This is a genomic window from Lysobacter sp. 5GHs7-4 (assembly GCF_021284765.1).
Classification (GTDB): Bacteria; Pseudomonadota; Gammaproteobacteria; order Xanthomonadales; family Xanthomonadaceae; genus Lysobacter.
Genome location: NZ_CP089924.1, coordinates 700,001 through 1,153,916, shown reverse-complemented (window position 1 = coordinate 1,153,916; position 453,916 = coordinate 700,001). Strand labels below are relative to the sequence as shown.

Genomic DNA, 453,916 nt, shown 5'->3' with positions numbered 1-453,916 from the left:
ACCAAGAACGAGAGCGACGGCATTTGCGCCTGCGGCGCCGTACTCCCTCACCCTAGCCCTCTCCCGCAAGCGGGAGAGGGGATAGCCAGAGTGGGCGCGGACCTACGCCTCCGCCTCCGGCGCCTTCACCCTAAACCAGGCCGCATACAGCGCCGGCAGGAACAACAGGGTCAGCAGGGTCGCCACCAGCAAGCCGCCCATGATCGCCACCGCCATCGGCCCGAAGAAGGCGCTGCGCGACAGCGGGATCATCGCCAGGATCGCCGCCAGCGCGGTCAGTACGATCGGGCGGAAGCGTCGCACCGTGGCCTCGACGATCGCGCGCCAGGGCTCGTGGCCGTCGGCGCGGTCCTGTTCGATCTGATCGACCAGGATCACCGAGTTGCGCATGATCATGCCCGCCAGCGCGATCGTGCCCAGCATGGCGACGAAGCCGAACGGCACGCGGAACACCAGCAGGAACAGGGTCACGCCGATCAGGCCCAGCGGCGCGGTCAGCATCACCATGAAGCTGCGCGAGAAGCTGCGCAGCTGCAGCATCAGCAGGGTGAACACCGCGAACACGAACAGCGGCATGCCGGCGATGATCGAGTTCTGCCCGCGCGCCGAGTCCTCGACGCTGCCGCCGATGTCGATCGAGTAGCCGTAAGGCAGCTGCGCGCGCAGCTCGTCCAGGGTCGGCGAGATCTGCCCCATCACCGTCGCCGGCTGGGTGCCGTCGTAGATGTCGGCGCGCACGGTGATGGTCGGCTGGCGGTCGCGGTGCCAGATGATGCCTTCCTCGAAACCGTACTCGAGCGTGGCGATCTGGGTCAGCGGTACCGCGCGGCCGTTCGAGGTTGGCACCATCAGGCTGCCCAGCATGTTCAACTGCAGGCGTTCCTCGGTGGGGCCGCGCAACAGCATCTCGATCAGCTCGTTGCCCTCGCGGTAGGTGCTGATGTGCGAGCCCGACAGCGAGCTGGACAGGAACTGCGACAGCTGCGCTGAGGTGATCCCGAGCGCGCGGGCGCGTTCCTGGTCGACCTGCAGGCGCACGACCTTGTTCGGCTCGTCCCAGTCCAGGTTCACGTTGATCACGTGCGGATTGGCGCGGATCTTTTCGCGCACCTGGTAGGCGATCGCGCGCACGCGGTCGATGTGCTCGCCGGACACGCGGAACTGCACCGGATAGCCCACCGGCGGCCCGTTCTCCAGACGCGTCACGCGCAGCTGCAGATCGGGGAAGCGCGGCACCACGTCCTTGATCACCCATTCGCGGATCGCTTCGCGCGCGGCCACGTCCTTGGGCATCAGCACGAACTGGGCGAAGTTGGCGGCCGGCAGCTGCTGGTCCAGCGGCAGGTAGAAGCGCGGCGAGCCGGTGCCGACGTAGGACACGTAGTTGGTCAGATCCTTGCGCTGCTTGAGCAGGGCTTCCAGACGCTGCGCCTGTTCGGCGGTCTGGCGCAGCGAGCTGCCCTCGGCCAGCTCCATGTCCACCATCAGCTCCGGACGCACCGAGTCGGGGAAGAACTGCTGCGGCACGAAGCGGAACATGAACACCGACAGGAAGAACGCGGCCACGGTGATGCCGATCACCAGCCAGCGCCGGCGCACGCACCAGGTCACCCAGTTGCGGAAGCGGGTGTAGAACTTGCTGGCGTAAGGGTCGTGGTCCTGGCCGTCGTGCGGCGCGGGCGCGATGAAGTCCGACAACGCAGGGTAACGCTGCGCCCAGCGCGCGCGTTGCGCATGCCAGCGCGCGGCCAGCGAACCGGGCTTGAGCGCGGCGGCGTGACCGTGGTCGGGCAGCAGCTTGTCGCCCAGGAACGGAATGAAGGCGACCGCGGCGATCCACGACACCAGCAGCGCGATCGTCACCACCTGGAACAAGGAGCGGGTGTACTCGCCGGTGCCGGAAGCGGCGGTGGCGATCGGCAGGAAGCCGGCCGCGGTGATCAGGGTGCCGGTGAGCATCGGGAACGCGGTGCTGTCCCAGGCGAACGCGGCCGCGCGAATGCGGTCGAAGCCCTGCTCCATCTTGATCGCCATCATCTCCACCGCGATGATCGCGTCGTCCACCAGCAGGCCCAGCGCCAGCACCAACGCGCCCAGCGAAATCTTGTGCAGGCCGACGCCGAAGAACTGCATCGCGGCGAAGGTCATCGCCAGCACCAACGGGATCGACAGCGCCACCACCAGGCCGGTCCGCCAGCCCAGCGAGAAGAAGCTGACCAGCAGCACGATCAGCACCGCCTCGGCCAGCACGCGCACGAACTCGCCCACCGACTCGTCCACCGCCGCCGGCTGGTCGGCGACCTTGCGCAGCTCCATGCCCGCGGGCAGGGTCTTCTGCAGGCGCGCGAACTCGTCCTCCAGGGTCTTGCCCAGCTTGAGGATGTCGCCGCCTTCCTTCATCGACACGCCGATGCCGATCGCGTCCTCGCCCATGAAGCGCATGCGCGGCGCCGGCGGATCGGAAAAGCCGCGCCGCACTTCGGCGACGTCGCCCAGGCGGAAGGTGCGGTCGCCGACGCGGATCGGGAATTCGCGGATCTGCTCGACGGTCTTGAACTGGCCGCCCACGCGCAGCGCCACGCGGGTGCTGCCGGTTTCGAAGAAGCCGGCCGGCGCCAGCGTGTTCTGCTGGTTCAGCGCCTCGCCGACCGCGTTGGCCGACACGCCCAAGGTCGCCAGCTTCACGTTCGACAGCTCGACCCAGATCTTTTCGTCCTGCACGCCGAACAGCTCGATCTTGCCGACGTCGGCCTTGTCCTGCAGCGCCAGCTGCACGCGCTCGGCATAGTCTTTAAGGACGGCGTAGTCGAAGCCCTTGCCGGTCAGCGCATAGATGTTGCCGAAGGTGTCGCCGAATTCGTCGTTGAAGAACGGCCCGACCACGTCGCTGGGCAGGGTCGCGCGGATGTCGCCGACTTTCTTGCGCACCTGGTACCACAGCGGCTGGATGTCCTTGGAGTGCATCGAGTCGCGCGCGCCGAAGATCACCTGCGATTCGCCGGCGCGCGAGTACGAGCGGATGAACTCGTACTGGCCGGTTTCCATGAGCTTCTTTTCGATGCGCTCGGTGACCTGGCGCGAGACCTCGTCGGCGGTGGCGCCGGGCCACAGGGTGCGGATCACCATCACCTTGAAGGTGAAGGCCGGATCCTCGCTGCGGCCCAGGCGCAGGTAGGAGAAGGTGCCGGCGATGGCCATCACCAGCATCGCGTAGACGATCAGGCTGCGGTGACGCAGCGCCCATTCGGAGAGATTGAAGCGCATGGCCGCCTCAGCGCTTGGCAGTAGCGGCGACGGGCGCTGCGGCGACGGGTCGGTTGTCCCGATCCACCGCCACCACCTTCTGGCCCGCGCGCAGCAGATGCCCGCCGGCGGCGACCACCCAGTCGTTCGCGTTCAGGCCACCGTTCACCGGCACCCGGTCCTCGCCGTAGGGGCCGATCCGCACCGGCACCAGCTTGAGGGTCGAGGTTTGGGCGTCGACCACGAACACCGCCGGCGCGCCCGCGTCGCGCTGCAGCGCCGACAGCGGCACGCTCAGGCCCGCGCCGCCGTTGCCGTCCTGCACGATGTAGACGCGTGCGCTCTGGCCCAGCTCCAGACTGCCGGCGGGCGCCTCGACCGCGACCCGCGCGGCGTAGGTGCGCGAGGCCGGATCGGCGGCCGGCGCGATCTCCCGCACCGTGCCCGGCCAGCGCTGGCCCGGCTGCGACCACAACTCCACCATCACCGCGCGGCCGGTCTTGAACTGCGCGATCGCACCTTCCGGAATCGCGAAGGCGATTTCGCGCACGCCGTCGGCGGCCAGGCCGAACACCTGCTGGCCGGCGCCCAGCACCTGGCCGGCTTCGGCGCTGCGGGTGGCGATCACGCCGGCACGCGGCGCGCGCAGTTGGGTGTACTGGGCTTGGTTGCGCGCCACGTCGAGGTTGGCGCGGGCGGCGTTGACCTGGCCCTGCGCCGCCTTCGCCGCCGCGTTCTGCGCGTCCAGGCTGGAGCGGCTGACCAGTTGGTCGTCGGCGAGGCGGGCGAAACGCTGCTGGTCGGCGCGCGCGCGGCCGAGTTCGGCTTCGGCCGCGGCCAACTGCGCCTGCGCGGCGCGCGACTGCGCCTGCAGATCGCCCGGGTCCAGCACCGCCAGCAAGTCGCCGGCCTGCACGTGCGCGCCGACGTCGACGCGGCGTTCGATCAGGTTGCCGCCGACGCGGAACGAGAGCGGGCTTTCCTGGCGCGCGCGCACTTCGCCGGCGAAGGCGGTCACGCCGGTGGCGCTGGCGCCGGGGTGGGTCACCAGCACCGGCCGTGGCGCTTCGGGCGCGGCGGCATCGCGGCCGCAGGCGGTCAGGGCCAGCATCAGAACGACGCCGGACAGCGCGCGTCCGGGGGTAAGAGTGCGGCTGCGCATCGCGGGTGACCTCAGGGATAATTAATGTACCTGGCGGTACTGTATAAATATCGAACCCGTTAGTCTAGTATTATCGCCATGACCGCATCACGCAAAACCGCGCCCCCGCCCGAGCCCGCCAAGACGGCCGGCCCGGGCCGCCCCAAAGACCTGGGCAAGCGCGCCGCCATCCTCGACGCCGCCTCGCGCTTGTTCACCCAGTCCGGCTTCGACGCCGTCAGCATGGATCAGATCGCGGCCGAGGCCGGGGTCTCCAAGCTGACCGTCTACAGCCATTTCGGCGACAAGGAGACCCTGTTCGCCGAGGCCGTGAAGACCTATTGCGAGCGCAACCTGCCGCCGCTGCTGTTCGAGCCCTCGCCGGCCACGCCGCTGCGCGAGCGCCTGATGACCATCGCGCGGGCGTTCTGGACCATGGTCAGCGGGCCCGAGGCGATCCAGGGCCACCGCATTCTGTGCTCGCCGCAGCTGGCCGGTTCGCCGCTGCCGGCGATGTTCTGGGAAGCCGGTCCGCGCCGCGTGCACGAAGGGTTCGCGGCCGTGCTGCGCCGGCGCATCGGCATGGGCGAGCTGGCCATCGACGACGTCGAGCGCGCCGCCGGGCAGTTCTTCGCCCTGCTCAAGGGCGAGCCGCACGCGCAGCTGGTGTTCGGCTGCGGCGACTTCGACCCGGCCCTGACCGACGCCCACCTGCAGGCCTCGGTGGACCTGTTCCTGCGCGCCTACGCCCGCGGTCCGTCCCATGGATAGAACCCAGGCCCCGCGCGCCGGCCGAATGCCTCCAGTCTTGGTGACGACACTCCTGGTTACTTCCGGCACTCAGTCCCCCGCGCCCGCAACCGCCATCCTGTATCCACCGGCTGCCGCGCCAGACCGGTAGAATTGCCGGCTGCAAAGCCCGCAATTCGACCTACGTTCCCCGCGCGAGACCCAGAACCAATGACTACGATCGATTACGCCAAAGCACGTGAACTGATGGTCGAACAACAGGTTCGGCCCTGGGACGTGCTCGACCCGCGCGTACTCGACGTGCTGGCGGCGCTGCCGCGCGAGGCCTTCGTGCCCGCCGCGCACCGCAACCTGGCCTACGCCGACCTGGCCCTGCCGCTGGGCCACGGCGAGTTCACCATGAAGCCGGTGCTGGAAGGCCGCACCCTGCATTCGCTGGAGCTGGACCCCACCGACGACGTGCTCGAGATCGGCACCGGCAGCGGCTATCTGACCGCCTGCCTGGGCCGCCTGACGCGCGAAGTGACCAGCCTGGAGATCCACGCCGACCTCGCCGACGCCGCCCGCGCGCGCCTGTCCGGGCAGTCGGTGGACAACGCCCAGGTGGTGGTCGCCGACGCCTACGCCTGGCGCAGCGAACGCCGCTACAACGCGATCTGCGTCACCGGCGCGGTCGCCGACATTCCGCCGCATTTCTACGACTGGCTGCAGCCGGGCGGACGCCTGTTCGTGGTCCACGGCCGCTCCCCGGCGATGGAAGCGGTGCTGGTGCGCAACGAAGTCAACGCTCGCCGCATCCAATCGTTGTTCGAAACCGACCTCCCCTATCTCGTCGGCGCGGCGCCCAAGCCCGTCTTCGAGTTCTGAACCGAACGTCAAGGAAGCCGCATGATCCGCCGCCCACTCGTTCTCGCCCTCGTTGTCGCCCTGCTGCCGGCCGTCGCCTCGGCCGAAGACCTGTTGCAGACCTACGAGCTGGCCCGTAACGGCGACCCGCAGTTGTCGGCCGCCGAATCCAGCCGCCTGGCCACCAAGGAAGGCGCGGTGCAGGCGCGCGCGGCATTGCTGCCGTCGCTCACGGGTGCGGCCACGCTGAGCAAGTCGCGCAACACCGCGCCCAGCTTTACCGACAACAGCGACCCGACCAATCCGGTCGAAGTGGCCGGCAACCTGACCACCGAGACGACCACGCGCAGCTACGGCGTGGACCTGCGGCAGATGGTCTACGACCGCAGCCGCTTCACCACGCTCAAGAGCCGCAACGCGCTCAGCCAGGCCGCCGACTTTCAGCTCGAATCGGCCGGCGACACCCTGATCACGCGCACCTCGGCGGCCTACTTCAACGTGCTGGTGCAGCTGGAAACGCTGGCCGCGGCCGAAGCGGCCGAGACCGCGCTGAAGAAGCAGTTCGATTACGCGTCCAAGCGCCTGGAAGTCGGCCTGGCGCCGATCACCGACGTGCACGAAGCCCGCGCCCAGTACGACAACGCCCGCGCCAACACCATCCTGGTGCGCAACGCGGTCGAAGACGCCTACCAGGCGCTGAGCGAAATCACCGGCCAGCCGATCCGCAACCTCAAGGGCCTGCCGGACGACTTCAAGCCGGCGCTGCCGGAATCGCAGGGCGTGGAAGGCTGGGTGCAGACCGCGATCGAGAACAACCCGGCCCTGCGCGCCAAGGAATTCCAGGTGCAGTCGGCCGAAGCCGACGTCGAGACCGCGCGCTCGGGCCACTGGCCGACCCTGTACCTGACCGGCGGCTACGACAAGAGCAAAAGCTGGTCCGACCGCACCTTCGGCGGCAACACCTTCGAAAGCGACAGCGAAGGCCGCGGCCCCAACCTGGGCATCACCCTGTCGGTGCCGATCTTCGCCGGCGGCGCGACCCAGTCGGGCGTGCGCCAGGCCCTGGCCCAGCGCGACGTGGCCGGCGACGAACTCGAACAGCAGAAGCGTGCCCTGGTCCGCAACGCGCGCAACGCGTATCAGACCCTGGTCGCGGGCGTGAGCGAAGTCGAAGCCCGTCGCCTGGCCCTGGTCTCGGCCCGCAGCGCCTACGAGGCCTCGCAGGTCGGCCTGGAAGTCGGCACCCGCACCGTGCTGGACGTGTTGATCAACCAGCAGAACCTGTTCACCGCGCAGCAGGCCTACGCGCAGGCCAAGTACAACTACCTGCAGAACCGCCTGCTGCTGGAACAGGCCGCCGGCACCCTCGACGTGGCCGACGTGCAGGACATCAACCGCCTGCTGACCGCCGAACCGGCCACCAAGTTCGACCCCAGCGGCGGCCAGAACTAAGCCGTAGGCGCAGCACGCAGCGACAACGAAAACCGCCGGCATGTCCGGCGGTTTTCTTTTGCGCGACCGTCGGCAAAACGGTAAGCGCATCCTACGGCGGGCGTGGCCGTCACCGCTCAGGGATCGCCGCGCGGCCGTACGCAACGACGAAATCGCGGCTCACGCCGCTCCCACAGAAAGCGGCATCCGCCATCGCAACAGATTTCTCCGTGATTGCCGTTGCCGTTGCCGTTGCCGTTGCCGTTGCCGTTGCCGTTGCCGTTGCCGTTGAGTTTGCTCCGGCATTGAAGTCCATAGAACCGAAGCCACACGACCAACCGTAGACCCGGAGGGCGGCGCGCAGGACGCGCGCCGTTTTTCGATAAGACAGGGATGTCTTATCGAAAAATCCCCGCGCCAGAACCGAAGCCACACGGGAGCTCCTGGCTCAGACCCTTCTCTTTGGTTACTTTTGACCGAAGGAAATCCTATGGACTCTTGGGTCAGCAAGAGAAAGTGACCCGCATGCGCAGCAGGCGGAAGCCTTTGACCTTCGAGCCAAAGAAGCAGAGCAACAGCAACAGCAAATCCTCCCCAACCCTCCTTTGTCAAAGGAGGGAGCTAAAAGCGCGACGCCGTAGTTTGGAGGCCATCAGAACCGGAGAAGCGCAATAGCCGGGATTCGCGGTCGCGGCTTATGACCGAAGGAAATCCCTGTGGGACGCCGCTCCTACCCAGAGCACCGACAGCAAGCGAAGACAGCGAACCGCGGTCAACCCTGCGGCGGCAACGCCGGCTGCAGCAGCGCGATCGTCTTCGCCAACGCCCCCCGCCCCAACTCGACCAAGGCACGCCCCGCCGCCACCATCTGCGCCCGCTCCGCCGGATCGGCCAGCAAACGCTCGAGCTCCACCTGCACCGCATCCGCATCCTCACCGATGCGCAAAGCCCCAGCCGCCTGCAGCCGTTCCGCGATCTCGACGAAATTGTGCAGATGCGGCCCCGTCACGATGGGCGTGCCGGTAGCCGCCGGCTCCAGCAGATTGTGCCCGCCGATCGCCTGCAGACTGCCGCCGACGAAGGCCACGTCGGCGCCGGCGTAGAAACACATCAGCTCGCCCAGCGTGTCGATCACGAACACGTCGTCGCCGTACTGCGGCCAGCGCACGCGCGAACGCGTCGATACCGTCCAGCCGACCGCGCGCGCCGATTCGGCCACCACCCGGAAACGCTCGGGATGGCGCGGCGCCCACAGCAGCAACAACTCCGGGAAACGCGCGCGCAGGCGGCGGTGGATCGAAATCACCGCCGCTTCCTCGTCCTCGTGCGTGCTGGCGGCGATCCACACCGGCCGCGTCCCGCTGTGACGACGGCATTCGGCCGCGAACTCGTCCAGCGCCTCCGGCACGGTCACGTCGAACTTGAGATTGCCGGTCTCGACGATCTGCTCCGGCCGCGCGCCCAGACGCACGAAGCGCTCGCCGTCGGCGCGCGATTGCGCCGCCACCGCATGCACCGTGCGCAGCGCGCGCGCGACCAGCGGCGCCAGCACGCGATAACCGCGCAGTGAGCGTTCCGACAGGCGCGCATTGACGATGTAGGTGGGAATGCCGCGATCGCGGCAGCCGAACAGCAGGCTGGGCCAGAGTTCGGTTTCCATGATCAGCCCCGCGCAGGGCCGATGGTGCTGGAGGAAACGCGACACCGCGCCAGGCAGGTCGTAGGGCAGGTAGACGTGCTCGACGCCGTCGCCCCAGGCCGCGCGCGCGCGGTCCGAGCCGGTCGGCGTGATCGTGGTCACCAGCAGGCGCAGGTCGGGACGGCCGCGGCGCAAGGCGTTGACCAGCGGGATCGCCGCGTTGACCTCGCCCACCGACACCGCGTGCAGCCACAGCGTGCGCTGGTGGGCCGGTCCGCGGTAGATCGCGTAACGCTCCAGCCAGCGCTGGAAGTAGGCCGGCTGGCGGAAGCCGCGCCAGATCAGGTGATAGACCGTGACCGGCGCCAACAGATACAGCGCGACCGAGTACAGGCCGCGCAACAGGCGCTCGATATAGTCCCTCTGCATGCGCCTAAGGATAACGTTCCGTACCCGCGCCACGGTCATCGACGGTGTGAAAGGTCGCGGATCGGCCACCGATCGGCCGTTTTGCGCGCACGCGACGCGGTTGGGCGACCGCGTCGCGACGCCGGGCCTCTAAACTATCGGTCATGAGCGCAACCCCGCTGCCCCCGCCCCCGCGCGGTCCCCGCCATTGGCCGATGTGGCTGGCCCTGGCCGGCATGTGCCTGGGCGCACGACTGCCATGGCCGCTGCAGCGCGCGCTGGGCCGGCTGTTCGGCGCCTTCGCCTTCGTCGTGGCCGGCGAGCGCCGGCGCGCGGCGCGGATCAATCTGGCCCTGTGCTATCCCGACAAGAGCGAGGTCGAGCGCGAACGCATGCTGCGCGAGAGTTTCCGCGACCTGGGCATCGGCCTGTTCGAGTTCGCGCGCGCCTGGTGGGGATCGGTCGCGCCGATGCGGCGCACGGTGCGCATCGAGGGCCTGGAGCTGCTGGACGAGGTGCGCGCGCAGGGGCGCGGCGTGCTGTTGATCTCCGGCCATTTCATGACCCTGGAGATGTGCGGCCGGCTGATGTGCGACCACCTACCGCTGGCCGGCATGTACCGCCGCCATCGCAGCCCGGTGTTCGAGTGGGCGGTCAAGCGCGGGCGCCTGCGCTACGCCGCGGCCATGTACACCAACGAAGAGATCCGCCCGGCGATGCGCCACCTCAAGCAGGGCGGTTTCCTGTGGTACGCGCCCGACCAGGACATGCGCGGCAAGGACACGGTGTTCGCGCCGTTCTTCGGCGTGCCGGCGGCGACCATCACCGCCACCCACCAATTCGCCCGCCTCAGCGGCTGCGCGGTGGTGCCGTTCTTCCATCGCCGCGAGGGCGGCGACTACGTGCTGCGCCTGGGTGCGCCGCTGGCGGAGTTTCCGTCCGCCGACGCCACCGCCGACAGCGCGCGCGTGAACGCGCAGATCGAGGCCATGGTGCGCGAGGCGCCCAGCCAGTACCTGTGGATCCATCGCCGCTTCAAGCGCCGTCCGCCGGGACAGGTGTCGCCCTACAAGCAAGGCCGGCGCGACAGCGATTGAACCGCGAGCGCGGCGGAACCGCAGCGTCGCGCGCTCACTCCTGCGTTTCGGGCACCGGCTGCGCCAACAGGCTGCCGGCGTACAGCGCGACCAGCAGCAAGGCGACGCCGCCCCAGAAGGTCGAATAGAACGCCAGGTGCGTGTTGAGCGGGAACAGCGTGACCGCGATCGCGAGCATGGCCGGACGCGCGCGCTCGCGCGCCTCGTCGTCGGCGAAGCGCCAGGCGCGCCAGGCCAGCGCCACGCCGGCCAGCCACATCAGCAGGCCGAAGCCGCCGGTTTCGCTGAGCACTTCCAGCACCACCTGGTGCGCGTGCAAGGCCGGGCCGTAGCCCCAGACCGCCTGCTTGCCCGGATCGGGATCGCAGCTCGGGAACGCTTCGCGGAACCCGCGCGCGCCCACGCCGTTGATCGGGTTCTCGCGTGCCATGCACAGCGCCGCGCCCCAGATGCGCGCGCGTCCGGACAGCGCGCCGTCCACGCCCTCGGCATCGGCGCTGCGGACCAGGGTGGTGCGCGCGATGCGCTCGCGCACCTGCTGCGAGACCACCGCGATGGTCGCCACCGCGATCGCGCCGAACGCGAACACGGCCAGCAGGCGCTTCCAACCCAGCAGGCGCCAGCCCGACAGCACCAGCACCAGCGCATAGGTGATCCATGAGGCGCGCGAGCCGGCCAGCACCACCACCAGCCCCACCGCCGCGGCGGCGAGCAACCAGCCGCCCATGCCGTAGCGGCGTCCGCCGGCGTACAACGCGAACGGCGACAGACTGGCCAACACCTGGCCGAGCTTGAGATTGCATGGGCCCAGCACGCCGCTGAGCCGGTCGACGCCGGCCACTTCGTCCGGCGTGCACATGCCGTGGCCGCTGATGCCGTGCTTGATCGCGTCCATCGCCGAGAACAGCGGGCTGGCGCCAGTCAACGCTTGCAGCAGCGCGTCCACGGTCCAGATCGCGACGATCACCGCCAGTCCGCCGAAGATGGTGCGGCGCCCGCGCGGATTGGCCACAGCGGACGCGGCCAGCCACAGGAACGGCAGGTAGCGCATGTCCTCCAGCGCCTTGCGCAAGGCGCGCGGCGTATCGACGGCGTCGAAGGCGGAGATCAGTTCCGGCAGCCAATAGGCGAAGAACAGCACGCTGGTCAGCGCCCAGGCCGGATTGCTCAGCAACTGCCCGCCGCTGCGGAAGCGCGAGGCGACCAGGTGCACGATCGCCGCCAGCGCGCCCAGCACCAGTACCGCTTCGGCGTAGCCCGGTGCCGGCCACAAGGCCACGTATGCCAGGATCCAGGCCGGCGCCCAGCGCCAACCATGCGTGGCGCCCACCGGTGGCGCCGGCCTGCGATCGACCCAGCGGGGGTCGGCGCCGTCAGCGCGGGCGGCGGGGGAATTCGGCATAGACGCCAAGCGTGGCCTCCTGCATCGCACGCAAGCAATAGGCCATCGTATCCGTTGCCGCCGGCGGATGCGTTAGCAATTCGCGAGCGGCCGCGTGCAGCGCGCGCGGATCGAAAGGCGCAGCCGCACCGGCCGGCTGCAGCTGCGCGAGCAGTTCGCCGACGCCGCCGTGCGCCCAGCCGAGCACGGCGCGGCCCACCGACAAGGCTTCGATCACGGTGCGGCCGAAGGCCTCGGGCTTGCGCGACAGCTGCAGCACCAGATCGGCCGCCGCATAGGCGCGCGCGATCGCGTCGGTGGGCGCGGTGAACGCGACCGCGTCGGCGATGCCCAGCGCCGCGGCTTCGCGCTCGAGCTCGTCGATGTAGGCCTCGCGCCCGGCTTCGCGCGCACCCGGCAACCACAGCCGTGCGTCGCTGCCCTCGCCGCGCAACGCGGCCAGCAGTTGCAGCGCGTCGGCATGGCCTTTCAGGCGCGTGCCGCGGCCGGGCAGCAGCAGCAGCGGGCCGGCGCCGGCGAGCGCGGGATGCAGGCCGGCAGCCCAGGCGCGCGCGTCGCGGTCGGGCGCGGGCGCGCGCGGGAATGCGGCCGGGTCGATGCCGCGCGGGATGGTGCGCAGCTTGCCGGGATCGGTGTCGGGGTAATGGCGCAGCACGTAGTCGCGCACGGTGTCGGACACGCAGATCACGCGCTCGCCGGCGGTCATGACCGCGCTGTAGCGCGAGGGCGAATTGAGCCCGTGCACGGTGGTCACGAAATGCGGCCGCGACGGCACCGGCATACCGCGCAGCGCCAGCCGCGTCAGCCAGGCCGGCAGACGCGAGCGCGCGTGCACGATATCGGCGCCGGTCTCGGCGAACACGCGCCGCAGGCCGCGCACATGGCGCAGGCTGCCCAGCGATTTGCGCCCGATGTCCAGCGCGATGTGTTCGGCGCCGCCGGCCAGCAGGCGCGGCAGCAGCCGGCCGCCGGCAGACACCACCACCGCGCGATGCCCGGCGCGCACCAGCGCGTCGGCGATCTCCAGGGTGGAGCGCTCGACGCCACCGGACTCCAGCGCCGGCAGCAATTGCACTACGGTCAGCGGGCGCACGCGGAACCTGCGGCGTGGCCGGGCTGGCTCAGTCGTCGACCAGGGTGAAATGCGCGCCGCAGTAGGGGCACTGACATTCGCGCTCGGCCTCGATCGGCAGGTACACGCGCGGATGCGAATTCCACAGCGCCATCGACGGCAGCGGGCAGCTCAGCGGCAGGTCGGCGCGCGTGACGGTGTAGCGCTGCTCGGCGTTGGCCTGAGTGGGATGGGCGTTGGCTGCGGTCATGACGGACGACGGGTGGCGACGCGGGGGCGTAGTTTAGCAGGTGGAGGCGGGACGGCCGGTGGGCGCGTGTTCGGGCTTGGCGAGAGCCGATGCGAGCGCGGCGCATACACCTCGCCCCGGACCCTCATCCGGCCCTGCGGGCACCTTCTCCCACAGGAGAAGGAAAACCGATGACCTAGCCCCTCTCCCACTGAGAGAGGCGTTGGGGTGAGGGCCCGGCGCGAGCGCGATGCCGGACCTACTGCGCCGGCAAATCGAACCACAACACGTTCGCCGCCTCATCGCCGAGTCCGACGAGGCGTAGCGCGCCGCCTTCCTCGCGATAGCCCAGCGCATCGCCGGCCTGCAGCCTGCGGCCATTGGCCTCGACCTCACCTTCGGCCACATGCAGCCAATACAACCGCGCCGGATCCAGCTCGCGCTGCAAGGCGGCACCCGCCACGGGGCGCGCACCGTGCAGCCACGCCTGCTGCCGGATCGCGATGCTGCCGTCGGCGCCGTCGGGCGACGCCAGCAGCGTCCAGCCCTCGCCACCCGCACCGGCCTCGCGCTGGGCGTAGGCGGGCTGAGCGTTGAGGCGGTCGGGCTGTATCCAGATCTGCAGGAAATGCACCGGCTCGGCGTCGGACGCGTTGTACTCGCTGTGTTCGACACCGTGGCCGGCGCTCATCCATTGCAGCTCGCCGGGGCGGATGGTGCCGCCCCCGCCGCTGCTGTCCTTGTGCGCCAGACCGCCGCTGAGCACGTAGCTCAGGATTTCCATGTTGGCATGGCGGTGCGGCGAGAAACCCGCGCCGGCGGCGACGCGGTCCTCGTTGATCACGCGCAAGGGGCCGAAGCCCATCCAGGCCGGATCGTAGTAGCCACCGAACGAAAACGTGTGGCGGCTGTCCAGCCAACCGGCCTGGACGCGGCCGCGGGCACTGGAAGGGCGTTCGACGATCATCGCTTAGGTCTTGGCCGGCGCCGCCGCTTCGGCCTTGGGCACGATCGCTTCGGTGGTGATGTGGATGGTCACCTCGTCGCTGACGTTGGGCACGTACTTGCCGACGCCGAACTCGCTGCGCTTGATGGTGGTGCTGGCGTCGAAGCCGGCGGCGGCGCGCTTGGCCATCGGCTGCTCGCCGACCTTGTTGATGGTCACGTCCAGCAGCACCGACTTGGTCACGCCGTGCACGGTCAGATCGCCGGTGACCTTGAGCTTCTTGTCGCCCGCGGCCTCGACCTTGGTGCTCTTGAAGGTGATGGTCGGGTACTTGGCGGCGTCGAAGAAATCCTCGCTGCGCAGGTGCTCGTCGAACGCGGCCACGTGCGAATTCAGCCCGGCCAGCGGGATGGTGACCTCGACCGAGGACGACGCCGGCTTGGCCGGATCGTAGGTGATGCTGCCGTCGACCTGGCCGAAGTGGGCGACCGGGTTGGAGAAACCGAAATGGCTCCAGCTGGCGACGACATCGGTGTGGTTGGGATCGATCTTGTAGGTCAGCGGAGCGGCGGTGGCGGCGCCCGCGAAGGCGAGAGCGACGGCGGCGGCGAGCAGGAAGCGCTTCATGGCGGGAAATCTCCGGGTAGGGGCCTAAGGCCGGTCTGTGCGGGGCGGTGGCGGTGGGACAGCGGAAGCGGCGCCGATCAGAGGATCTGCGCAACCTCGTCGAACGACAAGCGCGGCGAACGCGGGAACAGCTTGGACGCGTCGCCATGGCCGAGGTTGACCAGGAAATTGGACTTGATCGGGGTGCCGGCGAAGAAGGCCTCGTCGACCTTGGCGTTGTCGAAACCCGACATCGGGCCGGCGTCCAGGCCCAGCGCGCGCGCGGCCAGGATCAGGTAGGCGCCCTGCAGGCTGCCGTTGCGGAACGCGGCGGCGCTGCGGCCTTCGCGCGGGCCGTCGAACCAGGCCTTGGCGTCGGTGTGCGGGAACAGATAGGGCAGCTTCTCGTGGAAGTCCTCGTCGTGGGCCACGATCACCGTCACCGGCGCCTTCATGGTCTTCTCCAAGTTGCCCTCCGACAGCGCCGGGCGCAGCTTTTCCTTGGCTTCCGCCGACTTCACGAACACGTAGCGGCCCGGCGACATGTTGGCGCTGGTCGGCGCCCACTTCAGCAGGTCATACAAGGCGCGCAGGGTGTCGTCGCCGACCTCGCCGCCGAGTTCGTTGTGGGTGCGGGCGGTGCGGAACAGCTGGTCCAGGGCGGCGTCGGACAAAGTCGAGGACATCGGAATCTCCAGGGGAGGCCGGAGCAGGAGCGCCGCGGCGAAGTGCAGAAGTGTAGAGTCCGGGCCGTTAAGCAAAGCCGCCATCGCCGGAACGGATTGATCGCACCAGTGCAACAAAAGAAGCCATCCAGCGCTGTTATATCCATGGATGAAACCCTGGTCCTAAGCGACGGCCATGCCGGCAACGTGCGCCAGGCCCAGGCGCTGGCGGCCGCACTGGGCCGCAGCGCGCGCGAGTTCGTGCTGGACCCGCAGACGCCCTGGGCCTGGACCGCACCGCGCCGGCTGCCGGGTGCCGCGCGCGCGTTCGGCGCGGCGTTCGCGCCGCTGCTGGCCGCGCCGCCGGCGCTGGCGATCGGTTGCGGCCGCCAGGCCGCACTGGCCACCCGGCTGCTGCGTGAGCGCGGCGCGCGCGCCGTGCAGATCCTCGACCCGCGCATCGACTGCCGCCACTGGGATCTGGTGATCGCGCCCGAGCACGACGGCCTGCACGCGCCCAACAGCCTGTCCCTGCTCGGCAGCCTGCACCCGGTCGACGACCTGTGGCTGGCGGCCGCGCGCAGCGCCTTCCCGGCCTTCGGCGCGCTGCCTTCGCCGCGCACCGCCCTGCTGCTGGGCGGCCCCAGCGCGCATGCGGCCTTCGATGCCGCCGGCATCGAGGCGCTGATCGCCGGCGTCGCCGCCGGCGTCGAACGCGAAGGCGGCAGCGTGCTGGCGACCGCCTCGCGACGCACGCCCGCGCCGGTACGCGAACGCCTGCGCGCTCACCTGGCGCAGGTGCCCGGCGTGGTCTGGTCGGGCCCGGAAGACGGCGTCAACCCGTATGCCGGGCTGCTCGGCTGGGCCGATCGCGTGATCTGCAGCGCCGACTCGGTCAACCTGCTGTCGGAAGCCGCGGCGACCACGGTGCCGCTGTACATCGCCGGCGTCGACGCCTTGAGCGGGCGACCGCGACGGTTCGTCGACCGCCTGCTGGAGAGCGGCCGCGCGCGCCGCTACGGCGGCATGGACGCGTTGGACGGCTATGCGGTCACGCCGCAGCGGGAAACGGCGCGGATCGCCGATGAGGTGCGTAGGCGTTTGGGGTTGGGCGCTTAGCGACGCCGGCAAGGCGCGGGGACGAGGGATCGCGCGCGCTCCCCTCGCCGACGATGCGGTTCGCCTTCGGCTCACCGCATCCTACGGCAGCACTCGATCATCGACGGCCTACGGACCGCTACGCCGCCGCGCGCGATAACGAAATCGCGGCTTACGCCGCTCCCACAGAAAGCGGGCGGCAGCCGCCATCGCAAACGATTTCCCTGTGATTGCCGTTGCCTTTGCCTTTACCGTTGCCTTTGCCTTTGCCGTTGCCTTTGCCGTTGCCTTTGCCTTTGCCGTTGCCTTTGCCGTTGCCTTTGCCGTTGCCGTTGCCTTTGCCGTTGCCGTTGCCGTTGCCGTTGCCGTTGCCGTTGCCGTTGAGTTTGCTCCGGCATTCAAATCCATAGACCCGAAGCCACACGAGCAACCGTAGACCCGGAGGGCGGCGCGCAGGACGCGCGCCGTTTTTCGATAAGACAGGGATGTCTTATCGAAAAATCCCGGCGCCAGAACCGAAGCCACACGGGAGCTCTGGGCTCAGACCCTTCTCTTTGGCTACTTTCTCTTGGGTCAGCAAGAGAAAGTGACCCGCATGCGCAGCAGGCGGAAGCCGTTGACCTTCGGTCAGAAGAAGCAGAGCAAGAACAAAAGCAAATCCTCCCCAACCCGCCCGGCCAACAGGCACAGCCTGTTGTCGTTCACCCGTGCACGAACCTGCGGTTCGTAAACGCACGGCTTCACCCTTTGTCAAAGGAGGGAGCTAAAAGCGCAACGCCGGGATTTGGAGGCCATCGGAACCGGATAGGCTCGATAGCCGGGATTCGCGGTCGCGGCTCACGCAGCTCCTACAAAAAGCGCCCGCAAGAGGCCGTGCCCCGCACCCGCAGCAGGCGACTGCGACCAGGACGAACCGACACCCGCCTACTCGAACCGCAACCCCTGCCCCTGCACCGCCGCCCGAATCGCCGCCCGCGCCACCTCCACCTCGTCGTCCGGCGCCACCCGCCGCGCCCGCCGATCCAACGTGCAATCCAACCCCCGCGCCAACAACGTCGCATGCGCCGCGCGCAACGCCGCCGCGTCGGTCGCGGCCAGCGCACCCACCGTCTCGGCGACCCCGATCAACCCAGGCGTATCGCGCGGTGCCAGCAGCGCCGTATGCGCCTGCGCCTCGCGCAATACCAGCGCCTGCAGCAGGAACTCCAGATCCACCAACCCGCCCTCGCCCTGCTTGAGATCGAACGCCGCCGCATCGCTGCGATCGAGCTCGGCGCGCATGCGCAGCCGCATCGCGCTCACGTCCTCGCGCACCTTGTCCGGATCGCGCGCGTGCGTCAGCGTCTGCGCGCGCACCCGCTCGAAATCCTCGCGCAGCCCCGGATCGCCGGCGACGCCGCGCGCACGCACCAGCGCCTGATGCTCCCAGGTCCAGGCGCGCTCGCGCTGGTACTCGGCGAAGCTGGTCAGCGACGACACCAGCAGGCCCTTGGCGCCGTCGGGGCGCAGGCGCACGTCGACGTCGAACAGACGTCCGCCCGCGGTCACCGCGCCCAACAGCGCGACCACCTTCTGCGCCAGCCGCGCGAACCAGCGCACCGCTTCCAAGGGCCGCGCGCCGTCGGAATGCAGGCTCTCGATCGACACGCCGTCCGCGTCCGCGCGCGGCGCGTCGTACAGGAACACCAGGTCCAGGTCGGAGCCGAAGCCCAGCTCCTCGCCGCCCAGACTGCCGTAGCCCAGCACCACGAAGCGCGAGCCCGGCACGCGGCCGTGCGCGGCGGCGACCTCGCGCTCGGCCAGCGCGAGCACGCGCAGCACCACGCCGTCGGCCAGCCAGGCCAACTGGCGCGCGCTTTCCTCGGCCGACTGGCGACCGTCGCGCAGCGCCAGGGCGATGCGGAAGCTCAGCGCCTGGCGCACTTCGTTCAAGGCCTGCAGGGAGGCCTCGGTGTCGTCGCCGCCGTCGACTTCCTCGCAGGCCGAGATCAGTTCCGACCGGCCCGGCAAGGGCCCGGCGACGCGCGCGTCCAGCAGCTCGTCCAGCAGCAGCGGATGCGCGGCCAGGCGCTCGGCCAGCAAGGCGCTGCGGGTGACGGTTTCCAACAGGCGCGACAACGCGGCCGGCTGTTCGTCGAGCAGCGCCAGATAGGCGCTGCGGCGCAGGATGTTGTGCAGCAGCGCGAGCAGGCGCTTGAGCGCGAGCATCGGCTGCGAGGACACCGCCGCACCCTGCAGCAGCGCCGGCAGCACGCGGTCCAGGCGCGCGCGCGCGCCGTCGGACAGGCCGCGCACGCCGGGGCTGCGGGCCAGGTCGCGCAGCAGCGTGTCGGCCGAGGCCGCGTCCTCGAAGCCGGCGTCGGCCAGCACCTCGGCGCTGCCCGCCTCCGGCAGCGCGCGCCAGTACACGGTCAGCGCATTGGGCGCGACCACGCGCCGGCGCGGCGCCAGCAGCGCGTCGAACTCGGCGGTCACGCGCGCGCGGCGTTCGTCCAGGGCCGTGCGCAGCTCCTGCCAATCCGCATAGCCCAGGCCGTGCGCGATGCGCGCGCGGTCGCCGTCGGCCTCCGGCAGCGCATGCGTCTGCGCATCGCGCAGCATCTGCAGGCGGTTTTCCAGCCGGCGCAGGTAGCGGTAATCGTCGATCAGTGCCGCGCCCGCGGCCTCGCCGATCTGGCGCTGCGCGATCAGCTCGCGCAGCGCCGGCAACAGGCGCCGACCGCGCAGTTCGGCTTCGCGGCCGCCGCGGATCAGTTGCAGGGCCTGGGCCAGGAATTCGATCTCGCGGATGCCGCCGGGCCCGCGCTTGATGTCGTCGGCCAGTTCCTTGCGCGCGACCTCGGCGCTGATCGCCGCCTTCATCGCGCGCAGGCCGTCGAGGGCGCCGAAGTCGAGATAGCGCCGGTACACGAACGGGCGCAGCGCTTCGAGAAAGCGCTCGCCGGCGTCGATGTCGCCGGCCACCGGGCGCGCCTTCTGCCAGGCATAGCGTTCCCAGTCGCGGCCTTCGCGCTGGAAGTACTGCTCCATCGCCGCGAACGACCAGGCCAGGCGGCCGGCGTTGCCGTAAGGGCGCAGGCGCAGGTCGACGCGATGGCAAAAGCCGTCGGCGGTGACCTCGTCGAGCAGGCGCGCCAACTGCTGGCCGAGCTTGGCGAAGTAGTTCTCCGCGTCCAGCGCGCGCGCCGGATCGCGGCCGTCGTATTCGGTGCTGCCGTCGTGTTCGTAGGCATAGACCAGGTCGACGTCGGAGCTGAAGTTGAGCTCGCCGCCGCCGAGCTTGCCCAGGCCGAACACCACCAACCGCTGCTGCGCGCCGTCGCGGTCGCGGACCACGCCGTAGCGCTGCGCGAACTCGGCCTCCAGCGCCTGCAGCGCGCGCTGCAGGCAGACCTCGGCCAGTTCGGTGCTGCCGGCCAGGGTGGCGTCGACCTCGTCCAGGCCCAGCGCGTCGCGCCAAATCAGCCGGGTCGAGCCGGCCGCGCGGTAGCGGCGCAGCACGCCGCCCCAATCCGCGCGCTGCTCGGGCAGCAGCTCCGGCAGCGGCCAGGGTTGCGCGCCGTCGTCGGCGGCCAGTGCCTGCAGCAGCGCGGGCTGGCGGACCAGGGTGTCGACGGCGAAATCGCTGATCGCCGCGACGCGCGCCACCCGCGCGGCGAGTTCGGGATCGGCCAGCGCGGCGGCGGTGTCGGGCGCGGACGCGCGCAGGCGCGCGAGCGCGCGCTCGCTGGCATCGGAGAAAACGACGGCGGGTTCGGACATGCGCCGATGATCGCATGGCGGTCGCGACGCTTCGCCACGCGCGCTCTCAAAAAAAAGCGGACGCCCGCCGCACGTGTCGGTCGGGCGTCCGTCGCCGCGCCCGGTCACCTCGGTCGCGGCACCCCTGCTCGGTAACGGCTAGCGCAGCGCGTCGTCGGCGTTCACGCGCCCCTTGCCGAAGAATTCGTCGACGCCGCGTGCACCCAGGTCGGCCGCGCCGTGCCTGAGCGCGTCCTCGACCCGCGAGACCTGCAGCTCGCCGCCGTTGGCGCCGATGACCAGCGCCGCGATGCCGGCCGCGTGCGGCGAGGCCATGCTGGTGCCGCCGGCCCAGGAGAAGCCGCCGGTGCTGTCGCTGAACACCAGGTCGAACACCCAGCACGGCCGCAACAGGCCGGCCACGGTGCAGTTCTCGTTGCCCGGATACACCGAGTCGCCGCCCGGCGCGGCGAAGTCGACGGTGCGCTTGCCGTAGTTGGTGTAGCTGGTCGGAATGTCGAGGTTGGTGTTGAAGTTCAGCGCCCAGCCGATCGGCGCGGTCGCCGATATGCCGATCACGCCTTCGACGCCGCCCGGGAACGACATCAGGCGGTTGCCGTCGGCATCGGTCTCGTGGTCGAAATCGATCGCCTCATTGCCGGTGGACGCGATCACGATGGTGTTGTTCTGGCGCGCGTACAGCACCGCCTTCTGCATCGCCTTGATCAAGTCCTTGGTGTCGGCGGCGATCGGCAGGCCGCCGCTCACGCCCAGGCTCATGTTGATCACGTCGGCGCCGTTGTCGGTGGCGTAGACGATGCCCTGCAGGATGCCGGCGAAGCTACCGCTGCCGGTGAACTCCGACAGCACCTTGACCGCGAAGAACTTGGCCGAGGGCGCCACGCCGATGATGCCGACGCCGTTGTCGGCCGCGGCGATGGTGCCGGCGACGTGGGTGCCGTGGTTGAACGCCGGGAACGGCCGCGTCGCGCAGGCGCCTTCGCCGGCGACGAACGAGGTGTTGAGGTTGGCCAGCAGGTTCGGCACCAGGTCCGGATGCGCGCAGTCCACGCCCGAATCCAGCACCGCCACCACCGCGCCGGCGCCGCGATAGCCGTGCGCCCACGCGTCGGTGGCGTGGATCGCGGTGTGGCCCCACTGCAGGTCGAAGCGGGTGTCGTTGTCGCCGGTGTTCGGCGGGCTGGCGGCGTTCTCGCCCAGGCTGAGTCCGCTCACCACGGTCGGCTGCTCGAACTGCAGCACCCTGTCGCGCGCCGCCGATTCGATTTCGCTCAACTGCATCGCGCGTGCGGCGAAGCCGTCGTCGGCCTCGACGATCGCCACGCCGATCTGCGGGTAGCGCGCCTGTACCTGTCCGCCCGCGGCGGCGATCTTGGCGGCCAGCGCGGGACTGAAGTTCAGCGCTTTCGCCTGTACGACGTAAGTCGCCGCATGCGCGTTGCCCGCCACCAGCGCGGTCGCGCACAAGGCCAATGTCCAAGCTTTCATAGCCTCTACTCCTGGATAAGAGTGATTTACGTCACAGTCACCCCCGTGCGTGCGCAGCGTAGGCCGATGCGGAAGGGGTCTCAAGGCACGGATTCGCGGCCGAAAACGGCCACCGTATGTCGCGTGGGGCAGCGGCGCGGGGCGTGGCGCCGATCGCGTACAAAAGCGCGCGCAATAAAAAAGCCCGCCCCGGTCGAACCGGTTGCGGGCCTGCTCCCTCCCCCACGTCGGGATGCGGGGCGATCGTGAAGGAAACGTTATCCCCTTTGCACGCTGCACTGCAAAACGATACCCGCCAGTTCAAAAAAGCCCAGGATTCAGGCAGTTACATGAATAGGGGCCGCCGCATGCCGTAGCGGTGCCAAACCCAGCTGCGCCAGCACCGCCCGCGCCGCCGTCTCGCCGGACTCGCAACCGCCCTCCATGAAGCCCTGCGTGTCCAGCGCGCAATGCTCGCCGGCGAAGTGCAGGCCGCCCACCGATTCGCCCATCGCCCCGCGCAGGCCGGTCCAGTCGCCGGGGCGCAGGCAGGCGTAACTGCCCAGCGACCAGGGATGGCTGGGCCAGTGGAACCGCGCCTCGCGCGCGCCGGTGCGCGCCTGCGCCAGACCGGGGAAGACCCGGTCCAGCGCCGCGGTGGCGGCGTCGGCCTGCTCGCGCGGCGTGCCCCGGCCCAGGTCGAGGCCGTGCTGGCCGCCGGTGAAGTTGGTCAGCACGCCCCCCGCGCCGGCCTGCTTGCGCGTGGTGTCCCAACTGGTCTGGTAGGCCAGGTCGCTCATCGAGGCGCCGTTGCCGCCCTGCTCGCGCCAGACCCGGCGGTCGTAGCCGATCATCAACTTGGCGTTGCTGCCGTAGGCCAGCTCGTCGATCGCGCGGCGCTTGACCGGCGGCAGTTCGGCGGCGATCTCGACCTTGCGCAGCAGGGTGAACGGCAGCGCCAGCACCACCTGCTTGGCGCGCACCGTGCGCGAGGCCGCACCGCGCCGGAACGACAGCGCATAGCCGCCGGCCTCGACGCGCACCGACTCCAACACCTGCCCCTGCTCGATCGCGTCCTCGAGCTTGCCGCCCAGCCGCTGCACGATCAGGTCGTTGCCGCCGCGCACGTGGAAGCGCTCGTCGCTTTCGCCGAACACGGCGAAGGCGTCGCCGCCGGTGCCGATGAAGGTCAGCAGGTTCAGCGCCGACTGCTGCTCGATCGCCAGGCCCATCTCGGTGGTGTAGGCCACGTCGATCAGCTTGCGCAGCCAACCGCCGACCTGGTTGGCGTCCAGCCATTGCGCGATCGACAGCGCGTCCAGCGCCTGCGCGCCCTGGGCGTCGCGGTAGGTGATGTCGCCGTCGCCCAGGCGCGACAGGTCGCGCTCGATCAGGGCCGCGACCGGCACGAAGGCCTCGACCAGTTCGCGCTCGCCGATGCGGCGGCCGTCGAAGTACCAGGCGTCGGCATCGCTGTCGCCGGCGAGCAGGTCGTCCAGGGTCAGCCCCAGTTCGCCGGCCAGGGCGCGGATGCGCGCGTGGTTGCTGTCGATCAACTCGCCGCCCAGCTCGATCACCTGGCCGTCAGGGAAATGGTCGCGCAGGCTGAGCATGCGTCCGCCGACCCGGCCCTGGGCTTCGTAGACGCGCACGCGCACGCCGGCCTGGCGCAACCGCCAGGCCGCGGTGAGGCCGGCGATGCCGGCGCCGACCACGACCACTTCGTCGCCCGCGGACGTCAACGCGCGCGGCGGCGCCTGTGCGCAGCCGGCCAGCATCAGGCCGGCACCGGCGCCCTGCAGCAGGCGCCGACGGCGCAGGTCGGTGCGGCGCTCGCGCGCGTAGTCCTGCAGCTCGTCGGCCGCCTGCGGCGTGTGCAGGGACGCGCGCGCGATCCGCGCCGCGCGGCGCAACAACGAGTACAGAGGCGTGCGGGCCATGCGCGTTTCCTGATTCGGGATTGTGGACAGGCAACGCGGACCGGCGCGCCCTCAGGCCAGAACGCAACGCAGGTGGCCGCTTCGACGCGGTTCTCTCGTTGTATAGGTCTCAGCGCATGATCTATAACTTGGAAACCCCCAGCGTCCACGGAGGAGACGCCATGCCGCCGCCCCGCTCCACATCCCCCAACGCCCTTACCGCCTGGTGCGTGCTGCCGCTCAGCGGCCTCGCCCTGGCCGCCTGCGCGCACGTGTCGCCGGGCAAGAACGAACCGACATCCATCAAGGAGGAATCCATGACCACCGCCAACGCCACGCTGTCCGGCGACGAAGTCAGCCGGCGCGTGCTCAAGCTGATCGAAGGCCTCAAGTCCAGCGACCAGCTCACCCCCGAATACGTCGAGCAGCAGACCGGCCTGTCGATCCAACGCGCGGCCAGCCGCCCCGACGCCTTCGGCACCGGCGCGCAGCTCACCCCGGACTGGGCCTACAACCTGTACGTCAGCAAGACCCCGGGCGACGACAAGAACAAGCTGATCTTCGACTTCTCGCGCACCGGCGAAGGCCATGCGCCGATGACCGCCATCTGCGGCATGGACTACAAGCAGTACGCCGAGGCGCTCAAGGGCATGGGCTTCGAAGACAGCGTCAGCTACGGCGAGCACGGCCGCGTCGACCACTACCGGTTCCAGCGTCCGACGCTGTCGCTGGAGGTCTACATCGAAGGCGAATCCGACGAAACGCCGGAGAAGGTTCGCCACCACTGCGTGAAGATGATCACGGTCGAGTAAGGGAAGGATCCCGTCATGCCCATTAGCGCAGACCTGCAGAAACTCATCGACGATTTCGGCAAGAAGCCCGGCGTCAGCGCCGAAGCCGTCACCAACCTCACCGCCACGATCAACGGCTCGCCGGCCCTACTCGCGCAGCTCAACGACGTGGTCGACAAGGGCCACCTGAAGTCGTTCGCCGCGCTCACCGACCCGCATGCGGGCGGCGCCTACCGCAGCAGCGACCAGACCATGCTGCTGCCGATCAAGGGCCTGGAGAAGGCGCCCGGCGGCACCTACAACGCCGGCAACATGACCTTCGTGCTCGGCCACGAAGTGCAGCACGGCTATTTCCGCGGCGACCGCGCCACCGCCCTGTCGACCTTCGCCACCGAAGCCACGGCGATGGCCAAGAGCCCGGCGGCAGTGCACGACTACACGCCTATCGTCGGCAAGATGATCCAGACCAACCGCGACGACGAGGCCAAGGCCCACATCGCCGGCTGGAACGCCCTGGTCGGCGCCGCGCGCCAGGCCAAGCCCACGGCGACCATCGAGGACGTGTACCTGTCCTCGCCCGGCCGCGCCGGCGACTTCATGACCCGCAGCGGCACCGCGCCCAACTTCACCTACGCGATGAAGGCCGACCTGACCATCGGCGCCGACCTGTCGATGGCGCAGAGCGCCGACAACATCAAGGCGATGGGCAAGTACTACTTCGACATGCCCGGTTCGCAGGCGCGCCTGGGCCACAACGGCAACTCGGACTACGCCAACTACTACGGCGCCAGCTACGTCAGCTACATCAGCCAGCTCGAACACGCCCATGGCAAGACCGCCGACGGCAGCAAGCCGGCGGTGCATCTGAACATGACCCAGCTCAAGCTCAACGAAAGCCTGATGGAGCAGAACGGCGTCGATCTGGGCGCGAACTCGGCCGGCCGCCAGCCCTACGTCGACATCAGCACCAGCACGCCCAAGCCCGGCCACTTCGACCACACCAAGACCACGCACGCGCACGTCAACATCAACTCGCCGCTGGATGCGCTGCTGGACGATCAGCACTCGCACATCCGCGTCGATCCGCGCAGCGCCGAGCATGCCGACCACAAGCTGTTCTCCGGCATCCGCGAAAAGGTCGAGGGCGAATTCGCGCGCCACGGCCGCAGCGTGTCCGAGGGCGAGCTGGACCGCATCGCCGCCGGCATGACCGTGGAAGGCAAGCGCAACGGCATCACCAGCCCCGACCACGTCGCCTTGAGCGTGGACCCGGTGACCAAGGAAGTCGGCAAGACCGCGTTCCTGGTCCAGGGCGGGCTTAGCGATCCGGCCCATGTCCGGGTCGGCGTGCCCACCGACAAGGCGCCGTCGGCCGAAGAGTCGTTCCGCCAGCTCGACGCACTCAATCAGCAGGCCCCGGCGCAGCCGGCGCCGCTGCGGGAACAGCGCCAGGCGCAGTCGATGTAAGTCCGCGCGACCGTCCGTCGGTGCCACGGCATCGGCGGTCGGCGCGGCGGCGGCGCGACCAGCCGCACGCGTCCGCTTTCAAACCCGCCGCATGCCGCGCGCATGCGGCGTTCTGGCGCGCAAATGTGCGCTATTTCCGGCAATTCTCATTCAACGCCGCGACGCCGTCGGGGCGCACTCGCGCGTATCGGCAGGCCGGCGCCCCCGGCTGCCGGCCGCTGCGCGTCTTCACAGCCGGGCTATGCTCCTGCGGCACATCCAATCCACATCGACCGCAGGAGCTACGCCGCATGGAACGCACTCCCCTGGCCACACCGGGCCATCTCCGCGCGCCGATCGCGCGGCGCACCCTCCTCGCCGCCCTGTTGCTGGCGCTGGCACCACCGCTGGCCGCGCAGGACGCAGCCGACGAACGCGACCTCGACCAGCCCGTGCAGGCGCGCATGCTGCGCTCCGCCGACGCCGCCAAGCCGCTGCTGAGCCTGACCCCGGCCGGCGCGCGCCCGCTGGACACGCACGAGGCCACGCTCGACCTGCGCATCGCCTACACCCGCTCGCGGATCTGGAACCCGGAGAGCCAGCGCTACGACGAGGTCAACCTGCGCTCGTATCACAGCCCCGGCACCAATCCCGACGTGCCGTTCGTGGCGCCGACCATCGTTACCTCGCCCGGCGAAACCGTGCGCATCCGCCTGCACAACGACCTGCCTGAGCAGCCGGCCTGCACGCCCAAGAACATCAACATCCCGCACTGCTTCAACTCCACCAACCTGCATTCGCACGGCCTGTGGGTCAGCCCCACCGGCAACAGCGACAACGTGCTGCTGACCCTGCGCCCGGGGGTGAAGTTCGAGTACGAGTACAACCTGCCCGCCGACCACCCGGCCGGCACCTACTGGTACCACCCGCACCTGCACGGCTCGACCGCGCTGCAGGTGTCCAGCGGCATGGCCGGCGCGCTGCTGGTGCGCGGCAACCGCCTGCCCGCGGCCGGCCGCACCGGCGACCTCGACACCCTGCTGCGCGACCCCGACGGCAGCGCGATGCCCGAGCGCCTGCTGCTGTTCCAGCAGGTCGCCTACGCCTGCCGCGACAAAACCACCAACAAGATCAAGGTCAGCAAGAACGCCGCCGGTCAGACCGTGGCCTGGGTCTGCGACCCGGGCGACATCGGCGGCATCGAGGGCTACGACCAGTTCGGCTTCGAGCCCGGCGCGACCGTCGACACCTGGGTGCAGTCCGGTCGCCACACCAGCATCAACGGCGACGTGCTGCCGACCTTCACCGGCCTGGTCGCCGGCCGCATCGAGCGCTGGCGCCTGCTGCACGCGGGCGTGCGCGACACCATCAACCTGCAGCTGCGCGAACTGCGCGCCAACCACACCAGCATGGAAGGCCTGTCCGGCACCGCGCTGGACAACTGGGTGGCGCGCAACTGCACCGGCCCGGTGGTGCCGCAGTTCGAAGTCGCCGCCGACGGCCTCAGCCATGCGCGCGCGATCCAGAAGAACGAGAACGTGCTGCAGCCGGGCTACCGCAGCGACGCGCTGGTGGTGTTCCCCCAGGCCGGCCAGTACTGCGTGATCGACGCCGCCGCGCCGGCCAGCGCCAGCATCACCAACGCCGCCGAAGACCGTCAGCTGCTGGGCGTGGCCAACGTCGCCGCCGGCAGCGGCGGGCCGATCGCGCAGCTGCCGGCCTACGTGACCGACCGCCTGGTCGCGGCCGCCGAGACCCAGATGCCAGCCGACCTGCGCGCCGGCATCGTCGCCGCATTGCGCGACGGCCTGCGCCTGGATGCGTTCGTGCCGCACCCGGACATCGGCGACGGCGAACTCACCGGCCATCAGGAACTGGTGTTCGACATCGACGGCAGCCAGACGCCGAACGTGTACAAGATCGACGGCTTCCCCTACGACCCGACCAAGTCGCGCGACCTGGTGCTGGGCGACATCGAGGAATGGGAACTGCGCTCGGACCTGGGCGGCCATCCCTTCCACATCCACGTCAATCCGTTCCAGGTCTCACGCATCCTCGACCCGCAGGGCAACGACGTCAGCGTCACCGGCGAGAAGAACGATCCGCAGTACGCCAACACCAAGGGCGTGTGGAAGGACACCTTGTTCGTCAAGAAGGGTTACCGCGTGTACGTGCGCACGCGCTACCAGCGCTACATCGGCGAGTACGTCCTGCACTGCCACATCCTCGAACACGAGGACCAGGGCATGATGCAGAACGTGCGCGTGCTGGTGCCCGACGGCAAGGGCGGCGGGATCGACGGCAGCCGTCATCATTGAAGACGGGGCGTCGTAGGGCGCGGTGACCAGCGCATCGGCGCGGGAGCCGGGCGAGTCGCGACGATGCGGCTCGCCTTTGGCTCTGCGCATCCTACGGGACGCCGCTCTTCATGCGTCGCGAGCCTTAGGGTGCGGTGACAACCGCACCGGCGCGGGTATCGGCTTCGTGCGCCGCAGTAGCGCGCCGCAGCCTCAATGCTTCGCGTGCGCGCGTTCGTCCTCACGCAGGATCCGGCGCAGCTCGATGATCGCCTGCGGGGTCTCTTGCACGCTGTGGCCGGAAGCGATCGCCAACTCCGAGACCGCACCGTCCAGATGCGCGCTGGCGTACGGCACGTAGCCGTCGCTGGACTGCGCCAGCGGCACCGCCGGGTCCTTGTGGCCGACGATGGTGTGGAACGGCAGGCCCGGCTCCATCGTCACGCCCTCGGTGACGTGCATGAACCACGAAGTCGGGCTCAGATCGTCGGGCCCGGTCGGCGGCCGGCCCTTGCGGAAACCGATCTTCTGCAGCGCCTGATCGTCGACGTCGGCGCGTTGCGCCAGCTCGGCGGTCTCGCGCAGCACCTCGAACGGCAGCCCGATCAGTTTGCGCACCACCCGCAGGGCCCAGCCATCGGCCACGCCCGCGCCGCGGTGCGGCGCCGCCATGAACACCACGCGCCCGACCTGCGGCATCGGCGTGAACACGGTCAAACCGCGTACCAGCGGCTCCTGGCGCAGGCGCGCGATTTGCTCGGGCGAGAACGAGGCCAGGCTGGCATCGAGCACGCGCTCGCCGCTGTCGCTGACCAACAGGCGCGCGATCACACCGCCCATGCTGTGGCCGACCAGCACCGCCTCGTGGCTGGCGGCATCGTTGCCGTCCGGGTCGTAGTGGCGGAATGTGGACTGCAGCGCGGCGTCGATCGATTGCCGGCTCGCGAGCAGGCCCAGGTTGGTCGGATAAAACACCTGCCACACCTGGTAGTGATCGCGCAGCTCGTCGTCGCCCAGCAGTTCGTTGGCCAGATTGACCCAGGCCTCGGGACTGCTGGCCAGGCCATGCACCAGGATGATGACGCGCTTGTCCGGATCGTAAGGCTGGTTGAGATACACGCGCGGTTTGAACACCGTGCTCTGACGCGGCTTGAGCAGGCTGGCCAGGCTCAGCCGGGCCAAGTCCGAACGCGCCAGCCACACGCCGTAAGCGGCTGAGAAATTCGCCGCCAGCGGCACGGTGCGCCCGGCGATGGTTTCGCTGTCGATCCGATACGGGTTGTACGCGTCCACGCGCAGCTCACGGCTGGCCAACACCGCATCCAGGCTGTCGCCCGGGAAACGCATGGTCACGGTCACCGGCAAGTAGCGGGTGTCGCGGTAGGCGACCTGGGTCTGGTCGGGATCGCGCTGCGGGCGCGGATACACCGCGACCACGCTGGAACCGAAACCGTCGCGGCGATACACCGCGCGCAAGTTGTCGAAGCCCAGGGTGTCGGAGGCCAGCAGTTCGTCGGGCTGGCTGCTGAGCTGGCTGGCTTCGAAGCCGTGCAGGACCACCGTAGTCTCGAGCTCGCCCACCCGCACCGGCGAACTGCCGACGCCGCCCTGGGCCCGGCTGGCCTCGAAGGTGGCCTGGGCCAGCAGCTCGACCGCGCGGTTGTAGATCGCCAGCACACGCTGCTGGCGCGATTCGAACACGCGCTGCTCGGGCGTGCGCGGGGTCAGGAACAAATAGGCGTAAGACCAGCGCGCGGCATCGGCCGCGAGCTGGGTGCGCAGGGGCGCGTCGGCGGCCTGCGCCTGCTTGTCCGATTGCAGGCGCGCCAGGTGCAGTTCGGCGGCGGTGGCCAGCCAGGCCTCCACCGGCACCGCGTCGCGCAGTTGCTGCGCGCAGGGCGCCGGATCGCGGGTGCAGACATCGCTGTCCAGGCCGGCCGCGGCCAGGGTGGTGGCCGCGTCGGCGCTGAGCTTGCCGCTGCTGAGCACGTCGGCGCGACGCGCGATCGCGGCATCGCCGGCCTTGTGCTGTTTGACCGAGACCACCGCGCAGCCGCTGAGCAACAGCCAGGCCAGGGCGAGCACGATCGTCTGGGGGAACCGCCGGCTGGATCGCATCCCGCCTCCGTTGCTGGATCAGGCCGCCATTGTCCGCTCATGCGAGGGCGGCGGTAAACGCGCGTGCCGCCCATCGACGCGGACCGGCCAAGCAATCCGCCGAATCGCGCGGGGCCAACGCGGCCGGGAACCACCGCCGGGACCGCTGGTCTTCACGTAGACTCCGCAAACAGCTTGCTGCGCACACGGGAGGGGGGCCTGCCATGCACACGCCAGTAGCGTCCGGGGAATCGGAACCGCATTACCACTACATCGACTACACCCACATGGGCGCCTTCGTGGCGCGCTTCGTCGTGCAACGCCTGGTCGACGGCCGACTGATCAGCCAGACCCGCATCCTCGGCCGCATGCGGGCCCATCAGACCTACCGAATCGATCTGACCACGCTGCGTTTCCATGGCGAGGCCTTGCAGGTCGGCGATCACGTGCGCCTGCGCATCGGCGCGGTCGGCGGAGTGCGGCGCAACGGCCCCTTGGTGGCGTTCGCGCCCAGCGGCGAGGTCGCGCGCTTCGAGGTGCGCGGCACGACCTTGGCGTTTTCGGTCCGTCAACACTAGCTTGCCCACCTTCCTGCGCACGAGGTCTAAGCCATGCAACGCTTTGGACATCCCGATGATCGAGACGTGCCGAACCAGCATCTGGTCATCGTCAACAACGCCATTTTCGTCCTGCGCTTCGTCATCCAGCGTTTGGTCGACGATCGGCTGATCAGCCAGACCAACAGCCTGGGCCGCTTGTCGACGGGACGACACCGCCGCATCGACCTGACCACGCTGCGCTTCCATGGCGAGCGCCTGCAAGAAGGCGACAGCGTGCGCCTGCGCGTAGGCGCGATCGGCGGCGTGCGGCGCAACGGTCCCACCATGAGGTTCACGCCGTTCTTCGGCCAGGCGAGCTACTTCGAGGTCATCGGCATGACCACCCGGTTTACGATCGAGCACGCCAGCTCGACCCGACCCTCGTTCATGTGAGGATGCCCGCGCAGGGCGTATCGGCCGAACCGGCCTCGGTGCCTTGGTAACGCGCAAAAAAAACCCCGCCTCGCGGCGGGGTTTTTCGTTTCGCGCGAACGGCGAACGGTGGATCAGAAATCCATACCGCCCATGCCGCCCATGCCGCCGCCGCCCGGCATCGCCGGCTCGTCCTTCTTCGGCAGCTCGGCGACCATCGCCTCGGTCGTGATCATCAGACCGGCGATCGACGCCGCGTTCTGCAGCGCGGTGCGGGTGACCTTGGTCGGGTCCAGGATGCCGAACTCGAGCATGTCGCCGTACTCGCCGTTGGCGGCGTTGTAACCGAACGCGCCCGAACCTTCCTGCACCTTGTTGAGGATGACCGAGGGCTCTTCGCCGGCGTTGGTCACGATCTCGCGCAGCGGGGCTTCCATCGCGCGCAGGGCGATCTGGATGCCGTGGTTCTGGTCTTCGTTGGCGCCCTTCAGGCCGGTGATCGCGGCTTTGGCGCGCAGCAGCGCGACGCCGCCGCCCGGGACGATGCCTTCTTCCACGGCAGCGCGGGTGGCGTGCAGCGCGTCTTCGACGCGAGCCTTCTTTTCCTTCATCTCGATCTCGGTCGAAGCGCCGACCTTGATCACCGCCACGCCGCCGGCCAGCTTAGCCACGCGCTCCTGCAGCTTCTCGCGGTCGTAGTCCGAAGAGGTCTCTTCGATCTGGGCCTTGATCTGCTTGATGCGCGCTTCGATGCCCGCGGTGTCGCCGGCGCCGTCGATGATCGTGGTGTTTTCCTTGGAGACCTGCACCTTCTTGGCGCGGCCGAGATCCTTGATGGTGGCCTTCTCGAGCTGCAGGCCGACTTCCTCGGAGATCACGGTGCCGCCGGTCAGGGTGGCCATGTCTTCCAGCATCGCCTTGCGACGGTCGCCGAAGCCCGGCGCCTTGACGGCGCAGACCTTGACGATGCCGCGGATGGTGTTGACCACCAGGGTCGCCAGCGCCTCGCCTTCGACTTCCTCGGCGACGATCAGCAGCGGCTTACCGGCCTTGGCGACGCCTTCCAGCACCGGCAGCAGGTCGCGCACGTTGGAGATCTTCTTGTCGTGCAGCAGGATGAACGGATCGTCCAGCTCGGCCTGCATCGACTGCTGGTTGTTGATGAAGTACGGCGACAGGTAGCCGCGGTCGAACTGCATGCCCTCGACCACGTCCAGCTCGTTCTCCAGGCCCGAACCGTCTTCCACGGTGATCACGCCTTCCTTGCCGACCTTGTCCATCGCCTGGGCGATCAGGTCGCCGATGTCGGCGTCGGAGTTGGCCGAGATCGCGCCGACCTGGGCGATTTCCTTGCTGGTCGAGGACGGCTTGGAGATCTTCTTCAGCTCTTCGACGGCGCCGACCACGGCCTTGTCGATGCCGCGCTTGAGGTCCATCGGGTTCATGCCGGCGGCGACCGCCTTCATGCCCTCGCGGATCAGCGCCTGGGCCAGCACGGTCGCGGTGGTGGTGCCGTCGCCGGCGTTGTCGGAGGTCTTGGAAGCGACTTCCTTGACCATCTGCGCGCCCATGTTCTCGAACTTGTCGGCCAGTTCGATCTCCTTGGCGACGGACACGCCGTCCTTGGTGATCGTCGGCGCGCCGAAGCTCTTCTCGAGCACGACGTTACGGCCCTTCGGGCCGAGGGTGGCCTTCACGGCATTGGCGAGCACGTTGACGCCGCGCACCATCTTGGCGCGTGCGTCCTCACCGAAACGAATTTCTTTGGCAGCCATTTTGAAACTCCGAAATTAGGGATTGGGAATGAGGAAGAGCGGAGGGCGTACGGGGCGGAATCGCAGCGCAAGCGCTACTCGAATCGCGTGGGCCCCGTCGCGGCGCTTAGCCGACGATCGCGAAAACGTCGTCTTCCTTGAGGATCTTGTATTCGATGCCGTCCTGCTTGTAGGAGCTGCCCGAGTACTGGCCGTAGATGACCTTGTCGCCGACCTTGAGCTTCGGTGCGCGCAGGCTGCCGTTGTCCAGCGCCTTGCCTTCGCCGATGGCGACGACTTCGCCCTTGGTCGACTTTTCCTTGGCGGCGTCCGGGATGATGATGCCGCCGGCGGAAATTTCGTCGGCTTCGATCGGCTTGACCACGACGCGGTCATAGAGCGGCTTGAGATTCATGACGACCTCTGTAAGTGACTGAATGGGTGGAGAAAGAACGTGAATTTTAGCAGTCGCCCCAGCAGAGTGCCAATGCCGGGGACAAAAACGCCCGGCGGACCGGGATAGCCAGGAGATGGGGCGGGGACGGGGCTTTTCAAGCGCCCGGCGAGCGACGGCGCCAGCGCGGCCTGCGGAGCCGTCCGGGATTCGGGGCCGGGGCGCCTGACGGGGCGGCCGTCGAGCGCGCGCCCAAGGCGCGGGAGTCGGCGGGTCGTGCGGGATCCGGAGGCTGCGCCGCCGGTGCGGGTTGGCGGTCGCCGCGGCTCACGCCGCTCCTACAGGCAGCAGGCGGGGACGCGTCGCGATCGGCGTGTCGCGATGGCGTGTCGAACGGCGCGGCCGCTCACGCCTTTACGCCACGACGACGCGGCCGGCGCGACCCTGCGAACAAGCGCGAATCGCGGCGTCGGAAAGGCATGGGGAGAAACGCCGCGATCCGCGTTATGCGCGGCGACGAAAACCAGGTGCGTGCAGGTGCGCCGCGTTGCGGCGGCACTGCGTTCGGATCGCCCAAAAGAAAAGAGCGCGTCCCGTGGAACGCGCTCTTTGGTGCGGAGATGGCCGTCCTCAGCATGGCGCGATCCTGCGCCCCTTCCCCCGAACCGACCTCGTGTCGTTTGCCGACGTCCTTGTTGGCGTGAGTGGATGTTGTTCACTCCACGTCACATTTTCTAGGTCCCCGGTCGCGAAATTTGCCGACTCCTGGTGGCATCGCGAAAGGCTGAACGCCGTCGCCATTGACTTTGAACCCCCCTTCGGGCTCAACTTGCTACCGAAAGCACACAAGGTATTCTCACTATCGGTCGCCTAGTGACCGGTGGTAGCAAATGGCTATTTTGTAGGCAAAAACCCCTCAACAAGGAGCGTAAGGATGACGCCACAACAACGGATTCGGCTCGCGCGGCGCCATGCAGGCATGTCGCAAGCGGCCCTGGGCGCGGCGGTGGGCGTGCAGCGCAGCGCGGTCGGGCACTGGGAAAGCGCACAGGGCAAGTTCCCCAGCGTGGCCCATCTGCGCGAGGTCGCGCTGATCACGGGCGTGCAGTTCGAATGGCTGGCCACAGGGCGCGGCAAGATGAATTTGTCGGCGGACACCGAGATGGATTCGGTGGCCGCGGCCGAGGCCCTGCTGGTCGACGATCCCTTGGAACTGCGCTTGATCGTGGCCTTCCGCGACACCCCGACCAAGTCCAAGGCGCCGCTGGTGGAAATCGCCGAACAGCTGGCCGAGCTGCGCACCGGCCGCCCGCGCGCCACCCTCACCAAGGGCAGCCGCGTGGTGCTGTGAACGACCGCGCCTGCTGCGCTGCGGCAGGCGATGTCACAAAGGCCGACTAGACTCGCGCGACCACCTGGGGAAAGGGAGTCGCCCGATGTCGTTGTCATTACGTCGTTCCAGCATCGCCGTGCTATTGGCCGCCGCGCTGCCCACCGCCGCGCCGGCCGCCGTCTTCATCAACGAATTCCACTACGACGACGCCACCTCCAGCGGCGACGTCGGCGAGAAGATCGAGGTGGTCGCCACTGCCGGCGAAACCCTCAGCAACTACCGCATCTACCTGTACAACGGCGCCACGCCCTCGGCCGCCACCAGCTACGACAACGACCTGCTGCCGGCCGGCAGCGTGGTCGCCTGCGGCGGCAGCGTGCGCATCGCCGTGCTCAGCTATCCCACCAACGGCATCCAGAACGGCAGCAACGACGGCTTCGCCCTGGTCGACGGCAGCGGCAACGTGGTCCAGTTCCTGAGCTACGAAGGCGCGATCACCGCATCGGGCGGTCCGGCCTCGGGCATGACCAGCAGCAACCTGCCGGTGTCCGAGAGCGGCTCGACGGCGGCCGGCACCTCGCTGCGCCTGTCCGGCACCGGCAGCGCTTACGCCAACTTCGCCTGGCAGCCCTCGGCTACGCAGAGCTTCGGCGCCTGCAACGCCGGTCAGACCTTCTCCACGCCCAACCCGGCACCCACCGTCACCTCGACCACGCCGACCAGCGGCAGCAACAGCTTCCCCGCCGCCGGCGATCTGCAGGTGAGCTTCAGCGAAGCGGTGACCCTGGGCAGCGGCGCGCTCACGCTGAGCTGCGCAAGCTCGGGCACGGTCGCGCTGACCTACCCGTCCAGCGGCACCAGCTTCACCGCCTCCACCGGCACCGCCCTGGTCGCCGGCGAAAGCTGCACCTACACCGTGGTCGCCGCGCAGGTCACCGACAGCGGCGGCGCGCATCCGGCGGCGAACACCGTGGTGAACTTCAACGTCGCCAGCGGCGGCAGCGGCGGCGGCTACTACGCGCACGTCAACACCAGCAGCGCCAGCCAGCTGCGCTGCTCGCTGCACGAGACCATCAAGGGCCACACGGTCTATCCGTACAGCGGCGGCACCACCAACACCTGGACCATCCTGGAAATCGCCGACGAGGACCCGAACAATTCGGGCCGCATCCTCGATGCCTACCGCAACCGCAGCTACCTCAAGGTCACCGACCGCGCGGGCAGCGGCAGCGGCCTGAAGTACAACCGCGAACACACCTGGCCCAACTCGCTGGGCTTCGGCAGCGCCACCGGCAACCTCGGCCTGCCGCACGGCCCCTACACCGACACCCACATGCTGTACCTCACCGACGCCACCTGGAACGCCGACCGCGGCAACAAGCCGTACGCGGACTGCACCCTGGCCAGCGGCTGCGGCGAACGCGTCACCGAAGCCAACGCCGGCTACGGCGGCGGCAGCGGCGTGTACCCGGGCAATTCCAACTGGGTCAAGACGCCCGACGGCAACGCCGGTTCGTTCCAGGTCTGGAACCACATGAAGGGCAACATGGCGCGCGCGGTGATGTACATGGCGATCCGCTACGAAGGCGGCACCCACCCGGTGACCGGCCAGAGCGAACCGGACCTGGAGCTCACCGACAACCGCAGCCAGATCGTCATCACCTCGTCCTCGCCGGCCTACATGGGCCTGCTGAGCACGCTGCTGGCCTGGCACACGCAGGATCCGGTGGACGCCGCGGAACTGGAGCGCAACGAAGTGATCTTCAGCTTCCAGGGCAACCGCAACCCCTTCATCGATCACCCGGAATGGGCGAGCAACGCGTTGTTCACCTCGGCCAAGCCGCCGAGCTGCACGCTGATTCCGTAAGCGACGCTCCATCGCAGGACCACGAACGCCCGCACACGCGGGCGTTCGTTCGTTTGGGCCTGTTGCCATGCCTGGCACTCAGCCCAAGGCGCAGCGCAGTCCGTCCGCAGGAGCGCCGCAAGTCGCGACCGTGCCACCTCGGCTGCGACGCGGCCACGGCTTACGCCGCCCCACGTGTGGCTCAAGGCATCGCCGGATCCGCTGCCGGATCGATGCGCACCCAACGCGACGGCAATCCGCTCTTCGCGCAATTGCCGCAATTCCAGCTCTCGTCGGCGCCGGCGCGGAACTCCAGTTTCGGCGCGGCCGGATCTTCGCAGGCCTCTTCCACGCCCGCCGACAGCGGCAACAGCAGGTCGAAGCCCTGATCGCGCGCGCAGTAGTACTGCACGAAATCGAAGCTGGGCCGCTGTCTGCCCGCGATCATGTCCAGATCGACGATCGCCGCGTCCTCGTCCAGCAGCAGCATCGGCGCGACCGCGCGCGACAAACGGCCGGCCGCGACCGCTGCGCGCACCTGTTCGGCGCTGCGGTAGTCGGCCGGCACGTAGCGGCCGGCATAGGGCGTCCACGGGCTGGCGTAAGGCGCCGGCTCCGCGCGCAGCTGCCGCGACACGGCGTCGTGCAGGCGCGTGCTGCGTTGCGCATCCAGCCCGGACACCAGCGGCAGGTCGCGCTCGTTGAGCGTCGGCTGCAAGCGACCCCAGGCGTCCATACCCTGCAGGTTGTCGTACTTCAAGGGCACGACCACGCGCCCTTGCAGATCGAGCACGCCGTACTTGCCGTTGCGGCTGGCGACGACCACGGCGAACTCCTCCCAGGGCAGGCCCAGCTTTTCCCAGCGGAAGTCGTACTCGACGCCGAGGTAGTCGTAGTCGCTGGCGAACACCGGCTTGCCGGTGCGTGCGTCGACGATGGTGTCGCGTTCGCGCCGCGGGCCGTCGCCGTCGTCGTCGCGATCGCTCAACAACAAGTACGGCGGATGCAGGTCGGTGTTGGTCCCGGTCTCGCCGTAGGTCGGCTCCAGGCGCCAACGGCCCTGGCGATCGACCAGGCCGACCTTGCGGTTTTGTTGCACCACATACAGTCCGAGTTCGGGATAACGGTTGAACACCTGCTCGTAGCGCGGCGCCAGGATCTCGCTGCCGTCCGCGGCCAGCACGCCGTACAGCCGTTTGCCGTCCTCGCTATCGATGCCGACCACGTAGTCGTCGGCAACCGCCGCCCCCGCCTTCACGCCCGCGGCATCGCGGACCGTTTCGATGGAGTTGTAACGCGCCGGCACGCGCCATTGGCCGTCGCGATCGACCAGTCCCCAGATGCAGCCGCCCGTATCGTCCTTGGCGCGCGCGGCGCGGAACAAGCCGCCCACGCGATACAGGTAGTCGCAGTCGAAGGTCGCCAGCGTGCGGCCCTGCTCGTCGGCGATCACCTTGCGCGGCGTGATCCCCACGCCGATGGCGGCCGGCGCATCGCTCGCAGCGGCGTCTGCCGGTTCCAGCGCGTCGGTGATGACCCAGCGCGACATGTCGCGGTGGAAGGTCGCACCGGAGAAGCTGCGCCCGCCGAAGATCGGCCGGCCGGCGCTGTCGACGCCGCGGCAGACCGCGCCGGCCTGATCGCACACGTCGAAATAGCCCGTGGCCGCACCGGCGCTGTCGTTGAGGGACGACACCGTGGACGCACCCAGCGGCACCACATAGCGTCCCGCGCGATCGATCAGTCCCTGCTGCCCCGCATCGCCGACCAATACCGCGCCGGGCGCGTCGCTGATGCCGTCGAGGGTCGGCTTGACCACTACCCGGCCCCTGGCGTCGGCCAGGCCCCAGCGCCGCGCCTGTTCGAACGCGAACAACTGCGTGCCTGGCAGATAGCGGAACCCCTTGTAGACCGGCGCCATCAGTTCGCGGCCGCTGCCGTCGATCAGGCCGCCGTCGCCGCCCAGCACCGGATTGCCGCCGACGCCGACGATCAAGGCGTCCAGTGCCGGATCGACCGCCTCCAGGCTGTCGTAGGGGCCGCCGACGCGCGCACCGCGCGCGTCGTACAACCAGAACGCGTCATCGCGCTGGGCCAGGAACCCGCCGTTGGCCAACGCAGTGAGCAGGCCGGCCGGCACCAGCGCCACGCGGCCCTGCGCATCGCGCAGGCCGTCGCCGCGCCAGCGCGTCAGTTCGTTCTTGACGGTAAATATCTGCAGCGGCGCGTCCTGCGCCGAGGCGGCGAAGCTCGCCAACGACAAGGCAGCGGCCAACGCCAGGGAACCAACACGCATCAGGGAACTCCGATCGGGCAGGAGGGAACGAAGCCATCGCGATGCGCCAGCCAACGCGCGCGCGCCGCCAGCACCAAGGGCGCGCCGCTCGCGTTCGGCAGCGCGTCGGGATCGATCTCGAACACGGTCGCCGGCGTCTTGCCGCCGTTGCAGCGCGCGGCGGCGGCGGTGCACAGCATCGCCGCGGGACCGGGCAGCTGCGGCCCCAGCCAGGGCGTCCAGGCATCGCTCCACGCCGCCTGCTGCGTCAACTCGCTCAAGGTGTCGAACACCGGCGTGGAGCCGCGTTGCAGCAGCTGTTCGCTGGCGGGCAGGTAGTAGGACTTGGTCACCGGCACCATCAAGCCGCTGCGGCAGTCGACCTTGTAGTCGATGCGCAGGTCCGCGCTCTCGGGCACATTCGACGGACGGCGCTGGTCGTACGCCACCCGCTGCGAGGCCTCGACGATGCCGCCGCCGCGGTGGCGCAGGCCGGCCATGTCCCAGGCGCCGGTCTGGCTGCCGACCGTGGCCCAGCGCTCGCCCTTGAACGCGGCCGCCGGTTGGCCCGCGGTGGCCGGCGCCGGCAGCGAGTAGCGCGCCAGTCCTTCGTCGTACTGCGCGCGCAGGCGCGCGAACAGGCCGTCGCCGTCGGGCGGCGGCGCATCGCCGATCGCGCGGTAGTCGTAGTCGTAGCGGCCGTCCGCCTCGACGATCGCCGGCCGCGCGTCGTTGCCGACCGAGGGGGAGCGAGCGGCCGCGCAGGCCAGCCAGATCTCGCTGTTGCCGGGCCAGCGATGACCGCGCACGTCCTGCTGGGTCAGCGCGATCTGCTGCAATTGATCGTCGCGGCTGGTTTCACGGCGCGCGACCGGGCGGTCATCGCGATCGAGCAGGGACAACGCGGTGTCGACGTACAGACCGGTCTCGCAATCGATCAGACGTTCGAGGTATTCGTACCAACCGCGCTCGCTCTGTTCGGCGGTCCAGCCGGCGCTGGAGGTGCGCGGGTAGCGGCTGGCCGATTGCAGCAGGCCGTCCGGACGCTGCTTGAGCGCGGCCAGATGGATCGCGTGCGCCTGGCTGAGCTCGTTGCCCATGAAAGGCAACCACTCCTGACGCTCCGCCGCGGAGGCCGTGCCGGCGAGCAGGCACAGCGAAAACCACCATCGTCCCTGACGCAACGCCATGCAGAATCCTGAGCAATCATCCGAGCGCAAGCATAACGCGACGAGTCCGCCGTTCGCGTCGCTGCGGCGTTCTGCGGAAGCGACCCAGCGGCATCGCTGCCGACGTCGGCCGCTGCGTCGGCGCCCTTCCCCGCCGGCACCGGTGGACGCACCGCAGCCTCAATCGAACACGATCACCGGCTTGCCCAACGCGCGCTGGTGCGCGACCGAGGCGATCGCCGCGGGCGCATCGTCGAAGCCGTACACCTCGCCCACCACCGGCTCGATGCGGTGCCGCTCCACCTCGGCCAGGAACTGCGCGAAATCGCGCGCGCTGCCGACACTGACGCCGTGGATGTTGAGCTGTCGCGCCATGATCGGACCGATCAGATTGCCGGCGACCTCGAAGCCGCCAAGGAAACCGACGATGGCGATGTGCGCGTTGTCGGCCGCCGCCGCCAACAGTTCGACGAAGCCCGCGCCGCCGACCACGTCGACGATGCCGTCGACGCCGCGGCCGTCGCTGAGCTCGCGCACCGCCGCGCCCAGGTCCGGGCGCTGCCGGTAGTCGATCACGGCGCTCGCGCCTAGCGCGCGCAGGCGCTGCGCCTTGGCCGGATCGCCGCTGGTCGCGATCACCCGCAGGCCGCGCGCCACCGCCAATTGCAGCGCCATCAGCGACACGCTGCCGCTGCCCTGCACCAGCAGGCGCGCGCCGGGCGCCAGATCGAGCTTGCGCAGCGCGGCCCAGGCGGTCAGGCCCGACACCGGCAGGGTCGCGGCCTGGGCGGCGCTCAGGAACGCCGGTGCCGGCAGCACCGCCGTGGCCGGCAGCACGATCGAACGCGCCAGCCAGCCGTCACGCGGGCCGCCGAGCTTGCTGGCGTGGTTGTCCGAACGGAAGCCGCCATCCAGCCAGGCGGTGGTGTAGTGGCCGAGCACGCGCTCGCCCACGGCCAGGCCGCGCACGCCGGCGCCCAACGCCTCGATGCGGCCGACCCCGTCCGACAGCGGCACGAACGGGCGCGGCAGCTCAGGCTGATAGGCGCCGGTGGCCAGGGCGTAGTCGCGGAAGTTGATCGAGGCCGCCTCGGTGCGGATGCGCACCTCGCCGGCGCCGGGCGCAGGTTCGGGCAGGTCGACGCGGCGCAGGCTGTCCAGCGTGCGGCCTTGCAGGTGGTAGGCGTGCATGGTTCGGTCTCCGGATCGGGGAGACACAGGCTATTGTTGAATCGATAACCGATATAGGATCAGCCCATCAACTGATCATTGACGGAAAATCAATAATGTTGGGCGGCCTGTACGCCGAGCTCGAAGCCTTCGAGGCCATCCTGACCCAGGGCAGCTTCACCGCCGCCGCGCGCCAGCTGGGCGTGACCACCGGCGCGATCACGCGCCGCCTGCATGCGCTGGAAACCCGCCTCGGCGCCAAGCTGCTGAACCGCTCCACGCGCCGCCTCAGCCTCACCGAGTCGGGCCGCGACTACTACGCCCAGATCGCGCCGGCGCTAGCGCAGATCGCGTCGGCGGGCGAGCGCGTGCACGATCTGGCCGGCGAGCCGCGCGGCGAATTGCGCGTGTCGCTGCCGATGAATTTCGGCCGCCTGTACGTGATGCCGCGGCTGCCGGCGTTCCTGCAGCGCTGGCCCGCGATCGCCTTGGACGCGCAGTTCGACGACCGCTACGTCGACCTGATCGGCGAGGGCTACGACCTGGCGATCCGGATCGGCGCGCTCGACGATTCGCGCCTGGTCGCGCGCCGCCTGGCCGACACGCGCCGCATCCTGGTGGCCTCGCCCGACTACCTGCAGCGTCGCGGCGCGCCGCGCGCGCCGGCCGACTTGGTCGCCCACGACTGCCTGCATTACACCTTGTTCCGCGATGTCGCGACCTGGGAATTCCATCGCGGCCGCGAAACCCTGCGCGTGCCGGTGCGCGGCCGCCTGCGCTCGAACTACGGCGTGCCGCTGGTCGATGCGGCGGTGCACGGCGGCGGCATCCTGCAGACGGCGACCTTCGCCGTCGCGCAGGAGCTGGCCGACGGCCGCCTGTGCGAGGTGCTGCCGGACTGGAGCCTGATCCCGATCGGCATCTACGCCGTCTACCCGGGACGCGAGTACCGGCCACGCAAGGTCGAGGCCTTCATCGACTTTCTGGAGGAATCCATCGGCCGGCCCGCGCATTGGCAGGGCTTGCTGTCGGAACACGCCGGCGGCTGAGCGCGGAACAGTGCGTGGCCGGGTCCACGGTCGCCGCGCCCGGAGCCGGGCATTACACTGCGCCCCTCATGCCCACACCCTCGCCCGTCCGCCTGGTCTTCAGCAGTTGCCCGGATGCCGCCAGCGCCGACGCGATCGCGCAGGCCCTGGTGGGCGAGCGCCTGGCCGCCTGCGTGAGCCGCCTGCCCGGCCTGCGCTCGACCTACCGCTGGCAGGGCGCCGTGGAAAGCGCGGACGAGGTGCAATTGCTGATCAAGACCAGCGCCGACCGCCTCGACGCCCTGATCGATCGGCTGCGGGCGCTGCATCCCTATGAACTGCCGGAGGCTGTCGCGGTCGAAGCCTGCGGCGGCCTGCCCCAGTACCTGCACTGGGTGGCCGAACAGACCCGTGACGATGACTGAACCCCAAGCTTTCCTGCGGCGCGCGCGTGCCGTGTACGCCGCCGCCATGCTCGCCTTCGGCCTGTCGCTGGCCGGACCCGCGCTGGCGATCGACGAATCCGACCTGCTGCCGGTGGACCAGGCCTTCGTGCTCAGCGCCGACGCGCCGGCCGCCGACCGCATCGTGCTGCGCTGGAAGATCGCCGACGGCTACTACCTGTATAAGCACCGCATCTCGGTCAAGGCCGACCCGGCGTTCGCCGCGCAGGCGCTGCAGCTGCCCAAGGGCGACAAGCACAAGGACGAGTTCTTCGGCGAGGTCGAAACCTACCGCGACACGTTGAGCGCGACCCTGCCCGGCCGCGCCGGCGCCACGCGCGTGGAACTGCAGATCAAGTACCAGGGCTGCGCCGACGCCGGCATCTGCTATCCGCCGCAGACGCGCAAGCTCAGCGTGAACCTGCCCGCGGCCGGCGCGTCCACCGCTGCGAATGCCGCCGGCAGCGACGAACCGCTGGTCGCGTTCGGCAACGCCGGCGCGCGCGGCGCACCGCCGCTGGGCGGCGGCCTGCTCGGCGGCGCGCCCACCGCCGCGGCCGGCGCCGACGCATTGCCGCTACCGCCGGAGCAGGCCTTCGGTTTCGAGGCCATCGCCGGCGACGGCAACACCCTGCTGCTGCGCTTCACGCCGGCGCGCGGGTATTACCTGTATCGCGACAAGACCTCGCTCAAGCTCGACGCGGCCGCGACCCGCGCCGGCATCGCGCTGGGCGCGCCGCAATGGCCGCGCGGCACCGCGCATCGCGACGAACACTTCGGCCAGGTCACGGTGTTCTTCGACCAGATCGACGTGCCGCTGCCGCTGCGGCGCACGCGCGAGGATGCGGCCAAGTTCGTGCTGACCGCGAACTTCATGGGCTGCCAGACCGACGGCATCTGCTATCCGCCGATGACGCGCAAGATCGCGATCGACCTGCCGCGCGGCACGCTCACGCCGGTCGAACCGGCCGCGGCAACGACGGCCGCTACGGCCGATGCGACCGCCGATGCGGACGCCGCCGCCAAGCTCGACGCTTCGACCCCGGCGGCACCGGCGACGGCCGCCGACGCCACGGCCGCCGGTGTCGCCGCGGGTTCGGCAACGTCCACCACCGGCACCGCTAGCGCCGCCGGCAACGCGCCCGAACAAGCCGAAGACAGCCTGCTCGCCGCCGCCCTGTCCGGCCCCAACCGCTGGCTGGCGCTGCTGGGCTTCCTCGGCCTGGGTCTGGCGCTGTCGTTCACGCCCTGCGTGCTGCCGATGATCCCGATCCTGTCGGGCCTGATCGCCGGCCACGGCCCGGGCATCGGCGTGCGGCGCGCGTTCTTGCTGTCGCTGGTGTACGTGCTGGCCAACGCGGTGGTGTTCACCATCGCCGGCGTGATCGCGGCCAGCCTGGGCGCGAACCTGCAGATTCTGTTCCAGACGCCGTGGGTGATCGCCGCCTTCGCGCTGTTGTTCGTGCTGCTGTCGCTGTCCAGCTTCGGCCTGTACGAACTGCAGATGCCGTCGGCGCTGCGCAACCGCCTGGGCACGCTCAGCGACCGCCAGCGCGGCGGCTCCTGGGCCGGCGTGGCGGCGATGGGCGCGCTGTCGTCGCTGATCGTCGGCCCCTGCGTGGCGCCGCCGCTGGCCGCGGCGGTGCTGTACATCGGCCAGACCGGCGACCCCTGGTTCGGCGGCGCGGCGTTGTTCCTGCTGGCGCTGGGCATGGGCGTGCCGCTGCTCGCGTTCGGCGTGGCCGCCGGCAAGGGCCTGCCGACCAGCGGGCCGTGGATGGTCGGCGTGCAACGCGCGTTCGGTTTCGTGTTCCTGGGCCTGGCGGTGTGGATGCTGTCGCGGATCCTGCCGGGTCCGGCGACGCTGGCGCTGTGGGGCGCGTTGCTGCTGGCCGCGGCCGCGGCCATCGGCTTGATCGCCAGCCGTCCCGGCCGTGGCGGCTTGCGCACCCTGGGCTGGACCGCGGCGCTGGCGCTGGGCTTGACCGGCGCGGCGCAGCTGATCGGCGCCTTGGCCGGCAGCGACGACCCGCTGCGGCCGCTGGCCGGCCTGCGCGGCGGCGCGGTCGAGCACCGCGAGCTGCCGTTCCGCACCATCAAATCGGTCGCCGATCTCGATCGCGAAATCGCCGCCGCGCAAGCCGCCGGCCAGCCGCTGATGCTGGACTTCTATGCCGACTGGTGCGTGTCGTGCAAGGAAATGGAGAAGTACACCTTCACCGAACCGACGGTGCACGAGGCGCTGTCCGGTTTCGTGCTGCTCAAGGCCGACGTGACCGCCAACGACGAGCTCGACGCGGCGCTGATGAAGCACCTGGGCATCCACGGCCCGCCGGCCACCCTCTACTACCGCAACGGCGCGGAACGCCGCGAGCTGCGCCTGTTCGGCTACGAGGAAGCGCCGAAGTTCGTCGAACGCGTGCGGCGCGCGCGCTGATGGGCTCGACTGCGAAAGTGCTGCTGGTGGCCGGCATCGCCGGCGTGCTCGGCGCTGGCCTCGGGATCTGGCTCAACGGCCCCGGTCCGCTGCTGCGCACCGAAGCCGGCCAGCGCGTGCTGCAGGACGCGATCGCCGCGACCGCGCCCGCGCCGCCGCCGGGCCTGGTGGTCGCCTCCCGCGGCGCGCCGGTGCCGGTGATCGAGCTGCCGGCGCTGGACGGCAAGCCGCTGCGCCTGCCCTCGGCCTATCCGGGCCGGCCGGTGCTGATCAACCTGTGGGCCAGCTGGTGCGGGCCCTGCATCAAGGAAATGCCGGAGCTGGACCGCTACGCCGCCAGCCAAGGCGCGACCGGCACGCAAGTGGTCGGGATCGCGCTGGACGACGCCGATGCGGTGCAGGCCTTCCTGCAGCGCGTGCCGGTGCGCTACCCGATCCTGCTGGAACGCCCCGGCCCGCGCGATGCCGGCGTGCAGCTGGGCAACCCCAAGGGCGTGCTGCCCTACACCGCCCTGGTCTCGGCGCAGGGCCGGCTGCTGAAGCAGAAGATCGGCCCGTTCGAGCCCGGCGAACTCGAGGAATGGGTGCGTTCGGCGCACTGAGCCGGCCACCCTGGGCCGCCCCTCCGTGGTACATCTGGATGCACGCAGGCGCACCGCGAGCGTGAACGCCCCGCCTGCCCGCGCCATCGTCGGCGATCGCGCCGACAACGTGCCCCGGAGGCCGCAAAATTTAGAGCCGCCACTCAAACAACCGCTTAAATCGTAACAACTTCGCCGATTTAGCGGCGAACGTCTGGACATGACACCGGCCTTCACGCACACTGCCGCCCTTTGAAGGCCTCCGTCCGGTCCCGATGGCGAAGCTCCTGGTCCTGCACGGCCCCAACCTCAACCTGCTCGGCACGCGCGAGCCGGAGGTCTACGGCCGCACCACGCTGGCGCAGATCGACGCCGACCTGCGCGCCCGCGCCCAGGCCGACGGCCACGACTGCGAGAGCCTGCAGTCCAACGCCGAGCACGTCCTGGTCGACCGCGTGCAGGCCGCGCGCGAGGACGGCACCGCCCTGATCCTGATCAACCCGGCCGCGTTCACCCACACCAGCGTGGCCCTGCGCGACGCACTGGCGGCGGTCGCGATCCCTTTCATCGAGATCCACCTGTCCAACCCGCACACCCGCGAAGACTTCCGCCGCACCAGCTATTTCAGCGACCTGGCGCTGGGCGTGATCTGCGGGTTCGGCGCCGACAGCTACCGCTACGCGCTGGACGCCGCGCTGCGGCGGCTCGCACCCCAATCCTGAAACCATCGCCCCGCCGTCCGGGGCACTACCTGAGGCCCGTCCATGGACCTGCGCAAAATCAAGAAACTCATCGACCTGCTCGAGGAATCCAACCTCGCCGAGATCGAGATCAAGGAGGGCGAGGAATCGGTGCGCCTGGCGCGCACGCCCAAGGGCGGCTACGCCGTGGCGGCGCCGATGATGCAGGCCGCGCCGGTGGCCGAGCGCCCCGCGCAGGCCATGCCGATGCACTCGCCCACCGAGGCCGCCACCGGCGGCAGCGCCAAGCCCAGCGACCTGCCCGACGGCCACGTCGTGCGCGCGCCGATGGTCGGCACCTTCTACGCCTCGCCCTCGCCCGACAAGCCGGCCTTCGTCAGCGTCGGCCAGGCGGTCAAGGCCGGCGAGACCCTGGGCATCATCGAAGCGATGAAGATGTTCAACCCGATCGAAGCCGACGTGTCCGGCACCGTGCTCAAGGTGATGGCCGAGAGCGGCCAGCCGATCGAGTTCGACCAGCCCTTGTTCGTGATCGGCTGAGGCGACCTCCATGCTGGATAAGGTCGTCATCGCCAATCGTGGCGAAATCGCGCTGCGGATTCTGCGCGCCTGCCACGCGCTGGGCATTCGCACGGTCGCGGTGCATTCCACCGTCGACCGCAACCTCAAGCACGTGGCCATGGCCGACGAGTCGGTCTGCATCGGGCCGGCGCCGTCGACCGAGAGCTACCTCAACATGGCCTCGATCATCGCCGCGGCCGAAGTCACCGACGCCCAGGCGATCCACCCCGGCTACGGCTTCCTCAGCGAGAACGCCGACTTCGCCGAGCGCGTCGAGCAATCGGGCTTCATCTTCATCGGGCCCAAGGCCGACACCATCCGCCTGATGGGCGACAAGGTCGAGGCGATCCGCGCGATGAAGGACGCCGGCGTGCCCTGCGTGCCCGGCAGCGGCGGTCCGCTCGGCGACGACAACGCCACCAACATCAAGATCGCGCGCGAGATCGGCTACCCGATCATCGTCAAGGCCGCCGGCGGCGGCGGCGGTCGCGGCATGCGCGTGGTGCACACCGAGGCCCACCTCAACGCCGCCATCCAGACCACCAAGTCCGAGGCCAAGGCCGCGTTCGGCAACGACATGGTCTACATGGAGAAGTTCCTCGAGAACCCGCGCCATGTCGAAATCCAGGTGCTCGCCGACGGCCAGGGCAACGCGATCCACCTGGGCGAACGCGACTGCTCGATGCAGCGCCGCCACCAGAAGGTGGTCGAGGAAGCGCCGGCGCCGGGCATCAGCCTCGAGCAGCGCGCCGAAATCGGCAAGGTCTGCGTCGAGGCCTGCATCCGCATCGGCTACCGCGGCGCGGGCACGTTCGAGTTCCTGTACGAGAACGGCCGCTTCTACTTCATCGAAATGAACACCCGCATCCAGGTCGAACACCCGGTCACCGAACTGGTCACCGGCATCGACCTGGTGCGCGAACAGCTGATGATCGCCGCCGGCCACAAGCTGTCGATCAAGCAAAGCGACGTGGTGCTGTCGGGCCATGCGATCGAGTGCCGCATCAACGCCGAGGACCCGGACAGCTTCCTGCCCAGCCCCGGCCTGATCCAACACTTCCACGCCCCGGGCGGCCCGGGCGTGCGCGTGGACAGCCACATCTACGAGGGCTACCGCGTCCCGGCCAACTACGACTCGATGATCGGCAAGCTGATCGTGCACGGCCCCGACCGCGACACCGCGATCGCGCGCATGCGCGTGGCCCTGAGCGAGATGGTCGTGGACGGCATCAAGACCAACATCCCGCTGCAGCAGCGCATCCTGTCCGACGCCGGTTTCCAGCAGGGCGGCATGAACATCCATTACCTGGAAAAGCGCCTGAAGGAACAGAAGGAAAAGTCGATCTCGATCGTCTGATCGCGGCGGCGGCGAATCCCGCAGGCGGCGTCGGGCGACCGGCGCCGCCTTTTTCGTGGCCGGGCGCCGTAGAAGCGCCGCCCGCCCCACCGTGGGCCGCGTCCGTCGCATCGCCTGCTCCAGCGTGGTTTTTTTGCGTACTCTTTGCCGCGCCCGCCCGCCGCACGAGCCCGTCCGCGCGCGCGGTCCCCAACCCCAATCAGGTATGCCCCGTATGAAACACGGAATTTTCGTACTGACCGCCGCAGCGATCCTGTCGCTGAGCGCCTGCAAGAAAGCCGCCGACGACGCCGCCCCCGCGGCCGAACCGGCACCGGCGGCCGCCGGCGCCGCCACTCCGGCCCCCGAAGCCGCCGCACCCGCGCCCGCCGCCGCCCCGGCCGAGCCCAGCGCCGAGGACGAAGAGCGCGCGAAGGCGCAGGCCAAGCTCGACTTCGCGACCATGGAAGACGGCTACCTCAACGACCCCAAGGGCCAGTGGGCGAGCGCGGCCAAGGCCAGCACCTCCTACGGCTCGGCCAACGGCAAGGACTCCAGCGCGCACGAGTCGTACTCGCCCTTCCACGCCACCGGCCCGGCCAACGACGACTCCTGGAGCAACAACAACCAGAGCGTCGGTTTCGACTGGATCGAGCTGAGCTACGACAAGCCGGTCAGCGCCAGCGAAGTGCGCGTCGCCCTGGAAAACGGCAACGGCGCCAAGGGCATCACCAAGATCGAACTGATCGACAGCGCCGGCCAGGCGCACACGGTCTGGAGCGGCCTGAGCGATACCAAGCGCGACGAGCGCGGCGGCCGCACCTGGATCGTGCGCAAGTTCGAGCCGACGGCCTACCAGGCCAAGAGCGTCAAGCTGACCTTCGCCAACAACGTAGAGAACGGCTACAGCTACGTCGACGCGGTGCAGCTGGTCGGCGGCTGAGCGCGGCGGAGCGCGGGAACCGGCGCGACGGCCCACCGTTTCGCCGGCTCCGGACGGCACTAGGGCCGCATTCGCGGCCCTAGTCGTATCTGCTCAACGGCGCGCGCCGAACGCTTCCGGCGGTGCACTGCGCGACGGCGTCGCGCCCGGGCTTGCGCGCCTCAGTCGAGGTGGCGCGGCGCCGTCACGTCGACCGTGCCCATGCCCAGATCCGGCGCCGGCACCGTCATGCCGCCCTGCACGCGCGACTGCGTGCCCTGGATCGGCTGCGCGCCCAGGCTGGACGCCGGGCTGACGATCATCACGTACTCGCTGGAACCGTCGGGCCACACCACCTTGAAGGTGCTGCCCGGCGGCAACGACGAGAACGGCGTGCCGCTCTGCGCGCGGTACATCGCCGCGATCTGCGCCGAACTGGCGCGGCGGGTCTGTTCCGGCGAATGCACGGTGGTCACCGCGACCTGCGACAGCTCGCTGTAGTCGTCGGCGAGCACGTCGATCACCACGCCGGCCGCCCCCACCGAATAGGCGGCGAACAGCAGCACCCAGAACAGCAGTTTGGCCTTGTGCACGAAGCGCTTGTCTTTCATTTGGTTATCCTCGTTCCGCCGACAAGACCGTTGACCATGTCGTTCATCACTTCGGTTCCCTGGCGCGGCACGGCCGCGTCGAAAACGAAATCGTTGAAGTCCTGGTCGGGATCCTGCGAGCAGATACCTCCGTTGGCGCAATAAGTCGTCATCAGCACGCTGTTGGGGCTGCAATCCAACCCCAGTCTGCAAGCGGCCAGCTGCCAGGCCAGTTCCGAGAACTGGGTGCCGGCGACCGGTCCGAAAAAGTTGCGGCGACCGCTGGAGGCGATGCCCATCTTCGGCGAGATCGCGAAGAAGGCGTCCGGGTCCAGCGAGTTGCGCACCCGGTCGACCAGGTCGCGCACGTAATCGGCATCGGCCTGCAGCGGCTGATCCATGCCCAACAGCGACGCTTCCGCGGGCAGGCTGCCGGCCTTGGCCGCGCGGATGCGGGTGGCCACGATGTTGGCGTAGGACAGATCGTCGGACGGCGTGAAACGCGCGCAGCGCTGGCCGACGCGGTTGCGCGCCGCGACCATGGCCGCCGAGGTCTGCAGGTTCATGCCGGCGATGGCCTGGGTGTCGCGGCCGTAATCGGCGGGCGACGCGGCATAGCTGGCGCAGTAGTCCATCACGCGGCTGTACATCCAGGTCGCGTCGGGTTCGCCCGCGCGCACGGCCGGGCCCAGCTCCTGGGCGTAGCCGTAGAGGTCGTCGCTGTGCTCGAAACGTTCGCGCAGGCGCTGGGCCGGCGTCAGCGCACGCGCGATCGCCGGCGCGGCATCACTGGCGCCGTGCGGCGCGGCGCGCGTCGAGGCGACTGCGCTGCCGCTGTCGGCCACCGACGTCGTCGCGTCCGGCAACGCCGACTCCGGCGCGATCGCGCCGCGACGCGCGTACAGCACGCCGCCGACCAGCATCGCCATCGCGGCGACCAGCAGCACCGGCCGGCCCGCGGCGAACCCACCGGCTCTGGCCGCGGGCGACGCGTGCTTGTCGAGTTCGGATGTCAGCAAATCGGACATTCGGTCCTGGTATCGGCCGCCTGTAGACGGGTTCGCACGGGCCGCCCTTCCTCGCCGCACCGCTGCGCGCGGAAGCCGGGATACGCCCTGATGGCACGAATAGTAAAGCAAGCCGCCAGCCGGCGCCGAACCGCCCGGCCGAAGGCGCCGTACAGGGCACGAACGGCCGATACGGGGCCCGGTGAGGCCGGAATCGCCGCCGGGGTGGGATAATGCCGGCCCGACCGCCGCTGCGACCGCGATGCCCTTCCTCGAACTGACCCTGCGCTGCCGCGAATCCGAGCAACCGCGCTACGAAACCGCGCTGGACGATGTCGGCGCCCTGGCGGTGACCATGCTGGACGCCGACGCCGATACCGACGACGAGCACGCCATCCTCGAACCTGGCGTCGGCGAGACGCCGCTGTGGGACGAGATCGTGCTCAGCGCGCTGTTCCCGCACGACACCGACGCGCTGGTGCTGCTGGCCGCGCTGGAGTCCTTCGACGCCGGCCTGGACTGGACCCAGGCACGCTTCCGCGCCGTGCAGGACCAGGACTGGGAACGCGCCTGGATGGACCAGTACGTGCCGCTGCAGTTCGGCACGCGAACCTGGATCGTGCCCTGGAACCACGACCTGCCCGACGGCGCCGACGCGCCCGACGCCGCGGTGATCCGCCTCGACCCCGGCCTGGCCTTCGGCTCCGGCACCCATCCGACCACCGCGCTGTGCCTGCAGTGGTTGGACGGCCTGGCCGCCGACGGCAGCCTGGGCGGCGCGCGCGTGCTCGACTTCGGCTGCGGCTCCGGCATCCTCGCGCTGGCCGCGCTCAAGCTCGGCGCCGCGCACGCGGTCGGCGTCGACAACGACCCGCAGGCCCTGATCGCCACCGCCGACAACGCCGAGCGCAACGGCGTCGCCGCGCGCATGCAGGTGCACCTGCCGCAGGACGAACCGGCCGCGACCTATCCCATCGTGGTCGCCAACATCCTCGCCTCGGCGCTGATCGCGCTGGCCGACACCCTGGCCGCGCGCGTCGCGCCGGGCGGGCGCATCGCCCTGTCCGGCATCCTCGCCGGCCAGGAAGACGAGGTGCTGGCGCGCTACGCGGAGGCGTTCGAGGACCTGCGCGCCGACCGCCTCGAAGACTGGATGCGCGTCACGGGCACGCGCCGCCGTTGACCCGGGGGGCGGACAGCAAGGAAGTCGGCATGCTTGAATACGACGATGTTCGTCGCCTGCCCCCATTGTGGATTCCTGGTCGCGCTGATCCTGCCCGCCGGCGGTAGCGGCGCGCGCGTGGCGCCGCAACGCTGTCCGCGTTGCGAGCGCGAGTTGCAGGCCGACGCCGCGTCCACGGCGGCTGCCGAAGTGCCGGACGAAAACGCCCAAGCGCCGTCAGCGAGCGAGGCCGAACCCGCGGCCTCCACCGGTGAAGCGGCGACGGCGGCGACCGGCGATGCGCCTGTCGACAGCGGCCTCCCTAGCGATGCGCCTGCCGACGGCGCGTCCGCCGACACCGATGCTGCCGACGTGGCCGATTCCGACACGACCGATTCTGTTACGGCCGATTCTGTTACGGCCGAAGCGACAGCCGTCGCCGCCGCGGTGCCGACCCTGGAAGAAGCGGTGGCCGCGTCCGCACTGCCGGACACACGCACCCGTCCGGCGCGCAGCGCCCGCGCCGCACGCGTCAAGCGCGACGCCCCCAGCTTCGTACGCGGCACCGCCACCGCGCCGCCGCCGCGCCGCGATTGGCGCGCGATCGCCGCGATCGTCGTACTGGTACTCGCACTCGCCCTGCAACTGGTGCTGGCCCAGCGCCAGGAACTGGCCGCCGACGCCCGCTGGCGCCCGCTGGTGAGCGCGCTGTGCGGCGTGCTGCGCTGCAGCCTGCCGCCGTGGCACGAGCCCACGGCCTACAGCATGCTGGGCCGCAACGTACGCCCCAGCCCCGGCGCGCCGGGCGTGCTGCGCGTCAACGCCAGCTTCCGCAACGACGCACGCTGGCCCCAGCGTTGGCCGACCTTGCTGCTGACCTTGTCCGACGTCGACGGCCGGGACGTCGGCCAGCGCGCATTCGCTCCCGCCGACTACCGCCGCGGCCACAAGCCCACCGACGAACTCGCCCCCGGGCAGAGCGCGACGGTGCAGTTGGACGTGGTCGAGCCGGCGCCCCGGATCGTCGCATTCACCTTCGACTTCCAATAAAAACTGCGACGGTCGCGTTGTCCCCCGCGACGCCCGCGCGCTAGACTCCCCCTCCCGCCCGTCCGCCGCGCTCTGCGCCAGGCACCCGCCCGGCGGGACGACACTGCACCAGGGGAACCGCTTGAACGCCGCAACCGATCGCAACGAAGCCAGCCGCAGCGGACCGCGCGTCCCGTTGCGCGACCACGTGGCGACCTCGATCCGGCGCTACCTGGGCGACCTCAACGGCAGCGGCACCGAGAACCTCTACGAGATCGCGCTGCGCGAACTCGAAATCCCGCTGTTCGCCGAAGTCCTGCAACACTGCGACGGCAACCAAAGCCGCGCCGCCTCGATGCTAGGCATCCACCGCGCCACCCTGCGCAAGAAACTGCGCGAGTACGGGCTGGAGTAATACCCGCCAGGCGCACCTGCGCCGCGCCGGCACCCCATCGCGAGTACGCGCAGCCTCTGCGCAGCCTTAGCCATGAACGCATCCACGAAGCGGACGACCGGCCGCACGGACGCGATTGCGCGAAGTAACCATAAAACAAGCAGCTGTCGGCCACCCAAGGCTGCGAGCAGCTGCGCCTGCCTTTGCTGTCGCCCGAGGGCTGCCGCTCTATCGCAACAACGCTGCGAGAACCGAGCCGCTCGCTGAAGTCACTGGATGTTCGGCTTGCGCCGAAGTAAGGAGGAGCCCGCATTCGCGGTAATGACGGGCAAAAGCAGATCTGCCGCTTTATCGCAACACCGCTGCGATAACCGGGCCGCCCGCTGAAGTCACTGGATGTTCGGCTTGCGCCGAAGTAAGGAGGAGCCCGCATTCGCGGTAATGACGGGCAAAAGCAGAGCTGCCGCTTTATCGCAACACCGCTGCGATAACCGAGCCGCTCGCTGAAGTCACTGGATTCCCGCTTTCGCGGGAATGACGGGCAAAAGCAAGAGCTATCGCTTTATGGCAATTGCCGTTGCCGTTGCCGTTGCCGTTGCCGTTGCCGTTGCCGTTGCCGTTGCCGTTGCCGTTGAGTTTGCTCCGGCATTCAAATCCATAGAACCGAAACCACACGACCAACCGTAGACCCGAAGGGCGGCGCGCAGGACGCGCGCCGTTTTTCGATAGGACAAGGATGTCCTATCGAAAAATCCCGGCGCCAGACCCGAAACCACACGGGAGCTTTTGGCTCAGGCCCTTCTCTTTGGTTACTTTCTCTTGGGCCAGCAAGAGAAAGTGACCCGCATGCGCAGCAGGCGGAAGCCTTTGACCTTCGGTCAGAAGCAACAGAGCAAGAACAAAAGCAAATCCTCCCCAACCCGCCCGGCCAGCAGGCATAGCCTGCCGGCGTTCAGCCGTACACGAACCTGTGGTTCGTAAGCGCACGGCTTCACCCTTTTCCAAAGGAGGGAGCAAAAAACCAAAGGCCAAACTTGCGTGTAAGAGGGTGCTAAAGACACTGGATCCCCGCTTACGCGGGGATGGCAAGCAACTGCAAAGGCTGTCCACTTGGGATGAGCGCGTTCTGCACGACGCATAGGCCGCCACTCGCTGCCATCCATGGCGAGAAGACGCTGGCTTCGGACCGTCCGGCCCGGCCATCCTTGGCCGGGCGTGTAGCCGGCCTGCGCGCAATGCGCGCAAAGCGGCCGGCTACACCCACCAATACCGAATCAGATGGAAAAACACCGGCGCCGCGAAACACACCGAATCCAACCGATCCAGCATCCCCCCATGCCCCTCGATCATGTGCCCCCAATCCTTGATCCCCCGATCGCGCTTGATCGCCGACATCACCAACCCGCCGTAGAACCCCATCAGATTGATCACCAACGCCAACGCCGCCGCCTGCAAGGGCGTGAACGGCGTGATCCACCACAACGCCGCCCCCAGCGCCGTCGCCGACGCCACCCCGCCCACGAAGCCCTCCACCGTCTTCGACGGCGACAGCTTGGGCGCGATCAGACGCTTGCCGCATAACTTGCCCCACACGTACTGCAGCACGTCCGAGGACTGCACCACGATCACCAGGAACGCGATCAACAACAGATTGCGCCCCTCGTAGCCGGGAATGTCCAGATTCAACAGCGCCGGCACGTGCGAAATGCAGAACACGCAGATCATCAGCCCCCACTGCACCTTGGCCGCACGCTCCAGGTAGTGCGTGGTATCGCCGCCCACCGTGGACAGGATCGGCAACAGCAGGAACGCATAGACCGGGATCAGCAGCGTGTACAGCCCGTACCAATCGGTGTAGATCAGCCAGTACTGCAGCGGCAGCGCCGCATAGAACGCCACCGCCAGCGCGTAGTAATCGCTGCGCCGGGTCGGCGTGAGGGTGATGAACTCGCGTAGCGCGAACAACGACACCAGCGCGAACAGCACGATCACGCCGATCCGCCCGATCAGGAACGACGCCCCCACCACCGCCGCCATCACCCACCAGGCGCGGATGCGCGCGGTCAAGTTGGCCAGCACCGGGCTGTTCTTGTCGCGCGCGCGCCAGCGCAGGAACTCGGAAATCGCCGTGGCCAGCAGCAGCACGCCCGCCACGCCCAAAAACAGCAGCACCGGATGCGGCAACACCTTGAGACGTTCGATCAGGAGCACGCGGCATCCTTGGGCGCGCACGCGCCGTCGCCGGACAGGGCCAGCAAAGCGTCGCGCGCGCGCGCCAGAAACGCCGCCTTGCCCTCCTCGCTATGCAGCCGCAAGGGCTCGCCGAAGGTCGCCGTGCACAGCAGCGGCAGAGGCAGCAGCTTGCCCTTGGGCATCACCCGCGCCAGGTTGTCGATCCACACCGGTACGAACTCCAGTTCCGGCCGCAAGCGGGCCAGGTGATACAGACCGCTCTTGAACGGCAACAGGCCGTCGCCCTGGTTGCGCGTGCCTTCGGGGAACAGGATCAGCGAAGCGCCGCCGTCGACCGCGTCGCACAGCGTTTGCATGGCCTCGTGCCGGCGCTGATCGGGATCGCCGCAGTCCGGCGGCTTGGGCTCGCGATCCACCAGCACGCCGTTGAACACCTCGCGGATCAGATACCGGCGCAGCGCGTCGCGCTGCCAGTAGTCGGCGCCCGCGACCGGCCGGGTCTCGCCGCGCAGCGCCGGCGGCAGCGCCGACCAGATCATCACGAAATCGCCATGGCTGACATGGTTGCCGTAATAGACGCGGCGGTCCCCCAGCGGCGGGCAGCGCCACAGCGCACGCGCACCGGTCAGGGCGCGGATCGCAAAACTGAAACCGTCGGCGATCCATCCACTAAGCATGCGACGCGTCCCCGGAAGCCAACCGCGGCAGAGCCAGGGCGGCACGGCCGTCGTCGAACGCGGCCGGCTCGTAATCCACCTCCAGCGGCTGCGGCGCCCACCACCATGCCGACGCCAGCAGCAGAGCCTGGGCGACCAGGCACGCGGCCTGCCGACGCAGCAGGCCGCGCGCGCCGCGCCAACGCGCGGGCCAGTCGCGACCGGCGCGCTCGCGCGGCTGCAAGCCCAGCGCCTGCAAACTGGCATCCACCCTCGCAGCGGCCTGAGCCGGATCGCCCTCGCGCGCCGCCGCCAGCATCAGCCCGGCATCGAAGTCCACGCGCGCGGCATGGTAGACCTGCAGCAAACCGGCGGCCACGCTCGCGACCAGGGCGCAGGCGGTCCAGCCCTGCAGCGCGCCGAAGCCGAAGCCCACGAACAACAGCCACACCCCGGTCAGGGCCAGCAGGCCCAGCGACAGCGTGTTCAGGCGCCGCCCCTGCCGCAGCAGCAGGCCCATCGTGTGCAGATCGAAAGCGGTGGTCATGCGGCGGGCGCTCCCAGCGGCGCGGCGGTGATGGCCTGCTCAGCATAGGACGCCTGCAGCGCGCGTCCATGGGCGTCGCCCAGCACCACCGCCGGCCGCGCCGCGCGCACGCGCGCCAGCGCGGCCTCGACGCCATCGGCGCGGCCGCTGTACAGCAACCAGGCCGCGACCGCCGCCGCGCTGCGCGAGTAGCCCAAGGCGCAGCACACCAGCACCGGCCCGCTCGCGCGCGCCGCTTCGATGTCCTGCGCGACCGCGCGCAGCGTCGCCGGCTCGGGCACCACCAGGTCCAGCATCGGCCGCACCGCCACCGGACGCAGCCCCGCCGGCGCCGACAGTTCGGCGCAGACATCGACCAGCGCGAAGCCGGCCGCCTCGCCACGCCCCGGCATGCGCCCCAGCCACACGCCGTCGGCGATCTCGACCGGACGCGGCGCGCGCCGCGTCCACAGCCGCGAATTGAGCCAGGCGCCCCACAGGTAGGGCGCGAACAGCCAGCGCGCGGCCGGCGTGAGGCGTCCGTCGGCGCGCTTCTGAAAGCCGTCGGCGCCCAGCACGCCATAGTTCGCCGCGACCAACAGCAGCGACAGCGCCGGCCACAGCAACCACCAGGCCGCGCCGCCCAGCGCCCAGGCCAAGGCCGCGCACAACACCGCGCCCGCCAGGTACAGCGCCGCCAGCCGCCAGCGCGCGCGATCGCGCGCCCACGCCGTCGCGCGCCAGGGCGAACGCGCGCCCTCCGGCCACAGCCATACGCACAGCCAGCCCGCGAGCAAGCCGGTCGGCACGTCGATGAAATGATGCTGATAGGTGGTCAGCACCGACAGCCCGATCAGGCCGAACCACAGATGCAGCAGCCAGCGCCACACGCCGCCCAGGTGCTGGGCGAACCGCACCCACAGCACGATCAGCAGCACGATGTGCAGCGAAGGCGCCTGATTGAATGGTTTGTCGAAGCCCAGCAGCACGTCGAACATCCAGCCGAACGCGCCCTCGGTCTGCGGCCGCACGAAGCTGAAGGTCAGCGGGAACGCCAGGAAGCACGCGATCGCGATCAGCTGCGCGGTAAGCAGGCGCAGCGCCTGGTTGTCCAGCTCGCGCCGGTCGCGGCAGACGAACAGCGAGATGCCGTAGAACAGGTCGATCGACCAGTACGGCACGATCGTCCACGCCCAGAACGGAATCGCGTGCTCCCAATCGAACACGACGCTGGGCACGCCTACGCGCTGGGCCGCGACCGAGTTCGCATAGCCGTAGCTGAGGAAGAAAAACGGCCCCAGCAAGGCCAGCCACACCAATGCGCGACCCCAGGGCCGGCGCGCGACGGCGTCGCTCATGCCTGGACCCGTTGCGCCAGCGAGACGGTGAAGATGCCCCAGCGGTCGATGCGCTGATCGAGCTTGCGGAAGCCCGCGGCGCTGACCAGCTCGTCCATCTCCGCCTGCGAGCGCCGCCGCATCACCCAGGCCTCGCCGCCGCGATGGCTGGTCAGCGCACGCGCGATGAACTCCAGCTGCGGATGCCAGGGCTGGCCGGTGTAGACCAGATAGCCGCCGGGCGCGACCGCGTCGGCCAGACCGGACAGCGAACGCCGCACCAGCGCGTTGTCGGGGAACAGCTCGTACAGCCCCGAGACGATCGCCAACGTCGGCCGCGGCGTGAGCGCGGCCAGCGCGGCGCGGTCGAAGGCATCGCCTTGCTCGAACTCGGCCACGCCGCCGGCGCCGAGTTCGGCGATCAGCGCGCGTCCCTGGCGCACGTTGAGGTCGCTGTAGTCGCGCAGCCGGATCGAGTCGGCGCCGCCGGCCAGCGCTTCCAGCACATAGCGGCCGTGGCCGGCCGCGATATCGACCACGTCCACCGGCGCGCCGGCCGCGCGCAGGCGCCGCATGGCCTCGCCCAACAGCTCGTGCAGATGCGTGCGGCGCACGCGGATGCCGCGCCAGCCGATCGCGTCCAGATAGTTGCGGTCGACCATGCGCCCCAGCGGCCCGGCGCCGCGCGCCTGATCGCGGTACACGTAATCCAGGCTGCTGCCGGAGTCGAAACCGGTGTCCAGGCCGGTGCGGATGCCTTCCGACAGGCCGCCGCCGAAGCGCAGGCCGGCGCGCACGAAACGCCAGCGCAGATCCTGCAGCGAATTGCGTTCCGGCGGCCAGGCCAGGCGTTCGGCCTCCTCGAAACTGTCGCCGCGCTGATGCGCGTCCAGCAGCGAGACCTGCTGCAACGGCTGCTCGAAACGCGCGCGCAGGAAATCGCGGATCTTGCCCAGCGCCGGCGCGCGGTCCTTCTCGCCCAGCGTGTCGTGGTAGAAGCCGGGCAGGAAATGGCGCTGCTTGATGCTCGAGCCCAGACGCTCGTAGAAGCGGTCCTGCGGCGCGCGATGGACCACGAAGTCCGATCCCGACACCAGCAGCTGCACCGGCACCCGGATCGCCTGCGCATCGGCGACGATGCGGTCGGCGGCCTCGTACAGGCCCAGCAGCACGCGCACCGAGATCGGCCGCGCGATCAGCGGATCGCTGCGGTAGCTGGCCACGCGCTCGGGGTCGTGACTCAGCCATTGCGGCTGCACATAACTGTTGACGAAGAAGTTGCCGCGCAGCTTCTGCATCAGCGCCAGGCCCGCGCGCGCGAACGGCACGTACAGCTTGACCTTGAACGCCGGCGACGCCAGCACCAGCGCGCGCAGGCGCGGCGCGTAGTCGTGCGCCCAGGTCGCGGCCACCACCGCGCCCACGCTCTGCGCGATCACGGCCGTGTCTTCCACCGCAATGCCGTGCGCATCGGCGATATGCGCGACGAACCGGTCCAGATCGCGCACCAGCGCCTCGAACCCCGGCGCATCGCCGCGTTCGCCCGGCGAGCGGCCGTTGCCGCGCGCATCCCAGGCGAAGAAATCGCAATCGTCCAGGCCCAGTTCGTCGACCAGGTGCGCGACCCGGCCGGAATGCTCGTGGCCGCGATGCAGCAGCACCACCGCGCGCCGCGGCCCTTCGCCGGCGGCCGGCCAATGCCGGTAATAGAGCTGCGTGCCGTCGAAGCTGGCGTATTGGCGTTCCTGCTGTTCCCTCATTCACGACTCTCCAAGCTTGCGGCGTCGGCGGACGCCGCGCCGTGGCGCACGCCGGCGGTCACCCGCCGCAGCACCGTCCAGATGCACAACAACGCGGCCAGGATCGCGACCAGTTCGGTCGCGCGCGCACCGGCCCAGCCCAACGCCAACGCCAGGCCCAGCGCGCCGACCACGAAGGCGCGGTCGCTCTTGCCCATCGGCCCGTCGTAGCGGCGCGGCGCGCCGACCAGGGGACCGAGGATGCCGGCAAACTCGGTCAGCGCGGCCATGCCGGCAAACGCCAGCAGCGTCCACGGCGCCACGCTCGGCACCGCCAACAGGCTGAGGTACAGGGCGCTGTCGGAGACCACGTCGCACAATTCGTTGAGGTAGGCGCCCAGCCGCGACTGCTGGCCGTGCTCGCGCGCCAGCATGCCGTCGATGGCGTTCAAGGCCATGCGCAGGAACATCCACGCCGGCAGCGCCGCGAACACCCCGGGCTGCTGCGCGCCGCCGCACAGCACCCAGGCCGCGACCGCGAACGAACCCAGGCAGGCGAACAACGTGACCTGGTTGGCCGTCACGCCGGCGGCGTACAGGCCGCGCACCAGCGGCCGCAACAGCGCCTGGAAGCGCCCCTTCAACGCGTAAATCGATGCCATTCCCTGAGCGTCCCCATGCCCTTGCGGGCGAACGGACACCAGCTTAGCCGCTGGCGCCGCCGATGACGGCGGTTCCGCCCGCCCATCGGCGGAGTAGCGCATTCCTTACCCGTCGGTCCAGCCCGGCGCTCCTCACGGCGCAGGCTGGCCCCGAACCGGCGCAACCGCGTCCCCAAACACCGCCGACCGGCCGGGTGGGCAGCCCCGCCCCGCTATAATTCCCGCGCCCTTCCGCTGCCCGACTCCCCGCATGACCTCCGATCGTTTGCCCGTCCGCCGGGCGCTGCTCTCCGTTTCCGACAAGAGCGGCCTGCTCGACCTCGCCCGTGCCCTGTCCGCGCAAGGCGTGGAACTGCTGTCCACCGGCGGCACCGCCAAGGCCATCCGCGACGCCGGCCTGGCCGTGCGCGACGTCTCCGAAGTCACCGGTTTTCCGGAAATGATGGACGGCCGGGTCAAGACCCTGCACCCGATCGTGCACGGCGGCCTGCTCGGTCGCGCCGGCATCGACGACGCGGTGATGGCCGAACACGGCATCGGCGCGATCGACCTGCTGGTGCTGAACCTGTATCCGTTCGAGCAGGTCTCGGCCAAAGCCGACAGCTCGTTCGAGGACATCGTCGAGAACATCGACATCGGCGGCCCGGCCATGCTGCGCTCGGCGGCCAAGAACTTCGCCCGCGTCGCGGTGGCCACCGATCCGGCCCAGTACGCGGACCTGATCGCGGAGCTGCAGGCCAACGCCGGCACGCTGTCGGCGCCCACCCGCTTCGCCCTGTCGGTGGCCGCGTTCAACCGCGTCGCCCAGTACGACGCCTGCATCGCCAACTACCTGTCCTCGCTGGACGCCGACGGCGCGCGCAGCCAGCAGTTCCCGTCGCAGCAGCACAGCAACTTCGTCAAGGTGATGGACCTGCGCTACGGCGAAAACCCGCACCAGCAGGGCGCGTTCTACCGCGACCTGTACCCGGTGCCGGGCACCCTGGCCACCTTCACCCAGCTGCAGGGCAAGGAGCTTAGCTACAACAACCTCGCCGACGCCGACGCGGCCTGGGAATGCGTGCGCCAGTTCGAGCGTCCGGCCTGCGTGATCGTCAAGCACGCCAACCCCTGCGGCGTGGCCGAAGGCGTGGCCTGCGGCGACGCCTACGAGCTGGCCTACGCCACCGACCCGACCTCGGCCTTCGGCGGCATCCTCGCCTTCAACACCAAGCTCGACGCCGCCACCGCCAAGGCCATTCTCGACCGCCAGTTCGTCGAGGTGCTGATCGCGCCGGAATACGACGAGGCCGCGCTGGCCTACTGCGCCAAGAAGGCCAACGTGCGCGTGCTGCGCATCCCGCACGGCGACGGCCGCAACAATGTCGACGTCAAGCGCGTCGGCTCGGGCCTGCTGATGCAGAGCAGCGACATCCGCGAAGTCGGCCGCGACGAGCTCAAGGTGGTCAGCAAGCTCGCGCCCACCGACGCGCAGCTGAGCGATCTGCTGTTCGCCTGGCGCATCGCCAAGTTCGTCAAGTCCAACGCCATCGTCTACGCCCGCGACCACCGCAGCATCGGCATCGGCGCCGGCCAGATGAGCCGCGTGGTCTCGGCCAAGATTGCCGCGCTCAAGGCCGAGGAAGCCGGCCTGGTCGTGCCGGGCTCGGTGATGGCCTCCGACGCCTTCTTCCCGTTCCGCGACGGCATCGACGCGGCCGCCGCCGCCGGCGTGCGCGCGGTGATCCAGCCCGGCGGCTCGATGCGCGACAGCGAAGTGATCGCCGCCGCCGACGAGCACGGCCTGGCGATGGTGTTCACCGGCGTGCGTCACTTCCGCCACTGACGTTATCGGCACGACAGCCGCGCCCCGATCCTGGCGGGCGCGGCACTCGTACTTGCCGCCCCTAAGTCCTGCAGCAGGCCCCATGAGCAAGTACTCACGTTCCAATACCGCGGCCTCTGCGTCCATGCTGAAGTACATAGGCATATTCGCCGCGGCGATGCTGCTGTGCGGAATCGTCGTTGGCTTCATACAAATGGCGCTGCCCAACTCCAACGGCCTGCGCATCGTCCTGGGCATCAGCCTGATCTATGCCAGCGCCGAGATCGCGCGCAGCAGGTTCAGCAAGGACCATGCCCGCGCCATGCAGAGCGACGAACGCTGGCGGCTGTTCCTGGGTTCGGAACTGGCGATCTTCGTGCTGGTGCTGATCGGCATGGTCGCGATCATCCAGGCCTACAACAGCCAGATATTCGCGTTTCGCAAAATCTCCGCATCGTACGCACTGATCATTGCCGCTGGCGCGATGGTCCTGTACAGCCCGGCGCTGTGGTTCGCTTACTGGTTCCGCGACAGCCGCAGCGCACCCGCGGCCGCCGCTCAAATCCAGCCAGCGGTCGCACGGTCGGTCGTCAAGGTGCTGGTGATCGGCTCCGGGGGCCGCGAGCACGCGCTGGCCTGGAAGCTGGCGCAGTCGCGCCGCGTGGCCGAGGTCATCGTGGCGCCCGGCAACGCGGGTACGGCGACGGAGCGCAAATGCCGCAATGTCGACGTTCAGGCGACGGATACCGAAGGCCTGCTGCAGCTGGCCCGGCGCGAGAACATCGGCCTCACCGTGATCGGCCCGGAAGGCCCGCTGGTTGCCGGCCTGGCCGATCGCTTCCGCACCGCCAATCTGCGCGTCTTCGGGCCCAGCGCGGCGGCGGCTCGCCTGGAGGGCAGCAAGGCGTACGCCAAGGATTTCCTGACCCGTCACCAGATCCCGACGGCGGACTATGCCGTGCATACGCACCTCGACGAGGCGCTGGCGTACGTCCGACACAAGGGTGCTCCCATCGTCATCAAGGCCGACGGCCTGGCCGCCGGCAAGGGCGTGATCGTCGCGACGAGCCTGGCCGAGGCCGAGGCCGCGGTCACCGACGCGCTGTCCGGCAACGCGTTCGGTGCAGCCGGCGCGCGCGTGGTGATCGAAGAATTCCTCGATGGCGAAGAGGCCAGCTTCATCTCCATGGTCGATGGGCGCACCGCCCTTCCGCTGGCGACCTCGCAGGACCATAAGCGCGCGTTCGACGGCGACACCGGCCCGAATACCGGCGGCATGGGCGCCTATTCGCCCGCTGCCGTGGTCACGCCTCACGTGCATGCGCGGGTGATGCGCGAGGTGGTCGAACCGACCGTGCGCGGCATGATCGCCGACGGCATCCCCTTCACGGGTTTTCTCTACGCCGGCCTGATGATCGACAAGAGCGGCGCACCCAAGGTGATCGAGTTCAATGTGCGCTTGGGCGACCCCGAAGCCCAGCCGATGATGATGCGCCTGCAATCCGACCTGCTGGAGCTGATCGAAGCCGCCCTGGACAAGCAGTTGCACACCGTCGACGTGCGCTGGAATCCCCGCCCGGCCTTGGGCGTGGTCATGGCGGCGGCGAACTACCCCGACGCCCCACGCAGCGGCGACGTCATTCAGGGGTTGGGCATCTCGACCGGTATGGAGCAGAAGGTCTTCCACAGCGGCACCAAGCTGGTCGATGGTCAGGTGGTGACCGCCGGCGGCCGCGTGCTGTGTGTGTGCGCCCTGGGCGACACCGTCGCGGACGCGCAGGACAGCGCTCACCAGGCGGTGTCCCGAATCGCCTGGGAAGGCATGTTCCACCGTGGCGACATCGGCTGGCGCGCGATCGAACGCGAACGTGTTGGCACCTGAGGCCGCGTCGCGGCATATTTGCGGCTAACGCACACGGATCGCCCCGATAAAAACCTCGACCCTCCGCGACGAGCGTTCCGGCGACCACGACGCGATCCGCGCCGTGGTCGCGGCCGCGTTCGCCGACCACCCGCACAGCCAGCAGACCGAACACCGCATCGTCGACGCCTTGCGCGCCGCCGATGCCTTGACGCTGTCTCTGGTAGCCATGCGCGACGACGCGCTGCTGGGATACATCGCGTTTTCGCCGATCCGCATCGACGATGCCGCCGGCGCCTGGTACGGCCTGGGCCCGGTCGCGGTGGCACCGACCGAACAGGGACACGGCATCGGCCGCGCCCTGATCGACACCGGCCTGGCGCGCCTGCGCGCCCTGCGCGCCCTGCGCGCCCAAGGCTGCGTGGTGGCCGGCGACCCGGCCTACTACACCCGCTTCGGCTTCCGCCACCACACCGCGCTGCACTACCCCGGCCTACCGCCGGAGTACTTCATGGCCTTGCCGTTCGACGGCACGATCCCAGCCGGCACCGTACGCTATCACCCGGCCTTCGACACCGTCGGTTGAAGTTGAAGCCAACGTTGCCGTTGCCGTTGCCGTTGCCGTTGCCGTTGCCGTTGCCGTTGCCGTTGCCGTTGATTTTGCAGTTGCTGCGGCATTCAAACCCATAGAACCGAAGCCACACGACCAACCGTAGACCCGGAGGGCGGCGCGCAGGACGCGCGCCGTTTTTCGATAAGACAGGGATGTCTTATCGAAAAATCCCCGCGCCAGAACCGAAGCCACACGGGAGCTCTGGGCTCAAGCCCTTCTCTTTGGTTACTTTCTCTTGGGCTAGCAAGAGAAAGTGACCCGCATGCGCAGCAGGCGGAAGCCGTTGACCTTCGGTCAGAAGCAACAGAGCAAGAACAAAAGCAAATCCTCCCCAACCCTCCTTTGTCAAAGGAGGGAGCTAAAAGCGCGACGCCGGAGTTTGGAGGCTATCGGAGCCGGACAGACGCGGTAACCGGGATTCGCGGTCGCGGCTCACGCCGCTCCTACAGAGAGCGCGAGCAAGAGAAAGTGACCTGCATGCGCAGCAGGCGGAGGCCTTTGACCTTCGGTCAGAAGAAGCGAAACAACGGCAACAGCAAATCCTCCCCAACCCGCCCGGCCAGCAGGCATAGCCTGCCGGCGTTCAGCCGTACACGAACCTGCGGTTCGTAAGCGCACGGCTTCACCCTTTGTTAAAGGAGGGAGCTAAAGCGCGACGCCGGAGCTTGGAGGCCATCAGAACCTGAGAAGCGCAATAGCCGGAACTCACGCTCGCGGCTCACGCCGCTCCTACAGGAAGCGCCAAAGAAAGCGCGCCGTCCGCGCACAGCGCAGATCCTCCAAAGCGCGACCCGCCCTCAAGCCTTAGGCGTGCGCTCCTTCCATATCTCGTGATCCACACCCTCGCCCAACTCCGGGTACTGCGCGATATGAAACTCCGGCGACTTGCCCGCGTCCAACTGCCGGTCGTAATCGCGCGTCAACTTGACCACCACCTTGGCCAACAACACCACCGCGATCAAGTTCAAGGTCGCCATCACCGCCATCGCCGCATCCGCCGCGTCCCAGACCAACTGCACCTTCGAAAACACCCCCCACACGATCACGCACAAGGCCACGATGCGCAGCGCGAACAACGACTTGCGCCCCCCGCCGATGTAGAGCAGACCGCTCTCGGCGTAGGAATAGTTGCCCAGGATGGTGGTGAAGGCGAAGAAGAACAGCGCGATCGACGCGAACCACGCGCCCCACTCGCCGAAGAACACCGTCATCGCGCGCTGAGTGATCACCACGCCGTCGCCGCCCTGCCCCAGCACCCCCGACAGCAGCACGATCAGACCGGTCGCGGTGCAGATGAACATGGTGTCGAAGAACACGCCCAGCGCCTGCACGAAGCCCTGGCTGGACGGATGGTGCGGCACCGGCGTGGCCGCCGCGGCGATGTTGGGCGCGCTGCCCATGCCGGCCTCGTTGGCGTACAGGCCGCGCTTGACGCCGTTGAGCATCGCCGCCGCCAGACCGCCGGCGATGCCGCCCGCGGCCTGATCCAGGCCGAAGGCGCCGCGCAGGATCATCATCACCGCCGCCGGAATCTGGTCGTAATGCGCGACCAGCGCCCACACCGCCAGGCCGATGTAGCCGATCGACATGAACGGGACCACCCACTCGGCGACCTTGGCGATCGAACGCAGGCCGCCGAAGATGATCGCGCCGGTCAGCACCACCAGCGTCACCGCGACCTGGGTCTGCGAGAACTTGAAGGTCTCGCCCACCGACTGCGCGATCGCGTTGGCGTGCACCCCGTTGAACACCACGCCGTAGGAAAACAACAGGCAGGCCGCGAACGCCCAGCCCATCTTCGGCGCGCGCAGGCCGCGCGCGATGTAGTAAGCCGGGCCGCCGCGGTACTGGCCCTTCTCGTCGCGCACCTTGTACAGCTGCGCCAGCGAACTTTCCGCGTACGCGGTCGCCATGCCCACGGCAGCGGTGCACCACATCCAAAACAGCGCGCCGGCGCCGCCCAGGCTCATCGCGATGGCCACGCCGGCGAGGTTGCCGGTGCCCACGCGCGCCGCCAGCGAGGTGCACAGCGCCTGGAACGGCGAAATGCCGGCGTCGTCGCCGTCGGTGCCGCGTCCGATCACCTTCAGCATGTGCGGGAAGCGCCGCACCTGCACGAAACCCAGCCGCACGGTGAAGAACACGCCCACCGCCAGCAGGCCGTAGATCAGCACGTAATTCCACAGCAGGTTGTTGATCGCGCCGATGACGGGAGAGATCGCGAGTTCGATCTGGTGCAGCAGCCAATCCATGCGGACGGTTCCGATTAGAGTCGAAGGAGAGTCGAGCGCCGGGCCGCGTCCGTGCCGCTACGTCCGCTGCCGGGCGGCGCCCGGGTTCGGTCGCGCCGCGCGGCGCCGCCTTCCGGGGGGCCACAGCGTCCATGCCCGGGCCGAAGCCCGGCGTAGCGGCGCCGATGGTAACAGCCACCATCCCATCGCGGCCCTTGCCGTAAAATCCCATGGCTCATGTGCCACTCCCCATCCGTTATTTCCCTGGAGCACGTATGAAGGTCCTCGTCATCGGGTCCGGCGGGCGCGAACACGCGCTGGCCTGGAAGCTGGCCCAGTCCCCGCGCATCGACGAGGTCCTGGTCGCCCCGGGCAACGCCGGCACCGCCACCGAAGCCGGCTGCCGCAATGTCGCGGTGGCCGCCACCGACATCGACGGCCTGCTGGCGCTGGTCGCGGCCGAGAACGTCGCGGTGACCGTGGTCGGCCCCGAGGCGCCGCTGGTCGCCGGCGTGGTCGACCGCTTCCGCGCCGCCGGCCTGCGCATCTTCGGGCCCACCGCCGCGGCGGCCCAGCTCGAAGGCAGCAAGGCCTACGCCAAGGATTTCCTGGCCCGTCACAAGATCCCTACCGCGCACTACGCCGTGCACACTCACGTCGAAGAGGCGTTGGAGTACGTGCGCGAGAAGGGTGCGCCCATCGTCATCAAGGCCGATGGCCTGGCCGCCGGCAAGGGCGTGATCGTCGCGATGAGCCTGGCCGAAGCCGAGGCCGCGATCACCGACATGCTGGCCGACTACGCCTTCGGCGCCGCCGGCGCGCGCGTGGTGATCGAGGAGTTCCTCGACGGCGAGGAAGCCAGCTTCATTTCCATGGTCGACGGCCGCACCGCCCTGCCGATGGCGACCTCGCAGGACCACAAGCGCGTCCATGACGGCGACACCGGCCCCAACACCGGCGGCATGGGCGCGTACTCGCCCGCCCCGGTCGTCACTCCGGAGGTGCACGCGCGTGTGATGCGCGAGGTGGTCGAGCCGACCGTACGCGGCATGATCGCCGACGGCATCCCCTTCACGGGTTTTCTCTACGCCGGTCTGATGATCGACAAGAGCGGCGCGCCCAAGGTGATCGAGTTCAACGTGCGCTTCGGCGATCCGGAAACCCAGCCGGTGATGATGCGCCTGCAATCGGACCTGCTGGACCTGGTCGACTCCGCGATCGACGGCCGCCTGCACGAGACCCAGGCGCAGTGGGATCCGCGTCCCTCGCTGGGCGTGGTGATGGCCGCCGAGCACTATCCCGACACGCCGCGCACCGGCGATCCCATCAGCACCTGGGACGTGCCGATGCCCGAGGACAGCAGGGTGTTCCATGCCGGTACCAAGCTGGTCGACGGCCAGGTGGTCACCGCCGGCGGTCGTGTGCTGTGCGTGTGCGCGCTGGGGGAGACGGTGGCCGATGCCCAGCACCGCGCCTATGAAGCGGTGGCCGGCATCTCCTGGCACGGCGAATTCCACCGTCACGACATCGGCTGGCGCGCGATCGAGCGCGAGCGCCAAGGCGCTCAGTCCTAAACCGCGTATCGTCGCACCCACACGAACGGCCGGAAGCTCGTGCTCCCGGCCGTTTTCGTTGGTTTAACGGCGACGACCTATCCACTCTTCGCAGGAGCGGCGCGAGCCGCGACCATGCCACCACGAGCGGCGGCGCCACCTAAAGGCGGCGCAACGATTACTGCGCCACCGCCTCCTCAGGCGCCGGCTGCAGAGACACCGCCACCTCTTCCAGCTCGGCGATCTCCTTCTCCAAGGCGTCGTACAGCTCGCCCTGGCGCACCATCAAGTCTTCGATGTGCGCGGCCAGCTTCAGCTTCGACAACTGGCCGTCGAACAATAGCCACTGCGCGGTCAACTGTTCGACATAGTTCTTGGAGTAGTGACGCATTTCCTTGAGCTGGCTCAGCGCCGCATTGACGTGATCCAACGGCGTCTTGGTATCCGCGGACATGGCGATCTCCTCTACGCAAGGGTCCGGACCGAGAGTAGCCAGGCCAAGCTGGCTGGCGTCGAAACGACGGCCTGCGTCTTCACCCGGTTTCGACATGCGCGCACGGTGTTTCGAGCGCGACGGCGCTTTCAGCGCGCCCGGCCCGGTCACCGCCTCCGCACGCACACCGGACGCCCCAGCGCATCACCGGCCGCGACCGGTCTAGGGCCACTCCTCCACCAGGCTACTTTTCCGCTACCACTGCGAACCCGCTACACCGCGCCCAGGCGGTTTTGCTAGGCTCGCCCCGCACAGCTCCCGCCGCGCCCCAGGCGCGGCCCCCAACGCCCAAAGCAGGACCGCATGGCGCACAACCAGTTCGAACTGCTCAAGCAGCGACGTTTCCTGCCGTTCTTCCTGACCCAGGCGCTGGGCGCGTTCAACGACAACGTGTACCGCCAGGCGATCATCGGCCTGCTCGGCTACATGAGCGTGGAGGCGGCCGACAAGACGCTCTACACCAACCTCGCACCGGCCATCTTCATCCTGCCCTACTTCCTGTTCTCGGCCACCGCCGGCCAGATCGCCGAGAAGCTGGAAAAGTCGCGGCTGATCCGCATCACGACCACGATGGAAATCGTGATCATGTCGCTGGCCGCGATCGGTTTCGTGACCCACAACCTGCCGGTGCTGCTGGCGGCCCTGTTCTGCACCGGCCTGCAGTCGACGCTGTTCGGACCGGTCAAGTATTCGATCCTGCCCTCGGTGCTCAAGCCCGAGGAGCTGACCGGCGGCAACGGCCTGGTCGAGATGGGCACCTCGATCTCGATCCTGATCGGCATGATCTTCGGCGGCCTGATCTTCAAGATCGCCGGCGATCACGGGCCCGAGGTCGCGGCGGGCGCGATCATCGCGCTGGCGATCACCGGCAACCTGGTCAGCCGCGCGATTCCGCGCGCCGAGGCCGGCGCGCCCGAGCTCAAGATCAATTGGAACCCGCTGCCCGAATCGCTGGCGATCATCCGCCTGGCGCGCAAGCAGGTCGCGGTGCGCAACTCGATCCTGGGCGTGTCCTGGTTCTGGTTCGTCGGCACCGTGCTGACCGGCAACATCCCGACCTACACCGAGATCAACCTCGGCATGGGCGACTGGTACGTGTTCCCGCTGGCGCTGTTCTCGATCGGCACCGGCGTGGGCTCGATGCTGTGCGAGAAGCTGTCCGCGCGCACGGTCGAAATCGGCCTGGTGCCGCTGGGCGCGTTCGGCATGAGCGCGTTCCTGTTCGACCTCTACTTCGCCCGCACCGGCCTGGCCGCGACCACCGGCGTGGACATCGCGACCTTCATGCGGCAGCCGGGCAGCTGGCGGATCGTCGTCGACCTGGTCGGCATCGGCCTGTTCACCGGCTTCTTCGTGGTGCCGCTGTTCGCGCTGATCCAGAGCCGCACGCCCAAGCACGAGCTGTCGCGCGTGATCGCCGGCATGAACATCCAGAACGCGGCCTTCATCGTGCTGGCCGCGGTGCTGGGCGTGGCCCTGCAGCGCTTGCTGGACTGGACGATCCCGCAGGTGTTCCTGGCCCTGGCCATCGCCAACGTGCTGGTCGCGATCTGGATCTTCACCCTGGTGCCCGAATTCCTGATGCGCTTCATGAGCTGGGTGCTGGTGCGCACGCTGTACCGCCTGCGCGTGCAGGGCGTGGAGCGCATTCCCGACGAAGGCGCGGCGCTGGTGGTGTGCAACCACGTCAGCTACATGGACGCGCTGATCCTCAGCGCCAGCATCCCGCGGCCGGTGCGCTTCGTCATGTACTACAAGATCTTCAACATCCCGGTGATGAGCTGGATCTTCCGCACCGCCAAGGCGATCCCGATCGCCGGCGCGCGCGAGAATCCCGAGCTGATGCAGCGCGCGTTCGCCGAGATCGAGGCCGCGCTGGCCGACGGCCAGATCGTCGGCATCTTCCCCGAGGGCGCGCTGACCAAGGACGGCGAAATCGCCAAGTTCAAGTCCGGCGTCGAGCACATCCTGGCCAAGCAGCCGGTGCCGGTGATTCCGATGGCGCTGCGCGGGATGTGGTCCAGCATGTGGAGCCACCGCGATTCGCGCCTGTCGCGCATGCGCGTGCCACGACGTTTCCGCGCCCAGGTCGAGGTGGTGGCGGCCGCGCCGGTGGACGGTGCCACTGCCAGCGCCGAGAGCCTGGAGGCGCAGGTGCGCACGCTGCGCGGCGACGCGGCCTAGTCCGCGCGGTCCGTTCAGGACCGACCGTTCAGGACTGACAGGTGTCGCGGCCCGCTGCTAGGATGGGTGAGGGGGCGTCGGCCAGTGCCGGCGATCACACTACACAACAAGGATAGGGGACACCCATGTACGAGCCGCCTCAGGCCGCGCCTGCGCAGCCGATTCAAAACTACCTGGCCTGGTCGATCAGCATGACCGTGCTCGGCTTCTGCCTGTGCTGCATCATCGGCTGCGCGCCGGGCATCGTCGGCATCGTCTACGGCTCGCAGGTCAACAGCAAGTCCAACCAGGGCGACCTGGAAGGCGCGCGCAAGGCCTCCGAGAACGCCAAGATCTGGTGCTGGGTCGCCACCGCGATGGTCGCGCTGGGCGTGCTGCTCAACATCGGCAGCTTCATGATGGGCGGCACCGCCGAATACATGGAAATGATGCAGAAGATGCAGAGCGGCGGTTGATATGACCGCGCTGCGCCAGCCCCGACTGTGGCACGCGACGGCCGCGGCCGCCGCGTTCGCGGCGGTCGGGGCCGGCGTCTGGCTGTTGCGCCGCGTCGATCCGAACGCGCCCGACAGTCCGCTGCCCGGTTGCCTGTTCTTCCACTTCACCGGGCTCTACTGCCCGGGTTGCGGCAGCACCCGCGCCCTGCACGGACTGGTCCACGGCGACCTCGCCCAGGCCTGGGCGATGAACCCCCTGCTGTTCGTGGTGATCCCGGCCCTGCCGATGCTGATCGCGCACGGCATGGGCTACCGCCTGCCCCTGCCCAAGCGCGCCATCGACGGGCTGCTCAGCGCCAAGTTCTGGCTGGTCCTGCTCTTCGGTTATTGGATCGCGCGCAATCTGCCCTGGTGGCCCTTCAGCTGGCTCGCGCCGGGCTGATCCGCGCCGCCCCCTGTCGCCCAGGCGACGTCTCCGGAACACGAAGAACCGCATGAACGCACCGCACGGCGAGTACGTCCCCAATCACCTGGTCTGGGCGATCCTGTCCACCCTGTTCTGCTGCCTGCCGCTGGGCGTGGTGTCGATCGTCTACGCCGCGCAGGTCGACGGAAAGCGCGCCGCGGGCGATATCGTCGGCGCGCGCGCGGCCTCGCGCAGCGCGGCCAACTGGGCGATCGCCTCGGCGGTGATCGTGCCGATCGGCATCGCGCTGTGGCTGCTGCTGTTCGGCGGCCTGGCGGTCATGGGCGCCGCGCTGGACGCGCACTGATCCCTCGCGCGTTGGCGCGAGGCTGCAGGCTCAGCTGACGAAGCCGGCGATCACGAACAGCGCCAACACCGCCAGCCACACCAGCAGGCTGCGCCACACCAGGCTCATCGCATCGCGCAGCTCGGGCAGTTCCGAACTCGCGTACGCCGCGGCACCGGCCTCGTCGGCGTAGTCCGCAGCTTCCTCGGCCAGCTCGGTCTTCACGCTGGCGCGCGCGACCGCGCCCAGGAAACGGTTTTCCAGGCTCAAGGATGCGCCGCCGGACTCGCGCCAGGCGCCCAGCACGGTGTCGAAATTGCCGACCAGGGCCAACGCCAGGGTCAGCAGCTGCGCCACCGGCCATTCCAGGATCGCCAATAGGGTGCGCGCGCCCGCGGCGGTTTCGCCGGGCAGCTCTTGCGCGGCCTCGCCCTCGGCGGCCAGCTCGGTCAGGCGGTACAGCGCCGCGCCGAACGGGCCCAGCAGCAGGAACCAGAACAGCACCCCGAACCAGCGCCGCAGCGCGTTGCGGAACACCGCCTCGACCAGCGAGCCGCCGTCCAGCGACGGGGTCGCGTTGTGCGGCCACAGGCGCGCCGCGGCCTCGCGGCGCGAAGCCGGGTCCGGCGCGGCGACGATCGCGTCCACGTCCAGGTCCAGGTCGCGCGGTCCCCAAACGTAAAACAGCACCGCGATGCCGAACACCAAGCCGGCCAGGCCGTACAGCGGCTCGTCCAGGGCCAGCTGGAACAGACCCACCGCCAGCAGCGGCGGCACCAGCGCCAGGGCGATGCCCCAGCGGCCGCGCCAGATGCTGTCCTCGGGAAAGCGCGTGCCCAACCAGCGCAGCCAGTCGGCGTACCAGCCGTAATGCCGCACCGAGGCCGCCAGCGACTGCGCGAGGTGGCCCAGCACTAGCGCTACGACGGCGGCGATCAGCGTTTCTGACATTACGGCGCGGCTCCCGGCATGGCGTACCCGATGAATGCGTGGGCGGATGCGCGTCCGCGCATGCCGCCGTCACGGCCGGAAGCGTCGCAGCGCCCGGCCGAGCCCGATTCTACCGTGGCTCAACGCAGCGCACGTGCCTCGGCGGCCGCCAGCCACTGATCGATGAGCCAGCGCGAGATCGAAATGCTGGGCGACAGCAGCGGGCCGTCGTCGTCCTCGCGCGGCGCGCGCTCGCCGCGGGCCTGGGCCTCGCGGACTTCTTGTGCGCTGAACCAGCGCGCTTCTTCCAGCTCGTCGCCGACCTGCGGCTCGTCCGGCCCGGCCTCGGCGAAGAAGCCCAGCATCAGCGCGCCCGGGAACGGCCAGGGCTGCGAGCCCATGTAATGGCAGCGCAGCACGCGCACGCCGGCCTCTTCCAGCACCTCGCGCGCGACCGTCTGCTCCAGCGATTCGCCGGGCTCGACGAAGCCGGCCAGCACCGAGTAACGCCGCGCCGGCCAGCCGGTCTGGCGGCCCAGCAACAGGCGCTCGCCATCGCTGACGGCGACGATCACCGCCGGATCGGTGCGCGGGTAGTGCTCGGCGCCGCATTGGCCGCAGCGGCCTTGCCAGCCGCCGCGCGAGAATCCGACCTCGCCGCCGCAGACGCCGCAATGGCGGTTGCGCGTGCGCCAATGCTGCAGCGCGCGCGCCTGCGCGAACACGCTGGCATGCAGCGCCGGCCAGTGCGCGGCGGCACTGCGCAGGTCGACCCGGCGCGGCGCCTCGAACGCGGACAAGGTCGAATCCAGCGCGAACCAACCGACGCCGTCGGGCGCCAGGCCCAGAAACACGGCCGCGCCCACGCCGCCCGGACCGGCGCTGAGTTCGGTGCCGGTGGGGGCGAGCAGCTGGCCTTCGTCGTCGGCCAGGGCCTGGCCGGAGTCGTCTAGCAGGATCACGCGCGCCCGCGGCCACAGCGCAGTCAGCGCCTCGGGCTGGTCGCGCAGGTGGTCGGCACGATCCAGCGCCGCGCGCACCGCGGCGTCGCTGCCGGCTTCGACGAAGGCGTAGGGCGCGCGCGCCGCTTGGTCGGCCGCGTCGCTCACACCGCGAACGAGGAGCCGCAGCCGCAGGTGGTCTTGGCGTTCGGATTGCGGATCACGAACTGCGCGCCGTGCAGGCTTTCGGTGTAGTCGACCACGGCGCCCATCAGGTACTGCAGGCTCAGCGGGTCCACCAGCAGGGTCACCTCGTCGGTGCGCACGGCGAGGTCGTCTTCGCCCTGCTGCTCGTCGAACTCGAACCCGTATTGGAAGCCCGAACAGCCGCCGCCCTGGATGTAGACGCGCAGCTTGAGCGCGGCATTGCCCTCTTCGGCGATCAGCTCGCGCACCTTGGCCGCGGCCGCGCTGGTGAACTCGAGCGGACGCTCCAGCGACTGGTAGTCCGGCGCCGTGGGCAGGGCAGTGATGGTTTCCATGCCGTCAGGATGGGGGGCGAAGGCCGCGCATTCAAGCTCGCGGATCGAACGCTGCGGTCGATGGGTGGGGGTAACGCGGTTGGAGCGGCGCTGTAGGGCCTTGGGCGACCGGCTGAAGTCCCTGGATGCTCGGCTTACGCCGAAGTAAAGCGGAGCCCGCCTTCGCGGGAATGACGAGCAAAGGCGAAGGCCGCGACCCTGACACTCCTCCGCGAAACCCAGCCACCGGCTGAAGTCCCTGGATGCTCGGTTCGCGCCGAAGTAAAGCTGAGCCCGCCTGCGCGGAAATCACGAGCAAAAGCGAACGCCGGCGGTCCTACTCCACCGCCGTCGCCCCATTGCCCTCGCGCGTGGCCTCGGCCCAGGTGAAGGACTGCTCCACCGCCGCGCCGCTTTGCGGGGTCAGGCGCACGGTCAACCGCACCGGCGTCACGCCCGCGGGCAGGAACACATCGCCCTCGACCTGCTGGAAGTACTTGAACGAGTACGCCAGCCCGGGCGAATTCGGCTGCTGGCGCAGATCGTCCCAGCTCAGCTTCTGCAATTTGCCGCCACGCGTGCCTTCCAGCACCACCGTCAGGCGCCCGGCGCTGACCGCGCCACGGTTGAGGTTCTGCGTCAGCGTGCTGGTGAAATGCCAGGCGCCGCCGTTCTGCGGCTGCACGCGCAAGGCGTGCACGGCCAGGCCGCGGCGCTGGGCGGTGGAGCCGACCAGGCGCTCGTAGAAGGCCACGTCGGCGCGCAGGCCGGCGATTTCCTCGTCGCGCTCGGACAAGGTGCCCTGCAGGTCGCGGTTGGCCTCGCGGCTGATCTGGTCGGAACGGCTCAGCGTGGTCACGCGTTGGCGCAGCTGTTCCAGTTCGGCGCGTTCGGCGCGCAAGTCGCGCGCGGCGTCGGGGCTGAGCGTGGCCGGCGGCGCCGGCGACAACGCGCGCCACAGGCCCCAGCCGCCGAACGCGAGCACGGCGGTCAGCGCCACGGCGGCCGCATAACGCCAGTGGGCGGGTGCGTTCTGGGGACCGCGCGGCCCTGGATCGCGTGCTTCGGGGCTATGTTCGGATTGGGCCATGCCCCATTAATAGGGCGCGGCGCGGGCCGGCGCAATCGCCCTCAGTCGGCCAGGGCGTGCGCGGTCACCGGGGCTTCAGCGCCCGCGCGCGGCGCGCCGGCGGTGTCCGAATGGATCAGGCGGCCGGTCAGCATGGAGCCGGCGATCATCTCGACCACCTTGTAATGCACGTTGCCCAGCACGCGCGCCTTGGCCGCCAGCTCGACGCGCTCGGCGGCGTAGACGTCGCCGGTGAGTTCGCCGTTGATGATCACCACCGGCGCATGCACCTCGCCCTCGATGCTGCCGTTCTCGGCCAGGGTCAGCACCGCCAGCTGGCCCGGTTCGGCGACGATCTTGCCGACGATGCGGCCCTCGATGTACAGCCCGCCGCTGAACTGCAGGTCGCCGCGGATCACCACCTGCGGGCCGATCATGGTGTCGACCTGGCCGGCCGCGAGCTGGGTGGGTTTGTTGGGCTTGAACATGACTTAGGTTTCCCCGGTGACGGTTGCGCCGCTGCGCCAGTCGAACGCCTGATCCACCGAGGCGTTGTCGCCCCGCAGGGACACGCGCACGCGCTGCGGCGTGAACCCGGCCGGCAGCATCACGCTGCCGTCGAGCTGCTGGAAGTAGCGGAAAGAATAATCCTGCGCCGGCGCGGCCGGCTTCTGGTGCAGCTCGTTCCAGCCGACCGTGGCCAGCTTGCCGTTGCGCACGCCCTCGACCGCGAACTCGAGCCGGCCGGCGCTGACCGCGCCGCGGTTGAGGTTCTGGGTCAGCACGATCAGATAACGCCAGGTGCCGCCGGTTTCGGGCGAGAACTGGGTGGAATGCACGTTCAGGCCCTGCGGCTTGCCGGTGGAACCGACCAGGCGCTCGTAGAAGGCGACGTCGGCGCGCAGGTCGGCGATCTCCTCCTCGCGCTCGGCCAGGGCGCCCTGCACCTGCTTGTTGGCGACGCGGCTGATCTGATCCGAGCGCTCCAGCGTGGCCTCGCGCTGCTCCAGCTGGTCCAGGCGCGCCTGGCGCTCGCGCAGGGTCGCGCGCACCGCATCGAGTTCGGCGCTGACCCGGGGCAGCTGCGGCGCGGCGCGCCAGGTCGCCCAGGTCCAGGCGCCGGCCAGCGAGGCCAGCCACACCACCGCGACCACGGCCACGATCAGGGGCCGCCGGTCGGGCTGCTGCTGGACGATCACGAAACGGGGCGGTGGTGCCTTGGCCATGCGACGGGGGCGGCGGGGGCCGCTGCGTGGTTCTATACTCGGCCGACAAGTCTAGCGGGGTTGCCGCCGTGTCCGATGCGCACCTGTTCGCAATTGGGGTAGTTCTCGCCTGGTTGGCCGGGGTCCGGGTCTACCTGACCGTGTTCGGGGTCGGCATCGCCGGCGCCCTGGGCTGGCTGGATCTGCCGCAGGCCCTGCAGGCGACCCAGTCGCCGTGGGTGATCGGCGTGTCAGGCGTGCTCGCCGCCGCCGAATTCTTCGCCGACAAGATCCCCGGCGTGGATTCAGGCTGGGACTTGCTGCACACCCTGCTGCGGGTGCCCGCGGGCGCGTTCCTGGCGGCGGCCACGCTGTCGCCGGACGGCCAACTCGGCGCGGGCGCGCTCGCCACCGGCGCCGGCGTCGCCCTGGGCAGCCACCTGCTCAAGGCCGGCTCGCGCGTGCTGCTCAACACCTCGCCGGAGCCGGTGACCAATTGGACCGCCTCGGTCGGCGAGGACCTGGCCGTGGTCGGCACCCTGGCGCTGGTGTTCGCCCACCCGTGGATCGCGCTATCGCTGGTCGCCTTGATCAGCCTGGTCGTGGCGCTGTTGCTGTGGTGGGTCTGGCGGCTGATCTTCCGGCGCAAGCCCAAGCCGGTACCGGTGGCGGGCTGATCCCGCGATCGCACCCGCCGGCGTCGAACGCGACGTTCTTGGCGCCCAACAAAAAAGCCACCGGCATGCCGGTGGCTTCGATGTCTGGCTGGCGACGTGACGCGCGCGGCGCGCCCGATGGCTGGCTGGATGCGGTGGCCGGTCGCGTGCGACCGGCGCCTTACTCTTCGATCTTGGTCAGCAGGTAGTTCTGCTCGCCCAGGCGATCGATCAGCGCCAACTGGGTTTCGATCCAGTCGATGTGTTCTTCCTCCGAATCGAGGATGTCGGCGAACAGCTGACGGCTGACGTAATCGCCCACGGCCTCGGCGTGCTTGATGCCGTCGCGCAGCACCGGCAGCGCCTCCAGCTCCAGCGCCAGATCGCAGTTGAGCAGTTCGCGCGGGTTCTCGCCGATGCGCAGCTTGCCCAACGCCTGGAAGTTCGGCAGGCCGTCGAGGAACAGGATGCGCTCGGACAATTTGTCGGCGTGCTTCATCTCGTCGATCGACTCGTGGTACTCGTGATCGGCGAGTTCCTTCAGGCCCCAGTTCTTCAGCATCTTGGCGTGCAGGAAGTACTGGTTGATCGCGGTCAGCTCGTTATAGAGCGCCTTGTTGAGGAATTCGATGACCTTGGGGTCGCCCTTCATGGCCCTGCTCCAGCGTTTGCAATGGCGGCACTCTAGACCTTTCGCGCACGCCGTGACGGAACGCGAATCGAGTGCATTTCGCACACGGCGGCACAGGGGCGAATCGACGGAAGGCGGCGCCGCGGACCGCGACGCGCGGGACGGTCAGGCGGCTTGCTGCAACACCGGCAGCGGCAACTCGCGCGAGGCGCGGGCGCGTTCCAGCAGCTCGGAGGCCATGTCCAGACAGCTGCCGCAATTGGCGCCGGCGCCGGTCCGCATGGTCAGTTCGGGCACGCTGCGGCAACCGGCCTCGGCGGCCTGGAGGATGTCGCGTTCGGTGACTCCGTTGCAGATGCAGACGTACACGGTGGCGTTGGGCGGGCAGGCAGCCGGATCGGCTGCGAACCCATTTCGCCAGGAATGAGAATGATTGTCAATTCGTTGACGGATCCTGCCCCCCGCGGGCGTTCATCCCGGGTGGGCGCGACCGGGGCCGCTGGCGGTTGCGGCCGGGGCCGCCTGCGCGCGGGTCCATCTGCGGACGGGGGTCCGGGCCGGGCGCCGGCACCGCCTGGGCCCCGGCAATGCTGCGCGCGAACGGGGCCAGATGACGCAGGGCGCTGGAATAGACCCCGCGCTTGAACACCACCACGTGCTCGACCGGGTACCAGAAGTCCACCCAGCGCCAGTGGTCGAACTCGGGCTTGTCGGTCAGGTCCAGGCGCAGGTCGGACTCCTGCCCGGTCAGGCGCAGCAGGAACCAGACCTGTTTCTGGCCTATGCAGACCAGGCGGTCGTTGCGCCGGATGGCGCGCTGCGGCAGGCGGTAGCGCAGCCAGCCCGGGGTCGCGCCCAGCACCTCGACGTGCTGCGGCAGCAGGCCGGTCTCTTCGCGCAGCTCCCGGTACATCGCCTCGAGCGGCGTCTCGTCGGTGTTCATCCCGCCTTGCGGGAACTGCCAGCCGTCGCGATGCACGCGTCGGGCCCAGAACAGGCGGCCGTCCGGGTGCATCAGCACGATGCCGACATTGGGCCTGTAGCCGTCCGGATCGATCACGATGCGGACTCCAAATTCACTGCGTCCGACTCTGCCACGGCCCCCGCCCGACGACAAGCCGGCCCGGAACGATTGACGGCACCCGTCCCGGCATGAATAATTCGCGGTTCCCCGTGGCTATGTAGCTCAGCCGGTTAGAGCACAGCACTCATAATGCTGGGGTCGGTGGTTCGAGTCCACCCATAGCCACCATCGTTCCAGGCGCCGCACGCGCCGCAGTCAAAGCCCGCAGCCGCGGGCTTTTTCGTATCCGCCGCCCCATACGCCCCTTCGCCGGCCGGATCGCCGACCCAGGCGGCTTGCCGCACAATGACGCCATGAACATCTACAAGGTCTTTACCCTGGAAGCCGCGCACCGGCTGCCGAACGTACCGGAAGGCCATAAGTGCGCGCGCCTGCACGGCCATTCGTTCCGGGTCGAGGTGCACCTGGAAGGCGAGCTGGGCGAGCACAGCGGCTGGGTGATGGACTTCGGCGACGTCAAAAAGGCGTTCCAACCGCTGTACGACCAGCTCGACCACCACTACCTCAACGACATCCCCGGCCTGGAAAATCCGACCAGCGAGCGGCTGGCGGTGTGGATCTGGGAGCGCCTGAAGCCGGCGCTGCCGCTGCTGAGCGAGATCGTGGTCCACGAGACCTGCACCTCCGGCTGCCGCTACCGCGGCTGAGCCCCTGGAACGGCGGCCCGGCGCCGCCGTCCGTCATCGCGCGGTCATGGCCGCGGTCGATCCTGAGCCGCGCCGGATGCCCGCGGCGCACGCAAGCCATTGATTGAAAAGGCTGAATGAACAGCCGGCAACCGTTCGTCGGTTCGATGTTGCATCGCAACAAAGCCGGGATTATGCTGCACCGCACAATCCGAGCGATCCCTGCCCGGACCACCCGAATCTCAGGAGCACGCCATGTACCAGCAGTTCAACGAGCAGTTCGCCGCCGCGACGCGTCAGTTCGCTGACACGGCTGCTCAGGTCAACCGTCTGACCCTCGACAACGCCGAGGCCGTGTTCGGCCTGCAGCTGGCCGCGATCGAAGACCGTGTCAACGCCACCTTCGCTTTCTTCGGCGAAGCCGCCGAAGCCCGCGACTTCGACGCCCTCAAGACCCTGTGGCCGAAGGGCGTGCAGGTCGCCCGCGAGAACGTCGAGCGCGCCGTCAGCACCAACCAGGAAGTCTTCGGCCGCACCCTGAAGGCCAACGAAGCCATCGGCGAGCTGGCCAAGTCGCAGATCGAGTCGGCCGCCAAGACCACCCAGGCCAACGTCGAGAAGGCCACCAAGGCCGCCACCGCCAAGGTCGCCGCCAAGTAATCCGCAACGTCTCTCTCCTCGTCGTACCCCCGACGGACACGAAACCCGGTAGCGCGAGCTACCGGGTTTTTTGTTGGCTGGAATTCGGCGGCACGATTGCGTCGCAGCGCCCGCCGTTGCCGTTGCCGTTGCCGTTGCCGTTGCCGTTGCCGTTGCCGTTGCCGTTGAGTGTGCTCCGGCATTGAAGTCCATAGAACCGAAGCCACACGACCATTCCCAGACCCGGAGGGCGGCGCGCAGGACGCGCGCCGTTTTTCGATAAGACAGGGATGTCTTATCGAAAAATCCCCGCGCCAGAACCGAAGCCACACGGGAGCTCTGGGCTCAAGCCCTTCTCTTTGGTTACTTTCTCTTGGGCTAGCAAGAGAAAGTGACCCGCATGCGCAGCAGGCGGAAGCCTTTGACCTTCGGTCAGAAGCAGCAGAGCAACAACAAAAGCAAATCCTCCCCAACCCTCCTTTGTTAAAGGAGGGAGCTAAAAGCGCGACGCCGGAGTTTGGAGGCTATCGGAGCCGGACAGGCGCGGTAACCGGGATTCGCGGTCGCGGCTCACGCCGCTCCTACAGGGAGATAGTGCTGTTGCGGGCGACACGGGCTGAAACGCTCGGAAGTGACGCGACAAATGCGCGTCAAAAAAAACCCGCCTTTCGGCGGGCTTTTCGTTCATCGCGTCGCGACTCAAGTCGCCGGCTTGACCACCGGCGGCTCGTCGTCGTGACGCACGATCTTCGGCGCCTCGTCCAACTTGTCGCCCAGGATCCGGCGCACCACCACATAGAACACCGGGATCAACAGCACGCCCAGGAAGGTCGCGAAGATCATGCCGCCGATCACGCCGGTGCCGATCGCATGACGCGAATTGGCGCCCGCGCCCGAAGAGATCGCCAGCGGAATCACGCCCATGATGAACGCGAACGACGTCATCAGGATCGGACGGAACCGTAGCTTGCAGGCCTCGATCGTAGCCTCGCGCAAGGTCTTGCCCGCCTGCCGCTGCTCGATCGCGAACTCCACGATCAGGATCGCGTTCTTCGCCGCCAGACCGATCACCGTGATCAGGCCGATCTTGAAGTAGATGTCGTTGGGCAGACCGCGCAGCAACGAGAACACCACCGCGCCGAGCACGCCCAGCGGCACCACCAGCAACACCGCCACCGGCACCGACCAGCTTTCGTACAAGGCCGCCAGGCACAGGAACACCACCAGGATCGATAGCGCCATCAGCATCGGCGCCTGATTGCCCGACAGGATTTCCTGATAGGACTGGCCGGTCCAGTCGTAGCCGAAACCTTCCGGCAGGTCGTTGTCCACGATCGCCTGCATCGCGTTCATGGCCTCGCCCGAGCTGTGTCCCGGCGCCTGCGAACCCACGATCTCGACCGCCGAGTAACCGTTGTAACGGGTCAGCGAGGGCGAGGCCATGATCCACTTGCTGTGGACCACGTTGGTCAGCGGAATCATCGCGTTGGTGGTGACGTCCGCCGCGCTGCCGTCGACGTTGGTCGCCGCCGACGGGTTGGGCGTGTAGAAGCGGCTCAAGGCTTCCGGACCGGTGCGGTACTGCGCGTCGGCCTGCATGGTCACGCGCTTGATGCGGCCGTTGTCGACGAAGTCGTTGACGTAGACCGGCGCCAGCATCAGCTGGATCGAGCTGTAGATGTCGTTCACCGACAGGCCCATGGCCTGCGCCTGCACGCGGTCGACGTCGAGCTTGAGCTGCGGCGAATCTTCCTGCGTGTTCGGACGCACGCCGGTCAGCGCCTTGTTCTCGCCGGCCTTGCCCAACAGGATATTGCGCGCCTCGGCCAGGGCCTCGCGGCCCTTGCCGCCGCGGTCCTGCAGGTACATGTCGAAGCCGCCGAACGAACCCAGGCCGCTCACGGTGGGCAGGTTGATCACGAAGATCTGCGCGTCGCGGATGCCGGCCAAGGTGCCGTAGGTGGTCTGGATGAAGGTACTCGCGTCGACCTTGCGCTCGCCCCAGGGCTTCAGGCGAATGAAGGCCATGCCCATGTTCTCGCCCTGACCGACGAAGCTGAAGCCGGCCACTTCCATCATGCCGTCGTAGCCCTCCTGCTTCTCCAGGGCCTTGCGCATGTCGTCGAACACGGCCTGGGTGCGGCGCATGGTCGCGCCCGGCGGCAGCTGCACCAGCGCCAGCGCGTAACCCTGGTCCTCTTCGGGCAGGAAGCTGCCCGGCAGGCGGGTGAACAGGAAACCGCACAACACCGCCAGCGCCACGAACACCGCCATCCAGCGCGGCGCGTGCTTGACCGCGCTGCCGATGTGGCCGACGTAGGTGTTGGCGACCTTGTTGTAGACCGTGTTGAAGGCGCGGAAGACGAAGTTGGACTTATGGTGCTCGGTCGGCTTGAGCATGCTCGCGCACAGCGCCGGGGTGAAACCCAGCGCGAGGAACGCGGAGAACGCCATCGCCATGGCGATGGTGATCGCGAACTGTTTGTAGATCTCGCCGGCCGAACCGCCCTGGAACGCGCTGGGGATGAACACCGCCGCCAGCACCACGGTGATTGCCACCACCGCGCCGCTGATCTGGCTCATCGCCTTGATCGTGGCCTGGCGGGCGTTCAAGCCCTCCTCGGTCATGATGCGTTCGACGTTCTCGATCACCACGATCGCGTCGTCCACCACGATGCCGATCGCCAGCACCATGCCGAACAGGCTGAGCTGGTTGATGGTGAACCCGAGGATGTACATGCCCAGGAACGTGCCCATCAGCGCGATCGGGATGACCAGGGTCGGGATCAGGGTGGCGCGGAAGTTCTGCAGGAAGATCAGCATCACCAGGAACACCAGCACGATCGCCTCGAGCAGGGTCTTGACGACCTCCTCCACCGAGATGCGCACGAAGGTCGAGGTGTCGTAGGGCGAGAACCACTTCACGCCCTGCGGGAAGCTGGTCTGCAGCTCGTCCATGCGCTTGCGCACCGCCTCGGCCACGCCCAGGGCGTTGGCGCCGGGGCTGAGCAGCACGGCGAAGGCGCCGGTCGGGGCGCCGTTCCAGCGCGCTTCGAAGCCGTAGGACTGCGAACCGATCTTGATCCGGGCCACGTCCTTCAAGCGCACCGTAGTGCCGTCGGCGTTGGCGCGCAGGATGATGTTGCCGAACTCCTCGGGCGTGCTGAAGCGACCCTCGGCGGAGACCGTGGCGGTGTAGGCCTGCTCCTGCGGCGAGGGCTCGGCGCCGATCGAACCGGCCGCGAACTGCACGTTCTGGCCGCGCACCGCGCTCAGCACCTGGGTCGCCGACAGACCGTAGCCCTGCAGCTGCTCGGGGTTGAGCCAGATGTTCATGGCGTATTCGCTGCCGAACTGCTGGGTGCTGCCCACGCCGGGCACGCGCGCGATCTGGTCGAGCACGCGCGAACCGATCATGTCGCTGAGCGCGTTGGTGTCCACGCCCGGATTTTCCGAACGCAGCGCCACCACCATCAGGAAGTTCGAATTCGACTTGGCCACCACCACGCCCTGCCGGGTCACTTCTTCCGGCAGTCGCGGCGTCGCCAGGGCGACCTTGTTCTGCACCTGCACCTGGGCGATATCAGGATCGGTGCCGGGCGCGAAGGTCAGGGTGATCGAGGAGCCGCCCGAGGCGCTGGACGAGGAGCTGAAGTAATCGAGGTTGTCGATACCGGTCAGCTGCTGCTCGATCACCTGGGTGACCGCGCCTTCGGCGGTTTCGGCGCTGGCGCCGGGGTAGCTGGCCGAGATGCCCACCTGCGGCGGGGCGATGTTGGGATAGGACTCGACGCCGAGGTTGAAGATCGCGAGCACGCCGCCGAGCGTGATCAGGATCGCGATGACCCAGGCGAACACCGGGTGATTGATGAAGAATCTGGACATGGCGGTCGCTCAGTCCTTGGCGGCGGGCGCCGCGCCTGCGGCAGGCTGGTCCTTCTTGCCCTCGGGCTGCCAGGGCGTGGCCTTGGCCGCCTCGCCCGGCACCGCGCGCTGGATGCCGGAGACCACCACCTGGTCGCCCGCGGCCAGGCCGTTGCTGATCACCCAGTTGCCGCCCTGGCTGCGGTCGGCGGTCACGCCCTTGCGCGCGACCTTGCCGTCGGCGCCCACCACCAGCATGTAGGAGCCGCCGGCGTCGCGCTGCAGCGCCGCCTGCGGCACCAGGAACGCATTGGCCTGGTTGCCCAGCGTGGCCTTCAGGGTCACGTAGGTGCCGGGCAGCAGGGTCTTGTCGGGGTTGGGCACGCGTGCGCGCAGCGCGATCGCGCCGGTGGCCGGATCGACCACGTCGCCGGAGAAATCCATCGTGCCCGGGCGCTGGTAGACGGTGCCGTCGGGCAGCACCACCTGCACCTGGGTCTCGCCCTGCGCCTGTCCGCCCTGGGCGCGGCGGATCTGTTCCAGTTCCGACACGCTGAGCGAGAAGTTCACGTACAGCTGGTCGATCTGATCGACCGTGGTCAGCAGCGTCGGCGTGCCCTGCCCGACCAGCGCGCCCTCGGTGACCTGCTGCTTGCCGGCGCGGCCGTTGATCGGCGAACGCACGGTGGCGTAACCCAGGTTGATGCGCGAATTGGCCAGCGCCGCCTCGGCCTGCTTCACCGCCGCCGAACCGCTGCGTTCGGCGGCCAGCGCGTTGTCCAGGTCGGAGCGCGAGATGAACTTCTCCGGCGCCAGGCGGCGCGCGCGGTCGGCGGCGGCCTTGGCGTTGGCGTAGTTGGCTTGCGCCGAGGCCAGCGAGGCCTGGGCCTGGCCGACTTCGGCCTGCATCTGCGCCGGATCGATTTCGAACAGCACCTGGCCCTCGCGCACGTCGCTGCCTTCGGCGTAGACGCGGCGCTGCAGCACGCCCGGCACGCGCGCGCGCACGTCGGCGCTGCGATACGCGGCCAGGCGGCCGACCAGATCCTTCTGCAGCGGCACGCTCGCCGGCTGCACCTTGATCACGCCCAACTCCGGCGGGGGCGGCACGCCGCCGGCTTGTTCTTCGCCACCGCCGCAAGCAGTGAGGGCAAGGGCCAGTGCGAAGGCCAGGGCCGCCGAACGCGGGATCATGATCATGGGTAAGACTCCGGTTCCATCGTTGTCTAGAGCGCGAGCGCTCGGTTGATCGTGCAAGTTCCTACGAAAAGTCTAACAGTCCGCCCGCCGCCCCCCCCCCCACAAAGTCACGGGAGCCGGGCGCTTACGGCACCTGCAGCCGGGGCGAAAAACGCAGCGGATCGGGTTGAGGCGCATACGGCAGCCGGCCCCAGCACGGCACGCGCAGGCGGTCTTGCAACAAACGGAAATTGTCGTCGCGGCGGTCCATATGAGGGTCCATCTCATTGGCGATCCAGCCGATCAGAGGCAGCCCCTCGGCCTCGATCGCGCGCGCAGTCAGGCGCGCGTGGTTGATGCAGCCTAGCCGCAATCCGACCACCAACACCACCTGCGCCTCCAGCGCGCGCGCCAGCTCGGCCTGGTCCAGGCCAGCCGACAGCGGCGCGGCCCAGCCGCCCACGCCCTCCACCACCACCGCGTCGGCCTGCGCGGCCAGGCGCCGGTACGCGCTCAGCAGCACCGGCAGGGCGATCTCGACGCCGTCGTCGGCGGCCGCCAGCTCCGGCGCCAGCGGCGCGCGCAGGGCGTAGGGGTTGATGTCGGCGTAGTCCGGCACGGGCGCGCTGGCGGCCTGCAGCAGCAAGGCATCTTCGTTGCGCAGGCCCTGCGGCGTGACCTCGCAGCCGCTGGCGACGGGCTTCATGCCGACCGCGCGCAGGCCCTGCGCGCGCAGCGCGTGCAGCAACGTGGCGCTGGCCACCGACTTGCCGATGCCGGTGTCGGTGCCGGTGACGAAATAGCTGCGTGCGCTCAAGCGGCGGCTCCGCCGGTCTGGCGTGCCGACCATGCGCGGCCGCGCCGGATCGCGTAGGCCGGCATCGCCGCGCCCAGCGCCATGTACACCCACACCGGCAGCGCCGCGACCAGGCGCGGCGGGCTTTCGCCGAAGGACAAGGCCAGCAGGCTCAGCAGCAGGCTCACCACCGCGCTGCCGGTCAGGATCCAGTGCAGGCCGATCTCGGTGCGGGTTTCGTAGCGCTCGCCCTCGCTCAAGCCCAAGCGCTCGGCGTGGCGCAGCGCGTGGCGGTTGAGTTCGCACACGATCCACGACAGCAGGCCGAAGCCGGTGGCGTAGACCATGAAGGCGGTCTGCAGGTCGGCGTTCCAATGCGCGGGGTCGATGCCCAGTTCGCTCTTGACCCAGCCGCCGGTGAACATCGACATCGCGCTGGATACCACCATGCGCAGCGGATAGACGTAGATCATCACCACCAGCACCAGCGCCAGGCTGAGCACGATCGAACGGCCGTCGTCGAGACCGTAGCGGCGGCTCCAGCGGTTGTGCGCGCCCCAGAACAGCGCGATCAGCACGAAGCAGAACACGAAGGTCGGCACCCGCCGCAAGGCCTCGCGCAGTTCGGCGACGGTGTCGGGCAATTCGTTGAACAGGATCACCAGCATCGTCAGCGAGAACGCGAACGCGGCGTCGACGAAGCTTTCCAGCCGCGTGACCTGATGGCCGCGTTCGCGGAAGGCGGGCAAGGTCGGGCCAGGCTCGGTCATCGGCATCCTCGGCGGCGGACTTCGGGGGGCGGTATCCGGCCATGGTAATGCCCGGGCGTGCCGCTGCTACACTCGCGGTATGTTCGCCGCCAACCCTCTGTCCGGCAGCAAGCCGGAACAATACGACCTGCTCCTGGCCCAGGCGCGCGCCCTGATCGAGGGCGAGCGCGACCGTGTCGCCAACGCGGCCAATCTGTCGGCGCTGGTCTATCACGCCCTGCCGGACCTCAACTGGGTCGGCTTCTACTTCTACGACGGCCGCGAGCTGGTGGTCGGCCCCTTCCAGGGCCTGCCGGCCTGCATCCGCATCCCGCTGGACAAGGGCGTGTGCGGCGCCGCGGCCTCGACCGGGCAGACCCAGCGCATCGCCGACGTGCACCGCTTCCCGGGGCACATCGCCTGCGATTCGGCATCGAACTCCGAGCTGGTGGTGCCTTTGTCCTTGAACGGCGAACTGATCGGCGTGTTCGACCTGGACAGCCCCAAGCTGGAGCGCTTCGATGCCGACGACCAGCGCGGCCTGGAAGCGATCGCGCAGGCCTTCGTGGAGTCGCTGCGATGAGCGCGGCCAAGCTGCGCAACATCGGCCCCAAGAGCGCGGCCTGGCTGCGCCAGGTCGGCCTGCGCTCGCACGAGGACATCGCCGCGATCGGCACGGTCGAGGCTTTCATGCGCGTCAAGCGCGCCGGCTTCAAGCCCACCCTCAACCTGCTCTATGCGATCGAGGGCGCGCTGCTGGACTGCCATTGGCAGGAGATTCCGGACCAGCGCCGCAACGAACTCATCGCCGCCGCCGAAGCCGCCACCGCCCTGCTGCCGGCACCGCGCAACCGCCCGGCCGCCGCGCCGGTGCGCACCACGGTGCTGACCGAGGACACGGTGGCGATGCCGCCGTCCTACGACGACGGGTTCGACGACGAGCCGGCGGGCGAGGGGCGCGACGAGGCGGAAGAGCGGGAGTAAGGCGGCCTCGTTTTTGCGCTGGGACCGGGCGCTATTGCGCTGCGGCGCGCAGCATTGATGCGGTTCGCCCTTGGCTCACCACATCCCACGGGCTCGGTTGCCTTGGCTTTTCCCTTCTCGCTCGGGAGAAGGTGGCGCGTAGCGCCGGATGAGGGTCCGAGATCGAGTTGGAGGCACTCGCTCGCGCCGAACCCTCATCCCAACCCTTCTCCCAAGGGAGCAGGGCTCAGGACACCGACAGTGGCGGCAGAGGGTGGCCCGAAGGACCGGATGAGGGCTGCTTTTTGGCCCCAGCCCCCCAATGCCGTAGACTGCGCGCGCTTCGAGGTGACCCCCGGCATCCGCCGTCAGGGTTGAAACGGGAAGCCGGTGACGTCCCAGCGCTGGTACAGCGCGATCGGGCCAGCCCGGCACTGCCCCCGCAACGGTAAGCGAGACGACCGCGGCAACCGCCACTGTGCTGAGCACGGGAAGGCGCCGCGGGCGGGGCTACGGCCCCGGCTCGCGAGTCCGGAGACCGGCCCCGACGCGCGACTGGTTGCGATGCGGAGGGCGTCGCGGCGGCGACGTCGGCGTGTCCCACGCCCGCTCGCGGCCCCTGCCCCTCTCCTCGCAACTCCCTGGATCGACGGCGCGGCAAGACCGCCGCGCCCCTGGAGTTTGCTCATGCGTGTTCCCAAGCTGTCCCTGGCCATCGCCGCCGCCCTCGCCCTGCCCGCCCTGGCCCAGGCCCAGCCCCATGACGACGCCACCGACCTGGACGACGTCGTGGTCACCGCCACCCGCACCGCGATCAGCGCCAACGACGCGCTGTCGCCGGTGGAAGTGATCACCCACGAGGACATCGCGCGCAGCCAGGCGCGCTCGCTGCCCGACCTGCTGCGCGGCCGCGCCGGCATTTCGATCGGCAACCAGGGCGGCCTGGGCAAGCTGACCACGCTGTCGCTGCGCGGCAGCGAGACCGACCACGTGCTGGTGCTGGTCGACGGCATCCGCATGGGCTCGGCGACCTCCGGCCTGGCCTCGTTCCAGGACCTGCCGATGGCGCTGATCGACCGCGTCGAAATCGTGCGCGGCCCGCGTTCCAGCCTGTACGGCGCCGACGCCATCGGCGGCGTGATCCAGATCTTCACCCGCCGCGACCGCGACGCGGTCGCCCCGCGCGGCAGCGTCACCGTCGGCAGCCATGGCGGCCGCGAGGCGAGCGCCGGCATCGGCGGCCGCATCGGCCGCGGCTGGTTCGGCGCCGACGCCGCCTACCAGCGCACCGACGGCATCAACGCCTGCAACGGTTCCAGCACCCTGTTCGCCGGCTGCTTCACCGAAGAGCCCGACCGCGACGGTTACCGCAACCGCTCGCTGTCGCTGCGCGGCGGTTTCGACGCCACCGACACGCTGAGCTTCGAAGGCCACGCGCTGCGCGCCGAGGGCGCGAACGAATACGACGGCAGCTTCGTCAACTATTCCGAGATCGTGCAGCAGGTGATCGGTGCCAAGGCGACCTGGCGCCCTTCCGAAACGGTGAGCCTGCAGGTCAGCGCCGGCCGCAACCGCGACGAGTCCGACAACTTCCTCGGCAACGTCGCCAACGGCTATTTCGTCACCAACCGCGACAGCTTGACCGCGCAGACCGATTTCGGCATCGGCGAGGGCCAACTGTTGAGCGTCGGCTTCGACTGGCTGCGCGACCACGCCGACAGCGACACCGCCTACGACAAGAACGAGCGCGACAACCGCGCCGGTTTCGTCCAGTACCAGGGGCGCTTCGGGGCGCAGTCGCTCGAGGCCAGCCTGCGCCGCGACGACAACGACCAGTTCGGCGGCCACACCACCGGCAGCATCGCCTGGGGCCTGGGCTTCGCCGAGCATTGGCGCGTGACCGCCGGCTACGGCACCGCGTTCAAGGCGCCGACCTTCAACGAGCTGTACTACCCCTTCTTCGGCAACCCCGCGCTGCGTCCGGAAGAATCCAAGACCTGGGAACTGGGCCTGGCCTACCGCGGCGAGCGCTTCAATGCGCGCATCGACGGGTTCAGCACCCAGGTCGACGACCTGATCGCCTACGACGCGTCGATCTTCCTGCCCAACAACATCGAGCGCGCACGCGTGCGCGGCGCCGAGATCGGCATCGACACCACCGTCGCCGAGTGGACCGTGGCCGCCAGCGCCAGCTTCCTCGACAGCGAGAACCGCGTCGGCTTCTTCGCCGGCAACGACCTGCCGCGCCGCGCCAAGCGCAGCGCGCGCGTGGACATCGACCGCGCCTTCGGCGACTTCCGCTTCGGCCTCACCGCGGTCGCCTCCGGCGCGCGCTACGACGACGTCGCCAACAGCCGCACCGTCGCCGGCTACGGCACGCTGGACCTGCGCGCCGAATACGCGTTCACGCCGTCGTGGTCGCTGCAGGCGCGCGTGGCCAACGTGTTCGACCGCGATTACGAAACCATCTCGTTCTACAACCAGCCCGGCCGCGAGTGGTTCCTGACCTTGCGCTACACGCCGGCGCGCTGAACCTGCCATCGATGCGTCACCCGAAAAGCCCGGCCAATGCCGGGCTTTTCTTTGCATGAGCCGATGCCGCACGACCGCTAGGCGGCGCACCGGATGAAACTCAGGGCTCGACGATCACCGCGCGCCGCAGATAGGCCTGCGCCGCGTCGCGGTCGCGTGCGACCTCCTCGCCCAGCCATTGCCGGAAATGCGCGATCTTGCGGCTGTGCTGACGTGCGCTGGGATAAGTGAGCCAGAACGCGCGCCCGTCGCCGGCGACGAAATCGTGCGCGGGCACCAGGCGGCCGGCGTCGAGTTCGTTGCGGAACAGGATCGGCGAACCGATCGCGATGCCGTGGCCGGCGACCGCCGCTGCCACGTCCAGGTGCTCGGCCGACAGATGCGTGCCGAAGCCGCCGGGCGGTGCCGCCTCGGCATGGCCCTGCGCGCGATACCACAGCGCCCACCAATCCGGCCGCCCCAGCAAGGGCACCGACAAGGGCCGGCGCGGATCGCCGAGTTCGGCCGCAGCCGCGCGCAACGCGGGCGCGCACAAGGGCATGAAGATGGCCGGGAACAGCTCCACCGCCTGCAACCCGGGCCAGCGGCCGTGGCCGTTGCGGATCGCCAGGTCGTAGCGGCCGACGCCCAGGTCCTGCGCGTCCACCGACAAGTCCAGTTCCAACGCGATCTGCGCATGGCGCGCGCGGAAGCGCCCCAGTTTGGGCGTAAGCCAGCTGGTGCCCAGCGTCGGCAGGGTGGTCAGCGACAGCCGCGACTCGTCGATATCGACCGCGCGGATGAAGCTAGCGCGCAAGGCGGCGAACGCGGCGATGGCCTCGCGCGCGACCAGTTCGCCCGACTCGGTCAGTTCGACCCGGTGCGGATGGCGCCGGAACAGGGCCACGCCGATCTGCTCCTCGAGCCGGCGTACGTGATAGCTGACCGAGGCCGCCGTGGTGTCCAGCTCCTGCGCGGCCTTGGCGAAGCTGCCCAGGCGGGCCGCCGATTCGAAGGCCCGGATCGCGGACAGGGAGGGGAATCGATGCGGCTGGACCATAAGTAGGACTTAGCCTGCCGCCGCGAATTCGGGTCGTCAACCGCGCCCGTCGCGGCCCATCCTGACCGCCTCCACCCTCGCCCATCGGCACACGGACTGCGCATGCCCCTCCTCCCCGATTCGCCCCAGTCCGCTCCCTCCAGCGCAGCCGACGACGCACTCGGCCCCCGTTCGCCCGCGCGCCGCCGCTTCGTCGGCCTGGGCCTGGCCGGCGCCGCCGCGCTGGCACTGCCCGCCTGGAGCCTGGCCACATCCGCGGCGCCGGCCGCCGCCGGCCTGGGCCCGCACAGCGACGACTGGCGCTGGCTGGTCGGCAACTGGGACGTGCGCCACCGGCGCCTGAAGGAACGCCTGACCGGCAGCCAGGACTGGCAGGACTTCGCCGGCAGCAGCGCCTGCTGGCTGGCGCTGGGCGGCCTGGGCAGCGTCGACGACAACATCGTCGAGCTGCCCGGCGACCGCTACCGCGGCATGACCGTGCGCGCCTACGACCCCGCCAGCGATCAGTGGGCGATCTGGTGGCTGGACGGGCGCAATCCGACGCATATCGATCCGCCGGTGCGCGGCCGTTTCCACGGCGACGACGGCGAGTTCGTCGGCCGCGATACCTTGCGCGGCAAGCCGATCGTGATGCGCTTCCGCTGGCACGAGGTCCACGGCCGGGAGCCTTGGTGGGAACAGGCGTTCTCGCCCGACGACGGCGCCAGTTGGGAGGTGAACTGGCGCAACTACTTCACCCGCACCGCGGCACGGCCCACGCCGCTGGCCAGGGCCGACGACGCACCGCGCGATTTCGATTTCCTGGTCGGCGACTGGCAGGTCAGCCACCGCCGCCTGCGCAAGCGCCTGGTCGGCAGTCAGGACTGGGACCAGTTCGGCGGCACGCTGCGTAACTGGCCGGTGCTGGGCGGCCACGGCAACGTCGGCGACAACGTGTTCGAGTTCCCCAGCGGGACGGTACGCGGCATCGGCCTGCGCTCCTACGACCCCAAAGCGAAGCAATGGCTGAGCTGGTGGCTGGACGGCCGCACGCCGACCTCGATCGCGCCGCCCGTGCGCGGCGGCTTCGCAGCCGACGGCGTGGGCACCTTCATCGGCGACGACACCTTGGACGGCAAACCGATCAAGACCCGCGTGCTGTGGTCGCGCATCACCGCGCGCTCGGCGCGCTGGGAGCAGGCCTGTTCCGACGATGGCGGCAAGACCTGGGAAACCAACTGGACCAGCGATTTCGAGCGCAAGGCATGAGCAAGCGTTCAATGAGCACCCGCGTCGCGACATGGCGGCGCTGCGCCTACGCCTGCGCGCTGACGCTCGCCGCCGTGACAGGCCCGGCCGCCGCGGACAACGACCAGGCCACCGCGTCGCACCCGCCGTCGGCTGCCGGCGCCGAGCCCGGCATCGAGTTCCCCAGCGCTCCGCAGCTGTTCGCGCCCGGCATCGCGTCCACCGGCTACGCCGAGATCCGCCTCACCCTCAGTCCCGACGGGCGCACCGCCTTGTGGTTCAGCCGCGACCGGCCGGGCGGCGCGGGCGGTTACGACATCTGGCTGTCGCGTCGCGGCGCACAGGGCTGGGGCGCGGCCGAGCCGGTGCCGTTCAACTCGCCGGGCCGCGATTTCGATCCGGCGTTTTCCGCCGACGGCCGCAGCGTGTACTTCTGCTCCGACCGTCCCGGCGGACTGGGCGCCGACGACCTGTGGCGCGTCGCGGTCACCGCCACCGGCTTCGGCGAGCCAGAACATCTAGGTGCCACGGTCAACAGCGCCGCCAAGGAATACGCGCCGATGCTATCGGCCGACGGCCAGCGTCTGCTGTTTTCCAGCGACCGTGCCGGTGGCGCCGGCGGCCTGGATCTCTACGTCGCGCGTCGCGCGGGCGATGGCTTCGCTGCCGCGCATCGCCTTGAAGGCGGCATCAACACCAGCGCCCACGATTTCGACGCCAGCTATCTGTCCGACGACCGCAGCATCGTCTACTCGCGCGCGCAGGACTTCCGCACCGACCGCGTCGATCTCTACCTGGCGACAGCCCACGGCGAGCGCTACGAGGCGGGCCGCCTGCTCCCGCTCAGCGTGAACAGCCGCGAGACCGACAGCTACGGACCGATGCTGGACTGGTCGCGACGCGATCGCCTCGCCTACTCCGCCCAGCGCGACGGCGCGCAAAGCATGGAGCTGTACCTGGTGCCCTATCGCCTGACGCCGCAAGCCGCCGGCACCCGCAAGAAACAGGCGGACGGCGACCGCGCGCGCTAGGATCGGCTGCTTGCGGCGCGCCCTGCCGCGCCCGGAGACGCCCGCATGGACACCGCTATCACCGCCTCGCTCTGGATAGGCGCGATCGGCTGCGGCCTGCTCGGCGGCGTGTTCTTCGCCTTCTCGAGCTTCATCATGCGCGCCCTAGCCGCGATCGCGCCCGCCGCCGGCATCGCCGCGATGAACGCGATCAACCGCGTGATCCTGCGCTCGTGGTTCATGCCGCTGTTCTGGATCACTACCTTGGCCGGCCTGATCCTGGCCGGCATCGCGATGGCCCGCTGGGACGCGCCCGGCGCCGCGGCCATGCTGCTCGGCGGCGCAGTGCATTTCGTCGGCATGTTCGTGTGTACCGTCGCGCTCAACGTGCCGCTCAACAATGCGCTGGCCGCGGTCGATTCCGCCGGCGACGCGGCGCTGCCGGTATGGCAGCGTTATCGGCGCGACTGGACGCGCTGGAACCACGTGCGCACCCTGGCCTGTGCAGTCGCCAGCGCCAGCTTCGTACTGGCGTTGCTGCAACGGGCCTGATGCCGACGCGGTTCGTGGCGCACCATCGCCGCGGGTTTTGCGGCACCATCTGACGCATCGCAGGCCGCTACGCCAGGAGATCCGATGCCGATCCGTAAGTCCTTGCGCTGGCTGGGCTGGGGCCTGTTCGCCTTGTTGGTGCTGGTGGTCAGCGGCGTGTTGCTGGCCGACCGGCTGATGCCGCGCGCCACCGGCGCGCCCAGCACTACCTTGCCCCTGCAAGCGGCGCAGACTCCGATCGACCGCGAGCTGGCGCCACGGCTGGCGGCGCATCCGGGCAAGACCGGCGTGCTGGTGATACCCGGCGGCCTGGAAGCGTTCGCCGCACGCGCGTCCAGCGCGCGCGCCAGCGGCCGCAGCCTCGATCTGCAGTACTACATGTGGCACGACGACCTGGTTGGCGGCCTGCTCGGTCGCGAGGTCTACGCCGCCGCCGAGCGCGGCGTGCGCGTGCGCCTGCTGCTGGACGACATCAACACCAAGGGCCTCGATCCAGCGCTGATGGTGCTGGACGCGCACCCCAATATCGAGATCCGCCTGTACAACCCGTTCCGCAATCGCAGCGGACTCAAGCGCCTGCGCGAGATGGCGCAGCGCTTCTTCAGCATCAACCGCCGCATGCACAACAAGGCCTGGATCGCCGACGGACGGGTGGCGGTGGTCGGCGGGCGCAACATCGGCGACGAGTACTTCGACGCCCACGCCAACGTGAACTTCCGCGACCTCGATCTGCTGCTGGCGGGACCGGCGGCGGCCGACGCCAGCGCTATCTTCGACCGCTATTGGAACAGCGAGGCGGTGGTGCCCATCGCCGCGCTGGGCGAAGCGGACCCCGTGGCGTTGCAGGCCTACGTCGCCGGTCTGGACGATGCCGCCAAGAGCGCCCAGGCCAAGCGTTACCTGCAACGGGTCTGGCGCTCGCCGCTGCTGGGCATACCCTGGGACACCCACATCCACTGGAGCGACGGCGTGCGCGTGGTGGCCGATCCGGTGCGCAAGCGCGGCGACGGTGGCGACGATTGGCTGGTGAATCAGCTGATCGCCAAGCTTGCCGCCACCGAGCAGGAAGCGCTGTTGATCTCGCCCTACTTCGTGCCCGGCGACGAAGGCACCGACGGGCTGGTGGGACTGGTGCGCAAGGGCGCGCAGGTCGGCGTGGTGACCAATTCCCTGGCTGCCAACGACGTCCCGGCGGTGCACAGCGGCTATGCGCGCTACCGCGAGCGCCTGCTCGCCGGCGGCGTGCGCCTGTACGAGATCCGCCGCAGCGGACCGCCCGCGGCCAGCAGCCTGTTCGGCAGCAGCGGCGCCAGCCTGCACACCAAGGCCTTCGTGGTCGACGGCCGGCGCGGATTCGTCGGCTCCTTCAACCTCGACCCGCGCTCGGCCGAACTCAACACCGAGATGGGCGTGCTGTTCGACGACGCCGAGCTGGGCGCGTCGGTGCGCCGCGAGTACGAGCGCCTGATTACGCCCGCGTTGAGCTACCGGCTGCTGCGCGACGACGACCGACTGGTGTGGTTGGACGAAACCAGCCGGCCGCCGCTCAAGCTGGACCGCGAACCCGACGCCGGACCGATGCTGCGCGCGACGGCGCGCGTGCTGGGCTGGCTGCCGATCGAATCGCAGTTGTAATTAGCGGATCGGCCTAGCGGGCTTTCTTCGCGCCGTCGCGTTAGCGCACGACGAGATGGCGCCGGCGCTGCGAAGGCCCGACCTCCTGCCTTTCGTGGCGCTCCGCTGAGGCGCCCAGGCCTCCTGGCGCCGTCCCCGTTCTTCACCGATGATGACGCGCACCGGGGCTTGCGCACGCATGGAAGCGGCCCGGCGACACCCGCGTTCCGTGCGCGCGCCCAGGAGGCCCGATGACCCACTACCGTCCCGCCCATGTGCGGCTGCCGATTCCGAATGGGATCTGGTTGGCCGCCGCACTGACCGCCTTGGCGATCGCCGTGTTTCCCGCTGCGTCGCGCGCCCAGGGCTATCCCTGCGGCGGCGGCCCCGGACCTGGCGAGGTGCAGATCGGCACCACCGGCGGCTCGCACGGGATCGGCCTGATCCCCGTCTGCGCACCGGCTCCGTCCGGACCCGGCACACCCGGCTCCGGTGGCGGCGGATCGGGCTCATCGGGCAGCAGCCGCTACGAACCCGAAACCGCCGTCAACAACTACGTTGCGGTGGCTGGTCATCCTGGCATTGCGGAGGTCTGGGCCACGTTGGGCCAGTACCGCCTGGAAGCGGCCGAGGCCGTGGTGCTGGACGCCTGCAACAAGACCATGGGCGGCGGCTGCAGCGTGCTGTATTCCGGCGCCAACGTCGCGGTGGTGGTCGCACGCGACAAGCAGGGCAAGATGCGCGCCGCCGCCGGCGCCGACGCCAAGCAGACCTGGAAGGAACTCAAGGCGGTCTGCAAAAGCCAGGGCGCCAGCTGCAGCCTGCACAAGGTGTACCACGCGCAGGTCCGTGCGGAACCGTTGATCGCGGCGGCGATGCTGCGCGAGGATTTCGATCGCGAGGGCGTGTTCAAGGAGTACGACTTCCCGCCCAACTCCACGGTGCCCGTGCCCAAACGCGGCGTGCCCGACGCCGGCGTGGGCGTGGGGCCGCCCATCGACGTGATGGGTAAGCTGCCGGACATCCCGGGCATCCGCAAGGTCCACTACTCCGCGCAAGGCTCGTGGCTGCTGCGCACCGGCGACAAGAAGGGCAAGGGCTGTTCGCTGACCTACTTGCGCGACGATCAGCGCGTGCTGTTCGTCGGCCCGACCCAAACCGATCCGCGCGGCGCGCTGATGCTGTCCAGCAAGGCCGTGCCGCCGACACGCGAAGCGCGCGAAACCACGGTAACCATGAGCGGCGATCGCGGCGACACGAGCGTACGCGTGTTCCATCTGCCGACCGGCGTGGAAAACGAATCCGTGCTGCTGATGCCGACCGACCTGTCGGCTACCATCGCCTCGCTCTCCGATCGCTCGCCGCTGAGCATCGTCCTGGACGGCAAGCGCGTGCTGGACATGCAGATCGAAGGCGGCGCCAAGGCCCGCACCGCGATGCAGCAATGCATGGCGCGCCGCTAAGCCGGCCGCCGCATACGGCCGCGCTATTGCGACCGCCAGGCCATGGCTGACATCGGCGACGACCTACCGCGCGCGCTGCCGCCGCTGTGGCTGCCGCTGTTGGCGGGCATTCCCTTGGCCGCCTGCCTGCTGCTGATCGCGCTGCCCAACATCGGTCACGCCCTGGCGATGGCCTCGCGCATCCTGTTCCTGGTGTAGTCGCGCGGCGGATAGTTCGCACCGAGGATGAGGGCGTCGATGCCTGGGGCCTGTTCGATCAGGCGCTGGCGCTGCGCGACGACGATCAGTTCCTGGTCAAGCTCGGGCACCGCTTCTGACGTCGGCTGGGGCGGCGCCTGGACATTTCCGCCGCTCGCTATCGACGCCGTTGGGACGAAAGACCATTATTTCAGGCGCCGCCAGCTCAGCCCGAAGGAGCGCCCATGGAGCCCACCCACCTGTTCGAGCTGGTGATCGCGATGTTCCTGGCGATCATCGCCCTGCACTATCTGGCCCACAAACTGGGCCTGCCGCCCTCGGTGGGCTTGCTGGCCGGAGGCGCGGCGCTCGCGTTCGTGCCCGGCCTGCCCACCATCGCCGTCGACCCGGAACTGGTGCTGGTCATCTTCCTGCCGCCGCTGCTGCTGGACGGCGCCTGGTCGATCGCCCTGGGCAAGCTGCGCCGCCACCTGATCGGCATCGGCTCGCTGGCGGTGGGCGCGGTGCTGTTCACCTGCGTGGTCGTGGCGGTGGTCACGCATCTGCTGTTCCCGTCCCTGCCCTGGGCCGCCTGCGCCGCGTTGGGCGCGATCGTCTCGCCGCCCGATGCCGTCTCGGCGCGCTCCGTGCTGCAACGGGTCAAGCTGCCCCGGCGCCTGCAGATCCTGCTGGAGGGCGAAAGCCTGCTCAATGATGCCAGCGGCCTGGTGTTGTTCCGTTTCGCGATAGCCGCCGGCATCACCGGCGCCTTCAGCGCCACCCAAGCCGTGGGCAGCTTCTTCGTACTCGCGTTGGGCGGCGTGTTGGTCGGCGTGGTGGTGGGCGTGGTCTGGGTCAAGCTGGTGCGCCGCCTCGGCGACGAATACCTGATCATCGCCGCCACCGCGATGCTGTCGTGGACGTCCTATCTGCTGGGCGAAGCGCTGCACGTCTCCGGCGTCCTGGCCACCGTCACCACGGGCCTGATCGCCAGCTGGTATCAGAGCATCGTGCTATCGGCCTCCACGCGCATGCGCGGCACCTCGTTCTGGACGGTCATGGTGTTCCTGATGGAAGCCTCGGTGTTCATCCTGATCGGCCTGTCGCTGCGCGGCGTGGTCGAACGCGGCGGCGGCTTCGGCGTCGTCGCCGCGACCATGGGCTGGCAGATCCTCGCGATCCTGGCCGCACTCACCGTCGCGCGCTTCGCCTGGGTGTTCGCCTCCGACCTGGCGATCACGCTGTGCAACCGGCTCGGGATCCGGCGTTACAAACCCATAGGCGCGCGCGGCTCCACGGTGCTGAGCTGGGCCGGCGTCCGCGGCGTGGTCACCCTGGCCCTTGCGTTGAGCGTGCCGGAGGGTTTCCCGGGCCGCGACTTCATCCTGGTCACTTCCTTCGCCATCATCCTCGGCACCGTGCTGATACAGGGCACCACGCTGGGCCGCGTGATCGCCTGGGCGCGCCTGACAGAACCGGAAACCGAGAAGCCGCGCATGACCATGAGCCAGGCCGAGGCCGCCATGGCCCAGGCACAGTTCGCGACCGTGCGCGGCCTCGCTTACGACAGCGAAGGCGAACTCATCCACCCCAAGCTACTGGCGCAGTACGAGCGCAAGTCGGTGGCGATCGTCGACTACGCCGCGCGCACCGAGCACTACACGCCGATGCTGCATGCCCATTTCGACGTGGTGCTGGAAGCCGTCGCCAGCGGCCGCCAGGAGCTCATCCGCCTGCATCGCGCCGGCGATATCGACGACGCGACGCTGCGTGAGCTGGAACGGGATCTGGATCTGGAGGAGCTCAGCGCGATTTCGGCCAAGGCCTAGGCCCGGCGAAGGCTCACGGACGTGGCGTGGACTTGGTCAGGCATCCGTGTCTGTCGGCGCTAACCCGCTGAGCCGCCTGCGTTCGGAACCACTTTCGTAGTGACCGTCGAACCATCGACCAGGGTCGGCAGCACCTTGGACAGGACCCATCCGTGCGTGCGTGGATAGACCTTTCCATTCGCGTGCATATGCCAAGGGAATTTGGGATCGCCGGAAGGCACGAAGGAGCGCACCAGCTTGCTGCCGCGATACTGTTCGATGGTGCAATCGCTGCATTTCATGTGCGTGAACCGATGTCCGCCTGCAAAGCGTAAGACAAAGCGCGATCGACCGACTCGGTGGGAAAACTGCCGTAACCACGCCGCAATTCCGACAAGCCATCGTCTCGCGATATCGACCCCGACCTGACTTTGGCCGCACTCAGCTCAGCGGAACCGATCAGTAGCAGCGCATAGTCCAGGTGCTCGCCGATTAGCAACGGATGTTGGTCGTCGAATCGGGCTTGCAAGGCCACCGACATCGCCCGCTTTTCGGCGCCGGCCAGCTCCGGGTCCGTCGCGACCTCGACCGCCGCAACGGCCACTTGTGTAACGAATGGGATGGACATGCGAGGCGTCTCGGGCCTGGCTCAGGCGAAACTTGGCCACGGCCCGCTTGAAGGGGGATCTATCCTACAGTCGGCCTGGGCGGCCAGAGAAGTGTCAGCTCCCCAGATAACTGTCCGGGACAGGAATCCCTTGAAGCCGGAAGAACGACAGCTGATCGAAGTAACCGCGTTGGAAGACGATCTTGCCACCCTGCACATGAAAGAAGCCGCAACCGCGCAAGCCGCTGGGATCGCGCCACTCCAGAATGGCCCACTCGCCATCCTCGAACAGGTTCTCGACCAGGCAAGTCATCTCGGCCCGGCCGAACTCCGTCAGAAACATGTTGCGGATCGCGGCGCGACCGACCAGCGGCTCCATCACCACTTGATGGTTGGTCGCGTCTTCAGCGTACAGCGCAGCAAGACCTTCGACGTCCGCCGCGTTGAATCGCGACACCCATTCCCGAACCAATTGCTTAGGCGACAATCGACTTCTCCTGCCTCATTTACGGATACGCGCGAGCCGGCCGGTCGACCCCGCTCACGATCGCGGGACGGCATGCGCCCTCAAGGCTCGGCGCGCGATTCCGGCTTGCCGCACCAGTGGTCGATGGCCAGTTGATTATCCCGCTCTTTTGCGAGATCACAGTTCTCCGCCACCACGCCTGCCTCTTCAGACCGCGGCTTGTTCCGAGACGCGTCAACGGATGCGCAAGAGACCGTAGCGAGCATACAAGCCACCAACGCAATAACTCGGCAGAGAACTATCATCGGTCGTCAACGCCTTAGTGTCGAACGTCTTGGATGCTCAAGCGACTCTAGCTCGGATCCCGGAGAGCACGAAACACCCCGATGCCAAAGAACAGGCCCACCTGACACAACAGAAGAATACCCCAGGAAACCTTCAGAAAAATCAGGACGAGCGCCGAAAGCAAGACCGACATCAGCGACCAAACAAAACTGTAGTCGTATGCCTCCCCGTCCGACTCGAATCGTCCTGCGCGGAAGAACGTGACGGCGCACACTATGGCCAGTACCACTTCAAGACTGATGCCCAAGCGTTCCCCCTGTCCGCGAAAGCGATCCGCTCTGAGTTAGGTTGACTCTATGGCTGCGCTTCAAGAAGCCGCGAACGCAGACCGATCACATGCTTCTTGGATATCGGGTAGTTGAAGCCCCCCTCGCCGGCCTTGATGATCGCATTGACGATCAGCCCGAATTCGCTGCGCGGCAGCGCTTCGCGAATATAGAAGAAGAGCGTCTGCCCCTCCTCTGCCTTCGGATAGTAGATGCCGCAATTGAACGGCTTCGTGTATGCGTACTCAGGCTGTTTGGGCGGAACCACATGCATCTCCAGACAGTTCGCGCCGCCCAGGAGATAGAGCGCCTTGCTGTCCTCGAAGGCAGTCACATAAGTGCCCGCCTTCAGGGTGAACGTGGCCGCTTTCTCGCTGGCCACGAAGTCCTGAGCAAGCACGTAGCTGGCGCCCTGCTCGACAACGGTCAAGCTGCGGGGATGCTTAGCGAACGAAGCCGGCGACGCTAACAGAAGCGCGGCAAAGAGCAATTTCCCGTACATCACCTCCCCAACCCCATTAACCTGAAATGGATCGATCGCGTGCGAAGCATGTTAGACCCATCGCCCTCGATAAATGCCACGGCGGCCTCAAGGCTGGGCAACTTTGTTGGCTCTCGAGTCGTCGAATCAAACGAGTAGCGAGGGTAGCCGTGCGAGTAATGCCTTGCCATTCCAGCCTCGAAGATGATCGGGTACAGCCTAACGCACGAGTTTTCCGACCCGTAAAACGGTTTCGGCCCGAATGAATTGCCAGGCGCCTTGCGACGGGCGCGAATGCCATGCTGACCGTCCACATTCATCCGAGCCGTGAAGCGGTTTTGGCTTGAATGAATGGTTAGGCCCCGCCTCCACGATCTCTTCCCGCCCGCGCCGCTACGAGGCCGATAGCAACAGCGCAGATCAATGCAATTGCTAGGTCAGCTAAGAAGTAGACGATGTTGAAGTTGTACGTGTCACAGGCACTAGGCCAACAATCGCCGCCAATTCTATGGAAGTTGAATGGGAAACCGGCAACCTCTTGGCCGTCACGTTGGTACGCGCCCAGAGTCAGAAAGTACGGAGCCACATTGGCGACAACAGCAATGCTCGTAGCGATCAAGAAGGCAAAGATGAATTTCGATTTGCGGGTCATTGCGCGCGGAACCTAACGCCTGAATTGGGTGACACCACGAAGCGGCTTCGGCTTGAATGAATTGTTAGGCCCTTGCCGTGACGAATGACAAGAAGGCCTTCTCTAGATCTTCCGGACGCTCTACGCAGGGGCATGTCGCCCGATAGTGAGCCAAAGCATCTGCCCAATTGGTAATGCCAAGGTCGTCAATGATGTTTCGTGGCAGGTCAATGTCTGTCTGATCAATTGATGGGCGGTAGAACGGGCCAGGGATGCGTTTCCACAAAAACCAATTGGGCTCCTCTGGCCACCATGGGTAGTCGCCACCCGAAAAGTACAGGTACAGGGGGTGGCTGCCATGGCCATCAACAAAGGCCATGAAGGCATTGACTAGCTCGGGAAAGGCGTCGGCGTCACCTCTCTCCGCAGCAGAAATGAGGGTGGCGTGAGTGGTAGAAATCCTGCAGCCAACCGCGGTTGGTTCCAGCGGGTACCACTTGTTCAGTTGTAGGTACTCGTGGCACTTCTCGCAGAACACGGTGCAATGAGTCATAGGCCTAACGCCTGAATTAAGCCGAGCCGAGAGGCGGCTTCGGCTTGAATGAATTGCTAGCGCTCATAGGATGCCAGCACCCCTCAAAGCGATAACGATAGCTGTTGGTTCTGCCGAGCCCCCTACAGGATGAATTGCCGAGTCTGATGCCCAATCCGCAGGGGCAAATGCAGAAGAATGCTCATAACAAAAACACGACTGACACCACTCCCAGAGGCCGCGACCACCGTCATGCCACCGGAACAAAGTGCGATTGCCATAGACGGGGCAAGGAGACTGCAAGGAAATCTTGGCGGGCCTTTCAGAAAAGACCTGATTCCATTGCGGCACGAGCTCCGCCGGGATGCCTTTCCAAATGCTTGCGGGGGTGTTGAGCATGAGCGCTAACGCCTGAATGAAGCCGCGCCGCGAAGCGGCTTCGGTTTGAACGAATTGTTAGGCCGCATTCTAGAAGCGGAGGTCAACGACCTCTAGTAGCAGATGAGAGGAGGATCCACAGTAGAAGCGTCGGCCCTCGCCGCCCTCCAGCGGTCCACAGCCCCGCTGATATCTCTCAAAAATGGTTCCAGCCGCTATAAGCTCGCGACCGCATTGGGAGCACCACACAAAACCGATCCCTTTCTCTAAGAGTTCTGCTGCCATGAACTCAAGGCGTCGTTCCTCAAGTGAGGTGGCGGCGGTGAGTGGGTAGGGGCCGTTGGAAAGATCGCTAGTCGTCGCGGCCTCAAGTTGGAGCGCAACTGGGCGCACTGCTTCCGACAGGTGGGGAGCCACGTCTAGAAGGTCGCGCAGATATTCCTGGCACGCGGAAATCGGGAATCGCAGACGACAGAGTTCCTGGCGCCTTCTTTCTATTCGGTAGCTGATGTGCATGCTATGCGGCCTAACGCCTGAATTAAGCCACTCCGCGAAGCGGCGTCGACTTGAATGAATTGTTAGCCCTTGCGGGCGACAATGTAGCCCTCATGCTCAAGCACTCGTCTGCAAAGATCAATGAAGGCCTGGCGGCTAAGATCGTTCTTTGCATCGTTTGTGCGCCATGCGCAGACGTTGAAAGATGCAGTCTTTGAACTTGCGTCAATATGATCAATGGTGGGAAGAAGGGCAAAAGTGGCTTTGTAATGATGCCGGCCATTCTTTGATGCTTGATTGTCGTAGGTGCTGATCAAGCCCCAGTCCAACGGCTCGCCGGTGTATGAATCAAGTCCCTTTGACGCGACGACAGCCTGATGTATTGCTCCTTTGTAACCGGAGATAGTGCAAGTATGTCCACGTGCGCGATCTCGCCTGGCATGAGCGACGGCTTTCCGGTGCAACCAACGGGAGTAAGACTCCTGGTTGGCCATCTGTTCTATTTCTGGCGGCAGCTGGTATTTTCTTGGCAAGGGCTAACACCTGAGTTAAGCCGCGCCGCGAAGCGGCACCGGCTTGGACGAATTGTTAGGCGTCGAGCGCGTCATACACCATGGCCGCCAAGGCATGCGCGGCTGCGTGATTGGAGACCGCCTCCGACTTGCCGTGCTTTGCCTTTTTACTAACCTCCACCAGCTTGTACTTACGACCAGGAGACTTGAGTACGTTCTCAACTTCTCCTTTCGTGCGGGCGGCGCAGACGATCACTTGACACTTCTCGACTACCAAACGGTCAAGCAGCTCTTGCACGGTGGCCGGCACATCTCCGCGGTTGAAGATGCCGACCGCGTGACCCTCGACCGACACGATTGCCAGAAAATCTAGCTTGCGTCCGAGCGCCTCAAAGTGGACAGGTTTCACAGAAGGATTAGCAATGAGGCATTTGTACAAGAGATGGAGAGCGGAGCTCTTGCCAACACTTGAGCGGCCGCGCAACGCAATAAGCTGCTTCTTCACTGAAACTCCGTGTGCACCGTTGGTAGGATTCGACGCCTAACGCCTGAATTAAGCCGACCCGCGAAGGGGTTCGGCTTGAATGAATTGTTAGGCCTCATGGCCGAAAATTTCCGATAGCCAATGTACGCCTCCTGCATCTGCTAGCGCAAAGTGTCCAAAAGCAGAGGTGTGGGCGATAGTGCCATTGAACAGCAGTGCATCCGACTTGCCAGATGGGCCTATCTCTTCTTGGACGAAAGTGAAGCGCGAACCCAAGGCTGACTCAGGTGTTTGACCCAAGGCTCGAAGGCCATCAAGCATGCCTTGCACCAAGGCGAAAAAGTGCTCTGCAAGTTGGGAGTTGCCATCGAAGTAAAGTCTCGGATGTGCGGTCTTGATCTGCATGAGGCCTAACGCCTGAATTAAGCCAACCCGCGAAGCGGTTTCGGCTTGAATGAATTACTAGGCGCCAACCGAGGCCGCCTTGATTTGCTGATAGCGATCATTCCAAAAAACGACCAACTGGGCGTGCTGCTCCAACGAGACCCAATGAATATTTGACTCGTCTGCTGGATGGCCACCGAATACAAGTGGCTGCAAATACCACTTGACCTTGCCAGAAAGGCGAGAGTCCGCCGTAAGCGAAGCGTCGGGTGGCGGCAAGCTAAACGGCTCTATGTGATCTGCGGCGATCGGAACACTGGGCACAGAGAAAACCAAGCCAGCCAGGTCTTGAACAATCAGGTCATTCCAGCTGCGTAGCCCAATTACTCTATGGCCAGATAGCCAGCGAGCAATTGCGTATTGCCTTGACGCCACCTCAGCCTCAGCTGGACTGAAGAGCAGTAGGTAATCTTCGTGGTACCAGCCATCTCTCATCGGTGCCTGACGCCTGAATTAAGCCGAGCCGCGAAGCGGCTTCGGCTTGAATGAATTGTTAGCCCCGCGCGACAAGCCTAACTACCCCGCCTTGTGACGCCGCCGAACAAACGGCAGCGTATATCTCATTGAGCGGTCCCGACGCAAACAGAGATCCCTCCGGAAGAGGGCCGGGGCCGGAATCATAGTGGGCAGAGAACGGCTCAGTGATTGAGCGCATGGACGTGAACGAAGTGGCGACAATGCTCTCGCCACAAGTCGAGCATCTGGTCACGCAAGAGCCATAACTGACGATCAGATCGAAACTCCTGGATCCGCAGCTGCAAGTGATCGAAGACGGTTCACTCATTAGGGCTAACGCCTGAATTAAGCCGAGCCGCGAAGCGGCGTCGGCTTGAATGAATTGTTAGGTGTCTGTCGAGATGTCATCCCACTCTTGGTCCATGTAACCGATGAGCCAATTGAGGGCATAGTGCCGCTCCATGGTGACGCCACCATCTAGCGATGCGGGAGTTGGTTTTCCGGTTACGCGGGCGTCTACCACCGCCCAGTGGTAGCGGTAGATCAGATCCGCCTCTTCCAAAATGTCTTCTAACGGACGCAGCTTGGAGTCTGAAATGAATTGTTCAGAAGTTCGCTCATGCAAGAATTTGACGGCGCGCGGAACGTCACAGATTTCGATGGGCTTTCCTAAAGCCTCGACGTATCCAAGCGCCCAGAGAAGTGTCCATGCTGCCTCGTAGCGCCACGCGAACTGGATGCGATCATGGTCAGTAGGGGAGTGCTGTTGGATAAAGGCTGCCTCTTTGGGCGTGAAATGCTCTTTGAGGCCATAGTCTTTGACGATCTTCTCAACGATTGGTTGTTCTAACCCTTCACCTTTAACAGCCACAACTAGAAGTGCCATTGCTCGCCACGCAATCTCGTCCTTGGTTCTGCGTTTCACGTCATGAATATCTTCAATTGCAGGAAGATTCCCCATGACAGGTACTCCTTCCGACCTGAGGCGAGCGTCCGAGCGTGCTTTACGCTCAAGTGCCGCCGCTGTTGCATTAGATTCCATAGCCTTGATCTTTTCCTTTCGGCCTTCAGTGGGAGATGTTGCCTGCGCACAAGAAGACAGCAGAAGCAGCATTAGTATCGGAGCAAGATAGCGAGAATACATGGGAAACACCTAACGCCTAAATTAAGCCGAGCCGCGAAGCAGCTTCGGCTTGAATGAATTGTTAGGCCTGTGGCCCAAGAAGCACCCAGTTGCAAAGCAGTTCAATGCTGCCCTCGCTGGCGAAGTCTAGCTTGAGGCGCCATTGATCTCCCTCCGGCACGAGCGTTGCCTCCCAGGTCAGAGGATGCCCTCCTTGCGGGGTACCCAGGTCAATCCGACGGGAATGTGCCCAAGTGCAAGTGAGCTTAACGGGTTGGCCCGATGCGGGCGCTAGCGTAATGCACAGGTCCCGACCGGCCTCCGACCACTCAAGGCCGATCAAATGTGCGTCGGATAGGCGAAGCGCTTTAAAGGAAGCTTGGTCCAGCATGGGACTTGATCCACAGGCCTAACGCCTGAATTAAGCCGAGCCGCGAAGCGGCTTCGGCTTGAATGAATTGTTAGGCCCAATCATGGAGAGCATGCGACCTCGATGGTTTGAACCTTGCCGGACTTTACCGAGAACTCCAGCCAGCAACCATCGCCGTAGACGTATCCGGTGGGCGCGCCATCCACCATCTCGGTGGCCCATCTAGGGCCGTAGATCTGTTTGGCTTTGGCAAGAGGCGTGCCCGGGCAAACGCCGGCGGGAGTACAGAACCTTTTGCCGGTGCTGATCAGGCCGCCCACGCCTTGTTCATCAAGTAGGACTGTAATGCCGGAATAGGAGAGCCTAACTGGCAGGTAGTCAGACCTCTCGCCGGTTCGTGAATTGGGTTGGCCGAGAGTCCGAACTACCGACGCCTCGGACTGGCCGAGCACGATGCCGCCCAACGAGAGTTCAGTGTCGGGCGAAGCGGCTGTAGCGGCTAAGGTTAGTAGTAGAACTTTCATTGGGCCAAACGCCTGAATTAAGCCGAGCCGCTAAGCGGCCTCGGCTTGAATGAATTGTTAGGCCTCAACCCAGATCTCTGAGCCTGAGAGAGGCGAGGAAGTGTTGAGTTGCTCACCGACAAGAATGCCAAGCCGAGTAGCATCGCTGAAACAGCGGGTAAATTGCTCTACGCCGAGTGCCGTAAGGTTGTGGCGCTCGCCATTGGCGAGAACGAGTAGGAACTTCTGGCCGGCCATCAGCTGCGCGTCCCTATCCTCGCTCCGCCCGACTATGACTCGCCCTCTCTCCGGGACATCAAAGCTGTCGTGGACGGTAAGTAACTTTCTCATGAGGCCTAACGCCTGAATTAAGCCGACCCGCGAAATGAATGAGTTGTTAGGCTGCGCTAAGCGCAAGTGATCCAACAATGGTGGAAAAGAAGTCCGACGAAGCCTCTGACCCTGACGAATCATAGTCGTGAAACGTAGCCCGGAGCACGTGTTTGCCGGCGGCAATCTGCTTGCCGCAGATCCAATACTTGCGCTCACCGTTGATTCCCTCCCAGTAGCCGGTAGCGGATTCTGTGTCTCCCTCCGAGACGTGGCTTATCACGTGCCAGGTCTCATCCGCTGGGAAGAGCGAACTCAGCTCCGTGCTTTGGAACGACTCAATCAGCTCACGAGAGCCGCGTGTCTCCTCATCCGAGATGAGCCAGAGGCTGATGTAGAAGCCTTTTTCTCCAGCCGGCGACCCGAAGTACAACGTGCCATCACTGTCCGAAGCGTCAGGCCAGTCGCTAGGAAACGCGACCGTCCAGCTGTCTGTAGTGATGCGGTCGAACTCTTCCATTGCGCGGCCTAACGTCTGAATTAAGCCGAGCCGCGAGGCGGTAAATTGTTAGGCATCAACTGCGCCTCTCTCACAGCCGGTTCTCTTTTGGCTGATATGTGTGGAGAAGAACAAATGGAAAGCCAAGGCTTTCCCTGAGGGACAAAAAGAAAGCATCCAAAGCCGCACTGTCGGCTGCAGAGTACGGCGGATCACTTTTGTTTGTGAAAAGAGTCCATCCGATTTCGAGATTATGTGGAAATCTCGCCGCTCCGTTCAAGTCAACGTTTGGATAAAGATCAAAGAACCACTTGGGGTGGTCCTTCATCATCTGCCAGTAGTAGTGGGAGTAGCGAGGCTCCGGCTTGCCTGGATTACGCAGCCCTGCAGGAATCGATTTGTACATCTTTCTATACCCAAGACTGCCTAGAAAGGAATCGATGTGCTTGACGAGAGTCTTCTCGTCGTCAGGTCGGCACACAACTCCATACTCAACAGCTTCCATGAACACTCCTTTGACGCCTAGAGCCTGAACTAAGCCGAGCAGCGAAGCGGCTTCGGCTTGAATAGATTGTTAGCCACCTGCCCGAGCACAGTGAGTTGCTGCTCTAGCCATGCTTTGAACTCTTGCTCTGAAACTGGATTGGGCGAGTGCCCACACTCGTTCCAGCATCGGTCAACCATTGACCCCCAATCCGCAATGACCTGAGCGATTGCGGGGTGCCCGCCCCAGAGCCTGGCAGCGTCTGCGCAGTAACCGACACGCCCATTGAGCTCTTGGATGGAGCAAGTGCCCACCAAATAGCGCTGGCCTGCCTCAAGCATTTGCCGAAACTCAACGATCTCAGTAGTCATGATGCTGGTGCCTAACACCTGAATTAAGCCGAGCCGCGAAGCGGTTTCGGCCTGAATGAATTGTTAGGGGGCAGACGGCGAACCGAAAGCATGCGACTCAAGCTCTTGAAGCAAGTGCGCACCCTTGACGTCATTGCCGGTCCTATAGGCCAACAATGAGGTATCCAAAAGGTTAGCCAATTCTGCCACGGAGCTAGACCTCATCCCGGACTTGGCAAGCAGATCCACGCCGCGCTGCAACTCTTGAAAGGCACTCTCAAGGTTCAGCTGTTCATGCGGCTCGAAATAGTCCTCCTCTGGGAACTCATCAGGTGCGTGGACGATCACCAATGACAAGAAGTCTCGGAACGACGAGATGTTGGTCACCCATGACATCTGCTATGCCCCCAATGCCTGAATTAAGCCGACCCGCGAAGCGGGTTCGGCTTGAATGATTTGTTAGGCCGCCGATTGCCGAGATAACCACCGACCTGGCCCAAGTGTAGCGCCTCCGCTCCTGACGAACACCGTGAACTCCATAGCGGAGGCGCGGCTGCTTTGTGTTGCGCCGTAGCCGCGACAGAACGTCCCGAAGCGAACAAACGAAATTTGCCGGATCTGTTTTTGTGGTGCGAAAAATTGCGATATGAAACGATACGCGGGTTTGCAAAGCAAACGAAAACTAATTGGCAAGAAATTTGTGGCAACGTACAGCTCTTTGCGGCCTAACGCCTGAGTTAAGCCGGCCCGCCCGATACGGCCCGGCCAAGTCCGAGACCGCGAAGCGGGCTCGGCTTGAACGAATTGTTAGGCGGCCGTGTCAACAGCCCACGTCTCCCTTTGCCTGAACTACTTGACGCCTAGTGCCCGTGGTTACCTCGAAGGTGGCATCAAATCTAGTCACTTCACAGGACTCATCGGTCCCATCTTCTGGGCAGAGCCAAGTAGTCCGAAATGTTCCATACACGACAGCGCCCCTCTCTGAGCGATAGACAGCCGTCAACACACTACCGAGCTGCTTCAGATGGCCATGACTTGAGACCTTTCGGAATTCTGTGTCCCGGCCGTCGATGTTCATGAGCACTTTGGATTGGTCGTACTCAGCCAGGAAAATGGAACCGGTCCCAACCTGGCTGGAAGATGCGCTCCAAGAGCAGCCGTCGATTCCCCCGTTGTCTTTTACGGGGGAGAGAAGTCTTGCATCGCGAAGATCACTACCTGAGCACACAAGTGGAGCGAGGCTTCCAAGGAGCATGGCTAGCGTCGAAATCTTCATTAGGCCGCCTAACGCTCGAGTTAAGCCGCGTCGCGGAGCGACGTCGGCTTGAATGAATTGTTAGGCGCGCTCAATCCGCACCCAAGCCAGTGAGGCTGCCTTCGAACAAGAGAAGGTCTCGTTCTTCGCGATGGTCGTAAACGTAAACGAAGTACGAAGCCTCGTGCTCCGGGGAGATTGCGATCCTCGCGTGGACGCGGCCGCCACGAGGGAAGTCTTGAGCAAGCCTTACATGCATGTAGTCCGGAAACTCGCGCCTGAGGTAGATGCGAATCTCCCCTGGAGCGTAGGAATCCGTGGCTTCAGGCAGGGTCACGTAAATGTCGTAGAGATGCTTATCTGCCCGCTTGGTCACTAGAGCGGGAGGACCACGCTCAATCTCCACGCTAGTCGCGGTCGCTACAAGAGGGGCAACTGCGAGAACCAGAGCTAAGGCAAGAAGCTTCATAACTTTCCTTCAGCGCCTAACGCCTGAATTAAGCCGACCCGCGAAACGGGTTCGGCTTGAATGAATTGTTACGCGGCACCGACAGTGATGACGAGCGACACCCCTGTCAGATGCAGGAACTCAGCAGCATTGGGCTGTAACACTACTGGGCCACGAGGGACAGCGCAAACGCAGGAGAGCAAGGCGCCATCCGCCTGGAGTGTTTTGAGTTTTCGGCGCTCGTCTTTGAGCATGCCCCACAACCAAACGAGCTTTTCGCTAGGACTCTCTCCGGATCCAGCCGGACACCGGATGACTACGTCTGTTCCCTCGACGGTAGCGAAGGGGAGGATGTCGCGAGTACTGGAGACCCGGGAACCGAGATTGCTGATGCGAAGTTCTAATGAGCTTTCCATGTCGCCTGACGCTTGAATTATGCCGATCCGCGAAGCGGGTTCGGCTTAAATGAATTGTTAGGCACCACTACCACGCAGCGCCACGACAGAGTTCTACTCTGCTCCAAATGTCAGCCGGAGTCTGGTTTTTCCAAACGCCCCCAAGCAGATCTCTAAAGGCTGGGTCTTGTCGCGCTAATAGCTCAATGCGATCAATGAAGTACTTGCCATCGTAAGCTATCAGTTCTTCAAGCGGACCGGCGGCTAGGCAAGATAAGACACGCTCATTTGGGCTTTTGCTAAGCACGAAGAGCACGAAACCCCAAAGCTCCTCTGCATGCTCGCGCCTGAGGCAATGAAACGTTCGCTCAATCGCCCACCAATGCGGATGATCTGTATCAATCTCTTGCTCGATAGAGTAGAGCTCAATGTAGGAGTTTGCCCAGCTCTCAATGTCGATGGAATCTTCCATGTGGTGTCTAACGCCTGAATTAAGCCGAGCCGCGAAGCGGCTTCGGCTTGATTGAATTGTTAGGCCTCGTCTTCGCCCTCTCCATCCGGGTAAAAGATGTGCCCGTCATTTCTGAAGAATATGTTCTCGAACCATGGAGACCGCCAGACTTCCTCAATGAGAATGGTAGGCACGGACCCGTTATTCCATGTTGCATACGGCCCGGTAGTCCAGGCAGTAGTGAGCATGGATCGCACCTTCTCAATGGCCTCCTCGCGCGATCGCGCTCGGACTGCGCGTGTTGTGAAGAAGCCGATCGCGATCGAGCCGTCCATCGGGACTGAGATGTTCTTTCCTTCGACACGCACACGGAAGTACGGCATGACGCCTAACGTCTGAACTAAGCCGACCCGCGAAGCGGGTTCGGCTTGAATGAATTGTCAGGTCCCATTTAGCGCCCTGTCTGACCACACAAACAAGTACTGATCACACTCCCATCGCGAGGTGAACCAGCAAGCGTAAACACCCGCGTAGGTACCAGGTTGACGACATGCCTCGTTAGACGAACAAGTGCCCGCAATTTGAAAAGTTGCCTTTGGCGCCAAGCGGCGGTCATGGAGCATCACAGGCTCATCCGGCGGGAAGGTTGGCCGGCCAGCTGACCCGCTTGTCGGCTCGGTGGAGTACGTTACGAGATAATGCAGGAAGATTGCGCTACGCAGCGAGTCGTTACGGAGCGTAAGCAGATACTTGCCGCTCTCTGAGTCGTACGAATCCACGCGCAGCGACAAGCTTTCGGTCACGGGACGCGACACGGTCGCGCAGCCGCAAAGCGCCAGAGCGAGAGCTGCAAGGCATCCTTTCATGGGGACTAACGCCTGATTGAGCCGAGCCACGAGAAGGGTTCGGCTTGAATGAAGTGTTCGACGCGCTCACAAGACGACTCAACTTCTGCTTCTTTGCACATGGAGTTGACGGGAGTTGAACGCGAGGATCGACCCGTGAACTCGAGAATTCGCGATTGGCATGAGGATTTTTTGCGAACCCGGGTGCCTTCGGCTTGCTGCCAAATTTCCTTGATGATGGCTGTAGGCATGGGAACGCGTCTAAGCTAAGTCGCACTAGAAAAACGCGAAGCTGCTTCGCTTTCAGCCACTTCTACTGGCCACGCGCAGATGGGCTACGCGCCCTCTCGAATCTCGCCCAGACCTCAGGCGCGCCGCTCTCCCAAACGCCCTGAAGCATGCGACGGAAATCCGGATTCCGGCCAGCCTCCAGTTCGATGCGCCCGATGAATTCGCTGCCCGCATGCATCAGGAGATCTTCCATCGGGCCCGCCGCGAGCATGCCCAAGACAAGATCCGACGGGCGTTTGTTGACGACAGCCACAATGCCCTGCCAGCACTCCTCGACCCTCGGGCCAGCGAGCGCATCCAAGAAATAGTAGGCCGCCAGAAAATCCGGATGTGTTTCGTCTAGGTGTGCGCCAACCTCATGGACCGCAATGTATGCGGTCGCCCAAGCCTCGATATCCAGTGGGCGTTCCATGTGCTCGGTCGCGCCCTCGCCTCACTCCACCGTAACGGAATTGTTTCCAACGGGGGTCGCTCGTTTTCCGGGCGGACCCCGCATTGGCAGCGATACGAGCTTACTCGTCGCGCCCTTCCTCAGCCTATAGCCCTTGGGCTTCTGAAGGACGATCCCGTCACCGACGATCGGCTTGATGAAGCGGATTTCCAGCCGGTGCTCTTTGGTCTCCGCGAGGAACTTGACGTCGATCCGTTCGATCATCCCTCGGAGGTACTCCTTTCGCTCCTCCGGTGTCATCTTCGACTTCAGCTTCACCTCATCACCGAACGCCTTAACCCAATCGACCCACTTCCGCTCCTGGGCTTGGTTCCTAGCACCCTCACGAAGCGTCTCGATGCGTGCCTGGATGGTGATTCGCTGCTCCCGCAATCGCTTCATGATCTGCGGAAACAGCTTGGCGTCCGTCCGCCCGAGTCTATGCTCGACCTCCAGCTCGGTGATCGCCTCGTCTGCCCGCTGAAGCTCCTTCTCAGCCAACTTAATGCTCTTCTCGTTCTTCTTTTGCGTGGCTTCATAGCCCGTATCTGGCGAGACTATGCCGCCAATCAGCTGCTTCTTAACCTCTTCCTTCAGCAGGCTCGACTTGGCGTGGATGTCGATGACCACATCCCACACAAGCTTGTCCGCCTGATCAATGTTCATTGATCGAGCAAACCCGCAGCCATCCTTTTTCGAGTGCTTGATCTTCGGCTCAATGCCCTTCTTCCAGTCACGCTCTTTCGTTGGGCAATAGTAGAAGTGCTCGTTCTTGGAAGCCTTCGTTCGCGCGCCGAGTGGTGCATTGCAGAAACCGCAATACATCAGATCCCGTAGCAGGTAGAAATGCTTCGTCCTGTTGACCTGCCCCTTCCGCAATAGAACAGTCTTCCGCTTCTCCTGCGCGGCTTGCCAGTTCGAACTCGAAACGATCGGGATGCACTCGACGCGAAGCTGCTCGTCGGACTTACCGTCACGGTAGATGTAGTAGCCGACGTAGTGCGTGTTCTCGAGAATCTTCAGAATGGACCCGCCGGTCCAGGCGCCACCGCGCCTCGGAAGCACTCCGCTCTTGTCGAGGTACTTCTTGATGACGTACACCGATTCGCCTGATGCGTACCGCTGATAGATCTCCTTGACCTTGGCAGCCTCAGCCTTCTCCACCACCAGCTTCTTGCTTTCAAGGCGGTAGCCGAAGGGCGGCGGACCGCCATGCCACTGGTGCTGTTTAACCCGCTGCAATTTCCCGAGTCGTGTGCGCTCCGCTCTTCCGGCGTTGTCAAACTCCGCCATAGCGTCTAGCACTTGCTTCAGGAAGGTATCCGACGCATTCGTGAAGTCGTACTTACCGTCTTTCGTGTAGAGGGTTACGCCGTTCTTCTTGCACTGATAACGGATGGCGGATGCGACGTTATCGTTTCTGGACAGACGCGACTGGTCGTAGACGAATACGTGCTTCGCACTACCGTTTGCAATCTCATTGACTAGCGCTTGCAGTACAGGTCGCCCCGCTATTTCCTCGTGGTTTGAGCTCTTCCCGCCCTCGTTCCAGAGTCTGGCGTCAAAGCCAAGAGCCTTGGCACGCTCGCGCCCAAGCTTCTCTTGCGAACTTAGGGACGTACCCTGCTCTTCCTGCGCCGTTGTTGAGACGCGGGTGTAGATGTGAAGAACAGGAGCCGGCTCAGTTGGCTTCATTGAGGATGTGCCTGATGCCCATTGCCGAGATGTTGAGCTTCTTCTTCTCGCTCAGCCACTTCTCGATGCCGCGATAGCTCTCTCCCTTTCCACGAAGAGCCCTCATCTCCGCGATGATCTTTTGTTCGTCAGGCTTTGGGACCTTCACTAGGTCGATCACTTCGTACCCAAAGGCACGCCGACCACCAGTGAACTTTCCCTGCGCCTTCTTGATCTGCTTCACCTCGCGGATGCGAGTGGCAATGCGTTCCTTTTCGAAGGTTGCAAAGGCGGAAAGGATCGTAAAGACGATGGCGCCGACGCCATTCCCGGTCACGTCCCCACCCAGGTCAATGAAATGGATGTGGACGCCCCGCTCCTTGAGGTCATGGAGGACGTTCAGTGCGTTCCGCGTATTTCGGAATGCCCGGTCCAGCTTGGGGAAGATGATCAAGTCGCCCTTCTGGACGAGGTTGTAGAGCCGCCCGCCCTCGGGGCGCTGCTGGAACTCGATTCCACCGCTTACGCCAGCCTCAACAAAGATGTCCGCGTCGGACAGCTGCAAGCCCTTGGAGACGGCGTAAGCCTGTATTTGCCGGTTCTGCGCTTCGAGGCTTTCACCCTCTCTAGCCTGCGTCAGCGTCGAAACGCGCGCGTACCCATAGACCGCCATTTCACTCCCCCTACCCCCGTTCCAAATGGAACAGCCGTAGGGTTGAGCTTGAATGTGAACAGGCTAAAAGTAAAGCTTTACACGCTTATTTTTACAGCCCGTAAAGCGCGCTACAGCGAGGTTTACGAAAGTGGTGCGCATTACTCCTTGATCAACGACGCCAGATGGTCTCGGTACCGCTGCACCTCTTCTTCGTAATCTGCCCAAGCCGTCATTGCAGCGGCATCGAAGTTACCGTCGCCATCAATCGGGAGTTCAATCTCCAAGTCCGCCATTACATTCAATGACGGTCTGTAATCCCGGTTGAATCCGAGTTCGTTTCCGGCGCTTCTGATTTGCGCGGCAAAGTATCTCGGGTCGATACCATCAACAACCAGCTCGATTTGCCCGCAATGGTCAGTAATCGAATAGACCTCACCTGGCGCTACGCCCTTGCAATCGAAGTCACTGTCGATGCTCCAAAGCGCTCCGCCCTGAGTCAGGTCTCCGGCGTTGGCTACATTCACATACCCGAAGGGCTTTCGAACGTTTGCACTGTAGAGAGGGACGCCCGTTAGCTTGGTGTAGATGTCCTTCTTCAGGACACGCTTGCCAATGCGAAGTCGGAAGTACTCTGTGTCACCAAGGCGGATCTTCTTCACATGAAGAACCGCAGGTGGCGCTGCCGAAGCAACAGAACTTGTGCTCCACGCGAGCGCAGCAGCAGTCAACGCATCCATCTTCTGCTGAACTTGCTCCCGGAGCTTGACCGGATCCTCATCTGCGCCGAGCAACCCAAGCTCTTGCGCAGTCGATTTCTCCCAGTAGTGACGAATGTTGATCGATCGCGATTCTTTGATCTTGATCGCAGGCACCGCTACTGCCCGTACCAATGCTTTTGTCGGAGCAACGCCAGCAGCGAACCGCTTATAAGTCTCGACCAGTTCCGGGAGGTCGTTGTCTTGAATCAGCAGCCGCCTCGCGTCCCGCGTTTCTCCAATCTCGCTCACAGCGTAAAGGAGAATCTCCTCCTTTCCGAGCGCAGCGTCGAGCCCAGCAGCGCTCAGCGCCTTCGGGCGCTTCTTCATGTGCGCAACGACAACTCGCTTTGGAGTATTGAAGAACGTTCGCTCAGGAAGCAGCGCCAAGAGATCAATCTTGCAGTTCGCGAAAACCCAATCGCGCAAAACCTTATCGGTACTTCGAAGGAAGAATGTTTCAGGCAGCAACACCCACGCATCGCCATTGGGCTTTAGACCCTTGACGATCATCTGCAGGAATAGTCCCTCAACACCGTTGTACTTCTGATCGAAGTACTTCCTCCTCTTTGAGTCTTGCTTTACCAGCTTCCCAATGTCAGCAGAACCTGACACGACGAATGGTGGATTCGTAACTACGAGATCAAATTCATTCTCCGGGCGCTTATCCAGCGCACCAAGAGAAGTTGTCTCGACACAGGTGAATGTCTCATTGAGCCAGTTCGCGAACGAACCAACTCGACCCGGTTGATTCGCAAGAAGGTCTCCGCAGTGCACTAACGCATTTGCCTTGGCGAGGATGGCGGTCTTTGGAACAATGTCGTAAGCCAACCAATCGTGCGTCGGCTTAATCTTGTTGCCCTTGATGACGAACTGCGAATCGATATCCCTCGCCATCTGCTCAAGGATGAAGCCACCTACTCCGCAAGCCGGATCGCAGATTGTCTTGCCGTGGGCGAGCTTCTCGACCTGAGCCATATCGTGTATGGCTGAAACAACCCTTCTAGGCGTAAAAAACTGCCCAAAGGTTGTGGTCGTGTCGCTCTCCTGTAGAAACGACTCGTAGAGTTTTGTCTTAAATTCCGGACTCGTGTTTCGGAGTGACCCGAACTTCACGAACTTCTTCAGCAGCTCGTGAAATATGAAGTTGTGATCCCGATTGGTGGGCTGAAGAACTATGCCATTGATAATGCTCAGCCCATCACTTCCAGCTGGGAATAGGCGTTTGATGAATGGTCGAACCGTCTTGTAGTAGTAGCGGTAGCAGGTTTCCCGGTCGAGACCGAGGACAAACTGGAGCGACACATCCAATCCGTCGTCGTCCTTCTTGAGCAGCCCAAGGTCATCCAAGAACTTAAATATGAACAACTCGACAAACGTCGCCAGGCAGTCTTCTGGACGATCAGCCTTCAATCGCCAGATTGTTTGCCACACTTGCTGCGCAAGAGCATGTGGATCGGCGGCACTGGGCGCCGCCACCTTCCCTGTCACTGGATCGAAGTGATCAACGATGTACTGAAGTTCCGCGCCAAATGCCTCGTCGTTGAAATCGATTTTTGTCGGCATTGGCTTGCCGTCTTCGCGGACAATCTCTACAACTTCGTCTGCCGCGCCATTGATCCAATGCGTTCTCGCGCCGTCAGTCAGATACCCGATGGCGGTCCTCGTCGGAATCAACTTCTTCAGCAACAGGTTCTTGGCTAGCTTCTTCCAGTTCGAAGCATTCACTCCGCCCGTAGCCTTATCCTCGCCAATGACGACCGGCGACAGAACTGGCTGCCTGCGGATGACGAGCGAGTCACACTTCTGTGTCGCGTATGGACCGTAATCCGTATCAGGAAGCAAGCCGTGCTTCGCGTACTGCGTCAAAGTGGTTAACTGAGTCTGGAACACCTCCATGTCCCCCACCTTTTGACCTTCGTCGTTCGGGTACCGGTGGGTCAGCTCTTCTGAAGTCATTTTGTCGTTGTCTCTCAGCTCAACTTTGCGCCGTACATAGTTTGATCGCGCCCAGCCTCGACTAACTGCGCGCCACCCCCTCGGGAAGTATGATGTATCGCCTCCTGTGCCGAAAGGCTTTGTTCGCAGGGAGCTAGGGGCTGACTTCGCGACTACCGCGCGACCTCGCTTGCACTGACGGACACTCTGGCGAGCGGATCCGCAGCGCCTCCGCCGGTGCCTTAGGGATACGGAAGGACACGGTAACGCAACGCGTCCTCACTGCTCTGCCCCAAGGTCGAGCACCACAACCAGAACCCGACCCTTCCCACGCCGCCAGTCAGCGACAGTCTTTGCAGTTGCGTCATCCAGCTTGGACCCCGACACCAGGTCAACGCGTAGGCGTCTAACGGAGGCATCCGACAAGGCGCGAACTAGCTCCGCTTTGGTCTTCGGAACGGTTACTTGAACTAGTTGCTTCACTGGATCGCTCCGGACGACCACACCTCTTCCCAATTTCCGGCGAAGCGTTGGAGCACGCGGGTGAACCGTACGTTGTCGATTCGGACTTCACCGGAGAAGCCAGGAACCTCTAGATCCGAGCGTTCAAGCTCGTCCTTCGCAAGCGCCATTGCCTTCTCGACACTGTCAGCATCGACGCTAATCGCGCTACTGAACTCACCCTCCATCTGGAGAGAATCGATCCACTTGCGGCACGAATCACGCAGTGTGTAGATGCGAATTGGATCGATGCGCAGGCACGCATCGAAAGTAAGACCATATTTCATCTTCGTACTCCTTCTTCTTTTCTAGTTCTGACATGGCGGACTACGGACATCCGTACCGATGTCCGTCTCGCGCGCACTGGCTTCGATCAATGCGCGCGAGACGGCGTCTCTTATGAAAGCCGCCATGGACATACCAGACGCCTCTGACATCGCCCTAGCATCGGCAAACAACTGCGCCGATCCGCGCAGGAGGTATGCGTGCATTCCTGTCTCAGCCCTGTTCGCCATAGCCGACATACCTCGTTGCGGCGACACGCAGGAGCGTCGCCATGAAATCTCGCAGGGTCTCTACCCCTTCACGGTCTGCAACAGTCAGGTCAATGCCCTGATGGTGGCTCGGATGGTTGCTCAGCAGCACCAGTCTCCTTCGTTCAATGATGCTTAGTTCTAGTGCTTCGTTCTCTGTCATCGGGCTTCCCCCTGTTCCTTTTCTAATACTATTGATGCGCCCGACCCGGGACGAACCTGAACGACCGGCAAGACCCCACAGAACCCCTTTAATTCGAGTGGTTTCTGCAGGACGATCCCGAGCCACCCAAAGTCCGTTCCGCCGCATGTTCCGTTTATCGGTCAGCAGTCAAGCAGCCCATTCGATATATATAGTCAGCAGCCACACCGAACCGACCCAATGGCAAAAGGCTTCGCCGAACTGAAAGCGACAAGAGCCGAGCAGTTCGCCCACTTGAAACGAATCGCCCCCGTCCACGGCGGGAAGCGGACAAAGACAGTCGTCCGTCAGGCGCTACGAGCATCGGGCTGCGACGAGCTGGCAGACCGGATGCAGAACTGCGGTCGGGGAGCCTATTGCTCGTCGATCTACTGCAAACCCTGCCGAGACCGTTACGCGGATGCGCTTCGTGTACGCCTCGCTGTCCGAGTCAAAGAGCGACACGGCAACAGGCACGACCGGGTGCATAAGGCATTTCGGCACCTGACTGTCATCTTTGACGTGGTCGATCTGCGGAGCCAGGACTTCTCAGCCGCGATAGAAGCGACCCGCGGACAGAAGGCAGAAGTAGCGGGGTTGAACGAGGTAAAGCGCGCTCTGGAACAAGCGCGGGGAGAGACTAAGGCGATGCGCCGACGATTTCCGCAGCTCTGGATGCAGGGGGCGTTCGAGATCGAAGTTATCGACACTGGCACCCTGTACTCGATGGCGTCGGACACCCGTAAGGCTAGGCTGATTCGTGCGCTAATCGCTCGACGTCAGAAGCCTGAAGAAGCAGCTCGAACGCAGATCATCGTCCACTGCCACTGCGTGGTAGACGTTGCAGACCTCGACGCCGACGCGTTCCATGAATGGGTGCACGCGCGATGGTCTCTACCCCATCAAGCATGCCTGTCTACCACGTACCATCCAGACAAGCAGTCTCTCGATACTAAGCTCTATAAGCTCGCCAGCTACTGCTTCAAGAATCGCTTGGAGTACAACTTCAGCGACGAGACCAGCGGGTGGGAGGACAGCGAGCGCATACCTTATGGCGAACTCGCCGACATGGTGCGCATCTACGACCGCCTAAGCGGCAAAGGACTCAATGGCTGGCTTCTGGGCTGCAAGCCGAGTTAGCGATCAGGATCGCTACTGAGCGTTCAGTCGTAAGGAAACATCCGCTAGGCGTACCACGCTCGCCTGCGATTCTCGGGACTGCTTCCGTGTCCATTTGCGGTAGATCGAGTACACAAGCTCCGGGTAGAACGGCTTGCCCCGAGGGCTAAGCTGACCTGACCAGTTCAATTCATCTGCGATCCGGGCGAAGTCAAAGCCCGACTGGTCCCGCAGCCGCAGGACCAGCTCCGCCAGCGCCCGGTGCCCGTCAGTGTGGCGGGGCTGCCACAGCTGAGGGGTGGTCACGACTACGGTGTAGCTCAGGCTACCCCCGTTGGAAACTATTCCACCGTCACCGACTTAGCCAAATTCCGCGGCTTGTCCACATCCGTCCCGCGCGCCAACGCGGCGTGATACGCCAGCAGTTGCACCGGGATCGCGTGCACCACCGGCGACAGCACGCCGACGTTGCGGGGGGCGCGGATTACGTGCACGCCTTCGGAGGCGCCGAACTGGCTGTCCTCGTCGGTGAACACGAACAGTTCGCCGCCGCGCGCGCGCACTTCCTGCATGTTCGACTTCACCTTCTCCAGCAACCCGTCCTTGGGTGCGATCACCACCACCGGCATGGCGGCGTCGACCAGGGCCAGCGGGCCGTGCTTGAGTTCGCCGGCCGGGTAGGCCTCGGCGTGGATGTAGGAGATTTCCTTGAGCTTGAGCGCGCCTTCCAGCGCGATCGGGTAGTGCACGCCGCGGCCCAGGAACAGCGCGTGCTGCTTGGGCGCGAAGCGTTCGGCCCAGGCGGTGATCTGCGGCTCCAGATTCAGGGCGTGCTGCACGCTGCCGGGCAGGTAGCGCAGCGCCTCGATGAACCCGGCCTCCTGCGCGGCGTCCAGACGGCCCTGCAACTTGGCCAGCGTCGCGGTCAGGGTGAACAGCGCCACCAGTTGGGTGGTGAAGGCCTTGGTCGAGGCGACGCCGATCTCGGCGCCGGCGCGGGTGTAGTACACCAGTTTGCTGGCGCGCGGAATCGCGCTCTCGGGCACGTTGCAGATCGACAGGGTGCGCTCATGGCCCAGCGACTTGGCGTATTTCAGCGCCTCCATCGTGTCCAGGGTTTCGCCCGACTGCGAGATCGTCACGATCAGCTGCTTGGGGTTGGCGACCGCTTTGCGATAACGGTACTCGCTGGCGACCTCGACCTGGCAAGGCAGGCCGGCGATGGCTTCGATCCAGTAACGCGCGGTCAGGCCGGCGTAGTAGCTGGTGCCGCAGGCCAGGATCTGCACGCCTTCGATATCGCGCAGCACGGACTCGGCATCGCGGCCGAACAGCGCCGGCGAGAACGCGCCGTCGTTCATCACCGCTTCGATGGTGTCGGCGATCGCGCGCGGCTGCTCGTGGATCTCCTTCTGCATGAAGTGGCGGTACGGGCCGAGTTCCAGCGAGGCCAGCGACACATCCGACAGGTGGATCTCGCGCTCGATCGGGCGGTTGTGCTCGTCGTATACGCTCACGCCGTCGCGGCGCACGTCGGCGGTATCGCCCTCATCGAGGAAGATCACCTTGCGGGTGGCCTGGATGATCGCCGAGACGTCGCTGGCGACGAAGTTCTCGCCTTCGCCCAGACCGACCAGCAGCGGGCAGCCCATGCGCGCGGCGACCAGGCGGCCGGGCTCGCGCTTGCTGACCACGGCGATCGCGTAGGCGCCGATCAGCTCGCGCACCGCGCTTTGCACCGCGGCCAGCAGGTCCGCGCCTTGCGACTGATAGTGATGAATGAGGTGGGCGATGACTTCGGTGTCGGTCTGCGACTCGAAGGCGTAGCCGGCGGCGCGCAGGCGCTCGCGCTGTTCCTCGTGGTTCTCGATGATGCCGTTATGCACCACCGCCAGTTCGCCGAAGCTGATGTGCGGATGCGCGTTGGCCTCGGTGACGCCACCGTGCGTGGCCCAGCGCGTGTGGCCGATGCCGAGCGTCGCGTGCAAGCCTTCGGATTGGGCCGCGCCTTCCATTTCGGCGACGCGTCCGGTGCGGCGCACGCGGCGCACATCGGCGCCGTCGACCACGGCGATGCCGGCGGAGTCGTAACCGCGGTATTCCAGCCGCTTAAGACCTTCGATCAGGACCGGTACCACATCGCGATCCGCGATCGCGCCGACGATTCCACACATGCTGCGAATGCTCCTGCTGGTGTCCACCTAGTTTAACGGCGCGGCGCGACCCGGGCGTCCGGCGGACGTTGTGTCCGTCCGGACGGACACCCGGACACTGCGCGTCCGCCAATCAAATCAACCACTTGCGGTTGGCACGACTCGTGCATTGCTTAACAACAAAGACCCTACGCCCACCCGCCGAGCCGAACGCCGCATGAGCATCCGCGATACCGCCGCCCAGGACCGCCCCGTCGCCGCCACCTCCCCCCGCGCGACGCAGCGCCGCCGTCCCTGGCTGTTGGCCGGCGCGGCCGGCGTGGGCACCCTCGCCCTCGCCGCCTGGTTGCTGTCGGGCTGGAGCGCCGGCGGCCGTTCGGTCGACGCCTCGCGCGTTCGCATCTCCGAAGTGAAGCGCGGCGATCTGGTGCGCGACATCGCCGCCGACGGCCGCGTGATCGCCGCCAACAGCCCGACCCTGTACGCGATCGCCGCGGGCACGGTCACGCTGAAGGTCGTCGCCGGCGACGTGGTCAAGCAGGGCCAGGCACTGGCCGAGATCGACAGCCCGGAACTGCGCAGCAAGCTGGCGCAGGAGCAGGCCACGCTGGCCAGCCTGGAAGCCGAGGCCAGCCGCTCCGATCTGGATGCGCAGCTGGCGCGTTCCAATGCGCGCAAGGCGCTGGACCAGGCCGAGATAGAACGCGTCGCCGCCATCCGCGACCTGGAACGCCAGCAGCGCGGCTTCGAAGGCGGCGCGGTGGCACAGGTCGATGTGGCACGCGCGCAGGACGAACTAAAGAAGGCCGACATCGGCCTGGCGCACGCGCGTCAGGACGCCGGCCTGCAGGGCCAGGGCGCCGGCCTGGACACGCGCAACAAGCGCCTGCTCGCCGATCGTCAGCGCGCGATCGTGGTCGAGACCCAGCGCCAGGTCGATGCGCTGACCCTGCGCGCGCCGTTCGACGGCCAGGTCGGCCAGGTGCAGATCGCGCAGCGCGCCAACGTCGCGGCCAATGCGGCGGTGCTGAGCGTGGTCGATCTGGCCGTGTTCGAAGTCGAGATCAAGGTGCCGGAAAGCTTCGCCCGCGACCTGGGCATCGGCATGCCGGCGCAGATCACCAGCGGCGCCGGCGAGCCCTACGCCGCGCAGGTCTCGGCGGTGTCGCCGGAAGTGGTGAACGGCGAAGTCACCAGCCGCCTGCGCTTCACCGGCAAGCAGCCGCCGAGCCTGCGCCAGAACCAGCGCCTGTCCGCCCGCATCGTGCTCGACACCCGCCGCAACGTGCTGATGGTCGAGCGCGGCCCCTTCCTCGAACAGGCCGGTGGCCAGTTCGCCTACGTGGTCGACGGCAGCCGTGCGGTGCGCCGTCCGATCCAGGCCGGCGCCAGCAGCCTCAGCGCGGTCGAAATCGTATCGGGCGTGCAGCCCGGCGAACGCGTGGTGGTGTCCGGCAGCGACCAGTTCGATAACGCAGAAACCGTCCGTCTCTCTGGAGAATGATCATGAAAGCTTCCAACCAGTTCCCGTCGACCCAGAACCACGCCTACCCGTTCGATCTGCATTGGACCAGCGACGACCTGGCCGGCGCGATGCCGCTGCGCCTGAGCGAGCTGTTCGACTTCGACGCCGCGCGCGCCCAGGCCCAGCCCAGCGCCAACGTCGAAGCGCCCGCCCACGCCTGGCGCCGCAACGGCTACTCGCGCAACGCCACGCAGACCGCGTTCCGCGTCCGCTGATTCCATTCCACTTCTTCACTCAGGACACACCGTCATGCTCGACATGCGCCAGGTCACCAAGGTTTACCGCACCGAACTCGTCGAAACCCACGCGCTGCGCTCGCTGGACCTGCATGTGCGCGAAGGCGAGTTCGTCGCGGTCACCGGCCCGTCGGGCTCGGGCAAGACCACCTTCCTCAACATCGCCGGCCTGCTGGAGACCTTCACCGGCGGCGAGTTCCGGCTCGACGGCGAGGACGTGTCCAACATGTCGGACGATGCCCGCTCGCGCCTGCGCAACCGCAAGATCGGCTTTATCTTCCAGGGCTTCAACCTGATCCCCGACCTCAACCTGTTCGACAACGTCGACGTACCGCTGCGCTACCGCGGCATGCCGGGCGCCGAGCGCCGCCAACGCATCGAGGACGCGCTGAGCCGTGTCGGCCTGGGTTCGCGCATGAAGCACTACCCCGCCGAACTCTCGGGCGGTCAGCAGCAGCGCGCGGCGATCGCGCGCGCGCTGGCCGGCAGCCCGCGCCTGCTGCTGGCCGACGAACCCACCGGCAACCTCGACTCGCAGATGGCGCGCGGCGTGATGGAACTGCTGGAGGAGATCAACGGCCAGGGCACCACCATCGTCATGGTCACCCACGATCCCGAACTGGCCGCACGCGCGCAGCGCAACGTGCACATCGTCGACGGCATGGCCACCGACTTCGCGGCCGTGCCCAGCCTGGTGCGCTCGCTGGCCAGCGACGACGCCGCCGCCACGACCGCCTGAGGACGCCGCGATGATCGCTAACTCCATGTTCGGCTACTACTTCGATCTGGCGTTGCGCAGCTTCCGCCGCAACAAGATGCTGACCGCGCTGATGGTGCTCGCCATCGCGCTGGGCATCGGCGCCAGCATGACCACGCTGACCGTGTTCTACGTGCTTTCCGGCGACCCGATCCCGGCCAAGAGCGACCGCCTGTTCTACGTGCAGATGGATCCGCGCACCAAGGACGGCTACACCCCGGGCGAGGAACCCTCGTTCCAGATGACGCGCTTCGATTCCGAAGCCCTGCTGCGCGCCAAGCGCGGCCTGCGCCAGGCGGTGATGACCGCCGGCTCGGCCAACATCGAACCCGACCGCCAGGGCCTGACCCCGTTCATCACCCAGGGCCGCTTCACCTCCGCCGACCTGTTCGCGATGTTCGACGTGCCGTTCCTGCAAGGCGGCGGCTGGAAGGCCAGCGACGACGAAAGCCGCGCGCGCGTGGCGGTGATCAGCAAGGACCTCAGCGAGAAGCTGTACGGGACCGGTTCCGCCGTCGGCAAGCCGATCCGGATCAACGAGTCGGAGTTCCGCGTGGTCGGCGTGATCGACAGCTGGCGTCCGGCACCGCGCTTCTACGACCTCAGCAACGAGCGCTTCGGCCAGGGCGAGCAGGTGTTCATCCCGTTCTCGACCTCGCTGGCCCTGCGCATGGGCAACAACGGCGACATGAACTGCTGGGGCGAGAACCGCACCGACGACGAGGAGGGCTCGCACGCCCTCAACGCGCCTTGCGCGTGGCTGCAGTACTGGGTGGAGCTGAAGTCGGCCGACCAGGCCAAGGACTATCTGGCCTACCTGGGCAACTACTCCGACGAACAGCGCAGCGCCGGCCGCTTCGAGCGCCCGACCAACGTGCGCCTGTACAACGTCATGGATTGGCTGGACCACAACAAGGTCGTGCCCTCCGACGTGCGCCTGCAGACCTGGCTGGCGTTCGGCTTCCTGCTGGTGTGCCTGCTCAACACGGTCGGCCTGCTGCTGGCCAAGTTCCTGCGCCGCGCCAGCGAGATCGGCGTACGCCGCGCGCTCGGCGCCTCCCGCCGCGCGATCTTCGCCCAATGCCTGGTCGAAGCCGGCACCGTCGGCCTGGTCGGCGGCGCGATCGGCCTGGGCCTGGCGATGCTGGGGCTGTGGGCGGTGCGCCAGCAACCGGCCAGCTATGCCGAGCTCGCGCACCTGGACCCGACCATGCTCATCGCCACCTTCGTGATCGCGGTCGTCGCCAGCGTGCTGGCCGGCCTGTTGCCGGCCTGGCATGCCTGCCAGGTGACCCCGGCCATCCAGCTCAAGAGCCAGTGAGGCCCACCATGGACATCCGCCCCATCCTGACGACCCTGCGTCGCCACAAGACCGCCGCCGCGCTGATCGTGTTCGAGATCGCGCTGAGCTGCGCCATCATCTGCAATGCGGTGTTCCTGATCAGCAACCGCCTGGAACTGATGGACCGTACCAGCGGCCTGGCCGAGAAAGAAATCGTGCGGGTGCAGCTGACCGGCATCAACAACAACAAAGACGCGCGCGCCGTCACCCAGTCCGACCTGGCCGCGTTGCGCGGGCTGCCCGGCGTCAAGGCCGCCACGGTCACCAACCAGGTCACCTTCGGCGATTCGTCGTGGAACAGCGGCGTGAACCTCAAGCAGGACCAGCCCTTCCCCAACCTCAGCGCCACTACGTACTTCGGCGATGAGCAGCTGGTCAGCACGCTGGGCTTGAACCTGATCGCCGGCCGCGGCTTCAACAGCGACGAGTTCCTCAACTACGAGGATCTGGACAAGCTGCCCGACGACACCGGCGTGCCGGCGGCCATCGTCACCAAGGCCGTCGCCGACAAGCTGTTCCCGGGCGAGAACGCGGTGGGCAAGAGCTTCTACAGCTGGGGCGACAAGCCGATCCGCATCGTCGGCGTGGTCGACCACCTGGCGCGGCCGAACAATCGCGGCGGCGCCGCCGAGTACGAGTACTCGATGCTGTTCCCGATCCGGGTGACCTACGAGGTCGGCGGCAACTACCTGCTGCGCGTCGATCCCAGCCGCCGCGACGAAACCATGAAGGCGGCGATCGCGGCACTGGAGAAGAACGGCCCGACCCGCATCATCCTGCAGGACGAGACCAAGACCCTGGAGCAGATGCGCGACGAGTTCTATCAGCAGGACCGTTCCATGGCCTGGCTGCTGGTCGCGGTGTGCGTGGCGCTGCTGGTGGTGACCGCGCTGGGCATCGTCGGCCTGGCCAGCTTCTGGGTGCAGCAGCGGACCAAGCAGATCGGCGTGCGCCGTGCGCTGGGCGCGACCCGCGGCCAGGTGCTGCGCTACTTCCAGACCGAGAACTTCCTGCTGGCCACGCTCGGCATCGCGATCGGCATGGCGCTGGCTTACGGCATCAACATGGTGCTGATGAGCCATTACGAACTGCCGCGTTTGCCGGCGATCTACCTGCCGCTGGGAGCGCTGGCGCTGTGGCTGCTGGGCCAGGCCGCCGTGTTCGGTCCGGCGCGCCGCGCCGCGGCGGTGCCGCCGGCGGTGGCGACGCGTTCCATCTGAGCCGATCCGACCGGTTCGCTCAGAACCGTCAAAACGCCGCGCGTCGAACAACGCGTGGCGCAGTTCCGGGAACGCGCACGGCGCGCCCGCTAGTCTCTCCGAGTCGGTCCGCAAGCCCGTCCAGCCTCCGCGCTGGACGGGCCCGGACCGGGTCGTCCCCACACTCGGCACGGAGCTCCCCACATGTCCCCACGCACCACCTGCCTGCACGCCCTGGCGATCGCGCTGACGCTGGCCCTCGGCGGCGTCCATGCCGCACCGGCCACGCCCGCGGTCGCGGCCCATGCCGCCAGCAACGACGTCGCCGCGCGCACGCGCACGCTCAACGCGCTGCTCGACGAGCAATGGCAGACCTTCCTGCGCGAGGCGCCGGAGCAGGCCAGCTTCTTCGGCGACTACCGCTACAACGCCGGTTGGAGCGATTTTTCGCTGGCCGCGGTCGACAAGCAGACGCGCGACATCGAAGCGCTGCTGAAGCGCTTCCGCGCGATCGATGCGGACGGCCTGGCCGACGCCGACCGCCTCAACCTGCAGCTGATGATCCGGCGCCTGGAAAGCGATCGCGAGTTCTACCGCCTGAAGCTGCACGAGATGCCGCTGGACCAGATGAACGGCATCCACCTGCTGCTGCCCATCGTCGCCAGCGCCTTCCCGTTCAACGACGTCAAGCAGTACGACGAATACGTGGTGCGCCTGCGCGCCATGCCCAAGCTGCTGGAGCAGGTTACGCAGCGCGCGCGCCAGGGCGCGAAGGACGGCCTGATGCCGCCGCGCTATCTGCTGGAGAAGGTGGTAACCCAGTGCGACGGCATCGCCGAGCCGGCCGGCGCCGACAACGTGTTCGCCGCACCGCTGCTGAAGTTCCCCGACAGCGTCCCGGCCGCCGAGCGCGAGCGCATCCGCAAGGCGGTGATCGCCGCGGTCGACGAACAGGTGCGTCCGGCCTACCGCGAGCTGTCGCGCTTCGTGTCCCAGGACTACGCGCCCAAAGGCCGCGAAACCCCGGGGCTGTGGTCGCTGCCCAATGGCGAGGCGCTCTACGCCTACCAGATCCGCCAGCAGGCCTCGACCTCGATGAGCGCCGAACAGATCCACCAGCTCGGCCTGTCCGAGGTGGCGCGCATCGAGAAAACCCAGACCGAGATCGCGCGCAAGCTCGGCTACGCCGACCTGAAGGCGATGCGCGCGGCGGTGCGCACCGATCCCAAACAGCACGCGCAGTCGCGCGAGCAGATTCTGGAGCTGTACCGCAAGTACGTGACCCAGATGGAACCGCGCCTGCCGGAGCTGTTCGGTCTGTTGCCCAAGACCGGCGTGGAGGTACGTGCGATCGAGCCCTACCGCGAAAAATCCGCGTCCGCCGCCGGCTACATGCCCGGCACGCCGGACGGCTCACGCCCCGGCATGATCATGATCAACACCAGTGCGCCCACCGAGCGCCTGCTGATGCCGATCGAGGCCATTGCCTACCACGAGGGCATCCCCGGCCATCATCTGCAGAACTCGATCACCCGCGCCCTGCCCGAGCTGCCGCCGTTCCGCCGCCTGATCGGCGAAACCGCCTATATCGAAGGCTGGGGTTTGTACTCCGAACGTCTGGGTAAGGAACTGGGCTTCTACCAGGATCCGTACAGCGACTTCGGCCGCCTGGCGCAGGAGCTGGTACGCGCCAACCGCCTGGTGCTGGACACCGGCGTGCACCACAAGCGTTGGACGCGCGAACAGATGGTCAGCTGGTACCGCGAGCATTCCGATTCGGACGAGCCCAACATCCAGGCCGAGGTCGACCGCTACATCGCCAACCCGGGCCAGGCGCTGGCTTACAAGATCGGCGAGCTGAAGATCGTCGAGCTGCGCGAGCGCGCGCAGACCGCGCTGGGCGAACGCTTCGACATCCGCGCCTTCCACGACCAGGTCCTGGGCGGCGGCGCCCTGCCGCTGGATGCGCTGGAGCAGCGCGTCGATGCCTGGATCGCGCTGGAACGCGCCGACGCCGCGGCAGCGGTCTCGCAGTGACCGCAGCGCCGCCCTGCGACAACGGCGTACGCGCGCCGCTGTCGCGCGGCGGCGCTGGCTATACTTGCGCCGGACCCGCAGCGGCGTCGCGCACGCCGCCGCACCCTCAACGCTCCGGAGCCTTATGCGCACCGTCCTGGTGATCGACGACAACCCCGCGGTCGGCACCGCACTGGACCTGCTGTTCGGCCTGCGCGAGATCCGCGTGCTGACCGCGCAGTCGCCGGAAGAAGGCTTGCAGGCGCTGCAGCGCGAGCAGATCGGCCTGGTGATCCAGGACATGAACTTCAGCGCCGACACCACGTCCGGTGAGGAAGGCGTGGCCCTGTTCCGCGATATCCGCGCGCGCCATCCCGACCTGCCCATCATCCTGCTCACCGCCTGGACGCATCTGGACATCGCGGTCGATCTGGCCAAGGCCGGCGCGGCCGATTACCTGGCCAAGCCTTGGGACGATCAGAAACTGCTGGCCAGCGTGGAGAACCTGCTGGAGCTGTCGGCCAGCACGCGCGAGGTGACGCGCCTGCACGACCAACGCCGGCGCGCGCAACGCGAACTGGAATCGCGCTACGACCTGCGCGGGCTGGTGTTCGCGTCCGAGGCGCTGGCGCGCGTGGTCGAACTGGCCGGGCACGTCGCGCGCGCGGACGTGCCGGTGCTGATCACCGGCCCCAACGGCGCCGGCAAGGAAAAGATCGCCGAGATCGTGCAGGCCAATTCCTCGGTCAAGTCCGGACCGTTCGTGACCCTCAACTGCGGCGCGCTGCCATCGGAGCTGATCGAGGCCGAGCTGTTCGGCGCCGATGCCGGCGCCTACACCGGTGCGAGCAAGGCGCGCGAAGGCAAGTTCGAGGCCGCCGACGGCGGCACGCTGTTCCTGGACGAGATCGGCAACCTGCCGCTGGCCGGGCAGATGAAGCTGCTGCGCGTGCTGGAGACCGGCCGTTTCGAGCGCCTGGGCTCCAATCGCGAGCGTCAGGTCAAGGTGCGCGTGATCAGCGCCACCAACGCCGACCTGCCGGCGATGATCCGCGACGGCCGCTTCCGCGAAGACCTTTACTACCGCCTCAACACCATCGAGATCCATTTGCCGCCGCTGGGCGAACGGCCGGACGACGTGCTGCCGCTGGCGCGCAAGTTCCTGCGCGAACTGGCGCCCGACGGCGGCAAGCGTCTGAGCGAGGACGCCGAGCATGCGCTGGTCGCGCACGCGTGGCCCGGCAACGTGCGCGAGCTGCGCAACACCTTGCAGCGCGCGGTGCTGCTGGCGCGCGGCGACAGCATCGGCGTCGCCGATCTGGGCCTGCCCGCGGTCGGCGCGAGCAGCGTCGCCGTGCACGCCGGCGACGAACCCGACCGCGCGACCATCGAAGCCGCGTTGGAACGCGCCGGCGGCGTGCTCGCGCAGGCCGCGAGCGAACTGGGCCTGTCGCGCCAGGCGCTGTACCGCCGGCTCGACCGGCTCGGCATAAAACGGGACTGAGGAGATCGCGATGCGCTGGTTGCGCCGTCTGCCCCTGAGCCTGAAGTTCAGCGCGCTCGCGCTGGCCTATCTGATCGTGGCCAGCGTGCTGACGAGCTGGCTGGACACCCTGCTGCCGCGAGACTGGATGGCGCCGGCGCTGTCGGTCGCCTTGCTGCTGCCGCTGCTTGTGTATCACGTGCGGCGCGCGTTCGCGCCGATGAACTCGCTGTTCCGCGCGCTGGCCGGCAGCGTCGCCAGCTACCGCGACGGCGACTACAGCTTCGGCCTGTCCTGGGCCGGCGGCGGCGAACTGGGCGAGCTGGTCGACAGCCATAACCGCCTGGGCGAAGCCTTGCGCGACCAGCGGCTGACGCTGGTGCAGCGCGAGCTGCTGCTGGACACCATGGTGCAGAACACGCCGGTGGCGATGATGCTGGTCGATCCTAGCCGGCGCATCGTTCACGCCAATCTGGCCGCGCGCAAGATGCTGGGCGAAGGGCGCCGGCTCGAAGGCCAATCTTTCGAAGACTTGCTCCTGCGCGCGCCCGAACCTGTGCGCGAGGCCTTCGAACGCGGCGGCGACGGCATGTTCACCGTCGGCGACGAGGACAACGAGGACATCTACCACCTCGCGCGGCGCATGTTCCGCCTCAACGGCCGCCACCACGAACTGGTGCTGCTGCGCCAGCTCACCGCCGAGCTGCGCCGGCAGGAAGTGCAGACCTGGAAGAAAGTGATCCGGGTCATCAGCCACGAACTCAACAATTCGCTGGCGCCGATCGCCTCGCTCGCCCATTCCGGTGCCGAGCTGGTGCGGCGCGGCCAGTACGACAAGCTGCCTACCGCGCTGACCACGATCGAGGAGCGCGCGCGGCATCTGGAAGGTTTCATCCGCGACTACGCGCGTTTCGCCAAGCTGCCGGCGCCGCGCCTGGAGGCGGTGGAGTGGTCGCGCTTCCTGGCGCAGCTGCGCAGCCAGGTCGACTTCGTCTACGACGGCCGCGCACGCGGGCACGACGGCATCGCCCACTTCGATGCCGCGCAGATGGAACAAAGTCTGCTTAATCTGCTCAAGAACGCGCACGAATCCGGTTCCAAGCCCGAGGACGTGCGCCTGGTGCTGCGACGCACGCCCGACGCCTGGCGCATCGACGTGCTCGACCGCGGCACCGGCATGAACGAAGCGGTGCTGGCCAACGCGCTGCTGCCGTTCTACTCGACCAAGCGCAACGGCACCGGTCTGGGCCTGGCGCTGGCGCGCGAGATCGCCGAGGCCCACGGCGGCCGCATCGCCCTGCTCAACCGCGAAGGCGGCGGCTTGTGCGTGTCGATGGTGATTCCAGATTGAGATAGGCCGCTGTCGGCAGCGCTCCTCCCGCCTCTCGCTACCCTTCGTTGCTTTCAGTTCCCCCCTTTGAAAAAGGAGGGTTAGGGGGGGATTTGCTTTGGCTCTGGCTTAGATCAACAGCAACAGCAAATCCCCCCTAGCCCCCCTTTTTCAAAGGGGGGAACGGATCTTCAGGGCGCCGGTAGTTTCGAAGGACGGCCGCGACTCGCCGCCCGCACTCAAGCCTTGGGCTTCTTCACCGGACGCTGCCAGCCGTCCACCGTCACCTGCCGCGCGCGCGCCACGGTGAGCTTGCCTTCCGGTGCGTTCTTGCCGATCACCGAACCGGCACCGATGGTCGCGCCCGCGCCGATGGTCACCGGCGCCACCAGCGAGGAATTGGAGCCGATGAAGGCGCCGTCCTCGATGGTGGTGGTGGACTTGTTGACGCCGTCGTAGTTGCAGGTGATGGTGCCGGCGCCGACGTTGACGCCGCTGCCGATGGCCGCGTCGCCCAGGTAGGCCAGGTGATTGGCCTTGCTGCTCACGCCCAGACGCGCGTTCTTGGTCTCGACGAAGTTGCCGATGTGCACACCGTCGGCGAGCACGGTGCCCGGGCGCAGGCGCGCGTACGGCCCGATGTGAGCCGCGCCTTCGACCACCACGCCGTCGAGATCGCAATGCGCGCGCACTTCGGTGCCCGGCCCCAGCTTGACGTCCTTGAGCCGGCAGAACGGTCCGATGCGCACGCCGTCGGCGAGTTCGACGCGGCCCTCCAGGATCACGTCGGCGTCGATCTCGACATCGCGGCCCACCACGACCTCGCCGCGCTGGTCGTAGCGCGCGGGATCGGCCAGACGCGCGCCCTGTTCGCACAGCGCGCGCGCGGCGCGGCGCTGGAACGCGCGCTCCATCTGCGCCAGCTGCCAGGGATCGTTGACGCCTTCGACCTCGAGCGGATCGGTCACGTGCACCATCTCGGCGGCACTGAATTCCGCGGCGGCGGCGGCGAACACGTCGGTGAGGTAGTACTCGCCCTGGACGTTGTCGTTGCCCAGGTTCTGCAGCCAGCGCCGCAGCGGTTCGCCGTCGGCGACCAGGATGCCGGTGTTGACGGTGCGGATCTCGCGCTGGGCATCGTCGGCGTCCTTGTGCTCGACGATCTGGCCGACGCGGCCCTCGGCGTCGCGCACGATGCGCCCGTAGCCGGTGGGATCGACCAGGTCGGCCACCAGCACGGCGAGACGGCCCGGCGCGTCCAGCAGGCGTTGCAGCGTCGCCGGCGTGGTCAGCGGCACATCGCCGTACAGCACCAGCACGCGCGCATCCTGCGGCACGTCCGGCATCGCCTGCTGCACCGCGTGGCCGGTACCCAGGCGCTGCGCCTGTTCGGCCCAGTGCAGATCGGTCTGGTCGGCGAAGGCGGCGCGCACCTGCTCGCCGTCGTGCCCGTAGACCACATGGATGCCGGCCGAGTCCAGCGCGCGCGCGGTCGCGATCACGTGCCCCAGCATCGGCCGTCCGCCGATCTTCTGCAGCACCTTGGCGGTGTCGGACTTCATGCGCTTGCCCTCGCCGGCGGCGAGGATGACGACATGCAGGGGTGCGGCCATGCGGACTCCGGGGCGCTACGCGTTCAGTGAACGGTGATTCTAGCCGCGCCGGCCCCTGCTAGGATGCGGCGGTGCCGAATCCCCCCGCCTCCCCATCCCACCGCCGGCTTGCGCTGCAGCGTGGTGCCGCGCGCGGGCGTGCCGGATGAGCCTGGGCCGGCAAGGCCGCCACTATCTGATCATCGGCCTGATCCAGTGGCTGCTGGATTGGGGCGTGATGGTCGCACTCAGCCACGCCGGCATGGCGGTGGAACCGGCCAATATCGCCGGGCGCGTCAGCGGCGCGCTGCTGGGTTTCTGGCTCAACGGCCGCATCACCTTCGCCGGCGACGATACCCGCGTCGGTCGCCGCCAGTTCGGGCGTTTCCTGGGCATGTGGCTGGCGACCACGCTGGTCAGCACCTGGGCCATGGGTGCGATCGACGACGCGGTCGGCCTGCGCTGGACCTGGCTGGCCAAGCCCGCGGTGGAACTGATGTTGGGCGCGATCGGCTTCCTGCTGTCGCGCTATTGGATCTATCGGCGCTGAGTCGGGCGCCGCCCGCTTTGGGGTAGGAGCGGTGCAAGCCACGACCGCGCCAACTCGACAACGACGATTGCGCCGCATGTGCGACTCACGGTCGCGGCTTACGCCGCTCCTACCCCAAGGCATCGCGGCGAGCGTTCGAGCCTTCTGTAGGAGCGACGTGAACCGCGACCGCGCCAGTTCGATAACGACGGATGCGCCGCATGCGCAATTCGGGGTCGCGGCTTACGCCGCTCCTAGAGTTGCGGCGGCGCTGCGCCGATAGCCCAAAACAAAAACGCCGGCACTGGGCCGGCGTTTTCGACTCGCGGCGTTGCAGCCCGCGATCAGTGCTTCATGTTCTTGCGCAGACGCTCCAGCGCCTGCAGCTGCGCCATCGCCTCGGCCAGCTTGGCCTGGGCCTCGGCCACGTCCATCTGCGGGCCGCGGTTGGCCAGCGCACGCTCGGCCTCTTCCTTGGCCGCGCGCACGGCGGCTTCGTCGATGTCCTGGGCGCGGATCGCGGTGTCGGCCAGCACGGTCACGACCTGCGGCTGCACTTCCAGGATGCCGCCGGACACGGCGAAGTCCAGCTGCTCGCCGTTAGGCAGGGTCACGACGACCTTGCCGGGCTTGAGGCGCGTGATCAGCGGGGCGTGGCGCGGCGCGATACCGAGCTCGCCGATTTCGCCGGTGGCGACCAGCAGCGTCGCCTCGCCGTGGAAGATCTCTTCCTCGGCACTGACGATGTCGCAACGGAAGGTGGATGCCATTAGGAAAACGCCTCTATTCATTGTCCCCCTCTCCCGCATCGCGGGAGAGGGCAGGGGTGAGGGCAAACGGACTACAAGCGCTTCGATACCGCATCAACCGCCGCGAAGCGCCCTTCCCCTCTCACTCCCAGGCACCCGCAAGCGCCACGAAAGCCAGAGGGAACCGTGGCTTAGCCCACGCCCATCTTCTTGGCCTTCTCGACCGCTTCCTCGATCGCGCCGACCATGTAGAACGCCTGCTCCGGCAGGTGGTCGTATTCGCCGTCGACGATGCCCTTGAAGCCGCGGATCGTGTCCTTCAGCGAAACGTACTTGCCCGGTGCGCCGGTGAAGACTTCGGCGACGTGGAACGGCTGCGAGAAGAAGCGCTCGATCTTGCGCGCGCGCGACACGGCCTGCTTGTCTTCTTCCGACAGCTCGTCCATGCCCAGGATCGCGATGATGTCCTTCAGTTCCTTGTACTTCTGCAGGGTCGACTGCACGCGACGCGCGGTGTCGTAGTGTTCGGCGCCGATCACGTTCGGGTCGAGCTGGCGCGAGGTCGAGTCCAGCGGGTCCACGGCCGGGTAGATACCCAGCGAGGCGATGTTACGGCTCAGCACGACGGTGGCGTCGAGGTGGGCGAAGGTGGTCGCCGGCGACGGGTCGGTCAGGTCGTCCGCGGGCACGTACACGGCCTGGATCGAGGTGATCGAGCCGGTCTTGGTCGAGGTGATGCGCTCCTGCAGAACGCCCATTTCCTCGGCCAGGGTCGGCTGGTAACCCACCGCCGACGGCATACGGCCCAGCAGCGCCGACACTTCGGTACCGGCCAGGGTGTAGCGGTAGATGTTGTCGACGAACAGCAGCACGTCCTTACCCTTGCCCGAGGCGTCCTTCTCGTCGCGGAAGAACTCGGCCATGGTCAGGCCGGTCAGGGCGACGCGCAGACGGTTGCCCGGCGGCTCGTTCATCTGGCCGTACACCATCGCCACCTTGTCGAGGACGTTGGAGTCCTTCATCTCGTGGTAGAAGTCGTTGCCCTCGCGGGTACGCTCGCCCACGCCGGCGAACACGGACAGACCGCTGTGCGCCTTGGCGATGTTGTTGATCAGTTCCATCATGTTGACGGTCTTGCCGACGCCGGCGCCGCCGAACAGGCCGACCTTGCCGCCCTTGGCGAACGGGCACATCAGGTCGATGACCTTGATGCCGGTTTCCAGCAGGTCGTTGGCCGAGGACTGGTCCTCGTACGACGGAGCCGAACGGTGGATTTCCCAATGCGCGGTCGCCTGCACCGGGCCGGCTTCGTCGATCGGGTTGCCCAGCACGTCCATGATGCGGCCCAGGGTGCCCGCGCCGACCGGCACCGAGATCGCGCTACCGGTGTTGGTGGCGATCAGGTTGCGCTTGAGGCCGTCGGTGGAGCCCAGTGCGATCGCGCGCACGATGCCGTCGCCGAGCTGCTGCTGCACTTCCAGCGTGATGTCGGTGTTGGCGACCTTCAACGCGTCGTACACCTTCGGCACTTCCGCGCGCGCGAACTCGACGTCGACGACCGCACCGATGATCTGAACGATCTTGCCCTGGCTCATGGTTCTTTCCTCAGTAACTTAATGCTGCTTGGCGGCCGCGACAGGCGTCCGCTCGTATGGTTTAGACCGCCGCGGCGCCGCCGACGATTTCGGAGATTTCCTGCGTGATCGCCGCCTGACGGGCCTTGTTGTAGACCAGCTTCAGGGTGTCGATCAGCTTGCCGGCGTTGTCGCTGGCCGCCTTCATCGCGACCATGCGCGCGGCATGCTCGGAAGCGACGTTCTCCAGCACGGCCTGGTACACCAGCGACTCGATGTAGCGCGTCAGCACGTGCTCCAGCACGGTCTGCGCATCGGGTTCGTAGATGTAGTCCCAGTCGTGGTGGGCAACCTGCGTTTCCGGCGCCGGCAGCGGCAGCAGCTGATCGAACGCCGCGCGCTGCGTCATGGTGTTGACGAAGTCGTTGTAGCTCAGGAACACGCGATCGATCTTGCCGGCGCTGTACGCGTCCAGCATGACCTTGATCACGCCGACCAACTGCTCCAGGTGCGGCTGGTCGCCCAGATGGGTGACCGACGCCAGCATGTTGACCTTGATGCGGCGGAAGAACACCGAGGCCTTCTGGCCGATGGTGACCACGTCCACTTCGACGCCCTGCTCCTGCCACTTGCGGATCTCGCCCAGCAGCTTGCGGAACAGGTTGTTGTTGAGGCCGCCGGCCAAGCCGCGGTCGGAGGAGACGATGACGTAACCGACGCGCTTGGTGTCCTTGCGCTCGATCATGTACGGATGCTGGTAATCGGAATTGGCCTGGGCCAGGTGACCGATCACCTGCTTCATCACGCGCGCATACGGGCGCGACGTCTTCATGCGCTCCTGCGCCTTGCGGATCTTGGAGGCCGAGACCATCTCGAGCGCGCGCGTCACCTTGCGGGTGTTCTGCACGCTCTTGATCTTCGTCTTGATTTCGCGTCCGCCTGCCATCTCTTCGCTCGCTTTGTTCGCTTCGTGGAATCAGGAAAGGGTGTTCCGAACCGCCGGACCGGAATCGCCATCGGCGACCCCGGCCTCAGCGCCCGGTCGCCGGCTTACCAGGTCCCGGTCTGCTTGAACTCTTCGATGCCCTTCTTGAAGGCGCCTTCGATCTCGTCGTCCCACGCACCGGTGGCGTTGATCTTGGAGATCAGCTCGCCGGCGGTGTTGCTGAAGTGGGCGTGCAGGGCCTCTTCGAACGCGCCGATCTTGGCGACCGGCACCTCGTCCATGTAGCCCTTGTCCACCGCGTAGATCGACAGCGACTGCAGCGCGATCGACATCGGCGCGTACTGCTTCTGCTTCATCAGCTCGGTGACGCGCTGACCGCGCTCGAGCTGCTTGCGGGTGGCTTCGTCCAGGTCCGAGGCGAACTGCGCGAACGCAGCCAGCTCGCGGTACTGGGCGAGTGCGATACGGATGCCGCCCGACAGCTTCTTGACGATCTTGGTCTGCGCGGCGCCGCCGACGCGGGACACCGAGATACCGGCGTTCACGGCCGGACGGATGCCGGCGTTGAACAGGTCGGTTTCCAGGAAGATCTGGCCGTCGGTGATCGAGATCACGTTGGTCGGCACGAACGCCGAGACGTCGCCGGCCTGGGTTTCGATGATCGGCAGCGCGGTCAGCGAACCGGTCTTGCCCTTCACCGCGCCGTTGGTGAACTTCTCGACGTACTCCTCGGACACGCGCGCGGCGCGCTCGAGCAGGCGGGAGTGCAGGTAGAACACGTCGCCCGGGTAGGCTTCGCGGCCCGGCGGGCGCTTCAGCAGCAGCGAGATCTGGCGGTAGGCCACGGCCTGCTTGGACAGATCGTCGTACACGATCAGGGCGTCTTCGCCGCGGTCGAGGAAGTACTCGCCCATGGTGCAGCCGGAGTAGGCGCTGATGTACTGCATCGCGGCCGACTCGGACGCGGTGGCGGCGACCACGATGGTGTGGGCGAGCGCGCCGTTTTCTTCCAGCTTGCGCACGACGTTGGCGACCGAGCTGGCCTTCTGGCCGATCGCGACGTACACGCACTTAATGCCGGTGCCCTTCTGGTTGATGATCGCGTCGATCGCCATCGCGGTCTTGCCGGTCTGACGGTCGCCGATGATCAGCTCGCGCTGGCCGCGGCCGATCGGGATCATCGCGTCGACGGTCTTGTAGCCGGTCTGCACCGGCTGGTCGACCGACTTACGCCAGATCACGCCCGGCGCGACGCGCTCCACCGGCGCGGTCAGCTTGGCGTCGATCGGGCCCTTGCCGTCGATCGGCTCGCCCAGCGCGTTGACCACGCGGCCCAGCAGCTCGTTGCCGACCGGCACTTCCAGGATGCGTGCGGTGGTCTTGGCCACGTCGCCTTCGCGCAGGTGCTCGTAGTCGCCCAGGACCACGGCGCCGACCGAGTCGCGCTCCAGGTTCAGCGCCAGTGCGTAGGTGTTGTTCGGCAGCTCGATCATTTCGCCCTGCATCACGTCGGCCAGGCCGTGGATGCGCACGATGCCGTCGGACACGGAGGTGACCGTGCCTTCGTTGCGCGCCTCGGCGGCCAGCTTGACCTTCTCGATGCGGGTCTTGATCAGTTCGCTGATTTCGGACGGGTTGAGCTGCGTGCTTGCCATGGGTGGTTCCCTTGTGCCCGGCGATACCGCCGGATTTGCATTTAAGTTCGTTCTGGTCGCCGATCAGCCCGCGAGAGCGGTCTGCAGGCGCGCGAGCTTGCCCTTGAGCGAGCCATCGATGACTACGTCGCCCGCGTCGATCACTGCGCCGCCGATCAGCGAGGGGTCGACCGCGGTCTCGAGTTCGACTTCGCGGCCGAAGCGCTTCTTCAGCGCGGCCTTGATCGACTCGAGCTCGGCGGCCGGCATCTCGCTGGCGGCGGTGACGCGCGCCTTGACGATGCGTTCGGCTTCCGCGCGCAGTTCCTCGAACAGGCCCGCGATCTCCGGCAGCAACGGCAGCCGGCGGTTGTCCGCGAGCAGGCCGAGGAAGCGCAGGTAGGCTTCGTCGGCGCCGTCGACCGCGATCAGGCCGACGGCGTCGGCCGACGACAGGCGCGGGTGCGCGAGCAGTTCGTGCACCTGCGGGTCGGCGGCGATGCGCGCGGCCAGGGCCAGGCCCTGCGACCAGGCGGCGGAGCGGCCACCGTCGCGCGACAGCGCAAACGCGGCGCGGGCGTACGGGCGGGCGAGTGTGAGGTTCTGGCTCATCAGCTTATGGCTATCCGATCAGTGCGTTCGCGTAGCGCCGTTAGAGCTGCGCGGCCAGATCGTCGAGCAGCGCCTTGTGGGCGTTGGCGTCGATCTCGCGCTTGAGCAGCTTCTCGGCACCGCTGACGGCCAGCGTCGACACCTGCTTGCGCAGGTCTTCGCGGGCACGCGTGGCGGCGGCGACGATTTCGGCATCGGCCAGCGCCTTTTGGCGCGTGGCTTCGACGACGGCATCGGTCTTGGCCTGGTCGATGATCTGATTGGCGCGCTGATGCGCCTGATCGATGATCTCATTGGCCTTGGTGCGCGCCTCGCGAAGTTCCGCATCCGCGCGCTCTTGCGCCTGGACGAGGTCCTTCTGGCTACGCTCCGCCGCGGCCAGGCCTTCGGCGATCTTCTTTTGGCGTTCTTCGATGGCCGCGTTCAGCGGCGGCCAAATGAACTTCATCGTGAACCAGACGAGGATCGCGAAGGAGAGCATCTGGCCGAAGAAAGTCATGTTGGGATTCATGACGGGTCCTCGACGTAGTCGTACTGGAGCCGGCCGAATGGCCGGCCCGTGTGCCCGGTTCGCGCCGCTAAGCGCGAACCGGCCCGGATCAGGCCTGGAGGACGCTGATCAGCGGGTTGGCGAACGCGAAGAACAGCGCCACGGCGAGACCGATGATGAACGCGGCGTCGATCAGGCCGGCGAGCAGGAACATACGGCCCTGCAGCATCGGCACCAGCTCCGGCTGACGGGCGGCGGATTCGAGGAACTTCGAGCCCATGAGCGCGATGCCGAGGCAAGCGCCCAGCGCGCCGAGACCGATGATGATGCCGATCGCGATCGCGGTCAGACCCTGAACGTTGGCGATGAACTCCATGGTGCTTCTCCTGGTAGAGGTAGTGCTAAACGGTGAAGGGAAAACGAATGAGAGGTGTGCAGCTGGGTGACGCGACTTGAATCAATGGCTCTCGCGGGCGCCTGCGATGTAGACGACCGTGAGGATCATGAAGATGAAGGCCTGCAGCAGGATGATCAGAATGTGGAAGATCGCCCAGGCCGCATTGGCCAGCACGCCCGGCACGAAGGTGTAGACGCTGCCGAGCAGGCCGGCGATGAGCATGAACACCAGCTCGCCGCCGTACATGTTGCCGAACAGTCGCATCGCCAGCGAAACCGGCTTGACCAGCCATTCGATGATGTTCATCGCCAGGTTGACCGGGACCAGCACGATCTGCATGAAGCCGTGGGCGTGGAACGGCGCGGTGACCAGCTCCTTGCCGAAGCCCAGGCCGCCCTTGGCGGAGATCGCGTGACCGATCAGGATGAAGAACACCGAGGCCGACAGCGCGAACGTCGTATTGAGGTCGGCGGTGGGCACGGCGCGGAAATAGGTGTGGTGCGCGGCTTCGGCGCCGGCGGTGGTGTGGACCAGCCAGCCGAACAGGTCCAGCGGCAGCAGGTCCATCGTGTTCATGAACACGACCCACATGAAGATGGTCAGCGCCAGCGGGGTCACCGAACGGCGATCGCCGTGGAAGGTGTCCTTCACCTGGCCGTCGATGAACTCGACGATCATCTCGACGAAGGCCTGGCCCTTGCTGGGAACGCCCGCGGTGGCCTTGCGCGCGGCGAGGCCGAACCACAGCACGAACACCAGACCCAGCGCCAGCGCGACGATCCACGAGTCGAAATGGAACTGGCCCCCGAACACCTCCGTGGTGTTGTGGGTCAGGTGGTGCTTGATGTATTCGTTCAGGCCGCCCGAACCGGTCTGTTCACTCACGAAAAGACACCTATCGTTTCAAAAGATTGGCCAGTACGAAGGCCAGCGTCGCCGCGAGCACTCCGACCAGCATTGGCAGCGGCGGCAACCGGAGCACGGCCAAACCCAGGCCGAGCACCAAGAACACCACCACCCACTTCAGCATGACTCCCGCCAGCAAGCGCCCTATGGCCGCTCCGGCTGGCTGCACGCCGCCCCCTAGCGCCATCCAGGCCGCCACTACTGCACCCGCGAAGACCGCGCCTCCGCCGACCGCACCCGCTAGCGCGTGTCGCGCACCGAGGGGGAGGAAGGCCAGCGCGGTCAGCGCCGTCGCGCCGGCTTGCCAGGCAATCGCGCGCGACGCCAGCCGGCGGCCCGTGGACAATGGATCGTGCACGCGGGTCTCGTCGGTCTGGGGTAGGCGCAAAGCGCCCGGTAGAGCCGCAAAAGTATAGAACGCGCCCGCGTTCCGGGCAACCGCCGGGCGTCACGCCCGGGAGAATCGGGCAAGCCCGGTACAGGACGGTATCGCGGCGTCTTCGGTCCATGCGCAGCACTATGCCGATAAGGCGTAGGTCATTGAATTACCTGGGAGGTCAAGTCCATGCGCGGACGCCAGCGCGCAGCGTATTTCGATAGATCGCAGCTATGGAAGCAAGCGCGACTATCGATTTGACTTCCGGCGCGAGACGCGCACAATTGAGAATAATTCTCATTTAGAGATTGCCCTCATGAGCAAGACCCTCAGTTTCGCCTGCGTGCATTTCACCGTCGCCTTCCTGGTCGGCTACCTGATGACGGGCAGCGTCTGGGTCGGCGGCGCCCTGGCCCTGGTCGAGCCGGCCTGCAACACCGTGGCCTTCCACCTGCACGAGAAGGTGTGGAAACGCATCGAGCGCCGCCGCGCCGAGGCCGCCGCGACCCAGGCCCTGGCGGGTTGAGAGAGCGGGTTGACCCAGCGCGCCGAAATCGCGCGGAACCTTTGCGCCCGAGCCGGGTCAGTCTTAAAGAACGCCCTCCGCCACTCTCTCCTCGTCAATGGCAAAAGCAGCGGTGGGCTCCCCGAAGCCCCGGCCTCATCAGCCGGGGCTTCGCCTTTTGTGATCACTGTCACTCTTCAAGCCCTCTACGAGTTGAATCGCGCGATTCAAACGCGTGCTTTCACGGTCGTTGCACCGCGCGTTCGGCATTGATGGAACGGCTGGCACTTTCCGCGTGCCATGCCCTTCCCCCGATCCGGAGTGCGACTAGTGAATCCCAAGACCCTGCCCCTGACGCTCGCGCTAGCCGCGATCGGCGTCGCGTTCGCGAACCCCGCGCACGCCATCGAAGACGACCGCTTCACCCTGCGCCTGGGCGCGATGCAAGTGGACGCGCAAAGCGAACTGCGCGGCAGCACCGTGTTCGCCGGCCAACCGTTCGAGTTCAGCGAGGACTTCGACTTCGGCGGCGACGAAGTGGTGCCGCGCGTGGAAGGCCAGTTCCGCTTCGGCGACCGCCATCGCCTGCTGTTCAACTATTTCGGCTACGACAAGGACCGCCGCGCCACGCTGGGCCAGGATCTGTCGTACGACAACATCACCATCCCCGCCGGCAGCTTCGCCAAGGCCAAGGCCAAGTTCGAACTGGCCAGCGTGATGTACGACTACGCGGTGGTCGAAACCGACACCGTCAGCCTGGGCCTGCAGCTGGGCGTGGAGTACGCCAAGCTCGAGGGCAAGCTGTACGCCGAGTCCGGCGTCAACACCTACGAATCCCGTTCCAGCGACGACGGCTACGCACCGGTGGTGGGCGCGCGCCTGACCGTGGCGCCGAACGAGCATTGGCGCTTCGTGGCGCAGGGCCAGTACCTGGACGCGAGCTGGGGCAACTTCGACGATTACGAGGGCGACATCAGCCGCGCCAACGCGCTGGTCGAGTACCGCTTCACGCCCAACGTCGGCGTGTACGTCGGCTACGACTGGTTCAAGCTCGACGTCGACCAGCGCGGCAGCGACGGCGTGCTCGGCCTGGACCAGCGCTTCAAGGGACCGATGGCGGGCGTGACGTTCGCGTTCTGACCGACCTACGACACGAGGTGTGGCGGTAGCCGCACCTTCGTGTCGGCTTGGGGGCCGGCCGTATGGCTCTTATGAAGATCGCAGGTTGCGTTGATAACCGCACCATCGACCCGCATCGAAACATGACGGCGATGAGGCTCGCGCTGAGACGCGTGTTGACGCAATCGCGGCTCACGCCGCTCCCACAGAAAGCGGCAGCCGCCATCGCAACACATTTGCCCGGAACTGTTGCTGTTGCTGTTGAGTTTGCTCCGGCATTGAAGTCCATACACCCGAAGCCACACGACCAACCGTAGACCCGGAGGGCGGCGCGCAGGACGCGCGCCGTTTTTCGATAAGACAGGGATGTCTTATCGAAAAATCCCCGCGCCAGAACCGAAGCCACACGGGAGCTCTGGGCTCAAGCCCTTCTCTTTGGTTACTTTCTCTTGGGCTAGCAAGAGAAAGTGACCCGCATGCGCAGCAGGCGGAAGCCTTTGACCTTCGGTCAGAAGCAGCAGAGCAACAGCCAAAGCAAATCCTCCCCAACCCTCCTTTGTCAAAGGAGGGAGCTAAAAGCGCGACGCCATTGATGGCGACGCCTCTGCACACCGGCTGGCAGAAAGAAAAAGCCCCGGCGATGCCGGGGCTTCGTCTCGTACGCCGAGCGTCGGCTTACGACTTCTTCTTGGGAATGTAGAGATCCGTGATCGTCCCCTCGTACACCTCCGCCGCCATCGCCACCGACTCGCTCAACGTGGGATGCGGATGGATGGTGTGGCCGATGTCGGACGCCTCGCAGCCCATCTCGATCGCCAACGCCAGCTCCGAGATCAGATCGCCCGCGTGCACGCCGACGATGCCCGCGCCGATCACCCGGTGCGTGGCCTCGTCGAAGATCAGCTTGGTGAAACCCTCGCTGCGGCCCAGGCCCAGCGCGCGCGCGCTGGCGGCCCAGGGGAATTTGCCGACGCCGACCTTCAGGCCGCGGGCCTTGGCTTCGGTCTCGGTGACGCCGACCCAGGCGATTTCCGGATCGGTGTAGGCCACCGACGGGATCACCCGCGCCACCCACTCCTTCTTTTCGCCGGCGGCGACTTCGGCCGCGAGCTTGCCTTCGTGAGTGGCCTTGTGGGCGAGCATCGGATTACCGACCAGATCGCCGATGGCGAAGATGTGCGGCACATTGGTGCGCATCTGCCGGTCGACCGGAATGAAGCCGCGTTCGGTGACCTGCACGCCGGCCTTGTCGGCGTCGAGCTTGCCGCCGTTGGGCGCGCGGCCCACCGCGACCAACACCCGATCGAACAGCTGCGCCTCCGGCGCGCTGCCGCCCGCGGCCGCGGGCTCGAACGAGACCTTGATGCCCTGCTTGCTCGCCTCGGTGCCCGCGGCCTTGACCTTCAAATGCACGGCCACGCCCTGCTTCTTCAGGCGATCGGCCAGCGGCTTGACCAGGTCCGGATCGGCGCCCGGCATCAGCTGGTCCATGAACTCGACCACCGTGACCTCGCTGCCCAGCGCGCGGTACACCGTCGCCATTTCCAGACCGATGATGCCGCCGCCGACGACCAGCAGCTTTTTCGGCACCTCGGCCAGCTCCAGCGCGTCGGTGGAGTCCATCACGCGCGGATCGTCCCAGGGGAAGCCCGGCAGCTTCACCGCCTGCGAACCGGCGGCGATGATGCATTGCTCGAAGCGGATCAGCTGGCTGCCGCCCTCGCCCTGCACTTCCAGCTCGTTCGACGACACGAAGCGACCGGTGCCGGTGACCACGCGCACCTTGCGCTGCTTGGCCATGCCGGCCAGGCCCTTGGTGAACTGGCCCACCACTTTGTTCTGCTTGAAGTCGCGCAGCTTGCCCAGGTCGATCTTGGGCTTGCCGAAATCCAGGCCGATGTCGGCCGAATGCGAGGTCTCGTCGATCAGCGCGGCGGCGTGCAGCAAGGCCTTGGACGGAATGCAGCCGACGTTGAGGCAGACGCCGCCGAGGGTGGCGTAGCGTTCGACCAGCACCGTGTCCAGGCCCAGGTCGGCGGCGCGGAACGCGGCGGTGTAGCCGCCCGGGCCGGAGCCCAGCACCAGCATGCGGCACTCGACATCGGCCTTGCGACCGCTGGCGGCCGCGGCGCTGGGTGCAGGCGCGGCGGCGGGCGTGGCAGCCGCCGCGGGCGCGGCGGGCGCACTGGCGGCCGGCACGGGCGCGGCGGCGGCGGACTTGGCAGGCGCGGAAGCGGTGGGCGCGGACGCTTCCGCTCCGGCCGCTTCGAGAATCGCGATCACCGTGCCTTCAGCGACCTTGTCGCCGAGCTTGACGCTGATCGACTTGATCACGCCGTCGGCCGACGAGGGCACTTCCATCGTCGCCTTGTCCGACTCCAGCGTGACCAGGCCCTGGTCCTTCTTGACGGTGTCGCCGACCGCGACCAGCAGTTCGATGACCGGTACGTCGTCGTAACCGCCGATGTCCGGAACCTTGACTTCAATCGTTGCCATTGCCTGCTCCCGCGCCGCCGGCAGCATTGCCGGCCAGCCATTTTTCCAGTTCGTCCAGTTGCGCCGTCAGTTCGTTCCAGCGGCGCGCACGCCGCTCGTCGCCGTCGTCGGTCGCCTTGATCAGCAATTCGCTCTGCTGCATCAGCAGTTCGCCCGCGCCGCACTCCGGCAACAATCCGCTCACGCGCATGCCGTCGACCATGAACAGCAGCGTGTCGGCATCGTGGAATCCAGCGGGGCGATCCTCCGGCACCGTCGCGGTCAGCGCGCGGCGCCAGTCGGCGACCAGGCGCTTGGCCAGCGCGGCCGGCATCGGCACATCGGCGACTTCGGGTTCCTGGTCGATGCGCATGCGCAGCGCGCCGCCGCTCCAGGCGGCGACGCGGTCGTCGGCTTCGGCGTAGCGCAGACGCCAGTCGCCATCGCCATCCCCCGGCACCAGCAGCAGGCCGCTCTCGGGGCTGTAGCGCGGCAGGGTGGTCAGGCTCAGGCTGGGCTTGGCGCCGGCCGCGAACAGGCCCTCGACGGCGTTGCCGTGGTTCTCCGTCGCCGGCGGCCAGCCGCGGCCGAGTTCGGGTTTGCACTCGTCGGCGGCATGCGCAACGGGCGCGGCCAGCAGCAGCGCGGCGACCGCGAGGGTCGAGGCGGAAACGGAAAACGCGCGGAAATCGCTCATGGGGCCTGTCGGGATCCTATGTTCATGGCGTAGCCGGGGGAATTACGGTGTTCTGGTCGTACACCAGACGCCAGCCGTCGGCCTCCTTGGCGAACACCAGGCTGAGCCAGGCGTTGCGGCGGGTTTGAAAACTGCCGTCGGCTTGCAGCGCCTGCGATTCGTACTTCACCAGGGCGACGCCTACGTCGCCCAGTTCGCGCAACGAGCGGATTTCGAACCGCATGCGCCAGTCCCGTTCGGCGAACCAGTCCACGTGCAACGCGCGGAATTGCTCGCGCGTGTCGAGCACCTGACCGTTGGGCAGGATCAGGGTAAGACGCTCGCCACGGGTAACCGTGGCCAGCAATGCGTCGAGATCGCGCGCGTTGATCGCGGCCAGATGCGCGTCCAGCGTGGCCTGCAGCGAGCGCGGCGGCGTGGCCGCGGCGGCCTGGGCCATGGCCGACCACAGGCTGCCGGCGAGCAGCAGCCCGATCGCGCACTGGCGTAGCCGGTTCGGCATGGTCGCGCCCGACGCCGCCGGCTTACAGCAGCACGCGCCGCATATCGGCCAGCAGCTGGGCCAGATACGCGGTGAAGCGCGCGGCGGCGGCGCCGTCGATGACGCGGTGGTCGTAGGACAGCGACAGCGGCAGCACCAGGCGCGGCGCGAACTGCTTGCCGTCCCAGACCGGCTTGGTCGCCGACTTCGACACGCCCAGGATCGCGACTTCCGGCGCGTTGACGATCGGGGTGAACGCGGTGCCGCCGATACCGCCCAGCGAGCTGATCGAGAAGCAGCCGCCGCTCATGTCGGCCGGACCGAGCTTGCCTTCGCGCGCTTTGGCGGCCAGTTCGCCGGTCTCGCGCGCGATCTGCAGCACGCCCTTCTGGTCGCAGTCGCGCACCACCGGCACGACCAGGCCGTTCGGGGTGTCGGCGGCGAAGCCGATGTGGAAGTACTTCTTCAACGTGAGGTTCTCGCCCGAGGCGTCGAGCGAGGCGTTGAAGGTGGGGAATTTCTGCAGCGCGGCGACGCTGGCCTTCATCAGGAACGCGAGCATGGTCAGCTTGATGCCGGCCTTTTCGTTTTCCTTGTTGAGCGCCACGCGCAGCGCTTCCAGGTCGGTGATGTCGGCGTCGTCGTGCTGGGTGACGTGCGGGATCATCGCCCAGTTGCGCGCCAGGTTGGCGCCGGACAGCTTCTGGATGCGCGACAGCGGCTTGGTTTCGGTTTCGCCGAACTTGCTGAAGTCGACCTTGGGCCAGGGCAGCAGGTTGAGGCCGGCGCCCAGCGCGGGCGCGGCGCCGGCCGCGGCCGGCGTGCCGCCACCGCCCTGCATCACGCCCTTGACGAAGGACTGCACGTCTTCCTTGGAGATGCGGCCGCCGCGGGCGCTGCCGGCGACGCGCGCCAGGTCCACGCCGAGCTCGCGCGCGAACAGGCGCACGGCCGGGCTGGCGTAGGGCACCTTGTCGGGCAGCAGCTCGTCGGCGGTGAAGGCGACCGGCGGGGTGCGCGGCGGCATCGCTTCGGGATCGCTGCCGGCGGTGGCGCCGGCCAGGGCGACCGGGGCCGCGGCGGCGGCCGGCGCTGCCGCGGCGGGCGCGGCGGGTGCCGCCGGCGCGGCAGGCGCGGGCGCTGCCGGGGCGGGCGCGGCGGCGGGCGCCTCGGCCTTAGGCGCTTCGGCCTGCGCGGGCGCGGCGGCTTCGGCCGGTTCGATCAGGGCCACCACGCTGCCTTCGGCCAGGTTGTCGCCGATCTTGACCTTGAGCTCGCGCACGATGCCGGCGAACGGCGCCGGGACTTCCATGGTCGCCTTGTCGGATTCCAGCGTGACCAGTCCCTGGTCCTGCTGCACCGTGTCGCCGACCGCGACCAGCAGTTCGATGACGGGGACGCCGTCGTAGTCGCCGATGTCGGGGACGCGTGCTTCCTTCAGCTCAGCCATGATCGTGGGGCTCCGCAAATGCGCGAAAACCCTATTGTGGCTGCTGAAGCCAGCCACGCCAACCGCAGCCTTTGGCTGTACGCGCGTACGGGCGGGTACTGGCGCCGGCGGGCCGCGGCCGGCGCAGCGGCGCGATGGCCGGGCGGCCGGGCCTGAAGGCCGGGCCCCGACGCCCTTGCGGCCGGCGACGCTTACGTCTTGTTACTTCTTGTCCGCGTCCGTGCGCTTGCCGACCTTGGCGGTCATCAGATTCAACGGCTTGCCGTCCACGCGCAGTTCCAGCGCGTTGTCGATCCCGTCCAGGGCCTCCATGCGCCGGCACAGGCCCTCGGCGCGCGCTTCCAGCGCGTCGGCGCGCGGCTCGATCTTGGCTTCGATCTGCGCGTCCAGGTTCTCCAGGCGCTTGAGCCGGGTCTCGTCGCCGCTGAAGGCCGCGCCGATGGCGCCGCCGACGATGTCGCCGATCAGGCTGGGGATCACCTCGGCCACGGCCTCGCCGATGCCGTCGCCCAGGTCGTTGCCGTTGAAATGGGTGGGCGTCACCGAACGCGCCAGGCGCGCGTCGATCTGCGCGCGCGCCTTGTCCAGCTTGGCCCGCGCGGCTTTGGGGTCGCTGCTGAAGCCGGCCGCGACCTCGCCCAGGGCGGTGAAGGCGATCTCGGCGGCCTCGCGGCCGATACGCTGGGCCTCGGGCATGGCGGCGCGGGTCTGGGTTTCGAAGTCGGCGATGCGGCGGCTGTCGGCCGCGCTCAGGCTGAGCCACTTGTCGTCGACGAACAGCCGGCCCTGACGCATCACGATCGCCTTGGGCGTGCCGCTGTCGCGGGTGAAGATCACACTGCGCTCGTTGAGGGTCAGCTCGTAGTCGCTTTCGACGTTGCACTCGACATGGACGTCGGCGGCCGCGGCGGCGCCGCAGCTCAGGGCGAGCACGGCCGACGCCAGCAGGCGGGGCGCGAGGCGGCGGCCGGTACGGATCGGGGCGGATGACATCGTCTGACTCCATGTGACGGGATGCGCGCATCATGCCGCGCCGCACAGGCCGCGTCCCCTGCCGGTGGGGAGCGTGACCTTCGTCATGGCGAAGCCGGCGCGGGCGACGACGCCGGGATCGGCGTTTGCGGGTGTTCGTTCATCGCCGGTTGCAGGCCGCGGGTGGGCCGGGTTTCGAGCGGTTTGCGAAGAACCGTTCGCGCGTGGCGCACCGTACGGTCCGCGCTTCCGCAAAAATTCAGGCTCGCGTTTCGCACGCCTCGCACCATACGGCGCGCGCTACGACGCGGTCTGTGCGCCTACGCGTGCGTAGCGCGCGGCGCCTTCCGACGCACTGGTTCAGCTAAACGCATCGTCGACTGAGGCTGTTTTCAAGCCCGGTTCATAACCGCGGTGCTCCGCGCACGCACCGACGCGGCGCGAAATCGAACGCGAAAGTTCCGTCCGGCGCGCTCGCGCGGCAAGCACCGTTCATGCGCACCGGCCTAGCCTGCGCACGCCTCCCCCAAGGCACTCACATACAAGAACACAGGAGTCCACGCCATGATGCGTTTTCGTCATTTGACCCTCGCCCTGCTGGGCACCCTGGCCGTTGCCCCGGCCGCCTTCGCCCAGGACGCCGACACCGGCACCGCCGCGGGCAAGCGCTTCGCCGTCGTCGGCGGCTACGCGCTGTCCGAGCCGACCAAGAACCCGTCCATCGCCGGCGCGCGCGCGCAGGCCGACGGCGACGGCGCGGCCACCCTGAGCGCCAGCTACTACATCACCGACAACATCGCGGTCGAAGCCTGGGGCGCGGCCGACAAGTTCGGTCACCGCGTCAACCTCAACGGCGCCAAGGCCGGCAGCGTCGACGCGCAGCCGTACGCGGTGAGCGGCCAGTACCACTTCGGCGCGCCGGACAAGATCGTGCGCCCGTTCGTGGGCCTGGGCTATTACGAGTCCAACTACAGCGGCGAGAAGGCCGAACCGACCGGCGCGCTGGCCGGCCAGCGCATCGGCGTGGAAACCGCCAAGGGCGCGATGGCCACCGCCGGCGTCGACCTCAACATCAACCCGACTTGGTTCGCGCGCGCCGACGTGCGCTACCTGCAGGGCAAGTCGGACGCCCGCGTCAACGGCGTCAAAGTCGGCGAGGCCGAGCTGAACCCGGTGATCCTGGGCGTGGGCCTGGGCGCGCGCTTCTAAGCCGCGCGCCGCATCGCAGCCAAGAACGGCGGGCCCCGGCGACGGGGCCCGCTTTTTTTGTGCCAGCCTCCGCCGCGCGACCCGCAACCGCGACGCCCTGCACTGCTGCGCCCGCGCGGGCGTGGCTACACTCGGCGCTTCCGCCCCTGCCGCGAGTGCCGCCCATGCGTCTGCCCGTCCTGCTTGCCCTGCTGCTGCTCGCGCTGCCCGGCACCGCCGCGCGCGCGGACGAAGGCGCCGCCACGCCCAAGCGCATCGCGCTGCGCGCCGCGCGCCTGGTCGACACCGCGCATCAGCGCGTGATCGAGCGGCCGCTGGTGCTGATCGAGGGCGACAAGATCGTCGGCGTGTCGGCCGGCGGCGAGGCGCCGGCCGGCGCGCAGCTGATCGACCTGGGCACGGCCACGCTGCTGCCGGGCTTCATCGACCTGCACGTGCACATCACCGGCGACCCCACCAGTGGCACCGGCAACTATTTCGAGGACATCCTCAAGCGCAGTCCGATCGACGACGCAGTGACCGCTCACCTGTACGCGCAGCGCACCCTGCATGCGGGCTTCACCACGGTGCGCAATCTGGGCTCGGGCGAGTACATCGACGTCGCCCTGGCGCGCGCGATCGAGCACCGCAAGCTGCAGGGCCCGCGCATCCTGGCCTCGGGCCTGGCGATCGGCGCCACCGGCGGCCATATCGACGGCAATACCGGTTTCTCCCCGTATCTGGAATTCCACAACGCCACCGGCGTCGCCGACGGCGTCGAAGCGGTGCGCGCCAAGGTGCGCGACAACGTCAAGCACGGCGCCGAAGTGATCAAGTTCATGGCCGGCGCCGGCGTGCTCAGCGCCGAGGCGTCGGTGGGTGCGCCGCAGTACACCCAGGAAGAAATGAACGCGATCGTCGACGAGGCCCACCGCTGGGGCAAACGCGTGGCCGCGCATGCGCATGGCGCCGAAGCGATCCGCATGGCGATCCTGGCCGGCGTGGACTCGGTGGAGCACGCCAGCTTCATCGACGACGAGGGCCTGCGCCTGGCCAAGCAGAAGGGCACCTGGCTGGTCATGGACGTCTACAACGACGACTACATCCTGGCCGAGTACTCGCGCCTGGGCTTTCCGCAGCAGATGATCGACAAGGAAAAACTGGTCGGCCGCACCCAGCGCGAGAGCTTCCGCCGCGCCGTGCGCGCGGGCGTGCGCCTGGGCTACGGCACGGACGCGGGCGTGTACCCGCACGGCGACAACCGCAAGCAGTTTCCGAAGATGGTCGAGTGGGGCATGACGCCGATGCAGGCGCTGCGCGCGGCCACCTCGGACGCGGCCGAGCTGCTGGGCTGGTCGGACAAGGTCGGCAGCGTCGAGGCCGGGCGCTATGCGGACCTGGTGGCGGTCGCCGGCGATCCGCTGGCCGACATCCACGCGCTGGACGCGCAGCCGGTGTTCGTGATGAAGGGCGGCGAGGTGGTGGTGGGGCAGTAAGGGGTTTGGAGCAAGAGCAAATCCCCCCTAGCCCCCCCTTTTTCAAAGGGAGGAACTCGTCGCGCTAGCTCGGGGCGCACGAAGGTTGCTGCCTTGGCCACCCCCTGTAAAAAAGGGGGGATTGAGGGGGATTTGCTTCTCAGCCCTCAACCCGGCGTGCGACTGGCCTCGTACATCGCGATGTACTGCTCCACCGACGTCGACGCCACGATCGCGGCGATCTCGTCCTGCAGCAGATCGTCCAGGGACTTGAAGCGCAGGCAGCTCTTGCCCATGTCCAGCTTGCGGCCCGCGCGCGCGTACGCCGCGCGCAAGCGCGTGTCGCGCTCGGAATCAGCGTAGACGCAGTTGAGGTACAGCGAGTAGCCGTTCTTCTGCGCGGCCAGCGCCGCGTAGCTCAGCGGCTGCTTGTTGTAGGTCTTGGGATAGCGCGCCAGCGGAATGTTCCAGCCGATCATGCCGAAGGCCATCTCCTCGACATAGCCGTCCGGCAGATGCGCGTTGACCAGATCGCGCACCGCCGCGACCACGGCGCGTCGTTCGGGCGCCAGCGCGGCCAGATAGGCGGATACGGTCGGGGCGGCGCTGCTCACCATGGCGCTACCGTACCCCTCTCCCGCGCCGGAGTGAAGCTGGCGGCGGGCGCGCCCCCCATCCCCGCGCCCGCCGCCATTGAACAGCGCCTCAGTCGCCGATGATGCGCAGGCCGAAGTACATCGTGGCCGACTCCACGTACTGCGCGCTGCCGCTGATGTTCATGCGCACCGTGGTCGGCTTCTTGAAGAACTCCTTGATCTGCGCGTCGCTCAGACCGTAGGTGTCGGCCAGCGACTTGCGGCTGATGAAGCCGGCGATGCATACCGCCGAGTCGCGCGTGCGCTCGGTGAAGGCCACGCCCGGCGCCAGCGGCACCTCGAACAGTTCCGACGAAGTCATGCCGGTCAGCAGCTTGCCGTTGAACGGCAATCCGGTGGTCGGGTCGATCAGGCCCGGCGTGGCCAGCACCGGATTCTCGACGGTCAGCGTGGGCGAGTAGCGCAGCCGCGCCAGCACCTGGTTCGCGGTCGGATTGGCGTAACGCACCGTCACCACCGGCGAGAACCAGTAGCACAGCAGCGACTGGGTGGACTTGCCTGGCAGGGTGATGTGGCCCAGGTCCTCGAACGCGAACGAGGTGAAGGCCGGCGCCGGATTGAGCACTTGGCAGCCGGCATCCGGATCGCTGCCCGGGCAGGTATCGGTGAGCTCCACCGACATGTCGGCCAGCCCCAGCCAACGCAGATTGCGGCCGAACGAATCGCTGTCGCCGACGTCCTCGTCGGTGACCGCGGCGGCGGAAATGGGCAGGCCGGAGATCGGCGCGATGGCCTTGGCGGCGCTGAGCGAGAGCTTGCGTTGGCGACTGCCGGCGGGGATGTCTGCGCCTTGCTTGACCGGTTCCAGTACGACCTGATCGACGGGGCGCTGATAGGCCCAGACCGTGGCCGCGGCGACTGCGCCGGTGAGCAGCAGCGCGGTCGCGACGCGCTTGCCGGTGAGAGAGTTCGTCCTGAACGTTTTCATCTAACCTGCCTGTATGTGGAGACAGACAGGCAAACGCGATCGCACCCCCGGTCCGGCCAGCGCCGGCCGCGATCAGGGGTGTTCGGACTCGGCGTGCACGCGTTCGCGGCGCAGCAGGTACAGGCCGCTGGCGACGATGATCGCCGCGCCGACCCAGGTGATTGCGTCGGGCAGCACGCCCCACAAGCTGAGGTCCAGCAGCACGCCCCACACCAGCGCGGTGTATTCCAGCGGCGCGATCGACGAGGCCTCGCCGAGGCGGAAGGCCTCGGTGATCGCGTACTGACCGAGGCCGCCGGCGATGCCCACGCCCAGGATCAGCCACAGGTCCGCGCCGCGGATCGCGACCCAGTCCGGCCAGGCCAGCGCGCCGGCACCGACTGCGATCATCGCCATCAGCCAGACCATCATCGCCTGGGTGCTGTCGGTGCGCGCGAGCAGGCGCACGGTGATCGCGCTGACCGCATAAGCCAACGCGGCGCCCAACACCGCCAATGCGGCCAGGCTCAGCATGCCCTCGCCGGTGGGTCGCAGCAGCACCAGCACGCCGATCAGACCGACCGCGATCGCGATCCAGCGGCGCGGCCCGACACGTTCGCCCAGCAGCGGCACCGACATCGCGGTGATCAGCAACGGTGCGACGAAGAAGATCGAATACGCGGTCGACAGCGGCAGCGTGCGCAGCGCGTACACGAACGCGGCCATCATGCCGACGCCCAGCACGCCGCGCAGCAGATGCAAGGGCCAGCGTATGCGCATCAGCGCGGCCGGGCCCGCGGTCGCCAAAGCCCAGGCCAGCACGAACGGCAGCGAGGCCGCGCCGCGCAGGGAGGCGACCTGGAACGGCGGGTAGTGGGCGGCCAGCAGCTTGAGGCCGGCGTCCATGGTCGCGAACAGGCCGACCGCGGCCAGCATGAACAAGGCCGCGCGGGTCTGACGCTTGCGATCGGCGCTCATGCGGCGCCGCCGCGCGTCGGCGCGGTCGGGTGGAAAGTGGGTGTCATGTCTACGGCCGGGGGGAGGCGATGGCCCATCTTGCCGGCAATCGCGCACGGCGTCATGGCCCGGATCTAGCTGTACGCCGATAGCGGCGACGCAGTCCCCAGGCATAACTCAGGTAGTGGCCCAGCACCATGCCGCCGACGGCGAGCAAACCTCCCTGGCGCGACAGCCAGACATCGCGCGCGTCGTGCTGTCCCGACAGATGCAAGGCCTGCCAAAGGCCGAAGCCCAGGCGCGCGGCGACCACCAGGGTCAGGCCCAGCACCAGCCAGCGATTGGGCGTGTAGTACAAGCCGCCGGGCTCGGCTTCGAAACGCGTCAGCGCCAAGCCCACCACGCCCAGCGCCAGACCCAGGCACAGACCGACCGCGGCGTAAACGGTGGCGTTGGCGATCCAGTGGCCGGCGATCCAGGCGCTGAAGAAGAACAGCAGCAGCGAGACGAAACTCGCGAACAGGTTCAAGGCGATCGCCCAGCCGATCGCGCGCCGGCGCGACTTGCCGTAGCGGTAGCGCTGGATCAACGCCAAGGGCAACAGCAAGGCCCACAGCAGGACCAGGGCGACGACGACCAGGGGGATCAGCAGAAGCTGCATGGGAGGAGCTTAGACGATCGAGGCGGTGGGCTCGTCCGCCTCGGGTGTATTGAACGACACCACTCAGCCGCCTCCCCACTCCGTCATTCCGGCGCAAGCCGTAACCCAAGTTTTGGGTTACGGCGACTGCGCTCGCCTGAGAGCGAAAGAGCGAAAGTCAAAATGGGTTCCGGCGTTCGCCGGAATGACGGGCTGGGGAATGACGGGATTGGGGAACGCAAACCAGGGCGTCTGCGCGTCCGCTTACGCCGCCCGTTCCAGGCTGGCGATGTCGATCACGAAGCGATAGCGCACGTCGCCCTTGATCATGCGTTCGTAGGCCTCGTTGATGCCGGCGATGTCGATCAGCTCGATGTCCGAAGCGATGCCGTGCTCGGCGCAGAAGTCCAGCATTTCCTGGGTTTCGGCGATGCCGCCGATCATCGAGCCGGCGAGGCGGCGGCGCTTGGAGATCAGCAGGCCCGCGGCCACCGGCGCCGGCGTTTCCGGTATGCCCAGCAGAACCATGGTGCCGTCGACCTTGAGCAGGGACAGGTAGGCGTTGTAGTCGTGCTCGCCGGACACCGAGTCGATGATGAAATCGAACGAGCGCGCCAGCGTCTTGAACACCGCCGGATCGCGGGTGGCGGCGAAATCCTGCGCGCCCAGCGCCAGCGCGGCGTCGCGCTTGGATTCCGAAGTGCTCAACACGGTGACGTTCGCGCCCATCGCCGCGGCCAGCTTGACCGCCATGTGGCCCAGGCCGCCCAGGCCGACCACGGCGACGCGGTCGCCGGCCTTGACGCCGTAGTGCTTAAGCGGCGAGTAGGTGGTGATGCCTGCGCACAGCAGCGGCGCGGCGCGGTCCAGCGGGATCGAGGCCGGAATACGCAACACGTAGTCCTGGTCGACCGTGATCCGGGTCGAATAGCCGCCGAAGGTGGGCGCGCCGCCGGCGCGCTCGCGCGAATTGTAGGTGCCGGTCATGCCCTGGTCGCAGTACTGCTGCAGGCCGTCGCGGCATTGCGGGCATTCGCGGCAGGAATCGACGAAGCAGCCCACGCCGACGGCGTCGCCGACCTGGAACTTGCCGACCTGGGCGCCGACCTGGGCGATGCGGCCGACGATCTCGTGGCCCGGCACCATCGGGAAGATCGAGCCGCCCCATTCGTCGCGCGCCTGGTGGATGTCGGAGTGGCAGACGCCGCAGTACAGGATGTCGATCAGGACCTCGTTCGGCCCCGGCTCGCGGCGTTCGATCGAATGCGGGGCCAGCGGCGACTGGGCGCTGGCGGCGGCGTAGGCGGCGGTCTTGAGCATGTGCGGGTCCGGACGGGGCAAGACCGCCAGTCTAGCGGCGCATGCGTAGCCCCGGCGTCAATGCGCCCGCAACGCTACGTGCCGTGGCTGCGCGCCTGCGCTACCCTTTACCTCCCCACCGCAGCACCGATCCGGATACCGCCATGCCCTCCTTCGACGTCGTCTCCGAAGTCGACACCCACGAACTCACCAACGCCGTCGACCAGGCTAATCGCGAGCTGTCCACGCGCTTCGATTTCAAGGGCGTGGAGGCCAAGTTCGAGCTCGACGACAAGGTCATCAACCAATCCGCGCCCAGCGAGTTCCAGCTGGAGCAGATGACCCAGATCCTGCGTCAGCGCCTGATCGCGCGCCAGATCGACACCCGCTGCCTGGAATTCGGCAACATCGAGACCAACCTGGCCGGCGCGCGCCAGAAGATCACCGTGCAGCAGGGCATCGAGCAGAAGCTGGCCAAGAAGATCGTCGCCGCGATCAAGGACGCCAAGCTCAAGGTCGAGGCCCAGATCAACGGCGACAAGCTGCGCGTGAACGGCAAGAAGCGCGACGACCTGCAGACCGCGATCGCCCTGCTCAAGTCCGGCGATTTCGAGCGCCCGCTGCAGTTCGAAAACTTCCGCGACTGAGCGCCCATGGACGCCGAAGCCGAGCCCATCGTCGCCACCCGCCGCTGGCTGGAACGCGCGGTGATCGGGCTCAACCTGTGCCCGTTCGCCAAGGCCGTGGTCGCCAAGGGCCAGGTCCGTTACGTGCTCAGCGCGGCGACCACGCCCGAGGCCCTGCTGGAAGAGCTGGCCTACGAGCTGGTGCGCCTGCAGCAGACCGAGCCCGACCAGGTCGACACCACCCTGCTGATCCATCCGCAGGTGCTGACGGATTTCCTGGACTACAACGACTTCCTCGACACCGCCGACGCGGCGGTGGAGGCATTGGAACTGGAAGGTGAGATCCAGGTCGCCAGCTTCCACCCGGACTATCAGTTCGCCGACACCGCCTACGACGACGTCGGCAACTGCAGCAACCGTTCGCCCTACCCCATGCTGCATCTGCTGCGCGAGGCCAGCGTCGAGCGCGCGGTGGCGGCGTTTCCGGATCCGGAGGTGATCGTGGAGCGCAATCTGGAGACCTTGCAGCAGCTGGGGATCGAGGGCTGGCGGAAGTTGCTGGCGCCTTGAGGGGTGTTTGCGGCGCGCGATCGCTGCCGGTCTCGGTGGAACGCAAAGAAGGAGTCGAGGTCTGCGGCTCCGTGGAGTAAGAGCAAATCCCCCCCGCCCCCTTTTTCAAAGGGGGGGAAACAGCGAGCATTCGCTCTTGGTCCCCTCTTTGAAAAAGAGGGGTTAGGGAAGATTCGCCTTTCGCTCCTGCGCCTCGGACAAAACCACCCGTCCGCGACGAAACAACTTACCGCTCCGCCACCGCCTCATCCCGCAGCCACGGCGCCAGCAACGCATGCGCTTGGCCCATGTCGGCGACAATGCGGTGCCCCAGCGCGCGCACCTCGTCGCTGGGCGCGACCAGGTCCGGGATATGGATCGGGGCCATGCCGGCGGCCAGCGCCGAACGCACGCCGGTCGGCGAATCCTCCAGCACCACGCAACGCCGCGGGTCCACGTCCAAACGCTGCGCCGCGAGACGGTAGATGTCGGGCGCGGGCTTGGGATGCGACACCTCGTCGCCGCCGACGACCAACGAAAAGTACGGCAACAGGCCGGCGCGCTCCAGCTTGTACAAGGCCCGAGGCCGGCGTGTGGAGGTGACCACCGCGATCGGCATGCCCTGCGCGGTCAGGCGTTCGAGCAGGGCGATCAGGCCCGCCTTCACCGGCAGACCTGCGTCCACGCGTACGTCGTACAACGCCTGCATGGCGCTCAACAAAGCCTGCACTTGCGCCTCGTCCAATCGCGTGCGCAACAGCGCATGACAGGCGCTGTCGTGCAGGCCGACCATCGACAGCCACAGGCCGTCTTCCAGCGGCAACGACAGATCCTGCGCCGCCTGCCGCCAGCATTCCAGCAAGGCCGCTTCGCTTTCGATCATGGTGCCGTCCATGTCGAACAGCACCGCTTCGGGTACGAACTCCAGCGCCGCGGCGCGCGTATGGTCGATCAGCATCGTGGGAGGTTCCGCAGGGCGATGACCCGCGACCGGGGCCGCGGACGGATAACGGCGGCGGCGCAATCAGCCGCCAAACAAGCGTTCCAGGTCGTGCGCGTCCAAGGCGCGCCATTGACCGGACGGAAGATCGTCCAGGCCCAATCCGCCGATGCGGCTACGGTGCAGCGCCTCGACGTGATTGCCGACCGCCGCGAACATGCGCCGCACCTGGTGATAACGGCCTTCGGTCAGAACCAGGCGCGCCCGACGCGGCGTCAGGGTGTCCATGACCGCCGGCGCCAGCGGCGTCTTTTCCGACTCCAGCATCAACGTGCCGCTGGCGAAGGTCGCGACTTCGTCGCCGCGCAGATCGGAAGCCAGCGTGGCTTCGTACACCTTGGCCAGATTGGCCTTGGGCGACACGATCCGGTGCAGCAAGCCGCCGTCGTCGGTGAGCAGCAGCAGGCCGCTGGTGTCGCGGTCCAGGCGACCGACCGTGGACAGCAGCGGCGAGCGCAAGCGAAAACGCGGCGGCAGCAGGTCGTAGACGATGCGGCCGGGATCCTTGGTCGAGCAGGTGTAGCCGGTCGGCTTGTGCAACATCAGCACCAGACCCGCCGGCGGGTCCAACGGCCGGCCGTCGACGTGGATGCGCTCGTGGCCGACCTGGTCGTCGGCGTACAGCACCTCGCCCTCGGGATCGGTGATGCGGCCTTCGCGGAACATCGTGGCGACGTCCTTGCGGCTACCGTAGCCGAGGTTGGCGATCAGCTTGACCAGCTTCATGCGCGCCCCTTGCGTGCGTGCGCCGGCGCCGCCTGCTTGACGGCTTCGACGATCTTGAACCCGCCCTGCTGCGCGACCGTGCGCACTTCGGCGAAACCGGTGTCCAGCGCCGCTTCGTACGGCAAGTGACGGTTGGCGACCAGCCACAGCCGACCGCCGGGATTCAGCGCTTGCGCCGCGACCTCGATGAAACGGCGTCCGATGTCCGGGCGTTCGGCGCGGCCCTGGGCATGGAAGGGCGGGTTGCTGACGATCATGTCGTAACGCCCGTCGACACCGGCGGTGACGTCTTGCCAGCGGTAGTCGATCGCGACCGCGCGCGCGGAGGCCGGCAGGCGCTCGGCGGTCAGATTGGCGCGCGCCAGATCCAGCGCGCGCGCTTCGGCCTCGTACAGATCCACCGCGACGATGCCGGGGCAGCGCGCCAGCAGCTCAGCCGCGAGATAGCCGTAGCCCGCGCCGAAATCGGCCGCGCGTCCGGCCAGCGTCGCGGGCAGATGCTCGGCCAGCAAGGCCGAGGCCGGATCGATGCGGTCCCAGGCGAACACGCCCGGCCGGCTCAGGAAACGCCCGCCCAGGATCGGCCGCACCGCGTCCAGGCCCTGCCACTGCGCGGCCAACGCCGCATCGGCGGGGCCGTCCAGCGGCGCGCTCCAGAACACCCGGCATTTGTTCTTGGACAGGTGCGCGACCGGGCCGACCAGCTTGCCCAGGTCGGCCTCGCCGGACTTCGCACCCTCGTCGTTGCTCAGGCAGGCGAGCACGCGCCCGCCTGGCGCGGTGCGCGCGACGGCGCGCGACAGCAGCGCGCGGGCTTCGTCGCGCTGGCGCGGCGGCAGCACCAGCACCAGCGGATAGCGCCGCTCGCCGTCGTCGCCGTCCAGGGTCAGGCCGGAGCGCTGCAGCGCGTCGGCCTGGGGTTTGAAGCTCTGCTCGCAGACCAGGCCGGGGCGCGCCTGCGCATGCAGCGGCCAGCCGTCGCGCGCGCGCAGGAACAAGGCGCCGCCCTGCGCCGGCCAGCTCAGCCGGCCTTCGGCGAACGGCAGGAACAGGGTTTCGAGTGCGTTATCGGCTGCGTCGGCGCGCACGGCGGTATCGAATGCGGTTCATCGGCGCCATTTTACCCGTCGCCAGGCGCCGACGCCCGTATCGCGACTGCGCCGCCTTCACGCCGACCCAGGCTACGGTGCGGGCCGTCCCCGAGGAGCGACGCCATGCGCCTGCTGGTCCTGCTGTTCGCCCTGTCGATGCCGCTGGTGGCGTGGTGGTCGCAACGCGGCGCGTTCGGCCCCGACAACGGCACGCTCTCGGACCGCTACCCGACCCTGCTGGTCGCCGCCGGCTACGCCTTCGCGATCTGGGGCCCGATCTTTCTGTGCGACATTTTGTTCGGATTCTGGCAATCGCGTCGGCGCGCGCACGATGCCACCCTGGCGCGCGTGCGCCCCGCCGCCGCTATGGGCTTCGCCCTGACCGCGTTGTGGATGCCGGTATTCTCGCAGCAATGGTTCTGGCTGGCGCTGCTGGTGATCTGGGCGGCGCTGGCCTGCGTGGGCCGGAGCGCGCTGATGCTGTCGCGCGATGCCGATCCCCTGCCCGGCCAGCGTTGGCTGGCCTGGCTGCCGCTGTCGTTGCACGCCGGCTGGCTGTCGCTGGCCGCGGTGCTGAACACCGCGCAGACCATCGTCGCCTACCGCCTGCTGCCCAGCGACGACATGCTGGCCTGGAGCCTGGTCCTGTACGCGCTCGCCGCCGCGTTGCTGTTGACGCTCAACGCGCGCATGCGCGGCAACTGGGCCTACGCGCTGGCCGCGCTGTGGGGCCTGGTCGGCGTCTATGTGCAGCAATCGCGCTCGCCTTTGCCGGGTGCGACGGTCGCGGCTTGGACCGCGCTCGCGATCGCCGTCGCGTTGCTCGCGCAAGGTTTTTGGCTGCGCCGGCGCGCGCGCGGCTTCATGCCGTCGCAACATCCGCGGAGGCATGCTGGATGAAAACTACGGGAAGCCCACGCATGCGAGCTCTTTTCATCGGCGGCATGGTCGACAACAGCGAACTCGACCTGGACGGCGAGCAGCCGCCGCGCCACTACCCCGAGAACACCGGCGGCGGCCGTCCGCGCTATCGGCTGCACCACACCGGCCGTCGCGACGGCGCGGTCGCCTACGCGGTGTACGCCGCGCCGGAACTGGCCGACGACGAGGTCGAACGCGTGGCGCAGGAGCGCGGCTATGCGCGCCGCTTCAACGCCGAGCCGCAGCCGGAAGCCTGACACCGCGATGCCGGCGGCCATGGCCGCCGGCATCGTCAGTTCTGCAGTTCGCGCAAGGTCACCGACGGCGGTGCGTCGAGCACGCGCCGGGTCGCGTACAGGCCGGCCAGCAAGGCGGCGATCAGGCCCAGCGCCGCGCCCACCGCGGCCATGGTCCAGTCCACCCGCCAGGGCAGATCGAACACGCGCGTGGCGATCACGCCGGCCAGCACCGAGGCGGCGGTGGCCGCGACCAGGCCCGACAACAGCCCGATCGCCGCGAATTCCGAAGCCTGCGCCAAGCGCAGCTGGCGACGGCTGCCGCCCAGCACGCGCATCACCCCGCCCTCGAGCAGGCGCTCGTCCTGGCTGGCGCTGACCGCCGCCATCAACACCAGCACGCCGGCCACCAGCGAGAAATAGAACACCACCTCGACCACGGTCGAGACCTGGTCGGCGGTGCCACGTACTTGCTTGAGCACGGCGTCGACGTCGATCACCGACAGGTTCGGGAAGCGGCCGACCAGATCGGCGGTGAAGCGCGTGCGCTGCGACGGGACGCTGACCGCGGTGATGTAGCTGGCCGGATAGCCGTCCATCGATCCGGGCGAAGCGATCACGAAGAAGTTGGGACGGAAGCTCTCCCAATCCACGCTGCGCAGACTGGTGATGGTGGCCTCGAACGGCTGTCCCGCGATGTCGAACGCGACGCGGTCGCCCAGTTTCCAACCCAATTGTTCGGCGAACCCCTCCTCCACCGACACCTCGGGCCGCGCCGGCTTGGCGCTGCCCCAGAACTTGCCGGCGGTGACGCGATTGTCGTCGCGCAGCGTCGCCGCCACCGACAGATTGAACTCGCGCTCGGCCAGGCGCTGCGCGCGCTCGCCTTGTTCGGCGTAGTCGGCGCCGGTCACCGCCTTGCCGTTGCGCGAGACCAGACGGCCGCGAATCATCGGGTACAGGGTGGGCTCGGCGATGCCCTGTTCGCTCATGAAGGCGCGCACCTGTGCGAGCTGGTCGTCCTGCACGTTGATGATGAAGCGGTTTGGCGCGTCGGCCGCCAGCGCGAGCTGCCAGCGGTCGAGCAGATCGGTGCGCACGAAGGTCAGCAGCAGCAGCGCCATCAGGCCCAGCCCCAGAGCCGAGACCTGGGCGATGCTGGTGCCGGCGCGGCGGCTGACGTTGGCTAGCCCGTAGCGCAGGCTGCCGCGCAGGCGCGAGCGCAGCCGGCGCACGGCGACGATCAGCAACCAGGCCAGCAGCGCCAGCACCGCCAAGGTGCCGGCGATGCCCAGCAGCATCGCCGTGCCCAGCGCGGCCGAACCGGCCTTCCACCACAGCAGCGCGGCCAGGCCGGCGAAACCGGTCAGCGCGACCAGCCAGGCGCTGGGTTCGGTGCTGTCCAGATCGCGGCGCAGCACGCGCAGGGCCGGCACGCGGCGCAGCGCCAGCACCGGCGGCGCGCCGAAGGCGAGCAGCACGACCAGGCCGACGCCGTAGCCCTGCAGCGCCGGCAACAGGCCGGCCGGCGGAATCGACAGCTTCAAGGCCTGCGACAGCCAGCCGCCGATCAGCCACTGCAAGGCGAACGCCAGCAGCACGCCGACGGTGGCGGCGATCACACCCAGCATCAGCAACTCGCCCACGTGCACGCCGACCAGGGTGCGCTGGCTGGCGCCCAGGCAACGCATCACCGCGGTGCCGGACAAATGGCGTTCGCTGTGGCGGCGCGCGGCCATCGCCACGGCGACGGCGGCCAGCACCACCGACACCAGCGCGGCCAGGCCGAGGAAGCGGCCGGCGCGATCCAGCGCGGAACGGATTTCCGGGCGCGCGTCGCTGATGGTTTCCAGACGCTGGCCGCGGCCCAGCGCGGGACGCGCGGCGGCGACGAAACGTTCGACCGCGGCGGCGTCGCCGGCGATCACCAGGCGATAGCGGATGCGGCTGCCTTCCTGGATCAGCCCGGTCGCGCGCACGTCGCCCAGGTTGAGGAAGACCTTGGGCGCGATGTTGAAATAGTCGAGTGCGGCATCGGGCTCCTGCACCACCAGCGCGGCCAGGGTGAAGCGCGCATCGCCGATCGCGATGCTGTCGCCCAGCGCGGCGCCCAGCGTGTCGGCGCCGGCGCGGCTCATCCAGATCGTGCCGCGCGCGGGCACGCCGCCGGCATCGCGCTCGCCGCCGCGGTCGGCAATGCGGAACGCGCCGCGCAACGGAAAGCCCTCGCCCAGCGCGCGCAGCTCGCCCAATTGCAGGCGCTCGCCGACGCGGATCATGGTTTGCAGTTCCATGGTCTCGGTGCGGCGCAGGCCGCCGGCTTGCGCGGCCTCGCGCAAGGCGCCGGCGATCGGCGCGTCGGCGCGCACCACCGCGTCGCCGCCCAGCAGACGGTTGGCCTCGATCGCCAGCGCGCGTTCGGCGCGGTCGGTGACGAAACCCACCGAAGTCACCGCCAACACCGCCAGCACCAGCGCGGCGAACAGGATGCGGACGTCGCCGGCCTTGAAATCGCGTCGCAGCTGGCGCCAGGCCAGCGAAAACGTCCTCACGGCACCAGCCTGCCGCTGTCCAGGCGCAGCATGCGGCCGCAGCGCTGGGCCAGGTGTTCGTCGTGGGTGACCAGGACCAGGGTGGTGCCGGCGTCGGCGTTGAGCTCGAACAGCAACTCGATGATGGCCTGACCGGTGTGGGTATCGAGATTGCCGGTGGGCTCGTCGGCGAACAGCAGCGACGGCCGCGTCACGAACGCGCGCGCCAGCGCCACGCGCTGCTGCTCGCCGCCGGACAACTGACGCGGGTAATGGCCCAGGCGCTGGCCCAGGCCGACCTTGGCCAGGATCGCGCGTGCCGGCGCCTCGACCTCGCGATCGCCGCGCAGCTCCAGCGGCAGCATCACGTTTTCCAACGCGGTCAACGACGGCAACAATTGAAAACTCTGGAACACGAAACCGACCTTGGCGCCGCGCACGCGCGCGCGTCCGTCCTCGTCCAGCGCCGACAGCGCCTCGCCGTCCAGGGCGACGCTGCCGCTGCTGGGCGTGTCCAGGCCGGCCATCAGCGACAGCAGGGTGCTCTTGCCCGAGCCCGAGGCGCCGACGATGGCGACGGTGTCGCCGCGCGCGATCTCGAAGCTCACGCCGTCGAGTATCGTCAGTTCCTCGCCGGGCAACGCGACGCGTTTGCCCAGGCCCTCGACCCGCAGCGCGGGCACGGCGGTCGCGGCCTCCGCATCGCGGCGCGCAGCCCCGCGTCGCGCGGGGTCACGCTGAATAGAACCGGCGCGTACGGCGTGCACTTGAATGGAATCGGCCATGATCGTCCTTATGCTTGCTCCAGAGACATCATCCGGAGGCCTTATTAATGACGCTTAATAAACGAGGATATGCGGCATCGCGGCGCCGGCTTCAATGGGCCATCGGTACCGGGACCGCGGCACTGGCCTTGATCTGCGCCTTGATCTCGGCGCCCGTGCAGGCCCAGCCCGCGCGCGCCCAGCCCAAGCCCGCCGCCGCCGCGCCCGCCGCCAAGGCCGCGCGTACGGTGCTGGTGATGGGCGACTCGCTGTCGGCCGGTTACGGCCTGGCCGCCTCGCAGGGCTGGGTCGCGCTGACCGCGCAACGCGTGAGCCAGACCCGGCCCGGCTGGCGCGTGGTCAACGCCAGCATCAGCGGCGAAACCACCGCCGGCGGCGCCAGCCGCATCGCCGGTGAATTGGCGCGCCACAAACCGGCGGTGGTGGTGATCGAACTGGGCGCCAACGACGGCCTGCGCGGCCTGCCGTTGGCGCAGAGCCGCGCCAACCTGGAACGCATGATCCAGGCGGCGGCCGCGAGCAAGGCGCGGGTGCTGCTGATCGGCATGCGCATGCCGCCGAACCTGGGACGCGAGTACACCCAGGGCTTCGAGCGCAACTACGCCGAACTCGCCCAACGCCATGGCGCGGCCTTGCTGCCGTTCCTGCTGCAACCGATCGCGCTCGACCGCCAGGCGTTCCAGGACGACAACCTGCATCCGGTCGCCAGCGCGCAGCCCAAGCTGCGCGACCACGTGTGGACCCAGCTGGGACCGATGCTGCGCTGAGCGGCCGTGAGCGGGAGCGACGCGAGTCGCGGCGCTCTTCGCCGGCGACGACGCTACTTGCTATCGTGCCCGCCTCCATCCGTCGCCACGACCGCATGAGCCGCACCGAGCGCCTGTTCGACCTGATCGAGGCCTTGCGCCGCCACCGCCAGCCGATCGCCGCGGCCACCCTGGCGCAGGAGCTGGGCGTGTCGCTGCGCACGATCTACCGCGACGTGCAGACCCTGGTCAGCCTGGGCGCGCCGATCGACGGGGAGGCCGGCGTGGGTTATCTGCTGCGTCCCGGCTTCTTCCTGCCGCCGATGAATTTCGCCCAGGACGAGATCGAGGCGCTGGTGCTGGGCGCGCGCTGGGTGCAGCGCCAGGACGATCGCGCGCTGTCGCTGGCGGCCACCAATGCGCTGGCCAAGATCGCCGCCGCGGCGCCGCGCGATCTGCGCGACGCGATCGGCGAGATCGGCATGTGGGTTTCGCCCAGCAACGCCCAGCGCGGCGAGCCCACCGCCATGCAGCGGGTGCGCGACGCCATGCGCGAGGAGCGCAAGCTGCGCATCCGCTACACCGGCGGCGACGGCCGCGACAGCGAACGCACGATCTGGCCGCTGACTCTGGCCTTCTTCGACCACGCGCGCGTGGTCGGCGCCTGGTGCGAACTGCGCGGCGATTTCCGCCACTTCCGCCTCGACCGCATCGCCGGCCTGGAGGTGCTGCCCGAGCCGCTGCCGCGTCGCCGCGGCGCGCTGCTCAAGGACATGGTCGCGCAGCTGTACCAGCCGCATCTGCGCGACGACGAGCGCTAGTTGGGCTTGGCCCGCGGCCGCGGATCGCCGCGCACGAAATCGCGCCCCAGGTAGGCCTTGCAGCGGAACTGGTCGATGTCGTTGATGCGCAGGATGTTGCGGCGCCGGCTGACCAGGCCGCTGCGGTGCCAGGTCTGCAGCTGCGCGTTCAACTTCGGCCGGCTGGCGTTGACCATCGCCGCCAGGATGCTCTGGGTGGGCGGCAACGCGACTTCGAAGCCGTCGACCGCGGCGCGGCCGCCGTCGTGCATGATCGACAGCAGATAGCGCGCCAGGCGCGACTCCAGCCGATGCAGGCACATGGTCTCCAGGCTGTCGACGGCCTTGCGCAGGCGCAGGCACAAAGTGGCGTGCGCGCGTTCCAGCAACACCGGCTCGGAGGTCAGCGCCGGAAAGTGCCGGCGCGCCAGCAACAACACACGCGCCGGACCGTAGGCCATGGCGGTGAAGTTGCGGCCCTGCGCGTCCAGCAGCGCGGTCTCGTCCACGGTTTCGCCGGCCTCGATGGTGTCGACGATCAGTTCCTGGCCGTCGGGGCCGTACAGGATCTTGTAGATCCGCCCGCGCGCGACCAGGGCCAGGAAATCGGCGGGGTCGTTCTTGAGGAACAACGCCTGGCCGTCGCGCAGCACGCGTTCGGTGGCGTTGCGAGCGACATGGTTGAGCAAGGTGTCCGGCAAGCCCCGGAACAGCGGGGATTGCTCAAGGATCAACTGCCGTGCGCGTACGGTGGCGGAGCGGTCCAGCGTCATGCACATGCGCGCGACCACGCGGGCGGGACGGGACGCGCATCGGCGGCTTCCGCGCCGGCAGCGACGGACTGCGGTGATGCGGAAGCAAGCTGCGCGAGGCGGTGGCTGGCATGGCAACGGCGAGCAGCACGAGTGCTTCCGACGCGACGCCGGTGCCGTAGGCCGCCGCTGCGTGACGAACGATCCATATTCGATCCCCTGCCGCCGCGACCCCTAGCCGCGCCGGCCTATGCCGCGTGCGGCCGGCGCCCCATCCACTGGGCCGCCTGCGCTGCGCCGCGGTGTTCCCTGGGTCCGGACCGAGGCCGCGTGAGCGACGACGCGTCCGGTCTCGTGCGGGGCGGGCTGCCGGCGCGGACGCCGACGGACTGCCTCGCGGATGCGGTATCGGGGGCCGCCGCATCCGTAGCGTTCGGCGTCGGGTGTCGCACCCGACGCCTACCGCCTTACGGAGAACCGCTGTTCAAACCCTTGACCGGCTTGGTGCCGGTGAAGGCCTTGAGCACGGTCATCAGGCTGGTCAGGTTGTCGGAGACGCCGGTCTGGGCGACCTTCTCCGTCGCACCCGCGGCAGCGGTGGTATCGAGCGTGTAGATCTGCATCACGCCCTGGTTGGCGGCTGCCTGCGCCAGCGTGTTCTGCTGCTGCTGCGCGGCGACGGCGTTCTGGAACAGGATGCCGGTCGAGTGCGCCAGGCTCTGGTAGATCGAGCCCATCGCGAAGGCCGGCGCTTCGCCGACCACCTTGACGTTGGACTGGGTTACGGCATCGGTGATCTGGTCGTTGACGGCGGTGGGAAATGCCATGAGGTCATCCTCGTTATGCGGTCGTCAGGAACATGCGCGCCTGGGAGATCCGGCGGATGGCGCGGAGCCATCGGCCGGGGTTCTCTCACTTGAAGGCGTTGAGCACGGTCAGCAGGCTGGTCAGGTTGTCGGAAACGCCGGTCTGGGCGACCTTCTCGGTCGCGCCCGCGGCGGCGGTGGTGTCGAGCGAGTAGATCTGCATCACACCCTGGTTGGCGGCGGCCTGCGCCAGCGTGTTCTGCTGCTGCTGCGCGGCGATGGCGTTCTGGAACAGGATGCCGGTCGAGTGCGCCAGGCTCTGGTAGATCGAGCCCATCGCGAAGGCCGGCGCTTCGCCGATGACCTTGACGTTGGATTGGGTGACGGCATCGGTGATCTGATCGTTGACGGCGGTCGGGAAAGCCATGGTTTAACTCCTCGGGGTCGTGTACGGCCCATGCCGTACGTTTCAATGAACGCTGCGGAACCCGCCTTGTGAATCAGGCGGACGACGCGGCGGACGGGGTCTTGCGAGCGCTCGCCTCGGCACGCCCGGCCTCGAGCACGGCCTCGATCTGACGCGTGAGCGGGCCGTACTGGCGCTCGAAACAGGCCTCGACTTCGGCCTTGATCAGGATCGCGAGGCGGTCGGCGATCTGCGCGATCGCCAGCTGCGCCGCCGGCGTTTCGCCCTGGCCGGTGGCCTTGAGATTCGCGGGCCGCAGGTCGCTTAGCGTGTGCGCCGATTGCAGCAGCCGCAAAATCGCCTGCTCCTCGCGGTTGAGCGGCGGTCCCGCCGCCGCGGTCTTGGCCGGCGCGGCGGCGTCGCCCGGAGGCGCGTCGGCGGCGCCCAGCACGGTCTTCATCGCCGCCTCCACGCGCTGCCGGCCCTGGTCGACGATGTCGGCGGCATGGCGCCGCGCCTGGTCGGTGTAGCCGCCCAGCACGGCCTCGTTCGCGCTGAGGTTGGCGAGGAACTCGGCCAACTGCTTGCGCTCGTCGTCGCCCAGGTCGTGGCCCAGCCAATGGCGCGCGAACTGATGCACCTGTTCGGCCAATTCGTTGCGGCTTGCGGTCATAGCGCTACTCGCGGACAGTCGGGGGAATGCGCTCAGCGCGCACGCAGGAGCTGGGTGAGCGCGCGCAGCACGTCGGGCTGCATCAGACGCTCCAGCACTTGCGCCAACTCGGGATCCAGCGACGATTCGCCGGCAGCGGGGGCCGCGGGCGTCGACGCGGGCGCGGGATCCGCCGGTTTGGCGGGCGTGGCCGTGGCGGCGGCGGGATCGTCGATTTCTTCGTGCAACAGCTGTTCGACCAGATCGTTCATCGCAAGCTCCTGGCGGTGCCGGCCGCGCATCCGGCGCGGCCGGCGTCGAATCCATGCCCGCTGCGCGCGGGCGCGGCGGCTTTCATTGCTTGCCCGGCTTGGGCCGGGTCAGCGTGACCACCGAGGCCGGCGACTTGAAGCCGTACATGGACTCCAGCCCCAGCGCCTTGCCCGGCACCAGTTTCAACGAGTCGGCGACGGTGAACTTCCAGTAGTCGGTGGCGATCGACAGCACCAGTTTCTGCAGCGATGCCATGGTCTCGTCCAACACCCGCGTCTGGCCGGCCGGCAGCAGCTGATAGGCGAGCAGGATCACCATGCGCAGGAACTCGTCCTGCACGTCGGTATGCTCCACGCCCTGGCCGTCGGCGCCCAACAGGTAGGAGCGCCAGTTGTTGAACAGGGTCAGGGTGCGGGCCAATGCGTCGAACCAATAGGACTTGATCGTGGTTTGACCCGCCAGCTGCGCCACCAGTTCGCAGTACAGCTCGTAGTAGCTGGCGATGTTGACCTCACCGCAGATCGGCGCCATGCCCGCGGTCAGCTGCTGGTAGAACCAGTTGCGGTTGGCGGCCTCGGTCAGCACGGCCTTCAGGCTGGACGCCGCGCGCACCATCGCGATCAGCTGTTCCGCCTGCGGCTGGGTCAGCGCGTTGGCGCCCAGATAGGCCACGGCATTGCCGGCCTGGTGCAGCACGTCGGTGTCGATGTAGCCGTCGAGATGGCGGAAACCGCGGTTGATGCGGTAGCCCTCGACCGAATCGAACAAGCCCGACGCGCCGGTGATCGCGTTGCTGCCCATGTTGGTGTCGAAGGCGACCAGCGGATAACGCTGCGCCATGTAGTTGCGGTAGTAATAGGCATGGCCCAGACGGAACGCGTACTGCTGGCTGCCGGAGAAGAAGTCGTACCAGCTCTGCGACTGCCCGACGGGCACCGTGTCGAGCGTCTCGCTCATCGCCATCTCGCTGCGCTTGCCGTTGTAGGCGACGATGGCGATGCTGGCCGGGCTGTTGATGTCGAAGCGGCGCAGGGTGCAGCCGCCGTGGGTCAGCGAGTCGCTGCGGAACAACTCGTCGAACAGGCCGGACACGTCGCTCTTCTTGCGCGTGCCCGCGCCACGGGTGCCGCGCGGCTCGTCCGCCAGGCGGCCTTGGGCGGTGGCCAGGCAGCGCGCGATGTAGGCCGAGTAGGCGCGGTAGAAATCCTCGCCCGGCGGCTCGGCGGCGTTGACGTAGTAATAGCCGATCATCGAACGGTTGTCGGTGGTCGATGCCGCGCCCTCGCCGCAGTGGATGTGGCAGATCACCTGCTGCGAGCGCGCGTTCTTGTTCTGCCAGCCGAAGCACTTCGACAGCTCGGACTGGTTCTCGAACAGGAATTTGAAGAACTGCCCGTAGTCGGCGACCTTGGTCTCGCTGCCCAGCAGGTCGATGCCGATCACGGTGCTGGGACCGGGCCGGGTCAACAAGGGCAAGATCTTGTCCTTCAGTTCCGCGCTCAAGCGATCGCCGGCCATGTAACCGGCCGAAGTGTGCACCAGCAGACGGAAGTTGCTCGGATCGTCCGGGTTCAGCTTGTTGAACTGCTGGGCGATCTGATCGGCAACTTCGATTTCGTCGGCGCCGATCGCGGCCTGATTGCAGCGTACGCCGCTCTGATACAGGAAGGCGTAGGTCGCCAGCACCCACTGATCGTAGTGCTTTTGCGCGTTGGGCTCGCGCAGCACCACCTTCATCAGGCTGGAACGCGCCTTGTAGCAGTCGTCGAACGGCGTGTACTTGTTGGCGCTGTAGATCTTCTTGTTGAAGTAGCGAAGGATCTTGATCAGCTCCTGGTTGTACGGCGCCGCGCGGTCCGGGCGCACCCGGTTGTGCAACTGGCCCAGGATTTCCTCGTACAGCTCCGGGCTGGTCGCGGCCGCGTTGACCACCCAGTCCGACAGCGCCCAGCGCCGCGCCAGCACCACGCAGGCGATGTAGATGGTTTCGGCCACGCATTCGCCGCGCTCGTACTGGGCCTTGTTGGCCTTGGCCGCCAGCGCGTTGAGCGGATTGCCCTCGATCATCATCAGCAGGGCCTTCTCGAACAGCGACACCGTGCCCTCATCGGCGCCGGTCGGGCCGTCGCCGCCCATCACGCCGACCAGGGACAGCAGCTGATCCTTGGGCAGGCTGACCTGGGTGGCGTCCGGGGAGGGCGGCATCGTGTAGCTGATCTCGTAGGACGTCGAGGTCAGCATGCTGCCCTCGACCGGCAGGATGCCGCCGAAATGGCTGTGGTAGTCGAACGGATACTGCTGCATCGCGACCGGTGCGGTCAGGGAAAAAAAGGCCATGGACGGAGCTCCTAGGGTCTGCGCCGCAGGGCGGCATTCGGGTCCGGAGCGCGTCGCGGCGACGCGCTCTCACGGTGATACCTGCGTCAGGACGACGCGCTCTTGTGGTTCTGCAGCACGCTGGCGTACTTGGAGATGCTCTGGTCGATTCGGTCGATGGCGAAGCTCGCGGCCTCGGCTTCCATCGCGCCGGCGGCCGCGGCGACCGCCGCGGCGGCGCCCATCAGGATGTCGGTGGCGAGCACGCCGAGCGCGTCCTCGGCGGCCTTTTCCAGCTGGTTCTCGACCAGGTTCTGGGTCATTTCCTTGAGCAGGATGCCCTGGCTGGCCAGCGCGAGTTTGCTGACGCCGTCGAAGTAGGCGGCGGCCGACTGCGCGACCAGACCGGCGGCCTGGGTGATCATCATGTTCGGCGCGGTCGCGATCTGCGACGGCGCGTACTGGGCGGTCTCGGCGTTGCTCAGCTGCACCGCTTGCACGATCTTCTGGTTGAGCGCATCGGTCGGCGGCGTGGGCGCGCCGGCCTTGGCCAACATCTGCGTGCTCATCGTCGCCAGCACGCTGGGCGGTGGCGGGCTCGGTGGCGTGGGTGGCGTCGGCGGTGCGGGCGGCGCCGGCGGATCGGCGCCATTGCCGCTGCCGCCCGTACCGCTGCCGGTGGTTCCGCTGCCCGTCGTACCGGAACCACTGGTACCCGAACCGCTGGGATCGGAACCGCTGGTGCCCGAGCCGCTTGGGCCAGAATCGCCGGCGCCGGAGCCAGTGGTACCAGAGCCGGTGGTACCGGTGCCGGTCGTGCCGGTGCCCGATGCGGGATCGGCGGCAGCGTCGGCGGGCGTCGAAGCCGGCGTCTCGGCGGCCGGCGTGATGGCGCCGACCGGCGGCGCGGCCGCGGCAGGATCCGCGGCGCTGGCCGCTGTCGTCGTGGCCGCTGTCGTCGTGGCTGCGGGCGGCGTGGACGCAGCCGGCGCGGGCGGTGCAGCGGGCGTCCTCGCGAGCAGGTCCGGCATGGTGGGTGTGTTCCTGGGCCAGAATGGCATGACGCGCTACTCCCTAATCGACATCCGTTGTTGCCGGCACCGTCACGACGACTTCTCGCCTATGGCCATGATCAGACCGACCGCCTTGGACACCACCGCGGTCGATATCTGGTTGAGCACCTGTTGGCTGTGCACGGCGTTCTGCAAAGACAGGCCGGCGGAATGGCTGGCGACCTGGTAGAGCGCGGCGATGGCCTGCGCGGGAGCCTCGGCCACGACCTTGACGTTGGTCTGGGTGACGGCATCGGTAATCTGCGAATTCACGGGCGTGGTGTCGGCCATGGACCTGTCCTTGGGAGTCGCGTTTTGAATGGAGTTCCCCGACCGGCGCCGCGCCGGGGGCGTTCCGCCGCGCGTGCCCGGAACCCGGCACGCGCGGCGTCCTGCAACCGCACGACGGCGCGGAGGCGGCGTCGGCGTGCGGCGTTTGATGCGATAGCTATGGGTTAAACGCGCCGGGTCCGGTTCTGTGAACGCCGGCCCACTCAGTCGCGGTCGACCGCGACCCGGATGCGTTCGCGCAGCAGCTGCACGCGCTTGCGCGCCAGCGGCTGATTGATCGCCAGGCGTTCGGCGATCGCCGGATACGGCAGGTCGTCGATGAAGCGGTAGACGAACAAGCGCTTCTGGTCGCGGCTGAGCGAAGCCACCGCGGTGATCACCCGCCCCAGCTGCTCTTCCAGTTCCATGCGCTGCAGCGCGGACAGGTCCAGGCCTTGGGCGACGCCCTCGGCCTCGATGTCGACGCCGCGATCGAACACTTCGCCGTCGCGACCGTTGCGGCGCACGCTGTCCAGGAACACGTGGCGCAGGACCACGAACAGGAATCCCTCGGGATCGCTCATCGCATCGGGCGAGCGGCGCATGAACAACAAGGCCTTGATCGCGGTATTGGCGAGCAGATCGTCGGCGCGGTCGCGATGACCGTCGGAGAGCCGGCGCGCGCGCCGGTCGAGCTCGGGCTTGGTCGTCCGCCAAGCCCTTACGAACATTTCGTCGGCACCGCCCAACCCCTGCGATCCCTCGCCCGGCTTTTCCATCACCAACACCTCCTGTGTTGAGTACACACAGGCGAGTCTGGTGAGGCGCTCACTGAAAGGCTGTTACCTGGGTGACACGGCGGAGCGATTTTCCACTACTGACAGAACCTGTCGGCCGCCTGCCCTACAAGGTCACGACGGCGGGCCCGCCGAGGCGGCCCGCCCGACCCCGCGCTGCGTTCCAGGCCGACCATGCTGACCTTCTACCATGCTCCGCGATCGCGCTCTTCCAGCATCCTCTATCTGTTGGAGGAACTGGGCGTCGCCTACGACGTCCTCAACGTCGACATCCACGCCGACGGCGGCGCGCCCGACAGCTATCGCGCGATCCATCCGCACAAGCAGGTGCCGGCGATCGTGCACGATGGCGTGGTGGTGACAGAGCGCGCGGCGATCTGCGCCTACCTGGCCGATGCCTTTCCGCAGGCGGGCCTGGCGCCGGCGCTGGACGACCCCGCGCGCGGCCCGTACCTGAGCGCGCTGGCGTATGCCGACGCGGTGATGGACCCATGCATGAGCGCCCAGGCGCAGGCCTGGGCGTACGCGCCGCAGGCCGGGCCCTGCGGCGTCCATCGGGACATGCTGGCGTATCTGGAACGCTGCCTGAGCGTTCAGGCCTATGCGGCCGGCGGGCGCTACAGCGCCGCCGATGCGCTGTGGGCGCATGCGCTGCATCGCGCGCTGCACGTGCTGGGCACGCTGCCCGAACGGGCCGCGTTCACGGCGTATCTGGCCCGGATCGCGAAGCGTCCGGCGTTCCGTCGCTATCGGCGGATCGAGCGCGGCTAGGCGCGGCGGCCGCCCGCGTCGCCGTGGCCCAGCCCGGACAGGCGGTCCCAGGCCCAGGTCGCGCCCGCGCACAGGCCCAGCACCGGCAGCCAATGGCCGAGGCCGGACGGCGCCTGCGCCACCGGCGAGGCGATCGCGTCCCACCAGGTGCCGCCGTAGTTGGCGACCACGTACAGCGCAAGCGCGGCCAAGCCCAGGATCAAGCCGTTGAGCAGCCAGCGTTCGAGACGGTCGCCGAGCGCGGCGTCGGCTTCGACCCGGCGCACCACCTGGGCGGCGAAATCCGCCGGCAGCGGCTCCATCGCCGGCGCGCGCAGCGCGCGCACCAGCAGGCGATACTGGGCCACGCGCGCATCGCCGGCATCCATCGGCAGGCCGGCGCGCTCCTCGCGCAATGCGCGCTCCTGCGCCTGCCATTCCTGCGCTTCGCGCTGCGGGCGGTCGTCGGGCGGCGGCGGTACATGCGACATGTTCATGCGGTGACTCCCATGCTGGACTGCAGGCGCTCGCGCAGCAAGGCCCGGGTCCGGAACAGATGGCTCTTGATCGTACCCTCGGCCAGGCCGGTGATGCGCGCGATCTCGACGATCGGCACCTCGTCCAAGTGATACAGGGTCAGCAGGGTCCGCTGCAGCGGCGCCAGCGCCTCGATCTGCGCGTGCAGGGCGGCGGCGACCTCGGCATCGGCGCAGGCCGCTTCCAGGTCGAAGCCGTCGCTGACCTGATCCAGCGGCGACAGCGCGTCCTCGTCGTCGGACACCTCCACGATCGGGATCCGCTTGCGTTCCAGATGGCGCTTGGCCACCGAATAGGCGACCTGGCCGACCCAGGACTTGAGCGCGCTTTCGTAGCGGTACTGGTGCAGGCACTGGTGCACGCGCAGGAACGCCTCCTGGCAGAGCTCGCGGGTGTCCTCGGGCTGACGCACCATGCGCTGGATGATGTGCCAGCACAGGCCCTGGTACTCCTTTACCAAGCGCTCGAACGCGCCCGGCGCGCGCGCCAGCACGGCGTCCACGAGCGCGCGATCGTCATTGGCGGGAGGGGGCGGGGCGCTCATCTAGGGCAGTGGATACGCCCTGGGCACGGATGGTTGCAAGGCCGGACGAAAAATTCCGCGCCGGGGCCCGATCCGCCCGACTGGACCCCGGGGCGCGCGCCGGCCATGCTGACGCCTGCAACCGTTGCGACGGCGGCCGTATCCATTGCCCCGAGACCCCAATCCCGAGAACGTGCCATGGATTTCGACATCCTCATTCCGATCACCCTGTTCGTCTGCGTCACGTACGCCATCAAGCTCGTCGTCGACGCCCGTTTCCGCAGCAAGCTGGTCCAGCAGGGCAGCGGCTCGGAAGAACTGCTGCGCTCGCTGGTGCAGGGCGAGGACCAGCGCCGCCGCCATGCCTCGCTGCGCTGGGGCCTGCTGGCGCTGGCCCTGGCCGTCGCCTTCGCCCTGATCGAAGCCTTCGGCTGGCGCGACGTGACCCCGGGCGTGATCGCCGTGCTGCTCGCCGCGACTGGTCTGGGCAACCTGGGCTACTACGCGCTGTCTCGCCGTCTTTCGTGAAAGCGCACCGGCGAGCCCGCACCCGCGGGCTCGCCGGCGTTCCGGCTCAGGCGCCCATGCGGTCCAGCAGCGTGCGCAGCACCGGCACCGTGGTCACCGCGTCCACGCCTTTCATCGCCATCACCGTCTCGCGCAGGTCGGCCAGCTCGCCCGGCGACCGCACCTGCACCAACACCATCAGATCGATCTCGCCGGCCACGCTGTGGCAACACCGCAGCTGCGGCAGCGGCGCCAGCGCCGGCATCACGTCGTCGCAGCTGAAGCCGTCGGCGTAACGCACCAGCAGCCAGGCCTGCAGCGGATCGCCGCCCTGGCCCAGGCGCACGGTGTACTGCGCGATCGTCCCGCCCGCCTCCAGCCGCTGCAAGCGCTCCTGCACGGTGCTGCGCGACAGCCCCACCGCCTTGGCCAGCGCCACCGTGGACAAGCGCGCGTTGTCCTGCAGCAGGGCGATCAACTGGCGATCGATGGCGTCCAGCGTCTTCATGTTCGGATCCGTCGTTGCGTCGGTGCGACCGGCATTTTGCCGGGTTGAGACCGGCGCAGGCGAGTGCGCACAGTGACGGCCTCTCCCTCACGGTGCCGCCGCATGTCCGACTCCCCTGCGCTTCCCGCCTTCGATCCGCGGCGCACCGCCCTGATCCCCATCGACGTCCAGCAGGGCTTCGACTATCCGCCGTGGGGGCCGCGCAACAATCCGGCCATGGAGGTCCACGGTCAACGCCTGCTCGCCGCCTGGCGCGCGCGCGGGCTGCCGTTGATCCACGTGCGCCACGACTCGGTGATCGAAGGCTCGTCGCTGCACCCCACGCATCCCGGCAACGCGTTTCGCGCCGGCTTCGATCCGCTGCCCGGCGAAGCGCTGGTGAGCAAGTCGGTCAATGCCGCGTTCATCGGCACCGACCTCGACCTGCGCCTGCGCCGGCTCGGTGTCGACAGCGTGGCGCTGTTCGGCATCAGCACCGACATGTGCGTGTCGACCACCGCGCGCGTCGCCGCCAATCTGGGTTACCGCACCATCGTCGTCGCCGACGCCTGCGCCTGTTTCGATCTGCACGACGAACACGGACGCACCATCGTCGCCGACGACATCGCACGCGCGCATCTGGCGACGCTGCGCGCCGAGTTCGCCGAGGTCGTGGACACCGATGCGATGATCGCCGCGTTGCATCGCGCGACGTGATAGCGACACGCGATTCGCACAGACCGTTCGTGAGGCGACGAACGGTCTTGCAACTATTTTTTTACGAGCGTAATGTGCGCCACCTCGGCCCAGCGCGGCCACACACCGAATCCGATCTTCCGCCATGAACGTCTTCAACGACATCGCCAAAACGCAGCAGCCGCGGCCCCAGCGCCACGGTATGAGCGTGCGCGCGTCGGACGACATCGGCCGCTGCATCGAAGCGCTGCTGCGCACTCCACACTGACCTTGCCTACGCGGAAGGTCGGTGACCCCGACCTTCCGAGGAACGCGAACGCCCTCGGACTCGACACCCGGGGGCGTTTTGTTTTCGGCGTACGCGAAGGATCGTTGCACTGATGTTTTTCCCTTGAATTCAGCGGTTTCCAGCCGGCCCCGAAGCATCCGCGCGCATGCGCGCCGCAGGGGCGATGCCGTCGAGGCGCCGCGAGGCGCTGTGTCCGGATGCTTCGGCACGGGCGGTGCGGCGGGCGACCGCAACGCATAGGGCGCTTGCGCCCGCACGAATTGGCGTCTGGCGACAGACGCCAATGCGAAACATCGGACGAAGGTTCCGCAGCGGCACGGGTTCGCATCCCGTCCGGTGCGCGCGGCCCTGCCGTGGCGTATGCCGCGGAGCCCGAGACGGTGTTTCTAAAACGACGGCGTTAGCTCAGCGGCAAGAGCGGCGGACATAGGTTCGCAGGTCGCCGGTTCGAGCCCGGTACGTCGTGCCATGGATAGCTCAGTCGGTTAGAGCATCGGATTTTGGTTCCGAGTGTCGCGGGTTCGATTCCCGCTCCAAAAACTGCCTGTCACGCAGTCGGTGATGCCGGGGACGCGAGTCCCCACCCGGAAACGCCCCTTGCGGCGTTGCCAACGAAACCGCGCCACGGCGCGGCGGAGTACGCAACGCCGCAGCGGCGACGACGCCGGACCCGCGCCCGCGAGGCGACGGCCCGCGGCGATCGGTCGAACGCGATGCAACACGGTCGCGAACGACCCCGCCACGGATGCCGCGCCAGGCGCGCACGGGTTCCGCGACGCCGCCGTCGGGGGCGCTTCCACCCCATTCCGCTTGCGGTCGTCCGACCGCGGCAAGCATGCAGCGCGCGACGACACGATCCGGTCGCGCGCCGTCCCCTACGACCGGATCGAACCCGCAGAACAAGCAAGGAGAAACCATCATGTTCTGGACCCAGCGGGTCGTGGTCGGCGACGCCGAGCGCGCCCTGATCTACCGCAACCGTCGCTTCGAGCGCGTACTGAGCCCGGGCGTGCACCGCGTGAGCGGCTGGCGCGACCGCGTCGAAGTCGTGCTGCACGACATCGCCAAGCCGGAGTACTCGGGCAAGGACACCGACGTGCTGGTGGCCGCGCTCGGCGCGCGCCTGGACGAGCACTTCGTGCTGGCCGACATCGGCGTCGACCAGGTCGGCCTGGTGATGAAGAACGGCAAGCTCGAGGACCTGCTCGCACCGGGCAGCCGCAAGCTGTACTGGAAGGGCCTGGTGGCGATCGAGATCGTCGCCGCGACCCTGTCGCCGGGCCTGGAGATTCGTTCCGAACTCAGCCAGCGTCTGCGCCAGATCGGTTTGCTCGATCGCATCGCGTTGTCCATCACCGTGCCCAACGAATCCGCCGGCCTGCTCTACGTCGACGGCAAGTTGGCGCGCACCTTGGGCGCCGGCAGCTACGCCTTCTGGAACTTCCAGAAGAACGTCGCCGTCGAGCTGGTCGAGCTGCGCGTGCAGTCGGTGGAAGTGTCGGGCCAGGAGTTGCTCACGCGCGACAAGGTATCGCTGCGCGTGAACCTGGCAGCCAGCATGCGCGTGACCGACCCGGTCGCCGCGCGCAGCAAGGTCGCCAAGTACAACGACTACCTGTACCGCGAGCTCCAGTACGGCCTGCGCAAGGCGGTCTCGGCCAAGACCTTGGACGAACTGCTGGGCGACAAGGCTTCGCTGGACGCCGACATCTTCGGCTACGTGCGCGGTCAGGTGAGCGAGCTGGGCATGGAAGTGCTGGGCGTGGGCGTCAAGGACGTGATCCTGCCGGGCGAGATGAAGGAAATCCTCAACAGCGTCGTGCAGGCGGAAAAGTCGGCCCAGGCCAACGTGATCCGCCGTCGCGAGGAGGCCAACGCCACGCGCAGCCTGCTCAACACCGCCAAGTTGATCGAGGACAGCCCGACGCTGATGCGCCTCAAGGAGTTGGAGGCGCTGGAGAAGGTCACCGAGAAGATCGACAAGCTCACCGTGTTCGGCGGCCTGGACGGCGTGCTCAAGCAGGTGCTCAGCCTCAAGAGCGGCTGAAGGCGTGATCCGTGGAATCCCGGATGACGACTCGGCCGTATCAACCAACGAGAACGCCGCCCCCGAGGGGGCGGCCATCGCATCCATTCCAACGGAAACCCTTATGCGTAAGGACATGTACAAAGTGATCGTGGAACGGCCACGGCGCGGCGGCAGCTACAACGCCGAACGCCAGCCGCCCCTCGATCCGGAGGATCAACCGCAACGCGAAAGCCTCAAGATCCGTCATCGCTCGCGCAAATGGCTCAACGAAAACCTGCGCCCCCTGGAACGCTACCTGCACGCGCAGGTCGGCCGCCTCTGGGACCGCGTGTATTCGGAGATCTGCGCAGGCATCGACCGCCGCAACACCGTGCAGCAGCATATCCACCAGCACCTGGACGATTTCGTCGTGGTGCGGACGGTGGCGATGCACGGCGCGCTCTACTACGAACGCGGCTGGCGCGGCCTGCAGCCGCTGGACGGGCCATGGGCGCCCAAGCTGTACGTGGATCCGCACAGCGGTCTGCTGCTGGACAACCATGCCGCGGTCGAAGCCAAACGCGAACTGCGACGCCAACGCGCCGCCGAACGCGCCAAGCCGGCGTTCCCGGATCGGCGGCCGCTGGACGACTCGCACCAACTGCACCGCATCGACGGCATCTGGTACGAGGTCGAACTGGCGGAACTGCCGCGACCCGTGGCAGGACCGCCGGTGTACGGAAAGCGCGGGCCGACGCTGCGGATGCCCTACGACGTGATCGCCAAGGCACCGGCGCGCTGGGCCGGAAAGCCCTGCGGCCACCGCGGCTGCAATGCCTGCCGGCCCTACGGCCGCGCCGGCGTGTACGCGCGCAGCAAGCGCCAGTTGAACCGGCACGAGCTGCAGCGTCATGGCTTGAGCAATCGCGATGGCGAACGCCTGCACTGAACGGACCTAGCATCACAGGAAGCAACCCGGCGGCGTCGCGTCTATCGCGACGCCGCCGTTCAGGAGAAACCCATGAATCACTCATACGAATGGCTGCATGCGCCCGACACCACGCCCATCAAGGCTTGGGTGCGAGGCGTGCCGCTGGACGCTCAGGCGCACGCGCAGCTGCGCAACATCGCCGCCCTGCCCTTCGTCGGGCCCTGGGTGGCGGTGATGCCCGATGTGCACCTGGGCAAGGGCGCGACCGTGGGATCGGTCGTACCCACGCGCGGCGCGATCGTGCCGGCCGCGGTCGGCGTCGACATCGGTTGCGGCATGGCCGCGGTGCGTACCACGCTGCGCGCCAAGGACCTGCCCGACAGCCTGGCTCTGCTGCGCTCGTCGATCGAGCGCTGCGTGCCGGTCGGCAACGGCCCCGGCGGCGACCATCGCAAGCGGCCGGACAGCATCGACACCCGGATCGCGCAATCGGGGCTGATGCCGCGTCTGGACGCGGTGCGCGCCCGCCATCCCAAGATCCGCTACGACAAGGTCGACAAGCAGTTGGGCACGCTGGGCGGTGGCAATCACTTCATCGAGATCTGCCTGGACGAGGCCGATGCGGTGTGGGTGATGCTGCATTCGGGCTCGCGCGGCACCGGCAACCTGATCGGCACCTACTTCATCGAGCTGGCGCGTCGCCAGCTGGAGAAGCGCGTGCTCGGTTTCCACCTGCCCGACAAGGATCTGGCCTTCTTTCTGGAAGGCGAGCCGCTGTTCGAGGACTACGTGGAGGCGGTGTCGTGGGCGCAGGATTACGCGCGCCACAACCGCGAGGCGATGATGGCGCGCGTGCTGCACGAGCTGCGGCAGCGCCTGCCGAAGTTCCAGCTGGAGAAGATGGCGGTCAACTGCCACCACAACTATGTGCAGCGCGAGCAGCACCACGGCGAGTCGCTGCTGGTCACCCGCAAGGGCGCGGTCAGCGCGCGCGAGGGCGAGCTGGGCATCATCCCCGGCAGCATGGGCACGCGCAGCTACATCGTGCGCGGCAAGGGCAACGCGGACAGCTTCCACAGCTGCAGCCACGGCGCCGGCCGCGTGATGAGCCGCACCCAGGCGCGCCAGAACATCACGCTCAAGCAACACCGCGAAGCCACCGCCCATGTCGAATGCCGCAAGGATGCGGCGGTGATCGACGAATCGCCCGCGGCCTACAAGTCGATCGACGCGGTCATGGCCGCGCAGACCGATCTGGTCGAGGTGCTGCATACGCTGCGGCAGGTGGTTTGCATCAAGGGATGAGGTCGGCCCCGCAGCTTGGGGCACCGCCTCGCAAGGGGCGGTTTTTTCGTTTCGCGGCCCGGCCGCGGACGCTTGCCGCGGCGTCGCAAGGCCGCCGTCCGTCGCAAATCCGGCATCGCATTCAGGGGCGAAGGCGAGTTTGAGACGGGGTGCGCGATTCGCCCCCTCGTCAGCGCCCGCCGGGTAACGGATAGTTAACCCACGGAGCGTATCGTCGTTCCGGCAGGGGCCCGCTCAAGGAGAGGTGGTGCCATGAACGATTTGGCATTGGATGCCGTATCGTCCCGCGCGACCTTGTCGCGCGAGGATAGAGAGCTCGCCGTCACCTACGGCATCGAAGCGCGCCAACACTATATTGGCCGTGCATGGTCGGACATACAGCATGATCTGGCGGCCGGATGGTCGCGTATTCGCGGCTACCGGCGCGCCGAATGGCCGGAAGTGGCCGATCACGTCGAAGCGGCGTGGCACGGCGCTATCCGGATTTGAACCGATAGCGCCGCGCGCGCCGGCAAACTTGCGAGTTCAGGCCTCGGCCGCGCGTGCGCGACGCGGCCACTGCCACTTCAAGTTCACGCCCAGCGTGCCCAGCACGATCAGCGCCACGCCCAGCCCTTGCACGCCGCTCAAGGTGCTGCCGTAGATCAGATAGTCCAACAGCAACGCGATCACCGGATAGACGAACGCGAGCACCGCGATCGTCACCACCGGCAAATGCGGATAGGACGAGTAGAACAGCACGTAACACACGCCGCTGTGGATCAGGCCCAGCCCCGCCAGCCAATACCAATGCGGGCCGGCATGCGCGACCGCGGCGTGGTCGGCGAACGGCGCCAGCATGATCACGCCGACCAGGCATTGAATCAGCACCACCGCGAACGGCCGCTCGCGGCTGATCCGGCGCGACAGGATCAGCGACGCCCCGCACAGCAGCGCGGCCATGAAGGTCAGTCCGACGCCGATCAGATAGCCGGCATCGGCGCTGCGCCACAACTTGAGCGGATCGGCCGAACACGCCACGCCGACGAACGCCAGCGCGGTCCAGGCCCAGTCGGCCGGACGCGTGCGCTCGCCGAAGAACAGCGCCGCCATCGCCAGCATCGCGAAGGGAAAGAAGTGATAGACCATGGTCGCCACGCCGATCGACGAGCGCGCCATGCCGGCGAACAGCGCGACCCAGTTCAGCACCAGCAGCACGCCGCTGACGATCGCGGCGCGGATCAGCGCCGGTTCGCGCCCCAGGCCGCGCAGGTGCCCGCGCGCCAAGCCCCAGGCGATCAGGAACAGGCTGCCGAAGACGCAGCGGAAGAACACGGTGGTGATCGCGTCCTGGCCGCTCTCGTGGGCGAACACGCCGACCGATCCGATCAGGATCTCGGCGACGAACAGGCGGATCAGCGCGTTGCGCGATTCGGCGGCGGTGGAAGTCGGGTTCATGGACGCAGGCTAGGCCCGCGCGCGCGACCGGTACAGATTCAGTTAGACTCAGTTTCGACCAGTACAGACTGCGCCCGCACCGCGCCGGAGGCCGCATGGCCAGCGAACTGCTCTACGAACGCCTGGCCGACCGCCTGCGCGGCCAGATCCAGCGCGGCGCCCTGCGCGCGGGCGAGCGGCTGCCGTCGCTGCGCCGTCTGGGCCGCGACCAGCGCATCAGCCTGGCGACGGCGGTCGAAGCCTACCTGCAGTTGGAGCGCGAAGGCCTGATCGAGGCGCGCCCGCGTTCGGGCTACTACGTGCGCGCGGCGGCCGCGCCGGCGCCGCGCGCCAGCGCCCACCGTCACGCGCGCACGCCGCAACCGATCCGCAATCCCGCCCTGCTCGGCGTGCTCGACGTGCTGGGCCGCTGCGATCTGATCTCGCTGCACGCGGCCACGCCCGCGCCGTCGCTGCTGCCGACCGCCGCGCTCGCCGCCGCGGCGTCGCGGGTGATGCGCCACAAGGCCCAGGCCGCGCTGAGTTACGCGGTGCCGCAGGGCCTGGCGGCGCTGCGCTCGCGCATCGCGCAGCGTTACGCGCAATGCGGGGTGGACGTGGACCCCGACGAGATCGTGATCACCGCCGGCGCGATGGAGGCGATCAGCCTGGCCCTGCGCACGGTCGCGCGCGCCGGCGACGTGGTGCTGGTGGAGACTCCGACCTATTACGGATTGCTGCAGGCCGTGGCCGAACAGGGCCTGCGCGTGATCGAAATCCCGAACCGTCCCGGCCAGGGCATCGACCCCAGCCGCTTGTCGGAACTGCTGGAGCGCCATGCGGTGCGCGCGGCGGTGCTGGTGCCCAACTTCAACAACCCGGTCGGCAGCCTCACCGGCGACGCCGACAAGCGCCTCATCGTCGCGGCCTGCGCCGCGCACGGCACGGTGCTGATCGAGGACGACCTGTACGGCGAACTGGCCTACTCCGGCGAACGCCCCAGTCCGCTGCGCCGCCACGACGAGGCCGGCGGCGTGATCACCTGCGGTTCGTACTCCAAGATCCTCGCGCCCGGCCTGCGCGTGGGCTGGGTGCTGGGCGGGCGCTGGGCCACGGCCCTACTGCGCGCGAAATGCTTTTCCACCGTCGCCACCTCGACGCTGTCGCAACTCACCATCGTGGAGTACATGGAACGCCACGATTTCGACCGCGGCCTACGCCGCCTGCGCCGCGAACTGGCGATCAACGCCCAGCGCTACCGCGAAGCGATCGCGCTGCACTGGCCGGCCGGCACCTGCGTGAGCGCGCCCGCCGGCGGCATGGCGCTGTGGCTGGAACTGCCGGCGCGGGTCGAAGGCCAGGCCTTGTTCGAGGCGGCGTTGGCGCGCGGCATCGGCACCCTGCCCGGCCATCTGTTTTCCAGCCGCGGCGACTACGGCCGGCACCTGCGCCTGAGCTGCGGCCAGCCCTGGAGCGAACCGGTCGAGCGCTCGCTGCGCACGCTGGGCGAGTTGGCCGCCAATCTCGCCCGCTGAAGATATCGTCGACGACACCGCCGACGCTGTCCGGCCGCCAATGCCGCCGGCGTTGGAGCATGAAGGAACCACCGCACAGGGAGTGCAGCATGAACATCGGCAACAACAATCTGGTCCTGAGCAAGTATCCGGCGGCGATAGAACAGCATCCCCACGCCAGGCGCGCGCTGTGTTTCGGCGATTCCTGGTTCCAGTACGTGCCGCACCCGACCGATCTCAACAAGCAGATCGCGCGCCTGTTCAAGAAGACCCTGTTCCTGCGCGAAGGCGTGGCCGGGCGCGACAGCGCGATGTGGAAGGCAGCGCTGCCGCGTATCCAGCGCGAGATCGGCACCTTCGGCTTCGACGCGATCCTGCTGTCCAACGGCGGCAACGACATCGTCGGCGAAGAGCTGCGCGAGTTCGTCAAGACCGCCGCGCAGCCGCAGTCCATCGGCTCCGGCCCCTGGGGCGAGATCCCGCCGGAGGTGTTCGACCACATCCGGCTGGAAACCTTCGAACACGCGCTGCGCTACGCGATCAAGGACATGAAGGAAGTGGTGCAGATGCGCGACCTGCTCTCGCGCGACACCATCATCTACGTGCACACCTACGACTACATCTTCCCCAGCGGCAAGCCGTTCAAGCTGGGGCCGTTCACGATGGGCCCGTGGGTAAAGCCGTTCCTGGACAACGTCGGCCTGACCGACCCCAAGGGCCAGCGCGTGCTCACCACCTGGCTGGTCGATCAGTTCGCGCGCGCCCTGCGCGCGTTCGTGTCGCAGAACGCCAACATGCGCCTGGTCGATTCGCGCGGCACGCTCAAGACCGCGTCGCAATGGGAGAACGAGATCCACCCGGTGGCCAGCGGCTTCGAAGCGATCGCCAAGAAGTGCTGGAAGCCGGCGCTGACCGGCGTGCTGGAGTGAACGGCGGCTCCCGCGCCTTGGGCTAAACTGAGGGCGCGCCCGATCGGCGCGCCCACCGTTTTTCCGAGGTCGCGATGAGGTCTTTGCTGCTGCGCTGTGTGCTGCTCTCGTCCGTGCTGGCCCCGGCCACCGGCGCATTCGCCGCCGAACCGGCCGCGCGCGCGGCTTCGATAGTGGTGAAGTCGCCGCAGGCGCTGCCCGACGACGACCGCCTCAAGGTGTTCCTGGCCGGCAGCATCGACATGGGCGGCTCGGAGAACTGGCAGGCGCGCGTCGAGCAGGCGCTGGCCGACGAGGGCGTGGTGCTGCTGAACCCGCGCCGCGACGACTGGAATCCGGCCTGGAAGCCCTCCGCCACGGAACCGGAATTCCGCAAGCAGGTCGAGTGGGAACTGAGCGCGCTCAACCGCGCCGACGTGATCCTGATGTACTTCGCGCCGGCCTCGCAAAGCCCGATCACCCTGCTGGAACTGGGCCTGCATGCGCCCTCGGGCAAGGTCTTGCTGGCCTGCCCGGAAGGCTACTGGCGCAAGGGCAATGTCGACATCACCGCCGACCGCTACGGCGTGCCGCGCTACGAATCGCTGGACGCGCTGATCGCCGGCGTGCGCCAGCGCCTGGCCGAACTTCGGCGCCAGCGCTGACGACACGCGCGGCCGCGTCGCAGCCCGTGCGATGACGGACCGTCATACTGGTCGACCCACGCGAGGCCGTTCATGACCGCACCGCGCAACATCGTCATCTGCCTGGACGGCACCAACAATTCCCCCGCCGCCGCGCGCACCAACGTGCAGCGGCTGTACCGCATGATCGAAAAGGGACCGCAGCAGGTCGCCTACTACCAGCCCGGCGTGGGCACGCTGGAGCCGATCGGGGTCATGGGTTCGCTGCGCCGGCGTGCGCTGATGCTGCAGGACTCGGCCAGCGGCTGGATGCTGCAGCGCCACGTCTGCGCCGCCTACCGGTTCCTGTCCGACGTCTACCGCGACGGCGACCGCGTCTACATTTTCGGCTTCAGCCGCGGCGCCTATTCGGCGAGGGTGCTGGCGGCCATGCTCAACACCGTCGGCCTGCTGCACGCAGGCATGCACGAAATGGTCGCCTTCGCCTGGCGCACCTACACCCGGCTGCCGCCGTTCGGCGCCTGGCGCGGCGGCCCGGCGCGGCGGCAGCGGGCGATGAGCGAATACTTCCGGCGCATGCACGGCTTCCGCAAAAGCTATTCGCGTCCGGTGCCGGTGCATTTCCTGGGCCTGTGGGACACGGTCAGCTCGGTCGGTGCGCCGTGGCTGCCGCGCGTGTACAGCCACACCGCCAACAACCGCGGCGTGGCCACGGTGCGCCACGCGATGGCGCTGGACGAGCGCCGCGGCAAGTTCGTGCAGAACCTGTGGAGCACCGAACCGCACCGGCACCAGGACGTGCGCGAGCTGTGGTTCGCTGGCAGCCATGGCGACGTCGGCGGCGGCTATCCGAACGGTCGCCGCGGCGAGCTGGCGCGCATTCCGTTGGCGTGGATGCTGCGCGAGGCCCAGGCCGCCGGCCTGCGTATCGAACCGGTGGCGCACAAGGACGCGGCGCTGCCGGATTTGAACGACGCGGCGCAATGGCGCAAGCACGCGCAGGCGCCCGCGCACGACGAACTGAGCCACTGGTACTGGCGCCTGCTGGAATGGTTGCCGATTCCGTTCTCCAGCCAGGATGCCGAAGGCGTATGGACCCGGCGCTGGCGCCCGCACCGTTCGCGCCCGCGCACCCTGCGCGCGGGCGCGCTTGTGCACGAGAGCGTGTACGAGCGCATGCGGCTGGACGACGCTTACCGCCCGGTCAATCTGCGCGAGGACGCCACGCCGGCCTCGTAGCTGCGCGACACGCGCGGTGTCGCGTCCGTTTGACCGCGCTGCGACGCCGCGCCAAGCCGGCTCTTCGCGCAGCGGTCTGCCTCGTCAGCAAAGGGGGCTGCTTGGGCTTACTTCCGCCAGAGCAAGAGCAAATCCTCCCCCCGCCCTCCTTTTTCAAAGGAGGGAGCCAGAAGCCCAGCGGTGGGTTTCGAATGGCTCCGCACACCCACCCCTCGCCGACCAGTCTCCCCCTTTGAAAAAGGGGGATTAAGGGGGATTTGCTTTTGGCGTTGGCTCTTGCCCACGCCAAAGCTAAGACCTACCGCTGCGGCGCCCCCTGCCCAAACAACACCCGTCGCTCCTCTTCGCTCACCTTCGTATCGGGCGCATACGACTGCGGCGCCGCTTCATAGGTACGCAATACCGCCGGCCGTTGCGCCATGGCTTCGAACCAGCGCCGCAACTCGGGGAAATCCTCCAGCGACTGTCCGTGAGAGGTGTGCGGCACGATCCAGGGATAGCAGGCCATGTCGGCGATCGAGTACTCGCCGGCGATGTAGTCGCGCCCCGCCAGTTGCCGGTCGAGCACGCCGTAAAGACGATGGGTCTCGCGCGTGTAGCGGTCGATCGCGTAGGGCACTTTCTCCGGCGCGTAGATGTTGAAGTGACCGATCTGTCCCGCCATCGGCCCCAGTCCGCCGACCTGCCAGTACAGCCATTGCAGGGTCTGCGCGCGGGCGCGCACGTCGGTGGGCAGGAAGCGGCCGGTCTTCTCGGCCAGGTACTGCAGCATCGCGCCGGATTCGAACAGGGTCAGCGGCGCGCCGCCGTCCGCCGGCGCGTGATCGACCAGGGCCGGAATCTTGTTGTTGGGCGAGATCTTCAGGAACTCGGGCTCGAACTGCTCGCCCTTGCCGATGTTGACGGGTATCAGGCGGTGCTCGATTCCGGATTCGAGCATGAACAGCTTGAGCTTGAGACCGTTGGGCGTGGGCCAGAAATACAGGTCGATCATGAGGGAACTCCGGTATGGGGTAAGGCGGTCTCGCGGGTGTCGATGCCGCTTGCTTCGATGCTGCGCGCTTTGCTGTCTCGGATCTTGCCACCGCGGGCTGCGCGCACCTCGACGACGAAATCGCGCAGCGCGCGGCCGATCTCGTCGGGCGCATCTTCCTGCACATAGTGGATGCCGGGCACCGTGATTTCACGCTGGTTGGCCCAACTGCGGCAGAAGTGGCGCGCGCGGCCGGTCAGCAGCGCGCCGGGCTCGGCGTTGACGAACAGCTTGGGCAGCGGGCTCCAGGCCAGCCATTGCGCGTACGCCTCGACACGCTCGGCGACGTCGGCCGGGCTGCCGTCGATCGGCAGTTCGCGCGCCCAGACCAAGGTCGGCGCGCGCGCGGCCGGTTCGCGGAACGGCGCGCGATAGGCGTCCATCTCGGCCTCATCCAGGGTCCGCAGGATGCTGCGCGGCAGTACCTGTTCGACGAAGAAATTGTTTTCGTGGACCAGGCGCTCGCCGTCCTCGCCGCACAGGGCACGGAACAGTCGGTCGCGGCCGTCGGGGAAATCCTCCCAGCGCCGCGGTTGCACCAGGGCCTCCATGTAGGCGATCGCCTGCACGCGTTCGGGATGGCGGCGCGCCCAGTCGAAGCCCAGCGCCGAGCCCCAGTCGTGCAGCACCAACACCACGCGCTCCAGCGCCAGCGCGTCGAACCAGGCGTCGAGGTGGCGCGCATGGTCGGCGAAACGGTAGCCGCCGTCCGCGCTCTCGCCGCTGCCGCCCATGCCGACCAGATCCGGCGCCAGGCAACGGCCCAGATCGTCGACATGCGGAATCACGTTGCGCCACAAATAGGACGAGGTCGGATTGCCGTGCAGGAACACGATCGGATCGCCGCGGCCGCTATCGACATAGCGCATGCGGGTGCCCAGCAGCGCGAGCTCGCGGCGCGGATGCGGGTCCTGGGCGGAGATAGTGGACGTAGGGGGCGAGACGATCATGATTAAGGTCCGGGCCTGTGGGGGACGGTCAGGCTAGGTCCGCGCTGGTTCCGCGATAAGGTCCAGATTCCCCGAATCGGGTGGGTCCAGCGCTCCATCATGGACCGCTGGCGCGCGCGGCGGCGTGCGCGAATGGGACGCAGCGTCGCGCCGGCGTCGGCTGCGAGGCGCTGCCGGCGTCCTCATCTGTGCCCGGCCACGCGAGCTTTCTCGCCGAATCCGACACCGCCATGCCCCGCATCGCCCTGCTGCTGTCCCTGCTGCTCGCCGCCGGCGCCGTCCAGGCCGACGAGCGCGACACCTGCGTCACCGGCCACACCCAACTGCCGCCCACGGTGAACTTCCGCGTCGACAACGACTTGTTCGGCGGCCAGGACCAGGGCTACAGCAACGGCGTGCAGCTGACCCTGGTCTCGCCCAATCTGGTCGATTACACCGACGATCCCTGCCTGCCGCGCCTGGCGCGCTGGATCAACCGCCACGTCAGCGCGCTCACGCCGGAAGGCTTCGAGCAGCAGAACATGGTGGTGAGCTTCGCCCAGGGCATCTTCACTCCCACCGACTACAGCCGCCGCGATCTGATCGAGGACGACCGGCCTTACGCGGGCGCCCTGCTCGCCAGCCTGGGCTACAACGCGCGCAACGGCGACGAGCTGCGCACCACCCAGCTGCAGTTCGGCATCGTCGGCCCTTCCGCTTACGGCAAGCAGGTCCAGAACGAGGTCCACAAGCTGCTCGGCGACGAGACCTTCCAAGGCTGGGACCATCAGCTACACGACGAACCGGTGCTGCGCCTGGTGCACGAACGCATGCGCCGCTACTCGGCGGGCGACGAAGAAAACGGGCCTTGGGGTTGGGATGCGATCACCCACTACGGCGGCAGTCTCGGCAACCTGGCCACGTATGCCAACGCGGGTGCGGAATGGCGCTTCGGCCGCCATTTGCCCGACGACTTCGGCAGCACGCCGCTGCGCCCGGCCGGCGAGAACACCGCGCCTACGCGCCAGCACCGCGGCAACCGCTTCGGCGCGCATCTGTTTCTGACGGTGGACGCGCGTTGGGTGCTGTACGACATCACCCTGGACGGCAACACCTTCCGCGACAGCCACAGCGTCGACAAGCGGCCTTTCGTCGCCGATGCCGGTTATGGGCTGGCCTTCATGTACGGACGCTGGAAGTTCGCGCTGGCGCGCTATCACCGCAGCCGCGAATTCGAGGGGCAGAAGCAGACGCCGGTGTTCGGCAGCTTCACGATCAGCCGGTCGCTTTAGGGCGGCTTCGCGTCGGGTAAGAGCCAGAGCATTCGCGCGTTGCGCTCATCCCCTCACCCTAACCCCTCTCCCGCTTGCGGGGTGAGGGGCGGTGTTTGCGAGCCATCGGCTCGCGCCGCACCGAACGCCCGACCGCTGCGCGGTCGGGCCGGGGTGTGGGTTGGGGTGAGGGCAGCGCGGCGCCACACCAGCGCCCGCAGCCCTCATCTCAGAACGTCACGCTCCAACTGTCGATCTTGCCCACGTCGCTGCCGGCATTGTCGTTCACGCGCAGCTTCCAGGTGCCGTTGAGCGCTTCACTCGACAAATTCAGCGTCACCGTCTTGTTGACGTTGTCGGCGCTGCCGCCGGTGCGGTTGTGGAGGTTGTAGAGCGAGCCGTCCGGCGCCACCAGGTCCACCTTCAAATCGCCCTGGTAGGTGTGCACGATCGCCACCGTCACCGAGGCGTTGCTCGGCGCGTTGCCGCTGCGGCCGGAGACCGTGATCGGGCTGTCGACCGTGGCGTTGTCGTTGATCGTGTAATCGGCGGTGTTGCTGTAGGTCTGTACGCCGCCGCCGCTGACCGTGACCGTCGCGGTCTTGCTGTGGCTGGCGCCGCCGTTGTCGGTCACCGTCAGCGTCACCGTGTAGCTGCCGGCGGCGGCGTAGGTCTTGCTGGGATGGGTCGCGGTCGAAGTGGTGCCGTCGCCGAAGGTCCAGCTGCGCGCGACGATGCTGCCGTCGCTGTCGCTGGAACTGTCGGTGAAGTTCACGCTCAGTCCGCTGGCGGCGGCGCTGAAGTTCGCCACCGGCGGGACGTTGCCGCCGCCGGCGTAGCTCAGGCTGAGCTTGGGCGCCGATGAGCCCTCGCGCGAACTCCAGTCCACGCCGTCGATCACGCCGGAGGCGCTGACCAGGGCCAGACCGTGATTGGCGGCCGCGCCGGAGGCCCAGTCCTCGATCAACTGCACGCCAGCGGCGTTGAGCGCGATGGTCTGGGTGCCGGTGGCGCTGGGCGTGACCGTGCCCAGCTTGGTGCCCAGGGTCGCGCCGGCGAAGGTGGCATCGGCCTCGGTCCAGGCGGCATTGACCTGATAGAGGTCGTAAGCGCCGTTCGACAGGTTGCTGACGCTGAGCGAGACCGTCGCCGAGGTGATGTCCAGCCCGGCCGCGGCGCCGACGTTCCAGCCCATCAGGCCGCGCAGCTGCAGGCCGGCATCGTCGCCGTCGGCGTACAGCACGGCGCCGTTGTCGCGCGTGCCGTTGGATTTCACCGTGACGTCGCGCACCGCGTCCAGGGTCATGCTGTTGGCCGGCGGCGCGCCCTTGTTGCAGCTGCCGCTGAAATTGTCGGTGTAGCTGCTGCCGGCCTTGGGCACGAACTCACCGGTGTAGCCGGTGGCGGTGAGGCTGAGCTTGAGCACGCCGTGGGTGCTGGCGTTGCTGGCCTCCAGCAAGGGATGGCTGCCGTTGAGCCCGTAGAACGCGCGACCGCCGGTGCCGACCAGGACCTGGCGGATGCCGTCGCTGGCCGCGGCCTGGCTGGGATTCATCTTGCCGTAGCGCTGGTAGTTGTGGTCGTGGCCGACCAGCACCAGATCGGCCTTGGCCGCGTACAACCGGTCCCAGATCGGCTTCACCTGGCTGTAGCCGGTGTAGTTGCCGCGGCTCACCAGCGGATGGTGGAAATACGCGGCGGTGCAGGGCTTGGTGTTGGCGGCCAGGTCGTTCTGCAGCCAGGTCAGCTGGGCGCTGGCGACGCTGCCGCCGGACATGGTGTTGAGCGCGATGAAATGCCACTCGCCCACGTCCCAACTGTAGTAACCCTTGCTGCGGTCGCCGGCCGGACCGGTCTGCGCGCCGACGCCGTTGAAGTAGTCGAAGTAGCCGCTGGCGCCGCTGGTGTTGTACTCGTGATTGCCGGGCGTGGGGCTGGTCAGGGCCTTGAAGCGGCCCCAGGTCGGCGCGTAGCGGTTGTTGTACTCGCTCAGGGTGCCGCTGCTGTAGGCGTTGTCGCCGGCGGTGAACACCGCGGTCGGGTTGATCGCCACGATCAGGTCGGAGGTGCCGGCGCAGGCGTTGCCGCTGCTGTCGCAGATGTCGCCCGCGCCGGCCACGATCACCGGGCTGGCGGCCAAGGCACGCGTGCCGTAGTCGTAGCTGTCCAGCTCGTAACGGCTGTCGGGGTTGCCGAAGTAGGTCTGGATCTGCACGCAGTCGCCGCGCAGGGCGCGGGCGTGGAACGCGCGTCCGTTCCAATGCGCGCCCTCGAAGCTGTAGACGTCGCCGCCGGAGCTGCGAATCACCAGCGAGTCGTAGGGCTTGAGTTCCAGCACCTTGAAGCCAAGGCGTATCCATTTGGCGCCGGGCTTGCAGACCCGATTGCTGGGCGCGGCCAGCATCGAGGCGCCACGGTTGGGTCCGATCCGTTCGGTCAGCGCGTCATCTTCCGACAATTGCAGAGTGCGTTGCGCAGCGCCGGCGCTGGGTGCGAGCGCGAGCGCGGCGGCCAATGCGAGCGTACTGGTCGCGCCGCGGCGCAGCCTTTGCTGTTGGGTCTTGTTCACGGGAAGCGTCCTGGTTGATTCCATCGTGGCTGTGCGGCTCGCGCCGCGTGGCTGCGGTCTGGGCGATGCGCACTCGACGGGCACGGGCCCGGCCGGATACGCGGCTCCGATCGCCGCCGGATGCTGCGCGCCGGCGTAACGGATGGCAGTCCACCGGCGGCACGGCCCTTACGGGCCGCCGGTGCAATCGCAGCGCACGCGCCCCCCTGCGCCTGCATTGCGTGTTCGCGCCCCTCGCGGACTGCGCCGCTTGCGGGATCCTGCGACAACGCTGCGGATCATCGGCGGCTTGCGGCCGCGCAACTGTGGCCGACATCACAACGCGATGCGCGGCCGCGGCGTAATCGTTCGATTGCGCCGGCCATGATGTCGCAGATTTGTTGCAATCCGGTTTTAAGCTGAGGAATCCGCGCGGCGCTGCGTCTTCGGCCCGTCGCATGCAGCATTTTTGTGCATACGTCTTCGCGCGAGCGCCAGTCGGGCAGCGCGCCCGCGTTGCGCGAACCGCGGACCGCGCGCGGCGCGGCTCCTTATGTCGGCGCGCGCCGCGCAGCCGAATGCCGATCGCGGCGATTGACGCCCGCGCCGGCGGGAGCGAGCATCGCTGGTCGCGCGCGTTCCGCGCGCCCACGCAGGGACCGCCCATGAGCACGCAGATCCGCGGCGTCTTCGACGTCGAGATGATTCCGCAGCCGGCCGACGAAGCGGCGGCCGGCCGCTATATCGGTCGCATGCGCCTGGACAAGCGCTACCACGGCGAACTCGAGGCCGCCGCCCAGGGTCAGATGCTGGGCTTCCGCAGCGGCGTCGCCGGGTCTGCGGGCTATGTCGCGATGGAACGGGTCGAGGGCACGCTGGACGGCCGCCGCGGCAGCTTCGTGCTTCAGCACAGCGCGATCATGGACCGCGGCACGCCCGGGCTGAGCCTGCAGGTGGTGCCCGATTCAGGGGACGATGAGCTGACCGGACTGAGCGGTCGCATGGCGATCGACATCGTCGACGGCAAGCACCACTACGTCTTCGACTACGAGCTGCCGGCCGAGCCATGAGCGCAGCGCGCGCGCCGCACCCCGTCCATCCAGCGGAGCCCTGAGTGGGCCTGCAGCTGCCGCGCTGGGTCTGGCTGGGCGCGGGCTCGCTCGCCTGCGTCGCCGGTATGGTCAACGTGATCGGCTACCTGGGCTTCGAGCATCAGGCGATCACCCACCTCACCGGCACCACCTCGTTGCTCGCCTCGGCGCTGGTGGGCGCCGACGCGCGCGCCGCCGCGCATCTGCTCGGCATGATCCTCGCCTTCTTCGCCGGCGCCGCGCTTAGCGGCATGATCGTCCAGGACAGCGCGCTGCGCCTAGGGCGTCGCTACGGCCTCGCGCTGGCGATCGAATCGGCGCTGCTGTTCGCGGCCGTGCCGCTGTTCCATCGCCAGCAGATCCTGGGCGCGCTGCTCGCTGCGGGCGCCTGCGGCCTGCAGAACGCCATGGCCAGCACCTACAGCGGCTCGGTGGTCCGCACCACCCACCTTAGCGGCATGATCACCGACCTGGGCATCGGCCTGGGCCACGCGTTGCGGCGACGGCCGCTGTCGCGGCAGCGCATGTCGCTGAGCGCCCTGATCGTCGCGGGCTTCTTCGCAGGGGGAGTGCTCGGGGCGCTGTCGTTCCGCCGCTACGGCTACGACGCTCTGTACCTGCCGGCCCTGCTGACCGGCGCCACCGGCGTGTTCTACGCCTTGTACCGCCACCTGCGGCCGCCATCGATGCCGCAAGCCTGATCCGACGTCCGCCGCTCAATCCACCGGATACGGACCTTCGGCGTAGGCTTCGGCGTGGTAGCCCTTGCTGCCGATCGCGCGCGCCAGGTCGCTGCGCAGGTCCTCGCCCGCGGCCAGGCGCCGCAGCGCGTGCGCGAAGTCGTGCCGCGGGCGCCAGCCCAGCTCGGCGCGTGCGCGCTCGTTGACATAGACCCGCTCGATGCCGGGGAACATGCGCCAGCCGCGGCGCGCGTACTCGGCCGCATAATCGGGCGCGTAACGCGCGACCACCGACGGCGCGTCCTCGCGCAGTTGCAGCAGATCGTCGCGGGTGAACGGCGTGGTCGCGCTGATGATGTAACGGCCGAACCCGAGCGCCGGAGCGCGCGCGATCGCCAGCAAATGGGCATCGACCACGTCCTCGATGTCCACGCGCCGGTACAGCAGCTCGTTGGCCTTGATGTTGGCGTCTTCGAAGGCCTCGCGCGAGGACTTGAGGTCGTCTTCCTCGGGGAAGAAGCGCGAGGTGCGCAGGACGATCGTAGGCAGTCGCTGCTTGAGCTGGAACAGCTCGCACAGGCTTTCGGCCGCGACCTTGGTCGTCCCGTAGATGTTGCGCGGCACCGGTGTCACGTCCTCGGTGACCCAGGCCGCGGGCTCGCCCGCCGGCGGCGTCAGGGCGCGACCAAAGGCGCTGGTGGTGCTGGTGAACACGAACGCACCCACGCCCGCGGTGACCGACTCCTCCAACAGGTTGAGGGTGCCGGAGATGTTGGTGTCGACGAAATCCTGCCGGCTGTGGGTGGCCACATGCGGCTTGTGCAGGGTCGCGGTGTGCAGCACCGCATCGACGCCGCGCAGACAGCGCGCGACCAACTCGCGGTCGACGATGGAGCCGACCACGTCGGTGTAGGCCGACGCCGTCACGTCCAGACCGCGGGCCTCGTGGCCGTCGTCGCGCAGGCGGCGCATCAGCGCTTCGCCGAGGTGGCCGGCGCTGCCGGTGACCAGGATCTTCATGGGAGCGTTCCGCAAGGCGCGGGACGCGACGGCGTCCCGTGGACGGCATTGTCCCCCATCGCAGACGCCGCCGCCATGTGCGGCGGCCAAGATCGGGACGACGATGTCATCATGAACTCCACGGCCGCGCCGGTCGCGCGGCAGGAACGGAGCGTCGCCCATGTTGTTGCATATCGCCTATCTGATCGCGATCGCGGCCGAGGCCATGACCGCGGCGCTGGTCGCCGGGCGTCGCAACATGGACTGGCTGGGCGTGTGCGTAATCGCCTGCATCACCGCGCTGGGCGGCGGCACCTTGCGCGACGTGTTGCTGGGTCACCATCCGCTGGGCTGGGTCGAGCATCCGATCTACCTGGGCGTCACCATCGGCGCGGCGCTGCTGACCGCGGTGGTCGCGCCGATCATGCGCAAGCTGCGCACCGCCTTCCTGGTGCTCGATGCGCTGGGGCTGGTGGTGTTCACCATCATCGGCTGCAACGTGGGCATCACCATGGAACTTCCGGTGTTCATCGTGCTGATCAGCGGCATGATCACCGGCACCTTCGGCGGCGTGCTGCGGGACATGCTGTGCGGGCAGATCCCGTTGCTGTTCCAGAAGGAACTGTACGCCACGGTCTCGCTGTTGACCGGCCTGATCTACGTGGCCGCGCAACGCCTGGGCTTGAGCCACGACGGGGCCATGTGCATCGCGATGACGATCGGATTCACCGTGCGCATGTTGGCGATCCGCTATCACTGGGAAATGCCCAAGTTCGTTTACAAGGAAGATTGGGACTGAGAGCGCAATGCTCCACACCCGGCCGATACGCCGCCCGCAAGAGGCGGCGTTTTCGTTTTGGCGCGGCGAACGCTAGCGCGGGGGTGAGGCCGGGGCGGTGGCAGGTGCAGTCGCCGGCGCCGTGGCCGGGGCGGTCGCCGGTGCGGTTGCAGGCGCCGTAGCCGGCGCGGTCGCCGGCGCGGTGGCGGGGGCCGTCGCGGGGCGCGCTGCGGTTGCTGGGGCCGTCGCAGGCGCTGTCGCTGGCGCAGTGGCGGGCGCCGTTGCGGGCGCTGTCGCAGGTGCCGTAGCCGGTGCCGTGGCAGGCGCGGTGGCAGGGCGCGCCGCGGTTGCGGGCGCCGCGGCGGGCGCCGCGGCCGGTGCGCTCGCAGGCGCGGCGGCGGGTGCAGGCGGACGCGAGGCCGTCGCGATCGCGCTGTCCATCGCGGTGCGGCGCTCGCGATCGCCCTGCTGTTGCGAGGCCAGGCGCGCGTTGCGCGCGACGTTGGGGTCGGGCTCGGCGGTCGGGTTGATCGAGGCGTTGCGGATGCGGTCGGCCTGGGCCTGCGCGGCCATCTGGTTCAAGGGCAGGTAATCGCTGCGGAAGTTCAGCTCGACCGAGGAGTTGAGCTCCAGGTCGGTGTTCATCTCCTCCGAGCTTTGCGAACGCTGGGTCGAAACGTAGCCGATGTTGTTCTCGACCTCGGCGCTGGCGCCCCAGGGCCCGACACCGAAGCTGCCGGACGCGCGCACGCGGTTGTTCATGTTGAACTGGCTGCCGCGGTCCTCGCTGGCGGCGCTGCGGGTGTCGACGTGGAAGCGCATCGAGGCGTTGATGCGGCCGCTGTCGATCACGATGCGCTGCATGCCCAGCATGACCATGGTGGCGAGCATCTGCTGGCGCTGGCGCGCGATGTAGCGCCGGGCCAGCGGCACCAGTTGCTCGGGGTTGCTGGCATCGACCGATTCCTCCGGCTCCATACCCAATTGCGCGCGGATCTCCTCCGCCGTCGGCATGGACGCGCCGCCGCGCAGGCGCAGGCGGATTTCCGCGGCCTCCTCGGGATCGACCTCCTCGCCCTCTTCCGGCTGCTCGTACTCGATCTGCTGCGGGAAGTGCTCGGCCACCCACTGGCGCACCTGGATGATGCTGAACTGGCTGCGCTCGAAGCCCTCGGCCGAGGCCGAGACGCTGTTGAGCAGTTGCACGTACATGTTCATCTGCTGCGAGCTGGAATCCAGCATCGCCTTGAACACGCCGTTGATCAGATCGGTCACGAAGCGCGGAAACGACACCGCGTTGAGCACGTTGCGGGTGGTGTCGGCGACGCGGTCGGCCGCGGCGGCGAATCCCGGCTGGTCCTGCGCGCGCGCCAGCGGCTGCGCGCGCTGTGCGATCTCGTCTTCGGCCTGGCCTTCCTCGGCGATCAGATCGGCCGCCAGCGCCGACACCCGCACCATCGAACGCGCCAGCGACTGTCGGTCCAGGTCCGACAGGGTGCGGTAGTTGGGCGAGCGCTCGAGCACTTCGCGCACGGCGCTGCGGATCCACGGCGGCGGCGGCGACGCGGCAGCCGGCGCGGGCACGGCGGCGCGGGCGGCGACGGCGTTCATATCAGGCCGCCGCGGACAGGGCCGGCGGCGCCACGGCCGCAGGCGCGGTGTCGCGTCCGGACAGCCAGCGCTGAGCCGAACCGATCAGCTCGAAATCGTCCGTCGCGATCTGCGGCGCGCTGTCGGCGTAATGTTCGGCCAGCCACAGCAGCACGGTCTGCCCGGCGCGGCCCTGGTCGACGCGCCGCTGGACGGCGCTGGCGCTGCGTCCCTGCTGGGCGCCGGCGACCGCGACCAGCTGCCACAGCGAGTTCACTCCGAACGCGGCCTGCAGCATGCGGTCGCGCAGGAAGCCCAGCGCCCGATTGATGTTGTCGACGATGTCGCGCGCGGCCAGCGTGGCCATCGGGTCCACGCGCAGCGCCAGGAACTCGCCCAGCGATCCGCAGGCGGTCTCCAGCGCGACGCGCTCGCGCAGATCGCCGCCGTCGGCCTGGGCGACGATGGCCTCGCACAGGCCCGCCATCAAACGGTCGAAGTACGGCGTTTCGATCACGCGCGCAAAGATCGCCTGGCGCTCGTTGGCGTCCAGGCGCTCGCGGCGCGCGCGCCAAAACGCGTTGATCAGCTGCGCACCCGGACCCAGCGGCTGGGTGATCGCGCCGCTGGCGAACAGGCCGGCGATCTGTTCGGCCGTCGGCAGCAGGCCGGCGGCCTCCAGTTCGGCGGCGAAGTACAGCGGCGCGGCGGCCTGCAGCTGGGCGCGGTCCATCGCGTTGGGCGCGCCCGGCGGCAGGTCGATCGCGCCCTCCAGCGGATCGGTCGACAGCGACAGCGCGAGCGCGGCCTGGCGTTCCAGCGCCGACAGCGACAGCGACAGGGCGCGCAGCAGCGGCTCGTGCTCGTGGCGCGGGCCGATGCGGATGTCCGGCGGCGGCGGGGCCAGGCGCATGCGCGTCGCCCTCAGCGATTGCCGCTGCCCTGGGCGCCGCCGGCGGCACCGCCGCCCGCGCCGCGCGCACCGGGCACGTAGTTGGGATCGACCGGGGTGGAGTTGCCCTGGATCGCGGCGATCATCGCCGGCGAGGCCAGCTTCTCCATCGGGAAGTAGTCCGACTTGAAGTTCACCCGCACCTCGCCGGTGAGCTTGGCCTTCATGTCCTGCTTGGACTCGGAGTCCTCGCTGACCGACGAGGACACCGTGGTCATGTGGCGCTGCACGTTCTCGTTGACCGAGCCCGCCGCGCCCCAGCCGAAATGCACGCCAGCCGCGCTGCGGTTGCGGTTCATGCTGGACTGGCTGTCGTACAGCGAGGCGCCGGCCGAGCGCGAGGCCTCGTCGCTGGCGCGGAAGTCGAACACGACCTTGGCGTTGATCGCGCCGTCGGTGACGACGATGCGGTTGATGCCCAGGATCACCATCGACGACAGCAGTTGCTGGCGGCTGCGCGCCATCTGCAGACGCGCGGCCTGGGTCAGGCGCGCCTCCTGGTCGGCGTCGGAGATATCGGTAATCGGATCGGCGATCTGCAGTTCGGCGTTGATGCGCGCCAGCGCGGCCTGGTCGTCGTCTTCGTTGATGTTGGCCAGGCGCGGGCCTGCGCCCTCGGAATCGCTGGTGTCGATGCCCAGGTCGCCGGGGAAGCGATCGACCAGCCAATCGCGCGCATTGTTGAGGCTGATGTTGTCGGCGGCGAACTGGTCGACGGTCTGCGCCACCGATTTGAGCAATTCGCCGTAGGCGTTCATCTGCTGGATCGAGGCGTTGACGATGGCCTGGAACACGTTCTGGATCAGGCCGCCGACGAAGGCGGGAAAATCCACCGAGCCCAGGTATTTCTTGAAGTTGTCGGCGCCCTGCTCGACCGAGCCGGCCTTGAAGTCGCTGCCGGCGAAGGTGCCGATCTTGTCGGAGGCCTTGCCCTTGGCCTGATCGACTTCGCCGGCCAGCGCGCGCGCCAGGCCGTCCCGGCTGGACTGGCCCTTGGCCAGGATGCCCTGCCCCGGCGTGAGTTCCTGCTTGGCCAGGCCGTCGGGATTGCTCATGTAGGAGGCCACGCGCACCATGTTGCGCGCCAGCTCCTGTTGTTCGGCCACCGGCAGTTCGCGGAAGCCCGGCGAGGATTCGAGCAGGCGCCGCACCTGCGGGCGCACGGCCGACAGGGTGTCGTCGTCCAGCCACGACGGCGGGGCGGCTGCGCTGCGCACGGGGTCGCTCATGGCCATCGCTCCGTTGGTCGCCGCCTCAACGCGTGGCCGGCGGTGTGGTCGCCGGCGCCGCGGCCTGCGCGCCCTGCGCGGGCGGACGCCCGGCCAGGGTCTTGACCATGCCCGGCTGCGCGTTCATCTGGATCGCGGCGATGGATTCGGGATTGGCCAGCTTCTCCAGCGGCAGGTAGTCGCTCTTGAAGTTGACCTCCATCGTGCCGGCCAGGCTGGCCTTGGTCTGCAGGCTGGCATCAATGGTGGTCTGCGAGGCCGAGGCCATCTTCAGCACCGGCTGCGCGGTGGTCTTGTAGGTGCCCTTGGAGTAGTAGCTGGCGTCGCGGTTGCTGCTCTGGTAGCCGGCGTCCTTGCTGTAGGAACTGCTGCGCTCGCCGCCCTCGGAGCTGCCCTCGTAATCGCCGCTGGAGGTGGTCGCGTACTGATCGCCGTAGTCGAACTGCTGCGCGCTCTTGCGGAACGACATGTTGTCGCGGGCCTGGAAGTCGTACATGACCTTGGCCGAGATCTTGCCGTCGGTGACCACGATGCGGTTGATGCCCAGCATCACCATCGTCGCCAGCAACTGCTGGCGGCCGGTCGCGACCTGGGTGCGCGCGGCCGGCACCAGCACGGCCTCGATCAGTTCGTCGTCGAGGCGTTCGATGGGCTTGTCCAGCGGCAACGAGCTGTTGAGCCGCGCCACCGCCGCGCGCTCGTCGACACCCTCGCGCAAGGTCACGCGCGGACCGGGCGGCGCGGCGCTCTCGTCGCCGAAACTGCCCATTCCACCGAATTCGCCGGTGTCCATGCTCAGCTGGAACATGTCCGGGAACTGCTCGACCAGATGGTCGCGGCCCTGGTTCTGGGTGGTGTTGTCGTCGCGGAACTGGTTGAGGCTCTTGGAGACGTCGGCGACCAGCTTGGCGTAGGCCTCCATCTGCTCGATCGAGCTTTGCACGATGGAATGGAACACGCCGTTGATCAGGCCGGCGCAGAACTCCGGAAAATTGACCTCGCGCAGCAAGGCGCCGGCCACGGCCGCGCCTTCGCGCGCGCTCTGGGCGGTGAACTTGCCGTCCTGGTCGGTGTTGCTGCCGCGCTGGCTGACCCGCGACAGGCCTTCGTTGGCCAGCGCGCGCACCTGCGGGCTCTGTTCGTCGGGCTTGAGCTTGATGCCGGGCTCGGCCAGGTAGCTGCCGATGCGCACCAGGCCCTGCGCCAAGGCTTCGCGCTTGTCCGGCGCGAGTTCATGGAAGGCCTGGCTGCTTTGCAGCAGCTCGCGCACGGCCAAGCGCGCGGATTCGTGGGTTTCGCGGCTGGCCACCGGCGCCGTGCCGGGGTCGGCGGCGCGCGCGGCAGGCGGGAAGATCGCGGATCTGACAGCGGCTGACATGGCTATGGCTCCGTCTCGATACGTCTGTGCAAAGTCCGGCGTCGGAACGTCCCGATCCGCCGATCAACAACCGAAGACGCCTGCGCCCAGGGGCGCGCGCCATCGCCACGCCCGTTCGTGTTACTGCAGCAAGCGCGCTTCCTCGATGCTGTCGCGCATCTCGAATTCGATCGGCCGCACGTACAGGCTGATGCGCGCCGGCGAGCTGGGATTGACGCGGATGCTGAGCACCGAGAAATGACCTTGCTCGCGCGCTTCCTCCATGCCGAAGGCTTCCAGCCAGCGCGACAGCGCCGCCAGTTGTCGCGGCCGCTCGGCCAGACCCAGCTTGAGCAGGTCCAGGAACCGCGCCGGCAGGTCGGGAATCGCCGCCAGCAGGATCTCCAGCTTGAGCTCGGCGCCGTTCGGCGCCTCGCGCACGCCCACCAGCACGCCGCCGTCGGGCAGGTCGAAACGCCCGCCCAGAGCGACGCCGACGATGCGCATCAGGCTGGGCAGCTGATGGCCGATGCCGAGCCGGTTCATCATCGGACCCAGTGCGGACACCTGCAGCTTGCCGCGATGCAGGAAGGTCACGCGCTGGCTGCCGCTGTCGCGCTTGCAGCCGATCGAGGTGAAGATCGGCATCAGGCTGGGCATTTCCGCCATCACCTGCCGCGTCAGCAGGCCCAGACCCGGCGACAGCGCTTCGATCTGGGTCGGCAACAGCTCGTAATAGATCTTGGCCGCGTACAGGCCGTCCTCGTCGAAGGCGCTGCCGAACCAGGCGCCGTAGTTCATCCAACTCAGGCCGCCGAAACCGCGCCATTCCTCGCTACGCGAATCGAACCAGCGCAGCGCGTCGCGCCCGAACACCGGCTGCACCAGCCGGCGCATCTCGCGCGTGGCCTCGTCGCGCCGGGCCACCGGCGCGGCGCCGGGGCCCAGCGGTTCGATGGTGAAGCGCAGCGTGTCCGGCTCGGTCTCCGAGAACGAGGGCTCGTACGGCACCGCGCCGGGCGTGAGCGCGTTGCGGGCGTAGGAGACGTCGTCGTCGGGCAGGCGGAAAGTGCGGTCGATCAGCGAATCCAGGTACGGCAGGGGATCGCGCGTGCCCAGGGCGCGCGCGGCGGTGGCGAGCGAACGCTTGACGTGCGTCGCCATGGGTTGCTTGCCGTGGTTGCTCGGGGGCTGGTTCATTGCGTTACTCCCGTTGGGGATTCAGGCGGCGGTGGGCGCGATCACATCAACGGCATCGAGCCGTTGAGGCCGCCGGTGAGCGAATCGATCGTTTCGCGCGCGAACGCGGGCATCTCGATCGGCTTGCTGGTGATGACCGGCGATTCGGTCGACTGCGAGTAGTGCTCGACGCTGTCGTCCTGCACGCCGCCCACCGCCAGCCATTGCTCGCAGGCCTGCAGCAGATCCCAGTCGTTGGGATCGACCGTGGGCTGGTCGCTGCCGCGCAGCTGCGGATTGGTCAGCGCGGACAGCGAGATCACCTCGCCGAAACGGCCGCTCAGGCGCTGGTGGTTGTTGGCGATCCAGCGGATGATCACCGCGCCGGCGCGGGCCTGGGTGCGATAGCGATGGGTGTTGCGGGTGCCGCCCAGGTAGTTGGCGTTGACCTGGTCGATCACCTGCCACAGGTCGCGCGCGCCGAAGGCGCCGCGGATCTCCGGATCGCTGAGCTGATCGCGGAACTCCAGGATCATCTGCTGCAGCTCGGTCGCGGCGAAATAGGCGATGCCGTAGCCGTTGAGCGACAGATTGGCGCCCAGGTCGTAGCCGGCCTTGCGCACCTGTTCCTGCGAGACCGCCACCGGGATGTTGCTGCGCAGGAGCCGGTCGACGCTGACCTGGCGACCGAACGAGGACACCGCCGACACGAAGCGCAGCCACAGCTCGTTGAAGTCGCGGTTTGGCTGGTTGCTGTTGGGATCGCCGCCGGGGGCGCCGAACACGCGCATGTACAGGTCGCGGCGCTCGCCCTCGGTGATGCGCTCGCCGGACTTCTTGTAGTAGTTGAACAGGTAGTCGCCGGCCTTGCCGCGGCCCAGCGGCAGCAGCCCGGCGCGGAACAGCTCGACGATGCGTTCGACCACCTGCGGCATGCGCATCTCTTCCAGCATGTAGGCGAAGTAGATCGCCTGCACCGCATGCAGGTTCTCCTTGATGATCTCGACGTCGGTGGCCGCTTCCAGGTCCGGCAGCATGATTTCCATGGCCGAGGGAGGCGCGCCGGAGACCACGCCGGTCTGCATGTCGTAGACGTTCTGGATGCGGCTGGCCAGCCAGGCGTCGTTGGCGCTAACGCCGTCGGTGGCCAGGCGTCGCACCACCGCGGCGACGTTGCGGCCGCTGAGCGCGCAGACGTTGTCGTTGGCGGCGGGCACGAAGGCGTTGCCGGTGTCGCGCATGTCCTCGGCCACGGACGCGTCGCTGGCCTCTTCCTGCGCTTCCTCGGCGGCGGCGCGCGCGGCGGTGGCGGCTTCGGCGGCGCGGCGCGCTTGTGCGGTGGCGGCGTCGGCGGCCTTGGTGGCGCTGGCCACGGCGCGGCGCGCGGCGGCGAGTTCGGCCTTGCTCGGCTTCTCGTCGCCCAGCGCCTCCAGTTCGGCCTGCTTGTCCTTGGCCGTGCGGGTGGCCGCGCGTGCGGCTTCGCGCGCGCTCACCGCGGCCAGGTCGGCCTCGCGCGCGCGCGCCTGCGCGGCCTGCGCCGCGGCGATCGCATTGCGTTTGGCGGCCGAGCCGTCGAGCGCGTCGTAGCGGGTGCGCGGATCCTCGTTGGGATCGATGCAGCCGACGATGGACGGATCGATCAGGCCCGAGTCGATCTGCGACCTCAGCACCACCGTGTAGCGCTGGCCGAGCTGGGCGTAGGCCGCGTCGAACAGCTCGCGGTTCTTGCGGTACTCGCCCTGCGCGGTGGAGATGCGCTGGACGAAGTCGGGCCGCGAGGCATCGGTGTAGCCGTCGACCTGGAGCAGGCCGCAGATCGAGGCGATCTCGCGCTCGTACTTGTCCAGCGGCTCGATCAGGTTGCCGGTCATGCGCTGCGAGCCGAGCAGGCCGTACTTGTGCACAAACTGCTTCTTGCGCTCCAGCTCCTCCCAGGCTTCCTGCTGGTGGGTGGCGGCGACCAGGCGGTAGAACGGGTCGATGACCACGTCGCTGCCCAGCTGCTTCTTGATCCGGGCCAGCTCGTCGAGCTGGCGGCTGCTCAGTCCGCCGCTGGTGTCGGCGGTCTTCTGGATGGTCTCCAGCACTTGCTGGCGGGCACGCAGCTCCTGGCGCTTCTTCAGCTCGCGCTCGCCCAGGTCGACCAGCAGGATACGTTTCATGACGGTTCTCTCGCGTTGGTAACGAAGGGGTTGGAGCGGGCGTGGCGCACGGCGTTACGCTGGTGTGCCGCGGCGCCCGCCGGTCTGCGGGACTTGCTGTGATGTCGTTTGCTCGCCATGGGGCTCTCCTCGGCAGCGTTGCGTGTGCGTGTGCGGTGAATGACTCAGGCCGCGGCTAGCGCGGGTGGAACATCGGTGGGTTCGTCGCCTTCCTCGCGGATCGCGCGGTCGATGCGCGCGTCCAGCGCCTGCAGCGCGGCCAAGGCATCGACCATGCCGTGACCGCAGCCCTCGACGCCGGCGCTGGCGAACGGACGCGCGCTCTCGATCAACACCTCGCGGGTCTCGGCGCTGTCCAGCGGCCAGGCGCGGCGCTGCGAGCGCGAGGCCAGCAGGCCGCAGACCGCGGCCACGAACGGCGAGGCGAAACTGGTGCCGCTGGCGGTCTGATAACCCTCCAGGCCGCAAGTGAGGATGTCGCGGCCCGGCGCGCAGATCGACACGTGCTCGCCGCGGGTGCTGAAGCTGGCCGGACGGCGCTGGCTGTCGATCGCGCCGACCGCGATCACGCCTTCGTGAGCGGCCGGGTAGTAATTCTCGGTCAGACCCGAGTTGCCGCTGGCGGCGACCAGGATCACGCCGCGCGCCAGGGCGTAGCGCACGATTTCTTCGTGCGGCTTGGGCGCGTCCGCGCCCAGCGCCGACTCGGGCGTGCCGAAGCTCATGTTGATGACCTTCACGCCCAGATCGATCAGGCGTTTCATGCCGGCGTCGATGTTGTCCAGCGCGCCGACGCCGAAGCGGCGTTCGTCCGCGCCCACCGCCGCACCCAGCACGCGCACCGGCGTGAGGCCGCAAGCGCCGGCGCCGCCGGGCGGTATGCCTTCGCCGCGCGCGACCAGGATGCCGGCGCAACCGGTGCCGTGGCCGACCTCGTCCTGCGGACGCTCGCCGCGGCGGCGGTAATCGCCGACCAGGGTCAGGCCGCCGACGGTGGACGGATCCAGATCGACGCTGTCGAAGCCGGCGCGCAGGCGCGTGGCCAGTTCCGCGTGCTGGATCGCCACGCCCGTGTCGGCCAGGCCGATCACGGTCGCCGGGTCGCCGGGCTCGTAGGCCAGGGCCTGCGGCAGGCGGATCAGTTCGCGCGCCCAGGCGCGCTTGCCGTCGTCGTGCGCAGTGGCGTCTGCGGGTACGGCGAACGGCGCGCGGCACAGGTGATCGGCACCGACGCGTTCGACCGTGGGCAGTTCCGCCAGCGCCTGCAACAGTGCGTAGGCGCCGCGGGGATCGCGCAGTTCGATGCGCAGCACCCGCGCCACGCCGCTGAGCTGCTCGACGTCGTCGAAACGGCGCGCGCCGGTCACGGCCCGCGCGCTGCGCGGCGTGCGCGCGCTGTGCAGGCGCGCGGCACGGAAGGCATCGCCGTGATGACGCAGCAAGCGATCGATCACGCCGCCGTCGATATGCTCGGCGATCGGGGTGCCGTATTGGGTGCAGGCGCGCAGGCCGGGCAGATGCTCGGGCACCTCGCCCAGGCGCAGGGTCACCAGCAGGCGGCCGGGCACGCGCGGGGACGTGGCGGCGTTCATGGACGGCCTCCGTTCGCGCCGTCGTTCCAGCGGCCGACATGCCCCTCGCTGAGCCGCACCGAGGCGATTTCGCCGCCGCCGAAATCCAGTTCCGCGTCGCAGCCCAGCTGGCTGGCCAGCGGCGCCAGCACCAGGCGGCCGTCGTCGCTCTCGACCACCGGCACCGCTTCGCCGGCCGCGCGCACCAGCGGCAGACGGCCGGCGCGCAAGGCCGGCGCGCTCAGGTGCACGCGTTGCGCGGCGCGCGCATCGCGGTCGTCGCCGCGTTCCACCCGCGTCACGCGCGGCGCCGAGGCGCTCATCAGCGCCTGCTGCAGGCGATTGACCGGCATCCGCGACAGGCGCGCGATCACGTCGGTGCCCGCGCTCTGCTTGAGTTCGTTGAGCTGGGTGATGGTGCGCACGCCGATGCGTTCCAGGCGGCGCTGGTCGTCCTCGGTGATCGAATCGCCCAGCGCTTCCTTGAGGCTGAACTTGGGATCCTCGGCTTTGAAGTCGACCGCGTTCTCCTCGATCATCGGCTTGGTGATCGTGGTCAGCGCCAGCTTGATGGTGCTGGCCTCGGCCTCGCCGGGGCCGGCGGGGCGCAGGTACACGTCGTCGTCGATCATCTGCACGAACGCGCGCAGATCCATCGACACTTCCTTCACCGCGAAGGTCAGCGGCAGCTTGCCGACGCGGGCCTTGATCGCCATCGCCGCCTGGGCCTTGTCCAACTGCTCGGTCAGGGCCTGAATGAACAGGTCGAAGGGCACGCCGCTGTCGCGCAGCAGGGCCGGCATTTGCGCGCTCATGGCGCACCTCCGTCGCAGCTCCAGCTCAGCGTGAGGCGCGAGGGCATCGTGTTCCAGGCATTGATCTCGCGGCTGCGCGGCAGGTCGGCCAGCAGCACGCAGCCGCCGTCGCGCAGGATCGGACGCAGCTCCAGCGGCAGCGTCATCTCGACGTTGGCCAGTTGCACCTGCACCGGCAATCCGCGCGCCTCGGCGGCGATCAGGCCGTCATGCAGTTCCTCCAGCAGCAGCGAGAGTTCGCGCAGCATCACGCGCCTCCCTCAGCCGGCGGCGGCGTCGGTGCGGCGGCGGGCGCCGCGGGCGCGGCCGCGCGCATCGCCGGCGAGTGGCGCTGCACCAGGGCGATCTTGGCCGCGTCGGCCAGGCGCTCCAGCGGCAGGGTCTCGCTGACGAAGTTGAGCTTGACCTCGCCGAACAAGTCGGCGCGGATGTTCGATTCGTTCTGGGCGTTGACCGCGACCGTCGACACCATGGTCGAACTCTGGCCGCTGTAGCTCAGCGCGCCGCGCTCGCCCCAGTTGTTGACCGCCTGCGGATCGGCGCCGACCGCGTAGCCGACCTTGGCCGCATCCTGCGCGGCGGCGCGGAACATCACCTTGCTGGTGATGCTGCCATCGCGCACCACGACCCGGTTCATGCCCAGCATGACCATGGTCGCGAGCAGTTGCTGGCGCTCGCCGCCGACCTTGAGCCGGACCTGCGGCAGTACGCGCTCCTCAAGGATCTCGGTGCTCAGTTCCTCGCCATCGACGCCGTACTCGCCCAGCCAGGTCGGCATCAGGCCTTCGGCGCGCGGCGCCAGCTGCACCTCGGTGCGCTCGCCGCCGTCGGGCAGCAGCAACTGCACGTCGCCGGGATAGCGCGAGGCCAGCCAGTCGCGGGCCTGGTTGGGGCTGACGTTTTCCTCGGTGAACTGGTCCAGGCTCTTGGCCACCGCGGCGACCAGGCCGGAGTAGCTCTCCATCTGCCGGATCGAGGCATCGACGATGGCGTCGAAGGTGCCGTGCACGAGTTGCGCGACGAAGCCCGGGAAATCGATCTCGTTGACCATCGCGCCGGCGCGGCGGGCGATGGTCTCGGTGGCCTGCGGCTTGGGCGCGGCCGCCGGCGTCGCGGCGGGCGTGCCCGCGGCGGGCGCGTCGGCCAGCGAGCGTGCAGGCGGCTGCGCTCCGTTCCTCGGAGGGAAGATCCTGCCGCGAGTGCCGTTGTGCTCGGACACGATGCGATCCTCAGGCCGTCGTCACCCAGCGGTTCTCGCGCTCGTAGCGGCCGTCGCCGAGCAGGCGCAGTTCGATGCGCGCCGCCGGGCTGCCCTGTGCGAGTCCGCTGAAGCGGTAGTCGATGCTCAGCTTCAGTGCCGCGACGCTGCCGACGTCGGCGGCGTCCTCGATGCGCGCGGTCGCTTCCACGCCGTAGGCCAGATTGGCCGGCGTGCCCGCGATCACGCGCACGTCGCCGACCGAGCCCTGCGAGGCGCGGAAGTCGATCGCGATCGGCAGCGGCGAGGACTGGCCTTCGATCGCCGGCCATTCGCCCAGATCGATGTGCACGTCCGCAGCGGCGGCCGAGCTCACGCTGGGCGACAGCAACGACGGCGACTTCAGGCCTTCGAGCTGGTCCAGGCTCCAGCGGCAGGCGCCGGCGCTGCCGCGCAGCACGCTCATGCGCGTGCCCGCGACGCGGCTGGGTTCGATCGGCTCGCGGGTTTCGCCGATGGCGGCGGTATCGCCGCCGACATCGAACGCGCGCACCGCGGCCGGCGGACGCGCCAGCCTCAGGCTGCCGCCCTGGCCCAGCGATTGCGCGGTCGGACGCGGCGCGTCCGGCGGCAGGTGCAGCACGCGCCAGTTGCCGTAGTCGGGTTCGGCCATGTTGCCGAAATCGGCGGCGAAGTCGGCGAACGGCAGCCAGTCTTCGTAGCCGTTGTTGGCCGGATGGAAATCGATAGGATCGGCGTCGAAGGCGATGCGGGTATCCCAGGGATTGAGCACCTTGACCTGCACGCTGGCCGGATCTTCCAGGTTGCCGCGAATGCCGGCGATGACCACCGCATGCGGCGCGCCGACGATCACCACCCACAAGGCGCCGCACTCGCGCAGCCACTGCGCCCATTGCGTGGGCGTGTTGTAGACGCTGGCGTTGGACGGGTGCGGAATCACCGCGAAGCCGTAGCGGTCGCGTACCGCGTTGAGCAGGTCCCAGCCGTAGGAACTGGCCAGCGATCCGCCGACCTGGTTGGCCAGGGTCTCGGGCGTGTAGGAGGCGTTGTGGCGCCACGACAGCAGCATCGCCATCGAGGCCGCCCAGCACGCGTCCTTGTTCGGTTGCGGCACCAGCACCACCGGGTAGTCGCTGCCCTCGCCCGACAGCGCGCGCACCGGACGGCCTGCGCCCAGCGCGAAGCTGGTGGCGCGGCCTTCGATCCAGTCGATCTTGGTCGGGGTGATGAAGCAGCCGCGGTTCAAGCCCTGCGCCGCCGGCTGGCCGGTCACGTGGACCGCGCAGACCTGCGCCTTGAGCTGACCGCTGCTTCTATCGAGGTGATAGACCGGCGAGCCGCTGGCGCCGTGCAGGGTCAGGATCGGGTACTCGATGACCTCGCCGTTGCTCTGCGAGGCGGCGTAACCGCCATGCAGGTGCTGCTTGTCGCCGTCGATCGCGGCGGTGAGTTCGGGCACCGCGTCGGACGCGCCGGAGTAGCCGCAGACCACGATCGGCATGTGCTCGGACGGAGTGGCGTTGAGGAATTCGAAGTACTGGCCGTTGGGCGCGGCGATCGGCACGTTCTCGATCACCGCTAGGTCGTTCTCCCAGTTGCCCGTGCCGGTGTAGCGCGGCGCGATACGCCAGGAAGAGCTGGGCAGGGTGCATTCGCCGAACGGCTTGCCGCTGCGTCCGTTCTGGCCCGGCACCACGGTCACGTTGACCTTGTTGTGCAGGTTGTGGGCGCAGGTCAGGATGCGGTTGGGGCCGATGTAGAAGCCGGTGCCGCCCCAGCCGTTGCCGGCGCTGTCGGTCATCAGCAGCTGGCAGATCGCCGAGTGCGGGAACGAACGCGTGTCGTCGACGCCGACGAACCATTCCTCGCGCGCCAGACTGAAGGCATCGTCCTGGCAGGTCAGCGCGCTCATCGGGTTGGACGGGTCGTAGTACGGCGTGATGATTTCCTGCGCGGTCGCGTAGGGGCGTCCCGGGAGCGCCAGCGCGGTCGCACGGCCGCGGCCGCGCAGGCCTTGGGCGGTCGCGGCCGGCGCGGGCGCGGCGGCCGCCGCGGCGGCGCGCACGCAATCCATGTAGTGGTCCCAGTTCCACAGGCGGCTCGGGCAATCGTGGTTGTCGCGCGGCGACGCTTCCTGGTGGCCGATGATGTGTTCGCGGTCGATCGGCAGGCCGTACTGCGCGCACAGCCACGCCACCAGCGCCGAGGAGGCCTGGTACTGCGCCTCGGTCGGGTCCAGTCCGCGCTTGTTGGCGACGTGCTCGATGCCGATGCCGTGGGTGTTGGCGCTGCTGGCATGCCAGGCCACGTCGTTGTTGCGCACCATCTGCACGACCTCGCCGTCGCGGCCGATGACGTAGTGGGCGCTGACGGTGATGTGCTCGTTGCGCGAGTTGCGCTGGTCGGGGTTCTGGAACCAGCCGATGGTGCCGGTGATGCGCGAGCCGCCGTCGGTGATGTGGACGACGATGCGGTCCACCGTGCGCTGCGTGCGCATGGTGCGGTAGTTGCCGCTGTAGGCCGGCGCGAAACGGCTGGCGCCCGGATACTCCGGCGCCGGCGCATCCAGCGCGCGCGCCTGGCGGTAGGACTGCTCGGCCGCCACGGTCTCGTCGGGGATGGCTTCGCAGATGCCCTTGTTGTCCTGCTCGTCGTCTTCCAGCGCCAGCGCGCGCGCGCGGCCGCGCGGGCCGCCGGGCATGCCCAGCGCGAAGGTGGTGGCGCGGCCCTCGATCCAGTCGATCTTGCTGGGCGTGATGAAGCAGCCGCGGTTGAGGCCCTGCGCCGCGGGCTCGCCGCTGACGTGGACCGCGCAGATCAGCGCCTTGAGTCCGCCGCGGTCGGCCAGGGTGTAGACCGGCGAACCGCTGGCGCCCATCAGCGACAGGATGGGATAGTCGATGGTCTCCGGGTTGGGCTGCTCGCGCACATAGCCGCCGTGCAGGTGCTGCTTGTCGCCGTCGATGATCGCGTCCAGTTCCGGCACCGCGCGCGAGGCGGCGGAGTAGCCGCAGACCACCACCGGCAGGCGGTCGGAGGGCGTGGCCTGCAGGAACTCGAAGTATTGCCCGCCGGGCGCGGCCAGCGGCACGTTGTCGATCACCGCCAGGTCGTTGTTCCAGTCGCCGTCGCCGCTGTAGCGCGGCGCGATCCGCCACGACGAGGACTGCACCGTGCACTGCCCGTAGGGCCGCCCGCCGGCGCCGTTGCGGCCGGGAATGATCTGCACGCTGCTCATGCCGTGCAGGTTGTGCGCGCAGGTCAGGATGCGGTTGCGGCCGATGTAGAAGCCGGTGCCCTGATAGCCCGAACCGTCGGGCGCGGTCATCAGCAGCTGGCAGATCGCCGAATGCGGATACAGCGAGGTGTTGGGCACGCCGGCGAACCATTCCTCGCGCGCCAGACTGAAGGCATCGGCCTGGCAGCTCAGCGCGGTGGACGGATCGGCGGGGTCGTAGAACGGGGTGATGATCTCCTGCGCGCGCGCATAGACCTTGCCGCCGCCGCCCAAGGACTGCGCGCGCGAGGTGGCGCGCTGCGCGAGCGAGAACGACACGCCGAAGCCGGCCGCCTCCTGGGCGATCCACTGGCGCTTGGCGGGCGTGATGCGGCAGCCCAGGTTGGTGGTGGCCGAATGCGCGGCCACGTGCACGCCGACCATGTGCGCGCGCGGGAAACTGCCGCCCTCGATCCAATACACCGGCGAGCCGCTGGCGCCGCCCAGGGTCTGCAGGTCGTAGTCGAAGGTCTCGTCGGTGGGCAGGCTGCGGATGTAGCCGCCGTGCAGGTGCTGCTTGTTCGGGTCGATGTTGTCGTTGACCCACTGTTCGATCGCGTCGTTGGCGTACCAACGCGCCGAGTAGCCGCACACCACCACGCCTTCGGGGCGCGACTGGGTGAGTTCCTCGACCAGATCGAAATAGCGATCGGACGGCACCGCGTTGGCGGCCGGCACGCGGATCACCGCCATGTCGAAGTCGCTGTTGCCGGCGCTGTAGGACGGGTGCTTGCGGCAATCGGCGGCGCGTACGCTGAAGCGGCCGAAGGGCTCGGTGGCGGTGCTCACGCCGGCGCCGTTCTTGCCCGGCACGATGATCAGTTCGCTCTGGCCGTCGACCACGTGCGCCGCGGTCAGCAGCAGGCAGGGGCCGATGAAGAACGCGCTGCCGTGCAGAGCGCCCTCTTCGCTGCCGTCGGGACGGCGCACCTGGCAGATCGCCGAATGCGGCGGCACCGTGGTGTCGGTGACGCCAAGGAACCAGATCGCGCTGCTGACGAAGAAGCCGATCTGGCTGGTGAGGGCGTCGAACCAGTTGGTCGGCTGGTAGTAGGGCGATACCAGCAGCGAGCGCGGATTTGGCGCCGGCGTGCGCGGCTGCGGCGCGTCGTAGCGCTGGCTGTAACGGCCGTAGGACTGCGCCGTCGCGGGCGCCGCATCCGGCGCCACGGGCGCGGGTGCGGGCGCCGCGACAGGCGCGGTGGGCGCTGCGGTGTCGTGGCCGTTGCTGGCCGGCGCGGGGCTGGCGCCCTGTTGCCACAGATCGTCGGAGTAGCCGTCGCTGTACGGCGCCGGTTCCGCGGGCGCGGGCGCGGCGCCGTTGCCGCGGCCGTTGCCGTTGACGCGCGCGACGCCATTGGTGACCAGGGCGTCGCCGCCCCAGGCCAGGCCGCCGTTGGCCGCGGCGCTGCCGTAGCCCGACACCGTGTCCAGGCGCGCGGTGCGGCGCAGGCCGCGTTCGGTCAGGCCGCTGAGATTGACGTACATGTTGCCGGCATCGGGGATCTTCACCGACACCGGACGGCTGCGGTCGCCTTCGTTGTAGGTCGCCAAACCGAAGTACAGACGCGGCTGGCCGACGAAGCGCGCGACCACGCTGGGCGGCACCAGGTACACCGCCTCGCCGCGGCGGGCGCCGCCGAGGACGCGGGTGGAGTAGAAGTTGCTGGCCGTGCGGCGGGCGCGGTTTTCGGACTTGAGCAGCTCCGGGTCGGTGGCCAGGCCGATCTCGAACAGCGGGTTCTCGCTGCGGACCGTGAAGCCCAGCACGCTGAAACGATCGTCGATCGATTCGCGGTTGGCTCGGATGAGTGCCATGACTGACTCCTATCGGCGCTTGCTTGCAGTGATGGAAGAAGCCGCATCGGCGCGCGCGTCGATCGCCGGCGCGCGGGCATCCAGCGCCAGTTCGATCGGCGTGCCGCCGACGTCGTTGATGACCGAAGAAATTCGTTCCCAGAACCGCTGCTGGGCATCGATGCCGATGCCTTCCAGGTGCGGCTTCATGAAATCGACCACCGATTCCAGATGGCGGAAGAAGCTGCGCTGGCCCGACTGCACGTGCTCGACCGAGCCGCGCCATTCGGCGACGGCGGCGTCGGCGTCCCCGCGCTCGCACCAGACGCGAACGATGAAGACGGCGGTACGGTCCTCGAGCAGTGCCATGGCCACGGTGCCCCTATGGATACGCTACGGGCCGAGGCTGCACCGCTGCGGTCACCGCGCCATCACCGCCGGATCACGACGGGATCACGCGCCGCGGGGTGGGTGTGATGCGGCGGTGATGCGGGGTGATCGGGCATGGCGGAGGCCGCGCGGGGCACGGTGGGATTGCGGGGTTGGAAGGTGGCGCGGGCAGGCGATCGCGGCTTACGCCGCTCCCACAGGGATGGCGGCGCGGCCTGCTCGGCAGTGCGTCGCCTCCCAATCGCGTCGCGGCGTTCTGTGGGAGCGGCGTGAGTCGCGATGGGGACTTACGAATGCCGCGACAGCAACAACTGCACAGCGGAGCCCATCGCCACGCCGCTTACCGCTCCAGAAACTGCAGACTCAACTGCAGCTGCGAATCCGCCGTCGCCAGATGCCGACGCGCCGCGTCGATCAGGCCATAGGCGCGCATGCCCTCGTCCGCCGTCATCGGCGCATAGCCGGGCATCGGCATCGGCGGCGGCATCGGCGGCGCGTAAGCCGTCGCCGCCGGCGCCGGTTCGCTGCCGATCGCGCTCTGGGCGATGCTCTGGTACAGCGTCATCGTCTCGCGCATCGGCTGGATCGCCAGCTCGCGCCGCAGCAGCTCGCGGCAGTGTTCGAACTGGCGCAACGCCTGCGCGCGCTGGCCGCTGAGCACGAGCAGTTGCATCAGGTCGCGGTGCACGTCCTCGCGCAGGGCGTCGTTGTCCAGGATCGCCTGCGCGTGGCGAATGCCTTCGGCGTAGTCGCGCCGGATCGTCGCCAACTGCACCAGCCGCCCCAGCGCGTTCAAGTAGCTGCGCCGGTGCTTTTCGCGCTCGCGCAGCGCCCAATCGTCGGTGACGTCGAGCAGGATGTCGGAGGTGTACATCGCGACGCCGCGGCGCAGGCCATCGATGTCGGCGTCGCTGAGCTTCTCCGGCGCACGGCTCAGGCCGGGCGTGACTAGGCGCTGGAACTCGTCCACGTCCAGCCACACCGCCGCCGGCCCGTTGAGGCCGATCGCGCCGCGGCGGTCGCACACGATCAGGTCGCCGTGCTTGAGCGGCGGTTTTTCCACCAGCCGCCGCAGGCGCCACAACGCGGTGTTGAACGAACCGGCGGTGGACGAGGACGCGCGCTCCGGCCACAGGCTGGCGAGCAGTTCGGAGCGGCTGAAGTAGCGGCCCCGCCCCAACGCCAGATAGGCCAACAGGCTGGCGCAGCGGCCGGCAATGGCGACGGTCTCCGACGGTGCGTCTTCGCTGGCGATCGACAGCGACCCGAACAGGCTGATCCTGAACATCCCGATGCTCCGTGCTGGGCCGGCGCGGCGCGCGCGGCGAGGATAGATCCGGACCGTCCCCCGTACCCGACACCGTGGCGGCGGTATCGACGGCAACGCCGCGGACCCCAGGGCCGCGGCGCGTGACCTGTTTCGCATATCCGCCCCCGAACTGAAAAGGGCGCGCCCGGCCTGTCCTCGGACAGCCGCACTAGCCGTTTGCTGTAGCCGTAAGCCGTGATGGCCTACCCGTCGCGTGGAAAGCGATACCGCACAACATTAGGCAAGAATCCCTTGCCGGTAAGCCGCGACGGGCCAAGGACCGGAAACCGCGACCAGGATGTCGACCAAGGAGCGATGCGTGAGTGGCTTGTCGTTGAGAATTCGCAAAGCCAGGGCCCTGACCACCCTGTCCCAAGCCGAGCTGGCACGCCGCATCGGCGTCAAGCGCAGCGCGGTCACGCAGTGGGAACACCCGGCGGGCACCACGCCCAGCGTGGAACACCTGATCCAGATCGCGCAGGAGACCGGCCTGAGCTTCGAATGGCTGGCCACCGGCCGCGGGCCCAGCCGCTGCGAGGGCGCCGAGCAGGCGCCGGCGGTGATCGTCGACGACTATGCGCGCGACGAGCACGAGAGCGAGGCGCTGTCGCATTTCCGCCGCCTGTCCGGCAGCCGCCGGCGCATGGCCTTGGAAATCCTGCAGATCCTCGGCGGTTGAGATTCAGAACGCCGGCAGCACCGCGCCGCGATAACGCGTCTGGATGAACACCTTGACCTCGGGCCGGGTCAGCGCGGCGGCGAGCTTGAGCACCTTGGGATCGCGCACGTTGTCGGGGCGCGCGACCAGGAAATTGACGTAGGGCGACTCGCGGCGCTCCAGCGTCAGCGCGTCGCGGATCGGGTCCAGCCCGGCCTCCAGCGCGTAGTTGGTGTTGATCACCGCCAGATCGACCCGCTCCAGCAGCTCGGGCAGGCGCTCGGAGTCGTATTCGCGCAGCACCAGCTTGCGCGGGTTGGCGATCACGTCGCCCGGCAGGGCCAGCGGATTGTCGGAATCGCGCAGCTCGATCACGCCGGCGTGGTGCAGCAGGATCAGCGCGCGGCTGTTGTTGCTGGGCTCGTTGGGGATCGCGACCACCGCGCCCACCGGCAGCGCCTTCAGCGATTCGTAGCGCTGCGAATAGGCGCCCAGCGGTTCGATATGCACGCCGATCACGGGCGTGAGCCGGGTGCCGTGCTCGCGGTTGTACGCTTCCAGGAACGGCGCGGTCTGAAAATAATTCACGTCGACCAACTTGCTGGCGACGCGGTCGTTGGGCTGCGCGTAATCCTTGTACACCTGCACTTCCAGCTTGACGCCGTTCTTGGCCAGCAGCGGCTTGACCACGTCCAGGATCTCGGCGTGCGGCACCGCGGTGGCGGCCACGGTCAGCGTCTCCAGCGGCGCCTCTTCGCCGGCCGAACAGGCCGTGAGCGCGACCAGCGCGAACGCGTACAGACCGAACTTCTTCATCGCGGGCACCGGAAAGGAGGGAAACGCAAGATCGATACGGGCCGTCGCGCGACGGCCCGCGGATCGAAACGGAGAACGCATGCTCAACCGGACGCGAACGACCGCAGGCGTCGGCTAGCGACTAAACCTGCCATTCGCCGCCATCGCGCGCGCATGCGCGATGGAGCGCAACCATATCAGGAGCACACGTGCCATTGCAGTGCCATCAGGCACTCTCCAAGCCTTAGCCCACGACGCCCTGCGTGGGTTCCAGTCCGGCGATCTGGCGCAAGGCGCGCTCGAACAATTCCACCGGCTGACCGCCCTGGATCAGATGGCGATCGTTGATGATCACCGACGGCACCGCGCTGATGCCCTGGCTCTGGTAGTGACGTTCCTGCGCGCGCACCTCGTCGGCGTACTCGCCGCTGGCCAGGATCTGCCTGGCGCGCGACGCGTCCAGGCCTACCGACGCGGCCACTTCGGCCAAGGTTTCGTGCGCCGAAACGTCGCGCCCCTCGGTGAAATAGGCGCGCAACAGCGCGTGCTTGAGCGCGCGCTCGTGCTCGCCGCCCTCCAGCGCCGCCCAATGCAGCAGGCGATGGGCGTCGAAGGTGTTGTAGATGCGGTTGCGCAGGTTGAACTCGAAGCCCAATGCGGCGCCGCGCTGGCGCAGCGCTTCGCGATTCTGCGCCAGCTGGGCCGGCGTGGAACCGTACTTCTCGATCAGATGCTCGTCGATGTCCTGTCCCTGCGGCCCCATCTGCGGATTGAGCTCGAAGGGCTGGAAGTGCAGCTCGACGTGGAGATCGCCGCCGACGCGCGCGATCGCCTGCTCCAGCGACTTCAGCCCGACCGCGCACCAGGGGCAGGAAACGTCGGAAACGAAATCGATCTTCAGCGGCTGGGACATGGCGACACCTGGCAGGGACGGCCGACGCGCGGCCCGATCGTTACAAGATGCGGCGTCGCGCGCGCGGCTTCAACCGTGTCATGGCGTCATGGATGAGCCGTAGCGTTCCAGTCCTGGCGCGCGCGTCTCAGTCCAGCGCCAGACTCAGGATGCGGTCGTCGTAGTCGCGCCCGCCGACGTTGAAGCTGCGCGTGCCGACCGCGCGGAAGCCGGCGCGCTCGTAGAAGCCGATCGCGGCGGCGTTGCCAGCATAGACGCCCAGCAGCAGGCGGCGCGCGCCGGCCGCGCGTGCGTGCGCCACCGCGGCCGCCAGCAGGCGCTTGCCCCAACCGCCGCCATGGAAACGGCTGAGCAGGTAGATGCGCTTGAGTTCGAGATCGTCGGCGGCCAGATCGGCCAGCGGCAACTGCGCCGGCGCGACCACCGCATACCCCACCGGCGCGTCGCCAGGCTCGGCTTCGGCCAGCCACAGCGCGCAGGCCGGATCGTCCAGCCAGGCGCGGTAGACGGACGGCGCATGCGCGCGTTCGCAGTGCTGGACGATGTCGCGGCCGCCGAGGATGCCGGCGAAGGTTTCCAGAAAGCTGGCCTGGCCGACCAGGGCCAGTGCGGCCTCGTCGCCGCCGGCGCAGGGCCGCAGTCGCAGTTCGTGGCTCATTCGTCGATCGCTCGCGATCGCCGCCCGCTCCTGCACGGAGCGGACGGCGGCTGGGTTTACTTGCGCTCGCCGGCGGAGGCGTCGCGCGCGGCGCGGAATTCCGAATCCTGGCTCCAGTTCGGCCAGCGCTTGGAGTTGGCCAGGCCGTTGCCCAGCGTGTACAGCAGCTCCAGATCGCGCGCCATGCCGGTGAAGCTCCAGCTGGCTTCCCACTGGTCGGCCGGCTGGTGATAGCGATCGGCGGTGTAGGCCTGCTGCGCCGCTTCGCCCGCGGCGCGGCCGCCGTCGACCTTGTCGTCGCCGGAGCCGAACGAAATCGCCGGCACGCCGCGCTTGGCGAACGGGAAGTGATCGGAGCGGAAGAAGTGGCCGGCTTCGGGCTTGGGATCGGTGACGTAGCTCAGGTCCCAGCGCTTGGCCAGGTCGATCAGCTCGTCCAGCAGCTCCTGCTTGGCGCTGCCGGAGGTGGTGAAGTCGCGCGCGGGACCGGTCGGATCCAGCGCGTCGGTGTTGATCACCGCCACGGTCTTGGCCAGCGGATACAACGGCTTGGACGAGTAATACTCCGAGCCCAGCAGGCCCTTCTCCTCCGCGGTCACCGCCAGAAACACCACCGAACGCTGCGGCTTGGGCCCATGGGCGAAGGCGCGGCCCATTTCGATCAGCGCCGCGGTGCCGGTGGCGTTGTCGACCGCGCCGTTGTAGATCGTGTCGCCCTTGGCGTCCGGCGCGCCCACGCCCAGGTGATCCCAGTGCGCGCTGTAGATCACGGTCTCGTCCGGGCGCTGGGCGCCGTCGACGCGGCCGACGATGTTCTGCGAGGTGATGATTTCGCTCTTGACCTGGTAGCTGGCCGACAGGGTCGCGCCCTTGAGCTCGACCGGCTTGAAATCGCGCGTCTGCGCCTGGCGCTTGAGCGCATCGAAATCCAGGCCGGCGCGCTTGAACAGATCGACCGCGAAATCGCGCTGGATCCAGCCTTCCATGGTCGGATGGGTCGCGCCGGGACGGTCGCGGACCACGTCGAACATGGTGTTGGTGTTGGAGTTCTTGACCGTGGCCCAGCCGTAGGACGCCGGATCGGTCTCGTGCACGATCAGCAGGCCCACCGCGCCCTGGCGCGCGGCCTCTTCGTACTTGTAGGTCCAGCGGCCGTAGTAGGTCATGGCTTTGCCGCCGAAGTCGCCCGCGCCGCTCTCGAAATCGGGATCGTTGATCAGCACCACCGCGATCTTGCCCTTGAGATCGACGCCCTTGAAGTCGTCCCAGTTGCGCTCCGGCGCCTTGACGCCGTAACCGGCGAACACCAGCGGCGCATCGGCGATGGAGACCTTGCTGGAGCCGTCGAGCGCGGCGCGCACGGCGATCTCGTTGCCCTGACTCAGGCGCTGCGATTTGCCGGCTACCGTCACCGACAGCGTCGGCGTGCCGTCGATCTGCGCGCGCTTCAGCGGCACCGCCTGGGTCCAGGCGCGTTGCCCGTCCTTGAGATCGCCACCGGGCTGTAGGCCCGCCGCCTTCATCTGCGCGACCACGTAGTCGATGGTCTTGGTCTCGCCGGCGGTGGCCGGGCCGCGGCCTTCGAACTCGTCCGAGGACAAGGTCTTGACCTCGTCGGACAGGCGCTGGGGATCGAACTTCGGCGCCTCGGCGGCCAGGGCCGCGGATACCGACAGGGACAGCATGGACGCAACCAGCAGTTTCATGGGCGCAACGCCTGAGGTCAGAGTGCGGCCGATACTAGAGGAGCGCGGAACGGGCGGTCCAGCGGCGGAAGTCAGGGGCGGTTGTGCGGACTTTGCGAAATCGGTGGTTTCGGCGCCCATCGCTTGGAATGCTGCGTTGTCGGAACGGGACCGCCGCGCATTCATGTTTGCGGCACACTGTCGCCTACGGCGATGCGGAGAGAACCGCAGCGCCGCGTCCCCCACCCGAAGCACCCGCCGATCGCCGCGCGAGCCCGTCGCTCGTCGCAGTCGGCAGCAGCCTGCGCTGCTGCGCGGTCGGCCCGCGCCTCCCCGATGGCAGCACCGCGATGAGCCCCGTTATCCGCCGTACCCCGTCCATTCCCGCGCCCCGGTGCGCGCGATGAGCGCCGCCGTGTCCGCATCGCCGGCCCTGCGGCCGCGCTCGCTGTGGCAAGGACGCGCGCTGGTGCTGGCCGGCATCGTGCTGTCGGCGTTCACCCTGCGCACCGCGGTGACGTCGCTGACGCCGTTGCTGGACAGCCTGGGGCGCGAATTCGGATTCGGCCCGACCATGACCGGCGTATTCGGCATGGTGCCGACCGCGGCGTTCGCGGTGTTCGGCGTGCTGACGCCGGCGATCGCGCACCGCCTGGGCCTGGAGCGCGCTGCGCTGACCGCGATGGCGATGGCCGCGCTGGGCCTGCTGGCGCGCGCGTTCGCCGCCGACACCTGGCAACTGCTCGCGGCCTCGGCGGTGGCGCTGTCGGGCATGGGCATCGGCAACGTGGTGCTGCCGCCACTGGTGAAACGCTATTTCGCCGACCGCGTCGGCGCGGTGAGCTCGCTTTACATCACCGTGCTGCAGTTGGGCACGATCCTGCCGGCGTTGGCCGCGGTGCCGCTGGCGCAAGCCGCGGGCTGGCGCGTGTCGCTGGGTTCGTGGTCGCTGGTGGCGGTGGCTGCGGCGCTGCCGTGGATCGCGGCGCTATGGATGGAACGCTACGGCCGCTCCGCGCAGGCGCGCGCGCTTGCCGCCGCGCACGATGCCGCGGTCGCGCCCAGCGATGCCGCGCCGGAACTCGCCGCGCCCGCGCCGCGCGGCCGGGTCGGGCGTTCGTCGGTGGCCTGGGGCATGGCGCTGATGTTCGGCATGACCTCGCTGATCACCTATTCCATGTTCACCTGGCTGCCGAAACTGCTGGTCGAGGCCGGCGGCAGCCCGGCGCTGGGCGGCAGCATGGTCGCGCTGTTCTCGACCCTGGGCCTGATCGCGGCGCTGGCGCTGCCCGCGCTGGCGGTGCGCATCGCCAACCCGTTCCCGGTGGTGCTGGCCTGCGTGGTCATGTACCTGGGCGGTTTCGCCGGCCTGCTGTGGGCGCCGATGTCGGCGACGCTGTTGTGGGTGGCGCTGCTGGGCCTGGGGCCCAGCACCTTCCCGTTGTCGCTGACCCTGATCAACTTGCGCACTCGCAGCCAGACCGGTTCGGCGGCGCTGTCGGGGTTCATGCAGGGCGTGGGCTACAGCATCAGCTGCATCGGCCCGCTGCTGTTCGGCTGGCTGCACGAAACCAGCCACGGTTGGCTGCTGCCGTTCGGCTTCCTCAGCCTGTGCCTGGTGGTGCTGACCATCGGCGGCTATCTCGCCTGCCGGCCGCGCATGCTGGAAGACACCTGGTAAGACGCAAGAAGATCGCGCCGCTGTTCGCGGCGCGATCGTTTTCGTTTCGATTGGTTTCGCTGCGGTCGGGCGCGATCAGTCCTTTTCGGCACCGATTACGCGGCCGTTCTTGGGATCGATCTTGATCTCGACATCGCGGCCGGCCGGATCGTCGGCCTCGGCGTTCCAGATGCCATCCTCGTAATCGACGTCGTGGACGTTGGTGTAGCCGGCCACGGCCAGGCGCGCGCGCACGTCGGCCTCGCTGAGGTTGGCGACCTGTTCGTCCGGATAGACGCGGCCGGTCTTCGGATCCAGGCGCACGTCGACGCGGTTGCCCTCGGCGCTGCGCGCGTCGGCTTTCCACACGCCATCCTTGAACTCGATGTCGTTGATGTGGGTGTAACCCTGTTCGGTGAGCTGGGCGCGGACCTTGGCTTCGGTCAGGGCCTCGCGCGCGAGCACGGTGCCCGATGCGGCCAGCGCGATCGCGAGTACGGCGGTGCGAAGTACGACGGTGCGGCTCATGGCAGCCTCCTGATGGAAGGTGCACCGAGTCTGTGCAGGCGCGCGGCAACCCGCGGTGAACATCGCCCGTTCATCCGCATGCGTTTTTTGCACGGTTCATGCAATTTGCACGCGACGCTAACGAACGCGTGCGCCTGCGTCAGGAATGCCTATTTATCGATCGGATACACGCTGGCGATGGGACAGCTGATCCGCGACAACACGCCGCCGCTGCGCGCGATGCCCTGACCCTCGCGCATCTCCGGCACCGCCACCACGGTGTCGCCGGGGTTGCCGCAGACCGCGCTGATGCCCATGCCCGAACGCAGTTCGATGGTGGTGGCGTCGAACAGTTCCGGGCAGCTGTAGGCCAGTTCCACCCGGTAATAACGATTGCCGCCCGAGCGCTGCGGCGAGACTTCCACCACCAGGCCCTTGCCGTCCTCGTTCCAGCCGCGCATGTAGCGCGGATTGAGGCAGTACTGCACCGATCCGCCGAAGCCGCGGCGCTTCTCCGCGCGCACTTCGACCGCGTCCAGGGTGGCGACGTCGCCGTGGCGGCGATGGCTGGCCAGCGCGAGTTCGGCGTAGGTCTTGGTGTCGATCTCGGCGACCGCGGCCACCGGGCACAGGCGCTGCCCGCTGCGCACGTATTCGTTGCCGGTACCGCAGACCCAGCCTTCGCGCGCGAGCACGCTGGCCTGCGCATCGGCGGCCGCGGCCGGGCAGTCTTCCTGCAGATCGACGCGGAAGCGGCGGCCGTCGTTCTGCACCACCGCCAGGGTGCGATCGGACGATTGCCGCACTTCGTCCATCGCGCGCGCGTCCAGGCACTGCGGCGCGGGCGCGCCGGCGCGCGTGGCCGCCGGCGCCGTCGCAACGGTGCCGATGGCGAAGGCAAGGGTCAGGGCAACAGCGGCAGGCAGGCGCATCGTGGTCCCGGGCAGTAACGCCGGCGCGGCGCCGGCCTGCGGATTAGACGCGAACTGCCGTGACCGGCGCCAGCGCGCGTCGGCGCCGCTTGTCCGCCTTGCGCCAGCCCGAACCGGCCCAGCTCGGGCGCTGGCCCTGGTTAAATGATGATCATCATCAAACCTGTTAGCATCGCCGAGCCCGGACCGCGCCGCGCCCACGGAGCCGAACCATGAAAGTCAGCCGCGAACAGGCCGCCGAAAACCGCGAACGCATCGTCGGCGCCGCCGCGCGCCTGTTCCGCGAACGCGGCTACGACGGCATCGGCATCGCCGAACTGATGCAGGACGCCGGCCTGACCCACGGCGGCTTCTACGGCCATTTCGATTCCAAGCTGGACCTGATGGCGCAGGCCTGCGACCACGCCGTCGCAGGCTCGCTGGCCTACTGGCGGCAGCTGATCGAGCGCGATCCCGAACACGCACTGCGACGCATCGCCGACGCCTACCTGTCCGGCGCGCACCGCGACCAGCCCGGCCGCGGCTGCACCTTCGCCGCCTTGGGCGCCGATGCCGCGCGCCTGGACCCGCCGGTGCGGCGCAGTCTCGGCCGCGCGCTGCGTTCCTACCTGGACCTGCTGACGCCGCTGCTGCCCGGACGCAGCCGCGCCGCGCGCCGCGAGCGCGCGCTGGCGACCCTGGCCAGTCTGGTCGGTGCGCTGGTGCTGGCGCGCGCGGTCGACGACCCGACGCTGTCGGACGAAGTGCTGCAGGCCGTGTCGACCTCCCTCTCCTCCCGCTGATACCCCCATCGGAACCCCCGCGATGACCGTCAACGTGTTCGAACTCGAATCCCTGCGCGGCCTCAACGGCCTCGACACCCTACGCGCGCTGCTCGCCACCGGCCGTCCGCCGCCGATCGGCGAGACCCTGGGCTTCGTCCTGAGCGAGGTCGACGAAGGCCGCGCCGTGTTCACCGGCACGCCCGGCCCGCACGCCTACAACCCGCTGGGCGTGATCCACGGCGGCTACGCCGCGACCCTGCTCGACTCGGCCTGCGGCTGCGCCGCGCACAGCGCGCTCAGCGCCGAGCAGGCCTACACCACGCTGGAGCTCAAGGTCGCCTATCACCGCGCCATGACCTCCGATACCGGTCCGGTGCGCGCCGAGGCCAAGGTGCTGTCGATCGGCAAACGCGTCGCCTACACCGAGGGCAAGCTCACCGACGCGCAGGGCCGCCTGTACGCCTCGGCGACCTCGACCCTGCTGGTGTTCGAGCGCAAGCCATGAGCGCGCCGGACACGCGCACCGATACCGCAGGCGCCGACGGTGCGTACTTGCAGGGCGCGCATTTGAAAGGCACGTACCTCGACGACCTAGCCGTCGGCCAGCGCTTCGAAACCGCGACCTGGACCGTCGACGCCGAACAGATCAAACGTTTCGCGCGCGAGTACGACCCGCAGCCGTTCCATCTCGACGAAGACGCCGCGCGCGCCAGCCTGTTCGAAGGCCTGGCCGCGAGCGGCTGGCATACCGCGGCGATCACCATGCGCTTGCTGGTCGAACGCGGCGTTCCCGCCGGCGGCCTGATCGGCGCCGGCGCGCAGATCGCCTGGCCGCGTCCGACCCGGCCGGGCGACACCCTGCAGGTGCACTGCGAGATCGTCGAGATCCAGCCCTCGCGCTCGCGCCCGGACCGCGGCCTGGTGGTGGTGCGCAACGAAACCCGCAACCAGCGCGGCGAGGTGGTGCAGACCTTCACCGGCAAGCTGATCGTATTCCGCCGGCCCGCCACCGCGTAGGCGATGCCGCGCGTCGGCGCCGGAGCCCACCCTGTCCGACGGCCATGGCGCGCGCCACCGCCGCGCGCTAACGTCCGCGCATCCTCGAGCACGCGACCGCCATGCAAGACCTGACCCAGGGCTCCATCCCCAAACACGTGCTGCGCATGGCCGCGCCGATCATGATCGGCATGCTGTTCCAGACGCTGTATTTCCTGATCGACCTGTATTTCGTCGCGCGCCTGGGCGATGCGGCGATCGCCGGCGTCGGCGCCGCCGGCAACGTGCAGTTCATCGTCATGGCGCTGACCCAGATCCTGGGCGTGGGCACGATGGCGCTGATCTCGCACGCGGTCGGGCGCAAGGACCGCGACGATGCCAACCTGGTGTTCAACCAGAGCCTGCTGCTGGCGCTGGCCTGCACCGCGATCACCCTGGTCGGCGGTTATGCGCTGGGCGGCGCCTATATGCGCACGCTGGGCGCGGACGCCGCCACCACCCAGGCCGGCATCGATTACCTCTACTGGTTCCTGCCGGGATTGGCGCTGCAGTTCGCGCAGATCGCGATGGGCTCGGCGCTGCGCGGCACCGGCATCGCCAAGCCGACCATGGTGGTGCAGATGCTCACCGTGATCCTCAACGCGATTCTGGCGCCGGTGCTGATCGCCGGCTGGCTGACCGGCAAGCCGATGGGCGTGGCCGGCGCGGGCCTGGCGACCTCGATCTCGGTCGCCGCCGGCGTGGCGATGATGGCGCTGTACTTCGCGCGTCTGGAAAAATACGTCGCCTTCGACCGCAGCCAGTTCCACGCGCGCCTGGAGGTGTGGAAGCGCATCCTGCGCATCGGCCTGCCGCCGGGCGGCGAGTTCGCGCTGATGTTCGTCTACATGGCGGTGATCTACTGGGTGATCCGCGGCTTCGGCGCCGAGGCCCAGGCCGGTTTCGGCATCGGCCAGCGGGTGATGCAGGCGATCTTTCTTCCGGCGATGGCGGTGGCGTTCGCGACCGCGCCGGTGGCCGGCCAGAATGTCGGCGCGCGCAAGCCCGAGCGCGTGCGCGCGACCTTCCACGCCGCCGCCGCGATCGGCACGGTGCTGATGCTGGGCCTGACCGCGCTGTGCCAATGGCGCGCGGACTGGCTGGTGGGTGCGTTCACCCACGAAGCCGCGGTGATCGCGGTCGCGGTGCAGTTCCTGGGCATCGTCTCGCTCAACTTCGTCGCCTCGGGGCTGGTGTTCACCTGCTCGGGCATGTTCCAGGCGCTGGGCAACACCCTGCCCGCGTTCGCGAGCAGTTTCAGCCGCATGTTGAGCTTTGCCGTACCGGCGATCTGGCTGTCGACCCAGCCGGGCTTCGAGCTGCGCCAACTGTGGCTGCTGTCGGTGGCCTCGGTGGCGCTGCAGGCGGCGATCAGCGTGGTGCTGCTGTTGCGCGCGCTGCGCCAGGCCGATGCGCGCATGGGCGAGGCGGCGCCGGCCTGATCGTGTCGATCGGATCGTGCCGGCCCGGCCGCCGCCGGCGGCCGCACAAACAAAAAGCCCGGCCTAGGCCGGGCTTTTCATTTCGGACCGCGCCCGAGGGCGCGTTCCTAAGCGCTTAGAGCGCCTGCACCGATTCAGCCTGCAGGCCCTTCTGGCCCTGGGTCACGGTGAAGGAGACCTTCTGGCCTTCCTGCAGGCTCTTGAAGCCCTGGGACTCAATCGCGCGGAAGTGCACGAACACGTCTTCGCCGTTCTCACGGCTGATGAAGCCGAAGCCCTTGGCATCGTTGAACCACTTGACGGTACCGGTTTCACGGTTCGACATTTTTGCTTGCTCCTTGGAACGTAATGGGTAATGCCGCTTGCGCGGCCTTGATGCTGGTTGCAAGGAGGAAGCCTGGTGCAACGATGGGCGGATCTGGGATCTACGGCATCGGGCCACGGTTCATGGTGACCCTTGACGAACACAGCACTCGATACGCTAGTCCGGATCGGTGAGAAATGCAAATGCCGGGTGCGCCGGCCCGGCTCCCCGTTCAGCTGAACGGGCCTGGAAAGCACCGTTCGCGTGCCCTGCACGCCCGTCGCGGCGGGCTTGCGTACCATTCCAGGCATCCCCGCCCCACCCGGAGCCCGCCATGACCGCCTTCGATCTCACCCCGCCCAGCGACGCCCAGCAGCAGGCCCTCAGCGCGGGCCTGAGCGCCGAGGAAAGCAAGGTGCTGCTGCAGCACGGCACCGAGGCGCCGTTCTGCGGGGTGTTCTTGGACAACAAGCTGGACGGGGTCTACACCTGCCGCTACTGCGGCCTGCCGCTGTTCCGCTCCAGCACCAAGTTCGACTCCGGCACCGGCTGGCCCAGCTTCTTCGCGCCTTACGCGCCCGAGCACGTGCGGGTGGTGCGCGACACCAGCTACGGCATGATCCGCGAGGAAATCGTCTGCGCGCGCTGCGGCAGCCACCTGGGCCATGTGTTTCCCGACGGGCCGCCGCCGACCGGCGAGCGCCACTGCCTGAATTCGGTCTCGCTGGCCTTCACGCGCCAGGGCGAGGCCCTGCCCGACCCGTTGCAGCGCGGCGGCGCCGAGGCTGCGCCGGCCGACTGAGCCGGCGCCTCAGAACGCGTCGCTGCCTGGCCGCGCCTCGATCCCCAGCGCGCTGCTGAGCACCTGCATGGCCTCGTCGTCGCGGCGCAGGGCGATCCAGCCGGCGTGGCTGTCGCTGCCGGTGTTCCAGGTCCATAGCGTGTAGCCGTGTTCGCGCAGGCGGTCGTGCGCGGTCGCCATCAGCGCGGGGACATCGGTGCCGTCCAGGAACTCGGGATCGGTAGGGTCGTCGTGGCCCCAGTCGATGCGCAGGTTCCAGCGCGCGGCCAGCTCGTTGATGCTGTCGATGAAGGACTCCACGTCCTTCCAGTCGACGTAGTAGCCGGCCTTCCAGTCGATCGCGTCCTTGATCAGCCAGACCGGTTCGTCGGTCTCGCCGCCGGCCTCGGCCAGGGCTTCGCGGTAGTCGGCGAACTGCTGCAAGGCCGACTCTTCGTCGCCGGGGTTGATCATCAGCAGCAATTGCCAGACCAGAGCTTCGGGCGTGGCCTCGTCGAGGTCGCCGTCGTAATCGTCGCTGTCGTAGTCGTCGTCGGGTAGGTGCATGGCGGTGCTCGCGGCGGGGGAACCGGCAGGCGGATGCCTGGCCGCAGCCTCGCAAAATCGGCTGCGCGCGCCGGCAGTGTGCGGGCTGCGCCGACCGGCGGTCCAGCGTTCGCTTCACCTGCGCTTGCGCGGCGCGCGGCTACAGTCGGCGCGACCGAACGAGGGAATCGCCATGTCCCGCAACGCCGACCGCGTCTACACCGCGCCCGCCGACATCGCACAATTGGAAGCGCGCATCGCGCAGCTGCCCGACGACGCCCGCGTGGAACTAGGGCTGCGCGACGGCGGCACGCTGCGCGGCGTGGTCGCGGCGCGGCCGACGCTGCAGTCCTTCTACGGACCCGGCGACGAGGAAGGGTTCAACGGCGTGCTGCGGCTGGAGCTGGCCGGCGGCGGCCTGCGCGACCTGTGGCTGGATGAGATCGAAACCGTGCGCGCCCTGACCGCCACCGAGCTGGACCGGCCCGGCTGAGGCGACCGCGGCCGGCGCGACGCGTATCCTGTGCAACCGGCGCCGCCCCGCGAGCGCCGCGTCCGCAACCCGCGCCCGACCGGGCGCCACCAGCCGCAGCGAACACGACGATGACCGATACCCCGCCCGACCGCCTGTCCAACGACCCGCGCAGCCCCTTCCACGACGATTCCCTGCTCGAGCGCGGCATCGGCATCCGCTTCAACGGCCAGGAGCGCCACAACGTCGAGGAATATTGCGTCAGCGAGGGCTGGGTGCGCGTGCCGGTGGGCAAGGCGCTGGACCGCCGCGGCAATCCGATGACGATCAAGGTCAAGGGCGAGGTCGAGGCCTACTTCCTGACGCCGGCCAAGGAGTAAGGCCGCATCCGGCCTGCGTCCGTCGCGGACGCAATCGCCGCAGGACGCCTGGCCAGACGGCGGCGCGTGAGCGCGCCGCCGCAAGCCCGCAGCATTATTGCGGCGCGCGCTTACCCAGCCCCAGCGCGTAGTACAGCACCACCAACAGGATCAGGAAGGCCGGGCCGACGAACAGCGCGATGCGGGTGTCGGGAAAGTAGGCCATCAGGCCGACCACCAGCACCAGGAAGCCCAGCGCGATCCACGAGCCGATCGGATACAGCGGCATCTTGAACTCCAGCGCATCGCGCTGGGCCGGGCTCAGGCCGGCGCGGAACTTGCGGTGCGACAGCAGGATCACCGCCCAGGTCCAGATCGCGCCGAAGGTCGAGATCGAGGTCACCCAGACGAACACCTTCTCCGGCACCAGATAGTTCAGCAGCACGCCGAACAGCAGCACCGCCACCGACACCAGCACCGCCTTGCGCGGCACGCCGCTGCCGGAGGTGATGGCGAAGGTGCGCGGCGCCTGGCCCTGCTGGCCCAGGTTGTAGAGCATGCGCGCGGTACTGAAGATGCCGCTGTTGCACGACGACAAGGCCGCGGTCAGCACCACGAAATTGATGATGCCGGCGGCCTCGCGGATGCCCAGGCGCTCGAAGGTCATCACGAACGGGCTGCCGGTGGTGCCCAGCTCGTTCCAGGGATAGATCGACAGGATCACGAACAGCGCGCCGACATAAAAGATCACGATGCGCCAGAACACCGAATTGATCGCGTCGGGAATCGACTTCTTCGGATTCGCGGCCTCGCCCGCGGTCAGGCCGATCATCTCCACGCCCAGATAGGCGAACATCACCATCTGCAACGACATCAGCACGCCCTTGGCGCCGTTGGGGAAGAAGCCGCCGTGCGACCACAGGTGCGAGATGCCGGTGGCCACGCCGTTGTTGCCGAAGCCGAACACGATCATGCCCAGGCCGCCGACGATCATCAGCACGATGGTCACGACCTTGATCATCGCGAACCAGAACTCGAACTCGCCGTAGGCGCGCACCGCGATCAGGTTGACCGACCCCATCGCCGCCAACGCCGCCAGCGCCCAGGCCCATTGCGGCGTGCCCGGGAACCACACCTGCATGTAGATGCCGACCGCGGTGATCTCCGCCACGCAGGTCACCAGCCACAGGAACCAGTAGTTCCAGCCGGTGAGATAGCCCGACAGCGGGCCCAGGTAATCGCGCGCATAGCGGCTGAACGAGCCCGCGACCGGGTTGTGCACCGCCATCTCGCCCAGCGCGCGCATGATGATGAAGATCGCCGCGCCGCCGAGCAGATAGGCCAGCAGGATGCCGGGGCCGGCGAGCTTGATGGCGTTGGCCGAGCCCAGGAACAGGCCCACGCCGATCGCCGCGCCCAAGGCCATCAGGCGGATGTGACGCTCGCCCAGGCCGCGATGGAGGTCTTGCGGTTCGCTCTGCATTGCCACGTTCTCCTGGTCGCGCACCGGCGGCGGACCTGCGCTAGCGCGGCGCGGCGCGCCGATTGCCCGCAACCCTACGCCATGCGGACCCGCGCGTGTAGAGGCGCCGGTCGCAACCGCGGGCCGCGCCGTGTCAACCGCGTCCGCGGAGGGGCGTTGTCATCCAGGTCCCCCAAGGAGAGCGCGACATGACCACCCGCGAAAGCGTGAGCGCGGTCAATCGGTTCGGTCTGGGCGCGGCGCCGGGCCAGTTGGCGCGCATCGGCGATCCGCGCGCCTGGCTGCACGCGCAATTGCGCGGCGACGGCGCGCAGGCGCGGTTCGCCGGCCTGCCCGCCAGCCTGGACTACGTCCGCCGCGAAGCCGACTACTACCGCGAGCGGCAGGCGGCGCGGCGCCAGGGCGAATCCGCCAAGGACGTCGCCAACTTCGGCCAGCGCTTCCGCGAGGATCAGTTGCACGAGTTCGGCCGCCGCTACCAGGTCGCCGTCGCCAGCGATCAGGGCTTCGTCGAGCGCCTGGTGCGGTTCTGGTCCAATCACTTCGCGATCTCGATCGACAAGCGCGCCGCCGCGCTCTATGCGGCGCCGATGGAACGCGAAGCGATCCGGCCGCACGTGCTGTCCAACTACGCCGATCTGCTGCTGGCGGTGGAAACGCACCCGGGCATGCTGCGCTATCTCGACAACGTGCGTTCGGTCGGCAACGACTCGCCGCTGGCGCAGCGCGCGCGCCGGCGCAGGGCGCGCGCGGACGGCGACGCGCCCAAGCGCGAGCCCGGCCTCAACGAGAACCTGGCGCGCGAAATCCTGGAGCTGCATACGCTGGGCGTGGACGGCGGTTACGCGCAAGCCGACGTGACCGAGCTGGCGCGCGCGATCACCGGCTGGGGCGTGCCCACGACGCGCGAGCTGGCTGCGGGCCGCGCCTCTTCGGCGTTCGTGTTCCGCGCCGCCGCGCATGAAGGCGGTACGCGCCAGGTGGTCGGCCGCCGCTACGCCGAAGGCGGACTGGAGCAGGGCCGCGCGATCCTCGCCGACCTGGCGGCGCATCCGTCCACCGCGCGCCATCTGTCGTACAAGCTCGCCCGTCATTTCGTCGGCGATACGCCGCCGCCGGCGCTGGTCGCGCGCTTGACCGCGGCCTGGCAGCGCAGCAACGGCGACCTGCCCACCGTCTATGCGGCCCTGATCGACGCACCCGAGGCATGGGGCGAGGGCGCGCGCAAGTTCAAGACGCCCGACGAGTTCGTGGTCTCGGCGCTGCGCGCCAGCGGCGCGACGCCGGGCGATAAGCCGCGCGCGCTGATCGCCCTGCTCGCGCGCATGGGCCAGCCGCCGTTCACGCCGCGCTCGCCCGCGGGCTATGCCGACGAGGCCGCCGAATGGAGCGGACCGGACGGGCTGTGGAAGCGCGTGCAGGCGGCGCAAAGCCTGTCCGAATCGGCGCCGGCCGCGCGCGTGGATGCGCTGGCGACCGCGCGCGAGCTGTTCGCCGACGCGCTGGATGCCGACACCGCCGGCGCCTTGCGGCGCGCCGAATCCCCGCGCGACGGACTGGCCCTGCTGTTCGCCAGTCCGGCCTTCCAATGGAGATGCTGAGATGCGACTGAGCCGACGCCACTTCCTCGGCGCCGCGGGCGCGGTGACCACGCTCAGCCTGTGGCCGGGCCTGAGCGCGCTGGCCGCCGACGGCGACACCCGCCTGCTGGTGGTGCTGCTGCGCGGCGGCGTCGACGGCCTGCACGTGCTGCCGCCGCGCGGCGATGCCGATTACGCGCGCCTGCGCGGCGCATTGGCGCCGCGCGACGCGCTGGCCTTGAACGCCGATTTCGCCCTGCATCCGGCCTTGCCGTTCGCGCACGGCCTGTACGCGCGCGGACAGCTGCTGCCGGTGGTCGCGATCGCGCCGCCGTATCGGCAGCGCTCGCATTTCGAAGCGCAGGACTGCCTGGAGAACGGCACCGCCAGCGCCAGCGGCGCGTCCACCGGCTGGCTCAACCGCTGCGTCGCCGCGCTGCACGGCGGCCAGGCGTTGTCGGTCAGCGCGGTGATGCCGCTGATCATGCGCGGCCCGGGCGCGGCCACGACCTGGTCGCCGCCGCTGCCCGAAGACGTCAACCCGATCCTGCTGCAGCGCCTGCAATCGCTGTACGCGGCCGACCCGCGCTTGTCCGACGCGTTCGCGCGTGCGCTGGACAGCCAGGGCGTCGGCATGGACGCCGCCCGCGCGCGCGGCGGGCGCCTGCCGCAGGCGATGACCGCGGCGGCGCGATTCATGGCGGCGGCCGACGGGCCGCGCCTGGGCTTCGTCGAGGACTCCGGCTGGGACACCCACAGCAATCAGGCTGCGGTGCTGGCGCGCAAGCTGGGCGAACTCGACGCCGGCCTGCGCGCATTCCACGACGGCGCGCCTGCGGTCTGGGACCGCACCGCGATCGCCGTCGTCAGCGAGTTCGGCCGCACCGCCGCGGTCAACGGCACCGCCGGCACCGACCACGGCACCGGCGGCCTGGCGCTGTTGGCCGGCGGCGCGGTCAAGGGCGGCCGCATCGCCGGCGATTGGCCGGGACTGGCGCCGTCGGCGCTCAACGAGGGCCGCGATCTGCGCGCGACCAGCGATCTGCGCGGCTTGTTCAAGGGTCTGTTGAGCGCGCATCTGCGCATCGGCGATAGCGCGCTGGAGACGCAGGTGTTCCCGGACAGCCGCGCCGCGCCCGCCATGCGCGGGCTGGTCGCCTGACGCGCCCCCGCGCTCAGATCCAATACAGCAGCAGGATCACCAGCAGCACGTAGCCCGCGACGGCGGCCCCGGCTAGCAGCAGGCCGTGCGAGGCGAACCACAGGAAGATCAGGTAGCCCAGCAGCGACAGGCCGACCAGCAGGCCCAGCCACACCAGCACGCACAGCGTGGACACCACCGCCAGCAAGGGGTTCTTCTTCTTGGCGCTTTCGAAGGTGCGCAGGCCCGCGCGTTCGCCGCCGACCACGTAGGACGCGATCGCCGCCAGCTTGTCCTGATCGTCCACGTCCACGCCGGTGGAATGCGCGCCACGCGAGTATTCGAGATTGTCGACGGCCGCGCTCAGGCCGGACGCGCCGAAACCGTCGAAGCCGGCACCGCCCAGGTCGAACAGGCCCTGCCGGCTGTCCAGCCGGAACAGGTCGGCGATCTGCTGGAACATCTTGGGAAAGATCGCCACCACCCAATCGCGCGTGGCCACGACGTTGACCACGCTCTCCACGCGTCCGCCGTCCACCAGCTCCGTCCACGGATAGCCATAGGGCATCACGCTGCCGGCGAAGAACACGCGGCGCACGCGGATGGTCACGTAGCGCAGCAAGGCGCTGCCGAGGATGTAGGTGCCGTTGCTGTGGCCCACGTAGTCCATCGACTTGGCATTGGGATAGCGCGCGACGTGCTCGGTGTAGCGGTCCATGAATTCGCGCACGTTGCGCTGGCGATCGAACGGCAGCAGGAAGCGCGCCATCGGAAAGCGGCCGTACTTGGCGCTGAACACCGCGACCCGTTCGGCGTTGCCCTCGTAACGCCGCCGCACCTCGTCGCGCACGCGATCGGTCCATTCGCCCAGATCGCGGATGCCGTGCATCACATAAACCAGACGATCGACCTCGCGATCTTCCTTCATCTCCACCAGGTCCGGCTCCAGCTCGTCCACGCGACCGCGCAAAGCCAAGGCGATCATCCTGCGCCGCTCCAACGCCGCCGGCGTGCTGGTGTCGTCCAGGGCGCCGCCGATCTCCTTGTGCCCGGTCTGGGCCAGGGTCTTGAACAAGGTGCCTGCGGCGGTGCTCAGATCCTGGCCGTCTTCCTTCGACACCAGATCGTCCTCGCTGCCGATCAGCTGGATGACCTGCGGAAAATGCTGGCGGCCGGCGACCACGTCCTCGGAACGCGCGAGGCGGACCCACTGCAGACGGGTGTCGGCGATGAACGAGGAGCCGCGGTGCATGGCGGAGATCAGGCGACCGATGCCGAGGAAACCGGCGAGGAACTCGCCCAGGCGGATGCTCAGATAGGTCGGCCACGACATCAGGTCCGGCCGTGGGTCCACGCTCCATCCGCGGTTCATGCCGGCCAGCAGCACTACCCGTTCGATCGTGTCGACCCAGGCGCGCTTGCCGCGCCGGCCGAACGCGACGCGGTCTTCTTCCTCGCCGTAGGCCCAGACCAGCGCCTTGCGCAGCAGCGACGCACCGGCGCTGTAGCCGACCAGGACCACGCGCCGGTACTGCCCGCGCTTGAATTCGGCGTGGATGCCCTGCTCGATCGCATCGGCCACCGCGCGCGCGTCGGCGCTGCTGGTGAAACCGCGCAGCCAGCTGTCGTGGTAGTCCACGACCAGATGGTCCGCTTCCGGCCAGGTCTCGGCGATCAACGCCAGCGCGCCGGCGAACTTCACCACCCCGGGCATGCCGTGCACCGCCACCACCAGGGTGTCGGCCGCTCCCGCCGCCGATGGGCGCAGCACCAGCCGCGTCTCTCGCGGGCGCGTCAGCGCGCGCGCGATCGTGCGCAGCAGCAACCACGACAGCCCCAGCGAGGAGACCAGGACCAGGCCCGGCCACACCATCGTCCACACCGCCACCAACCAGGCCATACCGCCTCCTCAGTCCTTAAGGAATCGCGCCGCAGTCCCGCTTAGGCCCGGCCTCCGACCACCAGGCTCTTGTCCTGATTGCCGTCGCGATAGGCGACGGTCAGCGTGGTCGCATAGGCCTTGCCGTCGCGCACCGAGGACGGCAGCTCGGCGGCGAGCAGGCTGGCCACCGCGCGCAGCAGGAAGGTCTGTTCGAACGCGCCGCGCATCAGGGCGAAGTGGTCGTCGAAGTCGCCCCAGTCGCCACGCACCTCCAGCAGATGGATCATGCGCGCCGCGCCGCTGCGCAGCTGTCCCCAGCGGTTCCAGAACCGGCGCTGATCGACGTCCGAACGCAGCAGCACCTGATAGACCGTCCACGGCGTCTCGCCCTTGGTTTCCTGCCCGGTCAGACCGCCGCCGTACTCGCGCAAGCTCTTGGCGATCAGCTGCTTGAGCGCGCTGCCGCTGGCGTCGGGGCGGCGACGGTAGGCGTCGAACAACGGCGTGTACACGCCCTCGCGGCTGCTGCAGGTCGCTCGCGCGTCCTGCTTGGCGTACCAGGGCAAGGCGCGCGCCGCATGCCGCACCCAGGCCGCGTCCTCGGCTTTCGACAGGACCTCCATCGCCTGGCGCAGGCCGTGGTCGCTGAGCATCACGCTCAGGCGCGGCTTGCACTCGCCGGCGCCGCCGAGCACGTCTTGCAATTGCGTTTGCAGCGCCGGCGCCGCGGACGCATCGATCACGCCCCACAGCACGGCGTCGTCGACCACGCGCGGCAGTTCGCTGCCGGTCTTGATCCGGCTTTCCTCCCACCACAGCTGCAGGCCGCACTTGAAGTCGCGTGCGGCGGTCTGCTGCGGCGCGCGCGCTTCTTCCAGGTCGGCCTTCAGCGAGGCGCCGTACTCGGTGGTCCAGGTGTTGGCGTTGGCGGTGTAGCGGGTGCTGCCCAGGTAGGCGCGCGTGAGCGCTTCGGCGTTCGGCGAGACGTAGCGCCGGCTGACGAAGCGGTCCTTGCGCTCCTGCTTGCTCTTGAGGTCGAACCAGGTGCCCACGCCCAGGCTGAAGCCCCAGGCGCGCACGCGTTCCACGGTCTTGTGATGCAGGAAGAAGTCCAGCGCGTAGCCCGGACCGGTGTAGGCCAGCACGCGCGCGAAATCGAAGTTCAAAAGCGCGCCGTGCAGGCGCGACAGCGCGTCCTCGGACAGGCCAGCCTCCAGCAGCGAAGCCTCGCTGCTCAGGCGGGTGTACTCGTAGGCGAAGCCCAGGGTGACCTTGGTCTTGGCGATCTGCTCGATGCGCTGCGTCAGCGTTTCGGTGAGCTCGCGCAGCTTCTTCTGCAGCGGCTTGAGCGGGTTCTTGTCTTCCAGGCCGAAACGGTCGGCCAGCGCGGCGACGACGGACCGGTAGCGCTCGGGCACGCGGTCCAGGGACGTGGCCTCGTCGATCGCCTTCAGCGCCGCGGTGGGCGCGTCCAGCACGCCGGCCACGACGTTGCCCAGCACCTTCTGCACCGCGGCCGGATCGGCGAACTCGATCTGCACGCCGGCCTTCGCCTCGAAGCGGGTGTCGTGGACCACGCTCTTGCGCACGGCGACGCGGAACGCGCGATCGCCGGACGCGCGCTCGCGCACGAAGCACAGGGTGAAGTCGTCCTCGACGGTGGCGGTGAAGCTGGCGCCCGCGCTGGCGCCGATGTTCACCAGGAACGCGCCGGTCTGGTTGGCGCCCAGCACGTCGGCCAGGCCGTGCAGCGAGCTGGAGAAGATGTCCGACCAGCTCACGCTGAGGCTGGCGGTGAGCTTGCCGCGCGCCTTCAGCGCGACCGCGTCGCCGACCGACAGCGAGGCGATGTCGGCGGCCGACAGCACGCTGGCGATCTCGTTCACGTCGGCCAGGATCGCGTCGCCGATGCGCACGGCGGCATCGTGGCGCTTGTAGCAGAGCAGGCGCAGCGAACGGTCGCCGCTGATGCTGCCGCCGGCGCTGCCGATCTTGGCGGTGGCCTTGGCCGTGGCCGCGGCGCTCAGCGAATACTTGAGCCAGGCGTTGCCGGGTTGGAACGCCAGCTGCGGCCGCCAGTCGACGGTGGTCTTGGCCGGATCGACGGCCTCGCCGCGGCTGCCGATCACGCCGTCGTCGTCGGCATCGTCGGCGCTGTTGTACAGATGCACCGCGGCGGCGATGCTGGCGCCGAACACCGCCTTGATCGCGCCGCTCTGCGCCGTGGTGTCGGCGCCCTTCTGGTAGTTGAGCAGCTCGGTCTGGACCGAGGCGTCCTTGAGCGGTTTGGCGGCGATGCCGGCCAGCTTGTCGACCAGATCGGGAATCGCAATCTTGCTCATGACAGCCTTCCTTGGACTCGGATAGGAGTAGGGCCGGACGACCGGGTCCGGCGAGGGTGAGAGGCGCGCTGCCGGTCGCCTTCCCCGCGATCCGACTGTGACGGAGTATCCACCGATTCCGTGCCGGCTGTCACCGCGCGACCGACGTCGATCGACGCCGGCCGTCATCGCCCACGCGCCGACGGTCGCCGTGCGCGCGGCGGCGTCGCTGGGACTTACACGCGCGTGGTTCGCACGCCGGCTTCGTGCAGCCGCTGCAGGTAGTAGTCCGGCGCGATCAGGCTGTCCGGGAAATACAGGCCGGGCGCGACCGCATCGCCGCCGGCCAGGCCCAGCAGGCGCTCGATGCCCAGCGCGATGCTCAGTGCGGTCAGCGGCGCCTGGCCGGCCGGGTGCACCAACTCATGGCGCACGCGCAGCGGCTGGCCGTCGTGGCCCTCGCCTTCGATCTCGATCGCGATTTCGGTCGAATAGGCCTCGCCGCGGCGGCGGCTGGCGCTGACGCCCAAGGCCATGTCGAGCCGGATCGAACGCGCGTCGGTCGCGGCCGCCAGCGTGACCACGTCCAGCGGCGAGTAGGCGGCGCCGGCCACCGCCACGCCGTCGACGCTGCGGATGTCGCGCGCGGCTTCGTCGCCGCGCAGCCAGCGCCACTGGCCGTCTTCCAGCACCTGCGCGCCGGCCGCGCTGATCAGGCGTTCGTAGTCGGCGGCCGCGGCTGGGCCGCCCATGTCCTCTTCGTCCAGCAAGGCCGACAGGTCGATGCGGTCGATGCGCGCGAACTCGCGCGCGTAGTGCAGCGCCGGCAGGGTCGCCGCGCCGGCCAGCCAATGGCTGGCGAGCAGGATCGGCGCGGCGCCCGGCGCGCGCAGGTGGCGGGCGACTTCCGGCGCGATCTCGAACGAGCCGCTGGAGGTGCTCAGGTACGGCAGTCCATGCGCCTGCGCGTACTTGAGCGTGTTCAAGCCGGCGTCTTTCACGAACACGATCACGGCGCTGTAGCGCGCATCCGCCGCCAGGCCCAGGTCGATGCGTTGCAGGTCGATGCGCACCGCGGAGGCGCCGCCGACGGCGTCGGCGACGGCCTGGGCCTTGCCCAGGTCGCGGCCGCCGATGGCGATCGGCAGCTGCGGATGCAGGCGGCGCAGCGCGTGCGCGGCCTGGGCGCCGACGACGCCGGAGCCGCCGACGATGAGGACGGGGGCGAGAATGTGTGCGGTCATGCGGATGCTCCTGGAGGGTGGATGCCGTCGCCTAGGCGACAAGCTACGATTGGTAAGTTACGAATGGTAATGTACCGTTCGCCAGGCACCACGGCATCCCGCCGCACCGCGGTACAGCGTTCCATGAGCGAGACGACCACCCGACGACTGCCCAAGGCCGAACGGCGCGAACAGCTGCTGGATACCGCGCTGGCGATCGTGCGCGAGCAAGGCACCGACGCGCTCACGCTGGGCTACCTGGCCGAGCGCGCGGGCGTGAGCAAGCCGATCGCCTACGAGCATTTCCAGACCCGCGCCGGTCTGCTGATCGCGCTGTACCGGCGCCTCGATGCGCGCCAGGCGCAGGCGCTGGAGCGCAGCTTCGAACGCTTGCCCAAGCGCTTCGCCGAGGCCGCGCGCGCGCTCGCGCAGGCCTACCTGCGCTGCTACAGCACCGCCGGTCCGGAGTACCCCGCGCTGGTCGCCGCGCTCAAGGGCGACGAGCAGATGGAACGCGAGCAGCAAACGCTGATCGACGATTACGTCGCGCGTTACCGCAACGCGTTGGCGCCCTACTCCTCGCTGCCGGCGCCGGACCTGCACCTGCGTTGCGTCGGCATCGTCGGCGCCGGCGACGCGATCGCGCAGGAATGGCAGCGCGGACGCGTCGACGAGGCCGCCGCCGTCGCCAGCCTGGCGTCGTTGATCCAGCGCTGGCTGTCGAAGGCCTGAGTGCGGTTCAGTCGAGGCCGGCGATCGCGCACAGCGCCGGCGCGGGGCGCAACGGCGCACGCCGGATCTCGCTCAGCGCATAGCCCTGCCGTGTGAGGTTGGCGCGCAAGGCCGCCTCGATGCGGACCAACGCGTCGGCGCCGGGCGGCTGGTAGGCCAGATACAGCCGACCGTGCGGCGCCAGCCACTCGCGCATGCGCGTGAGTTCAGGCGCGTCGCCGGTCCAGAACAGGTTGAGGTTGACCGCGACGATGCGGTCGTAGCGCCGCTCGGGTTCGGCCTTGGCGATGTCCGCCACGCGGAACCCGGCCGCGCCCGACGCCACCGCGTCCGAGTTGCGCCACACCGAGGCGGCGATCGCGCTGGGCGAACGGTCCAGGCCCAGGTAATGGCCGCGCGGCAGCGCCGGCAGCAGCAGCGCGGCCAGCACGCCGTTGCCGCAGCCCAGCTCCAGCACGGCGTCGGCGGGCCGCGGGTCCAGCACCTCGCGCATCCAACTCAGGCGCTCGTGGATGCGGACGGCGGCGCTCATGCGCGCGCTTGCGCTCCGGCCAGGGCCGCATCCATGGCCTCGCGGCGCCAGGTGCACACGCCCTTCTCATGCAAGGTCGCGCCCAGGCGGCCGTAGAAGCGCTGCGCGCCCGCGTTCTCGCGTTCCACCGTCCAGCGCGCGTAGCGATAACCGCGGCTCAGGCACTCGCCCGCGATCGCGCGCGTCAGCCGTTCGCCGACGCCGGCGCCGCGCGCCGCGTCGGCCACGTACAGATCGTCCAGCGCCAGATACTCGCCGCCCCACCAGATCGAATAGCCGACGGTGAACGAGACGAAGCCCAGCGCCACGCCGTCGCGCTCGGCCAGGTAGGCGCCGTAGCGTTCGCAATCGGCGGTCAGGGTGGCTTCGTCGGTCAATAGCGCGCCGGCATGGCCTTCGTAGGCGGCCAGCGCCTGGATCAGGGCCAGCAGCGTGGCCGCGTCGCGCGCCTGCGCGCGACGTATCGTCACGTCCGTCATCGTCGCTCTCTGGAACCGGGAAGGCAGCTTAGCCAGCGCCGGCCGGCGCCGCCAAGGCCGTCGCGGATCAGCCCGCGGCGGCGGACGGATCCTCGTCGCTGCGCACGCGCGCGCGGCCGGCGCGCTTGGCCCGGTACAGGCCGCCGTCGGCGCGATTGAGCAGGCTTTCGGCCGACTCCTCGCCGTCGGGTTGCGCGGTGGCCACGCCGATGCTGACCGTCACCGTGCCGTGCTCGCTGGCCGAATGCGAGATGCCCAGCGCGCGCACCGCGCGCTCCACGTTCTCCACCACCACGCGCGCGCCGGCCAGGTCGATCTCGGGCAGCAGGCAGGTGAATTCCTCGCCGCCGGTGCGCGCGACCAAATCGCCCGGCCGCGCCAGGCTGCGCTCGATGGCGGCGGCGACCTGGCGCAGGCAGTCGTCGCCGGCGAGGTGGCCGTAGGTGTCGTTGTAGGCCTTGAAATGATCGATATCGATGATGCCCGCCGACAGCGGCTGGCCGCTGCGGCGACAGCGCTGCCACTCGCGTTCCAGGCGCTCGTCGAACTGGCGCCGGTTGGCCACGCCGGTCAGTCCGTCGACCCAGGCCATGCGCCGCAGCAGGTCCGACTGCTGCTTCAAGGTCAGGTGCGCGCGCACGCGATTGCGCACGGTCAGCGCGTTGATCGGCTTGGTGATGAAATCGACGCCGCCGGCGTCCCAGCACGCGGCCTCCTCGGCCGGATCGTCCAGGCTGGTGACGAAGATCACCGGGATGCTCTGGGTTTCGGGATCGGCCTTGAGCGCGCGGCACACCTCCAGGCCGTTCATGTCGGGCATGACCACGTCCAGCAACACCAGATCCGGCGGCGTCTGCTGGCAGAACGCCAGCGCCTGCGCGCCGTTGGTGGCCATGAACACATCGTGGTCGGCGGAGAACACCTCGTGCAGTGCGCGTATGTTGATCGGCTGGTCGTCCACGACCAGCAAGCGCGCGCGTCGCGAGGCCGCCACCGTCCCGGGCAACGCCTCCACGTCGAACAAGATCACGTTCATCTCCTTGTCATTCCGAACGGGCCAGCAGCCGCTCGCATACGGCGGCGGCGGCGGCGAAGTCGAACCGGACCAGGGCATCGGCGATCAGCCGGTGCTCGTCCGGGTGGTGGCGGGCCAGGCCCGCCTCCAGGGAGTGGAATACGTCCAATGCACCCAGGTTGGAGGCACCCAGCAACTCGCGCAGGCGCTGCAGCGAGCGCCGCGGCACTGGCGCGTCGTCGCCGGGCGGCGGCGGCTCCTGCGCCGTGAGCGCCTCCAGACGCTCGCGCGTCGCCGCCGCGGCGTCGTTGAGGCCGGCGCGCAAGGCGCCCAGTTGCAGCGTGCGCAGCCAGTCCTCGCCGGCGCCGACGATCGCCTTCTCCTGCTGGTCGGCCAATTGCGCCAGGCGCATCGCGCCGACCGTGGCCGCCACGCCCCTGAGCGTGTGCAGTTGCCGCGCCGCATCCGCACGCTGCTTGGAGCGCAACGCGGTCGCCAGCTCGCCCATGATCTGGGTGCCGCCGTCGGGGAAACCGCGCAGCACGTCGGCGTAGACCCGGCTCTTGCCGCCGAAGCGGGCCAGCGCGGCCTCCCAATCCAGCACCGCGGGCTCGGCCTGCGGCACCGGTTCGTCCTCGACCTCGTCCTGGACCGCGGCCGCCGGCGGCACCTGCGCGGCGGCGGCCTGCGCGGTGACCGCCTGCGCGACCGCGGCCTGCGTCGCCACGGCTTGCTGCGCGAGCGCGAGCGCGGCGGCCGCCTGCACCACCGGCGCGGTCGTGGCCACCGTGTCGGGCGCGCTCGCCGCTGCAGGCGCAGGCACGGTGCCGTTGGCGTCGTTGGCCGCGTTCTCGCCCGCCGCAAGCCGCGCGGTCTGGCCGGTCCAGTGCAGCAAGCGCTCGACCAGGGTGTCCAGGTCGAAGGGCTTACCGAGGTGATCGTTCATGCCCGCCGCCAGGCAGGCCTCGCGGTCGGACGGCAGCACGTTCGCGGTCATGGCGATGATCGGCAACTTGTTCAAACCCAGGTTGCCGCGGATGCGACGGGTCGCGGTGTAGCCGTCCATGTCGGGCATCTGGATGTCCATCAGCACCACGTGGTACTTGCCGGATTGGCCGGACAGCATCTGCAGCGCCTTGGCGCCGCCGCCGGCCACCGCCACGCGCGCGCCCTCGCTCTCCAGCAGATCGGTCACCACCTGCTGGTTGGTCGGGTTGTCTTCCACCACCAGCAGCGACATACCGGCCAGGCGGTTGCGCGAAGGCCGCAGCGGTGCGGGTTCGGCGCGCGGCTGCGGCAGGCCCTGGCCCGAACGCGCGTCGGCGACGGCGTCGATCAGCATCGCCACCGTCACCGGCTTCATCAAGAAGCCGTCCAGCACCGACTGCTCGCGGCCCAGGCGCTCGACCAGCATCTCGCGGCCGTGCGCGGTGACCATCACGATCAAAGGCGCCTGACTGCCGCCGATCAGCTCGCGGATGCGGCGACCGGTTTCCCAGCCGTCCAAGCCGGGCATGCGCCAGTCGAGGAAAATGACTTCGTACGCCGGGCCGCCGGCGGCGGCGCGCTCGACGAACTCCAGCGCCTCCTCGCCGCTGCGCGCGGCATCGGCCTGCCAGCCGATCGACTGCACCATCGCCAGGATCGCGTTGCGCGCGCTGTCGTTGTCGTCCACCACCAGCGCGCGCAGCTCGCGCAGGCGCTCGGGCGGACCGGCGCTGGGCTCGGACGGCTCGCTGGGCAGGCCCAGGGCGACGTTGAAGAAGAAACGGCTGCCGCGGCCGCGTTCGCTTTCCACGCCCAACTCGCCGCCCATCAGGCGCACCAGGCGCTGGCTGATCGCCAGACCCAGGCCGGTGCCGCCGAAACGGCGCGTGGTGGAGGCCTCGGCCTGCGAGAAGCCCTCGAAGATCGCCGCCAACTTGTCCTCGGCGATACCGATGCCGCTGTCGCGCACCTCGAAAGCCAGCGAAATGCGATCGTCGGCGGCGTCGGCCGCGCGCACCATCAGCACCACTTCGCCGTAGTGGGTGAACTTGATCGCGTTGCCGACCAGGTTGATCAGCACCTGCTGCAAACGCAGCGAATCGCCGACCACGCGCTTGGGCACGCGCTCATCGATGTCGAACACGATCTCGATGTCCTTGTCGCCGACGTTGGCGCTGAGGATCACCGAGATGTCGCGCATCACCTGCTCGATCTCGAACTCGTGCGATTCCAGGGTCTGCCGCCCGGCCTCGATCTTGGAGAAGTCGAGGATGTCGTTGAGGATGCCCAGCAGGGTCTTGGCGGCGGTCTCGGTCTTGTTGGCGTAGTCGAGCTGGCGCAGATCGAGGCTGGTCTTCTGCAACAGCTGCAGCATGCCCAGGATCGCGTTCATGGGCGTGCGGATCTCGTGGCTCATGTTGGCCAGGAAATCGCTCTTGGCCTTGCTCGCCGCCTCCGCCGCCGCCACCGCGTCCACCATCGCCGCCTCGGCGGCGCGCTGCACGGTGATGTCCTCGGCGATGGACCAGGTGTAGGGCTTGCCGTCGATGCGCAGCGCCACGCCGTTCAAGCGCACCGGCACGCGCGCGCCGTCCTTGCGCACGAACTGCTTCTCGTACGGGCCGTAGCGGCCGCTGCTGTGCAGGGTGCGCTGCACCGCCTTCTCCTGCAGCTCGTATTCCTTGGGCGTGAGCTTGCCCTGGTCCAGCGCGCGCAGCTCTTGCTCGCTGTAGCCGGTGAGCGCGCGGAACTCCTCGTTGAACTCGATGAAACGGCCGCTCTCGTCGGTCAGCGCGATACCCAGCGGCGACAGCTCGAACAGGCCGCGCAGCTTGCGCTCGTTGGTCTCCAGCGCCGCCTCGCGGCGCTTGCGCTCGCGCAGGTCGACGGCGATGCCCAGGTAGCCGACGATTTCGCCATCGCTCTTGCGCAGGGCGCTGACGTTGAGCAGCACCGGGATGCGGTCGCCGCTTTGGGTGATGTAGGTCCACTCGTTGGAATCGGGCTCGATGCGCGCCTTGGCCACGAACACTTCGAAGCCCGGATCGATGCGCCGCCCAAACTCCATCTGCAGCGCGTGCGCGCGCTCGGCGACCTCGATCGGATCGTGGAACAGCGCCGGGGTTTCCTTGCCCACGACGTCGTCGGCCGAGTAGCCCAGGATCGCCTCGGCGGCCGGGTTGAACAAAGTGATCGTGCCTTCCGGATCGGAGGCGATGATGGCGTAGCCGGCGTTGGCCAGGATCGCGCGCTGCAGCGCCGAGAACGCCTGCAGTTCGGCGGTGCGCTCCTCGACCTGATGCTCCAGGGTGGCATTGAGCTGCAGGATCTCGGCCTGCGCCTCCTTGCGGTCGGCGATGTCGCGCAGGGTCGAGGCCACGCCGACCACGCGGCCGCTGCCGCTGCGGATCGGCGCGGCGGAAATCTCCACGTACAGCGGCGAGCCGTCGCGGTGGCGGCGGATGGTCTCCACCGCTACCGCTTCCTCGCCGGCCAGTGCGCGCTGCAGGATCTCGCCGTCCTCGCGTATGCGCTCGAACGGCACCACCAGTTCCACCAGCGACCGCCCGATCGCCTCCTCGGGCGGGTAGCCGAACATCTGCTGCGCGGCGCGGTTCCATTCGGTCACGCGCCCGTCGGGCGAGGTGCCGACGATGGCGTCGTGCGAGCTTTCCACGATCGCCGCCAGGCGCGCGCTTTGCGCGATCGAGCGGCGCTTGCGCTCGTTCGAGCTCATGAACAGGTACAGCAGCACCGCCAGCAACGCACCCAGCGCGGCGATCGAGCCGGCCGCGCGCCAGGGCTGCGGCAGGTCCAGCGCGACGATGGTGGCCGGCGGCGCTTCGATCTGCATGCGCCATTGGCGGCCGTACAGCGCGAACTCGCGCACGCGCGAGCGGTCTTCTTCGATCTCGTCGCCGATGCTGGGCGAGGCGTAGATGCGGTCGCCGAACTTGGACTCGGTGATGTCGGTCAGGACGAAGCCGTACTCGGCATGGGCCTGGCCGAAGTCGGCCAGGATTTCGTCGGTCACCAGCGGCGCGTAGACCCAGCCCACGCCGTTGGCGAGCGCCTGCTCCGGCGTCGTGGGATTGCCATTGGCGTACACCGGCAGCAGGAACAGCATGCTGCGGTTGGGCTTGCCCTCGACCTGGATCAGGGTGATCGGACCGGTCAGGGTCGGCTGGCCGCTCTTGAGCGAGGCCAGCGCGGCCTCGCGGCGCTTGCGCTCGGAGGCGATGTCCAGGCCCAGCGCGGCGCGGTTGCCGGCTTCGGGCTCGATGTACTTGATCAGGTATTTCTCGCCTTTGCGCGCGGCCAGCTGGCGGACCTTGACGTCGCGCAGGCCCTCGGCGCGCAGACCGGCCAGGAACGCGCCCTCGCGCCCGGCGGGCACGCGCGCGATGTAGCCGAAGCCGCGCGCGCCCGGGAACTCGCGCGCGACCTCGCGCGAGTCCATGTAGCGCCGGAAGCGCTCGCGGCTGATCGTGCCGCCCGCGCCCAGCACCGCCCCGCGCGCGCCGCGCAGGCCGTACTCGTAGGTCTGGAAGCGCGTCTTCAGATCGGCGGTGGCGCGCTCGGCCAGGCCGTCCAGCAACTGCTGGGTGCGCTGCTGGTTACCGGCCTGCTGGCGCAGCCCCACCATCACCGCGCCGGCCAGTCCCAGCAGCAGTACCAGCAGCGCCAGACGGGCAGGGCTACGCAAACGACGGATGGGCGTCCCCTCCCAGGCTTCGGAACCGCTGAAGTTAGCAGAGCGGCCGTGGAGATTCCGAGTGGGACTGCGCGGATTCGACAGCGTCCGGCGCGCGCGCGCCAAAGTCGGCGATCGCGGCGCGGCGAGTCGGCATGCGCAGGCCATGCCCTCGTTCAAGCAAACACTTGAACGTCACGGGGCGCCGCCTACACTCAAGCAGATGCTTAAGTATCCGCCGGACCTAGACCGCGTCTTCCATGCCCTGGCCGATCCCAGCCGGCGCGCGATGCTAGAGCGCCTGCAGCGGGGCAGCGCCAGCGTCAGCGAACTGGCCCAGCCGCTGGCCATGTCCCTGGCCGCGGTGCTGCAGCATCTGCAAGTCCTGGAGGACAGCGGCCTGGTGCGCTCGCACAAGACCGGACGGGTGCGCCTCTGCCGGCTGGACCGCACCGCCTTGGGCGAGGCCGAACATTGGCTAGGCCAGCGCCGCGCGCCGCCCGAACCGCCGTCCGAGAACCGCCTGGCGCCGGTCGCCGATGGCCATCCGCCAGCGCGGGGCCCCGCGCTGGCGCGCTAGCCGCGCGCATGCGCACTCGCCCTGACGCGCGCGCGGCCCCTGTCCGCCGGCCGCCAAACTAATGACACCTTGCGGCACCTGCGGTGTGGCTGCACATTGCCACGTCCGCCCCCGCTCCGAGACCGCGAATGAAATTTCTGGTGATGATCTACAACGACGACAGCCTGCTCGGCGACGTGCCCGCCGACGAGGCCAAGAGCATGATGCGCGAGTGCCTGCTGCATGCCGACGAGTTGCGCGATCAGGGCTACCTGCTCGATTCCCAGCAGCTCGAAGCCCCGACCACCGCCAAATCGGTGCGCGTGCGCGGCGGCCGCACCACCATCACCGACGGCCCGTTCGCCGAAACCAAGGAATACCTGGGCGGCTTCAACCTGATCGAGGCCGAGAACATGGACGAGGCGCTGCGCATCGCCGCGCAGTTCCCCTGGGCCAATTCGGGTTGCATCGAAGTGCGCCCGGTGCGCGATATCGGCATGGTGCGGCAGGCCGTCGGCGCCTGAGCCGGCGCCGCCGATCCGCTGCGCCGGGGCGCGGCTTGCCACAAGACAGATCGGCGAAGCCCGCCGATAGGCCAGTCTCGGCTGCTGCGACGGCGCCGCGGCAAGCTGTGGCCCTCCTCGTCAGGGAGATCCCCGGAGCGGCGCGCGGACTGGGACCGCGCGTCGCTCCGGCTTTCTTTTCATTGCACCAGTTCAGGGCGTAGCGCCCTTGACCACCACTCCGGCGCGCATCACCAGCACCGGCTTTTCGGTCGCGCGCACGTTCTGGATCACGTCCCCAGACACGGCGACGATGTCGGCGGCCTTGCCGGCCTCCAGGGTGCCGGTGTCCTTGTCGATGCCCAGCAATTTGGCCGAACCCTGGCTGCTGGTCATCAGCGCCTGCGCCGGGCTCATGCCCATGTCGACGTAGTCGCCGAACTCGCGCGCGTTGAGGCCGTGCGGGAACACCGCCGAGTCGGTGCCGTAGGCGATCGGCACGCCGATCTTCAAGGCGTGCTTGAACATCTGCGTGTGCGCGGCGGCGGCGGCGCGCGCCTTCTCGCCGATCTTGGGCGGATAGGTGTCGGCCTTCTCGTCCACCCACAGCTGGGTCATGCGCGTGGGCACCAGGTACACGCCCTTGTTCTTCATCAGCTGCAAGGTGGCCGGCGTGAGGAAACTGCCGTGCTCGATCGAATCGATGCCGGCCTCCACCGCCAGCCGCGCGGCGACGTCGCCGTGGCTGTGCGCGGCGACCTTGCGGCCCCAGTTGTGGGCCTCGCCGATGATCGCGTCCAGTTCGGCCGGCGTCAGCTGCGGCACGTCGACCGGGTCGGATTCGGACAGCACGCCGCCGGAGGCGCAGATCTTGATCACGTCGGCGCCGAACTTCATCTGCTGGCGCACCGCCAGCCGGCATTCCTCGGCGCCGTTGCACACGCCTTCCAACGGACCGGCCGGGCGCACGCGGTCCGGCGGCGCGTTGACGCTGTCGCAGTGGCCGCCGGTGGAACCCAGGGCGTGGCCCGCGGCGATGATGCGCGGCCCCTGCACCAGGCCGGCGTTGATCGCGTTGCGCAGGCCGATGTCGACGAAGTCCGGCGCGCCCAGTTCGCGCGCGCTGGTCACGCCCGCCATCAGCGCCGCCTGCGCGTTGCGCTGGGCGTGGAAGGCCTGCTCGGTGGGGAAACGCAGCATGTTCTCGTAGAAGCCCTGCGCCCAGTTCTCGCTGTGGTCCGAGGCCAGATGCGTGTGCGCGTCGATGTAGCCCGGCAGCAGGGTCGCGTCGCCCAGATCGATCACGCGCGCGTCGGCGGGAATCGCCGCGTCGCGGCCCACCGCGACGATGCGGTCGCCGCGCACCACCACCACGCCCGGCGACACCAGCTGTCCGCTGCGGCCGTCGAACAGATGCGCGGCTTTCAGCGCGATCGGCGCGGCGGGCGGCGCGGTCTGCGCCTGCGCGGTGCAGACCAGACCCAAGGACAATGCGGCGGACAACGCGAGCTTGCGCAACCTCATGCGACCTCTCCCCAGAGCGAATGGTGGCCACGAGTGTAGGGCTTGCTGCAACGCGGGGTATGGGACTTTGGGATGACCGGCGCCTCAGTTCGCGCGCCGGTCCACGCGCCGTCCGCATCCGATCGTGCGCGAATTCTCCGGCCGTCCTCGCCCGCACCGGACGAGGACGGCGCGGCGATGGCACAACGCGCGCGCGTCAGCGGGCGGACGCGGGCTTGCGCAGCAGATCGCGCACCGCCTCGGCGGTGGCGGTGGCCGACTGCGGGTTCTGGCCGGTGACCAGGCGCCCGTCGACCACGACCTTCGCGGTCCAGTTCGGCGCCGCCTGATGCTGCGCGCCGCGCGCGTTCAAGGTGCTGGCCAGCAGGAACGGCACCACGTTCTCCAACTTCACCGCGCGCTCCTCCTCGTCGGTGAACGCGCTCACGCGCTTGCCGGCCACCAGATAGCTGCCGTCGCTGAGCTTCACGTTCACCAGCGCGGCCGGTCCGTGGCAGACCGCGGCCACCACCTGGCCGGATTCGTACACCTCGCGCGTCACCCGCTGCACCGCCGGGCTGTCGGGGAAATCCCAGACCGCGCCGTGGCCGCCGGCGTAAAACACCGCCGAGTACTTGCCGCTGTCGACCGTGTCCAGGCGCGCGGTGTTGCGGATCGCGTCGCGGAAACGGGCGTCGTTCCAGTAACGCGCATTGGTGGCGTCGTCGAGCTCGACGCCGTCCACCGGCGGCTCGCCGCCCTGGATGGACGCGAACTCGACCGGGATGCCGGCCGCGTCGAACACCGCCAGCGGATGCGTCACCTCGCCCAGGTAGAAGCCGGTGGGCTGGCCGGTGCTGCCCTTGCTGCCGTGGCTGGTCAGCACCATCAGCACCGGCTTGGGGGCAGCCGGCGGCGGCGTGGCGGCGGCGGACAGGCCGAACAGGGCGGCGGCGAACAGAGCGGTCATGGCGGAATCCTTTGGGGAAGGGTCGGTTTCGACCCGGTGTGGACACTCTATTTCCGATGTTTATGACGATAAACTGGCCTAGCGACAAATTACTCATGCGCAGAGCGCAAAAATGAGCCGCCATTACGACCACCTCGCCGACGTGGAAGCCTTCGCCAACGCGGTCGAGCGCGGTTCGCTCACCGCCGCCGCCACCGCCCTGGGCACCACGCCCTCGGCGATCAGCCGCGCGATCGCACGCCTGGAAACCCGCCTGGGCGTGCAACTGCTACGGCGCACCACCCGCCGCCTGGGCCTGACCGAATCCGGGCGCCTGTACCTGGAACAGTCGCGCGCCGCGTTCGCGCTGATCGACGAGGCCGAGCGCAGCCTGCAGGGCCGCGGCGGCGAGTTGACCGGCAGCGTGCGCCTGAGCGTGCCGACCACCTACGGCCACTACCGTCTGCCGGCGCGGCTGCAGGCGTTCGCGCGACGCCATCCGCGCGTGCGCATCGAATTGAGCATCGCCAACCGCAACGTCGATCTGGTCGCCGAGGGCTACGACCTGGCGATCCGCCTGGGCGAACTGCCCGACAGCGGCCTGGTCGCGCGCAAGCTCGAGGACGCGCCGATGTGCCTGGTCGCCTCGCCCGCCTACCTCGAGCGCGCGGGCGTGCCGCGCGACATCGACGAACTCGCGCGACACGAGTGCCTGTCGTTCGTGATGCCCAGCAGCGGCCGCGTGGCGCCGTGGATCCTGCGCGAGGACGGCCGCGATCGCGACTGGACGCCCGCCGGCGCGCTGCGCGTGTCCGACGATCCGCTGGGCATGGTGTCGCTGAGCGAGCAGGGCTACGGCATCTGCCAAAGCTACGACTTCATCGTCGGCGAACGCCTGCGCGCCGGACGCCTGAGCGAAGTACTGCCGCAGGCGCGCGGGCGCAGCCGTCCGTTCTCATTGATCTACGCCCCGCACCGGCAGCTGTCGGCCGCGGCGCGCGCGCTGATCGAAGCGCTGAGCGCGAGCTAAAGCAAGGCGCCGGCGGCATTTGCGCCTGCCCCGCGCGCGGGCGGACAATCGGGACGTCGCCACAGCGCGCCCTGCATGCGGAGCCACCCATGATTCTCCGTCCCGCCCTGATCGCCGCCGCGCTCGCCCTGAGCCTGGCCGGCGCGGCCCACGCCAAGACCCGCAACGTCACCGACCCCGACGCGCCGCGCGCGCTGCCCGAACAAGGCCCGGTCGAGGTGCGCTGGGAAAATCCGGCCCAGTTCACCGAGATCCGCTACAGCGGCAACTCCAGCGAAGCCAAGCGCGGCAACTGGGTCGAGGATCTCGCCTTGCACCTGCGCCAGCGCGCGCAGAAGCGCCTGCCCGCCGGCGAACGCCTGGAAGTCGACATCGTCGACATCCGCCGCGCCGGCAACTACGAGCCCTGGCGCGGCATCGCCTTCAACGACACCCGCTTCATCCGCGACATCTACCCGCCGCGCATCACCCTCAACTTCCGCCGCATCGGCGCCGACGGCCAGGTGATCGCGCAGGGCGAACGCAAGCTCAGCGACATGAGCTACCTCAGCAACGCCAACACCTTCAGCAACACCGACCCGCTGCGCTACGAGAAGTCGCTGATCAACCGCTGGCTCGACCGCGAACTCAAGCAACCGGGCGTGTGAGCCCTTCGCGGCAACGGCTCAGCCTTGGGGTAGGAGCGGCGTAAGCCGCGACCGCACAACTCACCGAAGCCGCGCTATCGCGACTCACGTCGCTCCCACAGCAAGCCAAGGCCAAGCGAAGTTCCGAAGGCGGCGACGCCTGCTCTCTGTGGGAGCGGCGTAAGCCGCGATGCGCCACACGCACGCCGACGTCCCGTCCGACGCGCGCCGTCGCAACCGCTATCGTTGCGCCTTCAGCAAGAACCGCCGCAACGCCGCGTTGAACACCTCGGGCTGATCCACGAACACCCCGTGCCCCGCATCGGTCACGACCTCCAGCACCGCGCCGGGTATCTGCGCGGCGGCTGCGCGCTGCGCCTGCAACTCAGCCGAGCCCGCCGAGGCCACGATCAGGGTCGGCCTGTCGAACTTCTTCAAGGCAGCGCTGCGGTCCATGCCGTACAGATCCGCCACCAGCATCGCCACGCCCGTGCTCACCGGCGTGCGCAAGGCGATGTCGACCCGCTGCTGCAGACGCTCCGGCGCCAGCGGTTTGACGAAGATCGCCCCCATCATCCCGCGCAGGTACTCGCGCGGATGCGCCGCATACACCGCCATCCGCTGCAGTAACTGCTGCGCGGCCTGCGGATCGGCGGCGACCGCGGCCGCACCGTTCGACACCGCGGCATCCACCAGCACCAACCCCGCGACGCGTCCGGTGCCATAGCGATCCACGTAGGCCGCGACGTCCTGCACGCCCTGCGACCAACCGATCAGCACCACGGTGTCCAGACCCTGCGCGGCCAGCACCGCTTCGATGTCGCCCGCCCGCCCCTCCGGGGTATTGCCGCTGCCGGTCTGCTGCGATGCGCCCTGCGAGCGGGGGTCCATCGCGACCACCCGATGCGTCGCATCGAACGCCGCCAACTGCGCGTCCCAGATCGTATGGTCCATGCCCCAGCCAGGCACGAACACCAGCGTCGGCTGCGTGCTCGCACGGCCGTTGTCGACGTAGTGGAGGCGAGTGCCGTCCGCGGCCGTCGCCGTGCCCTCGCCCGCCAGGACCGGCCCGGCCAGCGCGCCCGACAGCAGCAGCCAACAGATCGGCGCGAGGCCGCGCATGCGCAATCGGAGCTGGGGCAGGATCGTCTTCATCGAGGACTCGTCGCGGCGCAGGGTGGGATGGCGCGATGATCGCAACCCCGCCGGTCTTGGGACTGTGCCGGAAGCGATGCTTCGACCCCATTCCCCCACCCCGCGCGTTGACACCCTCGGGCCGCCTCACCGGCCCAGGCACGCCGCTCGCCATGAGCGGTCGCATCCGCATCGGGGAACCGCATGAGCCGGAACGTCGTCGTGTCCATCGCGCTGGGGGCCGTGCTCCTGGCCGCCTGCGCCCCGCGCGCCACACCGTCCACCACCCAACCGAACCATCGCCTGCCCGCGTTCCAGGACGATGCCGCGTTCGAAAAAGCGCTGTCCAAGGTGCAGCAGAGCCGCCAGCGGCGACAGGCCGAGGCCGAGGCGCTGTACTCGTCCGCGCCGCCTCCGCCTCCGCCGCCGTCGCCGCCGCCGGCCCCCATGGCGATGGCCGACGCCGCCGCCGCGAGCGAACCTGCGCAACTGAGCGTGGCCGCGCCGGCCGCCGCGCCCGCCGCCGACACCATCACCAACGTCCAGACCCAGGGCGTGGACGAGGGCGACATCGTCAAGAAGGCCGGCGACTACCTGATCGTGCTGCGCCGCGGCCGCCTGTTCTCGATCCGCATCGGCGACGGCGGCCTGCGCCCGGTCGCCACCGTCGACGCGTTCGCGCCCGGCTCCGACCCCAGCGGCACCTGGTACGACGAGATGCTGGTGTCGGGCAAGGACGTGGTCGTGATCGGCTACAGCTACGACCGCGGCGGCACCGAGGTCGGCGTGTTCGAACTGGGCGACCAGGGCGGCCTGCGCCATCGCGCCACGTATCAATTGCGCAGCGGCGACTACTACTCGCAGCGCAACTACGCCAGCCGCCTGATCGGCCGGCAGCTGATCTTCTACGCGCCGGTGCCGGTGCGTCTGGACGATCCCGAATCGCACCTGCCCGCGCTGCGCCACTGGCGGCCGGGCGCACAGCCGGGCGAATTCAAACGCATCCTGCCGGCCAACCGCATCTTCGACGCGCTCGACACCTCGACGCAGCTGTACTCCGTCGTGCTGCACACCGTCAGCGTCTGCGACCTGGCCGCGGCCGAACTGGATTGCCAGGCCACGGCTGTACTCGGCAGCCCCTCGCGCGAGTTCTACGTCTCGCAGGACGCGGTCTACGTGTGGGTGAACGGATCGTCCGATCCGAAGCGCAACCGCGCGACCTCCTCGGTGTTCCGCCTGCCGCTGGACGGCGCCGCGCCGTCGGCCTTGCGCACCAGCGGCAGCCCGATCGACCAGATGTCGTTCCTGCAGCGCGACGGCTATCTCAACGTGCTGGTCGGCAGCGACTACGAAGGCCAGGCGATGTGGCGCGACCAGGCCCAGGCCGGCGAACTGGCGCTGTTGCGCGTGTCCCTGGACGAGTTCGGCGACGCCGCCGCCAGCGCGCGCCGCGAACACTACCGCGCCCTGCCCGGCATCCGCGTCGGCTACGGCTCCTTGCAAAACCGCTATGTCGGCGACTGGCTGCTATTGGGCAGCGGAGCCGACTGGTACGGCGAATCCGAACGCAGCCCCGCCAGCACCGCGCTGGCCCTGCGCTACGCCAGCGACGCCCCGCCGCAGGTGCTGGCGCTGCCGCACGCGGTGGGCCGCATCGAGGCCATGGGGCAGCACGCCCTGATGGTCGGGCCCAGCGGCAACGACCTGCACTTCAGCGGCGTGCGCCTGGGCGAGCACGCGGCGCTGGAAGGCCGCTACGTCTATCCGTCGGTAGCCGAAGGCGACCAGCGCACGCACGGCTTCTTCTATCGGCCGACCGGCGAACAGGACGGCATCGCCGGCCTGCCGATCCTGCGCACCGATGCCCGCGCGCACGAAGCGCCCGGCCAGGCCAGCGTCGTCTATCTGCGCAACCGCGCCCTGCGCCTGAGCCGTATGGGCCAGCTCGACGCGCGCACCTCGCCCAGCGTCGACGACGGCTGCCAGGTGAGCTGCGTGGATTGGTACGGCAACGCGCGCCCGATCTTCATCGGCGATCGCGTGTTCGCCCTGCTCGGCTATGAACTGGTCGAAGGCCGCATCGACGGCGACGCGATCCGCGAACGCCGCCGGGTCGATTTCGGTCCTGGGCGCACGGCCGCGATCTCGCAGTAGGCGCCCGGCCTGGCTGTCCTCCCCCGCACGCATGCGCGAGGGAGGACAGGACAGCGGCGCAGGCGCGGCGCCGCGTTACGGTCAGCCCTGCACGGCGCTCGGGTCGGCGTCCGGATCCATGTAGAACACTTCCCACTGGTGGCCGTCCGGGTCTTCGTAGCCGCGCTGGTACATGAAGCCGTAGTCCTTGGCCTCGGGCGACTTGGCGCCGGCGGCGATCGCCTTCTCGACCAGCGCATCGACGCCCGCGCGGTCCTCGGCGTTGATGCTGAGGATCGCCAGCACGTTCTGATGGGCGTCGCCGATCGGCTTGCTGACGAAGGTCTGGAAGAACGGCTTGACCAGCAGCATCACGTAGATGTCGTCGGAGACGATCATGCAGGTGGCGTTCTCGTCGGTGAACTTGGCGTTGAACGAATAGCCCAGCTGGGTATAGAAGGCGACGGAGCGGTCCAGGTCCTGGACGGGCAGGTTGACGAAGATCTTGGTGGTCATGACGGAGTCCTTGTGAGTGGAGGGCTAAATCGGCGGGCCGGTACGGGGTGGTGTTCGGCCTGCTCTTCCTGGCGACGATCCATGGCACCCGGGATCGACATCTGCTGCGAAACTTTTTTCGCGGCTATGACCCCCGGCCGGGCGCGTCCAGGTGCGGCGCCAGCAGCTGCGCCATCCACTGCATGAATACCTGCACGCGCTGCGGCAGGTTGCGGCGGTTCGCGTACACCAGCGACACCGGCATGGGCTCGGCCGACAGCTGCGGCAGCACCTCGACCAGCGCGCCGCGTTGCAGGTCCGGCACCAGCCCCAGCAAGGGCGCCTGGATCAGGCCCAGGCCGGCCAGGCAGGCGCTGCGGTAGGCCTCGGTGTTGTTGACGGTCAGCACGCCGGCCATGGGCTGGCTGCGGTAGGCGCTGCCGTCCCAGTACTCCCAACCGTCGGCGCGCCCGCCCAGGCTGGCCGCGTAGTGGACCAGGCGGTGCGAGGCCAGATCCTCCAGCGTCCGCGGCGTGCCGTAGCGCTGCAGGTAAGCGGGACTGGCGCAGTTGGCGACCCGGAACTGCCCCAAGGGCCGCGCGATCAGCGCGCTGTCGGCGAGCGCGCCCACCCGCACCACGCAATCGAAGCCCTCGCGCACCAGATCGACCCGGCGGTCGGCGCTGCTCAGCTCCAGCTCCAGCTGCGGATGCTGGGCCAGGAACTCCGGCAGGCGCGGAATCACGACGCTGTGCGCCATGCCGCTGGGCATGTCCACGCGCAAACGCCCGCGCAGCGCCTGCGGCCCCTGCCGGAACAGGCCCTGCAGCTCGTCCATCTCGGCCAACAATTCCTTGCAGCGCTCGTAGTACACCTGCCCGTCCTGCGTGGTCTGGACCTTGCGCGTGGTCCGGTGCAGCAGGCGCGTGCCGAGCTGGTTTTCCAGCTGCTGCACCGCGGTGGAGGCGCTGGCCTTGGGCAGGCCCAGACTGTCGGCGGCACGGGTGAAGCTGGCCAGCTCGGCGACCCGGACGAAGACGTGCATGGCGTCGATCTGGTTCATGGCGGGCGCTCCGGTGACGGCCATTGTTCGTGAATCACGAACAGATAAATCGAATTATGCAGATTTATCGCGATAAATCCCGGCAATAGAGTGGCGACCGTCCCCACCCACTCCGGAGTCCGCCATGACCGCCCCCACCATCGCCCTGATCACCGGCGCCAGCCGCGGCCTCGGCCGCAACACCGCCCTCAAGCTGGCCGCCCAGGGCAGCGACGCGATCCTGACCTACCGCAGCAACCGCGCCGAAGCCGACGCCGTGGTCGCCGCGATCCAGGCCCTGGGCCGCCGCGCCGTCGCCCTGCAGCTGGACGTGGGCGACAGCCGCAGCTTCGAGGCCTTCGCCGATCAGGTCCGCCAGGCCCTGGCCGCGCACTGGCAGCGCACGCAGTTCGACTACCTGATCAACAACGCCGGCACCGGCATCCATGCCTCGCTGGCCGAAACCACCGAGGCGCAGTTCGACGAACTGGTGAACATCCATTTCAAGGGCGTGTTCTTCCTGACCCAGAGGCTGCTGCCGCTGATCGCCGACGGTGGCCGCATCGTCAACGTCTCCTCCGGCCTGACCCGCTTCGCCCTGCCCGGCTACGCCGCCTACGCCTCGATGAAGGGCGCGATCGAGGTGCTGACCAAGTACATGGCCAAGGAACTGGGCCCGCGCGGCATCGCCGTCAACGTGGTCGCCCCGGGCGCCATCGAAACCGACTTCGGCGGCGGTGCCGTGCGCGACAACGCCCAGCTCAACGCCTATGTCGCCTCGCAGACCGCGCTGGGCCGTGTCGGCCTGCCGGACGACATCGGCGGCGTGTTCGCGTCCTTGCTGTCGCCGGACAACCGCTGGATCAACGCCCAGCGCATCGAGGCCTCCGGCGGCATGTTCGTGTAAGCGATTACCGTCACGCTTGCGCTGAACGGCGCGCTAGCGAGGTTTAAAGCTTGGTTAAACGCGGCGCGCGCGACCCCTCGACGCGCGCCGCGTTTCGTCGATGATGCGGCCACACGCATACGACAAGTCGGGGCCACCCGACGTCAACGGAGAGCTTCATGAAACGCCTGCTGCTGGCCGCCGCGCTCACCTTCGCCACCCTGTCCACGCCCGCCCTGGCCTACGACCGCGACCACGACAACGGCCGCGGCCACGGTCGCCACCACCGCGATCGCGACGACGACGACGACCGGCGCCATAGCCGCGGCCGCGACGACTACCGCTACCGCCGCGACGACGACCGCCACCATCACGACCGCCGCGACTACCGCGGCTACGACCGCTACGACGGCCGCTACTACTACAGCTACGACGGCAACCGCGGCCGCCACCGCGGCTGGAACAAGGATTACCGCCGCGGCCAGCGCATCGACGTGGTCTACATGCAGCCGCGCTACTACATCGACGACTACCCGCGTTACCACGTCGCCCCGCCGCCGCGCGGCCACCGCTGGGTGCGCATGGACGACGGCCGCATGATCCTGATCGCGGTGGCCACCGGCATCATCGCCGACGTGCTGCTGCACCACTGATCGGCCGAATACCGCATTCGAACAGCCCCGCTACGGCGGGGCTGTTCGTTTTTGCCATCGGCGTAGCGCCTCCGCCGCACGCCTTGCCGCACAGCACGGCGCATGCGCGCGCTGGCGCAGCGGCCGTCGATACCATCCCCGAGTGCCGCCATCGGCATGCGGCGGCTCCAGCCGGGACCCGTCAGGAACGCCTTGGTTTCGACCGGCGCGCGCCCGCCCGACCCGGTTCCCGACCGCGACGCAACGATCGGCTGCGCCTGCGCGAACCGCAGGCCGACACCACACGATCTATCGGCGCAATCGGCTGGGGAACGACAAGATGAAAAACTTCGGCGGTTTACTGGTCCTGGCATCGATGCTCGCGCTTGCGAGACCCGCGGCCGCGGAAGACGGATGCCCCGCCGGTTTCATTCCCAATGCGGCGGGCACGCCGAATGTCCAGTGCATTCCGGCGGGCGGCAGCGGGTACAGCGGACCGTTCGAAACGTGGGAGCGGCGCTGGGGCGCCTTCACAAGCGACGTCGTGACCGGCAAGATCGGCGTCGCCACGGCGATGACGAGCAAGCGCAAGGCCGAGAAGGAGGCCATGCGCGACTGCCAGGTTCGCGGCGGAACGCAGTGCAAACTCTTGCTGACGTTCACCAATCAATGCGCGGCGATCGCCTCGGGCAAAGAGGCGGCGGGCACGTATGCGATCTCCGCAGGCGGCGGCGTGAACGCCACGGTGGCCAAGCAGGTCGCATTGCGGGAATGCGGACAGCGCGCGGAAAGCTGCGAGATCTTCCTGACCGAATGCAGCTACGCCGAGCAAGTGCAGTGAGCAATCCAAGAGCGTTGGCGAGCGGCAAAGCGAAGCTTTCCAAATGTGCGTGGGCCACGGTGCTGATGGCCGCCTTGGCGGCGAATGCGAAAGCCGAGCAAGGCTGTCCCGACAACTTCGTGCCCAATCCCAATTGGACACAGGGTCAGTCGCAGTGCATTCCCGGGCCACCCACCCAAGGCGACGCCGACTCATCGCCGCCGGCACCCGTCTGGGCGACGCGCTGGGGTGCGATCGCCATCGATTCGGCCACGGGCAACATGGGAGCCGTGACGGACATGCCCAGCAAGCGCAAAGCGGTGGACGCTGCGCTGGCGCGTTGCCGCGATCACGGCGGCACGAATTGCAAGATCAGTCTGGAATACCACAACCAATGCGCCGCTTCCGCCTGGGGCGAGGGCAACGGCGGGACCTTCGTGTCGTTCAGGGCACCGTCCGAGAAGGACGCGGTATCCGGCGCTTTGAATCAGTGCGGCCAGGACTCCGGCGGCGCCTGCGAAACGTTCTATTCCGGGTGCAGCTCCGCGCAGCGAGTGCGTTGATGCGCATCATGGCTGGTCGGCCAGCGTCGCTACTTTGCTAGCGCCAAACGCTGCGAAATCGCGGCGTGAATCTCCCGATCCACCGGCACGCGGATGCCAAGCTCGTCGCGCAACACCGCCAACACCGCGTCGGCATCCTCCAGTTCCCTTCGCTCACTGGCCGCGCCCAGGCGGTGCACCGCATAGCTGCCGTTGCGCAGGGTCTTGCGCAGGCCCGGCCCCATGCGCGCGGCGTACAGTTGACCGCGGAACGGGGATTCGGGATGGGTGGACACGTACCAGTTGCCCACCACGTAGTCGATCTCGGCGGTGGGCTGCAGGTCGAACACGTACAGACCGCGCCATTCGTCGCCGACGCGGGCGCGCAGGATGTATCCCTCGCCGAAACGGCTCACGCGGTAGTCCTCGTGCGGCGTGGCCTGCGGCTGCTCGCTGTCCAGGCGCAGCGGCCCGGTCGGCACCATGCTGCCGAAGCCCACGTCCGCCAGGTAGGGCACGCCAGCCACGGTCGCCTGCACGAACAAATGCGTGCGCGCCGGCAACGCGTCCTCGGGCCCGCCCATCACCACCCGGCCGGTCACGCCGCGCGCTTCGAAACCAAGATCCTGCAGCAAGGCCAGAAACAGCCGGTTGAGCTCGTAACAGTAGCCGCCGCGACCGTCTTGCAGCAGTTTGCGCTGCAGCGACGGCAGGTCCACCGCCACCGGCGCGTGCAGCAGCGCGGCCAGGGTTTCGAAGGCGAAGGTCGAGGTGTGCCGCAGTTGCAGATCGCGCAAGGTATCGAGGGTGGGCGCCGGCGCGGTGGCGTAGCCCAGGCGGCGCAGATAGAGGTCCAGGTCTTGCAGTTGCGGCGTCATGGCGGCGAAAGCTCTGGGAGATGCCCCTACGCTAAGGCCTCAAGTGCGCTTGAGGTCAAGCGAGCGGCGCGCCCGCGCATGCAACGCTGCGATGCGGCGATGGTCTAGACCGCCTTCGACAATTCGATCAGCTTGGCCACGGTGTTCATGTTGCGCGCCGTGCCCGTCGCCGCGGCGGGAATCGCCAGCTTCGAGTCCGCCATGCCGTCGCCGTAATGCACGTAGATCTCGCGTTCGCCCAGCGCGATCTGCTCGTCGCGCAGGTGCTTGGCCTTCTCCAGCGTGTCCTTGGGCGGCGCGGCGTCCAGAAAGATCGTCACCACCCGATTGGGCGCGCCCTGCGGAAACGGATTGGCGGCCAGCACCCGCGCCAGGTCGGCGCCGTCGCGCACGATCACGCCCACGGGCTTGCCGGCGTACTCGGCCAGCTTCTTTTCCAGCGTCCGCTTGACGTGCTCCGCACCCTTGGCGCTGCGCAACAGCACGTTGCCGCTGGCGATATAGGTGCGCACGTCCTCGAAGCCCGCCGCTTCGCACATCGCGCGCAGCTCGGCCATCGGCAACTTTCCGGTGCCGCCGACATTCACGGCGCGCAGCAGGGCGATATAGGTGGGCATGCGTCCAGCTTACTGGAACGCCGCGGGATCAGTCGCCTCCGCCACCCCCGTCGCCACCTCCGCAGGCATCGCCACCGCCGAAACAGTCGCCGGCAAACGGGCTGGTCGCGACGAAACCGCCGTCGCCATGATCGATGGATACCTGAGCCGGCGACAGGGAGTCGCGCACCGCGCGCGCTTCCGTGATCGCGAATGCCAGGCAGATGACCGCCCCGATCAAGGGCAGCAACCAGATCAGCCCCAGTTGCACCAGCCGTTGACCGCCCGACAACACCGGGCTGCGCATCACCGCCAACGACGCCACGACATTGATCAACACCAAAACGCCGACTACCACCGTCTGCCAATCCATCGCCTACGCTCCGGATGCCGCTTGGGTGAGCGCAGTCTTCCCGGCCCGATGACGGCGGTCAACCCGCAAACACCGCTGTTTCGTGGCTATCCGTGAAACGCAGACGCACGACCGGCGGAACGCGGTGCGGTACGGGTGAACGCATTGCGCCTCAGTGCTTGCCGGCTCCGCGCCTGGCGCGCGTCTTCGCGACGGCGGGTCCGGGTTCCAGCGCAAGCCGCAGTTGCGGCGCCTGCGTTTCCAGGTACTGCCACAACCGCTGCGCGACCGGTCCTTGCGGACGGTCGCGGCGACGCGCCACCACCAACTCCTCGACGCGGCCCGGAAAATGGCGCCCGGCGATCGACCGCAGCCGTCCGTCGCGCAATTCGTCTTCGACCAGGAACCTGGGCATGTGCCCCCAGCCCAGGTTCTGCAGGATGATTTCCTTCTTCATCAGCTGATCGCCGACCGTGCACTGCGGCGCGCCCTCGATCACGAAGTAGTCGCGCGCGGGCGTATGGCGCGCGGTATCGCGCATCACGCATTGGGTGTAGGCGCGCATGCGCTCGGGCGTGAGCGCGCGCGGCAACGGCGTGGGCAGCAGACCCGCGCCGACCACCGGCACCATCGCGACCTTGCCCAGATCCAGCCATTCCAGCCGCGGATCGCCCTTGTCGACGCGATGCAGGATCAGGTCGGCATCGCCGTCGAACAGCCGCTCCCATGGTCCCGTGACCGCCTCGAAGTGCAGGTGCAGGCGCGTGCCCGGGCATTGCGCGAAGAATCGCCCCAACAGCCCCAAGGCCTGCGGCCGCGGGCACAGGTCGCCGATCACGATGTGCAGCTCGCTTTCCTCGCCCATCGCCAGTTGCTCGGCATGCGTGCGCAGGCCGTCGAGTTCGCGCAACAGCGATTGCGCGCGCCGATGCAGGGACAGTCCCGCCTGCGTCGGACGCACGCGGTAGCCGCTGCGGTCCAACAGGCTCAGTCCGAGCTGCCGCTCCAGCTTGGCGACGGCGGCGAACACCGCCGGATGCGAACGGTGCAACACGTTCGCGGCGGCCTGGAAGCCGCCGGCCCGAACCACGGCGTCGAAGCATTGCAGGTCGTGCAGGGTGAAATCGGCCATGTCGGACTTTCTTACAAAGACTTTGAACTCTTTGTAATATCAAGCCACCGCCGCCGCAACTAGCCTGTCTTCCATGGCCCGCGCCGCCCTTTCGCGAACCGTCCGGTTCGCAACGGCGCCGCCCTCGGGAGATCAGGCATGAGCGACACCCACTACCTCGACGCCGGCGACGGCAACCGCATCGCCTACCGTTTCGACGGCGACCCGGCGTTGCCCGTGCTGGTGCTGTCCAACTCCATCGGCACCACCCTGCACATGTGGGACGAAGAAGTCCCGGCGCTGGCGCGCCATTACCGCGTGTTGCGCTACGACACCCGCGGCCACGGCGGCTCCGGCGTCGCGCCCGGCGCCTATTCGTTGGATCGCCTGGGCCGCGACGCGCTGGAGCTGATGGATGCGCTGGGCATCCAACGCGCGCACTTCCTGGGCCTGTCGTTGGGCGGCTTCATCGGCCAGTGGCTGGGCGTGCACGCGCCCGAACGCATCGACCGCCTGGTCCTCAGCAATACGGCCGCCCACTGGGGGCCGGCCGCACCCTGGGCCGCGCGCATCGATTCCGTGCTGCAGGCGCCAGACATGCGCGAGACCGCGGAGGTGTTCCTCTCCAACTGGTTTCCCGCGCACATGCTGCAGGCCAACCCGCCGGTGGTGGAACGCTACCGCGCCATGCTGTTGGCCACCGACCGCCACGGCCTGGCCGGCAATTACGCTGCCGTGCGCGACGCCGACCTGCGCCGCCCCATCGCCTTGATCCGCAACCCCACCCTGGTGATCGCCGGCCAGTACGATCCGGTCAGTACCGCGGCCGACGGCGAGCTGATCGCGGCCACCATTCCCGGCGCAAAATTCAAGCTGCTGCCGGGCGTGCATCTGGCGAACGTGGAGTTTCACGACGAGTTCGTGGCGACGGTGCTGGACTTCCTGGCCGTCTGACCACGGGCGTTACACCGCCTGCGCGCGCCAGATCTGGTTCGCACCGCCATTCCACGGGAACGCGATGATCGCGTTGCCCTCGGCGGTGCCCGACTCGCTGATGTCCACCACCTGGTCGCGGTCGAAGTCGTTCAAGGCGAACCAGCAGTCGCCCTGCAGGAAATCCACCTTGAACGCCGGCGCGAAGACCAGGCTGCCGTCACCCGGGTCGGCCATGGGTTGGGTCAGTAGCACGCCACCCGCGCCGCATTGCCAGGTCAGGTACTGCGCCCAGTCCGGCGACAAACTGAAGCTGTCCGGCGAGGCCGGGCTGGACGTCCACACCGTCTGATTCGGGTTGCCTGCCGACAACCGGTGCACGCGCGCGCAGTGCGCGCCGCTGGTATCGGCATCGGGCGGGAAATAGCCCATCGACACATCCGGGTCCAAGTAGGAGACGAAACGCACCCGGTTGCTGAAGAACTCTTCGACGCTGGTCAGATTGCCGTAAGCGTCCATGCGACTCCCCCTGTGGAATGGCGAGCGGCCAAGCTAACCCACGGGCGCACGGCACGGTAGTGGCACCTTTTAAGCATCTAAAGCGCGCGTATACTCGCCGCACTTGCGGCCCACGTCCCGGAACCCGTGGCCTGGCCTCCCCCGCCGCAACACGGATGTGTTTGCGGACACCACTGGAGGCTGCATGACCACGCTATCGACCGCCCCCACCGCCGGGGCCGAGCCCGATTGGGACGCCATCATCGACAACCCCTACCACGCCGGCCCGCTGGTGCGGGTCAGCCGCGCCGACAACTGGTGGCTGGTGGTGGGCATGCGCCTGGACCTAGCCGATGCCCTACAGCAGCCGCGCCGCATCAAGACCGAGCGCGAAAACGAAGACCGTCTGCTGATCTTCGCCGACACCGTCAGCGCCCAGCACGCCGACGACGCGCCCATTCTCTGCCGCGAATACGAACACATCGTGGTGATGGCGCGGCGCCTGGAAGCCGGCGCGCAATTGCTGATGGAAAAGCGCGGCTGGGAAATCACCTTCCGCCTGGGCTTCTACGTCGGCTACCTCAGCCCGGTCACCGTCAAGCGCAGCGTCGAACGCTGGATGAAATGGAACGACCCGCAATGGGGCCAGCACGAGGTGCGCGGCAAGACCGACCTGCCCAATCCGCTGACGCCGCGGCAGGTGGTGGTCAGCACCTACCCGCTGGACGAGAAGAAACCGCTGCCGTTCACCGAAGAAGCGATCAACCTGACCGCGCTGCCGCTGCCGGCCTGCAAGGCGCTGCTGGAGCGCATGCTGTTCGCCGCGCAGGCGCTGGGCATGGAAGGCAAGGGCGAGCAGGCGCTGGAGCTGCTGTCGCGCATGGACGGCCTGATCGCGCTGATGCCGGACCAAAGCGCCTGGCAGACCGTGGCGCTGGGCTGCCGCAGCGCGCAGGAACTGCTGCGCCCGGTGCGTTTCGACCCCGACCAGGTGCCGTATCTGAGCGCCACGTTCTACGGCGACCTGGCCAAGGAACACGTGCCCGCCCTGCAGGCCTACGCCGGCACCTTCGCCCGCCTCAGCGACCGCAGCTACGACCTGGCCGCGCGCAAGCAGGCCGCCAAACGCGTGCTGGGCGAGAAGGACGACAGCAACGCCTTCCAGACGTTGGTCGGCCAGCAACTGGCCGAAAACCTGCGTCTAGCCACGGCCAACATCCAGCGCGCGCAGAATTCGATCGAGCCGCAAAGCGCCAACGTGCGCCGCGCCGAAAGCGAGTTCAAGCGCGGCATGGACGCCTGGAAGGAAGCCAAGCAGCGCGAGGCCGCGTTCGCCATCGTCGGCGCGGTGTTCTCCTTCGTCTCCGGCGTGGCCTCGATGTTCGGCGGCAACGCCGGCGGCGCCGCCAGCGCGGCCAAGGCGGCCGCCGACGTGGCCAGCACCGCAGCCAAGCTGGCCGAGATCATGAAGGTGCTGGTCAAAGTCGGCCAGGTCATCGAGAAGATCGTCAAGATGTGCATGGCGATCGTCGCCAGCGTGGAGAAGATCGACAACGCCAAGAAGTTCGCCGACGACCTGTCCGCGCTCACCCGCGAGACCATGTCCGACGACGCCAAGGGCGCGCCCTCGGCCGGCGCGTACTGGGACCAGTTGTGGGTGGAGGTGGAAACCCAACTGGCACCGGCGATCAAGGAAGGCATCGGCGGCGCCGAGGAGTATCTGAAGGAACTCAAGATCCTGGTGATCTACGGCCGCGCGCTGACCGCCGCACAAGCCGCGCTGCCGCCGCTGGTGCAGGAGATCGCGCGCTCCAAGCTGCAGACCGAAATCGCGCGCCGCCAGTACGACGCGGTCGCGGCCGAGATCGAAGGCTTGAAGCAGGAACAGACGCTGTCCGGTCAGGCCATGGTGGTGCTGTGGGGCAACTACCGCGCCGTGCAGCGTTCGATGCTGGTGGCGCTGACCCAGTTCGACGCCGCCTACCGCTACTGGGCGCTGAGCGACGCCTTGCCCGCGCGCGACCACCACCGCGGCATCGCCGACCTGGCCGGCGACCTGGTCGCGTTGGCCGACCTGAAGAAGCTGCAGGCGCGCGCACTGGAAAGCTTCAACCCGCCGCCGCAACCCTACACGCGGCAGAAGTACGCGCTGCCCACGCATGCCTGCGAGGCCTTGCTCAAGGGCGAGCGCATCGACCTGCGCCTCACGCCCACTCGCGGCCCGCTGGCCAACTGGGGCCGCGTCAGCCGCGTGCGCGTGAACGAGATCTACGCCTGGGTGGAATGGGTGGACGGCCAACGCCCCAGCAAGGGCGAAATCGAGTTCACCGTGCGCACCAACGGCGCCTACGACGATCGGCGTCTGAGCCAAGGGCAGATGAAGGAATTCCACTTCCATGGCGTGCCGGTCAACCTGACCTTCCGCTACGACCTGGCCGGCAGCCCGCCCGACCAACCCGGCGACTGCATCCGCGTGCGCGCCGCCATCGCCGAAGACTTCCGCACCTCGTATTCCGAGCCCACGCTGTACACCGACTGGGTGCTGTCCTCGCCCAAGGTGGAGGCTGGCGACACCGATACCGTCGACCTGACCAAGCTGAAAGCGGCGATCAAGGGCATCCGGCTGGAGTTCGCGGGGACCTTCATCAAGGATCCGGACAAGATGTTTTGAGGGCGGCCGCGACTGCGCACGTCCGGCATCGAGGCGGCTGAGTGCACGGTCGCGGCTTGCGCCGCTCCTACCCCGGGGCGCTGCGATGCCGTCAGCGGTGCGTAAGCGATTGGATGGCTGGGCGCTTGCATCGCCGCGGCCCGTTCTGCGATGGTGCTGCCGGCCCCCACCCGAGAACGCCATGTTGCGCACGCTGCCGCTGCTGCTTTCGATCGCTGTGAGCACGTGCGCCTACGCCGCAGACGGCCCGCCGATCTCGGCCACCGCCAAAGCCATGGCCTCGGCGTATGTCGAGGGTCTGAAAAAGATGGTGCGCGGCAACGAGACCACGGCCGCCGAACTCGCCTGCGTCGACCGCATTCCCGGCACCGCGGTGGAGGCTGCGATGCAGAACGCCATCGATCAGGCGCTGAATGCGGACGAGCGGGCGGAGATGGAACGCTTTTACGCCAGCCCCGAAGGCCTGCGCGTGTTCGCGCTCTACAACCGCTGGGGCGACACGCAAAACCCACCGAGCGCCGCCGAGTTGGAGGACATCCTGCCGCTGGTCAAATCGCCGGTGCAGACCAAGCTACTCGACGCCACTTCGTTCCAAAGCCTGGGCCCGGCCGAGGCCCTGCGGGCGCTCCAGCCGCTGCTGGCGCGCTGCTCCGGGCCGGGTTAAGGGACCGGCCGACCGGCCCTCGCTACGGTTCGGCGACTGAGTTCAGGGCCCCGCCCCATTCGCGCCGCAACGCCTGTGGGAGCGGCGTAAGCCGCGATTTCCCCAAGCGCAGACAACTCCGCCCCCCGTTGGCCCACGACCTCCACCGCCCCACAGCGCCAAACACCGCCCGGAAGCGCGCGCAACGCCACTCCTCTTTCGCTATTGCCCCCTAACTGCAAAGATAGGCCGGGTTCAATCGGCAGGGACGCGTGATGACGGAGTTACTCGGCACGGGGGGCACGTCCTTCCTGATCACCGTCGCGCTGCTGCTGTTGGTGCTGTATGCGGCCAAGGGCATCAACAGTCTGCACAACCGCAAGAACCAGAACCGCAAAGAATTCCTGCAGATGTGGGACCAGAGCCGCATCCAGGACGACCTGTGGCTGGAGCTGACGGTGCGCCACCTGTTCGGCGCCTACCTGCCCGTGCGCGTGATCCATCTGGCGCTGGCGCAACCCAACAAGAGCGAAGCGCTGCGGCAGTTGTCGGAGCTGTGGAACCTGTTCGACTACAACCCCGAAACCGAAATGGTGCGCTGGCGCAACAAGCGCCACGCGACCATCGCCCGCCGCAGGGCGGTGTGGCGGATGATGCTGGCGATCTACTTCATCGGCGCCTCGGTGGCCGTGGCCTCCGCGGTGGCCGCCGCGCATTTCGGTCCGGGCACGTTCGAGGGCTGGGTGTTCGGCATCTTCGCGATCGTGTCGGCGTCGGTGGCGTTCGGCAACGTGTGGCTGGAAGAGGGCTTCCGCATCTCGGTGGATCGCGGCGACTCCTGGATCGACCGCATCAATCGCGCCGCGCTGCGGTCGCGCCGAGTGCCGGCCAGGGAATCGACGAAGCGGGCCGAGCGGCCGGCACCGCTCGAATCCTGAGGGGCATCGCGCCCGCTACGCCGCGCCGCGATCGCAACCGGCTTCGCTCACACGCGCCATAACCTGCGCGCCTCCTCTGCGATCACCTCCGGGAATTCCTCCTGGAAGAACAGCTTGCCCTTCGGCACGCGCCGCACGCCTCGCGAGCCCGGGAAGATTCGGTCCAAGTACTCCGCGTCGGCCTGATCGAAGATGTCGTCGGCCGCGCCCCACACGATACGCACGGGCACCTGGCTGCGCTTGAGCTGCGCCTCGATCCCCGCCAGCGGATTGGGCGTCAGCGCCAGGTGGAACGCGTGATACTGCGCGCGGCGCAGCGGCGTGGCGACCAACGGGGCGACGTAGTAGTCGATGGTCTCATCGGCGAAGCGGCTGGGGTCGGCGAAGACGGCGGCGCCGAAGGTCGCACGGGCCTTGGCGCGGTCGGTCAGCCATTCGGCGGTGGCATCGGCCAGGGTGCCGGCGCGCGCCATGTCCAGCACCGGCTGGATCTTGGGCGGCGGGCTGTCGGGTTCGACGTCGCAGTTGCTCAGCAGCAGGCTGCGTACGCGCTTGGGGTAGCGCAGCAGGAACAACTGCGCGACCGCGCCGCCGCTGTCGCTGGCGACGATATCGACCTGTTCGACTTTCAGCGCGTCCAGCAGCGCGTCCAGCATGGCCGCCTGATCCTTAGCGGCCAGCGGCTGATCGGCCGGAATTTCCGAATACCCCAAGCCCATGAAGTCCGGCGCGATGCAACGACGGTACGGCGACAGGCGATCGATCGCGCCACGCCACTGGTAGCCGTTGAGCGGCGCACCGTGCAGGAACAACGCGGCACGGCCGTGGCCGCGTTCGACATAGGCGATCCTGCCGAACGGCAGTTCGGCATAGCGGCGGGTGGCGCGGTAGGCGGCGGCATCCAGCGGCGCGTGAACGGCCGCCTGCGCGCCACGGCGGCGTGCGACGGCCTGCGGCGCGTAGGCACCGGCGACGCCTGCGGCCAGGCTTGCAGCGGCAAGGGTGATGAACTGTCGGCGTTGCATGAATGCGGTCCTGTGGGGTGACCGGTCCATCCTGGCAACGCGCCTGCGTATAGGCGCGCACAAACGGACGGTGCCGGGCACGCAGGGATGATTTTCGGCACTGTCGGCCGCCGTCCGCCGGGCCGAGGATCGCCCCATGAGCGACCGCCCCGCCTGCTACCCACCGCCGTCTACGGCACTGTCGGCACGCACCGCCGCCGACCGCGCGCCCCTGCTGGACGTGCTGACCTCGCCGGTACCGCAGGGCGTGTTCGACTCGCCCGTGGACGGGCGCCACGTGCTGTGCCTGCATCTGGGCACGCCGGTGCCGGTGTCCTACCGCGCGGACGGCCATCAGCGCAGCGGCGTGCGCCTGCACGGCCAGTATTGCGTGGTGCCGGCCGGCAGCAGCACCCGCTGGGTACTGTCGCAACCGGCGCGCTCGTTATTGCTGCGGCTGACGCCGTCGCTGTGGCAGGACACCGCGCAATCGACCCACGCACGCGGCGCCGGACTGGCGCCAGCGATCCACGTACGCGACCCGCAGATCGAACGCATCGGCTGGATGATGCAAGCCGAAGAACACGACGCCTATCCCAGCGGCCGCTTGTTCGCCGACAGTCTGGCGACCGCGCTGGCCGCGCGTCTGCTGACCCTGCAATCGCGCCGGCCGCCCCACGACGACACCCGCGGCCGCGCCCTGCCCGCCTGGCGCCTGCGTCGCGTGCAAGAGTATGTCGAAGCGCACCTGGACGAACCGCTGTCGTTGCTGGAACTGGCCGCCGTGGCCGGCTACAGCGGCTCGCACTTCAAAGCGCTGTTCAAGCAGGCCACCGGCGTTGCGGTGCACCAGTACGTGTTGCAACGACGCGTCGAACGCGCGCGCGTGTTGTTGCTGCAGGGCGGGCAGCGCATCGGCGATATCGCGCTGGCGGCGGGGTTCTCGCATGCGAGCCATATGGCGCGGTGCTTGCGGCGGGTATTGGGGCAGAGTCCTTCGGAGTTGATGCGCGATGCGGCCGATGCGGGTCGTATCGTGCACTAGTCTTTACGCATGCGCTCTCCGGCTGCGCGCCCACCCGTGTACGTGCAGGACTGACCAGTTTGGCGGCAGGGTCTTAATCCGATGACTGCCTTAACGCGTCCAGCCTGTTCGTAAGTTCCACAGCCCTACTCTGACTCAACTCCATGCGGCAGACTTCCTCCAGGCTTGCAGCTTCGTTACGCGACATGCCTTGCAGGAAAGGATCCAATCGACATTCCGCATCGCGGTAATCGCGCCAAGTTTGATCGGAGGCATCCAGATATTCGGACAAGTCGTCCAAGTACGCGCTGTCTTCTGCAGAGTAGGCCGCGTAGCGCTTCCTAGCGGCAGTCCTTATGTCGCGACTCAGGCGATCCAACTCCGCCGACAGGACATGCATTTCTTTGTAGGGCAGGCAGGTATTGGGGCGGACACGCTCACAGGCTGCGATTTGCGTGTCGGGCATCTTCGCGTAACACGCTTCGCGCGCCTCGGTATCGCCCGTAGCAATGCAATCCGGCTCCGCCGCTGTCGCTGCGCCGCCAACAAACACGGTCATCAGGACCAACGCCAAAGTTGGGCCAGAGACTCTGCTGATTTTTCTCATCGCGCGCTCCACGCCGCCGGTTGCGACTTGGCTGACACTGCAATTGTCGGCTTGACGCAGGCTAGCCCACAAGGATCAAGACATGCACGGTTTGGCACACGACTGCCAGACCATCGGCGTCGCCTGCGATCCGTTTGTCGTCTCTTGATGGCCGCGCTGTTCGGCGCGAATATGCCGTAGTCATCACGACAGGAGGTCGTATGCTTGAGGAAGTGATCAAGGCCGGGGGCGGGTCTTATCTGATCTTTGGCGTGGTAGCTGCCTTGGCGTTCTATGCGATTCGCGGCTTGTTCGGCCTGCAAACGCGCCGGGGGCAGCATCGTCGGGAATTCTTGGAATTGTGGTCCGACGGCCGGCCGCGCGATGCATTGTGGATGCAGGTGGCGGTGCGCCATCTGTATGGATCGCATCTCCCGTCGCCGGTGATTCAACTGGCTTTGGCGCGACCCGACAGCAGCCAAGCGCTGAGCGACCTGTCCGAGCTTTGGGATCTTTTGGTATACGACGGTAGTACTCGTAAGGTTCGCTGGCGCCGCGCATCGCACTCTACGATGGCACGCAGGAAGCTATTGCGAGTCGGCCTATTGCTCGCATACCTGGTTTGCGCGTTGTTTGCTGTTTTTTGCGGCTACGTGTCCGCGCGTTTCGGTCCGTACACGCTCAATGGCTGGGTCTACGGCTTCTGCGGGGCAGTTGTAGGCTTTATGGCCTACATCTGCATAACCAAGGAAGACAGCGTAGCTGTGGCGGTGCGCGTTGGGGATGCCTGGGTTAACCGCATCAATCGGGCTGCCATCCGATCGCGCAAGCGCGTCGGCGTCAAAGCCAGCAACTGAAACGCCACGCTCCGGCGCGACATCATGACAATGTCGCGCCACTACTCGGCTTAAGCCGTACGCCCCGTCTGCCGCCCCTGCGCCTGCGCATCCTGCGCGGGGCCGCCCTGCTGGTTCGCCTCATACATCCGATTGAGCTGCGCCACCGAATCGGCCACCGGCGTGCGCACAGCTTCGTCGGTGCGCATGCTGGCCAACTGGCGGCCGGGGTTTTGCAGGTCGCCCTGCACCACGATCAGGTTCTGGCCGGCCGCCACGCCTTGCGCGTTGGCGCTGCTGAGCACGATGTGGTCGATGCCGGTCAGGCCTTGCTTGCGCGCCAGGCAGGCGGCGCTGGCGGCCATGCAGGCGCTGTCGCCGTCGTACTGGCGGCCCAGGCTGGCGTCTAGGCGCCGGGTGGCGGCTTCGGCCTGCGGCAGCAGCGGGTCGTTGCTGCCCAGCGAACCGTGCACCGGACCGCGGCTGCCCGGTGCCGGCTGCGTGTCTTGCGGAGTGACCGGCGCCGCGTTGGGCGCGGGTGCGTTGGGCGCGGGTGCGTTGGGGGCCGGCGCGTTCGGCGCGGGCGCGTCCTGGTTCTGCGTGGGCGGCACCAGGCGCTGCAAGGTCGCCGGGTCCAGATTGCCGGTAGCGGGCAGGCCCTGCGCGTTCTGGTAGTTGATCACCGCCGCCTGCATGGACAGGCGATACATGCCGTCTTCGGCCAGCGGCTGGCCGTCGGCGCCGCGGAGGCCGGCGGCGTTGAGCCGCTGCGCCGCGGCCGTCACTTGCGGATCGGATTCGCCGATGCGGATCACGCCGTCGTCCACCACCGGGCGCGGCTCGATGCCCTGCCCGCGCCGCGGCGGGTCCAGCGACAAACGGCCGCTGGTCAGGTCTTCCATGTAGTTCTCGTACTGCTGGTGATAGCGCGTGTCGACTTCCATGTGCACGTGCACGGCGCGCGTGGCGGTGTTGTTCTGCGTGCCCAGCGCCTGGCCGTACTGGATGGTGTCGCCCTCGCTGACTGCGATGCCGCTCATGTGGCGCACGCGCGCGATGACTTCGCCGCCCTCGCGGTCGTAGATGTCCACCAGGCCCTGGCCGGCGTCGACGCGGCCGACGTAACCGGCCAGCGGCGACGGCACGTCGACGCTGCGCACGCCGGCGGCGCCGTTGGCCAGACGTGAGTCTTCGAGAATGAAGTCCTTCTTCTCCAGCACCTGGTTTTCGCTGAGCCCGTAGTCGCGGCGCGCGGTGCGCACTTCGATTTCCTGGATCTCGCCGTCGATCACCGCGTGCTGGCGCCCGGCCTCGGCGCCCGTCACCACGCCGTTGACCACGCGCGCGGTGGCGTTGGTGCCCGGGTGGTGGGTCACCAGACTTTCGAAGTCGGTGACCGGGATATTGGCGGTGCGGCCCTTCTGGATCACGCGGTACGGCGTGGGGTCGGCCGGGGCGGCGCCTTGCGGGTCTTGTTCGTTCTCGTTGGCCATGGCGGCGATTCCTTTCGAGTTCGGCCGGCCGCGTTCAGCGGCAGCGGTAATAGGTGTTGGACTGCCGGTAGTTGACCACCGTCAACGCGCCGTGGTCCTCGCCGCTGAGCAGCAGGACTTCTTCCAGCCGGATGGTGTCTTCGTTGATGTGCAGCTGCGAGACGATCTTCCAGGCCTGCGGCGTCTTGGAAATCTGGGTCACGCTGACCGGCTCGCGCCAATCCTCGTAGCCACTGAGCTTGCGCGCGCCGATCTGCATGCGCGAATCGTTATCGTCGGCGTTGGGCTGCTTGCAGGCATCGGGGCTGTCGCCGATCCAGACGCCTTGCAGCACGGCGGGGTAAGTAATGGCCGAAGACTTGCCCTTGGCGGGCGAGGCGGTGCAAGCGATGCACAGCAGGGCCGCGGCGGTGGCGGCGAACACGTAGCTCAGTTTGGGTTCCATGCCGCGTCCTATGCGATGGCGTGGACTAAGAGTAGTGGCGCGACCGCGGTCCCGCTACCGTCCAACCCGGTCCACAGGCGACGGCCTAACGCACGCGAATCGCGGTGAGCGACTCAACCCAGTGACGCAGGTCGTTGGCGGCCAGACGGACGGCCAACTTGGCATTCTTTTCGGGGATTTCGCGGAACAGCACCTTGGCCACTTGCAAGGCGTCGCCGTTGAGATCCTGAGTCAGCTCCGGATACCCGCTCAGATGTGCGCCCACCCTGAACTCCTGGGCCAGGATGGCCAGCGCCGACGCCTGCTCGGGGTCGATATTCAGTTTCGGGTGACTCATGGGGTACCTCCTGTACTCGCCAATGTAGGGGCGTAAATAGGCTTACGCAAGCAAAACAGTCACTTAACACAGTGTACGCCGACCAATTGCGGATAAGCGGCCACGCCGTCGTCGGTGCGGCCATCGGCCGTCCATTCGGTGCGGTTATGGGTGCGCAGGTTCAGCACCACCCCCAGGGCCCCGTCCTGCAGCTCGATTTGCTCCGCTTCGCCCCGTAAGGCGTCCTTCCACAGGGCGATCGAGCGCGACCGGGGCTTGCCCGCCGGCGGTTTAGCCAGCTGCGCCATGCCCAGGCTGGTCATGGTCAGCACCGAACAACCCGGGTCGTCCGCCAGCACGGTGGCGTAACGATTGGGCCAGCGGGTGCTCAGCTGCGGCGCGTCGGCCAGCAGGGCGATGACCAGATTAGGCCCGACCGCACGCACCAGCTCCACTACGGGGTCCTGCCGCGCCAGGTCTTCACAAACAAGGCAGCACAGCGTCATGTCGCCGTCCATCGCCATGAAGTTGATCTCGCGCGAGCCGACTTCGATGTGCTCCCACCAGTCGTGATCGGTGGCCAGCGCACCGCCCAGGCCGTACATCTGCACCTGACCGGCATCCAGCCGCCAGCGGTGGTGCTTGCCCTGCCGGATCGTGACGCCCAAATGCCCTGCCGCGCGGATCCACACGCGGTTCTTCGCCGGTAAGCCCGTCTCGCCAGGCTCCAGCACGCCCGCAACCAACAAAGCGCCCTCCGCCCGCTCGTCGATCAATGCGCTGACTTTCTCGAACTGTTCCGGTGTCAACGCCGCCTCGGGAAACACCACCACGTCCACCCGGCCGCAGAGGTCTTTTGCGCCGGCCAACAGTTCCTGCGTCCACCTCAACAACGCAGTGGCCGCGCGTTCTGGCACGTAGTCGAAACATCCGTACTTGGGCGCCAAGGCCACACCGTCGCACTGCGCCTCCTGGAACTGGCGCGGCTTGACCACCAAGGGCCAAGGCGCCAGCACCACGTTGAGACGCGAGCCGTAGGGGTGCGATAAAGCACGCCACTTCGCGCGCGAGTCCGCGCCCATGTGTAAGGCCAAGTGATGCGACATCGAACGCAGGGTCAACCCATTGCGCGGCGTGTGTTGTTTGGGCAATACCGTCAAGGTTGACGCGGGAATGCCGGGCGTGAGCGTGTGATGGCGATGCAGCCGCAAGCGGCCGCGGCTCAGGAACTCGTCGCGCGCGCCGCTGGACGGGCTGGGCAGGCCGATGCCGATGCAGGCCTCGTCGCAGATGCCCAAAAGCTCGATGATGCGACCCAGCAGGCGCTCGTCCCGCTCCAGCAAACGCAGCTCCATGCCAGCCGCGGAGACGATCGCTTTCCAGCGCCGCGCGACCGGATCGGGCAGCTTGACGACGCCGCCCGCGGGCGCCGCCGTGCAGGCTTTACGCCATTGCTTGGCATAGTCTTTCGCCCGTTCGTTCCAACTGCGCGAGGTGCCCGCTTGCCAGTTGCGCAGCACGCGCGTGTAGCCGCCGGTACGCTTCAGCAGCAGCGCCGCGATCGCGAACAGGTACGGCGGCCAACTGGCGAGTTCGTCGAAATCCGCCCAATCCTCGCCCAGCAACTGCGAGCACACATCGCCGATGGTCTCGTAGCGAACAGCATCCTTCTTCACAGCGTGCCCTTCCTTAGCGCGTGCGTTCGTGAGGGCATCGATGGCCCATCGGTGAATAGCGATTGTTGGGTACGGCCCAAGACCAGGCAAGGGTTAATTTTTGCGCACCGCTCGCAGGGGCTTACGCGCGAGCCGCGGCGGGTAACCCCTGATGTTGGCGCAACGTGATAGCCGCACCGCTCGCGGCACGGCCTGACACGCGGCGCGCTTGTTTACTTCCCCGATACCTTACGCGCATTCGCCAAGGCAGCTGCGCTCAACACCCCCTGGTTCTCGGCCAGCTTCAGCAACTGCGCCTCCACCAGCGATGCGGACGTCGAAGCACTGGCCGCAACCGTGGCGGCCGCCTTGGCGTCGGCCTGCGTTTCCGAGCGCAGGAAGCGGCCTTTCACCGTGTACTGCGGCGCGCCGTCCTGGCCCACGGCTTCCACACGGATGCCGTTGTAGCCCAGCACCGGCGGCAGCTCCTTGGATGGCACGCCGGCGCCGGTGGCCAGCGCGCTGGACAGCTGCGACTGCAGCGAGCGGATGGTGGCGGGGTCGGTGACGGTGAGCGTGGGATTGGGCCGACCGGAGTAGACCAGGTAGGTCACGCGCAGCGCGGTGGGCGCGTCCTGCGCCGACGCCAGCGGCGCGGCGATCAGCGACAGCAGCAATGCGCAGGCGGCCCAGGCTTTCATCGGATGCCTCGGTGCGAAGGAGGGAAACAGGTTCATCGGATTTCCTCGTGGCCTTGGTTCTGCACGCTGTCCGACCACAGGCGGAAGTAGCCGCAGAAATCGGTGTAGTCGCCTCTATCGGCGTACTCGGGGTCGTAGATTTGCGCGCCGGAGTTGTCCAGGTTGGTGGCCGGCGTCTGTCCGGGCTTGTGGCTCCAGGTGCCGAAGCGGTCGCGGCGGTACCAGTGGTAGTCCTCGTTGGGCGCGACCACCAGGGCCACGACGGTCTTGTAGCTGGGGTCGTAGGGGTCGGTGATGGGTTCCAGGCCGTCGCTCACGGCGGCGGCATGGACCACGGCGCAACTCATGCCCACGGCGGTCTGCCCCGACGCGCGGCCGGGCTGGGCGAAGGTGTTGGTGCGTTTGTTGTTGGCGTAGTTGTAGCAGTTGTTCATGGTCATGGAGCCGCCGTTCCACCCACTGGGCTCGTACAGCGGCATGCCCGGCGCCATCACCGTGGCGATGTCGTCCAGGTTCAGCGCGCGGCTGTACAGGTGGACCTCGTCGATACGGCTGTTGAGGTAGCCGGTGCCCTCGACGTTGCCGCCGATCAACAGCGGCGCGTCGGTATTGCTGCCGATGTCCAATTGCAACGGCCAGCTGCCGGCCTCGTTGCCGTCGATGTAGAACTGCACCGTGCCCGCACTGCGCGACACCGCCACCGCGACGTGGTGCCAACGGTCCGGCACCAACGCCATCGCGGTCAACGACGAGTACGGCGCCTTGCGCGACGAACCGGCCAGCCGCAGCGTCAGGCGCCGGCCGGTGGAAATGGCGAACAGGTAGCCGCCGTCGATGCCACGGTTGTCCAAAATCGTGCGGTTGATGATGTTGCCCGGGCCGATGCGCACATAGGCGGCGAAACTGAAATCGCCGCTGGCAAAACTCAGCGCCGGCGAGTACGGCACGGTGTAGTACTTGCCCGTGGCCAGACTGGCGCCGCGGTTGGCCCAGCCCCAGGACGTGGTGTTGGTGCCCACCGCCGTGGCGTCGTGGCCGTGGTTGGTCACGTCGGTGGCCACGGTGGAGATGGCCTGAAAGTTCCACCCCGCCACCGACCAGCCCTGCACGACCGGCGTGGGTTGCGAACGAGTGGTGGCGATGGGCAACAGCGCGCCCACGACGAGCGCGCAGAGTACGGCCTTACCGTTCATGCGAAGTCCTTATCCCCGAAGTCCCCTGGGGCCGGCGGCGTGGCGCCGGCCCGATCCAGCCGGTGTGCCGGCTGTTGCCGCATCTTGTGGCTGGGGGAAATGGAAATGCAAGGCGGCGGCGCGGGGTGCGGACGCGTGGCCGGCCGCCCGGCCGTCCTATCCAGCGGCGTCGCGGTCGGCGACCGCATCCGCCCCTCAGCGCACCACCGGCCCTTACTCGCTAGAACGAGGCATACAGCTCAGCGACCTGCTTCTGAACCTCCGCCTTAAGCCCCGTGGCTTTGTCCTGATGCGCCCTGAGTTCCTCTGCACTGGGCAAGGCCGCCTTTCTCACCATCGCGTTTCTGAAGTCCATGATCTCGGCGATGGCGCCCTTGAGGCTCGCGTAGCTGTCGTTCGCCTTGAGCAGGCCGAGGCGAGAGGCCGCGACATGCGCACGGTCCGCGTTCTCCTGCAGCAAGTCGTCGCGCTCCTTTAGCTGCGCATGCGTTGCCGGCGAGATCTGTGCCGGGGATCCATACGCGTCCTCCACCATCCACGACAGTCGCGAGACGAAGTTCGCGTGCGTGTTGAAGAACTTCTCCACCACGTCCACCGCCTCTTCCACCATCCTGACCTTGCGCGCCCGCAGCTCTTTCACTTTTTCGTTGTGGTAGTTCATGCGCAGCGCCACGACCGAGAACAGGCCGCCGATGACGGCGCCCAGTCCGATCTTCGCGATCGAGTCGATGACTTCCACCCAGGTCATAGGGCCCTCCCAGCGTCCGGCGCCATGTTCCGGCGGACCACGGTGGGGCGGTACGGTCGCCTCGGCCCACAGGTACTGCGCATGTTGGGAACCGGCGCCGGCCGAGCGGAGCGCATTGGCGTGGACCCGGCACCATGGTCGCGTAAGGGCCGCCACCCCCATAGGCAGCTCGCGGCCCCCTGACCGGGTTACGCCCCAGCGATCGCCCGTCATTGCCTTAGTCGGCGCGCGGCCGAGAATCGCATACTGGCGCACCCTACCGCCGTTCGGCCATCGCAACGCGTGCATGGGACCGCTGCGCCGCAACGCGCCATGCGCCGTTGCGCCCAGGGCCGGCCGACACCGCTCATATCGACGGGCGCCGGAGAATGGCGTATCACTCCCGCTCAGGGGCCAAGGAAGGGGCGAGCGGTGGACAGCCAGTGGATCAAGCCGAAGTTGGATGCGGCCGCGCCGACCGTGGTGTACGTGCACGGCATCATGTCCGACGGCGCCAGCGCATGGAAAAACAAAAAGACCGGCGCCTATTGGCCACGCCTGGCCGCCAATGAGCTGAGCGACGCCGGCGTCTACGTTTTCAGCTACCACAGCCGCGCCTTCAGCGGCCGCTTCCACGTGACCGACGCCGCCGACGCGCTGTGGGACGAACTCAAGCGCCACGGCATCCTGCAATCGCGCATCGTCGTGTTCGTGTGCCACAGCATGGGCGGCATCGTCGCCCGCCGCCTGCTAGTGCAGCGCCAGAGCGAACTGGCCGAGCACGGCACCGTCATCGGCCTGTTCCTGGTGGCCTCGCCCTCGGCCGGCTCACAATGGGCGAACTTCTTCTACCCGGTCATCAACCTGTTCAAGCACGCGCAAGCGCAGATCCTCAAGGCAGGCGAGGACAACCAGTGGTTGACCACCCTGGGCACCGACTTCCGCAACCTGATCGCCAAGCCCAAGCCGATGATCCGCGGCAAGGAGCTGATCGAGGAGCGCATCGCCTACGTCTGGTTCCTGCCCTGGATACGCCCCATCGTCAGCCGCGACGAAGGCGACCGCTACTTCCCCGACGCCCGCGTGATCCAGCGCTCCAACCACGGCTCCATCGCGAAGCCCGCCAATGCCCAGGCCCAGCAGCACCTGCTGCTGACCGAGTTCGCCAACGAGCTGGTGCGCATCAGCTTCAGCGTGACCCTGGGCCTGCCAGCCGGCATGAGCTTCCGCCAAGCCATCGGCAGCCTCGCCGCCGTGGAAACATGCACCGCGCAGTACCGCGGCCTCAGCGAGGCGCAGCTCAAGACGCCGCTGCCGCAGGAGGCCCAGGTCAACGGGCCCGACACCGCCGCCGTGGCCGAACGTATCGTGGCCGCCTACTTCGGCGGCGAAGCCGCCCAATTCAACGTGACCGTCAAAGACCGCGTCATCACCGTGGAGACAACGCCATGAAGGCCCACTGCCGATGCCCCAGCCCGCCGGGCGGCTCCGTCACCTGCGACACCCATCAGGTCGCGTATTGCAAAGTGGTGGGGGGCGAGACGTTTTCGGGGTGCCTGACGCCGCCGGCGGAAGAGGCGTACGCGATACACGACCCCGAACGCCGCTTGCGAGCACTGCTGCGGTGGGTACTGATGGAGATCGAATTCTCGACACTTCCAGGCGACTTCGAAGTCGAAGCTATGCAGGATCTGTTCGGTGTACCGGACGGCTACTCGCAATGGCTCGACCAGATCCAAGCAGGCGCGCCGCTGCAACTGGAGGGTTGGGCATGGGTGGACGGCGTGATTCAGCGATCGCAGGTAACGATCCGGGTACCTGAGCAGTATGGCGACCCCCGCCAGGTGCATGAGTACGGCTATGCGCCGGCGTGAAGCATTGCGGTGGGCTTGGGCTGCGAACCTAGCTAGCCGGCTGGAATCGCCCTCTTGGGTCGATTTGCACAGAAGTTGGGGATTTAATCCACAACTCTGTCCATAAAACGGGCAGGCCTGCGGGTTGTATGGGCATCGCTGCTCGTTTTCTGGACAGCGATGCGGTCCGGAACCGCACACGACCGGCTTCTACGGGCAAGCGACGAGTTCAAACGGGGATCGGACCGGCTTTGGAGCGCAAGCGACCGGTTCCGACGGGCACGCGACCGCCGCTGGAGGGCAAGCGACGAGTCCCGACCGGCACGCGACCGCGTTTAGGCCGCTGGGCTGCGAGTTTGTAGCGCAGGCCGATGTATCCGAAGCCTTCCGCTACCACCTCGCAGGGCTAGCGAGGCGCCAGCACCACGGTTCTCGGCCGCCCGCCCTACCCCACGCCAACTTCCCGCGCCGGCTCAGCCCTTGGTGGGCTTCTTCGGCTCGGTGAATACCCGCTTCTTGAGGTCCGCCAGCACTTTGCGCTGCTCGGTCTGGTTGAGCAGCCAGAACGTCACGATGGCCTCGGCCATCACCTGCGTATCCGCGTAGAAGTAGGCCAGCGGTAGGCCTCTGGCTCGCGCATAAGACTGCGCGGAGGACAAGTTGGCAGTGTGGATTGCAGTTTCGTACCTATTGAAACCAATAACCGCTATGTCTTGAGGCAATTCCTTGCTCATACCAGTTCCTTCTTGTTGACCTGCAGAACAGTGCCTCGACACAAAAGCCGAAGCGGCACAACAGAAGGATCTTAATAAAATAAATCGTCGTCAATTACGATTATCGTAATTACGTTAAACGTAACTACCAGGACATTATACTAACCTTGATCTTACGATACCGAAAGCTAACAAATCGCGCAAATGGCCATGCCCAGAACTGAGCAGAAAGTACGCGCATTAGATTCGAAACCAATAAAATCTCTGCCGCCCGACCCATTTCGACCACAACTGGAAAATCCAGAAAGTCAACTCCCACGCCTATTCTTGGCCACGTTGGAGATGACTTGGAAGTTCCACCCCATCATCGACCAATCCTGCGCGACGAGCGTAGGTTGCGAATGGCTGAAGGCGATGAGCAGCAGCGCCCACCGCGAAAGCGCCGGACAAGAGCCTGAGATTCATGCAATGTCCTTATGCATCGCCGATCGAGGAACGGGGCTGCCTGCGGAACCGGGCGCCCGAACCGATGGCAGTCGTCCTCGGGCATGGTGTCTCGGGGCTAAGCGGAAGCACAAGAGCCGTGCCCATGCCTAGGCCGCTACGGTCAATGCAATCGCTCGGGGCAATGGAGCGCAAACGAACCTGACCACATTTTTGCGAGATGCGACCACACTCAGCGAAAGACGATCCTGGCTCCTGCTATCCCTCCATGCTGGGATCAATGATTTGCACCGGGAGTGCCAGCGAACTTAGTTCAATCAAATCGTACGACTGGATTCCAAGTTTCTTCATTGTTTCGGCTCTTAGAAACTTTTCATCTTCCCCGTAGTAGCTCACCACCCAAGTCGCGGCAGATGATACATTTCTCGCCAGTTCAAAAAGGTACGGCATGTCTACTTCAGACATAGAGTGACCGAGGATGTAAACCTCATCTACGTCAATTAGCCCATCAAAGAAGGCACGCCAGTTTGCGATAACTTTCTCGGCGGGCTTGTACGTTAGCTCAAAGTACTCATCTAGAATTTCGTTGCCTTGAAGCTCACGAGTATCTATTAATTCTGGATCTACATTCTTATTAAGCGAATCCTTAGTTACCGGATTCCAGCCGTGGCCAAGCACTAGGTTCTCGCCAGAATCTGCGCACCCATGAATATAGACAATTCGGTCTGGCGGTACGCCGTAGGCCTTAGAGAGAGTCACCGTGTAGTTGAAGCTTAAGAAGAGCGCTCGTGTATCTATGGCTAACGCCGTCCTTATCGGTGGCGCATCGGGTATCGGCAGAGTCTTTATCCATTCGGAGAATCGGGCCTTCAGGTTCGTCGATAGCGATGTAACTACACGCTCAATCTCATATTGGTAGTCGTGGTGACCTGAATCAGACCAGTCCTCTGCCGCATAAGACACAAGAAACTGGGACGCATCTTCGATCACGTCATCGGGACCAAAATCCGCAAGTGCCTGTTCGAAGTTCGCCCAGAACCTCCTCGCTGAACCCGCATCATTAGATTCTAGATACAGGTACTTCTCTACGTTCTCGAAGGCGTCTGGGTCGACAGCCTGCAAGTACTCGCCGAACGCCGAGTAGCTCGATGGAATCCTGTGGTGGAGATCAAAACCATTGCCGATGACATACAACCGTACCATATGGACTCCTATACGTGCTCAGACATCGTCCTGAACACTTGCGCGTCACTACTAAGTCGCTTAAAGAACTGTGGAGGTTGAAATCCAGCCTCTACTTCGCGCAACTCGCTCAGAGATAAAGGTGTCTTCAAACGAGCCGTCCTCTTCAGCTCCATCGCGAACGCCGAAGGCGACTCAGCAAAATATTCAAAGAACTCCTTCCTTGAAATGCCCACCTTCTTACTAAATCGCCGCCACAGCGATGCCGGCGACCCCACATGCAAATCAGCCACTGTCGCATATCCTACGATCTGCGCCTTTGGCACCTTCGCGTACATCCACACCACGACGCCAGGCTCTACTCGCATTGCGCGGCGTCTTAGCTCAAAGCTCTTTCGACCCGACAAAATGCTTTCTGCATGGCGCGGCTCAAGCGAAATTAGAATATTCTGACTAACCATTAAAGCCCCTGCACAGGATCGCCGAGAGCTGCTCTGGCGAAACCCTATTCGTTGTGATGAGTTTCTGCTCACCGTACCCAAGCTCTCGAAGGAAGGACAAGCCGACCGGGCGCGGAAGTACAACAATATTGTCAAAAAGGCACGCGGCCTTATCTCGCGACTTACCAATTTCGCGAAGATTATTCTGAGTCAGAACTGACTTCTCCAGGGATTCTTCACTGATCTCGTCTCCCTGGATGAGATACGAATCGACTATTCGCGCGGCAGCAACCACCGCTTGCTCGCCTTCACTTCCAGATTCATAGAAGAGCGCTACGCCGCCAGTCTCAAACCGCCCAAGCGCACGGGGATCTCCGAGATAGATGCGTTCGTGCGATCTTTCAGCGCGAAGCTTCGGCGCCAGCGAGAGCTGCTTAGAGTGGCCAAGAAGCGGAACTGCATATCTATGCTGAATCGGAACTATCACCGCAGGCCGACCACTGACACACATGATCAGCGGAGAAAGCAGTGTTTCAAATGCATCAAGGCGCACAAACCGCCGCTCACCGTCTGGGCAATGGATCTCGATTAGCTGCGCATGCCCCTCCCACCTTGGAGGACTGTCGGGTAGACGAATTCCTACACCGGACAGCCGCTTATGAAACTCGCTCCACGAGTCAGGTGTTACAACGCAACCAGCCGAAATCTTTGCCAATCTATGGGGCAAGTCGGTCGCTCTGTAACCAACTCCGTGAGCAACTTCTCGCATGCTAACTTGACGCGCAGGAGTATCGAGCAGAAATGTTGTAAAGCCCGGCCGCCTGGCCAGTTCAACAGCCCTTCCAAGCGTCATCTGCGCGATTCCAATAGCTTGCGGATGAGACTCATCAACCACCGCTCGAATACGCACATTGTTTGCGCTGTAGTCGTTTCGTGACCAAGACACGTATCCGACTACAGACTCGGCGTCTCGTACCACCAAGGACACCTGCGATTGCTGCGCAAGGTCTCCTGGCAACCAGTCGCTAACGATTTCCGATGGTCTCAATCCACATGACTGTAGTAACTCCCTAGCCGGCTCATAGGTTTGTTCGTGCATCGGGAGCAGTTCCAATCTTCCGTAACCACCGGCCTCAAACTCGCCCGATGAATCAGACCATGCTGGAGTCACAAATTCCGTCGGAGGGGCGACTAGAATTCCGAACTTGGATCGGATTTGATTTGCAGCCGCCAGCAATCGGCCATCTCTAGTGATAAATCCAGACAAGCCATTCAAGGCAACGGTGGAAATATGCCTTATGTCCGACAGGTCATTTGCGGACAGGCCCGATGGATAGACTTTCTCTGGAAAGATGATGCTAGCAAGGTCTTGTTCAATCTTTACCGCTTCTTTTCTTTGAGGGAGCCGGACCTTTGGAAGGGCCTCGATCAGGCCGATCATCGGGTCATCCTTCGCGTGAGGCCGGGCGCGACCTAGCTCGACAGCCATTTCGCCACTAATTGCCAGACGGCATTCGCCCCTGTGGGAAGCATGGAGCAGCCTCGCAGCTGCTTCATGCTCAGATCTCCGACGGCTCACATCAAAAACAACATTAAGGTCTAAGAGATACATTGGAGCGACCATTGCGGCCATTGAGCCAAGGCCTAGTGAATCGCTGCCAGACACCGTGAGGCCACTTCTCGCGAACAGCTGTGGAGTGTCGAGCTCGTGAATCCTTACGAGAATCTTTCTCCCGGTGGTAATCCCACCGAGTTTTCGCTCCTTTATGAAGAACCGTTGACGCTCCCAGAAGCGATTCGACTCTGTGAGATCTTCTGCAACGCTGGCCTTTATCGACAGAAATCCGTCATTGGTGAGTCCTCCCTTAAGCTCTTCCAACAGGGCAGTTGCAACCCCATTGCGACGAGACGCTGCAGAACAGAACATTTGCAGGACTGTTGCACGTGGGAACTTCCTATCAAATAGAAGATGCCCGGCATAGGCGCCTGAAGAGCTCACTGCAACCAATAGTTTGCCTCTTGCAGCGTAGTCATCAAATACCGCAGATGGCAAAAATCCAAGCGCATTGCGATTGGCATCTGAGGCTGCGCGAACATCCGAAACGTACCTGGCAACATCATCACGGTTAGATAGGATCTTGATCACGTCCGCTCCACACCTACCATCTCTAGCCAATGGGACTTCGCTGCCGCCAATCAGATCGACTCCTCACTCGAGGCGGCGCCTGGCGTTTAGTTATTACTTCTGTAGTAGTTCCAGAATGCTTCTGACAGAAGAGAGTTGTTGGTTTGTATTCGCACAATCGACCCAGACATTCTCTCGCGCAGCTGTAAATACCCTTGCCGACCCAATGGTTGAATAAGTTCGTATTCCATTTCATTTTCGAAGATTCGATCAAGCAATTCCGAAACTTGCTTCGCACTGGACGTGACGATCGCTCCGACAGCCACACCCGTGCTGAAATTAATAAGCCGTGAGAGCGGGTGAATTTCCTTATAGAACTCCATGCGCGTCTGCTCATTGCAGAGAAAGATCACTGGCTTACCCAAGCTCAGCGCCATCGCAGCCTCTGCATCCTTTCCGTAGCTCTCCTTCTCTCCCGCACAGTACACAAGCACCTTTGCGCATTTGACCATTAGACACTCAATTAATCCCTTGTCCTGGTGCCCGTCAGCAGCGCTTAGTGTCGGGTCAAAGTAGCGAAGGTGCAGATCCTTGACCTTCTCATCTCCAAATATCTCTGAGCATTGGTCTGCCATGCTCCTGAAGTCGGACCGTGTTCTCATGCTCGTCGCCACATATACATCTAGATCATTCACTAGCGACAAATAGAGCTTGGTGTTCTCCAAGGCGGCATCTCTTGCCGAAATGAACTTCTCTGCAACCCTCGAATAGAGGGCGCTCAGCTCAGTCTCCGAAGACACACTTGTCTCCAAGATGTCATCCGCAGAGAACTCAAACATTCTTTGCTGTTGCTGAGTGTGCCCCATTCCTCCGGCGATCAATGTCTTGACGGCGACCCGGCCGCCACCTCTCTCAGCATGATCTTTCCATGCATCGAGCAATGCGTCCTTAAGATCACCAGCCGTCGCAGGGGCGTCCCCGTAGGATTTGCAGGCCATTTCTGAGATTAGGTATCTATCGTCCTTTGGTATCGCCTTGAGCGGCAGAGACGGACCTCTCTGCTTAATTACATCCGTGTTAAACATCTGCGATCTCACTAGAGCGTCAATATCTGAGCGGGCCTTGCTGCAGTACTGACGATAGAACTGGCGCACATTCCCAAAGTGAAGAAGCCCATCTACAAAGATCCGTGCCAGGCCATAGAAGAACTGCTCTATTGACTTGATGTTCTCGTAGTTCTTATACGAAGTGTCATAGCCCGGGATGCTCAGTAGCTTATAAGGAAGGTCAGGCTCATCGATCCAGTAATACTTGAAGAAGTCGTCAGATACGGCCCTTTCTTCTTTGAACCCGAGAAGCTGATTCAGCTGAACCTTCGACAGGTGATCATTCTCGATCCCAATCAGCCTGTTACATACAAACTCACCTGCCGTTTCCCATAGCAGGGATTCTATTCCGCCGCCAACTGCGTTGAACACCGCATACTTTTCACGTAGATCACTTGGCGTCATCACGCTCGTCCTCCTTAACTGTGCTGTCCAACCCCACAGCCTGATTTGCACTAATGGTGAACGGAACACCACTGTCCAATTCGATCCTAGTTCGCCCACTCTCTTCGATCGATCTCGACAGCGCCCCCTTCGAAGCATGGGGCTCATGACACGCGACAACCGTTATCACGTCACTCCTCTCTTTCTTGCTCCGAGGCATTGGAGAAATTAGGACAACAGAAGCGCCTACGATTCCAAGCAGTGCGACCGCAACGAACACGTAACGAAAGCTCCGACTGTAGGAGAAGTGCCCGCGCAATAGCCTTGCCTCAGCCTTATCAGCAACTATCGTGTCGTCTCTTGCGAACAACGCGAGCTCTGGGGGGAGCCCATTCTTGAGACGGAATGCGACCTCGCTATCGAGAAACTTAAGCGCATCCTCCGCATTCTTAACGAGCGAGCTTGTTCGTAAATCCAAACGCCAGAAGATGAACGACAGGAATGGCAGCGCTAAGAACAGCAGCGCCGCCCATTTTCGATCATCGGCACTGCCCGCAATCAGCACCGCACCACCAATTATTGCCGTCGCAAGAGTGATGAAGAACTGGAAGACGCTCATCCGTTGAGCGGCGTGGACAGAAAAATAGTTCCATGCGTAGTCGCGATATTCCTTCCGCTGATCTTGATCCATGCTTGAGTGCCCCCTGCACTCCTAAATGCATCCGTTGTACGCCCCACAAACAAGCACAAACAAGAAGGGCAGCCTTGTAGGCTGCCCTTCTTGTCCATATTGATTAAACCCCAATCGGATTCGGCTTCTCACTATCAATCTTGTACTGCTTGATCGCCCGCGCCACATCCTTCCCCGTCATCTTGCCTTCCGCCGCCAACGCCGCGATGGCCGCGTGGGCGATGTAGTAGCGGTCGACTTCGAAGTGGCGGCGCAGGTTGGCGCGGGTGTCGCTGCGGCCGAAGCCGTCGGTGCCCAGCACGGTGTAGCGCATCGGCACGTAAGCCCGCACCTGCTCCGGATACACACGAATGTAGTCGGTGGCGGCGATCGCCGGGCCCTGGCGGCCTTCCAGCAGCTGGGTGATGTAGGGCTTACGCGGCGTCTTGGCCTCGGGGTTGAAGCGGTTCCAGCGTTCGCAGTCGGTGGCGTCGCGGGCGAGTTCGTTGAAGCTGGGGCAGGACCAGATGTCGGCGGTGACGCCGAAGTCCTTGTCCAATAGCTCGGCGGCGGCGATGGCTTCGCGCAGGATGGTGCCGCTGCCCAGCAGTTGCACGCGCAGTTCGCCCTTCTTGGGTTTGCCGGCGTCGGTGAGCAGGTACATGCCCTTGATGATCCCCTCGGCGCTGCCCTCGGGCATGTCCGGGTGGGTGTAGTTTTCGTTCATCAGGGTGAGGTACCAGTACTCATCCTGTTGTTCGGTCAGCATGCGCTGCATGCCGTGCTGCAGCAGGGTGACGACCTCGTAGCTGAAGGTGGGGTCGTAGCTGCGGCAGTTCGGGATCAGGCCGGCCTGGACCATGCTGTGGCCGTCTTCGTGCTGCAGGCCTTCGCCGTTGAGGGTGGTGCGGCCGGCGGTGGCGCCCAGCAGGAAGCCGCGCGCGCGCATGTCCGCCGCCTGCCAGGCGCTGTCGCCGATGCGCTGGAAGCCGAACATGGAGTAGTAGATGTACAGCGGCAGCATCTGCAGGTCGTTGGTGCTGTAGCTGGTGGCGGCCGCCAGCCAGGACGCGAACGCGCCGGCTTCGGTGATGCCTTCTTCCAGGACCTGGCCGGTGGTGTCTTCGCGGTAGTACATCAGCTGGTCGCGGTCGACCGGCTTGTACTTCTGGCCGTGCGGGGCGTAGATGCCGAGCTGACGGAACAGGCCTTCCATGCCGAAGGTGCGGGCTTCGTCGGCGACGATGGGCACCAGGCGCGGGCCGACCTGCTTGTCGCGCAGGGCGATGTTGAGGGCCTGCACGAAGGACATGGTGGTGCTGATTTCGCGCTCGCCGGTGCTCTTGAGCAGGCGGTCGTAGGCTTCCAGCTTGGGCACTTCCAGCGAGGTGCTGGCCTTGCGGCGGCGCTGCGGGAGGTAGCCGCCCAGGGTCTTGCGGCGCTCGTGCATGTATTCCACTTCCGGGGATTTGTCGCCGGGGTGGAAGAAGGGGACGGCGCCGTCCTTGAGCTGGTCGTCGCTGACGGGGATGTTGAAGCGGTCGCGGAACAGACGGACGGCTTCGTCGTCCATCTTCTTGGTGCCGTGGGTCGGGTTGAGCGACTCGCCCGAGGCGCCCATGCCGTAGCCCTTGACCGTCTTGGCCAGGATGACGGTGGGCATGCCCTTGGTGTTCACGGCTTCGTGATACGCGGCGTAGACCTTGTGCGGGTCGTGGCCGCCGCGGTTGAGGCGCCAGATGTCGTCGTCGGACAGGTTGGCGACCAGGGCGGCGGTTTCGGGGTATTTGCCGAAGAAGTTGTCGCGGGTGTACTTGCCGCCGAAGGCTTTGCAGTTCTGGTATTCGCCGTCGACGGTTTCCATCATCAACTGGCGCAAGCGACCGGTGGTGTCGCGCGCGAGCAGCGGATCCCAGTAGCTGCCCCAGATGTTCTTGATGACGTTCCAGCCGGCGCCGCGGAACTGGCCTTCCAGTTCCTGGATGATCTTGCCGTTGCCACGGACGGGGCCGTCCAGGCGCTGCAGGTTGCAGTTGATGACGAAGACCAGGTTGTCGAGGCCTTCGCGGCCGGCGACGGAGATGGCGCCCAGGGATTCGGGTTCGTCGGTTTCGCCGTCGCCCAGGAAGGCCCAGACCTTGCGGTCGGACTTGGGCATCAGGCCGCGGCCTTCCAGGTACTTCCAGTTGCGGGCCTGGTAGATGGCGCTGATCGGGCCCAGGCCCATGGAGACGGTGGGGATCTGCCAGTAGTCCGGCATCAGCCAGGGGTGCGGGTAGGAGCTGACGCCGCGGCCGTCGACTTCCATGCGGAAGTGGTCGATCTGCGATTCGCTGATGCGGCCTTCCAGGAAGGAGCGCGCGTAGATGCCGGGCGAGCTGTGGCCCTGCACGCCGATGAGGTCGCCGGGGTGGTCGGCGGAGGGGGCGCGCCAGAAGTGGTTGAAGCCCACGTCGTACAGGGTGGCCGCCGAGGCGAAGCTGGCGATGTGGCCGCCCAGGTCGCCGGGCTTGCGGTTGGCGCGCACGACCATGGCCATAGCGTTCCAGCGGATCAGCGAGCGGATGCGCCATTCCATCGCGGCGTCGCCGGGGCTTTTGGCCTCCAGGTGCGGCGGGATGGTGTTGATGTATTCGGTGGTGGGCTGGAACGGCAGGTGGGCGCCGGCGCGGCGGGTCACCTCGACCATGCCTTCGAGCAACTGATGGGCGCGTTCGGCGCCGTCGCGGGCGATGACGGCCTGGACGGATTCGACCCATTCCTGGGTTTCGGTGGGGTCCGGGTCGTTCTGGAGCAGGTCGTGCAGGGAGCTGGCAAGCGGCTGGTTCATCGATCTCGCGGCCCCGTGGCCGCGCCTCTGAGTGGGGGCGGAGGTTTAGAGTTTGGAGTCTAACAAACGGGGGGCGGGGGGCGGCTTGCTTGAGGGGGTGAAAGGGGTGGGATAGTACGTTTTAGCTAGGGGTGGATGACCGGGTTGGCGTGGTTGGGGGCTTATCGCGGCTGGCGCCACTCCCTAGGGCAGGCCGCCGCCTACGCTAGGGCTGCCACGGCTTTCTGTGGGAGCGGCGTGAGCCGCGATCGGCACCCGACGCCGCGGCAAAATCCGACGCTGCCACGGCGGGTCGACTGACAGATGGGCTGCTTAGGTCGCGACACGCTAGGCCCCATGCCCTGCCCGTCCGCCACCCGCCCTCGTTCCCACGCATTGCGCCTTGGCCGCCGCTCGGAAAAGGGGCGGGTGTATCTGGTGACGTTCACTACCGATCGGCGTCGGCCAGTGTTTGCCGATGACGCATTGTCGGCAGCGGCGACCGATGCGCTGCTGGACCTTCGGTTATGGGCACGCTCACGCTTGCTGGCCTGGGCATTGATGCCCGACCACTGGCATGGCCTGGTGGAGTTGGGGCCTTGGGAGACCTTGCCGGATTTGATTCGGCGGTTGAAGGCGAATACGTCGCGGCGGGTGCGGGAAACGGCGCCGGGGCTGGTGGTTTGGGCCGCTGGGTATCACGACCGGGCGTTGCGCTATGAAGAGTCCGTGCTGGATGCAGCGCGGTATGTGGTGATGAATCCAGTGCGCGCAGGATTGGTGCGGCGGGTGCGAGATTACCGATATTGGGGTGCGGTTTGGGCTGGGGAGTAATCGCGGCTTACGCCGCTCCCACAGAGAGCTAGAAGCAGCGCGAGGGCAGCTTCTTCGATATTGAGATACGGCTTGGATTGGAGAAATCGCGGCTTACGCCACTCCCACAGAGAGCGTAGAAGCGGCGCGATGGCAGGTTCTTCGGTGTTGGGATGCGGCTTGGACTGGAGAAATCGCGGCTTACGCCGCTCCCACAGAGAGCAAAGAGGCGCTCTGCTTTCTCAAAGAGGCGCTCTGCTTTCTGTGGGAGCGGCGTGAGCCGCGATTGCACCGCACTGCGGGAAATCCCAAGCGGGCGGCTACGCCGGCGCGCGGTGCAGCAGCACGATGCCGGCGACGATCATCGCCACGCCGCCCAGGCGCCAGGGGTTGAGGGTTTCGCCGAAGACGGCGGCGCCCAGCAGCACGGTGCCGGCCGCGCCGATGCCGGTCCACACGGCGTAGGCGCTGCCCACGGGCAAGGCGGTGAGGGCGCGGCCCAGCAGGTAGACGAAGGCGGCCAGGGCGATCAGCGAGGCGACGGTCCAGCCGGGGCGGGTGTAGCCCTGGGACAGCTTCATCGACGCCGCCCAGGCGACGTCGATGAGGCCGGCGGCGATCAGCAGCAGCCAGGCGGTGGTGGGTTTCATGCCACCGCCTGCGCCTGCGGTGCGCGCTCGGCTTGCAGCGCTTCGGTCACGCTGGGACGCGCGCGGATGCGCTCGAGGTAGGCCGCCAGGTGCGGGGTGTCGTCCAGCGGCAGCTTCAGCGCGCGCGACCAGTCGGCGATGGTGAACAGGTAGGCGTCGGCGATGCTGAAGTCCGCGCCCAGCAGGTACGGCTGCGTGGCCAGGTGGCGGTCGACCAGGGCCAGGCGCGGCTGCAGGCGCTGGCGGGCGACGGTGCCGGGCTGATCGCCGTACTCGGGGTGGAACAGCCAGGGGCTGTAGGTTTTGTGCAATTCGGTGGCGATGTAGGTGAGCCAGCCGAGCAGGTCGTCGCGGCGCGCTTCGGGGGCGAGGCGGCCGCTGGGGTCCAAGCGGCCGAGGTGGCTGAGGATGGCGACGCCTTCGCGCAGCAGGCGGTCGTCGTCGAGCTGCAACACGGGCACATAGCCCAGCGGGCTGAGTTCGCGGAAGTCGCGGCCGTCGGCGACGACGCTGGGGTTGGGGCCGATGCGCACGCGTTGCAGTTCGACCGGCAGGCCGAGTTCGCGCAGGACGATATGGGCGGCGAAGGAGCAGGTGCCGGGGGTGTAGTAGAGCTTCATGGCGTAGGTCCGATGCGTAGGGGGAACGGGAGCCGTTACCCTGCGCGCAGAGCCGCGCCGCGAGTACCGGCGCCACGACAAGGATTGCTTGCAGATGCGACACGATCGGTTGTCCCTGGAGGATCTGGAGCTGGTGCGCGCGATCGGCGCCAGCGGCAGCCTCAGCGGTGCGGTGCGCTTGCTGGAGGTGGACCACTCGGCGGCGTTCCGGCGCTTGGCCGCGATCGAGGCGCGCGCCGGCGCGGTGTTGTTCCGGCGCAGCCGGCGCGGCTACACGCCGACGGAGGCGGGCGAGCTGGTGATGGCGGCGGCGCAGCGCATGCTGGCCGATGCGGAGCATTTGTCGCGGCAGTTGGCGGGGCAGGATGCGCGCGCCGAGGGGCTGATCCGCATCACGATTCCGGACACGCTGGCGGCGGTGGCGGCGCGGTTGTGCGCGGATTTTCGCCAGGCGCATCCGGCGCTGCGCTGCGATCTGATCGTGGCCAATGCGTTTTCCAGCCTGCAGCAGCGCGATGCGGACGTGGCGTTGCGCGCCAGCGAGGGGCCGCCGACGGGGTTGTCGGCGAAGCGGTTGGCGGATATTCCGACGGCGGCATATGCGGCGCGCGGCGAGCGCGATCGTCGGCCGGTGCCGGAGGGCGAGTGGGTCGGGTTCGACGAGTCGCTGGCGCATTTGTCGTCGGCGCGCTGGCTGCAGCAGCAGGTGCCGGATTCGCGCATCGCGATGCGGGTGAATTCGCTGCCGGCGGCGTTGGCGGCGTGTCAGGCGGGATTGGGGCGGGCGTTGCTGCCTTGCTATTTCGCCGATGAGGCCAAGGGGTTGAAGCGCTTGTCGGCGCCGCTGGCGGAGGTGCGCACGCAGCTGTGGTTCGTGACGCATCCGGATCTGCGGCGGTCGGCGAAGGTAAGGGTGCTGCGGGAATTTGCGGCGCGGTGGATGCCCGAGGTGTTGGCTGCGGCGTGAGCGACGGATGATTTGTGTGGGAGCGGCGTGGGCCGCGATTTCGTCGTGGCCGAAGTGGCGCAATCGCGACTTACGTCGCTCCCACAGGAAGCCGGGGGCGCTGATTTTTGGGCAGGAGTGGCTTGAGCCGCGATTTGCGCGGGCGGCCGAAGTGGCGCGATCGCGACTTACGTCGCTCCCACAGGAAGCCGGGGGCGCTGATTTTTGGGCAGGAGTGGCTTGAGCCGCGATTTGCGCGGGCGGCCGAAGTGGCGCGATCGCGACTTACGCCGCTCCCACAGAAAGCCGGGGGTGCTGATTTTTGGGCAGGAGTGGCTTGAGCCACGACTTGCGCGGATGGCCGAAGTGGCGCGATCGCGACTTACGTCGCTCCCACAGAAAGCCGGGGGCGCTGATTTTTGGGCAGGAGTGGCTTGAGCCACGACCTGCGCGGGTGGCCGAAGTGGCGCGGTCGCGGCTTGCGTCGCTCCCACAGGAAGCCGGGGGCGCTGATATTGGGGTCGGAGCGGCGCGAGCCGCGATTTTCGTCGCGGTCGACGTGACGCGGTCGCGACTTACGTCGCTCTTACCCCAAGGCTGATCGCGTTGTTCGTTGGGAATCGTCGGCCGCCGGCTGGGGCCGACGGCCGATAGCGATGCCGCTTACGGCGCGCTGGTGCGCGCCGCGCGGATCTGCGCGTCTACCGCGGCGATGGCGGTCATGTTGACCACGCGGCGCGGGGTGGAGGCCGGGGTGAGGATGTGCGCCGGCTTGTCCAGGCCCATCAGGATCGGGCCGATGGCGACGCCGTCGGTCATCACGCGCACCATGTTGTAAGTGATGTTGGCCGCGTCCAGATTCGGCAGCACGAACAGGTTGGCGCGGCCGTGCAGGGTGGCGTTGGGGAAGATGCGCTTGCGCAGCAGGTCGTCCCAGGCGGTGTCGGCCTGCATTTCGCCGTCCATCTCCAGCTTGGGCATGCGCTGGCGGACGATCTGCCGCACCTTGCGCATCTTCGCCGCCGACGGATTGTCGTGGCTGCCGTAGTTGGAGTGCGACAGCAGCGCCACCTTGGGCTCGATGCCGAACAGCTTGAGGCGGTACGTCGCCTGCAAGGTGGCTTCGGCGATCTGCTCGGCGGTGGGGTCGACCTGCACGTGGGTGTCGAGGAAGAACCACGCGCCCTGGTCGTTGATCACGCCGGTCATGGCGGACGTGCCGGACACGCCTGGGTCGAAGTCGAAGATGCTGCGCATGTAGCCCAGCTTCTTGTGGAAGCGGCCGACCAGGCCCGAGATCATGGCGTCGGCTTCGCCGCGCTCGACCATCAGCGCGGCGATCAGCGTGGGACGCGAGCGCAGCAGGTTCTTGGCCGCCGCCGGGCTGACGCCACGGCGTTCGGTCAGGGCGTGGTACTGCTGCCAGTACTCGTTGAAGCGCGGATCGTCGTTGATGTTGGTCAACTCGAAGTCCACGCCTTCACGCATGCGCAGGCCCAGGCGCTCGATGCGGGTCTGGATGACGTCGGGGCGGCCGATCAGGATCGGCGTGGCCAGCTCTTCGTCGATCACCGTCTGCACGGCGCGCAGCACGGTCTCTTCCTCGCCCTCGGCGTAGACCACGCGCTTGCGGTCGGCGCGGGCGCGGTCGTAGACCGGCTTCATCAGCAGGCCGGTGCGGTAGATGTACTGGCTGAGCTTTTCCTCGTACGCATCCATGTCGGCGATCGGACGCGCGGCCACGCCGGAGTCCATCGCGGCCTTGGCCACGGCCGGGGCCAGCATCACCAGCAGGCGCGGGTCGAACGGGCGCGGGATCAGGTATTCGGAGCCGAAGGTGGGCACTTCGCCGCCGTAGGCGCCGCCCAGGTCGGACGATTCCATGCGCGCCAGCGCGGCGATCGCGCGCACGCAGGCCAGCTTCATCTCTTCGTTGATGACCGTGGCGCCCACGTCCAGCGCGCCGCGGAAGATGTAGGGGAAGCACAGCGCGTTGTTGACCTGGTTCGGGTAGTCCGAACGGCCGGTGGCGATGATGCAGTCCGGGCGAACCGCCTTGGCGTCTTCGGGCAGGATTTCCGGATAGGGATTGGCCAGCGCCAGGATGATGGGCTTGTCCGCCATGGTGGCGACCATCTCGGCCTTGAGCACGCCGCCGGCCGACAGGCCCAGGAACACGTCGGCGCCGGCGACGATGTCGGCCAGGGTGCGCTTGTCGGTGTCGCGCGCGTAGCGCTCCTTGTCCGGGTCCATCTTGCCGCGGCCGGTGTAGAGCACGCCGTCGCGGTCCACGGCCAGGATGTTCTCCGGCTTCATGCCCAGGGCGACCAGCATGTCCAGGCAGGCGATGCCGGCCGCGCCGGCGCCGCTGGTGGCCAGCTTCACCTCGGCGATGTTCTTGCCGACGATTTCCAGCGCGTTGAGCACGGCGGAACCGACGATGATGGCGGTGCCGTGCTGGTCGTCGTGGAACACCGGAATCTTCATGCGCTCGCGCAGCTTGCGCTCGACGATGAAGCACTCCGGGGCCTTGATGTCTTCGAGGTTGATGCCGCCGAAGGTGGGTTCCAGCGAGGCGATGATGTCGACCAGCTTGTCCGGGTCGCGCTCGTCGATTTCGATGTCGAACACGTCGATGCCGGCGAACTTCTGGAACAGCACGCCCTTGCCTTCCATCACCGGCTTGCCGGCCAGCGGGCCGATGTCGCCCAGGCCGAGCACGGCGGTGCCGTTGCTGATCACCGCCACCAGGTTGCCGCGCGCGGTGAGCTCGCTGGCGGTGTTGGGGTCTTCGACGATGGCCTCGCAGGCGTAGGCCACGCCCGGCGAGTAGGCCAGGGCCAGGTCGCGCTGGGTCACCATCGGCTTGGTCGCGGTGACCTTGATCTTGCCGGGCGGGCTCAGGCGGTGATAGTCGAGCGCGGACTGCTTGAGATCGTTGCTGGTCGGCAAGTTGTCGGACATCGGTGTTTAGGGCCACGGACGCGGGCCGTTGATTCTAGCCGCATTCCCGCAACCGTCGCTGACGCCTGCGTATGGCCTTGCGCGCGACCAGCGGACACAATGCGCGACCGGAGGCGCCATGAACCCATCCCCCCCGCGGTCCTGGCCGCATTGGACCCTGCCGCTGGCGGTCCTGGCCAGCGTGCTGCTGGCGCAGGCCTTGCTGGTGTTGAACCCCGGCTATTACAGCCACGACGAGCTGCAATGGGCCGCGTACGCCGCCCAGCACCCGGGCTGGCATTTCCGCGATTACCTGTGGACGGACGCGCAGTCGTTCCAGTACCGGCCGCTGACGTTCTCCGTGTGGCTGTGGCTGTCGGAGCATCTGTTCGCGCGGCCGTTGGCCTTCCATGCGCTGATGGTGGGCCTGGGCGGGCTCAATGCGGCGATGCTGGCGGTGCTGCTGCACCGCTTCGGCGTGGCCGCCGGGCCGGCGTTCGGCGCGGCGCTGGTGTTCGCGTTGGGCCCGTTCGCCGCCCTCACCCACGGCTGGGTCGGCACCCTGGCCGACCTGATCTGGGTCGGCTGCGCCCTGCTGTCGGCCCTACTGGCGCAGCGCGAGCGGCCGGGTGCCGTCAGCTGGGCGGCGATCTTCGTGCTGACCGCGCTGGCCTTGCTGGCCAAGGAAGCCGGCATCGTGATCCCGGCCTTGCTGGGCCTGGCCTGGCTGTTCCTGGGCCGACGCCGCGAGTGGCTGATCGCGGCGCTGGTGGCGGGCGTGCCGGTGGCGGTCTATCTGGCGCTGCGCGTGGGCGTGCTGTTGTTCTCGCCGCGCGAGGCCGTCAACTACGGTTGGAGCCTGGCCTTCATTCCCGAGCGTTGGCTGGAGTATCAGCTGTACCCGCCGATCGCGACCAAGATGGCGATCGCCGGCACGCTGTCGCGCGGCCTGGGCGACGGCCGGGTCTGGCTGGCGATCCTGGTGTGGTTGGCCACGGCGGCGGCGCTGTGGCGGGTCGGCGCGCGCTGGTGCCTGGGCTGGCTGCTGGCCGGCACCGCGGCGCTGGGCCCGGTGATGATCCTGGCCGAATCGGCCAACCAATACGGTTACGGCTATGCCGCGGCAACCGCGGCGGTATGCGCGGCAGCATGGCCGCGGATGCAGCGTTGGGGCCGGATCGTGCTGATCGTGGCGGCGTTGTTGAGCGTGTGGCACGGCGTCAACGTGATGCGGCGCATGCACGAGGTCGGCACGATCCAGGCGGTGTATTCGCCGGCGATGGCGCAGGCGGTGCAGCGCGCGGGCGGGGCACCGGTGCGGTTGTCGATCGCCGATGCGGGTCAGGCTTGGATCTACGAGCGCTTGTCGCACGATATTCCAAGCTATGACGGTGTCGAGATCGGGGATCGGGTGCAGCTGGTGGCCGCGAACGAGGCGCCGGATTATGAGATTCAGCGCGATGGGTCGCTCAAGCCGCTGCGTTGAGCGACTGCGTGGCGCTCGCGAGCGAGGCTCGCGAGCCTGGGGTGCGCGGCGCGATGGAAATGCGTCGCGGCTCATGACCGAAGGAAATCCCTTTGGGACGCCGCTCCTACAGAAGGCCCGGGCAATACGTAGGATGCGGCGATAAGCGCATCGTCGCGCAAGCCCGGATCGGCGCGATGATGCGGTTCGCCTTTGGCTCACCGCATCCTACGGCGGCTCATACCTCCGGCGCGCTGCCGGTGTCGGCGATGCTGTCCAGGCGGATGCGGTTGGCGAACAGCGAGAACGCCAGCATGCCGGCCAGGCCGTTTGCGCGCTGGATCCACGGCGGCATCCAGCGCGGCGGTTTGATCACGCCGTCCTGGAACAGCGGCTCGAAGCGTTGCACGTCGGCCAGGGTCATCTTGCCGGCGAACAGCCAACGGCACAGATGCAGCTTGCCGCTGCGCAGCGCCCAGCGGAAGAAAGTGTGCACGCCGACCAGGCCGCGCAGGTACACGGTGTCCTTGGTGAACGCCGCGCCGCCCTGCGTGGGCACGCCGCGGAACACGCGCTGCGCCGAGGCGAAGCTGTCCTCCTGCGATTGTCCCGCGTCGAGGAAGTAGCGGAACACCTGGATGAAGTCGGCGCCGTCCAGCGCCATCGCCACCGCCTCGATGCGCAGGCTCAGCCGCTTCATCCGGCCGATGTCGATGCTGCCGGTGATCTGCTCGGCGAAGGTGGCCAGGCCTTCCTGGGTGGCGGTGGCGCGCGGCGAGGACAGCGCCAGGCTGGGCAGCACGTGCTGCTCGCGGCCGTTGAGCGCGGTGAGCGAATGCACGAAGGCCTCGTGCTGCAACAGCTGGTCGCGGTCGTAGTCGCTGAAGGCGGCGCCGCTGCGCAGGCGGATGCGGGTGGCGCCGGCGGCGGCCTTGGCGATCAGGTCCGGGTCCAGCATCACCTCGATCACGCGGCCGTCGAAGTAGTCGTCCAGGTCGCGCTGTAGTTGTAGGTGCAGCGCGGTGGCGGAGATCTTCACGGTTTCGGCCGGCGACATCAGCTCGTGGTCGAGCTCGTCGGCGATGGAAATGAAATGCCGCGCGGCTTCGCGCGTGCTGGGGCCGTGGCCGGGCAGCGCCTCGTCGGGCTTGCCGAACAGGTCGATCGACAGCGCGGTCACGCGCGTGCTGCCCAGCGCCTCCAGCAGTTCGGCGGCGATGCCCCAGCTGTGCGCGGACTCGCTGAGGTACTGGCCCAGCGGGTGGTCGGGGTCGGACTCGGCGGCCACCGCGGCCAGTTCGCGGCGCACGTCGGTGAAATCGAGTTTCGGGTAGGCGATCTGCGGCAACGTGGCGGTGCCGCGCGCGTAGTCGGCCAGGAACTGCACTTCCAAACCGGCCGGCCAGCTGGCCAGGGTCAGCAGTTTGATCTCGCGCGCGGCGCGCACCATGCGCGCGTCCAGCAGCGCGTGGCGCTGGATGTCGGCGGGGAGTTCGTAGGGGTGGGCGCTCATGGGGTGGCGCTCCTACGTGAGATCAAAAGCAAATCCCCCCTGCCCCCCTTTTTCAAAGGGGGGAACATCAAAAGCTGGCAGGCATGGGTGCAACGACGGGTCTGCTGTTCCCCCCTTTGAAAAAGGGGGGCTAGGGGGGATTTGCTTCTCCGCCGTAACCGTTCCACCCGCTAATGCTTCCCGTACTTTTCGTCCAACCGCTTGTTCAAGGCCTTGCCCAGCACCTTCTCCTGCGATTTCTGCGCGCGCCGGTTGGCCAGCTTGTTGGCCGCGCCGGCGACCTCGTCGCGCAGCTTCAGATAATTGGCGAAACGCTGCGGGTCGAGCTTGCCGCCCTCGATCGCCGCGCGCACCGCGCAGCCGGGTTCGCGCGCGTGCGAGCAGTCGCGGAACTTGCACTGCTCGGCCAGCGCCTCGACGTCGCTGAAGTTCTCGGCGACGTCTTCCTCGCCGGTGGGCTTGAGCTCGCGCATGCCCGGGGTGTCGATCAGGCAGGCGCCGGACGGCAAGGGGATCAGCGCGCGGTGCGTGGTGGTGTGGCGGCCGCGGTCGTCGCTGGCGCGCACCGCGCCGGTCTTCATGCGCTCGATGCCGAGCAGGGTGTTGGTCAGCGTGGACTTGCCGGCGCCGGACGAGCCCACCAGCACCGCGGTGCGGCCCGGCAGCAGCCAGGGGTTGAGCGCGGCGACCGAGTCCGGATCCTTGGCGTTGACCGCGCGCACGGCGATCTTCTGCGCGGCCAGCTCGATCAAGGTGGCCATGGCCTCGGGCAAGGTTTCCGGGTCGGCGGCCTCGGCCAGGTCGGACTTGGTCAGCACGATCACCGGCTCGGCGCCGCCGCCGACCAGCAGCAGGTAGCGCTCGATGCGGCGCGGATTGAAGTCGGCGTCCAGGCCGCAGACGATGAAGACGGTATCGACGTTGGCGGCGATCAGCTGCTGCTTGTAGTGCTCGCCGGCGGCGCCGCGCTTGATGGCGGTGCGGCGCGGCAGCAGGGCGACGATCTTGCGGTTACCGCCGGCCGCGCCCTCGATCAGCACCCAGTCGCCCACGCCGGGGCGCTGTTCGGGCGGGAAGCGCGGGCGCTGCCACTCCGGCAGGGACTCGACCGGGAAACCGGTTTCAGGCGCGTCGGCCACCACATACCCGCTGCGGTGCTGCTCGATCACGCGTGCGGGGCGGGCCTGGGGATGGGCCGCCAAGGCCTCGCGCCAGCTGGGTTCGGTCGGCAGCGACTCCCCGAGCGGCAGGGGCCAGCCGATCGCCAGCAACGCGGCGAGGTCGGGGGTCAAGACTGGGCGGGCGGGCTGTGCATGGCCGAATTCTACATAGCCCGACGCGGCCCGCCGCGCCGCAGGTCGCCCGATCGCGGGCGAGCCCGCGCGCCGGGACCGGAACGCGGCGCACAAACGCACCGTCGCAGGCACGCCGCGGCGGCTGTTTCGGGGCACGGATTCGGCTAGTCTGGCGGGTATTCCGCTCAAAACACTTGCCCCCGCAATGTCCCTGCCCCCTTTGAAGACCCGCGAACGCCTGTCCGAAGTCCGTTACGAAATCCGCGGCGAACTCGCCCGGCGCGCCCGCGAACTCGAGGCCCAGGGTCGCAAGCAGATCAAGCTCAACATCGGCAATCCCGGCGCGTTCGGTTTCCGCGCCCCGGAGCATCTGCAGCGCGCGATCGCCGAGCGCATCGCCGACACCGATCCCTACACCCATCAGCAAGGCCTGCCGGCCGCGCGCGAAGCCATCGCCGCGTTCCATAAGCAGCGCGGCACGCCCAACGCCTCGCCCGAGCGCGTGTTCGTCGGCAACGGCGTCAGCGAACTGATCGACCTCAGCCTGCGCGCGCTGCTCAATCCCGGCGACGAAGTGCTGCTGCCCTCGCCCGACTACCCGCTGTGGTCGGCCGCGACCATCCTCAACGACGGCCGTCCGGTGTACTACCGCTGTCAGCCCGAGAACGGCTTCCTGCCGGACCCGGATGAGATCGAGGCGCTGATCTCCAGCCGCACCCGCGCGATCGTGCTGATCAACCCCAACAACCCGACCGGCGCCGCGTATCCGCGCGAGCTGATCGAGAAGATCGTCGCCATCGCCGCGCGCCACAAGCTGCTGCTGATGTGCGACGAGATCTACGACTCCATCCTCTACGACGGCGCGCAGTTCGTGCCGGTGGCGCCGATCGCCGGCGACCTGCCCTGCCTGAGCTTCGGCGGCCTGTCCAAGGTCCACCGCGCCTGCGGCTGGCGCGTGGGTTGGGCGGTGCTGTCGGGCGACCCGGTCGCCAGCGGCGACTTCCACCACGCGATGGACCTGCTGGGCGCGCTGCGCCTGTGCGCCAACGTGCCGGGCCAGTTCGCCATCGACGCCGCGCTGCACGGCGAGGACACTATCGCGCCGTTGTGCGCGCCGGGCGGGCGCCTGTACGAGGCGCGTCGCGCGGTGATGGACGCCGTGGCCGCCAGCAAGCATCTGGAACTGGTCGCCCCGGCCGGCGCTCTGTACGCGTTCCCGGCGGTGGTCGGCGCGGCGGCGCAGGGTTTCGACGATCACAAGTTCGCGCTGGAACTGCTGGAAACCGAGGACGTGCTGGTGGTGCCGGGCTCCAGCTTCAACGTGCCCTACCGCAATCACTTCCGCGTGACCCTGCTGCCGCAGCCGGACGACGTGCGCGAAGTGTTCAAGCGCATCGAGCGCGTGCTGGACCGCCACGCCGAACGCGCGGCCGAAACCAGTCGCGCCGCCGTCGCCTGAGCCGCGCCATGGCCGTGCCGCTGCCGTTGCAGCCCTACCTCGCGCTGGGCGACAGCTACACCATCGGCGAAGCGGTCGAGGAAGCCGGTCGCTGGCCGGTGCAACTGGCCCGCGCCCTGCGCGACGAGGGCGCGACGCTGGCCTGGCCGCGCATCATCGCCACCACCGGCTGGACCACCGACGAGCTCAACTGGGCGCTGGACGCGGCCGAGCCGCTCGGCCGCTGGGAGTTGGTCAGCCTGCTGATCGGCGTCAACAACCAGTACCGCTCGCGCAGCGTGGCCAACTACATCGGCGAGTACCGCGATCTGCTCAAGCGCGCGATCGGCTACGCCGGCGGGCGCCCGCAGCGCGTGCTGGCGATGTCGATCCCCGACTGGGGCGTAACCGCGTTCGGCCAGCGCGACGCGCGCGGCAGCGCCGCCATCGGCGCCGAGATCGACGCCTTCAACGACGCCGCGCGCACGATCTGCGTGGACCAGGGCGTGGCCTGGGTCGACATCACGCCGGTCTCGCGCGAACTGGGCGCACAGTCGGCGATGCTGGCCGAGGACGGCCTGCACCCCTCGGCCGCGATGTACACGCAGTGGACGCGACTGGCGCTGCCGGTGGCCAGGCGCCTGCTCGCCGGCGACGCGCGCTGAGGCGCAAGCCGCCGCGATTTCCATCGCGGCCGACAGCAATGCGACACTGCGATCGCGGACCGACCGCAAGCGGAGCGAACCAGGCACGATGAGCGAAGCGGCACAAGCGATGGCCAACGGACAGGCGCTGCAGATCGCGCGCGCATTCTTGCCCGAGCACCCGCTCGGCAACCGTTGGGACTACTACTACAGCCGCGCCAAGCTCGGCAGCGACCCGCTGTACCCGGGCGTCAGCGCGGCCTTGCGCGGCAGCCGCGCGCCGCTGCTGGACCTGGGCTGCGGCCTGGGCCTGCTGGCGCACACCCTGCACGCCGACGGCATCGCCCTGCCCTATCGCGGCGTCGACAGCGACGCCGGCAAGATCCGCCGTGCCGCGCGCGCGGCCGCGCGTGCGGGTTTGAACGAGGCGCGCTTCGATACCGTCGACCTGTCGCGCGAAGTGCCCGAGCACCGCGGCAGCGTGGTGATCCTGGACGTGCTGCAGTTCATCCCGTTCCCGGCCCAGGCGCGCGCCATCGACGCGATGATCGCGATGCTGACCCCGGGCGCGCGCCTGGTGATCCGCACCGGCCTGGACGACGGCACCGGCCGCGCGCGCGTCACCCGCGTGACCGATCTGTTTTCGCGCGCGGTGGGCTGGATGAACGCGATGCCGCGCTATTACCCCAACGGCGACGCGCTGCGCGCGCGTTTGCGCGAGGCCGGATTGGCGGTGGAGTTCACGCCCTTGTTCGGCAAGACGCCGTTCAACAATTGGCGGATCGTGGCGATGAAGCCGGAGTAGGCGGCGCGCTGGGCGCTGATGCGTCGCGCTCGACCGACTTTCTCGGCCCGACACGTCCGCGGCCCCTGCGTTCTGTGGGAGCGGCGTGAGCCGCGATGCGTCGTGCCCGAAGCGGCGCGGTCGCGACCCGCGTTGCTGCTACCTCAAAGCAGTTTCGCCACGACTCGGCGACGGCAGCGCGTGTTAGCCCGGCTCGGGGACGATGCAGCGATAGCCCAGCTCATCCAGCCGTTCCAACAGCAAGCGCATCGTCTCGACATTGCGCCCATGCCCCGCGCCCTCGTGCATCAGCACGATCGCGCCGGGGGCCAGGTCGCGTTCGATGCGCGCCAGCACCCGTTGCGGATCGGACGCCACCGCGTCGAAGCCGCGCGCCGACCAGGCCACGCGGGCCAGGCCATGGCGCTGCAGCGCCGGCGCAACGAAGGGATTGGCCATGCCGACCACGGCGCGGAACCAACGCGGCGGGCGACCCGCCAATGCGGTCAGACTGGCCTGCGCTTGCGCGATCTCCGCCGCCATGCGCCGCGGCGGCAGCGCCCAGAACCAGGCCGAGGGATGCGAATGGCTGTGGTTGCCGATGCCGTGCCCGCGCCGCGCGATCTCGCGCACCAGCTCCGGCTGCGCCTGCGCACGCAGGCCGACCAGAAAGAACGTCGCCTTGGCCCCGTGCGCGTCCAGCAGGTCCAGCATCGCCGGCGTCTCCGCGGATGGGCCGTCGTCGATGGTCAGCCAGACCTCACGCTCGTCGCTGTCCAGGCGCGACAGCACCGGGCTGAACAGCCGCGACTGCGGGCGCAGGGTGGCCCAGAACATCAGGGTGTGGCTCGACAACAGCGCCGCCAAGCCGACCGGCCAGCCCCAGACCCACCACAACGCCGCCACCGCCAACTGCGAGAGGCCGAAACCCCAGGCCCAGGCCCAGGGCCTGCGCGGGATGCGGTGGGGGGCGATGGACACGCTCATGAGCGGCATCTTAGCGGAGCCCCGGCCGGGCCTTGCGGGCCGGCCGGCCCGCCCCCATGTCGCCGATACCTCACGTCCGGCGTTTACCCATGTCCCTCGACCCCGCGCTGCGCACGCGCATCGAAACCCTGCTTCAGTCCAATCGCGTCGTGCTGTTCATGAAGGGCGCGCCGAATGCGCCGCAATGCGGCTTCTCGGCCAAGGCGTCCGGTGCGCTCAACGCGCTGCTGCCGCAGGGCTACACCCACGTCGACGTGCTGTCCGACCCGGAGATCCGCGAGGGCATCAAGCAGTACGGCGAATGGCCGACCATCCCGCAGCTGTACATCGACGGCCAGTTGGTCGGCGGCAGCGACATCATCGAGCAGATGGCCGGCAGCGGCGAACTGCACGGCGTGCTCGGCCTGCCGGCCCCCGACCGCAGCCCGCCCAAGCTGACCATCAGCCCGGCCGCCGCGCAGATGCTGCGCGACGCGGTCGCCAATGCCGGCGACGGCTATGCGGTGCAGTTGGAAGTGGACGCGCGCCACAACGTGCGCCTGCAGCTGGCGCCGATCGACAACAACGCGGTCGCGGTGGAAACCGACGGCGTGCGCGTGCAGACCGACTGGGCCAACGCCCGTCGCGCCGACGGCGTGTCCATCGACTGGGCCGACGACGAGCGCGGCCGTGGCCTGGTGATCACCAACCCGAACGCGCCGCCGACCGTGCGCGCGATTTCGCCGGCCGACGCGCAGTCGCGCGTACGCGAGGGCGCGCTGCGCCTGGTCGACGTGCGCCCGGCCGACGAGCGTGCATTGGCATCGGTCAATGTGGCGTTCGATCACTTCGACGCCGGCCTGGAAGCGCTGGAAGGCCTGCCGAAGGAGACGCCGCTGGCGTTCCTGTGCCACCACGGCGGCCGCAGCGCGCAAGCGGCGGAGCATTTCCGCCAGCGCGGGTTCCGCGAGATCTACAACGTCGAGGGCGGCATCGAGGCCTGGGCGGATGTGGACGGGTCGATCCCGCGGTATTGATCGCCTAGTGCGACCATGAAAACGGCCGCGAACTCGCGGCCGTTTTTGTTTGGGTGATGTCCGCTCCACATAGACGCGAGCCGCGGTCGTCCGGAAGCCGCTGCCGTCTGTGGGAGCGGCGTAAGCCGCGATTTCGTCGTGGCCGGAGATGCGCGATCGCGACTTACGTCGCTCCCACAGAAAGCTTGTGCTTCCGTATCCGTGTCAGCTTCGCTTCGGCCTTGGGGTAGGAGCTGCGTAAGCCGCGATTTCGTCGTGGCCGGAGGTGCGCGGTCGCGGCTTACGTCGCCCCTACCAGCGGCAAACCGCTACTAAGGCTAAGACCGCTGCTTTCTGTGGGAGCGGCGTAAGCCGCGATTTCGTCGTGGCCGGAGGTGCGCGATCGCGACTTACGTCGCTCCCACAGAAAGCTTGTGCTTCCGTATCCGCGTCAGCTTCGCTTCGGCCTTGGGGTAGGAACTGCGTGAGCCGCGATTTCGTCGTGGCCGGAGGTGTGCGGTCACGGCTCACGGCGCTCCTACCAGCGGCAAACCGCTACTAAGGCTAAGACCGCTGCTTTCTGTGGGAGCGGCGTAAGCCGCGATTTCGTCGTGGCCGGAGGTGCGCGGTCGCGGCTCACGCCGCTCCCACAGAAAGCTTGTGCTTCCGTATCCGTGTCAGCTTCGCTTCGGCCTTGGGGTAGGAACTGCGTGAGCCGCGATTTCGTCGTGGCCGGAGGTGTGCGGTCACGGCTCACGGCGCTCCTACCAGCGGCAAACCGCTACTAAGGCTAAGACCGCTGCTTTCTGTGGGAGCGGCGTAAGCCGCGATTTCGTCGTGGCCGGAGGTGCGCGATCGCGACTTACGTCGCTCCCACAGAAAGCTTGTGCTTCCGTATCCGTGTCAGCTTCGCTTCGGCCTTGGGGTAGGAACTGCGTGAGCCGCGATTTCGTCGTGGCCGGAGGTGCGCGGTCGCGGCTTACGTCGCTCCTACCAGGGGCAAACCGCTACTAAGGCTGAGACCGCTGCTTTCTGTGGGAGCGGCGTGAGCCGCGATTTCGTCGTGGCCGGAGGTGCGCGGTCGCGGCTCACGCCGCTCCTACCCCAAGGCGGTTTCGCTAACGGGTCACGGGCGGTCCAAGCTCAGCCCTTGAAGCCACCGCCGTCCAGATACGCTTGCTCTTCCGGCGTGCTCTGCCGGCCCAACGCCTGATTGCGATGCGGGAAGCGGCCGAAGCGCTCGATGATCTGCAGATGCTGCACCGCCCATTGACTGGGATCCGGCATGTCCGCCGTCGTCGGCAGCCCGCGGTGCAGCTCGACCGAGCGCCGCTGATCGTCCATCGATTCGGAATGCTCAAACGGCAGATAGAAGAACGCGCGCAGCCCGGCCTCGGTACGCTGATCGTCGCCGCGCGCGACCGCCTGGGTCGCGTACAGACGCGCCAGCGGGTCGGTGGCGTAGGCGTGGGCGCTGCCGCGGAACACGTTACGCGGGATCTGGTCGAGCAGGATCAGCAAGGCCAGCGAACCGACCTCGCCCTGGCCCATCCAATCCTCGTGCCGGCGGCAGGCGGCGCGGAAATGCGCCTCCAGGAATCCTTCGCGGCAACGCGCATCGAAACGGTCGTCGCGCTCGAACCAGCGCACATAACCGGCTTCGCGCCAGAAATCGACGACGTCCTGAGCGGCGGGTTCGGTCACGGCGATGCCTCGTAGCGGTACAGGGACCGCACCTTAGCAGCCCCTGCGCCCGCGTTGCGCGAACGGCGTCAACACAGCGTTGCGCGCGTCAGGCCTCATCGTCGCTCAGCTGGGTTTCCAGCTCGGTGATCCAGGCGGTGGTGATGCTCTCCAAGGTCACCGCATGAATCAGCGGACGGATCGGGCCGGTGGAGTACGACTGCGAAATGAAGCGCGCATAGCGGTCGCGGAACAGCAGCCAGGCACGGTGCGCCTCCTCGAACGTGGCGCGGCCGTCGCCGTCGAGCTGGCGGCGCAGGTGTTCGACCAGGCCGCCCAGACGCGCATCGACCTGATTGAACTCGGCGATGGCCTGACGGTTCATGTCGTCCTGGCTGACGCCGTCGTCGTCGCTTTGGCGCGCGACTTCCTCGGCCTTGCTGAAATAGTTGTCGGCCAGCCGCGCGGCCGTCTCGGCCTTGCCGATCAGGCGCGTTTCGAAACGACGCAGGTCGTCGAGGCTGGTATTGCTGACGTCCAGCCCCTGCTTGAGCGCCAGCAGTTTCTGCCCGCGCTCGATCGCATCGACGGTGGCGCGGCGCTCGACCCGACGCTGGACGAAGTAGAACGTCCAGGTGAGCACGGCGCCCGTGAGGAGGTAGATGACCTGTTCCATCGCAGTATCCCTAAGCTGGGCGCCAGTGTGCGTCCGGGGGGTCTCAGGGGGTGCGATGTCGCGTGCGCGGGGTCGCAGATTCGAGGTAAAAATCCCTGTTTTTCAGGGTTTTCTCTGAACGGTTTAGCTGAATGTGGGCAGCCGTGCAGAGCGTTGTGGCCCATGCGTCGACAGCCGAAGCAAAGAGCAAATCCTCCCCAACCCTCCTTTCCAAAGGAGGGAGCAGCGCCGAAGCGCCCGCGCAGGTGGCTCCTACTTCCCCCTTTGAAAAAGGGGGATTGAGGGGGATTTGCTCTTACGCTCTCCGACATACGAAGCAGCGCGACGGTGCGGTTCGCCTGCGGCTCACCGCACCCTAAGGCGGCGATGGATCGACTACTCGTCGAACCGCAAATGCCGCACCGACTTGCCATGGCGGCGGATCAGCTTCAGCGCCTCGATACCGACGTTGATGTGGTTGTCCACATAGTCCGCGCTGACCTTGGCGTCCGACGCCTCGGTCTTTACGCCTTCCGGAATCATCGGCTGGTCCGATACCAGCAGCAGCGCGCCGCAGGGAATGCGGTTGGCGAAGCCCGCGGCGAAGATCGTCGCCGTCTCCATGTCGATCGCCATGCAGCGCATCGCGCGCAGGCGCTCCTTGAACGCCTCGTCGTGTTCCCAGACGCGGCGGTTGGTGGTGTACACCGTGCCGGTCCAATAGTCGTGGCCCAGGTCGCGGATCATGGTCGACACCGCGCGCTGCAATGCGAACGCCGGCAGCGCCGGCACTTCCGGCAGCAGGTAGTCGTTGGACGTGCCCTCGCCGCGGATCGCCGCAATCGGCAGCACCAGATCGCCGAGTTCGTTCTTGCGCTTGAGGCCGCCGCACTTGCCCAGGAACAACACCGCCTGCGGCATGATCGCCGACAGCAGGTCCATCATGGTCGCCGCGTTGGGGCTGCCCATGCCGAAATTGATCATGGTGATGCCGTCGGCGGTGGCGCTGGGCATCGGCCGGTCCAGGCCGACCACTTCGGCGCCGGTCAGGCGGGCGAAGGTATGCAGATAACCGCCGAAATTGGTCAGCAGGACGTGCTGGCCGAACTGGTCCAGGGGCACGCCGGTGTAGCGCGGCAGCCAGTTTTCGACGATCTGTTCTTTGTCTTTCACGGTCCGTAGCCTTTTTCTAGTTGTTGTCCCCCCATTGTGCACCGGCCCATGACTATCGTCAGGGTTGGCGGCGCCCGGGCCGGGCGGCTACGGTTCGGGACTGACTTGCCGTCACTTCGGGGAAACCACCATGCTTCGACCCTTGCTCGCCGGCTGCGGCCTGGCGCTGCTGGTCGGCGCCGCGCACGCGGCCCCGCCCGCGCCGGCGTCCGGCTCGCGCTACACCCAGGACCCGTACCCCAGCACCTACCGCCCGGTCGCAGCCGGCCCGGTGCTGCTGCAGCACGCCACCGTGCTGACCGGCACCGGCCAGCGCCTGGACAACGCCGACGTGCTGATGCAGGGCGGCAAGGTGGTCGCCGTGGGCACCGCCCTGGACGCGCCGGCCGACGCCACCCGCGTGGACGCCACCGGCAAGTGGATCACCCCCGGCCTGATCGACGTGCACTCGCACCTGGGCGTGTACTCCAGCCCGGGCGTCAGCGCCCACAGCGACGGCAACGAAATGACCAGCCCGGTCACCCCCAACGTCTGGGCCGAACACTCGGTCTGGCCGCAGGATCCGGGCTTCGCCGCGGCCATGGCCGGCGGCATCACCACCCTGCAGGTGCTGCCGGGCTCGGCCAACCTGATCGGCGGCCGCGGCGTCACCCTCAAAAACGTGCCGGCGACCACCTACCAGGCGATGAAATTCCCGGGCGCGCCCTGGGGCCTGAAGATGGCCTGCGGCGAAAACCCCAAGCGCGTCTACGGCGGCCGCAACACCTCGCCGGGCACGCGCATGGGCAACGTCGCCGGCTACCGCGCGGCCTTCATCGACGCCAGCGAGTACGTGCGCAAGAACACGCCCAAGGCCGAGCAGCCGAAGAAGAAGCGCAGCTGGTGGCAGAGTTCGTCCAACGGCAACGGCGCCCCGGCCGACAGCGACAAAGACGCCGGCGGCAAGCGCGACCTGAAACTCGACACCCTGGCCGGCGCCATCAAGGGCGACATCCTGGTCCACATCCACTGCTACCGCGCCGATGAGATGGCGACCATGCTGGATCTGGCCAAGGAATTCGGCTTCAAGGTCAGCGCGTTCCACCACGGCGTGGAGGCCTACAAAATCGCCGACCGCCTCGCCGCGGACGGCGTCTGCGGCGCGCTGTGGGCCGACTGGTGGGGCTTCAAGATGGAAGCCTTCGACGGCATCCAGGAAAACATCGCCCTGGTCGACCGCCCTGCCAACGGCTGCGCGATCGTGCATTCGGATTCGCAGGAAGGCATCCAGCGCTTGAACCAGGAAGCGGCCAAGGTGATGGCGCACGCCAAGCTGGCCGGCATCGACATCCCGCCGGAGCGCGCGATCCGCTGGCTCACCCAGAACGCCGCCAAGTCGCTGGGCGTGCTCGACCAGACCGGCACCCTGGAGACCGGCAAGATGGCCGACGTGGTGGTGTGGAACGGCAACCCCTTCAGCGTCTACGCCAAGGCCGAACAGGTCTACGTGGACGGCGCGCGCATCTTCGATCGCAACGACCGCAACCGCCAGCCGACCTCGGACTTCCTGCTCGGCCAGGGCGCCAGCGCCGCCGGAGGTGTGCAATGAGCCGCGCTTACTCCGCTGTCGCCAACGCTTGCGCTACCGCCTCCAACACCACCGTCATTCCGGCGAAATCCGGAACCCATTTTGATTCGGGCCCCCACACGCACGGACGGCAGGTCATGGCACAAGCAACCGCAACATGGGGTCCGGCGTTCGCAGGAATGACGGGTGTGGATGCTGCGATCAAGAGTTCGAAACACGCAGGCCTGCGCAAAGCCGCACTCGCCGCCGCGCTGCTGCTCGTCACCTTCACCGCCAGCGCCCAGGACCTGCTGATCCGCAACGCCACCGTCCACACCGCCACCGCGCAGGGTAGCTTGCAAGGCGCCGACGTGCTGATCGGCAACGGCCAGGTGCGCGCGATCGGCAAAGACCTGAAAGCGCCGGCCGGCGCGCAGGTGATCGAAGCCGAAGGCCGTCCGCTCACGCCGACGCTGTTCGGCGGCATCACCGAGATCGGCCTGGAGGAAGTCTCCGGCGAAAAGAGCACCGTCGACGAAACCCTGGCCCTGGGCGCCGACACCAAGCAGATGACGGTGCGCCCCGAGTTCGACGTGACCCTGGCCTACAACCCCGAGTCGGTGCTGATCCCGGTCACCCGCATCGAAGGCATCGGCTGGACCCTGCTGGGCGCGGGCACCGCCACCGGCGGCTCCATCGTCGCCGGCCAGGGCGGCGTGATGCGCCTGGACGGCGGCCCCGACCCCACCGGCGCGCGCGTGCTGTTCGTGAAGCTGGGCGGCGACGCTTCCGGCCTCACCGGCAACTCCCGCGCCGCGCAGTGGATGATCCTGGACCAGCTGATCGCCGAAGCGCGCGGCCGCATCGGGCCTGACTCGAACGCCGCGCTGCTCACCCCCGCCGGCCGCGCCACGCTAGCGCGTTACCTCGACGGCGGTGGCCGCGTGATGGTGGGCGTGGACCGCGCCGCCGACATCCGCCAACTGCTGCGCTGGTCCGCGCGCCACAACGTGCGCATCGCCATCGCCGGCGGCGCCGAAGCCTGGAAGCTGGCCCCGCAACTGGCCGCGGCCAAGGTGCCGGTGTTCGTCGACCCGCTGGCCAACCTGCCCGGCGATTTCGACCAGATCGGCGCCAGCATGGAAAACGCCGCGCGCCTGCGCGCCGCCGGCGTGGCAGTCAGCTTCAGCCAAAGCGGCGACGCCTCGCACAACGCGCGCAAGACCCGGCAATTGGCCGGCAATGCCGTCGCCGCCGGCCTGCCCTGGGAAGACGGCCTGGCCGGCCTCACCCGCGTGCCCGCCGAAGCCCTGGGCGTGTCCGCCGAACTGGGCACCATCGCCCCCGGCCACCGCGCCGACCTGGTGCTGTGGAGCGGCGACCCGCTGGAAGTCAGCAGCGTCGCGCTGCAGGTGTGGATGAACGGCCGCGCGATCGAGATGCGCAGCCGGCAGACGGAACTGCGGGATCGATACCTGCGTCCGGAGAACGGCTTGCCGCGCGCGTATCCGGCGCCGTCGGGGCGGTAAGGGATCGGGCGCAGTGGGCCGCGATGCGGTCCGCTGCGCCGGTGCTGTCCTCCCGCGCCTTCCCCGCTTTGCGCTTTCTGTGGGAGCGGCGTGAGCCGCGATTACGCAACAGCCGAGGTGGCGCCATCGCGGCTCACGCCGCTCCTACACGAAGCGTGGCGCAGTGCCTCTGGGTAGTGGCGCCGTCGATCAAATCGACAACAGCCTAGCCTTGCCGCCTCGATAGCATGTCCATCGAAATCAACCACGTCGACCAACTCACCCTGCCGAAAACTACTCAGGCAAGACCCGATAGGCCAGCTGCTGACTGATGAGCACAGAGAGGCATGTAGCTACATCAAATGCGGTGCATCCATCGAAGTACAAGCGCACACCAACATCCGCATGCCCAAGGATGAGGTCCTCAGACTCGTTCTTCCATAGCTGAAGCGTCGCACCGCCGTGCCAGCACTGAAGCGCATGAGCTTCGGATTGAGTCACCAGCCGATCTCCCGCCGCACTCCAAACCACGATCTGATCCGTCAGAGGATTGCGCCAGCACAGCCCCGAGCTCACCAGGGCAGCAATCACCGCCTCGATTTCCGCATCCACGTCCGCGACGAGCGTCGCCATACTCTCACCACTTCTGGTTAGCTGAGCCGCTAGTCGCTGCCGTGGCTGCCACGGAAGCTATTGAACAGGTGTCGCACCGCCGACACGAAAAAGGTAAGCACCAGCACCGCCGATATCAGCCAGGTCCATAGAGCATGGACATGCATGTAACCCGGCGCATGCACGACGAAAATCGTCGATAACGCAGCCCAAGGCAAGAACAGCACTGCTGCGAGCATGGTACGAGGCCACAGTCGGCCCCCAAGCTTTATGACCTTCGCCAAGAAAAGGGCTTCAAGCAAATAGAAGCCGCAAAAGATCAGGAAAGGGCCCGTGGGATGCTCCCATTGCGCCCTGTCTTCATCGCCGTAGAAGAAGTAGTGCTTCGGGTCCAAGCTGATCCAGGTGCTGAACCCAATAACCAGCACAGCGGCAGCGGCAATTACCAGGTTTTTGCGTTGGTTCGTCGTGAGCTTGACCATGCCACCGACCACAGGTGCTGAGGTGCGCCGCTAGACAGCATGGGCGTGAGTTTCAGCCATCATGCCAGTCTTCCCCGACGATGAGCATCGCTCAGGCTCACGCTGCAGCGGGGTCCGGCTTCGGCATGCCGGCCTTCTCACCCTAGGCGTGCCAATACCGCCTAGGCGTGGTTGATGACCGCCTCGATAGCGTGCCCATCGGGATCGATCAGAAACGCCGCGTAGTAGTGAGGCCCGTAGTCCAGGCGCAGACCGGGCTTGCCGTTGTCGGTTCCCGCAACCGCCAATGCCTGCGCATGGAACCGATCCACCGCCGCACGCGACGGCGCCGCGAACGCCACATGGAACCCAGACCCCGGCGGCGCCGAGCCGGGCCGCAGCTTCAGGCAAAGCTGATCCTCGCCGTCCACGAGCCCGTAGCCTATGGCGGTCTCGTCCTCGAACACGCGCCGATAGCCCAAGGCGCCCAGCGCAGCGTCGTAGAATGCGCCGGCCTTCTGTAAATCAGCGACGGCGATAGAGAGGTGATGCAGCATCGGGGCAGCCCTGAGATTAGGCGCGGCACGATCCGTGCAGCGCGGTGCGCTTCGGCGAAACGCTACACCGCATTCTGCCGCAGCCGGAACACATTGATCGGGGCGCGCAGCGGATACGCTACGATCCGCCGCAGCCACGCGACCCACGGCATGCCCTAGGGACGGACCCGATGAGCGATTCCTATATTGTCAGGGCGAAGTCGCCGATCCCGCTCGATGCCGGTGCCCTATGCCGGGAAACAGAGCGCGCGCTCCAGACCCTGCTGGCGCGCGACGACAGGCTCGAACTGTCGGTACGCCTGCTCGTTTCAGGAGCACCCGTGCGTGCGGTGGTGGTGCCCGCCGCGGACTACTACGTGCTCGAAGCTACAGGCGCCCTGCGCTGCGCGCTGCTGATCGCGTACCGCCACGACCCCGATCAGGACGCCGGGCCCGACATCCCGGCCTGGCAGTTCGTCGTCACCGAAGTGCCCAGGCGCAGGGACGATGCCGTGCTGGCGCTTTGCGCCGCCACTTGCATCGGCGCCGCGCGGCTCTTGGGTTCCGAGGTCATCGTCGACTATTCCGGCGTGCTCGGAACCGGCGACGAGGTCCCTCTCTCACGCCTGCTTGCGGCCGCCGCGCGCACACCGATGCCGCTGGGCGAAGCACTGGCGCAGTTCTACAGCCGCCTTCCTGTGTGAGCCCCCTGTTGCGCCCACCCAGGAGCCCCGCGGGCGGCGGGTTTTGTTTCAAACAGTAGGCGCTCGCTTCAAGGCCTTCTCAAACGCGGCAGCCGCGCAGGCGGCGACGGATCCAGCCCACGCCCGACGACGAAAGCGCAACCCCTTCGCCGCGCCCGGCCTCACCGGCTAGCAGGCTGCTTCAAGAACACCAGCCTCGCATTCACTTTCTCACCCTTCACATCCGAGCTCCTGGCGAAGCCCAGGCGCCCGTCGTGCCGGATCGTGGTGGCCTGGCGCAGAAAACCGACCAGATCCTTGTCCTCCTCCACCGGCGCGAACACGAGCTGATCGCCCTGCAGCTGCCAGGTGCCGCGGGCCGTCCCGTAGACGCCCAGACACCCCTGCCAATCGCTTTCGAAGGTGTGGTCCGGGCGCAGCACCACCGTGACTGCGCGGCCGAGCCCATCGCCGCTGTAGTACTCGCCTGCGAACTGACCGCTCGTGGTCTGGATCGTGGCGTCGGTGGCGCAACCGCCGAGGAGAATCAGCGCCAATCCTGCTGCGACGAAACCTTTCATGATGTCCTCCTCAAGCCTGCCGACCGGACCGCTGCGCCCGCGCTTACCTATCCACCGAACTCACATCTAGCTCATATCGCACTTGTCGCCGACACGCGTATAGAGATCCAAGTAGCTCGAACCGGGAACAACCGGCGATTTCGACAGGACGGCGCACCCACGATAGCGCGCCAGCTGCAGCACGTACGGCGGGCGCCCCGAATCCGGCTGCAAGCGGTAGCCGCCCGCCACGCGGGACCAGCGGCCGTAGGCGCGCTCGTCCTCGCAGATGTCGCACCAGCTGACGTGGACGTAGCGGCCGGAGTCCAGCAGGCGCAGGGTATCGCCCCTCAACAGCCCGCGCGTCCAGCTAACCCCCGGCTGATGGATCGGATCGATGGGGCGCGTCAGCACCAAGGTCAGCGCCATGGCCAGCACCACCACCACGGCGATCGAGAACCAAAGCGTAAGCCGTCCCATGGATACCTCCCCGTCTGCACTGTCCTATGAAGCGCTGCCCCAGGGCCGACCAAATACACTCGGCCAGGGGCGTGCGTCGCACGCCGTCGTCCCGCTCCGTTGGAAACGCATGGACCCGCCGGGCGGGGTTAGGCGGCTCGTCGGCCATGGCAGCGGCTCCGCGGGCAACGGCGCAGCCGGCTCTGCCTCTGGGAACAGGGGTCAGAGCGCACTTTCCCCGGACGCTGCGCGAAAGCTCACGCCGCCCCTCCTTTGGCAGCGCGCAACACCCGACGCCGCGCGCCCGCGTGGCCCGCCCGTGCCTCGCCCAGCGCGCCGGACAGCTGTTGCGCCAGCCCCGGTTGCTCCCGGCAGAAGCGCGCATTGGCCGCCAAGGTGCCCCAACGCAGCGCCGCGGCCAGCTCGTCGTCTGCGCGTTCCAGCAACCGGCGCTGGTGATCGGCCGACAACTGCAACTCCAACGTTTCCAACGCGACCTCCAACAAGCCGCGCGCCTCCTCCATCGCCCGTTGCGTCCGGTGGGTGGCGTGCAGGCACAAGCGGTCCAGCCGTTCCGGGCCTAGCGCGGCCAGGGCGATGGCGTCGGTGGTGGGGTCGGAGGGGGCGGGCCAGAGCTGTAGGAGCAGGTCGGGCGGGAGGCTGAGGTGGTTGGGGAGGGGCATGACTGCGGTCCTTGCTGGCGGTGAAGTCTCGGGCAGCGCCCGTCCGGAAGTACCGGCCAAAGCCCCGGGCACCCTGCCCCACAAGCCGATCATATCGATTTTTCCGATATCAGGAAAGTCGATATAGCTTCCGTGTGGCCTACCGCTTTCCGGCCACACCCATGCCCAAGTCAATTCATCAGCACGAGAACGAAGTACTTACCAAGTTGCTTAAGGAGATGCGGCTTGCGTCTGGGATGCTGCAAGCGGATGTGGCGCAGGCATTGGGGCGATCGCAGTCGCACATCAGCGATATCGAGAACGGAACTCGGCGACTCGACCTAATTCAATTGCGCGAGTACTGTGCCATTTTCAACGTAACCCTAACCAGTTTCGTCCGCCGATTTGAGAAGAATCTTTAGCAAGCGACCTGCGTGCATTGAGGTGCATTACCGCTCAACTCTGGAGAAACTAAAGTGACTGCTTCAGCTAGCCCCCTCCAATCCGCCGGCGTCCGCGTAACAGAGGTTCGCGTATCGAACTTTCGCTCTTTGACGAACGTCGCCGTGGAATTGGATGATCTGACTGTTCTGGTCGGCGCCAACAATGCCGGGAAGACTAGTTTTCTCGAAGCGATCTATGCTGCGGTTGGCGCCGGCCGAAGGAGCTTAGGTCAAGACGATATTCATGTCGGGCCGGGCGAAGCCGTCGTTCCGCAAGATCGCGTGGCCACGATCGACGTATGCGTTCGGCCCTTCGATGCCGATGGCAAGCAGATAGATGCCTTCCCAGCTGGAAGCTATTGGACGTCGCTGTGGGGAACCGGCATCTCGCAAGACAACAACTTCCATGATTTCATGGCATTTCGCACAACGCTTGCATGGAACCCTGCCAAAGGGGACTACGTTCTTGATCGCAGGTTTTTGACTGAATGGAAGACCCCTGCAGATTGGCTGACGGGCAAGATTTCTACCGAAGGTCTTGGCTCTGAGCAATTGGAGCACGTCGCCCTGCACTACATAGACGCCAAGCGCGATCTTGAGGACGATCTTCGTCGCCAGGGTTCTTTCTGGCGACGACTGACGGACAACCTGGGACTGACCGATGCCGACATCCTAGCCTTCGAAAAAACCCTGTCCGAGCTTAATGAGGGCATGGTAACCAAAAGCCCGGTACTCCAGCACTTACGGACCAATCTATCGGACATGTCGTCCGTAGTCAGCGCTGATAGCGCCGCGGTGGACATCACGCCAGTAGCACGTCGCCTACGCGATCTGTCCAAGGGTGTTGACGTTACCTTCGCCACCACCGGCGCACAGGCATTTCCGCTTTCGAAACATGGGATGGGTACGCGTAGCCTGGCCTCTCTCCTCGTGTTCCGTGCCTTTATGTCATGGCGGTATACCCTCGCCGAACAGCAAGGGGATCAAACGCACTCGCTGCTGGCCTTAGAGGAGCCCGAATCGCATCTACACCCCCAAGCTCAGCGCGCACTTTTCGCACAGATCAAATCTATTCCGGGGCAACGCATCGTCAGCACACACTCTCCATACTTCGCCGGGCAAGCCAAACTGGGAGAACTGCGACTCTTCACCAAGCATGCTGGGGTAACTCAAGCCAAGCGACTCCCGATGCAAGCACTGACTTCCGATGATGTACGCAAGCTGGAAAGGTCGGTTATCGCCTCTCGCGGTGACTTGCTCTTTGCGCGCGCGGTTGTCCTGTTTGAAGGCGAGACCGAAGAGCAGGCATTCCCCCTCTGGGCTCAGGCCTACTGGGGAGCGTCGGCGCACGAATTGGGCTTGAGCTTCGTCGGCGTAGGCGGTACGGACTACTTCCCCTTTATCTGGCTGGCGCAGAACTTTGGAATTCCCTGGTACGTCTTCTCCGATGGCGAGGATAAGCCCGTCGCCAAGCTTAAGGCGGACGCAAAGCGCGCAGGCATCGATGACATCGCCGCACACGACAACATCGTGGTTATCCCCAACAAACTTGACCTTGAGGCTCATCTAATGAATGAGGATTACTTGGACGCCTTTGAGGTCGCCATTGCGAACTACGTCGGCCCAACTGCTCTGGACGAGTACATCGCCAACCTCAATGGCAAGGAGGGCAAGACTATCGACGGCGCGACTCAGATTCGTGATTACTCGGGAGCGGAAGGCAGAAAGCGCGCAGCGCATGACATGGTCAGTGGAAAGAAGACGCGTTACGCAACTCCTTTAGCAACCGCGGTCTTGACACTCGCAGACCCGGAGCGTCGGGTCCCCAAGCTAGTCGCGAAGCTCCTCGATGTTATTGGAAAGAGGTTCGACCTCAAGAAGCTCGATTCGACTAAGTTCGGTCTTCACTAACGGAGACACGCATGTCTACGGTACGCCTTTCTAAACAGCAGCGTCAGATCGTCGACTTTGGCGATGGCGCACTCGCCGTGATCGCAGGCCCGGGTTCTGGAAAGACCCGAGTGCTTACCGAACGCATCCGTCGCCTGCTTACTCAAGTACCTGGACATTTTCGTGTGCTCGCACTGACCTTTACTAACAAGGCGGCGAAGGAGATGACTGACCGGCTGAGCGATCTAGCGGAGGCCCGAAAACGAGCTTTCATCGGCACGTTGCATGGATTCTGTGTGGATGTCCTGGCCGATCGAGGCAAGCATATCGGGCTTTCAACAATGCCCCAGATATTCGAACACTACGCCGACCGAAGGCAAATCCTCGCACAGGTAGTGGAACAGGACCCTTACCTCAAGAATGAGTTGTCGCATTTGCCGCCCAAAGAGCAGAGTCAGCAGTTGGACGCCTGGCTAAAGGGCATTGCGCACATCAAGGCGCACCCTCTGACAATTGCTGACAACGGCATCGACGACCCTGTCGCTCAGCGAGTCTACGAAGGCTATAACTCTGGCCTGCAAGCGTTTGGCGCTTGCGACTTCGATGACCTGCTGTTGTATACGTACCAACTATTCTCTGAATTCCCACAGGTTGCCGACTTGTATCGGCGCGTCTATGGCTATGTCTGCGTAGACGAAGCGCAAGACCTCAACGAAGCACAGTATGCGGTCATTCGAGCATTGGCTGGAAGCTCTCTCCGCAACATCATAATGGTCGGCGATCCGAACCAATCGATATATGGCTTCAACACTTCCAGCCCGAAGTACCTAACTGCCGACTTCAAGTCTGACTTTAACGCCGCTGAGATTCACCTCAATGAGAACTATCGATCCTCGCGATCCGTGGTGCGGGTCGCTCAGGCGCTCGATTCAACCTACAAAGTCGCAGGCCAAGTGGCAGTGGAGGGTTCTGCACGACTCATTGTGGGCGCCAATGAGGCTGATGAGGCGGCTCGAGTGGTCGATGAACTGGTTAGATTACTTAAAGACGGACACCCGGACGTTGAAGGCCCCTTAGCCCCGAGCAGCTTCGCCATCCTTGGACGTACTCGCTATGTCTTGCTTAGTGTTGAGCGACAGCTGGCGGACCGTGGCTTACCCTATTACAAGCGACTTACTGTCACTCACGAGAACGAGTCGAGCGTAGCGGACGATCTCCAGCTAGTGCTGAGGATTCTGAGCAATCCGAAGGATGGCTTGCACTTGGCGGCGATCTGTAAGCGCTGGGACCTGCCCAGACCCCCAACAGCTCCGACCAACCCCGAACAGGTCGTCCAACTTATTCGCTCGATGGCCAAATTCAAGGGCTCCTCGGCGTGCACAGCTGTTTCGGAAGCGATTTCGGCCGTCCACGACAGCAACCAGCGCCGCTTAGACTTTATGCCGGCTTTCAAGACTCTCGATGACTACGCCGATCAACTCGCCGAGCCTGAAAGGCGCCCCATCCGCGAAGACGTCGCAGTGCTTCGTCAAGAGTGGGATCACTTCCTGCGATCTGAAGGCTCTCGGGCGCGCACGCTCCAAGGTTTTCTGAGCAATATTGCACTGGGAACCTCGGGCCAAGCCACCCGCGACGGCGTAGCCCTGTTGACCGTCCACTCGTCGAAGGGCCTAGAATTCGACGCGGTCTTTGTCATGGGCATGGCTAAGGGGGTGTTCCCAGACTATCGCGCGATGACCAGAAAGCAGCAGGACGAGGAGCGCCGGAATGCTTTCGTGGCAGCGACTCGGTCCAAGCGACTTCTGTATCTGTCATACCCAAGACAACGGGTGATGCCATGGGGCGATGTTTGGCAATCCGACCCCTCCCCATTCATCGTTGAGGCAGGGGTCCGCTAACCGGCTTGCGTGATACAGCTTCAGCGTGGGTCTATCGCCCTACGTCATCGCTAAGTGGATCGAGCTGCGTCACGAATGCTTTTTCAAACGCTGCAATTGTAGTGCTTGTCAACTTGAACAGTCTCGGGCTGGCTGCCGATAGCTGACTCGCCTCGGGGAACTGCTCTTGCGCTTGCTTAAATGCCGTGGCCAACACATCTCGATTTGGATGAGTGCGAATTAGCGCAAGGAGCAGGTTGTTCTGAGCTATCACTGCAAGCGTTAAGTCATCAATCGAATCCATTCCACACCCCTGAATAGGTCTGACCGTAAAATCCTTTATACCCCTCACTGGCAAGAGATGGCGTGCCTGACGCGCTCTAACGCCCTTTGCTCGGAAGCCTCGAAGTCCTGCAAGAAGTCGAACCCCGTGGCGTCCTCGATGTCATCAATGCTCGCCACGAAATCCTGCAGCTGCCATCCCTCCGGCAACGGCCCATTGGGTATCACCGCCGCCCACGACTTGAGCCCCCCCCCCTCCGGCGACCGGTACACCAGGATCTTCCAGGTGTGCGTAGGCACGACCACACCATTGCCGATCACGTCCACCGTGATCTCGCTTACGTCCGCCGTGGTGTAGATCATCGGGCCGCTGATGACCCACTTGGGGCCGCTCACCGGGCCGGCGGTGCGTGCGCAGGCTTCCAGCCGCGCCCACTGGCCGCCGTTGACGGACGCGTGCTGCGGCACGGCGTTGGACAAATAAAAGGTGTCGACCATCCGCTGCGAGGTGCTGGCGTGCGCCGCGGCCGGCGCCATGTGGCCGATGTCGATCGGGAAGACTTGCCCGCGCCGGGTCACATACTTGGACGAGCCCTTGTAGTCCGCCGGTACGGCGTGCGCCAGTTGCAGTTCCGGGTCTGCGCTGAACTTCAGGCCGCCCCGGTCGTAGAGGCTGCGCAGGGATCGGGCGGTGTAGGTTTCGCACACCCAATACGGTGTTTTGAGATCGGCGCTGTGCAGCAGGCTGTAGCCGGCGCGCGCCACGGTTTCGGTGGGGCCGAAGTCCAGGCCGGGGCGCGGCACGGGGTCGCCCATGGGGCAGTGCGAGGCGGGCCCGTCGGCCAGCGACAGCATCGTCAGGGCATTGCGCTCCGCACCTGTTGTCAACAGGTCGAACGCGGGGCTACCCAACGGCGCGGCGAGCCGCGGCCTGGGCGCCTGTGCAGGTAAAACGGTTCTTGACGGTCACGACAGCCTTCCCGCGCATAGGGCGAAGGGCCTCACTGGTGCGGCAGCCCGATACCGCCAGGCCAATTAATAACGACACCGCCACCATCTTCGTGGCGCAAGCATTTTCCCGGCAGTGGTCCGTCACAGCCCCCCGCCTAAACTGAGCGCCGCTCTCGGCTCAGTGGAAATTGCAGACAGAGTGCGCTTTCCTATGGCTTCATGAAGAACGCCCTGTTCCGCAGCCCTGGGGCAACCAGCACTTTCACTAGGCACTCGCCAGGTAAGTACCGGGCACGCAGCGCGCCATTCAAGGAGGAGTATGCGCATGACACTGATGGGGACAAACACAAAGCGAGTATTGGTGATGGCTGCTGCACTGATGGGCGCTGGATGTAACCATTCTGGGCTTATCAGCGAGCAAATTCCGTCGCCCGATCAAAAACATCTTGTCGATGATCGATACGCCTATATGAGTTGCGATGTCGGTTACGTCAAAGAACACTTCCCCGCCTGGCAGCTAGAAGTGGCGAACCGCACCTACCTGTACGCACTCATGTCGAGCAATGCCTACAGAGACGAGGGGCAGTACGTAATCCCAGGATGGACACGCACTCATCGTTACGAAAGCAGCAGTGGACTCGGCCTGGATGAGTACGTCCGTGATGGATCCTCACCCCGTGAGATGGTGGTGGCGTTCCGCGGTACTCAGTTCACCAGCCTGAAAGACTGGAAGACAAACCTGGCACTCATCGAGCCCTGGCAGCACCGTGAAGCCTACGACCACATCACGAATCTGCGTGAAAGTGAACCTGACACACAACTCATCGTAACGGGCCACTCGCTTGGTGGAGCTCTCGCGCTGAATATGTCAATGCGCTTCGACGACCTACCAGCCTTTGTCTTCAATAGTTCACCACGAGCGTTCTTCGCCGCCGAAGGAAAGCAAAATCCACGCGTCATCGTCTGGGAGACCGGCGAGTTCCTCAATGTATTCCGTCGTCCCTGGCTCGGTATCCGCATGCGCGGCCCAGATCAAGAACGAGCACCAATGAACTTCATCGACTACAACTGGTTCAACAGCCTGAAAGTCATTGCCGAACACAGCATGTACAAGCAAAGCCGCGGATTACTGATCGCCGCCATGGCGTACGGCAACCCGCATGCGAAGCAAACGTTCTCGTTGAACATTCCGCATCAGGAGGCACTTGTCGCCGACGCCGAAACCTGTGGAGCCGTGTTTGGACAAGCACTGGTACCGATTCAGATGAATTAGAAGCCGAATGTGGCGATCTATCATCTCTTAGCTCGCCATGGAAGCCCCAATACCGCAGCGATCCGCGGATAGAAATGAGGTGAAACCATGAGAATTCTTCTTGCTGTGCTTGTAGCTTTGTCGGTACTGCAATCCTCACAGGTCTTAGCTCAACCTTACGTTGTTCTGGTTCCGCCGCAAAGCTCTCCGCCATCTCGCTCATCGAGCATCGGGAGTCCTGGAACTGTCCTCAGCTACACCGAGGACATCATGAACATTTACGCCCGTAGCAGGCTGCTGCGTAGTGCACGCGAGCAATCCGACGCCATCGCAGCTTCTTATCTCGCATCACACCAACGAGAGAGCGTGCTCGTCAGCGTCGTTTGTCGCGGCTGCGATCTTTCCGACGGAAAGCCACAGGCGATCAGCGAGATCTCTGCTGCGCTGCACGGCACTGGGGAGTCATCAGACGAGGCGCTCGAATCTGGGATGCGATCGACCTTCTTACCGAATGGGTCAACAATCGTTGCACAGTACATCTATCGCGTGAACTCCGGCGTATCGGAGGGAAGGCGCGTGACGGTATCGGACTATGCAAGGGCTAGGGATGCGATCTTGCTAAAGGAGACAAAAGCGATTGAAGCATTGGAGGAATCGGCTGCATTTAACCGCAAAGCCGCGTCGAGAGAAGCAGATGCATCAAAGAAGGCGGCGCAACTGGCTAACGCCAATAGAGCCGAGGCGGAAGCAAGCCAGAGAAGAGAAGAGAAATCGGCACGAGAGAAAAACATAGCTCGATACCAGGAAGACAAGCAGGCAATTCTGGAAGGAAGAGCAACTTCTGAGCAGACCGAACGTGTGTCAAGGGATTGGGAAGATTATCTTCGCAGCCTAAACAAGGCCCGCTGCGCCCAGGGCGCTGATAACTGCAATCCCTGCCCTGTCTGCCGAAACGCGCTTTTCCCAGAAATCAATGTGCAAAACGAAATCTATCTCGCACCAAGAATCGCCGCGTCTGAACTAGTGATGAGCTCGCTTGCCCAAGAGAACCAGAACATAAGCACCGGAGCAAGGAAGGGACCCAGCGCCGCTGAGGCCCTGGAAGCGACACCGAGAATTGAAGGAATCATCGATCGAAATTATAGGCAACTCTTGGATTTAGAGGCGACCGGGAAGGGTGCCCGGCCGGTCCTTCCTGCTCAAAAATCCAGCCGATGACGACGCTCACCAACCTCGACGAATGTCTGTTCCGGCTCAGCGTGCGGTACCAGCTTGGAGCTGGGCAGCGCACGCCTTTCCGGCACATTCCGCGAAAGCCTGCGCTGCCGTCCTTTGTTGGCTACCGAGTTCGGTTGCTCGTGCAACATCAGACCGCCCACACGACCCACGTTGGCTCGCACCCACCCGACCGCAGAGATCACGCATAGATGAAAGTCGCCATCAACGGCGCCGGCATCGCCGGTACGGCGCTCGCCTACTGGCTGAGCAAGCAAGGCCACGAGGTGCTGCTGGTGGAGCGGGCGCCCGCGCTGCGCACCGGCGGGTTTGTGGTGAACCTATGGGGCATCGGCTACGACGCGCTGGAACGGATGGGGCTGCTGCCCGGGCTGCTGGCGTTGCAGCACCACTCCGACGAGCTGCGCATGGTGGATCGGTCGGGGCGCACGCGGGGCGGCTACCCCTCCAGCGTGTTGTTGAAGCTGGCCAAGGGGCGCATGGCCACGCTGGCCCGCTACGACATCGCCGCCACGATCTACGGTGCCTTGGAGGGCCGGGTGGAGACGCTGTTCGGCGACAGCATTGCTTCGATCGACGACGACGGGGCGCGGGTACGTGTTGGGTTCGAGCAGGTGGCGCCGCGGGAGTTCGATCTGGTGATCGGCGCGGACGGTCTGCATTCGCGCGTGCGGCCGTTGGTCTTCGGGCCTGACGACAGGTTCGAGTATCCGATGGGCTGCCATGTGGCGTCGTTCGAGGTCGCCGGTTACCGGCCCCGCAACGGCATTACCTACGTGGCCTATACCGCGCCCGGCCGCTACGTGGCGCGCTTCCCGCTGCGCGACGATCGCATGCTGTTCTTCGTGTTGCTGCGGGACGAGCACCTGCCGGGGCGGGCCCCGACCAATGCGGCCGAGCGCAAGGCGGCGTTGACCGGCGCGCTGGCCGGCATCGGCTGGGAATCGGACAGCATCGTGGCGGCGCTGGCGCAGGCGGAGGACGTCTACTTCGACAGCATCAGCCAGATCCGCATGGACGCGTGGGCGCGGGGCCGGGTGGCCTTGATCGGCGACGCCGCGGCCTGCCCTTCCCTGATCGCGGGCGAGGGGGCGGGCTTCGCGCTGGCGCAGGCCTACGTGCTGGCGGGCGAGTTGCATCGGCACGGCGGCGATACGGCGGCGGCCCTCGCGCAGTATCAGGCGCGCCTGCAGACGGCCATTGCGCGTAAGCAGAAGTTGGCTGAAAGCCTGGCGGCGTCGTTCGTCCCGCGAACGGCGCTGGGGGTGCGCGTGCGCGACTACGCCACGCTGCTGATGCGCCTGCCGGTCTTCCCCAAGCTGCTGATGGGGCGCTACTTCCACGACGAGGTCGCGTTGCCGGAGTACGGGATCTGATACGCGGCGGCTCCCTCGCAGCCGGGTGCCGCTGCGCATCGCCCTTAGGCAGCGGCGCCAGAGAATCCGCCGCCGGCTCCAGGACCACCTGGGCAGGCTCTCGGCGATACAGGCGCCGCCGCCTCGTGCCATAGGCCTCCGTACCGCTCCGCAGGATCGGCGCGCTCTCTCCCCAGCTAGTCGCCGTTGACAGCGGCAGCCCGACACGCCTAGTTTCCGCCACACGCCTAAGTCACATCAGGCGAAAGGAAGCTCCCCAAGGGGAACCACATCGCTCCTTGGGGAATATCCACAGGGGAGGAGCCATGAAACTCGCTAGCGCGATCGTTTGTGTGTCGCTGTGCGCCGCTGCCGGGCAGGCCCGGGCGCAGGCCGTGCCGTTGGGATCCAATCCCATCATCGGCGGCGTTACGGTGTCGTGTCCCGGCACATTGACCTACATCGTGCCGATGGACGACCTGGCCAAGGCGGTGCCGGGGGAGATACACCTCAATCCCCAGTTCTTCTCGCAGCCAGCGGAAGTGCAGATCTTCGTCTACGCGCACGAATGCGCGCACCAGTTCTACGGTGGCGGCCCGATCGGCGAAGCCAACGCGGACTGCTGGGCGATGAAGCGCGGCCGCGACCAGGGCTGGATGCCGCCGCATACGACGGCGCTGATCGCCGAGTCGGTGATCTACACAGCGGGCGACTGGAGCCACGCACCCGGGCCGCAGCGCGTGGAGCATATGGCGGTCTGCTACAACACGCCTTAGCCGCCGAAGGTCTGGTTGAAGTAGCGCAGGCGCAGTTCGTCGCGGCGCTGCACGCTCAGGCATTGCGCGGTTTCGCCCAGGTTGCAGCGCGCGATCGACGGCTCTTCGATCCAGATGCGGAACCGGGTATCCAGTACGACCTGCTGGCGCTGGCGCCGCAGCTGCGCCAGTTGGTTTTCCAAGGTGCGCATTTGGTACTCACGGGCGGGCGTGCTGGGAAGCTGGGCCAGCGCGCCCATTTGCTGCATCACCTGGTCCTGCTGGTTCAGCGCCGTCTCCGCGTCCGGGATATCGATCATGCGCACGGGCAGTTGGGCGCGGATGTCGTAGTCGTCGCGTGGGAGGTCCGCCGGATACACGCAGTCGCGGTCGTTCGGTATGCATTGCTGCAGCGTGTTCTTGAGGCGGTCGTACTGGGCGATGGCGCTGTCTTGCAGCAGTTCGATCCGGCGCAGGTCGGCCGCTTCGAACAGGCCGTAGCCGTAGCGGTTCTGGCGCATGTCGTTCATGGCGTTGATCAGGGCCTCCAGGCGGAGGTACTGATCGGCGATCAGGCCGATGTCCTGATCCACGGCGTTCTGGGACTGCGGGAAATTCGGCAGCTCGGAGTAATAGGTGATGCCGATTTCCACCGGCGCGGCGCCCTCGGCGACGGTGCCCAGTTCCTTCACCAGCTCGCGCAACTCGCCCTCGGTGGTGGCCACGCGGGTGCCGGTGCCGCCCAACTGCGTGTAGTGGATCGACAAGCGCCCTTCCTTGCTCATCTTGTCGAGGATCTGCTTGGCCGACGCGGAGGCGCTGAACAGGCCGTAGGCGCCGGCCATCTTGCCCTTGACCTCGTTGCGTTCGGTCTGGGTGCGCGTATAGAACGAATACACGCCCTGGATGCCCGATTGCAGGAAGATCGATGACACGAAGGCGTCGCCGCAGCGGCGGCGGAACTCGATGGGATTCTTCTCCGCCAGTTGCACCAGCGCGCTGTGCAGGCGGATCGCATTGCCCTGCTCGGGGCCTTCGTCCTTGGGGACCAGGTAGGTCGCGCCGCGCGCGATGCGCAGGTCGACGCTGATGTTCAAGGAGTTCATGTCCATCTTGTAGGTGCGCAGCAGCGAGCCGCTGGCGGACCCCGAAGCGCCGATGATCCAGCTGGCCTTGGCCTTGGCGGACATCGACAGGGACGACATGAACGAGCCGGTGTCGGTGAACTCCTCGAAACGCTGCGTGCGTTTTTCGGATTTGTCTTCCGCCTGGCTCGCCACCACGCAGTTCTCGTTGGTCTTGAGCAAGCGCGTCGAATGCCAGCCCGTGCCCAGTTGCACGCCGGTATCCGGATACGGCGCCTTCTCGCCGGCGGCTGCGCCCATCGAATACATGCCCATCGAACACGCGGCCAGCGCCGCGCATGCGCCCACTATCGCCCGAGCCTTCCCCATATCCCTCCCCCCAGAGGATCAACGTAGCGCTCAATGTATCCAAAGAATGGGGCCGAATTCATCTACCCGGGCCGGACCATGGCCACCGACCGGCCTGGCCCGATGCGCCGAACCGGTGGCCGCCAAGTACGGAAACCCGCGGCGCATCGGGCAAGCTAACGCCCGCTACGGCGCCGGTGCCGCGCGCGGCGAGGCCGGCGCTGCGCCCAGGACGCCTTACGACTTTGGGAGACGGAATGATCTTCAGGCAGACCATGGCGCTGTTGTTCGGGCTTACACTGCTGCTGCCGGGCTCGGCCCTGGCCGATGACGCGCTGTCTGCGGCGCTGACGCGGCAGTTGGAGACCAATCGGCAGCGCTACGGCATCGCCGGCCAGGCACTGTTGGTGGCGCACGATGGGCAGGTGCTGTTCCGCGGCGCGGACGGCGAGGCGGATGTGGAGCGCCACGAACGGGCGACCGCCGATCATGTGTTCGCGGCCTACTCCTTGAGCAAGCTGTTCGCCGGCATCCTGGTGATGCAGTTGGTCGAACAGGGCCGGGTGGATCTGGACCGACCGGCCAGCACCTACGTGCCCGGCCTGCCTGCGTCTTGGCGGACCATCGCGGTACGCGACTTCCTGGATCACACCTCGGGGGTGCCGGAGTACTTCATCGCCAGACCGGACGGGGGCGCCCTGGCGACCACGGACTTCCCCAAGGATTTGCCTGCGGTGTTCGTGTCGCTGGCCGATACGCCGCTGTCGTTCCCGACCGGCACCGACACGCGCTATACGCAGACCAACTTCCTGGTGCTGACCGCGCTGTTGGAGGCCCACTACGGCAAGCCGTACGCGCAGATCGCCGAAGAACGCATCGTGCGCAAGCTGCAACTGGGCCATACCGGGTGGGGCCCGGCCGCGCGGTCGGAACAGCGCGTGGTGCGCAGTTATGTCGGCAAGAACGGGCGCCTGGAACCGGAACAGGACATCGCCTGGCCCCGCTACGCCTATGGCCATGCCGCGCTGTATCTCACGCTGGACGACCTCGCCCGGTTCCTGCAGGCGGTGACCTCGGGCGAACTGGTGACTAAGGCCACGCTGCGCCGGCTCTGGCAGCCCCGCACGCTGAGCAACGGACGGCGCGGCGGGTTCGCCGCCGGTTGGGAGTACGGCGAGAGCGGCGAGTATCGGCAAGTCGGCCATGACGGCGGCACGCGCGTGCGGGTGCGCGTGCTGTTTCGGGATTCGCTGGACGAGGACGTCTACGTGTTCGCGTACCTGACCAACGGCAGCGTGCGCAACGTCTGGTCGCGCGTGCTGGTGGGCAGCGCGATGGCGGTGGTGGCGCCGGATCGGTTCCCGGCGGAGGCGCTATCCGAAACGCTGGTGGGCTACGCGTTGAAGGCGCCGGCGCCGGGAGACGCGCGAGCGCAAGCCCGATCGCTACGCGCCCAGCGCGCGCTCGACGATGCGGAGTTGGAACGCGCGGTCAACACGGCGGGTTATTCCATTCGCGAGAATCTTGGCATCGATCCCGCGTTGTACGTCTTCGAGCTCAACACGACGTTGTTTCCGGACTCGCCCAACACTTGGGACAGCCTGGCCGAGGCATACGCGGCCAAGGGCGATGCGAAGCGGGCGAAGGTGTTGTACGACAAGGCGCATCGGCTTGCGGAACGGGCTAAAGCGGATAAAACGCCGTAGAGCCAGGCCCACCTGCTGCGGTGTGGGCCGCCAAGCGCGAATTGCCTGGTCGCACTAAAACCAAGGCTTGTACGGTCTGACCAGCCCGCCGTACCGGCGCGCTAGCCGAGCCCCCATCGGCAATCCGAGTACATAGGCCGCTATTAGCGCCGGCACCAGCCACAGGCGGCCCGACAGTCGGCGCGCGGCTAAAACGACGAGTATCGACAACACGAGAATGGGCATCAGCGCCAGGAGCATAGTCGGGCGGCTCAGCATGTGTTCTGACTTGCACTGACTGCAAAGAAATGTCTCTGGCGACCTCGATGGGGCCAAGTCCCAGTTTGTAAGGTGCATGGGCGCTTCGCACTCCAAACAGGTGAAATCAGACATTCTGGCTTTGACTCGGGTCGTGACTGAGCGGCGCGAGAAAGTCCGCCACCGGCTCCAGGATCACCTCGGGCAGGCTCTCGGCGATGCACGAGCGCATCCGCTGCCAGGCTTCGGGGTCCACGGACGGGCGCGCGAGTCCTTCGGCTTTCGCTGCCGCCGACGGCCATTGGGTGTAGCTGTACCAAATCGCGTCCGGCCCGCGGTGCAGGCGCGAGCCGAGCGAGCCGCGCTCGGCGCGTAGCAACTGGGTGACGCGAGACCAGGCCTCGACGAAGGTGGGTTCGGTGCCGGGATGCAGACGCCAACGGTAGAGGGCGCAGAACGGGGGGTCGGTGTTCATGCCGGTAGCTCGTGGAGTGAGGTGGTGACACGGGCCAATGTAGGGAGGGCCGCGATCCGAGGCCTTAGAGGGTCGATACGCATGAGGTCTGGCCCTGTCGTCGACACGACTTAGTCCGTCCGAAGGGTCGACAGCACCGCATTGGCCGCCTCGATCTCGGCTTCGCCCGCATCCAAGGGGGTGATGACCACCATGTTGGCGAACCAGGTCATGGTGGAATGGACGCAGCTGGTATAGGCGCGCTGGTCGGAGCCCGGCTGTTTGGCGACGACGCGATGGTCGCAGGTCCAGCCATCGGGCAGCGCCAGGCCACGCGCCGGCAGCTTGGGGCCGGCGGGCTCGATGCTGCCGAACTCGGTGTGCAATCCGTCGAGCAGTTGCTGGGCCACCATCGCCTGCATTCGGGTGGGCTTTACGCTTTCGAACTCGCTGAAGCCGATGGCCACGGCACGCTCCGGTCCCATGATCAACAGCCGGGTGGCATCGCCTTCGCGGCCTTCGATGACCGTTTCCCATTGGGCCTGGTCGAACGTCAGCGCGATGTGGCGCAAAGGCGCCCGGGGCACAAAGCCGTCTTGCGCCGACGAACAACCGGCCGAGAGCAGCGCGCACAGCAGGGCCGTGGTCGGCCAGTATCGTTTCACCTATCCCCTCTTTACGCCGTCTGCGGCGCGGCACAATCGAATCGAGCACCGCATCCTACTGGTTACTGGGCCGAGGTCGCCGCCGCCCAAACCAAGGCCGTTACCCCCAGCAACCCTATCCAGCCCGGATGGCGCCCCCTGGTGCCCACCAGTACCAGCAAGGCGCCTCCCAGGAACGTGAACATGACCGCCGCCAGCACGACCTCGGCAAGCGAGTAGCGGCCGCCCGGAGAGGCCAGATAGACGAGCACCGCACTGAAACCCGCCGCGCACACGCTGACCAGGTGCCACGACGCCCACAGGATCCTGACGTGGCGTTCTTTGAGCGGCGGAGCGCTCAGGGCTGGAACGATGCCGCCGTCACGCAAGCGGCGGAATATCAGTATCTCGCCGAGCACGGAATGCACCGCGGCGATGAGGATCGCGAGCACGGCGGCCGCTAGCGCGTATGTCTGCATCTTCCAGTCCTTTGCGATGGCCGCTTTCGCTCAAGAATCGTCGTTGCGCCACTCCGGCCAGATCATCCCGGTGTTTGAGAATGATCCGTCGAAGACGTGTATTTCCTTACAGGCCGCCAGCTCCGCAGCCAACTGCGGGGGCAGTGCAACCTCCGGCAGGGCCACTCGAACGTAAGCACCCTGCATATCCGACCAGTCGTAGGCGTACAGGCCGACACGCGCATAGCTCTGCCAGACCGCGGCGCTGCCCCAGCCCGTAATGGGGATGAACTCCCCGATCGCATCGTAGGCCGATGCGTTGGCGCGCACCCTTTCGGGAGCGATGCCATAGCCGGCGGTGGCGAAGAGGGCGTAGCGGCCGTCCTGATCGATCGAAAACCAATCGAACTCTCTGCCTTCGATGTCGGTAGGGGTATTCATCGCAACGGGCGTCCGGAAGGCGTCGATCTACACATCGGTTTGCGGCTGCGGCTCGAAGGCAAGGCTGATGCGCCTATCCGCCCAACCTGTCTTAGACGACGCCGCTGTACACCAGCCATGCCACCACCGTCAGGTTGGCGAACACGGTAATCCAGAAGGCGAACTGGAACGAGGCTTTTATCGTCTTGTGGCGCGACAGTTGTTGGGCGATGAGGGCGCCCGGCCAGCCGCCCAGCAGGTCGACGACGTGCAAGGTGTTTTCGGGCGTGCGCCGTGCGTCCTTACCGGCCGCGGCTTTGTCGAGGGTGTACATCAGGAACGACACGCTGCTCATCAACAGGTAGCCGGCCATGACGACGATGGGAAGCAGGCCGAGAAATGCGCAGGCCACCGTTGCCAGCAAGAACAGCAAGCCGATGGCCAGCCGGGGTATCGGCAGCGGCTTGGGGGGCCTGGACGGTTTGCGCGCTTCGATCTTCTGGCCGGCGAAGCGCACATCCACCGCATTCGTACGGCCGCGTCCGTCCTTGACGGTGGCGTACGAGATCAGGTCGCCGTCGACCGGTCGGCGCGAGCCGAACTGGAAGGCCTTGGCGTGGACGAAGGCGCGGCTGCCGCCGTCGTGCGGCACGACGAAGCCGTAGCCCTTGTCTTCGTTCCAGTCCGAGATGCGTCCGACCTGTCGCATTGTCGCAATGCCGCCTCCGTGCCATCGGCATTTTGACCGACTTTAGGGCGTTCGGGGGCTGATGGTGCGAGCAGGCCCGACTGAGCGGCCGCGTGTCAGGGCGCGTCCGCGGCGCGCGAGAACTGCGCGGTGCGCATCTTCGGGGTGCCGTCGGAGGTGAAGTAGGTTTCGGTTTCGGTGAGGGTCTTGCGGTCGGCGCTGACGGTGTAGACGCGGGTCGAACGGGGGATCTTTTCGTAGACGAACTGCATGACCAGCACGTCGGGCGCGGGCATCTTGGCGGCGAGCACGTCGACCCAGTAGGTGCCGGTGGCGCGGCCGGGGGTGGCGTCCAGGGACAGGGTGGATTCGGAATGCATCTTGCCGTCGTTCTGATCGACGATGTCGACGCGGGTGGTCCATTGGCCGTTGGGGGCGTCGCGGAACTCGAGGTCCACGCGCTTGGGGCGGACCGCGGGCGGCATGGGAAGGGTGCTGACGTCCAGGGACCAGCGGCCGATCAGGGGGGACTTCGAGGGCGATGCGGCGTGGGCGGGCGCGGCCTGGAGGGCGACGATCGTCAGTAGGGCGGCGATGCGGAGCATGGGTTGCCTCGGCGGGGGAGCGGCTGTCGGTGGTGTGGGACTTTACCCGGGCGGGTGTAAGGCGGGTGTTGGCGCGTGTTCGGCACGGCTCAGGTGAGTACCGGTTCGTCGCATGGGGAGTGGTGTGCGCTGGCGATGTCCGACCTTGGGTTCGGAAGGCGGACTATTGGCCGTTGCTGTTGGGGGCTGGGCGGGGGTGGATTTGCTACTCGATTTGGAGCCAATCGCGGCTTACGCCGCTCCCACAGAAAGCGGAAGGGGCGCAGGGGTCTGTGGCTTGCGATGTATGCGAGGCGGCGCGGTCGCAGCTTACGCAGCGCCTACAAGGGCGGTTGGAGCTGCGATGCGGATGAGGGCGCGTGGCCGCGGCTGACGCCGCTCCTACCCCAAAGCCTGGTGGCTTAGACGGCGACGGACTGGGTGTCGAGCATGACCACGCGGTTGCGGCCTTCGTGTTTGGCTTTGTACATCGCGGCGTCGGCGCGCTGGATCAGGGTGGCGGCGCTGTCGTCGGGGCCGCATTCGACCACGCCGATGCTCAGGGTCAGCGCGACCGGCATGCCTTTGACTTCGCGGCAGCGGCGTTCGACTTTGCGGCGGATCTGTTCGGCGGTTTCGCGCGCGACGATGTCGCTGACGCCGGGCAGCAGCAGCAGGAATTCCTCGCCGCCGATGCGGCCCAGTTGATAGGCGGGCATGGTTTCGGAATGGATGCTTTCGGTGACGGCGCACAGGCAGGCGTCGCCGACGGGATGGCCGTAGCTGTCGTTGATGGCCTTGAAGTGGTCCAGGTCGAGGAACAGCACGGCCAGCGATTGGCGCTTGCGGCGCGCTTCGGCGACGGCGCGGTTGAGGCGGGTGATGATGCCGGCTCGGTTGAGCACGCCGGTGAGAGCGTCGTGTTCGGCGTGCAGTTGGGCGACGTCGCGCTCGCGGCGGAAGGTGAGCATGCGGTCGGCCAGGCCCAGCACCAGCACCACCGCGGCGAAGGCCTGCATCACCGGCAGGCCGTATTCCAGCCAGGGCGCCAACGGCACGCCGGCGCTGAGCTGCATGGCGCGCGCGGTGGAGACGGTGACCAGCGGCACCCAGGCGATCAGCACGAAACCAGCGTGGCGGCCGCCGCGCAGCCAGACCGCGGCCAGGGTGACCACGGCCAGCACGTTGGCCAGCATCAGCAGGCCGTTGCCCAGCGGCGGGAACCAGGCCTTGCTGACCGGCCACGGCGAGACCAGCAGCACCAGCATGACCAGCGGTATCCAGGCGCCGACGATCAGCAGCGCGCGCGTGAGCCAGGGCGCGCGCGGGCGCAGGTCGGCGAACTCGGCCAGGAACAGCACGGTGACGATGGTGGAGGACGTGGCCACGAACCAGATGCCGGCGACGCCGAAACGCCCCAGCCAGGCCAGCGCCGGCAGCGCGTATGCGTCGCCATAGGCGCACAGCACGTACAGCAGCTGCAGCACCATGCTGGCCGAGAACAGCAGGTACACGCGCTCGCGCAGCTGCGTCCAGAACAGCAGCACCACCAGCGACACGCCCACCAGGATGCCCATGCTGAGCCAGAGCACGCGCACGTGGCGGTGGTCTTCGACCGCGTACTCGGCGCTGGTGCGCACGGCGATCTGCAGCGGATAGCGCGCGCCCTCCACGCCCACGTACACCGGGCCGGCCGCGCTCAACGGAAACGCGAGCGAGCGCCGCGAATGGCTGGCCTGGGGGCCCGGGTCGAAAATGGTGGCGCTTTGGGGGCGGTAATCGGGCGGCGCCATTACGGTGATGCGGGCGCTGAAGGGGTGGTAGACCAGCAGCACGCGCGGCTCTTCCGAGGACTCCGGCCGCAGCCGCCACCAGCCACGGCCGTTCTGCGCGCCGCTGAGCTGGGCCGCGCCGGGCTGGGCGACGTAGGCGGCATCGGGCAGGGCGCGCAGGGCCTCGAAGGTGGCCGGGGCGGGCCGGTCCAGGCGCTCGACGCGCACGAGGCCGGCAGCCCACGCCGGGGCGCAGACACTGCACAGCACCAACCACGCCGCGATCCAGACTCGTTTCATCGGCTCCCCGCGTCGGGCCCAGTGTCTGCCCGGGCGGTGCGCGCGACAAGCCCCCGCCCGACGTATGCTGGCGGCGTTTCGGACCGGACTGCGGGACGCCCCTGATGCCATCGTTGTCATTGCCGCTGCTGGCCGCCGCCGCGTTGAGCGGCGCGGTCGCCTTGCAGCCGCCCGGCCAGTTCCACGGCGACGAGCCGGTGGCGCGCGACGGCGAAACCTGGCTGGCCCTGCGCGCCAGCGGCGAACGCGCCTGGCTGAGTTCGACCCGGCTGCGGGTACAGGCGGTGGAAGACCCGCTGCTGGACGAGGCCGGTCAGACCAGCGGCCGCCGCGTGACCTCGGCGCTGGAGCCCGACCACGAGGCGCCGGGCAACCAGATCGTGGCCTACCTGCGCGGCAGCGGCCTGGCCGCGGGCGCGGTGCTGGCGGCGCGGATCGACCGCCGCAGCGAACCCGGCGCGGTGCCGGCGTACCAGTTGCAGCACGGCGGCCAGCGTTACCAGATCCGCACCGCCTGCACGCCCCAGCGCAGCGAACACGCCAGCCACGACTGCCGCATCCTGTTGCGCGGCGCCGGCGGCGAGCAGACGCTGGCGCGCATGGCCGGACGCGAGGAAGGCGGCAAGGTGCTGCTGGGCGACGACGCGTCGCCGGCGCTGCTGTTCGCCGGCGATATCGATCGCGACGGCAGGCTCGATCTGATCTTCGATCTGAGCGATCACTACAACGTATCGCGGCCGACGCTGTTCCTGTCGTCGCGCGCCAGGGACGGCGAACTGTTGCACGCGGCATCGCATTACGAATCCGTCGGCTGCTGAAGCCGTCCGTCCCCGCTCCGGAGTTCCTGGCATGACCCTACCCAACATCGATTTCAACTGGCTGGCGGTGATCGCCGCGGCCGCGTCCGCGTTCCTGCTGGGCGGCATCTGGTACGGGCCGCTGTTCAAGAAGGCCTGGTGCCGCGAGGCCGGGGTGGATCCGGACTCGGCGCCGCGGCATCCGGCGCGGATCTTCGCCATCGCCTTCGTCTGCAGCCTGCTGTCGGCGCTGATCTTCACCATCCTGCTGCCCACCGGCGCCAATGCGGCGGACGGTTTCGGCGTGGGCTTCGTGGTCGGCCTGTTCTTCGTGGCGATGAGCTTCGGCATCAACTACGCCTTCGCCCAGCGCAGCCTCAAGCTGTGGATGATCGACAGCGGCTACCACATCCTTCAGTTCATCCTGTACGGGGTGATCCTGGGCGCATGGCGTTGAGGGCTTAGACGATGACCGCGATCGACTGGTACTTCGATTTCATCTCGCCGTTCTCCTACTTGGCCTGGCAGAAGGTCAAAACCTTGTCGGCAGCGACGCCGCTGCGGCCGGTGCCGGTGGTGTTCGGCGCGGTGCTGGTGGCGCACGGCCAGAAGGGCCCTGCGGAGATCCCCGGCAAACGCGAGTTCACCTACCGCCACGTGCTGTGGCAGTCGCGCCAGGAGGGCGTGGCGCTGCGCTTCCCGCCCACGCATCCGTTCAATCCGCTGCCGGCGCTGCGCCTGTGCGTGGCGGCCGGCGCCACCGCCGAATCGGTGGACGCGATCTTCGAATGGATCTGGGGCCAGGGCCATGCCGGCGACAGCCTGGAGGCGCTGGCGCCGCTGGCGGCCGCGCTGGGCGTGGACGCGGACACGATCGGCAGCGACGCCACCAAGGCGGCGCTGCGCGCCAACACCGAAGCGGCGATCGCGGCCGGCGTGTACGGCGTGCCCACCCTGGCTTTCGACGGGGCGATGTTCTGGGGCAACGACGCCCACGACTTCGCCCTGGCGGCGCTGCGCGACCCGGGCGTGCTCGCCGACCCCGAAATGCAGCGGGTTGGCACATTGCCTGTGGGGGTACAGCGCCCAGCCTGAACGCCGCCGGCTCCGGCGTTCAGGGCCGTAGACACGGCCTTGTCGCATGCCGGGTATGCTGCCGGTCACAATTCGAAATGTCTTGGCGCCAACACCCGGGGGGGGACTATGCGCATTGGACTAGTCGTCGATTCGGCTTGCGACCTGCCGCTGGAGTACCTGCAGCAGCACGACATCCATCTGTTGCCGGTGACGGTGCGGATCGGCGAGGCCGTGCTGACCGACCACCGCAACCCCGAGGCCACCCTGCACTTCCTGCAGACCCATCTGGCCGAACGCGGCTTCGAGGCCGAGACCACGCCGTTCACGGTGCAACAGGTGCGCGACCTGTTCGTGAGCCAGCTGGCGATCGACTACGACTACGTGTTCTGCATGACGATCACCAAGACGCGCAGCCCGATCTACGACAACGCCAACCAGGCCAGCTTCGCGATCCTCAACGATTACAAGCCGGTGCGCATGGCCGCCGGCAACAACACCCCGTTCGCGCTGCGGGTGATCGATTCGCAAAACCTGTTCGCCGCGCAGGGCATCCTGCCGGTGGAGGCCGTGCGCCTGCGCGACGCCGGCGAGGGCGCGCCGAAGATCCGCGCGCGGCTGGAGAATCTGGCGCTGCACACGCAGGGTTATCTGATCCCGCGCGATCTGAACTACATCCGCGCGCGCACCCGCGCACGCGGCGACCGCAGCGTGAGCCTGCTCAGCGCCACCTTGGGCACCATGCTGGACATCAAGCCGGTGCTGCACTGCAACCGCGGCGAGACCGGGCCGGTCGCCAAGATCAAGGGCTTCGAGCCGGCGGCGCAGAAGCTGTTCGAACACTGCGGCAAGCGCGTGCGCGACGGCCTGATGACCCCGACGCTGTGCCTGAGCTACGGCGGCGAACTCGACGAAATGCACGCCCTGCCCGGCTACGAACGCCTGCGCGATACCTGCCGCGAGCACAATGTGGAGCTGTTCGAGGCGGTGATGAGCCTGACCAGCATGGTCAACATCGGCAAGGGCGGCGTGGCGGCGGGGTTCGCGGCCGAGGGTGGGAGCAAGTTCGAGGATTGAGGTGGGGTTGTTCGCTTTGGGTTGGCGGGCGAGAGCGACAGCAAAAGCAAATCCCCCCTAGCCCCCCTTTTTCAAAGGGGGGAACTGCTGGCGTCTTCACTGGTGGTTCGACTCCTCATCGCATTTGCTTTGAGCCTCCCCCTTTGGGGACTGAGGAGGATTCGCTTTTGACGCCGCCTCGCATTCGAAACGACGGCGCCTGCTCTCCTTTGCTTTAAGTCCAAGGCCACTTGGCTTTTGCGGGCCAGTACCTCAGACACACGACTTTCGACCCGGGGACGGCGCCGTCGCAACGGTTAGGCTCGCCCTTCGTCCGCTCGAAACCGACCCGATGCCCAGCCACCGTCTGCTCGTCCTGGCGCTTGCCAGCGCCCTCGCCGCCACCCCGGCTTTCGCTCAAAACCCGCCCGCGCCGCAACCGGCACCGCAGCCTGCACCGCAGGACAAGGACAAGGCCGACAAACCGCGCGACCAGCTCGAACAGGACGCGCTGGATCCGGCCGGCAACGACCCGGCGCGCGCCTCGGCGCAGACCGCCAAGGGCGCCAGCAAGCCCGGCGAAGCCAAGGACGAAAAGAAGTGGGACGTGTCGGCCGCGCACGGCCCGACCAAGAGCGTGCGCTTCGAAACCGATGAAGGCACCTGGATGGACGTGGACGTCTCGCCCGACGGGCGCGAGATCGCGTTCTCCCTGCTGGGCGACCTCTACCGCCTGCCGATCGCCGGCGGCGTCGCGCAGCGCGTGACCAGCGGCCCGGCCTGGGAAGTGCAGCCGCGCTGGTCGCCCGACGGCCGCGAGCTGGCCTTCACCTCCGACCGCGGCGGCGGCAACAACCTGTGGCGCGTACGCGCCGACGGCAGCAACCCGGTGCAGGTGACCAAGGAGGATTTCCGCCTGCTCAACAACCCGGCGTGGACGCCGGACGGGCGCTTCCTGATCGGCCGCAAGCACTTCACCGGCGAGCGTTCGCTGGGCGCGGGCGAGCTGTGGATGTACCACGTCGCCGGCAGCGGCGGCGTGCAGCTGACCAAGCAGAAGAACGACCAGCAGGACCTGGGCGAACCGGCGGTGTCGCCGGACGGACGCTACGTCTATTACTCCGAGGACGTCACCGGCGGCCCGAGCTTCCAGTACAACAAGAACGTCCACGACACGATCTATGCGATCAAGCGCCTGGACCGTCAGACCGGCAAGAGCGAAACCCTGGTGTCCACGTCCGGCGGCGCGGTGCGTCCGCAGCCCTCGCCGGACGGCAAGTCGCTGGCGTTCGTGAAGCGCGTGCGCGAGAAGTCGGTGCTGCACGTGCTGGACCTGGCCAGCGGCGAAGTCCGGCCGGTGTGGGACGGACTGTCGCACGACCAGCAGGAGGCCTGGGCGATCTTCGGCCCCTACGCCAACTTCGATTGGACGCCCGACTCGCGCGCGGTGGTGATCTGGGGCCAGGGCAAGCTGTGGCGCGTGGACATGGCCAGCGGCAAGGCGGCCAACGTGCCGTTCACCGCCCAGGTCGATCAGACCGTGACCGCGCCGCTGCGCTTCGAGCAGACGCTGGATGAGGGCCGCTTCACCCCCAAGATGATCCGCGACGTCGCCACCAGCGCCGACGGCAAGACGCTGATCTTCCATGCCGTGGGCCATCTGTGGCGCAAGCGCCTGCCCGACGGCGCGCCCGAGCGCATCACCCGCGACGACAGCCACTACGAATACCAGCCCAGCTTCAGCGCCGATGGCCGCAAGCTGCTGTACACCACCTGGTCCGACCAGGATCTCACCGCGATCTACGTGGCCGACGCCAGCGGCGGCGGTGCGCGCAAGATCAGCCGCGAGCCGGGCTTCTACTACAGCCCGCGCTTCTCGCCCGACGGCCGCCGCATCGTCTACAGCAAGAGCGGCGGCGGCGGCCTGACCGGCAGCCTGTGGTCGCGCGATCAGGGCGTCTACGTGATGGCCGCCGACGGCAGCGGCGCGGTGCGCGTGGCCGAAAGCGGCGAGGCGCCGCAGTTCAATGCCGACGGCACGCGCGTGTACTACCTCACCGGTGGCGGCCTGAAGAAGAAGCTGATGTCGGTGGGCCTGCACGGCGAAGACCCGCGCGAGGTCTACAGCCTCAAGTACGTCGATTCGGTCAGCATCAGCCCCGACGGCAACTGGATCGCGTTCACCGAACTGTTCAACGCCTACGTCGCGCCACTGGTCGCCACCGGCAGCGCGGTGGAGCTGTCCAAGGACAGCAAGGCCATGCCGGTGACGCAGGTCAGCGCCGACGTCGGCAGCTACCTGCATTGGAGCGCGGACTCCAAGTCGCTGCACTGGATGGTCGGCGACCGTTACTACTCGCGCGATCTACGCCAGAGCTTCGCCTTCCTGCCCGGCGCGCCCAAGGAGCTGCCCAAGCCGAGCAACGACGGCGGCATCGCGGTCGGCCTGAGCGTGGCGGTGGACGCGCCCAAGGACACGGTGGCGTTCACCCACGCGCGCATCGTCACCATGCGCGATGCGGAGAAGAGCCAGGAAGTGATCGAGGACGGCACCCTGGTGGTCCGCGGCGACACCATCGTCGCGGTCGGCCCTTCGGCCTCGGTGGCGATCCCGGCCGGCGCGCGCAGCATCGACGCCAGCGGCAAGACCATCGTGCCGGGTTACGTCGACGTGCACGCGCACGCCGCGCACTTCGGCCAGGGCGTGGTGCCGCAGCAGAACTGGGCCTACTACACCAACCTCGCCTTCGGCGTGACCACCATGCACGATCCCTCGGCCACCACCGAGTTCGTGTTCTCGGAGGCGGAGCTGGTCAAGAGCGGCCGCATGGTCGGTCCGCGCATCTTCTCCACCGGCACCATCCTGTACGGCGCCGACGGCGACTTCAAAGCCGTGGTCAATTCGCTGGAAGACGCGCGCAGCCACCTGCGCCGGATGAAGGCCAACGGCGCGTTCTCGGTCAAGAGCTACAACCAGCCGCGCCGCGAGCAGCGCCAGCAGATCGATCAAGCCGCGCGCGAGCTGGGCATGCTGGTGGTCGAGGAAGGCGGTTCGACCTTCCACCACAACATGACCATGGTGCTGGACGGCGTGACCAGCATCGAGCACAACCTGCCGGTGGCGCCGCTGTACAAGGACGTGATCGAACTGTGGCGGCAGACCGACGTGCGCAACACGCCGACGTTGGTGGTGAGCTACGGCGGCACCTCGGGCGAGTACTGGTGGTACGCGCGCGACAACGTCTGGGAAGACAAGAAGCTCAACCGCTTCTTCCCGCGCGAGACGCTGGACGCGCGCTCGATCCGCCGCGAGATCGCGCCGGATTGGGATTACTGGCATATCGAGGTCGCCAAGTCGGCCAAGAAGCTGCGCGACGCCGGCATCAAGATCCAGGTCGGCGGCCACGGCCAGTTGCAGGGCCTGTCGCCGAACTGGGAAATCTGGTCGCTGACCCAGGGCGGTTTCAGCAACTTCGAGGCGCTGCGCGCGGCCACCATCGACGGCGCCGACCTGCTGGGCCTGTCCAAGCAGCTGGGCTCGCTGGAAACCGGCAAGCAGGCCGATCTGGTGGTGCTCAACGACAACCCGCTGCAGAACATCCGCGCCACCGCCGACACCCGCTACGTGATGGTCGACGGCCGTTTGTTCGACGTGGACGCCGACATGGCCGAGATCGGCAACCGCGCCGAGAAGGCGCCGAACTTCTATTGGCAGCGCCACCGCGATGGCCAGACCTTCGGCGTGGAGTTCGGCCCGACCTCGATCTGCCATTGCCCGAAGGGGCATGGCGCGCACGTGCATCTGGATTGAGACGCGAGTGAAGCAGCGGCCCGGCGTTCACGCGTCGGGCCGCTGCGCCAGGAACAACCATTCGCCGGGGCTAGGGTCGGGGTCGAGCCGGTCCTCGGGATCGGCCAGGGTTTGCAGTTGCCAGCCGCAGGCGCGCAGACGCTGCGACAGCTCGTCGCGCGCGCAGCCCCACCGGAAGGGCTCGCCACGGCGCTGCAGCCAGGCGTGCACCCAGCGGTGTTCGCGACGAAAGCCAGGGCGACCGGCTTGCGATGCCATGACGGTGGCGATCAAGCTCGGATCGGCCAAGGCTTGCGCAAGTTGTCGCAACAAGGAATCGGCCCGCGCCGGATCCAGGTACATCAGCACGCCCTCGGCGATGCACAGCGTCGGGCGGCCGGCATCGAAGTCGGCGCAGTCGCGCAAGGCCGCGATCGCGTCGGTGCGAGCCAGGTCGACCGCCAGCAGACGCAGGCGCGATGGATGCAGGCACAGCTCGTTCAGCGCCTCGCGCTTGATCGCGATGCTGGCGGGCCGGTCGAGTTCGTACACCTGCAACTGGGGATGGCGCTGCGCGAGCGCGCAGCCCAATCCGTCGTAGCCGGCCCCGATCATGACCACCTGAGCGACGCCCTGTTCGCAGGCGTGCTGCGCCCAATTCGCGATCCGGCGCTTGCGCCAGGCGTAATGGGCGCGCAGGCCCGGCAACAGCAGACGCTCCAGCACGGCCAAGCCGGCGCGCCCAAGCGCATGGTCGATCAGGCGCAATAGGACAGTGCCGGCGCCGCCACAACGCCGCAGACAGGCGCGGGCGATCGTGGCGTCCTGACGGTCGATGTCGGCGCTGGCGCGCTGCGCCGTGGCGGCGGCGACCAGCATCGAGGTCGATAGCCCGCTCATCGCGCGCGATCCGCGAACAGGGCCTCGTGGTGGCGATACCAGTCGCTGTCCCAGCGCCGGTCCGGGTCGAGTTCGCGCTTGCGCTGCAGGAATCGCGGGAACTGCGGATACGCGGCCACGACCTGCGCGCGCGTGGCATGACGGTGGTAGGTGAGGTAGTAACTGCCGCCGTAGCGCAGCGCATCGTCGATCAAGGCGCGGAAGGCGCCGGCCGCCGCCGCGCGCCCTGCGACATCGTGTCGCACGTGCAGGTTGAACACCACGCAGGCCCAGTCCTCGCGCGCCCAGGCCAGCATGCTGGTGGGATCGCGTTGGATCAGCCGCACGGTGCCATAGATCGGCTGCGCGTCGTGGCGCCGCAAGCTGTCCGCGGCGCAGGCCATGAACGCCGCCAACCGTGGGCGCGGCACGTACAGCTCGGTGATCATTTCCGAGCCGCAGTGGCCCAGCACCGTGTCGACCTGCGCGTGGTAGCCGTCGAGGTAGATGCCCGATTGCTGGGCGTCGGAGAGGTAGTGCTGGCCGTGGGTGGCCAGATAGAAATTCGAGTACTCGCTAAACGCGCGACCGGGATCGGTGTGCGCCAGACACAGCAGACGCGCGAAATCCTCGGATCGCAGGTGTCGGGCGTCTGCATCGGCTGCGGCCGGCGCGGCGATGGGCCGGTAGCAGGACACGATGCCCAGGTCGAGAAAGTCGTCGCTGCGCGGATCGATCGCGAACTGGAAATCGCCGTAGCTGCACCCCTGCGCGATCGCCGCGTCCAGCCGCGGCATCAGCTCGCCTACGCGTACCAGCTCGACTTCGCGCCGCAGCCAGGTGCGCGGCACCAGCCGCAGCGTGAGTTGCGCGACCAGACCGAACAGGCCGTAGCCGCCGGCGGCAAGGGCGAAGCGTTCGGCGTTCTCGCTACGGTCGGCGCACATCGCCTGGCCGCGCTCGTCGATCAGCACGATCGACTCCACGTCTTCCACGAACGGCGCGAACGCGAGCCCGCGGCCGTGGATATTGGCCGCGAAGGCGCCGCCGAGGCTGAAATCGTCGGCGCCGGTCTGCTTCTGGCGGATGGTCCAGCCGCGGCGGTTGTCCGGGTGACGTGCCAGCCAGTCCAGCACGGCCGGCCAGCGCACACCGGCCTGCACGGTCAGCAGGCCGCGCTCGGCGTCGAAGTCGAGGATCGCGTCCAGGCCGCCGGTGTCCAGCAACCAACCGCCGTCGAGGAATTGCTGCCCGCCCATGGCGTGGCGCGCGCCCATCGGGATCGTCGAGCGCCCCAGTCGGGCGCAGTCGCGCACCGCGTCGCAGGCCTGGTCGATGCTGCGCGGCCGCAGCAGGCCGGCGACCGAGGTGGCGTTCAATCGCGAATGGACATCGTTGAGTCGCAGGGGCGGAGCGGGGACGGACGCGGCGGCGGGTCGCATGGGTCTGACCGGAGAGGAGACCGGCCGACCTTGAGGCCGAGTATCGGTAACCGCCACCCTACCGCGATAAGTATCGGATTATGATCCCGACTGTGTCCGCCCTCGCGACCTGGATGCCATGGCCGAACGAGAACGCGTCATCGCTGCGCTGAAGGCCGTGCTCAAGCAGCGCGGCTGGCGCTATGCCGATCTGGCCCGCGAGCTGGGCGTGTCCGAACCCACGGTCAAGCGCCTGCTGTCCAGCGGCCGCATCGACCTGGAGCGGCTGGAGCGCATCTGCGCGCTGCTGGATCTGGATTTCTTCGAACTGGCGCGGCTGGCGCGCGGCGCGCGCGATGCGCCGCGCCACTTGAGCGCGCGCCAGGAGGAGGAACTGGCGCAGTCGCCGCGGCTGATGACGGTGTTCCACCTGCTATGTCAGGGCTGGCGCGCCGATGCGATACGCGAGGGCTATGCGCTGGGTGCGCCGGAGCTGACGCGCCTGCTCGCGCGCCTGGACCGGCTGGGCCTGGTCGAGCTGCAGCCGGGCGACAAGGTGCGCCTGCGCGTGCCGCGCGATTTCTCCTGGCGCGACGACGGCCCGGTGCGCGCGCGTTACCTGGGCGCCGCCAGCCGCGAGTTCCTGCTCGACGACTTCCGCGCGCCGGACACGCTGTTGGCCCTGGAGATCCGCGAGCTGGGCGCGGCCTCGCTGGCGGTGCTGCGACGCAAGCTGGAGCGCCTGCAGATCGAGTTCAAGGAGGCTGCGGAGCTGGACATCAGCCTGCCGCCCTCGAAACGGCGCAGCGTGGGCATCCTGGTGGCGATGCGGCCCTGGGTGTATTCGTTGATCGACAGCTTGCGCAGCGAAAGTCTGCGCGACGATCGGGCGGCGCCGAGGGCGGTGCGCGGACGGCGGCCGGCTCGGCGCTGAACGCCGTCACGCCGCCGCCGATCCGACGCATGGCGTTCACAAACCAACAATGTTTCGCCGCCTACGCTAGGGGCAGTTCCCGCAAGAGACGCCATGATGGCCACTCGCTACTACCTCAGCCTTCCCGACGCCCAGCGCGCGCGCGGCAGCGATCCCGCGCTGTCGTTCTCGGCGGTCAGCGCCGAAGGCTTCGCCGAGCAGTTGCAGGACGCGCTGCGGAACGACCGTTTGTTCGAACGCTGGCGCGCGACGCAGCCCGATCCGGACGAAGTCGATCCCGCACTGGGCGCGACCGATCCCGCTGCCACGGTCGACGGGCAGCAGGACGATCTGCATGTCGATCTGGTGCTGACGTCCAGCATTCCCGGCACGGTGCTGAAGCACCGCATGCGCTTGCTGGCGGGTACGGGGTGGGAGCTGCGGGATGTGACAGCGGCTTGAGGCGTCGATCGCTGCTGGGGTAAAGCAAATCCCCCCTACCCCCCTTTTTCAAAGGGGGGAACGGCAGGAGCGGGTATTCGGACGATCCGATCCCTAGCCTGATCGGTCCATCGAGAACAAACGGCTTGTCTTCCCCCTTTGTAGAGGGGGACTGAGGGGGATTTGCTTTTGCTTCTCACCTGGGCAGTGGAGGCCACAGGTTCAAATCCCGCCCGCGCTACCCGCTTCGCTACCCGCGCAACGCCGCCGCATGATGCGCGACATGCTCGCCGATGAAACTGGCGATGAAGTAGTAGCTGTGGTCGTACCCGGGCCGCAGCCGCAGCTCCAACGGATGGCCCGCCGCCGCGCAAGCCGCGCTCAGCAACTCCGGCTTCAACTGCGTCGTCAGAAACTCGTCGGCCTCGCCCTGGTCGATCAGCAGCGGCAAGCGTTCGCGCGCTTGCGCCACCAGTTCGGTCGTATCCCACTCGCGCCAGCCGTCACGGTCCTCGCCCAGGTAGGCCGCGAACGCCTTCTGGCCCCAGGGCACCTGCGACGGCGCGACGATCGGCGAGAACGCCGACACGCTGCGGTAGCGGCCGGGGTTCTTCAGCGCGATCGCGAGCGCGCCGTGCCCGCCCATCGAATGACCGCTGACGGCGCGCGCGTCGCTGGCCGGGAACTGCGCCTCGACCAGCGCCGGCAACTCGTCGACCACGTAGTCGTACATGCGGTAGTGCGCGGCCCAAGGCTCGCGCGTGGCATTGAGATAGAAGCCTGCGCCTTGGCCGAGATCGTAACCCTCGGCGTCGGCCACATCGGCACCGCGCGGGCTGGTGTCGGGCGCGACCAGAATCAGGCCGTGCTCGGCGGCGTAACGCTGGGCGCCGGCCTTGGTGATGAAGTTCTGCTCGCTGCAGGTCAAGCCGGACAACCAGTACAGCACTGGGCAGGCGCGGTCCTGCGCCTGCGGCGGCAGATAAACGGCGAAGCGCATCGTGCAGTCCAGGACAGCGGACTCGTGCTGCCAGACTTCCTGATAGCCGCCGTGGCAGGCGTGGGATTCGGTGCGCTGCATGTCAGTAATGAATCACGGTGCGGATCGACTTGCCCTCGTGCATCAGATCGAAGGCCTCGTTGATGCGCTCCAGCGGCAGAGTGTGGGTGATGAAGGGGTCCAGATCGATCTCGCCCTTCATCGCCTGCTCGACCATGCCCGGCAGCTGGGTGCGGCCCTTGACGCCGCCGAAGGCCGAACCGCGCCAGACGCGACCGGTGACCAACTGGAACGGACGCGTGCTGATTTCCTGGCCGGCGCCGGCGACGCCGATGATCACCGACTCGCCCCAACCCTTGTGGCAGCACTCCAGCGCCGAGCGCATGACGTGGACGTTGCCGATGCATTCGAAGCTGTAATCGACGCCGCCGTCGGTCATTTCCACCAGCACGTCCTGGATCGGCCGCTCGTGGTCCTTGGGGTTCACGCAATCGGTCGCGCCCATCTGGCGCGCGAGTTCGAACTTGCCCGGATTGGTGTCGATGCCGATGATGCGGCCGGCCTTGGCCTGCACCGCACCCTGGATCACCGCCAGACCGATGCCGCCCAGGCCGAACACCGCGACGGTATCGCCGGGCTGGACCTTGGCGGTGTTGTGCACCGCGCCGATGCCGGTGGTCACGCCGCAACCGAGCAGGCAGACCTTCTCCAGCGCGGCCTCGGGATTCACCACCGCCAGCGAGATTTCCGGCACCACCGTGTACTCGCTGAAGGTGCTGCAACCCATGTAGTGATGGATGGGCTGCCCTTGGTAGCTGAAGCGCGAGCTGCCGTCGGGCATCAGGCCTTTGCCCTGGGTGGCGCGCACGGCCTGACACAGGTTGGTCTTGCCCGACAGGCAGAACTTGCACTGCCGGCATTCGGCCGTGTACAGCGGAATCACGTGATCACCGGGCTTGACGCTGGTGACGCCTTCGCCGACTTCCACCACCACGCCGCCGCCCTCGTGGCCGAGCACGGCCGGGAACAGGCCTTCCGGGTCGTCGCCGCTGAGCGTGAACGCGTCGGTGTGGCAGACGCCGGTGGCGACGATGCGCACCAGCACTTCGCCCTTGCGCGGCGGTTCGACGTCGATCTCGACGATCTGCAAGGGCTGGCCGGCGGCGAAGGCGACGGCGGCGCGGCTTTTGATGACGCGGCTCATGGGGATGGCACTCCTGCGTTGGCGTGGCGCATAGCGAAAGGAAAGGCGGACTGCGCGCGCATGCGACGCAGCGAATGAGGAGGGGACGGCTTCATTTCAGATAGGAGCGCACCAGCGCGGCGACCTCGTCGATGCTGGCGCTGCGCGTTTTCTGCGAGGACACGGCCTGGCCTAGTTCTTCGCGGATATGGCTCTCCAGCACTTCCGACATCAGGCCGTTGATGGCGCCGCGAATGGCGGCGATCTGCTGCAGCACGGCCGCGCATTCGCTGCCCTGCTCCAGCGCGCGCTCCAGGGCCTCGGTCTGGCCCTTGATGCGGCGCACGCGGGTGAGGACGCGCTTTTTTTCGGCGGGGGAATGGGGCATGGCGACGGGTGCGATCGATACTGGGGGATAGTATCCGAAGCGAGTGGGCGGAAAGCAAATCCCCCCGTGCGGGAGGCCGGTCGGACTTCGGGCGCGGTCGGGCGCTCGCCCCCCTTTTTCAAAGGGGGCGCCGGTTGGCGTCGGACTTCGGAGCATCGAGAAAAGCAGCAGTTCCCCCCTTTGAAAAAGGGGGGTTAGGGGGGATTTGCTTTTGCTTTACCCGGTGTTCTGCACGCCCGCCGCGATGCCGTTCACCGTCGCCACCAGCGCCTGTTGCAGCGCGTCGTCCGGGCGTCCGGCCGCGCGCCAGCGCGCGAGCAGGTCGACCTGCAGCAGGCTGATCGGATCGACGTAAGGATTGCGCAGGCGGATCGACTGACGCAGGCGATGATCGCCGGTCAGCAGCTCGCGGCTGGCCTTGATCGCCAGCACCGCGGTGCGCGTGCGCTCGAATTCGGCGGCGATGCCGGGGTGGAAGCGTGCGTGCAGGTCGCCTTCGGGCAGGTCGGCGGCCAGCAGCGAGTAGCGCTCGAAGATCGCCGGATCGGACTTGGCCAGGACCATTTCCAGATCGTCGATCAGGGTGGTGAAGAACGGCCAGTCGCGCGCCATCTCCGCCAGCGTTTCGCGGCCGTGGCGCGCCAACGCCTGTTCCAGCGCGCTGCCGACGCCGTACCAGGCGGTCAGGCCGGCGCGGTTCTGCGACCAGGCGAACACCCAGGGAATCGCGCGCAGCGAACCGATGTCGCCGGTGCCGGCGCGCTTGGCCGGGCGCGAACCGATGCGCAGCCGCTCGATCACGTCGATCGGGGTGGCGGCGCGGAAGTAAGCCGGAAACAACGCGTCTTCGTGGACCAGCGCGCGATAACGCGCACGCGCGGCTTCGGCCAGCTCCGAGGCGATCGCGCGCCACGCCGCTTCGCGCGGTTCAGGCGGACGCGGGCGCAGGGTCGCGCGCAGCACCGCGCCGGCGGTCTGTTCCAGATTGCGCAGGGCGATGGCGCGGATGCCGTACTTGCGGTGGATCACCTCGCCCTGCTCGGTCAGGCGCAGGAAGCCGTCGACCGAGCCGCGCGGCGCGGCGATCACCGCACGCTCGGTCTTGCCGCCGCCGCGGCTGATCGAGCCGCCACGGCCGTGGAAGAAAGCGATGCGCACGCCGCTGTCGTGGGCCAGCGCGGTCAGCGCGACCTGGGTTTGCTGCAGCGCCCAGCGCGAAGCCAGCATGCCGCCGTCCTTGGCGCTGTCGGAGTAGCCCAGCATCACCACCTGGCGGCCGCCGCGTGCCTGCAGATGCGCGCGGTAGACCGGGTCGGCGAACAAGGCGCGCAAGGTGTCGGCGGCGGCGTCGAGGTCGTCGACGGTTTCGAACAGCGGCGCCACGTCCAGCGGCACGCGCCCGGCCGCGTCCACGCAACCGGCGGTGCGCGCCAGCGCCAGCACCGCCAGCGCGTCGGCGGCGCTGCGGCTCATGCTGACGATGTAAGGGCCGAAGGCGCGCTCGCCGTAGCGCGGGCGCAGGCGCGCGACCGCGCGGAACACGTCCAGGCTGGCGCGCGCGGCGCCGTTGCCGTCGCTGCGCGGCGGCGCGCTGCCGTCGAGCAGGGTATGCAGGCGTCGCGCGCGTTCGTCCGGCGCGCGCCGTTCCCAGTCCGCATCGCCGAGCACCGCCGCCAGGGCGGCATCGTGGGTGGCCGAATCCTGACGCAGGTCCAGGCTGGCCAGATGGAAACCGAAACACTCCGCGCGCCGACGCAGGCGGCGCACGGCGAAACCGCCGGCGTGGCCGCCCTGATTCGCGTTGAGGCTGTCCTCGATGGCGACGATGTCGGCCAGGAACGCGGCGACGTCGGGATAGCCGTGCACGCTTTCGTCGGCGGTGGCCTGCAGGCGCGCCGACATCAGGCTGAGCAGGTTGCGGTACGGCATGTCGGCGTGGCGCGGCTTGAGCGCAGCGGCGGCCTTGGGCAACAGATAGCGGTAGTCCTCGACCCGCGCCAGCACCGCCTCGTCGACCGCGACGCGGGTCACCGACTGGCTCAGCAGTTCGCCCAGCGCATCCAGGTCGCGGCGATACGCGCGCAGCACCAGGGCGCGCTGGCCGGCCAGCGTCGCGGCGATGGTGTCGGCGCCGACATTGGGGTTGCCGTCCATGTCGCCGCCCACCCAGGTGCCGAAGCCGAGCACGTCCGGCAGCGCGGCGGCGTCGCCGTAGGCTTCGCGCAGCGCTTCCTCGAACATCTCGTAGAACACCGGCAGCACGCGGTACAGCACGTCCGACAGGTAGAAGCCGACGTGCTCGAACTCGTCGGCGACGCTGGGCTTGGCGGCCGGCGCTTCGGCGGTCTGCCAGCTTGCGGTCAGGGCCAGGCGGATGCGTTCGCGGTCGGCGCGGCGTTCCGGCGGCGTGCGCCCGCGGTCGATATCGGCGACCAGGCAGCCGACGATCTGACGCTCCTTTTCCAGCAAAGCGCGCCGCACCGCCTCGGTGGGATGGGCGGTGAACACCGGCTCGATGCGCAGGCGCGGCAGCAGTTCGGCCAGTTCGCCGGCAGCGACGCCTTCCTGCGCCAGCGCCAGCAGCACGTCGCGCAAACCGCCCGGCTGCGCGGCCGCGCCGCTGCGCTCGTAGTCGCGGCGGCGACGGATGCGGTGCACGCGCTCGGCCAGGTTGACCGCCTGGAAGTACGTCGCAAAGGCGCGCACCAGATCGGCGGCCTGTTCCAGGTCGATGTCGGCCAACGCGTCGGCCAAGGCGGCGATGGGCTGATCGGATTCGCGGCGGCGGATCGCGGCGCGGCGCAGGCGCTCGACCGCATCCAGGAAGCCCGCGCCGCGTTGCTCGGCGAGGATCTCGCCGACCAGCGCGCCCAGGGTTTTGACGTCCTCGCGCAGCAAGGCGTCGGTGGGCGCGAAATCGACCGCGCGTAAGGGCTCGTCGCTGGTGTCGTTCATGACGTTCATCCGGCTAGGCTATATCAGCAACTTGTGCATTGCAGCAATCGGCTCTTGGGAATTTGGTTGCATCCGTAACCACTCGCGGCACACGCTAGGCTCATCGTGCGTGAGCTAGCCACAGACGCGGCGGCGGCGGACACTAATGCGCTTCACGGATCGGGGGAGACCGTATGCCGTTTCTGGGTTTGGGCGTCCACGTGCTGGTGGCGCTGTTCTTCGCCGTGCATGCGGTACGCAGCGGTCAGGAGCGCTACTGGCTCGGCATCCTCTTCATGTTTCCAGGGCTGGGCAGCGCGATCTACGCGCTGACGATCTGGTTGCCGGAGATGCGTTACAGCCGCCAGGGCGTGGCGCTGGTCGGCGGCGTCAAGCGCGCGCTGGATCCCACTCGCGAACTGCGCGAGGCGCAGAACGCGTTCGAGGACGCGCCCACCACCGACCGCCGCCTGCGCTTGGCCGATGCCCTGCTCGCCAGCAACCGCGCCTCCGAAGCGGCGACGCATTACGAATCCGCGCTCAAGGGCATCCATGCCGACGATCCGGACATCCAGGTGCGACTGGCGCAGGCCTTGCTGGAGTGCGGGCACGCGCCGCGCGCGCGCGAACTGCTGGACGAGCTGATCAAACGCAGGCCCGACTACCGTTCGCCGGACGGCCATCTGACCTATGCGCGCGCGGTCGCGGCTGAGGGCGATCGCGCCAAGGCGCGCGAGGAGTTCGAGACCCTGATCGGCTACAGCAGCGGCTTCGAAGCGCATGCGTGCTATGCGCAGACACTGGCCGACTGGGGCGAAACGGTGGCGGCGCGCGAGTTGTGCGAGCGCACGCTGGCCAAGGCCAAGCGGCTGCCGGCGTATGCGCGGCGCTTGAACAAACCGGCGCTGGATCGGATGGGGCAGTTGACCAAGCGATTGGCCGCCGCCGATCAGAGCGGCCGCTGATGCGGGCGCATTACGGGCTGGCAGTCGCGGCGTTGTGGGCGCTGACCGCCTGCCAGCGCGCGCCGGATCTGTTGCAGGACGCCGCGGCCTTGAACGAAGCGCAGCGGCAGCTGGCCGCGCTGCCGGAATGGCAGGCGCGTGCACCCTTGCTGCACTCGGCGGCGCTCTTCCACAAAGACCAGATCGAACTGGTGCTGGTGGATCCGGCGCAGCCGCAACGGATGCGCATCTATAACTACCGCGACGGCCGCTGGCAGCACGGCGAGGCCACCGAGCACCTGTGTCCGCGATTGGCCGCGACCGGGCTGGCCGGCAGCGATCTGCCGGTGGCGCAACTGCGTTTCGCGACTGTGGCCACGGTCAGCCGGCATTGGTACGAGCGCGCTCGTGGCGTGCCGGGCGCCCTGGACGATCCGGACTACGACCACCTCACCGGCGTGTGGTTCTACACCGACCACGCCGAGCCGGGAACGCCGCGCGCGCCGGGTTGGGCGACGATGCCGATTTCGGGCCAGGGTGGGGCCACGTACGACATCGAGTTCGGCCTGGACGGTTCGGTGCGCAAGTTCGCGCGCGCACCGAACTGAGCCGCGCGCGGGTCAGTACGCGAATTCGGAAAACACCGGGTCGACGCTGCCGCCCCAGGCGCCGTGGAACAGCTCCAGCTTGCGCTCGGCCGGGCTCTGCCCGCGCTCGACGAACTCCAGCAGCGGGTCCAGGTAGATCGATTCGTCGGCGCCGTTGCCGTTGAGCTTGCCGCGCCGCGCCAGGCCGTGCGCGGAAATCTCCAGCGCGCGGCGCGCCAGGTCCAGCACCTTGCCCTCGCGGAACGGCAACTGCAGCGCGTGCTTGGGCACGCCGTCGCGCAGCGCGTGGCGTTCCTCGGAGGTGAAGTCCAGGACCAGGTCCCAGGCCGCGTCCAATGCGCTGGAGTCGTACAGCAAACCGACCCAGAATGCCGACAGCGCGCAGATGCGGTTCCACGGGCCGGAATCGGCGCCGCGCATCTCCAGGTATTTCTTCAGGCGCACTTCCGGGAACGCGGTGGTGGTGTGGTCGGCCCAATCCTTCAGGGTCGGGCGCTGGTCCGGATACGCCGGTAGCTTGGCGTCCATGTAGTCGCGGAAGGACTGGCCGGCGGCGTCGATGTAGCGGCCGTCGCGGTAGACGAAGTACATCGGCACGTCGAGCAGGTAGTCGACGTAGCGCTCGTAACCGAAGCCGTCCTCGAACACGAAATCGAGCAGACCGGTGCGGTCGCGGTCGGTGTCGGTCCAGATGTGCGAGCGGTAGGACATATAGCCGTTGGGCCGGCCTTCGGTGAACGGCGAGTCGGCGAACAACGCGGTCGCGATCGGCTGCAGCGCCAGCGAGACGCGGAATTTCTTCACCATGTCGGCTTCGTCGCGCACGTCCAGGTTGACCTGCACGGTGCTGGTGCGCGTCATCATGTCCAGGCCCAGGCTGCCGACCTTGGGCATGTATTCGCGCATGATCTTGTAGCGGCCCTTGGGCATCCACGGCATCTCGTCGCGGCGCCACTTGGGCTGGAAGCCCATGCCCAGGAAGCCCAGGCCCATCGGCTCGGCGACCGCGCGCACTTCGCGCAGGTGCTGGGCGGCTTCGCAACAGGTGTCGTGCAAGGTCGCCAGCGGCGCGCCGGACAACTCCAACTGACCGGCCGGCTCCAGCGAGACCGAGGCCTGGTCGCGGGTCAGCGCGATCACGCGGCCGTTCTCTTCCACCGGCGCCCAGCCGAACTGGGTCAGGCCCTTGAGCAAGGCCTCGATGCCGCGCTCGCCGTCGAAGGTGGGCGGGCGCAGGTCGTCGGTGCGGTAGCCGAACTTCTCGTGCTCGGTGCCGATCTTCCAGTCGCTGTCCGGACGCACGCCCGAAGCGAGGTACTCGATCAGCGCGGCGCGACCGCCGCTGGCCATCGGCGGAATCGGAACATCCTTGACCTGGCTGGGACCGGACACGCGCACCTCGTTCGTCGACACCCCGCTGCAAGGCGGGATGCCTTGCTCGCACGCCGCCACCGCGACGCGCGGAAGCCGGCGGCGTCCTGCGACGCCCCGGCCCGTACCGTTTCCGGCGATATGCGGCCACTGACCTACAATCACCAGACCCCGGCAGTGTAGCCCTCGCCTTGCGCCGAACAACGTCCGTCCTGCAACGCTATGGTTCGGCCCTGCTACTGGCGCTGATGCCGTGGGCCGTGCCTGCCCAGACCCTGGAACGCGGCAACGGCCCGGAGCCGAGCACGCTGGATGCGCACCGCTGCCAGGAAGTCGCCTGCGGCAACGTGCTGCGCGATCTGTACGAAGGCCTGGTCACCGAGGATGCGCATGGCCGGCTGATCCCGGGCATGGCGCAGCGCTGGTCGGTTTCGGCCGACGGGCGCCGCTGGACCTTCGTCCTGCGCGAGAACCTGCGCTGGAGCAACGGCGAGCCCCTGGACGCGCCGCAGATCGTCGCCAGTTTCCGGCGCGCGTTCGCGCCGGCCACGGCGGCGCCGTTCGGCGAATTGTTCGACGCGCTGGAGAACGCGCAGGCGGTGCAGGCCGGCAAGCAGCCGCCCGCCGCGCTGGGCGTGTCGGCGCCGGATGCGCGCACGGTGGTGTTCCGGCTGCAGCGCAGCGCGTCGCTGCCGGCCTTGCTGACCCTGCCGATCGCGTTTCCGGTGTACCTGCCGGCGGTCGATCGCTATGGCGCCCAGCACACCCGGCCCGGGCATATGGTGTCGAACGGCGCTTACACGCTGTCGGCATGGACGCCGCAGGCGAACCTGCTGGTGGCGCGCAATCCGCGTTTCCACGACGCGGCGCGGGTGGCGATCGCGCAGGTGCGCTTCCACGTCACCGAGGATGCCGCCGCGGAATTGCAGCGCTTCGCCGCCGGCGATCTGGATCTCACCGAAGTGGTGCCGCCGCAACCCTTGAACGCCCTGCGCTCGCGTTTCGGCCAGCGCTTGCGCCTATCGCCCTACCTGGGCGCGTTCTGGCTGGGCATGAACCTGACCCGCCCGCCGCTGCGCGAGTCGCCGCAGCTGCGCCAGGCGCTGTCGCTGGCGATCGACCGCGACAAGCTCACCCGCCACGTGACCGGGCTGGGCGAGACGCCCGCCTACGGCATCGTGCCGCCCGGCATCGCCGGCTACACGCCGGCCGCGACCGCCTGGTCGACGCTGAGCCAGGCGCAACGCGAAGCCAAGGCGCGCGCGCTGTATCGCGCGGCGGGCTATTCCGAGGCGCAGCCGCTGGTGATCGAGCTGCGCTACAACACCTCCACCCCGCACCGCCGGCTGGCGCTGGCGGTGGCGGCGATGTGGCGCCAGACCCTGGGCGTGCAGGTGCGTCTGCGCAACGAGGAGTGGAAGGTGTTCGTGCAGAACCGGCGCCAGCGCGCGATCACCCAGGTGTTCCGCGGCGGCTGGATCGGCGACGTGCCCGACGCGCGTAACTTCCTGGCCGCGTTCGGCAGCGACGGCCCCTTGAACTGGAGCGGCTACGACGACGCCGGTTTCCGCGAGCGCCTCGCGCGCGCCGACGCGGCCAAGAGCGAGGCCGCGCGCAACGCCTGGCTGCACGCGGCCGAGACGCGGTTGCTGGGCGCGGATGCGGTGATCCCCTTGTACTACTACACCTCCAAGCATCTGGTGTCCGAGCGCGTGCGCGGCTACGAGCCCAACGCGCTGGACCGCCACGCCAGCCGCTGGCTGAGCCTGGAGGCCGCGCCTTGAAGCGTTGGGCCGCGCGCCTGCTGGAAGCCGCGATCACGCTGTGGCTGCTGGCCACGCTGTGTTTCGTGCTGCTGCGCGCCGCGCCGGGCGGCCCCTTCGATACCGAGAAGGCGGCGCCGCCGGAAGTGCAGGCCGCGCTGGCCGCGCAATACCGCCTGGACCGGCCGTTGCCGGCGCAGTACGCGGCCTGGCTGGGCGACGTGGTGCGCGGCGATCTCGGGCCTTCGTTCCAGTACCCCGACTATCGCGTCACCCAGCTGATCGCCAATGCGCTGCCGGTGTCGATGCTCAACGGCGGGCTCGCGCTGCTGCTGGCGTTGCTGCTGGGCATTCCGCTGGGCGCCTGGGCCGCGTTGCGCAGCGGGCGCTGGACCGACCGCGGGCTGATGTTCGCGGCCGGCCTGGGGCTGGCGATCCCGAAGTTCGTCGCCGCGCCGTTGCTGGTGCTGCTGTTCGCGGTGACCCTGCACTGGCTGCCGGCCGGCGGTTGGGGCGGTTGGAGCCACGTGGTGCTGCCGGTGATCGCGCTGGCCCTGCCCAACATCGCCTACTGCGCGCGCCTCACCCGCGCCTCGTTGCTGGAAACGCTGTCGGCCGATTATCTGAAGGCCGCGCGTGCGCGTGGCCTATCCGAGTCCCGCCTGCTGCTGACCCACGCGATGAAGCCGGCGCTGCTGCCGGTGGTCGCCTGGCTGTCGCCCGCGCTGATCAACGTGGTCACCGGCTCGGCGGTGGTCGAACAGGTGTTCGGCATCCCTGGCATGGGCCGCTACTTCGTGCAGGGCGCGCTCAACCGCGACTACACCCTGGTGCTGGGCGTGGTGCTGGTGGTGGGTGCATTGATTGTGGCGATCAACGCCATGGTCGACGCCCTGCGCGCGGCGATGGACCCGCGCCTGGGCGATGCGCAGGACTGAAGGCGGTTACCCTGTCGCCGGGGCCGCGCGGTGCGGGCGTACGGAACGGCAATGAACTTCGCAAGCATCTGGGTCGCGGTGCTGGCCGCATCGGTCGCGCTGCCGGCGGCGGCGCAAGTGGACGTGGACGCCTACCTGCGCCGCGATCGCTTCGGCGACATCAAACTTTCGCCCAACGGCGCCTACTACGCCGCCACCATGCCCAGCGCCGAGCGCACCTCGCTGGTGGTGATCCGGCGCGCCGACAAGACCATCACCGCCAAGGTCTCGGGCGTGCCCGATTCGGACATCCACGACTTCGCCTGGGTCAACGACGAGCGCCTGGTCGTGGCCATGGCCGAACGTTTCAGCGCGCTGGAACGGCCCTCGCCCACCGGCGAGCTGTACGCGATCAACGCCGACGGCAGCGGCGGGCGCATGCTGATCGGTCACCGCGACCCCGACCTGGGCATCGGCGCGCAGAGCGTCAAGGTCAACGATTTCCGCGCCGCTTCGTTGATCGACGATCTGCCGCAGGACGAGCGCAACGTGCTGGTGGCGATCCAGACCTACGGCAACACACCCGAGACGCAGGTCGATCGCCTGGACGTCTACACCGGTCGCCGCACCACCGTCGCCACCGCGCCGGTGCGGCGCGCGCGTTTCCTGGCCGATAGCGCCGGCGAAATCCGCTACGCCCTGGGCGCCGGCGACGACAACGCCAGCAAGCTCTACTACCGCGAAAACCGCGACGCCGCGTGGCGGCTGATCAACGACGAGAGCCGCTCGCACCGGGTCGAGCAGCCGCTGGGCTTCGCGCCCGACCGGCGCACCGCCTATCTGCAGGTCGAACAGGACCGGGGGCCGGACGCGATCGTCGCGCTGGATACCTCCAGCGGCGAGCGCAAGCAGGTGTTGCGCGACGACACCGTCGATCCCTACCTCACCGTGTACGCCGGCGACGCGGCGCCGGTGGGCGCGTTGTACATGAAGGACCGACTGAGCAGCGCGTTCTTCGATCCGGCCTCGCCGACGGCCTTGCTGTACCGCAAGTTGGAGCGCGCCTTTCCCGGCCTGGCGGTGCGGGTGGTGTCGAGCACGCGCGACGCGCGCCTGCATCTGGTCTATGCCCACAACGACCGCAACCCTGGCGATTACTTCCTCTACGACGCCACCTCCAAGGAAGCCGACCGCGTCTTCAGCCGCGCCGAGTGGCTGGACCCGAAGGCGATGGCGCCGGTGCGCGCGATCCAGGTGCGCAGCCGCGACGGCCTGGTCCTGCACGGCTACCTCACCCAGCCCGCGACCGCCGCCACGCAGCCGGCGCCGACGGTGGTGCTGCCGCACGGCGGCCCGATCGGCATCTACGACGAATGGGGCTTCGACCGCGACGCGCAGCTGCTGGCCGCGGCCGGCTACACGGTGCTGCAGATCAATTACCGCGGCTCCGGCAACTACGGCCGCGCCTTCCTGCAGGCGGGCGCGCGCGAGTGGGGCGCACGCATGCAGGACGATCTGACCGACGCGACGCGTTGGCTGATCGACCAGGGCATCGCCGACCCCCAGCGCATCTGCATCTACGGCGCCAGCTACGGCGCCTACGCCGCGCTGATGGGCGCAGCGCGCGAACCCGCCCTGTACCGCTGCGCGGTGGGCTACGTCGGCGTGTACGACCTGCCGACCAAGTACGAGGCCAATGCCGACGCCGCCAAATGGATGCGCGCCTGGTCCAACGACTGGATGGGCGCGCCCGCCGACCTGGCGCAGCGCTCGCCCAATCGCATGGCCGACCGCATCAAGGCGCCGGTGTTCCTGGCCGCCGGCGGCAAGGACGAGATCGCGCCGATCAAGCACAGCAAGCTGATGGAGAAAGCGCTGACCGACGCGGGCGTGCCGGTGGAGACGCTCTACTATGGCAGCGAGGGTCACGGCTTTTACGACGAAGACCACCAGCGCACGTTCTATACGCGGCTGCTGGATTTCCTCGCCCGCCATATCGGCGGGGCCCGCGCCTCCGCCGCGCCCGCGCGCGATTGAACGCCCGCCCTACGCCACAGGAGACCGCATGAAAATCGTCTACCGCGCCGCGCATTCCGCCGACGCGCACCTGGTAAGCCAGTTGCTGGAACAGGAAGGCATGACCGCCTTCGTCAGCGGCGGTCTGCTCGAAGGCGCTGCAGGCGGACTGCCGACGGGCGGCCTGGCGACGGTGTCGGTAGCCGACGAACACGCCGAGCGCGCGCGGCAGGTGGTACGCGACTGGGAAAGCATGCCGGTGCCCACCGACGAAGAGAGCTATGAAGGCGATGCGGTCACTCCGCCTCCGCTTCCGCCCGCGCCGCCGCAAGGCCGCGGCGCTTCGCCGCTCCTGTTCGCGCTGATCGGCGCGGTGTTCGGCGCGCTGCTGACCTGGGGCTTCATGCGCATGTCGGTGCAGACGCTGGACACCGACCTCAGCGGCGACGAGGTGCCGGACGAACACGTCGTCTTCGACGGCGATCGCATCGTGCGTGTCGAGACCGATCGCAATCGCGACGGCAATGCTGACGATATCGTGCATTTCGACAAGCAGGGCAGGCCCGCCAAAGTCGCCCAGGATGAGGATTTCGATGGGCGCCTGGAAACGACGACCAGCTACAGCGGGGGCAGTTGGCGTACCACGGTCGCCGACTACGACGCGGACGGCGAGCCCGACTACCGCGCCGACGCCGAGCACGGCGTGCTCGCGAGCGAGGAATGGCGCGACGTCAAGCAGAACGTGGTCAAGCGCATCCGCTACGAAAAAGGCCAGCCGGTGAGCGGCGTATTCGACAGCGACGGCGACGGCGGGCTCGACACCGAGCGCAGCTACGACGCGCGCGGCGAGATCCTCAGCGCGACGCCGATGGGTCGCTAGGCTAGCCTCAAACGGTCGCCGGCGCGGTCAGCCCCAGCCAGCCGCCGACCACCGCGCGCGCTTCGTCGACGCCCTGCTTGGACTCGCCGGAGAAGGTCTGCACGCTGACCGTGTCGCCGTAAGCGGAGAACAGCTCCTTGCGCACCGCCTGCAGCGCCAGCGTCTGCTGGCCGCGGCCGAACTTGTCGGCCTTGGTCAGCAAGGCGTGCGCGGGCAGCCCGCGCGAGACCGCGTAGCCCAGCATCTGGCGGTCGTAGTCCTTGAGCGGATGACGGATGTCCATCACCACCACCAGCCCGCGCAGGGCCTGGCGGGTCTGGAAATACTTGTCGATGAAGGCCTGCCAATGCGCCTGCAGGTCCTGCGGGACTTTGGCGTAGCCGTAGCCGGGCAGGTCGACCAAGTAGCGGTCGGTGCTGGGCGGAATGTCGAAAAACACCAGCTGCTGGGTGCGGCCGGGCGTCTTGGACACCCGCGCCAGCGCGTTCTGCTGGCACAGGGCATTGAGGGCGCTGGACTTGCCGGCGTTGGAGCGGCCGGCGAAGGCGACCTCAAAGCCGCCGTCGGGCGGCAACTGCTTGGGCGTATGCGCCGCCAGCAGGTAGCGGGCGCGTGCGAGGGGATTGGCCATGGGCGCTAGGATCGCACGGAGGCGGTGCCCAACGCCCGTCCGCGCCCTGCTCCGGGCCGTGTTTCGGGCCCGAAACCCCGCGTCCGGGCGCGCTCCGGCGCCGATTCGCGTTGACCCGCCCAGCGCCCGCGACGATAATTCCGAGGTTCCGGCGGCCGCATCGCGGCGCGCCATCCCAGTGTTTCGGAGCCCAGCTACATGAGCCAAGCCCGCGTCCTAGGCATCGTCGGTCTGACCGTTCTGGCGGCTGTCGCCGTCGCTTACGCCCAGCCCACGATCACGCCGATCCCCGACAAGGAGCCGGTCCAGGCCGCGCCGCTGGTCGAGAAGCCGGCCACGTGGGGCGACGTCAAGGCGGGCGCCACCAAGGCCGGCACTTGTGCGGCCTGCCATGGCCTGGACGGCAATCCGACCGATCCGCAGTACCCGCGCCTGGCCGGCCAGAGCGAGCGCTACATCGCCCACCAGATCGCGCTGTTCAAGAGCGGCGAGCGCAATACCGGCATGTCCGCGGCGATGAAGCCGTTCGCCGACGCGCTGACCGCGCAGGACGCGCGCGACCTGGGCGCCTACTTCGCGACCCAGAAGTCCGGCGCCGGCGTGGCCGACGACACCCTGATCACCAGCGGCCCGAACAAGGACAAGAAGTTCTTCGAAGTCGGCCAGCAGTTGTTCATGGCCGGCGACAAGGCCCGCGGCATCCCGGCGTGCATGGCCTGCCACGGTCCCGGCGGCGCCGGCAACCCGGGCCCGGCCTATCCGCACATCGCCGGCCAGCAGGCCGCGTACTCGCAGCGTCGCCTGGAGGAATACCGCGCCGGCACCACCACCCAGCGCGATCCGCACCTGTTCAACGTGATGGCCGGCGTGGCCAAGAACCTCAGCGACGAGGAAATCGGCGCGCTGTCCAGCTACCTGCAGGGCTTGCACGACCGCGCCGACGACTTCGCGGCCGCCGATGCGCCGGCTGCACCGGCCGCTGCCGCGCCTGCCGCCGCTCCGGCTCCGGCCGCGCCCGCTCCGGCGGCGCCGGCCCAGGACGCCGCGGCCAAGCCGGCCGCCGGTACCTGACCAACGGCACGCGGCCGCCGCCGCGCCCGTCCCGAAACGCCGGCCCCAGGGCCGGCGTTTTCGTTTGCGCTTCCGGCACGTACCGGCGCCCGCGAATTCTTCTATCGTGTGCGCCGATGCGGCCCGACCGGGCCGGCCACGGCCCGGAGCCGACCCCATGCCACAGACCCGCCTTGCCCTGCTGCTGCTCGCGCTGCTGACCCTGGGCGCCTGCAAACCCGCCGCCGACACGACACCCGCCGCGTCCACGCCCGCCGCCACCGAGAGTGCGCCGGTCGCCGACGAGCCCGCGATCGCCGACGAACCGGCCGCGACCGGCAAACCCACCGCCGCGCCGGCAGCGGCCGATCAGGCCGCTGCGACGCCTGCCGCCGCCGCAGCCGCTCCGCAGGGCCTGGTCAAGGGCACCGACTACGAACTCATCGACGGCGGCCAACCATTCACACCGGTGCCGGGCAAGATCGAGGTGGTGGAAGTGTTCGGCTACGTCTGCCCGGCCTGCGCCCAATTCCAGCCCATGGTCAACGCCTGGAAGGCCAAGCAGGCCGCCGACGTGCACTTCACCTACGTGCCGGCGCCGTTCGGACCGGAGTGGGAGCCCTACGCGCGCGCCTACTACGTCGCCGACAAGCAGGGCCTGGTCGCACGCAGCCACGACGCGCTGATCCGCGCCATCCACCTGGAGCAGAGCATGCCGGGCGAAGGCGACAAGCCCGACGACGTGGCGATCGGCCGTTTCTACGGCCGCTATGGCGCCGACCCGCAGCAGTTCGTGGCCGCCATGAACAGTTTCGCCACCGTCACCCAGGTCAACCGCGGCAAGCAGTTCATGATGCGCAGCGGCGTCAGCCAGACCCCGACCCTGATCGTTAACGGGAAATACCGGGTGATCGGCACCACTTTCGAGGACATGCTGCGCATTACCGACCTGCTGGTCGCGCAGGAGCGCGCCGCCGCGCCCGCGCGCTGAGCGCCCGCGCGCGGCCGGAACTTCCGCCCGCGACGCCGGTCACATCCCATACTCCTGGTTCGAGACGCCGGCCGTTATGCTTAACGCCGGCGTCTTTTTTTGCCCGGACGCCGCCCGACGAGCGCCCCTACCCCGACCCGATCGCCGCGAGACCCTGCGATGACCTCACGCCCGACTTCGTTCCGCCTGCTCCCCACGCTCGCCGCCCTGGCCCTGAGCGCCCTGCTGCCGCTGGCCGCCTCGGCCGCCGGCAAGAGCGCCGCCCCCGTCCTGGAAGCCGGCCGCGACTACGTCCTGATCGACGACGGCCGCCCCTACGCGCCGGTGAAGGGCAAGATCGAAGTGGTCGAGGTGTTCGGCTACACCTGCCCGCATTGCGCGCACGCGCAGCCGGCGATCGACCGCTGGAAGGCCAAGCTGCCCAAGGACGTGAGCTTCGTCCCGGTGGCGGCGCCGTTCGGCGGCTACTGGCAGCCCTACGCCAAGGCCTACTACACCGCGCAGTCGATGGGCCTGGTCGCCAAGACCCACGACGCCGTGTTCAAGGCGCTGCACGAAGAGCAGAGCCTGCCGATCAACAACGCCTCGTCCTCGGAGATCGCCAACTTCTACGCGCGCTACGGCGCCGACGCCGGCAAGTTCGCCGCCGCCATGGACAGCCAGGCGATCGAGGACAAGCTCGACAGCGTGCGCGCGTTCTTGACCCGCAGCGGCGTCGAAGGCACCCCGACCTTCATCGTCGCCGGCAAGTACCGCGTGACCGGCGGCAGCAGCCTGGAAGAAGTGCTGCGCATCACCGACGGCCTGGTCGCGCAGGAACGCAGCCGCGGCAAGAGCAAGCGCTGACGCGCGACGGCCGCCCGCGCCGTCCCGTCTACACTCCGCGTTCAGCGCGCCGGCCGTTATCCTGACGGCCGACGCATTCCACGGTGTCGCGCCGGCCCGCCCGGGCGCACACCCATCCCATCCGACCGTTTTGTGGAGATTCGATCCATGACCCCGCGCCTGGCCCCGTCGTACCGCTACCCCGTCCTGTTCGCCGCGCTGTTCGCGCTGGCCGCCTGCAACCAGCAGCAGGAAACCGCCGCGCCCACGGCCGACGTCGCCGCGCCGTCCGCCGAGGCCGCGCCCGCCAACGCCGTGCCGGGCCAGCCCGCGCAGGTCGAGGCCGCGCCCGAGATCGTGCCCGCCGCCACCGCCACGCCGCCCAGCGGCCCGGCGCCGGTCGTCGGCACCGACTACGTCGAAATCCCGGGCGGCACGCCGTACGCGCCGGTCGCCGGCAAGATCGAAGTCGTCGAAGTGTTCGGCTACACCTGCCCGCACTGCGCCGAGTTCGAACCGCTGATCAATTCCTGGCGCGCCAAGCAGACCGCCGACGTCAACTTCGTGCCGGTCGCCGCGCCGTTCGGCGGCTACTGGATGCCGTACGCCAAGGCCTTCTACACCGCCGAATCGATGGGCCTGGTCTCGCGCAGCCACGACGCCATGTTCCGCGCCGTGCACCTGGAGCGCAGCATGCCGGTCAACGGCGTCAAGCCGGTCGACTTCGCCGAGTTCTACGCCAAGTTCGGCGCCAACAAGCAGCAGTTCGAAAGCACCTACGCCAGCTTCGCGATCGACGCCAAGCTCAAGCGCGCCGAGACCTTCCTCAGCCGCAGCGGCGTGGAGTCCACCCCGAACCTGGTGGTCGACGGCAAGTACCGCGTGATCGGCAAGAACTTCGACGACATGCTGCGCATCGCCGACCACCTGGTCGCGCAGGAACGCGCCGCGCGCGCCGGCGGCGCCGCCGCTCCGGCCGCCGAAGGCGCGGCCGCACCCGGCGCCACCCCGGCGGCTCCGGCCGCGCAGTAAACGCGCCCATGGACCCGGCCGGCATGGACGATCAGCGCAGACGCCTGCGCCTGCTCAGCGCAAACATCCAGGCCGGGTCCAGCACGCGCCGTTACAGCGATTACGCGACCCGCAGTTGGTCGCACGTGCTGCCCGCCGGCAACAAGCGCGGTAGCCTCGACACCATCGCCCAGCTGGCCGGCGAGCACGACATCGTCGGCCTCAACGAAAGCGACCCGGGCAGCCTGCGCTCGGGCTTCACCAACCAGACCCACTACCTGGCCCAGCGCGCCGGCTTCGACTACTGGAGCCACCAGCCCAATCGCCGCGTCGGCAGCGTCGCCTCCAGCGCCAACGGCCTGCTCAGCAAGCTCGAACCGCGCGAAGTCATCGACCATCCGCTGCCCGGCCGGGTCAAGGGCCGCGGCGTGCTGATGGCGCACTTCGGCGACCACGACGACGCGCTGACCGTCGCCGTCGCGCACCTGTCCCTGGGCGCGGGTTCGCGCGCCTCGCAGCTGGCCTTCATCGCCGAACTGCTGCACGACCATCCGCACGCGGTGCTGATGGGCGATTTCAACTGCTCGATCGAACAACCGGAAATGCGCACGCTGTTCCAGCGCACCCGCCTGCAACCGCCCGAAGCCGCCCTGCCCACCTTCCCCAGCTGGCGCCCGCAGCGCGCGATCGACCACATCCTGATCGGCGACGGCCTGCGCTGCTCCTCCGCGCGCGCGGTGCCGGCGGCGCAATCCGATCACCTGGCGCTGTCGCTGGAACTCGAAGTGCCGGATCACGCGCTGCGCTGAGGCACGAGTCACCTCATCGATTCCGACCGAACTGCAGCACTGCGCTTGCGCAGGCCTACGATCACAGCGATTGCGCCCGATGTCTGCGCACTCGTGTTCATCCGGCACTCATCGAATCGCATCTGCACCTGTCGCCAGTGGAAACTCGAGCGTTTCTCAGCTTCCAGCTGCCGATGCGCATGCCACCGATAGACGCTTTATGGCCATTAGTCGCACAAGCGCTGGGGACATATTGCGCAAGCAGCGCTGCCACCTGAAATTTGGCCGTTGACTTCCCTCGAATCGCAGCACTAGGTTGGTCGCGTCAATCCAGGAGGACGTCCATGACTCCGCTGCAACCAGAGCAGATTGCACTAGCCTCCGATGCCAGCGTTCTCATCCAGTCTAGCTACTGGGAGAACGAGCTTCGTGAGCTTGACCCGATACTTTTCGCGGGCTCCGTAAATGGCAACTGCCAGAACGACAGCTGCAGAGACTCGACCAACAACAACGTATGCAACAACTACACCGATTGCGCAGGATCAACTAACAAGACGTCTTGTATTGTCAACAACGACTCGGAACAGCCCACCGGACCTTGAGATCTAGAGGCAGACATGACCACTATCTCAAAGACTAAGGTTGCGCTCAGTCTTGACTCTCGCATCCTTGAGCTGATTCTCCTGCCTACAGAAAAGTGCAACTTCCGCTGCAGCTACTGCTATGAAGATTTCGAACTCGGGAAGATGCCGGAATACGTGAGGAACGGAATCAAGAACTTGATAAGACACAGAGCCGACTCTATCAAGATCCTGAAGTTGTCCTGGTTCGGTGGAGAGCCGCTACTCGCCTCAGATGTGATTCTTGATATAGCAAATTTCGCGAAAGACGTTGCCGAATCGAATGATTTCGTCGTAACAGGCGGCTTGACCACCAACGGCTATCTCCTAACGGAGAACACTGTGAAACGCCTATCGCAAGTGAACCATCGCTCATACCAAATCACGCTCGATGGCGACCGGGAAGAACACAACCGCACACGTCTTCGCGCTGACGGCCGGGGAACTTTCGATGAGATTTGGAACAACTTGATTCGCATGGCAGAGATCGATGAGTCGCTCGACGTGACCTTGCGAATTCATGTATCCAACAGCAACCAGGATTCAATCAATCGCCTATTGAATCGAATCAACGATCAGCTGGCCTACTGTGGAAAGTTCCGAATTCATTTTCATCGAATCAGTAACCTCGGCGGCGACGGCGGGAAGAGCGTTACCGAGCTGCCATGGAGCGAGTACAAACGTATTCTCAATGATCTGAGTAGCCGGACTTCTGTACAGGCGAGTTCTGAGGTCGTTCTCTCGGAAGAAGGCGAAATCTGCTACGCGGCAAAACCGAACTCACTCCTCATTCGATCCGATGGGAGAGTAGGCAAGTGTACGGTGGCTCTTTCAGACCCTCGGAATGATGTAGGCGTTTTGGCGGAGGACGGCACGATCCAATTCAGCAACGAGCGGCTCAGGCTATGGTTCGAGGGCTTTCGAAGTTTCGATCCGGACACACTCGGCTGCCCGTTGTCCACACTCCCGCATCTGAACGAGCACGCAAATCCCTTTGCGCGACCGATAGAACTTGCACTCGTAGGGGAGCACTGAAGATGTTCATAGATCCATCACTCATATCCATCACCGCTTCCGGCATACCAACGGTTGCGGGAGGCACGAACCTGTCTTGGCTGGACATAGATGCAGACGAGTTGATTCGTTCAGCCATGTACGCGGCCACGAACCCGGGCTGCCAGAATTCAAGTGACTGCAAAGGCACGACCAACGACGGGAGTTGCTCCAACGACCTTCAGTGCGGCGGCTCGTCGAACGGCAACTGCCACAATCTTGGATCTTGTTTCGTCGATTCCGACCCACCGACTGGCCCATAGAGAGGCGCATGCAATGAACCGTAGGAATTTTGTGCAAGGCCTGGCGTTAATTGCCGCGTCCATGGCGGCGCCTTTGGCCATCGCGGACACCTCCTCCAAGACACCTGAACAGGTCGCAACGCCTCAAGCTGCACAGTCATTCCGGAAGGTCGCGGTGGTCGAATGCACGATCGTCGACATGGTGAATGGCAAACAACGGGTGGTCTCTATCGAAAACTCCGAACCAGTCGTGATAAAGGAGAGTAGCGAACCTTTTGCGATATCCATAAACGAACACAGCGATGATCTTCTGTCCATGACGATCTACACGCTGCGCAATGGTCGAATGACGAAAGAACAAAGGACTTACATTGGCCAGAACAGCACGCAGATCCTTAAGAAGAAGGGAGTGGTGCTCCAGTTCGTCACGCATGGCACTTAAGTACGCTAGGCACTCCAGCACCGTTGCTTTCCTTTACGATGTTCCGGTAGCTTGCGCCGTCCGCTTCAACGCCGCACGTGATAGCCGTCCTGGGCCACGAAGGCCTGCACGTCCTGCGCGTCGAACAGCGCGAAGTCGCCCGGCACGGAGTGCTTGAGGCAGGCCGCGCCCCAACCGAACTGCAAGCTGTCCTGCGCGTCCAGGCCGACGAGCGCGCCGTGCAGCACGCCGGCGGCGAAGGCGTCGCCGGTGCCGATGCGGTCGACGATCGCGCTGAGCTCGCACACCGGGGTGCGCGCGACGAAGCCGTCGCGATCCAGCGACAAGGCCGCCAGCGATTGGCGGTCGACGCTGTGCTGCACGCGCACGGTGCTGGCCACGCGCCGCAACTGCGGGAAGGCCGCGAACGCCGCGCGCGCGGCGGCGTCGAACCGCGCCTCGGCGTGCTCGGCCTCGGCCTGGTAGCCCAGCGCGACCGCGATGTCGCGGTGGTCGGCGAACAACCAGTCGGCCTGCGCCATCAGTTCACGCAGGATGCCCGCGGCGTCGCCATCCCAGGCCTGCCATAGCTTGCCGCGAAAGTTGCCGTCGAAGCTCACCCGCACGCCGGCACTGCGCGCGGCGCGCGCAGCCGCAATCGCGGTGTCGGCGCAGGCCTGGCCCAGGGCCGGGGTCACGCCGGACAGATGCAGCCAGTCCGCGCCGGCCAGCAACGCCGGCCAGTCGTAGGCATCCGCGTCCGCACGCGCGAAGGCCGAGTCGGCGCGATCGTAGAGCACGCTGCTGGGACGATGGCCGGCGCCGGTTTCCAGGAAGTACAAGCCCATGCGGCCGGGCGCGGCCTCGACGGCACGGGTGTCCACGCCTTGGCGGCGCAGTTCGGCCACGGCCGCGGCGCCCAGCGTGTTGTCGGCGACGCGGCCGACCATGGCTGCGTCATGGCCGTAGCGGGACAGCGCCACGGCCACATTAGCCTCGGCACCGCCGACGTGGACCTGTAAGGCCGGGGACTGCAGCAGGCGCTCATGGCCGGGCGCCCCCAGGCGCAGCAGCAGCTCGCCGAAACACACTATGCGTTGACCCATTCCACCCTCTCCGTGCCGGCCCCGCCGGCCCCCTGAATATCCGATTGCGCACCGCAGCATGATGTTGGCCCGAGCTTTTGCTAGGGTTTTGACCAGCGGTGTCATTTCACTGTCAGAGACACCATAGCAAGCGCTACAAGCTAGTCAATAAGCGCTTTATAGCCGTCGGACCACTTTGGGAGGGGATCCTGATGCAATCGCAGCGCGCGGCAAAAAAGACACCGGTTACCGTTCTAGCGGGCGCCATCGCCTTGGCGCTGCAGATGGCGCCGGCGGTCGGGTTCGCGCAACAGGCGGCGGCCACACCCGCCGCCGCCACGCCGCAACAAGAGCAAGACGGCAGCGCCGCCCCGGCCGCCGACAGCGCCAAGGATCTGGAGACGGTCACCGTGACCGGCTTTCGCGGCAGCCTCGAGCGCGCGCTGGACATCAAGCGCGGCGAAGTCGGCGTGGTCGATGCGATCGTCGCCGAGGATATCGCCGACTTCCCCGATCTGAACCTGGCCGAATCGCTGCAGCGCATTCCGGGCGTGTCGATCGCGCGCGATGCCGGCGAGGGTCGGCAGATCTCGGTGCGCGGCCTGGGCCCGGATTTCACCCGCGTGCGCATCAACGGCATGGAGGCGCTGACCACCACCGGCGGCACCGACAGCTCCGGCGGTGCCAACCGCGGCCGCGGCTTCGACTTCAACGTGTTCGCCTCCGAGTTGTTCAACAGCCTCAAGGTGCGCAAGACGGCATCGGCCGAGGTCGAGGAAGGATCGCTGGGCGCGACGGTGGACCTGCAGACCGCGCGCCCGTTCGATTACGAGGGTTTCACCTTCGTCGCCGGCGGCCAGGTCGGTTACAACGATCTGTCCGGCGACACCGACCCGCGCGCGTCGGCGCTGATCAGCAACACCTGGGGCGACGGCCGTTTCGGCGCGCTGCTGTCGGTGGCCTACACCGACCGCCGCCTGGTCGAAGAAGGCCACAGCACGGTGCGCTGGGACAACGGCCCCAGCAGCGGCGGCTTCAGCGCAACCTCGCCGTTCGCCGCCGCGCGCGGTGCCGGCGTGTTCCATCCGCGCATTCCGCGCTATGGCGTGCTCGAACACGACCAGCAGCGCCTGGGCGTGACCGGCGCGCTGCAATGGAAGGTCAGCGACCGCACCGATGTCGGACTGGATCTTCTGTACGCGAAGTTCGACGCCACCCGCACCGAGAACTTCATCGAAGCGGTGTCGTTCAGCCGCACCGGCACGGGCAAGCCGCAGACCGCGGTGCTGGACGGCGAGGTCGACGCCAACGGAAATCTGGTCTACGGGCGATTCAACAACGTCGACGTGCGCTCGGAAGCGCGTTACGACGAACTCAACACCAAGTTCACCCAGTTCAGTTTCTACGCCGATCACGAGCTCACCGACGACTTCAAGCTGCATGCGCAGGTCGGCCGCGCCAAATCGGAGTTCAACAACCCGATCCAGACCACGATCACGCTGGATCGTCAGAACGTGCAGGGCTACAGCTACGATTACCGCGGCAACGACCGCCTGCCGGTGATCGACAACGGTTTCGACGTCACCGATCCGAGCCAGTGGACCTTCGTCAACGGCGTGTCGGAAATCCGCCTGCGTCCGCAGTTCGCCAGCAACACCTACGACACCGCGCAGCTCGATTTCGCCTGGAACCTCGCGCCCTCGTTCAAGCTCAAGGGCGGTGCGCAGTTCAAGGAATACAGCTTCGAGAGCCGCGAGTTCCGCCGCGCTTCGGAACTGGTGACGCCGGCGCTGCCGGCCGGCACCACGCTGGCGGACCTGACCAAACGGATGGGCTTGGAGAACACGCGCGTCGGTTCGGGCAACGATTCGGTCTGGCTGATACCGGACATGGATGCGTTCAATCGCGCGTTCGGCCTGTACAGCAACACCGGCATCTTCACCGTCAGCAACACCGTGGCCGCGGTGCTGGGCAACAACCGCAGCGTCACCGAGCGCGACCAGGGTTTCTACCTGCAGGGTGACTTCAACACCCAGATCGGCGCCATCCCGATCAGCGGCAACATCGGCGTGCGCCAGGTCGACACCAAGCAGACCTCGACCGGTTACGCCATCGTCGGCGGCGTGCCGGTGCAGACCACGGTGCAGCGCAGCTACGACGACACCTTGCCGTCGCTGAATCTGGTCGCCGACCTCAGCCCCGATTTCCTGGTCCGCTTCGGCGCGGCCAAGGTGATGTCGCGGCCGGGCCTGGGCAACCTGACCCCGGGCGTCACCGTCAATGTCAGCGGCGGCGCGCGCACGGTCAACGGCGGCAATCCCTTGCTGGAGCCGTTCCGCGCCAAGACCTACGACCTGAGCTTCGAGTGGTACTTCGCCGATGAGGCGCTGCTGGGCCTGGGCCTGTTCTACAAGGACATCGATACCTTCGTGCAGACCTCGCGCGAAACGCGTCCCTACAACACCTCCGGCCTGCCCGACAGCCTGCTCGCGGGCACCGGCGCGCAACCGACCGACGATTTCCAGTTCAATATTCCCGTCAACACGCCCGGCGGTACGCTCCAGGGTTTCGAGCTCAGCTATCAGCAACCCTTCACCTTCCTGCCCGAGGGCTTCTGGCAGGACTTCGGCGTGCAACTCAACTACACCTACGTCGATTCCAAGATCCAGTATGTGACCTCGACCGGTGCCTCGTCGCTGAAGACCGACCTGCTAGGGCTGTCCAAGAACGCCTACAACGCCACGCTGTATTACGAGGGCGAACGTTTCGGTGCGCGCGTGTCGGCGTCCTACCGCGACGATTATCTGACCACCGTCCCGGGCCGCAACAACAACGACGTCGAAGGCACCAAAGCCACCACTACTATCGACATGTCGGCCTCCTGGAAGCTCAACGAACGCATCGAGCTGACGCTGGAGGGTTTGAACCTCACCGACGAGTACAACGACCAGTGGGTGGACTCGCGCGGCGACCGCGCTTCGGTCTATCACCATACCGGCCGCCAGTACTTCCTCGGCATTCGCTACAAGCTGTGACCGCGCGCTGAGCGCGGTGCCGGCCGTGCGGATACGCGCGACCGAGATCCGATACACCGCAACGGCGCCGCTGCGAGACCGCGACACACCGACGAACCCCGGCGGATGCGGGACCCCAGGTCCCGCCCAGCAGCTTCGCGCCGGCCGATCACGCGTTCGTCGCCCATCGACCGCGTCACCACCGGGAGTTCCAGGATGAACGACAAGAGACATGCATGGTGGGCCGGCCTCGTGCTGGCCGCGCTCTCGACCACGCTGCACGCCCGCCCCAAAGCCACCGAGGTGCTGCCCGCCAACGACGGTTGGGCGTCCTTGCCTACCGCGGCGCTGCCACAGGGCACCACCGGCGGCTCGGCCGCCGCGCCCGAACGCGTGCATACCGTGCGCGATCGCAACGAACTGGTCGCGGCCCTGGCCTATCCGGATCCGACCCCGAAGATCGTACGCATCGTCGGCCGCATCGACGCCAACACCGACGCGGAAGGGCGCGCACTGTCATGCGACGACTACGCGCGCCCGGACCCGCAGACGGGAACGCCCTATACGCTGGCCGCTTTCCTGGCCACCTACGATCCAGCGACCTGGGGACGCGTCACCCCCTCCGGCGCATTGGAGCGCGCGCGCGCGGCATCGGCCGCCGCGCAGCAGGCGCGTGTACGCATCCGCATCCCTGCCAACACCACCGTGGTCGGCGTGGGCCGCGACGCCAGCCTGCACGGCGCCTGGTTCGACATCCGTCCGGGCAGCAGCAGCGGCAATCAGCCGATGAACGTGATCGTGCGCAACCTGAGCTTTCAGGACAGCTACGACTGCTTTCCGCAGTGGTCGCCCAACGACGGCGCCGAGGGCAACTGGAATTCGGCCTACGATGCGATCTCGGTGCGCAACGCCACCCATGTCTGGATCGACCGCAACGAGTTTCGCGACGCGGTCACCGACGACGCCAGCTTGCCCAGCTATTTCGGTCGTCTGTATCAGATCCACGACGGACTGGTGGACGTGACCAACGAGTCCGACCTGGTCACCGTGTCCTGGAATCGCTTCGCCCGGCACGACAAGGCCATGCTGATCGGCTCCTCCGATAGCGCCACGGCGGATCGTGGGAAGCTACGGGTCAGTCTGCATCACAACTTGTTCCACGACCTGGGCCAGCGCGTGCCGAGAGTGCGTTACGGACAGGTGCATGTGTACAACAATTTGTATGTCGTCGGCGCCGAGGGCGCGTCGCGTTATGCCTACAGCTGGGGCGTGGGCGTGGAGTCGCAGATCTACGCCCAGAACAATCATTTCCTGGTCGATCGCGCGCTCACGTCGGAGGTCTTCGTCGACCGCCTCAACGGCAGCCGCATCCAGGCGCGCGGCACCTTGCGCAACGGCTGGCCGGCGGATCCGGTGGCAGCCTACAACGCGACTAACGACATCGACCTCGTCGACGCGGTGGATTGGACGCCCACGCTGTATCGGCGCATCGATCCGACCTGGAGCGTGCCGCTGCTGGTGTTGTTCGGCGCCGGCCCGCAGCAATGACCGGTCGCGATGCGTCCGCGGCGATCGGACGTCGCCGCTTCCTGCGAGGCGCGCTCTACGCATCCGTGGCCACGTTGGCGCCCAGCGTCGCGGCGCGCGAGGCTGCGGAGATCCATGCCGTCGTCGGCAAGGCCGCGGGCCGGTACGCGGCGCCGGTGTTCGGCTCGGTGCAGGCGGCGCTGGACGCGGCGCCGCGCGAGGGGCTGCGTCCTTTCCGCATCCTGATCGGGCGCGGCGTCTGGCGCGAGAAGCTGGTGATCGACAAGCCATGGATCCACCTGATCGGCGAGGACCGCGCCGGCAGCGTGCTCAGCTACGACAGCGCCGCCGGCATGAGACGCGCCGACGGCCAGCCCTGGGGCACCTGGGGCTGCGCCAGCCTGACGGTACGCGCGGCCGACTTCCGCGCCGAGCGCCTGAGCATTCGCAACGATTTCGACTATGTCGGCAATCTGCGCGCGCCCAGGTTCGAAGCGATCGGCCCCAACGGCGCGCAGGCGGTGGCGCTGATGTTGGACCGTGGCGCGGAGCGCAGCGTCTTGCACGAAGTCGACCTGATCGGCCATCAGGACACACTGTTCGCCGAGGCCGGACGCAGCTGGTTCCGGCGCTGCCGCGTCGCCGGCAGCGTCGATTTCGTTTTCGGCGGCGGCAACGCCTTGTTCGAGGAATGCACCCTGCATTCGCGCTATCGGCCCGACAAGCAGCGCCAGGGCTATGTCGCGGTCCCGTGCACGCCCAGCGCCCAGGCCTACGGGCTGAGTTTTCTGCGCTGCCGGCTGACCCGCGACGCCGAGGTTCCCGATGCCAGCGTGGCGCTGGGTCGCGCCTGGCGGCCGGGGCGCACGCTTCCCGACGGCAAGTACGGCGATCCCGATGCGGTCGGCGCGGCGGTGTACCTGTCGTGCTGGATGGACGCGCACATCGACCCGCTCGGTTGGGACGCGATGGCCTACACCGCGCGCGACGGCAGCCGGACGATGCTGGAGCCGCTGGCAGCGCGGCTGTACGAACACGACAGCCGCGGCCCAGGCGCGGCGCGCACGCCGCAACGCCGTCGGCTGGATCGCGCGGCGGTGTTGCGCCATCAGCGCGAACGCGTGCTCGGCGACTGGCTGCCGCAAGCATGAGGCCGGCGAGCTTACGCAGGTCGTGGCACGCGCTGGCGCTGATGCTGGTATCGAGCATCGCCTTCGCCAGTGCCGCCAGCGCCGCCGCGCCCACCGCCGTGACGCTGCACTTGGCCGGCGATTCGACCATGGCCGAGAAGCGCAGCGAGAAACGTCCGGAAACCGGTTGGGGCGAGCGCTTGGCCGAACGCTTTCGACCCGACACCGTGCAAGTGCGCAACCTGGCCATGAACGGCCGCAGCACCCGCACCTTCATCGCCGAAGGGCGCTGGCAGGCGCTGCTGGACGACGTCGTTGCCGGCGATTACGTGCTGATCCAGTTCGGTCACAACGATCAGTCGCGCGACAAGCCCGATCGCTATACGCCGCCTGCCGACTACGTGCGCAACCTGACGCGCTTCATCGCCGAGGTGAGGGCGCGTGCGGCCACGCCGATCCTGCTCACGCCGGTATCGCGGCGGCGCTTCGATCCGCAAGGGCGGTTGCAGGACAGCCACGGCGACTACCCAGGACTGGTGCGCGCGCTCGCGGCGCGCGAGCACGTGCCCTTGATCGATCTGGAACGACGCAGCCAGGCGCTGCTGCAGGAAGCCGGCGTGGACGGCTCGCGCCGTTGGTTCCTGCAGCTCGCACCGGGCGCGCACCCGAACTATCCGGGCGGCGTCGAGGACAACACCCACTTCTCGCCGCTGGGCGCGGCGCGTATCGCCGACGAGTTCGCCTGGGCGCTGCGAGCATCCGGGCTGCCCCTGGCCGCACTGTTGCGTGAGGACTGACGGTACGTCGTCGTGCCGTCGCGCCCTTCCACACGGCAATGCTGTCCATCGGACGGCGCGCAGGGCGCGTTCGGGTTTTCGCCAGCGGCCGTCTCGCACATGCGTGCGGACGCGCGACTGCCGATCACTTCAACGGCGCACGCCGCGGCAAGGGCTTGAGCGGTTCCATGGTCGCCAGGTCCCAGTCTTCCGGTACGAAGCTCTGCTTTGTCGGCGCATGCCGCGGATAACCGCCGACCTCGTTCTCGCTGTCGATGATCTTGCCGCGTCCCTCGATGGTGTCGGCGAGGATGCGACGGTCGATGTCGTCGCGGTCCCAGGGCCGCGCGCCGGCGTTGGCGATCACCGCGTCCTGCACCTGCGACGACGGCAGCAGGCGTACGCCGAACGGCACCGGCGGCGCCTGGCGCGGATGGCTCACGCGCACCGGCGTGGTGGTGTAACGGCCTTCCTGCGGCAGCGCGCGCCCGAGGCGATCGACCGCCAGATTGTCCTCGGCGTAGTACTCGACGTCGCCCGAGCCGCCGACCATGAACAAGGCCAGTTCCTGCGTGGAGGGCCCGGCGCGCATCACATTGCCGCGCGCCACCATCTGTCCGCTCGAATACGGGTGACCCAACCACTCCTCGGCGATCAGGTTGTAGTGCAGCGCGCGCTGCCCCGGGTCGTAGATCAGGTTGTTGATGACCTGACCGCGCGCGCCGCCCTTGAACAGCGGATTGCGCTCGTAGTTGTGCGCGTAGAGGTTGCCGACGATCAGCACGTCGTTGACGTGGTCGTGGATCAGCGAGCCCTTGGAGTGCTCGCCCTTGGCGTGGGTGGCGTTGGCCAGGCCTTCGGCCAGCAGGTTGTTGCTGAAGGTGATGCGGCGCGAGGCGTTTTGCATCCACTCGCGCTCGCTTTCGCCGTGGAAGCGCGTGCTGGACGCCGACAGATTCTCGTCGGTGGCCCAGGTCAGCGAGCAATGATCGACGATCACGTCGCGCGCGCCGCGCACGGTGGTGATGGCGTCGAAGTCCACGCCGGCCATCTTGCCGGCGCCGGCTTCGCCCGGACGCACCCGGATATGCCGCACGACCACGTCGTGGGTGGCGATGATCAATCCGCCGCGGATGAAGCTGATGCCCGGCTGCGGCGCGGTCTGCCCGGCGATGGTGAGATAGGGTTCGCTGATCCGTACCTCCTGCCGCTGCAGGTCGATCACGCCGCCGACCTCGAACACGACGATGCGCGGCCCGGTCGCGGCCACGGCCTCGGCGAAGGAACCCGGCCCCGACGCGGCGAGTGTGGTCACGCGGATGATGCGGCCGCCACGGCCGCCTGGCGTGTGCGCGGCCCAGCCCTGCGCGCCCGGGAACGCCAGCGCCGCGCCGTCGGGCGCCTCGGCGGCGGGCACGCCGGTTGCGGCCATCAAGGCGAGCAGCCCTGCCGCCAGCCAGGCCCAATGCCGTCCGCGCCTCGGCGGCGCCTCTGCCGCGGCGCGCTCGCACCCTGCTTTTTGGCTCATCGACCTGTCCCCATCGCTGCCCGAGTCTAGCCTTGGATTGTCAATGACACCGGTTTCCTATACAACAGTTACGAGCAGGCAATGAGCCAGGGGATGCGATCCGGCATGCAGACACCGACCATCGACGACGGCAGCGCAAGCGCCGCGATCGCCCACCGCCTGGTCGCGGCCCGCCGCGGCGCGCGGGCGCTGCCCGACTACCCCGGCCCGCTCCCGCAGACCCTCGACCAGGGCTACGCGATCCAGGACCGTGCCATCGGCCTGTGGCCGCAGCCGATCGCGGGATGGAAGGTCGGACGCATCCCGCCGGGCTGGGAAACCCGGCTGGGCGAGGAGCGCCTGGTCGGCCCGATCTTCGGCAATGCCGTACAGACCGCCACCGGTGGACAAACTGGCCGTTTCGCGCTGATCGAGGGCGGCTTCGCCGCGGTCGAGGCGGAGTTCGTGTTCCGTCTCGGCGCCGACGCCCCCGCCGGCCGCACCCAGTTCGATCACGCGCAGGCCGCTGCCCTGGTCGACACGCTGTCGATCGGCATCGAACTGGCCGGCAGCCCCCTGCCCGACATCAACACCCTGGGACCGCCGATCGTGGTCTCGGACTTCGGCAACAACGCCGGCTTGATCGTGGGGCCGGAGATTCCAGGCTGGCGCACGCTCGCCGATGAGGCGCTGCGCTGCGAAACCTTCATCGACGACCGCCTGGTCGGACGCGGCGGCGCCGAGTCCATCGCCGGCGGCCTGTTGGCGGCGCTGGCATTCGCGCTGTCGCGCTGCGCGTCGCGCGGCTATCCGCTCAAGGCCGGCATGTGGGTGACCACCGGCGCGGCCACCGGCATCCACGACATCCTGGCTGGGCAACGCGCGATGATCTCGTTCGGCCGCTGGGGCCGGATGCACTGCGAGGCGGTGCTCGCCAGCGGGGAGGACGCATGACCACTCGCCGCCAACTGCTGGGCGGGCTAGGCGCGGCCTGCGCGCTGGCCGCGACCGGCGCGACGCTGCGCGCTGACGACGGCGCCCGCCTGCTCACCGCCACCGATGTCCACGTCAAGGACTACCCGACCGTGGCCGCGGTGCAATGGATCGGGCGCGAACTGGAGCGCGCGACCGGCGGCCGCCTGCGCCTGCGGCTGTACCACTCCGGCCAGCTCGGCCGCGAGTCGGAGGCCATCGACATGGCGCGATTCGGCGCCATCGACATCACCCGCGTCTACAGCGGCGCGCTCAACAACGCGTTCCCGCTGACCCAGGCCCTGTCGCTGCCGTACGTGTTCGATTCGGTCGCGCACCTGCGCCGCGCCCTGGACGGCGAGGTCGGCGCCGCCGTGCTGCGCGATTTCGCCCGCCGCGAACTCGTGGGCCTGGCGATCTACGACTGCGGCGCGCGTTGCTTCTACAACGTGCGCCGCCCGATTCGCACACCGGCCGACATGCACGGGCTGAAGTTCCGCGTGCCGGCCTCGGACATCTTCATGCGCATGATCCGCCTGCTGGGCGGCAACCCCACACCGCTGGCCTACGGCGAGGTGTTCTCGGCGCTGCAGACGCATCTGATCGACGGCGCCGAGAACAATCTGCGCAGTTTCCATTCCAGCCGCCAGTTCGAGGCGGCGCGCTATTGGTCGCAGACCCAGCACTCCTACGCACCCGATGTGCTGCTGATGTCGCGGCGCAGCTTCGAGTCGTTGAACGCCGGCGACCGAGAGCTGCTGCTGGACATCGCGCGCCGCTCGGTGTCGGTGATGCGCGAGCTGTGGGACGAATCCGAGGCCGTCGCGCGCGCGGCCGTGATCGAAGGCGGCGTACAGATCAACGACTGCGACCTGCCGGCGTTCCGCGCCGCGGTGCAGCCGTTGCTGGACGACTACCACCGCGATCCGGCGATCGAAACCCTGTACCGCCGCATCCGTTCCCTGGCCTGAGGCAGACATCGTGGCAGACGCTCCCCTCGCCGCAGCGGCGGACATCGAACAAGCGCAGGACGACGCCATCGGGCAAGGCCCACTGGATCGGCTGGCGGGGCTGGCAGTCGCGATCGCCGGCACCGCCCTGGTCGGCATGGTCGCGGTGCAGGCTCTGCAGGTGTTCGCGCGCTACGTCGTCAACGATTCGCCGGGGTGGACCGAACCGGTCGCGCTGCTGCTGCTCAACACCGCGATGAGTTTCGGCGCCGCCGCCGGCGTGCACCGTGGCTCGCACTTCGGTTTCTTCATCCTGGTCCACCGCGCGCGCCCGGCGCTGCGGCGCTGGCTGCTGGCGTTCTCCAACCTGGTGATCGGCGGCATCGGTGCGGTACTGGCGGTGTGGGGCGGGGAGCTGTTGCTGGACGGCTGGGACATCCCCATGGCCGGCGCGCCGCTGCCGCAAAGCGCGGTCTATGCGCCGATGGCGGTTGGCGGCGCGCTGATGGCGATATTCGCCTTGCAACGCGTGCACGCGGCTCTGACCGCGCCACTCACCGACAGCTCCCGGAGCGCCTGATGGACGTCGCGATACTGTTCGGCGTATTCGCCCTCCTGCTGATCGTCGGCGTGCCGGTGGCTTACGCGCTGTCGGCGGCGGCGCTGGCCACGCTGATCCACATCGGTCTGCCGCCGATCGTGGTGGTGCAACAAACCGCAGCCGGCGCCGGATCGGCCTCGCTGATCGCGATTCCGCTGTTTATCTTCGCTGGCGAAATCATGCTGCGCGGCGGCATCTCCGAGCGCCTGATCGGCCTGGCCTCGGCCCTGGTCGGGCATCTGCGCGGCGGCCTGGGGCAAGTCAGCGTGCTGTCCTCGCTGTTCTTCGGCGGCGTGTCCGGCTCGGCCATCGCCGACGTGTCGGCGATCGGCGGCGCGATGATTCCGCAGATGGTCAGGCGCGGCTTCGACCGCGACTTCGCCGTCAACGTCACCATGACCGCGGCGATGGTCGCGTTGCTGGTGCCGCCTTCGCACAACCTGATCCTGTACTCGGCCTCGGCCGGCGGCAGCATCTCCATCGCCGACTTGTTCGCCGCCGGCATCCTGCCCGCGCTGCTGATGACGGTCACGCTGATGGCGACCTGCTGGGTGATCGCGCGCCGGCGCGGCTACGCGGTGGAAGCCTTCCCCGGTTTCGGCATCGTGCTGCGGCGCCTGGTAGCCGCGCTGCCGGGGCTGGCGCTGGTGGCGCTGATCTTCGTCGGCATCCGGGCCGGCATCTTCACCGCGGTCGAAAGCGCAGCCATCGCCGTGGTGTACGCCTTGCTGGTGACCGCGCTGGTGTACCGCAACCTGCGTTGGCGCGATTTTCTGGAAACCGTCGCCGGCGCCGCGCGCACCACCGGCATGATCCTGTTCGTGATCGCCTCGGCGGCGTCGTTCGGCTGGCTGCTGGCCTACCTGCAGGTGCCGACCGCGGCGGTCGACGCGCTGACCTCGCTGACCACCGACAAGAACCTGCTGCTGTTGCTGATGATCCTGATCCTGCTGGTGCTGGGCACCTTCATGGATCTGGCGCCGATGATCATCATCTGCACGCCGATCTTCCTGCCGCTGGCCAAGGCGATCGGCGTCGACCCAGTGCATTTCGGCGTGATCCTGATCCTCAAGGGCGGCATCAGCCTGATCTCGCCCCCGCTGGGCTCGGTGCTGTTCGTGGGCACCGCGATCGGCAAGATCAGCATAGGCGAGACCCTGCGCACGATCTGGCCGTTCTGGCTGGCCTCGCTGGCGGTGCTGCTGGTGGTGACCTTCGTGCCGCAGCTGTCGCTGTGGCTGCCGGCGCTGCTCAAGTAAGCACGCGATGTCCACCGGGGACATCGCCGTCGCGGCCGGCTAGAATCGGGGCCAGCCCCGGTCCCACGACCGGACTGCCCCCCGTCGCCGAGCCGCCATGAAATCACCCCCCCCGCGCGGCCCGCGCCGCGCACCGCGCAGCGCCCGTGCCGCCGAAGCGGCCGCGGGCGACGCCGCGCCGCAGCGCATGCCGGCCCCGGGCAAGGCGACCATCAACGACATCGCGCGGCTGGCGGCGGTGTCGAAGAAGACCGTCTCGCGGGTGATCAACGATTCGCCGCTGGTGCGTCCGGACACGCGCGAGAAGATCCAGTCGCTAATGAAGCAGCTGGGCTACGCGCCGGATCCGCAGGCGCGCGGCCTGGCGTTCCGGCGCTCGTTCCTGATCGGCCTGGTTTACGACAACCCCACCGCGCAGTACATCGTCAACATGCAGTACGGCGCGCTCGACGCGCTGCGCGACTCGGGCTACGAGCTGGTCGTGCACCCTTGCGACAGCCATCGCGAGGATTACATCGACGGCATCCGCCGCTTCGCGCTGCAGCAGAAATTGCACGGCGTGATCCTGATTCCGCGCGTATCCGAGGACGATCAGCTGGCCGCGGCGCTGCAGGAAATCGACGTGCGCTACGTGCGTATCGCCTCGATTCCGCTGGACGAACCCGGCAACATGCTGCACACCCAGGAGCGTTCGGCCGGCATCGAGGCGGCGAACTACCTGCAATCGCTGGGCCACCGGCAGCTGGGCCTGATCACCGGCCCGCGCCGCTACCGTTCCTCGATCGAACGCGGCGGCGGGTTCCGTCACGGCCTGGCCCAGCGCGGCATCGAGCTGACCGACGACTACGTGTTCGAGGGCGGCTACACCTTCGACTCCGGCGTCGCCGGCGCCGAGTACTTGCTGGCCAAATCGCCGCGTCCGACCGCGATCTTCGCCTGCAACGACGAGATGGCCGCCGGCGTGTACAAGGCGGCGATGCGGCGCGGCCTGAGCATTCCGGCCGACTTGTCGGTGGTCGGCTACGACGACAGCCCGTTGGCGACCCAGCTGTGGCCCGCGCTGACCACCATCCACTCGCCGGTGCGCGACCTCGGCCGCCAGGCGGCGCAGATGCTGCTGGCGCCGGAACCGGCGGAAGGCGAGGAGCCGACCGAGCCGGTGTCGGTCACCCCGCACCTGGTGGTGCGCGACTCCAGCCAGCGCCCGCCGGCCTGAGGCCGGCCGCGGGCACGGCGCTCGCGCTTCCTTCCACCCCGACCCCGCTCGGCGCGCGGATTTGCGTTCGCGGACCCACCGGAGCGTCTTGTTCTGCGTTTTGACACCGGTTACCAAAACCCCGCTATGATTCCGGAACAGCCGCCTCAGGCGGCATCGCAGGCATACGCTTTCCGGAGGCCCGATGTTCCGCAAGACCTACCACGCCACCCATCCCGAGATGATGGCCGGCGCCAGCAACGACCAGCTGCGCGACCGCTATCTGATCGACGGCCTGTTCGCCGCCGGCGAAGTCCGGCTGAACTACTCGCACAACGAGCGCTTCGTGATCGGCGGTGCCGCACCCGTGGACGCGCCGCTGGACTTGCCGGCGCAGACCGAACCGGCCTCGGCCGCCGGCCAGCCCTTCCTGGCCCGGCGCGAACTGGGCGTGGTCAACGTGGGCGCGGGCGCCGGCACGGTCAGCATCGACGGCCAGACCTACGCGCTGCAGCCCAAGGACGGCCTGTACGTGCCGATGGGCAGCGAGCGGGTGGTGTTCGCATCGGACGATGCCGCCCAACCCGCCAAGTTCTACCTCGCCTCCACGCCCGCGCACGCGCGCTACGAGACCGTGCACATTTCGATCGACCAGGCCGTGCCGCTGGAGCGCGGCGCGCTGGAGACTTCGAACCAACGCACCATCTATCAGTACATCGTCCCGGCCACCTGCCGATCCTGTCAGTTGCTGCTGGGGCTGACCGTGCTCAAGACCGGCAGCGTCTGGAACACCATGCCGCCGCATCTGCACGATCGCCGCTCCGAGGTGTACTTCTACTTCGATCTCGGCGACCAGAGCGTGATGCACTTCATGGGCGAACCGGCCGACATGCGTCATCTGGTGATCCGCAACGACGAAGCCGTGGTGTCGCCGCCGTGGTCGATCCACATGGGCTCGGGCACGCGCAACTACTGCTTCATCTGGGCCATGGGCGGCGAGAATCTGGACTACACCGATATGCACCAGCTCGACCTGTGCCAACTCAAGTGAGGCCGCGCGCATGAGTGTTTCGCCGTTCGATCTCAACGGTCGCGTCGCTCTGGTTACCGGCGGCAATCGCGGCTTAGGCCAGGGCCTGGCCTTGGCCTTGGCGGCGGCCGGCGCCGACATCGTCGCGGTCAGCACCGGCGCGGCCACCGACACCGGTCGGCACGTGCGCGCGCTGGGACGCCGCTTCCACGCCATCGAAGCCGATCTGTCGACGCTGGCGCCGATCGCCGGCATCGTCGAGGAAACCATCGCACAGCTGGGCTCGGTGGACATCCTGGTCAACAACGCAGGACTGATCCGGCGCGCCGACGCGGTCGATTTCACCGAAGCCGACTGGGACGCGGTGATCGACGTGAACCTCAAGAGCGCGTTCTTCCTCGCGCAAGCGGTCGGTCGGCGCATGATCGCCGCCGGCGGCGGCAAGATCATCAACATCGCCTCGATGCTGTCGTTCCAGGGCGGCATTCGCGTCCCTTCGTACACCGCCAGCAAATCCGGCCTGGCCGGCATCACCCGTCTGCTCGCCAACGAATGGGCCGACAAAGGGGTCAACGTCAACGCGATCGCACCGGGCTACATGGCCACCGACAACACCGCGCAGCTGCGCGCCGACGAGGGCCGCAACCGCGACATCCTCGCGCGCATTCCGGCAGGCCGCTGGGGCGAGCCTTCCGACTTGGGCGGCGCGGCGGTGTTCCTGGCCAGCCGCGCATCCGACTACGTACACGGCGCGGTGCTGCCGGTGGATGGGGGCTGGCTCGCGCGTTGATCGGATACTGGAGCTTGCCCGCATGCGCATCGAAACACTCCGAGCGCTATCCCTCATCGCCTTGGCCGCATGCGCTGGCCACGCACATGCGGCAGAACCCGTCTGCGCGCCGCGTAGCGGTTCCTACGTCGAACAGGCACGCGATTTGGCGGTGAGCCAGCCCGGACCGCACGAAGGCGAGGGCCTGACCACCGCCTATCCGTTCTTCGAACAGGCCGCGGGTTTCGACCTGGTGTTCCGGCAACGCGCGCTGCATCGCGGCGCGACCATAGGCGAGCACCGCAACGACAAGGACGAGATCTACTACGTGCTCAGCGGCCGCGGCGAACTGATGCTGGATCAGACGCGCCGCGAAGTCGGAGCCGGCGACGCCATCCTGACCCGCAAGGGCAGCACGCACGGCTTGAAGCAGATCGGCGACGCGGACCTGGTGATTGTGGTGGTGTACCGCCGTCCCCTGGCGGACGGCTGCCGAGGCTGAGGCGCAGCACCTATCGCATCACAACGCATGCCCACAAACGAAACGGCCGGCGATTCGCATCGCCGGCCGTCGCGTTGGATCGGGTCAGACCTGGATCAGAAGCGGTAATCGGCGCTGACGTACCAGAAGGTGCCCGGCAGGTCGTAGGTGCCCGCGTCGTAACCGTTGAGCGAGCAGGTCACGCACACCGGCGGGTCCTTGCCGAACACGTTGTTGGCGCCGACCGACAGCTTCAGGCCCTCCAACGTGAACGCGTTCTTCCAGCCGAACTGGACGTCGTGGTAGGTCACCGAGCCCAGGGTGTTGACGTTCTGCGGGTTCAAGCAGCCCGGCTTCGGACCGGCGTACACCGAGTTGCCGCAGTCTTCGTCGACCGAGGCGATGTAGCGCACGTTCCAGCTGGCGTCGAAGTCGCCCTTGTTCCAGCCCAGCTGCACGTTGGTCTGCCACTCGGGGATCGCGCTGTCGGCGACTTCCACGCCGACCTTGCGCTGCGACACGTTGCCGTCGATGTCCACGGCCTTGTAGTCGTTGACGAAGGTCGACTGCAGACCCGCGGTCAGGCGGCCCCAGCTCCAATCCGGGCTGGCCCAGTTGACCTTGATGTCGACGCCGTCGGTTTCGACGCTGCCCAGGTTGCTGAGGAAGTTGTTGGGCGGGTTGAGGTTGCCGCTGGCCGCGCGCGAGAACGGCGAGCAGACCGCCGGATTGGTGCCGCCGCCGGCCAAGCAGGCGTTGAGCAGGGCCTGCAGATCGCGGGCCTGGATCGCGCCTTCGATCTCGTGGTGGTAGTAGTTCACTTCGAAGTCGACCTTGCTCGACCACGAGGTTTCCTCGCCCCAACCCGGGCTGTAGACCACGCCGAAGGTGTAGCTGTCGGACTCTTCCGGATCCAGGTTCGGGTTACCGCCGGTGAAGGTGGTGATCTGGGTGTTGGCCTGCTCGAAGCCGGCCGGCACGCCCTGCGCATTACAGCCGGCCACGTACTGCGGCGCCGGGCCGCCGCCGCCGGTCGGACCGCAGGGGTCGACCAGGCTGGCGCCGAACTGGGTCAGGCCGTACAGCTCGCCCAGGTTGGGCGCGCGGAAGCCCTGCGAGTAGGTACCGCGGATCACCAGGTCCTCGATCGGCTGCCAACGGAAGCCGGCCTTGCCGGTGGTGGCGCCGCCGAAGGTCGAGTAATCCGAGTAACGGATCGCCGCGGTGATGTCCAAGGTCGACAGCACCGGGAAGTTGAACTCGGTGTAGACCTCGCTGACGTCGTAGTTGGCGTTGACGGGCGCTGCGAACGAGTCCTGCGATTCGCCGGTCTGACGCAGCGGATCGGGGTTGAACTCGCCGCGGTAACGGCGGTGCTCGACGCCGGCGGCGAAGCCGGCCGCGCGATCGCCGATGTTGAACAGGTCGCCGGTGATGTTGGCCGAGAACAGGTCCAGCACCTGCTTGCTCGAGTCGATCTGCTTGGTGCGGATCCAGTCGATCATCGCCTGCGTCATCGGACGCGCCTGGCCGCCGAACAGGTCCAGCGGCACGCAGCCCGGGACCGCCGCGCACACCGCCGGATCGCCCAGGGCGAGCTTGATCTTGGCGACGTTGTAGCCGTTGCGGAAGGTCTGCTCGGCCTTGTTCTCCGAGTGCACGTAGTTCGCATCCCAGCCGAAGTTACGCTCGCCGATGTCGAACACGCCGTCCAGGCCGATGTTGAAATAGGTGGTGTCGACGTCCTGCTCGAAGATGCGCGGACCGACCTCGATCGGACGCTTGGTGATCCAGCCGAAGTTGGTGGCCGGGTCCAGGGTGATGCCGAACGGGTTGTACGGATTGTTGGCGTGCACGATGACCGTGTCGGCGATGCCGCCGGTGCCGGCGAAGGGACCGACGAAGATCGGTTCCGGCGCGGCCTGGTTGGTCGAGGTGCGGTTGTTGTACAGCGCCTTGATGTGCAGGCGGGTGTTTTCGGTCAGGTCGTAGTTGAGGCTGGTGAACAGCGCCTTGCGCTTGCTCGGGGTCAGCAGCAGGTTGAACGGCGCGAAGTTGAAGCGGTCGGCGCCGCTGAAGCCGTGATAGGTGCCGCCGTTGGGGTTGTTCGGATCGAACACCGGCACGGTGGTGCCGTTGTTGAGCGTGATGTCGTACCAGTTGTCGCCCGCCGCGTCGCAACCGCCGACGCCGGTGACCGGACGGCTGGGGTCGCAGAAGGTGAAGCGGCCCTGCGGGATGCCCGAGCTGCCCGCGGCCAGACCGCCGCCCGGAACCGGCTCGGACGACTGCTTCCACTTGCCGGAGCTGATCGCCTTCTGCTCGAAGTAGCTGGCGCCGAACACGGCCGACCAGCGCTCGCCGGCGCCGCCCAGGGTCATGCTGGCTTCGGTGGTGTCGCCGCCGTCGCCCCACTGGCCGAAATAGGCGTGGACTTCGGCGCCGTCGAGCTTGCGACGGGTGATGATGTTGACCACGCCGGCGATGGCGTCGGAGCCGTAGATCGCCGAGGCGCCGTCTTCCAGCACTTCGATGCGCTCGACGATCGCCAGCGGAATGGTGTTGACGTCGGCGCTGCCGCTGACGCCCGAGGCGGAGGATTCGTTGACCCAGCGGATGCCGTCGACCAGCACCAGCACGCGCTGCGAACCGAGGTTGCGCAGGTCGACCTGGGCCGAACCGGCGCCGATGCCGCCGCCGTCCGGCGGATAGCCGAAGTTGCCGGAGGAGTTGAACTTGGCGTTGAGCGCCTTGCCGCCGGCGGTGAGCTGCTGCAGCACTTCGCCGACGGTCTGCACGCCGGTCTTTTCGAGCTTCTGGCGGTCCAGCACGAACACCGGCTGGGCGGTGACGGCGTTGGTCTGCTTGATGCGGGTACCGGTGACGGTCACCGTGTCCAGCGTGGTGGCCGAGGGAGCGGGCGGGGCGGCGTCCTGGGCGGCGGCGAGGCCGGGCAGGCTGATCAGCAACGACAACTGGATGGCTTTCGCCAAGGACTGGCGACGCAACGGCTTCATCTTTCTCTCTCCCTGAAGTTAAGACGTGGCTGGTTTTGTTTTTTGGGCGCCGGGCCCCTGTTCCCTGGCGTCACGAGGTTGTAAACAATTCGTGAAGCCGCCACAAGCGGCAAAGTGCCCCCTGCCGTGACGGATTGCCGAATTCGCGACGCAGGACACCGCTCGACCGCCCATTCAGGCGATCAAGTTCAATAAAATCATTCAGTTACACGTTCAGCTGGCGATCAGATGCGCGGCTCGCGCGCATCGCGTGCCCACGCGGTAGCGCTCAGCCACCTAAAAGCAGACTCACCGCCACGATCACCAGGAAAGCCGCGAACACCCGCTTCAAGGTGACCCCACTGAGCCGGTGGGCCAGGCGCGTGCCATAGGGCGCGGCCACGACCGAGGCGATCGCCACCCCGATCGCCGCCGGCAGGTAGACGTAGCCGACCGCGTGGTGCGGGAGCGCGCCCGGCGGCGCATGCAGGGCATAGCCGACCGCCGAGGCCAGGCCGATCGCGACGCCGCAGGCCGACGAGGTGCCGACCGCACGCACCGGCGCGATCCCACGCCAGACCAGCAGCGGCACGGTCATGCTGCCGCCGCCGATGCCGACCACCGCCGAGACCGCGCCGATGCCGACCCCCGCCGCGCTCATGGGTACTCCGCGCGGCGGCGGTTCGTGGTCGGCCACTGCCGGTCGGTTCTTGCCGAACAGCAGCTGCGCCGCGGCGATCAGGCAATAGCCGGCGACGATGTAGCGCAGCAGGTCGTCGTCGATGCGCACCGCGACCATGCTGCCGAACCAGCCGCCGATCAGCAGGCCCGGCACCATCCACGCCACCGTCGGCCACAGCACGCTGCCGCGCTTGGCGTGCGCGCGCGCCGAGGCCGCCGCGGTCAGCACGATGCTGGCCAGCGAACTGGCCAGCGCGGTGTGCATCGCCGCTTCCTGAGGCACGCCCACCCACGGCGCCAGCCACGACAGCGCCGCCACCAGCACCAGCCCGCCGCCCACGCCCAACAGGCCCGCGAGCACGCCGGCGATCGCGCCCAACACCAGAAATGCCGCCCAAGCGATGGTCACTGCGTCGTCTCCGTCGTGATGCCCAGCACCCGACGCCTAGAGCGCGATGCCTGGGCGGTGAGGTCTGAAGCCGGTTCGCGATCTTCGCCCGAAACGCGCATCGCGTCATTCGAAAGCGCCCGCGCGCATGTGGAACGGCGCATCCCGTCGTTCGAAGTCCCGAGCCGCACGAAACCCCGCACCCGTCACTCCGGCGAAAGCCGGAACCGATCTTGATCGTGGATAGGCGGAAGCGGCGCAAAATCACATTAAGTTGCGGCTTGCACCGCAATGCCGCGATTTGCAGCGCTCGCATAGCTCCAACACGCAAGCGATTCACCATCGCTAGGCTATAGTCCGGCCATGCTGCCACGCCCCCTCCCCCTGCTGTTCGCCGCGCTCGCGGCCACCCTCGCCACCGCCGCCTGCGCGCAGACCACGGCCGCGCCGCCGGCCGTCGCCAGCGTGCCCGCGCCCATCAACGATCCGCAGCTGCCGCGCGTGCGCGAAGCCCTGGATGCCGCCGAGCGCGGCGGCTTCGACGCCGCGCAATACGCCGACCTGTCGCGCCATCCGCTGTACGGCTGGATCGAGTACGCCAGCCTGCGGCGCAACATCGACGCGCTGTCCAACGCCCAGGCGCAAAGCTTCCTCGCCCGCTACGGCGACCAGGCCGCCGGCACCGCGTTCCGCGAAATCTGGCTGGCCGCCAGCGCGCGCCGTGAGGACTGGCCGGCGTTCCTGGCCGCGTGGAAACCCGAGCTGGACAAGAACACCGCGCTGCGCTGCGCCGAACTCAGCGCGCGCCAGGCCCTGCGCCGCGCCGACGCGCAGTGGACGCGCGACGCGCAGGCCGTGTGGACCGCCAACGGCAAGGCCCTGCCCAACGAATGCGATGCGCCGATGGCGCTGCTGTCCGCGCAGGGCGGCCTGAGCGAGGAACTGCGCTGGCAGCGCATCGACGCCGCCGCCGCCGAAGGCTTGCCGGCGGCGATGCGCAGCGCCGCGCGCGGCCTGCCCGCCGATCAGCAGGCGCAGGCCAACGACTACGCCGCCTTCCTCGACAGCGTGAACGAGCGCGCCCTGACCTGGCCCAAGACCGAGCGCAGCCGGCGCATGGCCTCCTACGGCCTGGCGCGGCTGGGCAAGTCGGCACCGGCCGCCGCCGAGGCGCAGCTGCCCAAGTACGCCAATGCCCTGGGCTTCAGCGACGAAGACCGCGGCCGCGTGCTGTACCAGACCGCGCTGTGGACGGTGGCCTCGTACGGCCCCGAATCGGCGCAGCGCCTCAACGCCGTGCCTGCGGTGTCCTACGACGAGCGTCTGCACGAATGGCGCGCACGCGAAGCGATGGCGCGCTCGGATTGGCCGGCGGCGCTGGCCGCGATCCGCAAGATGGGCGCCAAGCAGCGCGGCGATTCGCGCTGGCAGTATTTCGAGGCGCGCCTGACCGAACGCACCGGCGACAAGGCCGGCGCCGACCGGCTGTATCGCGAAGCCGCGCGCAAGCCCGAGTTCCACGGCTTCCTCGCCGCCGACCGCATCGGCCAGCCATACGCGCTGTGCCCGCTGATCCCCAACGACAGCGCCGCCGCCAAGGCCGCAATCGCGCGCGATCCGGCGGTGCTGCGCGCGATGGGCCTGTACAAGATCGAGCGCAAGTCCTGGGCGGTGCGCGAATGGGACGACGCCCTGTCGCGCTACGACAACGACCAGCGCCGGATCGCGGTGGAAGTGGCGCAAAGCTACGGCTGGTTCGACCGCGCGGTGTTCTCGCTGGGCAAGGGCAATCCGGACGAGCTGCGCCTGTACAACCTGCGCTTTCCGCTGCACCACGACGCCACCATCCGTCGCGAGTCGGCCAAGAACAACCTCGATCCGGCCTGGGTCGCGGCCGAGATCCGCGCCGAAAGCGTGTTCGACCCGAACGCGCGTTCCGGCGCCAACGCCATGGGCCTGATGCAGGTGATCCCGACCACGGGCGCCAACGTGTCCAAGCGCCTGGGCCTGCCCTGGGGCGGCGCGGCCACGCTGTACGACTCCGACACCAACATCATCCTCGGCACCGCCTACCTGCGCGAGCTGCTGGACAAGTACGGCGGCCAGCCCTACTTCGCCATGGCCGGCTACAACGCCGGCCCCGCGCCGCTGGCGCGCTGGCAGTCGCAGCGCCCGGGCATGGACGCGGACTTCTGGATCGAGACCATCAGCTACAAGGAAACCCGCGAGTACGTCGCGCGGGTGCTGGCCTTCAGCGTGATCTACGACTGGCGCCTCAACGGCGACGCGATGAACATGACCGACCGCATGCGCGGCCGCATCGACGCGCCGCGCAAGCGTTTCGTCTGCCCGCTGGCGGCCGCGCCGGCCACCAAGACGCCGTGAACGCCACCGCGCAACGCCACGTCGTCGTGCTCGGCGGCACCGGCTTCGTCGGCCGTCGCCTGGTCGCGCGCCTGCTGCGCGACGGCCACCGCCTGACGGTGCTCAGCCGCGGCGGCGATCCGGCCAAGCGCGCGCTGCTGCCGCGCGACTCCAGCCTGATCGAGGGCGACGTGCACGACGTCGGCTTCCTCAGCGCGGTGCTCGACGACGCCGACGCGGTGGTGAACCTGATCGGCATCCTCAACGAGCGCGGCGACGACGGCAAAGGCTTCGAGCGCGTCTACGTCACCCAGTTGGAAGCGCTGATCGAGGCGATGCGCGCGATGGGCGTGCGCCGCCTGCTGCAGATGAGCGCGCTGGGCGCCGGCAGCGGCGACAGCCATTACCTGCAGTCGCGCGGTCGCGCCGAACAACGCGTGCGCGCGTCGGGCCTGGACTGGACCCTGTTCCGCCCCTCGGTCATCGCCGGCCCCGGCGACGGCTTGTTCTGCCGCTTCGACCAGTTGTTGCGCTACGCGCCGCTGCTGCCGATCGGGCGCGCCGACGCGCGCTTTCAGCCGGTGTGGGTGGACGACGTGGTGAGCGCGTACTCGCGCGCGCTGGCCGACGGCGGCAGCATCGGCCAGAGCTACGACCTGGTCGGCCCCGACGTGCTCAGCCTGGCCGAGATCGTGCGCCAGACCGCGCGCGCGCGCGGCCGCCTGCGCGCGGTGATCGCACTGCCGCCCAAGCTGGGCCGCCTGCAGGCCGGCATCGGCGAGCATCTGCCGGGCAAGCCGATCAGCCGCGACAACTGGCGTTCGCTGCAGACCGATTCGGTCAGCGCCTACAACGGCCTGCCCAAGCTGGGCATCGCCCCGACGCCGGTGGCGCCGAGGGTTCGGGAGATTTTGGGGTTGGAGGCGGCGCGCGGGTGAGGCGCGGCTTGGGGGCGCAGCGCGAGATGCGTGCGCCTTCGGCTTACCGCATCCTACGGCCGGCGTCGCTTCCTTCTTTGCCCGTCATTGCCGCGAAAGCGGGAATGACGGGCAAAAACGCGAAACCTCCGCGATCGAGCCCCATCACCCTCGCCCTCCCGCCCCGCAACCCTTAGCATCGGTAGCCAACCCTCAAAACAGGAGCGCCGCCATGGGCCTGCTCGACACCCTGCTCGGCCACGCCGGCGACAAGCCGGTCGACAAGATCGCCGACGACTTCATGCCCCTGCTCGCGCCCGGCGAAACCGTGCAGCGCGCGTTCGGCGAAATCCGCGACCTGATCGTGTTCACCGACCGGCGTTTGATCCTGGTCGACAAGCAGGGCGTGACCGGCCGCAAGACCGAATTCCTCAGCCTGCCCTACCGCAGCATCGTGATGTTCTCGCTGGAGACCGCCGGCCACTTCGATCTGGAATCCGAACTGCGGGTCTGGGTGTCGGGCCAGCCGGCGCCGATCGTGCGCCACCTCGGCCGCAGCAGCGGCGCCGAGGACATCATCGCGCTGCTGGCGCAGAACTCGCCGCGCTGAGCGCGCGCCAGGCCGATGGTCGCGCGATGAAAACCTACCTGGTCGGCGGCGCGGTCCGCGACCGCTTGCTCGGACGCCCCGCGGGCGATCGCGACTACGTCGTGGTCGGCGCCACGCCGCAGGCCATGCTGGACGCCGGCTACAAGCCGGTCGGGCGCGATTTCCCCGTGTTCCTGCATCCGGACACCGGCGAGGAGTACGCGCTGGCGCGTACCGAACGCAAGTCCGGGCGCGGCTACCGCGGGTTCGTCGTCGATGCCGATCCCTCGGTATCGCTGGAAGAGGATCTGATCCGGCGCGATTTCACCATCAACGCGATCGCGCAGGACGACGACGGCTCCCTGATCGATCCCTACGGCGGCGCGCGCGATATCCAAGCGCGTGTGCTGCGCCATGTCGGCCCGGCCTTCGTCGAGGATCCGCTGCGGGTGCTGCGCGCGGCGCGCTTCATGGCGCGCTTCGCCGCGCTGGGCTTCAGCGTGGCGCCCGAGACCACCGCGCTGATGCGGCACATAGCCGAATCCGGCGAGCTCGCCGAACTGGTGCCCGAACGCGTGTGGCAGGAACTGCGCCGCGCGCTGGCCTGCGAACGTCCGTCGGCGTTCCTGCGCACCTTGCGCGACGCCGGTGCGCTGGCCGCGGTGCTGCCGGAGGTCGACGCACTGTACGGCGTGCCGCAACGCGCCGAGTACCATCCGGAAGTCGACACCGGCATCCACACCGAATTGGTCTGCGACATGGCCGCGCGTCTGGCGCCGGGCGACGATCTGATCGGCTACGCCGCGCTCACCCACGACCTGGGCAAAGCGCTGACGCCCGCCGACATGCTGCCCAAGCACCAGGGCCACGAACGCGCCGGCCTGGAACCCTTGCGCGCGCTCAGCGAGCGCCTGAAGGTGCCGACCGATCATCGTCTGCTCGCCGAAGCCGCCTGCCGCGAACACCTCAACGTGCATCGCTTCGATGAACTGCGCGCGGCCACGGTCTTCGAGCTGATCGCGCGCTGCGACGGCTTCCGTCAGCCCGAGCGCGTGCGCCGCATGAGCGTGGTCTGCGAAGCCGACAAACGCGGCCGCACCGGCTTGTCGGAAGTCCCGTATCCGCAAGGCCAGCGCCTGCGCGACGCACTGGACGCCGCGCTGGCCGTGCGCGCGTCCGAGATAGCGAAGGGCCGCAGCGGCCCCGAAGTCGGCGAGGCGCTGCGCCGCGCGCGCATCGCGGCCATCGCCGCGGTGGCGCGACCGCCGGAGTAACTCCAGCGGCCCCTGGAGCACCGATGGCCGCTTTCTGTGGGAGCGGCGTGAGCCGCGATTGAGGCTGCGCACGCGTAGCGAACTCCGCCGCGCCATCGCGGCAACATCGCGGCTTACGCCGCTCCCACAGCGCCAGTGGCGACTTGTACCGATACATCGCAGGCTTTGGGGTAGGAGCGGCGTAAGCCGCGACCGCGAAGCCGCGGCTGCGACGAAACCCATGCAGCACGGCGGTTTCCGGGTCGCGGCTTACGCCGCTCCTACCCCAAGGCGCTATATCGCGTCCGGAAAAAAAGAACGCCGGGCGGCCTCGCGGCCGCCCGGCGTTCCTGCCACTCCACCGTGCGCGCGGCTTAGAAGCGGTAATCCAGCCGCACGTAGTAGCTGCCGCCGTTCATGCCGAACGGCATGGTTTCCCAGCCGTACTTGAAGCCCAGCGACGGGAACGGGTTCACGCCCGGGTTGTCGGCGCCGACCGACCACTTGTCCGGGTACTGGTCGAAGATGTTGTTGCCGCCCACGGTCAGGTGCAGGTTGTCGTTGAACGAGTAGCGCACCGCCAGGTCGAACAGGGTCTTGCCGCCCCAGGTCTGTTCCGGCGCGAAGAACTCGCCGGTGACCGAGCCGTAGTAGTTGGCGCGGCCGGTGATGGTCCAGGGGCCGGCTTCGTACACGCTCTGCAACACGTGGTGCGCGCGCGGCTGGCCGCGCTCGACCAGGGTGATCTGCGCCGCGTCGAACAGTTGGCCCGGCGACAGGATCGGTGAGTTGGAATGGATCTCGCGCACCTCGGTCTTGTTGAAGTGCACCAGCGCGGTCAGGGTCAGGTTGCTGCCGCTGGCGAACTCGGTGTTGTGGTTGGCGACGATGTCCAGGCCGGTGGTGCGGGTGTCGATGGCGTTGGTGAAGAACTGCGCCTGGCCGACGCGGAACGGCGCCAGCGCGGCGGCGATCGGGCAGTTGCTGTTGCTGGCGTTGCAGGCCAGGCCGTCGGTGCCGACCGACTCGGGCGCGATCACACCGGAGAAGATGATGCGGTCGTCGATGTCGATGCGGAACAGGTCGGCGGTCAGCGAGAAGCGCTCATTGGGCTTGAACACCATGCCCACCGAACCGCTGCGCGAGGTTTCTTCCTTCAACGGCGCCACGCCCAGCGCGCGCGTGACTGCGCTGTCCTGACGCGCGGTCAGGGTGTCGGTGAGGGTGCCGTCGGGATTGAGGTTGGTCGAGACCTGGTTGTAGTACTGCTGCTGCACGCCCGGCGCGCGGAAGCCGGTGGACAGCGTGCCGCGCAAGGCGAAGCGCTCGCTGGCGTTGAAGCGCGCCGACAGCTTGCCGGTGGTGGTGTTGCCGAAGTCGGAGTAGTCCTCGAAACGCACCGCGCCGCCCAGCAGGAAGCGCTCGCTCAGGTTGGTTTCGGCATCGAAGTACAGCGCCATGCTGTGGCGCCCCTCGTCGACCTCGGTGCCGGGCGTGAAGCCCGGGAAGCCCTGGATGCCGCCGGCGGCGATGTCGCCGGTCTGGCCGCGGATGACGATGGCCGGATTGTTGGTGCGCCCGTACATGTACGACACCGGGTCGCCGGCCTCGATCGCGTAGTTGTCCTGGCGCCATTCGAAACCGGTGGCCAGGTACAGCGGATTGTCGTTGAAGCCCTTCACGCTGCCGCGGAAGTCGAGGTTGAAGGTGGTCTGGTCGTACTTGAGCGTGCCGGTCTTGGCCTTGGTCGGCGAGGCGGCGTAGATGCCCGCGGCCGGGTTGGCCGGATCGCGCGGCTCGTACCACCAGCTCACGTTGACCGAGTTGGCTTCCTCGAAGCCGAACTTGCTGCGGCCGTGGTTGATCGAAACGTCCCAGTCCCAGTTCTCGCCCAGCGGCGCCTTGTAGCCGACCGCCAGCGAGGCGTCGTCGACCGTGGTCAGGATGTTGGGCAGGAAGCCGTTCGGGTACAGCGCCGGCACCGTGCGGTTGTCGCCGGCGCTGCGGAAGAAGCCGGAGGAATCGCCCTCGCGACGCGACAGGCCGCCGAACCAGTACAGCTCGCCCTTGCCCACCGGCAGGCCGGCGTTGAGCCACAGGTAGTAGTCCTTGGCGTCGGCGTCGCCCAGGCGCTGGGTCACGCGCGGCGGATTGGTGCGCAGGCTGTCGGGGCCGGCACGGTTGGTCTCGTTGCGGTTGCGCGCTTCGGCCGACAGGTTGATGAAGCCGTCCGCGCCCAGCTTGAAACCGGTGTTGACCGAGCCGTGCAGCATCTCGCCGTCGCCGGCGTAGTACTGCGAGCCCTCGATCGACAGCTCGGTGTGGTCGGTCTGGCGCTTGAGGATGATGTTGATCACGCCGGCGATCGCGTCGGAACCGTACTGCGCAGCGGCGCCGTCGCGCAGCACTTCGATGCGCTCGATCGCCGACACCGGGATCGCGTTGATGTCGGTGCCGGCCGAACCGCGGCCGATGGTCTGCTGCACGTTGACCAGCGCCTGCTGATGGCGGCGCTTGCCGTTGACCAACACCAGCACCTGGTCCGGACCCAGCGCGCGCAGCGTGGCCGGACGCAGGATGTCGGTGCCGTCGCTGACGAAGGTGCGCGAGAAATTGAACGAGGGCTCCAGCATCTGCAGGATCTGGCCGACCTCGAGCGCGCCGGTGGCGTTGATCTCTTCGCGGCCGATCACGTCGACCGGCGCGGCGGTGTCCTCGGCGGTGCGGCCGCGCACGCGCGAGCCGGTGACTTGGACGGTGTCCAGCGTGGTGGCGGTGTCCTCAGCGGTCGCGGGCGCTGCGGTTTGGGCATAAACGGGTGAGGCGATCGCGCTGGCGGCCATGGCGGCGGCCACGGCCAGCGCCAGTCGGTTGCGGTGCACTGCGGACATGGTCGGTTCCTTGCGAATGAGGTGGTCGGGCTTCCCCCTGAAGCCCGGCCCGAGGTTCACAAGTTCTTAACCTTTGCGCAATACGCCGTGTGACTGTGCCGACTTTGGCTCCACGACCCCGGTCACACTATGACGAATGCGTGTCCGCCAGGCGGCCGTCGATGCGCTGCAGCATGAGCGCCAGCCGGGTCGGGGCCGTCATCAGCCCGGCCAGCACGCCCAGGGCGTTGGCGAAGGCGTCGCGGCTGTCGCCCATGCGGCTGTCGGTGAGCAGCGCTTGCGCGTATTCCAGGCCCACGCCCAACACGATCAGCGCGGCCGCGCTCAAGGCCTGTGGCCGCATGCGCGCGAACAGCATGCAGGCATACGCCGACAACAAGGCGTAGGTCAGGAAATGGCCGACCTTGTCGGAGTTGGCGAACGGCGACGGCGGCAGATCGCCCGCGGGCAGCAGCGACACCGCGATCACCGCGATCACACCGGCCGCGCCCAGCGCCAGCCAACGGCGCGGCGCGCGGAACGCACGCAGCCACGGCCCCTTGGGCGCGCCGGTCCTGCGCGCCGTGCTCACAGACGGTGGCTCAGATCGCCGGCCAGGAAGGCGACGCCGAATTCGACGTCCTTCTCGAAGCCCATCACCTGGAAGCGCTCGCCCATCTCGCTGGGCAGGGTCAGGCGCTTGATCTCGTTGTGGCGGCGCTGGCGCTCGGCGTCGTCGGCGATCGCCTCGACGCGTTCCAGCACGCCGGCCAGACCGTTGCCGAGCAGGAAACTGGCCTGCGAGCAGTAGCCGGCGAAATCGAAACCGGCGCCGACACCGGCCTCGGCCAGCGCGGTGAAATCCACCGAGGCGGTCAGATCCTGCAGGCCTGGCCACAGCAGCGCGTCGTGGTGCATGCGGTGACGGTAGAACGCGCGCAGGGTGCCGTCGCTGCGTTCGGGTGCGTAGTACTCGGCGCGCGCGTAGCCGTAGTCGACGAACAGCATCGCGCCGGCGCGCATGCCGCCGGACACGGCCTGGATCCAGTACGGCAGCTGCGGCAGCAGTTCCGAGCGATAGCCTTCCTCCAGCGCGCGGCCCAGGCGCCGTTCGACCTGGCGCACGGCGTTGCCGAGGAAGGCGTCGGCCTCGCGCAGTTCGCGCGCGAAACCGTCGCCGTCGATCACGACGTTTTCCTCGTAGACCTCGCCGTTGCGGATCGCGAAGCGCGGCGTCGGCAAGGCGTCGATCACCTCGTTGGCGAACAGCACGCCGTCCCAATCCTCCGGGAACGGTCCGTCCAGCCATTCCAGCAACTCGAACAGCGGCGGCGTCAGGCGCTCTTGCAGGCGCTCGCGCTGGCGGTGGCGCAGCTCGGCGCTGGGCTCGAGGATGGCATAGCGGTCCGGCAGCGCGTCCAGCTCCAGCAACCGCTTCAACGCGACCTCGGCGAAGGCGCCGGTGCCGCCGCCCAGTTCCAGGAAGCGCGCGCCGGGCCCGAGCTGGCGCAGCACCGGCGCGACCGCCTCGGCCACGCAGGCGGCGAACACCGGGCCGATCTCGGGCGCGGTGACGAAATCGCCGTCGCCGCCGAACTTGCGCGCGCCGGCGCTGTAGTAGCCCAGCCCCGGCGCATACAGCGCCAACTCCATGAAACGCGAGAACGGGATCGCGCCGTCGTTGACCCCGATCTGCTCGCGGATCAGCGCCTCCAGGCGCGCGCTGTGCTCCAGCGCGTCGGAGCCCGGCGCGGGCAGGGTCGCGGCGTCGCGACGGAGGTCGTTCAGGGTCGGATCGGACATACGGTCACCGGAATCGTACTTTTCGGGCACGCCGCAAAGCCGCGTCGCGCTCACACAAGAGTACCTGCTATGGCCTTTAATCCGGCCCACGCTGCGAGCGGTACAAAACGATCCAGTGCGCGAGCTCGCACACCACGGCCAGCATGCCGGCCAGCCACCACCACCTTGAGCTGAAGTACAAACATACGGCCAGCAGGAACAGGAACCCTGCGCAGTATCCCAGCAACGTCCCCGTCGACCGCTTCAACTTGGGCATGGCTCGACTCCGGTGGCAGCGACGGCGCGAAAGGCCCGCTCACCGAGGGAGTGGTGACGAAGCGGCTCCGGATCAAGCGCCGCGCATCGTGTCCGGCCGCATGGGACACTGGCCGCCACCCCGTCGCCCGCGACCGCCATGCCCCCCACGCCCGCCCCCGTCGCCCTGGTCACCGGCAGCGCCAAGCGCATCGGCGCCGCGATCGCGCGCGCGCTGCACGCCGACGGCTACGACTTGGCCCTGCACTACCGCGGCTCCGCCGACGCCATGACCGCGCTGGCCGCCGAACTCGAAGCCCGCCGCCCCGGCAGCACCCTGACCCTGCAGGCCGATCTGGCCGAATTCGACCGCCTGCCGGAACTGATCGCGCACACGGTCGGCCGCTACGGCCGGCTCGATGCCCTGGTCAACAACGCCTCGGCGTTCGCGCCCACGCCGATCGGCAGCGCCACGCCGGCGCAGTGGGACGCGCTGTTCGCCAGCAACGCGCGCGCGCCGTTCTTCCTGGCCCAGGCCGCGGCGCCGCACCTGCAGGCCGCGCAAGGCGCGATCGTCAACCTGGTCGACATCTACGCCGAACGCCCGCTGCGCGATCACGCCCTGTACTGCATGGCCAAGGCCGCGCTGGTGATGGCCACGCGCGCGCTGGCGCTGGAACTGGCGCCGCAGGTGCGGGTCAACGCGGTCGCGCCCGGCGCGATCCTGTGGCCGGAGCCCGGCGCCGACGGCGCGGGTAAGGACGAAGCGGCCAAGGCCGCGATGCTGGCGCGCACGCCCCTGGGCCGCACCGGCAGCGCCGAGGAAATCGCCGAAGCGGTGCGCTGGCTGCTGCGCGAGGCGCGCTACACCACCGGGCAGGTGCTGCGGGTGGATGGCGGGCGGTTGTTGGGGGAGTGACCCGCAGGGCCGGATGAGGGTCCGACATGAGGTTCGAGCATCGCGCTCGCGCCGAACCCTCACCCCAACCCCTCTCCCGGCGGGAGAAGGGCTAAGTGGCGCGAGGTTTCGGATTTTCCTTCTCCCGTGGGAGAAGGTGGCCCGTAGGGCCGGATGAGGGTCCGACATGAGGTTCGAGCATCGCGCTCGCGCCGAACCCTCACCCCAACCCCTCTCCCGGCGGGAGAGGGGCTCCAGGCATTACTTCGGCGCGAACGCCGTCTGCAGCTCCAGCGAACGGAACGCGGCCGGCGCTTCGCCTTCGGTCGCGTAGCGGTACAGCGCCGCCGAGTAGATGCCGCTCAGCGCCGACTGGTACACGCCCAGCAGCAGCACCGCGATCACGAACACCGCGCCCACCGCGATCGCCAGGCCGACCGACACCTGCGCCGCCGCGAAGGCCAGCAGCGCGCCGACCGCGATCACCGCGAAGGTGATCAGGCCGAACGCCGCGCCGATGCCGACGTTGCCGATCGCGTTCTCGCCCCAGGTCTGCTTGAGCAGGCCGATGCTGCACTTGAGCGCGTCGATCGGGCCCACGTTCTGGCTCACCAGCACCGGCACCACCATGAAGGTGGCCAGGGTCCAGGCCGCGCCCAGGCCGGAGCCGATCATGCGCACGATGAAGTTGTTGTCGCGGTCCTTCAGCGACTGCAGGATCAGGCCCACGGTCGCGGCGATCGCGGCGTAGCCCAGGATCGCGGGCAGGCGTGCCTTGGCGGCGTTGAAACCGTCGCGCAGGGTCGGGTCGCCGCCGTCCAGGCGGATCATCGCCGCGCCGACCAGGGCGCAGTTGAAGAAGATGATCACGCTGTACTGGCAGAAGTAGAACAGGAAGCCGAACACGATCCCGCCCACGCCGACGCCGTTCTCGAACAGGCGCAGCGCGAACATCGGCACCAGGAAGGTCGCCAGCACCAGCAGCGTCGCCGCGCTGGAGATGATCGGGAACAGCATCAGCTCCTTGTCCGAGCGCAACACGCCCGCGCTCGCCTTGACCAGACCCCAGCTACGCGAAAACTTTTCGAACATCGTGCGATCCCCCGTGGATGAATGGACGCATGCTCAGGCCAAACCCGGCACATCGCAAGCGCTGGCGGCGACGCGCCGACCGGCGGCGTGCGCTCATGGAGGCATAGACCGACGGCAGGCGGCGGATGTGACCGGCGCCGCGCGCGCTCACTCGCCGATGTCGGCGACCACCGCCGCCTGCCCGTAGTCCGGGTGCGCGCGCCACAGCTCGGCCAGGGTGCGGCCGTCGCCGGGCACCACCAGCGCCGGCGCGATCTCGGCCAGCGGGCGCAGCACGAAGGCGTGCTTGAGCTCCGGGCGCGGAATGCGCAGGTTGCCCGGCCCGTCGAAGCTGCGGTCGTCGTAGAGCACGATGTCGATGTCCAAGGTGCGGTCGCTGTAGCGCGGGCCGCTGCGGTCGCGGCCGTGGCGGTCCTCCAGCGCGTGCAGCCAGTCGTTGAGCGCCTGCGGCTCCAGCTCGCTGTCGACGATGGCGGCGCTGTTGTAGAAGTCGGCGCCGTCGAAGCCGACCGCGCGCGTGCGATAGACCGGCGACAGCACCACCTCGCCGAAGCGCTCGCGCAAGGCTGCGATCGCGCCGCGCAGATGGACCGCGGCGTCCAGGTTGCTGCCGAGACTGAGGTAAGCCTTGCCCATCGCTGTGTCCGCTGCGCCCGGGCGTCGCCGGACGGGATCGAAGAAGGAAATCGCGCCGCGGCTCAGCCGGCGGCGCGTTCGCGCACGATCTGCACGCCGACCGCGCGCGCGCCGCGCACCGCGCCGGGCTTGCTCAGCTTCAGCCGCACCCGCCGCACGCCGAACTCCTCGATCACGATCGCCGCCACGCGCTCGGCCAGCGTTTCCACCAGGCCGAAGTCCGACTGCGAGACGTACTCGATGATGCGCTTGCTCACCGCCTTGTAGTTCAAGGTGTCCTCGATCGCGTCGCTGGCGGCGGGGATGCGGTTGTCGAACGACATCTCCAGGTCGAACACCAGCGGCTGGCGGATGCGCCGCTCCCAGTCGTAGATGCCGATCAGCGCCTCGATTTCGAGGCCTTCGATGAAGACGTGGTCCATAAGCGTCGGGATTGGGGTTCGGAACTGAAAAGGGGAAGAAGAGGCGTTCGTAAGCGGCGGTATTCGAGCAGCCGGAGCGACGATAGCCAACGTGCCCGCGCCATTCCAACACCGTCATCGCCGCGGACGCGGGGATCCAGTGACTTTAGCGCGCAAGCCCCGCCATCGGCGAACGCTCGCGAAGGCTCACACCACTTCCGGCAACTGCGCCATGTCCCAGCGCGGCGTCACCCTCACCGACGCGTCCTCGCGCTGGCCCGCCTGCAGGCGCAGCGCGCCAGCGTAGGCGATCATCGCGCCGTTGTCGGTGCAGAACGCCGGCCGCGGGAACGCGACCCGGCCGCCGCGGCGGTCGGCCATCTGCGCCAGCCGCGCGCGCAGGCGCTTGTTGGCGCCGACTCCGCCGGCCACCACCAGGGTCTCGCAGCCGGCCGCGTCCAACGCGCGCTCGCATTTGATCGTCAGGGTCTCGACCACCGCGTCCTCGAAGCCGCGCGCGATGTCGGCCATGGTCTGCTCGCTCTGGTCGCTGTCGCGCCAGGTCAGCAACACGTGGGTCTTGAGGCCGCTGAAGCTGAAATCCAGCCCCGGACGGTCGGTCATGGGCCGCGAGAACTTGTAGGCGCCGGGCCGGCCGCGTTCGGCCAGCGCGGCCAGCTGCGGGCCGCCCGGGTACGGCAGGCCCATGAGCTTGGCGGTCTTGTCGAAGGCCTCGCCGGCGGCGTCGTCCAGGGTCTCGCCGAGCAGGCGATAGCGCCCGATGGCGTCCACCGCGACCAGCTGGGTGTGGCCGCCGGAGACCAGCAGGGCCACGAACGGCGGCTGCGGGCGGCCCTGCGGGTCGTCCTCCATCAGCGGCGCCAGCAGATGGCCTTCCATGTGGTGCACCGCCACCGCCGGCAGATCCAGGGCCCAGGCCAGCGAGCGCGCCACCCCGGCCCCGACCAGCAGGGCCCCGACCAGGCCGGGGCCGGCGGTATAAGCCACCCCGTCCAGGTCCTCCACCCGCAGCCCGGACTCGTCCAGGGTCTGGCGGATCAGCGGCAGCAGCTTGCGCACGTGGTCGCGGCTGGCCAGCTCGGGGACCACGCCGCCATACTCCGCGTGCAGGGCGATCTGACTATAGAGCGCGTGCGCACGCAGCCCGGTTTCGGTGTCGTACACCGCCACACCGGTCTCGTCGCAGCTGGTTTCGATGCCCAGAACCTTCATCGGCGGGCCTGCGGTAGGGGGTCTTTCGCCTTCATGGGGGCTATGTTGCACCTTCCGTAGCCCCGCCGCTATAATGCACGGCTCGCCCGGTCTGCACGGGCCGGTCCCCGAATCGAGATTACGTATGCCCAGCGTCAAAGTCCGCGAAAACGAGCCCTTCGAGTTTGCCCTGCGTCGCTTCAAGCGCACCTGCGAAAAGGCCGGCGTGCTCGCCGAGACCCGCAAGCGCGAGTTCTACGAGAAGCCGACCCAGGAGCGTAAGCGCAAGGCCGCTGCCGCGGTCAAGCGTCAGGCGCGCCGCGCCTCGCGCGACGTCACCAAGCGCCAGCGCTTGTACTGATCGCGCGTCCCACGCAGCCCCACCGTCCGTGGACGGGGCCTGCGAGGGATGACCAAGGAGCCGGCCGCGCCTTGCGCCGCCGGCTTTTTGCGTTTCGGCCGCCATGCGGCCCACACCCCATTCCCACCCTTCCGGTCCCTCTCCAGGAGCGCGCCATGAGCCTCAAGCTACGACTCACCGACGACATGAAGGCCGCGATGAAGAGCGGCGACAAGCAGAGCCTGGGCGTGATCCGCCTGATCAACGCCGCGATCAAGCAGAAGGAAGTCGACGAGCGCATCGAGCTGGACGACACCGCCGTGATCGCCGTGCTCGACAAGATGGTCAAGCAGCGCCGCGATTCGGTCAGCCAGTACGAAGCCGCCGCGCGCGAGGATCTGGCCGCGGTCGAGCGCGACGAGATCGTGGTGATCGAGCGCTACATCCCGGCCAAGATGGGCGAGGCGCAGATCCTGGCCGCGATCGATGCCGCCATCGCTGAGACCGGCGCCGCCGGCCCCGCCGACATGGGCAAGCTGATGGGCCCGCTCAAGGCCAAGCTCGCCGGCCAGGCCGATATGGGCCAGGTGTCGGTGTTGGTGAAGCAGCGCCTGAGCAAGTAAGACTTTCCGGCCCGATCGGGCCACCGCAAGGAGGTGCACCATGAAGCGTAACCACACCCACGACGTGAGCTTTCGAAACCACCCGTAAGCGTCGCAAAGGCTACCCATCCGAGACCCAGGTAAAACGCGGCGACCGGGTGGTCCACTCGAACAAGGAATTGATCGAGAAGCTGGGCCGCAACGATCCCTGCCCGTGCGGGTCCGCTCGGAGGTTCAAGGTACTGCTGCCTGCGCAGCGGCCGCTATGAAGGCTCCGAACGCGACCACTACTTTTAGGGACTGAGCATCGTCTCCAGACAAAGCCGGGGCTGCCCGGCTTTGTCGTTTTCACCCTGACTGCATGGCATCCTAGCCCTCCGATGGCCCGCATCCCCGACGCCTTCATCGACGACCTGCTCGCCCGCTCCGACATCGTGGAGCTGATCGGCGCGCGCATTCCGTTGAAGCGGCAGGGCAAGGAATATTCGGCGCGCTGCCCCTTTCACGACGAGCGCTCGCCCTCGTTCACGGTATCGCCGACCAAGCAGTTCTATCACTGCTTCGGCTGCGGCGCGCACGGCACCGCCATCAGCTTCCTGATGAACTACGACCGCCTCGAGTTTCTCGATGCGGTCGAGGAACTGGCCAAGCGCCTCGGCGTCGAGGTGCCGCGCGACACGCAACAGCGCAACGAGAACTCCGACAGCCGCGATCTGTACGCGGCGGTCGAGGCCGCGTCCAAGTTCTTCCAGAAGCAGTACGGCCTCAGCGGCAAGGTCCAGGGCTACATGGACCACCGCGGCGTCAGCGCGGACGTGCGCGAGCGTTTCGGCATCGGCTACGCGCCCGACGGTTTCAATGCGCTGCGCGACGCGCTGGGCACCGACGAGCGCCGGATGAAGTTGCTCGAACGCGCCGGGCTGTTCTCCAAGAACGACAGCGGCCGCGTCTACGACAAATTCCGCGACCGGGTGATGTTCCCTATCCACGACCGCCGCGGCCGCACCATCGCCTTCGGCGGGCGCGTGCTGGACAAGGAAGACGGGCCGAAGTACCTCAACTCGCCGGAAACCCAGCTGTTCCACAAGGGCCGCGAACTCTACGGCCTGTGGCAGGTGCGCCAGGCCCATACCAAGATCCCGCGCCTGATCGTGGTCGAGGGCTACATGGACGTGGTCGCCCTGTTCCAGCACGGCGTCGACACCGCGGTCGCCACGCTAGGCACCGCGACCACGCCCGACCACGCCGAACTGCTGTTCCGCAACGCGGCCGATGTCTATTTCTGTTTCGACGGCGACCGCGCCGGCCGCGGCGCGGCCTGGAAAGCGGTGGAGTCGGTGCTGCCGCGCATGAAGGACGGGCGCCAGGCGTTTTTCCTGTTCCTGCCCGACGGCGAGGACCCCGATTCGCTGGTGCGCAACGAGGGCGCGGAAGGGTTCGACCGCCGCCTGCGCGAGGCCACGCCGCTGTCGCAGTTCCTGTTCGATTCGCTGTCCGCCGACGTCAACCTCGGCACCCTGGAAGGCAAGGGCCGTCTGGCCGAACGCGCCAAGCCGCTGCTGGCGCAGATTCCCGACGGCGCCTTCGGCGATCTGATGCGTCAGCGCCTCACCGAGCTGACCGGCGTCGGCGCGCGCGCGAGCACGCCGGACACGCATGTGCCCGCGCAGCGCGCGCGCGGCAACGCGCCGCCGCAGAAGCGTTCGCTGGTGCGCGCGGCGATCGAGCTGCTGCTGCAGCAGCCGTCGCTGGCGCTGGAGCTGCCCACGCCCTACCGCTTCGCGGTGCTGCGCCAGAACGGCATCGAGCTGCTGACGGAAATCGTCGAGCTGATCGCGGCGCGGCCGGACATCAACACCGGCGCCCTGATCGAGCACTTCGCCGAACGCGAGGAAGCCAAGGCGCTGCAGAAACTCGCCGCCGGCAGCTTCGTCGGCGACGAGCAGGTCATCAACCGCTATTTCCTGGGCACCATCAGCCAGCTGGAGCTGCAGGCCGTGGAACAGCGCCAGGCCGAGATCGCCGACAAGCTGCGCGAACTCGGGCCGTCGGCGCTGAGCATGGAGGAGCGCGCGGAAACCGCGCGCCTGCTGCAGGAAGCGCGCGCGCTGCGTGCGCAGATCGCGGGGTATTCGGGGCCTGCGCTCTGAGGGGAGTCGGTGTGCCCCATCGGCCCGTAGGCGTATCGCGCGGTGCGCCTTCAGTTTCCGCAGTTGCTTTTAGCTCGTCATTCCCGCGAAAGCGGGAATCCAGTGACTTCAGCGCACAGCTTCAAGTCGCGGAGCATGTCTCGGTGCACAGCTAGCCCCGATAGGCCTAACGTGCACGCAAGCATCTTCCAAGTCACTGGATTCCCGCTTTCGCGGGAATGACGGCAAGAGCAGAAGCCGGCCGGACTGCTCCTGCGAAAACTCTTGCGCGGATCACGGTCTCGTAAGGTGCGGTGACAACCGCACCATCGCGATCCCTCGAAGCCACGCGACGGCGCGGTTCGCTTGCGCTCACCGCACCCTACGTCGACGCGGCGACGCGCTGCCCGGCGCTCAACCCCAGACTTCGCTCATCACCCGCTTGAAGTTGCCGCCCAGGATTTTGCCGATGCGCGCGTCGGAATGGCCGCGCGCCGACAGCATCGCCGCCAGGGTTTCGAAACGGCGCGGGTGGTTGAGGTCGGGCAGGATCAGGTAGACGTCGTCGGCTTCGCCCGGCGCCGAGATGCCCTTGGCGCGGCGCTCGGCGATGAACTTGCGGTGCTCGGCCTTGTACTCGGCGGTCAGGCGCGTAGCCGACACGGTGCCGTCGCTGCCCAGGCCGACATGGTCTTCGCCGCAGATCTTGACCGCGTGTTCGAGGTGCGCGATCAGGTCGGCGGCCATCGGCTGGCCCTTGGTGCGCAGGAACGGCATCAGGTAGATCCCGACCACGCCGCCGCGCTCGGCCACCGCGCGCAACTCGGCGTCGGTCTTGTTGCGCGGCAGCGCGGCCAGCGCGGCGCAGCCGGTATGGCTGATCACCGCCGGCGACTTCGAGGCGGCGATGCCTTCCAGCGCGGTGCGGCGGCCGCTGTGGGCCAGGTCGACGACGATCTTTTTTTCGTTCAAAGCCTCGATCAGCTGATGGCCGAACTTGCTCAGACCGCCGTCGCCCGGCTCCAGGCAGCCGTCGCCGACCAGGTTGCGCAGGTTGTAGGTGAGCTGCACCACGCGCACGCCGCTGCGATGGAACAGGGTCACGCGGTCGAGGTCCTCGCCGATCGGCGTGGTGTCCTGGAAACCGTAGATCAGCGCGGTCTTGCGCTCACTCTGCGCGCGCTGCAGATCGGCGCCGGTGCGCGCCAGCAGCAACTGCTCGGGATGGCGCGCGGTCTCGTCGTCCCAGGAGGCGATCTGCGCCATGGTCTGCTCGAACGCATCCTCGTAGCGCCCCACCGTCGACACGGTGACCTGCATGGCGCTGAGCCCGGACTCGCGCAGATCGCCCAGCTCGAGCGCGTCCAAGGGCGCATCGCCCTGGTGGTCCTGCCGGCCCAGCGTGCTACAGGCGTCCAGCACGAAGGCGTCGGTATACGGCGCCCACCGCGGCGGCGGCGCGAAGGCCTGCGCGTTGCGGGCCAGGCCGGTCAGCGCGAGGCCGCCGGCACCGAGCAGAAAACCACGACGGTCGATCATCCCCACACCTCGGTCATGACGCGGGCGAAGTTGCCTCCGAGGATCTTAGCGATGCGCGCATCCGAATGCCCGCGCGCCGACAGCATCCCGGCCAGCGTCTCGAAGCGGTCGGCGGTGTTGAGGTCGGGCGGAAACAGGAACAGGTTGGGATCGCGCCCCTGCTCGAAGATGCCGTCGGCGATCATGCTTTTTATGAACTCGGTGTTGTCCTTCACGTACTCGGGCGTGATGTCCACGGCGGTCAGGTTGAGGTCGGTGCCGATGCCGACATGGTCCTCGCCGCAGACCTTGAGCGCGTGTTCGATATGCCGAATGATGTCGGCCGAGGTCTGCTGCCCCTGCTTGCGCAGGTACGGCCAGAACATGATGCCGGCGACGCCGCCGCGATCGGCCAGCAGCTTGAGCTCGTCGTCGTAGACCATGCGCGGCACGTCGGCCAGCGCGCGGCAGCCGGTATGCCCGATCAGCACCGGCACCTTGGAGGCCAGGATGCCTTCGCGGATGGTGCGCGGCGCGCCGTGGGCCAGATCGACCACGATCTTCTCGGCATTGAGCCGCTCGACCACCTGATGGCCGAGATTGCTCAGGCCGGCGTTGCCCGGCTCCATGCAGCCGTCGCCGATCAGGTTGCGGCGGTTGTGGGTGAGCTGCAGCACGCGCAGGCCTTGCTCGCGGTACAGCGAGATACGGTCGACGTCCTCGCCCAGGGTCTCGGTGCCCTGGAAGGTGAGGATGATGCCGACCTTCTTTTCGCGCTGCGCCTGTTTGAGGTCGGCGGCGTTGCGCACCAGCAGCATCACCTCGGGATGGCGCGCGATGGTCGCCTTCCAATCCTCGACGCGCTGCTTGGTCTCGGCGTAGGCCTGGTCGGTGTACCAGAAGCGGCCCTGCGGCGCGACGCTGGCCATGATGCCGGTCAGTCCGCACTCGCGCAGCGCTTTCAACGCGGTGGGCACGCCCGGGTCGTCGGGCTTGATGTAGAACAATTCGGTACCGCCCAGCGCGTCGATGGCGAGGGTGTCGCGGTACGGTTTCCAACGCGGCGGCGCGGCCGCGGCGGCGAATGCGGGGTTGGCCATGGCGGCCAATGCGGCCAGTCCCGCGGCGCCGATGAACTCACGTCGATCGATCATGTCTGCCCTCCGTGTGCGTCGCGCAGACTCTAGCCCACCGCGCGGCCGCAGCATGCACCGGCTCGGCGCATGCCGGGGCCTGCGGGCGCGCGGGACGATCAATCCGCCGCGATCGCCTCGATCTCCAACCGCCAAGCGCTGTCATAGATCCCGGCCACCACCACGGTCAGTGCGGGCGGATGCGGCAGCCGGCCCAGCAGCTCCTGCCGCACCGCCCGCGCCGCGTCGCGATCCTCGCGTCGCGCCAGATAGATGGTGACCTTGAGCAGGTGCGCGTAGCCCATGCCCGCCGCCTGCAGTTGCGCGCCGACATTGCGCCAGGCCAGCCGGCACTGGTCCTCGAACCCTTCCGGTACCTCGCCTTGCGCGTCGGCCGGCACCTGCCCGCTCACGAACAGCCAGCGCCGTGGCTGGCGCACTTCGGCGGCCTGGGCATAGGTGCCGTCGGCGACCGCGTAACTGCGCCGGCCCCGTCCGGCCGCCGGCGCGGCCGCCGCCAGCGGCGCGCAAGATGCCAATGCCGCCGCGCAGAAATGTCTTCTGTCCATCGTCGCCCCTCGCTCTGGATGTCGCGGCATCATAACCGTTAAAACTTGTTTTACCGGTAGAGCCGCGCTAGGCTGCGGCGAACAGGGCGCCCGCCCTCGCCCGAGCCCGCCGCTATGCGCACCTGTCTGCCGCTGTGCCTGCTTGCCGCGCTCGCCGGGGCCTGCCATGCGGACGCAACCCAGCCGTGGACGCCTGCGGCGATCGCCAGCGATCAGTACGAATCCTCGCCGACGTTCTCGCCGGACGGGCGCGAGCTGTACTTCATGCGCAGCGATCGCGCGTTCGGCCGCTACCGTCTGTTGATGTCGCGTTGCGAGCGCGGCGGCTGGAGCGCGCCGGTGCCGCCCGCGTTCGCGGGCCCGCCGCGGGCCCAGGAAGCCGATCCCTACTTCAGCGCCGACGGCCGGCGCCTGTACTACGTGTCCTCGCGCGCGAGCCGCAATCCCGACGATCTGGACATCTGGCGCGTCGAGCGTGGCGACGACGGCGCCTGGGGCCAGCCGCAACGCCTGCCCGCGCCGGTGAACTCGACCGAGTCCGAGCTGCTGCCGCGCGAGACCGCCGACGGACGGCTGTACTTCGGTTCTTCACGCCCGGGCGGGCCCGGCCTGACCGACATCTATCTGGCCACGCCACGGGCCGACGGCGCCTGGGACGTGGACCTGGTCGGCCCGCCGATCAGCACCGCGGAACAGGAGTACGAAGTCGAGGTCTCGCGCGACGGACACCGGCTGATCCTGGTCGGACAGCGCGGCGACGGCCGCTCGCACTTGTACCGGTTCCAGCGCGAGGACGGGCGCTGGGTCGCGCAGGGACGCGTGCCCGCGCGCGAGGACGTGTTCCAGGTCGGCCCGCTGCTATCGCCGGCCGGCGATCGGGTTTTGTTCGGACAAGCCGCCAACCCGCGCGACTCCGGCGAGCTGTTCCTGGTCGATCTCGCGCCCGATCCGGACCGCAGCTGGCCGCCACGCTGCGGCGACTAAGCGAATGGAGGCCGCCGTAGGATGCGGCGACCACCGCGCCGTCTCATCGTGCCCTCGCGATGGTGCGGCTCACACCGCACCCTACGGCGCCGAAGTCCGTGGCGCGCGCGGCGCGCACTGGCTCAATAGATCTCGCCCTTGCGGACTTTCCACTCGATCCCGCGCAAGGCAGCGGGATCCGCCAGGGGATCGCCGCGCAGGACCAGGAAGCTGGCTTCGTATCCCTCGGCGATGCGGCCGATGCGGCGCCGCGGAAACAGCAGCGCGGGCGTGGTCTCCACCGCCGCGCGCAGCAGCTGCGGCAGCGGCATCGCCTGCAGCCGCGCCAGATATTCCAGCTCGGCCAGCGCGGTGCCGTCGTAGCGGTCGCTGCCGATCGCGATCGCCACGCCGGCGGCGACGAGCCGTCGCAGATTGTCGCGCTGCAGGCGCTGCACGCGCTCGAGCTTGGCCGGATCGTCATTGGTCTGCAGTGCGGCGTTGGCGGTCGCGATCACCGCGATGCCGCGCTGCGCCGCGCGCGCGATGTCGGCGTCGTCGAGTCGATAGTCGGCCTCGTCGCGGCCATCCCAGATCTGATAGCCGGGCAAATGGGCGATCAGATCGACACCGGCATCGACGGCGACACGGAAGTCCGCTGCGGATTCCACATGCGCCGCCACGCGCAGGCCGTCGGCGTGCGCTTTGCGCACCAGCGGCGCCACCAGTTCCGGCTTCAGTCCGTTGTAACCGAAGTGGCGCGGGTCGCCGCGCCGCTGCGCCAGCTCGCTGTGGACCAGCACCAGCTTGACCAGATCCGGCTGCGCGGCGCGCACCAGCGGCCATTTGCCTTCGATGTCGGCCGGCGTGTCGACGACGATGTAGTCGCGGTCGTATACCTGCTCGGGCGCGAGCAGGCTGCCGTCTGGATTGCGCCGCGCCATCGCCAGCGGATGGCCGTCGGAACTGGAGATGCAGGCGCTGGCGTACAGCACCTCGATCGGAGCCGCCCCCAGTTCGGCGCGCGCGGCTCGAGTCGAGGCGGCGTCGCCGCACAGCATGGCCGCGTACTGCACGCCGTCGGCCAGATAGCGCGCGCGATGATTGCGCACGCCCCAGGCGTTTTGCAGATTGTGGTTGTGCGCGTCCGCCAGCGGCGGCAACACGTAGCCGCCGCGCAGGTCGCGCACGTGGTCGATCCGGGCCGGCTTGCGCTGGGTCAAGGTACCGTCCACCGCGTACCAACGCCCCTGCACGAAGCGCGTGCCGTCGAACCAATGCGCGTTGCGGTACTCGACGATCGCGGCGGCCGCGGGAACGGGCGCGCACAGCAGCAGCCAGACCGCTACCGGCGCGGCGAACAGACGGACGAACAGGGAACGCATGCGGCACATCCTGCGGGAACGGTCCGCCTTGGATGCGGATTCGCGCCGCCGGGTTGCGCGCGCGGCGCGTCCGCCACAGTCGGCACACCGTCGCTAGGACGGCGTGCGCGACGCGGTCAGACCACCGGCTGCAATTCGAACAGCGGCGCCGGCTGCATCAGCGGCAGCAGCCAGTGATCGACCAGCAGGAACGCGAACAGCGCCATCAGATAGACGATGGAGTAGTTGAACACCTTCATCGCGTACAGCTCGTCCGGCGGGTCCATGAGTTTCCAGGCGTAGGCCAGGAACACCAGGCCCAGCACCAGCGCGCCGCCCAGGTAGAACAGGCCGCTCATGCCGGTGGCCCAGGGCAGCACCGTCACCACCACCAGCAGCACGGTGTAGAACAGGATCTGCCAGCGCGTGTACTGCACGCCGTGGGTGACCGGCAGCATCGGCACCATCGCGCGCGCGTAGTCCTCGCGGCGGAAGATCGCCAGCGCCCAGAAGTGCGGCGGCGTCCAGACGAAGATGATCAGCACCAGCAGCAGCGCGTGCGGGTCCAGGGTGCCGGTGATCGAGGCCCAGCCCAGCGCCGGCGGCGCGGCGCCGGCGATGCCGCCGATCACGATGTTCTGCGGCGTCGCGCGCTTGAGGTAGACGGTGTAGATCACCGCGTAGCCGATCAGCGAGGCGAAGGTGAGGATCGCGGTCAGCGGGTTCACCCACGCGATCAGGATCGCCATCGACAGCGCGGCAAGGATCAATGCGAACACCAGCGCCTGCCGCGGCGTGATCTGGCCGGCGACGATGGGCCGCCACGACGTGCGCGCCATCTTGGCGTCGATGCGCGAGTCCAGCAGTTGGTTGATCGCCGCCGCGCTGGACGCGGCCAGCCAGATGCCGAGGAAGCCGAGCAGGCCGCGCACGGTCTCGGCAATGGTGGGCATGCCGTCGATCGCGAGCAGCATGCCGACCAGGGCGGTGAACACGATCAGCGCGACCACGCGCGGCTTGGTCAGATCCCAGTATTGGCGTGCGCTGGCGCGTTGGACGGTGGCCACGTTCAATTCTCCGGCGCGCGCAGACGCGCGAGCAAGGACACCAGCACGAACAACAGCAACACCGCGCCGGCGTTATGCAGCACCGCGATCGTCAGCGGCAGGCTGAGCTTGACGTTGGCGATGCCCAGGCCGACCTGGGCCAGCGTCAGCAGCGCCAGCAGCGAGCCCCAGCCGGGCATGCCCGGCGTGCGCAGCAGCTTGATCGCCAGGCCCAGCAGGTACACGAACACCACCATCGCCATCGCGCGATGGGCGAGCTGGATCGCGATGCGCGCCTCACCGTCGAGGATGCCGCCCTCGTAGTCCACGCCGATGCCGCGCCACAGCACGAAGGCTTCGCGGAAGTCGTGCTTGGGCATCCACTGGCCGACGCAGGTCGGGAAGTCGTTGCCGCAGGCGAGCGCGGCGTAGTTGGCGCTGGTCCAGCCGCCCAGCGCGATCTGCACGCCCAGCAGGACGATGCCGACGATCAGCAGCCTGCGCACGGTCGCCGCCTCGGCCAGGCGGATCGGCAGATCGGTCGCGCGCCAGGCCATCCACAGCAGCAGCGAGAACGTCAGCAGGCCGCCCAGCAGATGGCCCATCACCACGATGGGCTTGAGCAGCCAGGTCACCGTCCACATGCCCAGCAAGGCCTGGAACACGATCACCGCCAGCGTCAGCGCGGCCACACGCGACAGGTCGCTGTTGCTCCAGCGCAAGGCGGCGAACAGCAGCACGGCCTCGCCGATCGCGGCCAGCACCGACGCGGCGACGTGCTGGCCCTTCATGTACAACGGTATCGACACCGCCACCAGCGCGGCCGCCACGATCACCTGCGCCACGCCGTAACGGCGGCGACGCGCGGCCAGCAGCGCCAGGGTCAGCGTCAGCACGCCGAGCAAGCCGGCGATCATGCGGTGGAACTGTTCGCGCCAGGCCTTGTGCACTTCCACCGGACGGATCGCGGTGGCGGCGTGGTCGCCGATCTCGTGCGCGGCGGTCGGCCATGCGGCGCGGCCATAGCAGGTCGGCCAGTCGGGGCAGCTCAGGCCGGCGTTGGACAGGCGCACGAACGCGCCGAACACGATCACGCACAGCGCGAGCGCGACCGCCAACCAGGCGATGCGGTGGAAGTTGCGGTACCAGGTCGGTTTGAACGTCACGTTCATGCGGAACTCTTGCGGTGGTCTCGGTGGCGAGCGGAGGCGGACGCGGCGGCGGTCCGCCACCGGATCACATCAGTTTCAGCAGCTTGGACAGATCGCTGCGCAGGCCGGCCGGATCGAAGCCCGGAGCGTAGCGCAGAATCACGAAGCCGTTCGGGTCGATCACGTAGACCGGCACGCCCTTGGGATCGTCCGCGCGCGGCAGGCCGGCGCGCAGCTGCGGCGTGGGCTGCAGCACACGCAGCGCGGCCGGGTGCGGCGCGCCCGCGGGCGGCTGACCGATCCACAGCAGATCGACCGAATCCGCGTCCTTGCCGAACAGCTGCCAGACGGTGTCCAACTCCTTGGCCAGCTTCACGCATTCGGCGGCGCAGCCGGCCGGCGGCGCCAGCGCGATCCGCCACCGGCGTTCGGCCGGACGCCATTCGTAGGCCTTGCCGTCGGCCAGGCGCGGCGTCACCTCGCGCAGATCGCCGGGCGGTTGCAGCAGTTCGCCGTGGTTCTTCATGCCGTGTGGGCGCCAGCCCGAAAAACGCAGCGCGCCGGCGATCAGCATGCTGCCGAAGAACAGCGCGAAGATCGCCAGCAGCATCGCGCGGTTGCGATTGCGCTTGGCGGTGTCGTCGGGGGACGGTGCGTTCATCGGCGGGACTTCCGGAAAGTGAGGATCAGGGCGGTGGCCAGCACCGCGGCGGCCAGCGCGAACCATTGCAGCGCGTAGCCGCGGTGCTGTTCGGGCGGCAGGGTGTTGGCGAGCAATTCCAGGTCGCGCTCGTAGCCCAGCTTCAGCGCCGGGTCCAGGCGCAGCACGCGCGGCGCCAGCGGCACCGACAGGCCGATGCCGGGGCCGATCGCATCGGTGTCGACGCGGGTCAGCAGCCAGCCCTCGCCTTCCTCGCCTAGCGCGGGCCCCAGCGCGATGCCGGTCGAAGGCGGCGGCGCGAGCAGGCCGCGCAGTTCCATCGCGCCCTCGGGGCGCGGAATGCTCGGGAAGCGGCGCTGCCCGTCCAGGGCCAGCCAGCCCAGGTCGACCAGCAGCGGGGTGCCCGCACCCCGCTCGGGCACGAACACGCGATAGACGCGCACGCCGGCGCGGCCGTTGCGCTGCTGGTTGTCCAGCAACAGAGCGCCGCGCGCGTCGAAGCGGCCGCGGCCGCTGGCCCAGTCGTAATCGCGGCGGCGGGCCGGGTCGGCGGCCTGCGCCAGCGGAACCGCCTTGCGCTCGCTCAGCACCCGCGCCGAAGCGTCCAGCATGGCCTGCTTCTCCACCGCGCGCCGCGACTGCCACAGGCCGAGATTGGCGAACACGGCGACGGTCAGCAGCGCCAGCGTCCAGCCGACGGCGAGGTTGCGCCGGCGACTCACGACATCCTCCGGCCGGACTGCGATAATCCGCTTTTCGCGCTAACGCGCGCGGAGGCCGCCATGAACGACTCGCTCAAGACCCTGCTGATCATTGCGTTCCTGGTCGTCATTCTCTGGAACCTGGGCGCCGGCCTCTATTACATGCTCGTGGACAGGGGGCAGAGCAAGCGCACGGTGAACGCGCTGACCCGCCGCATCGCGCTGTCCGTCGCATTGATCCTGATCATCATCCTGTCGATCAAGATGGGCTGGATCCAGCCGCACGGCATCGGATCCAATCCGAACTGAGCCCCGGCCGCGCCGCCGCCCTGCGGCAGGCGTCGCGAAATCCCAGGTGCCCAAGACGCAAACGGGCCGGCAGTGCCGGCCCGATGCGCAAGGCGGTCGTTCGCGCTTACAGCACGTAGACGAACAGGAACAGGCCCAGCCAGACCACGTCGACGAAGTGCCAGTACCAGGCCACCGCTTCGAACGCGAAGTGGTTGTCCTTGTCGAAGTGGCCCTTCAGGCAACGGAACCAGATGATCGCGAGCATCAGCGTGCCCAGCGTCACGTGCAGGCCGTGGAAGCCGGTGAGCATGAAGAAGGTCGAGCCGTAGATGCCCGAACCCAGGGTCAGATTCAGTTCCTTGTAGGCGTGGATGTATTCCTCGGCCTGGTAGAACAGGAACAGACAGCCCAGGGCCACGGTCAGGCCCAGGAAGATCAGCAGCTGCTTGCGGTGGCCGGCCTTCAGCGCGTGGTGCGCGATGGTCACGGTGACGCCCGAGGTCAGCAGGATCATGGTGTTGAGCAGCGGCAGGCCCCAGGCCGGGATGGTCTCGAACACGCCGCCGATCAGGCCCGGGCCGTTGGTCGGCCAGCCGGCGGCGTAACCGCTCCACAGCAGGCTGTTGGTCATCACGCCGTCGCCTTCGCCGCTCAGCCACGGCAGCGCGAACTGGCGGGCGTAGAACAGCGCGCCGAAGAAGGCCGCGAAGAACATCACCTCGGAGAAGATGAACCACATCATTCCCATGCGGAACGAGATGTCGACCTGGCGGTTGTAGTGGCCGCGCACCGACTCGCGGATCACGTCGCCGAACCAGCCGAACAGCACGCCGCACAGCAGCGCCACGCCGACGAAGAAGGTGGGCTTGCCCCAGCTGACTTCGTTGAGCCAGCTGGCCACGCCGATCATGGTCGCGAACAGGGCGATCGAACCCAGGAACGGCCAGCGGCTGCTATGCGGCACGAAGTAGGTGTTGGCGTCTGGCGTGTGGGCTTGGGCCATGGCGGCGTTCCGTTAGGTTCGGTACTGATGAAAGGGCGGCGAAACCGGGATCACGGCGCCGACAGCGGCGAAGCCGGCGTCTTGGCCGCCGTCCCCTGCTGTTGCGCGGTGAGCACGTCGTTCTTGAAGAAGGTATACGACAGCGTGATGGTATTCACGTCGGCCGGCAGGTTCGGGTCGACGATGAAACGCACCGGCATGTCGCGCTTCTCGCCCGCCGCCAGGGTCTGGGCGGTGAAGCAGAAGCATTCGGTTTTGCTGAAATAGCCCGACGCGCGCGCCGGCGCGACCGAGGGCACGGCGCTGCCGACGATGGTGCGGTCGCTGTCGTTATGCGCGTAGTAGGTGGTCTCGTACTGCTCGCCCGGGCGCACCTGCATGGTGACCTGGTTGGGGTGGAACGACCACGGCAGCTTGGAGTTCACGCCGCCGTCGAACTGCACGGTGACCATGCGCGCGCCCTGGGCCTGGGCGTCGGCCACGCCTTCGGCGGCGGTGCGCTCCAGACGGATGCCGAACACCTTCTCGCAGGCGATGCGGTACAGCGGCACCAGGGTGAAGGTGAACGCGAACGCGGCCAGCGCCACCAGCACCAGCTTGAGCAGCCCGGCGGTGTTCTTGCTGGCGCGCGGGTCGCTGCCGGCGCTCATTGCGACACGCCGCCCGACGACATCACGCCGCTGAGGATGAACAGCACGTACACCGTCACCGCGATGCCCGCCGCCCACAACGCGGTACGCCGCGCGCTCTTGCGGCGCGCTTCGATATCCGGGTTGTGAGGCGTCTTGTTCATAGTCTTAGTAGCTCCGGAATCCCCACCTTTGGAGCCCCCTTAAGTTAAGGGGGCGGCCTTCCGAAGGAAGGCGGGGTTATGGCTTGCAATCCGTATCAATCCGAAGCGATGTACTCCGTGCTTCTTGCTGGACGCTAGCCTCAGTGGGTGATATCGCCGTGAGCCAGATCGCCATCGCGAATGACCGGCGGCGTGCTGAAGGTGTGGTGCGGCGCCGGGCTCGGCACGGTCCACTCCAGGCCCTTGGCGCTGTCCCACGAACGCGCTTCGGCCTTGGCGCCGTACTTCTTCGAGTGCCACAGGATGCCCAGCATCATGAACGGGGTCAGGAACATGCCGAAGGCGCCGATCGAGCTGATCAGGTTCCAGTCGGCGAAGACCACGTTGTAGTCCGGGATGCGGCGCGGCATGCCGGCCAGACCCAGGAAGTGCTGCGGGAAGAACAGCAGGTTGACGAACACGATCGTCCACCAGAAATGGAACTTGGCCGCCGTCTCGTTGTACATGCGACCGGTCCACTTCGGCCACCAGTAGTAGACCGCGGCGATGATCGAGAACAGCGCGCCGGTCACCAGCACGTAATGGAAGTGCGCGACCACGAAGTAGGTGTCGTGGTACTGGAAGTCGGCCGGCACGATCGCCAGCATCAGGCCCGAGAAGCCGCCGATGGTGAACAGGATCACGAACGCGATCGCCCACAGCATCGGCGATTCGAAGCTGATCGAACCGCGCCACATGGTGGTGACCCAGTTGAACACCTTCACGCCGGTCGGGACCGCGATCAGCATGGTCGCGAACATGAAGTAGATCTCGCCACCCAGCGGCATGCCGACGGTGAACATGTGGTGCGCCCACACGATGAACGAGAGGAAGGCGATCGAGGCGGTCGCGTACACCATCGCCTGGTAGCCGAACAGCGGCTTACGGCTGAAGGTCGGGATGATCTCCGAGACCACGCCGAACGCCGGCAGGATCATGATGTAGACCTCGGGGTGACCGAAGAACCAGAAGATGTGCTGGAACATCACCGGGTCGCCGCCGCCGGCCGCGTTGAAGAACGAGGTGGCGAAGAACTTGTCGGTCAGCAGCATGGTCACGGCGCCGGCCAGCACCGGCATCACCGCGATCAGCAGGAAGGCGGTGATCAGCCAGGTCCAGCAGAAGATCGGCATCTTCAGCAGGTCGATGCCCGGCGCGCGCATGTTGAGTACGGTCGCGATCACGTTGATCGCGCCCATGATCGAGCTGATGCCCATCATGTGGATGGCGAAGATCGTGAAGGCGACGTTGTTGCCGCCCTGCAGCGACAGCGGCGGGTACAGGGTCCAGCCGCCGGCCGGCGCGCCGCCCGGCAGGATCAGCGTCATCAGCAGCAGGGTGAAGGCGAACGGCAGGATCCAGAACGACCAGTTGTTCATGCGCGGCAGCGCCATGTCCGGCGCGCCGATCTGCAGCGGGATCATCCAGTTGGCCAGGCCGACGAAGGCCGGCATCACGCCGCCGAAGATCATCACCAGCGCGTGCATGGTGGTCATCTGGTTGAAGAACTCGGGCTTGACCAGCTGCAGGCCCGGCGTCGCCAGCTCGGCGCGGATGATCACCGACATGCCGGCGCCGATGATGAACATCACGAAGCTGAAGATCAGATACAGCGTGCCGATGTCTTTGTGGTTGGTCGAGAAGAACCAACGCTCGATGAAGCCCTGCTGGTGGGCGTGATGATCATCGTGATGATCGGCGACGGGGTGCGTGGCAGCCATGGCCTACCTCTGAATTAATGCTGAGTCGATCAACCGGCGACCGCAGGAGCGGTCGTGGCCACGGAGTTCTGGGTGCCGGCGGTCGCGGGCGCCGGAGCGGCTTCGGCCGGCGCAGCCGGGGCGGCGGGCGCCGCGGCCGGAGCGGCCGGCGCGTTCTTGGCCTTCTGCTCGGCGAGCCACTTCTGGTATTCGGCCTTGGGCACGGCGCGCACGACGATCGGCATGAAGCCGTGGTCCTTGCCGCACAGCTCGGCGCACTGGCCGCGGTACACGCCCGGCTCTTTGATCTCGGTCCAGGCTTCGTTGACGATGCCCGGGATCGCGTCCTGCTTCCAGCCCAGCGCCGGCACCCACCACGCGTGGATGACGTCGTCGGCGGTGATCACGAAGCGGATCTTGGTGTCGGTGGGCAGCACCAGGACGTTGTCGACGTCGAGCAGGTAGTGCTCGTGGTCGGCCTGGGTGACGGTCTTCTTGCTCTGGCGCAGGGCGTCGCTCTTGCGGTCCAGGCGGCTGGTGAAGGAGACGTTCTCGCCCAGGTAGTCGTACTTCCACATCCACTGGAAGCCGGTGACCTTGATGGTCATCTGCGACTGGCGGGTGTCGTACATCTTGATCAGCTTGCTGGTGGCCGGGAACGCCATCGCCACCAGCAGCACGACCGGGACCACGGTCCAGATGATTTCCAGCTTGGTGCTGTGGGTGAAGTCCTTATCGGCCACCGCGCCCTTGGAGTGGCGGAACTTGAACATCGCCACGGCCATCGCGCCGAACACCAGGATGCCGATCACCACGCAGATCCACAGCGCCAGCATGTGCGCCTCGTAGGCGTTGACCGACTGGGCGGTGACGCCGCGGCCCATGTTCAACTGCCACGGCTTGGGATCGGCAGCCTGAGCAAATGCAAGGACCGGCAGCGCCGTCGCGGCGACGCCCACTGCCCACTGCTTGAAACGACCGGCTTTCATCAGTTCGAGCCCCGAAAATCGTAGAAGGTTGCGTTGTCTGCTCCGCGGGCTGCCCCTCCCGGCTACCGCCCCTGCCAGGCACTGGCGCGGGGGAACCGTCCGGAATGAGGTGGCTGGCGAGCCCCGTCCAGGGCCCATCACGCCGGTGACGGCGCTACGGATAATCCGCGAAATGGTAGCCTCCGACCCGTCCTGCGGCAACCCGCGAGGCGTTCACGCAGGCTCTACGGGCCTTGCGCGGACGGCTTGGCACGACCCCGGCGCGCCGCAGCGCGGGATCGTGCGATCGGCCCGAGGACGGCCGGACGACGGCCCCGGACCGGCTCCGTTCGCAACCGCACGGCCCCGGCCGCCGGGTTACGACAGACCGGATTGGACCGAAAGCTCTAAACTAAGCGGCTCCCCTCCGCTGCGCTGCGGTCCGAATGACCATCGACTCCTCCTCCGACGCCGCCGACGGCCCGCCGCCGCGCGCGCTGATCAGCCCCGAACTGCCCCCGGCCCCGGCCGCCCCGCGCGCGGCGATCACCGCCGCCTGGGTCCGCGACGAAGCCGAACACGTGACCCGTCTGCTCGAACAGGCGCGCCTGCCCGAAGCCGACCGCCAGGCCGCGCAAAGCACCGCCGCCGACCTGGTCGCACGGGTCCGCGCGCGCGCCCAGGACCAGGGCGCGATCGAAGCCTTCATGCGCCAGTACGACCTGGGCAGCGAGGAAGGCGTGCTGCTGATGTGCGTGGCCGAGGCCTTGCTGCGCATTCCGGACCAGGAAACCGCCGACAAGCTGATCCGCGACAAGCTCGGCGAGGCCGACTGGAAGCGACACCTGGGCCAGTCCGATTCGGTCCTGGTCAACGCCTCCACCTGGGGCCTGATGCTGACCGGCCACCTGGTCGATCTGGCCGACGACACCAAGCGCGACGTCCACAACGCCTTCAAGCGCCTGATCGGCCGCGTCGGCGAGCCGGTGATCCGCCTGGCCGTGCGCCAGGCGATGCGCATCATGGGCCACCAGTTCGTGATGGGCCGCACCATCGGCGAGGCGCTGTCGCGCTCCAAGAAGGGCGACAACGCCAGCTACCGTTATTCCTTCGACATGCTGGGCGAAGGCGCGCTGACCACCAAGGACGCGCTGCGCTACCTGGAGGCCTACCGCCAGGCGATCCACGCGATCGGCAAGAGCGGCCCCGGCGGCCACTACCTGCAGCACGACGTGTTCGCCGCGCCCAGCATCTCGGTCAAGCTGTCGGCGCTGCATCCGCGCTACGAGCACGCCAAGCGCGAGCGTGTGTTCGCCGAACTGACCCCGCGCGTGCTGGAACTGGCGCAGCTGGCCAAAAGCTACGGCATCGGCTTCACCATCGACGCCGAGGAAGCCGACCGCCTGGAAATGTCGCTGGACGTGATCGCCGCGGCCTACGCCGACAAGTCGCTGGACGGCTGGCAGGGCTACGGGCTGGCGGTGCAGGCGTACCAGAAGCGCGCGCCGGAAGTGATCGACTTCCTCGCCGACCTGGCCCGCCGCACCGGCCGCCGCATTCCGGTGCGTCTGGTCAAGGGCGCCTACTGGGACAGCGAGGTCAAGCGCGCCCAGGTCGACGGCCAGCTCGGCTACCCGGTGTTCACGCGCAAGCCCAACACCGACGTGTCCTACCTGGCCAACGCGCGCCGCATGCTCGACGCCAGCGACGCGATCTATCCCATGTTCGCCACCCACAACGCGCAGACCATCGCCACCGTGCACCGCATGGCGGCCGGCCGCGCGTTCGAGTTCCAGAAGCTGCACGGCATGGGCGACGATCTCTACGCCGAGGTCGTGCCGGCCGATCGCCTCGACGTGCCCTGCCGCGTGTACGCGCCGGTGGGCTCGCACGAGGATCTGCTGCCGTACCTGGTGCGCCGCCTGCTCGAGAACGGCGCCAACTCCAGCTTCGTCAACCGCATCACCGACGAAGACATCGCGATCGACGAACTGATCCGCGACCCGGTCGAGACCGTGTCCGCCTTCGCCAGCATCCCCCACCCGCGTATTCCGCTGCCGGTCGATCTGTACCGCAGCTATGCCGCTTCGAACCAGCTTGCCGAAAGGGCTAATTCCATGGGCGTCAATCTCGCCAACGATCAGCAACTGCAGTCCCTCGCCGCGCAAGTGAACGCCGCCGTCACCGACTGGCGCGCCGCGCCGCTGGTGCCGGGCGCCAACGTCGCCGGCCCGGACATCGCCGTGACCAATCCGTCCGACCGTCGCGAGACCGTCGGCCAGTGGCGCGCGGCCGACGCCGCCACGGTCGAGCTGGCGCTGAAGAACGCGGTCGCCGCGCAGGAAGCCTGGGATTCCACGCCGGCCGCCAGCCGCGCCGCGATCCTCGAACACGCCGCCGACCTGCTCGAGCAGCGCATGCCGCAGTACCTCGCGCTGTGCACCAAGGAAGCTGGCAAGACCATCCCCGACGGCGTCGCCGAAGTGCGCGAAGCGGTCGACTTCCTGCGCTACTACGGCCAGCAGGCGCGCAAGCTGTTCGCGCCCGAGGCGCTGCCCGGCCCGACCGGCGAGTCCAACACCCTGCACCTGTCCGGGCGCGGCGTGTTCGTCTGCATCAGCCCCTGGAACTTTCCGCTGGCGATCTTCGCCGGCCAGATCGCGGCTGCCCTGGCCGCCGGCAACAGCGTGATCGCCAAGCCGGCCGAGCAGACCAATCTGATCGGCTACTACGCGGTGAAGCTGCTGCACGAAGCCGGCGTGCCTAAGGCGGTGCTGCAGTTCCTGCCCGGCGACGGCGCCACCGTCGGCGCGGCGCTGACCCGCGACCCGCGCGTGGCCGGCGTCGCCTTCACCGGCTCCACCGACACCGCGCGCGCGATCAACCGCGCCCTGGCCGCGCGCGACGCCGCGATCGGCGTGCTGATCGCCGAGACCGGCGGCCAGAACGCGCTGATCGCCGACTCGTCCTCGCTGCCGGAGCAGCTGGTCAAGGACGCGATCGGCTCGGCCTTCACCTCGGCCGGCCAGCGCTGCTCGGCCGCACGCGTGCTGTTCGTGCAGGAAGACATCGCCGACAAAGTGACCTCGATGCTGGCCGGCGCCATGGCCGAGCTCAAGGTCGGCGACCCGGGTCTGCTGTCCACCGACGTCGGCCCGGTGATCGACGAGGACGCGCTGAAGATGCTCAACGAGCATGCCGCGCGCATGGACAAGGAAGCGACCAAGATCGCCGAGGTCGCGATGGATGCCGACAGCGCCCACGGCAGCTACTTCGCGCCGCGCGCCTACGCGCTCAAGTCGCTGGACCAGCTGCACAAGGAAGTCTTCGGCCCGGTCCTACACGTGATCCGCTGGAAGGCCGACCAGCTCGATGCGGTGATCGACGCGATCAACGCCACCGGTTACGGCCTGACCCTGGGCATCCACTCGCGCATCGACGAGACCATCGAGCGCATCGCCGCGCGGGTCAAGGTCGGCAACTGCTACGTCAACCGCAACCAGATCGGCGCGGTGGTCGGCGTGCAGCCCTTCGGCGGACAGAACCTGTCCGGCACCGGCCCCAAGGCCGGCGGCCCGCACTACCTGCCGCGCTTCACCACCGAAAAGACCATCACGGTCAACACCACGGCGGCCGGCGGCAACGCCTCGTTGCTGACGCTGGGCGATTGACCCGATTCGCCCGCACGCGGCAACGAAAAGCCCCGCCGAGTGCGGGGCTTTTCGTTTGCGGCTTTAGCCGGTTACGGTCTGCGCGCGCGGCGTGCGGCCGCGCAGCAGTGCGGACAGGCCGAAGGCGCTGAGCAGGCCGACCGCGCCGAACACGCTCCACGGCAGCCACGGCCACTGCCGCGCCGCGGCGACGTCGACCAGCCAGCCGCCGGCGACGTTGCCGATGCCGCCGCCCACGGCCAGGCTCAAGGAACTCACGCCCAGGTAGGTGCCCAGCGCGCGCGGATCGGCCAGCCCGGCGATCAGGGTCTGCTGGGTCGGACGCGTCATCAGCGCGCCGATCGAGAACACGGCGACGCACACCAGGAACGCCGGGAAGCCCGACACCCAGCCGATCGCGGCGGTGGCCAGCGACATCAGCACCACGCCCGCCACCAGCACCTGCGCCGGCGTCCAGCGCCGCTCCAGCCGGCGCACCAGTACATATTGCAGCGCCACCGTGAGGCCGGCGCTGACCGCGAACATCGCGCCGACGCCGGCGACGTCGCCGCTGAGGCGCTGCGCCAACAGCGGGAAGCTGATGTTGATCTGCACGGCGACGAACCAGTACAGCATCATCAGCGCGACCAGGCCCAGGAAGTGGGTGTCGCGCCCGACCAATCCCAGGCCGCGGCTGGGCGCCGCGCGCTCGGGCATCTCCACGCGCGGCAACAGCGCCAGCGCGATCGCGAAGTTGAGCGCGAAGCAGGCCGCCGCGACCAGGCACACCACGCGAAAGTCGAAACGCAGCAGGGCCACGCCGATCAGCGGTCCGACCGTGGTGGCCACACCGCTGACCCAGTTGCTGAGCGCGTAGTAGCGCGGCCGCGTCTGCGCCGTGGTCAGGGCCGCGATCGAAGCCTGATACGGCGCCTCGAACAGCGCGCCGCCCAGCGCCGACAGCAGCATCGCCACCAGCAGCGCCGGCAGATCGCCCGCATAGGCCAGGCTGGCGAAACCCAGCGCGCGCAGCAGCACGCCCAGGCAGATCATGCGGCGCGCGCCGTAGCGGTCCGACAGCACGCCGCCGACCAGGGCCAGTCCCTGCTGGGTCAGCTGGCGCACCGCCAGCGCCAGGCCGACCGCGGCCGCGGCGAAGCCCAGGTCGTTGACGTAGTGCACCGCGACCAGCGGCATCAGCATGGCGAAGCCGCTCACCATGAAGAACGTGTAGACCAGCAGGCCGTTCAATCCGCGCCGGCGGCTGCGCGCATCCAGCGCGGGCGCGGGCGCGCTCATGCGACCGCGCGCACGCCGTCGTCGTAACCCGGCGCGCGGTACAGATGGATCGGTGTGGGATCGGCGCTGAACTGCGAGAACGGGAACGGCTCGGCCGAGACCGCGGCCACGCCGTGGCCGAGGAAGCGCGGCACGATCGCGCTGCCGGTTTGCGCGTACACCACCAGCGGCACGCCGCGCGCGCGCAGCGCGGTCAGGATGTCGTCGAAGGAGCCGTTGCTCAAGGTCATGCCGGTGGCGATCACCAGGTCGGCCTGCGCCAGCACCGGCCGCATGTCGCGCACGACCTGGGTGCCGTCCTGGGTGCGCTCGAGATTGAAGTCGCAAGGCAGGCAGACGCCGCCGCGCGCGACGATCGCCGCCACCAACGGATTGACCACGCCGATCAAGCCCACCCGCATGCCCGGCTCGATCCGCAGCAGGCCGGCGATGGCCTGGTCGCGCGCCTGCGCGCGCTGCAGCGGCGTGCCGTGCGGCAGATCGAAGCGCTGCGCGCCCGCCTGCTCGCGATGCGGGCGGACCAGCGAGAAGTACGCATCCAGCGCGGCCACGCGCACCGGCGTGCGCGCGTCGCGCAGCAGCTCGGCCAGACTGCGCCCGGACAGCTCCTCGGCGACGATGGAATCGAGCTGGTCGCGCTCCAGGCAGCAGCCGCCGAAGCCGGCTTCCGCGCGCAGCACCAGGTAGTAGTTGCGGTATTTGGTGTCGGTGCCGGGGAACTGCGTGCTCTGCCGCACCCAGAACGCGCCCACCGCGTGCAGGTCGGCGGGATCGCGGCCGTAGTCGCCGCGCAGCGCGGCGGCGGTGAGGTCGGCGACGGAGGCCGGCGCGGTCACTTCGTTATGCAGGGACATGAGGAACTCCTAGTAGGCGGCGCCGGCTCAGGCCGCGACCGGCCCGGCGTAGTCCAGGCGCACGCGCTCCAGCGCGCGCTCGGCGTAACGGCGTGCGTCCTGGCCCTGCCGGTCGACCGCGATCACATGGCCCAGGTAGCAGGCGTTATCGATCGGCGCGGCGACTTCGCTGCCGGCGATCGCGGCCAGGCTCCAGCGCGCCAGGTGCGGATCGGCGTCCAGACTGTCGGCGCCCGCCACCGATTCGACGCGGCCGCCGCGCGGCGGCACCAGGAACTTGATCGCCGCGCTGCGCACGCCGGTGTCGCGTGGCGCGAGGTTGGGACGGCGGCCCAGCGCCAGCTCGATCTGCGCGTCCAGCAGATCGATGCCGGTCACGCGCTGGATCAGCTCGACGATGTAGTTGCCGCCCGGACGCGGGTTGATCTCGATCACGCGCGGCCCATCGGCGGTCAGTCGGACCTCGGTGTGGCTGATGCCGTGGTCGTGGCCGACCGCCGCCAGCGCGCCGCGCACCAGCGCGATCGCCGCCTCGGCCTGGGCGGCGTCCAGCCGCGCCGGGAACATGTGGCCGTCCTCGATGAAATAGGGAAAGCCGGTCAGGCTTTTGTCGGTGATGCCGATCACCGTGGTTTCGCCCTCGAAGGTGCAGGCCTCGACGCTGATCTCCTCGCCCTGCAGGTATTCCTCCAGCAGCACCAGCGGCACCCGCGGCTGCTCGCGGAAGTTGCGCGGGAACTGCTCCAGCGCATCGAAGGCATGGCACAGCTCGACTTCGTCGTGCACCAGGCGCACGAAGGCGCTGGAGGCCAGATCGGTGGGCTTGAGGATCAGCGGATACCCGATGCGCCGCGCCTCGGCGCGCGCCTGCTCCCAGTCGGCGGCGACGGCATACTTCGGGTTGGGCAGACCGGCGCGCGCTATCGCCTCGCGCACCCGATCCTTGCGCCGCTCCATGACCACGTTGGCGGAAAACGCCTGCGGCAGGTCCAGCGCCTGCGCGACCTGGGCCACGGTGTCGATGTAGTAATCGCAGATGGTGACCACGCCGTCGAATTTCAGGATCGCGTGCTGCGCGCGCAGGAACTCGATCAGCGCCGGCACGTCGTTGGTGTCGCAGCTCAGCACGTGATCGGCGTATTCGATGACCGGATGGATCTCGCGCGTACGCGGGTCGCGGTAATGGTCGCGGTTGCGGGTGACGAAGGTGTAGCGGTGGCCGAGCCGACCGATCGCGGGCGGAAAGATCCGGCCGGCGCCGCCGACCCAGCTTTCGATCATCAACAGATGCGCCATGGCGCTGCTCCTTAGAAAATGGGGGACGGCGCGGCCATGGCCGGCGCGGAAATTCCGCTGGACGCGGGATCGATAGAAACGGTGTCGGCCGACGAGTACTCGCGACGCCGCCAGGCCATCGCCGACCACGGCAGCGCCAGTTCGTCCAGCGACTCGATCGTCTTGGGCGCAAGCGCACGCGGATCCAGCGCGTCGCGGTACTGGGCGAACACGCCCTCGACGTAGCGATGGCCGGTGTCGGCAGCGACGAACAGGATGTTGCGCTCGGGCCGTAGGGCCGCCTCGCGCGCGGCGACCAGATAGCAGCAGCCCGACGACAGGCCGGCGAACACCGCATGCTCGCGCAGCAGCGCCACCGACCCGGCCAGCCCGTAGTCGAACGAGACCCAGTGCACCTGGTCGTAGAGCGCGTGGCGCACGTTGCGGAACGGAATCGAACTGCCGATGCCGGCGATGATGATGCCCGGGTCTTCCAGGTGCTGGCAGCCGAAGGTCAGGCTGCCGAAGGGTTGCACGCCGATCAGTTCCACCGACGCGTCGCGCTCGCGCAGCGCCTGCGCCAGGCCGCCGGTGGAGCAGCCCGAACCGATGCCGCCGACCACGCTCAGCCCTGCGCAGCCCAGGCTGGCGGCGAGGGTCTCGGCGACCGGCGCGTAGCCGTGGTAGTGGATGTCGTCGTGGTACTGCTGCATCCAGTGCAGGCCGGGATCGGCCGCGAGCAGTTCGTGGATGCGCGCCACGCGCAGGCTCTGATCCAGCTTGAGCGTGGCCTGGGGTTCGACCTGTTCGACGGTCGCTCCGAGGATGCGCAGCTGCACCATCAGGGTCTGGTCGACGGTCTTGGAACCGACGATGCGGCAACGCAGACCGAACTTGTGGCAGGCCAGCGCGAGCGCGTAGGCGTAGATGCCGCTGGAACTGTCGATCAGGGTGGCGCCGGGCGCGATGCGGCCGCTGGCGAGCAGGCGCTCCACCGCCACCAGGGTCGAGTACACCTTCATGGTCTCGAAGCGCGCCACGTACAGGTTCGGTCCCAGGCGGACCAGATCGGGCGCCTTGATCGCATCGGCGATGTGCGCGTGCACGCCGTTCACGGACCGGTCTCCACGAAGCGGCACTGGTGCCCCAAGCCGCGGAAGAACGACGACAGCTCGCTCATGCGCGCGATGCCGGGGCGGCGCGCGTACAGATAGCCGATCAGGCTGCCGGTGTGCGCGACGACGATGCCGTCGGCGCCCAGCTCGCGGCGGTGCTCCAGCAAGGTATCGAAGCGGCGCTTGGCGATCGCGCCCTGGGCCAGCGCGGCGCTGCGGGTCGCGCAGTCGCAGATCGCGCGTACGTCGTGGCCGGCGAAGGCCTGCAGCATGCGTTCGAGATTGCCGCGGTAGTCGTCGAGACGGTCGCGATAGTGAGCGAGCAGATCGGCGGCGACGCGTTCCGTCTCCACCGTGCCGCCCTCGTCGATGTAGCAGGCGTGCAGCCGCAGCGCGCGCGGAAACGTGCGCACGACTTCCTGGCGGCCGCTCAGGTACAAGGCGTGGCGATCCAGAAACACGCTGTCGGAGCGTTCGATCTGGCGCAGCAGCGCGGCCAGCAGCGCCGGCGGCGAGCGCAGGCCGAACACGCGGTCCAGGCAGCGGATGGTGGCGACGATGTCGGCGGTGGAGCTGGCCATGCCCTTGCCGGTGGGCAGCTCGGAGTCGTGGCTCCAGCGTCCTGGCGGCAAACAGCGGCCGTGGTGGGCCAGGTACAAGGCGATCGCCTGACGGCATTTGTCCTTGCCCGCCAGCTCGGTGCCGATGTCGCCGTCCTCGCCCGGCACGAAATGCATCCAGCTGTAACGGCGCACCGGCAGCGACACGATGCCGATGTGCAGTTCGCCGTCGCGTTCGTAAGGCCCTTGCAGCAGTTCGCCCAGGGTGCCGTGACAGACGCCGCTGTGCACCAGCGGCCGCGTCTGCGCGACTGCGTGCACCGCTGCGGCGGCGCGTGCGCGCGATCGTGCGACGGGGCGATCCGGGTATTGCCGTTCCTGGCGCAGCATGGGGGCTGTTTCTCCTTGTCGCATGGGACTAAGACTCGAAATCGACCGCGAGCTGGACCACGTAGCGGCGGCCGTCGGTGAGGCCGAAGCTGTTGTGGCCGTAGAGGTTCCAGGCGTAGGTGTCGCCGACGTTGGCGACCAGCAGACGCAACGTCGCCGGCGCATTGCCGAGTTTGAAGCGGTAGCGCGCGCCGATATCGGCCAGGCTGTAGGCGGGAACGCGATTGATGCCGTCGCGCGAGGCCACGCGTTCGCCGTAATGGCTCATGGCCAGATCGAACGACCAGCCCGGCAAGGCCGGCGGCCGGTATTCCAGGTCGGTGCGCAGCACGCGCTCGGCCTGGCCGATCGGGCGTTCGCCGACGCGGCCCTCGCGTACCGCTTCGCCGCTCACGCGCGGCCGCATCAGCACCGCGCCGGCGACCAGGCTGAGGTTGTCGCTGGGACGCCCGCTCAGGCTGAGTTCGACGCCGCGATGGCGGACCTCGCCGAGCGCGCCGTAGACATTGCGTTCGTCGGTGATGAAGTAGGGCTTGCGCACGTCGAACAGGCCCGCGACCAGTTTCATCTCGTTGGGCAGCGTCCAACGCAGGCCGGCGTCGGTCTGACGGGTGCGGATCGCCGGCAGGGCCTGGTTGCGGTTGGCGGCGTCGTCGGGCGCGACGCCGCTTTCCTCCAAGCCGCGCGTGTGCCCCGCATACAGCGCGAGCCGCCGGCTCAGATAGGCGGTCAGGTTGGCGTTGGGCAGCCACAGGTCGTCGTGCGTGGATGCGCGTGTCAGACCGGGCTGATCGACGTGCTTCTCGTAGCGGGTGCGCTGCAGGCCCAGGCTGAGTTCGCCGCGATCGCGCCAACGGCCCTCGTAGGCCAAGCCGCCGGTCCACTGGCGAACCTGATCCTGGGTGCGCGCGGTGAACGCGAACTCGTCCGGCTGCGGCACCGGCACCGGCTCGCCGAGACGGCGCCAACCGTAGTCCAGCGCCGGCGCCGAGCCGCCGTACCGGCTGCGCAGGTCGCGTCCGCGCACGGCCGCGTGCACGACGTGCAGGCGCGGCCCTTCGTTGAAGCTGCGGCTCACGCGCAGCTCGCCGCTGGTGGAGGCCGAGCGCTGGCGCGGATCGGCGATGACCTTCTCGCGCGTTAGGCCGTCGCGCGTGGTGTCCACGAACAATTCGGCATAGCCGCTGGGCATCTCGAAGATCGAGCGCACCACGCCGCCGGCCAGCGCCCAATGCTCGCCGAAGCGCGCCTTGGCGATCACGCCGTAATTGCGGCTGTCGTACTCGTTGTCGCTCCAGCGCTGACCGAAATGGCGGCGGCGCTGGACCTTGGGCGGCAGGTAGTTGCCGGCGGTGACGATGACCGGCGCGACCTCCTCGTCGCGGCCGCGCGAGATGCTCCAGAACGGCAGAACCTCGACGTGCTCCGACGGCCGCCAGCGCGGCACCACCGCCGCGCGCAGGTAGCGCGCGTCGGCGCCGTCGTAATACTCCTCGCGCGCCCAGGACAGATTGGCGGCGACGCCGAACACGCCCTCGGCGATGGGCAGCTTCGCGTCCAGTTCCAGGGCCGGCGCGCCATAGGCGTTGAGCGCGCCCAGCACGCTCAGCACGCGCCGGTCGCCGGCCTTCTTGAGGCGGTAGTCGACGATGCCGGTCGGCGCGGGGAACGGGTAGTTCAGCGCCGACAGGCCGACGCGGATGCTGGAGCCCTCGACCAGCGCCGGCGGCACCGTGCCCTGGCGGTCGAAGTACAGGCCCTCCATGCGCACGTTGCCCGCCTCCACCGGCGAAAAGCCGCGCACCTGCTTGCTGCTGTACAGACCGATGCTTTCGTTGCCCAGGGTCGCGCCGAACGCATCCTCGGCGGCGGTGACCGCATTGTCGCCGGCGCGCTGCGCCTGCGCCGGCCAGGCCAGCGCGCAAGACAGCGCCAGCAGCGCGGGGTTCGTCCATGGTCGCGTGCGGCGCATGCTTACAACTCCGTGGGCCAGTGGCGCAGGCGCGACAGCGCCCACGCGGTGAGCGCCGCCGCCAGCAACGCCAGCCACGACAGCACCGGCGCGACCGTGGCGATGCGTTCGGACGCAGGCGGGTACGCGGCCGACCAAGCGGGGATCGCGTCGTAGTCGCGGAAGTTCATCCGCCCGTAGCTGCCGGCCGGCGCGCGTGGCGTCGGCGCGGCGATCTCGCGCTGGATGCGCGGATAGAACCAGGCACGCAGGCCCAGCTGGTAGGCGCGCGCCTGCGCCTCGAACGCACGATGGCGCGCCAGGTCGGTGCCGGCCAGGGTCGCCATCGCCGACTGCAGGCCCAGCGGCGGCGACAGATAGCCGATCAGGTCGGAGGCCCGCTCGCGGCGATCGCGCGCCTGGGTTTGCCGCTGGTGCAAGGGCGACAGGCGCCGCTCCAACTCCGGGACCAGGAAGCTCAGGCGGGTCGCATAGTCGATGCTCGCCACGCGTTCGATCGCGGCCGACAGATCGGCGCGCTGGTGGAAGGCCGTGGCGACGATGGCATCGCGTCGCGCGGCGATGGCGTCGTTGGCGCGCCGCTGCTCGTCCACCACCGCGACCGCCGAGGGCGCGGGCGCGTAGGCGGCGACGGCGGCGTTGCCCGCCAACGGCAGACCGATCGCGAGCAGCGCCCATAGCGCGACCAGGCTGGAGATCGCGGCCGCGGCACTGGGCCAGCGCGCGACGACGGCGAATCCCAGCGCCAGCCAGAAGCCCAGATAGGCCAGTACCAGCGCCATCGCTACCAGCAGTTCCGACCAGGCAGCCGACAGGTCGACGCCGGCCAGCATCAGGGCCAGGCCTAGACCCAGCATCACCGCGGGCGCCAGCCACAGCGCGATCGCGGCGATGCGCGCGCTCAGCCAGGCGCGCGGGCCGACGCGCTGCGCGGCGATCAGGCGCAGCATGCCGTTGTCGCGTTCGAAGGTGGCCAACAGGCCGACCAGGAGAATGCAGGCGATGGGCAGCAGATAGACCAGCACGAAGCCCAGGTCGAAGCGCCCCAACGCGAGTCCGCGCGGGTTCTCGAAGTCGTACACCGGCTCGATGCCGAACGTCGTCTCCAGCTTCACCGGCAGGCGCGCGGGCAGCAGATCGCTGGCGCCGACCGCGAGCGGCGACAAGGGCAGGTGCGGCTTATAGGCTTGAACGCGCAGGAAGTAGCGGCTGAAGCCGCCGATATCGGTGGGATCCTGCCAATACGGCAGTTCGCCGCTGGCCGGGGCGGCATAGCGCTGCGCGCGTGCGTGCACCTGCTGCATCCATGCCGCGTCGCTGCGCTGCGCGCGTTCGATCGCCGTCGTCTGCTGACGGTGCAGATCGGCGCCGCCGCGCGCGCCCCAGACCATGGCCAGTATCAGCATCCCCACCACCAGCCACAGCAGGCGATTGCGACCGACCTGGCGCAGCTCCCAACGCAGCAAATCGGCAAAGGCGGGCGCGCTCATGGCCGCAGCCTCCGCGCTGCCAGCGCCAAGGCGCTCAAGCCCAGCACGCACCACAGCGACAGCGCCCACAGTGCCGGCGCGGCATTGCCCCATGCCGCCGTCAAGGTCGGCGCGGCATGACGGAATTCGGGTATCTGCGACCACAGCGAAACGTCGTTGGTGTGGCGCGCGCCGCCGTTCTGGGTCGGATGCGCCATCACGTCCTGGTTCATGCGATTGACCAGCGTGCGCCGATACGCCTCGGCGCCGTCGATGAAGGCGCGGTGGTGGGCGAAGTCGCTGCCCGCGTACGCCGGCGACAGGCTCTGCACCGCGATCGCCGGCGACAGCCAGCCCCAGGCCGCGTACGCGCGGTCCTGCGCGAGCACACGCTGGTAGAAGTCGCCGAGCACGCGGTCGAACACGCGATAGCCATGGCGCTCGCTCATGTCCAGCTCGGCGCCGCGCAGGTCGACCTTCAGCGCTTCCTTGCTGCGCACGCCGTGCTGCGCCAGCAGCCTGGCCTGATTCTCCCTGCCCGTCTCGGCGGTCCAGAACGCCGGCGCCTCCTCGGCCAGGCGCTGCTTCACCGACTGCGTCGTAGGCAGCGGCCGGGCGCGTTCGACCGCGCTGTCGGCCCAGCGCGGCAAGGCCAGCGCGAACACGATCCACACACCGAACAGCACCGCCAGGGCCGTGCGCACGCCGTGCGCGAGGCTGGCCACGGCCAGGCCCAAGGCGGCCAGCAGGCCCAGCCATGCGGCCATCGTCAGGCTCCATGCGCCCAGACGCAGGAGGAAGTCGGCGTCCAGCGCCTGTCGCGCCACCGCCAGCGCTGCGGCCGCCAGCACCGACGGCAGCAGCAGCACCGCCAGCAGCGCCAGCCAGATCGCCAGCGCCTTCGTCTTGACGATCGCAGCCGGTCGCGTCGCCGCGCCCAGCGCCAACCGCAAGGTGCCGCGTTCGCGATCCACCGCCATCGCGCCGAACGCGAGCAGGAACGCGACCAGCGGCGCGAAGCCGATCAACAGCCCCGCCGGACTGACCGCGCCGCTACGCTGCAACAGGCTGGCCTCGCCTTGCGGCCGGTACAACATGTCGTTCTGCGCATGCGCTTCCAGCCACAGCGCCTGGCCCACATACGGTTCGACGCCGGGATCCAACGCGGCCAGGATCGGCGCCGGCTTGAATGCGTAGATGCTGTAATGGGCGGCGCTGTGCGGGTCTTTCTCGCCCTGCCCCAACCAGCGCGCGCGTTCCTCCTTGGCGATGCGGTGCTTGTCCGCGTTCGCCTGCGCCAGCTGGGCGCTGTTGGCGACGAACGCCAACAGCACCAGCGCGCCCAGGCACAGCAAGGCCCACCACGCACGCCGGTCGCGTCGCAGCAGGGTCCATTCGTAGGCGGTCAGCGAGGCCTTCATCACGCCAGCTGCTCCAGGTACAGCGCCTCGATTTCGGCCGCCGACAGCGCCTGGGTAGAGCGCTCCACCAGCAGGCGTCCGCCGCGCAGGATGCCCAGGCGCTGCGCCACGTCCTTGACCCGGTACAGGTCGTGCGTGGCCATCAGCACCGCCACGCCGCGGCGCGCGGCGGCGCGCACGCCGTGAGAGAGATCGTTGGCGGCGCCGGCGTCCAGGCCGGAGGTCGGCTCGTCCAGCAACAGCAGCTGCGCGTTCTTGGCCAGCGCGATCGCCAGGCCCACCTTCTGGCGCATGCCCTTGGAAAAACCGGCCGCGCGCCGCGCATGCGCTTCTTCCTGCAAGCCGGCCTCGCTCAGCAAGGCGCGCGCCTGCGCGTCGTCGAGGCGGCGGCCACCGAGCATGGCGAAGTAGCCCAGATTTTCGATCGCGTTCAGGGCCGGATGCAGCATCACCGTTTCCGGCAGGTAGGCGATGTGGGCGCGCGCGCGCAGCGGATCGCCGCCGGCGTCGACGCCGGCCACCTCGATGCGGCCGGCGTCGGCGCGCAGGAAGCCCAGAATCAGATTGAGCGTGGTGGTCTTGCCGGCGCCGTTGGGTCCGAGCAAGGCATACACCTCGCCCGGCGCGATCGTCAGCGACAGCGATGCCAACGCGGTGCGGTCGCCGAACTGCTTGCGCACATCAATCAGGTGCAGGGCCTGCACGCCGGACGGCGCGTCGAGCCGGCTCACAGGTTCACCTTCAGCGTCAGCTCCAGGCTGCGCGGCGCGCCGATCACCAACTGATCGGCGGCGCCGCCGGACCAGTCGGCGTAGAAGGCGTCGCCCAGGTTGCGTCCGTGCAGCGCGATCTCGCCGAACGGCAGCGTGTAGGCCAACGAGGCGTCGAACACCGTATGCGCTTCAACGCGGATGCTGTTGGCGTTGTTGGTGTAGAACGCGCCGACGTGGCGCAGGCCGGCGCTCAGGCGCAGCGGCACGGCATCGAAGCGGTAGCTCGCGTAGAGGTTGGCCAGGCGCTCGGGCACGTTGGGCGGCGTGTTGCCGGCGCGGTCGACGCCACCGGCCTCGCGCAGCTCGTCGAAGCGCGCGTTCAAGGCGGCCACGCTGGCTTCGACGGTCAATGCGCGCGTGAGCGCGGCCGACACCGACAGTTCGACGCCGCGCGAGGATTGGCGGCCGCCCTGGATGGCCAGCGAGGCGTTGGCCGGATCGCGGGTGATGATGTCGTCCTGTTCGATCCAGTAGCCGCCCAGGGTCAGGTCGATGCGATCGCCCCAGAAGCTGCTCTTGAGCCCAAGATCGACCGCACGCCCATGGGTCAGGTCGAAACGCGAGTTGGCCAGCGACAGCAGCGGCAGGCTGCCGACCGGCGCCACGGCGGCGCTGTATTGCACGTAAAGCTGGGTGTTCGGGCGCAGATCGAACACGCTGCCCAGGCGCCAGGAGAAGGGGTCGTAGTCGCGCGCGAAGCGGGTGACCGCGCCGGTGTTGTAGTCGCGCACGCTGCGTTGGAGCTCGATGCGGTCGTAGCGCAGCCCGGCCAGCAGCAGCCAGCGCGGCGTCAGCGACCACGCGTCCTCGGCGAATACCGAGGCGGTGCGCGTGGTGGAATCGAAATCGACGCGGTTGCCGGCGCCGGGGAAATTCAGCGCGGTGTCGCCGACCGGAAACAGACCGCGCTGCGGCGCGTAAGGATCGACCGCGCCGGTGCTGCCGAAACGGCGCGGCACGCGGAAGTCGCCGTCGCTGAATTCGACGCCCAGCGAGGCGCGATTGCGGCGTCCGGCGAACGTGCCGTCGGACAGCAGGCTCGCGCGCTCGACCCAATAGCGGTGCTCGTGCTCGATGCGGGTGATGCCGCGCCTCAGCAGGCCGCTGGCGGCGTCGTAGGTGTAGGTTTCCGAGTTCAGCCAGCGCCGTTGCGCGTCGTAATAGCTGGCCTCGTTGACCAAGCGCAGGCCGTCGCGCAGCTGCCAGCTCACGCGCGTGCGCAGCCAGTCGCTGGTCGCGGTCTGAATGCCGTCGGCGACGTTGTAGTTGCGGTCGCGCAGCGCGCGGTCGATCACGTGGCCGTTGCGGCTGTCGACCAGGTCGCTGGGGTCGCGCGCGATCGCGCGCGGGACCAGCGGCGTGCCCCAGTAGGCGGTGTCGTAATCGTCCTCGTAATGATCCAGCGCCAGGTCGACTTCGACCGCGTCGCTGGGCCGCCAGCGCGCGCTCAGGCTGGCCGAGGTGGCGCGGCTGGCGGTGTCGTCGACGTAGCCGTCGCTGCGGCGATGGCTGGCGACCAGGCGCAGGGCGAAGTCGGGATCCAGCGGCAGGTTGGCATCGACGGCGTAGCGCTGGCTGCCGAAGCTGCCCCAACCAAGCAGGAACGAGGTCGCGCGTGCGTCGTAGTCCGGGCGCTTGGGCACCAGGTTGATCGCGCCGGCCAACGCGCCTTCGCCGTACAGCACCGACGCCGGCCCCTTCAGCACTTCGATGCGCTCGAAACTCCAGCCGTCGAAATCGCGCGTGACCAGCGGCGCGGCGGTCTGGCGCACGCCGTCGTAGAGCAGCGAGATCGCGCCGCCGCTGAAGCCGCGCATCGAGGTCATGCCGGGCGAGGACGGCAGCTGTCCGGCGAGCACGCCGGGGGCGGCGCTGAGCGCGTCGACCGTGCCGCGCAGGCCGCGCTGCTCGAGGGTTTGCGCGCTCAGGATCTCGATCGCCGCCGGCGTCTCGCGCGGCGTCAGTCCCAGTCGCGAGGCGGTCGCGCTGGGCGTGTCCAGCGCGGCGGATTCGGCCGCGCCGCTGACGGTGACCTTGTCGAGCTGGTGCGGCGTGGTGTCGGCTTCCGGCTGCGAGTCGCTGCCCGGTGTTGTTTGCGCGATCGCCGGCGCCGCCCATGCCAGCGCCCCCAACGGCAACACCGCCGCCACCGCCCACCGCTGCGCGCGCCCGCGCGTCGCGCCGCGGCGCCCACCCCGTCCGTACGTCATGTTCGTTGCCCCGATGCTTTATTGAAACGTTATATCATTTCAATCTAGCCGTAGGACTTGGCCGCCGTCAAGCGCTCAGGCGAGATGTGCATCGCCGTTCCTCGTGACGACCGACCCGAAACGAAAGAGCCCCGCCGAGGGGCGGGGCTCTTGGGAAACGCGGGACGCCGCGCTTACGGGATCGGATTGCCCGGACCGCCGCCACCGCCGCCGCAGCCGGCCAGGCCGCCCCGATTGAGCGTGCTGCCCGTGCCGCTCTGCCCGTCGGCGCTGGTCACCACCAGCGTCGCGGTGGCGCCGGGCGCGATCTCCGCCGAGGCGCCCGAGTACCAGCCGACATTGCTCCAGGCATAGGAGTAAGGCGGCAGGCCGCCCGTCACCGTGGCGGTGACCGACACCGACTCGCCGCAGCCCTTGATCGACGCCGGCAGGCCCACGACCAAGGTCAAGATCGGCTCGTAGGCCGGACGGTCGTCGTACAGCTGCGCCCAACGGCCGTCGTAGCCGCCGTTCTGCGACAACTGCCAACCGTTGGCCAGCCACTGCCCGGCCTCGTAGTTCTCGCGCGTGTCGATGCCTCCGGAGTGGACCAGCAGGTCGTGCTGACGCCAATAAGCGTTCAAGGACGCGTAGTCGCCGCTGGCGTCGGCGCGGTTGCGGTTGTAGCTGTCGCGGCCGGCGCCGCTGTAGCCGCCGAGCTTGTCCGAACCGGAGATGGTGTCGGCATTGGTCTCGGCCGAGTACGCGCCCCACAGCCAATCCTTGCCGAGCACGCCGTCGCGGCCGTCGGTGAGGCTGGAGCTGGAGGTGTCGCGCGACAGCACGTAGAAGCGCTGCAGGCCGGCGGGCACTTCCACCGTCCCGGCTTCGTTCACCAGCGGGCTGTCGAGCAGCACGTCGGTGTACTGACCGGAGTTCCAGTTGGTCGACCAGTTCGCGCCCGACCACTGCCCGCCGAACACGTCGGCCAGATCCTGCAGTTCGTAGGTGATGCGCTTGACCAGCGACCACGACACGGTGTCGTCGCGACCGGCGGCCAGGGCGTTGGCGTTGCTGTAGTTGAGCGTGCTGGCGCCCCAGGCCGACACCGCCGCGGACGAGTTTTCCGGCACCCAGACGTAGTGCACCGACTTGTCGTCGTCGTTGGTGACCTCGACTTCGGCCGAGTTGTTGTTGGTGCGGCGCGCGGCGATGGTGCTGTATGCGTCCTGCACGAAATGCAGTTCGTGGCCGTGCGTGCCCAACTCGGTGTTGTCCTCGTCGGCCTGCCAGATCATCACGTGCTTGCCGCCGGCGACCTGCATGAAGTTCAGGTCGGGGCTGCCGTAGCTGCGCATCACATGGTCTTTGTGGCTGGTGATGGTGACGTGGCCGACGTACTCGCCGGCCGAGCCGGGCACGGTGCTGACGCCGCGCACCACGATCTCGATGCGCTCCCAGTCGTGGATCTCGTTGGCCTTCTTATCGACCGGATGGTAGACGTGGTACAGCAGCAGCAGGGTCTTGCTGTTGCCCTCCATGAACTCGACCACCGACGCGTACAGCGTCGGGCGGATGCGCCAGTTCGAGTAGGCGCCGGTGCCGGCCGCCGAGGCGGCGACGTACTGCGACAGCAGGTTCGGCCAGGTGTAGCGGTTGTTGGCGAAGTTGCCGTCGCGATCGAAATCGTAATTCGAGATCCAGTCGCGGCCTTTCTTGCTGCTGCTTTCTTCGGCGCGCTGCATGATCACCGGCGCGTAGTACTGCAGGTAAGTCTTGCGCTCGGCCGGCGTCAGCAGCCAGGCCTGCGCGGAAGCCGCGCCGCTGGCCAGCACGGCGGCGAGGAACAGCAACAGCATCGCGCCCCAGCGCCGCGACGGGCGCGGCGAGGGTGTGCTGTCCGCTGCAACGGCGGACGGCATGGGACTAGTCACAAGGTGCATCAGCGTCTCCTTAATCCATCAAGGCGCCTGCGGCGCAGGCGTGTCGGCGATGCGCGTATGCGCGCCCGCGTGGCGTCCGTGCGGGTCGCGCCCCCTTCGGCGGGTTTTGTGTGCCGCCGCGCGCATCGAGTGCATCTTCGCTACCTGAAGGCGGTCGCTGTCAATCGTTTTCGCGCGCGCCCCGGGGCGGTGGCACATCCTTGGCACAACAAAAAAGCCCCGCCGTAGCGGGGCTTTTCTGCAAACGCGTCGTACCGTGGATCAGAAGTGGTACTGCGCCGAGACGCCGAACAGGTTCACGTTGCTGCTGTAGGAACCGAACAGGCGCTGGCCGCCCTGCGCCGGCGGGGTGACGATGCCGATCTGCGGGGTGTCCGGCTCGATGCGCACGTAGGAGAAGTTCAGCTCGAGGTTCTCGCTGAAGTCCCAGGTGGCGCCGATCGAGTACCAGCGACGGTCTTCGTCGGGCAGACGCGGGGTGCGGGTGGCGTAGGTGGTCGGGGTTTCGTCGTAGGCGTAACCGGCGCGCAGGGTCCAGGCGTCGTTGAGCTTGTACTCGCCGCCCAGGGCCATGAAGCGGGTCTTGTTCCAGCCGAAGTGCTCGACCGAATCCGGATCCGGGTTGGCGAAGTCGATGCGGATTTCCTGCAGCGACGACCAATCGGTCTCGGAGTAGTCGGCCATCAGCGAGAACTGGTCGGTGAACTTGTACTCGACGCTCAGCGTGGTGACCGACGGGGTGGTCAGCTTGGCCAGGGCCTTGCCGTCCTGGAACAGCGGACGCGTGGTCGGGCTGGCGCCGAACACCGCGGCGACGTTGCCCGGCACGGTCCAGTCGACGTTGCCTTCCAGCTCGTGGTCGATTTCCGAACGGTGCGACAGGCCGATGGCCAGCTTGTCGTTCGGACGCAGGTTCACGCCGATGATCCAGCCCAGGCCGGTGTCGTCGCCTTCGACCTTCGCGAAACCGTCGGAGGCCTGCGGGCGCGCGAACGGCAGCGGACGGGTCGCCGGGTTACCGAACAGCAGGGTGCCGAAATCCACCGACTTCGACAGCTCGGCCTCGGCCTTTTCCCACACGATGCCGGCGCCGACCGACAGGTGATCCGGGACCAGCTCGAACGCGGCCGACAGGGTCAGGTCGACCGTCTTGAGCTCGGACTTGGCGGCGTAATAACGGCCGACCCAGCCCGGCTTGTATTCGGTCTTCAGACCGAACGGCGCGCTGACCATGGCGCCGACCGACAGGCCGTTGTCGAACTTGTGGATGATGGACATCGCCGGAACCGGGGTGACGTCGCCGGCTTCGCCGCCGTCGCCGCCGGTGAGCGGACGGCCGAGCACGTCGTAACCGCCGCCGTTGAACTTGGCGTTGAGGTCGATGACGGTGACGTCGGCCTGGAAGGTGGTGCCTTCGAACTGGGTCATCGCTGCCGGATTGTTGGCGACGACCGAGGTGTCGCCGGCGGCCACGCCGGAACCGGCGAACGCGCGACCCATGGCCTTGACGCTGTTTTCCTTGAGCTGGAAGCCCGAAGCGTGGACCTGGCCCAGGGCCAGAGCGCCGGTGATGCCCAGCGCAAGGGCAGTCAGGCGCGTATAGCGGTGTGCGTGTTGCATGCGTGTAGTCTCCATTGGAGTATTTTTTGGTCTTCCTCGGCCGTCTGCGCGGCTCCGATAACGCCGGAGCCCGCACCGCCGGAAAGCCCCTCCCGACGTACGACGCCGTATGCACTATAGCGCGGCCGTTAACCGAAAGCTAACAATAGAGGCCCATTCCGCGACTACCGTTTCCTCGGGCTTTCGCCCCGCCGGCTCCCCCTGAACGAGCCTGTTCCCACCGGCGGGATCGGCCCCTCCGCAACGCCCCCAGACCCGATGTTCATCGCCATCCCTTCCCGCGAAAAAGCCCCCCTGCGCTGGGCCACGCCCCTGCTGTTCGCGGCGCTGTGGCTGTGCTTCATCGGCTCGGCCGTGCTGCCGGACCCGGAGCAGCGCCGGCTGATGCTGGAATGGGGCGCGCTGTCGGGCGGGCTGTCGACGCCGCAGGCCTGGTGGCCGGCGATCCGCGACGGCGCGGTGCTGCGCCTGTTCAGCGCCCTGTTCCTGCACGCCGACTGGGCCCATCTGCTGGGCAACCTGGTGTTCCTGCTGATCTTCGGCCTGCCGGCCGAACGCACCATGGGGCCGTGGCGCTTCCTGGCCCTGTTCCTGTGCGGCGGCGCGGTGGCCAACCTGGCCGCGGTGATCGCGATCGGCACCCCCGACCGCCTGATCATCGGCGCCAGCGGCGCGGTGTCGGCGCTGATCGGCGCCTACCTGGCGCTGTTCCCCGGCGCCAAGCTCGGCGTGGTGGTGCCGCTGGGCCTGTTCCTGCAGTTCGTGAAGGTGCCGGCGCCGCTGCTGATCGGGGTGTGGGCGCTGCTGCAGGTGGTGTTCACCTTCATCGGCCCGGCCTTCGGCGCGGTGGCGTGGTCGGCGCATCTGGCCGGTTTCGCGTTCGGCGGCGCGTTCGCGCTGATCGCGCGCGCGGGCATCGCGCGGCGCATGCGGCGCAAGCGCGGGTTCTGAGGTTCGGCGCCCACCGGCTTTCTGCGCGTGCCTTGAGTTGGCGGCGGCCGGCCCCACGCTAATCAACGCACCGCGCCGCGTTTCAGCGATGCGCGGCCTCCCTTCCCGATTGCAGCAGCCATGGCCAAGACGCTCTACAAAGTCACCTTCCTCAACGCCGGCAAGGTCTACGAGCTGTACGCGCGGCACGTCGCCTCCGGCGCGCTGTGGGGCTTCACCGAAGTCGGCGAGCTGGTGTTCGACGTGCACGAGGGCCTGGTCGTGGACCCGACCGAGGAGCGTTTGCGCGACGAGTTCGGCAACACCCGCATGCTGCACCTGCCGATGCAGAGCATCGTGCGCATCGAGGAAGTCGAGCGTAAGGGCCAGTCGGCGATCCGCGACGCGGCGACCGGCGAGAAAGTGGTGACGCCGTTTCCGCTGCCGGCGAAGCCGCGCTGAGGGCGGAAAGCGAATTCCCCTCACTCCCCCTTTTTCAAAGGGGGAGGCTGTACGGCCTGAATTGGGCGTCACCTCGTCCGTGGAGCGGAGGCAGGCGCATCCTCCCAGCGCGCAACATCATCCAAGTCGCCGCGCACGACTTCCCCCTTTGGAAAAGGGGGAGTGAGGGGGATTCGCTCTTAGGCGCGCAACCTCAACGCTTGGTCGCCGCCTCGTCCGCCTTGGCCACCACCGGCTTCTTCAGCTCCGCCAGCGCCGCCGCGATCGGCGCGTCGCCCTCCAGCACTTCGCCGGCGTTGGTGCCCGGCGCGTCGTCGGCGTCGCCGCGCAGGTGCCCGGGCAGGCTGGCTTCGCTGTAGTTGGTGCGGCCGCCGTTGGCGGCGTCCTTGCCCGGATGCAGGGCGACGTCGGGCACGATGCCCAGCGCCTGGATCGACTTGCCGCTGGGCGTGTAGTAACGCGCCGTGGTCAGCTTGACCGAGTCGCCGTTGTCCAGGGGCAGCACGGTCTGCACCGAGCCCTTGCCGAAGGTGCGGCTGCCGACCACGCGCGCGCGGCCGTTGTCGCGCAGCGCGCCGGCCAGCACTTCCGAGGCGCTGGCCGAACCGGCGTCGACCAGCACCACCACCGGCGCGCCGTCGATGCGGTCGCCCGGCGTGGCGCCGAACTCGGCGTCGCTGATCGCGATGCGGCCGCGCGTGCTGACGATCTTGCCTTTCTCCAGCAGGTCGTCGGCGATCTGCACGGCCGAGGTCAGCAGGCCGCCGGGGTTGCTGCGCAGGTCGATCACCAGGCCGCTGAGCTTGCCGCCGGCCTGGGTCTTGAGCTTCTCGATCTGCGATTCGAAATCGGCCGCGGTGTCGGCCTGGAACGCGCTGACGCGCACATAGCCGTACCCGGGTTCGAGCATGCGGCTGCGCACGCTGGCCACGCGGATGGTCTCGCGCGCCACGGTCACGTCGAAGGGCTTGTCGCGGCCCGCGCGCACGATGCTCAGCACCACCTTGGTGCCCGGCGCGCCACGCAGCGGGCCGGAGCTGTCGCCTTCGTCGGCCTTGAACGGCTTGCCGTCGATGGCGACGATCAGGTCGCCGGCCTTGATGCCGGCGCGCGCGGCCGGGGTGTCGTCGATCGGCGAAATCACCCGCAGCGTGCCATCGGACTGGCGCTGCAGTTCGACGCCGATGCCGTCGTAGGCGCCACGCGCCTGCTCGTCGAAATCGTCGGCGGCGACCTTGTCGAGGTAGACGCTGTGCGGGTCCAGATCGAACAGCAGCCCGCGAATCGCCGAATGCATGAGCTTGCGGTCGTCGACCGGCTCGACGTAGGCCTGCTTGACCGCGTTGTAGACCGCGACGTAGCGGCGGATCTCGTCCAGCGGCACCTGCGACTCGGACTTGTCGTCCTTGGCTTTGGCGGTGGCGGGCTTGGTTTCGGCCGGCTTGGGGTCGGCGGGTTTGGTGTCCGCCGGCTTGGGGTCGGCAGGCTTCGAGTCGGCCGGCTTGGTTTCGGCCGGTTGGGTCTGGGCCGGCGCGGGCGTCTGCTGCGCCGCGGCCGGCAGCAAGGCGCCGGCCAGCGCCAACGGCGCCAGGCCCAGCAACAAGGCTCGCGCCCGGGTCGGACGGGAAGACGGCGGATGACGCAGGCGCATGCAGGAACTCCGAAACGGATACCGGTTGGACCGCGCGACGCGGGCGGGGTTCGCTCGCCGTGCGTGGCTGGAATAGGAACACGTTAGGCAGGGCGGCGGGAAGCTTTCGTTAACGGATCGAGCGCGGATTCAGGCGCGGTAGGGCGTCGCTCCCGGCAGGCCGCCCGGCGGCCGAAATCGCCCGGCCCTCACGACCCGCTGCCCGCCACCGACGCGACGTGTCTTGACCCTATCCCGCGACCCAACACCGTCATTCCGGCGAAAGCCGGAACCCATTTTGACTTTCGCTCCGACGTACCCGGGTCGCATGCTCCCAAAGCAGTGGGTTCCGGCGTTCGCCGGAATGACGGTGTCGGGTGATGGCGCGGGCAGACGAGCGCCGTTGCCGCACGATGGCCAGCGATCTCACACGCCTCGACCGCGCGACCGCCTTCGTCGCAGCCTCGGCCTGCGCCGCCTCAGCGCCGCAGCCAGGTCGCGGGGTTCACCGGCTGGCCGTTGCGGCGCAGCTCGAAGTACAGCGCCGGGCGGCCGTTGCCGCCGGAACTGCCGACGGTGGCGACCGGGTCGCCGCGTTTGACGCGGTCGCCGACGTTGCGCAGCAGGGCGTCGTTGTGCGCGTACAAACTCATGTAGCCGTTGCCGTGATCGACGATCAGCAGCAGGCCGTAGCCGGTCATCCACTCGGCGTACACGACCTGACCGTCGCCGACCGCCTTGACCGTGGCGCCGGCGCTGGCGCCGATCAGCAGGCCTTCGCTGCCGCGCCCGTCCGGCATGGTGCCGCCGTAGCCGGCCAGCAACGCGCCCGAGACCGGCCAGCCCAGGCCGCCGACCTGCAACGGCGCGGCGCTGGCCACGGCCACCGGCTTGCGCACCGAGGCGCCGCCGGCGGGCTTGGCGCTGTTCTGCGCTTCGCGGGCGGCCCGCGCGGCAGCGGCGGCCTTGCGCTGCGCTTCGCGCGCGGCGGCCTGGCGCAGCTTTTTCAGCAGGTCTTCCAGGCCCTTGGCGTCGCGGCCCAGGGCGCGTTCGCGGCTGCTGCGGTCCTGGTACTTGCGGTTGATCTGGTCGACCAGCGCCGCGCGGCTTTGGCGGTCGTTCTGCAGTTGCCCCAGCTGCGCGCGCTGCTGCTTGCGCGAGCTGTCCAGTTCGGCGCGACGCGTGACGATGTCGCGTTCGACCGCGTCGAGTTCGCTCAGCTCGGTGCGCAGCTGCGCGATGCGGCGCGCACGGTCGCGCTGCACGTAGCCGTGATACGCCAGCATGCGGTTGGCGTCGGCGACCTTGTCCTGCGCCAGCATCACTTTCAGCGGCGCGTCGCCGCCCTGGGTGTAGGCGGCGCGCAGCAGTCGCGCCAGTTCCTCGCGCTTGGCGCCCAAGGTGGCGTTCAAACTGTCGCGCCGCTGTTGCAGGGCCGCCAGCGAGGACTGCTCGCGCGCCAGGCGCTGCTCGGTCTCGCGCAGGCCGCGGTTGGTCTGGCCGACTTTTTCGTCGGCCTCGCGCAACTCGCGCGAGGCGGCGCCGCGTTGGCCTTCCAGTTTGCGGCGTTCGTCGGCGACCGATTTGAGCTCGCTCTTGATGCGCTCGAGCTTGCGTTCGGCATCGCGGCTGCTGTTCTGCGCCGCAGCCGGCGCACAGGCCAGCAGCGACAGCAGCAGTGCGATCGCGAACGCGCGCACGGACCGCATCAGGCGACCGATCCGCCTTCGATCAGCAGGCTGTGTCCGCTCATCTCGGCCGGCTGCGGCAAGCCGAGCAGGTCGAGCATGGTCGGCGCGACGTCGCGCAGGGCGCCGCCGCTGCGCAGTCGGGCGCGGCGCGGGCCGAGGTACACCAGCGGCACCGGGCCGACGGTGTGGGCGGTGTGCGGCTGGCCGGTGGCCGGGTCGCGCATCATTTCCAGGTTGCCGTGGTCGGCGGTGATCAGCAGGGCGCCGCCCGTGTCGCGCACGGCCTGGGCGATCGCGCCGATCGCCACGTCCACGGCCTGCGCGGCCTGGATCGCGGCGTTCAAATCGCCGGTGTGGCCGACCATGTCGGGGTTGGCGATGTTGCACACCGCCACGTCGATGCTGCCGGAGCGGATCGCCTCGACCAGCTTCGCGGTGACTTCCGGACAGCTCATTTCCGGCTGCAGGTCGTAGGTGGCGACCTTGGGACTGGGCACCAGAATGCGGGTCTCGCCTTCGTAGGGATCTTCGCGGCCGCCACTGAAGAAGAAGGTCACGTGCGCGTACTTCTCGGTCTCGGCGATGCGCAGCTGGGTGAGGCCGTGCTGCGCCAGCAGCTCGCCCAGCGTATTGCGTAGATCGTCGGGCGCGTAGGCGACCGGCGCCGGCAGCTTGGCGTCGTACTCGGTGAGGCAGACGAAGCGCGACAAACGCGGCTGGCGCAGCTCGTAGCCGGCGAACGCCGGATCGACGAAGGCGGCGGTGAGCTGGCGCGCGCGGTCGGCGCGGAAATTCATGAACACCACCGCGTCGCCGTCGCGCATGGCCTGCGCGCCGTCCAGCACGGTCGGCGCGACGAACTCGTCGGTTTCGCCGCGCTCGTAGGCCTGCGCCAGCGCGGCCTGGGCGTCGCTGGCGTGGTGGTCGCTGCGCGCTTCGACGATCGCGTCCCAGGCACGGCGCTGGCGGTCCCAGCGCTGGTCGCGGTCCATGGCGTAGTAGCGGCCGCTGACCGAGGCGATATGCGCGTTGCCGACGCGGTCGCAGACCTCCTGCAGGCGCGCCAGGCTGGGCGCGGCGGACTTGGGCGGCATGTCGCGGCCGTCGAGGAAGGCATGCACGGCGACGCGCGCCACGCCCTCGCGGCGCGCCAGTTCCAGCATCGCGAAGATGTGCTGCTCGTGGCTGTGCACGCCGCCGGGCGAAAGCAGGCCCATCACGTGCAAGGTGCCGCCGGCGGACTGGGCCGCGGTGCAGGCCGCGCGCAGCTCGGCGTTGGCGTAGAAGCTGCCGTCCTCGATCGCGGCGTCGATGCGGGTCAAGTCCTGGTAGACGATGCGGCCGGCGCCGAGGTTCATGTGGCCGACCTCGGAATTGCCCATCTGCCCGTCCGGCAGGCCGACGTGGCGGCCTTCGGTATGGATCAGGGTGTGCGGCTCGCTGGCCAGCAGGGCGCGCCACTGCGGCAGCTCGGCCTGGGCCAGGGCGTTGTCGGCGGTTTCCTCGCGATGGCCCCAGCCATCCAGGATCAGCAGGACCACGGGGTGGGGGCGCGCGGAGGGGGATGGCACGTCGCGTTTCCTAATGAATAGGCCGGCACGGGGGATCGGAGCCGGCGTTGCGGTTGCCCGGGATTGTAGCGGAGCCGGCCACGGCGGCATTACGAAGGACACGCGCCGAATCCGCGCGCGATGCCTTAAACCTGTGCCATGCCCAGTGCATCAGACTGTATGAACCCACCCGACGGGAACTCCCGAGGACACCGCTCATGACCCGTAACCGCTTCGCCCTCGCTCTCTCGCTGGCCCTGTCCGTAGCGGCCGCGCCGGTATTCGCCGCCAATCAGGACATCGACAAGGTCAACGGCAGCATCAACGTCGAGGCCGGCCAGACCGTCGGCAACGTGGAAACCGTCAACGGCAGCATCCGCATCGGCGCCGGCGCCCGCCTCAAGAACGCCGAGACCGTCAACGGCGGCATCACCGTCGCCGAGCAGGTCCAGGCCGGCGGCCTGGAAACCGTCAACGGCAGCATCCGCGTGGCCCACAACGTCAGCCTGAGCTCGGGCCTGGAGACCGTGAACGGCAGCATCTTCGTCGATCGCGGCGGCAATGTGCGCGGCGGCGTCGAGACCGTGAACGGCTCGATCGGCCTGGTCGACACCGACATCGGCCAGAGCATCAACACGGTCAACGGCGACCTCACCGTCGGCGCCGGCTCGCACGTCAAGGGCGGCATCACCTACGACAAGCCGAACTTCCAGCTGTTTTCCAGCAATCGCCGCAATCCGCGCGTGATCATCGGACCCAACGCGCAGGTCGACGGCGCGCTGGTGTTCAAGCACGCGGTGGACCTGTACGTGCATTCCAGCGCCAAGATCGGCCCGGTCACCGGCGCCACCGCCGTGCGCTATTCGACCGATACGCCGCCGAGCAAGTAAGCCGGCCTGAACGGCCCGGACCTGAGCGCGCATTCACGATCGCGGTCAGGTCCGCGGCCGCAGCGGGACATAGAATGGGGATTCCGCCGATGTCGGCCGTCCCGGAGTTGCCATGTCCCGCACGCCCCGTACACCGCTACACGCCGCGCCCTGGGTGGGCGCCGGCACGGTGCTAGCCGCCGCGCTGGTCGCCACCGCCTGCAGCAAGCCCGCCGAAACGCCCGCGGCCGCCGCGCCGCAAGCCGCTGCGCCCGCCGCCTCCGGCCATGCCTTCGACGCGGCCATCAATGCCGCCGATTTCGCCGAGCACGTCAAAACCCTGGCCTCCGACGAGTTCGGCGGCCGCGCGCCCGGCAGCGACGGCGAAGAGAAAACCGTGCAGTACCTGGAAGCGCAGTTCAAGCGCCTGGGCCTGAAGCCGGGCAACGGCGACAGCTACTTCCAGACCGTGCCGATGGTCGAGACCACGGCCGACGAATCCACCTCGCTCAAGCTCGACGTCAAGGGACAGGCGCGCGAGCTAAAGTTCGGCAGCGACATGGTGGTGGGCACGCGCACCGGCCAGGCGGAAGTGAAAGTGGACGCCAGCGACCTGGTGTTCGTCGGCTACGGCGTCAACGCGCCGGAGCAGAACTGGAACGACTACGCCGGCGTCGACGTGAAGGGCAAGACGGTGGTGATGTTCGTCAACGATCCGGGCTTCCATAACCAGGACGCGAAGCTGTTCGAAGGCAAGCGGATGACCTACTACGGCCGCTGGACCTACAAGTTCGAAGAGGCCGCGCGTCAGGGCGCCGCCGCGGCGCTGATCATCCACGACAGCGAGGGCGCGTCCTACGGTTGGGACGTGGTCAAGAATTCCTGGTCGGGCGCGCAGTTCGATCTGCCGGCCAAGGACGATCCGGAACCGCGCCTGCCGGTGCAGGGCTGGATCACCGGCGACGCCGCGCGCAAGCTGCTGGGCGACCTCGGCCAGGATCTGGACGCGCTGTACAAGGCCGCCGGCAAGCCCGGCTTCAAGGCGATCCCGCTGCAGGCCAAGGCCTCGATCGACCTCAAGAGCGCGATCAGCCAGAAGTCCTCGCGCAACGTGATCGCGCGCCTGGACGGCGCCAAGCGCCCGGACGAAGCGATCGTCTACATGGCGCACTGGGACCACCTGGGCGACCACGCCGACAAGGGTGGGCATGAGGGCCACGGCGCCGACGCTAAGGCCGCGGCCGCGGACACGATCTACAACGGCGCCATCGACAACGCCACCGGCGTGGCCGGCATCCTGGAGATCGCCGAAGCCTTCACCAAGCAGACCCCGCCGCCGGAGCGTTCGCTGCTGTTCGTGGCGGTGACGCTGGAGGAATCCGGCCTGCTCGGCTCCAAGTACTACGTCGCCCATCCGACCGTGCCCTTGAACAAGACCGTGGCGGTGATCAACCTCGACGCGATGCCGGTGATCGGCAAGGCGCGCGACATGACCGTGATCGGCTACGGCAGCTCCGAGCTGGAGGACATCCTCAAGACCGTCGCCACCGCGCAAGGCCGCACCCTGCACGCCGAGGCCACGCCGGAAGACGGCTTCTACTTCCGCTCCGATCACTTCAACTTCGCCAAGGCCGGCGTGCCCGCGCTGTACGCCAAGGGCGGCGACGACCTGATCGACGGCGGCACCGCCGCCGGGCAGAAGGCCAACAGCGACTACCGCGACCAGCGTTACCACAAGCCCGCCGACCAGTTCGACCCGGGCTGGAAGATGGACGGCGTGGTCCAGGACCTGGATGCGCTGTACGCCGTGGGCAAGACCCTGGCCGGCAACGAGCAATGGCCGAACTGGTACGAAGGCAACGCCTTCCGCGCCGCGCACGACAAGCTGATGCAGCCGGCCGGCAAGTAAGCCGCCGGCCTTTCCCGCGCTCGCGCCTCCGGATGAGGCGCGAGCGCGCGGAACCGCAAAGCTCCGCCGCTTTCTGTGCGAGCGACGTGAGCCGCGATGAACTCCAGACCTCAACGCAAGCTCCGCCGCCCCCTGTAGGAGCGGCGTAAGTCGCGACCGCGCCAATCAAGCAGCGCCGTCACTCACGCAACCCCGTCCTACGCCACGCCGCCGCAGCTCTTGCTTTCTGTGGGAGCGGCGTAAGCCGCGATGCCCCCCGACCCGCAACGCACGCCACGCCTCTCTTTGTAGGAGCGGCGTAAGCCGCGACCGCGCCCATCAAGCGGCGCCGCCGCTTCCGCAATCGCGTCTATACGCCAAAGCGCAGCGGCCCTGCTCTCTGTGGGAGCGGCGTGAGCCGCGATGAGTCCCGACCCATAACGCACGCCACACCCACCATTTGCAGGAGCGGCGCAGGCCGCGACCGCACCAGCCAGGCTGCGCCGCCACTCCCACCCCGGCCGAACCACTCCACGCTAGCCTCGCCTTTTCCGCTAGGCTCTGCACCATCCCTCGCCGCGGAACCCCGACATGACCCTGGCCCTCGCTTACTGGTGCGTGCTGTTCGCCGCCGCGCTGCCCTACCTGTGGGTATCGATCGCCAAGGCCAGCGGGCAGCGCTACAACAACCGCGATCCGCGCGGCTGGCAGGCGCGACAGGACAATCCGCGCTCGATCCGCGCCAACGCCGCCCAGCTCAACGCCTTCGAAGCCTTCGCGCCCTTCGCGGCCGGCGTGGTCATGGCGCAGCTGGCCGGCGTCGCGCACGCGCAGATAGCGAGCTTGGCGCTGGTGTTCGTGATCGCACGTGTCCTGCACGGCCTGCTTTACCTGGCCGACAAGCACGGCCTGCGCAGCCTGGTCTGGGTGGTCGGCTACGGTTGTGTGATCGCATTGCTGGGGCTGGCGGCGTTGAAGGCGTCGGCGATCGCCCCGATCTGAACCGTTCCGGCGGACGCGGTCCGCCGTTTCCCGTTTCGATTCCGGCGCAAGGCCAGATCGGGCGGCACCGTTGCTCCATCAAGGCCAGGCAATGACTTCCGGCGTCAGCGATACCGTCCGCGACCTCGAATCCGGACTCCAGCACGACGGCTTCCGCTTCGTCGAAGCCGACACCATGCGCGGTCTGCTCGAGCGCGAGCAGCCGCTCGCCGACTGGCCCGCGTTCGCCGCCAGCTGGAACGACCTCGGACCGGACACCTACCTGGCCCGACACGGCCGCGATCGCAAACGCCGATACGCCGTCTATTCCGTCGACGCCAGCGGCGCGCTGCGCCGCGAGGCGCATCAGCCGCATTACCAGAGCCTGGACTACAACGTCCTGCAGGGCGACATCGAGCGCTGGTTCGAGCCCATTCTGCCCGGGGTCGGCGACAGCGACAGCCTGCTGCGCATACTCGGCTTCTGCCGCGACTTCTACGGCGCGTTGGCGCCGGCGATCAGCGGATGGCACGTCGAGGTGCACCAGTTCCGGATCGAGGCCCGCAGCGATCAAGCCGGCGAACCGACACCGGAAGGCGTGCACCGCGACGGCGTCGATTACGTGCTGGTCTTGCTGATCGACCGCCAGAACATCCTCAGCGGCACCACCTCGATCCATGCCCAGGACGGCCGCGAGCTGGGCAGCTTCACTCTGACCGCGCCGTTGGACGCGGCCCTGGTCGACGACAGCCGCGTCTTCCACGGCGTCACCGCGGTGGCGGCGCAAGATCCGGCGCTGCCGGCCCATCGCGACGTGCTGGTGGTGACCCTGCGCGCGAAGGATTCTGCGGCAGGGCGATAAGCCGTTGCGCAGGGCTGGGGCAAGCGCTCTGCGCCTACGCCGGCGTAACTCCTGCTCTCTGTAGGAGCGTCGTAAGCCGCGACCGCGGCAATGGAACGGCGGCGCAGTTTGCCCGATGGCGATCGCCAGCAACGGCAGCCCTTCTGCTTTCTGTGGGAGCGGCGTGAGCCGCGATTGCGGCAATGAAGTGGCGACGCAATTGGCCCGATGGCGATCGCGGCTGGCGCCGCTCCCACAGAACGCCTGGGGTGCGGCCTGGAGCGGGCGGATTATCTTGAAACGCGTCGGCATTAACTCACCCGCCGCGCGATTCGCCTGCGGCCGGCATTAACGTTTCGCGCGCGCAAAGAAGAAGGCCGGTCCCCTTTCGGGAACCGGCCTTCGGATAAAGCCCCTGGCGATGACCTACTCTTGCATGGCTTAGGCCACACTACCATCGGCGCATGTGCGTTTCACTTCCGAGTTCGGGATGGGATCGGGTGGTTCCACACAGCTATTATCACCAGGGAGAGGGTGGAGGGTCGCCGGTTTCGTTGGACTGAAACAGCGCACACGCTCTCGTTGGGTTGCTTCGGACGGAATGGTACCCGTCGTTGGCGAATAAGTTGGGACGTAGCGAAGTTTAGCTTCTGATGGAAGCAGAGTCGAATGTCATCCGACGAATCGTGGAGACCAAAGCAACTTGAGGTTATATGGTCAAGCCACACGGATCATTAGTACAGGTTAGCTCAATGCATTGCTGCACTTACACACCCTGCCTATCAACCACCTAGTCTTGATGGTTCCTTTAGGGGACTTAAAGTCCCGGGAGATCTCATCTTGAGGCGCGCTTCCCGCTTAGATGCTTTCAGCGGTTATCGCTTCCGAACATAGCTACCCGGCAATACCACTGGCGTGATAACCGGAACACCAGAGGTTCGTCCACTCCGGTCCTCTCGTACTAGGAGCAGCCCCTCTCAAATCTCCAACGCCCACGACAGATAGGGACCGAACTGTCTCACGACGTTCTGAACCCAGCTCGCGTACCACTTTAAATGGCGAACAGCCATACCCTTGGGACCGACTACAGCCCCAGGATGTGATGAGCCGACATCGAGGTGCCAAACACCGCCGTCGATATGAACTCTTGGGCGGTATCAGCCTGTTATCCCCGGAGTACCTTTTATCCGTTGAGCGATGGCCCTTCCATACAGAACCACCGGGTCACTAAGACCTACTTTCGTACCTGCTTGATCCGTCGATCTTGCAGTCAAGCACGCTTATGCCTTTGCACACAGTGCGCGATGTCCGACCGCGCTGAGCGTACCTTCGTGCTCCTCCGTTACACTTTGGGAGGAGACCGCCCCAGTCAAACTACCCACCATACACGGTCCCCGACCCGGATTACGGGCCTAGGTTAGAACGTCAAGCACGACAGGGTGGTATTTCAAGGATGGCTCCACCACAGCTAGCGCCATGGTTTCATAGCCTCCCACCTATCCTACACAGACGAACTCAACGTTCAGTGTAAAGCTATAGTAAAGGTTCACGGGGTCTTTCCGTCTTGCCGCGGGAACGCTGCATCTTCACAGCGATTTCAATTTCACTGAGTCTCGGGTGGAGACAGCGCCGCTGTCGTTACGCCATTCGTGCAGGTCGGAACTTACCCGACAAGGAATTTCGCTACCTTAGGACCGTTATAGTTACGGCCGCCGTTTACTGGGGCTTCGATCAAGAGCTTCGCCTTGCGGCTGACCCCATCAATTAACCTTCCAGCACCGGGCAGGCGTCACACCCTATACGTCCACTTTCGTGTTTGCAGAGTGCTGTGTTTTTGATAAACAGTCGCAGCGGCCTGGTCACTGCGACCCCTTTCAGCTATAGCTCGCACGAGCCACCAAAAGGGGTGCACCTTCTCCCGAAGTTACGGTGCCATGTTGCCTAGTTCCTTCACCCGAGTTCTCTCAAGCGCCTTAGAATTCTCATCCTGCCCACCTGTGTCGGTTTACGGTACGGTCTGCGTAAGCTGAAGCTTAGGAGCTTTTCCTGGAAGCGTGGTATCAGTCACTTCGCTCTAATGAGCTCGTCTCGCTGCTCGGTGTTAAAGGGTCCCGGATTTGCCTAAGACCCACACCTACCTGCTTTCTCCCGGACAACCAACGCCGGGTAGACCTAACCTTCTCCGTCCCTCCATCGCACTTACGCGAGGTGCTGGAATATTAACCAGCTTCCCATCGACTACGCATTTCTGCCTCGCCTTAGGGGCCGACTCACCCTGCGTCGATTAACGTTGCGCAAGGAAACCTTGGGCTTTCGGCGTGCGGGCTTTTCACCCGCATTATCGTTACTCATGTCAGCATTCGCACTTCCGATACCTCCAGCAGACTTCTCAATCCACCTTCAACGGCTTACGGAACGCTCCTCTACCGCGCATACAAAGTATGCACCCCAAGCTTCGGTTCATCGCTTAGCCCCGTTAAATCTTCCGCGCAGACCGACTCGACCAGTGAGCTATTACGCTTTCTTTAAAGGGTGGCTGCTTCTAAGCCAACCTCCTGGCTGTCTGTGCCTTTCCACATCGTTCACCACTTAGCGATGAATTTGGGACCTTAGCTGTGGGTCTGGGTTGTTTCCCTTTTCACGACGGACGTTAGCACCCGCCGTGTGTCTCCCGGATAGTACGTACTGGTATTCGGAGTTTGCCATGGTTTGGTAAGTCGCAATGACCCCCTAGCCATAACAGTGCTCTACCCCCAGTAGTATTCGTCCGAGGCGCTACCTAAATAGCTTTCGAGGAGAACCAGCTATCTCCGGGTTCGATTAGCTTTTCACTCCTAATCACACCTCATCCCCTACCTTTGCAACGGGAGTGGGTTCGGGCCTCCAGTTGATGTTACTCAACCTTCACCCTGGGCATGACTAGATCACCCGGTTTCGGGTCTACTGCCCGCGACTATGCGCCCTTATCAGACTCGGTTTCCCTTCGCCTCCCCTATACGGTTAAGCTCGCCACGAACAGTAAGTCGCTGACCCATTATACAAAAGGTACGCCGTCACCCTTGCGGGCTCCGACTGCTTGTACGCACACGGTTTCAGGGTCTATTTCACTCCCTTCACCAGGGTTCTTTTCGCCTTTCCCTCACGGTACTGGTTCACTATCGGTCGGTCAGGAGTATTTAGCCTTGGAGGATGGTCCCCCCATGTTCAGACAGGGTTTCTCGTGCCCCGCCTTACTCGATTTCATTGAATGAGGTCTTTCGCATACCGGGCTGTCACCGTCTATGGCCGAGCTTTCCAACTCGTTTTGCTAAACCTTACTCAACTTAAGGGCTGCTCCCCGTTCGCTCGTCACTACTTAGGGAATCTCGGTTGATTTCTTTTCCTCCGGTTACTTAGATATTTCAGTTCACCGGGTTCGCTTTGCATGGCTATGTATTCACCATGCAATACTCCTTGCGGAGTGGGTTTCCCCATTCGGACATCGCGGGATCAATGCTTATTGCCAGCTCCCCCACGCTTTTCGCAGGCTGTCACGTCCTTCATCGCCTCTGACCGCCAAGGCATCCACCGTGTGCGCTTATTCGCTTGACCATATAACCCCAAGTCGCCTTGGAGCCACAGGATTCAGGGGTACAAAGCCCGAATTCGAATATAACGACTCAATTAATAAAGTGCCTCTCGGCACTCGCCTTAGCCTCTACGACACGTCATGGACATTCGTCTCAAAACGCTCGCTACGTCCCAGTTTTCAAAGAACACGATGCGGGCTTCAGCGCCCGACCGCTTCAAATCTTGTTGTGTGCGCAGATCATTCAGACGTTCCGGAGACGCTTTCCACTTAGGTGGTGGGTCTGGGAGGACTCGAACCACCGGCCTCA

412 protein-coding genes, 4 tRNA genes, 2 rRNA genes, 3 pseudogenes and 1 riboswitch (1 of these 422 only partly in view) are annotated in these 453,916 nt (G+C 67.8%); of the genes and pseudogenes, 180 read left to right on the top strand and 241 right to left on the bottom strand.

From position 1 onward, the window contains the following. Positions 1–102 precede the first annotated feature (102 nt). Positions 103–3,264: an efflux RND transporter permease subunit gene (locus tag LVB77_RS04995; protein WP_232909107.1), complete on the bottom strand. Its 3,162-nt coding sequence runs from the start codon at positions 3,262–3,264 to the stop codon at positions 103–105. A 7-nt stretch (positions 3,265–3,271) separates the two neighbouring features. Then, the gene (locus LVB77_RS04990; protein ID WP_232909106.1) at positions 3,272–4,405 is read right to left on the bottom strand and encodes an efflux RND transporter periplasmic adaptor subunit; all 1,134 of its coding nucleotides are present in this window, start codon (positions 4,403–4,405) and stop codon (positions 3,272–3,274) included. 78 nt (positions 4,406–4,483) lie between these two features. On the opposite strand from LVB77_RS04990, the gene LVB77_RS04985 reads away from it, so the two are divergent. The 3 genes from LVB77_RS04985 to LVB77_RS04975 all read left to right on the top strand — a co-directional run bounded on the left by LVB77_RS04985 (position 4,484) and on the right by LVB77_RS04975 (position 7,432). Further along, positions 4,484–5,155 carry a TetR/AcrR family transcriptional regulator gene (locus LVB77_RS04985; RefSeq protein WP_232909105.1) on the top strand — a complete coding sequence of 224 codons (672 nt, stop codon included), beginning with the start codon at positions 4,484–4,486 and terminating at the stop codon, positions 5,153–5,155. Positions 5,156–5,344: 189 nt separating this feature from the next. Next, complete coding sequence (locus tag LVB77_RS04980) at positions 5,345–6,001, top strand: protein-L-isoaspartate O-methyltransferase (protein ID WP_232909104.1); 657 nt, start codon at positions 5,345–5,347, stop codon at positions 5,999–6,001. A 21-nt stretch (positions 6,002–6,022) separates the two neighbouring features. Further along, positions 6,023–7,432, top strand: a complete 1,410-nt coding sequence (locus LVB77_RS04975; RefSeq protein ID WP_232909103.1) for a TolC family outer membrane protein — start codon at positions 6,023–6,025, stop codon at positions 7,430–7,432. Between the two features lie 109 nt (positions 7,433–7,541). Here the strand turns inward: LVB77_RS04975 and LVB77_RS04970 are convergent, their stop codons facing one another. Next, positions 7,542–7,844, bottom strand: a complete 303-nt coding sequence (locus LVB77_RS04970; RefSeq protein ID WP_232909102.1) for a hypothetical protein — start codon at positions 7,842–7,844, stop codon at positions 7,542–7,544. A gap of 339 nt (positions 7,845–8,183) precedes the next feature. Then, on the bottom strand, positions 8,184–9,479 hold the full coding sequence (gene waaA / locus LVB77_RS04965; protein WP_232909101.1) for a lipid IV(A) 3-deoxy-D-manno-octulosonic acid transferase: 1,296 nt from the start codon (positions 9,477–9,479) through the stop codon (positions 8,184–8,186). A gap of 143 nt (positions 9,480–9,622) precedes the next feature. Here waaA and lpxL point away from each other — a divergent pair, with 143 nt between their 5' ends. Beyond that, entirely contained in the window at positions 9,623–10,555 is a 933-nt protein-coding gene (lpxL, locus tag LVB77_RS04960) for an LpxL/LpxP family Kdo(2)-lipid IV(A) lauroyl/palmitoleoyl acyltransferase (protein WP_232909100.1), read from the top strand. 34 nt (positions 10,556–10,589) lie between these two features. Here the strand turns inward: lpxL and LVB77_RS04955 are convergent, their stop codons facing one another. From LVB77_RS04955 to LVB77_RS04930, 6 genes are all read right to left on the bottom strand, one after another. Next, complete coding sequence (locus LVB77_RS04955) at positions 10,590–11,885, bottom strand: O-antigen ligase family protein (RefSeq protein ID WP_232909099.1); 1,296 nt, start codon at positions 11,883–11,885, stop codon at positions 10,590–10,592. Positions 11,886–11,928: 43 nt separating this feature from the next. Beyond that, entirely contained in the window at positions 11,929–13,050 is a 1,122-nt protein-coding gene (locus LVB77_RS04950; protein ID WP_232909098.1) for a glycosyltransferase, read from the bottom strand. Positions 13,051–13,078: 28 nt separating this feature from the next. Beyond that, positions 13,079–13,279 carry a zinc-finger domain-containing protein gene (locus tag LVB77_RS04945; protein WP_031370314.1) on the bottom strand — a complete coding sequence of 67 codons (201 nt, stop codon included), beginning with the start codon at positions 13,277–13,279 and terminating at the stop codon, positions 13,079–13,081. A gap of 238 nt (positions 13,280–13,517) precedes the next feature. After that, positions 13,518–14,225, bottom strand: a complete 708-nt coding sequence (locus LVB77_RS04940) for a pirin family protein (protein WP_232909097.1) — start codon at positions 14,223–14,225, stop codon at positions 13,518–13,520. A gap of 3 nt (positions 14,226–14,228) precedes the next feature. Next, positions 14,229–14,831: a YceI family protein gene (locus tag LVB77_RS04935; protein WP_232909096.1), complete on the bottom strand. Its 603-nt coding sequence runs from the start codon at positions 14,829–14,831 to the stop codon at positions 14,229–14,231. Positions 14,832–14,908: 77 nt separating this feature from the next. Then, the gene (locus tag LVB77_RS04930; RefSeq protein WP_232909095.1) at positions 14,909–15,496 is read right to left on the bottom strand and encodes a malonic semialdehyde reductase; all 588 of its coding nucleotides are present in this window, start codon (positions 15,494–15,496) and stop codon (positions 14,909–14,911) included. A gap of 144 nt (positions 15,497–15,640) precedes the next feature. Between LVB77_RS04930 and LVB77_RS04925 the strand changes: the two genes are divergently transcribed. Further along, positions 15,641–16,594 (top strand): mitochondrial fission ELM1 family protein, encoded by a 954-nt coding sequence (locus LVB77_RS04925; RefSeq protein WP_232909094.1) that lies wholly within the window; start codon positions 15,641–15,643, stop codon positions 16,592–16,594. A gap of 151 nt (positions 16,595–16,745) precedes the next feature. Here LVB77_RS04925 and LVB77_RS04920 read toward each other — a convergent pair whose 3' ends face one another. The 4 genes from LVB77_RS04920 to LVB77_RS04905 all read right to left on the bottom strand — a co-directional run bounded on the left by LVB77_RS04920 (position 16,746) and on the right by LVB77_RS04905 (position 23,742). Beyond that, a complete protein-coding gene (locus LVB77_RS04920) occupies positions 16,746–17,003 on the bottom strand; it encodes a hypothetical protein (protein ID WP_232909093.1) in 258 nt (85 codons plus the stop codon). 494 nt (positions 17,004–17,497) lie between these two features. Continuing rightward, on the bottom strand, positions 17,498–20,335 hold the full coding sequence (gene glnE, locus LVB77_RS04915) for a bifunctional [glutamate--ammonia ligase]-adenylyl-L-tyrosine phosphorylase/[glutamate--ammonia-ligase] adenylyltransferase (protein WP_232909092.1): 2,838 nt from the start codon (positions 20,333–20,335) through the stop codon (positions 17,498–17,500). A 138-nt stretch (positions 20,336–20,473) separates the two neighbouring features. After that, positions 20,474–21,823, bottom strand: coding sequence for a S8 family serine peptidase (locus LVB77_RS04910; protein WP_232909091.1), 1,350 nt, complete (start codon positions 21,821–21,823; stop codon positions 20,474–20,476). Between the two features lie 317 nt (positions 21,824–22,140). Further along, positions 22,141–23,742 (bottom strand): NAD(P)/FAD-dependent oxidoreductase, encoded by a 1,602-nt coding sequence (locus tag LVB77_RS04905; RefSeq protein ID WP_232909090.1) that lies wholly within the window; start codon positions 23,740–23,742, stop codon positions 22,141–22,143. A gap of 161 nt (positions 23,743–23,903) precedes the next feature. Here LVB77_RS04905 and LVB77_RS04900 point away from each other — a divergent pair, with 161 nt between their 5' ends. The 3 genes from LVB77_RS04900 to LVB77_RS04890 all read left to right on the top strand — a co-directional run bounded on the left by LVB77_RS04900 (position 23,904) and on the right by LVB77_RS04890 (position 28,276). After that, a complete protein-coding gene (locus tag LVB77_RS04900; RefSeq protein ID WP_232909089.1) occupies positions 23,904–24,533 on the top strand; it encodes a hypothetical protein in 630 nt (209 codons plus the stop codon). 15 nt (positions 24,534–24,548) lie between these two features. Further along, entirely contained in the window at positions 24,549–25,979 is a 1,431-nt protein-coding gene (locus LVB77_RS04895; RefSeq protein ID WP_232909088.1) for an XVIPCD domain-containing protein, read from the top strand. A 290-nt stretch (positions 25,980–26,269) separates the two neighbouring features. Then, positions 26,270–28,276, top strand: coding sequence for a multicopper oxidase domain-containing protein (locus LVB77_RS04890; RefSeq protein WP_232909087.1), 2,007 nt, complete (start codon positions 26,270–26,272; stop codon positions 28,274–28,276). Positions 28,277–28,468: 192 nt separating this feature from the next. On the opposite strand, the gene LVB77_RS04885 is transcribed toward LVB77_RS04890, so the two are convergent. Continuing rightward, positions 28,469–30,373 carry an alpha/beta hydrolase gene (locus LVB77_RS04885; protein ID WP_232909086.1) on the bottom strand — a complete coding sequence of 635 codons (1,905 nt, stop codon included), beginning with the start codon at positions 30,371–30,373 and terminating at the stop codon, positions 28,469–28,471. Between the two features lie 203 nt (positions 30,374–30,576). Here LVB77_RS04885 and LVB77_RS04880 point away from each other — a divergent pair, with 203 nt between their 5' ends. Both LVB77_RS04880 and LVB77_RS04875 read left to right on the top strand, forming a co-directional pair. Then, entirely contained in the window at positions 30,577–30,930 is a 354-nt protein-coding gene (locus LVB77_RS04880) for a hypothetical protein (protein WP_232909085.1), read from the top strand. A gap of 66 nt (positions 30,931–30,996) precedes the next feature. Further along, positions 30,997–31,344, top strand: a complete 348-nt coding sequence (locus tag LVB77_RS04875) for a hypothetical protein (RefSeq protein ID WP_232909084.1) — start codon at positions 30,997–30,999, stop codon at positions 31,342–31,344. A 113-nt stretch (positions 31,345–31,457) separates the two neighbouring features. On the opposite strand, the gene groL is transcribed toward LVB77_RS04875, so the two are convergent. Together groL and LVB77_RS04865 are read right to left on the bottom strand one after the other, a co-directional pair. Further along, positions 31,458–33,098 carry a chaperonin GroEL gene (groL, locus tag LVB77_RS04870; RefSeq protein ID WP_232909083.1) on the bottom strand — a complete coding sequence of 547 codons (1,641 nt, stop codon included), beginning with the start codon at positions 33,096–33,098 and terminating at the stop codon, positions 31,458–31,460. Between the two features lie 106 nt (positions 33,099–33,204). After that, entirely contained in the window at positions 33,205–33,492 is a 288-nt protein-coding gene (locus tag LVB77_RS04865) for a co-chaperone GroES (protein WP_232909082.1), read from the bottom strand. Positions 33,493–34,405: 913 nt separating this feature from the next. Between LVB77_RS04865 and LVB77_RS04860 the strand changes: the two genes are divergently transcribed. Further along, positions 34,406–34,822, top strand: coding sequence for a helix-turn-helix domain-containing protein (locus LVB77_RS04860; protein ID WP_232909081.1), 417 nt, complete (start codon positions 34,406–34,408; stop codon positions 34,820–34,822). 64 nt (positions 34,823–34,886) lie between these two features. Beyond that, entirely contained in the window at positions 34,887–36,671 is a 1,785-nt protein-coding gene (locus LVB77_RS04855; RefSeq protein ID WP_232910155.1) for an endonuclease, read from the top strand. A 181-nt stretch (positions 36,672–36,852) separates the two neighbouring features. Here LVB77_RS04855 and LVB77_RS04850 read toward each other — a convergent pair whose 3' ends face one another. The 3 genes from LVB77_RS04850 to LVB77_RS04840 form a co-directional block, all read right to left on the bottom strand. Continuing rightward, complete coding sequence (locus LVB77_RS04850; protein WP_232909080.1) at positions 36,853–38,946, bottom strand: WG repeat-containing protein; 2,094 nt, start codon at positions 38,944–38,946, stop codon at positions 36,853–36,855. Further along, positions 38,946–40,115, bottom strand: coding sequence for a hypothetical protein (locus tag LVB77_RS04845; protein WP_232909079.1), 1,170 nt, complete (start codon positions 40,113–40,115; stop codon positions 38,946–38,948). Before LVB77_RS04845 ends, LVB77_RS04850 begins: the two co-directional genes overlap by 1 nt. Before the next feature lie 159 nt (positions 40,116–40,274). Then, complete coding sequence (locus LVB77_RS04840) at positions 40,275–41,285, bottom strand: NAD(P)-dependent alcohol dehydrogenase (RefSeq protein WP_232909078.1); 1,011 nt, start codon at positions 41,283–41,285, stop codon at positions 40,275–40,277. A 95-nt stretch (positions 41,286–41,380) separates the two neighbouring features. On the opposite strand from LVB77_RS04840, the gene LVB77_RS04835 reads away from it, so the two are divergent. The 8 genes from LVB77_RS04835 to LVB77_RS04800 all read left to right on the top strand — a co-directional run bounded on the left by LVB77_RS04835 (position 41,381) and on the right by LVB77_RS04800 (position 49,294). Further along, positions 41,381–42,313: a LysR family transcriptional regulator gene (locus tag LVB77_RS04835; protein WP_232909077.1), complete on the top strand. Its 933-nt coding sequence runs from the start codon at positions 41,381–41,383 to the stop codon at positions 42,311–42,313. Positions 42,314–42,381: 68 nt separating this feature from the next. After that, complete coding sequence (gene cutA / locus LVB77_RS04830; protein ID WP_232909076.1) at positions 42,382–42,717, top strand: divalent-cation tolerance protein CutA; 336 nt, start codon at positions 42,382–42,384, stop codon at positions 42,715–42,717. Beyond that, positions 42,710–45,172 carry a protein-disulfide reductase DsbD gene (gene dsbD / locus LVB77_RS04825; RefSeq protein WP_232909075.1) on the top strand — a complete coding sequence of 821 codons (2,463 nt, stop codon included), beginning with the start codon at positions 42,710–42,712 and terminating at the stop codon, positions 45,170–45,172. The genes cutA and dsbD overlap by 8 nt, the downstream gene beginning before the upstream one ends. After that, positions 45,172–45,774, top strand: coding sequence for a TlpA disulfide reductase family protein (locus tag LVB77_RS04820; protein WP_232909074.1), 603 nt, complete (start codon positions 45,172–45,174; stop codon positions 45,772–45,774). The genes dsbD and LVB77_RS04820 overlap by 1 nt, the downstream gene beginning before the upstream one ends. Before the next feature lie 254 nt (positions 45,775–46,028). Beyond that, positions 46,029–46,475: a type II 3-dehydroquinate dehydratase gene (gene aroQ / locus LVB77_RS04815; RefSeq protein ID WP_232909073.1), complete on the top strand. Its 447-nt coding sequence runs from the start codon at positions 46,029–46,031 to the stop codon at positions 46,473–46,475. A 42-nt stretch (positions 46,476–46,517) separates the two neighbouring features. After that, positions 46,518–46,994 carry an acetyl-CoA carboxylase biotin carboxyl carrier protein gene (gene accB / locus LVB77_RS04810; protein ID WP_232909072.1) on the top strand — a complete coding sequence of 159 codons (477 nt, stop codon included), beginning with the start codon at positions 46,518–46,520 and terminating at the stop codon, positions 46,992–46,994. A 10-nt stretch (positions 46,995–47,004) separates the two neighbouring features. Then, positions 47,005–48,372, top strand: coding sequence for an acetyl-CoA carboxylase biotin carboxylase subunit (gene accC / locus LVB77_RS04805; RefSeq protein ID WP_232909071.1), 1,368 nt, complete (start codon positions 47,005–47,007; stop codon positions 48,370–48,372). A 214-nt stretch (positions 48,373–48,586) separates the two neighbouring features. Beyond that, the gene (locus tag LVB77_RS04800) at positions 48,587–49,294 is read left to right on the top strand and encodes a hypothetical protein (RefSeq protein ID WP_232909070.1); all 708 of its coding nucleotides are present in this window, start codon (positions 48,587–48,589) and stop codon (positions 49,292–49,294) included. Positions 49,295–49,455: 161 nt separating this feature from the next. Here the strand turns inward: LVB77_RS04800 and LVB77_RS04795 are convergent, their stop codons facing one another. Together LVB77_RS04795 and LVB77_RS04790 are read right to left on the bottom strand one after the other, a co-directional pair. Beyond that, entirely contained in the window at positions 49,456–49,884 is a 429-nt protein-coding gene (locus LVB77_RS04795) for a hypothetical protein (RefSeq protein ID WP_232909069.1), read from the bottom strand. Further along, positions 49,881–50,891 (bottom strand): hypothetical protein, encoded by a 1,011-nt coding sequence (locus LVB77_RS04790; protein WP_232909068.1) that lies wholly within the window; start codon positions 50,889–50,891, stop codon positions 49,881–49,883. The genes LVB77_RS04795 and LVB77_RS04790 overlap by 4 nt, the downstream gene beginning before the upstream one ends. 241 nt (positions 50,892–51,132) lie before the next feature. Here LVB77_RS04790 and prmA point away from each other — a divergent pair, with 241 nt between their 5' ends. From prmA to fis, 3 genes are all read left to right on the top strand, one after another. Next, positions 51,133–52,053, top strand: a complete 921-nt coding sequence (gene prmA / locus LVB77_RS04785; RefSeq protein WP_232909067.1) for a 50S ribosomal protein L11 methyltransferase — start codon at positions 51,133–51,135, stop codon at positions 52,051–52,053. Between the two features lie 33 nt (positions 52,054–52,086). Beyond that, the gene (locus tag LVB77_RS04780) at positions 52,087–53,082 is read left to right on the top strand and encodes a DUF3426 domain-containing protein (protein WP_232909066.1); all 996 of its coding nucleotides are present in this window, start codon (positions 52,087–52,089) and stop codon (positions 53,080–53,082) included. A gap of 121 nt (positions 53,083–53,203) precedes the next feature. After that, positions 53,204–53,476, top strand: coding sequence for a DNA-binding transcriptional regulator Fis (fis, locus tag LVB77_RS04775; RefSeq protein WP_232909065.1), 273 nt, complete (start codon positions 53,204–53,206; stop codon positions 53,474–53,476). 447 nt (positions 53,477–53,923) lie between these two features. Here fis and LVB77_RS04770 read toward each other — a convergent pair whose 3' ends face one another. From LVB77_RS04770 to LVB77_RS04740, 7 genes are all read right to left on the bottom strand, one after another. Continuing rightward, positions 53,924–54,136 (bottom strand): hypothetical protein, encoded by a 213-nt coding sequence (locus LVB77_RS04770; RefSeq protein WP_232909064.1) that lies wholly within the window; start codon positions 54,134–54,136, stop codon positions 53,924–53,926. Between the two features lie 573 nt (positions 54,137–54,709). Then, positions 54,710–55,666 (bottom strand): phosphatidate cytidylyltransferase, encoded by a 957-nt coding sequence (locus LVB77_RS04765; protein WP_232909063.1) that lies wholly within the window; start codon positions 55,664–55,666, stop codon positions 54,710–54,712. After that, complete coding sequence (locus tag LVB77_RS04760) at positions 55,657–56,325, bottom strand: lysophospholipid acyltransferase family protein (protein WP_232909062.1); 669 nt, start codon at positions 56,323–56,325, stop codon at positions 55,657–55,659. The genes LVB77_RS04765 and LVB77_RS04760 overlap by 10 nt, the downstream gene beginning before the upstream one ends. Beyond that, positions 56,318–56,851 (bottom strand): hypothetical protein, encoded by a 534-nt coding sequence (locus LVB77_RS04755; RefSeq protein ID WP_232909061.1) that lies wholly within the window; start codon positions 56,849–56,851, stop codon positions 56,318–56,320. Before LVB77_RS04755 ends, LVB77_RS04760 begins: the two co-directional genes overlap by 8 nt. Further along, a complete protein-coding gene (locus LVB77_RS04750; RefSeq protein WP_232909060.1) occupies positions 56,848–58,188 on the bottom strand; it encodes a phosphatase PAP2/dual specificity phosphatase family protein in 1,341 nt (446 codons plus the stop codon). Before LVB77_RS04750 ends, LVB77_RS04755 begins: the two co-directional genes overlap by 4 nt. Continuing rightward, positions 58,185–59,927, bottom strand: coding sequence for a bifunctional alpha/beta hydrolase/class I SAM-dependent methyltransferase (locus LVB77_RS04745; RefSeq protein ID WP_232909059.1), 1,743 nt, complete (start codon positions 59,925–59,927; stop codon positions 58,185–58,187). The genes LVB77_RS04750 and LVB77_RS04745 overlap by 4 nt, the downstream gene beginning before the upstream one ends. Continuing rightward, on the bottom strand, positions 59,924–60,568 hold the full coding sequence (locus LVB77_RS04740; RefSeq protein ID WP_232909058.1) for a CDP-alcohol phosphatidyltransferase family protein: 645 nt from the start codon (positions 60,566–60,568) through the stop codon (positions 59,924–59,926). The genes LVB77_RS04745 and LVB77_RS04740 overlap by 4 nt, the downstream gene beginning before the upstream one ends. 250 nt (positions 60,569–60,818) lie before the next feature. On the opposite strand from LVB77_RS04740, the gene purH reads away from it, so the two are divergent. The 4 genes and pseudogenes from purH to LVB77_RS04720 all read left to right on the top strand — a co-directional run bounded on the left by purH (position 60,819) and on the right by LVB77_RS04720 (position 64,819). Then, positions 60,819–62,393: a bifunctional phosphoribosylaminoimidazolecarboxamide formyltransferase/IMP cyclohydrolase gene (gene purH, locus LVB77_RS04735; RefSeq protein ID WP_232909057.1), complete on the top strand. Its 1,575-nt coding sequence runs from the start codon at positions 60,819–60,821 to the stop codon at positions 62,391–62,393. Positions 62,394–62,475: 82 nt separating this feature from the next. Continuing rightward, positions 62,476–62,838: pseudogene (locus LVB77_RS04730) on the top strand (ABZJ_00895 family protein); the annotation flags it as partial. Between the two features lie 96 nt (positions 62,839–62,934). Then, positions 62,935–64,254 carry a phosphoribosylamine--glycine ligase gene (purD, locus tag LVB77_RS04725; protein WP_232910153.1) on the top strand — a complete coding sequence of 440 codons (1,320 nt, stop codon included), beginning with the start codon at positions 62,935–62,937 and terminating at the stop codon, positions 64,252–64,254. 103 nt (positions 64,255–64,357) lie between these two features. Further along, on the top strand, positions 64,358–64,819 hold the full coding sequence (locus LVB77_RS04720; RefSeq protein ID WP_232909056.1) for an N-acetyltransferase: 462 nt from the start codon (positions 64,358–64,360) through the stop codon (positions 64,817–64,819). An 824-nt stretch (positions 64,820–65,643) separates the two neighbouring features. Here the strand turns inward: LVB77_RS04720 and LVB77_RS04715 are convergent. After that, positions 65,644–67,098 (bottom strand): sodium:alanine symporter family protein, encoded by a 1,455-nt coding sequence (locus LVB77_RS04715; RefSeq protein WP_232909055.1) that lies wholly within the window; start codon positions 67,096–67,098, stop codon positions 65,644–65,646. Between the two features lie 254 nt (positions 67,099–67,352). On the opposite strand from LVB77_RS04715, the gene purD (LVB77_RS04710) reads away from it, so the two are divergent. Continuing rightward, positions 67,353–68,651, top strand: coding sequence for a phosphoribosylamine--glycine ligase (purD, locus tag LVB77_RS04710; RefSeq protein WP_232909054.1), 1,299 nt, complete (start codon positions 67,353–67,355; stop codon positions 68,649–68,651). A gap of 157 nt (positions 68,652–68,808) precedes the next feature. On the opposite strand, the gene LVB77_RS04705 is transcribed toward purD (LVB77_RS04710), so the two are convergent. Beyond that, complete coding sequence (locus tag LVB77_RS04705; protein ID WP_232909053.1) at positions 68,809–69,084, bottom strand: hypothetical protein; 276 nt, start codon at positions 69,082–69,084, stop codon at positions 68,809–68,811. 342 nt (positions 69,085–69,426) lie between these two features. Between LVB77_RS04705 and LVB77_RS04700 the strand changes: the two genes are divergently transcribed. The 4 genes from LVB77_RS04700 to LVB77_RS04685 all read left to right on the top strand — a co-directional run bounded on the left by LVB77_RS04700 (position 69,427) and on the right by LVB77_RS04685 (position 72,517). Beyond that, a complete protein-coding gene (locus LVB77_RS04700; RefSeq protein WP_232909052.1) occupies positions 69,427–71,307 on the top strand; it encodes an MFS transporter in 1,881 nt (626 codons plus the stop codon). Between the two features lie 125 nt (positions 71,308–71,432). Then, positions 71,433–71,762 carry a CD225/dispanin family protein gene (locus tag LVB77_RS04695; protein WP_232909051.1) on the top strand — a complete coding sequence of 110 codons (330 nt, stop codon included), beginning with the start codon at positions 71,433–71,435 and terminating at the stop codon, positions 71,760–71,762. A gap of 1 nt (position 71,763) precedes the next feature. After that, positions 71,764–72,186, top strand: a complete 423-nt coding sequence (locus LVB77_RS04690) for a DUF2752 domain-containing protein (protein WP_232909050.1) — start codon at positions 71,764–71,766, stop codon at positions 72,184–72,186. A gap of 52 nt (positions 72,187–72,238) precedes the next feature. Continuing rightward, the gene (locus tag LVB77_RS04685) at positions 72,239–72,517 is read left to right on the top strand and encodes a CD225/dispanin family protein (protein ID WP_232909049.1); all 279 of its coding nucleotides are present in this window, start codon (positions 72,239–72,241) and stop codon (positions 72,515–72,517) included. A 30-nt stretch (positions 72,518–72,547) separates the two neighbouring features. Here LVB77_RS04685 and LVB77_RS04680 read toward each other — a convergent pair whose 3' ends face one another. The 6 genes and pseudogenes from LVB77_RS04680 to LVB77_RS04655 all read right to left on the bottom strand — a co-directional run bounded on the left by LVB77_RS04680 (position 72,548) and on the right by LVB77_RS04655 (position 77,183). Next, a complete protein-coding gene (locus LVB77_RS04680) occupies positions 72,548–73,447 on the bottom strand; it encodes a hypothetical protein (protein ID WP_232909048.1) in 900 nt (299 codons plus the stop codon). Between the two features lie 119 nt (positions 73,448–73,566). Further along, positions 73,567–74,466 (bottom strand): NAD(+) diphosphatase, encoded by a 900-nt coding sequence (gene nudC / locus LVB77_RS04675; RefSeq protein WP_232910151.1) that lies wholly within the window; start codon positions 74,464–74,466, stop codon positions 73,567–73,569. Between the two features lie 65 nt (positions 74,467–74,531). Then, positions 74,532–74,909 carry an iron-sulfur cluster insertion protein ErpA gene (erpA, locus tag LVB77_RS04670; protein WP_232909047.1) on the bottom strand — a complete coding sequence of 126 codons (378 nt, stop codon included), beginning with the start codon at positions 74,907–74,909 and terminating at the stop codon, positions 74,532–74,534. A 316-nt stretch (positions 74,910–75,225) separates the two neighbouring features. After that, entirely contained in the window at positions 75,226–75,888 is a 663-nt protein-coding gene (locus LVB77_RS04665; RefSeq protein WP_232909046.1) for a DUF6776 family protein, read from the bottom strand. 185 nt (positions 75,889–76,073) lie between these two features. Further along, positions 76,074–76,445: pseudogene (locus tag LVB77_RS04660) on the bottom strand (polymer-forming cytoskeletal protein); the annotation flags it as partial. 3 nt (positions 76,446–76,448) lie between these two features. Further along, positions 76,449–77,183 (bottom strand): DUF6776 family protein, encoded by a 735-nt coding sequence (locus LVB77_RS04655; RefSeq protein WP_232909045.1) that lies wholly within the window; start codon positions 77,181–77,183, stop codon positions 76,449–76,451. Between the two features lie 68 nt (positions 77,184–77,251). Here LVB77_RS04655 and LVB77_RS04650 point away from each other — a divergent pair, with 68 nt between their 5' ends. Further along, on the top strand, positions 77,252–77,839 hold the full coding sequence (locus LVB77_RS04650; protein WP_232909044.1) for a DUF4126 domain-containing protein: 588 nt from the start codon (positions 77,252–77,254) through the stop codon (positions 77,837–77,839). 160 nt (positions 77,840–77,999) lie between these two features. Here the strand turns inward: LVB77_RS04650 and bfr are convergent, their stop codons facing one another. The 3 genes and pseudogenes from bfr to LVB77_RS04635 all read right to left on the bottom strand — a co-directional run. Continuing rightward, entirely contained in the window at positions 78,000–78,470 is a 471-nt protein-coding gene (gene bfr / locus LVB77_RS04645; protein WP_232909043.1) for a bacterioferritin, read from the bottom strand. Between the two features lie 144 nt (positions 78,471–78,614). Further along, positions 78,615–78,818 carry a (2Fe-2S)-binding protein gene (locus LVB77_RS04640; RefSeq protein WP_232909042.1) on the bottom strand — a complete coding sequence of 68 codons (204 nt, stop codon included), beginning with the start codon at positions 78,816–78,818 and terminating at the stop codon, positions 78,615–78,617. Positions 78,819–79,029: 211 nt separating this feature from the next. Further along, positions 79,030–79,509 (bottom strand): annotated as a pseudogene (locus LVB77_RS04635) (RNA pyrophosphohydrolase); the annotation flags it as partial. Positions 79,510–79,624: 115 nt separating this feature from the next. Here LVB77_RS04635 and LVB77_RS04630 point away from each other — a divergent pair. The 3 genes from LVB77_RS04630 to LVB77_RS04620 all read left to right on the top strand — a co-directional run bounded on the left by LVB77_RS04630 (position 79,625) and on the right by LVB77_RS04620 (position 80,819). Further along, positions 79,625–79,701 (top strand) — tRNA-Met (locus LVB77_RS04630). 125 nt (positions 79,702–79,826) lie between these two features. Then, a complete protein-coding gene (queD, locus tag LVB77_RS04625) occupies positions 79,827–80,180 on the top strand; it encodes a 6-carboxytetrahydropterin synthase QueD (protein WP_232909041.1) in 354 nt (117 codons plus the stop codon). Positions 80,181–80,414: 234 nt separating this feature from the next. Then, a complete protein-coding gene (locus tag LVB77_RS04620; protein ID WP_232909040.1) occupies positions 80,415–80,819 on the top strand; it encodes a phasin family protein in 405 nt (134 codons plus the stop codon). A gap of 58 nt (positions 80,820–80,877) precedes the next feature. Here LVB77_RS04620 and LVB77_RS04615 read toward each other — a convergent pair whose 3' ends face one another. From LVB77_RS04615 to LVB77_RS04595, 5 genes are all read right to left on the bottom strand, one after another. Next, positions 80,878–81,033 (bottom strand): hypothetical protein, encoded by a 156-nt coding sequence (locus LVB77_RS04615; RefSeq protein WP_232909039.1) that lies wholly within the window; start codon positions 81,031–81,033, stop codon positions 80,878–80,880. 464 nt (positions 81,034–81,497) lie between these two features. Further along, positions 81,498–84,683: a multidrug efflux RND transporter permease subunit gene (locus LVB77_RS04610; protein WP_232909038.1), complete on the bottom strand. Its 3,186-nt coding sequence runs from the start codon at positions 84,681–84,683 to the stop codon at positions 81,498–81,500. A gap of 9 nt (positions 84,684–84,692) precedes the next feature. Next, on the bottom strand, positions 84,693–85,862 hold the full coding sequence (locus LVB77_RS04605) for an efflux RND transporter periplasmic adaptor subunit (RefSeq protein WP_232909037.1): 1,170 nt from the start codon (positions 85,860–85,862) through the stop codon (positions 84,693–84,695). A gap of 124 nt (positions 85,863–85,986) precedes the next feature. Further along, positions 85,987–86,658: a dethiobiotin synthase gene (bioD, locus tag LVB77_RS04600; RefSeq protein ID WP_232909036.1), complete on the bottom strand. Its 672-nt coding sequence runs from the start codon at positions 86,656–86,658 to the stop codon at positions 85,987–85,989. Continuing rightward, complete coding sequence (locus LVB77_RS04595) at positions 86,655–87,407, bottom strand: DUF1211 domain-containing protein (protein WP_232909035.1); 753 nt, start codon at positions 87,405–87,407, stop codon at positions 86,655–86,657. The genes bioD and LVB77_RS04595 overlap by 4 nt, the downstream gene beginning before the upstream one ends. Positions 87,408–87,486: 79 nt before the next feature. On the opposite strand from LVB77_RS04595, the gene LVB77_RS04590 reads away from it, so the two are divergent. The 3 genes from LVB77_RS04590 (at position 87,487) to btuB (ending at position 90,881) form a co-directional block, all read left to right on the top strand. Continuing rightward, positions 87,487–87,969 carry a GAF domain-containing protein gene (locus LVB77_RS04590; RefSeq protein ID WP_232909034.1) on the top strand — a complete coding sequence of 161 codons (483 nt, stop codon included), beginning with the start codon at positions 87,487–87,489 and terminating at the stop codon, positions 87,967–87,969. Continuing rightward, positions 87,966–88,370 carry a TfoX/Sxy family protein gene (locus LVB77_RS21325; RefSeq protein WP_343226222.1) on the top strand — a complete coding sequence of 135 codons (405 nt, stop codon included), beginning with the start codon at positions 87,966–87,968 and terminating at the stop codon, positions 88,368–88,370. The genes LVB77_RS04590 and LVB77_RS21325 overlap by 4 nt, the downstream gene beginning before the upstream one ends. Positions 88,371–88,678: 308 nt before the next feature. Next, positions 88,679–88,911: riboswitch (cobalamin riboswitch) on the top strand. Between the two features lie 125 nt (positions 88,912–89,036). After that, entirely contained in the window at positions 89,037–90,881 is a 1,845-nt protein-coding gene (btuB, locus tag LVB77_RS04580; protein WP_232909033.1) for a TonB-dependent vitamin B12 receptor, read from the top strand. Positions 90,882–90,981: 100 nt separating this feature from the next. On the opposite strand, the gene LVB77_RS04575 is transcribed toward btuB, so the two are convergent. Beyond that, positions 90,982–91,920: a LysR substrate-binding domain-containing protein gene (locus tag LVB77_RS04575; RefSeq protein ID WP_232909032.1), complete on the bottom strand. Its 939-nt coding sequence runs from the start codon at positions 91,918–91,920 to the stop codon at positions 90,982–90,984. 102 nt (positions 91,921–92,022) lie between these two features. Here LVB77_RS04575 and LVB77_RS04570 point away from each other — a divergent pair, with 102 nt between their 5' ends. The 7 genes from LVB77_RS04570 (at position 92,023) to LVB77_RS04540 (ending at position 99,792) form a co-directional block, all read left to right on the top strand. Then, positions 92,023–93,168, top strand: a complete 1,146-nt coding sequence (locus LVB77_RS04570) for a hypothetical protein (protein WP_232909031.1) — start codon at positions 92,023–92,025, stop codon at positions 93,166–93,168. Further along, positions 93,165–94,178: a hypothetical protein gene (locus LVB77_RS04565; RefSeq protein WP_232909030.1), complete on the top strand. Its 1,014-nt coding sequence runs from the start codon at positions 93,165–93,167 to the stop codon at positions 94,176–94,178. The genes LVB77_RS04570 and LVB77_RS04565 overlap by 4 nt, the downstream gene beginning before the upstream one ends. A 45-nt stretch (positions 94,179–94,223) precedes the next feature. Beyond that, positions 94,224–94,709, top strand: coding sequence for an anthrone oxygenase family protein (locus LVB77_RS04560; RefSeq protein ID WP_232909029.1), 486 nt, complete (start codon positions 94,224–94,226; stop codon positions 94,707–94,709). A gap of 84 nt (positions 94,710–94,793) precedes the next feature. Next, positions 94,794–96,344: a phospholipase D family protein gene (locus tag LVB77_RS04555; RefSeq protein WP_232909028.1), complete on the top strand. Its 1,551-nt coding sequence runs from the start codon at positions 94,794–94,796 to the stop codon at positions 96,342–96,344. Positions 96,345–96,574: 230 nt separating this feature from the next. Beyond that, positions 96,575–97,786, top strand: coding sequence for a DUF4189 domain-containing protein (locus LVB77_RS04550; RefSeq protein WP_232909027.1), 1,212 nt, complete (start codon positions 96,575–96,577; stop codon positions 97,784–97,786). A gap of 42 nt (positions 97,787–97,828) precedes the next feature. Then, on the top strand, positions 97,829–97,984 hold the full coding sequence (locus LVB77_RS04545) for a hypothetical protein (RefSeq protein WP_232909026.1): 156 nt from the start codon (positions 97,829–97,831) through the stop codon (positions 97,982–97,984). 224 nt (positions 97,985–98,208) lie between these two features. Next, a complete protein-coding gene (locus LVB77_RS04540; protein WP_232909025.1) occupies positions 98,209–99,792 on the top strand; it encodes a Na+/H+ antiporter in 1,584 nt (527 codons plus the stop codon). Positions 99,793–99,851: 59 nt separating this feature from the next. Here the strand turns inward: LVB77_RS04540 and LVB77_RS04535 are convergent, their stop codons facing one another. The 22 genes from LVB77_RS04535 to LVB77_RS04430 all read right to left on the bottom strand — a co-directional run bounded on the left by LVB77_RS04535 (position 99,852) and on the right by LVB77_RS04430 (position 119,861). Continuing rightward, positions 99,852–100,073, bottom strand: coding sequence for a hypothetical protein (locus LVB77_RS04535; protein WP_232909024.1), 222 nt, complete (start codon positions 100,071–100,073; stop codon positions 99,852–99,854). Beyond that, positions 100,070–100,399 (bottom strand): hypothetical protein, encoded by a 330-nt coding sequence (locus LVB77_RS04530; RefSeq protein ID WP_232909023.1) that lies wholly within the window; start codon positions 100,397–100,399, stop codon positions 100,070–100,072. The genes LVB77_RS04535 and LVB77_RS04530 overlap by 4 nt, the downstream gene beginning before the upstream one ends. 94 nt (positions 100,400–100,493) lie before the next feature. Continuing rightward, on the bottom strand, positions 100,494–100,865 hold the full coding sequence (locus tag LVB77_RS04525; RefSeq protein ID WP_232909022.1) for a nuclear transport factor 2 family protein: 372 nt from the start codon (positions 100,863–100,865) through the stop codon (positions 100,494–100,496). 331 nt (positions 100,866–101,196) lie between these two features. Further along, positions 101,197–101,436: a hypothetical protein gene (locus LVB77_RS04520; RefSeq protein WP_232909021.1), complete on the bottom strand. Its 240-nt coding sequence runs from the start codon at positions 101,434–101,436 to the stop codon at positions 101,197–101,199. Positions 101,437–101,483: 47 nt separating this feature from the next. Further along, positions 101,484–101,885, bottom strand: a complete 402-nt coding sequence (locus LVB77_RS04515) for a hypothetical protein (protein ID WP_232909020.1) — start codon at positions 101,883–101,885, stop codon at positions 101,484–101,486. A 767-nt stretch (positions 101,886–102,652) separates the two neighbouring features. Further along, positions 102,653–103,120: a hypothetical protein gene (locus LVB77_RS04510; RefSeq protein ID WP_232909019.1), complete on the bottom strand. Its 468-nt coding sequence runs from the start codon at positions 103,118–103,120 to the stop codon at positions 102,653–102,655. Positions 103,121–104,055: 935 nt separating this feature from the next. After that, on the bottom strand, positions 104,056–104,289 hold the full coding sequence (locus tag LVB77_RS04505; protein ID WP_232909018.1) for a hypothetical protein: 234 nt from the start codon (positions 104,287–104,289) through the stop codon (positions 104,056–104,058). 271 nt (positions 104,290–104,560) lie between these two features. Next, positions 104,561–104,989, bottom strand: a complete 429-nt coding sequence (locus LVB77_RS04500) for a hypothetical protein (protein ID WP_232909017.1) — start codon at positions 104,987–104,989, stop codon at positions 104,561–104,563. Between the two features lie 87 nt (positions 104,990–105,076). Beyond that, positions 105,077–105,373, bottom strand: a complete 297-nt coding sequence (locus LVB77_RS04495; protein WP_232909016.1) for a hypothetical protein — start codon at positions 105,371–105,373, stop codon at positions 105,077–105,079. 880 nt (positions 105,374–106,253) lie between these two features. After that, entirely contained in the window at positions 106,254–106,982 is a 729-nt protein-coding gene (locus tag LVB77_RS04490; RefSeq protein ID WP_232909015.1) for a DUF4272 domain-containing protein, read from the bottom strand. 480 nt (positions 106,983–107,462) lie between these two features. Continuing rightward, complete coding sequence (locus LVB77_RS04485; RefSeq protein WP_232909014.1) at positions 107,463–107,885, bottom strand: hypothetical protein; 423 nt, start codon at positions 107,883–107,885, stop codon at positions 107,463–107,465. A gap of 376 nt (positions 107,886–108,261) precedes the next feature. Then, the gene (locus tag LVB77_RS04480; RefSeq protein WP_232909013.1) at positions 108,262–108,714 is read right to left on the bottom strand and encodes a hypothetical protein; all 453 of its coding nucleotides are present in this window, start codon (positions 108,712–108,714) and stop codon (positions 108,262–108,264) included. A 70-nt stretch (positions 108,715–108,784) separates the two neighbouring features. After that, the gene (locus LVB77_RS04475) at positions 108,785–109,198 is read right to left on the bottom strand and encodes a hypothetical protein (RefSeq protein WP_232909012.1); all 414 of its coding nucleotides are present in this window, start codon (positions 109,196–109,198) and stop codon (positions 108,785–108,787) included. 413 nt (positions 109,199–109,611) lie between these two features. After that, positions 109,612–109,914: a hypothetical protein gene (locus LVB77_RS04470; protein ID WP_232909011.1), complete on the bottom strand. Its 303-nt coding sequence runs from the start codon at positions 109,912–109,914 to the stop codon at positions 109,612–109,614. 959 nt (positions 109,915–110,873) lie between these two features. After that, complete coding sequence (locus LVB77_RS04465; RefSeq protein ID WP_232909010.1) at positions 110,874–111,251, bottom strand: hypothetical protein; 378 nt, start codon at positions 111,249–111,251, stop codon at positions 110,874–110,876. Positions 111,252–111,713: 462 nt separating this feature from the next. After that, positions 111,714–112,097, bottom strand: a complete 384-nt coding sequence (locus LVB77_RS04460; protein ID WP_232909009.1) for a DUF6869 domain-containing protein — start codon at positions 112,095–112,097, stop codon at positions 111,714–111,716. A 1,137-nt stretch (positions 112,098–113,234) separates the two neighbouring features. Continuing rightward, positions 113,235–113,624: a DUF6869 domain-containing protein gene (locus LVB77_RS04455; RefSeq protein WP_232909008.1), complete on the bottom strand. Its 390-nt coding sequence runs from the start codon at positions 113,622–113,624 to the stop codon at positions 113,235–113,237. Between the two features lie 21 nt (positions 113,625–113,645). Further along, positions 113,646–115,337 (bottom strand): recombinase family protein, encoded by a 1,692-nt coding sequence (locus tag LVB77_RS04450; protein ID WP_232909007.1) that lies wholly within the window; start codon positions 115,335–115,337, stop codon positions 113,646–113,648. Then, positions 115,324–115,989, bottom strand: coding sequence for a recombinase family protein (locus LVB77_RS04445; RefSeq protein WP_232909006.1), 666 nt, complete (start codon positions 115,987–115,989; stop codon positions 115,324–115,326). Before LVB77_RS04445 ends, LVB77_RS04450 begins: the two co-directional genes overlap by 14 nt. Positions 115,990–116,129: 140 nt before the next feature. After that, complete coding sequence (locus tag LVB77_RS04440) at positions 116,130–118,685, bottom strand: N-6 DNA methylase (protein ID WP_232909005.1); 2,556 nt, start codon at positions 118,683–118,685, stop codon at positions 116,130–116,132. A gap of 458 nt (positions 118,686–119,143) precedes the next feature. Next, positions 119,144–119,452, bottom strand: a complete 309-nt coding sequence (locus LVB77_RS04435; protein WP_232909004.1) for a hypothetical protein — start codon at positions 119,450–119,452, stop codon at positions 119,144–119,146. 211 nt (positions 119,453–119,663) lie between these two features. Beyond that, positions 119,664–119,861, bottom strand: coding sequence for a hypothetical protein (locus LVB77_RS04430; RefSeq protein ID WP_232909003.1), 198 nt, complete (start codon positions 119,859–119,861; stop codon positions 119,664–119,666). 219 nt (positions 119,862–120,080) lie between these two features. On the opposite strand from LVB77_RS04430, the gene LVB77_RS04425 reads away from it, so the two are divergent. Further along, positions 120,081–121,019 (top strand): hypothetical protein, encoded by a 939-nt coding sequence (locus LVB77_RS04425; RefSeq protein WP_232909002.1) that lies wholly within the window; start codon positions 120,081–120,083, stop codon positions 121,017–121,019. A 320-nt stretch (positions 121,020–121,339) separates the two neighbouring features. Here LVB77_RS04425 and glmS read toward each other — a convergent pair whose 3' ends face one another. After that, complete coding sequence (gene glmS / locus LVB77_RS04420; RefSeq protein ID WP_232909001.1) at positions 121,340–123,172, bottom strand: glutamine--fructose-6-phosphate transaminase (isomerizing); 1,833 nt, start codon at positions 123,170–123,172, stop codon at positions 121,340–121,342. Positions 123,173–123,368: 196 nt separating this feature from the next. Here glmS and LVB77_RS04415 point away from each other — a divergent pair, with 196 nt between their 5' ends. The 8 genes from LVB77_RS04415 (at position 123,369) to LVB77_RS04380 (ending at position 133,060) form a co-directional block, all read left to right on the top strand. Then, entirely contained in the window at positions 123,369–124,655 is a 1,287-nt protein-coding gene (locus tag LVB77_RS04415) for an HlyD family efflux transporter periplasmic adaptor subunit (RefSeq protein ID WP_232909000.1), read from the top strand. 2 nt (positions 124,656–124,657) lie between these two features. Then, entirely contained in the window at positions 124,658–124,891 is a 234-nt protein-coding gene (locus LVB77_RS04410; protein WP_232908999.1) for a hypothetical protein, read from the top strand. Positions 124,892–124,925: 34 nt separating this feature from the next. Beyond that, positions 124,926–125,651, top strand: coding sequence for an ABC transporter ATP-binding protein (locus LVB77_RS04405; protein ID WP_232908998.1), 726 nt, complete (start codon positions 124,926–124,928; stop codon positions 125,649–125,651). 25 nt (positions 125,652–125,676) lie between these two features. Then, positions 125,677–126,990 carry an ABC transporter permease gene (locus tag LVB77_RS04400; protein WP_232910149.1) on the top strand — a complete coding sequence of 438 codons (1,314 nt, stop codon included), beginning with the start codon at positions 125,677–125,679 and terminating at the stop codon, positions 126,988–126,990. An 8-nt stretch (positions 126,991–126,998) separates the two neighbouring features. Further along, positions 126,999–128,231: an FtsX-like permease family protein gene (locus LVB77_RS04395; RefSeq protein WP_232908997.1), complete on the top strand. Its 1,233-nt coding sequence runs from the start codon at positions 126,999–127,001 to the stop codon at positions 128,229–128,231. A 183-nt stretch (positions 128,232–128,414) separates the two neighbouring features. After that, the gene (locus LVB77_RS04390) at positions 128,415–130,247 is read left to right on the top strand and encodes a DUF885 family protein (protein WP_232908996.1); all 1,833 of its coding nucleotides are present in this window, start codon (positions 128,415–128,417) and stop codon (positions 130,245–130,247) included. A gap of 124 nt (positions 130,248–130,371) precedes the next feature. Continuing rightward, positions 130,372–131,730: a sigma-54 dependent transcriptional regulator gene (locus LVB77_RS04385; RefSeq protein ID WP_232908995.1), complete on the top strand. Its 1,359-nt coding sequence runs from the start codon at positions 130,372–130,374 to the stop codon at positions 131,728–131,730. Between the two features lie 10 nt (positions 131,731–131,740). Next, the gene (locus LVB77_RS04380) at positions 131,741–133,060 is read left to right on the top strand and encodes an ATP-binding protein (RefSeq protein ID WP_343226221.1); all 1,320 of its coding nucleotides are present in this window, start codon (positions 131,741–131,743) and stop codon (positions 133,058–133,060) included. Between the two features lie 218 nt (positions 133,061–133,278). Here the strand turns inward: LVB77_RS04380 and glmU are convergent, their stop codons facing one another. Further along, positions 133,279–134,652, bottom strand: coding sequence for a bifunctional UDP-N-acetylglucosamine diphosphorylase/glucosamine-1-phosphate N-acetyltransferase GlmU (glmU, locus tag LVB77_RS04375; protein ID WP_232908994.1), 1,374 nt, complete (start codon positions 134,650–134,652; stop codon positions 133,279–133,281). Positions 134,653–134,797: 145 nt separating this feature from the next. On the opposite strand from glmU, the gene LVB77_RS04370 reads away from it, so the two are divergent. Continuing rightward, a complete protein-coding gene (locus LVB77_RS04370; protein ID WP_232908993.1) occupies positions 134,798–135,181 on the top strand; it encodes a GtrA family protein in 384 nt (127 codons plus the stop codon). 323 nt (positions 135,182–135,504) lie between these two features. Here LVB77_RS04370 and LVB77_RS04365 read toward each other — a convergent pair whose 3' ends face one another. From LVB77_RS04365 to LVB77_RS04325, 9 genes are all read right to left on the bottom strand, one after another. Then, a complete protein-coding gene (locus tag LVB77_RS04365) occupies positions 135,505–135,930 on the bottom strand; it encodes a F0F1 ATP synthase subunit epsilon (protein WP_232908992.1) in 426 nt (141 codons plus the stop codon). 170 nt (positions 135,931–136,100) lie between these two features. After that, on the bottom strand, positions 136,101–137,504 hold the full coding sequence (gene atpD / locus LVB77_RS04360) for a F0F1 ATP synthase subunit beta (RefSeq protein WP_232908991.1): 1,404 nt from the start codon (positions 137,502–137,504) through the stop codon (positions 136,101–136,103). Positions 137,505–137,565: 61 nt separating this feature from the next. After that, on the bottom strand, positions 137,566–138,429 hold the full coding sequence (gene atpG, locus LVB77_RS04355) for a F0F1 ATP synthase subunit gamma (RefSeq protein WP_232908990.1): 864 nt from the start codon (positions 138,427–138,429) through the stop codon (positions 137,566–137,568). A 104-nt stretch (positions 138,430–138,533) separates the two neighbouring features. Then, positions 138,534–140,084 (bottom strand): F0F1 ATP synthase subunit alpha, encoded by a 1,551-nt coding sequence (gene atpA / locus LVB77_RS04350; RefSeq protein WP_232908989.1) that lies wholly within the window; start codon positions 140,082–140,084, stop codon positions 138,534–138,536. A gap of 63 nt (positions 140,085–140,147) precedes the next feature. Continuing rightward, positions 140,148–140,675 (bottom strand): F0F1 ATP synthase subunit delta, encoded by a 528-nt coding sequence (locus LVB77_RS04345; RefSeq protein WP_232908988.1) that lies wholly within the window; start codon positions 140,673–140,675, stop codon positions 140,148–140,150. Between the two features lie 40 nt (positions 140,676–140,715). Beyond that, positions 140,716–141,186 (bottom strand): F0F1 ATP synthase subunit B, encoded by a 471-nt coding sequence (locus tag LVB77_RS04340; protein WP_232908987.1) that lies wholly within the window; start codon positions 141,184–141,186, stop codon positions 140,716–140,718. A gap of 88 nt (positions 141,187–141,274) precedes the next feature. Next, the gene (atpE, locus tag LVB77_RS04335; RefSeq protein ID WP_091638337.1) at positions 141,275–141,541 is read right to left on the bottom strand and encodes a F0F1 ATP synthase subunit C; all 267 of its coding nucleotides are present in this window, start codon (positions 141,539–141,541) and stop codon (positions 141,275–141,277) included. Between the two features lie 81 nt (positions 141,542–141,622). Beyond that, positions 141,623–142,447: a F0F1 ATP synthase subunit A gene (gene atpB / locus LVB77_RS04330; protein WP_232908986.1), complete on the bottom strand. Its 825-nt coding sequence runs from the start codon at positions 142,445–142,447 to the stop codon at positions 141,623–141,625. A 10-nt stretch (positions 142,448–142,457) separates the two neighbouring features. Continuing rightward, positions 142,458–142,826, bottom strand: a complete 369-nt coding sequence (locus LVB77_RS04325) for a hypothetical protein (RefSeq protein WP_343226220.1) — start codon at positions 142,824–142,826, stop codon at positions 142,458–142,460. Between the two features lie 334 nt (positions 142,827–143,160). Between LVB77_RS04325 and LVB77_RS04320 the strand changes: the two genes are divergently transcribed. Then, positions 143,161–143,370, top strand: coding sequence for a DUF2061 domain-containing protein (locus tag LVB77_RS04320; RefSeq protein WP_232908985.1), 210 nt, complete (start codon positions 143,161–143,163; stop codon positions 143,368–143,370). Between the two features lie 279 nt (positions 143,371–143,649). Beyond that, the gene (locus LVB77_RS04315) at positions 143,650–144,489 is read left to right on the top strand and encodes a YfaZ family outer membrane protein (RefSeq protein ID WP_232908984.1); all 840 of its coding nucleotides are present in this window, start codon (positions 143,650–143,652) and stop codon (positions 144,487–144,489) included. 654 nt (positions 144,490–145,143) lie between these two features. Here LVB77_RS04315 and lpdA read toward each other — a convergent pair. The 5 genes from lpdA to LVB77_RS04290 form a co-directional block, all read right to left on the bottom strand. Continuing rightward, positions 145,144–146,964 carry a dihydrolipoyl dehydrogenase gene (gene lpdA, locus LVB77_RS04310; RefSeq protein WP_232908983.1) on the bottom strand — a complete coding sequence of 607 codons (1,821 nt, stop codon included), beginning with the start codon at positions 146,962–146,964 and terminating at the stop codon, positions 145,144–145,146. Continuing rightward, on the bottom strand, positions 146,951–147,640 hold the full coding sequence (locus LVB77_RS04305; protein WP_232908982.1) for a hypothetical protein: 690 nt from the start codon (positions 147,638–147,640) through the stop codon (positions 146,951–146,953). The genes lpdA and LVB77_RS04305 overlap by 14 nt, the downstream gene beginning before the upstream one ends. Positions 147,641–147,662: 22 nt before the next feature. Next, positions 147,663–148,142 carry an SgcJ/EcaC family oxidoreductase gene (locus tag LVB77_RS04300; protein ID WP_232908981.1) on the bottom strand — a complete coding sequence of 160 codons (480 nt, stop codon included), beginning with the start codon at positions 148,140–148,142 and terminating at the stop codon, positions 147,663–147,665. A gap of 22 nt (positions 148,143–148,164) precedes the next feature. After that, positions 148,165–149,571 (bottom strand): dihydrolipoyllysine-residue acetyltransferase, encoded by a 1,407-nt coding sequence (locus tag LVB77_RS04295; RefSeq protein ID WP_232908980.1) that lies wholly within the window; start codon positions 149,569–149,571, stop codon positions 148,165–148,167. Between the two features lie 201 nt (positions 149,572–149,772). After that, positions 149,773–150,564: a DUF2884 family protein gene (locus LVB77_RS04290; RefSeq protein ID WP_232908979.1), complete on the bottom strand. Its 792-nt coding sequence runs from the start codon at positions 150,562–150,564 to the stop codon at positions 149,773–149,775. 543 nt (positions 150,565–151,107) lie between these two features. On the opposite strand from LVB77_RS04290, the gene LVB77_RS04285 reads away from it, so the two are divergent. Beyond that, the gene (locus LVB77_RS04285) at positions 151,108–151,752 is read left to right on the top strand and encodes an OmpW family outer membrane protein (RefSeq protein WP_232908978.1); all 645 of its coding nucleotides are present in this window, start codon (positions 151,108–151,110) and stop codon (positions 151,750–151,752) included. 164 nt (positions 151,753–151,916) lie between these two features. After that, positions 151,917–153,227 (top strand): amidohydrolase family protein, encoded by a 1,311-nt coding sequence (locus tag LVB77_RS04280; protein ID WP_232908977.1) that lies wholly within the window; start codon positions 151,917–151,919, stop codon positions 153,225–153,227. Between the two features lie 146 nt (positions 153,228–153,373). Here the strand turns inward: LVB77_RS04280 and LVB77_RS04275 are convergent, their stop codons facing one another. The 5 genes from LVB77_RS04275 to LVB77_RS04255 form a co-directional block, all read right to left on the bottom strand. Then, positions 153,374–153,820 carry a DUF1801 domain-containing protein gene (locus LVB77_RS04275; protein ID WP_232908976.1) on the bottom strand — a complete coding sequence of 149 codons (447 nt, stop codon included), beginning with the start codon at positions 153,818–153,820 and terminating at the stop codon, positions 153,374–153,376. Positions 153,821–153,911: 91 nt separating this feature from the next. After that, positions 153,912–154,790 (bottom strand): hypothetical protein, encoded by an 879-nt coding sequence (locus LVB77_RS04270; protein WP_232908975.1) that lies wholly within the window; start codon positions 154,788–154,790, stop codon positions 153,912–153,914. Positions 154,791–154,862: 72 nt separating this feature from the next. Then, positions 154,863–155,747 (bottom strand): DMT family transporter, encoded by an 885-nt coding sequence (locus LVB77_RS04265; protein WP_232908974.1) that lies wholly within the window; start codon positions 155,745–155,747, stop codon positions 154,863–154,865. Positions 155,748–155,847: 100 nt separating this feature from the next. After that, entirely contained in the window at positions 155,848–156,387 is a 540-nt protein-coding gene (locus LVB77_RS04260; RefSeq protein WP_232908973.1) for a DUF1453 domain-containing protein, read from the bottom strand. 243 nt (positions 156,388–156,630) lie between these two features. After that, positions 156,631–157,686 carry an NAD(P)-dependent alcohol dehydrogenase gene (locus LVB77_RS04255; protein ID WP_232908972.1) on the bottom strand — a complete coding sequence of 352 codons (1,056 nt, stop codon included), beginning with the start codon at positions 157,684–157,686 and terminating at the stop codon, positions 156,631–156,633. Between the two features lie 143 nt (positions 157,687–157,829). Between LVB77_RS04255 and LVB77_RS04250 the strand changes: the two genes are divergently transcribed. After that, complete coding sequence (locus LVB77_RS04250) at positions 157,830–158,312, top strand: YajQ family cyclic di-GMP-binding protein (protein WP_232908971.1); 483 nt, start codon at positions 157,830–157,832, stop codon at positions 158,310–158,312. A gap of 6 nt (positions 158,313–158,318) precedes the next feature. Beyond that, a complete protein-coding gene (locus LVB77_RS04245; protein WP_232908970.1) occupies positions 158,319–158,861 on the top strand; it encodes a DUF1415 domain-containing protein in 543 nt (180 codons plus the stop codon). Positions 158,862–159,087: 226 nt separating this feature from the next. On the opposite strand, the gene LVB77_RS04240 is transcribed toward LVB77_RS04245, so the two are convergent. The 3 genes from LVB77_RS04240 to LVB77_RS04230 all read right to left on the bottom strand — a co-directional run bounded on the left by LVB77_RS04240 (position 159,088) and on the right by LVB77_RS04230 (position 161,654). Next, the gene (locus tag LVB77_RS04240) at positions 159,088–159,798 is read right to left on the bottom strand and encodes an HAD family phosphatase (RefSeq protein ID WP_232908969.1); all 711 of its coding nucleotides are present in this window, start codon (positions 159,796–159,798) and stop codon (positions 159,088–159,090) included. 66 nt (positions 159,799–159,864) lie between these two features. After that, complete coding sequence (locus LVB77_RS04235; RefSeq protein WP_232908968.1) at positions 159,865–160,566, bottom strand: pseudouridine synthase; 702 nt, start codon at positions 160,564–160,566, stop codon at positions 159,865–159,867. Then, positions 160,563–161,654: a class I SAM-dependent methyltransferase gene (locus tag LVB77_RS04230; protein WP_232908967.1), complete on the bottom strand. Its 1,092-nt coding sequence runs from the start codon at positions 161,652–161,654 to the stop codon at positions 160,563–160,565. Before LVB77_RS04230 ends, LVB77_RS04235 begins: the two co-directional genes overlap by 4 nt. Before the next feature lie 126 nt (positions 161,655–161,780). Between LVB77_RS04230 and LVB77_RS04225 the strand changes: the two genes are divergently transcribed. Both LVB77_RS04225 and LVB77_RS04220 read left to right on the top strand, forming a co-directional pair. Next, a complete protein-coding gene (locus tag LVB77_RS04225; protein WP_232908966.1) occupies positions 161,781–162,557 on the top strand; it encodes a hypothetical protein in 777 nt (258 codons plus the stop codon). A gap of 20 nt (positions 162,558–162,577) precedes the next feature. Next, the gene (locus LVB77_RS04220) at positions 162,578–162,835 is read left to right on the top strand and encodes a hypothetical protein (protein ID WP_232908965.1); all 258 of its coding nucleotides are present in this window, start codon (positions 162,578–162,580) and stop codon (positions 162,833–162,835) included. Positions 162,836–162,870: 35 nt separating this feature from the next. On the opposite strand, the gene LVB77_RS04215 is transcribed toward LVB77_RS04220, so the two are convergent. Both LVB77_RS04215 and LVB77_RS04210 read right to left on the bottom strand, forming a co-directional pair. Further along, positions 162,871–165,366, bottom strand: a complete 2,496-nt coding sequence (locus tag LVB77_RS04215) for an FtsX-like permease family protein (RefSeq protein ID WP_232908964.1) — start codon at positions 165,364–165,366, stop codon at positions 162,871–162,873. Then, positions 165,363–166,130 (bottom strand): ABC transporter ATP-binding protein, encoded by a 768-nt coding sequence (locus tag LVB77_RS04210; protein ID WP_232908963.1) that lies wholly within the window; start codon positions 166,128–166,130, stop codon positions 165,363–165,365. Before LVB77_RS04210 ends, LVB77_RS04215 begins: the two co-directional genes overlap by 4 nt. Before the next feature lie 140 nt (positions 166,131–166,270). On the opposite strand from LVB77_RS04210, the gene LVB77_RS04205 reads away from it, so the two are divergent. Then, on the top strand, positions 166,271–166,897 hold the full coding sequence (locus tag LVB77_RS04205) for an arylesterase (protein WP_232908962.1): 627 nt from the start codon (positions 166,271–166,273) through the stop codon (positions 166,895–166,897). 65 nt (positions 166,898–166,962) lie between these two features. Then, positions 166,963–167,697, top strand: coding sequence for a YafY family protein (locus LVB77_RS04200; protein WP_232908961.1), 735 nt, complete (start codon positions 166,963–166,965; stop codon positions 167,695–167,697). On the opposite strand, the gene LVB77_RS04195 is transcribed toward LVB77_RS04200, so the two are convergent. The 9 genes from LVB77_RS04195 to LVB77_RS04155 form a co-directional block, all read right to left on the bottom strand. Beyond that, positions 167,694–168,449, bottom strand: a complete 756-nt coding sequence (locus tag LVB77_RS04195) for a Crp/Fnr family transcriptional regulator (RefSeq protein WP_232908960.1) — start codon at positions 168,447–168,449, stop codon at positions 167,694–167,696. The two genes, LVB77_RS04200 and LVB77_RS04195, sit on opposite strands and share 4 nt — an antisense overlap. Before the next feature lie 446 nt (positions 168,450–168,895). Then, positions 168,896–169,255: a RebB family R body protein gene (locus LVB77_RS04190; protein ID WP_232908959.1), complete on the bottom strand. Its 360-nt coding sequence runs from the start codon at positions 169,253–169,255 to the stop codon at positions 168,896–168,898. 85 nt (positions 169,256–169,340) lie between these two features. Beyond that, positions 169,341–169,661, bottom strand: coding sequence for a RebB family R body protein (locus LVB77_RS04185; RefSeq protein ID WP_055904514.1), 321 nt, complete (start codon positions 169,659–169,661; stop codon positions 169,341–169,343). A 73-nt stretch (positions 169,662–169,734) separates the two neighbouring features. Then, positions 169,735–170,313 (bottom strand): hypothetical protein, encoded by a 579-nt coding sequence (locus LVB77_RS04180; protein ID WP_232908958.1) that lies wholly within the window; start codon positions 170,311–170,313, stop codon positions 169,735–169,737. Between the two features lie 32 nt (positions 170,314–170,345). Next, positions 170,346–170,564: a hypothetical protein gene (locus tag LVB77_RS04175; RefSeq protein WP_232908957.1), complete on the bottom strand. Its 219-nt coding sequence runs from the start codon at positions 170,562–170,564 to the stop codon at positions 170,346–170,348. 82 nt (positions 170,565–170,646) lie between these two features. Then, a complete protein-coding gene (locus LVB77_RS04170; RefSeq protein WP_232908956.1) occupies positions 170,647–172,902 on the bottom strand; it encodes a hypothetical protein in 2,256 nt (751 codons plus the stop codon). An 86-nt stretch (positions 172,903–172,988) separates the two neighbouring features. Beyond that, positions 172,989–173,450, bottom strand: coding sequence for a hypothetical protein (locus LVB77_RS04165; protein WP_232908955.1), 462 nt, complete (start codon positions 173,448–173,450; stop codon positions 172,989–172,991). Positions 173,451–173,984: 534 nt separating this feature from the next. Then, positions 173,985–174,224 (bottom strand): RebB family R body protein, encoded by a 240-nt coding sequence (locus tag LVB77_RS04160; RefSeq protein WP_055904532.1) that lies wholly within the window; start codon positions 174,222–174,224, stop codon positions 173,985–173,987. A gap of 203 nt (positions 174,225–174,427) precedes the next feature. Further along, positions 174,428–174,982, bottom strand: coding sequence for an RNA polymerase sigma factor (locus LVB77_RS04155; protein WP_232908954.1), 555 nt, complete (start codon positions 174,980–174,982; stop codon positions 174,428–174,430). A 192-nt stretch (positions 174,983–175,174) separates the two neighbouring features. On the opposite strand from LVB77_RS04155, the gene LVB77_RS04150 reads away from it, so the two are divergent. Then, positions 175,175–175,771 carry a glutathione S-transferase family protein gene (locus LVB77_RS04150; RefSeq protein ID WP_232908953.1) on the top strand — a complete coding sequence of 199 codons (597 nt, stop codon included), beginning with the start codon at positions 175,175–175,177 and terminating at the stop codon, positions 175,769–175,771. Here the strand turns inward: LVB77_RS04150 and LVB77_RS04145 are convergent. Together LVB77_RS04145 and LVB77_RS04140 are read right to left on the bottom strand one after the other, a co-directional pair. Further along, entirely contained in the window at positions 175,768–176,247 is a 480-nt protein-coding gene (locus tag LVB77_RS04145) for a hypothetical protein (protein WP_232908952.1), read from the bottom strand. The genes LVB77_RS04150 and LVB77_RS04145 overlap by 4 nt on opposite strands. Beyond that, the gene (locus tag LVB77_RS04140) at positions 176,244–176,789 is read right to left on the bottom strand and encodes a sigma-70 family RNA polymerase sigma factor (protein WP_232908951.1); all 546 of its coding nucleotides are present in this window, start codon (positions 176,787–176,789) and stop codon (positions 176,244–176,246) included. The genes LVB77_RS04145 and LVB77_RS04140 overlap by 4 nt, the downstream gene beginning before the upstream one ends. A 219-nt stretch (positions 176,790–177,008) precedes the next feature. On the opposite strand from LVB77_RS04140, the gene LVB77_RS04135 reads away from it, so the two are divergent. Beyond that, on the top strand, positions 177,009–177,338 hold the full coding sequence (locus LVB77_RS04135; RefSeq protein WP_232908950.1) for a hypothetical protein: 330 nt from the start codon (positions 177,009–177,011) through the stop codon (positions 177,336–177,338). A 46-nt stretch (positions 177,339–177,384) separates the two neighbouring features. Here LVB77_RS04135 and LVB77_RS04130 read toward each other — a convergent pair whose 3' ends face one another. Continuing rightward, positions 177,385–177,825 (bottom strand): Lrp/AsnC family transcriptional regulator, encoded by a 441-nt coding sequence (locus tag LVB77_RS04130; RefSeq protein WP_232908949.1) that lies wholly within the window; start codon positions 177,823–177,825, stop codon positions 177,385–177,387. A 102-nt stretch (positions 177,826–177,927) separates the two neighbouring features. Between LVB77_RS04130 and LVB77_RS04125 the strand changes: the two genes are divergently transcribed. The 8 genes from LVB77_RS04125 to LVB77_RS04095 all read left to right on the top strand — a co-directional run bounded on the left by LVB77_RS04125 (position 177,928) and on the right by LVB77_RS04095 (position 183,522). Further along, positions 177,928–178,521, top strand: a complete 594-nt coding sequence (locus LVB77_RS04125; protein WP_232908948.1) for a cysteine hydrolase family protein — start codon at positions 177,928–177,930, stop codon at positions 178,519–178,521. 124 nt (positions 178,522–178,645) lie between these two features. After that, complete coding sequence (locus LVB77_RS21245; RefSeq protein WP_255700564.1) at positions 178,646–178,768, top strand: hypothetical protein; 123 nt, start codon at positions 178,646–178,648, stop codon at positions 178,766–178,768. A gap of 415 nt (positions 178,769–179,183) precedes the next feature. Beyond that, positions 179,184–179,258, top strand: a tRNA-Tyr gene (locus tag LVB77_RS04120). Position 179,259: 1 nt separating this feature from the next. Then, positions 179,260–179,325, top strand: a tRNA-Gln gene (locus tag LVB77_RS04115). Positions 179,326–179,708: 383 nt separating this feature from the next. Further along, a complete protein-coding gene (locus tag LVB77_RS04110) occupies positions 179,709–180,836 on the top strand; it encodes a slipin family protein (RefSeq protein ID WP_232908947.1) in 1,128 nt (375 codons plus the stop codon). Positions 180,837–180,939: 103 nt separating this feature from the next. Continuing rightward, positions 180,940–181,746, top strand: coding sequence for a hypothetical protein (locus tag LVB77_RS04105; protein WP_232908946.1), 807 nt, complete (start codon positions 180,940–180,942; stop codon positions 181,744–181,746). A 72-nt stretch (positions 181,747–181,818) separates the two neighbouring features. Beyond that, on the top strand, positions 181,819–183,033 hold the full coding sequence (locus LVB77_RS04100) for an RtcB family protein (protein WP_232908945.1): 1,215 nt from the start codon (positions 181,819–181,821) through the stop codon (positions 183,031–183,033). Positions 183,034–183,285: 252 nt separating this feature from the next. Beyond that, positions 183,286–183,522, top strand: a complete 237-nt coding sequence (locus LVB77_RS04095; protein ID WP_232908944.1) for a hypothetical protein — start codon at positions 183,286–183,288, stop codon at positions 183,520–183,522. 36 nt (positions 183,523–183,558) lie between these two features. Here LVB77_RS04095 and LVB77_RS04090 read toward each other — a convergent pair whose 3' ends face one another. Continuing rightward, positions 183,559–184,470 carry a DMT family transporter gene (locus tag LVB77_RS04090; protein ID WP_232908943.1) on the bottom strand — a complete coding sequence of 304 codons (912 nt, stop codon included), beginning with the start codon at positions 184,468–184,470 and terminating at the stop codon, positions 183,559–183,561. 95 nt (positions 184,471–184,565) lie between these two features. Between LVB77_RS04090 and LVB77_RS04085 the strand changes: the two genes are divergently transcribed. The 4 genes from LVB77_RS04085 (at position 184,566) to LVB77_RS04070 (ending at position 188,754) form a co-directional block, all read left to right on the top strand. After that, positions 184,566–185,984 (top strand): PLP-dependent aminotransferase family protein, encoded by a 1,419-nt coding sequence (locus tag LVB77_RS04085; protein WP_232908942.1) that lies wholly within the window; start codon positions 184,566–184,568, stop codon positions 185,982–185,984. An 89-nt stretch (positions 185,985–186,073) separates the two neighbouring features. After that, positions 186,074–186,892, top strand: a complete 819-nt coding sequence (locus LVB77_RS04080; RefSeq protein ID WP_232908941.1) for a hypothetical protein — start codon at positions 186,074–186,076, stop codon at positions 186,890–186,892. A 74-nt stretch (positions 186,893–186,966) separates the two neighbouring features. After that, a complete protein-coding gene (locus LVB77_RS04075) occupies positions 186,967–187,536 on the top strand; it encodes a nucleoside 2-deoxyribosyltransferase domain-containing protein (protein WP_232908940.1) in 570 nt (189 codons plus the stop codon). 72 nt (positions 187,537–187,608) lie between these two features. Continuing rightward, positions 187,609–188,754 (top strand): DUF2235 domain-containing protein, encoded by a 1,146-nt coding sequence (locus tag LVB77_RS04070; RefSeq protein ID WP_232908939.1) that lies wholly within the window; start codon positions 187,609–187,611, stop codon positions 188,752–188,754. A 298-nt stretch (positions 188,755–189,052) separates the two neighbouring features. Here LVB77_RS04070 and LVB77_RS04065 read toward each other — a convergent pair whose 3' ends face one another. Both LVB77_RS04065 and LVB77_RS04060 read right to left on the bottom strand, forming a co-directional pair. Beyond that, complete coding sequence (locus LVB77_RS04065) at positions 189,053–189,748, bottom strand: glutathione binding-like protein (RefSeq protein ID WP_232908938.1); 696 nt, start codon at positions 189,746–189,748, stop codon at positions 189,053–189,055. After that, entirely contained in the window at positions 189,745–190,737 is a 993-nt protein-coding gene (locus tag LVB77_RS04060; RefSeq protein ID WP_232908937.1) for a haloalkane dehalogenase, read from the bottom strand. Before LVB77_RS04060 ends, LVB77_RS04065 begins: the two co-directional genes overlap by 4 nt. A 230-nt stretch (positions 190,738–190,967) precedes the next feature. Between LVB77_RS04060 and LVB77_RS04055 the strand changes: the two genes are divergently transcribed. After that, positions 190,968–192,008 carry a lipid A deacylase LpxR family protein gene (locus LVB77_RS04055; RefSeq protein ID WP_232908936.1) on the top strand — a complete coding sequence of 347 codons (1,041 nt, stop codon included), beginning with the start codon at positions 190,968–190,970 and terminating at the stop codon, positions 192,006–192,008. A gap of 208 nt (positions 192,009–192,216) precedes the next feature. On the opposite strand, the gene LVB77_RS04050 is transcribed toward LVB77_RS04055, so the two are convergent. Then, a complete protein-coding gene (locus LVB77_RS04050) occupies positions 192,217–194,556 on the bottom strand; it encodes a proprotein convertase P-domain-containing protein (RefSeq protein ID WP_232908935.1) in 2,340 nt (779 codons plus the stop codon). Positions 194,557–195,200: 644 nt separating this feature from the next. On the opposite strand from LVB77_RS04050, the gene LVB77_RS04045 reads away from it, so the two are divergent. Beyond that, positions 195,201–195,605 (top strand): DUF3224 domain-containing protein, encoded by a 405-nt coding sequence (locus LVB77_RS04045; protein WP_232908934.1) that lies wholly within the window; start codon positions 195,201–195,203, stop codon positions 195,603–195,605. A gap of 44 nt (positions 195,606–195,649) precedes the next feature. Further along, the gene (locus tag LVB77_RS04040) at positions 195,650–196,327 is read left to right on the top strand and encodes a YoaK family protein (protein ID WP_232908933.1); all 678 of its coding nucleotides are present in this window, start codon (positions 195,650–195,652) and stop codon (positions 196,325–196,327) included. Between the two features lie 15 nt (positions 196,328–196,342). On the opposite strand, the gene LVB77_RS04035 is transcribed toward LVB77_RS04040, so the two are convergent. Continuing rightward, positions 196,343–197,326: an NAD(P)-dependent oxidoreductase gene (locus LVB77_RS04035; protein WP_232908932.1), complete on the bottom strand. Its 984-nt coding sequence runs from the start codon at positions 197,324–197,326 to the stop codon at positions 196,343–196,345. Between the two features lie 160 nt (positions 197,327–197,486). Here LVB77_RS04035 and LVB77_RS04030 point away from each other — a divergent pair, with 160 nt between their 5' ends. Continuing rightward, entirely contained in the window at positions 197,487–198,104 is a 618-nt protein-coding gene (locus LVB77_RS04030; protein ID WP_232908931.1) for a trimeric intracellular cation channel family protein, read from the top strand. Between the two features lie 72 nt (positions 198,105–198,176). On the opposite strand, the gene LVB77_RS04025 is transcribed toward LVB77_RS04030, so the two are convergent. The 13 genes from LVB77_RS04025 to LVB77_RS03965 all read right to left on the bottom strand — a co-directional run bounded on the left by LVB77_RS04025 (position 198,177) and on the right by LVB77_RS03965 (position 216,909). Beyond that, positions 198,177–199,694, bottom strand: coding sequence for a hypothetical protein (locus tag LVB77_RS04025; protein WP_232908930.1), 1,518 nt, complete (start codon positions 199,692–199,694; stop codon positions 198,177–198,179). A gap of 1 nt (position 199,695) precedes the next feature. Further along, a complete protein-coding gene (locus LVB77_RS04020; RefSeq protein WP_232908929.1) occupies positions 199,696–200,586 on the bottom strand; it encodes a hypothetical protein in 891 nt (296 codons plus the stop codon). Between the two features lie 11 nt (positions 200,587–200,597). Further along, positions 200,598–201,854, bottom strand: coding sequence for a hypothetical protein (locus tag LVB77_RS04015; RefSeq protein ID WP_232908928.1), 1,257 nt, complete (start codon positions 201,852–201,854; stop codon positions 200,598–200,600). Between the two features lie 25 nt (positions 201,855–201,879). Continuing rightward, on the bottom strand, positions 201,880–203,232 hold the full coding sequence (locus LVB77_RS04010) for a hypothetical protein (RefSeq protein ID WP_232908927.1): 1,353 nt from the start codon (positions 203,230–203,232) through the stop codon (positions 201,880–201,882). 120 nt (positions 203,233–203,352) lie between these two features. Continuing rightward, positions 203,353–204,411 carry a hypothetical protein gene (locus LVB77_RS04005; protein WP_232908926.1) on the bottom strand — a complete coding sequence of 353 codons (1,059 nt, stop codon included), beginning with the start codon at positions 204,409–204,411 and terminating at the stop codon, positions 203,353–203,355. 41 nt (positions 204,412–204,452) lie between these two features. Then, positions 204,453–206,552: a hypothetical protein gene (locus LVB77_RS04000; RefSeq protein WP_232908925.1), complete on the bottom strand. Its 2,100-nt coding sequence runs from the start codon at positions 206,550–206,552 to the stop codon at positions 204,453–204,455. 164 nt (positions 206,553–206,716) lie between these two features. Next, entirely contained in the window at positions 206,717–208,144 is a 1,428-nt protein-coding gene (locus LVB77_RS03995; protein ID WP_232908924.1) for a S8 family serine peptidase, read from the bottom strand. After that, a complete protein-coding gene (locus tag LVB77_RS03990; RefSeq protein ID WP_232908923.1) occupies positions 208,141–208,938 on the bottom strand; it encodes a hypothetical protein in 798 nt (265 codons plus the stop codon). The genes LVB77_RS03995 and LVB77_RS03990 overlap by 4 nt, the downstream gene beginning before the upstream one ends. After that, the gene (locus LVB77_RS03985) at positions 208,935–209,186 is read right to left on the bottom strand and encodes a hypothetical protein (RefSeq protein WP_232908922.1); all 252 of its coding nucleotides are present in this window, start codon (positions 209,184–209,186) and stop codon (positions 208,935–208,937) included. The genes LVB77_RS03990 and LVB77_RS03985 overlap by 4 nt, the downstream gene beginning before the upstream one ends. Continuing rightward, on the bottom strand, positions 209,186–210,157 hold the full coding sequence (locus LVB77_RS03980) for a hypothetical protein (protein WP_232908921.1): 972 nt from the start codon (positions 210,155–210,157) through the stop codon (positions 209,186–209,188). The genes LVB77_RS03985 and LVB77_RS03980 overlap by 1 nt, the downstream gene beginning before the upstream one ends. A gap of 10 nt (positions 210,158–210,167) precedes the next feature. After that, a complete protein-coding gene (locus LVB77_RS03975) occupies positions 210,168–215,252 on the bottom strand; it encodes an N-acetylmuramoyl-L-alanine amidase (RefSeq protein ID WP_232908920.1) in 5,085 nt (1,694 codons plus the stop codon). A gap of 9 nt (positions 215,253–215,261) precedes the next feature. Beyond that, entirely contained in the window at positions 215,262–215,600 is a 339-nt protein-coding gene (locus tag LVB77_RS03970) for a hypothetical protein (RefSeq protein WP_232908919.1), read from the bottom strand. A 361-nt stretch (positions 215,601–215,961) separates the two neighbouring features. Next, entirely contained in the window at positions 215,962–216,909 is a 948-nt protein-coding gene (locus tag LVB77_RS03965; RefSeq protein ID WP_232908918.1) for a BTAD domain-containing putative transcriptional regulator, read from the bottom strand. A gap of 340 nt (positions 216,910–217,249) precedes the next feature. Between LVB77_RS03965 and LVB77_RS03960 the strand changes: the two genes are divergently transcribed. Beyond that, on the top strand, positions 217,250–217,609 hold the full coding sequence (locus LVB77_RS03960) for a helix-turn-helix transcriptional regulator (RefSeq protein ID WP_232908917.1): 360 nt from the start codon (positions 217,250–217,252) through the stop codon (positions 217,607–217,609). A gap of 3 nt (positions 217,610–217,612) precedes the next feature. Here LVB77_RS03960 and LVB77_RS03955 read toward each other — a convergent pair whose 3' ends face one another. From LVB77_RS03955 to LVB77_RS03940, 4 genes are all read right to left on the bottom strand, one after another. Then, positions 217,613–218,404 carry a MetQ/NlpA family ABC transporter substrate-binding protein gene (locus tag LVB77_RS03955; protein ID WP_232908916.1) on the bottom strand — a complete coding sequence of 264 codons (792 nt, stop codon included), beginning with the start codon at positions 218,402–218,404 and terminating at the stop codon, positions 217,613–217,615. Positions 218,405–218,627: 223 nt separating this feature from the next. Next, the gene (locus tag LVB77_RS03950) at positions 218,628–219,296 is read right to left on the bottom strand and encodes a DsbA family oxidoreductase (protein ID WP_232908915.1); all 669 of its coding nucleotides are present in this window, start codon (positions 219,294–219,296) and stop codon (positions 218,628–218,630) included. A 127-nt stretch (positions 219,297–219,423) separates the two neighbouring features. Next, positions 219,424–219,954 carry a GNAT family N-acetyltransferase gene (locus LVB77_RS03945; protein ID WP_232908914.1) on the bottom strand — a complete coding sequence of 177 codons (531 nt, stop codon included), beginning with the start codon at positions 219,952–219,954 and terminating at the stop codon, positions 219,424–219,426. A 56-nt stretch (positions 219,955–220,010) separates the two neighbouring features. Further along, positions 220,011–221,660 carry a M28 family metallopeptidase gene (locus LVB77_RS03940; protein WP_232908913.1) on the bottom strand — a complete coding sequence of 550 codons (1,650 nt, stop codon included), beginning with the start codon at positions 221,658–221,660 and terminating at the stop codon, positions 220,011–220,013. Between the two features lie 382 nt (positions 221,661–222,042). Between LVB77_RS03940 and LVB77_RS03935 the strand changes: the two genes are divergently transcribed. After that, positions 222,043–223,320 carry an MFS transporter gene (locus LVB77_RS03935; protein ID WP_232908912.1) on the top strand — a complete coding sequence of 426 codons (1,278 nt, stop codon included), beginning with the start codon at positions 222,043–222,045 and terminating at the stop codon, positions 223,318–223,320. 75 nt (positions 223,321–223,395) lie between these two features. Here the strand turns inward: LVB77_RS03935 and LVB77_RS03930 are convergent, their stop codons facing one another. After that, entirely contained in the window at positions 223,396–223,827 is a 432-nt protein-coding gene (locus tag LVB77_RS03930; protein ID WP_232908911.1) for a PepSY domain-containing protein, read from the bottom strand. A gap of 149 nt (positions 223,828–223,976) precedes the next feature. Continuing rightward, positions 223,977–224,738, bottom strand: coding sequence for a hypothetical protein (locus LVB77_RS03925; RefSeq protein WP_232908910.1), 762 nt, complete (start codon positions 224,736–224,738; stop codon positions 223,977–223,979). Positions 224,739–224,950: 212 nt separating this feature from the next. On the opposite strand from LVB77_RS03925, the gene LVB77_RS03920 reads away from it, so the two are divergent. From LVB77_RS03920 to LVB77_RS03905, 4 genes are all read left to right on the top strand, one after another. After that, positions 224,951–225,520: a TetR/AcrR family transcriptional regulator gene (locus LVB77_RS03920; RefSeq protein WP_232908909.1), complete on the top strand. Its 570-nt coding sequence runs from the start codon at positions 224,951–224,953 to the stop codon at positions 225,518–225,520. 22 nt (positions 225,521–225,542) lie between these two features. Continuing rightward, positions 225,543–226,007, top strand: a complete 465-nt coding sequence (locus LVB77_RS03915; RefSeq protein ID WP_232908908.1) for a PaaI family thioesterase — start codon at positions 225,543–225,545, stop codon at positions 226,005–226,007. Then, a complete protein-coding gene (locus LVB77_RS03910) occupies positions 226,004–226,519 on the top strand; it encodes a MaoC family dehydratase (protein WP_232908907.1) in 516 nt (171 codons plus the stop codon). Before LVB77_RS03915 ends, LVB77_RS03910 begins: the two co-directional genes overlap by 4 nt. 101 nt (positions 226,520–226,620) lie before the next feature. Further along, complete coding sequence (locus LVB77_RS03905; RefSeq protein WP_232908906.1) at positions 226,621–227,979, top strand: MATE family efflux transporter; 1,359 nt, start codon at positions 226,621–226,623, stop codon at positions 227,977–227,979. Positions 227,980–228,094: 115 nt separating this feature from the next. Here the strand turns inward: LVB77_RS03905 and LVB77_RS03900 are convergent, their stop codons facing one another. Beyond that, positions 228,095–228,304 (bottom strand): cold-shock protein, encoded by a 210-nt coding sequence (locus LVB77_RS03900; RefSeq protein ID WP_232908905.1) that lies wholly within the window; start codon positions 228,302–228,304, stop codon positions 228,095–228,097. Positions 228,305–228,617: 313 nt separating this feature from the next. Between LVB77_RS03900 and msrB the strand changes: the two genes are divergently transcribed. Beyond that, positions 228,618–229,085, top strand: coding sequence for a peptide-methionine (R)-S-oxide reductase MsrB (gene msrB / locus LVB77_RS03895; RefSeq protein WP_232908904.1), 468 nt, complete (start codon positions 228,618–228,620; stop codon positions 229,083–229,085). 9 nt (positions 229,086–229,094) lie between these two features. Here msrB and LVB77_RS03890 read toward each other — a convergent pair whose 3' ends face one another. Then, the gene (locus LVB77_RS03890) at positions 229,095–229,631 is read right to left on the bottom strand and encodes a hypothetical protein (RefSeq protein ID WP_232908903.1); all 537 of its coding nucleotides are present in this window, start codon (positions 229,629–229,631) and stop codon (positions 229,095–229,097) included. A 172-nt stretch (positions 229,632–229,803) separates the two neighbouring features. Here LVB77_RS03890 and LVB77_RS03885 point away from each other — a divergent pair, with 172 nt between their 5' ends. Together LVB77_RS03885 and LVB77_RS03880 are read left to right on the top strand one after the other, a co-directional pair. Next, a complete protein-coding gene (locus tag LVB77_RS03885; RefSeq protein ID WP_232908902.1) occupies positions 229,804–230,103 on the top strand; it encodes a DUF3247 family protein in 300 nt (99 codons plus the stop codon). A gap of 110 nt (positions 230,104–230,213) precedes the next feature. Beyond that, complete coding sequence (locus tag LVB77_RS03880) at positions 230,214–230,462, top strand: DUF3297 family protein (protein WP_232908901.1); 249 nt, start codon at positions 230,214–230,216, stop codon at positions 230,460–230,462. Positions 230,463–230,556: 94 nt separating this feature from the next. On the opposite strand, the gene LVB77_RS03875 is transcribed toward LVB77_RS03880, so the two are convergent. Beyond that, entirely contained in the window at positions 230,557–231,924 is a 1,368-nt protein-coding gene (locus LVB77_RS03875) for an amino acid permease (protein WP_232908900.1), read from the bottom strand. Between the two features lie 188 nt (positions 231,925–232,112). Between LVB77_RS03875 and LVB77_RS03870 the strand changes: the two genes are divergently transcribed. Both LVB77_RS03870 and LVB77_RS03865 read left to right on the top strand, forming a co-directional pair. Further along, positions 232,113–233,525, top strand: coding sequence for a DUF1800 domain-containing protein (locus LVB77_RS03870; RefSeq protein WP_232908899.1), 1,413 nt, complete (start codon positions 232,113–232,115; stop codon positions 233,523–233,525). Between the two features lies 1 nt (position 233,526). Further along, positions 233,527–234,666, top strand: coding sequence for a DUF1501 domain-containing protein (locus tag LVB77_RS03865; protein ID WP_232908898.1), 1,140 nt, complete (start codon positions 233,527–233,529; stop codon positions 234,664–234,666). A 13-nt stretch (positions 234,667–234,679) separates the two neighbouring features. On the opposite strand, the gene LVB77_RS03860 is transcribed toward LVB77_RS03865, so the two are convergent. The 3 genes from LVB77_RS03860 to LVB77_RS03850 form a co-directional block, all read right to left on the bottom strand. Then, positions 234,680–236,545 carry a hypothetical protein gene (locus LVB77_RS03860; protein ID WP_232908897.1) on the bottom strand — a complete coding sequence of 622 codons (1,866 nt, stop codon included), beginning with the start codon at positions 236,543–236,545 and terminating at the stop codon, positions 234,680–234,682. Between the two features lie 41 nt (positions 236,546–236,586). Beyond that, the gene (locus tag LVB77_RS03855) at positions 236,587–238,869 is read right to left on the bottom strand and encodes a hypothetical protein (RefSeq protein WP_232908896.1); all 2,283 of its coding nucleotides are present in this window, start codon (positions 238,867–238,869) and stop codon (positions 236,587–236,589) included. Between the two features lie 215 nt (positions 238,870–239,084). Then, the gene (locus tag LVB77_RS03850; protein WP_232908895.1) at positions 239,085–240,092 is read right to left on the bottom strand and encodes a hypothetical protein; all 1,008 of its coding nucleotides are present in this window, start codon (positions 240,090–240,092) and stop codon (positions 239,085–239,087) included. A 123-nt stretch (positions 240,093–240,215) separates the two neighbouring features. On the opposite strand from LVB77_RS03850, the gene LVB77_RS03845 reads away from it, so the two are divergent. Next, complete coding sequence (locus LVB77_RS03845) at positions 240,216–240,803, top strand: TetR/AcrR family transcriptional regulator (RefSeq protein WP_232908894.1); 588 nt, start codon at positions 240,216–240,218, stop codon at positions 240,801–240,803. A 7-nt stretch (positions 240,804–240,810) separates the two neighbouring features. On the opposite strand, the gene LVB77_RS03840 is transcribed toward LVB77_RS03845, so the two are convergent. The 4 genes from LVB77_RS03840 to LVB77_RS03825 form a co-directional block, all read right to left on the bottom strand. Next, positions 240,811–241,335, bottom strand: a complete 525-nt coding sequence (locus LVB77_RS03840) for a class I SAM-dependent methyltransferase (RefSeq protein WP_232908893.1) — start codon at positions 241,333–241,335, stop codon at positions 240,811–240,813. Beyond that, the gene (locus tag LVB77_RS03835; protein ID WP_232908892.1) at positions 241,332–241,805 is read right to left on the bottom strand and encodes a GNAT family N-acetyltransferase; all 474 of its coding nucleotides are present in this window, start codon (positions 241,803–241,805) and stop codon (positions 241,332–241,334) included. Before LVB77_RS03835 ends, LVB77_RS03840 begins: the two co-directional genes overlap by 4 nt. 76 nt (positions 241,806–241,881) lie before the next feature. Next, entirely contained in the window at positions 241,882–242,850 is a 969-nt protein-coding gene (locus LVB77_RS03830) for a diguanylate cyclase (RefSeq protein WP_232908891.1), read from the bottom strand. Positions 242,851–242,857: 7 nt separating this feature from the next. Next, positions 242,858–247,522 carry a PAS domain S-box protein gene (locus tag LVB77_RS03825; protein ID WP_232908890.1) on the bottom strand — a complete coding sequence of 1,555 codons (4,665 nt, stop codon included), beginning with the start codon at positions 247,520–247,522 and terminating at the stop codon, positions 242,858–242,860. 211 nt (positions 247,523–247,733) lie between these two features. Here LVB77_RS03825 and LVB77_RS03820 point away from each other — a divergent pair, with 211 nt between their 5' ends. Then, on the top strand, positions 247,734–248,090 hold the full coding sequence (locus LVB77_RS03820; RefSeq protein ID WP_232908889.1) for a metalloregulator ArsR/SmtB family transcription factor: 357 nt from the start codon (positions 247,734–247,736) through the stop codon (positions 248,088–248,090). Between the two features lie 128 nt (positions 248,091–248,218). Next, on the top strand, positions 248,219–248,593 hold the full coding sequence (locus LVB77_RS03815) for a YciI family protein (protein ID WP_232908888.1): 375 nt from the start codon (positions 248,219–248,221) through the stop codon (positions 248,591–248,593). A gap of 192 nt (positions 248,594–248,785) precedes the next feature. Here the strand turns inward: LVB77_RS03815 and LVB77_RS03810 are convergent, their stop codons facing one another. Together LVB77_RS03810 and LVB77_RS03805 are read right to left on the bottom strand one after the other, a co-directional pair. After that, positions 248,786–250,096, bottom strand: a complete 1,311-nt coding sequence (locus tag LVB77_RS03810) for an amidohydrolase family protein (protein ID WP_232908887.1) — start codon at positions 250,094–250,096, stop codon at positions 248,786–248,788. Between the two features lie 196 nt (positions 250,097–250,292). After that, complete coding sequence (locus LVB77_RS03805) at positions 250,293–251,045, bottom strand: type 1 glutamine amidotransferase domain-containing protein (protein ID WP_232908886.1); 753 nt, start codon at positions 251,043–251,045, stop codon at positions 250,293–250,295. Between the two features lie 112 nt (positions 251,046–251,157). Between LVB77_RS03805 and LVB77_RS03800 the strand changes: the two genes are divergently transcribed. After that, entirely contained in the window at positions 251,158–252,054 is an 897-nt protein-coding gene (locus LVB77_RS03800) for a LysR family transcriptional regulator (protein ID WP_232908885.1), read from the top strand. A gap of 89 nt (positions 252,055–252,143) precedes the next feature. Continuing rightward, a complete protein-coding gene (locus LVB77_RS03795) occupies positions 252,144–252,701 on the top strand; it encodes a DUF3016 domain-containing protein (RefSeq protein WP_232908884.1) in 558 nt (185 codons plus the stop codon). Between the two features lie 219 nt (positions 252,702–252,920). Here the strand turns inward: LVB77_RS03795 and LVB77_RS03790 are convergent, their stop codons facing one another. Further along, positions 252,921–253,835, bottom strand: a complete 915-nt coding sequence (locus LVB77_RS03790; RefSeq protein WP_232908883.1) for an alpha/beta hydrolase — start codon at positions 253,833–253,835, stop codon at positions 252,921–252,923. A 183-nt stretch (positions 253,836–254,018) separates the two neighbouring features. Here LVB77_RS03790 and LVB77_RS03785 point away from each other — a divergent pair, with 183 nt between their 5' ends. Next, positions 254,019–255,968, top strand: coding sequence for a beta-propeller domain-containing protein (locus tag LVB77_RS03785; RefSeq protein WP_232908882.1), 1,950 nt, complete (start codon positions 254,019–254,021; stop codon positions 255,966–255,968). 81 nt (positions 255,969–256,049) lie between these two features. Here LVB77_RS03785 and LVB77_RS03780 read toward each other — a convergent pair whose 3' ends face one another. Continuing rightward, positions 256,050–256,463, bottom strand: coding sequence for a VOC family protein (locus LVB77_RS03780; protein WP_232908881.1), 414 nt, complete (start codon positions 256,461–256,463; stop codon positions 256,050–256,052). Between the two features lie 124 nt (positions 256,464–256,587). Further along, positions 256,588–257,505, bottom strand: coding sequence for a LysR family transcriptional regulator (locus tag LVB77_RS03775; RefSeq protein ID WP_232908880.1), 918 nt, complete (start codon positions 257,503–257,505; stop codon positions 256,588–256,590). 124 nt (positions 257,506–257,629) lie between these two features. Between LVB77_RS03775 and LVB77_RS03770 the strand changes: the two genes are divergently transcribed. The 4 genes from LVB77_RS03770 (at position 257,630) to LVB77_RS03755 (ending at position 260,385) form a co-directional block, all read left to right on the top strand. Beyond that, positions 257,630–258,391 carry an SDR family oxidoreductase gene (locus tag LVB77_RS03770; RefSeq protein WP_232908879.1) on the top strand — a complete coding sequence of 254 codons (762 nt, stop codon included), beginning with the start codon at positions 257,630–257,632 and terminating at the stop codon, positions 258,389–258,391. A 158-nt stretch (positions 258,392–258,549) separates the two neighbouring features. Then, a complete protein-coding gene (locus LVB77_RS03765; protein ID WP_232908878.1) occupies positions 258,550–259,023 on the top strand; it encodes an RcnB family protein in 474 nt (157 codons plus the stop codon). Positions 259,024–259,342: 319 nt separating this feature from the next. Then, positions 259,343–259,843, top strand: coding sequence for a DUF4189 domain-containing protein (locus LVB77_RS03760; RefSeq protein WP_232908877.1), 501 nt, complete (start codon positions 259,343–259,345; stop codon positions 259,841–259,843). Beyond that, on the top strand, positions 259,840–260,385 hold the full coding sequence (locus LVB77_RS03755) for a DUF4189 domain-containing protein (protein WP_232908876.1): 546 nt from the start codon (positions 259,840–259,842) through the stop codon (positions 260,383–260,385). The genes LVB77_RS03760 and LVB77_RS03755 overlap by 4 nt, the downstream gene beginning before the upstream one ends. A gap of 29 nt (positions 260,386–260,414) precedes the next feature. On the opposite strand, the gene LVB77_RS03750 is transcribed toward LVB77_RS03755, so the two are convergent. The 4 genes from LVB77_RS03750 to LVB77_RS03735 form a co-directional block, all read right to left on the bottom strand. Further along, positions 260,415–261,242 carry an arylamine N-acetyltransferase gene (locus tag LVB77_RS03750; RefSeq protein WP_232908875.1) on the bottom strand — a complete coding sequence of 276 codons (828 nt, stop codon included), beginning with the start codon at positions 261,240–261,242 and terminating at the stop codon, positions 260,415–260,417. 104 nt (positions 261,243–261,346) lie between these two features. Then, positions 261,347–261,859 (bottom strand): DUF1697 domain-containing protein, encoded by a 513-nt coding sequence (locus LVB77_RS03745; RefSeq protein WP_232908874.1) that lies wholly within the window; start codon positions 261,857–261,859, stop codon positions 261,347–261,349. A 28-nt stretch (positions 261,860–261,887) separates the two neighbouring features. After that, positions 261,888–262,211: a hypothetical protein gene (locus tag LVB77_RS03740; protein ID WP_232908873.1), complete on the bottom strand. Its 324-nt coding sequence runs from the start codon at positions 262,209–262,211 to the stop codon at positions 261,888–261,890. 151 nt (positions 262,212–262,362) lie between these two features. Further along, entirely contained in the window at positions 262,363–263,322 is a 960-nt protein-coding gene (locus LVB77_RS03735; RefSeq protein WP_232908872.1) for a LysR family transcriptional regulator, read from the bottom strand. Positions 263,323–263,460: 138 nt separating this feature from the next. Here LVB77_RS03735 and pcaD point away from each other — a divergent pair, with 138 nt between their 5' ends. Beyond that, positions 263,461–264,255, top strand: coding sequence for a 3-oxoadipate enol-lactonase (gene pcaD, locus LVB77_RS03730; RefSeq protein ID WP_232908871.1), 795 nt, complete (start codon positions 263,461–263,463; stop codon positions 264,253–264,255). Between the two features lie 9 nt (positions 264,256–264,264). Here pcaD and LVB77_RS03725 read toward each other — a convergent pair whose 3' ends face one another. Further along, positions 264,265–264,753 carry a hypothetical protein gene (locus LVB77_RS03725; protein WP_232908870.1) on the bottom strand — a complete coding sequence of 163 codons (489 nt, stop codon included), beginning with the start codon at positions 264,751–264,753 and terminating at the stop codon, positions 264,265–264,267. Between the two features lie 184 nt (positions 264,754–264,937). On the opposite strand from LVB77_RS03725, the gene LVB77_RS03720 reads away from it, so the two are divergent. The 3 genes from LVB77_RS03720 to LVB77_RS03710 all read left to right on the top strand — a co-directional run bounded on the left by LVB77_RS03720 (position 264,938) and on the right by LVB77_RS03710 (position 268,984). Next, a complete protein-coding gene (locus tag LVB77_RS03720) occupies positions 264,938–267,403 on the top strand; it encodes a hypothetical protein (protein ID WP_232908869.1) in 2,466 nt (821 codons plus the stop codon). Between the two features lie 181 nt (positions 267,404–267,584). Next, positions 267,585–268,067: a hypothetical protein gene (locus tag LVB77_RS03715; RefSeq protein WP_232908868.1), complete on the top strand. Its 483-nt coding sequence runs from the start codon at positions 267,585–267,587 to the stop codon at positions 268,065–268,067. Positions 268,068–268,321: 254 nt separating this feature from the next. Further along, entirely contained in the window at positions 268,322–268,984 is a 663-nt protein-coding gene (locus LVB77_RS03710) for a hypothetical protein (protein WP_232908867.1), read from the top strand. Positions 268,985–269,031: 47 nt separating this feature from the next. Here LVB77_RS03710 and LVB77_RS03705 read toward each other — a convergent pair whose 3' ends face one another. Then, complete coding sequence (locus LVB77_RS03705) at positions 269,032–270,009, bottom strand: alpha/beta hydrolase (protein WP_232908866.1); 978 nt, start codon at positions 270,007–270,009, stop codon at positions 269,032–269,034. 136 nt (positions 270,010–270,145) lie between these two features. Between LVB77_RS03705 and LVB77_RS03700 the strand changes: the two genes are divergently transcribed. Beyond that, positions 270,146–271,033 (top strand): AraC family transcriptional regulator, encoded by an 888-nt coding sequence (locus LVB77_RS03700; RefSeq protein ID WP_232908865.1) that lies wholly within the window; start codon positions 270,146–270,148, stop codon positions 271,031–271,033. Between the two features lie 73 nt (positions 271,034–271,106). On the opposite strand, the gene LVB77_RS03695 is transcribed toward LVB77_RS03700, so the two are convergent. Beyond that, positions 271,107–271,619 carry a lysozyme inhibitor LprI family protein gene (locus tag LVB77_RS03695; RefSeq protein WP_232908864.1) on the bottom strand — a complete coding sequence of 171 codons (513 nt, stop codon included), beginning with the start codon at positions 271,617–271,619 and terminating at the stop codon, positions 271,107–271,109. A 200-nt stretch (positions 271,620–271,819) separates the two neighbouring features. Between LVB77_RS03695 and LVB77_RS03690 the strand changes: the two genes are divergently transcribed. Continuing rightward, positions 271,820–272,455, top strand: a complete 636-nt coding sequence (locus LVB77_RS03690; protein WP_232908863.1) for a hypothetical protein — start codon at positions 271,820–271,822, stop codon at positions 272,453–272,455. A 50-nt stretch (positions 272,456–272,505) separates the two neighbouring features. Here the strand turns inward: LVB77_RS03690 and LVB77_RS03685 are convergent, their stop codons facing one another. The 7 genes from LVB77_RS03685 to LVB77_RS03655 form a co-directional block, all read right to left on the bottom strand. Continuing rightward, positions 272,506–273,927, bottom strand: a complete 1,422-nt coding sequence (locus tag LVB77_RS03685) for an XVIPCD domain-containing protein (RefSeq protein WP_232908862.1) — start codon at positions 273,925–273,927, stop codon at positions 272,506–272,508. A 34-nt stretch (positions 273,928–273,961) separates the two neighbouring features. Then, positions 273,962–274,372 carry a hypothetical protein gene (locus tag LVB77_RS03680; RefSeq protein ID WP_232908861.1) on the bottom strand — a complete coding sequence of 137 codons (411 nt, stop codon included), beginning with the start codon at positions 274,370–274,372 and terminating at the stop codon, positions 273,962–273,964. Positions 274,373–274,457: 85 nt separating this feature from the next. Further along, positions 274,458–274,709, bottom strand: a complete 252-nt coding sequence (locus tag LVB77_RS03675; RefSeq protein ID WP_232908860.1) for a hypothetical protein — start codon at positions 274,707–274,709, stop codon at positions 274,458–274,460. A 59-nt stretch (positions 274,710–274,768) separates the two neighbouring features. Beyond that, on the bottom strand, positions 274,769–276,364 hold the full coding sequence (locus tag LVB77_RS03670; RefSeq protein ID WP_232908859.1) for a hypothetical protein: 1,596 nt from the start codon (positions 276,362–276,364) through the stop codon (positions 274,769–274,771). Between the two features lie 212 nt (positions 276,365–276,576). Next, entirely contained in the window at positions 276,577–277,044 is a 468-nt protein-coding gene (locus LVB77_RS03665) for a hypothetical protein (RefSeq protein WP_232908858.1), read from the bottom strand. A gap of 32 nt (positions 277,045–277,076) precedes the next feature. Then, entirely contained in the window at positions 277,077–278,237 is a 1,161-nt protein-coding gene (locus tag LVB77_RS03660) for a LamG domain-containing protein (RefSeq protein ID WP_232908857.1), read from the bottom strand. Between the two features lie 220 nt (positions 278,238–278,457). Continuing rightward, positions 278,458–278,985: a hypothetical protein gene (locus tag LVB77_RS03655; protein ID WP_232908856.1), complete on the bottom strand. Its 528-nt coding sequence runs from the start codon at positions 278,983–278,985 to the stop codon at positions 278,458–278,460. A gap of 411 nt (positions 278,986–279,396) precedes the next feature. Here LVB77_RS03655 and LVB77_RS03650 point away from each other — a divergent pair, with 411 nt between their 5' ends. Both LVB77_RS03650 and LVB77_RS03645 read left to right on the top strand, forming a co-directional pair. After that, entirely contained in the window at positions 279,397–280,416 is a 1,020-nt protein-coding gene (locus LVB77_RS03650) for an alpha/beta fold hydrolase (protein ID WP_232908855.1), read from the top strand. Beyond that, positions 280,413–280,838: a hypothetical protein gene (locus LVB77_RS03645; protein ID WP_232908854.1), complete on the top strand. Its 426-nt coding sequence runs from the start codon at positions 280,413–280,415 to the stop codon at positions 280,836–280,838. The genes LVB77_RS03650 and LVB77_RS03645 overlap by 4 nt, the downstream gene beginning before the upstream one ends. Before the next feature lie 452 nt (positions 280,839–281,290). Here the strand turns inward: LVB77_RS03645 and LVB77_RS03640 are convergent, their stop codons facing one another. The 6 genes from LVB77_RS03640 to aceE all read right to left on the bottom strand — a co-directional run bounded on the left by LVB77_RS03640 (position 281,291) and on the right by aceE (position 290,711). Next, complete coding sequence (locus LVB77_RS03640; protein WP_232908853.1) at positions 281,291–281,551, bottom strand: XRE family transcriptional regulator; 261 nt, start codon at positions 281,549–281,551, stop codon at positions 281,291–281,293. Between the two features lie 681 nt (positions 281,552–282,232). Beyond that, positions 282,233–283,177, bottom strand: coding sequence for a bacteriophage abortive infection AbiH family protein (locus LVB77_RS03635; protein WP_232908852.1), 945 nt, complete (start codon positions 283,175–283,177; stop codon positions 282,233–282,235). Between the two features lie 432 nt (positions 283,178–283,609). After that, a complete protein-coding gene (locus LVB77_RS03630) occupies positions 283,610–285,742 on the bottom strand; it encodes a hypothetical protein (protein ID WP_232908851.1) in 2,133 nt (710 codons plus the stop codon). Positions 285,743–285,828: 86 nt separating this feature from the next. After that, a complete protein-coding gene (locus LVB77_RS03625; RefSeq protein ID WP_232908850.1) occupies positions 285,829–287,232 on the bottom strand; it encodes a hypothetical protein in 1,404 nt (467 codons plus the stop codon). Beyond that, on the bottom strand, positions 287,219–287,902 hold the full coding sequence (locus LVB77_RS03620; protein ID WP_232908849.1) for a hypothetical protein: 684 nt from the start codon (positions 287,900–287,902) through the stop codon (positions 287,219–287,221). Before LVB77_RS03620 ends, LVB77_RS03625 begins: the two co-directional genes overlap by 14 nt. A gap of 103 nt (positions 287,903–288,005) precedes the next feature. After that, the gene (aceE, locus tag LVB77_RS03615) at positions 288,006–290,711 is read right to left on the bottom strand and encodes a pyruvate dehydrogenase (acetyl-transferring), homodimeric type (RefSeq protein ID WP_232908848.1); all 2,706 of its coding nucleotides are present in this window, start codon (positions 290,709–290,711) and stop codon (positions 288,006–288,008) included. A 417-nt stretch (positions 290,712–291,128) separates the two neighbouring features. Here aceE and LVB77_RS03610 point away from each other — a divergent pair, with 417 nt between their 5' ends. Next, entirely contained in the window at positions 291,129–291,524 is a 396-nt protein-coding gene (locus LVB77_RS03610) for a transposase (protein ID WP_232908847.1), read from the top strand. Positions 291,525–291,823: 299 nt separating this feature from the next. On the opposite strand, the gene LVB77_RS03605 is transcribed toward LVB77_RS03610, so the two are convergent. Together LVB77_RS03605 and LVB77_RS03600 are read right to left on the bottom strand one after the other, a co-directional pair. Further along, positions 291,824–292,153 (bottom strand): multidrug efflux SMR transporter, encoded by a 330-nt coding sequence (locus LVB77_RS03605; protein ID WP_232908846.1) that lies wholly within the window; start codon positions 292,151–292,153, stop codon positions 291,824–291,826. Continuing rightward, positions 292,150–292,773 (bottom strand): glutathione binding-like protein, encoded by a 624-nt coding sequence (locus tag LVB77_RS03600; protein WP_232908845.1) that lies wholly within the window; start codon positions 292,771–292,773, stop codon positions 292,150–292,152. Before LVB77_RS03600 ends, LVB77_RS03605 begins: the two co-directional genes overlap by 4 nt. Positions 292,774–292,906: 133 nt before the next feature. Here LVB77_RS03600 and LVB77_RS03595 point away from each other — a divergent pair, with 133 nt between their 5' ends. Beyond that, positions 292,907–293,740: a LysR family transcriptional regulator gene (locus tag LVB77_RS03595; protein ID WP_232908844.1), complete on the top strand. Its 834-nt coding sequence runs from the start codon at positions 292,907–292,909 to the stop codon at positions 293,738–293,740. A 642-nt stretch (positions 293,741–294,382) separates the two neighbouring features. Here LVB77_RS03595 and LVB77_RS03590 read toward each other — a convergent pair. Further along, positions 294,383–296,683: an NADP-dependent malic enzyme gene (locus LVB77_RS03590; RefSeq protein ID WP_232908843.1), complete on the bottom strand. Its 2,301-nt coding sequence runs from the start codon at positions 296,681–296,683 to the stop codon at positions 294,383–294,385. 118 nt (positions 296,684–296,801) lie between these two features. On the opposite strand from LVB77_RS03590, the gene LVB77_RS03585 reads away from it, so the two are divergent. Continuing rightward, entirely contained in the window at positions 296,802–298,148 is a 1,347-nt protein-coding gene (locus LVB77_RS03585) for a hypothetical protein (protein ID WP_232908842.1), read from the top strand. A 217-nt stretch (positions 298,149–298,365) separates the two neighbouring features. Here the strand turns inward: LVB77_RS03585 and LVB77_RS03580 are convergent, their stop codons facing one another. Together LVB77_RS03580 and rsgA are read right to left on the bottom strand one after the other, a co-directional pair. Further along, the gene (locus tag LVB77_RS03580) at positions 298,366–299,640 is read right to left on the bottom strand and encodes a flavohemoglobin expression-modulating QEGLA motif protein (protein ID WP_232908841.1); all 1,275 of its coding nucleotides are present in this window, start codon (positions 299,638–299,640) and stop codon (positions 298,366–298,368) included. 170 nt (positions 299,641–299,810) lie between these two features. Next, positions 299,811–300,932, bottom strand: a complete 1,122-nt coding sequence (gene rsgA, locus LVB77_RS03575) for a ribosome small subunit-dependent GTPase A (protein ID WP_232908840.1) — start codon at positions 300,930–300,932, stop codon at positions 299,811–299,813. Positions 300,933–301,140: 208 nt separating this feature from the next. Here rsgA and LVB77_RS03570 point away from each other — a divergent pair, with 208 nt between their 5' ends. The 3 genes from LVB77_RS03570 (at position 301,141) to LVB77_RS03560 (ending at position 303,822) form a co-directional block, all read left to right on the top strand. Further along, positions 301,141–302,394, top strand: a complete 1,254-nt coding sequence (locus tag LVB77_RS03570; protein ID WP_232908839.1) for a pyridoxal phosphate-dependent aminotransferase — start codon at positions 301,141–301,143, stop codon at positions 302,392–302,394. 8 nt (positions 302,395–302,402) lie between these two features. Beyond that, a complete protein-coding gene (locus LVB77_RS03565; protein WP_232908838.1) occupies positions 302,403–303,038 on the top strand; it encodes a GDSL-type esterase/lipase family protein in 636 nt (211 codons plus the stop codon). Between the two features lie 109 nt (positions 303,039–303,147). After that, entirely contained in the window at positions 303,148–303,822 is a 675-nt protein-coding gene (locus LVB77_RS03560) for a methyltransferase domain-containing protein (RefSeq protein WP_232910147.1), read from the top strand. Positions 303,823–304,005: 183 nt separating this feature from the next. Here LVB77_RS03560 and LVB77_RS03555 read toward each other — a convergent pair whose 3' ends face one another. After that, a complete protein-coding gene (locus LVB77_RS03555) occupies positions 304,006–304,788 on the bottom strand; it encodes a polysaccharide deacetylase family protein (protein WP_232908837.1) in 783 nt (260 codons plus the stop codon). An 89-nt stretch (positions 304,789–304,877) separates the two neighbouring features. On the opposite strand from LVB77_RS03555, the gene grxD reads away from it, so the two are divergent. Further along, entirely contained in the window at positions 304,878–305,804 is a 927-nt protein-coding gene (gene grxD, locus LVB77_RS03550) for a Grx4 family monothiol glutaredoxin (RefSeq protein WP_232908836.1), read from the top strand. 1,122 nt (positions 305,805–306,926) lie between these two features. Here the strand turns inward: grxD and LVB77_RS03545 are convergent. The 3 genes from LVB77_RS03545 to LVB77_RS03535 form a co-directional block, all read right to left on the bottom strand. After that, entirely contained in the window at positions 306,927–307,487 is a 561-nt protein-coding gene (locus LVB77_RS03545; protein WP_232908835.1) for a DUF924 family protein, read from the bottom strand. 88 nt (positions 307,488–307,575) lie between these two features. After that, positions 307,576–308,142: a lysozyme inhibitor LprI family protein gene (locus tag LVB77_RS03540; RefSeq protein ID WP_232908834.1), complete on the bottom strand. Its 567-nt coding sequence runs from the start codon at positions 308,140–308,142 to the stop codon at positions 307,576–307,578. Positions 308,143–308,517: 375 nt separating this feature from the next. Continuing rightward, the gene (locus tag LVB77_RS03535) at positions 308,518–309,294 is read right to left on the bottom strand and encodes an AMP nucleosidase (RefSeq protein WP_232908833.1); all 777 of its coding nucleotides are present in this window, start codon (positions 309,292–309,294) and stop codon (positions 308,518–308,520) included. Between the two features lie 130 nt (positions 309,295–309,424). Here LVB77_RS03535 and LVB77_RS03530 point away from each other — a divergent pair, with 130 nt between their 5' ends. Together LVB77_RS03530 and LVB77_RS03525 are read left to right on the top strand one after the other, a co-directional pair. Then, complete coding sequence (locus tag LVB77_RS03530; RefSeq protein ID WP_232908832.1) at positions 309,425–310,882, top strand: amidohydrolase; 1,458 nt, start codon at positions 309,425–309,427, stop codon at positions 310,880–310,882. A gap of 203 nt (positions 310,883–311,085) precedes the next feature. Next, a complete protein-coding gene (locus LVB77_RS03525) occupies positions 311,086–312,369 on the top strand; it encodes an amidohydrolase family protein (protein ID WP_232910146.1) in 1,284 nt (427 codons plus the stop codon). A 273-nt stretch (positions 312,370–312,642) separates the two neighbouring features. On the opposite strand, the gene LVB77_RS03520 is transcribed toward LVB77_RS03525, so the two are convergent. From LVB77_RS03520 to LVB77_RS03510, 3 genes are all read right to left on the bottom strand, one after another. Further along, positions 312,643–312,981, bottom strand: a complete 339-nt coding sequence (locus LVB77_RS03520) for a hypothetical protein (protein ID WP_232908831.1) — start codon at positions 312,979–312,981, stop codon at positions 312,643–312,645. 29 nt (positions 312,982–313,010) lie between these two features. After that, positions 313,011–313,442, bottom strand: a complete 432-nt coding sequence (locus tag LVB77_RS03515; RefSeq protein WP_232908830.1) for a hypothetical protein — start codon at positions 313,440–313,442, stop codon at positions 313,011–313,013. A 161-nt stretch (positions 313,443–313,603) separates the two neighbouring features. Beyond that, positions 313,604–313,978, bottom strand: a complete 375-nt coding sequence (locus tag LVB77_RS03510; RefSeq protein ID WP_232908829.1) for a VOC family protein — start codon at positions 313,976–313,978, stop codon at positions 313,604–313,606. Between the two features lie 170 nt (positions 313,979–314,148). On the opposite strand from LVB77_RS03510, the gene LVB77_RS03505 reads away from it, so the two are divergent. Further along, positions 314,149–314,661: a hypothetical protein gene (locus tag LVB77_RS03505; protein WP_232908828.1), complete on the top strand. Its 513-nt coding sequence runs from the start codon at positions 314,149–314,151 to the stop codon at positions 314,659–314,661. Between the two features lie 161 nt (positions 314,662–314,822). On the opposite strand, the gene LVB77_RS03500 is transcribed toward LVB77_RS03505, so the two are convergent. From LVB77_RS03500 to LVB77_RS03490, 3 genes are all read right to left on the bottom strand, one after another. After that, on the bottom strand, positions 314,823–315,221 hold the full coding sequence (locus LVB77_RS03500; protein WP_232908827.1) for a YgdI/YgdR family lipoprotein: 399 nt from the start codon (positions 315,219–315,221) through the stop codon (positions 314,823–314,825). 66 nt (positions 315,222–315,287) lie between these two features. Further along, on the bottom strand, positions 315,288–315,680 hold the full coding sequence (locus tag LVB77_RS03495) for a hypothetical protein (protein ID WP_232908826.1): 393 nt from the start codon (positions 315,678–315,680) through the stop codon (positions 315,288–315,290). A gap of 236 nt (positions 315,681–315,916) precedes the next feature. After that, positions 315,917–316,342 carry a hypothetical protein gene (locus LVB77_RS03490; RefSeq protein ID WP_232908825.1) on the bottom strand — a complete coding sequence of 142 codons (426 nt, stop codon included), beginning with the start codon at positions 316,340–316,342 and terminating at the stop codon, positions 315,917–315,919. A 161-nt stretch (positions 316,343–316,503) separates the two neighbouring features. On the opposite strand from LVB77_RS03490, the gene LVB77_RS03485 reads away from it, so the two are divergent. The 3 genes from LVB77_RS03485 (at position 316,504) to LVB77_RS03475 (ending at position 320,552) form a co-directional block, all read left to right on the top strand. After that, positions 316,504–316,743: a helix-turn-helix transcriptional regulator gene (locus tag LVB77_RS03485; protein ID WP_343226219.1), complete on the top strand. Its 240-nt coding sequence runs from the start codon at positions 316,504–316,506 to the stop codon at positions 316,741–316,743. Positions 316,744–316,872: 129 nt separating this feature from the next. Continuing rightward, entirely contained in the window at positions 316,873–318,675 is a 1,803-nt protein-coding gene (locus LVB77_RS03480; protein ID WP_232908824.1) for an AAA family ATPase, read from the top strand. An 11-nt stretch (positions 318,676–318,686) separates the two neighbouring features. After that, complete coding sequence (locus LVB77_RS03475; protein ID WP_232908823.1) at positions 318,687–320,552, top strand: ATP-dependent helicase; 1,866 nt, start codon at positions 318,687–318,689, stop codon at positions 320,550–320,552. Between the two features lie 31 nt (positions 320,553–320,583). Here the strand turns inward: LVB77_RS03475 and LVB77_RS03470 are convergent, their stop codons facing one another. After that, positions 320,584–320,835: a hypothetical protein gene (locus tag LVB77_RS03470; RefSeq protein ID WP_232908822.1), complete on the bottom strand. Its 252-nt coding sequence runs from the start codon at positions 320,833–320,835 to the stop codon at positions 320,584–320,586. A 44-nt stretch (positions 320,836–320,879) separates the two neighbouring features. Continuing rightward, a complete protein-coding gene (locus tag LVB77_RS03465) occupies positions 320,880–321,668 on the bottom strand; it encodes a DNA/RNA non-specific endonuclease (RefSeq protein ID WP_232908821.1) in 789 nt (262 codons plus the stop codon). A gap of 415 nt (positions 321,669–322,083) precedes the next feature. On the opposite strand from LVB77_RS03465, the gene LVB77_RS03460 reads away from it, so the two are divergent. The 4 genes from LVB77_RS03460 (at position 322,084) to LVB77_RS03445 (ending at position 326,383) form a co-directional block, all read left to right on the top strand. Continuing rightward, positions 322,084–323,037: an Mbeg1-like protein gene (locus tag LVB77_RS03460; RefSeq protein ID WP_232908820.1), complete on the top strand. Its 954-nt coding sequence runs from the start codon at positions 322,084–322,086 to the stop codon at positions 323,035–323,037. A 249-nt stretch (positions 323,038–323,286) separates the two neighbouring features. Next, a complete protein-coding gene (locus LVB77_RS03455; RefSeq protein WP_232908819.1) occupies positions 323,287–324,234 on the top strand; it encodes a hypothetical protein in 948 nt (315 codons plus the stop codon). 209 nt (positions 324,235–324,443) lie between these two features. Further along, positions 324,444–325,628 (top strand): FAD-binding domain, encoded by a 1,185-nt coding sequence (locus tag LVB77_RS03450; RefSeq protein WP_232908818.1) that lies wholly within the window; start codon positions 324,444–324,446, stop codon positions 325,626–325,628. A 305-nt stretch (positions 325,629–325,933) separates the two neighbouring features. Continuing rightward, the gene (locus tag LVB77_RS03445; protein WP_232908817.1) at positions 325,934–326,383 is read left to right on the top strand and encodes a hypothetical protein; all 450 of its coding nucleotides are present in this window, start codon (positions 325,934–325,936) and stop codon (positions 326,381–326,383) included. Here the strand turns inward: LVB77_RS03445 and LVB77_RS03440 are convergent. Then, the gene (locus tag LVB77_RS03440; RefSeq protein WP_232908816.1) at positions 326,380–327,762 is read right to left on the bottom strand and encodes a hypothetical protein; all 1,383 of its coding nucleotides are present in this window, start codon (positions 327,760–327,762) and stop codon (positions 326,380–326,382) included. The two genes, LVB77_RS03445 and LVB77_RS03440, sit on opposite strands and share 4 nt — an antisense overlap. Positions 327,763–328,070: 308 nt before the next feature. Between LVB77_RS03440 and LVB77_RS03435 the strand changes: the two genes are divergently transcribed. Next, positions 328,071–329,501: a serine hydrolase domain-containing protein gene (locus LVB77_RS03435; RefSeq protein WP_305068926.1), complete on the top strand. Its 1,431-nt coding sequence runs from the start codon at positions 328,071–328,073 to the stop codon at positions 329,499–329,501. A gap of 364 nt (positions 329,502–329,865) precedes the next feature. Here the strand turns inward: LVB77_RS03435 and LVB77_RS03430 are convergent, their stop codons facing one another. The 7 genes from LVB77_RS03430 to LVB77_RS03400 form a co-directional block, all read right to left on the bottom strand. After that, positions 329,866–330,213 (bottom strand): antibiotic biosynthesis monooxygenase, encoded by a 348-nt coding sequence (locus LVB77_RS03430; protein WP_232908815.1) that lies wholly within the window; start codon positions 330,211–330,213, stop codon positions 329,866–329,868. A gap of 110 nt (positions 330,214–330,323) precedes the next feature. Further along, a complete protein-coding gene (locus LVB77_RS03425) occupies positions 330,324–330,857 on the bottom strand; it encodes a hypothetical protein (protein ID WP_232908814.1) in 534 nt (177 codons plus the stop codon). Between the two features lie 62 nt (positions 330,858–330,919). Beyond that, positions 330,920–331,315 (bottom strand): hypothetical protein, encoded by a 396-nt coding sequence (locus LVB77_RS03420; RefSeq protein WP_232908813.1) that lies wholly within the window; start codon positions 331,313–331,315, stop codon positions 330,920–330,922. 30 nt (positions 331,316–331,345) lie between these two features. After that, complete coding sequence (locus tag LVB77_RS03415) at positions 331,346–331,735, bottom strand: hypothetical protein (protein ID WP_232908812.1); 390 nt, start codon at positions 331,733–331,735, stop codon at positions 331,346–331,348. Positions 331,736–331,826: 91 nt separating this feature from the next. Then, the gene (locus LVB77_RS03410) at positions 331,827–332,423 is read right to left on the bottom strand and encodes a DUF1294 domain-containing protein (protein WP_232908811.1); all 597 of its coding nucleotides are present in this window, start codon (positions 332,421–332,423) and stop codon (positions 331,827–331,829) included. A 95-nt stretch (positions 332,424–332,518) separates the two neighbouring features. Next, complete coding sequence (locus LVB77_RS03405) at positions 332,519–332,986, bottom strand: LuxR family transcriptional regulator (protein WP_232910142.1); 468 nt, start codon at positions 332,984–332,986, stop codon at positions 332,519–332,521. A gap of 422 nt (positions 332,987–333,408) precedes the next feature. Continuing rightward, positions 333,409–335,058, bottom strand: a complete 1,650-nt coding sequence (locus LVB77_RS03400) for a diguanylate cyclase (RefSeq protein WP_232908810.1) — start codon at positions 335,056–335,058, stop codon at positions 333,409–333,411. 104 nt (positions 335,059–335,162) lie between these two features. On the opposite strand from LVB77_RS03400, the gene LVB77_RS03395 reads away from it, so the two are divergent. From LVB77_RS03395 to LVB77_RS03375, 5 genes are all read left to right on the top strand, one after another. Next, positions 335,163–335,876, top strand: coding sequence for a hypothetical protein (locus LVB77_RS03395; RefSeq protein WP_232908809.1), 714 nt, complete (start codon positions 335,163–335,165; stop codon positions 335,874–335,876). Positions 335,877–335,907: 31 nt separating this feature from the next. Beyond that, positions 335,908–336,312, top strand: coding sequence for a DUF1761 domain-containing protein (locus LVB77_RS03390; protein ID WP_232908808.1), 405 nt, complete (start codon positions 335,908–335,910; stop codon positions 336,310–336,312). An 11-nt stretch (positions 336,313–336,323) separates the two neighbouring features. Next, on the top strand, positions 336,324–336,950 hold the full coding sequence (locus LVB77_RS03385) for a 2-hydroxychromene-2-carboxylate isomerase (protein ID WP_232908807.1): 627 nt from the start codon (positions 336,324–336,326) through the stop codon (positions 336,948–336,950). A gap of 108 nt (positions 336,951–337,058) precedes the next feature. Then, positions 337,059–338,006, top strand: a complete 948-nt coding sequence (locus LVB77_RS03380) for a DegV family protein (protein WP_232908806.1) — start codon at positions 337,059–337,061, stop codon at positions 338,004–338,006. Positions 338,007–338,337: 331 nt separating this feature from the next. Then, positions 338,338–341,796, top strand: coding sequence for an amidohydrolase family protein (locus LVB77_RS03375; RefSeq protein ID WP_232908805.1), 3,459 nt, complete (start codon positions 338,338–338,340; stop codon positions 341,794–341,796). A gap of 27 nt (positions 341,797–341,823) precedes the next feature. On the opposite strand, the gene LVB77_RS03370 is transcribed toward LVB77_RS03375, so the two are convergent. Together LVB77_RS03370 and LVB77_RS03365 are read right to left on the bottom strand one after the other, a co-directional pair. After that, on the bottom strand, positions 341,824–342,675 hold the full coding sequence (locus LVB77_RS03370) for an SAM-dependent methyltransferase (RefSeq protein WP_232908804.1): 852 nt from the start codon (positions 342,673–342,675) through the stop codon (positions 341,824–341,826). After that, the gene (locus LVB77_RS03365) at positions 342,672–344,033 is read right to left on the bottom strand and encodes an FAD-binding oxidoreductase (protein WP_232908803.1); all 1,362 of its coding nucleotides are present in this window, start codon (positions 344,031–344,033) and stop codon (positions 342,672–342,674) included. The genes LVB77_RS03370 and LVB77_RS03365 overlap by 4 nt, the downstream gene beginning before the upstream one ends. A 181-nt stretch (positions 344,034–344,214) precedes the next feature. Between LVB77_RS03365 and LVB77_RS03360 the strand changes: the two genes are divergently transcribed. Both LVB77_RS03360 and LVB77_RS03355 read left to right on the top strand, forming a co-directional pair. Further along, complete coding sequence (locus tag LVB77_RS03360) at positions 344,215–345,009, top strand: helix-turn-helix transcriptional regulator (protein ID WP_232908802.1); 795 nt, start codon at positions 344,215–344,217, stop codon at positions 345,007–345,009. 96 nt (positions 345,010–345,105) lie between these two features. Continuing rightward, positions 345,106–345,450 (top strand): hypothetical protein, encoded by a 345-nt coding sequence (locus LVB77_RS03355; RefSeq protein ID WP_232910140.1) that lies wholly within the window; start codon positions 345,106–345,108, stop codon positions 345,448–345,450. Positions 345,451–345,679: 229 nt separating this feature from the next. On the opposite strand, the gene fghA is transcribed toward LVB77_RS03355, so the two are convergent. From fghA to ppc, 4 genes are all read right to left on the bottom strand, one after another. Continuing rightward, positions 345,680–346,510, bottom strand: coding sequence for an S-formylglutathione hydrolase (fghA, locus tag LVB77_RS03350; protein ID WP_232908801.1), 831 nt, complete (start codon positions 346,508–346,510; stop codon positions 345,680–345,682). Between the two features lies 1 nt (position 346,511). Further along, positions 346,512–347,621, bottom strand: coding sequence for an S-(hydroxymethyl)glutathione dehydrogenase/class III alcohol dehydrogenase (locus tag LVB77_RS03345; protein WP_232910138.1), 1,110 nt, complete (start codon positions 347,619–347,621; stop codon positions 346,512–346,514). Between the two features lie 103 nt (positions 347,622–347,724). Beyond that, positions 347,725–348,000: a formaldehyde-responsive transcriptional repressor FrmR gene (gene frmR, locus LVB77_RS03340; RefSeq protein ID WP_056100766.1), complete on the bottom strand. Its 276-nt coding sequence runs from the start codon at positions 347,998–348,000 to the stop codon at positions 347,725–347,727. Between the two features lie 216 nt (positions 348,001–348,216). Further along, positions 348,217–350,955 (bottom strand): phosphoenolpyruvate carboxylase, encoded by a 2,739-nt coding sequence (gene ppc / locus LVB77_RS03335; RefSeq protein WP_232908800.1) that lies wholly within the window; start codon positions 350,953–350,955, stop codon positions 348,217–348,219. Positions 350,956–351,128: 173 nt separating this feature from the next. Between ppc and LVB77_RS03330 the strand changes: the two genes are divergently transcribed. Together LVB77_RS03330 and LVB77_RS03325 are read left to right on the top strand one after the other, a co-directional pair. Next, entirely contained in the window at positions 351,129–351,899 is a 771-nt protein-coding gene (locus LVB77_RS03330; protein ID WP_232908799.1) for a tetratricopeptide repeat protein, read from the top strand. After that, entirely contained in the window at positions 351,899–352,486 is a 588-nt protein-coding gene (locus LVB77_RS03325; protein ID WP_232908798.1) for a hypothetical protein, read from the top strand. The genes LVB77_RS03330 and LVB77_RS03325 overlap by 1 nt, the downstream gene beginning before the upstream one ends. Before the next feature lie 12 nt (positions 352,487–352,498). Here the strand turns inward: LVB77_RS03325 and LVB77_RS03320 are convergent, their stop codons facing one another. After that, on the bottom strand, positions 352,499–353,836 hold the full coding sequence (locus tag LVB77_RS03320; RefSeq protein ID WP_232910136.1) for a glutamate--cysteine ligase: 1,338 nt from the start codon (positions 353,834–353,836) through the stop codon (positions 352,499–352,501). A 269-nt stretch (positions 353,837–354,105) separates the two neighbouring features. On the opposite strand from LVB77_RS03320, the gene LVB77_RS03315 reads away from it, so the two are divergent. From LVB77_RS03315 to LVB77_RS03300, 4 genes are read left to right on the top strand one after another with little or no spacing between them, the layout of a single operon-like run. After that, positions 354,106–355,641, top strand: coding sequence for a peptide ABC transporter substrate-binding protein (locus tag LVB77_RS03315; RefSeq protein WP_232908797.1), 1,536 nt, complete (start codon positions 354,106–354,108; stop codon positions 355,639–355,641). After that, entirely contained in the window at positions 355,638–356,558 is a 921-nt protein-coding gene (locus LVB77_RS03310; protein WP_232908796.1) for an ABC transporter permease subunit, read from the top strand. Before LVB77_RS03315 ends, LVB77_RS03310 begins: the two co-directional genes overlap by 4 nt. A gap of 51 nt (positions 356,559–356,609) precedes the next feature. Beyond that, positions 356,610–358,574, top strand: a complete 1,965-nt coding sequence (locus LVB77_RS03305) for a S9 family peptidase (protein WP_232908795.1) — start codon at positions 356,610–356,612, stop codon at positions 358,572–358,574. A gap of 28 nt (positions 358,575–358,602) precedes the next feature. Beyond that, positions 358,603–359,433 (top strand): DUF2007 domain-containing protein, encoded by an 831-nt coding sequence (locus tag LVB77_RS03300; protein ID WP_232908794.1) that lies wholly within the window; start codon positions 358,603–358,605, stop codon positions 359,431–359,433. Positions 359,434–359,440: 7 nt separating this feature from the next. Here LVB77_RS03300 and yihA read toward each other — a convergent pair whose 3' ends face one another. Beyond that, positions 359,441–360,064 (bottom strand): ribosome biogenesis GTP-binding protein YihA/YsxC, encoded by a 624-nt coding sequence (gene yihA / locus LVB77_RS03295; RefSeq protein WP_232908793.1) that lies wholly within the window; start codon positions 360,062–360,064, stop codon positions 359,441–359,443. Positions 360,065–360,262: 198 nt separating this feature from the next. On the opposite strand from yihA, the gene LVB77_RS03290 reads away from it, so the two are divergent. From LVB77_RS03290 to LVB77_RS03260, 7 genes are all read left to right on the top strand, one after another. Beyond that, positions 360,263–361,135, top strand: coding sequence for a c-type cytochrome (locus LVB77_RS03290; protein ID WP_232908792.1), 873 nt, complete (start codon positions 360,263–360,265; stop codon positions 361,133–361,135). Positions 361,136–361,292: 157 nt separating this feature from the next. Then, on the top strand, positions 361,293–362,105 hold the full coding sequence (locus LVB77_RS03285) for a thiol:disulfide interchange protein DsbA/DsbL (protein WP_232908791.1): 813 nt from the start codon (positions 361,293–361,295) through the stop codon (positions 362,103–362,105). Between the two features lie 159 nt (positions 362,106–362,264). Continuing rightward, positions 362,265–362,951: a thiol:disulfide interchange protein DsbA/DsbL gene (locus LVB77_RS03280; protein ID WP_232908790.1), complete on the top strand. Its 687-nt coding sequence runs from the start codon at positions 362,265–362,267 to the stop codon at positions 362,949–362,951. A gap of 147 nt (positions 362,952–363,098) precedes the next feature. Beyond that, positions 363,099–363,962, top strand: coding sequence for a thiol:disulfide interchange protein DsbA/DsbL (locus tag LVB77_RS03275; protein WP_232908789.1), 864 nt, complete (start codon positions 363,099–363,101; stop codon positions 363,960–363,962). Between the two features lie 23 nt (positions 363,963–363,985). Next, positions 363,986–364,750 (top strand): endonuclease/exonuclease/phosphatase family protein, encoded by a 765-nt coding sequence (locus LVB77_RS03270; protein ID WP_232908788.1) that lies wholly within the window; start codon positions 363,986–363,988, stop codon positions 364,748–364,750. Positions 364,751–365,346: 596 nt separating this feature from the next. Next, entirely contained in the window at positions 365,347–366,384 is a 1,038-nt protein-coding gene (locus tag LVB77_RS03265; RefSeq protein ID WP_232908787.1) for a radical SAM protein, read from the top strand. Positions 366,385–366,678: 294 nt separating this feature from the next. Next, positions 366,679–367,086, top strand: a complete 408-nt coding sequence (locus LVB77_RS03260; protein WP_232908786.1) for a hypothetical protein — start codon at positions 366,679–366,681, stop codon at positions 367,084–367,086. A 65-nt stretch (positions 367,087–367,151) separates the two neighbouring features. Here LVB77_RS03260 and LVB77_RS03255 read toward each other — a convergent pair whose 3' ends face one another. Further along, positions 367,152–368,171 (bottom strand): sugar kinase, encoded by a 1,020-nt coding sequence (locus LVB77_RS03255; protein WP_343226218.1) that lies wholly within the window; start codon positions 368,169–368,171, stop codon positions 367,152–367,154. Positions 368,172–368,362: 191 nt separating this feature from the next. On the opposite strand from LVB77_RS03255, the gene LVB77_RS03250 reads away from it, so the two are divergent. The 4 genes from LVB77_RS03250 (at position 368,363) to LVB77_RS03235 (ending at position 374,618) form a co-directional block, all read left to right on the top strand. Continuing rightward, entirely contained in the window at positions 368,363–371,185 is a 2,823-nt protein-coding gene (locus tag LVB77_RS03250) for a TonB-dependent receptor (protein WP_232908785.1), read from the top strand. A gap of 195 nt (positions 371,186–371,380) precedes the next feature. Continuing rightward, entirely contained in the window at positions 371,381–372,712 is a 1,332-nt protein-coding gene (locus LVB77_RS03245) for a hypothetical protein (RefSeq protein ID WP_232908784.1), read from the top strand. Next, entirely contained in the window at positions 372,709–373,842 is a 1,134-nt protein-coding gene (locus LVB77_RS03240) for a pectinesterase family protein (RefSeq protein ID WP_232908783.1), read from the top strand. Before LVB77_RS03245 ends, LVB77_RS03240 begins: the two co-directional genes overlap by 4 nt. A 41-nt stretch (positions 373,843–373,883) precedes the next feature. Then, positions 373,884–374,618, top strand: coding sequence for a rhamnogalacturonan acetylesterase (locus LVB77_RS03235; RefSeq protein ID WP_232908782.1), 735 nt, complete (start codon positions 373,884–373,886; stop codon positions 374,616–374,618). A 124-nt stretch (positions 374,619–374,742) separates the two neighbouring features. Here LVB77_RS03235 and LVB77_RS03230 read toward each other — a convergent pair whose 3' ends face one another. Further along, the gene (locus LVB77_RS03230; protein WP_232908781.1) at positions 374,743–376,029 is read right to left on the bottom strand and encodes a hypothetical protein; all 1,287 of its coding nucleotides are present in this window, start codon (positions 376,027–376,029) and stop codon (positions 374,743–374,745) included. Positions 376,030–376,230: 201 nt separating this feature from the next. Here LVB77_RS03230 and LVB77_RS03225 point away from each other — a divergent pair, with 201 nt between their 5' ends. The 8 genes from LVB77_RS03225 to LVB77_RS03190 all read left to right on the top strand — a co-directional run bounded on the left by LVB77_RS03225 (position 376,231) and on the right by LVB77_RS03190 (position 383,382). Then, positions 376,231–377,058 (top strand): 2-keto-4-pentenoate hydratase, encoded by an 828-nt coding sequence (locus LVB77_RS03225; RefSeq protein ID WP_232908780.1) that lies wholly within the window; start codon positions 376,231–376,233, stop codon positions 377,056–377,058. Further along, complete coding sequence (locus tag LVB77_RS03220; RefSeq protein WP_232908779.1) at positions 377,055–378,047, top strand: TRAP transporter substrate-binding protein; 993 nt, start codon at positions 377,055–377,057, stop codon at positions 378,045–378,047. The genes LVB77_RS03225 and LVB77_RS03220 overlap by 4 nt, the downstream gene beginning before the upstream one ends. Positions 378,048–378,090: 43 nt before the next feature. Continuing rightward, on the top strand, positions 378,091–378,606 hold the full coding sequence (locus tag LVB77_RS03215) for a TRAP transporter small permease (RefSeq protein WP_232910135.1): 516 nt from the start codon (positions 378,091–378,093) through the stop codon (positions 378,604–378,606). Continuing rightward, positions 378,606–379,886 (top strand): TRAP transporter large permease, encoded by a 1,281-nt coding sequence (locus LVB77_RS03210; RefSeq protein ID WP_232908778.1) that lies wholly within the window; start codon positions 378,606–378,608, stop codon positions 379,884–379,886. Before LVB77_RS03215 ends, LVB77_RS03210 begins: the two co-directional genes overlap by 1 nt. Before the next feature lie 187 nt (positions 379,887–380,073). Next, positions 380,074–381,102 (top strand): LacI family DNA-binding transcriptional regulator, encoded by a 1,029-nt coding sequence (locus LVB77_RS03205; protein ID WP_232910133.1) that lies wholly within the window; start codon positions 380,074–380,076, stop codon positions 381,100–381,102. Positions 381,103–381,286: 184 nt separating this feature from the next. Further along, the gene (kduI, locus tag LVB77_RS03200) at positions 381,287–382,132 is read left to right on the top strand and encodes a 5-dehydro-4-deoxy-D-glucuronate isomerase (RefSeq protein WP_232908777.1); all 846 of its coding nucleotides are present in this window, start codon (positions 381,287–381,289) and stop codon (positions 382,130–382,132) included. Positions 382,133–382,142: 10 nt separating this feature from the next. After that, on the top strand, positions 382,143–382,901 hold the full coding sequence (gene kduD, locus LVB77_RS03195) for a 2-dehydro-3-deoxy-D-gluconate 5-dehydrogenase KduD (RefSeq protein ID WP_232908776.1): 759 nt from the start codon (positions 382,143–382,145) through the stop codon (positions 382,899–382,901). A gap of 151 nt (positions 382,902–383,052) precedes the next feature. Continuing rightward, complete coding sequence (locus LVB77_RS03190; RefSeq protein WP_232908775.1) at positions 383,053–383,382, top strand: cupin domain-containing protein; 330 nt, start codon at positions 383,053–383,055, stop codon at positions 383,380–383,382. Between the two features lie 95 nt (positions 383,383–383,477). Here the strand turns inward: LVB77_RS03190 and LVB77_RS03185 are convergent, their stop codons facing one another. Together LVB77_RS03185 and LVB77_RS03180 are read right to left on the bottom strand one after the other, a co-directional pair. Then, positions 383,478–386,378, bottom strand: coding sequence for a TonB-dependent receptor (locus tag LVB77_RS03185; protein WP_232908774.1), 2,901 nt, complete (start codon positions 386,376–386,378; stop codon positions 383,478–383,480). A gap of 268 nt (positions 386,379–386,646) precedes the next feature. Next, positions 386,647–387,447, bottom strand: coding sequence for a sulfite exporter TauE/SafE family protein (locus LVB77_RS03180; protein ID WP_232908773.1), 801 nt, complete (start codon positions 387,445–387,447; stop codon positions 386,647–386,649). Positions 387,448–387,789: 342 nt separating this feature from the next. On the opposite strand from LVB77_RS03180, the gene LVB77_RS03175 reads away from it, so the two are divergent. The 4 genes from LVB77_RS03175 (at position 387,790) to LVB77_RS03160 (ending at position 392,570) form a co-directional block, all read left to right on the top strand. Beyond that, positions 387,790–389,811, top strand: a complete 2,022-nt coding sequence (locus LVB77_RS03175; protein WP_232908772.1) for a lytic transglycosylase domain-containing protein — start codon at positions 387,790–387,792, stop codon at positions 389,809–389,811. Further along, positions 389,808–390,728 (top strand): complex I NDUFA9 subunit family protein, encoded by a 921-nt coding sequence (locus LVB77_RS03170; RefSeq protein WP_232908771.1) that lies wholly within the window; start codon positions 389,808–389,810, stop codon positions 390,726–390,728. Before LVB77_RS03175 ends, LVB77_RS03170 begins: the two co-directional genes overlap by 4 nt. Positions 390,729–390,939: 211 nt before the next feature. Then, positions 390,940–391,317, top strand: coding sequence for a PH domain-containing protein (locus LVB77_RS03165; RefSeq protein ID WP_232908770.1), 378 nt, complete (start codon positions 390,940–390,942; stop codon positions 391,315–391,317). Between the two features lie 26 nt (positions 391,318–391,343). After that, entirely contained in the window at positions 391,344–392,570 is a 1,227-nt protein-coding gene (locus tag LVB77_RS03160) for a multifunctional CCA addition/repair protein (protein ID WP_232908769.1), read from the top strand. A gap of 353 nt (positions 392,571–392,923) precedes the next feature. On the opposite strand, the gene LVB77_RS03155 is transcribed toward LVB77_RS03160, so the two are convergent. From LVB77_RS03155 to LVB77_RS03140, 4 genes are all read right to left on the bottom strand, one after another. Then, positions 392,924–395,440 (bottom strand): TonB-dependent receptor, encoded by a 2,517-nt coding sequence (locus LVB77_RS03155; RefSeq protein ID WP_232908768.1) that lies wholly within the window; start codon positions 395,438–395,440, stop codon positions 392,924–392,926. Positions 395,441–395,567: 127 nt separating this feature from the next. Then, on the bottom strand, positions 395,568–396,011 hold the full coding sequence (locus tag LVB77_RS03150) for a VanZ family protein (RefSeq protein ID WP_232908767.1): 444 nt from the start codon (positions 396,009–396,011) through the stop codon (positions 395,568–395,570). Further along, the gene (locus tag LVB77_RS03145) at positions 396,008–397,222 is read right to left on the bottom strand and encodes an SAM-dependent methyltransferase (protein ID WP_232908766.1); all 1,215 of its coding nucleotides are present in this window, start codon (positions 397,220–397,222) and stop codon (positions 396,008–396,010) included. Before LVB77_RS03145 ends, LVB77_RS03150 begins: the two co-directional genes overlap by 4 nt. A 76-nt stretch (positions 397,223–397,298) precedes the next feature. After that, positions 397,299–397,478 carry a hypothetical protein gene (locus tag LVB77_RS03140; protein WP_232908765.1) on the bottom strand — a complete coding sequence of 60 codons (180 nt, stop codon included), beginning with the start codon at positions 397,476–397,478 and terminating at the stop codon, positions 397,299–397,301. 138 nt (positions 397,479–397,616) lie between these two features. Here LVB77_RS03140 and LVB77_RS03135 point away from each other — a divergent pair, with 138 nt between their 5' ends. Further along, entirely contained in the window at positions 397,617–398,375 is a 759-nt protein-coding gene (locus LVB77_RS03135) for a pteridine reductase (RefSeq protein ID WP_232908764.1), read from the top strand. Positions 398,376–398,615: 240 nt separating this feature from the next. Here LVB77_RS03135 and LVB77_RS03130 read toward each other — a convergent pair whose 3' ends face one another. From LVB77_RS03130 to tsaD, 4 genes are all read right to left on the bottom strand, one after another. After that, positions 398,616–399,446 carry a DUF6159 family protein gene (locus LVB77_RS03130; RefSeq protein WP_232908763.1) on the bottom strand — a complete coding sequence of 277 codons (831 nt, stop codon included), beginning with the start codon at positions 399,444–399,446 and terminating at the stop codon, positions 398,616–398,618. 147 nt (positions 399,447–399,593) lie between these two features. Next, positions 399,594–400,082: a 2-amino-4-hydroxy-6-hydroxymethyldihydropteridine diphosphokinase gene (folK, locus tag LVB77_RS03125; protein ID WP_232908762.1), complete on the bottom strand. Its 489-nt coding sequence runs from the start codon at positions 400,080–400,082 to the stop codon at positions 399,594–399,596. Between the two features lie 62 nt (positions 400,083–400,144). Further along, complete coding sequence (gene folB / locus LVB77_RS03120; protein WP_232908761.1) at positions 400,145–400,504, bottom strand: dihydroneopterin aldolase; 360 nt, start codon at positions 400,502–400,504, stop codon at positions 400,145–400,147. A 186-nt stretch (positions 400,505–400,690) separates the two neighbouring features. Then, positions 400,691–401,716 carry a tRNA (adenosine(37)-N6)-threonylcarbamoyltransferase complex transferase subunit TsaD gene (gene tsaD / locus LVB77_RS03115; protein ID WP_232908760.1) on the bottom strand — a complete coding sequence of 342 codons (1,026 nt, stop codon included), beginning with the start codon at positions 401,714–401,716 and terminating at the stop codon, positions 400,691–400,693. Between the two features lie 124 nt (positions 401,717–401,840). Between tsaD and rpsU the strand changes: the two genes are divergently transcribed. The 3 genes from rpsU to dnaG all read left to right on the top strand — a co-directional run bounded on the left by rpsU (position 401,841) and on the right by dnaG (position 404,787). Then, positions 401,841–402,056, top strand: a complete 216-nt coding sequence (rpsU, locus tag LVB77_RS03110) for a 30S ribosomal protein S21 (RefSeq protein ID WP_031371286.1) — start codon at positions 401,841–401,843, stop codon at positions 402,054–402,056. A gap of 155 nt (positions 402,057–402,211) precedes the next feature. After that, complete coding sequence (locus LVB77_RS03105) at positions 402,212–402,658, top strand: GatB/YqeY domain-containing protein (protein WP_232908759.1); 447 nt, start codon at positions 402,212–402,214, stop codon at positions 402,656–402,658. A gap of 359 nt (positions 402,659–403,017) precedes the next feature. Beyond that, the gene (gene dnaG, locus LVB77_RS03100) at positions 403,018–404,787 is read left to right on the top strand and encodes a DNA primase (RefSeq protein ID WP_232908758.1); all 1,770 of its coding nucleotides are present in this window, start codon (positions 403,018–403,020) and stop codon (positions 404,785–404,787) included. A 393-nt stretch (positions 404,788–405,180) separates the two neighbouring features. On the opposite strand, the gene LVB77_RS03095 is transcribed toward dnaG, so the two are convergent. The 3 genes from LVB77_RS03095 to LVB77_RS03085 form a co-directional block, all read right to left on the bottom strand. Beyond that, positions 405,181–406,305, bottom strand: coding sequence for a membrane dipeptidase (locus LVB77_RS03095; protein ID WP_232908757.1), 1,125 nt, complete (start codon positions 406,303–406,305; stop codon positions 405,181–405,183). Continuing rightward, positions 406,302–407,438 carry a membrane dipeptidase gene (locus tag LVB77_RS03090; RefSeq protein ID WP_232908756.1) on the bottom strand — a complete coding sequence of 379 codons (1,137 nt, stop codon included), beginning with the start codon at positions 407,436–407,438 and terminating at the stop codon, positions 406,302–406,304. The genes LVB77_RS03095 and LVB77_RS03090 overlap by 4 nt, the downstream gene beginning before the upstream one ends. Positions 407,439–407,536: 98 nt before the next feature. After that, the gene (locus tag LVB77_RS03085) at positions 407,537–407,986 is read right to left on the bottom strand and encodes a RidA family protein (protein ID WP_232908755.1); all 450 of its coding nucleotides are present in this window, start codon (positions 407,984–407,986) and stop codon (positions 407,537–407,539) included. A 114-nt stretch (positions 407,987–408,100) separates the two neighbouring features. Between LVB77_RS03085 and LVB77_RS03080 the strand changes: the two genes are divergently transcribed. Beyond that, positions 408,101–408,970: a hypothetical protein gene (locus LVB77_RS03080; RefSeq protein WP_232908754.1), complete on the top strand. Its 870-nt coding sequence runs from the start codon at positions 408,101–408,103 to the stop codon at positions 408,968–408,970. Positions 408,971–409,092: 122 nt separating this feature from the next. Here LVB77_RS03080 and LVB77_RS03075 read toward each other — a convergent pair whose 3' ends face one another. The 5 genes from LVB77_RS03075 to LVB77_RS03055 form a co-directional block, all read right to left on the bottom strand. Continuing rightward, positions 409,093–410,334 carry an amidohydrolase family protein gene (locus LVB77_RS03075; protein ID WP_232908753.1) on the bottom strand — a complete coding sequence of 414 codons (1,242 nt, stop codon included), beginning with the start codon at positions 410,332–410,334 and terminating at the stop codon, positions 409,093–409,095. Positions 410,335–410,450: 116 nt separating this feature from the next. Continuing rightward, positions 410,451–411,380, bottom strand: a complete 930-nt coding sequence (gene cyoE / locus LVB77_RS03070; RefSeq protein ID WP_232908752.1) for a heme o synthase — start codon at positions 411,378–411,380, stop codon at positions 410,451–410,453. Between the two features lie 2 nt (positions 411,381–411,382). Further along, positions 411,383–412,531 (bottom strand): COX15/CtaA family protein, encoded by a 1,149-nt coding sequence (locus LVB77_RS03065; RefSeq protein ID WP_232908751.1) that lies wholly within the window; start codon positions 412,529–412,531, stop codon positions 411,383–411,385. Between the two features lie 64 nt (positions 412,532–412,595). Continuing rightward, a complete protein-coding gene (locus LVB77_RS03060) occupies positions 412,596–413,171 on the bottom strand; it encodes a hypothetical protein (RefSeq protein ID WP_232908750.1) in 576 nt (191 codons plus the stop codon). Continuing rightward, a complete protein-coding gene (locus LVB77_RS03055) occupies positions 413,168–413,893 on the bottom strand; it encodes an SURF1 family protein (RefSeq protein WP_232908749.1) in 726 nt (241 codons plus the stop codon). The genes LVB77_RS03060 and LVB77_RS03055 overlap by 4 nt, the downstream gene beginning before the upstream one ends. Positions 413,894–413,953: 60 nt before the next feature. On the opposite strand from LVB77_RS03055, the gene LVB77_RS03050 reads away from it, so the two are divergent. Beyond that, the gene (locus LVB77_RS03050; RefSeq protein ID WP_232908748.1) at positions 413,954–414,181 is read left to right on the top strand and encodes a twin transmembrane helix small protein; all 228 of its coding nucleotides are present in this window, start codon (positions 413,954–413,956) and stop codon (positions 414,179–414,181) included. Between the two features lie 106 nt (positions 414,182–414,287). Here the strand turns inward: LVB77_RS03050 and LVB77_RS03045 are convergent, their stop codons facing one another. The 5 genes from LVB77_RS03045 to coxB all read right to left on the bottom strand — a co-directional run bounded on the left by LVB77_RS03045 (position 414,288) and on the right by coxB (position 418,687). Continuing rightward, complete coding sequence (locus LVB77_RS03045; protein WP_232908747.1) at positions 414,288–415,166, bottom strand: cytochrome c oxidase subunit 3; 879 nt, start codon at positions 415,164–415,166, stop codon at positions 414,288–414,290. 50 nt (positions 415,167–415,216) lie between these two features. Next, positions 415,217–415,816 (bottom strand): cytochrome c oxidase assembly protein, encoded by a 600-nt coding sequence (locus LVB77_RS03040; RefSeq protein ID WP_232908746.1) that lies wholly within the window; start codon positions 415,814–415,816, stop codon positions 415,217–415,219. Continuing rightward, on the bottom strand, positions 415,813–415,959 hold the full coding sequence (locus LVB77_RS03035) for a hypothetical protein (RefSeq protein ID WP_232908745.1): 147 nt from the start codon (positions 415,957–415,959) through the stop codon (positions 415,813–415,815). Before LVB77_RS03035 ends, LVB77_RS03040 begins: the two co-directional genes overlap by 4 nt. A gap of 140 nt (positions 415,960–416,099) precedes the next feature. Continuing rightward, positions 416,100–417,719, bottom strand: coding sequence for a cytochrome c oxidase subunit I (gene ctaD, locus LVB77_RS03030; protein WP_232908744.1), 1,620 nt, complete (start codon positions 417,717–417,719; stop codon positions 416,100–416,102). A gap of 29 nt (positions 417,720–417,748) precedes the next feature. After that, positions 417,749–418,687 carry a cytochrome c oxidase subunit II gene (gene coxB, locus LVB77_RS03025; protein ID WP_232908743.1) on the bottom strand — a complete coding sequence of 313 codons (939 nt, stop codon included), beginning with the start codon at positions 418,685–418,687 and terminating at the stop codon, positions 417,749–417,751. 425 nt (positions 418,688–419,112) lie between these two features. Here coxB and putA point away from each other — a divergent pair, with 425 nt between their 5' ends. Then, a complete protein-coding gene (putA, locus tag LVB77_RS03020) occupies positions 419,113–422,337 on the top strand; it encodes a bifunctional proline dehydrogenase/L-glutamate gamma-semialdehyde dehydrogenase PutA (RefSeq protein ID WP_232908742.1) in 3,225 nt (1,074 codons plus the stop codon). Between the two features lie 63 nt (positions 422,338–422,400). Here putA and LVB77_RS03015 read toward each other — a convergent pair whose 3' ends face one another. The 12 genes from LVB77_RS03015 to LVB77_RS02960 form a co-directional block, all read right to left on the bottom strand. Next, entirely contained in the window at positions 422,401–423,615 is a 1,215-nt protein-coding gene (locus tag LVB77_RS03015; protein WP_232908741.1) for an MFS transporter, read from the bottom strand. Beyond that, a complete protein-coding gene (locus tag LVB77_RS03010; protein ID WP_232908740.1) occupies positions 423,612–424,469 on the bottom strand; it encodes a DUF364 domain-containing protein in 858 nt (285 codons plus the stop codon). Before LVB77_RS03010 ends, LVB77_RS03015 begins: the two co-directional genes overlap by 4 nt. A 27-nt stretch (positions 424,470–424,496) precedes the next feature. Further along, positions 424,497–425,765 carry an ATP-grasp domain-containing protein gene (locus LVB77_RS03005; RefSeq protein ID WP_232908739.1) on the bottom strand — a complete coding sequence of 423 codons (1,269 nt, stop codon included), beginning with the start codon at positions 425,763–425,765 and terminating at the stop codon, positions 424,497–424,499. Between the two features lie 11 nt (positions 425,766–425,776). Next, positions 425,777–426,859 (bottom strand): pyridoxal-phosphate dependent enzyme, encoded by a 1,083-nt coding sequence (locus LVB77_RS03000; RefSeq protein WP_232908738.1) that lies wholly within the window; start codon positions 426,857–426,859, stop codon positions 425,777–425,779. Beyond that, on the bottom strand, positions 426,856–427,740 hold the full coding sequence (locus tag LVB77_RS02995) for a hypothetical protein (protein ID WP_232908737.1): 885 nt from the start codon (positions 427,738–427,740) through the stop codon (positions 426,856–426,858). The genes LVB77_RS03000 and LVB77_RS02995 overlap by 4 nt, the downstream gene beginning before the upstream one ends. Positions 427,741–427,837: 97 nt before the next feature. Next, positions 427,838–429,781, bottom strand: coding sequence for a TonB-dependent receptor (locus tag LVB77_RS02990; protein WP_232908736.1), 1,944 nt, complete (start codon positions 429,779–429,781; stop codon positions 427,838–427,840). Between the two features lie 2 nt (positions 429,782–429,783). Next, a complete protein-coding gene (locus LVB77_RS02985; protein ID WP_232908735.1) occupies positions 429,784–431,271 on the bottom strand; it encodes a DUF3526 domain-containing protein in 1,488 nt (495 codons plus the stop codon). Beyond that, positions 431,268–432,671 carry a DUF3526 domain-containing protein gene (locus LVB77_RS02980; protein WP_232910132.1) on the bottom strand — a complete coding sequence of 468 codons (1,404 nt, stop codon included), beginning with the start codon at positions 432,669–432,671 and terminating at the stop codon, positions 431,268–431,270. The genes LVB77_RS02985 and LVB77_RS02980 overlap by 4 nt, the downstream gene beginning before the upstream one ends. Continuing rightward, positions 432,671–433,402 (bottom strand): ABC transporter ATP-binding protein, encoded by a 732-nt coding sequence (locus LVB77_RS02975; RefSeq protein WP_232908734.1) that lies wholly within the window; start codon positions 433,400–433,402, stop codon positions 432,671–432,673. The genes LVB77_RS02980 and LVB77_RS02975 overlap by 1 nt, the downstream gene beginning before the upstream one ends. Continuing rightward, the gene (locus tag LVB77_RS02970; protein ID WP_232908733.1) at positions 433,399–435,654 is read right to left on the bottom strand and encodes a TonB-dependent siderophore receptor; all 2,256 of its coding nucleotides are present in this window, start codon (positions 435,652–435,654) and stop codon (positions 433,399–433,401) included. Before LVB77_RS02970 ends, LVB77_RS02975 begins: the two co-directional genes overlap by 4 nt. A 173-nt stretch (positions 435,655–435,827) precedes the next feature. Further along, positions 435,828–437,555, bottom strand: a complete 1,728-nt coding sequence (locus LVB77_RS02965; RefSeq protein ID WP_232908732.1) for a SprB repeat-containing protein — start codon at positions 437,553–437,555, stop codon at positions 435,828–435,830. A 282-nt stretch (positions 437,556–437,837) separates the two neighbouring features. Then, entirely contained in the window at positions 437,838–439,196 is a 1,359-nt protein-coding gene (locus LVB77_RS02960) for a porin (protein ID WP_232908731.1), read from the bottom strand. 258 nt (positions 439,197–439,454) lie between these two features. Here LVB77_RS02960 and LVB77_RS02955 point away from each other — a divergent pair, with 258 nt between their 5' ends. After that, positions 439,455–440,147 (top strand): rhomboid family intramembrane serine protease, encoded by a 693-nt coding sequence (locus tag LVB77_RS02955; RefSeq protein WP_232908730.1) that lies wholly within the window; start codon positions 439,455–439,457, stop codon positions 440,145–440,147. A gap of 120 nt (positions 440,148–440,267) precedes the next feature. After that, on the top strand, positions 440,268–440,588 hold the full coding sequence (locus tag LVB77_RS02950; RefSeq protein WP_232908729.1) for a DUF1820 family protein: 321 nt from the start codon (positions 440,268–440,270) through the stop codon (positions 440,586–440,588). Positions 440,589–440,781: 193 nt separating this feature from the next. On the opposite strand, the gene LVB77_RS02945 is transcribed toward LVB77_RS02950, so the two are convergent. From LVB77_RS02945 to gpmI, 3 genes are all read right to left on the bottom strand, one after another. Further along, on the bottom strand, positions 440,782–442,239 hold the full coding sequence (locus LVB77_RS02945) for a S41 family peptidase (RefSeq protein WP_232908728.1): 1,458 nt from the start codon (positions 442,237–442,239) through the stop codon (positions 440,782–440,784). Positions 442,240–442,697: 458 nt separating this feature from the next. Next, the gene (locus tag LVB77_RS02940; protein ID WP_232908727.1) at positions 442,698–443,927 is read right to left on the bottom strand and encodes a peptidoglycan DD-metalloendopeptidase family protein; all 1,230 of its coding nucleotides are present in this window, start codon (positions 443,925–443,927) and stop codon (positions 442,698–442,700) included. Beyond that, positions 443,927–445,480 (bottom strand): 2,3-bisphosphoglycerate-independent phosphoglycerate mutase, encoded by a 1,554-nt coding sequence (gene gpmI, locus LVB77_RS02935; RefSeq protein WP_232908726.1) that lies wholly within the window; start codon positions 445,478–445,480, stop codon positions 443,927–443,929. The genes LVB77_RS02940 and gpmI overlap by 1 nt, the downstream gene beginning before the upstream one ends. A gap of 197 nt (positions 445,481–445,677) precedes the next feature. Between gpmI and LVB77_RS02930 the strand changes: the two genes are divergently transcribed. The 4 genes from LVB77_RS02930 to LVB77_RS02915 all read left to right on the top strand — a co-directional run bounded on the left by LVB77_RS02930 (position 445,678) and on the right by LVB77_RS02915 (position 450,059). After that, on the top strand, positions 445,678–446,349 hold the full coding sequence (locus LVB77_RS02930) for a hypothetical protein (RefSeq protein ID WP_232908725.1): 672 nt from the start codon (positions 445,678–445,680) through the stop codon (positions 446,347–446,349). Between the two features lie 112 nt (positions 446,350–446,461). Then, positions 446,462–448,237 (top strand): M28 family metallopeptidase, encoded by a 1,776-nt coding sequence (locus tag LVB77_RS02925; RefSeq protein WP_232908724.1) that lies wholly within the window; start codon positions 446,462–446,464, stop codon positions 448,235–448,237. Positions 448,238–448,807: 570 nt separating this feature from the next. Next, positions 448,808–449,218 (top strand): MAPEG family protein, encoded by a 411-nt coding sequence (locus tag LVB77_RS02920; protein WP_232908723.1) that lies wholly within the window; start codon positions 448,808–448,810, stop codon positions 449,216–449,218. Positions 449,219–449,309: 91 nt separating this feature from the next. Further along, positions 449,310–450,059, top strand: coding sequence for a 2OG-Fe dioxygenase family protein (locus tag LVB77_RS02915; protein ID WP_232908722.1), 750 nt, complete (start codon positions 449,310–449,312; stop codon positions 450,057–450,059). A gap of 392 nt (positions 450,060–450,451) precedes the next feature. Here the strand turns inward: LVB77_RS02915 and rrf are convergent. From rrf to LVB77_RS02900, 3 genes are all read right to left on the bottom strand, one after another. Then, a 5S ribosomal RNA gene (gene rrf / locus LVB77_RS02910) occupies positions 450,452–450,566 on the bottom strand. Positions 450,567–450,751: 185 nt separating this feature from the next. Continuing rightward, positions 450,752–453,629, bottom strand: a 23S ribosomal RNA gene (locus tag LVB77_RS02905). A 252-nt stretch (positions 453,630–453,881) separates the two neighbouring features. Next, positions 453,882–453,916, bottom strand: a tRNA-Ile gene (locus LVB77_RS02900) (it continues 42 nt past the right edge of the window).

Excerpts from the sequence above, each read along its gene's own strand:
- LVB77_RS03520 (WP_232908831.1), bottom strand. The coding sequence starts at position 312,981 with ATGGCGACGCTCGTCGCGGACGTGGATGCGGAAATCGAGGCGGTGATT.
- LVB77_RS04910 (WP_232909091.1), bottom strand. The coding sequence starts at position 21,823 with ATGAAAGCTTGGACATTGGCCTTGTGCGCGACCGCGCTGGTGGCGGGC.
- LVB77_RS04980 (WP_232909104.1), top strand. The coding sequence starts at position 5,345 with ATGACTACGATCGATTACGCCAAAGCACGTGAACTGATGGTCGAACAA.
- LVB77_RS04995 (WP_232909107.1), bottom strand. The coding sequence starts at position 3,264 with ATGCGCTTCAATCTCTCCGAATGGGCGCTGCGTCACCGCAGCCTGATC.
- LVB77_RS04295 (WP_232908980.1), bottom strand. The coding sequence starts at position 149,571 with ATGGCTGAGCTGAAGGAAGCACGCGTCCCCGACATCGGCGACTACGAC.
- LVB77_RS04015 (WP_232908928.1), bottom strand. The coding sequence starts at position 201,854 with ATGAGCGACCCCGTGCGCAGCGCAGCCGCCCCGCCGTCGTGGCTGGAC.
- LVB77_RS03285 (WP_232908791.1), top strand. The coding sequence starts at position 361,293 with ATGCCACAGACCCGCCTTGCCCTGCTGCTGCTCGCGCTGCTGACCCTG.
- atpE (WP_091638337.1), bottom strand. The coding sequence starts at position 141,541 with ATGGAGTTCATCGCCAACGTTCAGGGTCTGACCGCGATCGCGATCGGC.
- LVB77_RS03105 (WP_232908759.1), top strand. The coding sequence starts at position 402,212 with ATGAGCCTCAAGCTACGACTCACCGACGACATGAAGGCCGCGATGAAG.
- rpsU (WP_031371286.1), top strand. The coding sequence starts at position 401,841 with ATGCCCAGCGTCAAAGTCCGCGAAAACGAGCCCTTCGAGTTTGCCCTG.
- LVB77_RS21325 (WP_343226222.1), top strand. The coding sequence starts at position 87,966 with ATGAGCGCGGCCAAGCTGCGCAACATCGGCCCCAAGAGCGCGGCCTGG.
- LVB77_RS03605 (WP_232908846.1), bottom strand. The coding sequence starts at position 292,153 with ATGAAACCCACCACCGCCTGGCTGCTGCTGATCGCCGCCGGCCTCATC.
- LVB77_RS04545 (WP_232909026.1), top strand. The coding sequence starts at position 97,829 with ATGGCTGACATCGGCGACGACCTACCGCGCGCGCTGCCGCCGCTGTGG.
- LVB77_RS04655 (WP_232909045.1), bottom strand. The coding sequence starts at position 77,183 with ATGGCCAAGGCACCACCGCCCCGTTTCGTGATCGTCCAGCAGCAGCCC.
- LVB77_RS03445 (WP_232908817.1), top strand. The coding sequence starts at position 325,934 with ATGAAACTCGCTAGCGCGATCGTTTGTGTGTCGCTGTGCGCCGCTGCC.
- LVB77_RS03270 (WP_232908788.1), top strand. The coding sequence starts at position 363,986 with ATGGACGATCAGCGCAGACGCCTGCGCCTGCTCAGCGCAAACATCCAG.
- LVB77_RS03910 (WP_232908907.1), top strand. The coding sequence starts at position 226,004 with ATGAGCGCGCCGGACACGCGCACCGATACCGCAGGCGCCGACGGTGCG.
- LVB77_RS04155 (WP_232908954.1), bottom strand. The coding sequence starts at position 174,982 with ATGGAAAAGCCGGGCGAGGGATCGCAGGGGTTGGGCGGTGCCGACGAA.
- LVB77_RS03820 (WP_232908889.1), top strand. The coding sequence starts at position 247,734 with ATGCTTAAGTATCCGCCGGACCTAGACCGCGTCTTCCATGCCCTGGCC.
- LVB77_RS03975 (WP_232908920.1), bottom strand. The coding sequence starts at position 215,252 with ATGGCACTCATCCGAGCCAACCGCGAATCGATCGACGATCGTTTCAGC.
- LVB77_RS04210 (WP_232908963.1), bottom strand. The coding sequence starts at position 166,130 with ATGGCCGATTCCATTCAAGTGCACGCCGTACGCGCCGGTTCTATTCAG.
- LVB77_RS04410 (WP_232908999.1), top strand. The coding sequence starts at position 124,658 with ATGAAAGCTTCCAACCAGTTCCCGTCGACCCAGAACCACGCCTACCCG.
- LVB77_RS04705 (WP_232909053.1), bottom strand. The coding sequence starts at position 69,084 with ATGTCCGCGGATACCAAGACGCCGTTGGATCACGTCAATGCGGCGCTG.
- LVB77_RS03690 (WP_232908863.1), top strand. The coding sequence starts at position 271,820 with ATGCTTGAGGAAGTGATCAAGGCCGGGGGCGGGTCTTATCTGATCTTT.
- LVB77_RS03665 (WP_232908858.1), bottom strand. The coding sequence starts at position 277,044 with ATGAAAGCCTGGGCCGCCTGCGCATTGCTGCTGTCGCTGATCGCCGCG.
- LVB77_RS03950 (WP_232908915.1), bottom strand. The coding sequence starts at position 219,296 with ATGTCCCAGCCGCTGAAGATCGATTTCGTTTCCGACGTTTCCTGCCCC.
- LVB77_RS04610 (WP_232909038.1), bottom strand. The coding sequence starts at position 84,683 with ATGTCCAGATTCTTCATCAATCACCCGGTGTTCGCCTGGGTCATCGCG.
- LVB77_RS04025 (WP_232908930.1), bottom strand. The coding sequence starts at position 199,694 with ATGAACGCCGTCGCCGCCCGCGCCGCCGTGCCCGCGCCGGCTGCCGCG.
- LVB77_RS03040 (WP_232908746.1), bottom strand. The coding sequence starts at position 415,816 with ATGAGCGCCGGCAGCGACCCGCGCGCCAGCAAGAACACCGCCGGGCTG.
- LVB77_RS04495 (WP_232909016.1), bottom strand. The coding sequence starts at position 105,373 with ATGCAGATCAAGACCGCACATCCGAGACTTTACTTCGATGGCAACTCC.
- dnaG (WP_232908758.1), top strand. The coding sequence starts at position 403,018 with ATGGCCCGCATCCCCGACGCCTTCATCGACGACCTGCTCGCCCGCTCC.
- LVB77_RS03940 (WP_232908913.1), bottom strand. The coding sequence starts at position 221,660 with ATGAAACTGCTGGTTGCGTCCATGCTGTCCCTGTCGGTATCCGCGGCC.
- LVB77_RS02940 (WP_232908727.1), bottom strand. The coding sequence starts at position 443,927 with ATGCGGTCCGTGCGCGCGTTCGCGATCGCACTGCTGCTGTCGCTGCTG.
- LVB77_RS03045 (WP_232908747.1), bottom strand. The coding sequence starts at position 415,166 with ATGGCCCAAGCCCACACGCCAGACGCCAACACCTACTTCGTGCCGCAT.
- LVB77_RS03250 (WP_232908785.1), top strand. The coding sequence starts at position 368,363 with ATGCAATCGCAGCGCGCGGCAAAAAAGACACCGGTTACCGTTCTAGCG.
- LVB77_RS04795 (WP_232909069.1), bottom strand. The coding sequence starts at position 49,884 with ATGAAAGACAAGCGCTTCGTGCACAAGGCCAAACTGCTGTTCTGGGTG.
- LVB77_RS03495 (WP_232908826.1), bottom strand. The coding sequence starts at position 315,680 with ATGGGACGGCTTACGCTTTGGTTCTCGATCGCCGTGGTGGTGGTGCTG.
- LVB77_RS03880 (WP_232908901.1), top strand. The coding sequence starts at position 230,214 with ATGACCGATACCCCGCCCGACCGCCTGTCCAACGACCCGCGCAGCCCC.
- LVB77_RS03560 (WP_232910147.1), top strand. The coding sequence starts at position 303,148 with ATGGCCAACGGACAGGCGCTGCAGATCGCGCGCGCATTCTTGCCCGAG.
- LVB77_RS04845 (WP_232909079.1), bottom strand. The coding sequence starts at position 40,115 with ATGGCGTTGCGTCAGGGACGATGGTGGTTTTCGCTGTGCCTGCTCGCC.
- LVB77_RS04035 (WP_232908932.1), bottom strand. The coding sequence starts at position 197,326 with ATGAAGATCCTGGTCACCGGCAGCGCCGGCCACCTCGGCGAAGCGCTG.
- LVB77_RS03955 (WP_232908916.1), bottom strand. The coding sequence starts at position 218,404 with ATGAAGAAGTTCGGTCTGTACGCGTTCGCGCTGGTCGCGCTCACGGCC.
- LVB77_RS04840 (WP_232909078.1), bottom strand. The coding sequence starts at position 41,285 with ATGCACGCCTACCACCTGCAAGGCCGCACGCTGGACAGCCTGCGCCGC.
- LVB77_RS04300 (WP_232908981.1), bottom strand. The coding sequence starts at position 148,142 with ATGCCGAACCGGCTACGCCAGTGCGCGATCGGGCTGCTGCTCGCCGGC.
- LVB77_RS04435 (WP_232909004.1), bottom strand. The coding sequence starts at position 119,452 with ATGAAATATGGTCTTACTTTCGATGCGTGCCTGCGCATCGATCCAATT.
- LVB77_RS03620 (WP_232908849.1), bottom strand. The coding sequence starts at position 287,902 with ATGGATCAAGATCAGCGGAAGGAATATCGCGACTACGCATGGAACTAT.
- LVB77_RS04315 (WP_232908984.1), top strand. The coding sequence starts at position 143,650 with ATGCCCTTCCCCCGATCCGGAGTGCGACTAGTGAATCCCAAGACCCTG.
- LVB77_RS04455 (WP_232909008.1), bottom strand. The coding sequence starts at position 113,624 with ATGGAACGCCCACTGGATATCGAGGCTTGGGCGACCGCATACATTGCG.
- LVB77_RS04860 (WP_232909081.1), top strand. The coding sequence starts at position 34,406 with ATGACGCCACAACAACGGATTCGGCTCGCGCGGCGCCATGCAGGCATG.
- LVB77_RS03465 (WP_232908821.1), bottom strand. The coding sequence starts at position 321,668 with ATGCTGTCGCTGGCCGACGGGCCCGCCTCGCACTGCCCCATGGGCGAC.
- LVB77_RS03140 (WP_232908765.1), bottom strand. The coding sequence starts at position 397,478 with ATGCCCAAGTTGAAGCGGTCGACGGGGACGTTGCTGGGATACTGCGCA.
- LVB77_RS04055 (WP_232908936.1), top strand. The coding sequence starts at position 190,968 with ATGCCCCGCATCGCCCTGCTGCTGTCCCTGCTGCTCGCCGCCGGCGCC.
- LVB77_RS04075 (WP_232908940.1), top strand. The coding sequence starts at position 186,967 with ATGAGGTCTTTGCTGCTGCGCTGTGTGCTGCTCTCGTCCGTGCTGGCC.
- LVB77_RS04445 (WP_232909006.1), bottom strand. The coding sequence starts at position 115,989 with ATGGCGGTCTATGGGTACGCGCGCGTTTCGACGCTGACGCAGGCTAGA.
- LVB77_RS03655 (WP_232908856.1), bottom strand. The coding sequence starts at position 278,985 with ATGACCTGGGTGGAAGTCATCGACTCGATCGCGAAGATCGGACTGGGC.
- LVB77_RS03800 (WP_232908885.1), top strand. The coding sequence starts at position 251,158 with ATGAGCCGCCATTACGACCACCTCGCCGACGTGGAAGCCTTCGCCAAC.
- LVB77_RS03395 (WP_232908809.1), top strand. The coding sequence starts at position 335,163 with ATGCCATCGTTGTCATTGCCGCTGCTGGCCGCCGCCGCGTTGAGCGGC.
- LVB77_RS03090 (WP_232908756.1), bottom strand. The coding sequence starts at position 407,438 with ATGATCGATCGACGTGAGTTCATCGGCGCCGCGGGACTGGCCGCATTG.
- LVB77_RS03990 (WP_232908923.1), bottom strand. The coding sequence starts at position 208,938 with ATGAGCGCGCAAATGCCGGCCCTGCTGCGCGACAGCGGCGTGCCCTTC.
- LVB77_RS03815 (WP_232908888.1), top strand. The coding sequence starts at position 248,219 with ATGAAATTTCTGGTGATGATCTACAACGACGACAGCCTGCTCGGCGAC.
- LVB77_RS04575 (WP_232909032.1), bottom strand. The coding sequence starts at position 91,920 with ATGGTCCAGCCGCATCGATTCCCCTCCCTGTCCGCGATCCGGGCCTTC.
- fghA (WP_232908801.1), bottom strand. The coding sequence starts at position 346,510 with ATGCAGCGCACCGAATCCCACGCCTGCCACGGCGGCTATCAGGAAGTC.
- LVB77_RS03685 (WP_232908862.1), bottom strand. The coding sequence starts at position 273,927 with ATGGCCAACGAGAACGAACAAGACCCGCAAGGCGCCGCCCCGGCCGAC.
- LVB77_RS02965 (WP_232908732.1), bottom strand. The coding sequence starts at position 437,555 with ATGCCGTCCGCCGTTGCAGCGGACAGCACACCCTCGCCGCGCCCGTCG.
- LVB77_RS04560 (WP_232909029.1), top strand. The coding sequence starts at position 94,224 with ATGGACACCGCTATCACCGCCTCGCTCTGGATAGGCGCGATCGGCTGC.
- LVB77_RS21245 (WP_255700564.1), top strand. The coding sequence starts at position 178,646 with ATGAACGTCTTCAACGACATCGCCAAAACGCAGCAGCCGCGGCCCCAG.
- LVB77_RS04000 (WP_232908925.1), bottom strand. The coding sequence starts at position 206,552 with ATGAAACGTATCCTGCTGGTCGACCTGGGCGAGCGCGAGCTGAAGAAG.
- LVB77_RS03245 (WP_232908784.1), top strand. The coding sequence starts at position 371,381 with ATGAACGACAAGAGACATGCATGGTGGGCCGGCCTCGTGCTGGCCGCG.
- LVB77_RS03370 (WP_232908804.1), bottom strand. The coding sequence starts at position 342,675 with ATGAGCGGGCTATCGACCTCGATGCTGGTCGCCGCCGCCACGGCGCAG.
- LVB77_RS03720 (WP_232908869.1), top strand. The coding sequence starts at position 264,938 with ATGACCACGCTATCGACCGCCCCCACCGCCGGGGCCGAGCCCGATTGG.
- folB (WP_232908761.1), bottom strand. The coding sequence starts at position 400,504 with ATGGACCACGTCTTCATCGAAGGCCTCGAAATCGAGGCGCTGATCGGC.
- LVB77_RS03850 (WP_232908895.1), bottom strand. The coding sequence starts at position 240,092 with ATGACCGCACACATTCTCGCCCCCGTCCTCATCGTCGGCGGCTCCGGC.
- LVB77_RS03005 (WP_232908739.1), bottom strand. The coding sequence starts at position 425,765 with ATGGCGCATCTGTTGATGATCGAAAGCTGGGTCGGCGGCGCCGGCCGG.
- LVB77_RS03860 (WP_232908897.1), bottom strand. The coding sequence starts at position 236,545 with ATGGCCTGGTTGGTGGCGGTGTGGACGATGGTGTGGCCGGGCCTGGTC.
- LVB77_RS03930 (WP_232908911.1), bottom strand. The coding sequence starts at position 223,827 with ATGAGCCGCACCGTCGTACTTCGCACCGCCGTACTCGCGATCGCGCTG.
- LVB77_RS03490 (WP_232908825.1), bottom strand. The coding sequence starts at position 316,342 with ATGCCCCTCCCCAACCACCTCAGCCTCCCGCCCGACCTGCTCCTACAG.
- LVB77_RS04065 (WP_232908938.1), bottom strand. The coding sequence starts at position 189,748 with ATGATCGACCTGTATTTCTGGCCCACGCCCAACGGTCTCAAGCTCAAG.
- LVB77_RS03075 (WP_232908753.1), bottom strand. The coding sequence starts at position 410,334 with ATGCGTTCCCTGTTCGTCCGTCTGTTCGCCGCGCCGGTAGCGGTCTGG.
- LVB77_RS04175 (WP_232908957.1), bottom strand. The coding sequence starts at position 170,564 with ATGAACGATCTGGTCGAACAGCTGTTGCACGAAGAAATCGACGATCCC.
- LVB77_RS03875 (WP_232908900.1), bottom strand. The coding sequence starts at position 231,924 with ATGCAGAGCGAACCGCAAGACCTCCATCGCGGCCTGGGCGAGCGTCAC.
- LVB77_RS04820 (WP_232909074.1), top strand. The coding sequence starts at position 45,172 with ATGGGCTCGACTGCGAAAGTGCTGCTGGTGGCCGGCATCGCCGGCGTG.
- LVB77_RS02915 (WP_232908722.1), top strand. The coding sequence starts at position 449,310 with ATGACTTCCGGCGTCAGCGATACCGTCCGCGACCTCGAATCCGGACTC.
- LVB77_RS04125 (WP_232908948.1), top strand. The coding sequence starts at position 177,928 with ATGTCCGACTCCCCTGCGCTTCCCGCCTTCGATCCGCGGCGCACCGCC.
- LVB77_RS03505 (WP_232908828.1), top strand. The coding sequence starts at position 314,149 with ATGAGCGATTCCTATATTGTCAGGGCGAAGTCGCCGATCCCGCTCGAT.
- LVB77_RS04865 (WP_232909082.1), bottom strand. The coding sequence starts at position 33,492 with ATGAATCTCAAGCCGCTCTATGACCGCGTCGTGGTCAAGCCGATCGAA.
- LVB77_RS04940 (WP_232909097.1), bottom strand. The coding sequence starts at position 14,225 with ATGATCGTCGAACGCCCTTCCAGTGCCCGCGGCCGCGTCCAGGCCGGT.
- LVB77_RS03050 (WP_232908748.1), top strand. The coding sequence starts at position 413,954 with ATGAACGACTCGCTCAAGACCCTGCTGATCATTGCGTTCCTGGTCGTC.
- LVB77_RS04095 (WP_232908944.1), top strand. The coding sequence starts at position 183,286 with ATGAACGATTTGGCATTGGATGCCGTATCGTCCCGCGCGACCTTGTCG.
- purD (WP_232909054.1), top strand. The coding sequence starts at position 67,353 with ATGAAGGTCCTCGTCATCGGGTCCGGCGGGCGCGAACACGCGCTGGCC.
- LVB77_RS03400 (WP_232908810.1), bottom strand. The coding sequence starts at position 335,058 with ATGAAACGAGTCTGGATCGCGGCGTGGTTGGTGCTGTGCAGTGTCTGC.
- LVB77_RS03210 (WP_232908778.1), top strand. The coding sequence starts at position 378,606 with ATGGACGTCGCGATACTGTTCGGCGTATTCGCCCTCCTGCTGATCGTC.
- LVB77_RS03715 (WP_232908868.1), top strand. The coding sequence starts at position 267,585 with ATGTTGCGCACGCTGCCGCTGCTGCTTTCGATCGCTGTGAGCACGTGC.
- LVB77_RS04440 (WP_232909005.1), bottom strand. The coding sequence starts at position 118,685 with ATGACTTCAGAAGAGCTGACCCACCGGTACCCGAACGACGAAGGTCAA.
- LVB77_RS03570 (WP_232908839.1), top strand. The coding sequence starts at position 301,141 with ATGTCCCTGCCCCCTTTGAAGACCCGCGAACGCCTGTCCGAAGTCCGT.
- LVB77_RS04390 (WP_232908996.1), top strand. The coding sequence starts at position 128,415 with ATGTCCCCACGCACCACCTGCCTGCACGCCCTGGCGATCGCGCTGACG.
- LVB77_RS04685 (WP_232909049.1), top strand. The coding sequence starts at position 72,239 with ATGAACGCACCGCACGGCGAGTACGTCCCCAATCACCTGGTCTGGGCG.
- LVB77_RS04425 (WP_232909002.1), top strand. The coding sequence starts at position 120,081 with ATGGCAAAAGGCTTCGCCGAACTGAAAGCGACAAGAGCCGAGCAGTTC.
- LVB77_RS03165 (WP_232908770.1), top strand. The coding sequence starts at position 390,940 with ATGGGCCTGCTCGACACCCTGCTCGGCCACGCCGGCGACAAGCCGGTC.
- LVB77_RS04135 (WP_232908950.1), top strand. The coding sequence starts at position 177,009 with ATGGATTTCGACATCCTCATTCCGATCACCCTGTTCGTCTGCGTCACG.
- ctaD (WP_232908744.1), bottom strand. The coding sequence starts at position 417,719 with ATGGCTGCCACGCACCCCGTCGCCGATCATCACGATGATCATCACGCC.
- LVB77_RS03935 (WP_232908912.1), top strand. The coding sequence starts at position 222,043 with ATGAGCGCCGCCGTGTCCGCATCGCCGGCCCTGCGGCCGCGCTCGCTG.
- LVB77_RS03440 (WP_232908816.1), bottom strand. The coding sequence starts at position 327,762 with ATGGGCATGTATTCGATGGGCGCAGCCGCCGGCGAGAAGGCGCCGTAT.
- LVB77_RS03450 (WP_232908818.1), top strand. The coding sequence starts at position 324,444 with ATGAAAGTCGCCATCAACGGCGCCGGCATCGCCGGTACGGCGCTCGCC.
- LVB77_RS04755 (WP_232909061.1), bottom strand. The coding sequence starts at position 56,851 with ATGACCACCGCTTTCGATCTGCACACGATGGGCCTGCTGCTGCGGCAG.
- LVB77_RS04835 (WP_232909077.1), top strand. The coding sequence starts at position 41,381 with ATGTTGGGCGGCCTGTACGCCGAGCTCGAAGCCTTCGAGGCCATCCTG.
- LVB77_RS03580 (WP_232908841.1), bottom strand. The coding sequence starts at position 299,640 with ATGAGCGCCCACCCCTACGAACTCCCCGCCGACATCCAGCGCCACGCG.
- LVB77_RS04380 (WP_343226221.1), top strand. The coding sequence starts at position 131,741 with ATGCGCTGGTTGCGCCGTCTGCCCCTGAGCCTGAAGTTCAGCGCGCTC.
- LVB77_RS04905 (WP_232909090.1), bottom strand. The coding sequence starts at position 23,742 with ATGGCCCGCACGCCTCTGTACTCGTTGTTGCGCCGCGCGGCGCGGATC.
- LVB77_RS03645 (WP_232908854.1), top strand. The coding sequence starts at position 280,413 with ATGAAGGCCCACTGCCGATGCCCCAGCCCGCCGGGCGGCTCCGTCACC.
- LVB77_RS03235 (WP_232908782.1), top strand. The coding sequence starts at position 373,884 with ATGCTGGTATCGAGCATCGCCTTCGCCAGTGCCGCCAGCGCCGCCGCG.
- LVB77_RS04180 (WP_232908958.1), bottom strand. The coding sequence starts at position 170,313 with ATGACCGCAAGCCGCAACGAATTGGCCGAACAGGTGCATCAGTTCGCG.
- LVB77_RS04365 (WP_232908992.1), bottom strand. The coding sequence starts at position 135,930 with ATGGCATCCACCTTCCGTTGCGACATCGTCAGTGCCGAGGAAGAGATC.
- LVB77_RS04265 (WP_232908974.1), bottom strand. The coding sequence starts at position 155,747 with ATGAGCGCCGATCGCAAGCGTCAGACCCGCGCGGCCTTGTTCATGCTG.
- LVB77_RS03510 (WP_232908829.1), bottom strand. The coding sequence starts at position 313,978 with ATGCTGCATCACCTCTCTATCGCCGTCGCTGATTTACAGAAGGCCGGC.
- LVB77_RS02985 (WP_232908735.1), bottom strand. The coding sequence starts at position 431,271 with ATGAGCGCGCCCGCCTTTGCCGATTTGCTGCGTTGGGAGCTGCGCCAG.
- LVB77_RS04510 (WP_232909019.1), bottom strand. The coding sequence starts at position 103,120 with ATGACTCATTGCACCGTGTTCTGCGAGAAGTGCCACGAGTACCTACAA.
- LVB77_RS04555 (WP_232909028.1), top strand. The coding sequence starts at position 94,794 with ATGCCGATCCGTAAGTCCTTGCGCTGGCTGGGCTGGGGCCTGTTCGCC.
- LVB77_RS03995 (WP_232908924.1), bottom strand. The coding sequence starts at position 208,144 with ATGAACGCCGCCACGTCCCCGCGCGTGCCCGGCCGCCTGCTGGTGACC.
- LVB77_RS04305 (WP_232908982.1), bottom strand. The coding sequence starts at position 147,640 with ATGAGCGATTTCCGCGCGTTTTCCGTTTCCGCCTCGACCCTCGCGGTC.
- LVB77_RS03300 (WP_232908794.1), top strand. The coding sequence starts at position 358,603 with ATGAAAATCGTCTACCGCGCCGCGCATTCCGCCGACGCGCACCTGGTA.
- LVB77_RS03515 (WP_232908830.1), bottom strand. The coding sequence starts at position 313,442 with ATGGTCAAGCTCACGACGAACCAACGCAAAAACCTGGTAATTGCCGCT.
- LVB77_RS03015 (WP_232908741.1), bottom strand. The coding sequence starts at position 423,615 with ATGAGCGCGCCCGCGCCCGCGCTGGATGCGCGCAGCCGCCGGCGCGGA.
- LVB77_RS03500 (WP_232908827.1), bottom strand. The coding sequence starts at position 315,221 with ATGAAAGGTTTCGTCGCAGCAGGATTGGCGCTGATTCTCCTCGGCGGT.
- LVB77_RS04130 (WP_232908949.1), bottom strand. The coding sequence starts at position 177,825 with ATGAAGACGCTGGACGCCATCGATCGCCAGTTGATCGCCCTGCTGCAG.
- tsaD (WP_232908760.1), bottom strand. The coding sequence starts at position 401,716 with ATGAAGGTTCTGGGCATCGAAACCAGCTGCGACGAGACCGGTGTGGCG.
- LVB77_RS04145 (WP_232908952.1), bottom strand. The coding sequence starts at position 176,247 with ATGAACATGTCGCATGTACCGCCGCCGCCCGACGACCGCCCGCAGCGC.
- LVB77_RS03320 (WP_232910136.1), bottom strand. The coding sequence starts at position 353,836 with ATGGCCAGCGGCGGTCGCGCCGCGCTGATCGAGTACCTCGCTTCGGGC.
- LVB77_RS04165 (WP_232908955.1), bottom strand. The coding sequence starts at position 173,450 with ATGAGCACGCAGATGTTGGCCAAGGCCGGCGCGCCCACGCCGCCGACC.
- ppc (WP_232908800.1), bottom strand. The coding sequence starts at position 350,955 with ATGAACGACACCAGCGACGAGCCCTTACGCGCGGTCGATTTCGCGCCC.
- LVB77_RS04595 (WP_232909035.1), bottom strand. The coding sequence starts at position 87,407 with ATGACCGAGCCTGGCCCGACCTTGCCCGCCTTCCGCGAACGCGGCCAT.
- atpG (WP_232908990.1), bottom strand. The coding sequence starts at position 138,429 with ATGGCAGGCGGACGCGAAATCAAGACGAAGATCAAGAGCGTGCAGAAC.
- btuB (WP_232909033.1), top strand. The coding sequence starts at position 89,037 with ATGCGTGTTCCCAAGCTGTCCCTGGCCATCGCCGCCGCCCTCGCCCTG.
- LVB77_RS04415 (WP_232909000.1), top strand. The coding sequence starts at position 123,369 with ATGAGCATCCGCGATACCGCCGCCCAGGACCGCCCCGTCGCCGCCACC.
- folK (WP_232908762.1), bottom strand. The coding sequence starts at position 400,082 with ATGGGCAAGGCTTACCTCAGTCTCGGCAGCAACCTGGACGCCGCGGTC.
- LVB77_RS03420 (WP_232908813.1), bottom strand. The coding sequence starts at position 331,315 with ATGCAGACATACGCGCTAGCGGCCGCCGTGCTCGCGATCCTCATCGCC.
- LVB77_RS03540 (WP_232908834.1), bottom strand. The coding sequence starts at position 308,142 with ATGGAACAGGTCATCTACCTCCTCACGGGCGCCGTGCTCACCTGGACG.
- LVB77_RS04105 (WP_232908946.1), top strand. The coding sequence starts at position 180,940 with ATGCGTAAGGACATGTACAAAGTGATCGTGGAACGGCCACGGCGCGGC.
- LVB77_RS04110 (WP_232908947.1), top strand. The coding sequence starts at position 179,709 with ATGTTCTGGACCCAGCGGGTCGTGGTCGGCGACGCCGAGCGCGCCCTG.
- LVB77_RS03890 (WP_232908903.1), bottom strand. The coding sequence starts at position 229,631 with ATGCACCTACCCGACGACGACTACGACAGCGACGATTACGACGGCGAC.
- LVB77_RS02950 (WP_232908729.1), top strand. The coding sequence starts at position 440,268 with ATGGCCAAGACGCTCTACAAAGTCACCTTCCTCAACGCCGGCAAGGTC.
- LVB77_RS03290 (WP_232908792.1), top strand. The coding sequence starts at position 360,263 with ATGAGCCAAGCCCGCGTCCTAGGCATCGTCGGTCTGACCGTTCTGGCG.
- LVB77_RS03600 (WP_232908845.1), bottom strand. The coding sequence starts at position 292,773 with ATGAAGCTCTACTACACCCCCGGCACCTGCTCCTTCGCCGCCCATATC.
- LVB77_RS03830 (WP_232908891.1), bottom strand. The coding sequence starts at position 242,850 with ATGAACGTGATCTTGTTCGACGTGGAGGCGTTGCCCGGGACGGTGGCG.
- glmS (WP_232909001.1), bottom strand. The coding sequence starts at position 123,172 with ATGTGTGGAATCGTCGGCGCGATCGCGGATCGCGATGTGGTACCGGTC.
- LVB77_RS03790 (WP_232908883.1), bottom strand. The coding sequence starts at position 253,835 with ATGAAGACGATCCTGCCCCAGCTCCGATTGCGCATGCGCGGCCTCGCG.
- LVB77_RS03725 (WP_232908870.1), bottom strand. The coding sequence starts at position 264,753 with ATGGACGCTTACGGCAATCTGACCAGCGTCGAAGAGTTCTTCAGCAAC.
- LVB77_RS03780 (WP_232908881.1), bottom strand. The coding sequence starts at position 256,463 with ATGACCACCAAGATCTTCGTCAACCTGCCCGTCCAGGACCTGGACCGC.
- LVB77_RS03275 (WP_232908789.1), top strand. The coding sequence starts at position 363,099 with ATGACCCCGCGCCTGGCCCCGTCGTACCGCTACCCCGTCCTGTTCGCC.
- LVB77_RS04565 (WP_232909030.1), top strand. The coding sequence starts at position 93,165 with ATGAGCAAGCGTTCAATGAGCACCCGCGTCGCGACATGGCGGCGCTGC.
- LVB77_RS04695 (WP_232909051.1), top strand. The coding sequence starts at position 71,433 with ATGTACGAGCCGCCTCAGGCCGCGCCTGCGCAGCCGATTCAAAACTAC.
- atpA (WP_232908989.1), bottom strand. The coding sequence starts at position 140,084 with ATGGCAAGCACGCAGCTCAACCCGTCCGAAATCAGCGAACTGATCAAG.
- erpA (WP_232909047.1), bottom strand. The coding sequence starts at position 74,909 with ATGGAAACCATCACTGCCCTGCCCACGGCGCCGGACTACCAGTCGCTG.
- LVB77_RS04240 (WP_232908969.1), bottom strand. The coding sequence starts at position 159,798 with ATGCTGATCGACCATACGCGCGCCGCGGCGCTGGAGTTCGTACCCGAA.
- LVB77_RS03635 (WP_232908852.1), bottom strand. The coding sequence starts at position 283,177 with ATGGTACGGTTGTATGTCATCGGCAATGGTTTTGATCTCCACCACAGG.
- LVB77_RS03060 (WP_232908750.1), bottom strand. The coding sequence starts at position 413,171 with ATGAACGCACCGTCCCCCGACGACACCGCCAAGCGCAATCGCAACCGC.
- LVB77_RS03220 (WP_232908779.1), top strand. The coding sequence starts at position 377,055 with ATGACCACTCGCCGCCAACTGCTGGGCGGGCTAGGCGCGGCCTGCGCG.
- LVB77_RS04030 (WP_232908931.1), top strand. The coding sequence starts at position 197,487 with ATGTTGTTGCATATCGCCTATCTGATCGCGATCGCGGCCGAGGCCATG.
- LVB77_RS04080 (WP_232908941.1), top strand. The coding sequence starts at position 186,074 with ATGAACATCGGCAACAACAATCTGGTCCTGAGCAAGTATCCGGCGGCG.
- LVB77_RS03775 (WP_232908880.1), bottom strand. The coding sequence starts at position 257,505 with ATGAACCAGATCGACGCCATGCACGTCTTCGTCCGGGTCGCCGAGCTG.
- LVB77_RS03085 (WP_232908755.1), bottom strand. The coding sequence starts at position 407,986 with ATGGACAGAAGACATTTCTGCGCGGCGGCATTGGCATCTTGCGCGCCG.
- LVB77_RS04900 (WP_232909089.1), top strand. The coding sequence starts at position 23,904 with ATGCCGCCGCCCCGCTCCACATCCCCCAACGCCCTTACCGCCTGGTGC.
- lpdA (WP_232908983.1), bottom strand. The coding sequence starts at position 146,964 with ATGGCAACGATTGAAGTCAAGGTTCCGGACATCGGCGGTTACGACGAC.
- LVB77_RS03970 (WP_232908919.1), bottom strand. The coding sequence starts at position 215,600 with ATGGCACTGCTCGAGGACCGTACCGCCGTCTTCATCGTTCGCGTCTGG.
- LVB77_RS03160 (WP_232908769.1), top strand. The coding sequence starts at position 391,344 with ATGAAAACCTACCTGGTCGGCGGCGCGGTCCGCGACCGCTTGCTCGGA.
- LVB77_RS03305 (WP_232908795.1), top strand. The coding sequence starts at position 356,610 with ATGAACTTCGCAAGCATCTGGGTCGCGGTGCTGGCCGCATCGGTCGCG.
- LVB77_RS02970 (WP_232908733.1), bottom strand. The coding sequence starts at position 435,654 with ATGACGTACGGACGGGGTGGGCGCCGCGGCGCGACGCGCGGGCGCGCG.
- queD (WP_232909041.1), top strand. The coding sequence starts at position 79,827 with ATGAACATCTACAAGGTCTTTACCCTGGAAGCCGCGCACCGGCTGCCG.
- LVB77_RS03095 (WP_232908757.1), bottom strand. The coding sequence starts at position 406,305 with ATGATCGACCGTCGTGGTTTTCTGCTCGGTGCCGGCGGCCTCGCGCTG.
- LVB77_RS03590 (WP_232908843.1), bottom strand. The coding sequence starts at position 296,683 with ATGTCCGACAACTTGCCGACCAGCAACGATCTCAAGCAGTCCGCGCTC.
- LVB77_RS04895 (WP_232909088.1), top strand. The coding sequence starts at position 24,549 with ATGCCCATTAGCGCAGACCTGCAGAAACTCATCGACGATTTCGGCAAG.
- LVB77_RS03155 (WP_232908768.1), bottom strand. The coding sequence starts at position 395,440 with ATGTCCGCAGTGCACCGCAACCGACTGGCGCTGGCCGTGGCCGCCGCC.
- LVB77_RS03430 (WP_232908815.1), bottom strand. The coding sequence starts at position 330,213 with ATGAACACCGACCCCCCGTTCTGCGCCCTCTACCGTTGGCGTCTGCAT.
- accB (WP_232909072.1), top strand. The coding sequence starts at position 46,518 with ATGGACCTGCGCAAAATCAAGAAACTCATCGACCTGCTCGAGGAATCC.
- LVB77_RS04285 (WP_232908978.1), top strand. The coding sequence starts at position 151,108 with ATGATGCGTTTTCGTCATTTGACCCTCGCCCTGCTGGGCACCCTGGCC.
- LVB77_RS04005 (WP_232908926.1), bottom strand. The coding sequence starts at position 204,411 with ATGAACCAGCCCCCGAGCAACCACGGCAAGCAACCCATGGCGACGCAC.
- kduD (WP_232908776.1), top strand. The coding sequence starts at position 382,143 with ATGAGTGTTTCGCCGTTCGATCTCAACGGTCGCGTCGCTCTGGTTACC.
- LVB77_RS04750 (WP_232909060.1), bottom strand. The coding sequence starts at position 58,188 with ATGAGCGACGCCGTCGCGCGCCGGCCCTGGGGTCGCGCATTGGTGTGG.
- LVB77_RS04540 (WP_232909025.1), top strand. The coding sequence starts at position 98,209 with ATGGAGCCCACCCACCTGTTCGAGCTGGTGATCGCGATGTTCCTGGCG.
- LVB77_RS04170 (WP_232908956.1), bottom strand. The coding sequence starts at position 172,902 with ATGGCCTTTTTTTCCCTGACCGCACCGGTCGCGATGCAGCAGTATCCG.
- LVB77_RS03565 (WP_232908838.1), top strand. The coding sequence starts at position 302,403 with ATGGCCGTGCCGCTGCCGTTGCAGCCCTACCTCGCGCTGGGCGACAGC.
- LVB77_RS03585 (WP_232908842.1), top strand. The coding sequence starts at position 296,802 with ATGAACCCATCCCCCCCGCGGTCCTGGCCGCATTGGACCCTGCCGCTG.
- LVB77_RS04185 (WP_055904514.1), bottom strand. The coding sequence starts at position 169,661 with ATGGCTTTCCCGACCGCCGTCAACGATCAGATCACCGATGCCGTCACC.
- LVB77_RS03915 (WP_232908908.1), top strand. The coding sequence starts at position 225,543 with ATGACCGTCAACGTGTTCGAACTCGAATCCCTGCGCGGCCTCAACGGC.
- LVB77_RS03760 (WP_232908877.1), top strand. The coding sequence starts at position 259,343 with ATGAAAAACTTCGGCGGTTTACTGGTCCTGGCATCGATGCTCGCGCTT.
- LVB77_RS02955 (WP_232908730.1), top strand. The coding sequence starts at position 439,455 with ATGTTCATCGCCATCCCTTCCCGCGAAAAAGCCCCCCTGCGCTGGGCC.
- LVB77_RS04160 (WP_055904532.1), bottom strand. The coding sequence starts at position 174,224 with ATGGCCGACACCACGCCCGTGAATTCGCAGATTACCGATGCCGTCACC.
- LVB77_RS03410 (WP_232908811.1), bottom strand. The coding sequence starts at position 332,423 with ATGCGACAGGTCGGACGCATCTCGGACTGGAACGAAGACAAGGGCTAC.
- LVB77_RS03745 (WP_232908874.1), bottom strand. The coding sequence starts at position 261,859 with ATGCCCACCTATATCGCCCTGCTGCGCGCCGTGAATGTCGGCGGCACC.
- LVB77_RS04340 (WP_232908987.1), bottom strand. The coding sequence starts at position 141,186 with ATGAATCCCAACATGACTTTCTTCGGCCAGATGCTCTCCTTCGCGATC.
- LVB77_RS03805 (WP_232908886.1), bottom strand. The coding sequence starts at position 251,045 with ATGACCGCTCTGTTCGCCGCCGCCCTGTTCGGCCTGTCCGCCGCCGCC.
- LVB77_RS03330 (WP_232908799.1), top strand. The coding sequence starts at position 351,129 with ATGCCGTTTCTGGGTTTGGGCGTCCACGTGCTGGTGGCGCTGTTCTTC.
- prmA (WP_232909067.1), top strand. The coding sequence starts at position 51,133 with ATGCCCTTCCTCGAACTGACCCTGCGCTGCCGCGAATCCGAGCAACCG.
- LVB77_RS03035 (WP_232908745.1), bottom strand. The coding sequence starts at position 415,959 with ATGAACAAGACGCCTCACAACCCGGATATCGAAGCGCGCCGCAAGAGC.
- LVB77_RS03905 (WP_232908906.1), top strand. The coding sequence starts at position 226,621 with ATGCAAGACCTGACCCAGGGCTCCATCCCCAAACACGTGCTGCGCATG.
- LVB77_RS03175 (WP_232908772.1), top strand. The coding sequence starts at position 387,790 with ATGCTGCCACGCCCCCTCCCCCTGCTGTTCGCCGCGCTCGCGGCCACC.
- LVB77_RS04345 (WP_232908988.1), bottom strand. The coding sequence starts at position 140,675 with ATGAGCCAGAACCTCACACTCGCCCGCCCGTACGCCCGCGCCGCGTTT.
- LVB77_RS03735 (WP_232908872.1), bottom strand. The coding sequence starts at position 263,322 with ATGGCCGATTTCACCCTGCACGACCTGCAATGCTTCGACGCCGTGGTT.
- LVB77_RS03870 (WP_232908899.1), top strand. The coding sequence starts at position 232,113 with ATGACCACCCGCGAAAGCGTGAGCGCGGTCAATCGGTTCGGTCTGGGC.
- LVB77_RS03845 (WP_232908894.1), top strand. The coding sequence starts at position 240,216 with ATGAGCGAGACGACCACCCGACGACTGCCCAAGGCCGAACGGCGCGAA.
- LVB77_RS04475 (WP_232909012.1), bottom strand. The coding sequence starts at position 109,198 with ATGGAAGCTGTTGAGTATGGAGTTGTGTGCCGACCTGACGACGAGAAG.
- LVB77_RS04255 (WP_232908972.1), bottom strand. The coding sequence starts at position 157,686 with ATGCTCAAGACCGCCGCCTACGCCGCCGCCAGCGCCCAGTCGCCGCTG.
- purH (WP_232909057.1), top strand. The coding sequence starts at position 60,819 with ATGACCTCCGATCGTTTGCCCGTCCGCCGGGCGCTGCTCTCCGTTTCC.
- aroQ (WP_232909073.1), top strand. The coding sequence starts at position 46,029 with ATGGCGAAGCTCCTGGTCCTGCACGGCCCCAACCTCAACCTGCTCGGC.
- LVB77_RS04270 (WP_232908975.1), bottom strand. The coding sequence starts at position 154,790 with ATGAAAACGTTCAGGACGAACTCTCTCACCGGCAAGCGCGTCGCGACC.
- LVB77_RS03680 (WP_232908861.1), bottom strand. The coding sequence starts at position 274,372 with ATGGAACCCAAACTGAGCTACGTGTTCGCCGCCACCGCCGCGGCCCTG.
- LVB77_RS04250 (WP_232908971.1), top strand. The coding sequence starts at position 157,830 with ATGCCCTCCTTCGACGTCGTCTCCGAAGTCGACACCCACGAACTCACC.
- LVB77_RS03640 (WP_232908853.1), bottom strand. The coding sequence starts at position 281,551 with ATGAGCAAGGAATTGCCTCAAGACATAGCGGTTATTGGTTTCAATAGG.
- LVB77_RS04700 (WP_232909052.1), top strand. The coding sequence starts at position 69,427 with ATGGCGCACAACCAGTTCGAACTGCTCAAGCAGCGACGTTTCCTGCCG.
- LVB77_RS04385 (WP_232908995.1), top strand. The coding sequence starts at position 130,372 with ATGCGCACCGTCCTGGTGATCGACGACAACCCCGCGGTCGGCACCGCA.
- LVB77_RS03010 (WP_232908740.1), bottom strand. The coding sequence starts at position 424,469 with ATGTCCCTGCATAACGAAGTGACCGCGCCGGCCTCCGTCGCCGACCTC.
- LVB77_RS03660 (WP_232908857.1), bottom strand. The coding sequence starts at position 278,237 with ATGAACGGTAAGGCCGTACTCTGCGCGCTCGTCGTGGGCGCGCTGTTG.
- LVB77_RS03530 (WP_232908832.1), top strand. The coding sequence starts at position 309,425 with ATGCTTCGACCCTTGCTCGCCGGCTGCGGCCTGGCGCTGCTGGTCGGC.
- LVB77_RS04530 (WP_232909023.1), bottom strand. The coding sequence starts at position 100,399 with ATGTCCATCCCATTCGTTACACAAGTGGCCGTTGCGGCGGTCGAGGTC.
- LVB77_RS04480 (WP_232909013.1), bottom strand. The coding sequence starts at position 108,714 with ATGGAAGAGTTCGACCGCATCACTACAGACAGCTGGACGGTCGCGTTT.
- LVB77_RS04985 (WP_232909105.1), top strand. The coding sequence starts at position 4,484 with ATGACCGCATCACGCAAAACCGCGCCCCCGCCCGAGCCCGCCAAGACG.
- LVB77_RS03705 (WP_232908866.1), bottom strand. The coding sequence starts at position 270,009 with ATGCAACGCCGACAGTTCATCACCCTTGCCGCTGCAAGCCTGGCCGCA.
- LVB77_RS03225 (WP_232908780.1), top strand. The coding sequence starts at position 376,231 with ATGCAGACACCGACCATCGACGACGGCAGCGCAAGCGCCGCGATCGCC.
- LVB77_RS04460 (WP_232909009.1), bottom strand. The coding sequence starts at position 112,097 with ATGGAAGATTCCATCGACATTGAGAGCTGGGCAAACTCCTACATTGAG.
- LVB77_RS03740 (WP_232908873.1), bottom strand. The coding sequence starts at position 262,211 with ATGGATTGGCAGACGGTGGTAGTCGGCGTTTTGGTGTTGATCAATGTC.
- LVB77_RS04930 (WP_232909095.1), bottom strand. The coding sequence starts at position 15,496 with ATGTCCTCGACTTTGTCCGACGCCGCCCTGGACCAGCTGTTCCGCACC.
- msrB (WP_232908904.1), top strand. The coding sequence starts at position 228,618 with ATGACCGCCTTCGATCTCACCCCGCCCAGCGACGCCCAGCAGCAGGCC.
- LVB77_RS04680 (WP_232909048.1), bottom strand. The coding sequence starts at position 73,447 with ATGTCAGAAACGCTGATCGCCGCCGTCGTAGCGCTAGTGCTGGGCCAC.
- LVB77_RS04020 (WP_232908929.1), bottom strand. The coding sequence starts at position 200,586 with ATGCGCCTGGCCCCGCCGCCGCCGGACATCCGCATCGGCCCGCGCCAC.
- LVB77_RS04220 (WP_232908965.1), top strand. The coding sequence starts at position 162,578 with ATGCGAGCTCTTTTCATCGGCGGCATGGTCGACAACAGCGAACTCGAC.
- LVB77_RS03135 (WP_232908764.1), top strand. The coding sequence starts at position 397,617 with ATGCCCCCCACGCCCGCCCCCGTCGCCCTGGTCACCGGCAGCGCCAAG.
- LVB77_RS03555 (WP_232908837.1), bottom strand. The coding sequence starts at position 304,788 with ATGAGCGTGTCCATCGCCCCCCACCGCATCCCGCGCAGGCCCTGGGCC.
- LVB77_RS04490 (WP_232909015.1), bottom strand. The coding sequence starts at position 106,982 with ATGCTGCTTCTGCTGTCTTCTTGTGCGCAGGCAACATCTCCCACTGAA.
- LVB77_RS03945 (WP_232908914.1), bottom strand. The coding sequence starts at position 219,954 with ATGAGCCACGAACTGCGACTGCGGCCCTGCGCCGGCGGCGACGAGGCC.
- LVB77_RS03900 (WP_232908905.1), bottom strand. The coding sequence starts at position 228,304 with ATGTCGAACCGTGAAACCGGTACCGTCAAGTGGTTCAACGATGCCAAG.
- LVB77_RS03750 (WP_232908875.1), bottom strand. The coding sequence starts at position 261,242 with ATGACGCCGCAACTGCAAGACCTGGACCTCTATCTGCGCCGCCTGGGC.
- LVB77_RS03315 (WP_232908797.1), top strand. The coding sequence starts at position 354,106 with ATGCCGTGGGCCGTGCCTGCCCAGACCCTGGAACGCGGCAACGGCCCG.
- LVB77_RS03625 (WP_232908850.1), bottom strand. The coding sequence starts at position 287,232 with ATGACGCCAAGTGATCTACGTGAAAAGTATGCGGTGTTCAACGCAGTT.
- accC (WP_232909071.1), top strand. The coding sequence starts at position 47,005 with ATGCTGGATAAGGTCGTCATCGCCAATCGTGGCGAAATCGCGCTGCGG.
- LVB77_RS04150 (WP_232908953.1), top strand. The coding sequence starts at position 175,175 with ATGCTGACCTTCTACCATGCTCCGCGATCGCGCTCTTCCAGCATCCTC.
- LVB77_RS03065 (WP_232908751.1), bottom strand. The coding sequence starts at position 412,531 with ATGAACGTGACGTTCAAACCGACCTGGTACCGCAACTTCCACCGCATC.
- LVB77_RS04760 (WP_232909062.1), bottom strand. The coding sequence starts at position 56,325 with ATGCTTAGTGGATGGATCGCCGACGGTTTCAGTTTTGCGATCCGCGCC.
- LVB77_RS04605 (WP_232909037.1), bottom strand. The coding sequence starts at position 85,862 with ATGATCATGATCCCGCGTTCGGCGGCCCTGGCCTTCGCACTGGCCCTT.
- LVB77_RS04280 (WP_232908977.1), top strand. The coding sequence starts at position 151,917 with ATGCGTCTGCCCGTCCTGCTTGCCCTGCTGCTGCTCGCGCTGCCCGGC.
- LVB77_RS02980 (WP_232910132.1), bottom strand. The coding sequence starts at position 432,671 with ATGAAGGCCTCGCTGACCGCCTACGAATGGACCCTGCTGCGACGCGAC.
- LVB77_RS04880 (WP_232909085.1), top strand. The coding sequence starts at position 30,577 with ATGCACACGCCAGTAGCGTCCGGGGAATCGGAACCGCATTACCACTAC.
- LVB77_RS04060 (WP_232908937.1), bottom strand. The coding sequence starts at position 190,737 with ATGATCGTCTCGCCCCCTACGTCCACTATCTCCGCCCAGGACCCGCAT.
- LVB77_RS02945 (WP_232908728.1), bottom strand. The coding sequence starts at position 442,239 with ATGCGCCTGCGTCATCCGCCGTCTTCCCGTCCGACCCGGGCGCGAGCC.
- LVB77_RS03700 (WP_232908865.1), top strand. The coding sequence starts at position 270,146 with ATGAGCGACCGCCCCGCCTGCTACCCACCGCCGTCTACGGCACTGTCG.
- LVB77_RS04850 (WP_232909080.1), bottom strand. The coding sequence starts at position 38,946 with ATGCGTGTTGGTTCCCTGGCGTTGGCCGCTGCCTTGTCGTTGGCGAGC.
- LVB77_RS04975 (WP_232909103.1), top strand. The coding sequence starts at position 6,023 with ATGATCCGCCGCCCACTCGTTCTCGCCCTCGTTGTCGCCCTGCTGCCG.
- LVB77_RS04890 (WP_232909087.1), top strand. The coding sequence starts at position 26,270 with ATGGAACGCACTCCCCTGGCCACACCGGGCCATCTCCGCGCGCCGATC.
- LVB77_RS03130 (WP_232908763.1), bottom strand. The coding sequence starts at position 399,446 with ATGTTCGAAAAGTTTTCGCGTAGCTGGGGTCTGGTCAAGGCGAGCGCG.
- dsbD (WP_232909075.1), top strand. The coding sequence starts at position 42,710 with ATGACTGAACCCCAAGCTTTCCTGCGGCGCGCGCGTGCCGTGTACGCC.
- LVB77_RS03765 (WP_232908878.1), top strand. The coding sequence starts at position 258,550 with ATGAAACGCCTGCTGCTGGCCGCCGCGCTCACCTTCGCCACCCTGTCC.
- LVB77_RS04430 (WP_232909003.1), bottom strand. The coding sequence starts at position 119,861 with ATGACAGAGAACGAAGCACTAGAACTAAGCATCATTGAACGAAGGAGA.
- LVB77_RS03470 (WP_232908822.1), bottom strand. The coding sequence starts at position 320,835 with ATGGATTCGATTGATGACTTAACGCTTGCAGTGATAGCTCAGAACAAC.
- LVB77_RS04925 (WP_232909094.1), top strand. The coding sequence starts at position 15,641 with ATGGATGAAACCCTGGTCCTAAGCGACGGCCATGCCGGCAACGTGCGC.
- LVB77_RS04745 (WP_232909059.1), bottom strand. The coding sequence starts at position 59,927 with ATGAGGGAACAGCAGGAACGCCAATACGCCAGCTTCGACGGCACGCAG.
- LVB77_RS03855 (WP_232908896.1), bottom strand. The coding sequence starts at position 238,869 with ATGAGCAAGATTGCGATTCCCGATCTGGTCGACAAGCTGGCCGGCATC.
- LVB77_RS03475 (WP_232908823.1), top strand. The coding sequence starts at position 318,687 with ATGTCTACGGTACGCCTTTCTAAACAGCAGCGTCAGATCGTCGACTTT.
- LVB77_RS04885 (WP_232909086.1), bottom strand. The coding sequence starts at position 30,373 with ATGCGATCCAGCCGGCGGTTCCCCCAGACGATCGTGCTCGCCCTGGCC.
- LVB77_RS02920 (WP_232908723.1), top strand. The coding sequence starts at position 448,808 with ATGACCCTGGCCCTCGCTTACTGGTGCGTGCTGTTCGCCGCCGCGCTG.
- glnE (WP_232909092.1), bottom strand. The coding sequence starts at position 20,335 with ATGTCCGAACCCGCCGTCGTTTTCTCCGATGCCAGCGAGCGCGCGCTC.
- LVB77_RS03435 (WP_305068926.1), top strand. The coding sequence starts at position 328,071 with ATGGCGCTGTTGTTCGGGCTTACACTGCTGCTGCCGGGCTCGGCCCTG.
- LVB77_RS04620 (WP_232909040.1), top strand. The coding sequence starts at position 80,415 with ATGTACCAGCAGTTCAACGAGCAGTTCGCCGCCGCGACGCGTCAGTTC.
- LVB77_RS04195 (WP_232908960.1), bottom strand. The coding sequence starts at position 168,449 with ATGACGCTGGACCGCTCCGCCACCGTACGCGCACGGCAGTTGATCCTT.
- groL (WP_232909083.1), bottom strand. The coding sequence starts at position 33,098 with ATGGCTGCCAAAGAAATTCGTTTCGGTGAGGACGCACGCGCCAAGATG.
- pcaD (WP_232908871.1), top strand. The coding sequence starts at position 263,461 with ATGAGCGACACCCACTACCTCGACGCCGGCGACGGCAACCGCATCGCC.
- LVB77_RS04740 (WP_232909058.1), bottom strand. The coding sequence starts at position 60,568 with ATGGCATCGATTTACGCGTTGAAGGGGCGCTTCCAGGCGCTGTTGCGG.
- LVB77_RS03355 (WP_232910140.1), top strand. The coding sequence starts at position 345,106 with ATGGCCACTCGCTACTACCTCAGCCTTCCCGACGCCCAGCGCGCGCGC.
- LVB77_RS03385 (WP_232908807.1), top strand. The coding sequence starts at position 336,324 with ATGACCGCGATCGACTGGTACTTCGATTTCATCTCGCCGTTCTCCTAC.
- LVB77_RS03770 (WP_232908879.1), top strand. The coding sequence starts at position 257,630 with ATGACCGCCCCCACCATCGCCCTGATCACCGGCGCCAGCCGCGGCCTC.
- LVB77_RS03985 (WP_232908922.1), bottom strand. The coding sequence starts at position 209,186 with ATGCTGCGCGAACTCTCGCTGCTGCTGGAGGAACTGCATGACGGCCTG.
- LVB77_RS03375 (WP_232908805.1), top strand. The coding sequence starts at position 338,338 with ATGCCCAGCCACCGTCTGCTCGTCCTGGCGCTTGCCAGCGCCCTCGCC.
- LVB77_RS03080 (WP_232908754.1), top strand. The coding sequence starts at position 408,101 with ATGCGCACCTGTCTGCCGCTGTGCCTGCTTGCCGCGCTCGCCGGGGCC.
- LVB77_RS04800 (WP_232909070.1), top strand. The coding sequence starts at position 48,587 with ATGAAACACGGAATTTTCGTACTGACCGCCGCAGCGATCCTGTCGCTG.
- LVB77_RS04550 (WP_232909027.1), top strand. The coding sequence starts at position 96,575 with ATGACCCACTACCGTCCCGCCCATGTGCGGCTGCCGATTCCGAATGGG.
- LVB77_RS04450 (WP_232909007.1), bottom strand. The coding sequence starts at position 115,337 with ATGAAGCCAACTGAGCCGGCTCCTGTTCTTCACATCTACACCCGCGTC.
- LVB77_RS03360 (WP_232908802.1), top strand. The coding sequence starts at position 344,215 with ATGGCCGAACGAGAACGCGTCATCGCTGCGCTGAAGGCCGTGCTCAAG.
- LVB77_RS04370 (WP_232908993.1), top strand. The coding sequence starts at position 134,798 with ATGAGCCTGGGCCGGCAAGGCCGCCACTATCTGATCATCGGCCTGATC.
- LVB77_RS03230 (WP_232908781.1), bottom strand. The coding sequence starts at position 376,029 with ATGGCCGCAACCGGCGTGCCCGCCGCCGAGGCGCCCGACGGCGCGGCG.
- LVB77_RS04070 (WP_232908939.1), top strand. The coding sequence starts at position 187,609 with ATGACCGCACCGCGCAACATCGTCATCTGCCTGGACGGCACCAACAAT.
- kduI (WP_232908777.1), top strand. The coding sequence starts at position 381,287 with ATGTTCCGCAAGACCTACCACGCCACCCATCCCGAGATGATGGCCGGC.
- LVB77_RS02925 (WP_232908724.1), top strand. The coding sequence starts at position 446,462 with ATGTCCCGCACGCCCCGTACACCGCTACACGCCGCGCCCTGGGTGGGC.
- LVB77_RS03885 (WP_232908902.1), top strand. The coding sequence starts at position 229,804 with ATGTCCCGCAACGCCGACCGCGTCTACACCGCGCCCGCCGACATCGCA.
- LVB77_RS04400 (WP_232910149.1), top strand. The coding sequence starts at position 125,677 with ATGTTCGGCTACTACTTCGATCTGGCGTTGCGCAGCTTCCGCCGCAAC.
- LVB77_RS04290 (WP_232908979.1), bottom strand. The coding sequence starts at position 150,564 with ATGTCATCCGCCCCGATCCGTACCGGCCGCCGCCTCGCGCCCCGCCTG.
- LVB77_RS03810 (WP_232908887.1), bottom strand. The coding sequence starts at position 250,096 with ATGAGGTTGCGCAAGCTCGCGTTGTCCGCCGCATTGTCCTTGGGTCTG.
- LVB77_RS04045 (WP_232908934.1), top strand. The coding sequence starts at position 195,201 with ATGAGCACGCAGATCCGCGGCGTCTTCGACGTCGAGATGATTCCGCAG.
- LVB77_RS04935 (WP_232909096.1), bottom strand. The coding sequence starts at position 14,831 with ATGAAGCGCTTCCTGCTCGCCGCCGCCGTCGCTCTCGCCTTCGCGGGC.
- LVB77_RS03265 (WP_232908787.1), top strand. The coding sequence starts at position 365,347 with ATGACCACTATCTCAAAGACTAAGGTTGCGCTCAGTCTTGACTCTCGC.
- putA (WP_232908742.1), top strand. The coding sequence starts at position 419,113 with ATGACCATCGACTCCTCCTCCGACGCCGCCGACGGCCCGCCGCCGCGC.
- frmR (WP_056100766.1), bottom strand. The coding sequence starts at position 348,000 with ATGCCCCATTCCCCCGCCGAAAAAAAGCGCGTCCTCACCCGCGTGCGC.
- LVB77_RS04590 (WP_232909034.1), top strand. The coding sequence starts at position 87,487 with ATGTTCGCCGCCAACCCTCTGTCCGGCAGCAAGCCGGAACAATACGAC.
- LVB77_RS04090 (WP_232908943.1), bottom strand. The coding sequence starts at position 184,470 with ATGAACCCGACTTCCACCGCCGCCGAATCGCGCAACGCGCTGATCCGC.
- LVB77_RS02990 (WP_232908736.1), bottom strand. The coding sequence starts at position 429,781 with ATGCGCCGCACGCGACCATGGACGAACCCCGCGCTGCTGGCGCTGTCT.
- LVB77_RS04260 (WP_232908973.1), bottom strand. The coding sequence starts at position 156,387 with ATGCAGCTTCTGCTGATCCCCCTGGTCGTCGTCGCCCTGGTCCTGCTG.
- LVB77_RS03145 (WP_232908766.1), bottom strand. The coding sequence starts at position 397,222 with ATGTCCGATCCGACCCTGAACGACCTCCGTCGCGACGCCGCGACCCTG.
- LVB77_RS04395 (WP_232908997.1), top strand. The coding sequence starts at position 126,999 with ATGGACATCCGCCCCATCCTGACGACCCTGCGTCGCCACAAGACCGCC.
- LVB77_RS04405 (WP_232908998.1), top strand. The coding sequence starts at position 124,926 with ATGCTCGACATGCGCCAGGTCACCAAGGTTTACCGCACCGAACTCGTC.
- yihA (WP_232908793.1), bottom strand. The coding sequence starts at position 360,064 with ATGGCCAATCCCCTCGCACGCGCCCGCTACCTGCTGGCGGCGCATACG.
- LVB77_RS04235 (WP_232908968.1), bottom strand. The coding sequence starts at position 160,566 with ATGAAGCTGGTCAAGCTGATCGCCAACCTCGGCTACGGTAGCCGCAAG.
- cutA (WP_232909076.1), top strand. The coding sequence starts at position 42,382 with ATGCCCACACCCTCGCCCGTCCGCCTGGTCTTCAGCAGTTGCCCGGAT.
- LVB77_RS03965 (WP_232908918.1), bottom strand. The coding sequence starts at position 216,909 with ATGTTCAGGATCAGCCTGTTCGGGTCGCTGTCGATCGCCAGCGAAGAC.
- LVB77_RS03795 (WP_232908884.1), top strand. The coding sequence starts at position 252,144 with ATGATTCTCCGTCCCGCCCTGATCGCCGCCGCGCTCGCCCTGAGCCTG.
- LVB77_RS03380 (WP_232908806.1), top strand. The coding sequence starts at position 337,059 with ATGCGCATTGGACTAGTCGTCGATTCGGCTTGCGACCTGCCGCTGGAG.
- LVB77_RS04190 (WP_232908959.1), bottom strand. The coding sequence starts at position 169,255 with ATGGCATTTCCCACCGCCGTCAACGACCAGATCACCGATGCCGTAACC.
- LVB77_RS04990 (WP_232909106.1), bottom strand. The coding sequence starts at position 4,405 with ATGCGCAGCCGCACTCTTACCCCCGGACGCGCGCTGTCCGGCGTCGTT.
- LVB77_RS03695 (WP_232908864.1), bottom strand. The coding sequence starts at position 271,619 with ATGAGAAAAATCAGCAGAGTCTCTGGCCCAACTTTGGCGTTGGTCCTG.
- LVB77_RS04945 (WP_031370314.1), bottom strand. The coding sequence starts at position 13,279 with ATGACCGCAGCCAACGCCCATCCCACTCAGGCCAACGCCGAGCAGCGC.
- LVB77_RS03925 (WP_232908910.1), bottom strand. The coding sequence starts at position 224,738 with ATGCGCCTGCCTGCCGCTGTTGCCCTGACCCTTGCCTTCGCCATCGGC.
- LVB77_RS03325 (WP_232908798.1), top strand. The coding sequence starts at position 351,899 with ATGCGGGCGCATTACGGGCTGGCAGTCGCGGCGTTGTGGGCGCTGACC.
- aceE (WP_232908848.1), bottom strand. The coding sequence starts at position 290,711 with ATGAACCAGCCGCTTGCCAGCTCCCTGCACGACCTGCTCCAGAACGAC.
- grxD (WP_232908836.1), top strand. The coding sequence starts at position 304,878 with ATGTCCCTCGACCCCGCGCTGCGCACGCGCATCGAAACCCTGCTTCAG.
- lpxL (WP_232909100.1), top strand. The coding sequence starts at position 9,623 with ATGAGCGCAACCCCGCTGCCCCCGCCCCCGCGCGGTCCCCGCCATTGG.
- atpD (WP_232908991.1), bottom strand. The coding sequence starts at position 137,504 with ATGAGCCAGGGCAAGATCGTTCAGATCATCGGTGCGGTCGTCGACGTC.
- waaA (WP_232909101.1), bottom strand. The coding sequence starts at position 9,479 with ATGCAGAGGGACTATATCGAGCGCCTGTTGCGCGGCCTGTACTCGGTC.
- LVB77_RS04010 (WP_232908927.1), bottom strand. The coding sequence starts at position 203,232 with ATGTCAGCCGCTGTCAGATCCGCGATCTTCCCGCCTGCCGCGCGCGCC.
- bfr (WP_232909043.1), bottom strand. The coding sequence starts at position 78,470 with ATGAAGGGCGACCCCAAGGTCATCGAATTCCTCAACAAGGCGCTCTAT.
- LVB77_RS02960 (WP_232908731.1), bottom strand. The coding sequence starts at position 439,196 with ATGCAACACGCACACCGCTATACGCGCCTGACTGCCCTTGCGCTGGGC.
- glmU (WP_232908994.1), bottom strand. The coding sequence starts at position 134,652 with ATGGCCGCACCCCTGCATGTCGTCATCCTCGCCGCCGGCGAGGGCAAG.
- LVB77_RS03280 (WP_232908790.1), top strand. The coding sequence starts at position 362,265 with ATGACCTCACGCCCGACTTCGTTCCGCCTGCTCCCCACGCTCGCCGCC.
- LVB77_RS03455 (WP_232908819.1), top strand. The coding sequence starts at position 323,287 with ATGAACATTTACGCCCGTAGCAGGCTGCTGCGTAGTGCACGCGAGCAA.
- LVB77_RS03205 (WP_232910133.1), top strand. The coding sequence starts at position 380,074 with ATGCCGGCCCCGGGCAAGGCGACCATCAACGACATCGCGCGGCTGGCG.
- LVB77_RS04465 (WP_232909010.1), bottom strand. The coding sequence starts at position 111,251 with ATGAAGCTTCTTGCCTTAGCTCTGGTTCTCGCAGTTGCCCCTCTTGTA.
- LVB77_RS03185 (WP_232908774.1), bottom strand. The coding sequence starts at position 386,378 with ATGAAGCCGTTGCGTCGCCAGTCCTTGGCGAAAGCCATCCAGTTGTCG.
- LVB77_RS03785 (WP_232908882.1), top strand. The coding sequence starts at position 254,019 with ATGAGCCGGAACGTCGTCGTGTCCATCGCGCTGGGGGCCGTGCTCCTG.
- LVB77_RS04715 (WP_232909055.1), bottom strand. The coding sequence starts at position 67,098 with ATGGATTGGCTGCTGCACCAGATCGAACTCGCGATCTCTCCCGTCATC.
- LVB77_RS03675 (WP_232908860.1), bottom strand. The coding sequence starts at position 274,709 with ATGAGTCACCCGAAACTGAATATCGACCCCGAGCAGGCGTCGGCGCTG.
- LVB77_RS04570 (WP_232909031.1), top strand. The coding sequence starts at position 92,023 with ATGCCCCTCCTCCCCGATTCGCCCCAGTCCGCTCCCTCCAGCGCAGCC.
- LVB77_RS04615 (WP_232909039.1), bottom strand. The coding sequence starts at position 81,033 with ATGGTCGTGTGGCTTCGGTTCTATGGACTTCAATGCCGGAGCACACTC.
- LVB77_RS02930 (WP_232908725.1), top strand. The coding sequence starts at position 445,678 with ATGACCCGTAACCGCTTCGCCCTCGCTCTCTCGCTGGCCCTGTCCGTA.
- LVB77_RS04690 (WP_232909050.1), top strand. The coding sequence starts at position 71,764 with ATGACCGCGCTGCGCCAGCCCCGACTGTGGCACGCGACGGCCGCGGCC.
- LVB77_RS04320 (WP_232908985.1), top strand. The coding sequence starts at position 143,161 with ATGAGCAAGACCCTCAGTTTCGCCTGCGTGCATTTCACCGTCGCCTTC.
- LVB77_RS04485 (WP_232909014.1), bottom strand. The coding sequence starts at position 107,885 with ATGAAAGTTCTACTACTAACCTTAGCCGCTACAGCCGCTTCGCCCGAC.
- LVB77_RS03460 (WP_232908820.1), top strand. The coding sequence starts at position 322,084 with ATGCGCATGACACTGATGGGGACAAACACAAAGCGAGTATTGGTGATG.
- LVB77_RS03840 (WP_232908893.1), bottom strand. The coding sequence starts at position 241,335 with ATGAGCGCCGCCGTCCGCATCCACGAGCGCCTGAGTTGGATGCGCGAG.
- LVB77_RS03390 (WP_232908808.1), top strand. The coding sequence starts at position 335,908 with ATGACCCTACCCAACATCGATTTCAACTGGCTGGCGGTGATCGCCGCG.
- LVB77_RS04085 (WP_232908942.1), top strand. The coding sequence starts at position 184,566 with ATGGCCAGCGAACTGCTCTACGAACGCCTGGCCGACCGCCTGCGCGGC.
- LVB77_RS04225 (WP_232908966.1), top strand. The coding sequence starts at position 161,781 with ATGCGCCTGCTGGTCCTGCTGTTCGCCCTGTCGATGCCGCTGGTGGCG.
- LVB77_RS04100 (WP_232908945.1), top strand. The coding sequence starts at position 181,819 with ATGAATCACTCATACGAATGGCTGCATGCGCCCGACACCACGCCCATC.
- LVB77_RS03255 (WP_343226218.1), bottom strand. The coding sequence starts at position 368,171 with ATGGGTCAACGCATAGTGTGTTTCGGCGAGCTGCTGCTGCGCCTGGGG.
- LVB77_RS03485 (WP_343226219.1), top strand. The coding sequence starts at position 316,504 with ATGCCCAAGTCAATTCATCAGCACGAGAACGAAGTACTTACCAAGTTG.
- LVB77_RS03415 (WP_232908812.1), bottom strand. The coding sequence starts at position 331,735 with ATGAATACCCCTACCGACATCGAAGGCAGAGAGTTCGATTGGTTTTCG.
- LVB77_RS03240 (WP_232908783.1), top strand. The coding sequence starts at position 372,709 with ATGACCGGTCGCGATGCGTCCGCGGCGATCGGACGTCGCCGCTTCCTG.
- LVB77_RS04790 (WP_232909068.1), bottom strand. The coding sequence starts at position 50,891 with ATGTCCGATTTGCTGACATCCGAACTCGACAAGCACGCGTCGCCCGCG.
- coxB (WP_232908743.1), bottom strand. The coding sequence starts at position 418,687 with ATGAAAGCCGGTCGTTTCAAGCAGTGGGCAGTGGGCGTCGCCGCGACG.
- LVB77_RS03260 (WP_232908786.1), top strand. The coding sequence starts at position 366,679 with ATGAACCGTAGGAATTTTGTGCAAGGCCTGGCGTTAATTGCCGCGTCC.
- LVB77_RS03865 (WP_232908898.1), top strand. The coding sequence starts at position 233,527 with ATGCGACTGAGCCGACGCCACTTCCTCGGCGCCGCGGGCGCGGTGACC.
- LVB77_RS04245 (WP_232908970.1), top strand. The coding sequence starts at position 158,319 with ATGGACGCCGAAGCCGAGCCCATCGTCGCCACCCGCCGCTGGCTGGAA.
- LVB77_RS03710 (WP_232908867.1), top strand. The coding sequence starts at position 268,322 with ATGACGGAGTTACTCGGCACGGGGGGCACGTCCTTCCTGATCACCGTC.
- LVB77_RS04535 (WP_232909024.1), bottom strand. The coding sequence starts at position 100,073 with ATGAAATGCAGCGATTGCACCATCGAACAGTATCGCGGCAGCAAGCTG.
- LVB77_RS03920 (WP_232908909.1), top strand. The coding sequence starts at position 224,951 with ATGAAAGTCAGCCGCGAACAGGCCGCCGAAAACCGCGAACGCATCGTC.